General features: G+C 51.2%; 436 protein-coding genes, 12 pseudogenes and 2 riboswitches (2 of these 450 cut by a window edge). Of the genes and pseudogenes, 269 read left to right on the forward strand and 179 right to left on the reverse strand.

Annotation, left to right across the window (positions count from 1 at the left end; translation table 11 throughout):
• On the forward strand, positions 1–37 hold the final stretch of the coding sequence (locus MKY58_RS11615) for a peptidylprolyl isomerase (protein ID WP_339324654.1). The gene continues 518 nt to the left of window position 1, outside the view; 37 of the gene's 555 nt are visible here — the last part of the coding sequence; its start codon lies off the left edge, out of view; it ends in the stop codon at positions 35–37.
• A 73-nt stretch (positions 38–110) separates the two neighbouring features.
• The gene (locus MKY58_RS11620; RefSeq protein ID WP_339324655.1) at positions 111–3,326 is read left to right on the forward strand and encodes a discoidin domain-containing protein; all 3,216 of its coding nucleotides are present in this window, start codon (positions 111–113) and stop codon (positions 3,324–3,326) included.
• A gap of 68 nt (positions 3,327–3,394) precedes the next feature.
• Here MKY58_RS11620 and MKY58_RS11625 read toward each other — a convergent pair whose 3' ends face one another.
• On the reverse strand, positions 3,395–4,318 hold the full coding sequence (locus MKY58_RS11625; protein ID WP_339325127.1) for an aminoglycoside phosphotransferase family protein: 924 nt from the start codon (positions 4,316–4,318) through the stop codon (positions 3,395–3,397).
• 271 nt (positions 4,319–4,589) lie between these two features.
• Between MKY58_RS11625 and MKY58_RS11630 the strand changes: the two genes are divergently transcribed.
• The 19 genes and pseudogenes from MKY58_RS11630 (at position 4,590) to MKY58_RS11720 (ending at position 18,964) form a co-directional block, all read left to right on the forward strand.
• Entirely contained in the window at positions 4,590–5,069 is a 480-nt protein-coding gene (locus MKY58_RS11630; RefSeq protein WP_339324656.1) for a ribonuclease, read from the forward strand.
• Between the two features lie 20 nt (positions 5,070–5,089).
• Positions 5,090–5,362 (forward strand): barstar family protein, encoded by a 273-nt coding sequence (locus MKY58_RS11635; RefSeq protein WP_339324657.1) that lies wholly within the window; start codon positions 5,090–5,092, stop codon positions 5,360–5,362.
• A 223-nt stretch (positions 5,363–5,585) separates the two neighbouring features.
• The gene (locus tag MKY58_RS11640) at positions 5,586–5,930 is read left to right on the forward strand and encodes a hypothetical protein (protein ID WP_339324658.1); all 345 of its coding nucleotides are present in this window, start codon (positions 5,586–5,588) and stop codon (positions 5,928–5,930) included.
• Entirely contained in the window at positions 5,917–6,039 is a 123-nt protein-coding gene (locus MKY58_RS11645; protein WP_339324659.1) for a hypothetical protein, read from the forward strand. Before MKY58_RS11640 ends, MKY58_RS11645 begins: the two co-directional genes overlap by 14 nt.
• The gene (locus MKY58_RS11650) at positions 6,026–7,771 is read left to right on the forward strand and encodes an ABC transporter ATP-binding protein (RefSeq protein WP_339324660.1); all 1,746 of its coding nucleotides are present in this window, start codon (positions 6,026–6,028) and stop codon (positions 7,769–7,771) included. Before MKY58_RS11645 ends, MKY58_RS11650 begins: the two co-directional genes overlap by 14 nt.
• Positions 7,755–9,605 (forward strand): ABC transporter ATP-binding protein, encoded by a 1,851-nt coding sequence (locus tag MKY58_RS11655; RefSeq protein WP_339324661.1) that lies wholly within the window; start codon positions 7,755–7,757, stop codon positions 9,603–9,605. Before MKY58_RS11650 ends, MKY58_RS11655 begins: the two co-directional genes overlap by 17 nt.
• A 251-nt stretch (positions 9,606–9,856) precedes the next feature.
• Complete coding sequence (locus tag MKY58_RS11660) at positions 9,857–10,342, forward strand: hypothetical protein (RefSeq protein WP_339324662.1); 486 nt, start codon at positions 9,857–9,859, stop codon at positions 10,340–10,342.
• Between the two features lie 260 nt (positions 10,343–10,602).
• On the forward strand, positions 10,603–11,064 hold the full coding sequence (locus MKY58_RS11665) for a GNAT family N-acetyltransferase (RefSeq protein WP_339324663.1): 462 nt from the start codon (positions 10,603–10,605) through the stop codon (positions 11,062–11,064).
• A gap of 50 nt (positions 11,065–11,114) precedes the next feature.
• Positions 11,115–11,387, forward strand: a pseudogene (locus tag MKY58_RS11670) (NUDIX hydrolase); the annotation flags it as partial.
• 132 nt (positions 11,388–11,519) lie between these two features.
• Positions 11,520–13,154 carry an IS5-like element ISPaen2 family transposase gene (locus MKY58_RS11675; RefSeq protein ID WP_009225464.1) on the forward strand — a complete coding sequence of 545 codons (1,635 nt, stop codon included), beginning with the start codon at positions 11,520–11,522 and terminating at the stop codon, positions 13,152–13,154.
• Positions 13,155–13,346: 192 nt separating this feature from the next.
• The gene (locus tag MKY58_RS11680; protein ID WP_339324664.1) at positions 13,347–13,799 is read left to right on the forward strand and encodes a GNAT family N-acetyltransferase; all 453 of its coding nucleotides are present in this window, start codon (positions 13,347–13,349) and stop codon (positions 13,797–13,799) included.
• A gap of 190 nt (positions 13,800–13,989) precedes the next feature.
• Positions 13,990–14,679: a DinB family protein gene (locus MKY58_RS11685; RefSeq protein WP_339324665.1), complete on the forward strand. Its 690-nt coding sequence runs from the start codon at positions 13,990–13,992 to the stop codon at positions 14,677–14,679.
• Positions 14,680–14,756: 77 nt separating this feature from the next.
• Entirely contained in the window at positions 14,757–15,653 is an 897-nt protein-coding gene (locus MKY58_RS11690; protein WP_339324666.1) for a hypothetical protein, read from the forward strand.
• Between the two features lie 265 nt (positions 15,654–15,918).
• Positions 15,919–16,380 (forward strand): ribosomal-processing cysteine protease Prp, encoded by a 462-nt coding sequence (locus MKY58_RS11695; RefSeq protein ID WP_339324667.1) that lies wholly within the window; start codon positions 15,919–15,921, stop codon positions 16,378–16,380.
• 125 nt (positions 16,381–16,505) lie between these two features.
• Positions 16,506–16,955 (forward strand): hypothetical protein, encoded by a 450-nt coding sequence (locus MKY58_RS11700; RefSeq protein WP_339324668.1) that lies wholly within the window; start codon positions 16,506–16,508, stop codon positions 16,953–16,955.
• A 41-nt stretch (positions 16,956–16,996) separates the two neighbouring features.
• Positions 16,997–17,515: a GNAT family N-acetyltransferase gene (locus MKY58_RS11705; protein ID WP_339324669.1), complete on the forward strand. Its 519-nt coding sequence runs from the start codon at positions 16,997–16,999 to the stop codon at positions 17,513–17,515.
• 29 nt (positions 17,516–17,544) lie between these two features.
• Positions 17,545–17,967: a VOC family protein gene (locus tag MKY58_RS11710; protein WP_339324670.1), complete on the forward strand. Its 423-nt coding sequence runs from the start codon at positions 17,545–17,547 to the stop codon at positions 17,965–17,967.
• A 31-nt stretch (positions 17,968–17,998) separates the two neighbouring features.
• Positions 17,999–18,592 carry a dienelactone hydrolase family protein gene (locus tag MKY58_RS11715; RefSeq protein WP_339324671.1) on the forward strand — a complete coding sequence of 198 codons (594 nt, stop codon included), beginning with the start codon at positions 17,999–18,001 and terminating at the stop codon, positions 18,590–18,592.
• A gap of 78 nt (positions 18,593–18,670) precedes the next feature.
• Positions 18,671–18,964: an RNA polymerase alpha subunit C-terminal domain-containing protein gene (locus MKY58_RS11720; protein WP_339324672.1), complete on the forward strand. Its 294-nt coding sequence runs from the start codon at positions 18,671–18,673 to the stop codon at positions 18,962–18,964.
• 35 nt (positions 18,965–18,999) lie between these two features.
• Here MKY58_RS11720 and MKY58_RS11725 read toward each other — a convergent pair whose 3' ends face one another.
• From MKY58_RS11725 to MKY58_RS11735, 3 genes are all read right to left on the reverse strand, one after another.
• Positions 19,000–19,599, reverse strand: a complete 600-nt coding sequence (locus MKY58_RS11725) for a YitT family protein (protein ID WP_339325128.1) — start codon at positions 19,597–19,599, stop codon at positions 19,000–19,002.
• Positions 19,600–19,868: 269 nt separating this feature from the next.
• Positions 19,869–20,723 (reverse strand): phosphosulfolactate synthase, encoded by an 855-nt coding sequence (locus tag MKY58_RS11730; protein WP_339324673.1) that lies wholly within the window; start codon positions 20,721–20,723, stop codon positions 19,869–19,871.
• 109 nt (positions 20,724–20,832) lie between these two features.
• Positions 20,833–22,146, reverse strand: a complete 1,314-nt coding sequence (locus MKY58_RS11735; protein WP_339324674.1) for an MFS transporter — start codon at positions 22,144–22,146, stop codon at positions 20,833–20,835.
• 227 nt (positions 22,147–22,373) lie between these two features.
• Between MKY58_RS11735 and MKY58_RS11740 the strand changes: the two genes are divergently transcribed.
• Positions 22,374–23,072 carry a 2-phosphosulfolactate phosphatase gene (locus tag MKY58_RS11740; RefSeq protein WP_339324675.1) on the forward strand — a complete coding sequence of 233 codons (699 nt, stop codon included), beginning with the start codon at positions 22,374–22,376 and terminating at the stop codon, positions 23,070–23,072.
• Between the two features lie 57 nt (positions 23,073–23,129).
• Here MKY58_RS11740 and MKY58_RS11745 read toward each other — a convergent pair whose 3' ends face one another.
• Positions 23,130–23,906, reverse strand: a complete 777-nt coding sequence (locus MKY58_RS11745) for a TioE family transcriptional regulator (RefSeq protein ID WP_339324676.1) — start codon at positions 23,904–23,906, stop codon at positions 23,130–23,132.
• A gap of 237 nt (positions 23,907–24,143) precedes the next feature.
• Here MKY58_RS11745 and MKY58_RS11750 point away from each other — a divergent pair, with 237 nt between their 5' ends.
• The 3 genes and pseudogenes from MKY58_RS11750 (at position 24,144) to MKY58_RS11760 (ending at position 25,939) form a co-directional block, all read left to right on the forward strand.
• Positions 24,144–24,800: an ATP-binding cassette domain-containing protein gene (locus MKY58_RS11750; RefSeq protein WP_339324677.1), complete on the forward strand. Its 657-nt coding sequence runs from the start codon at positions 24,144–24,146 to the stop codon at positions 24,798–24,800.
• Positions 24,801–24,812: 12 nt separating this feature from the next.
• Positions 24,813–25,118 (forward strand): annotated as a pseudogene (locus MKY58_RS11755) (daunorubicin/doxorubicin resistance ABC transporter ATP-binding protein DrrA); the annotation flags it as partial.
• Complete coding sequence (locus MKY58_RS11760) at positions 25,115–25,939, forward strand: ABC transporter permease (protein WP_339324678.1); 825 nt, start codon at positions 25,115–25,117, stop codon at positions 25,937–25,939. The pseudogene MKY58_RS11755 and the gene MKY58_RS11760, both read left to right, overlap by 4 nt.
• A gap of 79 nt (positions 25,940–26,018) precedes the next feature.
• Here the strand turns inward: MKY58_RS11760 and MKY58_RS11765 are convergent, their stop codons facing one another.
• Both MKY58_RS11765 and MKY58_RS11770 read right to left on the reverse strand, forming a co-directional pair.
• The gene (locus tag MKY58_RS11765) at positions 26,019–27,041 is read right to left on the reverse strand and encodes a cytochrome d ubiquinol oxidase subunit II (protein ID WP_339324679.1); all 1,023 of its coding nucleotides are present in this window, start codon (positions 27,039–27,041) and stop codon (positions 26,019–26,021) included.
• Positions 27,038–28,383 (reverse strand): annotated as a pseudogene (locus MKY58_RS11770) (cytochrome ubiquinol oxidase subunit I). The gene MKY58_RS11765 and the pseudogene MKY58_RS11770 overlap by 4 nt, the downstream one beginning before the upstream one ends.
• A gap of 535 nt (positions 28,384–28,918) precedes the next feature.
• Between MKY58_RS11770 and MKY58_RS11775 the strand changes: the two are divergent.
• From MKY58_RS11775 to MKY58_RS11795, 5 genes are read left to right on the forward strand one after another with little or no spacing between them, the layout of a single operon-like run.
• Entirely contained in the window at positions 28,919–29,461 is a 543-nt protein-coding gene (locus MKY58_RS11775; protein ID WP_339324680.1) for a MarR family transcriptional regulator, read from the forward strand.
• 33 nt (positions 29,462–29,494) lie between these two features.
• Positions 29,495–30,949 carry an aryl-sulfate sulfotransferase gene (locus MKY58_RS11780; RefSeq protein WP_339324681.1) on the forward strand — a complete coding sequence of 485 codons (1,455 nt, stop codon included), beginning with the start codon at positions 29,495–29,497 and terminating at the stop codon, positions 30,947–30,949.
• Positions 30,942–31,952, forward strand: coding sequence for an ABC transporter substrate-binding protein (locus MKY58_RS11785; protein ID WP_339324682.1), 1,011 nt, complete (start codon positions 30,942–30,944; stop codon positions 31,950–31,952). Before MKY58_RS11780 ends, MKY58_RS11785 begins: the two co-directional genes overlap by 8 nt.
• An 11-nt stretch (positions 31,953–31,963) precedes the next feature.
• The gene (locus tag MKY58_RS11790) at positions 31,964–32,740 is read left to right on the forward strand and encodes an ABC transporter ATP-binding protein (RefSeq protein ID WP_036715264.1); all 777 of its coding nucleotides are present in this window, start codon (positions 31,964–31,966) and stop codon (positions 32,738–32,740) included.
• A 21-nt stretch (positions 32,741–32,761) separates the two neighbouring features.
• On the forward strand, positions 32,762–33,538 hold the full coding sequence (locus MKY58_RS11795) for an ABC transporter permease (protein WP_339324683.1): 777 nt from the start codon (positions 32,762–32,764) through the stop codon (positions 33,536–33,538).
• 165 nt (positions 33,539–33,703) lie between these two features.
• On the opposite strand, the gene MKY58_RS11800 is transcribed toward MKY58_RS11795, so the two are convergent.
• On the reverse strand, positions 33,704–34,702 hold the full coding sequence (locus tag MKY58_RS11800; RefSeq protein WP_339324684.1) for a CPBP family intramembrane glutamic endopeptidase: 999 nt from the start codon (positions 34,700–34,702) through the stop codon (positions 33,704–33,706).
• A gap of 345 nt (positions 34,703–35,047) precedes the next feature.
• Between MKY58_RS11800 and MKY58_RS11805 the strand changes: the two genes are divergently transcribed.
• The 3 genes from MKY58_RS11805 (at position 35,048) to MKY58_RS11815 (ending at position 37,315) form a co-directional block, all read left to right on the forward strand.
• Complete coding sequence (locus MKY58_RS11805) at positions 35,048–35,779, forward strand: AzlC family ABC transporter permease (RefSeq protein ID WP_339324685.1); 732 nt, start codon at positions 35,048–35,050, stop codon at positions 35,777–35,779.
• Positions 35,770–36,096 (forward strand): AzlD domain-containing protein, encoded by a 327-nt coding sequence (locus tag MKY58_RS11810; protein WP_036715267.1) that lies wholly within the window; start codon positions 35,770–35,772, stop codon positions 36,094–36,096. The genes MKY58_RS11805 and MKY58_RS11810 overlap by 10 nt, the downstream gene beginning before the upstream one ends.
• Positions 36,097–36,193: 97 nt before the next feature.
• Positions 36,194–37,315: an FAD-binding oxidoreductase gene (locus tag MKY58_RS11815; RefSeq protein WP_339324686.1), complete on the forward strand. Its 1,122-nt coding sequence runs from the start codon at positions 36,194–36,196 to the stop codon at positions 37,313–37,315.
• A gap of 94 nt (positions 37,316–37,409) precedes the next feature.
• Here the strand turns inward: MKY58_RS11815 and MKY58_RS11820 are convergent, their stop codons facing one another.
• From MKY58_RS11820 to MKY58_RS11845, 6 genes are all read right to left on the reverse strand, one after another.
• Complete coding sequence (locus MKY58_RS11820; RefSeq protein WP_339324687.1) at positions 37,410–38,645, reverse strand: cytochrome P450; 1,236 nt, start codon at positions 38,643–38,645, stop codon at positions 37,410–37,412.
• Between the two features lie 461 nt (positions 38,646–39,106).
• Entirely contained in the window at positions 39,107–43,006 is a 3,900-nt protein-coding gene (locus tag MKY58_RS11825) for an S-layer homology domain-containing protein (protein ID WP_339324688.1), read from the reverse strand.
• 131 nt (positions 43,007–43,137) lie between these two features.
• Positions 43,138–44,247, reverse strand: coding sequence for a BTAD domain-containing putative transcriptional regulator (locus tag MKY58_RS11830; RefSeq protein ID WP_339324689.1), 1,110 nt, complete (start codon positions 44,245–44,247; stop codon positions 43,138–43,140).
• Between the two features lie 3 nt (positions 44,248–44,250).
• Positions 44,251–47,253 carry an ATP-binding protein gene (locus tag MKY58_RS11835; RefSeq protein ID WP_339324690.1) on the reverse strand — a complete coding sequence of 1,001 codons (3,003 nt, stop codon included), beginning with the start codon at positions 47,251–47,253 and terminating at the stop codon, positions 44,251–44,253.
• Positions 47,254–47,711: 458 nt separating this feature from the next.
• On the reverse strand, positions 47,712–48,575 hold the full coding sequence (locus MKY58_RS11840; protein ID WP_339324691.1) for a hypothetical protein: 864 nt from the start codon (positions 48,573–48,575) through the stop codon (positions 47,712–47,714).
• A gap of 102 nt (positions 48,576–48,677) precedes the next feature.
• A complete protein-coding gene (locus MKY58_RS11845; protein ID WP_339325129.1) occupies positions 48,678–49,604 on the reverse strand; it encodes a LysR family transcriptional regulator in 927 nt (308 codons plus the stop codon).
• Positions 49,605–49,811: 207 nt separating this feature from the next.
• On the opposite strand from MKY58_RS11845, the gene MKY58_RS11850 reads away from it, so the two are divergent.
• The 11 genes from MKY58_RS11850 to MKY58_RS11900 all read left to right on the forward strand — a co-directional run bounded on the left by MKY58_RS11850 (position 49,812) and on the right by MKY58_RS11900 (position 62,676).
• Complete coding sequence (locus MKY58_RS11850; protein WP_339324692.1) at positions 49,812–50,780, forward strand: ABC transporter ATP-binding protein; 969 nt, start codon at positions 49,812–49,814, stop codon at positions 50,778–50,780.
• 43 nt (positions 50,781–50,823) lie between these two features.
• Entirely contained in the window at positions 50,824–51,882 is a 1,059-nt protein-coding gene (locus MKY58_RS11855) for an ABC transporter substrate-binding protein (RefSeq protein ID WP_339324693.1), read from the forward strand.
• A gap of 1 nt (position 51,883) precedes the next feature.
• On the forward strand, positions 51,884–53,563 hold the full coding sequence (locus tag MKY58_RS11860; RefSeq protein WP_339324694.1) for an iron ABC transporter permease: 1,680 nt from the start codon (positions 51,884–51,886) through the stop codon (positions 53,561–53,563).
• Positions 53,560–54,876, forward strand: coding sequence for an MBL fold metallo-hydrolase (locus tag MKY58_RS11865; protein WP_339324695.1), 1,317 nt, complete (start codon positions 53,560–53,562; stop codon positions 54,874–54,876). The genes MKY58_RS11860 and MKY58_RS11865 overlap by 4 nt, the downstream gene beginning before the upstream one ends.
• 330 nt (positions 54,877–55,206) lie before the next feature.
• Entirely contained in the window at positions 55,207–56,655 is a 1,449-nt protein-coding gene (locus MKY58_RS11870) for an amino acid ABC transporter substrate-binding protein/permease (protein ID WP_339324696.1), read from the forward strand.
• Complete coding sequence (locus tag MKY58_RS11875; RefSeq protein WP_339324697.1) at positions 56,648–57,376, forward strand: amino acid ABC transporter ATP-binding protein; 729 nt, start codon at positions 56,648–56,650, stop codon at positions 57,374–57,376. The genes MKY58_RS11870 and MKY58_RS11875 overlap by 8 nt, the downstream gene beginning before the upstream one ends.
• 206 nt (positions 57,377–57,582) lie before the next feature.
• A complete protein-coding gene (locus tag MKY58_RS11880) occupies positions 57,583–58,071 on the forward strand; it encodes an SRPBCC family protein (RefSeq protein ID WP_339324698.1) in 489 nt (162 codons plus the stop codon).
• A 260-nt stretch (positions 58,072–58,331) separates the two neighbouring features.
• The gene (locus MKY58_RS11885; RefSeq protein WP_339324699.1) at positions 58,332–58,796 is read left to right on the forward strand and encodes an OsmC family protein; all 465 of its coding nucleotides are present in this window, start codon (positions 58,332–58,334) and stop codon (positions 58,794–58,796) included.
• A 235-nt stretch (positions 58,797–59,031) separates the two neighbouring features.
• Complete coding sequence (locus MKY58_RS11890; protein WP_339324700.1) at positions 59,032–60,204, forward strand: amidohydrolase; 1,173 nt, start codon at positions 59,032–59,034, stop codon at positions 60,202–60,204.
• Positions 60,205–60,569: 365 nt separating this feature from the next.
• The gene (locus tag MKY58_RS11895; protein WP_339324701.1) at positions 60,570–61,442 is read left to right on the forward strand and encodes an AraC family transcriptional regulator; all 873 of its coding nucleotides are present in this window, start codon (positions 60,570–60,572) and stop codon (positions 61,440–61,442) included.
• Between the two features lie 166 nt (positions 61,443–61,608).
• Complete coding sequence (locus MKY58_RS11900; RefSeq protein WP_339324702.1) at positions 61,609–62,676, forward strand: hypothetical protein; 1,068 nt, start codon at positions 61,609–61,611, stop codon at positions 62,674–62,676.
• A gap of 81 nt (positions 62,677–62,757) precedes the next feature.
• On the opposite strand, the gene MKY58_RS11905 is transcribed toward MKY58_RS11900, so the two are convergent.
• Positions 62,758–63,390, reverse strand: coding sequence for a hypothetical protein (locus MKY58_RS11905; protein ID WP_339324703.1), 633 nt, complete (start codon positions 63,388–63,390; stop codon positions 62,758–62,760).
• Between the two features lie 381 nt (positions 63,391–63,771).
• Between MKY58_RS11905 and MKY58_RS11910 the strand changes: the two genes are divergently transcribed.
• On the forward strand, positions 63,772–65,202 hold the full coding sequence (locus MKY58_RS11910; protein ID WP_339324704.1) for an amino acid permease: 1,431 nt from the start codon (positions 63,772–63,774) through the stop codon (positions 65,200–65,202).
• Here MKY58_RS11910 and MKY58_RS11915 read toward each other — a convergent pair.
• Entirely contained in the window at positions 65,144–65,773 is a 630-nt protein-coding gene (locus tag MKY58_RS11915; RefSeq protein ID WP_339324705.1) for a LysE family transporter, read from the reverse strand. The genes MKY58_RS11910 and MKY58_RS11915 overlap by 59 nt on opposite strands.
• A gap of 293 nt (positions 65,774–66,066) precedes the next feature.
• On the opposite strand from MKY58_RS11915, the gene MKY58_RS11920 reads away from it, so the two are divergent.
• Together MKY58_RS11920 and MKY58_RS11925 are read left to right on the forward strand one after the other, a co-directional pair.
• On the forward strand, positions 66,067–66,753 hold the full coding sequence (locus MKY58_RS11920) for a response regulator transcription factor (RefSeq protein ID WP_339324706.1): 687 nt from the start codon (positions 66,067–66,069) through the stop codon (positions 66,751–66,753).
• A gap of 1 nt (position 66,754) precedes the next feature.
• Entirely contained in the window at positions 66,755–68,119 is a 1,365-nt protein-coding gene (locus tag MKY58_RS11925; protein WP_339324707.1) for a HAMP domain-containing sensor histidine kinase, read from the forward strand.
• Between the two features lie 79 nt (positions 68,120–68,198).
• On the opposite strand, the gene MKY58_RS11930 is transcribed toward MKY58_RS11925, so the two are convergent.
• Both MKY58_RS11930 and MKY58_RS11935 read right to left on the reverse strand, forming a co-directional pair.
• Positions 68,199–69,281, reverse strand: a complete 1,083-nt coding sequence (locus MKY58_RS11930; RefSeq protein WP_339324708.1) for a hypothetical protein — start codon at positions 69,279–69,281, stop codon at positions 68,199–68,201.
• Positions 69,282–69,724: 443 nt separating this feature from the next.
• Positions 69,725–70,576, reverse strand: a complete 852-nt coding sequence (locus MKY58_RS11935; RefSeq protein WP_339324709.1) for an AraC family transcriptional regulator — start codon at positions 70,574–70,576, stop codon at positions 69,725–69,727.
• Between the two features lie 134 nt (positions 70,577–70,710).
• On the opposite strand from MKY58_RS11935, the gene MKY58_RS11940 reads away from it, so the two are divergent.
• On the forward strand, positions 70,711–74,400 hold the full coding sequence (locus MKY58_RS11940) for a polysaccharide lyase family 8 super-sandwich domain-containing protein (RefSeq protein WP_339324710.1): 3,690 nt from the start codon (positions 70,711–70,713) through the stop codon (positions 74,398–74,400).
• Between the two features lie 523 nt (positions 74,401–74,923).
• A complete protein-coding gene (locus MKY58_RS11945; protein WP_339324711.1) occupies positions 74,924–75,385 on the forward strand; it encodes a hypothetical protein in 462 nt (153 codons plus the stop codon).
• 178 nt (positions 75,386–75,563) lie between these two features.
• Here the strand turns inward: MKY58_RS11945 and MKY58_RS11950 are convergent.
• A pseudogene (locus MKY58_RS11950) lies at positions 75,564–76,464 on the reverse strand (SDR family oxidoreductase).
• 233 nt (positions 76,465–76,697) lie between these two features.
• Here MKY58_RS11950 and MKY58_RS11955 point away from each other — a divergent pair.
• Positions 76,698–76,916: a hypothetical protein gene (locus MKY58_RS11955; protein WP_339324712.1), complete on the forward strand. Its 219-nt coding sequence runs from the start codon at positions 76,698–76,700 to the stop codon at positions 76,914–76,916.
• 397 nt (positions 76,917–77,313) lie between these two features.
• Complete coding sequence (locus MKY58_RS11960) at positions 77,314–77,943, forward strand: phosphotransferase (RefSeq protein WP_339325130.1); 630 nt, start codon at positions 77,314–77,316, stop codon at positions 77,941–77,943.
• A gap of 113 nt (positions 77,944–78,056) precedes the next feature.
• On the opposite strand, the gene MKY58_RS11965 is transcribed toward MKY58_RS11960, so the two are convergent.
• Positions 78,057–79,448: a PLP-dependent aminotransferase family protein gene (locus MKY58_RS11965; protein ID WP_339324713.1), complete on the reverse strand. Its 1,392-nt coding sequence runs from the start codon at positions 79,446–79,448 to the stop codon at positions 78,057–78,059.
• Positions 79,449–79,580: 132 nt separating this feature from the next.
• On the opposite strand from MKY58_RS11965, the gene MKY58_RS11970 reads away from it, so the two are divergent.
• The 7 genes from MKY58_RS11970 (at position 79,581) to MKY58_RS12000 (ending at position 86,670) form a co-directional block, all read left to right on the forward strand.
• Positions 79,581–80,579: a DMT family transporter gene (locus tag MKY58_RS11970; RefSeq protein ID WP_339324714.1), complete on the forward strand. Its 999-nt coding sequence runs from the start codon at positions 79,581–79,583 to the stop codon at positions 80,577–80,579.
• A gap of 199 nt (positions 80,580–80,778) precedes the next feature.
• The gene (locus MKY58_RS11975) at positions 80,779–81,597 is read left to right on the forward strand and encodes a TIM barrel protein (RefSeq protein WP_339324715.1); all 819 of its coding nucleotides are present in this window, start codon (positions 80,779–80,781) and stop codon (positions 81,595–81,597) included.
• A gap of 25 nt (positions 81,598–81,622) precedes the next feature.
• Positions 81,623–82,972 (forward strand): amino acid permease, encoded by a 1,350-nt coding sequence (locus tag MKY58_RS11980; protein ID WP_339324716.1) that lies wholly within the window; start codon positions 81,623–81,625, stop codon positions 82,970–82,972.
• A gap of 114 nt (positions 82,973–83,086) precedes the next feature.
• Positions 83,087–84,100, forward strand: coding sequence for an SIS domain-containing protein (locus MKY58_RS11985; protein ID WP_339324717.1), 1,014 nt, complete (start codon positions 83,087–83,089; stop codon positions 84,098–84,100).
• Between the two features lie 66 nt (positions 84,101–84,166).
• Complete coding sequence (frlD, locus tag MKY58_RS11990; RefSeq protein ID WP_339324718.1) at positions 84,167–84,949, forward strand: fructoselysine 6-kinase; 783 nt, start codon at positions 84,167–84,169, stop codon at positions 84,947–84,949.
• Between the two features lie 69 nt (positions 84,950–85,018).
• Positions 85,019–85,765 (forward strand): GntR family transcriptional regulator, encoded by a 747-nt coding sequence (locus MKY58_RS11995; protein WP_339324719.1) that lies wholly within the window; start codon positions 85,019–85,021, stop codon positions 85,763–85,765.
• Between the two features lie 188 nt (positions 85,766–85,953).
• Positions 85,954–86,670, forward strand: coding sequence for a hypothetical protein (locus MKY58_RS12000; RefSeq protein WP_339324720.1), 717 nt, complete (start codon positions 85,954–85,956; stop codon positions 86,668–86,670).
• Between the two features lie 266 nt (positions 86,671–86,936).
• Here the strand turns inward: MKY58_RS12000 and MKY58_RS12005 are convergent, their stop codons facing one another.
• The 4 genes from MKY58_RS12005 to MKY58_RS12020 form a co-directional block, all read right to left on the reverse strand.
• Positions 86,937–87,722, reverse strand: coding sequence for a DJ-1/PfpI family protein (locus MKY58_RS12005; RefSeq protein WP_339324721.1), 786 nt, complete (start codon positions 87,720–87,722; stop codon positions 86,937–86,939).
• A 117-nt stretch (positions 87,723–87,839) separates the two neighbouring features.
• Positions 87,840–88,487: a DUF2306 domain-containing protein gene (locus MKY58_RS12010; protein ID WP_339324722.1), complete on the reverse strand. Its 648-nt coding sequence runs from the start codon at positions 88,485–88,487 to the stop codon at positions 87,840–87,842.
• A gap of 52 nt (positions 88,488–88,539) precedes the next feature.
• Positions 88,540–89,580, reverse strand: a complete 1,041-nt coding sequence (locus tag MKY58_RS12015; RefSeq protein ID WP_339324723.1) for a DJ-1/PfpI family protein — start codon at positions 89,578–89,580, stop codon at positions 88,540–88,542.
• A gap of 19 nt (positions 89,581–89,599) precedes the next feature.
• Positions 89,600–89,824, reverse strand: coding sequence for a hypothetical protein (locus tag MKY58_RS12020; protein ID WP_339324724.1), 225 nt, complete (start codon positions 89,822–89,824; stop codon positions 89,600–89,602).
• Positions 89,825–90,119: 295 nt separating this feature from the next.
• Between MKY58_RS12020 and MKY58_RS12025 the strand changes: the two genes are divergently transcribed.
• From MKY58_RS12025 to MKY58_RS12035, 3 genes are all read left to right on the forward strand, one after another.
• On the forward strand, positions 90,120–90,629 hold the full coding sequence (locus MKY58_RS12025; RefSeq protein ID WP_339324725.1) for an Rrf2 family transcriptional regulator: 510 nt from the start codon (positions 90,120–90,122) through the stop codon (positions 90,627–90,629).
• A gap of 60 nt (positions 90,630–90,689) precedes the next feature.
• Positions 90,690–91,607, forward strand: a complete 918-nt coding sequence (locus MKY58_RS12030) for an NAD(P)/FAD-dependent oxidoreductase (protein WP_339325131.1) — start codon at positions 90,690–90,692, stop codon at positions 91,605–91,607.
• Between the two features lie 112 nt (positions 91,608–91,719).
• Positions 91,720–92,676, forward strand: a complete 957-nt coding sequence (locus tag MKY58_RS12035) for an iron-hydroxamate ABC transporter substrate-binding protein (protein WP_339324726.1) — start codon at positions 91,720–91,722, stop codon at positions 92,674–92,676.
• A 213-nt stretch (positions 92,677–92,889) separates the two neighbouring features.
• Here MKY58_RS12035 and MKY58_RS12040 read toward each other — a convergent pair whose 3' ends face one another.
• Positions 92,890–93,519: an NAD(P)H-dependent oxidoreductase gene (locus MKY58_RS12040; RefSeq protein ID WP_339324727.1), complete on the reverse strand. Its 630-nt coding sequence runs from the start codon at positions 93,517–93,519 to the stop codon at positions 92,890–92,892.
• A 133-nt stretch (positions 93,520–93,652) separates the two neighbouring features.
• Between MKY58_RS12040 and MKY58_RS12045 the strand changes: the two genes are divergently transcribed.
• From MKY58_RS12045 to MKY58_RS12070, 6 genes and pseudogenes are all read left to right on the forward strand, one after another.
• A complete protein-coding gene (locus MKY58_RS12045) occupies positions 93,653–94,012 on the forward strand; it encodes a helix-turn-helix domain-containing protein (RefSeq protein ID WP_339324728.1) in 360 nt (119 codons plus the stop codon).
• Between the two features lie 249 nt (positions 94,013–94,261).
• Positions 94,262–95,787, forward strand: a pseudogene (locus tag MKY58_RS12050) (cardiolipin synthase).
• Positions 95,788–95,976: 189 nt separating this feature from the next.
• Positions 95,977–96,139: riboswitch (cyclic di-AMP (ydaO/yuaA leader) on the forward strand.
• Between the two features lie 139 nt (positions 96,140–96,278).
• On the forward strand, positions 96,279–98,102 hold the full coding sequence (locus MKY58_RS12055) for an APC family permease (RefSeq protein ID WP_339324729.1): 1,824 nt from the start codon (positions 96,279–96,281) through the stop codon (positions 98,100–98,102).
• 26 nt (positions 98,103–98,128) lie between these two features.
• On the forward strand, positions 98,129–98,545 hold the full coding sequence (locus tag MKY58_RS12060) for a DUF1961 family protein (protein ID WP_339325132.1): 417 nt from the start codon (positions 98,129–98,131) through the stop codon (positions 98,543–98,545).
• A 208-nt stretch (positions 98,546–98,753) separates the two neighbouring features.
• Entirely contained in the window at positions 98,754–99,326 is a 573-nt protein-coding gene (locus MKY58_RS12065) for a GNAT family N-acetyltransferase (protein WP_339324730.1), read from the forward strand.
• Between the two features lie 128 nt (positions 99,327–99,454).
• Entirely contained in the window at positions 99,455–99,943 is a 489-nt protein-coding gene (locus MKY58_RS12070; protein WP_339324731.1) for a hypothetical protein, read from the forward strand.
• Between the two features lie 81 nt (positions 99,944–100,024).
• Here MKY58_RS12070 and MKY58_RS12075 read toward each other — a convergent pair whose 3' ends face one another.
• The gene (locus tag MKY58_RS12075) at positions 100,025–100,702 is read right to left on the reverse strand and encodes a methyltransferase domain-containing protein (RefSeq protein WP_339324732.1); all 678 of its coding nucleotides are present in this window, start codon (positions 100,700–100,702) and stop codon (positions 100,025–100,027) included.
• 421 nt (positions 100,703–101,123) lie between these two features.
• Between MKY58_RS12075 and MKY58_RS12080 the strand changes: the two genes are divergently transcribed.
• From MKY58_RS12080 to MKY58_RS12105, 6 genes are all read left to right on the forward strand, one after another.
• Positions 101,124–102,314, forward strand: coding sequence for a cytochrome P450 (locus MKY58_RS12080; protein ID WP_339324733.1), 1,191 nt, complete (start codon positions 101,124–101,126; stop codon positions 102,312–102,314).
• A 208-nt stretch (positions 102,315–102,522) separates the two neighbouring features.
• Positions 102,523–103,056, forward strand: coding sequence for a sigma-70 family RNA polymerase sigma factor (locus MKY58_RS12085; protein ID WP_339324734.1), 534 nt, complete (start codon positions 102,523–102,525; stop codon positions 103,054–103,056).
• Entirely contained in the window at positions 103,043–104,476 is a 1,434-nt protein-coding gene (locus MKY58_RS12090) for a DUF4179 domain-containing protein (RefSeq protein ID WP_339324735.1), read from the forward strand. Before MKY58_RS12085 ends, MKY58_RS12090 begins: the two co-directional genes overlap by 14 nt.
• Before the next feature lie 369 nt (positions 104,477–104,845).
• Entirely contained in the window at positions 104,846–106,216 is a 1,371-nt protein-coding gene (dnaA, locus tag MKY58_RS12095) for a chromosomal replication initiator protein DnaA (protein WP_339324736.1), read from the forward strand.
• 139 nt (positions 106,217–106,355) lie between these two features.
• Complete coding sequence (locus MKY58_RS12100) at positions 106,356–106,814, forward strand: AAA family ATPase (protein WP_339324737.1); 459 nt, start codon at positions 106,356–106,358, stop codon at positions 106,812–106,814.
• Between the two features lie 45 nt (positions 106,815–106,859).
• Positions 106,860–107,321, forward strand: a complete 462-nt coding sequence (locus MKY58_RS12105) for a hypothetical protein (RefSeq protein WP_339324738.1) — start codon at positions 106,860–106,862, stop codon at positions 107,319–107,321.
• Between the two features lie 112 nt (positions 107,322–107,433).
• Here MKY58_RS12105 and MKY58_RS12110 read toward each other — a convergent pair whose 3' ends face one another.
• On the reverse strand, positions 107,434–107,544 hold the full coding sequence (locus tag MKY58_RS12110; RefSeq protein WP_156124671.1) for a sporulation protein YjcZ: 111 nt from the start codon (positions 107,542–107,544) through the stop codon (positions 107,434–107,436).
• A 515-nt stretch (positions 107,545–108,059) separates the two neighbouring features.
• On the opposite strand from MKY58_RS12110, the gene MKY58_RS12115 reads away from it, so the two are divergent.
• The 33 genes from MKY58_RS12115 to MKY58_RS12275 all read left to right on the forward strand — a co-directional run bounded on the left by MKY58_RS12115 (position 108,060) and on the right by MKY58_RS12275 (position 143,376).
• Positions 108,060–108,908 (forward strand): GNAT family N-acetyltransferase, encoded by an 849-nt coding sequence (locus tag MKY58_RS12115; protein WP_339324739.1) that lies wholly within the window; start codon positions 108,060–108,062, stop codon positions 108,906–108,908.
• Between the two features lie 124 nt (positions 108,909–109,032).
• A complete protein-coding gene (locus MKY58_RS12120; RefSeq protein WP_246537318.1) occupies positions 109,033–109,137 on the forward strand; it encodes a DUF6254 family protein in 105 nt (34 codons plus the stop codon).
• Positions 109,138–109,584: 447 nt separating this feature from the next.
• Entirely contained in the window at positions 109,585–110,625 is a 1,041-nt protein-coding gene (locus MKY58_RS12125; RefSeq protein WP_339324740.1) for an NDP-sugar synthase, read from the forward strand.
• Positions 110,622–111,782, forward strand: a complete 1,161-nt coding sequence (locus tag MKY58_RS12130) for a glycosyltransferase family 4 protein (RefSeq protein ID WP_339324741.1) — start codon at positions 110,622–110,624, stop codon at positions 111,780–111,782. The genes MKY58_RS12125 and MKY58_RS12130 overlap by 4 nt, the downstream gene beginning before the upstream one ends.
• The gene (locus MKY58_RS12135; RefSeq protein ID WP_339324742.1) at positions 111,757–112,821 is read left to right on the forward strand and encodes a glycosyl transferase; all 1,065 of its coding nucleotides are present in this window, start codon (positions 111,757–111,759) and stop codon (positions 112,819–112,821) included. The genes MKY58_RS12130 and MKY58_RS12135 overlap by 26 nt, the downstream gene beginning before the upstream one ends.
• 61 nt (positions 112,822–112,882) lie before the next feature.
• Positions 112,883–114,301: a phosphomannomutase/phosphoglucomutase gene (locus MKY58_RS12140; RefSeq protein ID WP_339325133.1), complete on the forward strand. Its 1,419-nt coding sequence runs from the start codon at positions 112,883–112,885 to the stop codon at positions 114,299–114,301.
• Between the two features lie 269 nt (positions 114,302–114,570).
• Complete coding sequence (locus MKY58_RS12145) at positions 114,571–114,918, forward strand: hypothetical protein (RefSeq protein WP_339324743.1); 348 nt, start codon at positions 114,571–114,573, stop codon at positions 114,916–114,918.
• An 84-nt stretch (positions 114,919–115,002) separates the two neighbouring features.
• Positions 115,003–115,350 carry an MmcQ/YjbR family DNA-binding protein gene (locus tag MKY58_RS12150; protein WP_339324744.1) on the forward strand — a complete coding sequence of 116 codons (348 nt, stop codon included), beginning with the start codon at positions 115,003–115,005 and terminating at the stop codon, positions 115,348–115,350.
• Between the two features lie 266 nt (positions 115,351–115,616).
• Positions 115,617–116,390 carry a TerC family protein gene (locus MKY58_RS12155; RefSeq protein WP_339325134.1) on the forward strand — a complete coding sequence of 258 codons (774 nt, stop codon included), beginning with the start codon at positions 115,617–115,619 and terminating at the stop codon, positions 116,388–116,390.
• 369 nt (positions 116,391–116,759) lie between these two features.
• The gene (locus MKY58_RS12160; RefSeq protein WP_339324745.1) at positions 116,760–119,018 is read left to right on the forward strand and encodes an excinuclease ABC subunit UvrA; all 2,259 of its coding nucleotides are present in this window, start codon (positions 116,760–116,762) and stop codon (positions 119,016–119,018) included.
• 378 nt (positions 119,019–119,396) lie between these two features.
• Positions 119,397–119,951: an RNA polymerase sigma factor SigY gene (gene sigY, locus MKY58_RS12165; protein ID WP_339324746.1), complete on the forward strand. Its 555-nt coding sequence runs from the start codon at positions 119,397–119,399 to the stop codon at positions 119,949–119,951.
• Positions 119,914–120,327, forward strand: coding sequence for a YxlC family protein (locus tag MKY58_RS12170; RefSeq protein WP_339324747.1), 414 nt, complete (start codon positions 119,914–119,916; stop codon positions 120,325–120,327). Before sigY ends, MKY58_RS12170 begins: the two co-directional genes overlap by 38 nt.
• On the forward strand, positions 120,320–120,568 hold the full coding sequence (locus MKY58_RS12175) for a transcriptional regulator (protein ID WP_339324748.1): 249 nt from the start codon (positions 120,320–120,322) through the stop codon (positions 120,566–120,568). The genes MKY58_RS12170 and MKY58_RS12175 overlap by 8 nt, the downstream gene beginning before the upstream one ends.
• A 23-nt stretch (positions 120,569–120,591) precedes the next feature.
• On the forward strand, positions 120,592–120,789 hold the full coding sequence (locus MKY58_RS12180; RefSeq protein WP_339325135.1) for a PLD nuclease N-terminal domain-containing protein: 198 nt from the start codon (positions 120,592–120,594) through the stop codon (positions 120,787–120,789).
• Positions 120,786–121,709 (forward strand): ABC transporter ATP-binding protein, encoded by a 924-nt coding sequence (locus MKY58_RS12185; protein WP_339324749.1) that lies wholly within the window; start codon positions 120,786–120,788, stop codon positions 121,707–121,709. Before MKY58_RS12180 ends, MKY58_RS12185 begins: the two co-directional genes overlap by 4 nt.
• Complete coding sequence (locus tag MKY58_RS12190) at positions 121,706–122,485, forward strand: hypothetical protein (protein ID WP_339324750.1); 780 nt, start codon at positions 121,706–121,708, stop codon at positions 122,483–122,485. The genes MKY58_RS12185 and MKY58_RS12190 overlap by 4 nt, the downstream gene beginning before the upstream one ends.
• A 100-nt stretch (positions 122,486–122,585) precedes the next feature.
• Positions 122,586–123,083 carry a DinB family protein gene (locus MKY58_RS12195; protein ID WP_339324751.1) on the forward strand — a complete coding sequence of 166 codons (498 nt, stop codon included), beginning with the start codon at positions 122,586–122,588 and terminating at the stop codon, positions 123,081–123,083.
• A gap of 196 nt (positions 123,084–123,279) precedes the next feature.
• Positions 123,280–123,753: an IS200/IS605 family transposase gene (gene tnpA / locus MKY58_RS12200; RefSeq protein ID WP_007128375.1), complete on the forward strand. Its 474-nt coding sequence runs from the start codon at positions 123,280–123,282 to the stop codon at positions 123,751–123,753.
• A 242-nt stretch (positions 123,754–123,995) separates the two neighbouring features.
• Positions 123,996–124,571, forward strand: coding sequence for a methyltransferase domain-containing protein (locus MKY58_RS12205; protein ID WP_339324752.1), 576 nt, complete (start codon positions 123,996–123,998; stop codon positions 124,569–124,571).
• A 194-nt stretch (positions 124,572–124,765) separates the two neighbouring features.
• On the forward strand, positions 124,766–125,443 hold the full coding sequence (locus MKY58_RS12210) for a DUF1796 family putative cysteine peptidase (RefSeq protein WP_339324753.1): 678 nt from the start codon (positions 124,766–124,768) through the stop codon (positions 125,441–125,443).
• A gap of 283 nt (positions 125,444–125,726) precedes the next feature.
• Entirely contained in the window at positions 125,727–128,123 is a 2,397-nt protein-coding gene (locus MKY58_RS12215; protein WP_339324754.1) for a YcdB/YcdC domain-containing protein, read from the forward strand.
• A gap of 255 nt (positions 128,124–128,378) precedes the next feature.
• On the forward strand, positions 128,379–130,133 hold the full coding sequence (locus MKY58_RS12220) for a histidine kinase (RefSeq protein WP_339324755.1): 1,755 nt from the start codon (positions 128,379–128,381) through the stop codon (positions 130,131–130,133).
• Positions 130,130–131,800, forward strand: a complete 1,671-nt coding sequence (locus tag MKY58_RS12225) for a response regulator (RefSeq protein ID WP_339324756.1) — start codon at positions 130,130–130,132, stop codon at positions 131,798–131,800. The genes MKY58_RS12220 and MKY58_RS12225 overlap by 4 nt, the downstream gene beginning before the upstream one ends.
• 272 nt (positions 131,801–132,072) lie before the next feature.
• Positions 132,073–133,734: an extracellular solute-binding protein gene (locus MKY58_RS12230; protein WP_339324757.1), complete on the forward strand. Its 1,662-nt coding sequence runs from the start codon at positions 132,073–132,075 to the stop codon at positions 133,732–133,734.
• Between the two features lie 63 nt (positions 133,735–133,797).
• The gene (locus MKY58_RS12235; RefSeq protein WP_339324758.1) at positions 133,798–134,694 is read left to right on the forward strand and encodes an ABC transporter permease subunit; all 897 of its coding nucleotides are present in this window, start codon (positions 133,798–133,800) and stop codon (positions 134,692–134,694) included.
• A gap of 15 nt (positions 134,695–134,709) precedes the next feature.
• The gene (locus tag MKY58_RS12240) at positions 134,710–135,594 is read left to right on the forward strand and encodes a carbohydrate ABC transporter permease (RefSeq protein WP_339324759.1); all 885 of its coding nucleotides are present in this window, start codon (positions 134,710–134,712) and stop codon (positions 135,592–135,594) included.
• Positions 135,595–135,602: 8 nt separating this feature from the next.
• Positions 135,603–138,290: a glycosyl hydrolase gene (locus MKY58_RS12245; protein ID WP_339324760.1), complete on the forward strand. Its 2,688-nt coding sequence runs from the start codon at positions 135,603–135,605 to the stop codon at positions 138,288–138,290.
• Positions 138,291–138,365: 75 nt separating this feature from the next.
• Complete coding sequence (locus tag MKY58_RS12250) at positions 138,366–139,166, forward strand: sugar phosphate isomerase/epimerase family protein (protein ID WP_339324761.1); 801 nt, start codon at positions 138,366–138,368, stop codon at positions 139,164–139,166.
• 13 nt (positions 139,167–139,179) lie between these two features.
• Positions 139,180–140,160 (forward strand): DUF6528 family protein, encoded by a 981-nt coding sequence (locus tag MKY58_RS12255; RefSeq protein ID WP_339324762.1) that lies wholly within the window; start codon positions 139,180–139,182, stop codon positions 140,158–140,160.
• A 227-nt stretch (positions 140,161–140,387) separates the two neighbouring features.
• Entirely contained in the window at positions 140,388–140,951 is a 564-nt protein-coding gene (locus MKY58_RS12260) for an RNA polymerase sigma factor (protein ID WP_339324763.1), read from the forward strand.
• Positions 140,917–142,215: a DUF4179 domain-containing protein gene (locus tag MKY58_RS12265; protein ID WP_339324764.1), complete on the forward strand. Its 1,299-nt coding sequence runs from the start codon at positions 140,917–140,919 to the stop codon at positions 142,213–142,215. The genes MKY58_RS12260 and MKY58_RS12265 overlap by 35 nt, the downstream gene beginning before the upstream one ends.
• A 162-nt stretch (positions 142,216–142,377) precedes the next feature.
• Positions 142,378–142,830: a MarR family transcriptional regulator gene (locus tag MKY58_RS12270; RefSeq protein WP_339324765.1), complete on the forward strand. Its 453-nt coding sequence runs from the start codon at positions 142,378–142,380 to the stop codon at positions 142,828–142,830.
• A gap of 24 nt (positions 142,831–142,854) precedes the next feature.
• Positions 142,855–143,376, forward strand: a complete 522-nt coding sequence (locus tag MKY58_RS12275) for a GNAT family N-acetyltransferase (protein WP_339324766.1) — start codon at positions 142,855–142,857, stop codon at positions 143,374–143,376.
• Positions 143,377–143,505: 129 nt separating this feature from the next.
• On the opposite strand, the gene MKY58_RS12280 is transcribed toward MKY58_RS12275, so the two are convergent.
• The 4 genes from MKY58_RS12280 to MKY58_RS12295 form a co-directional block, all read right to left on the reverse strand.
• Entirely contained in the window at positions 143,506–143,925 is a 420-nt protein-coding gene (locus tag MKY58_RS12280; protein ID WP_339324767.1) for a DUF1259 domain-containing protein, read from the reverse strand.
• A 42-nt stretch (positions 143,926–143,967) separates the two neighbouring features.
• Positions 143,968–144,387, reverse strand: a complete 420-nt coding sequence (locus MKY58_RS12285) for a DUF1259 domain-containing protein (RefSeq protein WP_339324768.1) — start codon at positions 144,385–144,387, stop codon at positions 143,968–143,970.
• A gap of 204 nt (positions 144,388–144,591) precedes the next feature.
• Positions 144,592–146,211 (reverse strand): GMC family oxidoreductase, encoded by a 1,620-nt coding sequence (locus MKY58_RS12290; RefSeq protein WP_339324769.1) that lies wholly within the window; start codon positions 146,209–146,211, stop codon positions 144,592–144,594.
• Between the two features lie 320 nt (positions 146,212–146,531).
• Positions 146,532–146,657, reverse strand: coding sequence for a YjcZ family sporulation protein (locus tag MKY58_RS12295; protein ID WP_339324770.1), 126 nt, complete (start codon positions 146,655–146,657; stop codon positions 146,532–146,534).
• Positions 146,658–146,943: 286 nt separating this feature from the next.
• On the opposite strand from MKY58_RS12295, the gene MKY58_RS12300 reads away from it, so the two are divergent.
• Positions 146,944–147,864, forward strand: a complete 921-nt coding sequence (locus MKY58_RS12300) for a cation diffusion facilitator family transporter (protein ID WP_339324771.1) — start codon at positions 146,944–146,946, stop codon at positions 147,862–147,864.
• 178 nt (positions 147,865–148,042) lie between these two features.
• Here the strand turns inward: MKY58_RS12300 and MKY58_RS12305 are convergent, their stop codons facing one another.
• The 6 genes from MKY58_RS12305 to MKY58_RS12330 all read right to left on the reverse strand — a co-directional run bounded on the left by MKY58_RS12305 (position 148,043) and on the right by MKY58_RS12330 (position 153,421).
• Positions 148,043–149,218: a serine hydrolase domain-containing protein gene (locus tag MKY58_RS12305; RefSeq protein WP_339324772.1), complete on the reverse strand. Its 1,176-nt coding sequence runs from the start codon at positions 149,216–149,218 to the stop codon at positions 148,043–148,045.
• Between the two features lie 309 nt (positions 149,219–149,527).
• Entirely contained in the window at positions 149,528–149,731 is a 204-nt protein-coding gene (locus MKY58_RS12310) for a hypothetical protein (protein WP_036715546.1), read from the reverse strand.
• A 61-nt stretch (positions 149,732–149,792) separates the two neighbouring features.
• Entirely contained in the window at positions 149,793–150,113 is a 321-nt protein-coding gene (locus MKY58_RS12315; protein ID WP_339324773.1) for a hypothetical protein, read from the reverse strand.
• A 3-nt stretch (positions 150,114–150,116) separates the two neighbouring features.
• On the reverse strand, positions 150,117–151,139 hold the full coding sequence (locus MKY58_RS12320) for a polysaccharide pyruvyl transferase family protein (protein WP_339324774.1): 1,023 nt from the start codon (positions 151,137–151,139) through the stop codon (positions 150,117–150,119).
• Between the two features lie 57 nt (positions 151,140–151,196).
• Positions 151,197–151,862 (reverse strand): glycosyltransferase, encoded by a 666-nt coding sequence (locus MKY58_RS12325; RefSeq protein ID WP_339324775.1) that lies wholly within the window; start codon positions 151,860–151,862, stop codon positions 151,197–151,199.
• A 536-nt stretch (positions 151,863–152,398) separates the two neighbouring features.
• Positions 152,399–153,421 (reverse strand): glycosyltransferase, encoded by a 1,023-nt coding sequence (locus MKY58_RS12330; protein WP_339325136.1) that lies wholly within the window; start codon positions 153,419–153,421, stop codon positions 152,399–152,401.
• Positions 153,422–153,622: 201 nt separating this feature from the next.
• Between MKY58_RS12330 and wecB the strand changes: the two genes are divergently transcribed.
• The 3 genes from wecB (at position 153,623) to MKY58_RS12345 (ending at position 156,606) form a co-directional block, all read left to right on the forward strand.
• Entirely contained in the window at positions 153,623–154,765 is a 1,143-nt protein-coding gene (gene wecB / locus MKY58_RS12335) for a UDP-N-acetylglucosamine 2-epimerase (non-hydrolyzing) (RefSeq protein WP_339324776.1), read from the forward strand.
• A gap of 317 nt (positions 154,766–155,082) precedes the next feature.
• The gene (locus MKY58_RS12340) at positions 155,083–155,997 is read left to right on the forward strand and encodes a GNAT family N-acetyltransferase (RefSeq protein WP_339324777.1); all 915 of its coding nucleotides are present in this window, start codon (positions 155,083–155,085) and stop codon (positions 155,995–155,997) included.
• Between the two features lie 189 nt (positions 155,998–156,186).
• Positions 156,187–156,606 (forward strand): GNAT family N-acetyltransferase, encoded by a 420-nt coding sequence (locus tag MKY58_RS12345; RefSeq protein WP_339324778.1) that lies wholly within the window; start codon positions 156,187–156,189, stop codon positions 156,604–156,606.
• Positions 156,607–156,795: 189 nt separating this feature from the next.
• Here MKY58_RS12345 and MKY58_RS12350 read toward each other — a convergent pair whose 3' ends face one another.
• Positions 156,796–157,446, reverse strand: a complete 651-nt coding sequence (locus tag MKY58_RS12350) for an SDR family NAD(P)-dependent oxidoreductase (RefSeq protein WP_339324779.1) — start codon at positions 157,444–157,446, stop codon at positions 156,796–156,798.
• A 166-nt stretch (positions 157,447–157,612) separates the two neighbouring features.
• Here MKY58_RS12350 and MKY58_RS12355 point away from each other — a divergent pair, with 166 nt between their 5' ends.
• Positions 157,613–158,029, forward strand: a complete 417-nt coding sequence (locus MKY58_RS12355) for an Lrp/AsnC family transcriptional regulator (protein ID WP_339325137.1) — start codon at positions 157,613–157,615, stop codon at positions 158,027–158,029.
• A pseudogene (locus tag MKY58_RS12360) lies at positions 158,025–158,358 on the forward strand (molybdopterin dinucleotide binding domain-containing protein); the annotation flags it as partial. The gene MKY58_RS12355 and the pseudogene MKY58_RS12360, both read left to right, overlap by 5 nt.
• A gap of 28 nt (positions 158,359–158,386) precedes the next feature.
• Here MKY58_RS12360 and MKY58_RS12365 read toward each other — a convergent pair.
• A complete protein-coding gene (locus MKY58_RS12365; RefSeq protein WP_339324780.1) occupies positions 158,387–159,133 on the reverse strand; it encodes an EcsC family protein in 747 nt (248 codons plus the stop codon).
• A 385-nt stretch (positions 159,134–159,518) separates the two neighbouring features.
• Between MKY58_RS12365 and MKY58_RS12370 the strand changes: the two genes are divergently transcribed.
• Positions 159,519–160,910 (forward strand): amino acid permease, encoded by a 1,392-nt coding sequence (locus MKY58_RS12370; protein WP_339324781.1) that lies wholly within the window; start codon positions 159,519–159,521, stop codon positions 160,908–160,910.
• Between the two features lie 131 nt (positions 160,911–161,041).
• On the opposite strand, the gene MKY58_RS12375 is transcribed toward MKY58_RS12370, so the two are convergent.
• Positions 161,042–162,004, reverse strand: a complete 963-nt coding sequence (locus tag MKY58_RS12375; RefSeq protein WP_339324782.1) for an HTH domain-containing protein — start codon at positions 162,002–162,004, stop codon at positions 161,042–161,044.
• Positions 162,005–162,114: 110 nt separating this feature from the next.
• Here MKY58_RS12375 and MKY58_RS12380 point away from each other — a divergent pair, with 110 nt between their 5' ends.
• The 3 genes from MKY58_RS12380 to MKY58_RS12390 all read left to right on the forward strand — a co-directional run bounded on the left by MKY58_RS12380 (position 162,115) and on the right by MKY58_RS12390 (position 163,775).
• Positions 162,115–162,594: a GyrI-like domain-containing protein gene (locus tag MKY58_RS12380; RefSeq protein ID WP_339324783.1), complete on the forward strand. Its 480-nt coding sequence runs from the start codon at positions 162,115–162,117 to the stop codon at positions 162,592–162,594.
• Between the two features lie 214 nt (positions 162,595–162,808).
• Positions 162,809–163,273, forward strand: coding sequence for a phage tail protein (locus MKY58_RS12385; protein ID WP_339324784.1), 465 nt, complete (start codon positions 162,809–162,811; stop codon positions 163,271–163,273).
• A gap of 118 nt (positions 163,274–163,391) precedes the next feature.
• Positions 163,392–163,775, forward strand: a complete 384-nt coding sequence (locus MKY58_RS12390; RefSeq protein ID WP_339324785.1) for a hypothetical protein — start codon at positions 163,392–163,394, stop codon at positions 163,773–163,775.
• A 20-nt stretch (positions 163,776–163,795) separates the two neighbouring features.
• Here the strand turns inward: MKY58_RS12390 and MKY58_RS12395 are convergent, their stop codons facing one another.
• The gene (locus tag MKY58_RS12395) at positions 163,796–164,698 is read right to left on the reverse strand and encodes a LysR family transcriptional regulator (protein ID WP_339324786.1); all 903 of its coding nucleotides are present in this window, start codon (positions 164,696–164,698) and stop codon (positions 163,796–163,798) included.
• Between the two features lie 197 nt (positions 164,699–164,895).
• On the opposite strand from MKY58_RS12395, the gene MKY58_RS12400 reads away from it, so the two are divergent.
• The 3 genes from MKY58_RS12400 to ppsA all read left to right on the forward strand — a co-directional run bounded on the left by MKY58_RS12400 (position 164,896) and on the right by ppsA (position 168,632).
• Positions 164,896–165,363, forward strand: a complete 468-nt coding sequence (locus MKY58_RS12400) for a DinB family protein (protein ID WP_339324787.1) — start codon at positions 164,896–164,898, stop codon at positions 165,361–165,363.
• Between the two features lie 33 nt (positions 165,364–165,396).
• A complete protein-coding gene (locus MKY58_RS12405; RefSeq protein WP_339324788.1) occupies positions 165,397–165,801 on the forward strand; it encodes a nuclear transport factor 2 family protein in 405 nt (134 codons plus the stop codon).
• A gap of 236 nt (positions 165,802–166,037) precedes the next feature.
• Positions 166,038–168,632, forward strand: a complete 2,595-nt coding sequence (gene ppsA / locus MKY58_RS12410; RefSeq protein WP_339324789.1) for a phosphoenolpyruvate synthase — start codon at positions 166,038–166,040, stop codon at positions 168,630–168,632.
• Between the two features lie 126 nt (positions 168,633–168,758).
• Here the strand turns inward: ppsA and MKY58_RS12415 are convergent, their stop codons facing one another.
• Positions 168,759–169,307, reverse strand: coding sequence for a TetR/AcrR family transcriptional regulator (locus MKY58_RS12415; RefSeq protein WP_339324790.1), 549 nt, complete (start codon positions 169,305–169,307; stop codon positions 168,759–168,761).
• A gap of 272 nt (positions 169,308–169,579) precedes the next feature.
• Between MKY58_RS12415 and MKY58_RS12420 the strand changes: the two genes are divergently transcribed.
• From MKY58_RS12420 to MKY58_RS12440, 5 genes are all read left to right on the forward strand, one after another.
• On the forward strand, positions 169,580–170,629 hold the full coding sequence (locus MKY58_RS12420; RefSeq protein WP_339324791.1) for an NAD(P)-dependent alcohol dehydrogenase: 1,050 nt from the start codon (positions 169,580–169,582) through the stop codon (positions 170,627–170,629).
• A gap of 209 nt (positions 170,630–170,838) precedes the next feature.
• Positions 170,839–171,015: a hypothetical protein gene (locus tag MKY58_RS12425; RefSeq protein ID WP_339324792.1), complete on the forward strand. Its 177-nt coding sequence runs from the start codon at positions 170,839–170,841 to the stop codon at positions 171,013–171,015.
• A gap of 533 nt (positions 171,016–171,548) precedes the next feature.
• On the forward strand, positions 171,549–172,403 hold the full coding sequence (locus tag MKY58_RS12430) for a copper amine oxidase N-terminal domain-containing protein (RefSeq protein WP_339324793.1): 855 nt from the start codon (positions 171,549–171,551) through the stop codon (positions 172,401–172,403).
• A 216-nt stretch (positions 172,404–172,619) separates the two neighbouring features.
• Positions 172,620–173,192 (forward strand): sigma-70 family RNA polymerase sigma factor, encoded by a 573-nt coding sequence (locus MKY58_RS12435; protein ID WP_339324794.1) that lies wholly within the window; start codon positions 172,620–172,622, stop codon positions 173,190–173,192.
• Positions 173,173–174,753 (forward strand): DUF4179 domain-containing protein, encoded by a 1,581-nt coding sequence (locus MKY58_RS12440; protein WP_339324795.1) that lies wholly within the window; start codon positions 173,173–173,175, stop codon positions 174,751–174,753. The genes MKY58_RS12435 and MKY58_RS12440 overlap by 20 nt, the downstream gene beginning before the upstream one ends.
• A gap of 178 nt (positions 174,754–174,931) precedes the next feature.
• Here MKY58_RS12440 and MKY58_RS12445 read toward each other — a convergent pair whose 3' ends face one another.
• Together MKY58_RS12445 and MKY58_RS12450 are read right to left on the reverse strand one after the other, a co-directional pair.
• The gene (locus MKY58_RS12445; protein ID WP_339324796.1) at positions 174,932–175,726 is read right to left on the reverse strand and encodes an SDR family oxidoreductase; all 795 of its coding nucleotides are present in this window, start codon (positions 175,724–175,726) and stop codon (positions 174,932–174,934) included.
• A gap of 307 nt (positions 175,727–176,033) precedes the next feature.
• Positions 176,034–176,564 (reverse strand): annotated as a pseudogene (locus tag MKY58_RS12450) (DUF418 domain-containing protein); the annotation flags it as partial.
• A gap of 382 nt (positions 176,565–176,946) precedes the next feature.
• Between MKY58_RS12450 and MKY58_RS12455 the strand changes: the two are divergent.
• From MKY58_RS12455 to MKY58_RS12465, 3 genes are read left to right on the forward strand one after another with little or no spacing between them, the layout of a single operon-like run.
• Positions 176,947–177,312, forward strand: coding sequence for a DUF2089 domain-containing protein (locus tag MKY58_RS12455; protein ID WP_212952241.1), 366 nt, complete (start codon positions 176,947–176,949; stop codon positions 177,310–177,312).
• Between the two features lie 38 nt (positions 177,313–177,350).
• On the forward strand, positions 177,351–177,782 hold the full coding sequence (locus tag MKY58_RS12460; protein WP_339324797.1) for a hypothetical protein: 432 nt from the start codon (positions 177,351–177,353) through the stop codon (positions 177,780–177,782).
• Between the two features lie 6 nt (positions 177,783–177,788).
• Entirely contained in the window at positions 177,789–178,133 is a 345-nt protein-coding gene (locus MKY58_RS12465) for a hypothetical protein (protein WP_339324798.1), read from the forward strand.
• A 60-nt stretch (positions 178,134–178,193) separates the two neighbouring features.
• Here the strand turns inward: MKY58_RS12465 and MKY58_RS12470 are convergent, their stop codons facing one another.
• Both MKY58_RS12470 and MKY58_RS12475 read right to left on the reverse strand, forming a co-directional pair.
• Positions 178,194–178,988, reverse strand: coding sequence for a chromosome condensation regulator (locus MKY58_RS12470; RefSeq protein ID WP_339324799.1), 795 nt, complete (start codon positions 178,986–178,988; stop codon positions 178,194–178,196).
• Between the two features lie 52 nt (positions 178,989–179,040).
• Positions 179,041–179,727: a DUF6273 domain-containing protein gene (locus MKY58_RS12475; RefSeq protein WP_339324800.1), complete on the reverse strand. Its 687-nt coding sequence runs from the start codon at positions 179,725–179,727 to the stop codon at positions 179,041–179,043.
• 153 nt (positions 179,728–179,880) lie between these two features.
• Between MKY58_RS12475 and MKY58_RS12480 the strand changes: the two genes are divergently transcribed.
• The 6 genes from MKY58_RS12480 to MKY58_RS12505 all read left to right on the forward strand — a co-directional run bounded on the left by MKY58_RS12480 (position 179,881) and on the right by MKY58_RS12505 (position 184,114).
• Complete coding sequence (locus MKY58_RS12480) at positions 179,881–180,213, forward strand: MerR family DNA-binding transcriptional regulator (RefSeq protein ID WP_339324801.1); 333 nt, start codon at positions 179,881–179,883, stop codon at positions 180,211–180,213.
• Between the two features lie 122 nt (positions 180,214–180,335).
• Positions 180,336–181,226, forward strand: a complete 891-nt coding sequence (locus tag MKY58_RS12485; protein ID WP_339324802.1) for a hypothetical protein — start codon at positions 180,336–180,338, stop codon at positions 181,224–181,226.
• A gap of 566 nt (positions 181,227–181,792) precedes the next feature.
• Positions 181,793–182,284 carry a hypothetical protein gene (locus MKY58_RS12490; RefSeq protein WP_339324803.1) on the forward strand — a complete coding sequence of 164 codons (492 nt, stop codon included), beginning with the start codon at positions 181,793–181,795 and terminating at the stop codon, positions 182,282–182,284.
• Positions 182,285–182,313: 29 nt separating this feature from the next.
• Positions 182,314–182,451: a hypothetical protein gene (locus tag MKY58_RS12495; protein WP_339324804.1), complete on the forward strand. Its 138-nt coding sequence runs from the start codon at positions 182,314–182,316 to the stop codon at positions 182,449–182,451.
• 567 nt (positions 182,452–183,018) lie between these two features.
• Positions 183,019–183,525 carry a hypothetical protein gene (locus MKY58_RS12500; RefSeq protein ID WP_339324805.1) on the forward strand — a complete coding sequence of 169 codons (507 nt, stop codon included), beginning with the start codon at positions 183,019–183,021 and terminating at the stop codon, positions 183,523–183,525.
• A 268-nt stretch (positions 183,526–183,793) separates the two neighbouring features.
• On the forward strand, positions 183,794–184,114 hold the full coding sequence (locus MKY58_RS12505; protein ID WP_339324806.1) for a hypothetical protein: 321 nt from the start codon (positions 183,794–183,796) through the stop codon (positions 184,112–184,114).
• Between the two features lie 20 nt (positions 184,115–184,134).
• On the opposite strand, the gene MKY58_RS12510 is transcribed toward MKY58_RS12505, so the two are convergent.
• Together MKY58_RS12510 and MKY58_RS12515 are read right to left on the reverse strand one after the other, a co-directional pair.
• Entirely contained in the window at positions 184,135–184,533 is a 399-nt protein-coding gene (locus MKY58_RS12510; RefSeq protein ID WP_339324807.1) for a type II toxin-antitoxin system HicB family antitoxin, read from the reverse strand.
• A 131-nt stretch (positions 184,534–184,664) separates the two neighbouring features.
• The gene (locus MKY58_RS12515; RefSeq protein ID WP_339324808.1) at positions 184,665–184,802 is read right to left on the reverse strand and encodes a hypothetical protein; all 138 of its coding nucleotides are present in this window, start codon (positions 184,800–184,802) and stop codon (positions 184,665–184,667) included.
• A 378-nt stretch (positions 184,803–185,180) separates the two neighbouring features.
• Here MKY58_RS12515 and MKY58_RS12520 point away from each other — a divergent pair, with 378 nt between their 5' ends.
• The 7 genes from MKY58_RS12520 (at position 185,181) to MKY58_RS12550 (ending at position 192,134) form a co-directional block, all read left to right on the forward strand.
• The gene (locus MKY58_RS12520; protein ID WP_339324809.1) at positions 185,181–185,531 is read left to right on the forward strand and encodes a MerR family transcriptional regulator; all 351 of its coding nucleotides are present in this window, start codon (positions 185,181–185,183) and stop codon (positions 185,529–185,531) included.
• A gap of 405 nt (positions 185,532–185,936) precedes the next feature.
• On the forward strand, positions 185,937–187,214 hold the full coding sequence (codB, locus tag MKY58_RS12525; protein WP_339324810.1) for a cytosine permease: 1,278 nt from the start codon (positions 185,937–185,939) through the stop codon (positions 187,212–187,214).
• Positions 187,183–188,451, forward strand: a complete 1,269-nt coding sequence (locus tag MKY58_RS12530) for a cytosine deaminase (protein WP_339324811.1) — start codon at positions 187,183–187,185, stop codon at positions 188,449–188,451. Before codB ends, MKY58_RS12530 begins: the two co-directional genes overlap by 32 nt.
• Positions 188,452–188,883: 432 nt before the next feature.
• Positions 188,884–189,672: a gluconate 2-dehydrogenase subunit 3 family protein gene (locus tag MKY58_RS12535; protein WP_212952233.1), complete on the forward strand. Its 789-nt coding sequence runs from the start codon at positions 188,884–188,886 to the stop codon at positions 189,670–189,672.
• A 67-nt stretch (positions 189,673–189,739) separates the two neighbouring features.
• Positions 189,740–191,419 (forward strand): GMC family oxidoreductase, encoded by a 1,680-nt coding sequence (locus tag MKY58_RS12540; protein WP_339325138.1) that lies wholly within the window; start codon positions 189,740–189,742, stop codon positions 191,417–191,419.
• A gap of 78 nt (positions 191,420–191,497) precedes the next feature.
• Positions 191,498–191,692 carry a twin-arginine translocase TatA/TatE family subunit gene (tatA, locus tag MKY58_RS12545; protein WP_339324812.1) on the forward strand — a complete coding sequence of 65 codons (195 nt, stop codon included), beginning with the start codon at positions 191,498–191,500 and terminating at the stop codon, positions 191,690–191,692.
• Positions 191,693–191,750: 58 nt separating this feature from the next.
• Positions 191,751–192,134 carry a cupredoxin domain-containing protein gene (locus MKY58_RS12550; RefSeq protein ID WP_339324813.1) on the forward strand — a complete coding sequence of 128 codons (384 nt, stop codon included), beginning with the start codon at positions 191,751–191,753 and terminating at the stop codon, positions 192,132–192,134.
• A gap of 281 nt (positions 192,135–192,415) precedes the next feature.
• Here MKY58_RS12550 and MKY58_RS12555 read toward each other — a convergent pair whose 3' ends face one another.
• Positions 192,416–193,228 carry a class I SAM-dependent methyltransferase gene (locus MKY58_RS12555; RefSeq protein WP_339324814.1) on the reverse strand — a complete coding sequence of 271 codons (813 nt, stop codon included), beginning with the start codon at positions 193,226–193,228 and terminating at the stop codon, positions 192,416–192,418.
• A gap of 465 nt (positions 193,229–193,693) precedes the next feature.
• Here MKY58_RS12555 and MKY58_RS12560 point away from each other — a divergent pair, with 465 nt between their 5' ends.
• The 12 genes from MKY58_RS12560 to MKY58_RS12615 all read left to right on the forward strand — a co-directional run bounded on the left by MKY58_RS12560 (position 193,694) and on the right by MKY58_RS12615 (position 210,469).
• Positions 193,694–194,431, forward strand: coding sequence for a hypothetical protein (locus tag MKY58_RS12560; RefSeq protein WP_339324815.1), 738 nt, complete (start codon positions 193,694–193,696; stop codon positions 194,429–194,431).
• A 144-nt stretch (positions 194,432–194,575) separates the two neighbouring features.
• Positions 194,576–194,983 (forward strand): BlaI/MecI/CopY family transcriptional regulator, encoded by a 408-nt coding sequence (locus MKY58_RS12565; protein WP_339324816.1) that lies wholly within the window; start codon positions 194,576–194,578, stop codon positions 194,981–194,983.
• Between the two features lie 3 nt (positions 194,984–194,986).
• Positions 194,987–196,864: a M56 family metallopeptidase gene (locus MKY58_RS12570; RefSeq protein WP_339324817.1), complete on the forward strand. Its 1,878-nt coding sequence runs from the start codon at positions 194,987–194,989 to the stop codon at positions 196,862–196,864.
• 620 nt (positions 196,865–197,484) lie between these two features.
• Complete coding sequence (locus MKY58_RS12575; protein WP_339324818.1) at positions 197,485–200,664, forward strand: bifunctional cytochrome P450/NADPH--P450 reductase; 3,180 nt, start codon at positions 197,485–197,487, stop codon at positions 200,662–200,664.
• A gap of 291 nt (positions 200,665–200,955) precedes the next feature.
• The gene (locus MKY58_RS12580) at positions 200,956–201,156 is read left to right on the forward strand and encodes a hypothetical protein (RefSeq protein ID WP_339324819.1); all 201 of its coding nucleotides are present in this window, start codon (positions 200,956–200,958) and stop codon (positions 201,154–201,156) included.
• Positions 201,157–201,756: 600 nt separating this feature from the next.
• Complete coding sequence (locus MKY58_RS12585) at positions 201,757–203,085, forward strand: LLM class flavin-dependent oxidoreductase (RefSeq protein ID WP_339324820.1); 1,329 nt, start codon at positions 201,757–201,759, stop codon at positions 203,083–203,085.
• 83 nt (positions 203,086–203,168) lie between these two features.
• Positions 203,169–204,824, forward strand: a complete 1,656-nt coding sequence (locus tag MKY58_RS12590) for an ABC transporter substrate-binding protein (RefSeq protein ID WP_339324821.1) — start codon at positions 203,169–203,171, stop codon at positions 204,822–204,824.
• A 19-nt stretch (positions 204,825–204,843) separates the two neighbouring features.
• Positions 204,844–205,770 carry an ABC transporter permease gene (locus tag MKY58_RS12595; protein ID WP_076174964.1) on the forward strand — a complete coding sequence of 309 codons (927 nt, stop codon included), beginning with the start codon at positions 204,844–204,846 and terminating at the stop codon, positions 205,768–205,770.
• Positions 205,771–205,789: 19 nt separating this feature from the next.
• Complete coding sequence (locus MKY58_RS12600) at positions 205,790–206,686, forward strand: ABC transporter permease (RefSeq protein WP_339324822.1); 897 nt, start codon at positions 205,790–205,792, stop codon at positions 206,684–206,686.
• Positions 206,687–206,701: 15 nt separating this feature from the next.
• Positions 206,702–208,936: a dipeptide ABC transporter ATP-binding protein gene (locus MKY58_RS12605; RefSeq protein WP_339324823.1), complete on the forward strand. Its 2,235-nt coding sequence runs from the start codon at positions 206,702–206,704 to the stop codon at positions 208,934–208,936.
• Positions 208,937–208,970: 34 nt separating this feature from the next.
• A complete protein-coding gene (locus MKY58_RS12610) occupies positions 208,971–210,188 on the forward strand; it encodes an MFS transporter (protein ID WP_339324824.1) in 1,218 nt (405 codons plus the stop codon).
• The gene (locus tag MKY58_RS12615) at positions 210,143–210,469 is read left to right on the forward strand and encodes a hypothetical protein (protein ID WP_339324825.1); all 327 of its coding nucleotides are present in this window, start codon (positions 210,143–210,145) and stop codon (positions 210,467–210,469) included. Before MKY58_RS12610 ends, MKY58_RS12615 begins: the two co-directional genes overlap by 46 nt.
• Positions 210,470–210,799: 330 nt before the next feature.
• On the opposite strand, the gene MKY58_RS12620 is transcribed toward MKY58_RS12615, so the two are convergent.
• Together MKY58_RS12620 and MKY58_RS12625 are read right to left on the reverse strand one after the other, a co-directional pair.
• Positions 210,800–211,093, reverse strand: coding sequence for a hypothetical protein (locus MKY58_RS12620; protein ID WP_339324826.1), 294 nt, complete (start codon positions 211,091–211,093; stop codon positions 210,800–210,802).
• On the reverse strand, positions 211,090–213,264 hold the full coding sequence (locus MKY58_RS12625) for a catalase (RefSeq protein WP_339324827.1): 2,175 nt from the start codon (positions 213,262–213,264) through the stop codon (positions 211,090–211,092). The genes MKY58_RS12620 and MKY58_RS12625 overlap by 4 nt, the downstream gene beginning before the upstream one ends.
• Before the next feature lie 242 nt (positions 213,265–213,506).
• Here MKY58_RS12625 and MKY58_RS12630 point away from each other — a divergent pair, with 242 nt between their 5' ends.
• The 4 genes from MKY58_RS12630 to MKY58_RS12645 all read left to right on the forward strand — a co-directional run bounded on the left by MKY58_RS12630 (position 213,507) and on the right by MKY58_RS12645 (position 217,216).
• Positions 213,507–213,944, forward strand: coding sequence for an Rrf2 family transcriptional regulator (locus tag MKY58_RS12630; protein ID WP_212952216.1), 438 nt, complete (start codon positions 213,507–213,509; stop codon positions 213,942–213,944).
• A gap of 513 nt (positions 213,945–214,457) precedes the next feature.
• Complete coding sequence (locus tag MKY58_RS12635; protein WP_339324828.1) at positions 214,458–215,678, forward strand: MFS transporter; 1,221 nt, start codon at positions 214,458–214,460, stop codon at positions 215,676–215,678.
• Between the two features lie 419 nt (positions 215,679–216,097).
• Positions 216,098–216,622, forward strand: a complete 525-nt coding sequence (locus tag MKY58_RS12640) for a DUF5946 family protein (protein WP_339324829.1) — start codon at positions 216,098–216,100, stop codon at positions 216,620–216,622.
• A gap of 15 nt (positions 216,623–216,637) precedes the next feature.
• Entirely contained in the window at positions 216,638–217,216 is a 579-nt protein-coding gene (locus MKY58_RS12645; RefSeq protein WP_339324830.1) for an MBL fold metallo-hydrolase, read from the forward strand.
• 280 nt (positions 217,217–217,496) lie between these two features.
• Here MKY58_RS12645 and map read toward each other — a convergent pair whose 3' ends face one another.
• Complete coding sequence (gene map, locus MKY58_RS12650; RefSeq protein WP_339324831.1) at positions 217,497–218,243, reverse strand: type I methionyl aminopeptidase; 747 nt, start codon at positions 218,241–218,243, stop codon at positions 217,497–217,499.
• Between the two features lie 5 nt (positions 218,244–218,248).
• A complete protein-coding gene (locus MKY58_RS12655) occupies positions 218,249–218,851 on the reverse strand; it encodes a TetR/AcrR family transcriptional regulator (protein ID WP_339324832.1) in 603 nt (200 codons plus the stop codon).
• Positions 218,852–219,019: 168 nt separating this feature from the next.
• On the opposite strand from MKY58_RS12655, the gene MKY58_RS12660 reads away from it, so the two are divergent.
• From MKY58_RS12660 to MKY58_RS12705, 10 genes are all read left to right on the forward strand, one after another.
• On the forward strand, positions 219,020–219,352 hold the full coding sequence (locus MKY58_RS12660; RefSeq protein WP_339324833.1) for an iron-sulfur cluster biosynthesis family protein: 333 nt from the start codon (positions 219,020–219,022) through the stop codon (positions 219,350–219,352).
• Between the two features lie 298 nt (positions 219,353–219,650).
• Complete coding sequence (locus MKY58_RS12665) at positions 219,651–219,959, forward strand: PadR family transcriptional regulator (protein WP_310858113.1); 309 nt, start codon at positions 219,651–219,653, stop codon at positions 219,957–219,959.
• Positions 219,956–220,303, forward strand: coding sequence for a DUF1048 domain-containing protein (locus MKY58_RS12670; protein ID WP_339324834.1), 348 nt, complete (start codon positions 219,956–219,958; stop codon positions 220,301–220,303). The genes MKY58_RS12665 and MKY58_RS12670 overlap by 4 nt, the downstream gene beginning before the upstream one ends.
• A 12-nt stretch (positions 220,304–220,315) precedes the next feature.
• Positions 220,316–220,666 carry a DUF1048 domain-containing protein gene (locus MKY58_RS12675; RefSeq protein WP_339324835.1) on the forward strand — a complete coding sequence of 117 codons (351 nt, stop codon included), beginning with the start codon at positions 220,316–220,318 and terminating at the stop codon, positions 220,664–220,666.
• 15 nt (positions 220,667–220,681) lie between these two features.
• Complete coding sequence (locus MKY58_RS12680; protein ID WP_339324836.1) at positions 220,682–221,440, forward strand: ATP-binding cassette domain-containing protein; 759 nt, start codon at positions 220,682–220,684, stop codon at positions 221,438–221,440.
• Positions 221,441–221,443: 3 nt separating this feature from the next.
• Positions 221,444–222,205, forward strand: a complete 762-nt coding sequence (locus MKY58_RS12685; protein ID WP_339324837.1) for an ABC transporter permease — start codon at positions 221,444–221,446, stop codon at positions 222,203–222,205.
• A 208-nt stretch (positions 222,206–222,413) separates the two neighbouring features.
• Positions 222,414–222,977 carry a sigma-70 family RNA polymerase sigma factor gene (locus MKY58_RS12690; protein WP_339324838.1) on the forward strand — a complete coding sequence of 188 codons (564 nt, stop codon included), beginning with the start codon at positions 222,414–222,416 and terminating at the stop codon, positions 222,975–222,977.
• Positions 222,967–223,470 (forward strand): DUF3600 domain-containing protein, encoded by a 504-nt coding sequence (locus tag MKY58_RS12695; RefSeq protein WP_339324839.1) that lies wholly within the window; start codon positions 222,967–222,969, stop codon positions 223,468–223,470. Before MKY58_RS12690 ends, MKY58_RS12695 begins: the two co-directional genes overlap by 11 nt.
• A gap of 149 nt (positions 223,471–223,619) precedes the next feature.
• Positions 223,620–224,240, forward strand: coding sequence for a TVP38/TMEM64 family protein (locus MKY58_RS12700; RefSeq protein ID WP_339324840.1), 621 nt, complete (start codon positions 223,620–223,622; stop codon positions 224,238–224,240).
• Positions 224,241–224,360: 120 nt separating this feature from the next.
• Positions 224,361–224,801, forward strand: coding sequence for a hypothetical protein (locus MKY58_RS12705; protein WP_339324841.1), 441 nt, complete (start codon positions 224,361–224,363; stop codon positions 224,799–224,801).
• A 499-nt stretch (positions 224,802–225,300) separates the two neighbouring features.
• On the opposite strand, the gene MKY58_RS12710 is transcribed toward MKY58_RS12705, so the two are convergent.
• Complete coding sequence (locus MKY58_RS12710; RefSeq protein WP_339324842.1) at positions 225,301–225,495, reverse strand: hypothetical protein; 195 nt, start codon at positions 225,493–225,495, stop codon at positions 225,301–225,303.
• A 238-nt stretch (positions 225,496–225,733) separates the two neighbouring features.
• Between MKY58_RS12710 and MKY58_RS12715 the strand changes: the two genes are divergently transcribed.
• The 10 genes from MKY58_RS12715 (at position 225,734) to hxlB (ending at position 237,177) form a co-directional block, all read left to right on the forward strand.
• Complete coding sequence (locus MKY58_RS12715; protein WP_339324843.1) at positions 225,734–226,984, forward strand: DUF4073 domain-containing protein; 1,251 nt, start codon at positions 225,734–225,736, stop codon at positions 226,982–226,984.
• 171 nt (positions 226,985–227,155) lie between these two features.
• A complete protein-coding gene (locus MKY58_RS12720) occupies positions 227,156–229,087 on the forward strand; it encodes a fructose-1,6-bisphosphatase (RefSeq protein WP_339324844.1) in 1,932 nt (643 codons plus the stop codon).
• Positions 229,088–229,250: 163 nt separating this feature from the next.
• On the forward strand, positions 229,251–229,688 hold the full coding sequence (locus tag MKY58_RS12725; RefSeq protein WP_339324845.1) for a GNAT family N-acetyltransferase: 438 nt from the start codon (positions 229,251–229,253) through the stop codon (positions 229,686–229,688).
• A 482-nt stretch (positions 229,689–230,170) separates the two neighbouring features.
• On the forward strand, positions 230,171–231,250 hold the full coding sequence (locus tag MKY58_RS12730) for an ankyrin repeat domain-containing protein (RefSeq protein WP_339324846.1): 1,080 nt from the start codon (positions 230,171–230,173) through the stop codon (positions 231,248–231,250).
• Positions 231,251–231,381: 131 nt separating this feature from the next.
• Positions 231,382–232,389, forward strand: a complete 1,008-nt coding sequence (locus MKY58_RS12735) for a LacI family DNA-binding transcriptional regulator (protein WP_339324847.1) — start codon at positions 231,382–231,384, stop codon at positions 232,387–232,389.
• A gap of 289 nt (positions 232,390–232,678) precedes the next feature.
• The gene (locus MKY58_RS12740; RefSeq protein WP_339324848.1) at positions 232,679–233,551 is read left to right on the forward strand and encodes a hypothetical protein; all 873 of its coding nucleotides are present in this window, start codon (positions 232,679–232,681) and stop codon (positions 233,549–233,551) included.
• A gap of 16 nt (positions 233,552–233,567) precedes the next feature.
• On the forward strand, positions 233,568–234,530 hold the full coding sequence (locus tag MKY58_RS12745; protein ID WP_339324849.1) for a sugar kinase: 963 nt from the start codon (positions 233,568–233,570) through the stop codon (positions 234,528–234,530).
• Positions 234,527–235,828 (forward strand): MFS transporter, encoded by a 1,302-nt coding sequence (locus tag MKY58_RS12750; protein WP_339324850.1) that lies wholly within the window; start codon positions 234,527–234,529, stop codon positions 235,826–235,828. The genes MKY58_RS12745 and MKY58_RS12750 overlap by 4 nt, the downstream gene beginning before the upstream one ends.
• Complete coding sequence (hxlA, locus tag MKY58_RS12755) at positions 235,825–236,490, forward strand: 3-hexulose-6-phosphate synthase (protein ID WP_339324851.1); 666 nt, start codon at positions 235,825–235,827, stop codon at positions 236,488–236,490. The genes MKY58_RS12750 and hxlA overlap by 4 nt, the downstream gene beginning before the upstream one ends.
• Positions 236,491–236,628: 138 nt before the next feature.
• On the forward strand, positions 236,629–237,177 hold the full coding sequence (gene hxlB, locus MKY58_RS12760) for a 6-phospho-3-hexuloisomerase (RefSeq protein ID WP_339325139.1): 549 nt from the start codon (positions 236,629–236,631) through the stop codon (positions 237,175–237,177).
• 381 nt (positions 237,178–237,558) lie between these two features.
• Here the strand turns inward: hxlB and MKY58_RS12765 are convergent, their stop codons facing one another.
• Positions 237,559–238,776: an MFS transporter gene (locus MKY58_RS12765; RefSeq protein ID WP_339324852.1), complete on the reverse strand. Its 1,218-nt coding sequence runs from the start codon at positions 238,774–238,776 to the stop codon at positions 237,559–237,561.
• A gap of 139 nt (positions 238,777–238,915) precedes the next feature.
• Here MKY58_RS12765 and MKY58_RS12770 point away from each other — a divergent pair, with 139 nt between their 5' ends.
• From MKY58_RS12770 to MKY58_RS12825, 12 genes are all read left to right on the forward strand, one after another.
• Positions 238,916–239,779, forward strand: coding sequence for a LysR family transcriptional regulator (locus tag MKY58_RS12770; RefSeq protein WP_339324853.1), 864 nt, complete (start codon positions 238,916–238,918; stop codon positions 239,777–239,779).
• A 579-nt stretch (positions 239,780–240,358) separates the two neighbouring features.
• The gene (locus MKY58_RS12775) at positions 240,359–240,811 is read left to right on the forward strand and encodes a VOC family protein (protein WP_339324854.1); all 453 of its coding nucleotides are present in this window, start codon (positions 240,359–240,361) and stop codon (positions 240,809–240,811) included.
• Positions 240,812–241,606: 795 nt separating this feature from the next.
• Positions 241,607–243,400, forward strand: a complete 1,794-nt coding sequence (locus tag MKY58_RS12780; protein WP_339324855.1) for a sensor histidine kinase — start codon at positions 241,607–241,609, stop codon at positions 243,398–243,400.
• Complete coding sequence (locus tag MKY58_RS12785; protein WP_339324856.1) at positions 243,375–244,211, forward strand: response regulator; 837 nt, start codon at positions 243,375–243,377, stop codon at positions 244,209–244,211. The genes MKY58_RS12780 and MKY58_RS12785 overlap by 26 nt, the downstream gene beginning before the upstream one ends.
• Before the next feature lie 157 nt (positions 244,212–244,368).
• Positions 244,369–245,700, forward strand: coding sequence for a sugar ABC transporter substrate-binding protein (locus MKY58_RS12790; protein ID WP_339324857.1), 1,332 nt, complete (start codon positions 244,369–244,371; stop codon positions 245,698–245,700).
• 194 nt (positions 245,701–245,894) lie between these two features.
• The gene (locus MKY58_RS12795) at positions 245,895–246,773 is read left to right on the forward strand and encodes a sugar ABC transporter permease (protein ID WP_339325140.1); all 879 of its coding nucleotides are present in this window, start codon (positions 245,895–245,897) and stop codon (positions 246,771–246,773) included.
• A 26-nt stretch (positions 246,774–246,799) separates the two neighbouring features.
• Complete coding sequence (locus MKY58_RS12800) at positions 246,800–247,633, forward strand: carbohydrate ABC transporter permease (RefSeq protein ID WP_339324858.1); 834 nt, start codon at positions 246,800–246,802, stop codon at positions 247,631–247,633.
• Positions 247,634–247,824: 191 nt separating this feature from the next.
• On the forward strand, positions 247,825–248,502 hold the full coding sequence (locus MKY58_RS12805) for a response regulator transcription factor (RefSeq protein ID WP_339324859.1): 678 nt from the start codon (positions 247,825–247,827) through the stop codon (positions 248,500–248,502).
• Complete coding sequence (locus tag MKY58_RS12810) at positions 248,499–249,509, forward strand: HAMP domain-containing sensor histidine kinase (protein ID WP_339324860.1); 1,011 nt, start codon at positions 248,499–248,501, stop codon at positions 249,507–249,509. The genes MKY58_RS12805 and MKY58_RS12810 overlap by 4 nt, the downstream gene beginning before the upstream one ends.
• A 92-nt stretch (positions 249,510–249,601) precedes the next feature.
• A complete protein-coding gene (locus MKY58_RS12815) occupies positions 249,602–250,315 on the forward strand; it encodes an ATP-binding cassette domain-containing protein (RefSeq protein ID WP_339324861.1) in 714 nt (237 codons plus the stop codon).
• Positions 250,312–251,061 carry an ABC transporter permease gene (locus MKY58_RS12820; RefSeq protein WP_339324862.1) on the forward strand — a complete coding sequence of 250 codons (750 nt, stop codon included), beginning with the start codon at positions 250,312–250,314 and terminating at the stop codon, positions 251,059–251,061. The genes MKY58_RS12815 and MKY58_RS12820 overlap by 4 nt, the downstream gene beginning before the upstream one ends.
• A complete protein-coding gene (locus MKY58_RS12825; RefSeq protein ID WP_339324863.1) occupies positions 251,058–251,816 on the forward strand; it encodes an ABC transporter permease in 759 nt (252 codons plus the stop codon). Before MKY58_RS12820 ends, MKY58_RS12825 begins: the two co-directional genes overlap by 4 nt.
• Before the next feature lie 301 nt (positions 251,817–252,117).
• Here MKY58_RS12825 and MKY58_RS12830 read toward each other — a convergent pair whose 3' ends face one another.
• Both MKY58_RS12830 and MKY58_RS12835 read right to left on the reverse strand, forming a co-directional pair.
• Positions 252,118–253,017, reverse strand: a complete 900-nt coding sequence (locus tag MKY58_RS12830) for an SDR family oxidoreductase (protein ID WP_339324864.1) — start codon at positions 253,015–253,017, stop codon at positions 252,118–252,120.
• A gap of 177 nt (positions 253,018–253,194) precedes the next feature.
• On the reverse strand, positions 253,195–254,124 hold the full coding sequence (locus tag MKY58_RS12835; protein ID WP_339324865.1) for an AraC family transcriptional regulator: 930 nt from the start codon (positions 254,122–254,124) through the stop codon (positions 253,195–253,197).
• A gap of 373 nt (positions 254,125–254,497) precedes the next feature.
• Here MKY58_RS12835 and MKY58_RS12840 point away from each other — a divergent pair, with 373 nt between their 5' ends.
• The 7 genes and pseudogenes from MKY58_RS12840 to MKY58_RS12870 all read left to right on the forward strand — a co-directional run bounded on the left by MKY58_RS12840 (position 254,498) and on the right by MKY58_RS12870 (position 263,886).
• Positions 254,498–256,762 (forward strand): helix-turn-helix domain-containing protein, encoded by a 2,265-nt coding sequence (locus MKY58_RS12840; protein WP_339324866.1) that lies wholly within the window; start codon positions 254,498–254,500, stop codon positions 256,760–256,762.
• Between the two features lie 332 nt (positions 256,763–257,094).
• The gene (locus MKY58_RS12845; protein ID WP_339325141.1) at positions 257,095–258,012 is read left to right on the forward strand and encodes an ABC transporter permease subunit; all 918 of its coding nucleotides are present in this window, start codon (positions 257,095–257,097) and stop codon (positions 258,010–258,012) included.
• Positions 258,013–258,069: 57 nt separating this feature from the next.
• Positions 258,070–258,969, forward strand: coding sequence for a carbohydrate ABC transporter permease (locus tag MKY58_RS12850; protein WP_339324867.1), 900 nt, complete (start codon positions 258,070–258,072; stop codon positions 258,967–258,969).
• Positions 258,970–259,106: 137 nt separating this feature from the next.
• Positions 259,107–260,816: an ABC transporter substrate-binding protein gene (locus tag MKY58_RS12855; protein WP_339324868.1), complete on the forward strand. Its 1,710-nt coding sequence runs from the start codon at positions 259,107–259,109 to the stop codon at positions 260,814–260,816.
• Between the two features lie 102 nt (positions 260,817–260,918).
• Entirely contained in the window at positions 260,919–262,148 is a 1,230-nt protein-coding gene (locus MKY58_RS12860; protein ID WP_339324869.1) for an alpha-L-fucosidase, read from the forward strand.
• A 161-nt stretch (positions 262,149–262,309) separates the two neighbouring features.
• Positions 262,310–263,220 (forward strand): annotated as a pseudogene (locus MKY58_RS12865) (alpha/beta hydrolase).
• Positions 263,221–263,247: 27 nt separating this feature from the next.
• Complete coding sequence (locus MKY58_RS12870; RefSeq protein WP_339324870.1) at positions 263,248–263,886, forward strand: SDR family oxidoreductase; 639 nt, start codon at positions 263,248–263,250, stop codon at positions 263,884–263,886.
• Positions 263,887–263,994: 108 nt separating this feature from the next.
• Here the strand turns inward: MKY58_RS12870 and MKY58_RS12875 are convergent, their stop codons facing one another.
• Entirely contained in the window at positions 263,995–264,540 is a 546-nt protein-coding gene (locus tag MKY58_RS12875) for a TetR/AcrR family transcriptional regulator (protein WP_339324871.1), read from the reverse strand.
• A 218-nt stretch (positions 264,541–264,758) separates the two neighbouring features.
• Between MKY58_RS12875 and MKY58_RS12880 the strand changes: the two genes are divergently transcribed.
• The 12 genes from MKY58_RS12880 to MKY58_RS12935 all read left to right on the forward strand — a co-directional run bounded on the left by MKY58_RS12880 (position 264,759) and on the right by MKY58_RS12935 (position 273,301).
• Positions 264,759–265,514 (forward strand): carboxymuconolactone decarboxylase family protein, encoded by a 756-nt coding sequence (locus MKY58_RS12880; RefSeq protein ID WP_339324872.1) that lies wholly within the window; start codon positions 264,759–264,761, stop codon positions 265,512–265,514.
• 99 nt (positions 265,515–265,613) lie between these two features.
• Entirely contained in the window at positions 265,614–266,027 is a 414-nt protein-coding gene (locus MKY58_RS12885; RefSeq protein ID WP_339324873.1) for a cupin domain-containing protein, read from the forward strand.
• Between the two features lie 28 nt (positions 266,028–266,055).
• On the forward strand, positions 266,056–266,778 hold the full coding sequence (locus MKY58_RS12890; RefSeq protein ID WP_339324874.1) for a RibD family protein: 723 nt from the start codon (positions 266,056–266,058) through the stop codon (positions 266,776–266,778).
• 224 nt (positions 266,779–267,002) lie between these two features.
• Entirely contained in the window at positions 267,003–267,839 is an 837-nt protein-coding gene (locus MKY58_RS12895; protein ID WP_339324875.1) for an SDR family NAD(P)-dependent oxidoreductase, read from the forward strand.
• Positions 267,840–268,316: 477 nt separating this feature from the next.
• Positions 268,317–268,640: a metalloregulator ArsR/SmtB family transcription factor gene (locus tag MKY58_RS12900; RefSeq protein ID WP_339324876.1), complete on the forward strand. Its 324-nt coding sequence runs from the start codon at positions 268,317–268,319 to the stop codon at positions 268,638–268,640.
• Positions 268,641–268,737: 97 nt separating this feature from the next.
• Positions 268,738–269,754: an NADP-dependent oxidoreductase gene (locus MKY58_RS12905; protein WP_339324877.1), complete on the forward strand. Its 1,017-nt coding sequence runs from the start codon at positions 268,738–268,740 to the stop codon at positions 269,752–269,754.
• A gap of 273 nt (positions 269,755–270,027) precedes the next feature.
• Positions 270,028–270,420, forward strand: a complete 393-nt coding sequence (locus tag MKY58_RS12910) for a MerR family transcriptional regulator (protein ID WP_339324878.1) — start codon at positions 270,028–270,030, stop codon at positions 270,418–270,420.
• Positions 270,417–271,247, forward strand: a complete 831-nt coding sequence (locus MKY58_RS12915) for an NmrA family NAD(P)-binding protein (protein WP_339324879.1) — start codon at positions 270,417–270,419, stop codon at positions 271,245–271,247. The genes MKY58_RS12910 and MKY58_RS12915 overlap by 4 nt, the downstream gene beginning before the upstream one ends.
• A gap of 248 nt (positions 271,248–271,495) precedes the next feature.
• Positions 271,496–271,828: a transposase gene (locus tag MKY58_RS12920; protein ID WP_339324880.1), complete on the forward strand. Its 333-nt coding sequence runs from the start codon at positions 271,496–271,498 to the stop codon at positions 271,826–271,828.
• A complete protein-coding gene (locus MKY58_RS12925; protein WP_339324881.1) occupies positions 271,825–272,196 on the forward strand; it encodes a MerR family transcriptional regulator in 372 nt (123 codons plus the stop codon). Before MKY58_RS12920 ends, MKY58_RS12925 begins: the two co-directional genes overlap by 4 nt.
• Positions 272,197–272,201: 5 nt before the next feature.
• Positions 272,202–273,032: an NAD(P)-dependent oxidoreductase gene (locus tag MKY58_RS12930; protein WP_339324882.1), complete on the forward strand. Its 831-nt coding sequence runs from the start codon at positions 272,202–272,204 to the stop codon at positions 273,030–273,032.
• A 77-nt stretch (positions 273,033–273,109) separates the two neighbouring features.
• Complete coding sequence (locus MKY58_RS12935; protein WP_339324883.1) at positions 273,110–273,301, forward strand: hypothetical protein; 192 nt, start codon at positions 273,110–273,112, stop codon at positions 273,299–273,301.
• Positions 273,302–273,431: 130 nt separating this feature from the next.
• Here the strand turns inward: MKY58_RS12935 and MKY58_RS12940 are convergent, their stop codons facing one another.
• The 4 genes from MKY58_RS12940 to MKY58_RS12955 form a co-directional block, all read right to left on the reverse strand.
• The gene (locus MKY58_RS12940) at positions 273,432–273,683 is read right to left on the reverse strand and encodes an MBL fold metallo-hydrolase (RefSeq protein WP_339325142.1); all 252 of its coding nucleotides are present in this window, start codon (positions 273,681–273,683) and stop codon (positions 273,432–273,434) included.
• 231 nt (positions 273,684–273,914) lie between these two features.
• Positions 273,915–274,283 carry a hypothetical protein gene (locus MKY58_RS12945; protein WP_339324884.1) on the reverse strand — a complete coding sequence of 123 codons (369 nt, stop codon included), beginning with the start codon at positions 274,281–274,283 and terminating at the stop codon, positions 273,915–273,917.
• Between the two features lie 23 nt (positions 274,284–274,306).
• Positions 274,307–275,227, reverse strand: a complete 921-nt coding sequence (locus tag MKY58_RS12950; protein ID WP_339324885.1) for a pyridoxamine 5'-phosphate oxidase family protein — start codon at positions 275,225–275,227, stop codon at positions 274,307–274,309.
• A 130-nt stretch (positions 275,228–275,357) separates the two neighbouring features.
• Positions 275,358–275,981, reverse strand: coding sequence for a CGNR zinc finger domain-containing protein (locus tag MKY58_RS12955; RefSeq protein WP_339324886.1), 624 nt, complete (start codon positions 275,979–275,981; stop codon positions 275,358–275,360).
• A 194-nt stretch (positions 275,982–276,175) separates the two neighbouring features.
• On the opposite strand from MKY58_RS12955, the pseudogene MKY58_RS12960 reads away from it, so the two are divergent.
• The 4 genes and pseudogenes from MKY58_RS12960 to MKY58_RS12975 all read left to right on the forward strand — a co-directional run.
• Positions 276,176–276,650: pseudogene (locus MKY58_RS12960) on the forward strand (aldo/keto reductase); the annotation flags it as partial.
• A gap of 255 nt (positions 276,651–276,905) precedes the next feature.
• A complete protein-coding gene (locus tag MKY58_RS12965) occupies positions 276,906–277,592 on the forward strand; it encodes a hypothetical protein (protein WP_339324887.1) in 687 nt (228 codons plus the stop codon).
• Positions 277,593–278,362: 770 nt separating this feature from the next.
• On the forward strand, positions 278,363–278,776 hold the full coding sequence (locus tag MKY58_RS12970) for an AarF/ABC1/UbiB kinase family protein (RefSeq protein WP_339324888.1): 414 nt from the start codon (positions 278,363–278,365) through the stop codon (positions 278,774–278,776).
• Entirely contained in the window at positions 278,749–279,291 is a 543-nt protein-coding gene (locus MKY58_RS12975; RefSeq protein ID WP_339324889.1) for a hypothetical protein, read from the forward strand. Before MKY58_RS12970 ends, MKY58_RS12975 begins: the two co-directional genes overlap by 28 nt.
• Here the strand turns inward: MKY58_RS12975 and MKY58_RS12980 are convergent.
• Positions 279,230–280,300, reverse strand: a complete 1,071-nt coding sequence (locus tag MKY58_RS12980) for a beta-ketoacyl-ACP synthase III (protein WP_339324890.1) — start codon at positions 280,298–280,300, stop codon at positions 279,230–279,232. The two genes, MKY58_RS12975 and MKY58_RS12980, sit on opposite strands and share 62 nt — an antisense overlap.
• Positions 280,301–280,497: 197 nt before the next feature.
• On the opposite strand from MKY58_RS12980, the gene MKY58_RS12985 reads away from it, so the two are divergent.
• From MKY58_RS12985 to MKY58_RS13025, 9 genes are all read left to right on the forward strand, one after another.
• Complete coding sequence (locus MKY58_RS12985; protein WP_339324891.1) at positions 280,498–281,175, forward strand: MarR family transcriptional regulator; 678 nt, start codon at positions 280,498–280,500, stop codon at positions 281,173–281,175.
• Between the two features lie 110 nt (positions 281,176–281,285).
• Positions 281,286–282,065 carry a patatin-like phospholipase family protein gene (locus MKY58_RS12990; RefSeq protein ID WP_339324892.1) on the forward strand — a complete coding sequence of 260 codons (780 nt, stop codon included), beginning with the start codon at positions 281,286–281,288 and terminating at the stop codon, positions 282,063–282,065.
• 139 nt (positions 282,066–282,204) lie between these two features.
• Positions 282,205–284,667 (forward strand): hydrophobe/amphiphile efflux-3 (HAE3) family transporter, encoded by a 2,463-nt coding sequence (locus tag MKY58_RS12995; RefSeq protein ID WP_339324893.1) that lies wholly within the window; start codon positions 282,205–282,207, stop codon positions 284,665–284,667.
• A 256-nt stretch (positions 284,668–284,923) separates the two neighbouring features.
• Positions 284,924–285,367: a MarR family transcriptional regulator gene (locus MKY58_RS13000; RefSeq protein WP_339324894.1), complete on the forward strand. Its 444-nt coding sequence runs from the start codon at positions 284,924–284,926 to the stop codon at positions 285,365–285,367.
• A 51-nt stretch (positions 285,368–285,418) separates the two neighbouring features.
• Positions 285,419–286,363: a ring-cleaving dioxygenase gene (locus MKY58_RS13005; RefSeq protein WP_339324895.1), complete on the forward strand. Its 945-nt coding sequence runs from the start codon at positions 285,419–285,421 to the stop codon at positions 286,361–286,363.
• Positions 286,364–286,365: 2 nt separating this feature from the next.
• Positions 286,366–287,421 carry an LLM class flavin-dependent oxidoreductase gene (locus MKY58_RS13010; RefSeq protein ID WP_339324896.1) on the forward strand — a complete coding sequence of 352 codons (1,056 nt, stop codon included), beginning with the start codon at positions 286,366–286,368 and terminating at the stop codon, positions 287,419–287,421.
• Between the two features lie 12 nt (positions 287,422–287,433).
• On the forward strand, positions 287,434–288,000 hold the full coding sequence (locus MKY58_RS13015; RefSeq protein ID WP_339324897.1) for an NADPH-dependent FMN reductase: 567 nt from the start codon (positions 287,434–287,436) through the stop codon (positions 287,998–288,000).
• A gap of 999 nt (positions 288,001–288,999) precedes the next feature.
• Positions 289,000–289,887, forward strand: coding sequence for a hypothetical protein (locus tag MKY58_RS13020; RefSeq protein ID WP_339324898.1), 888 nt, complete (start codon positions 289,000–289,002; stop codon positions 289,885–289,887).
• A 3-nt stretch (positions 289,888–289,890) separates the two neighbouring features.
• Entirely contained in the window at positions 289,891–293,466 is a 3,576-nt protein-coding gene (locus MKY58_RS13025; RefSeq protein WP_339324899.1) for a DEAD/DEAH box helicase, read from the forward strand.
• Positions 293,467–293,980: 514 nt separating this feature from the next.
• Here MKY58_RS13025 and xerS read toward each other — a convergent pair.
• The 6 genes and pseudogenes from xerS to MKY58_RS13055 form a co-directional block, all read right to left on the reverse strand.
• A complete protein-coding gene (xerS, locus tag MKY58_RS13030) occupies positions 293,981–295,051 on the reverse strand; it encodes a tyrosine recombinase XerS (protein WP_339324900.1) in 1,071 nt (356 codons plus the stop codon).
• 136 nt (positions 295,052–295,187) lie between these two features.
• Complete coding sequence (locus MKY58_RS13035) at positions 295,188–295,508, reverse strand: hypothetical protein (protein ID WP_339324901.1); 321 nt, start codon at positions 295,506–295,508, stop codon at positions 295,188–295,190.
• A 132-nt stretch (positions 295,509–295,640) separates the two neighbouring features.
• Positions 295,641–295,739 (reverse strand): annotated as a pseudogene (locus MKY58_RS13040) (winged helix-turn-helix transcriptional regulator); the annotation flags it as partial.
• A gap of 173 nt (positions 295,740–295,912) precedes the next feature.
• Entirely contained in the window at positions 295,913–296,884 is a 972-nt protein-coding gene (locus MKY58_RS13045; protein ID WP_339324902.1) for a YafY family protein, read from the reverse strand.
• Positions 296,885–296,968: 84 nt separating this feature from the next.
• Positions 296,969–297,949, reverse strand: coding sequence for a BtrH N-terminal domain-containing protein (locus tag MKY58_RS13050; protein WP_339324903.1), 981 nt, complete (start codon positions 297,947–297,949; stop codon positions 296,969–296,971).
• Position 297,950: 1 nt separating this feature from the next.
• Positions 297,951–298,505 carry a PadR family transcriptional regulator gene (locus MKY58_RS13055; RefSeq protein ID WP_339324904.1) on the reverse strand — a complete coding sequence of 185 codons (555 nt, stop codon included), beginning with the start codon at positions 298,503–298,505 and terminating at the stop codon, positions 297,951–297,953.
• A gap of 236 nt (positions 298,506–298,741) precedes the next feature.
• On the opposite strand from MKY58_RS13055, the gene MKY58_RS13060 reads away from it, so the two are divergent.
• A complete protein-coding gene (locus tag MKY58_RS13060; RefSeq protein ID WP_339324905.1) occupies positions 298,742–299,488 on the forward strand; it encodes a cyclase family protein in 747 nt (248 codons plus the stop codon).
• A 146-nt stretch (positions 299,489–299,634) separates the two neighbouring features.
• On the opposite strand, the gene MKY58_RS13065 is transcribed toward MKY58_RS13060, so the two are convergent.
• The 4 genes from MKY58_RS13065 to MKY58_RS13080 all read right to left on the reverse strand — a co-directional run bounded on the left by MKY58_RS13065 (position 299,635) and on the right by MKY58_RS13080 (position 303,184).
• Positions 299,635–301,071, reverse strand: a complete 1,437-nt coding sequence (locus tag MKY58_RS13065) for a hypothetical protein (protein WP_339324906.1) — start codon at positions 301,069–301,071, stop codon at positions 299,635–299,637.
• Positions 301,072–301,091: 20 nt separating this feature from the next.
• Positions 301,092–301,586 carry a sigma-70 family RNA polymerase sigma factor gene (locus tag MKY58_RS13070; RefSeq protein ID WP_339324907.1) on the reverse strand — a complete coding sequence of 165 codons (495 nt, stop codon included), beginning with the start codon at positions 301,584–301,586 and terminating at the stop codon, positions 301,092–301,094.
• Positions 301,587–301,795: 209 nt separating this feature from the next.
• Positions 301,796–302,830, reverse strand: coding sequence for a phosphotransferase (locus tag MKY58_RS13075; protein WP_339324908.1), 1,035 nt, complete (start codon positions 302,828–302,830; stop codon positions 301,796–301,798).
• Positions 302,831–302,845: 15 nt separating this feature from the next.
• Positions 302,846–303,184, reverse strand: a complete 339-nt coding sequence (locus MKY58_RS13080; protein WP_339324909.1) for a helix-turn-helix domain-containing protein — start codon at positions 303,182–303,184, stop codon at positions 302,846–302,848.
• 142 nt (positions 303,185–303,326) lie between these two features.
• Here MKY58_RS13080 and MKY58_RS13085 point away from each other — a divergent pair, with 142 nt between their 5' ends.
• Positions 303,327–304,172 carry an NmrA/HSCARG family protein gene (locus tag MKY58_RS13085; RefSeq protein WP_339324910.1) on the forward strand — a complete coding sequence of 282 codons (846 nt, stop codon included), beginning with the start codon at positions 303,327–303,329 and terminating at the stop codon, positions 304,170–304,172.
• Between the two features lie 10 nt (positions 304,173–304,182).
• Here MKY58_RS13085 and MKY58_RS13090 read toward each other — a convergent pair whose 3' ends face one another.
• The 5 genes from MKY58_RS13090 to MKY58_RS13110 form a co-directional block, all read right to left on the reverse strand.
• Positions 304,183–305,325 (reverse strand): nucleotidyltransferase domain-containing protein, encoded by a 1,143-nt coding sequence (locus MKY58_RS13090; RefSeq protein ID WP_339324911.1) that lies wholly within the window; start codon positions 305,323–305,325, stop codon positions 304,183–304,185.
• Between the two features lie 114 nt (positions 305,326–305,439).
• Positions 305,440–305,829, reverse strand: a complete 390-nt coding sequence (locus tag MKY58_RS13095) for a RidA family protein (protein WP_036709690.1) — start codon at positions 305,827–305,829, stop codon at positions 305,440–305,442.
• Between the two features lie 473 nt (positions 305,830–306,302).
• A complete protein-coding gene (glpX, locus tag MKY58_RS13100) occupies positions 306,303–307,277 on the reverse strand; it encodes a class II fructose-bisphosphatase (protein ID WP_339324912.1) in 975 nt (324 codons plus the stop codon).
• A gap of 57 nt (positions 307,278–307,334) precedes the next feature.
• The gene (locus MKY58_RS13105; protein ID WP_339324913.1) at positions 307,335–308,138 is read right to left on the reverse strand and encodes a pyruvate, water dikinase regulatory protein; all 804 of its coding nucleotides are present in this window, start codon (positions 308,136–308,138) and stop codon (positions 307,335–307,337) included.
• Between the two features lie 13 nt (positions 308,139–308,151).
• A complete protein-coding gene (locus MKY58_RS13110) occupies positions 308,152–308,763 on the reverse strand; it encodes a helix-turn-helix transcriptional regulator (protein ID WP_339325143.1) in 612 nt (203 codons plus the stop codon).
• 372 nt (positions 308,764–309,135) lie between these two features.
• Between MKY58_RS13110 and MKY58_RS13115 the strand changes: the two genes are divergently transcribed.
• Positions 309,136–309,369, forward strand: a complete 234-nt coding sequence (locus MKY58_RS13115) for a hypothetical protein (protein WP_339324914.1) — start codon at positions 309,136–309,138, stop codon at positions 309,367–309,369.
• 19 nt (positions 309,370–309,388) lie between these two features.
• Positions 309,389–309,706 carry a hypothetical protein gene (locus tag MKY58_RS13120; RefSeq protein WP_339324915.1) on the forward strand — a complete coding sequence of 106 codons (318 nt, stop codon included), beginning with the start codon at positions 309,389–309,391 and terminating at the stop codon, positions 309,704–309,706.
• A 130-nt stretch (positions 309,707–309,836) separates the two neighbouring features.
• Here MKY58_RS13120 and MKY58_RS13125 read toward each other — a convergent pair whose 3' ends face one another.
• The 6 genes from MKY58_RS13125 to MKY58_RS13150 all read right to left on the reverse strand — a co-directional run bounded on the left by MKY58_RS13125 (position 309,837) and on the right by MKY58_RS13150 (position 317,287).
• Positions 309,837–311,108 (reverse strand): Gfo/Idh/MocA family oxidoreductase, encoded by a 1,272-nt coding sequence (locus tag MKY58_RS13125; protein ID WP_339324916.1) that lies wholly within the window; start codon positions 311,106–311,108, stop codon positions 309,837–309,839.
• A gap of 103 nt (positions 311,109–311,211) precedes the next feature.
• Entirely contained in the window at positions 311,212–312,834 is a 1,623-nt protein-coding gene (locus MKY58_RS13130) for an extracellular solute-binding protein (protein WP_339324917.1), read from the reverse strand.
• A gap of 45 nt (positions 312,835–312,879) precedes the next feature.
• Positions 312,880–313,764, reverse strand: a complete 885-nt coding sequence (locus tag MKY58_RS13135) for a carbohydrate ABC transporter permease (protein ID WP_339324918.1) — start codon at positions 313,762–313,764, stop codon at positions 312,880–312,882.
• A 12-nt stretch (positions 313,765–313,776) separates the two neighbouring features.
• Positions 313,777–314,724, reverse strand: coding sequence for an ABC transporter permease subunit (locus tag MKY58_RS13140; RefSeq protein ID WP_246536848.1), 948 nt, complete (start codon positions 314,722–314,724; stop codon positions 313,777–313,779).
• A gap of 541 nt (positions 314,725–315,265) precedes the next feature.
• Complete coding sequence (locus tag MKY58_RS13145; RefSeq protein ID WP_339324919.1) at positions 315,266–316,312, reverse strand: LacI family DNA-binding transcriptional regulator; 1,047 nt, start codon at positions 316,310–316,312, stop codon at positions 315,266–315,268.
• A gap of 255 nt (positions 316,313–316,567) precedes the next feature.
• Entirely contained in the window at positions 316,568–317,287 is a 720-nt protein-coding gene (locus MKY58_RS13150; RefSeq protein WP_339324920.1) for a YebC/PmpR family DNA-binding transcriptional regulator, read from the reverse strand.
• A 706-nt stretch (positions 317,288–317,993) separates the two neighbouring features.
• Here MKY58_RS13150 and MKY58_RS13155 point away from each other — a divergent pair.
• Entirely contained in the window at positions 317,994–319,349 is a 1,356-nt protein-coding gene (locus tag MKY58_RS13155) for a lytic polysaccharide monooxygenase (RefSeq protein WP_339324921.1), read from the forward strand.
• Between the two features lie 229 nt (positions 319,350–319,578).
• On the opposite strand, the gene MKY58_RS13160 is transcribed toward MKY58_RS13155, so the two are convergent.
• The gene (locus tag MKY58_RS13160; RefSeq protein WP_339324922.1) at positions 319,579–321,000 is read right to left on the reverse strand and encodes an MFS transporter; all 1,422 of its coding nucleotides are present in this window, start codon (positions 320,998–321,000) and stop codon (positions 319,579–319,581) included.
• 166 nt (positions 321,001–321,166) lie between these two features.
• On the opposite strand from MKY58_RS13160, the gene MKY58_RS13165 reads away from it, so the two are divergent.
• Both MKY58_RS13165 and MKY58_RS13170 read left to right on the forward strand, forming a co-directional pair.
• Positions 321,167–322,021, forward strand: coding sequence for an SDR family oxidoreductase (locus MKY58_RS13165; RefSeq protein WP_339324923.1), 855 nt, complete (start codon positions 321,167–321,169; stop codon positions 322,019–322,021).
• 1 nt (position 322,022) lies between these two features.
• Entirely contained in the window at positions 322,023–322,895 is an 873-nt protein-coding gene (locus tag MKY58_RS13170; RefSeq protein ID WP_339324924.1) for an aminoglycoside 6-adenylyltransferase, read from the forward strand.
• Between the two features lie 136 nt (positions 322,896–323,031).
• Here the strand turns inward: MKY58_RS13170 and MKY58_RS13175 are convergent, their stop codons facing one another.
• The 7 genes from MKY58_RS13175 to MKY58_RS13205 all read right to left on the reverse strand — a co-directional run bounded on the left by MKY58_RS13175 (position 323,032) and on the right by MKY58_RS13205 (position 333,340).
• The gene (locus MKY58_RS13175; protein ID WP_339324925.1) at positions 323,032–323,352 is read right to left on the reverse strand and encodes an SCP2 sterol-binding domain-containing protein; all 321 of its coding nucleotides are present in this window, start codon (positions 323,350–323,352) and stop codon (positions 323,032–323,034) included.
• Positions 323,353–323,369: 17 nt separating this feature from the next.
• Positions 323,370–323,810: a PaaI family thioesterase gene (locus tag MKY58_RS13180; protein ID WP_036709721.1), complete on the reverse strand. Its 441-nt coding sequence runs from the start codon at positions 323,808–323,810 to the stop codon at positions 323,370–323,372.
• A 73-nt stretch (positions 323,811–323,883) separates the two neighbouring features.
• Positions 323,884–325,578: an AMP-binding protein gene (locus tag MKY58_RS13185; protein WP_339324926.1), complete on the reverse strand. Its 1,695-nt coding sequence runs from the start codon at positions 325,576–325,578 to the stop codon at positions 323,884–323,886.
• Positions 325,579–325,748: 170 nt separating this feature from the next.
• Entirely contained in the window at positions 325,749–327,530 is a 1,782-nt protein-coding gene (locus MKY58_RS13190; RefSeq protein WP_339324927.1) for an acyl-CoA dehydrogenase family protein, read from the reverse strand.
• A gap of 24 nt (positions 327,531–327,554) precedes the next feature.
• Positions 327,555–328,739, reverse strand: coding sequence for an acetyl-CoA C-acetyltransferase (locus tag MKY58_RS13195; RefSeq protein WP_339324928.1), 1,185 nt, complete (start codon positions 328,737–328,739; stop codon positions 327,555–327,557).
• Between the two features lie 24 nt (positions 328,740–328,763).
• On the reverse strand, positions 328,764–331,166 hold the full coding sequence (locus MKY58_RS13200) for a 3-hydroxyacyl-CoA dehydrogenase/enoyl-CoA hydratase family protein (RefSeq protein ID WP_339324929.1): 2,403 nt from the start codon (positions 331,164–331,166) through the stop codon (positions 328,764–328,766).
• On the reverse strand, positions 331,163–333,340 hold the full coding sequence (locus tag MKY58_RS13205) for a heterodisulfide reductase-related iron-sulfur binding cluster (protein ID WP_339324930.1): 2,178 nt from the start codon (positions 333,338–333,340) through the stop codon (positions 331,163–331,165). The genes MKY58_RS13200 and MKY58_RS13205 overlap by 4 nt, the downstream gene beginning before the upstream one ends.
• Positions 333,341–333,601: 261 nt before the next feature.
• Between MKY58_RS13205 and MKY58_RS13210 the strand changes: the two genes are divergently transcribed.
• The 4 genes from MKY58_RS13210 (at position 333,602) to MKY58_RS13225 (ending at position 336,676) form a co-directional block, all read left to right on the forward strand.
• A complete protein-coding gene (locus tag MKY58_RS13210; protein WP_339324931.1) occupies positions 333,602–334,198 on the forward strand; it encodes a TetR/AcrR family transcriptional regulator in 597 nt (198 codons plus the stop codon).
• Positions 334,199–334,232: 34 nt separating this feature from the next.
• The gene (locus tag MKY58_RS13215) at positions 334,233–334,997 is read left to right on the forward strand and encodes an electron transfer flavoprotein subunit beta/FixA family protein (protein WP_339324932.1); all 765 of its coding nucleotides are present in this window, start codon (positions 334,233–334,235) and stop codon (positions 334,995–334,997) included.
• Positions 334,998–335,080: 83 nt separating this feature from the next.
• Positions 335,081–336,055, forward strand: a complete 975-nt coding sequence (locus tag MKY58_RS13220) for an electron transfer flavoprotein subunit alpha/FixB family protein (RefSeq protein WP_339324933.1) — start codon at positions 335,081–335,083, stop codon at positions 336,053–336,055.
• A 159-nt stretch (positions 336,056–336,214) separates the two neighbouring features.
• Entirely contained in the window at positions 336,215–336,676 is a 462-nt protein-coding gene (locus tag MKY58_RS13225; RefSeq protein WP_339324934.1) for a hypothetical protein, read from the forward strand.
• 69 nt (positions 336,677–336,745) lie between these two features.
• Here MKY58_RS13225 and MKY58_RS13230 read toward each other — a convergent pair whose 3' ends face one another.
• Positions 336,746–337,564, reverse strand: a complete 819-nt coding sequence (locus tag MKY58_RS13230; protein ID WP_339324935.1) for a Cof-type HAD-IIB family hydrolase — start codon at positions 337,562–337,564, stop codon at positions 336,746–336,748.
• A gap of 320 nt (positions 337,565–337,884) precedes the next feature.
• On the opposite strand from MKY58_RS13230, the gene MKY58_RS13235 reads away from it, so the two are divergent.
• The 5 genes from MKY58_RS13235 to queF all read left to right on the forward strand — a co-directional run bounded on the left by MKY58_RS13235 (position 337,885) and on the right by queF (position 341,391).
• A complete protein-coding gene (locus MKY58_RS13235; RefSeq protein WP_339324936.1) occupies positions 337,885–338,526 on the forward strand; it encodes an FMN-dependent NADH-azoreductase in 642 nt (213 codons plus the stop codon).
• Between the two features lie 256 nt (positions 338,527–338,782).
• Positions 338,783–338,826: riboswitch (PreQ1 riboswitch) on the forward strand.
• Positions 338,827–338,949: 123 nt separating this feature from the next.
• Positions 338,950–339,618, forward strand: coding sequence for a 7-cyano-7-deazaguanine synthase QueC (queC, locus tag MKY58_RS13240; RefSeq protein ID WP_339324937.1), 669 nt, complete (start codon positions 338,950–338,952; stop codon positions 339,616–339,618).
• On the forward strand, positions 339,618–340,109 hold the full coding sequence (queD, locus tag MKY58_RS13245; RefSeq protein ID WP_339325144.1) for a 6-carboxytetrahydropterin synthase QueD: 492 nt from the start codon (positions 339,618–339,620) through the stop codon (positions 340,107–340,109). Before queC ends, queD begins: the two co-directional genes overlap by 1 nt.
• The gene (gene queE / locus MKY58_RS13250) at positions 340,106–340,864 is read left to right on the forward strand and encodes a 7-carboxy-7-deazaguanine synthase QueE (protein ID WP_339324938.1); all 759 of its coding nucleotides are present in this window, start codon (positions 340,106–340,108) and stop codon (positions 340,862–340,864) included. The genes queD and queE overlap by 4 nt, the downstream gene beginning before the upstream one ends.
• A 29-nt stretch (positions 340,865–340,893) precedes the next feature.
• Entirely contained in the window at positions 340,894–341,391 is a 498-nt protein-coding gene (gene queF, locus MKY58_RS13255; RefSeq protein WP_339324939.1) for a preQ(1) synthase, read from the forward strand.
• A 51-nt stretch (positions 341,392–341,442) separates the two neighbouring features.
• On the opposite strand, the gene MKY58_RS13260 is transcribed toward queF, so the two are convergent.
• Both MKY58_RS13260 and MKY58_RS13265 read right to left on the reverse strand, forming a co-directional pair.
• Positions 341,443–342,294: an anti-sigma factor gene (locus MKY58_RS13260; protein WP_339324940.1), complete on the reverse strand. Its 852-nt coding sequence runs from the start codon at positions 342,292–342,294 to the stop codon at positions 341,443–341,445.
• Positions 342,263–342,880, reverse strand: a complete 618-nt coding sequence (locus tag MKY58_RS13265) for a sigma-70 family RNA polymerase sigma factor (RefSeq protein ID WP_339324941.1) — start codon at positions 342,878–342,880, stop codon at positions 342,263–342,265. Before MKY58_RS13265 ends, MKY58_RS13260 begins: the two co-directional genes overlap by 32 nt.
• Positions 342,881–343,110: 230 nt before the next feature.
• On the opposite strand from MKY58_RS13265, the gene MKY58_RS13270 reads away from it, so the two are divergent.
• From MKY58_RS13270 to MKY58_RS13285, 4 genes are all read left to right on the forward strand, one after another.
• The gene (locus MKY58_RS13270) at positions 343,111–344,277 is read left to right on the forward strand and encodes an NEW3 domain-containing protein (protein WP_339324942.1); all 1,167 of its coding nucleotides are present in this window, start codon (positions 343,111–343,113) and stop codon (positions 344,275–344,277) included.
• Positions 344,277–345,290, forward strand: coding sequence for an ABC transporter ATP-binding protein (locus tag MKY58_RS13275; RefSeq protein ID WP_339324943.1), 1,014 nt, complete (start codon positions 344,277–344,279; stop codon positions 345,288–345,290). Before MKY58_RS13270 ends, MKY58_RS13275 begins: the two co-directional genes overlap by 1 nt.
• Complete coding sequence (locus tag MKY58_RS13280; protein WP_339324944.1) at positions 345,256–346,338, forward strand: ABC transporter permease; 1,083 nt, start codon at positions 345,256–345,258, stop codon at positions 346,336–346,338. Before MKY58_RS13275 ends, MKY58_RS13280 begins: the two co-directional genes overlap by 35 nt.
• A 184-nt stretch (positions 346,339–346,522) precedes the next feature.
• Entirely contained in the window at positions 346,523–347,836 is a 1,314-nt protein-coding gene (locus tag MKY58_RS13285; RefSeq protein WP_339324945.1) for a glycosyltransferase family 2 protein, read from the forward strand.
• Here the strand turns inward: MKY58_RS13285 and MKY58_RS13290 are convergent.
• Both MKY58_RS13290 and MKY58_RS13295 read right to left on the reverse strand, forming a co-directional pair.
• A complete protein-coding gene (locus tag MKY58_RS13290) occupies positions 347,833–348,033 on the reverse strand; it encodes a hypothetical protein (RefSeq protein WP_036709754.1) in 201 nt (66 codons plus the stop codon). The two genes, MKY58_RS13285 and MKY58_RS13290, sit on opposite strands and share 4 nt — an antisense overlap.
• Positions 348,034–348,070: 37 nt before the next feature.
• A complete protein-coding gene (locus MKY58_RS13295) occupies positions 348,071–348,490 on the reverse strand; it encodes a hypothetical protein (RefSeq protein WP_339324946.1) in 420 nt (139 codons plus the stop codon).
• A 226-nt stretch (positions 348,491–348,716) separates the two neighbouring features.
• Between MKY58_RS13295 and MKY58_RS13300 the strand changes: the two genes are divergently transcribed.
• Positions 348,717–351,308, forward strand: a complete 2,592-nt coding sequence (locus MKY58_RS13300; protein WP_339324947.1) for a glycosyltransferase — start codon at positions 348,717–348,719, stop codon at positions 351,306–351,308.
• A 102-nt stretch (positions 351,309–351,410) separates the two neighbouring features.
• Here the strand turns inward: MKY58_RS13300 and MKY58_RS13305 are convergent, their stop codons facing one another.
• From MKY58_RS13305 to MKY58_RS13330, 6 genes are all read right to left on the reverse strand, one after another.
• Positions 351,411–352,166 (reverse strand): glycosyltransferase, encoded by a 756-nt coding sequence (locus tag MKY58_RS13305; RefSeq protein ID WP_339324948.1) that lies wholly within the window; start codon positions 352,164–352,166, stop codon positions 351,411–351,413.
• Positions 352,163–352,867 carry a galactosyltransferase-related protein gene (locus MKY58_RS13310; protein WP_339324949.1) on the reverse strand — a complete coding sequence of 235 codons (705 nt, stop codon included), beginning with the start codon at positions 352,865–352,867 and terminating at the stop codon, positions 352,163–352,165. Before MKY58_RS13310 ends, MKY58_RS13305 begins: the two co-directional genes overlap by 4 nt.
• Before the next feature lie 32 nt (positions 352,868–352,899).
• Positions 352,900–354,009 carry a class I SAM-dependent methyltransferase gene (locus tag MKY58_RS13315; RefSeq protein WP_339324950.1) on the reverse strand — a complete coding sequence of 370 codons (1,110 nt, stop codon included), beginning with the start codon at positions 354,007–354,009 and terminating at the stop codon, positions 352,900–352,902.
• Between the two features lie 34 nt (positions 354,010–354,043).
• Positions 354,044–354,619, reverse strand: coding sequence for a class I SAM-dependent methyltransferase (locus MKY58_RS13320; RefSeq protein WP_339324951.1), 576 nt, complete (start codon positions 354,617–354,619; stop codon positions 354,044–354,046).
• Between the two features lie 4 nt (positions 354,620–354,623).
• On the reverse strand, positions 354,624–355,676 hold the full coding sequence (locus MKY58_RS13325; RefSeq protein WP_339324952.1) for a glycosyltransferase family 4 protein: 1,053 nt from the start codon (positions 355,674–355,676) through the stop codon (positions 354,624–354,626).
• Positions 355,677–355,738: 62 nt separating this feature from the next.
• Entirely contained in the window at positions 355,739–356,281 is a 543-nt protein-coding gene (locus MKY58_RS13330) for a dihydrofolate reductase family protein (RefSeq protein ID WP_339324953.1), read from the reverse strand.
• Positions 356,282–356,378: 97 nt separating this feature from the next.
• Here MKY58_RS13330 and MKY58_RS13335 point away from each other — a divergent pair, with 97 nt between their 5' ends.
• The gene (locus MKY58_RS13335) at positions 356,379–357,284 is read left to right on the forward strand and encodes a YafY family protein (protein ID WP_339324954.1); all 906 of its coding nucleotides are present in this window, start codon (positions 356,379–356,381) and stop codon (positions 357,282–357,284) included.
• 89 nt (positions 357,285–357,373) lie between these two features.
• Here the strand turns inward: MKY58_RS13335 and MKY58_RS13340 are convergent, their stop codons facing one another.
• The gene (locus MKY58_RS13340; RefSeq protein WP_339324955.1) at positions 357,374–359,119 is read right to left on the reverse strand and encodes a sigma-70 family RNA polymerase sigma factor; all 1,746 of its coding nucleotides are present in this window, start codon (positions 359,117–359,119) and stop codon (positions 357,374–357,376) included.
• 215 nt (positions 359,120–359,334) lie between these two features.
• Complete coding sequence (locus MKY58_RS13345) at positions 359,335–360,729, reverse strand: protoporphyrinogen oxidase (RefSeq protein ID WP_339324956.1); 1,395 nt, start codon at positions 360,727–360,729, stop codon at positions 359,335–359,337.
• 241 nt (positions 360,730–360,970) lie between these two features.
• Between MKY58_RS13345 and MKY58_RS13350 the strand changes: the two genes are divergently transcribed.
• Positions 360,971–361,483: an acyl-CoA thioesterase gene (locus tag MKY58_RS13350; RefSeq protein ID WP_339324957.1), complete on the forward strand. Its 513-nt coding sequence runs from the start codon at positions 360,971–360,973 to the stop codon at positions 361,481–361,483.
• Between the two features lie 211 nt (positions 361,484–361,694).
• Here MKY58_RS13350 and MKY58_RS13355 read toward each other — a convergent pair.
• The 4 genes and pseudogenes from MKY58_RS13355 to MKY58_RS13370 form a co-directional block, all read right to left on the reverse strand.
• A pseudogene (locus MKY58_RS13355) lies at positions 361,695–362,024 on the reverse strand (potassium channel family protein); the annotation flags it as partial.
• A 54-nt stretch (positions 362,025–362,078) separates the two neighbouring features.
• Positions 362,079–362,582, reverse strand: a complete 504-nt coding sequence (locus MKY58_RS13360; protein WP_339324958.1) for a hypothetical protein — start codon at positions 362,580–362,582, stop codon at positions 362,079–362,081.
• A 60-nt stretch (positions 362,583–362,642) separates the two neighbouring features.
• Positions 362,643–364,292, reverse strand: coding sequence for a M20/M25/M40 family metallo-hydrolase (locus MKY58_RS13365; protein WP_339324959.1), 1,650 nt, complete (start codon positions 364,290–364,292; stop codon positions 362,643–362,645).
• Positions 364,293–364,367: 75 nt separating this feature from the next.
• A complete protein-coding gene (locus tag MKY58_RS13370) occupies positions 364,368–366,776 on the reverse strand; it encodes a YcdB/YcdC domain-containing protein (protein ID WP_339324960.1) in 2,409 nt (802 codons plus the stop codon).
• A gap of 137 nt (positions 366,777–366,913) precedes the next feature.
• Between MKY58_RS13370 and MKY58_RS13375 the strand changes: the two genes are divergently transcribed.
• Positions 366,914–367,099, forward strand: a complete 186-nt coding sequence (locus MKY58_RS13375; RefSeq protein WP_339324961.1) for a hypothetical protein — start codon at positions 366,914–366,916, stop codon at positions 367,097–367,099.
• Positions 367,100–367,199: 100 nt separating this feature from the next.
• On the opposite strand, the gene MKY58_RS13380 is transcribed toward MKY58_RS13375, so the two are convergent.
• Positions 367,200–367,964, reverse strand: coding sequence for an SDR family oxidoreductase (locus MKY58_RS13380; protein ID WP_339324962.1), 765 nt, complete (start codon positions 367,962–367,964; stop codon positions 367,200–367,202).
• 674 nt (positions 367,965–368,638) lie between these two features.
• On the opposite strand from MKY58_RS13380, the gene MKY58_RS13385 reads away from it, so the two are divergent.
• Positions 368,639–369,820 (forward strand): glycosyltransferase, encoded by a 1,182-nt coding sequence (locus MKY58_RS13385; RefSeq protein WP_339324963.1) that lies wholly within the window; start codon positions 368,639–368,641, stop codon positions 369,818–369,820.
• A gap of 81 nt (positions 369,821–369,901) precedes the next feature.
• Here the strand turns inward: MKY58_RS13385 and mnmH are convergent, their stop codons facing one another.
• From mnmH to MKY58_RS13410, 5 genes are all read right to left on the reverse strand, one after another.
• On the reverse strand, positions 369,902–370,981 hold the full coding sequence (gene mnmH, locus MKY58_RS13390; protein WP_339324964.1) for a tRNA 2-selenouridine(34) synthase MnmH: 1,080 nt from the start codon (positions 370,979–370,981) through the stop codon (positions 369,902–369,904).
• 10 nt (positions 370,982–370,991) lie between these two features.
• Positions 370,992–372,041: a selenide, water dikinase SelD gene (gene selD / locus MKY58_RS13395; RefSeq protein WP_212949653.1), complete on the reverse strand. Its 1,050-nt coding sequence runs from the start codon at positions 372,039–372,041 to the stop codon at positions 370,992–370,994.
• Positions 372,042–372,240: 199 nt separating this feature from the next.
• The gene (locus tag MKY58_RS13400) at positions 372,241–373,272 is read right to left on the reverse strand and encodes a M15 family metallopeptidase (protein ID WP_339324965.1); all 1,032 of its coding nucleotides are present in this window, start codon (positions 373,270–373,272) and stop codon (positions 372,241–372,243) included.
• Between the two features lie 177 nt (positions 373,273–373,449).
• Positions 373,450–373,986 carry an NAD(P)H-dependent oxidoreductase gene (locus MKY58_RS13405; RefSeq protein ID WP_036709793.1) on the reverse strand — a complete coding sequence of 179 codons (537 nt, stop codon included), beginning with the start codon at positions 373,984–373,986 and terminating at the stop codon, positions 373,450–373,452.
• A 205-nt stretch (positions 373,987–374,191) separates the two neighbouring features.
• The gene (locus MKY58_RS13410) at positions 374,192–374,635 is read right to left on the reverse strand and encodes a globin (RefSeq protein WP_339324966.1); all 444 of its coding nucleotides are present in this window, start codon (positions 374,633–374,635) and stop codon (positions 374,192–374,194) included.
• A 426-nt stretch (positions 374,636–375,061) separates the two neighbouring features.
• Here MKY58_RS13410 and MKY58_RS13415 point away from each other — a divergent pair, with 426 nt between their 5' ends.
• The 3 genes from MKY58_RS13415 to MKY58_RS13425 all read left to right on the forward strand — a co-directional run bounded on the left by MKY58_RS13415 (position 375,062) and on the right by MKY58_RS13425 (position 377,158).
• Complete coding sequence (locus tag MKY58_RS13415) at positions 375,062–376,138, forward strand: P-loop NTPase (protein WP_339324967.1); 1,077 nt, start codon at positions 375,062–375,064, stop codon at positions 376,136–376,138.
• Positions 376,139–376,156: 18 nt separating this feature from the next.
• On the forward strand, positions 376,157–376,396 hold the full coding sequence (locus tag MKY58_RS13420; protein ID WP_036709799.1) for a 4Fe-4S dicluster domain-containing protein: 240 nt from the start codon (positions 376,157–376,159) through the stop codon (positions 376,394–376,396).
• A gap of 117 nt (positions 376,397–376,513) precedes the next feature.
• Positions 376,514–377,158, forward strand: a complete 645-nt coding sequence (locus MKY58_RS13425; RefSeq protein ID WP_036709801.1) for a metalloregulator ArsR/SmtB family transcription factor — start codon at positions 376,514–376,516, stop codon at positions 377,156–377,158.
• 73 nt (positions 377,159–377,231) lie between these two features.
• Here MKY58_RS13425 and MKY58_RS13430 read toward each other — a convergent pair whose 3' ends face one another.
• Positions 377,232–377,570, reverse strand: coding sequence for a metalloregulator ArsR/SmtB family transcription factor (locus MKY58_RS13430; RefSeq protein WP_339324968.1), 339 nt, complete (start codon positions 377,568–377,570; stop codon positions 377,232–377,234).
• A gap of 2 nt (positions 377,571–377,572) precedes the next feature.
• Positions 377,573–377,998 carry an SRPBCC domain-containing protein gene (locus tag MKY58_RS13435; RefSeq protein WP_036709805.1) on the reverse strand — a complete coding sequence of 142 codons (426 nt, stop codon included), beginning with the start codon at positions 377,996–377,998 and terminating at the stop codon, positions 377,573–377,575.
• Between the two features lie 271 nt (positions 377,999–378,269).
• Between MKY58_RS13435 and MKY58_RS13440 the strand changes: the two genes are divergently transcribed.
• A complete protein-coding gene (locus tag MKY58_RS13440; RefSeq protein WP_339325145.1) occupies positions 378,270–378,716 on the forward strand; it encodes a GNAT family N-acetyltransferase in 447 nt (148 codons plus the stop codon).
• Positions 378,717–378,828: 112 nt separating this feature from the next.
• Here the strand turns inward: MKY58_RS13440 and MKY58_RS13445 are convergent, their stop codons facing one another.
• Genes MKY58_RS13445 through MKY58_RS13455 form a run of 3 tightly spaced genes read right to left on the reverse strand, consistent with a single transcriptional unit; the run spans position 378,829 to position 381,645 of the window.
• A complete protein-coding gene (locus MKY58_RS13445) occupies positions 378,829–379,701 on the reverse strand; it encodes a sugar phosphate isomerase/epimerase family protein (protein ID WP_339324969.1) in 873 nt (290 codons plus the stop codon).
• Positions 379,702–379,732: 31 nt separating this feature from the next.
• Positions 379,733–380,590: a sugar phosphate isomerase/epimerase family protein gene (locus MKY58_RS13450; RefSeq protein ID WP_339324970.1), complete on the reverse strand. Its 858-nt coding sequence runs from the start codon at positions 380,588–380,590 to the stop codon at positions 379,733–379,735.
• Positions 380,587–381,645: a Gfo/Idh/MocA family oxidoreductase gene (locus MKY58_RS13455; RefSeq protein WP_339324971.1), complete on the reverse strand. Its 1,059-nt coding sequence runs from the start codon at positions 381,643–381,645 to the stop codon at positions 380,587–380,589. Before MKY58_RS13455 ends, MKY58_RS13450 begins: the two co-directional genes overlap by 4 nt.
• Before the next feature lie 162 nt (positions 381,646–381,807).
• On the opposite strand from MKY58_RS13455, the gene MKY58_RS13460 reads away from it, so the two are divergent.
• Both MKY58_RS13460 and MKY58_RS13465 read left to right on the forward strand, forming a co-directional pair.
• Complete coding sequence (locus MKY58_RS13460; protein ID WP_036709818.1) at positions 381,808–382,683, forward strand: AraC family transcriptional regulator; 876 nt, start codon at positions 381,808–381,810, stop codon at positions 382,681–382,683.
• Positions 382,684–382,832: 149 nt separating this feature from the next.
• Positions 382,833–383,195 (forward strand): DUF4190 domain-containing protein, encoded by a 363-nt coding sequence (locus MKY58_RS13465; RefSeq protein ID WP_339324972.1) that lies wholly within the window; start codon positions 382,833–382,835, stop codon positions 383,193–383,195.
• A 151-nt stretch (positions 383,196–383,346) separates the two neighbouring features.
• Here the strand turns inward: MKY58_RS13465 and MKY58_RS13470 are convergent, their stop codons facing one another.
• The 6 genes from MKY58_RS13470 to MKY58_RS13495 form a co-directional block, all read right to left on the reverse strand.
• Complete coding sequence (locus MKY58_RS13470) at positions 383,347–384,648, reverse strand: pyrimidine-nucleoside phosphorylase (protein WP_339324973.1); 1,302 nt, start codon at positions 384,646–384,648, stop codon at positions 383,347–383,349.
• Positions 384,649–384,693: 45 nt separating this feature from the next.
• Positions 384,694–385,401, reverse strand: coding sequence for a purine-nucleoside phosphorylase (gene deoD, locus MKY58_RS13475; protein ID WP_036709826.1), 708 nt, complete (start codon positions 385,399–385,401; stop codon positions 384,694–384,696).
• A gap of 49 nt (positions 385,402–385,450) precedes the next feature.
• Positions 385,451–386,632 carry a phosphopentomutase gene (gene deoB, locus MKY58_RS13480; protein ID WP_339324974.1) on the reverse strand — a complete coding sequence of 394 codons (1,182 nt, stop codon included), beginning with the start codon at positions 386,630–386,632 and terminating at the stop codon, positions 385,451–385,453.
• A 40-nt stretch (positions 386,633–386,672) separates the two neighbouring features.
• Positions 386,673–387,854 carry a NupC/NupG family nucleoside CNT transporter gene (locus MKY58_RS13485; RefSeq protein ID WP_339324975.1) on the reverse strand — a complete coding sequence of 394 codons (1,182 nt, stop codon included), beginning with the start codon at positions 387,852–387,854 and terminating at the stop codon, positions 386,673–386,675.
• 162 nt (positions 387,855–388,016) lie between these two features.
• Positions 388,017–388,688 carry a deoxyribose-phosphate aldolase gene (gene deoC / locus MKY58_RS13490; RefSeq protein ID WP_212949666.1) on the reverse strand — a complete coding sequence of 224 codons (672 nt, stop codon included), beginning with the start codon at positions 388,686–388,688 and terminating at the stop codon, positions 388,017–388,019.
• A 190-nt stretch (positions 388,689–388,878) separates the two neighbouring features.
• On the reverse strand, positions 388,879–389,814 hold the full coding sequence (locus tag MKY58_RS13495) for a sugar-binding transcriptional regulator (RefSeq protein ID WP_036709837.1): 936 nt from the start codon (positions 389,812–389,814) through the stop codon (positions 388,879–388,881).
• Between the two features lie 296 nt (positions 389,815–390,110).
• Between MKY58_RS13495 and coaA the strand changes: the two genes are divergently transcribed.
• A complete protein-coding gene (coaA, locus tag MKY58_RS13500) occupies positions 390,111–391,034 on the forward strand; it encodes a type I pantothenate kinase (RefSeq protein ID WP_339324976.1) in 924 nt (307 codons plus the stop codon).
• Between the two features lie 38 nt (positions 391,035–391,072).
• On the opposite strand, the gene MKY58_RS13505 is transcribed toward coaA, so the two are convergent.
• The 7 genes from MKY58_RS13505 to MKY58_RS13535 form a co-directional block, all read right to left on the reverse strand.
• Positions 391,073–393,163, reverse strand: coding sequence for an MMPL family transporter (locus tag MKY58_RS13505; RefSeq protein ID WP_339324977.1), 2,091 nt, complete (start codon positions 393,161–393,163; stop codon positions 391,073–391,075).
• Complete coding sequence (locus tag MKY58_RS13510) at positions 393,156–394,319, reverse strand: NAD(P)/FAD-dependent oxidoreductase (protein ID WP_339324978.1); 1,164 nt, start codon at positions 394,317–394,319, stop codon at positions 393,156–393,158. The genes MKY58_RS13505 and MKY58_RS13510 overlap by 8 nt, the downstream gene beginning before the upstream one ends.
• Positions 394,320–394,339: 20 nt before the next feature.
• Positions 394,340–395,071, reverse strand: a complete 732-nt coding sequence (locus MKY58_RS13515; protein ID WP_036709843.1) for a methyltransferase domain-containing protein — start codon at positions 395,069–395,071, stop codon at positions 394,340–394,342.
• Positions 395,064–396,224 (reverse strand): type III polyketide synthase, encoded by a 1,161-nt coding sequence (locus MKY58_RS13520; RefSeq protein WP_339324979.1) that lies wholly within the window; start codon positions 396,222–396,224, stop codon positions 395,064–395,066. Before MKY58_RS13520 ends, MKY58_RS13515 begins: the two co-directional genes overlap by 8 nt.
• 206 nt (positions 396,225–396,430) lie before the next feature.
• Positions 396,431–396,868, reverse strand: coding sequence for an Hsp20/alpha crystallin family protein (locus tag MKY58_RS13525; protein WP_339324980.1), 438 nt, complete (start codon positions 396,866–396,868; stop codon positions 396,431–396,433).
• A 324-nt stretch (positions 396,869–397,192) separates the two neighbouring features.
• Positions 397,193–398,887 (reverse strand): M3 family oligoendopeptidase, encoded by a 1,695-nt coding sequence (locus tag MKY58_RS13530; RefSeq protein WP_339324981.1) that lies wholly within the window; start codon positions 398,885–398,887, stop codon positions 397,193–397,195.
• A 106-nt stretch (positions 398,888–398,993) separates the two neighbouring features.
• Positions 398,994–399,125, reverse strand: a complete 132-nt coding sequence (locus MKY58_RS13535) for a hypothetical protein (protein WP_281422505.1) — start codon at positions 399,123–399,125, stop codon at positions 398,994–398,996.
• 170 nt (positions 399,126–399,295) lie between these two features.
• On the opposite strand from MKY58_RS13535, the gene MKY58_RS13540 reads away from it, so the two are divergent.
• Together MKY58_RS13540 and def are read left to right on the forward strand one after the other, a co-directional pair.
• Positions 399,296–399,535 carry a helix-turn-helix transcriptional regulator gene (locus tag MKY58_RS13540; RefSeq protein WP_036712122.1) on the forward strand — a complete coding sequence of 80 codons (240 nt, stop codon included), beginning with the start codon at positions 399,296–399,298 and terminating at the stop codon, positions 399,533–399,535.
• 24 nt (positions 399,536–399,559) lie between these two features.
• Positions 399,560–400,072 carry a peptide deformylase gene (gene def, locus MKY58_RS13545; protein ID WP_339324982.1) on the forward strand — a complete coding sequence of 171 codons (513 nt, stop codon included), beginning with the start codon at positions 399,560–399,562 and terminating at the stop codon, positions 400,070–400,072.
• 82 nt (positions 400,073–400,154) lie between these two features.
• Here def and MKY58_RS13550 read toward each other — a convergent pair whose 3' ends face one another.
• The 6 genes and pseudogenes from MKY58_RS13550 to MKY58_RS13575 form a co-directional block, all read right to left on the reverse strand.
• Positions 400,155–401,063 carry an aldo/keto reductase gene (locus MKY58_RS13550; RefSeq protein WP_339324983.1) on the reverse strand — a complete coding sequence of 303 codons (909 nt, stop codon included), beginning with the start codon at positions 401,061–401,063 and terminating at the stop codon, positions 400,155–400,157.
• Between the two features lie 37 nt (positions 401,064–401,100).
• Positions 401,101–402,348 carry a DUF445 domain-containing protein gene (locus MKY58_RS13555; RefSeq protein WP_339324984.1) on the reverse strand — a complete coding sequence of 416 codons (1,248 nt, stop codon included), beginning with the start codon at positions 402,346–402,348 and terminating at the stop codon, positions 401,101–401,103.
• A 123-nt stretch (positions 402,349–402,471) separates the two neighbouring features.
• The gene (locus MKY58_RS13560) at positions 402,472–403,035 is read right to left on the reverse strand and encodes a nitroreductase (protein WP_339324985.1); all 564 of its coding nucleotides are present in this window, start codon (positions 403,033–403,035) and stop codon (positions 402,472–402,474) included.
• Positions 403,036–403,066: 31 nt separating this feature from the next.
• Positions 403,067–403,534, reverse strand: a pseudogene (gene lspA / locus MKY58_RS13565) (signal peptidase II); the annotation flags it as partial.
• Positions 403,535–403,570: 36 nt separating this feature from the next.
• Positions 403,571–403,831: a metal-sensitive transcriptional regulator gene (locus MKY58_RS13570; RefSeq protein WP_036712113.1), complete on the reverse strand. Its 261-nt coding sequence runs from the start codon at positions 403,829–403,831 to the stop codon at positions 403,571–403,573.
• A 51-nt stretch (positions 403,832–403,882) separates the two neighbouring features.
• On the reverse strand, positions 403,883–404,149 hold the full coding sequence (locus tag MKY58_RS13575; protein ID WP_339324986.1) for a hypothetical protein: 267 nt from the start codon (positions 404,147–404,149) through the stop codon (positions 403,883–403,885).
• A 214-nt stretch (positions 404,150–404,363) separates the two neighbouring features.
• Here MKY58_RS13575 and MKY58_RS13580 point away from each other — a divergent pair, with 214 nt between their 5' ends.
• Positions 404,364–405,596, forward strand: coding sequence for an aminopeptidase (locus tag MKY58_RS13580; RefSeq protein ID WP_339324987.1), 1,233 nt, complete (start codon positions 404,364–404,366; stop codon positions 405,594–405,596).
• Between the two features lie 206 nt (positions 405,597–405,802).
• Positions 405,803–407,032: an aminopeptidase gene (locus MKY58_RS13585; RefSeq protein WP_339324988.1), complete on the forward strand. Its 1,230-nt coding sequence runs from the start codon at positions 405,803–405,805 to the stop codon at positions 407,030–407,032.
• Between the two features lie 133 nt (positions 407,033–407,165).
• On the opposite strand, the gene MKY58_RS13590 is transcribed toward MKY58_RS13585, so the two are convergent.
• The 3 genes from MKY58_RS13590 to MKY58_RS13600 are packed head-to-tail and all read right to left on the reverse strand — an operon-like array spanning position 407,166 to position 409,697.
• Entirely contained in the window at positions 407,166–408,059 is an 894-nt protein-coding gene (locus MKY58_RS13590; protein WP_339324989.1) for a hypothetical protein, read from the reverse strand.
• A gap of 13 nt (positions 408,060–408,072) precedes the next feature.
• Positions 408,073–408,765: a hypothetical protein gene (locus MKY58_RS13595; protein WP_339324990.1), complete on the reverse strand. Its 693-nt coding sequence runs from the start codon at positions 408,763–408,765 to the stop codon at positions 408,073–408,075.
• Positions 408,762–409,697: a WYL domain-containing protein gene (locus MKY58_RS13600; RefSeq protein WP_339325146.1), complete on the reverse strand. Its 936-nt coding sequence runs from the start codon at positions 409,695–409,697 to the stop codon at positions 408,762–408,764. Before MKY58_RS13600 ends, MKY58_RS13595 begins: the two co-directional genes overlap by 4 nt.
• Before the next feature lie 290 nt (positions 409,698–409,987).
• On the opposite strand from MKY58_RS13600, the gene MKY58_RS13605 reads away from it, so the two are divergent.
• Positions 409,988–410,461 carry a zinc ribbon domain-containing protein gene (locus MKY58_RS13605; RefSeq protein ID WP_052147119.1) on the forward strand — a complete coding sequence of 158 codons (474 nt, stop codon included), beginning with the start codon at positions 409,988–409,990 and terminating at the stop codon, positions 410,459–410,461.
• A gap of 91 nt (positions 410,462–410,552) precedes the next feature.
• Here the strand turns inward: MKY58_RS13605 and MKY58_RS13610 are convergent, their stop codons facing one another.
• Positions 410,553–411,557 (reverse strand): aldose 1-epimerase, encoded by a 1,005-nt coding sequence (locus MKY58_RS13610; RefSeq protein WP_339324991.1) that lies wholly within the window; start codon positions 411,555–411,557, stop codon positions 410,553–410,555.
• 120 nt (positions 411,558–411,677) lie between these two features.
• Entirely contained in the window at positions 411,678–413,987 is a 2,310-nt protein-coding gene (locus MKY58_RS13615; protein WP_339324992.1) for a histidine kinase, read from the reverse strand.
• Positions 413,988–414,395: 408 nt separating this feature from the next.
• On the opposite strand from MKY58_RS13615, the gene MKY58_RS13620 reads away from it, so the two are divergent.
• The 3 genes from MKY58_RS13620 to MKY58_RS13630 all read left to right on the forward strand — a co-directional run bounded on the left by MKY58_RS13620 (position 414,396) and on the right by MKY58_RS13630 (position 416,808).
• The gene (locus MKY58_RS13620) at positions 414,396–414,983 is read left to right on the forward strand and encodes a sigma-70 family RNA polymerase sigma factor (RefSeq protein ID WP_339324993.1); all 588 of its coding nucleotides are present in this window, start codon (positions 414,396–414,398) and stop codon (positions 414,981–414,983) included.
• Positions 414,964–415,779, forward strand: a complete 816-nt coding sequence (locus MKY58_RS13625) for a hypothetical protein (protein ID WP_339324994.1) — start codon at positions 414,964–414,966, stop codon at positions 415,777–415,779. Before MKY58_RS13620 ends, MKY58_RS13625 begins: the two co-directional genes overlap by 20 nt.
• 171 nt (positions 415,780–415,950) lie before the next feature.
• Positions 415,951–416,808: a CAP domain-containing protein gene (locus MKY58_RS13630; protein WP_339324995.1), complete on the forward strand. Its 858-nt coding sequence runs from the start codon at positions 415,951–415,953 to the stop codon at positions 416,806–416,808.
• 142 nt (positions 416,809–416,950) lie between these two features.
• Here the strand turns inward: MKY58_RS13630 and MKY58_RS13635 are convergent, their stop codons facing one another.
• The 9 genes from MKY58_RS13635 to MKY58_RS13675 all read right to left on the reverse strand — a co-directional run bounded on the left by MKY58_RS13635 (position 416,951) and on the right by MKY58_RS13675 (position 426,226).
• Positions 416,951–418,090 carry a toxic anion resistance protein gene (locus MKY58_RS13635; protein ID WP_339324996.1) on the reverse strand — a complete coding sequence of 380 codons (1,140 nt, stop codon included), beginning with the start codon at positions 418,088–418,090 and terminating at the stop codon, positions 416,951–416,953.
• A 22-nt stretch (positions 418,091–418,112) separates the two neighbouring features.
• Positions 418,113–419,804, reverse strand: coding sequence for a VWA domain-containing protein (locus MKY58_RS13640; RefSeq protein WP_339324997.1), 1,692 nt, complete (start codon positions 419,802–419,804; stop codon positions 418,113–418,115).
• 12 nt (positions 419,805–419,816) lie between these two features.
• Entirely contained in the window at positions 419,817–420,545 is a 729-nt protein-coding gene (locus MKY58_RS13645; protein ID WP_339325147.1) for a hypothetical protein, read from the reverse strand.
• 480 nt (positions 420,546–421,025) lie between these two features.
• Positions 421,026–421,310: a DUF4183 domain-containing protein gene (locus MKY58_RS13650; protein ID WP_339325148.1), complete on the reverse strand. Its 285-nt coding sequence runs from the start codon at positions 421,308–421,310 to the stop codon at positions 421,026–421,028.
• A 156-nt stretch (positions 421,311–421,466) separates the two neighbouring features.
• Positions 421,467–421,859: a DUF4183 domain-containing protein gene (locus MKY58_RS13655; RefSeq protein WP_339324998.1), complete on the reverse strand. Its 393-nt coding sequence runs from the start codon at positions 421,857–421,859 to the stop codon at positions 421,467–421,469.
• A 654-nt stretch (positions 421,860–422,513) separates the two neighbouring features.
• A complete protein-coding gene (locus MKY58_RS13660) occupies positions 422,514–424,277 on the reverse strand; it encodes an ABC transporter ATP-binding protein (protein WP_339324999.1) in 1,764 nt (587 codons plus the stop codon).
• Positions 424,278–424,582: 305 nt separating this feature from the next.
• On the reverse strand, positions 424,583–424,969 hold the full coding sequence (locus MKY58_RS13665; RefSeq protein WP_339325149.1) for a zinc-binding dehydrogenase: 387 nt from the start codon (positions 424,967–424,969) through the stop codon (positions 424,583–424,585).
• Positions 424,962–425,603 (reverse strand): deoxynucleoside kinase, encoded by a 642-nt coding sequence (locus tag MKY58_RS13670; protein ID WP_339325000.1) that lies wholly within the window; start codon positions 425,601–425,603, stop codon positions 424,962–424,964. The genes MKY58_RS13665 and MKY58_RS13670 overlap by 8 nt, the downstream gene beginning before the upstream one ends.
• Positions 425,600–426,226 (reverse strand): deoxynucleoside kinase, encoded by a 627-nt coding sequence (locus MKY58_RS13675; RefSeq protein ID WP_339320762.1) that lies wholly within the window; start codon positions 426,224–426,226, stop codon positions 425,600–425,602. Before MKY58_RS13675 ends, MKY58_RS13670 begins: the two co-directional genes overlap by 4 nt.
• Positions 426,227–426,583: 357 nt before the next feature.
• Between MKY58_RS13675 and MKY58_RS13680 the strand changes: the two genes are divergently transcribed.
• Together MKY58_RS13680 and MKY58_RS13685 are read left to right on the forward strand one after the other, a co-directional pair.
• Entirely contained in the window at positions 426,584–428,074 is a 1,491-nt protein-coding gene (locus MKY58_RS13680) for a stalk domain-containing protein (RefSeq protein ID WP_339320763.1), read from the forward strand.
• A gap of 35 nt (positions 428,075–428,109) precedes the next feature.
• On the forward strand, positions 428,110–429,627 hold the full coding sequence (locus MKY58_RS13685; RefSeq protein WP_339320764.1) for a stalk domain-containing protein: 1,518 nt from the start codon (positions 428,110–428,112) through the stop codon (positions 429,625–429,627).
• Between the two features lie 64 nt (positions 429,628–429,691).
• Here the strand turns inward: MKY58_RS13685 and MKY58_RS13690 are convergent, their stop codons facing one another.
• The 4 genes from MKY58_RS13690 to MKY58_RS13705 form a co-directional block, all read right to left on the reverse strand.
• Positions 429,692–430,807 carry a Ger(x)C family spore germination protein gene (locus tag MKY58_RS13690; RefSeq protein WP_339320765.1) on the reverse strand — a complete coding sequence of 372 codons (1,116 nt, stop codon included), beginning with the start codon at positions 430,805–430,807 and terminating at the stop codon, positions 429,692–429,694.
• Positions 430,804–431,898, reverse strand: coding sequence for a GerAB/ArcD/ProY family transporter (locus MKY58_RS13695; RefSeq protein ID WP_339320766.1), 1,095 nt, complete (start codon positions 431,896–431,898; stop codon positions 430,804–430,806). The genes MKY58_RS13690 and MKY58_RS13695 overlap by 4 nt, the downstream gene beginning before the upstream one ends.
• A gap of 34 nt (positions 431,899–431,932) precedes the next feature.
• Positions 431,933–433,351: a spore germination protein gene (locus tag MKY58_RS13700; protein WP_339320767.1), complete on the reverse strand. Its 1,419-nt coding sequence runs from the start codon at positions 433,349–433,351 to the stop codon at positions 431,933–431,935.
• A 132-nt stretch (positions 433,352–433,483) separates the two neighbouring features.
• Complete coding sequence (locus MKY58_RS13705; protein WP_339320768.1) at positions 433,484–434,182, reverse strand: FHA domain-containing protein; 699 nt, start codon at positions 434,180–434,182, stop codon at positions 433,484–433,486.
• 201 nt (positions 434,183–434,383) lie between these two features.
• On the opposite strand from MKY58_RS13705, the gene MKY58_RS13710 reads away from it, so the two are divergent.
• Together MKY58_RS13710 and pdxK are read left to right on the forward strand one after the other, a co-directional pair.
• Positions 434,384–434,650: a hypothetical protein gene (locus MKY58_RS13710; RefSeq protein ID WP_339320769.1), complete on the forward strand. Its 267-nt coding sequence runs from the start codon at positions 434,384–434,386 to the stop codon at positions 434,648–434,650.
• 94 nt (positions 434,651–434,744) lie between these two features.
• Positions 434,745–435,557, forward strand: a complete 813-nt coding sequence (gene pdxK / locus MKY58_RS13715) for a pyridoxine/pyridoxal/pyridoxamine kinase (RefSeq protein WP_036712067.1) — start codon at positions 434,745–434,747, stop codon at positions 435,555–435,557.
• Between the two features lie 300 nt (positions 435,558–435,857).
• On the opposite strand, the gene nadE is transcribed toward pdxK, so the two are convergent.
• From nadE to MKY58_RS13755, 8 genes are all read right to left on the reverse strand, one after another.
• Positions 435,858–436,676 (reverse strand): ammonia-dependent NAD(+) synthetase, encoded by an 819-nt coding sequence (nadE, locus tag MKY58_RS13720; protein WP_339320770.1) that lies wholly within the window; start codon positions 436,674–436,676, stop codon positions 435,858–435,860.
• A 37-nt stretch (positions 436,677–436,713) separates the two neighbouring features.
• The gene (nadD, locus tag MKY58_RS13725) at positions 436,714–437,328 is read right to left on the reverse strand and encodes a nicotinate (nicotinamide) nucleotide adenylyltransferase (protein WP_339320771.1); all 615 of its coding nucleotides are present in this window, start codon (positions 437,326–437,328) and stop codon (positions 436,714–436,716) included.
• A gap of 9 nt (positions 437,329–437,337) precedes the next feature.
• Entirely contained in the window at positions 437,338–438,828 is a 1,491-nt protein-coding gene (locus MKY58_RS13730; protein ID WP_339320772.1) for a nicotinate phosphoribosyltransferase, read from the reverse strand.
• Between the two features lie 35 nt (positions 438,829–438,863).
• Complete coding sequence (locus MKY58_RS13735) at positions 438,864–439,424, reverse strand: isochorismatase family cysteine hydrolase (RefSeq protein WP_339320773.1); 561 nt, start codon at positions 439,422–439,424, stop codon at positions 438,864–438,866.
• Positions 439,425–439,455: 31 nt separating this feature from the next.
• Positions 439,456–440,232 carry an NUDIX domain-containing protein gene (locus MKY58_RS13740; RefSeq protein ID WP_339320774.1) on the reverse strand — a complete coding sequence of 259 codons (777 nt, stop codon included), beginning with the start codon at positions 440,230–440,232 and terminating at the stop codon, positions 439,456–439,458.
• A gap of 208 nt (positions 440,233–440,440) precedes the next feature.
• A complete protein-coding gene (locus tag MKY58_RS13745; RefSeq protein WP_339320775.1) occupies positions 440,441–442,072 on the reverse strand; it encodes a DHA2 family efflux MFS transporter permease subunit in 1,632 nt (543 codons plus the stop codon).
• A 16-nt stretch (positions 442,073–442,088) separates the two neighbouring features.
• Positions 442,089–442,532, reverse strand: coding sequence for a MarR family transcriptional regulator (locus MKY58_RS13750; protein ID WP_036712055.1), 444 nt, complete (start codon positions 442,530–442,532; stop codon positions 442,089–442,091).
• A 576-nt stretch (positions 442,533–443,108) separates the two neighbouring features.
• A complete protein-coding gene (locus tag MKY58_RS13755) occupies positions 443,109–444,242 on the reverse strand; it encodes a glycosyltransferase family 2 protein (RefSeq protein ID WP_339320776.1) in 1,134 nt (377 codons plus the stop codon).
• A gap of 246 nt (positions 444,243–444,488) precedes the next feature.
• Here MKY58_RS13755 and MKY58_RS13760 point away from each other — a divergent pair, with 246 nt between their 5' ends.
• From MKY58_RS13760 to MKY58_RS13780, 5 genes are all read left to right on the forward strand, one after another.
• Complete coding sequence (locus tag MKY58_RS13760) at positions 444,489–445,349, forward strand: pentapeptide repeat-containing protein (protein ID WP_339320777.1); 861 nt, start codon at positions 444,489–444,491, stop codon at positions 445,347–445,349.
• Between the two features lie 110 nt (positions 445,350–445,459).
• The gene (locus tag MKY58_RS13765) at positions 445,460–446,806 is read left to right on the forward strand and encodes an ISLre2-like element ISTco1 family transposase (protein WP_339320778.1); all 1,347 of its coding nucleotides are present in this window, start codon (positions 445,460–445,462) and stop codon (positions 446,804–446,806) included.
• A 313-nt stretch (positions 446,807–447,119) separates the two neighbouring features.
• Complete coding sequence (locus tag MKY58_RS13770; RefSeq protein ID WP_339320779.1) at positions 447,120–447,632, forward strand: type 1 glutamine amidotransferase domain-containing protein; 513 nt, start codon at positions 447,120–447,122, stop codon at positions 447,630–447,632.
• Positions 447,633–447,808: 176 nt separating this feature from the next.
• On the forward strand, positions 447,809–448,426 hold the full coding sequence (gene cdaS / locus MKY58_RS13775; RefSeq protein ID WP_339320780.1) for a sporulation-specific diadenylate cyclase CdaS: 618 nt from the start codon (positions 447,809–447,811) through the stop codon (positions 448,424–448,426).
• Positions 448,427–448,462: 36 nt separating this feature from the next.
• Positions 448,463–449,077 (forward strand): diadenylate cyclase, encoded by a 615-nt coding sequence (locus MKY58_RS13780; RefSeq protein WP_339320781.1) that lies wholly within the window; start codon positions 448,463–448,465, stop codon positions 449,075–449,077.
• A 64-nt stretch (positions 449,078–449,141) separates the two neighbouring features.
• Here MKY58_RS13780 and MKY58_RS13785 read toward each other — a convergent pair whose 3' ends face one another.
• The 14 genes from MKY58_RS13785 to MKY58_RS13850 all read right to left on the reverse strand — a co-directional run.
• Positions 449,142–451,124 carry a translation factor GTPase family protein gene (locus MKY58_RS13785; RefSeq protein ID WP_339320782.1) on the reverse strand — a complete coding sequence of 661 codons (1,983 nt, stop codon included), beginning with the start codon at positions 451,122–451,124 and terminating at the stop codon, positions 449,142–449,144.
• Positions 451,125–451,289: 165 nt separating this feature from the next.
• A complete protein-coding gene (locus tag MKY58_RS13790) occupies positions 451,290–451,523 on the reverse strand; it encodes a hypothetical protein (protein ID WP_339320783.1) in 234 nt (77 codons plus the stop codon).
• 154 nt (positions 451,524–451,677) lie between these two features.
• Positions 451,678–453,681, reverse strand: a complete 2,004-nt coding sequence (locus tag MKY58_RS13795; protein ID WP_339320784.1) for a Na+/H+ antiporter — start codon at positions 453,679–453,681, stop codon at positions 451,678–451,680.
• Positions 453,682–453,842: 161 nt separating this feature from the next.
• Positions 453,843–454,637 carry a metallophosphoesterase family protein gene (locus tag MKY58_RS13800; protein ID WP_339320785.1) on the reverse strand — a complete coding sequence of 265 codons (795 nt, stop codon included), beginning with the start codon at positions 454,635–454,637 and terminating at the stop codon, positions 453,843–453,845.
• Between the two features lie 23 nt (positions 454,638–454,660).
• A complete protein-coding gene (locus MKY58_RS13805) occupies positions 454,661–455,722 on the reverse strand; it encodes a hypothetical protein (protein ID WP_339320786.1) in 1,062 nt (353 codons plus the stop codon).
• A 113-nt stretch (positions 455,723–455,835) separates the two neighbouring features.
• Positions 455,836–456,099 carry a hypothetical protein gene (locus MKY58_RS13810; RefSeq protein ID WP_339320787.1) on the reverse strand — a complete coding sequence of 88 codons (264 nt, stop codon included), beginning with the start codon at positions 456,097–456,099 and terminating at the stop codon, positions 455,836–455,838.
• A 155-nt stretch (positions 456,100–456,254) separates the two neighbouring features.
• Positions 456,255–456,653 (reverse strand): DUF4440 domain-containing protein, encoded by a 399-nt coding sequence (locus tag MKY58_RS13815; RefSeq protein WP_339320788.1) that lies wholly within the window; start codon positions 456,651–456,653, stop codon positions 456,255–456,257.
• Between the two features lie 152 nt (positions 456,654–456,805).
• Positions 456,806–457,081 (reverse strand): hypothetical protein, encoded by a 276-nt coding sequence (locus MKY58_RS13820; protein ID WP_339320789.1) that lies wholly within the window; start codon positions 457,079–457,081, stop codon positions 456,806–456,808.
• A complete protein-coding gene (locus MKY58_RS13825; protein ID WP_339320790.1) occupies positions 457,071–457,280 on the reverse strand; it encodes a hypothetical protein in 210 nt (69 codons plus the stop codon). Before MKY58_RS13825 ends, MKY58_RS13820 begins: the two co-directional genes overlap by 11 nt.
• 180 nt (positions 457,281–457,460) lie before the next feature.
• On the reverse strand, positions 457,461–457,850 hold the full coding sequence (locus tag MKY58_RS13830) for a hypothetical protein (protein ID WP_339320791.1): 390 nt from the start codon (positions 457,848–457,850) through the stop codon (positions 457,461–457,463).
• A 155-nt stretch (positions 457,851–458,005) separates the two neighbouring features.
• Positions 458,006–459,109, reverse strand: coding sequence for a Gfo/Idh/MocA family oxidoreductase (locus MKY58_RS13835; protein ID WP_212951040.1), 1,104 nt, complete (start codon positions 459,107–459,109; stop codon positions 458,006–458,008).
• 31 nt (positions 459,110–459,140) lie between these two features.
• Positions 459,141–459,860: a ThuA domain-containing protein gene (locus MKY58_RS13840; protein WP_339320792.1), complete on the reverse strand. Its 720-nt coding sequence runs from the start codon at positions 459,858–459,860 to the stop codon at positions 459,141–459,143.
• A 31-nt stretch (positions 459,861–459,891) separates the two neighbouring features.
• Positions 459,892–461,052: a Gfo/Idh/MocA family oxidoreductase gene (locus tag MKY58_RS13845; RefSeq protein ID WP_339320793.1), complete on the reverse strand. Its 1,161-nt coding sequence runs from the start codon at positions 461,050–461,052 to the stop codon at positions 459,892–459,894.
• Positions 461,053–461,089: 37 nt separating this feature from the next.
• Positions 461,090–461,373 carry the 3' end of a LacI family DNA-binding transcriptional regulator gene (locus tag MKY58_RS13850; protein WP_339320794.1) on the reverse strand. Its footprint extends 772 nt past the window's final position, so only the last 284 of its 1,056 coding nucleotides appear in the window; its start codon lies beyond the right edge, outside the window — the gene reads right to left on this strand; the stop codon is at positions 461,090–461,092.

The raw sequence follows: 461,373 nt of genomic DNA on the forward strand, positions 1-461,373 counted from the left end.
CGTCAATGAACGACTGTACAAGACGTTTCGAATGTAAAGCCGATCAGGCATTACATAAACGAGGATTTTTGCAAAATTCTCAAATCAAAAACGGAAAGGAATGTTGCTCATTGAGCCGACGGAGATTCAAAAAAGCAATCGGCATGATTCTGATTTTCACCATGTTTTGTTCGTTGGTGATCGCTTTGCCGCCTGAGGCGAAGGCTGCCGGAACGACGTATTATGTGGATAGTGCAGGAGGTAATGACGGAAATAGTGGCACAAGCGAAAGTTCCGCCTGGAGGTCGCTGGATAAAGTGAATGCAACGACCTTCGCCCCGGGCGACAAAATTTTGTTTAAAGCCGGGGGAAGCTGGAATGGCAGATTATGGCCTAAAGGCTCCGGGGAACATGGGAACCCGATCGTCATCGACATGTACGGCACCGGCAGCAAGCCGTTAATCGCCGGGGTGACGTCCGAACTGGAAGCCGTCTTGTTGAAAAATCAGCAGTATTGGGAAATCAACAACCTCGAGGTGACGAACAGCTCGCCGCTGCCCTTCGACAGGGATTGGCAGAATCCGCGGGGCCAGCGGAGAGGCGTCTATATTTTGAATGAGGAAGCAGGCATATTGAATCATATTTATATCAAAAATTTGAATATCCACGATGTGGACGGTTCTTATACGACCCGTTCCGGAGGAATTATCGTCGACTCGGTCGGATCGAACACCCCAAGTGCTTTTAACGATATTTTGATTGACGGCAACACGCTGACGGATGTGGACGCCTATGGCATATACATCGGCTCCAACTGCATTTTGCGCTACGGCATGGGCGATTTATGGCCTTGGGTGCCGAAGCCTTACGGACCGTGGACGCCTTCCACGAACGTCAAAATATCCAACAACACCGTGCTCCGGGCTGCAACCGGCGGGATCGCATGGAACGTAACCGACGGCGCGATTGTCGAGCGGAATACGGTAGGACAGGCCACGTACTTGGCAACGAATGCTTCGATTTGGTGGGCTTATGCGGACAATAACCTTGTGCAATTCAACGAATCGTTCGCAAGCGTCAACGGCGCCGAGGACGGCCACGGCTTCGACGTGGATGCGGGCAACATCGGTTCGTTGGTCCAATACAATTACAGCCACGACAACGCCGGCGGGTTCATGCTTTTTGTCAACGATACCTATTACACCGTCAACACGATCGTGCGATACAACATCAGCCAAAATGACCGGAAAAGCATCTTCCGTTACAGCGGCTCGATCGATAACGTCTATAATTACAACAATACGGTTTATGTAGGCAAAGCGTCCGGCAACCCGGTCATGAGCGATTATTTCACGAAAGCTTCGGGCACGCCGCGCAACATTAAAAATTATAACAACGTGTATTACAGCGTGGGGGACCGGGGCTGGGATTTGCGGGGCCAGACCTTCGATTACAACGCGTATTACGGAGGGAATACGTTAGTGCAGGCCGATGCGCATAAGGTGACCGCCGATCCGAAATTCGCCGACCCCGGAAGCGGTTCGATCGGCATGAACACCGTCGGCGGATACAAGCTGCAAGCCGACTCCCCGTTGATTGGGGCGGGCATACGGATAAACGACAACGGAGGGCGGGACTATTTCGGCAATCCGCTGTACAACGGGGCTCCCGACATCGGCGCGCACGAATATGAAGGCAGCGTGCCTCCGGCAGGCTCCATGCCGGACCCGATCGATATCGTACGGATCCGTCCGGTCAGCACGCCTGTGGATGACTTGGCACCGCTGGCCGTCGCCAGCACGTCGTTTCATTCTTCCCCTTCCGAGCCGATCGGCAGCATTAACGACAAATATTACGACACGGCTTGGAAATCCGATGATTCACCTGTATTCCCGAATGATATTACGCTGGATTTCGGAAATGAACCCGTTTCCGCCAACCAGTTGAAGTTAAATACGAGAATGGGGAAAGAATCCGGGATCACGGATTTCGATCTGGAATATCATAACGGCTCTTCCTGGGTTCCGATTCGAACGGGTATTCACCTGACGTGGGAGTCGACGACCGGCTATAACGAGATCAAATCCGTGGAGTTCCCATTGACCCGTTTCTCTAAACTGAGATTGAAGGTCCATGACGGGAATCGGCAATCGGGACATCTTTCGCTGAACGAACTTGAATTATACAACAATCCTGATTTATACAAAGACATGGTCACGACGAGTTTTCCGACAGGGGCCGGCGAAATTACGAACATCCTTGACGGCAATTTGAACTCGGCGTGGGGAAGCGCCACCAATATCAGCTTTCCGGGTTACATCACCCTGAATTACGGAGATCGACCGGTACCCGTCAATAAAGTCACGTTGGTCACTTTTTTCGGCATCGGCCAAGGCATTACCGATTTTGACGTGGAATATTATGACGGCAGCCGCTGGCAAACCGCGTTATCCGATGCTTCCGTCGAGTGGAAGCTGAACGACAGCACGAAAGAACGCCAAAGCGTTGCTTTTCCGACGGTTAACGCCTATAAACTTCGGTTGAAGGTGAACGATGGCAACCGGGTGTGGGGCAACATTGCGCTCAATGAGCTGATCGTAGAGCACATTCCTGAACATATTCCCGTCACGGGAATTTCGCTAGATCAGCCCCAGCTTGTGCTTAATCAGTCTTCCGATCGCCGTGTGGAACTGAAGGCAACCGTTACGCCGGAAAACGCGACCAATCCAAAGATCGCTTGGAGCACAAGCGATTCCCGGGTGGCCACGGTGGACGATCAGGGAACGGTGACGGCGGCAGGAGAAGGAACGGCGGTAATCACCGCCCAAACGGATGACGGCCATTTTGAAGCTTCCAGCCGCATCACGGTCGATTGGACGGCACCGGAAATTACGATCCGTTCGGTAACGACTTCCGTATATAACACTGGCATGCTTCAACCGCAATTGGACATTTCGGACCGTCTGACCGGAGTCGACGAGGCGAAAACCGAAGTGCTGCTGGATGGTAACAAATTAGAGACATTAGACGGCGTACCTCTATACTTGTTGGAGCCTGGAGATCATGTATTGACCGTTCAAGCCGCGGATTTGGCGGGGAACGGGGCAGAAAAATCCGTCCATTTTCAGGTGCTGACCAGTTATGAAACGCTCGGGGAGCTGGTCAGGCATTTCGCGAATCGCGGCTGGATCGACAACCAAGGGATCGCAAACAGCCTGCTGAAAAAATTGCAAAAACGGAATGCAAGCAGCTTTATTCAAGAAGTGGAGGCCCAAAAAGGGAAGCATATCTCTGCCGAAGCCGCGGAGTTTTTGCTGCGGGACGCGGGGTGGCTGCTTAACCCATAGCCATTAGCCATTTTAACAAGAGAAGATGAAGCGAAGCGCCTGTTTCCGCGGAAACGGGCGCTCCTCATTTAAAGGAAAGCTAATGCGCATTCGCAATGGTAATCGGCCAACTCTTTGGCGAATCGCTGATCCGGAAACCCCCGGCGAAGCAGCTTCAAACCGCCCGAGGTCAGCGAAATATGATGAAGGAAGCGGTAGAAACGCATCCGGTCTTCATCGAGCGAACCATGTTTCAGATACCGGTAGAACTCGCCGAACCTGAACGACATAAAACTATGCTCATGTTCAATGTCAAAAAACATCGCCCCTTCAATATCAATCAGATAGGGTTCCAGTTTGTTATCTACTAGAACATGATCGGGTCCCAGCTCTCCATGAATAAAACCGTACTCCGTCCGCGGCGAGATCCTCGATTCAAGCTCGTTCATGGTATCAAGCAGTTTCCCATGGTTCGATGCTATGCGTTCCATGTGGCGGGAAACGTAATCCAGCTGCGTTTTGGCGTTTTCCATTTGAAACTGCTGAGCGGTTCCCGCGCTGACATTAGGCTCCGTCAGATTTCCGAAGGTTTCCCTTTTGTCGGCATGCATGGTCGCAAGCATTTCCCCCAACCGTTGGAACAATTGATGTTGGACTTTCGAATCGGAATGATGGAAATAGTCCTCCGCTTTTTGTCCTTCTACGTATTCCACCAAGGCATAATCAAAAGGGTAACGGTTCCGTGCTTTATTTACGTCGTAAAGAGAAGGCGTACGAATGCCTTTTTGCGTCAAATACTTATTGTTATGTTCAAAAAGATCGCTGCCGAAGGATCGCTGGCCCGAATCTTGATGCACCGTTTCTTCTTGAAAATAATTCATCGACAGATCCCATACGTACAACACGCAGGAAAATCCATTGCTGCAGCCGATCTTGTAGACGACTTTTTGCGCGCCTCCGTGCATTCTCGACACCTCGGCAACGGAATAGCCGGTACCCAAAACATCCCGAATATACTCCTGCAAATCCGCTGGATCAAGATGATCCGTTCCATTCATCGAACAACACTCCCGTACACAAGTTTTGCCGGCCCTCCAAGCATAGATAAAATCCGGCCGAAAATATAGACTTTTTCTTTCCGGATTGGTATGATGTTGAATAAGGTGTCGATAAAAACAGCCGTTCAAAGCCTTCGGATCTCATTCCTTAGGCTTTTTGTTTGCGCTCCGATGATGGGACGCCGGACATCATTAGACCATTACATAAAGAAACGAGGATGAAACATTGAAAGCACTAAAATCCGTATTATTTGTGTTGTTCAGTTGCTTGCTGCTTTTGACCGGTTGCGGAGTGACCGAAATACAGCAGACCCAGCAGCCGGGCCACCCATCGAGCCACCAGCAGGCGCAACGGCAAGACCGCCAGGAGCAGTCCGATCGTTTAACCACGTTTGAAGGCGTTGCGGATTACATCAAGGAGCATCATAAACTGCCCGACAACTTTATTACGAAAAACGAAGCGAAAAAGCTGGGCTGGGACGCCCAAAAGGGAAATCTGCATAAGGTTGCGCCGGGAAAAAGCATCGGCGGCGATATTTTCCGGAACCGCGAGAAAAAATTGCCCGATAAAAAAGGGCGGGTCTGGTATGAAGCGGATATCAACTATACATCCGGACACCGGGGAAAAGACCGCATCCTTTTTTCCAACGACGGTTTAATTTACAAGACGGAAGACCATTACAAGACGTTTGAGCAAATCAAGTAAGCATTGGAGGAGCTTAACAAATGCGAACGATCATTTTAGATGGCGGGAACATCGGGAGCATCGACCAGCTGCATGCCGTCCTCAAGGAAGGGTTGGATTTGCCCGATCATTACGGCGGCAATCTGGACGCGTTGTGGGATAGTCTGACCGGATGGGTCGACATGCCGCTGACGGTTCGTTGGGTCCGTTTTAAGGAAAGCGAAAAGAAGCTGGGGGAATACAGCCATTCACTGCTGGAGCTCTTTCGCGACGCCGAGGAGGAGCTTGAAGGCTTCCGGTTGGAACTCGAATAAGATCGGCCGACTGCAAAATTACATATGTGTATTTGAAATGTACTGAAAAAACCTGATCCGTCAGGTTTTTTTGTTTTTCTCGGAAAATGTCGCGGATCCGTCGGCAGTCGTTTGGACATGGAGAAGTCCTGAAACGGTCTTGACAACATACTCGCCGCTCGTATACATTTGTATACAATTAAGAAGTGTATACGAATGTATACATAAGAAAGAGGGAGCAATCATGCGCGAAGGCAGACATGAACGGAAGGGACACCGCGATCCCATGGAGCATAGGGAAGGCCGGGGCCGCGGACATGAAGACAGAAAGGAGCGTTTCCATAGCGCCCAGACCTTTCGCCGGGGAAGAGCGATCGCATTTTTGGAAAAATTGAACGTCAAACGGTCGACTTTAGTGCAGCAGCTGGATCAGCCGGAATATGCATCCATTAAACAGGTGATCAGCGGGGAGCTCAAAGCAACGGATGCGATCATTCAGGAGTTTATCCATACGTTCGAATTGTTTGAAGCGGTCCCTGGGAACGACAACAAAAGCGAAGAAGACGATACGAAACATGAAAATCAATGAGGCGGTGGGTAAAGGCAACATGGGGCTGCACATGATTTCGTCTTTCGGGACATTCGTGACGAAGCCGAACCCTGCCGGAAACGAAGGTGAACGGAATGTGGAAACTTAAAGGCTTTTTGAAGCCATATGCGTTGTGGTGCTTGCTGGCTCCGCTGCTGATGGTCGTGGAGGTATTCATGGATTTGCTGCAGCCGACGCTGATGGCCAGCATCGTGGATGAAGGCTTGATGAAAAATGATCTCGGGCATATCGTTTCGACCGGCTTGACGATGGTCGGCGTGGCGCTGATCGGATTAGTCGGGGGCGTGGGCTGCACCGTGTTTTCGAGCATCGCTTCGCAACATTTCGGAAACGACTTGCGGATACGGCTGTTCGAGCATATCCAGTCGTTTTCGAATCGAAACTTGGACCGGCTCAAGACGGGATCGCTGATCACCCGGTTAACGAACGACGTCGTGCAGCTCCAAACGTTCGTGCAAATGATTTTGCGGTCGTTCGTGCGTTCGCCGCTGCTGCTGGTCGGCAGCTTGGTGATGGCGATCCGAATCAGTCCGTCCCTTACTGTCATCCTGCTTGTTGCCGTTCCGATGCTGTTTATCTTCTTGTATACGTTGATCCGGCTCTCCTTCCCCTTGTTCGCTCAAATGCAGGCCAAACTGGATGGCGTCAACATCGTCCTGCAGGAAAATTTGGCCGGGATTCGCGTCATCAAGGCATTTGTTCGGGCAAGGCAGGAGCAGCAGCGTTTTCATGAGGCGAACACCGATTATACCCGGACTGCGATCAAGGCCAACCGCCTCATGGCGCTGAATTTGCCGCTTATGATGCTCATTTTGAACGCAAGCATCGTTGCCGTGTTGTGGTTCGGGGGTGTGCAGAACTGGAATTACGGATTTCCCGTCGGGAATTTGGTGGCGTTTATCAATTACGCGACGCAGCTCTTGATGTCCATGATGATGCTGAGCAATATGCTAACCTTTGTATCGCGGGCCAAAGTATCGGCCGACCGGGTTAATGAAGTGTTTGCCGCGGCCAGCGAGATTACCGAAGATCCCGCCGCCCTAAGCGACGGCATCCGTTCAGGCAGGGTCGAATTCCATAACGTCTCGTTCGCTTACGACAAAGGCGATGAAAATCTGGTTTTGGAGGATATCAGCTTTGTCGCGGAACCGGGAAAAACGACTGCGATCCTTGGCGCTACAGGCACGGGCAAGTCTACGCTCGTCAGCCTCATTCCGCGGTTGTATGACGTTTCGAGCGGTGCGATTACGATCGACGGCACGGATGTTCGCCGGATGAGCCTGGAACATCTTCGCAGCCGGATCGGGTTCGTCATGCAGCAGACCATCCTGTTCAGCGGCACCATCCGGGACAATATCCGCTTCGGCCGTCCGGACGCCAGCGACGAGGAAGTGGAACAAGCCGCTGTAATCGCCGAGGCGCACGGTTTTATCATGGGGCTTCCGCAAGGTTATGACACCGTGCTTGGCCAGCGCGGTATCAACCTCTCCGGCGGGCAGAAGCAGCGGCTTGCGATCGCAAGGGCGCTGCTCATCCGGCCAACGATCCTCGTCATGGACGACAGTACCAGCGCGTTGGACGCGGCGACCGAATCGCGGGTTAGGCAGTTGTTAAAAACGGAGATGCAGAGCAGCACCAACATTTTGATTGCCCAGCGCGTTTCATCCGTGGTGGACGCCGATCGCATCCTGATTTTGGATAACGGCCGGATCGCGGCCCAAGGCACGCATGAAGAACTGATGCGGAGCAGCGAAATATACCAGGATATTCTGCAGTCTCAGCTGAATGGGGAGGAGGCGTCTTATGTCCAATCTACATAACCGCGCGCCGATACCGATTCCCGGTCGTCCGGGCGGTTTCGGGGGCGGGCCGCAAGGAGCGGGGCCCGGAAGAGGCGACGTGCCGAAGGTGCGCGCCAAAAACCGCGGCGCTACGATCAAACGCATCTGGGCGTACTTGAACCGTCAGCGGGCAGGACTTATCACGGTGTACGTCTTTACCGTATTGAACGCGCTCGCTTCCCTGATCGGGCCATATTTGATCGGTAAGGCGATCGATAAGGCGGTGATCCCCGGCGATGTAGGCGGTTTAGTCCGGTTTTGCCTGCTTCTGCTCGGGATTTACGTGCTTGGAAGCGTGATCGCATGGGTGCAGGCTTACGTGATGACGGCGGTGTCGCAACATACCGTGTTCGAGCTTCGGCGCGACCTGTTCGCAAAATACCACGAGCTGCCCGTGCAGTTTTTTGACACGCATGCAAACGGGGAATTAATGAGCCGGGCAACAAACGACATCGATAATGTCGCAAACACGTTGAACCAAAGCGTGACGCAGCTGTTAAACAGCCTGATTACCCTCAGCGGATCGCTGGCCATCATGCTGATGCTGAACATTCCTTTGACGCTCGTCGCGATGGTGACCGTTCCGCTCGTGCTGCTGGCAAGCCGCAAAATCTCCGGGTTCAGCCGGGTTTATTTCAAAAACCAGCAGCGGCATTTGGGCGAGCTCAACGGTTTTATCGAAGAAACGGTAAGCGGCTTAAAGGTAGTGAAGCAGTATCGCAGGGAAGAGACGGAAGCCAAGCGATTCCGTAAGCTGAGCGGCGAATTGAACAAATACGGCATCAAAGCGCAGATTGTTTCCGGACTTGTCGGTCCGGTGATGAACATGATCAACAACCTCAATTTTGCGCTGATCGCCGGCGTCGGCGGTTGGATGGCTTTCCATGGCATGGCTACGGTTGGGGTGATCGTCAGCTTCCTTAACTATTCGCGCCAATTCGGCCGCCCGATTTCCGAGCTGGCCAACCAGTACAATTTGATCCAATCGGCCATTGCCGGAGCAGAGCGCGTCTTTGAAGTCATGGATATGGCGTCGGAATACGATCATGAACAGAAGAACGTCAAACTTCAGCCTCTGCAGGGTGAGGTGGTTTTTCGGGACGTGTCCTTCGGATATAAGCCGGATTCGCCCATACTTCGCGGCGTGAACTTCATAGCGAAACCCGGCGAGAAAATCGCTCTGGTCGGACCGACGGGGGCCGGGAAAACGACGATCATCAACCTGATGACCCGTTTTTATGAAATCAGTGATGGTGCGGTGCTTATAGACGGCGTGGACATCCGGGAGATCGACAAAAACGATCTACGGGGCCAGCTTGGCATGGTGCTTCAGGATGCGCACGTATTTTCGGGGACCATACGGGAAAATATCCGTTTTGGCCGTCTCGATGCGACCGACCAGGAAGTGGAAGAGGCCGCGAAGCTTGCCAATGCCGACGGGTTCATCGCAAGGCTATCGCATGGCTATGACACGATGCTTGGCGCGGAAGGCGGAAGCTTGAGTCATGGCCAGCGCCAGCTGCTGACCATCGCACGGGCGATCCTCGCCGATCCGGCCATCTTGATCCTGGATGAAGCCACCAGCAGCGTCGACACGCGCACGGAAATGCATATCCAGCAGGCCATGAAAACGCTGATGCAAGGCCGCACCAGCTTCGTCATCGCCCACAGGCTCAGCACGATTCAGGATGCGGACCGCATCCTCGTCATCCAAGACGGGCGGATTGCGGAGCAAGGCAGCCATGAGGAGCTCCTGGAACGGCAGGGCGTTTACTTCGAGTTGTATAACAGCCAGTTCAGGCGGGCGATTTAGGGGAGCCGTTGCATTTTTAGCTTTTCATAGATTGTATCCATTCAACATCAACTTGATCTGTATCATGGAACCGCCCGCTTTCGCGGGCGGTTTTTATGTTTTGGCAATCGAGGGCTGTTTTGGATTGAAGTTCATTGGGGCGTAGAGCGTGATATTTTGATCTGATCTCCGGCAAAAAAATTGAGGTTAAGTTGTCAGAAAATATCGCAATAACATGGAATAGAGGAAGTATATGGGGATTCGTAGAATAAGTGTTAGATGTAGTGCCCCGCACAAGATCTCATGCATTGGAGGGGAATACCATAGATCTTTTATCTGTTATTAGCCGGATAGAAACGGCCGCCTCAAATCATCACATGAAAGAGTTGGAACGTTTGATTCATTCATTGGATATATCGGACCAACTGGGGCTTCATGGGGAATTGAGCCTAAAGACATTAAAAGTGATCAAAGACCACAAGGATCAGGTAAATATTAATAAAGCCGTTAAGGAGCATATGATCTGGTATTACTTTAGTCAGCAAGAGTGGTCAGATTCTATTTTAGCGGAAGTAATCAAAATTTATGAACAGGAAGGCTTCATTGCATTGGAAAGTATCGTTATAAGTGCTTTAAAGGAAAACAAAGTACTGGATCATCAAATTGAAACTATAAGAAAAGCGTTTAAAACAAAGGAATCAATCAAACAGATTGGTAAATGGGTAGAAAGAAATGGAAAGGTAATCCAGGAAGGCTAGAAGAAGATCATAAGAGCTGTTTTGATCCTTGAAGTTGCCATGGGGCTGTGCAACAAAGTTATGAAGAAAAAGAAGCACGCTTCAGAAACTGACGGTTCCTTGGTTAGCCCGCAGGAAAATCATTTCGAATCGAGATAGATTTGCATGACATCTTGAAATGGCTTTTTTCAGAGAAACGTTTTATTGCGGACAACAATGTGAACTAACTGCATCGCGGCCGCCCCTTTAAATAGTGACTGAAATCGAAAGGAATCCAAAAAATGAATTTAATCCATATAGAACCAATTAACAAAAGTAATTGGGAGGATGCGCTCGCGATATCTTTACATAAATCCCAAGAGAAGCTTGTACCCTCTGTGATCGAATCTTTAGCATGGGCTTATATCAAACCGTGGGATGAGGCTTTTGATCCTTATATTTTGCGTAAGGATGATAAGACAGTCGGGTTTTTCTATCTTTCTTATACACCTCATAGCACGAATAATTACTGGATCGGTGGTTTTCAAATAGACAAGAACTATCAAGGAATTGGATTAGGTACCCAATCGCTGACAAGAATAATTGAATTTATACAGGAAGTGCATCGACAATGCGAAGTCATATCTCTAACAATCGAAAAAAGCAATGCTCATGCAAGAAAACTCTATGAGAAACTGGGCTTTGTAAATCAAGATCAAGAGAATCAAGATGGCGAGGTTATATACAAACTAAATTTAAAATAAACGATAACACCTGCGAAGAAAAACATTAAAAATCAAAAAGGAGCGATTGAATGAGCCCGCCTAAACATATCCTCTCTGCTGCAGCCATCGTTGTAAACGAAAAGAATGAATTATTACTTATTAAAGGCCCAAGAAGGGGCTGGGAAATGCCTGGCGGTCAAGTAGAAGAAGGAGAGTCTTTAAGCCAAGCAGCAATAAGGGAAACGAAAGAGGAATCAGGGATCGATATCGAAATTATTAAATTCTGCGGAATATTTCAGAACATGGGGAATTCCATTTGCAACACATTATTTTTAGCCAGGCCCATTGGCGGAGAATTAACTAGGGCTTGCTGAACACTTAAAAAAACAACAAAAACCGCATAACAACAAGGATTCTAAGGCCCATTTGTCGAAATCATATGCAAAGGAAATGTTTGAAAACCACCTAAAACCTTTGCAGATGGAGTGACGAAGATGTTTAAGCCGACCGCGCACCTCGATAATCAATTGATCCTGCCCGGCGATTTCTTTCTGCCCTTTGGCGGAAAGCTGGACGAGGACAATCGCTGGGTCCAGTTGGCGCGGTTGGTGCCGTGGGCGGAGGCTGAGAAAACATACGGTCAATTTTTCAAAGACACCTTTCGCGGCCAGCAAACGATCAGTCTTCGGATGGGGCTCGGTGCGCTCATCATTCAGGAGCGAATGCAACTGACCGACAGAGAAACGTTGGAGTCGATCAGCGAAAATCCTTACATGCAATACTTCATTGGTCTGCCTGGATTCGTCATGAAGCCACCGTTCCATCACTCCATGATGACGCATTTCCGCAAGCGTCTGACGGACGTGCTGGCAGAGTTGAATGAGATCGTCGCCACCGAAGGTGCGAAGGAAACGAAAGATGATGATGACAGCAACGACGCGACCGGCGGCGGTAAAGGCCAAGGGAAGCGCTCGAAGAAGCGCGCCTCTGATGAAGAAGTCGAGCAGCAAACCATGTTTGCACAATCGCAAGTCGCATCGTCAGAAGCAGCGTCTCCCGTGGAGTCGATGGCTACAGAGTCAGAGGTTCCTGAAACGAATAAACTTGTTTGCGAAGCGCATCCGAAATCGACCGCAGAATGGGAAGCCCCTGAGCAGCCGAATCAAGGGACCGTGCTGGTGGATGCCACCTGTGCGCCGGCGGATGTGGCGTATCCGACCGATCTGAATCTGTTGAATGAAGCGCGGGAGAAGCTCGAAGCGATCATCGATACGCTGCATGAGCCGGTCATCGGACAAATGGCGAAACCGCGCACGTACCGGGAAAAAGCGCGCAAACAGTTTCTGGCCGTTTCCAAGCAACGCAGACCGGGGCCGAAAGTGATTCGCAAAGCGATCAGGAGGCAACTCGGTTACGTTGGACGGAACCTCTCCATCATCGCCGAGCAAGCCAAGTCGCAACCGCTCACGCTACTTGGCCGCAAAGCCTATCGCGACCTGCTGGTGATTCACGAACTGTACCGTCAGCAGCTTCACATGTACAACGAGCGTTCCCACCAGATGGAAGACCGGGTCGTCAGCATTCATCAGCCGCATGTCAGGCCGATCGTGCGCGGGAAAGCCAAGGCGCGCGTCGAGTTCGGAGCCAAGATCGCGGTAAGCATGACGAAGGGCTACGCGTTCCTTGATCGGCTATCTTGGGATAACTTCAACGAGAGCACGACGCTCATGGACGTGATCGAGAAGTATCGCAGCCGCATGGGATTCTATCCGGCTGTCGTCCAAGCGGATCAGATCTACCGCACACGCGAAAACCGGAGATTCTGCAAACAGCATGGGATTCGGCTCAGCGGACCGGCACTGGGACGCAAGCCGAAAAACGGCCCGACAAGCGAAGATAGGCAAGTGGCCAAACAGGATACCGGAGAACGAAACGCAATCGAAGGCAAGTTCGGAGAAGGCAAGCGCAAGTACGGGCTTGGCTGTATTCGAGCACGCCTCGCAAAGACAAGTGAATCCGTGATTACGCTGCAACTTCTGGTGATGAACCTGGAGCGCAGGCTCCGCGTTCTTTTTTGCCTCATTTTTACGCTGCTATCTCGCAGTCGCCTAGCCATGAGTTTCGGTTAAAGAATCGTTCAGCAAGCCCTAACTAAATCGGAAGAAAGCTTGGAAGCAGGATTTTTCCCGATCGAGGAAGCACTTCATAAAGTACAATGGAAAAACTTTAGACAACGAATAGAGTACTGCTTAAATCCCGAGATGCAACCATTTTGCGTTGAGTTTACGGATAAGGAGAATATTTGAAAGGAGTGATGTGGCATGAAAAATAAAATGATTAGCTTAAGGTCAATTGATCGCACAAACTGGGAAGAGTGTATTCAGCTTAAACCCAAACCCGAACAACAACAGTTTATTGCATCAAATCTCTACTCGATCGCGGAGGCACAATTTTTACCTGGATTTGTAACCAGGGCAATCTATGTGGACGAAATCCTTATTGGTTTTTCCATGTACGGGTTAGATCCCGATGACGGCAACTATTGGATCTACAGATTCATGATCGACGAGCGATTTCAAGGACGCGGATATGGCAAGGATGCCATGCAGTTGATTATTCGCGAAATCGAGAGTAAGCATGATCGAACGAATGTTATTTTTCTTGGCTATCAGCCTGACAACGAAGGAGCGCGTAAATTATACGCGAAGGTAGGGTTTAAAGAAGTAGGGATAGCACCGTGGGGAGAAATGCTGGCGAAGTATTCCTTTTGTTAGTAAGGTCAGCATCAGCAGGGTGTCCCCTGGCCGCCGGAGGTTCGTCGAGGATGTCCATTCAGTCTAGAATATAGGATCATGAGCCGGCCAAAGACAAATGCGCTCTAAGGTTCGGCTCACTCATATAACAACGTTATATGAAATCGGTGCAAATATAATTCAAACCAGACGAATAAAAGGAAGTGTTCCTTTGGATGTAAACCAAAGAAAGCAATGGAATGAAAATCATAAAAAACTGACCAACATGATTCTAAAACCAAGCGAACATGAAAATTCAGTGGATCTTTTCTTAAGTCAACATGGTTTGTTACATTCATCAAAAATAAGCGATTCACGAGCGGCGTCCCTTGAAGATGAATTGCTGAAGGATTTATTGGAGGAATCATTTCGTACATATCCCGTCACGGCACCTGATACACGGAACTCTATTGTTTGGCATATATGGCATATTACACGCATTGAAGATATGACAATGAATATACTTGTAGGCGGAGGAAATCAAATATTACACTCGGGTCATTGGGCCAACAAACTTAATGTAGATTACCCGCATTCAGGAAACGAAATGACACAAATTGAAATTGCTGATCTAAGTGAGAATATGGATATAAATGCATTAATGGAATATCGAAGCGCCGTCGGACGAAAAACCCGGGAAATTGTTGCTCAATTATCGCCGGGGGAGTTTAGAAAGAAAGTAGACGCAGAAAGAATTGGTATTCTTGAAGAGCAGAAAGCGGTAAAAAATGAAGCCTCCTGGTTGCTTGATTATTGGGGGAATAAGACTATAGCCGGATTAATGCTGATGCCTGCGACAAGACATCTCTTTTTGCATTTGAATAAATCGATCCGAATTAAACAAAGAATCCAAAAAAATTAAAGCTTCATGGAAACCACCTATTGCACTTCGTCATACGCATCGATTTCATACCTGATTTTGTTAGGAGGCAAGTTCATTTGGGGATTACAATACACTATGAAGGAATCGTGAAGAAAAACCATGGCCCAAAACTCATCAGCTATGTAGAAGATTCCGCCAGGAATCAGGGTTGGCAGATTGACCGCAAGGAAAAAAATCTAATAACGGTTACGCCGCACCAAGATTGCGAATCCATCATCATTCAATGGGATGACACCTTGAAATTTTCCGGATTTGTAAAAACCGGACTGGCGCCAAGCGAAGTCCACAAGCAGGTTGTGGAATTTTTTTATCGAATGAAGCCCCTGTTGAAGCAAATCCATATGGAAGATGAAAGCGGATATTGGCTTGAGTATAACGACAAAGTATCCAACCCTTCTGATAAAGAGCTGACATACTTCCCCGCGCGATCTGAAAAAGATCTCATAGATTCAGGGATGCTTCAGATGCCTCCTTTTGCAACGGACGATGATCGGAATTTTTGGGGAACAACGCCGAATTATATCGAGCCATTTATGGATGTCGCAGCCGTAAGAAACAGAATGGGGTATGATCTCCGGAATGAACCCTATGTTCTAACTGCAATGGAAATCGAAGAGGGATTGGTAATGGAGGGGTTTCAAGTTCGTGCGGAGGATTGGGAAGACGAGATATTCTATTTTATTCACTTGGCAACATGGTGGGCTTGGAACCGTTCGGAGGGGATGGGCGCAACAAAAATGAGAAGAGATAAATGCATCGCTTTTGGCTGGGCACTCGCTCGAGGGTGTCATGGGTTTGGAGGGGGATTTTTGAATCAGACACATCGGCGGGCACATATCGCTCTAGATCTATTGGAACAAAAAGAGGGTGCGCTTAGCGCGATCCGGAGCCTTGAAGTAATGGAAAGCCTCTTTGATTTTTGCGGACTACGCTGCAGGCTCTCTCCTTCATAAATACGGAATCGTTAATGCCATTTTAAAAAACTAAAAAGAGACGGGTGATCGGCGTGAGACTTGAATTTGATCATTTTTTGATTAGTGATGAAAAAACATTATTAAACATGGAAACCATAACCGGGTTTATGTCGAGAAGTTATTGGGCAAATCGAAGACCCGAAGGTCGTACGCGAGACGCTCATGGTCTATACAGGCAATATCATTTTGAAGAAGACAAGGACCGAATGATGAGACGAATGCCGGATAGATAAGGAGGAAGATCATGAATGAACGAATGGGAAACATGAGACCCACGATCCCAAAGGTTTACAATCCGGAAAAAGATATTGAAACCCAGAGAAAGATTCTGGATGAAGATGAGCGGGAACCTTTTACGATTACTTTTTATATCAACCCACAAAATCATATATTTGGTTTTATCGCCAAGGGGACAACGGGCTTTATTCAATACGGATTGGACATCATCGCAGCTGCGGTTTCGTCCTTGTCGATGAATACGGTTCATTCCATCCAGCAATTTACTGAAGATCAGGCCGAGATTGAAGCGACCAAAAATTATATCCAATGTTTGATTCATGGTCGAGTCAGCAAAGAATCCATTCTGCTGTTCAAATCACTCCGGTTAGGTATGTACACGATCCAACACACGTACGGTGAAAAATACATCACCATAGAAGAGGTCAAGGTAGAGAAAAATAAAAGATTTTTTGGTTTTCTGGGCTAAAAGTCAATGGTTGCGTTCCAGTGGCATTCATTTTTTCGAGTAAGGGAAGATAACAGGGAGGTGGCGAAGTGAACCGTAGAAGTAAATGAACATGCCTTATCCTATCTAAGACGAAAGGAGAAATAATGAAACAGCTGTTGCTTGCTTTATCTTTTATATTGATCTTTACGGGATGTTCGATAAAAAAAGAGCCGCATAAAAAAGATTTGGAAAGCGAAATGGATCGAGTGATCCAATACAAATTGAACGCGGTGGAAAAGGAGCATGCCGATCAAGTCAATCAATGGTTAGCGAAAGCTCGGGAAACCGGAAAAGTGGGACAATATTTCATTTATAATGAGGGGACCAATACAGACAATTTGTATTCTTACATATATCGAAAAGGTTATGCCGATTATGAGGTTTCGTTTATTTATGACCCAAGTGATCCAAGCAATAAAGGTCAAGTCCATGTAACGGGGATGAAGGAAGATCTGAAAAACGATCATTTTGTACAAATAAAAACCATAAACGATCTCTCCATTCTTTTCGTCTTATCTGATGAAAGTATAAAGAGCAAATTAAAAAATAAATGACGGTAAGCGGAGGAATCCGAAGTAAACAGTAGGGGGGGTCTATGTCAACGGCATCGATAAATCTAAGGCGTTTAACCTCGGGCGACTATCCCATTGTCTTAAACTGGAGCAAGGATGACGCCTTCTGTTCGGCAAATGGATGGGAGAAGAATCGCAGCCCTGAAGAGCTGTGCAAATGGTGGAATCAATGCATCCATGCGGCGGCAGATGATTTTGTACGATTGGGCATAGAATGGAATAAACAGTTGATTGGTTATGCGGATTTAGCCTGCATTCAAAACCATACGGCCGAACTGGGGATCGCCATCGGTGAAAGCTCCTTATGGGGAAAGGGAATAGGATATCATTCTGCTCTATGTATGATAGAATACGGGGTAAAGACGTATGGAATTTCCATGTTTTACGCGGAAACGCATGAAACGAATATCCGATCCAGAAAAATGCTGGAGAAATTAGGTTTTGAGGAGACGGGCCGACATGGGAGCGAAGTATATTTAGGAAAAAACGCACAGCTCATACAATACCGGTTAAATCGCTCTTTTGATGATTGGAAGGATTGAAGCCTATGGGAATCGGAGGAGAAAAGGGAATGATCCAGTCTATCGTCCACATCGCGCTTGTCGTGAAGGATTATGATGAAGCCATTGATTTTTATACGAAAAAGCTTCATTTTGAATTAATTGAAGATACATATCAACCCGAACAAGACAAAAGGTGGGTCGTCGTATCTCCCCCTGGGTCGTCAGGAGCGACAATACTGCTGGCAAAAGCGTCGAAACCGGAGCAAGAACCATTTATCGGGAATCAAACCGGCGAGAGAGTATTTTTATTTTTAAACACGGATGATTTTTGGAGAGATTATCGCGAGATGGTTTCAAATGGGATAGAGTTCGTCCGAGACCCCCAGGAGCAGCCTTATGGGATGGTGGCAGTGTTCAAAGACCTTTACGGGAACCTGTGGGATTTGCTGCAGCTCAACGAAGACCATCCGATGATGAAAAGAATGAGCTAGTCAAAGAAAATGGAAGAAAGTTGGAGACCTGATGACCCCAAATCACCCTGGGAAAAATCTGATCATTCTTCTGCATGAAATTTATGGAGTTAATGATCATATGAAATTTTATAGCGACTTGATGATCGAGGAAGGTTTTGATGTGATCGTTCCGAAGCTAATTGGCCGGGAAGCATTTTCCTATGATCAGGAGGACCAAGCCTACCATTATTTTATGAACGAGATCGGATTTGCCGGTGCACATCGCCATGTATGCAACATCGTAGATCAAAACCGGGACGAGTATGAGCGGATTTTTATCATTGGATTTAGCGTGGGCGCAACGATCGCATGGATGACGAGCGGGCACGGAGTAGACGGCATCGTCGGATTTTACGGATCGAGAATCAGAAATTATACGGAGATCGAACCCGCTTGCGCCTCCTTATTGTTTTTCGCTAAGCATGAGAAATCGTTTAACGCATTGGATTTGCAGCAAAAATTAAGGGATAAACAGAACGCGTACGTCGAAATGATCGACGCCGAACATGGATTTATGAACCCTTATCATGACGCTTACAACTTCAATGAGTACCACCAATGCCTGAAGAGGTGCAAGGATTTCCTCAAGCAAACCGCTGGCTGAATTGAACGATCGGGAAAATGAATGATGAATACATATCATGCGCTAGGGGCGCATTGTTGAAAGGGTGAAGGATTGAACATGCCGACTCCAACAGGGGATGCTAAAACCTGCAGCCAAGGACACCGGTATTATAAAAGCAGCGATTGTCCGACATGCCCGATTTGCGGGCAGGAACCCAAAAACGAAACGGGCTTCCTATTGCTTCTTTCCGCGCCGGCCAGACGGGCATTGGAGAATCATGGAATCACCTCTCTCCAAAAACTTTCGGAGTACAGCGAAAAAGAAATCCTGCAATTTCATGGCATGGGCCCGGCTTCTTTGCCCAAACTTCGGGCTGCTTTAGAAGAAGCCGGTTTGTCCTTCAAATCGTGAGCGCATGAATGTCCTGCGCAGCCTTTAACAGTCGGTTACTTGCCGCGCCAGACGGGAATCGGAAACCGGTGAATCCACTTGATGACCCGGGTCGATATCCACTGGCATGCTACCGCAAGAACGATGATTTTCCAGTCGATGACATAGGCGGTCAAAATAAAAATGAATCCGTTCATCCAAAATAACGACGTGCCGGGATGGATTCGTTTGTATTTGTAAATCGCGAGCGCCACATATCCGATGCCTCCGTTGGATACCCTCTGCCTAAGGAGCACCGAAATGCCCGTCCCCAAAATGACCGAACCGATAAGAAGATCGATCCATACGTTGCCGATCGGCGGTTTAACGAACACCTCGAAGAAATTCACCGATACCGAAGTTACCGTAATGACAAAAACGGTCCCGAAGGCGCTGACGCTGCCCAAATAATGGACCGTAAAAATGAGGAAAGCAAAGTTGGCCATCCACAGTCCCAGGCTCATCGGAACGCCGAACGCATGGTTCAAAAGCACCGCGATCCCGGCTCCTCCCCCGGACGGAATGGCATGCGGAAACAAAAAAACAGCCATCGCGAACCCTTGGATGACGGAACCTGCGGTGATAAAAAAGAGTTTTCTGGAAATATGGCGGATCATAAACGGCTTGCTGCGGCCGGAAATCATTTGAATCTTCACGCGGAATCTCCTTCATTGAGTGGAGTATGAATCCTTCTTTGCATACATTGTATGCTTGTCTATAGAAGGGGATTCCGGGAACTGCAAAAGATACATATAAGGCATTCTGGAATAACGAACGGGTTCATGTCAGAATGCCTTAGCTTCAGAACTTATGGCGAAAGTGCTTTCGGTTTTCTTTTTATGCGTTTGTCGCCACGCTTAGCTTTCGATCGGCCGTAGATGTATGGTTAAATCACGTAACAAAATTCGTCGGCTTGCTTTTGGTTCGTTCCGAATTCAAACGTGTCCTGGCGGAGGCCCCGGCGCATCGTCTCGAGCGCAAGAATTTCGCCGGGAGGGATGTTGCCAAGGTTCACGTTGGGGCCGAATTTGCGCAAAAACATCGCTTGCTGCTGCTTCTGGGGCGCTTCCCAGACCAGCTTGCTTGAATCCGGGACAAACTCGATGATATCCTGGATGACTTTTTCCCGGCATTCGCCGTTTTGGTCGAACACGCCTACGCCTACCCCCGATTCACGGGCTTCCACCGTCAAAAACTCGGCGCCTGCGGCCAAATCCGTCTCCATCGTCTCAGCCAATCGGGCGGCGTCGATGAGAGAGCCGGAAAGCTTTTTGCCGTATTCCGTGAAGACCCGGAGCCCGTGCTGTTTGCCTTCCCGAATCAGCTCCGTGCGTTTGCTGCGAGACAGTTCGATCGTGCCGTCGGAGACTTCAACCGCATTAAACCCGAGGTTGCATATCGTTTTGAAAAAGACGGGAACGAGATCCTGCTGAACGGCCGTCTCAAGCAGGGTTCCGCCGGGCATGACCAGGATGCCGTGCTGTTTGGCAAGGTTGATCTTGTGCAGCAGAACTTCCGTTTTATATAGCGGAGCCGTTCCGAAACCGAATTTGACGCAGCTGATATAATCTGAAGCGGTTTCGACCAGATCCGTAAACGCGTTTCTGCCCAGGCCCTTATCGATGACCATCGTAAACCCGCCGCCGAGTTGTTGCGGGCTTTTGCCGCCGAGTTGACGTTCGCGCAGCCCGCTGGGGTCGCATAACTCTTTTGGCCATACTGCACGAAGGGAAATGTTCATTTGGGGATCTCCTCAATTCTTTTTGAATTGTCGTTGAATCGAAATGACACTGGTATCTTATGCGCATTCCGAACGGCAGGTGCCCATCCCGCTCCATCATTTTGCGGCTTTATCCGACCTTGCGCGGAGGCTTGATCAAAAAGAACACGAAACCAAGCGTGATCAAAGACAACGCGGATACCGTAATAAACACGACGCGATCCGATTTATCCATCATCCAGCCGAACAGCGGCGGTCCCACAGCCACGCCCAAAAAACGCAAGCTGTTGTAAAGCGACGTGATCATGCCGCGCTCGCTTTTTTCGACGGCTCCCGTGATGAGCGTATTCAGGCAGGGGAGAAGCATGCCCGTTCCGATGCTGCTGATGGTCAGCAAGCCGATAAACACATAGATGTTTTTCAAAAAGAACAAGGTGGCCGCGAGCGAAACGGTCATGGCAATAAGTCCGACATTCATCAGCACGCGCATGAGGAGGCCCTTTTTCTTGATCAAACTTCCGGTCGTATAGGAGGTGATGACCATCCCCAGCAGGGGAATGGCCAAAATGAGGCCTTTGACGACGCCATCGATGTTGTAAGGCTTGTCCTCAAGGATGTTGGACAAATAAAAAAGCACGCCGAACAGGATAAACAGCCCAAGCGATCCCGCAAAAAACGCGGTGACGAGCCAGCGGCCTTTCTCCTTGAAGATGCATTTGATTTTCCCGAGATATGCCTTTAGCTCCTGCTTCTGACTCCGTTTGCGTTCTTTGATCAAAAAGATGACGGCTAAAAGCGATAATGCGCAAAATACGGGAAAGGCGAAAAAAGAAGCATACCAGACGATCAGCATGAGCAGGGAACCGATGATCGGGCTGAGCACTTTGCCTGCGCCGTTGGAGGCTTCGATGAGGCCGAGGGCTTTGCTTTCCGTCCCTCCTTCATATAAATCGCCAACGAGCGCCATGGCAATCGGAGCGGTTCCGGCGGCGGCAAAACCTTGAATCGCCCTGGCGATGATAATGACGGTGTAGGAGTCCCAAATGGCGCCGAAGCCGGCCAGGATACCGGCCGCACCATAAATGATCAGCGCGGGTATGATCACGACCTTGCGGCCAAACCGGTCCGACAAATATCCGATTAGCGGGATGAACAAGCCGGCGGCCAAAGAGAAAATCGATATGATCAAGCTGCTTTGGAATTTGCTGATGCCAAGTTCTTTTTGCATTTGCGGAAGGCCGGGAACCAGCATGGAATTGCCGAAAACGAGCACGATCGGAATGGTGGCCAGTGCAATGAACTCCCATAGTTGGCCTTTGGAACGGCCGTCTGCCGACGATTGTTTAGAGCTTGCCTCTTCTTGGTCCGCCGTCTCATCGGGGCTTGTCAGTTCGATATCGCTTTCAAAGCGGATATTCATTTTTCGTGATTTCGTTTTTTCCATGGTGTGGCTCCTTGACTGTATTTAGCGATTTTCCGCCATTCTAATTATTGCCGCAGAAGGAATATAACATTCCGGAATTACGGATTTGGGAATGGGCATAAACGAACCGAGGCTTGACAGGCTTTGAGGGGGGAAGGATTTTTTTGCGTTAAAAAAGCACCACCTGAATGTGGGCCAATATACTGATTATTGCAGTACCTTTACGCATAGGGTGAAAGGGGATACCAATGCCTTTACGGATCATTCAGGGAAGCAGCCGCGAGTTGGAAGACGCCGACATCAACGTGATCATCGACGTGATACGCGCTTTTACGGTGGCGCATTACGCTTTTATCGGCGGGGTGCGGGGAATCATGCTGGCGGGGACGGTGGCCGAGGCTTTCCGTTTAAAAGAACGTTATCCTTCTCATCTGTTGGCCGGAGAGATTCAAGGCCTGCCGATTCCGGGGTTTGAACTGGACAATTCGCCGGCGCGCTTGCAGCGCTTCGACTTGAACGGGAAATATTTGATTCAGAAAACGACAAACGGCGTTGCGGCGGCTTTAAACGCATTGAACGCGGACCACGTATTTGTCACCGGGTTTACCAATGCCAAAACGACGGCGGAATTCATCAAACGAAATTTCATGAAGGGCGAAGACGTAAAAGTGCAGCTGATCGCCTCGCATCCGAGCGGGGACGATGATCTGGCATGCGCGGAATATATGGCAGGCATACTTCAAGGCGAAGGCGGCATTTCCTCCGATCGGACCATCGAGCGCATCCGCGGTTCGGAGGCGGCAGCGAAATTTTACGATGCGGGGAAGCCGGAATTTCTGGAAGAGGATATCACGTTATGCGCCAGAGAATATGCTACCGGTTTTGTCATGAAGGTGAGCAATGAGCGCCAAGCTCCGGTCGTGCAAAAAGTCCCGGCCGGCACATAAAGGATTGAAGGAGGAGCCTGAATAATCAGGCTTTTTTTGTGCCGCCGTACAAAAGGGTTAATTTTCCGGAGAATCCTGTTCCGTTTTGTAGTAATAGTCGTACCACATATTTTTGTTGTATTCCTTCGGATCGATCAGGCCGACTTCAATACAAAGCTCGGTCAAAAGATACACCGCGTAAAACTGTTTCCGGTTACGGTCATGGATGCTGGACAAGGCCTCCAAAGTCACTTTTTTGGCTTTTTCGAGGCTGTTGCGCTCGACGGCATGCACGATTTCTTTCATGTTTTCCAAATAATAAACGGTTTTGCGCAGGGTGCGTATAAGTAAAATTTGCCTGATATGTACGGGGGTAAACAGCCTATAGCCGTTTTCGGGATCTCGTTCGGGCGTGATCAGCCCCTCTTTTTCCCAGTGCCGGATCGCCGAGGGCTGAACGTCGGTCAGCGCCGCGGCTTCGCCGATCGTCATGCGGTTTTTCAGCTTGCCGTTTGCGACAAGCGGAAGCTCCGGATCCTGAAGCAGGGCCAACGTCTGCTCCGCAACCGCTTTTTCGTGGTGCAAACGCGCCTGCTCCTCATTGACCAGCCAGAAGGCTTCATCCATGTCGCCTTGTTGAATGAGGCGAAGGACTTTGCAGGTGAGACCGACGCTAAATCCGTTGAACATCGCCCGAAGGCAGCGGAAATAAGCCAGATGTACCCGGGTGTAAAGGCGGTAACCGTGTTCCGAACGCTCCGGCGCGGGAACCGCTCCCCAGGATTCGTAATGCCGCAAAGCGCTGGTGCTGATGTACAGTTCCCGGGCGATTTCGATCGGCTTGTAGTATCGCAATTTCTTATCCCTCCCCCCATGAATTGGGTATATCCTACCAAATCGTTGCAAGCAAAGCAAACACTTTAATAAAACCTTCAAGTAACATGTGAAGGTTTATGTTATCAAATTGCTTTTCATCGGCAATTATTTTCCTGGACCTTCGCATTTGCATGAGTGTTATAAAATCGGGTTGTAAGCGGATTTTCAAGAGGAAACATCCTCAAAATCAAAACCGGTAAGAAAGCGGGTGGAACGATGGCGGAAAGGGAGCTTGCCATTGAAGTGAAAGGATTAAGAAAAGCATACGGCACGCGGGAAGTGTTGAAAGGATTGGACCTCGGCGTGGCGCGGGGAACGGTGTACGGCATCCTGGGTCCCAACGGAGCCGGGAAAACGACGCTGGTTCATATTTTGTCCACGCTTCTTCGCCCGGACGCGGGAACCGTAAAAATCTTCGGACGGGACGTCGTTCGCGAGGCCGATGCGGTTCGCCGAAGGATCGGGTTAACCGGGCAATTTGCCGCCGTTGACGAGGAGCTTAGCGGGCGCGACAATCTGGTGCTGTTTGCAAGGCTTGCTGGGTATGGAACCAAAGCGGCCAAAGCCCGGGCCGAAGAACTGTTGGAAGGGTTCGGCCTTTCCGAGGCAGCCGGCCGGAAGGCCGGAAAATACTCGGGAGGCATGCGGCGGAGGCTGGACATTGCCGCGGCCATGCTTGTGGCGCCGGACCTGCTGTTTTTGGATGAACCGACGACCGGGCTGGATCCCCGGAGCCGGAACGACGTCTGGGAAATTGTCCGGATGTTGGTGAGACGGGGAACGACGGTGCTGCTCACGACCCAATACCTGGAGGAGGCCGATCAGCTTGCTGACACGCTTGCGGTCATCGACGGGGGAACAGTCGTCGCCTAAGGGACTCCGGGCGAGTTGAAGGCTTTGGTCGGATCGGGCACGATTCAGGTCCGGCTGACCCGTGCGGAGCAGCGGACAAATGCCGAACAGGTGATGAACCGCGTACTCGGGACGACTGTAATTACCCATGATGATCCCGCTTTGATCACGGCGTCCGTTTCGGATCCCAAACTAGCGGCGCTGGCGCTTGCCGAACTATCCGGAAACGGCATCGGAACGGTTCAATTTTCGCTCGGCCAGCCCAGCCTCGATGAAGTATTCCTTGCCTTGACCGGCAGGGCTGTCCAAGAAGGAACGATCGGGGAGGGAACGCGATGAATCAGATGCCATCCAGGGTTATGTTGGCGCTGAACGGAGGGGAACGCCCCAAAAGAGCAAACGCGCTGCAAGCCGTCTCAACCTTTATCTGGCGCTCCTGGCGCAAAACGATCAGAAACATTCATTATTTGGCGATCGATTCGATCGTTTTTCCGGCGATCTTTTTGCTGATATTTACGTATTTGTTCGGCGGGGCGATCTCCGGCTCGACGGGCGATTACCTGCAATTTCTGCTTCCGGGCATGCTGGTTTATACGGTCACCACGATGACGGTGTATATCGGAATCGGAATCAAAACCGATATCGAACGGGGCGTTTTCAACCGGTTCAGAAGCCTTCCGTTTTGGCAGCCCGCGGCAATCATCGGCACGATGGCGATCCATTTGCTGTCGTTTGCGGCGGCGATCCTCACCACGTTCGGGCTTGGCCTGCTGCTTGGCTTTCGCCCGGAAGCCGGCATCGCAGGATTCCTGCTTGCGTTTGCGCTCGTCATGCTGTATGCATTCAGCTTAAGCTGGATTTTCGCCTGCATCGGAATCGTCGTCAAAAAAACCGAAACCCTCACCACAATGTCATATATTGCGTTGTACCCGCTCATGTTTACCAGCAACGTTTTTGCGGATACGTCCACCATGCCGCCATGGCTCGGGCGAATCGTGGCTTATAATCCTGTGAGCTTGGCGTCCTCGGCGGCCCGGGGACTGACGCACGGCACGGCGGAAGCCCCGGTGCTTATCGCCGCGCTTGCCGTGCTCGGAACGATTCTGCTCGTCTTCATGACTTTGGCATTTTGGCTTTACCGCCGAAAAACGAATGAATAAACAGGTTCATAGCGTCCGTCAAGGGCGCTTTTTTTTGACTTCTCGCAGCTCCAACAACATGCGGCACAACAGATTCGCTTTACTTCGTGCGCAGGTAACGCTTGTCCTTTAAGAACAACCACCAGAACAAGACGAAAACCGGCAATAAAATGACCGTCCCGAAACCGTACCCCCATAGCAAGGATACGAACATCGAATGGTTCGTGATGCCGGCTTCCACGGTCAAATTCGGGTAAACGATGTAGGGCAGATGCGCTTTCCCGTACGCATAACTCGCGAGCGCGAACTGGAGGATCGTCATCACGACGGCCAGCCGGGGCCAGCCTTTTCTGCCGTCTTTCCGGCGAATCCACAAGGCGCCGTATCCGATCGCAAACGCGGCGACCGACAGCAGGAACCATACCGATTGCTCCTGCATGCGGGCCACGATCCAAAGCGCCTCCGGCACCATCGTAAAGGTGGCCAAGACGGCCATGGCAAGGGCCAAAGGGCCAAGCACGATCGCGAGGGAGCGGAATTGCTGCGACACCTGTTCGTTTCCGGCTTCCCGTCCGTAATCGGACAGGAATATGGCGGATAAGAACAGTTCCGTCAGAATGCCGAAGCCGACATGGGCGTACAATGTGGCGCTGCGCAGCAAAGTTCCGAATTCGAGTTGGGGAAAGCCCTGCTCCGTATGGATGAATCCGCCGAGCGAAATCGGCAGCACGCTAACCAGCAATCCGGGAATGAACAGGCCGGTGATCCCCGAAACGATACGCAGCGCCTGTTCATGTTTCTGCACCGAATACGAATAAACGATAAACGCACTCCGAAACAGCAGCAGCACGAGCACAAGGCTGACCGGCACCAGCAGCAGGGTGCCCAGCACAAAGGCGGCGCGGGGGAAAAAGCCGACAAGCGCCACGACCAACAGCACGAGAAACACATTGGTAACTTCCCAGGACGGGGACAAAAAACGGTTGGCAATGTCGGCGGCATGCGGATTCCTTTTGCTGAACACCATGGACCAAAACCCCGCGCCGAAGTCGATGGAACCCGCAATGGAATAGATAAAGATAAAGCACCAAAGAATGGTGATCGCCAGCTGCGTGTCGCTCATAGGCTTCTCCCTTCTCCGGTCCGGCCTTCCACCGGTTCAAAAGTAACGGGATGCCGCTTGAAATAGTAGAACATGACCACCGCCGTTACGATCAGCAGAAACGCATACAGCCCGAGAAAAAGGACAAACAACGAGCCCAAATGCTGGGCCTGCGTCGCGGCGGATGCCGTCTTCTGGATATGGTAAATGGTCCACGGCTGCCGTCCCGTGCAGCTGAACACCCAGCCGGTCTCGATGCCCACCATGGATAGCGGGCCGGCAAACAGCAGCGAGAATAACAGCCATCGGGGGTAAGGGCGTTTGGCAAGGATGCGGAAGCCCACTGTAAAAACAGATACGAGAATCAGCAGCATGCCGATGCCCACCATCAGATTAAACAGCGTATGCACGAACAGCGGAGGCCACTCCTCTTCGGGAAAATCGTTCAAGCCTTTGACGATGGTGTCGAAGCGATTGCCTGCGAGGAAGCTGAGGCCCAAGGAATTTCGATCGCCCCTTTGATGCTGCGCGTTTCCTTGTCGACCACGCCTCCGATCGAAAGGGGGGCATAGGCTTGCGTTTCGAAAAGCCCCTCGGCCGCCGCGAGTTTCTCGGGCTGATGCGTATGCAGCATTTGCGCCGTTTCATGGCCGCTCAGCGCCGTGATCAGCGAGATGATGCCGCCGATGAACAGGGAGAGGAACAAGCTTTTGTAGTGATAGGCCCGTTCCCGTTCCGAGTGGCGGCGTTTGAGCAGCTTCATGGCAGCCACCGAGGCGACGGCAAAAGCGCCGGTCATGTAGGCCGACAGGAGCACATGCATCGCCGTCGTCGCGAAGCTGGGATTAAACACGGCCGCCCAAGGATGCACGTCCACCACCTGTCCGTTTTCCAGCCGAAAGCCGCTTGGCGTGTTCATCCACGCATGGGCGTCCGTAATCAGCACAGCCGACATGCTGGAACCGATGGCCACGAAAACGACGCTAAGGATTCGCACCGCCGCCGGCAGCCGGTCCGCCGCGTAGACATAAATCGACATGAACAACGCTTCGAGGAAAAACGCCCAGATCTCGATCTGAAAGGGCAGCGCGATGACTTGGCCGACGATCTCCATGAAACCCGGCCACAGCAGCGATAGCATGACGCCCACGAGCGTTCCGGAGGGGATCGCTACCCCCAGGAGGATGGCAAGGCCTTTCGTCCAGCGTTTGGCGAGCATGGCGTAGTCCTTGTCTTTTTTTACCTGATACATAATTTCCGCAATAACGATCATGAAGGGAATTCCAACTCCAAGCGTCGCGAAAATGATATGAAACGCCATGGACGACCCGAACAGCGATCGCGCCAGCATAACGTTATCCATGAGATGCCTCCGTTCTGAACGTAAAATCGCATCTTATTGTGAACCGAAGCCATCCAAAGTATTCCTGAGATGTAAATTCGGGGAATTGAAAGGGGGGTTAAAAGGCGAAAATAGCGCGGGTAGGTTATTCCATGACTCTTTGAAGAGATTGGAGTAACAAGGAGAGCAGGGTGAACTTGTTGTTTTTACAGTTTACATAATATAAAGATCGTTAACCTATAGACTTCAAGCGGCAATTTTTCGTACGCATCAAATTATGAATAAAAACCTACTTGACAGGTGTGAATAATTGGTTTAATCTTACGTCAAGCCCAACGGGTTATCGTTCATTGAATGAATGCTCGTTATTTCAACATTAAACAAATGATCAGCCGATTGGTCCACCAAAGGCTCCTGCGATCGATACCGGAAACATGCCGGTAGAGAACCAGGGGCCTTTTCTGTTTCCCGGCGCAAGGCTCGCGATGGAGGGGCAGGGAAGGCCTTTTTCTTAAAATCAGCCAGAGCAAGGTCGATAACGCCGGAAAGGAGCGGCATGAAGGAAAAAGATTGGGCACAAATGGAGGAAGCGGATTGGCATTTTCGCAAGCTGGTCCGAAGATTCGTCAAGGAGCGCGACAAAATTACGATCGAAGGCGTCCCGCTCCCGGGCATGCTCATCCTGAACGCCATTGTGAGGGACGGGGAACAAGGACTTGGGGATATCGCCGAGCAGCTGGATTTTACGTCCGGTGCCGTCACCGCGATCTGCGACAAACTGGAAGCTTTGGGATTTGCCGTCCGCAAACGAAGCAAAACCGACCGGAGGACGGTGGCGCTGGACATTACCGAGCAAGGAAGAGAGATGGTCGCACGGAACAGGGAGGCAGGGACTTATATGATCGACGCGTTGTTCGGGTCCTTTACCTTCGCAGAACTCGAGCTTCTGATCTTCTTATTCCAGCGATTGCATGGCCGCCTGGAGGGATTTGCCGAAGCGGTTATCCAAAAAGCGGAATCGGCCGGCAGAGACTTGAAGACGGAAGCGGTTTGCATCAAGGAGAGCGGCAAGCGCTCAAACAAATTTGTTTCGTATTAAAACGATAATCGCAAACGGGAAGGGAGAAACAAGATGGGACATCCAACGATTTATCCGACGGGAACGACGGTTTACCTGCCAGGCAAAGCTTGGAGCGGGTATACGATTTATCAGGCGGCCGATACCGGCGCGTTGCTCATTGACATGAACGGCAGGGAGGTCCGTCTTTGGAAAGGGCTGCGGGGTTTTCCGAACAAAATATTTCCGGGAGGTTACGTGCTCGGCAGCACGGCGGAACGCGACCCGAAATACGGTTTCCAGGACGAAGCCAACCTGGTGCAAGTGGACTGGGACGGCAACATCGTCTGGACATTCGACCGTTACGCATGGATCGAGGATCCGGGCCATCCGGCGCAATGGATGGCGCGCCAGCATCATGATTATCAGCGCGAAGGCAATCCGGTAGGGTATTACGCCCCAGGGCTGACGCCAAAGGTGGACGGAGGGAACACGATCATCCTTGCGCATAAAAACGTGAACCGGCCGGACATTTCCGACACCGAGCTGCTCGACGATACGATCATCGAGGTGGATTGGGAAGGGAACGTCATTTGGGAATGGGCGGTCAGCGACCATTTTGACGAGCTGGGCTTCGACGAAGCGGCCAAACAGGCGTTGTTCCGCGATCCCAACACGCGAGCGTTCGGCACCCACTCGGGGGACTGGATGCATATCAATTCTGTATCGGTGCTCGGCCCGAACAAACATTACGATGCGGGGGACGAGCGGTTCCATCCCGACAACCTGATCTGGGACGCCCGCGAAGCGAACATCATCGCGATCATCGATAAAAAATCCGGGAACATCGTATGGAAGCTGGGACCCGATTATTCGTCGAAAGAAACGGAGCATATCGGCTGGATCATCGGCCAGCACCATGCCCATCTCATTCCGCGGGGGCTGCCTGGCGAAGGGAATATCCTCGTATTCGATAACGGCGGCTGGGGCGGCTACGGCAGTCCGAACCCCGAAGCTCCGGACGGGCTGAAGGTGGCGCGCCGCGACCATTCCCGCATTCTGGAGATCAACCCGGTCACACTTGCGATCGAATGGCAGTATACGCCGACGGAGGCCGGATTCCAGGCGCCGCTCGACTCTTACCGGTTCTATAGTCCTTACATCAGCTCGGCGCAGCGTCTCCCGAACGGCAACACGCTCATTACGGAAGGCGCCGACGGCAGAATCTTTGAAGTGACGCGCGAGCATGAACTGGTATGGGAATACATTTCGCCGTACAAAAACAAACGGAATTCCAACATGGTCTACCGCGCTTATCGGGTCCCTTACGAGTGGATTCCGCAGTTGGAAGCGCCGGTCGAAACGGAAATCGCCCCGATCGACGTCGCCGATTTCCGGCTGCCGGGCGCCGCTGCCCGGGGAGCGGTCACGGCCGTCGATGTGGAAGGGACGGTATCTTACGGGGAAGGCGCTTTCTGCGTGGCCACGACAGACGAAACCATCCGGAAGGAGAGCGCCGGCGATGAATAAGCTGCACATTCGGCGCTTGAGTCTCGTCGTCATGGCCCTCGTGCTGTCGGCTTCGCTCCTTAGCGCCTGCGGAACGGCCGCGGGATCGAGCCAGGGCGGCCGACTGAAGCTCAAGATTGCCGATATATCGACCAATACGGTCTTCCGCGTCGCGAAGAAAAAAGGCTTTTTCGAGAAACACGGCATCGACGCCGAGCTCGTGAACTTCGCCACCCCGGCCGAAGGTGTGAATTCCTTGTTCATCAAGCAGGTCGACGTCGCCTTCGGCGCGGACTTCCCGCTGCTGAACGCCGTCAGCAAAGGCGATTATTCCATCTTCGCCTCCTCCGGTACGGCCACGGATCTAAGCGCAAGCGAGTGGAAACTGTTTGCCCGCAAGGAAATCGCCAGCGCAGCCGATCTGAAAGGCAAAAAGCTGAGTTTTTCGAGAGGCACGTTTATTCCGTATCTATGGGACGTTTACCTGCAGCAAAACGGCATTTCGTTATCCGACGTGACGCTCGTAGGGCAGGGCGGGTTTGACGAAGCGTACGTCGCGCTGAAAAAAGGCGAAATCGACGCGGCATGGGTATACGGAGCGGTGCTCAACCAGAAGTTTGCCGGGCTTGAGGAGGCCCGCGAGCTGTCGGATATGTCCCAAACGCCGGTGCGGATCGGTACGGGGCTGATTGCCGCAAGTTCGTTCATCCAGGACCACAAGGAAAGCATGGTGGAATTCCTGAAGGCGCTGGATGAAGCCTCGACTTATGCGCAGGCCCATCCGGACGAAACGGCGGATATGATGTACGACGAAGTGAAACAGCCGAGAGAAGCAACGCTTAAGGATCTTCCGAAAAATCCGTGGAATATCGGCTTCACGCAAAAAGCATACGAGGGATTGGTCGGACAGAAAAAATATATGGTCGAAAACAAGATCATCGAAAAAGATTTCGACCTTCATGCGAAACTGAATCTGGACCTGGTACGCCAGGCGTTTCCGGACCGCGTCATCGAATTGAAATAGGAGGGAAACCCATGAGCTCGCTGCCAAAGCCAAACGAAATCCATATTGAACGGTTAAACAAGAGCTACGCGTCCCCGGGCGCCGGCCATCTTCATTACATTATTCAAGACGTGGACCTGGTCGTCAAAGGGGGAGAATTTTTTGTCCTGCTTGGGCCGAGCGGCTGCGGGAAATCCACCCTGCTCAGCCTGATCGCCGGTTTCGTCTCCAAAACCTCGGGGCAGGTCCGGGTCGGGGAAAAGGAAGTGGACCGGCCGGGACAGGACCGAGCGGTGGTGTTTCAGCAGGCGGATTCCTCGCTTTTTCCGTGGCTGACCGTAAGGGAGAACGTGGAGTTCGGCCTGCGCATGAAACGCATTCCGGCAGCGAAGCGGAAGGAAGTGTCGGACCGCTTCATAGGTCTCGTTGGACTCCGAGGGCATGAGAACAAATTCCCGCGCGAGTTGTCCGGCGGCATGAAACAGCGCGTCCAGCTTGCGCGGGTGCTCTCGAACGACCCGTCCATCCTGCTGATGGATGAACCGTTCGGCGCGCTCGACGCGATGACCCGGCGCACGATGCAGAGGGAGCTGGTCAACATTTGGAGGGATACCGACAAGACGGTCATTTTCGTGACCCATGACATTCAGGAGGCGCTGCTGCTCGGAGGGCGCATCGGTATCATGTCGGCCGGTCCGTCGTCCAAAATAACGCATATCTACGATGTGCCGCTGGCCTATCCGCGCGACATGTCCGCGCCTGAATTCCACGCATTGTACAATCGCATTCAGGCGCATTTCGAAGAGTAGGGGAAGGAACGGAGGGACACCATGAACGGTAATTTCAAAAAAACGTCATTGAACATTGCGTTTTGGATCGGGATCTTGGTTCTCTGGCAGCTGATATCGCTGATCTACGGACCGGAAATCCTTCCGGGACCGCTGTATACGGCAAAAGGCGGCTACGAGCTGCTTGCGGACGGAACACTGCTGCAATATATCGGGATCAGCGCGTACCGCGTGCTGCTCGGATGGACCCTGGGCAGCCTGCTCGCCGTGCCCGTCGGCATCTTGATCGGTAAAGTAGGGGCCATCCGGGCGTTTGCGGAGCCGTTCCTCAATTTTATCCGGTTTATTCCGCCGATCGCGTTTATCACGTTGTTCCTCGTATGGTTCGGGATCGGGGAAACGTCCAAAGTGATGCTCATCATGTACGCCACGTTTTTTATCGTGATCTTGAACACGTTAACCGGCGTCCTCTCCGTCGAAGAGGATAAAATCAGGTCGGCCCGCAGCATGGGCGCGTCGGAATGGCAAATCGTCATCCACGTCATCATTCCGGCAACGGTTCCTTATATCTTTACCGGGATTCGCCTTGCGATGGGAACGTCGTTTATGGCGATCATCGGGGCGGAAATGATCGCATCCAACGAAGGCGTCGGTTATCTGATTTGGAATTCGCGGCTGTTTTTCCGCACCGACTGGATTTTCGTCGGGCTGATCTGCCTGGGCCTGATGGGTTTTCTCACCGACCGGGCCGTCGCGCTGCTGGGGCGCAAGCTGCTGTCCAGATACGGCGTCGTCAGCACGAGCTCATTGAGACGCTGACGAACAGGTATACCGGATGGAATTGAGACGGAATAAACGAAGAAGGCACCCGATATTTTCTTCGGGTGCCTTTGATGGCTTCGAACAGCGCAGAAGGCGCCAAACTGAAACCATGCGGATGTCCGGGTTTGCGTTACCCTAAACAAGCCTGCATTCAATAAACGGTTAGATTGCGGGATGCTGGGGTTCGGGCTGATCATCAGGCTCGATCCGATTCCAGTTCACCCGTTGTCGGAGCGACCAGGCCAAAAGGATGATCACGCCAAGGATGACCGTGCCGATGTTCACCAGGTATCCGGCAAGCGGAGACATATATTCCACTTCGACGATGGCCGATGGGGAAGGGACGACAACGTACCGGACCATTTCGAGCCATGCCAAATGGAAACCGATATTCATCCACAGATTGCCCGATAGAATGCGGCATAGCTGCAGCATCGTGCCGAATGCGACCAGATTGATGATATAGTCGACCGTCACTTGATCCCAGGTCGCGATTCCCGCAAGCACCATCAACGCGGTCAGCGCAATGGGGGCGAGCACGAACAGGGCAACCTGGAGGACGAGAGCGAGCCAGCGGGGAAAGCGCGTGTTCAGGTTCCGGTACAAGTAGCCGCGGAAGGAGATTTCTTCGGGAAATGCTTCGTAGAAGAAAGCGATAGCCGAATTGATCAGAATGATAAAAAGGGTAGAAGCGGGGAGATGGAAAGCAACGACTTTCAGCCACCCGAGCAGGCTACCGATGAGGAGCGATGCGGCGGTCAACAATGCCAGCAGACCGATCCCGAGCAGAAAATAAGGCAGCCCTTTCGGGGGCGAACTCAACCCCAGGCCGCTCCAAGGCCGCCTGTCGGCATAACGCCGCAGCAAATAAATGAGCGGTACGCTTACGCCCGTCGTGACCACGGCCAAAATGACCTGCAGCGCCAACGTAGGGAAGCCGTAGTTACCGGCGATCGTAGCCGCGGCTACCGCCAGCCCAAGGCCGGAAACGAACGCGAGCCATCCCAGCAGGACACGCCAGAATAGACGGATTCTTCCGTCGCCTTCGAGAAATACGCCCGCCGGACCTTTTCGCCAGCGGGATTCAGGGGATAAGGTTGAAATAAGAAACCCTCCTTTCGAAATTTCATAGATTCGCCAGAATTCGTTTCGATCTGACATAACTATTTATAGTAAGTTTTCGTATAAGGTGTGACTGATAGAATGCCTGATTTCGGTAAGGCAGCAGGCCTAACATAACACAAACGGACCGCTGGACATGCCAGCGGTCCGTTTTTATGTCTTGAAATCCTTGCAATACGACGGATCATAATCAACGCTCATTCTACGAGGTGAAATCTATTCATTTATCGGCATTTTGTATGATATAATGCACGTAATTTATACTATAACGCACATGCAATAGAGAGGGGGATTTTCGGAACGTCAACACGTCACGGGTTCGTCAACATCCGCTGTCCAAGCTGACATCTGAGAAAAAACGAAATGGAATCGAGGATCAAAACGGTGTCTGAAAAGGTTCAAGTAAACAAACAAGATTTTACCGTGCGCGAAGACAGCTTCTACCAAGGCGTCAAGGATTGCATTCCGACGCTGCTCGGTTACTTAAGCATCGGTTTCGCCGCAGGCGTTGTCGGAAAAACGTCCGGCTTGTCATTGTTGGAAATCACCTTGATGTCAACGATGATTTATGCAGGTTCCGCCCAATTTATCATGGCAGGCATGATTGCTTCCCATGGATCGGTTACGGCTATTATTCTTACGGTTTTTATCGTGAACCTTCGTCACTTGCTGCTAAGCGCGGCCGTATCGCCTTATTTCCGGCATCTTACTTCGTTGAAGACGATGTTGATCGGCACCCTGCTTACGGACGAAACTTTCGGGGTTGCGATGAACAAGGCCATGAATCGAACTTCCCTCGACGAGAAATGGATGCACGGCTTAAACGTTACCGCGTATCTCAATTGGATTATTGCGACCATTGCCGGGGCTTTTTTCGGTCAATGGATCACGGAACCGGAAAAGTTCGGCCTGGATTTTGCGCTGACGGGCATGTTTATCGGTTTGCTCGTCCTGCAGATGGTCAGCAGAAAGAAGATCCTTAAAGACCTGATGGTTGCCGTTTGCGCGGTGGGGTTGGTGATCGGTTCCAGCTATTTCTTAACCGGAAGCATGGCCGTCATCGCGGCCACGGTTATTGCGGCGACGCTTGGAATGGCGGTGGAAAAATGGAGATAAGATGGCATATCCTGCTCGCGATTATAGGGGCCTCCGTCGTGACGCTCCTTCCGAGAGTGCTTCCGCTCGTGGTGCTCAGCCGGATGCAGCTGCCGGATTGGGCGATGCGGTGGCTGAATTATGTTCCTGTCGCTGTTATGGCTGCCTTAATTGGACAGGAATTGTTCATGAATGACGGAAAGCTTGATATATCCCGGAATTATACCGAAATATTGGCGGCGGTACCGACCTTTGCGACCGCCATCCTTACGCGAAGCTTGTTGGGGACGGTCGTGGTAGGCATCCTCACGGTGATGGTTTTGCGGTTTATCCTTTAAAAGCCTGATTCTCTGGGCTTTTTTTATTTCGTTTGGTAACATTAGTTTCATAAACTATTGAATCATGCGACCTCATGTTTTGGAAAGGATTGTAGTCATGAAGAAAGTCATCGTCATCGGATCGGGGATTCTGGGGGCATCGACCGCATATCAATTGTCGAAAATGGGGGCGGATGTCCTTCTGATCGATCGCCAAGATCAAGGGCAAGCTACGGATGCCGCCGCCGGGATCATCTGCCCTTGGCTGTCGCAGCGCCGTAATCAAGCTTGGTATCGGCTGGCGAAGGCCGGGGCGCGGTTTTACCCGGGATTGATCGAAGAGCTCACCCAAGAAGGCGAAACCGAAACGGGATATGCACGGGTGGGCGCCCTTAGCATCCATCCGGATCCGGAAAAAATTCGTAAGATGGAGGAGCGGGCCCGGCTGCGAAAAGAAGACGCGCCGGAAATCGGAGAGATTGAGATGCTGAACGAGGCTGAAACCCAAGCGCTTTTTCCTTTGCTGGGAGAAGGGTATCATTCGGTTCGCATCAGCGGCGCCGCCCGCGTCGATGGACGCGCCCTGCGTGACGCGCTGATCCGGTCGGCGCAGCGGCATGGAGCGGTTTATCTGCAAGGCGATGCCGTCCTAACGTACGAGGCCAACCGCGTAACAGGCGCCAAAGTAGGCAAGGAGCGCTTTTCGGCCGACCAAACCGTCGTTTGCGCCGGCGCATGGGCCGGGCTGCTGCTGGAGCCGCTCGGCATTCGGTTTAACGTTCGTTTCCAGAAGGCGCAAATCATGCACGTGCAGGTCGACCGCAAAGAGGATACGGGCAAGTGGCCCGTCGTGATGCCGCCTTCGGATCAATACATGATCGCATTCGGCGAACAAAAAATCGTGATCGGGGCTACCCACGAAAACGACATCGAAGGTTATGATACGCGAATCACGGCAGGGGGAATGCAGGAGATTTTAAATAAAGGGTTAAGCTTGGCTCCTCGTTTGGCCGAGAGCACGTTTCAGGAGGTCAGGGTCGGTTTTCGCCCGTTTACCCCCGAATTTCTTCCCGTCATCGGCGCCGTCCCAGGCTGGGAGGGGCTGCTTGCGGCCAACGGACTCGGGGCGTCAGGCTTGACGATGGGACCGTTTTTAGGAAGCCAATTGGCCAAGCTGGCATTGGGGATGGACCTGGACATCGACATCCGGGATTACGACATCCGAAAAGCCATCGGGTAACCGGACCCAAGCCGCTGATTGTTTGGTTGCGATAAACTTAAGCCTCTTCACAAGGAAGAGGCTTTTTCATTCATACTAAAAGTCATATCCCTTCTCACCAGCGATGGACGCGTACCGGCAGGGAAGCCAGCGTTTGTCCGGCGGCGGAAGGCGTCAGATGTTCTTCCAGCTTGAAACCGGGAACGGGTTCGATCCGCCGGAAGTGATCCATGAACAGTCCGAGGCCGATGTTGGCCTCCAATCTGGCAAGCGGGGCTCCCAGGCAAAAATGCGGCCCGCTGCCGAAAGTCAGATGCTTTTTGTTGTTGGGCCGGTGAATGTTCAAGGTGAACGGATCCTCGAACACCTCTTTGTCCATATTGGCGGCGCTCATCCAGGCAACGACGACATCGCCCTTTTTTAAAGGAACGCCGAGCACGTCGTTGTCTATTTTTACCGTCCGATCCATTTTGGCGACATGAAAACGGTAGCGGAGCATTTCTTCTACGGTATTCGGAAGCAGCTCGCGGTTCGACTGCACTTCGGCATAAATCCGCTCGTCGTCATATAAAAACGAATAAAACGTGCAGGCCAGCAGATGACTTGTCGTCTCGATGCCGGCTCCCAGGATGAACATGGTCATCCGGACGATTTCGTCATCCGTCAAACGTTCCCCGTCAACCTCCGCCTGAATCAGGTCCGAGATGATGTCATCGGCAAGGTTCGTTCTTTTATGGACGACATGAGGGTAAAGATAGCTGTAGTAGTTTTTGGCCGCCTGTCGTTTCAGCTCCTGAACGTCCTCGACATTTTCTTTCGGCAGCGGGAGGAACAGGTGGTCGACCCACGTTTTGAACAAAAACCGGTCCTCCGACGGAACGCCGAGCAAGTCGGCAATTACGATGGTAGGCAGGGCGCCGGAAAAAGCTGGAACGATATCGATGACCGGATCGTCGCCCATGTCCTGGATCAGCTGCCTGACCACTTCATGGATGCGCGGCTCCCAAAGTTTCAAGCTTCTTGGCGTAAAAGCGGCCGAAAGCAGGCTGCGGCTTTTCCGGTGTTCCGGAGGATCCGAATTCAAATTGATGCGGCCGGAAGAATGTTGGCCTTCCTCATTGTCCGCGCCGACGCTGATGGTTGTCCGGGTTCTGACACTGGAGAAGTATTCATGGTCGCTCAGCACTCTTTTAACGTCGTCATACCGGAAAACATTCCACGAATTCGTTGCTTCGTTGTAGCTGATCGGTTCCTGTTCCAATTTGTGCTTGTACCATTCAAAAGGGCTAAATTCTTCGACGGCGGATTGAAACTGGGTGATTTCGGCTAAGGAGATAATTTCCTTTTGCATTCGTTTCCCTCCCGGTTTGTAAAATGGGGACATCGGCAAGAATTCCAATATATGTTAATCATAACATACCAAGGATGAAGGGGACACTTTCGAACGACCCATGCCGAAAGTTCTGTTTTACCGATGGGAATGCGCGCATTTATTGTCGTTGTACAGAAACATCCGGAGCGAGCAACTATTTTCAGGGAAACAAGCACGGCACGCGTGCTCAAAGACTGGAGTGGAGGGGTGCCGTCAGCGGCTTCAGCATGGGACTGACCGGGATTTGGGTGTCCTTGTTGGCGTTTCCGCTGCATTTAATGGGGGGGTGAGCTTAGCCCTCTACTGGACGTCCCTTTATGTTGTTTGAACATTTTGATAAAATGGGAACAAGTTTCATGACGAGAAAAAGGGTTATCCGATACAGAACGCAGTGAGCTGATCTGTATCGGGATAACCCTTTTTCTATATGGATTTACGTATTATATAAGGTCGGACTTTTGCAGCAGCCGCTCTACGACCGCGGCTAATTCCGCTCTTGTGATGAATGATGTTGGCGCAAGCCGGGTACTGCTTCGGCCTGTCACGATACCGGCCTGCAGGCAATCTGCGATGCTTTGCTGTGCCCAGCGTGCGGCATGCGCAGCATCCGTATACGGCTCTAGCGTTTTTTCTGCCGATTGTTGATTAAGCTTCGATGCCAGGCCCGTAAGCTTCGTCGCTTTAGCGACGATCGCCATAGCCTGCTCACGGGTAATCTTTTCGTTCGGACGGAAGGTGCCGTCCTCGAAACCTTGGATCAGCCGATAAGCGGATGCTGTTTCGATTGCTCCGCTGTACCAATCCGATGTCTTCACATCCTGAAATGGCGCCGCTCCTTCTTCAGGCTTTAGCCCCAGGCCACGAACGACGATCGCGGCGAACTCGGCGCGGGTAATGTCGCGGTCCGGACCGAACCGGCCGTCTCCCATGCCTTCGATAACCATGCGCGATCCCATCTCATTAACGGAGGCTTTAGCCCAGTGGTTTGCCGCATCGCTGAATTCGAGCGGATGCCAGACGACCGAATACACGTCATTGGTTAAGCTGTTGATTTTGGCATAATACTTTCCGCCGATGACTGTAATTTTGGTCGGTACGTGGCGGACCGTTCCATCCGGATCAACGGCAACGCCTGTCGTAATTTTGCTTGGGTCGACGCCGTCCGGAATCGCGATCATTCGCTCCACGTAGGCGCTGAATTTCGAAACCTCGATGACTTTATCCCCGTAAATGCCGCGAATTGCAAATTCAACCGGAGGTGCAACAAGGGTGAACGATCCATCGGCAGCGGCTTTGTCCAAGGCTTTTACTTTGTCCGCAGCCGGAGTCGCCATTTCGATTCGTACCTTGATGTCCTGCAAAGCTACCGATTTGCCGATCTGGTTGGAGATCGAGTCGATGTCTATTTGCTGTGCGGGAAGAGTAAACGTCGCCCGGTTTGTTTTGATTTCCAAGACAGCCTGTTTATTCTCCATACTTTTAACCATCTGGCCGTTTAATTCGGAGGAAACCGTATCGGAATCCGTGGCCACGGGAATCGTAACAACCGCATGCTGTCCCGCTGCTTGGAGCATATCTTCCAGCTTCTTCGGATCGAGAGCTACCGTAGTAACGGTTTGGCCATCACGCTTGGAAGTTGTGATGTTTCCGGCCTTTTCCGAGTTGCCATTGACCAGTATAGCTATGCTCGTATCGGCTTTTGGCGGAGCCGTAGGAGCCGTTGGCCCGGTTGTTGTTGGCGGTACTGGTGTCGGCGCCGGCGTATTGGAATCGTCTCCGCTTGATGGCTGTTTTGGGATAACCGGATTCGATTCCGCCGAAGATTCGCCGCTGCCGGCGCTGTTTATCGCTTTAACCGTAAATGTATAACTCACGCCGTTGGTTAACCCGGTAATCGTCATTGGACTGGCTGCTCCAGTGACGATCATGCCGCCTGGCTGAACTGACACTTCATACCCCGTAATCGGTCTGCCGCCATTGTCCGCGGGAGGGGTGAACGTAATCGTCGCTTCACCGTTGCCTGCGACGGCCTTCACATTCGTCGGGGCGGCGGGAGTAGTTACCGGCGTTGCGCTTACAGGCAGGGAGGCAGGGCTGTCTTCGCCCAGATTCGTTGCCTTCACGGCAAAATAATAAGTCGTTCCGTTAGTCAGGCCGGTCGCCAAATAGTTGTACACGGAGCCGGTGACGGTCGCTACCTGGGTATCAATCGCGTCAGGATTTTCACTTTGGAAAACTTTATATCCGGTTGCTCCGTCTACGGGGTCCCAGGCAAGCGCCACTTGACCATTGCCGGCAACAGGCGGCTTCAATACCGGAGCACCCGGCGCAGGCGGCACCGGAATAACTGCGCCCGACGATGCCGAAGCTGCCGAATCGCCTGCACGATTCGTCGCGATCACTGTAAAGGTGTACGGGGTCCCGTTATCTAATCCGGTTACCTTAATCGGGCTGCCGCTACCGGTAACGGTCTTGCCTCCCGGACTTACGATAACCGTATACTGAGTAATCGGGCTTCCACCATTACGATCCGGTTCTTTAAAGCTGATCGTAGCTTCTCCGTCTCCGGCAATGGCCTTTACGTCGGTCGGGGCACTCGGCTTGTCCGCGACATAAACCGCTGCTGTGTCATTAAAGCTTCCGTCAGTCGTTTCCACCGTAATCGTTGCATTTCCGGGACCTACCGGCGTCACGACTCCGTTTTGATCCACGGTAGCCACCGTTTCATCGCTGGATTTCCAGGTAACGCTTCGATTCGCCGCATCTGCGGGTTCCACGGTCGCAATCAATGTTTGGGTTGCTCCGTCTACGGTAAGTTCCAGTTTTTTTGAATCGAGGGTAACGCCTGTAACGAGAACGTCCCCGGTATTATTCACGTTGAGTGTAAAAGAATACGTTGTGCTTGCGCTTCCGTCATTCAGAGTCACGGTGATGACAGATTGACCATAAGCATTGGCGGCAGGAGTCATCGTCAACGTTCGTTCTTGGCCGCTGCCTGTAATGACGAGGTTCTGGTCAGCGATCAATGATGGATTGGAAGAACGGGCCGATACTTGAATCTGGTCCCCTTCGTCAGGATCGAGTATTTTAAACGTTCTCGCCGCCGACTTGTTTTTATCCGTGATCGTACTTCCTACAAAGCCCGTATTTTGCGCCCAGGCAGCGTTGCTGATCGTACCGTTGTTTTGTGGTCCTCCCGTATTCAGAGCTATATTGCCGCTGCTGCGGTCGTTTAATTTATAATTGGCAACCAGATGATTTTCGGAACCTGTCAAATCATCGTTCATCCCGCGAATAATTTCGTCTTGGCTCTTCGCTTTGCTCCAGAACCTTACATCCTTCATGCCGCCATTAAAATCGCCATCTTGTGCCCATGTGCTTTTACCAAGCCAGTTGTTTGGTCTGGCCTTATTACCGATTACGCTTAAATCCATCGGCCCCCGAGCCTTTAGCGCGCCGTCCCAGTAAATGCTCCCTGTCTTTTGGGTTTGGTCATAAACAATCGCCACATGAACCCATTGGGAGAGCGGGAAGTTTTCTTGCGTCGTAATATTGCCGCCGGCCCCTGGATATTGACTTGTGTAGGAGGAGAAATTCATTTTGGTTCTGTCGAATCCAACAAACACATTATAGTTGTTCATGCCAATCGAGGAATCGAAAAATCGCATCCATGTTTGAAAGGCATTCACTTTCAGGTAACCTTCTACAGTAAAGGAGTTCCCGTACATCCCCAAATCCGGAAAGGTCATGTAATCCCCGTTGCCATCGAAACTGAGGTAGTCTCCTCCGCTGATTTCGGTCAGATAGGGCGGGTCGTTCACGGGCAGAACCTGAATGCCGGCCGATCCCAAATCTGAACCGAATCCCGAATAACTCGTCGAGTCCACATAACTGTACTTCTGGAGGCCGTTTGCCGACGCATCCCATAGCTTATACTTTACTGAAGTGTCTCCATTCCAATCCCTTGCAGGGACGAACCTGATTTGATCCGTGCTTTCTAGCAATAAGACGTGATTGTCCGAAGTAGGTTCGATATTATACCAAAGACCGATGCTGGCATTATAATACTGCCAATTACCATGGGCATTATCCAAGTTCGTAATCGCGACTCCTGCATTCATCGGGTCCGAAACTTTCCCTGACAGAAGATCGGATATGCGCGCTCCCGTGCTGTTCGCATCGTCTTCATTGATGGACGGCAGTGCTGCTGGACTGTTGTCAATCCATACTAAGCTTGACCCGGCCTGTGCCAATACGGAATGGACCGGGCCGACACCAGATACGGCGAGCCCCAATGACAACGTGGAGCAAATAGCTATTTTTGTGAATGATTGCTTCATGTTCAGATCCCCTCTTATTTAGTCTGTTTTTTCTGCGACAAAAATCGGGATCATTATACATGAGCGCGATAAACAAAAAATAAACAAGAAAGAGCCCCCGAATGCAGTCGATTCGAAGGCTCTTTGTTCAGCTAATTCGTATGCAGCAGTTTCTCGATATGCTCTTTAAGATGCGGTTCCGGCCTCGTACCAAGTTCCTGCAGAAGGGTTTCCTCCAGCAGGCGGTACTGCTGTAGCGCTTCGTTCTTTCTCCCAAGCCGGGCATAAAGCCGGATCATCTCATCATGGATATCTTCCCGGAGAGATTCTCGCTTCACGATTTCTCCAAAGTAATACAGCGATTTAGCGTGATCATTGCACTGGAGATAGTGTCTTGCGGCTGCCTCCAGCATTTCTAAATACTTTTGTTCAAGACGGTAAATGATGCTGCCTGCCCAATCATAGGACTTGCCTTGCAATAAAGGTCCCGTGTACAGGGAGAGGGCCCTCTCCAGCAGCTGCTCATGTTGTGACGGATTCATTCTGATCTGTTTCGCCACGTTCTCAAACTCGTATAAATCACAATACATGCTGCCCCCGTGAATACGGATGTCATTTCTGCCTGCCTCGATGCACTGACTTGCCTTATTGTCATGAATCGCTTTGCGAATATAGTAGAGGGTCTGGTTCAGGTTTTTCCATGCCTTGTGAGGCTCCAGACCGTTCCATAACGTGTCGATGATTTCTTCCTTGCTTACCGTACCTTTGCACAGCAGAAAGGCAAACAATTCCTCCGTTTTAGGGCTTCTCAGTTTTAGCTGGGCGTGAGGTTGTCCACGCTGCATGATTTTAAATCCGTTAAATAGATGAACGGCTATGCCTGATTCGGCAGGTGCATACCCGCGTCTTTTGCTGACTTTACTCAGCGTTTTACGAATTCGTTCTGAAGTGACTGGTTTCAGCACATAGTCGAGGGCATTGACTTCGAAAGCTTGCAAGGCATACTCGTCATACCCTGTGACAAACACCAAATCTATGGAATCATCGAGCTCAGCCAGCAGGATGGAAAGCTTCATGCCATTCATTTCCGGCATTGAAATATCCAAAAAGACGACGTCTACCGGACTTTTCTTCACATATTCATAGGCTTCGAGCGGATCCCCAAAAGCAGCGCATATTTCAACGGTTCCGTTCTCGGACAAAATTCTTCTCAAACGTTTCAGTGATAATTCTTCATCATCTACGATCATAGCTCGCAGCATACCTTAACCTCCAGTCGGCTTGATCGGCTCCGCGGGAATGGAGAAGGAAACCTTCGTTCCTGTTCCTTCCACGCTTTCAATAATTAGATTCGTCCCGTAAAGAAGCTTGATGCGCTGGCTTATATTCCATAGTCCCACGCCATTTGATCCGGCACCCGGTGTCAGCAGCGCCTGCAGTTTCTGATCTCCGATGCCGCTGCCATCGTCTTCGACTGTAAAATTGACCCGCGACTCCGTCGCCATCTGGATGGATAGCTTTACGGTACCTCCGCGAAAATTGGTCATCAGTCCATGCCGGATGGCGTTTTCCACTAAAGGCTGCAGAACAAGCGGAGGAATACCGATCTCCGGATTGGCGTCCACGTCGTATTCCACATGCAGCCTGGGGCCGAACCGAGCCTTTTCGATATGAAGGTAAGCTTCCACCAGTTCCAGCTCTTTCCTCAGCGTTGTGAGGGCATCAAGCTGTTTGAAATCGAAGCTGCCTCTTAAATACTGTGAAAGCTGAAGGGTCAGCTCTTCTGCCTGTTCGGGATCATCCATGCATAATTCGGCAATGGAATTTAGAGCATTGAACAGAAAATGCGGATTGATTTGGGATCGCAAAAAAGCGATTTCGGCATCCTTGGCATTTTTCACCGAAGCCTTTAATTTGGTTAGACTCCGTACGCGTGCCATTAACTCCTCAGCTGCAAACGGCTTCCCGACAAAGTCGTTAGCCCCGCTTTCCATGCATAATTTTATATCGGCAGCCCGGTTTCTGGCCGTTAGCATCAATACTGGCAGCTCGAAGGAGGAGAATCTTTCTCTGATTTGCTTCAGCACCTCGTACCCGGACATATCGGGCATCGTCATGTCCAGGATGACCAGAAAGAAATGGGAGCTTCGGGATAGCTCATGAAGCGCCAGTTGTCCACGGTTGACGACCACAATGGAATGCCCCTCCAGTTTGAACAGGTTGATCATGGCTTGAAGATTGGCAAAATCGTCGTCCACTACAAGAATCGGCTCGTCGATTTTACCCGGAATATAAAGCGGATATTCCATATTCGGCATTTGCAGATCCGTTGGCTGCGTCTCTTTTGCTGGCGGACTAACGTTCTGATTCGAAGCTCGCCCCGCCAAAGAAAGAGTAAAGCTGAAGCTGGACCCGACGCCCGGGCTGGAACTCACATCGATTTCTCCTCCGTGAAGTTCTACCAGTTTCTTAGTAATGCTGAGTCCAAGCCCGGTTCCTCCGTCCGGATTGGTATCAGAAGCTGCGGCAGCCTGCTCATAGGCATCAAATATCCGGTCCTGCAGATGAGCAGGGATGCCGATCCCGGTATCCCTGACATGAACCACTACCCGCTGGCCCAGCACCGCGGCGCTTACTTCCACAACGCCTTGATCGGAATATTTAACCGCATTGCCGATCAGATTATGCAGGATTTGTATCAACCGGTTGCTGTCGGCATACACCGAAGGCACTCCTGCAGGAATGCGATTTACAAGGGAAATTTGTTTACCACCCAGCAAATACTGATGAACCCGGATCACCGAATCCACGGACGCCTTCAGATCTACGCTGCTCATGACGAGCGTAATATCCCCATATTTCATTTTGGAGTAATCGAGCAATTCGTTGACAAGATGGGTCAATCTTCTTCCGCTGCTTGTCACAATGGCCAGGTTTTGCGCCTGCTTTTCGTTCACAGGCCCTTCGACGCCCTTAAGGAGGGAATCCGTAATATTCACGATCGCATTTAAAGGCGTTTTTAATTCATGCGACGTGTTAGAGAGAAAGTCGTCTTTAATTTTATCCAGCTGGAGCAGCCGGTCTTTCATCGCATCAATGGTGTGATAGGCTTCAAAGAAACGAAGGACGATCAGAAAAATCATAATAATGTTAAATACGACAATGTATAACTGTCCGACCGACAAATTCTCCTTGATCGACAAAGCGAACAGAATCGTGTCGAGCGAGTACAGGTTAATCGTCAGAATTGACATGAACAGAAGCAGCGATTTGAAGCGGCTGGAATCAGGGCTTCGGACATAAAGAATGGCGGCCTTCAACAGCAGCCAGACGAGCATCAATTCATAAAAAACGATGATATAAGAATGGATCTGGGTGTAGAAATGGATCGATAGAAACGGCACCGTCACCAGAAAGCTTCCCAGCACAACCGTTACAGCCAGCGTCAGTTTGAAGGAAATCATATTTTTATGTACAAAATAGAAAAAGAGGGCTACGACGATAAAGGCCGCAAGCGAGCTCATGTCCTTAATCTTATACAGCACTTCGAAGGGAATTCCTGATAAAAAATAAAGCAGCGGCCGTTCCCCGATCAAACCGTGGTAAAGCGAAAAGAGCAAGCAGACGATCCCTGAAAGCAGAAGGGTATAGTCCCTCATGTTGTAGATGATCGTCGCGGCAAAGCAGATGAAATAGATACAAGACAGGATGGAGAGAATGGCGAGGATGCTGAATTCTCGGGCCATAGCCTTTTGCTGGTCGTCGATCATGGTCGCCTGGTCCCCGAAATAGATGGAGATCGGAATGCCCGCGTTAATATAATCATAATTGGCTACCTGCACGATAATTTCAATATCGTTTTGATCGGAGGCGAAGAGTCCGGTTTGCGGAACGTTTCCCGGCCGGTAAGCCGCAGCGTTCGTGGAAGGCTGTCCATCCTCAAAGAGCTTATGTCCGGCGACATAGACGGAGCTTGAAAAGCGGATATTCGTCTTTTTCAGGGCAAAAATACCGTGGATCGGTACGTTTCTCAGCACCATGCGATAAGTGGCCGAACCGTGCGCAGGTAGACGGTTGCCGTTTATTACTTTCCCGTTCCAGCGGGAGGGCACCTGCATATAAGTCGAGGGTACAGGTTTTGCTGCTTTAAAGTTTTCCGGGGTAAGGAGCTGATTCCAATAAAACTCCCATTCTCCGTCCAGCTTGATTCTTTTGTTCTGTTTGAAATCCCACGCCGACAGATCCATGACGCCGGCCCGAACCTGCAACCCGTCCGATCGTTGATGAGCACGCTCCATGAGGATTGATAAAGGGATAAAAGAAAAAACAATCAAGCTTATCATACAAATAACGACGATCCTCTTGAGCACTAGGTCCGCTCCTCTTCCATTCTGGATGGTTCCGATTTTGAATAAATCCATTCGACAATATATGATAGAATCCTCCAAAATGCAACAAGCCAGGTGGCTGCTATGATTTTCGCCGTACACCTTCGCCGTTGGCCTGCAGCGAAAAGCTTTGTAATCTGGATTACAGAAGAGGAATGATGGTGGGGTATGATAAATGTAACACTTCGCTTCAGGTTATGTTACGCGAGGTACGATGATCGCGGAGAGTGGAGCGGTGGTCGTTCGCAACATTGAAAGGAGGGGCAAAATGTTACTTGATGAGATGGAAAAAACCCGCAGCCTGGACGTGATGTCCCTGCTGCGGGTTATTTCTATATCTAATAACGCTCCAGGACCAGATTCGTCTTAAGCGAGTCGGCCGGAATGAGCCAGTCTTTGTCTTCCAGCAGCTTCATCAGCTTTGCCCGTTCGGATGCCGCCGTTTGGTAATCAGCGGTTTTGAAGGAAATCTCGACGATGTTTTCCGTGCCGCTGCCGTCCGCGCCGACGATCGGCCACAGCTCGATATCCGTCTCCAGGCCGTCGAAGGTTCCCGTGTATCTGCTGACTGAAACGGGGCCATGCGCGTAGGAATTCTTCAATACGGACGTTCCCCATCCCGCTCCGTTCGTTTTGTCGAGTTTGCCCGGAATTCCGTTCACCAGCATTTCCAGCGCATCTTTTTCGCTCGGCAGCTTCAGCCCCTTGGTGGCCGAAACGTCCTTATCATTCGAAAAGCTGAGCGTCTGTTTGCCGTAACCCCAGTCGATCTCCGCATCGTAATTCGTGTCGTCCGCGCTGAAACCGTCCCGGTTCGCCTGATCCAGGGCGGCGTTGATATCCCCGTTGATCACGGCGTACCGTTTTTTGTACGTCAACTCGTATTTCTTCTTGTCTTCTTTTTTGCGAAAGCGCACATTCCAGCCCGCATCGTTCAGCTCCAGGGACGCTGTATCAAAATACTCCACGAGCATTCTGGCTGCCGGTTCTTCGATCGCAAAGGTTTTTTCGACCTGATCCTGCAGCGTAAGATCCCTGTTCAGGACCTTATCGGCTTTCAGCATGAACTTTATTTCATAGGACGGCACTGCATTGGCCGCCGCTTCGGCTTTGCCGGCAGGCTGCCAGCCGGTCATCAGGATTGCTGCGCCCAACGCGGCAATAACGATGGATTTTCCTTTTTTAGCCTTTGATTTCATCATTTCATCTCCCTCGTATGGATGTATCGTTCGTAACCTACTGTAAAGGGACAGTGTCAAACCTTGATCAAGGCAATGACCCGTTCAGGTAAAAAATAGAATCATTTATTCTTGGTCACCCAAGAGAGGTTCTTGGGCCGATTCTCGCCACTGTTCCAGCAGCTCGATAAATCGGGCGCTCGTTGCCGACAGGTACCGATCCTTGTTGGTCATGACGTACACATGGCGTTCGTCCGGGAGGTCCGGAATCGTCCACATCCGCAGCCGGCCGCCTGCCGTTTCGGATTGAACCGCCATCCGCGAGACGAAGGAAATATGCTCGCCCAGCATGACGGCTTGTTTGATCGCTTCCAGGGAGTCGAGTTCCAGCATGGAGAAGGGGCGAATGCCCTGCCGCTCCAGCCACGCGTCGGTCATGTTTCGGGTGTTGGATGCCTTCCCGTGCAGCACGAAAGAGGAGGCGGCGATCAGCTCCGGCGTCCACGCTTCGGCATCCGCAAACGGATGGGAAGGGGAGCAGATCAATACCAGCTCGTCTTTGCACAGCGCTTGCGCTTTGAGCGGCGTTTTGTGAAAAGGGGTGGTGGAAATGATTCCGGCATCGATCTGATGGGAATGCAGCATTTGCATGATGGCCGGCGCCGTTTTGACGGACAACGTCACGCGGATCCCGGGAAACGATTTGGTAAAGGAATCGAGAATCGACGGCAAAATGTAAGTCGCAGGCACATAGCTGGCTCCAATGGATAAAGTTCCTTGTTTGAGCGTATCAAAATCGTTGACGACCCGCCGGGCTTCCGATGCAAGCGCATTGATCTTGGAAGCGTAATGAAGCAGGGCGCGTCCGGCGTCCGTCAAAATAATCCTGCCCATGCGGGCGTCAAACAATTTCACCCCGAATTCCCGCTCGAGATTTTTCATGTGAAAGGTGACCGTCGGCTGTTTGAGTCCCAGGAGGTCGGCCACCGTGGTGATTTTATGGTGTTTCTCCAGCAGTTCGATAATCTGAAGTTTCAATAAATTAAGATTCATCATCGTTAAATCCCCGCCTATTCTTTTCTGGTTATCCTATCTATAGATTAAATCTATGAATGTTAACGCAGTTCATCGAAAGAATTAATTGTCGTTTTACATTACGGTAATACTGGCTTTCATTCCCGCAGGTAGACTTGGTATGTAGGCACGTTGGAACCAAACGAACGTCCCCAATGTTAAAGCAAGGAAGGGAAGCAGACAAAAATGGATTTGAACATCAGCGGTGTGGGCAAAAGTTTTGGAGGAAATACCGCTTTGCATCCGACCGACCTGAAGATCCGGCATGGAAAATTCACGACGCTGCTCGGACCTTCGGGATGCGGGAAGACCACCCTGCTGCGCTTGATCGCCGGTCTGGAGCGGCCCGATACCGGAAGCATCCGCTTCGGCGAGGACGTCCTGGCGAGCGAAACGAGGGAGGTGCCGCCCGAACGGCGCGGCTTCGGCATGGTGTTCCAGGATTTTGCGTTATGGCCGCATATGACCGTCTTCGAAAACGTAGCGTTCGGGCTCCGGGCCGCCGGACGCAAGGACGCGATTCGGGATAAAGTCTTGGAGGCTTTGGACAAGGTCAAGCTTAGCGGCATGGAGCAGCGTTATCCGCATCAGTTGTCGGGGGGCCAGCAGCAGCGGGTGGCTTTTGCGAGAGCGGTCGTGACGCGCCCGAGGCTGGTGCTGTTCGACGAGCCGCTTAGCGCGCTCGATGCGGTGCTCCGCGACGAGATGCGCCTGGAAATGATGTACCTGGTGCGCGAGATGGGACTGACCGCCCTTTACGTCACGCATGACCAGGTCGAAGCGATGTCCATGTCGGACGAAGTGATCGTGATGCATGGGGGAAAGGTGCTGCAAAAGGGTACGCCCGAAGAAATTTACAATCAGCCGCGGCACCCGTTTGTCGCGCGGTTTATCGGGAAGTCCAACTGGCTTGCGGACGGACGGTCCATGTTCAGGCCGGAGCAGATCCGGTTCGAGCCGGACGGGCAAGATACTTTGGCTTATGACGCGACCGTTGCGCAGGTAAGCTACGTCGGCGACCGGTACGAAGTCAGGCTGAAGTCGGACGTGGCTGACGGACTCTGGCTCGCCTATTATCCCCGGCGGCTGAGCGAAGGGACCGAGATTACGATTTACCTGCCGAAGCATAGCATTCATCGGTTGGACGGGGATTGAAACATGGGGATTCAAAACGAAAAATATCGAGGGGGAAACGACGATGTTCAACTTGAAACGGAACACATGGAAGAAAGGAAGCGCTTTGGTTCTGGCATTGACGCTCGGAGCCGCGCTTGCCGGCTGCGGAAGCAACAAGGCGGCTGAAGATACGGCTGCCGCCGCCGGAGAGGGCAAGCAGGCGGAGACGGCGGACAAAACGCTTACCGTGTATACGGCGGGACCCGAGGGATTAGCGAACAATCTCATCAAGGATTTCGAATCCCAGACCGGTATCAAGGTCGAGACGTTTCAGGGCACGACAGGGAAAATCCTGGCCCGTTTGGAAGCGGAAAAGTCCAATCCGGTGGCCGACGTGGTTATTCTTGCCTCGCTGCCTTCCGCCCAAGGCCTGAAGAAAGAAGGATTGACGCTTCCTTATCCGGAAGCGAAAAACGCGGACAAGCTGAACAAGGATTGGTCCGATCCGGAAGGGAACTACTTCAGCTCCAGCGCGTCGGCGCTCGGGATTGCCTACAACACCAAGCTGGTAACGACGCCGCCGACGTCCTGGAACGATTTGGCCAAACCGGATTACAAGGATCAGGTTAACATTCCGGATCCGTCGCTGTCGGGTTCCGCCCTTGATTTCATTACGGGTTACCTTAGCGACAAAGGCGAAGGAGGCTGGTCCCTGTTCGAGAGCTATAAGGCGAACGGCGTTGCCATGGCCGGTGCCAACCAGGAAGCGCTGGATCCGGTCATTACCGGCGCGAAGAGCATGGTCGCCGGCGCCGTCGACTACATGACTTACAAAGCCAAAGCGAAAGGCGAGCCGATCGACATCGTGTATCCGCAGGAAGGCACCGTGGTCAGCCCTCGGCCTGCGGCGATCCTGAAATCCACCAAACATGAAGAAAGCGCGAAGGCATTCATCGATTATCTGCTTTCCGATGCGGCGCAAAAGCTGGTTTCCGATGCCGCGCTGCTTCCGGGCCGAACGGATATCAAAGCCGAGAACCGCGCCAATCTGGACGAAATTCCGCTGCTCAAGACGGACTGGGGTTGGATGGGCGAGCACGGCACGGAAGTCACCGAGAGATTCACGAAGCTGCTGAAGTAACATGAATCCATCGATGCTTCCGCGCCGACGAAAAGCCTGGTCGATGGGACTGGCGCTCCTGGTCCTGCTTGGTCTCATCGTCCTGCCTTTGGGCGAAATATTCATTCAAAGCGTATACCGGGACGGGGAGCTGCAATGGTCGGCCCCGTTCCGAACGTTGGCGGATTCCGAATTGATGAACGTGCTCATGTCTTCCGTCTGGCTGGGGGTGTGCGTCATCCTCGGTACGACGGCGATCGCCCTCCCGCTTGCGTGGGTGATGGTCCATACCCGGCTCGGGGAGCGGCGGTGGCTGGAAATCGTGTTCCTTATTCCCTTCATGACGCCGCCATACATCGGTTCGATGGGTTGGATTCTGTTCATGCAAAAAAACGGATATCTGGAGCAGCTGGCTCCGGGGCTTGCCGGGTTGGGAGAAGCCTTTTTCTCCTTCGGCGGCATGGTTGCGATCATGAGCCTGCATCTTTACCCGTTTCTGTACTTGCTGCTGCGCGGAGCGCTCGAGAGAATCGGAGGGAATATGGAGGAGGCGGCCGCGGTGATGGGAGCGCCGTTTCTCTACCGCTTCCGCCGGGTGATCGCTCCTTTGCTGCTGTCGGCCTTCGGCATGGGCGCGATGCTCATCTTTGTCAAAACGATCGCGGAATTCGGCACCCCGGTTACGTTCGGCAAACGAATCGGATACGAAGTCATGACGTCCGAAATCCATAAATACATTTCCAGCTGGCCGATCGATTTCGGCAAGGCGACTTCACTGTCGTCCGTGCTTCTGGCAAGCTGCCTGCTGGTCTGGTACATGCAGTCGGTGATGAGCCGAAAATATACGTTTGGCTTGGTCGGGGGAAAAGGCGTCCGCCGTTCCGCCATGCGCGGTGCCGGATGGCTGCATTGGGCGTCGGGAATCTACGTCATTTTGCTGCTGATCGCATCGGTCGGCATCCCGTATTTTTCGATCGTAGCGGCTTCCACGATGAAACTGCGGGGCGTCGGACTCGCCTGGAACAACTTTACGCTCGATTTCTACAAAGAGCTTCTCAGCTGGCATTCGCCCAGCATGAAGGCGCTGATGAACAGCTTGTGGCTGTCCTTGGCCGCTTCGACCATCGCCGTGCTGCTCGGGACCTGGTTCGCCGTCGCGATCGGAAGGTCCAACACCCGCGGGCAGCGCACGCTCGATCTGTTCAGTCTGCTCCCGAACACGGTGCCGGGAATCGTTCTTGTCGTGGGGTTGATTTTGTTATGGAACTCCCCATGGATGCCGATACCGCTGTACAACACCTATGGCATGGTCATTCTCACGTATGTCGTCTTATTCGTTCCGTACACGGTGCAGTACGTCAAAAGCGCCTTCACGCAAATCGACGCGTCGCTTTTTCAGGCCGGGCAAGTATTCGGCGCAAAACCGGGCTACATTTTCCGCAGGGTGCTGCTGCCGCTGATCGTTCCGGGAATGCTGGCCGGATGGATGATGACCTTTACGATCGCATCGCGGGAGCTGGTCGGCTCCCTGCTCATTTTGCCGCCGTCGATGCAGACCTCGGCCACGTATATCTACGCCCAGTTCGAGCAGGGGCAAGTATCGCTCGGGATGGCGATGGCCGTCATCTCGGTGGGGCTGACCACCTTGCTGCTCGTTCTTCTCGAAGCCGCGGGCTCCAAAAGAAAGTGGGCCGCTCGATGATGGAGTTGAAAGTGTGGGGCGGCGCCGGAGAGCATGGCCGTTCTTGTTACGTCATCACAGGAAATCAGCATCGGATCATGCTCGACTGCGGCGTCAAAAAGGAAGGGACCGGACAATACCCTTTGCTTGAGGAAAACCTGATCCCCGGTCTGACGGCGGTATTTCTTTCGCATGCCCACGAGGATCATTCCATGGCCTTGCCTCTGTTGTACAAGCATGGTTATCGCGGGGAGATTTGGGCAACGAAGCCAACGGTTAAGCAGTTGGAGCATTATTTTGACCATTGGCGCAAATACGTGGCAGGACGAAACGGCGAGCTTCCATATGGCCAAGAGCATATTTCCGCCATGCGTTTTCGCATTCTGGAGGAGGAAGTTGCCGGAGGCGAATGGCTGCAGCTGCAGGATAGGCTCCGGCTGCGGTGGGGGCGGAGCGGCCATATGCTCGGTTCCGTCTGGCTGCGGATTCATATGGAGGCACGGCATATATTTTATTCGGGAGACTTCAGCCGCGAATCCGGGCTGCTTGTCGTCGATCCGCCTGAGGGGTCCTCTTTAGGGGAAACGTCTTCAGCTCTTGACCGAAAACCTCCCGGAATATCTTTATCCATCATGGACAATGCATATGGGACGGATGAGGAGTCGCAGGATCAGAAGCTGGACCTGCTCGGCAGGTTCGCTCAAAACGTTTTGGAACGAGGGGGGCATGTCCTGATGCCGGTTCCGGCTTTCGGCCGGGGACAGGATTTGCTGCTGTGGGCGCGAAGACGTTTCCCGAATCGGCATATCCTTGCCGAACCGGAAATCGTTGAAGGGCTTCGCCAGATGGCCGAATGGAAGGATTGGCTGCGACCTGGGGTCGAACGCCAAATCGAAGAAGCCGTGTCCTCCCCTTATCTTCATGTTCCGGCATGCCAGGACGAACGGCTTCGGCGGCTGCAGGGCAACCATCCGCTGCTTATTTTCACGACCGATGGCATGATGGAGTCGCCGCGGGCCCGTTGGTACGCCAGCCGTCTTGCGCCGAACGCGAACCATGCCGTCGTCATTACGGGTCATGCAAGCGAAGGGACGTTTGCCCGCCGACTGCTGAACGGCGAAGCCGTGGAGATGTCTTGCGAAACGGTTCGGATCGGCTACAAAATCCATCAGGGAATGGACGACGTCCGCCGTATGCTGCAAGAGGTGCCGAGCCGTCATGCGTTGCTGGTCCATGCTCCGCAGGCCGAAACGGATCAGGTCGTCGCCCGCCTCGGACGGGAAGGGCACCAGGGCCTGCTTTCATTAAAGCCGGGAGAGTTCATGGTCTTTTAAATCTCGGAGAATATTAGATCTCTTATTCCTCGTCAGACATCGTCTGGCGGGGATTTTTGCGTTTCAAGCTTAGCAAAAGAGGGAAAGGGATCAGAAGGGAGTTTCTTTTTCTATGCAAATGTTGGTATATTGGTTAATGTATAATTAACCTGCCCCGAAATATGCATTACCTCTCTCCCATGAACTTATCCATTGGAACTGGTTGAAATTGTATTTTAAGAAATCATGGTTTTTTTGGTAAAATAGTATTCTGGGCGGTAGAGTACCGTCTCCCAAAAAGAGAATATGAAGGGGACTAAGATTCGGCGTTGACCGAGAAGAGGAGGACACATGAAATCAATTAAGCTCTCATTATTTTCCCTTACGTTGCTGCTCCTCATGGTGACCGGCTTGTCCGGTTTGGCGGGAGGCGCCGCAGCGGAGCCGAATTCCGGCAAAACTTACGTGATCGGCACCGACATTACGTTTGCGCCTTTTGAGTTCCAGGACGTTAACGGAAAATACGTTGGTATCGACATGGATCTGATGGAAGCCATCGCCAAAGATCAAAATTTCAAGTATGAAATCAAACCTCTGGGCTTTAACGCAGCCGTTCAGGCTTTGGAGTCGAACCAGGTGGACGGCGTGATCGCGGGGATGAGCATTACCGACGAAAGGAAGCAAAAGTTCGATTTTTCCGAACCGTATTTTGAATCCGGCGTCGTCATGGCGGTCGGCATAAATAACGACACCGTCAAAAGCTACGACGATTTAAAAGGGAAAAAGGTTGCGGTCAAAACCGGAACGGAAGGCTACACCTTCGCGAAATCGATCGCTTCGAAATACGGATTCTCGATCGTCCCGTTCGATGACTCTTCCCAGATGTACGAAGACGTGAAAACCGGGAACTCCGTGGCCTGCTTTGAAGATTATCCCGTGCTGAGATATGTCGCCACCCAAAGCAAGGATCTTAAATTCGTGACCCCGAAAGAAGCAGGCGCCTCCTACGGATTTGCCGTGGGCAAAGGCAAAAACAAAGAACTTCTAGAAAAATTCAACACCGGCCTGGCCAATCTTAAGGCAAGCGGCGAATATGACCGCATCAAAGAAAAATATCTTGGCGAAGATGCGGCCGTGTCGACAAAGCAAAGCCGCGGGGAGTTGATTCTAGGATCGATCCAGCCGCTTCTGGTCGGTCTCGGCAAGACGCTTCTGTACACGATCGTTTCGCTCTTTTTTGCCTTTATTCTGGGCCTGATATTCGGTTTTATGAAAGTGGGGCAAAACCGGTTCCTGCGCGGCGTGGCGACGGTGTTCGTCGATCTGTTCCGCGGCATTCCGCTGATCGTTCTCGCCCTGTTCATTTATTTCGGCATTCCGCAGGCTCTGGGCTTTACGATGCCGCTGTTCCTGGCGGCAATTTTGACGCTGAGCTTGAATGCGGGGGCTTACGTGACGGAGATCATTCGCGGCGGCATCCAATCGATCGACCGGGGGCAAATGGAGGCAGCACGTTCGCTTGGTTTGCCTTATCGCAAAGCGATGATCAAGATCATCATCCCGCAGGCGATTCGCGTCATGGTTCCTGCGTTTATCAATCAGCTTGTCATTACGCTTAAAGACACGTCGATTCTGTCGGCGATCGGTCTGGTCGAGCTAACGCAGTCCGGCAAAATCATTATCGCGAGAACGTATGAATCCTTTACCATCTGGGCAGAAGTTGCCATCATGTATTTGATCGTCATTACGTTGTTAACGAAACTTTCAGGATATCTCGAAGGGAGGGTGCGCCGTGGGTAAAATCCGGGTTGAAGGTTTGAAGAAAAGCTATGGCGCCAACCAGGTGCTGAAAGGCATCGACATGCAGGTCAAGCAGGGCGAAGTCGTCTGCGTGATCGGTCCTTCCGGTTCGGGGAAAAGCACGTTCCTGCGCTGCATCAACCGGCTCGAGGACATTACGGAAGGCAAGGTCATCGTCGATGACCAGGACCTGAACGATCCGAAAACGGACATCAACAAGGCACGCGAAAACATCGGCATGGTATTCCAGCATTTTAACCTGTTTCCGCATTTCAGCGTGCTGAAGAACATTATGTTCGCTCCGATGGAGCTGGGAAAAATGAATGCGAAGGAAGCCCGTGAGACGGCGATGAAGCTGCTTGCGCGGGTCGGACTCGCCGACAAGGCGGACGCATTCCCGAGCCAGCTGTCAGGGGGCCAAAAGCAGCGGGTGGCGATCGCCCGCGCGCTGGCAATGAACCCTGACGTGATGCTGTTCGACGAGCCGACATCGGCGCTTGACCCCGAAATGGTCGGCGAGGTGCTCGGCGTCATGAAGGACCTGGCGCGCGAAGGGATGACGATGATGATCGTCACGCACGAGATGGGCTTTGCCCGCGAGGTGGCGGATCGCGTCATCTTCATGGACGGCGGTTACATCATCGAGGACGGCACGCCTGAAGAAGTGTTCGGCAGCCCGAAAAACGAACGTACCATCAGCTTTTTGCAAAAAGTGCTCTAAGCCCGCCGAGGTCGCTTAAAACGCGACGAAACGGTCGAAGGCTTTTACAACAAGGCTCCCCCAGGCAGCAAAGGCTCCCTGGCGGGAGCCTTTTTCCTTATGAATCGAAGGCACTTACAAGCAGGGGTGAATGCGGAATGCCGGTTTGAATTCGATAGGATGAAGTTGTATGATTTAAAATGAAATTTTGAACAGGAGGGCAAGCCATGAATCCATTGGCGGTGGTGGAGCAGGACGGGCAGGAAACGCGGGTACGGTTGGAGCGTCAATTGAAGCATCCGGTAGAGGAAGTCTGGTCGATGCTTACGGACAACGGGAAACTGAAGCAGTGGTTTTCCGAACTGCGGGTGGAAGATTTGCGGGAAGGCGGAACCATCTCGTTTGATATGCAGGACGGGACCTATGAATATTTCGAGATCCTCGAGTTGAAGCCATATGCAGTGCTGGAATACACTTGGGCGGAAAACCGCGTTCGTTTTGAGCTGTCTCCGGAGCCGGAGGGCTGCCGCCTCGTTTTTGTCGAATCCGTCGTTTCGGTCAATGATCATACGCCGAAGGATATTGCCGGATGGGACGTATGCCTGGACGTGATCGAGGCGCTTCTCGACGGAAAAACGGTATCGGAGCGGAAAGCCGTATGGGAAGAAAAATATGCGCAATACGTGGAGAGGTTTGCGGAGCTGGGCAAAGGTTGAAAAGCCGATCAACAGCGCGCGAGGAGCCTTCCGGTTTATGGACCGGGGGGCTTTTTTTGTTGCCGGTCCAGCTTATCGAAGATGCGGCGTTCGCCTTTTTGTAAGTACCTGTAATGAAAGTGCGATGCACATATTTTGTTTGACAGGTTATTGCAACGGAATTATAATCTTCATTAATCCTACAAAAATAGTAAGAATTAAAATTGCGGCTGTTGTAAGAACGGCTGCATAGAGGGAAACGGAAGAAGGAGGGGAAATGGATGCCAAACGTCCAGACGTTCAAAGCAACGGCCCAATTAAAGGACGGCGTGAAGGTTGTTACCAACGCAAGACAATTTGAGCTGGTGATCGATGAGCCGGCAAGCCTAGGAGGTACGGACACGGGGATGAATCCCGTCGAAGCTTTGCTTGCTTCTCTCGGAGCTTGCCAATCCATCGTAGCCCGGGTTTATGCCTCCAAATTCGATATCGAACTTGAAGACTTCAGGGTTGAGGTCGAAGGCAGCCTGGATCTCGACGGTTTTTTTGACCGCGCTCCAGTGCGCCCCGGATATTCCGATATTCGCTACACGTTTTACGTTAAAACCCCGTCGCCTGCCGACAAGGTGGAACGATTCGTGGAATTTTTGGAAAGCAAATGCCCGGTGGGCGACAGTCTCGCCAATCCGGTACATCTCAGATTGAATCGGGTCGTCATTGATAACGAATGCGAAAACCTGTCTTAGATCGAAAAATCGGGCCGCAAGGTTGCATGAAAGCGACTTTGCGGCTATTCGTAGTTTGATGTTTGGTCCAGCAGCTCTTTGATGATTTTGCATCCGCACGGTTTGCACTTTAGCAGAGATGTATTGCCCATTGTTTACCATTTTATATAAAATTAAAGATAGACAGGTGAGTCACGAATCATAGAATGGAGTCTATTTTTTCAATGGCATGGCAAACAACAAGGAGGAGAGGAACATGGTGAAATCCGGTACGACGAACGGCAGTGCGGCAAAGGTTTTGGAAGAACGATTGGTCGGTATTCGCCGCGAGCTGCATCAAGAACCCGAATTATCCAACGAAGAGTTCGAAACGACGCGGAAAATCAAACGATGGTTGCAGGAAGCGGATATTGAAGTGCTGGATCTGCCCGACCTGAAGACGGGCGTGATCGCACAGATCGGAACCGGAAAGGAACCGATCATGGCGCTGCGGGCAGACATTGACGCACTGCCGATCGAGGAGGAAGCGGACGTTCCGTTCCGTTCGCGGTTTGCAGGAAAAATGCATGCGTGCGGCCATGATTTTCATACGACCGTCGCCTTGGGAGCGGCTTATTTGCTAAAGGAACAAGAACATGAGCTTCAAGGAACGGTAAGGATCGTTTTTCAGCCGGCGGAAGAGACCGGCCATGGTGCCCGGGACGTGATGAATTCGGGTGGACTGGAAGGCGTATCGGTCATCTTCGGACTCCATAATGCCCCGGAACTAGAGGTCGGGGAGTTGGGCAGCTGCGAGGGCGCCATCACTGCGGGCGTCGACCGCTTCGAAATCCTCATTCGCGGAATCGGGGCGCATGCAGCCACGCCCGAAAAAGGAACCGATGCCATCGTCGCCGCTTCCCAAATCGTTATGGCCCTGCAGACGATCAGCAGCCGCCGCGTCAGCGCTTTGGACGCCGTCGTGGTCAGCGTGACCCGCATCTCCGGCGGCAATACCTGGAACGTGCTCCCCGGTACCGTTGAGCTCGAAGGGACGGTCAGAACGCTGGACGTGGAGGTTCAGCAGCGCATTCCGGAGACGATTCGGCAGATTATCGAAGGCATCGGCGCCTCCGCGGGCGTATCGGCCGAGTTGAAATGGTATCCTGGACCGCTCGCCACGATCAATGACGCCTATTGGGCCCGTTTTGCGCTCGATACTGCCAAAGAGTCCGGTTTCATCACCAAGGTGGTGGGACCAAGCATGGGGGGAGAGGATTTTTCCTATTACCTGCAGCAGATTCCGGGCGCATTCGTGAACGTCGGCTCCGGTTCGCCCTATGCGCTGCACCATCCGAAGTTTGAACCGGACGAAGCGGCCCTGTTGCCGGCGGCGAAGTTTTACGAACGTTTGGCCGTACGGTGCTTGAATGAATTGAACGCACGGTGAGCCGCGATGCCCGCGGCTTTTTTTATTCTAGCCGTCCCGTGACGGATAAAATTGGAGGAATAAGTTTTGAGCAAACCCGTTATGAATGTCGCTTTGGTATGCGGCCCCGACGGCGATATGGATCGCGCAATCAATGGATGACGAAACGTCCATGTACCGGCTTTATCCAAGATCAGAGCTGTTATAAGCATAATTTGTTCCCGCCTCTCCCGGAGAATTCATGAAATGCCGAAGTACGCGTAGATTTATCATGGTAGAGACCCCGCGACGTTTTGCCGGTTGATGCTGTTGGTCGATTGAACCGTGCGGCAACAATGTAGAATCTTGACGGGGAAAAACCATATCGAATCTCTGGGAGGTGCGGCATGAAAATTCATAATGCCATTCGCTGGCAGGACAATGCATACTTGTTCGAATTCCAAGGCGTGCACACGGAGCCGGTCGAATATTTTCACGCCCACGAAGGGTTGGAGATTTTGTACGTTCTTGAAGGCGCGGGCAAATACGTCATCAATAATCGGATGTTCCCTTTGAAGCCCTCCACGCTGGTCGTCGTCAAACCTTTTCAAATCCATGAAATTAAAGTGCAGGTTCCCCCGGCTTATATCCGAACCCTTCTGAAAATCAAAAGCTCCGTCATTGAACGTTTCATCCATGCGCTGCCGAATCTTGCATCCGCTTTCCATTCGTTTTTGGAACATAAGCGGGCCTGCCAGGTATTTTATTTGTTGCCGGACCATGCCTCGGACCTTGAAGGGCGGTTTATGCAATTAAAGGAGACGCTGGCCGTCGTGCCGCCAAGCTTCCGGGTGGAAGCCGTCACCTTGTTTTCGTTCCAGTTCTTAGAATATTTCGTTAGCCGGATCTACATGGCCGGCCCAAGCGTTTCCCCCCAGGATGGAGGAGCCCCGGGCCGGGAAGAGCTGGTCGGACGGATCGCAAAATGGATCGACAAGCGTTACAACCTTCCATTTACGCTAAATGACATGGCTGCCGAGCTGCATTTCTCCGCGAACTATTTATCGAAGACGTTCAAAGAGAAGATGGGGATCAGCATCACCGCCTTCACGAACGATAAGCGCCTCGAAGAGGCCAGAATGCTCCTGGCCGTCCCATCCTTGACGATCGAAGAAATTTGCAGGCTGACCGGCTTCAATTACCCGTCCTATTTTATCTCCTTATTCAAAACCAAATACGGCGAAACCCCGCACAGGTACCGGATGCGGATGAAAAAATGATATTTTTGGACCGCTTTCTGTTATTGGGGCCGATTTATAATTAAAGCGCTTAAACAAGAAAAAACGGTGAGGAGTTGGTGCTTCTCTTTTATGCTGGCCGAAACAAATCCATGAAGTCCGTTCGTATGATGGGAGTCGGGTGATTCGAAGAATGGGAGGTTGGTTCATGATGACGCGCTCTCCGATTAGGTTTGGCATGGTATTTTTATTATGTTTCGCCCTGGTTTGGGCCTTCTATCCGGGCGGAATGGCGAAGGCGGCAACGAAATCCGTACCGGCGGGAGACGTCGCGACCCTGCGGAGTTACTTGTCCAGCGCAAGCCCGGGCGACGTGATCGAAGTAACGGGGACCTACAACGTGTCCAATGGGACCATTGCTACCTCGGTAAGCGGGGCGGCGGGCCAATACATCACGATCCGCGGCACGGGCGGCGGCGCCACGTTCAAGTTTACCGGTTGGGCCGGCAACGCGGCATTCCATATCAAAAACAATTATTACAAGCTGGAAAACGTGACGATCGACTCCAACTCGCAATCCAACAAAGGGTTGTTGATCGAGGCATCGCATGGATACGTGACCAACGTGACCGTCAAAAACACCAAAGGGGAAGGGTTCAAAATCCGCAAAAACAGCCAGTATTGGCTCATCTCGGACAGTACGGCACAGGGGACGGGAACGGGCGGCAAATTCGGGGAAGGTTTTTACGTCGGAGACGCCGATCAAAACTGGACGACAAGCCCGAATCCGGACCAAAGCGGGTATATCACGTTTTTGAATTGCAATGCCGTCCGGACGGTCAATGACGGTTTCGATTTCAAGGAAGGCACGCATCACATCAAGGTGATCGGGGCCAATGTCGATTTCCAGAACACCGTTCCCGAGTCGTCGGTTGGAAACAACGGTTTTTACATTCGAACCAATCAGGTGCAAATCATCAATTCCACGGTCCAAAACAACGCGTCCACCGGGCAGGCTTTCAAAACGAATAAAATGACGGCTTCGGACGGCGTATCTTACGGCAGCAATTTGGAGCTTAAAGGCGTTAACGCATCCAATATTTCAGGCGCCATGATTTATACCAATTTCACCTCCAACAAGCTTTATACCGATTACACGATGACGGGCGTTGCCGGCGGGCTGTATGCATCCGGTTCCAAAACCGCGTCGACTGCCGCGCCTTCCGCTTTCGTCGAAATGACATGGGCTGGCGAAGGCGGGGATCCGCTATTGTAACGTTGTTGATGGGAAAAAAGCCTCAGGCATGATGCCTGGGGCTTTTCGCCGTACCGGGGAAAGCGACAGCCGCTAACTCCCTTAATGATTCCCGTTATTCGTTCCAAAATGGGCCTCTCCGTTGTGCTTGCTGTGGGAAATATACAATCGCAAACCCGAAACCTTGCTTTGGATCATTTTATTTAAAATGGACCGGATTCGGTTCGATTCGGTTCCGGCCGCTTCAGCAATGAGTTTGGCATATGGGGCAAGAGGCGCTTGGTCTGTCCAGGTTTTCTCTTGCTTTAGCTTGTTAATGATGTCTCCGATCGAAGCCGGATCGATCTGCAAGCCGGTCATCTTTTCGATTTGCGAATCATCAAAAATCACGATCGTTTTATAGCCGTCATGATAAACAACGGAAAAAGCCGAGTCATCTTCGGCCGTCCCGGAAGGAGCGGCAGGAATGGCGGAACCATCATCGGAGGCGGAAGGGCGGTCCGTTTTTGCGGAAGCGGCTGCGGTTGAATCATGCTGTTCCCCGGCAGGCACATTGGATGACTGAACCGTCTCCGGAGGATTGGCGCCTTGAGGAGCCGCCGAATTGCCTTTGTCGGCATGACTGCCGGAATTGCTCGGGGACGCCTTTGTGGAAATCTCCGGCCCGGAGCCGCAAGCTTGAAGGATTGAGGCGCTTACAATCAGGGCTGCCATCAATAGAACGTATTTTTTCATCTCAGTCTACAACCTCCCCATATTCGAATCCTGGCACAACATCCTCCCAGATCCTGAACGATGGGCTTGTTGTCGTCACTGTTGGATTGTACGGCTCAAAGGATCCATGGCTCATTTAGGCATTCTAAGTTAGCCTATCATAGATTCCGATATAGGGACATGATGCAAAAAATTAGTTTTTGTTAGGTTTTACATATACATAGACATTCGTTATCCATGATTGAGCCCATGGGCCAGCCGGTTGCAACGGAATAACAGCCAGGCGGAATCAGGGAGGGACCAGGGAAGGAAGCTCATAACCGATTCCGGAAAAGTGCACATAAGATGTAAGCTTTTGGGGATGATAAACAGGTTCAATGATATCGAGAAGGGAAGTTCGTTATGGCTCGAGGAAACAGCTCCGATACAAAAGAAAAAAAGCTGAAATGGTGGCAACTGTCGCTTTTGGGGGTCGCATGCACCGTAGGGACGGGATTTTTCCTAGGCTCCCATATTGCCATTCAAATCGGCGGGCCCTCGGCAGTCATTGCATACGCATTAGCCGCTTTCGGGGCCTTTTTGGTGTACGACAAACTGTCCCAAATGACGGCCGAAGACCCGATGGAAGGTTCTTTTCGTTCTTATGCCAAAAAAGCTTTCGGGCGTTGGGCGGGATTCGGCAGCGGTTGGGTCTACTGGTCGTCCGAGCTGCTCATTATGGGAAGCCAATTAACGGCGCTTGCTTTGTTCTCGCGGTTTTGGTTTCCCCAGGTGCCGATGTGGTGCTTCGCGGCCGGATACGGCATATTGGGGCTTGTGATCATTTTTATCGGAACCAAAGGTTTTGAGCGGATGGAGAGCATTTTCGCGGTCATGAAGATCGCGGCCATATTCATGTTCCTGGTGATCGCCGTACTGGCGGTGACGGGAGTGTTCAAAACCGCCGCCCATGGTCCGGCGTTTCCCGGAGACTGGCTCCCCAATGGTTTTGTCGGCTTTTGGGCGGCACTCATTTTTGCGTTTTACGGCTATGGCGGTCTGGAAGCTCTCGGGCTGATGACGATGCGGCTTCAGGATCCCAAGGAAGCGCCGAAGGCCGGCAAAGTCATGCTTTTGCTGTTGGCGTCCATTTACGTCATCTCGATCGGACTGGCCTTGATCCTTGAGCCATGGAGATCGTATGCCGCCGAGGAAAGCCCGTTTGTCGTGGCCCTCGTCGACTATAAACTCGCGTTTGTTCCGCATGTATTCAACGCCGTGCTTATCATTGCCGGTTTCTCGACCATGACGGCTTCTTTGTTCGCGGTGACCACCATGGTCGTGACGCTTGCAAGCGACGGCGATGCGCCGAGGTTTTTCGTCAAGGGGAAGAAGAAGGAAGGGAAAAAGCCCCTGCCAGCCATCGGATTAACGACCGCCGGGCTGTTAGCCTCCGTCGTATTCGCTCTTTTGATGCCCAAAAAAGTATATGAATACATCACGACGGCGGCAGGGCTGATGCTGCTGTATAACTGGCTGTTCATTCTGCTGACGTCCGGGAAGCTGCTGAAGCTCACCGGTTGGGGCAAAATCAAACGTTACATCGGCATGGCGCTGATCGGCTTCACGCTGGTCGGCACGCTTTTTCACAAAATCAGCCGCCCCGGCTTTTTTATCAGCCTCGGGTTTATCGTTGTCATTGGATGCGTCACGCTGATCATGCGCCATTTCTGGAACAAAGCCGATGGGCCTAACAAGGGAGCGTCGGAAGAAGGAACCGGGAACATTCCCGACGTTAGCGGAAGAACAAAATACGGCATGCCTCGTAGCCGAAATAAAGGCCGAATCCGATGAGCGACAACCCCGAGATGACCGATATGCCTTTGATGAGGCGTTCGGTGAGCATCCGCCTGAACATGCTGGCCGCCAGGGCCATCGCCACGTCCCACAGCATGATGCCGGCCATGATGGCGCAGCTGTAGAGCAGCACTCCCTTGGCATCGTATTTGGCGATCATATCCGCCAGAACCGATCCGTATATTCCCATCCAGAACAGGATGGAGAGGGGGTTGGAGATGGACATCACGAAGCCGGCGCTGAACGATTTGACATGCGATTCGCTGCCGCCGCGGGTTTCCATCCCCGGTTTTCCCGCCGCGATCAGGCTTTCCACTCCGATATAGGTCAGGATGAAAAAGCCGAAAAGCAGGAGAAAGGTTTTCATGAACGGGATATTCAGAAAATGAATAAAACCGAAGTACACGAGCAGCATAAAAATGCCGTCGGCGGCCATGGCGCCGAGCCCAACGAGCCAGGCATGCAGAAAACCTCCCTTGAGTCCCCGGTCCATCTGTGCGGCATTGATGGGTCCAATCGGGGCAGCCAGCGAAAGTCCAAGCAGGAAATGGCTTATCCATATGTTCAAGATTCGGTAACCCCCTTATTCAAATTCTCTTTATTTATCCTATGAAGGGGAAGCGCTTGTACCACTAAAAAAATGAGTTTCGGCATAAAAACATCCGATTTCCCGACTTGTTTTAGGGAGGCGATCGTTTGATAAATCATGCACAGGCAGTCGATCCAGAGCGAGCGGCTGCTTTTTTTCGTTTTTCACGCATCCAAAAGTCACGAAACAATAAACAATTCATCACAAACGATCAACTACCATGAGATGCCCCCGGAAAACATGGTAAACTAGAACGCAAAGGTGGGATGTTCATGAGCGATTTGCCTACGATCCTGGTCGTAGACGACGACCCAAGTATCGTCGAACTTTTGAGGGATTTTTTGGAAAATGACAATTTTAATGTTATAACCGCATACGACTCCGCTCAGGCATGGGCCGCGTTTGAGCAAGGGGCGATAGACTGCATGATTTTGGACATCATGATGCCGGGACAAAACGGGTTTGAGCTGTGCCGGCGGATTCGGGCGGAAAGCAGCGTTCCGATCCTTTTTTTGAGCGCCCGCGGCGACGATGTGGACAAGATCCGGGGGCTGACCCTGGGCGGCGACGATTATATCGTTAAAACCGCTTCGCCCGGCGAGATCGTTGCCCGGGTGAAAGCCGTATTGCGGCGATCGTCTTACCGGCAGCCTATAGAGGCTAAGATGTTGGACTATGGCCGCCTCAAGCTGAATCTTACTGCCAGGGAAGTCCTGGTAGACGGGCAAAGCATCGTACTGACGCCGAAAGAATATGAGTTGTTGAAATTGTTTGCCGAACATCCCAAGCATGTAATTTCATATGAACAGCTGCTTGCCAAGTTTTGGGAAGGGGTGGGCGATAAGCATACGATTCGGGTTCATCTCAGCCGGCTGCGGGAGAAGATCGAGGCGGACCCGAACAACCCGCAATTCCTGGTCAACGTCTGGGGAGTAGGCTACCGCTTCGAGGGAGGATAACATGAGAACGCTTCGCATTCGTACGTTCACGCTGCTCTGCTTTTTCTTCATCCTTACGGTGCCGTGGATTTTCTATGTTACGGCTCACTTTATGCAAACCAACACGTTTAGCTTTTCTAAACAGGGGCCGCAAAACGAAATTCAGCAAAGAAATTTGAACGAAACGATCCATATGATCGAATCGAACCCGGGGGAATGGCAAGACCCCGAATGGCAGCGCCGACTGGATGCGCAGCTGTTGCAAGCAAAGATGGATGCGGTCATCACATCCGCCTCGGGCCGGGAAATATACCGGTCGAATGCCGCGCGGCGCGGAGCGATGTCGGCCGCCGAACGATTTTCGCTCATCGAGAACGGCCGATTGATAGGAAAGGTTGCCATTTACATGCCAAAGTCCCTCGGAGTCGGGGGGATTTCGATCCTCGCCGGATTGCTGCTTGCCTTTTTTGTCGTCGGAATGGAGATGCGAAGATTTTTGCTGAAGCCCTTGGAAAAAATGAGCTTGGCGGCAAGGAGGATTGCGGCAGGGGATGAGGACGTCCGGCTGCCCGGCTCCAGAATTGCGGAAATCGCCGAAGTGCGCGACGGTTTTCAAGTCATGTTGGAGGGCCTTGAGCAAGCCTCCCGGAAACAGGCGGCACTGGAAGAAGAACGGCGGTTCGTGATCGCAGCCGTCGCGCATGATTTGCGGACGCCGCTTTTTGCTTTACGGGGGTATCTGGACGGTCTGGAGCAAGGCATCGCAAGGTCGCCGGAGAAAATGGCCAAATATTTGGCGGTCTGCAAGGAAAAATCGGCGCAATTGGACCGGCTGGTAGAGGACCTGTTTGCCTTTGCCAAGATGGAATACCTGGATACGGAACTAAACAACGGGATCGTGAATCTGAGCCATGTCCTCCGGAAGTCCGTCGAAAGCGTGAATCCGTATGCCCGGCAAAAGTGCATATCGATAGCGAGTTATGCCGAGGAAAATTGCTTCGTCAGCGGCGACGAGCATTTATTGGAGCGGGCGATGAGCAATCTTTTTGATAATGCGGTCAGGCACACGCCTCCCGGCGGCGAAATTCACGTCGAATGCGCTAAAGAGGGGGATCGGGTCAAATTTGCGATCCGCGATACGGGGCCGGGCTTTTCTGCGGAAGAGTTGGAGCGGGTGTTTGAACCTCTTTACCGCGGCGAAAGTTCCCGAAACCGTTCGACCGGCGGCAGCGGGTTAGGGTTAACCATTTCGCAGAAAATCGTCCGCAGGCATGGAGGCGATCTGGAGGCGGGGAATCATCCGGAAGGCGGGGCGCTGCTGACGGGCTTTATGCCTGCCGCCGATTCGGATTCGCCAAACATATGTACAGAGGCAAGCAACGCTTAAAAGGAGCCCAAGGCATTCGTGCCTTGAGCTCCTTGCGTCTATTTGACCGGGAGCCTGAGCCGCTGCATGAGGAGTCGAATCACTTCGCGCCGCGATTGGTAAAATAAAGCGTCTGAGGTCCGGCGGCGCCGCCAGTCAAGCTCAGTTCGGCCGCCACGGTTTTGCCTTTTTTGTTGACCGTGAACTCGGTGAATTTCCAGGCTTTCTGGTAGTTTACGAACGGCGATTGCAGCAGGTCCTTGCCCCAGCCGATGACGTAATGTCCGGCGCCGCCCGACGGGTTATCATATACCGAAATGACCCGCTTCGCGTCCTCTTCGTTATGGATGGCAACGTTCAGGCGGTACATGACGCCATAGTTCCCGTTGTTGATGGCGGTACCGCCGTCGACCGCGTTCCAGCCTTCCTCATACTCGCCCGGCATGCTGTCGCTCCATGGACCGTAGGCCGCCGAGGAGATGCGGATCAGCGAGTTGCCGCTGGAGGTGTTGTACTGAAGCGTGCCGGTCCGGTCCATATGCGGGAAAGTGCCGCGGACATGCATGTCCTTCGGCAGGATCGGAACGTCGATCGGGTTGGCCGGCTGTTCCTTATAACCCAGCGTCGTTACCGTCACTTTGGCGTCCTTATGCCCTTGCTGCGTATAAGCGGTAAAATTGGCGATGCCGCTTGCGGTATGCGTATGCTCCGTTAGGGCGGTCAGGTAGTAGCTTTCGCCCGGCTGCAGGATCGCTTCCTTTTTTTGCGCCGCTTGGTCGCCCATGAAATCGGCAAGCGCGTCCTGTCCGGCAACGTCCGGGTAATAGTCCGTGGCAAGACCGATTCCGTTCGAAAACAGCATGACGGGCTCATCGGATTCGTTGGTCACCGCCACGGCCACGGTAAGCGGTTCGCCGGTCATGTTTTGATGATGCCAAAACACCCGGAACGATCCCGTCACCGAATCCCGGTAATACGCGCCTTCCGTCTTCGGGGATTCCGGCGAGTCGCTCAGAATCAGGGGACCGCCCGTACCGGTCAGGACCGGTTTGTCCATCGGGACAGCAGGTTTCAGCGATTCGATCGGCACAAGCTCGGCCTCTTCGGCAAGCGCCGTCGCCGATCCCGACAAAAACAAGGTGCCGAGCAGTCCGATGTGAAGCAGCCATTTCGATCTTTTCATCTCATTTTCCCTCCTGAATTTGGTTTGTCATCCTTCCAGGTGGCGATCATGCGATTGTTTTTCGGATGTTTAAGATCTTCGCTGGCATGGGACACATTCCTTTTTTTTCCTTCTGATGCTAAAGAATCATTTCGCGGCTTGAATTGTTCCATTGTCCTCTTTTACGAAAGGAGGGGACTTTCGGCCAATTCCCTCCAAATCCCTCGCAAGGATAACTTGTTGATATTTTTAATGAAAACGCTATCATTTTGTCCTGCCTCTCAATGGGAGACGTTTGGTGCTTTCGGCGCAAAAAAAAGAACCCAAAGCCCTACACGTCTCGGGGTTCAACTCTCAGAGCCAGACAAGCGGGAGAAGCCATTTCAGCGAAACGAATCATAAAGGAAAACCAAAGCCATGTCACGATAACTTATTCCAATCAAACGGTTGATGTTCTGAGCCCCCTAACGAATGGATTGACGATACCTGCTGGGCGATACCCCTACATGCCTGGCGAACAGTTTGGCGAAGTAGCTGTGATTGCAAAAACCGACAAGCTCCGCGACCGTCCCGATTTCATGGCTGAGGTCGGCTAGAAGCCTTTTGGCCTCCTGCACCCGGTGTTTCATGATGTATTCCATGACGGTGCAACCGGTCGTTTTGCGGAACAGCCGCGAAAAATAATAGGGACTTAAATGCACGTGATTGGCGATGTCTTCGACCTTAAGCGGGCATGAGTAATGGCTTTCGATATAGGAGACGGCGGTTTGGATCTCATTGGGGTACCCAAGGCGCGGATTCGACAGCCGCGTCGTGATCCGGTCGATGTTGCCGAGCGCCATGTCGGTCAGAATGTTCGTAAGGATGCATGATGCGCTCAATTCCATGCCTGCAGGTCGGTTTTGAAACAACTCGAACAGATCCGCGAAATGTTTTTTCATCCGCTCCGGATCACCCGTACGGAAAATGGGGTCGTCCATGCCGCCGAGCATATCGAAATATTCTTTGGCCTGGACCCCGTCGAAGCGGACCCATAGCAGCTCCCAAGGATCGTGCGGGTTGGTGTGATATTGATGTTTTTGCGTCAAATCCAAAAAAAAGATATCGCCCGCTTGCACCTCAAAACTGCGGTTTTGCCAAATGACCCGTCCGGAGCCGCGAACGACGTACTTAAGCTGGTAATAATAGTAGGTCCGATTCATTCCGTAACAAGGCGAACAGTCGAACCAGCCGACATCGTGCACGCAAAACAGAAACCTTCGGGCATTTTCGCTGGGCGAATGTGCAATCGTGCGGTAACGCTCCCCAAAGCTCATCGCATTCGTTCCTTTCGTTCATGTAAGCGTTAAAGAAGCAAGATCGTATTATGAAGTGGGCAAGATCAACATCTTGTAAGCGGTTTCCGGACTTTATAATAGCATAGTATTTTATCCTTGGGGAGGTTGAGCTAATGGGAAAACGACTGCTTCTATGCATTCAGTCGGCGCTGTTGATTTGGGGGCTTTGGTGCGTACCAGCCCCCGCGGCAGCCGCCGAGCCGCAAGCGGCCGACGAATTCGGGCTTCTGCGCAGCAAATGGTCCGTTTATTTAATCGGCAGCGGGTATGATCCGAATGATCCGAATATCGCAAAAGCGGTGGCATCCATTGACGCCAAAGTGACGAACGCTTCGGGCACGGGCTTCTGGGACACGATGCAAAAGGAAACGGGCCGAACGTACTTATGGAGCGATCTCAAGGGTTCGGCCGATGCCGTGGACGCCGCGTCGGCGTACAACCGTCTCAGGGACATGACGATCGCTTGGGCGACGGCAGGTTCCTCCCATTACCGGAACGAAGCGCTGAAAAACGACATTATCGGCGGTCTCGACTGGCTCTATGCCAACCGGTATAACGAATCGAAACGCGAAACCGGCAACTGGTGGGAGTGGGAGATCGGAATACCGCAATCGCTCGGCGATATGATGGTATTGCTGCATGATCAGTTGTCGCCGGCCCAGATCGCCAACTACACGAAAGCGATCGACAGGTTTTGCCCCGATCCTACCAAACGGACGAATTCCCCTACGTTGGCCGAAACGGGCGCCAATCGGTTGGATAAAGCGCTCGCCGTCGTGCTCCGGGGCATCAATACGGAAAACGGGGATAAAATCAAAGAAGGCCGGGACGCCGTCGGCCAAGTGCTTCCGTACGTCACCAAAGGCGACGGATTTTACGAAGACGGCTCGTTTGTGTTTCATAACAATATCGCCTATACCGGAAGTTACGGCGGCGTGTTGATCGGCGATATGGCGAAGCTGCTGACGCTGCTCGACGGTTCGTCCTGGCCCGTTACCGATCCGAATCTGGGCAACATGTACCGGTGGGTGACGGACTCCTATGAACCGCTTATTTACCGCGGCAGAATGATGGACATGGTATACGGCAGGGCGATATCGCGCAGCGGGGAAAGCAAACGCGGGTGGCTCATTCCTGTGCTTCGCCTCTCGGAATTCGCCCCGCCGGAGCTGTCGAGCAGCTTCAAAAGCATGGTCAAAGCCGGCATTGAGTCCGATCCGTCGCTGCAAAACCCGTATGACGGCCTAAGGCTTGCCGATATCACGCTGCTACAAAACCTGTTAAGCGACCCGTCGGTTCCGGCGCGAGAAGACCTTGTGCTGCATAAGCAGTTTTCGGCCATGGACCGGGTCGTTCATTTCCGTCCGGGTTATGCGTTTGGTCTCAGCATGACGTCGACCCGCATTGCCAATTACGAAAACGGCATTGGCGGCAAAGAAAATCCAAGGGGATGGTACACGGGCGAAGGGATGACATATCTGTACAACCGCGACATGCCTTATCTCGATGCGTTTTGGCCGACCGTCAACGCCTATCGTCTGCCGGGAACGACGTCCGACGGCGCGACCCGCGCCGCCGGCAAAACATCAACCAAGGATTGGGTGGGCGGCTCCTCTCTTGATGGGTTGTACGGCGCGGCAGGCATGGATCTGGATCCGGACAACAGCACGCTGTCCGGCAGAAAATCCTGGTTCATGTTCGACGACGAAATCGTCGCGTTGGGCGCGGGGCTGACAAGCACGGACAACCGCCGCGTGGAAACGGTTGTCGAGAACCGGATGCTGAACGGCAGCGGAGACAATGAACTGATCGTCAACGGCGAAGCGAAGCCGTCGCAGATCGGCTGGTCGGAATCGATGAGCGGGGTTCGTTGGGCGCATCTGAACGGCAAAGAAGACGAGACCGGAATCGGGTACTACTTTCCGCAAGCAGCGACGGTAGAAGGGCTGCGGGAATCCCGTACCGGCGCATGGCGGGACATCCATCCGGACGGGTCGCCGGACCCGGTCACAAGGAATTACCTTAGCCTTGCTGTTCATCACGGAACGAATCCGGCCAATCAGTCCTACGAATATGTTCTGCTGCCCGGAAAAAACGCTGAGGATACCGCGGCTTACAGCTCTCATCCGGATATGATGACGCTAAGCAACACGGCGGAAGTCCAGGCGGTGAAGGAAGCTTCGCTTGGCATTACGGCGGCAAACTTCTGGAGCCCGGGCACCGTCGGTTTCATCCGGGCCCGGAACCCGGCGTCGGTCATGGCGAAAGCGCAGGGCGGGGAACTGGCTGTGGCCGTATCCGATCCAACGCAGAAGCAAGCGAAAGTAAGAGTCGACCTCGGCTTCGCGGCGCTTCAGGAGATTGCCAAAGATCCGGCGGTGACCGTGCTTAGGACATCGCCGACCATACAGATCGAGGTGAACACCGCGGGTTCCAAAGGGAAAAGCCATACGGTCCGTTGGAAGATCGATCCTTCTGCCGAACCGGGCGATTTGGAAGACCCGCAGCCTGACGAATCCGCCAAGCAGCGGATCGATGTCCAAGAAGACGCTTACGTCCGGAACGGTGCCTATGCCGGGCAAAATTTCGGAGCGTCCAATTGGCTGGACATTCGCAACGGCAGCTCCGGTTATGCCAGGAAAGCGCTGCTGAAATTCGATCTCGGTTCTTATGAGCATGAGCCATACGCCGTGAAGTTGAATGTTTTCGGCGCCACGAGCGATTCGAACGGAACGGTGTCCACGATCGGCGTTTTTGAGGTCAATGACGATGCCTGGCATGAAAATTCGCTGACATGGAACAACATCCCGGCCATAGGGAGGCAGCTGGATACGGTTACGTTTGCCGGCGAGCAGCAGTGGAGAACATTCGACGTAACGGAATATGTGCGATCGCAGCTTAAGGGGGATAAAACGGTCAGTTTGGCGCTGCAGCAAGTCAACTCCGACTTGTATGCTACGGTGCGGAGCAAGGAGAACGAAAACGGTGCCTATGCCCCCTATCTGGAGATTGTGAGCATGGATGCGACCCCGCCCGTTACGACGGTTCATCTCAACGGCAGCACGGAGCCTTCCGCCTTTTATAAGGAACCGGTTAAGCTCGAGTTTACGGCGGAAGACCAGCCGGGAGGCTGGGGAGTGAAACGAACCGAAGTTCGAATGGGAGACGGAGAGTGGTCGACGGTGAGCCGCAGCGTGTATGCGGAATCCGAAGGAGCCTACACGATCGAGTATCGTTCCATCGACAAGGCGGGCAATACAGAGCCGAAAAAATCGGTTTCGTTTACGATCGATCAAACCGCTCCCGACATCCAGGCTACGGTGACGGAAACGGTGTATCGGACGGATGCGTTCCATGCGGCTATAGAAGCGACGGATACGTTAAGCGGACTAGGATCCGTTACGGTCAAGCTGGATGGTATGGCGATGGGGCAAGAGATTGCTCTGGAACCCTACGATTTATCGTTCGGTGATCATTGGATTGAAGTCAAGGCTGTCGACGCAGCCGGTAACGAAGCCGTACGTCATTATCGCTTTCTCGTAACGACGGACCTGCGGCATTTGCAGGAGGCGATTCAGCTTGGAAGCGAAAAAGGATGGATTCATCATCAAGGGATTGCGAATAGCTTGCTAGTCAAAATCAATCGGATCGTGAACACCGAAGACGGGAAAACAACCCTCAATGCATTAAACGCCTTGGAAAATGAAGTTCGGGCGTTAAGCGGCAAAAAGATCGATGATACGTTTGCGCAAGCTTTGCTTGTGGATATTGTTTATTTGAAAAGTCTGTACGCAGAATCTTAATGGATGAACAAGTGATGAAAACCGTCTTGGCATGTGCCAGGACGGTTTTATTTTGAACGAAGGGCTGAGCATTATGGAGACGGCCGAGCGACTGTTCGGAAAAAGTCAGCATTTTGGAAGGTTCAGCTTCTCATGGGGCCGAAGTAATTCAAAAGACCGATTCCGGTCAGACGGACCAGCTTTGGCGAATTGTTGAAGGGGCAACAGAATGCCTAACAGATTCATGCTGCGGGCCGTCATTTTTACCGATGGAGATTTCAAGAAGCCGATAATTGGGGAAGGGTTTGTTTTTTTGAATTTCAAAGAGACGGATATCCATGATATGTTCCGCAACTTTCCCAAGCCAAAAAGCGTTTAACGAGTACGGGGACCTTACATCCGAATTGAGGTTGTTCCAATAGAACTCGAACCGACGCGTCAAATTGCGGCGCAGGGAATCGACCGGGATCTGAAAGTGAAAAAAAGTACTATCAAGTAGAAGCTTTGCTTTCAAGGATCGATGGCGAGGGGAGGAAGATGTACCGTGTCAAGTAATCGCAGGTTTATTTCGGGTACGATATTCACGGCGATTGGGGTCAGTATCATGTTAGGGATTACCGTTGCTTCCTTGACCAAAACGACAACGACGGACGACCTATTTTTGATACCTGAAGGTTTCGAGGGCAACATACAGGTCAATTACAACGTTGCGGGCGCGCCAAGGCTTGAAAAAGAAGGCAAATACGATGTCATTCCGATCCGGGCGGACGGGACCTACGACACCTCCAATCCGGACATGGATTACGGAACGGTAACGGACCAATATTATTATGTCGGGCAAGACGGGAAGAGAACGCCGATCCCTGAAAATTGCATCCATGTGAAAGGGAACGGCGCCTCCGAAATCGGTTCGAACATTACGAGACACCAATACCTGAAAGTCACGCGTACTACGTGCAGCGAAAATTTCAGGGTCTGGGGAGAAGAAACAGACGGGGCGAGCTGAATCGGCGGTACCTCGAAAAAAACGGCAGCGTCCCCGGTTCGGCATTTCGTTTTCTGAAGGAACATATGTGCTCGATAACAAGCGTCTTCCACGGAATCGGGAGGCGCTGTTAAGCTTTTCCAAAGAATCTAATCAAAATACAGTAAATTCATTCGGACCGGTAAGTTGAAAGCTCGTATCATGATTCGACCATTTCTCCGCCGCCTACGTGAAGAATTTGTCCCGATACGTACGAAGCGTCGTCAGAGGCCAGATAGACATAAGCGGGCGCCAGTTCAAAAGGCTGGCCTGCTCGTTTCATGGGCACGTCGGCGCCGAAATGCTTGACTCTGTCCGGGGAAAAAGAAGCCGGGATGAGCGGAGTCCATATGGGGCCGGGCGCGACGCCGTTGACGCGGATTTTTTTGATCTGTCAAATTCAGGGATAACGAACGCGTGAACGAAACGATGGCTCCCTTTGTCGAAGAATAATCGATCAACGTTTTTTCTCCCCGATAAGCCGTCACGGATGCGGTGTTAATGATCGAACTTCCTTCCTTCATATAAGGGAGCGCCGCCTGGGTCAAATAAAAAAAGGAGAGGATGTTGGTGCGGAACGTGAATTCAAGCTGCTCCCCCGATATGTCAAGGATGCTTTTTTGGGGAAACTGAACTCCATGGTTATTGACCAAAACGTCGATTCTGCCAAAAACCCCGGCGATTTTTCCGATCGCCTCACGGCATGCTTTTTCTTCCTTCAAATCGGTTGAAATTAAAAGACACCGTCTCCCCAACTGCTCGATTCTGTTTTTCGTGTCGGCGGCATCTTGGTGTTCGTTATAGTAGACGATGGCCACATCCGCGCCTTCCTTGGCGAATGCGATCGAGACGGCACGCCCAATCCCGCTGTCTCCTCCCGTTACCACCGCGATTTTGTTCGCTAGTTTTCCGGATCCCTTATAATAAGGATTTTCAGCGATAGGTCGAGGGTTCATGATCGATTCAATTCCCGGCTGCCGATCCTGCTTTTGCGGCGGAAACGTGATCGGAACCTGTTTGCACTGCACCTCCGAGCCGTAATACGGGTAAGATGGATACATGCCCAATTTTCCTCCTTGGAACGGTTTTAACTGCTTCCAGAAGATGTTGAACTCGTAAAAAACGGTGAACAGGACGGATACACACACCTATGGGCTAAAGACGGGTCCTTCCGTTTTTTCGGTTTCCGATGGTTTTGTAATTTTATGTAAAACAGCCTGGTCATTATGTTACAAAAGCAGATTCGCGGATTTTTGGTTCCTCGCAACATTTCCCCTCGAAAGGGGTCGGTAAAATGATCATGGCTGCGATTACGGAGTTTTTGGAAGCGAATGCGCCTGAAAACCGATCGGTGGCGAATCAACGTAAGGTAGCGACCGGGCCGATCAAGCTTTATAAAATAACGAGCAGTGCTATGAAAGGTACGAAGGAAAAAAGACTTCGCGTTCGATTTATAGATTATTACAGACAAAAAGATAAGTCTATAACTATGGGGGAATTTCCTGTAAAGTAGTTGTACCTGGCCGGGAATCGTTCAACGTGGAGGTTCGAATAATGGCAACTCCTGAAATTTTAGCGAGGGCTGCGGCATCATTTGGCTTTGACGCGAGCACACTTCTATTGATCAGCAGTTCGTCGAATGAGGTATATCGCTTTACCAAAAGCAATGAGGGCTTTATTTTACGATTATCGAAAAAACCTCCTTCCTGCTCGGCAAAAATAATGGCGGAACTAGACTGGATTTATGACCTGGTTAGAAACGGAGTACGTGCATCGCTTCCGATCAGGACCGTGGAAACGAGTTAACCGCTATTTACGAAGAAAAGGAAAGATGTTATATTGCAACGGCATTTTCGCTGGCGCCGGGGAAGTTTTTCGATAAAGACGATCCTTTTTTATGGGGTCCGGGCATATTTCGACAGTGGGGAGAAACCATGGGAAAGATGCATCGGCACTCCAAATCGTTTACGCCTGTGGATACGGTCAGGCGGAGAGAAGGATGGCTCAGTTGGAAAACCAACAACCCGTGCCTGCATGAAGGAAAGTATCGGGTGCTTCTTCAGAAATTAAGATCCATCGAACAGATCATCGAATCCCTTCCTAGGGACCAAGATTCTTACGGGCTCATCCATTATGATTTCCATCCGTATAATTTTCATATCGACGGGGACGGGATTACCGTTTTTGATTTTGACGACAGCATTTATGGCTGGTTTTCACTCGATATTGCCATTGCGGCTGCACATGCGGTTTGGTGGGGATCTCCGAAAGAGGATCGAACAAGCAAAAATGAATTTGCATCAGCCTTCCTGGACGATTTTCTCGAAGGATACTTGAAACAAAATCATCTGGATCGTTATTGGATTCAACTCATTCCCATGTTTATGGAATATAGAAATGTAAGTTCTTTTTTCTGGTGGCTCTATGACTGGAACGGAGATGAAAGCACACTAAACGAATCTCAGAAACATGCGGTAGCTAAGGCTGCTCATCTCATTGAAAAGGGCCTTCCTTTCGATGGCTGTGAGATTCAATTGTAGTAGACTATGTGGTCAAGGCGATCCGGATAGCAAGAGATGATTCATCCGCTCTGGGCGAAAAACGAAGGAAAAACAAGATCCCATTGATGTCTTGAATCATGGGATCTTTTAGTCTATGAAACTTTAGCCTGCATCATGAACGCCCGCAGCCGACGTATCCCTTGGCGGAGTTCCTCCGGCTCCAGATGGCCATACCCTAACAGCAGCTTGTTACGATGCTCGCCTTTCCGAAGGCAGTGGTATTCCACCGGCGTAATACGGATCCCGTTCCGGCGGGCATCGTCCCGGAAAGCATCGTTAAATGCCATCCCGTCAAATTCGACGGCCAGATGCAGTCCCGCGGCATCCCCCCAGGGGCGCCACCCATCCCCAAAACACTCTCCCAGCGAATCCAAAAGAATTTGGCGGCGCTGCTTGTATATTTTCCGCATTTTTGCGATATGCCGGTCAAATGTTCGGGTACGAAGAAACTCGGCCAACGCGGCTTGTTCAAACGGTGGATTCTGGACGTCCGTATACGTGCGCAGCCTGCGCCAGCGCTTCTGCAGTTCCCGTGGGACAATGACATAACCGATGCGGAGCGCGGGAAAAAGAACTTTGCTGAACGTTCCGATGTAGATGACCCGCTCGGGAGCCATGGCATAAAGGGGGGACGCGGGTTCCCCGTAATACCTGAATTCGCTGTCGTAGTCGTCTTCGACGATGTAACTGCCGCAGGAGCGGGCGAAACGAATCAAAGCGGTCCGCCTTGATGCAGGCAAGATGCCGCCGAGAGGAAATTGATGCGAAGGCGTGACGTATACCGGACCGGGCTGCCCTTTGCATAAGGTCTCGGTCCGGATTCCATGCGCATCCACCGGCACAGGGACCACCGTGTATCCCTTCCGGATGAACGTCTGAATCATCTCGATATTGCACGGGTCCTCGACCAGCATGAATTGATGTTCCGCATACAAAAGGTCGGAAACCAGGTGAAGCGCCTGCGTGGCGCCGGCGGTAATGAATATGTCTCCGGCATCCACGGCGATTCCTTTGCTTCGCATAAGCCAGGCGGCAATCTCTTGACGTAGTTCGAGTAAACCTTGAGGTCCGGTATAACCGAGCCAATCCGTCGGCATCCCGCTAAATGCCTTTTGGAAAGCACGCTGCCAAACATAACGCGGAAACAGGCGCAAATCCGGCTGGCCAGTCTTAAAATCGGCCAGGATGAAAGGCGCAGCCTCCGGTTCGCGCTGCGTTCCTGCCGCATCGTTCCGATCCCGGTTCAGGATCAGCCCGTCGGCCACCCGGGTGGGCGCCCCTTGCCTGCTTTCCGCGTAACCCTCGACGATCAGCATTTCGTAAGCTTCGTTCACGGTATTCCGGGAAACGGAAAGCGCCTTGGCCAATTCGCGCGTGGAGGGAAGCGGGTCGCCCGCTTTCAGCGTTCCGGCCAACATCTGATCCCTTAAGTTTTGGTAAATTTGCCGCTTCAATGAAATATCCAGGTTCCGATTCAAATTCATTCCCCACATGCGGTCCTCCAACTGGTTCGTAAAATATATTGCCGAACTGGTTCTTTTGCATGCCAGTTTATTCCACTATGATTGTAACAGTCATTTTGGATCCAAACCACTATTTCGGGGGAAGTGAAGCAGATGGAACGTATGAAAGGATTTTTTTATTTGTGGTGCGCATTCGGGCTGGCCGGCACCTCCGTCGTCGCCGCAACGTTTGTGAATGGGAAGCTGGGGACGTTTACGATCACATCCGTAAGCCTGCTGATTTCGCTGGTTTGTCTGCTGCCGTTATGCACAAGGAAGCTGCTTAGGACGATTCGTTCGCTCGCGGCAAGGGATTGGGTCCTCCTGTTCAGCCAGGCGGTGTTTGGCGTCTTTTTGTTCCGGATGTTTCTGCTCCTTGGGCTCGTCCGGACAAGCTCGTCGGAGGCTGGAATATTGACGGGGGCAACCCCGGCGATCACCGTTCTGTTCGCCATGCTGCTGCTGCGCGAGAAGACGAACGTCACGCGCCTCCTCGGGGTGCTTTGCACGGTTTTCGGGATCCTGCTTATTCAAGGTTTGTTTTTGCCGGGCCGCCGTTTTGCTTATGAACATCTCCAAGGAAATCTTCTGGTCCTTTGCGCCGCGGCGTGCGAGTCGTTGTTTAATGTCCTTTCCCGAGCCGCTGCTGCCTTGCGCGTCAATAAACAACAAAACATTCATCCGGCCGTGCAGACCGTGTTGGTATCCGCGATGGCATGGACGATCAGCTTCATCCCGAGCTTGTCGGAGCAGCCGCTGGCGTCATTGGCGGGGATCGGCTGGCAGGGGTGGCTGGCTTTAGTTTGGTATGGCCCGGTTGTAACCGCGCTTGCGTTTGTTTGCTGGTATGCGGGAATCCGGCGCTGCAGCGCATCGACGGCCGCCGCTTTTTCGGGCATGATGCCGTTTACGGCCTTGATATTATCTGTCTGGCTGCTGAAAGAAGAGACCGGCTGGCATCAATGGATGGGCGGATTACTGGTCATAGCCGGAATGGTCATGATCGGCAGCATGCGTACCGGTTCGCAAGCGGAGAAGGCGCAGCGGTCTATAACGTCGCCCAAGGGTAACAACCCGTCAAACCGGATGGCGTCTTATCAAGCAAAAGACTAAGTACAGCGACGAACGTCACAAGCCAAATGCCCAATAACTCCAGCCTTCAAAATTTCCGAAGTTGCGCCCGTCAACAGTTCATCCTCCTTCAGGGAACTCTTGACGGGATTTTTTTTGCGAAATGGATTGAAATTAATGTATTGATTGAATATAATACAAGACATAACAATTAAAAGCGTTTTCATTAGGAGGTGGAGCCATGAATATTGCAGGAATGAACATTACGTACAGGCATTATCCGTTCGAGCATTTTCTCGATTCCATGACGGAGCTGGGCGTAGATCGCATTGAGCTGTGGGCAGGCGAACCCCATTTTTACGTGTATCGGGGAGGGATTGGCCGATTAAGGCGCATTAGGAAGGAGCTCAGGTCTAGAAGCATGAAGGTGGTCTGCTATACCCCCGAACAATGCGTATATCCGTTTAATCTCGCGGCCTCCGATCCAGAGCTGCGGCAGAAAAGCGTGGATTACTTCGTCGAAAATGTATACGCAGCGCTGGAGTTGGACGCCGACATGATGCTGGTCACTTCCGGAATCGGGAGCTTTCATGCAGCCGTCGAGGAATCCTGGAAGTATGCTGCCGACTCGATCGGTCAACTGTCCAAGCTGGCCGAGCGGGAGGGAGTCACGCTTGCTTTGGAGCCTTTAACCCGCTTCGAATCGAACCTCATCACCGATGTCAAAGGCATCCAAAGCATGATGGACGAGATCCGGTCACCGGCACTAAAGGGAATGATCGACACCGTAGCGATGCAGCTTGCCGGGGAGACGCCGGAGGATTATTTCTCCACGCTGCCGGAGCTGTGCCATTTCCACCTGATCGACGGGGACGGAGCGACGGACGCTCATCTGGCTTTGGACGACGGGGAACTGGATTGGAGAGGTTACCTTGACAGTCTCAAGAGGCATGGGTATCAAGGCAGCTGTACTTTGGAAATCATGGGATTTCATTATTATCAGGACCCGCACGATACCGTCATGCATTCGGTCCGAAAGATAAGGGAACTGGGCATCTAATCATCTTGATTTGGAGGAACTCACGATGAGTAATGGCACACTGACTAGGAAGTTGGGCTTTTGGTCCGCTTTGGCTTTGGCCGTGGGAACGACGATCGGCTCCGGAATTTTCGTCTCGACGGGAGACGTTGCCAGAGCGGCGGGACTGCCCTCTGTATCGATTCTGGCCTGGATTATCGGCGGCGTGATCGCCATCCCGCAGGTCATGGTGCTGGCGGAGCTGTCAACGGCCTATCCCGAAAATGGAAGCGGTTACGTTTATCTAAACAAGGCGGGCTGGCGACCGCTTGCCTTCCTCTACGGCTGGGCGACGTTCTGGGCGCTCGATCCTCCGTCCATTTCGATCATGGCGCTGGCGATCGTCACGTATCTTGCAAGCTTCTTCCCGTTTTTTACGGGGATTGCCGGCAAATTGCTGGGAATCGCGATCATTCTGTTCATCACCTCCATACATTACCGCAGCGTGAAAGAGGGGGGCCGGTTTCAAGTCGTCATTACGCTGATCAAAATCATTCCATTTCTGATCGTCATCGTTTTAGGTTTGATGTACATGAACTACGACCACTTTTCCTATACTCCCGCGCCCGGCTCCGCTAACGGCAGCTTGATCGGAGGCATCTCAGCCACCACGTGGGCATACACCGGCATGGCATCGATCTGCTTCATGGCGGGGGAAATCCGGAATCCGGGGAAAGTGCTGCCGAAAGCGCTCATCAGCTCGGTGCTGATTGTCCTGGGGTTATACACGCTGCTTTCGGTGTGTATCACGGGGCTCATGCCTTTTGACAAATTGCTGGGTTCCAGCGCCGCCGTGTCCGATGCCGTCAGCTATATTCCGGGGTTGGCCAACATTGCGTCCCCATTCGTAGCGGTTACGGCCATCATCGTCATTCTAGGTTCCTTAAGCTCTTGCATCATGTTCCAGCCCCGCCTGGAATATGCCATGGCCAAAGACGGGCTGTTCTTTCGGCGGTTTGCCAAGGTCCACCCCAAATATGAAACGCCGAGTTTTTCGATTTTGGCCCAGGTGACGTATGCTTGCCTCCTCGTGTTTTTCAGCGACTTAACTTCGCTGCTCGGGTATTTTACGCTGATCCAGCTGGTCATCAACATTTTGGACTTTGCGGCCGTCTATAAATGCCGGAAGAGGGAGGATTATCAGCCGATCTACCGAATGCCTCTGTGGAGAGTGACGACGATTCTGGCCATTCTTGGAGCGGCGTGGCTCGCTTGGGGAACGTTTACCTGGGCTCCGCTCCAGGGGATGATCGCGGCGTTGGTCGTCATCGCCACCGGCCTGCCCGTCTATTATTATTGGGAAAAGAAATACGGCCGGAAAAGGGATCAAGACAACAACCCGCATATCGTGGCTTAACATTCCTTTCTTGCAAAAAAATGATTGTCATAAATGTATTATCTAGATATAATACAAGACATAACAAATAAAGAGTCGGAGCTGCACCAGCTCCAGTACAGGAGGATACGATCAATGTTTAATTTTGATGAAGAGCTATTCCTGAAACTCGTTGAAAAAGAAGGACTCGCTTATCGAAGCCAAATCGAGGAGATTGTTGACGGGATCTGCCGGAAAGGATACAGCAACATTTTCATGATTGGCGCCGGCGGCACGATCGCCATGATGTACCCTTACGAATATATCCTCAAATCCAACTCGACGATCGACGTGCATGCCGAAATCGCCGCCGAATTCGTCGTGATGAACAACAAGCATTTCAGCAAGGATTCGGTATGTATCTTCACCTCGGTATCGGGAACCACCAAAGAGACGATCGAGGCCATCGAATACTGCAAAGCGCGGGGAGCAACAACCTTTGCTTTGGTAGCGGAGCCGGATACGCCGATCACCAAGCTGGTGGACCACTGCATCACGACGGGATCAGAGAAACATTCCTTCGATACGTTTTTCATGCTCCTGTACATGGTCGTATTCCGGTTCATGCATAACCGTAACGAATTCCCTCAGTACGAGCAGTTCACGAAGGAAGTCGCCCAGCTTCCGCGGGCCATTCTGGATGCCGTCAAAACGTTCGACTCCAAGGCAGAGGCTTTTGCCATTGAGCATAAAGACACCGACTACCACATGATGGTCGGCTCCGGTAACCTGTGGGGGAATACGTATTCGTACGCCATGTGCGTACTGGAAGAGATGCAGTGGATCAAGGCCAAATCGATTCATGCGGCCGAGTTCTTCCACGGTACGCTCGAGCTAGTGGTGGAAGATACCAGCGTCATCCTGCTGAAGGGCGAGGATGAAACCCGACCGCTGACGGACCGCGTAGAGCGGTTTGCCGAAAAAGTTACGAAGCGATTGACCGTGATCGACACCAAAGACTTTGCGATGGAAGGCATCAGCGACGAGTTCCGGAAACATTTCGCCGTCAGCATCAACTGGGCGCTGCTCAGCCGGATCAGCGTCTACCTGGAACGCGAAAGAAACCATCCGCTGACGCTTAGAAGATACTACCGCAAAATGGAATATTAATACGGATCGGGAGTGCTGCGATGCCATCCGGCACTCCTTCTTTGAACACGGGGAAGGTGAGAGAAGATGCGAATCGTGACCGTCGGAGACAACTGTATGGACGTGTATCAATCGACAGGCGAGGCTTACCCGGGAGGAAACCCGGTGAACGTGGCGGTTTATTTGTCCGAGCTGGGTGCGGACACCGCCTATATCGGCTGGGTAGGAACCGACCGTTACGGGGAGATCATGGTCCGGGCGATTCAGGGGAAGGGCGTGGATACGTCAAGAGTTTGGGCGAAAGAAGGGACCACTGCGATCACCTACGTCGAAATGGCAGGCAACGAAAGAAAGCTGGGCGATTATGAGGAGGGCGTCATGGCCGGCTTTTGCCTCAGCCCCGAGGATCTCCGGTTTACGGAATCGTTCCAGCTCGTCCATTCCGCCATTTGGGGCCATGCCGACAGTTATTTTCCTTATTTTAGAGAAAAGGGGCTTTTAACCTCTTTTGACTTTGCCGATAAGTTGGACCATGAACTCGTGACGACGCTTGCGCCATATGTGGACTATCCGTTTTTGTCTTATACGCAGGATGACGAGCATATCCGGAATCTGATGAAGAAAATCAAGGCTCGGGGTTCCCGAATCGTCGTGGCCACCCTTGGCGAAAACGGCTCGTTGGCATACGATGGCGTTCGATTTTATAAGCACGGCATCGTCGACGTGGAGGTCATCGATACGCTCGGGGCCGGGGATTCTTTTATCGCCGGGTTTATTTACGGGACTTTGAAAGGGCTTCCGATCGAAAGATGCTTGGAGCAAGGGGCGCAAAGGGCTGCAAAAACCATCGGCTATTTTGCCGCATGGTGACTGGGCGGGACCATCAATGTATAATAGAGGGATAACAAAAGATCATTGATGGATAAGGATGAATGTTCAATGAATTTAAATCCTTCGACCCCTCAGCCGCTCTACATGCAGATCCGGCAAATGTTGAAGAATGACATCCAGCACGGGCGCTACAAGCCGGATGAGCAAATCCCGACGGAAGCCGAGCTATGCGACATTTATAACGTGAGCCGGATTACGATCCGCAAGGCGATCGAGGAACTGGTGCGGGAAGGGGCTCTTACCCGGATTCCGCGGCGGGGGACCTTTGTGGCATCCAACAAATTTCACAACGAGCTGCTGTCTGTAAGCGGATTCTCGGAGTTCAGCCACCAGCTTGGCATGATCCCGAATTCCCGCATTCTACGAAGCAACGTCATCGAAGCGACCGAAGAAGTGGCCGGGCATCTTCGGATTGGCGTCGGCAGCCCTGTCCTGGAGTTGGAGCGTCTCATGTATGTCAATGAGCGTCCGCTGTTCTACGATATCGCGCATTATTCGCTGACCCGCTTTCCCGATCTGGAGAAAAAAATCGCGATGAACGAGTCCACGTATAAAATTTTGGCCGAGGAATACGGAACGGAAATCGTAAGCAATGATAAAGAAATCGATGTCATCAGCGCGACGAAGGACTATGCCAGGCTGCTCGAATGCGATGTCGGGGCGAATTTGTTCCGGATTTTGAAAGTCGCCTTCGACGCGAAAGATGAGCCTGTACATCTCTCCACGTTCATGTGCGAAACCAATCGGGTGACTTTGACGGTTCATCGGGCCAAGCAGGTGCATGAAGAGTCATAGATTTCAAGCGGGACCGCTTTACATGTCTGTCACATTTAGCGTTAAAACCTTCCTTTACCGGAGGTTTAACGCTTTTTTTTATGAGTAAAATACGCTTTCATGAGCCCAATTTAGGCTTGTGCAAGTCACATAGGCATTTATCCCGTCATAATATGTTGCTAAATCGGTACAGCAAAGGAGAAATATGAATGTATCCATACCATTACGGTCCGCCCGGTTATGCGCCCCATGGTTACAACCCGTACGCTTACGGCGTCGTGAATGATCCCGGCGGTTATCCGCCCGAAATCTCCGATCCTGCAGTACGTCAGCAGGAATTGGGAATCGAATGGCACGTGCAGGAAGGTCCTTGGAGAGGCGTATGGCGCAGAAGGGGGAACAGCAATACGTTCGATGCTACCTGGACCATGCCGGGAGCTCAGGCCATCACGGCCGTGTTGACGATCCATATGTTTGGCAATTTCGTTTATGTCCTTCGGCAAAACAGCAGCGACGGGAATACCTGCGTGTACACCGGCACGCTTTCCGGGGACGGCCGAACGGTGAGCGGCAATTTTCGATGCATCCGGGGTCAGGGCACCTGGACGGCAACCATCATTCATCGCGAGAGAACCCGCTTGGGACGAATCTGGCATGTGCAAGAGGGCGGTTGGAACGGCGTATGGACCCGCCGCGGGAACAGCAACGTTTTCGACGCCAGATGGACGATGCCCGGAGCTCAGGAAATCACGGCCGTGTTGACGATCAACATATTCGGCAACAACGTCCAGGTTCTGCGGAGAAACAGCAGCGATGGAAACAACTGTGAATACACCGGTACCCTCTCCGGCGACGGCCGAACGGTTACTGGAACGTATCGTTGTACCCAAGGCGGAGGTTCCTGGAGAGCTACCATAATCTTTTAAACCCATGCAAGGTATGATGCCGAACGACGAATTGACGAATCGTTGGAAAAACAAAAAATATTCGTATATATTCGTGCATTAGCAGCTTCCGACCGCCAGTAGGCGGCTTTTTTATTGGGTGCCGGTCGAAACGAAAATCATCTTAGAAATATGGCATGTTGGTTAAGCATCCTCATCCCCATTTTGGAAGTGGGGTGAGCGACAAAAGAAGTGCCGTTCATTCGCGAACGACACTTCTTTTAGGTAAGCGCTGAAGTTTTAAGGGGTCAACGGATTGCAGCGGGATTCGCCCCAAAGTCGGTCGGCATCATGCCTTCCGCCCGCCATACCGTGCCTTTTCGTTCATATTCGAACAAGTTTTCGATGGCGTTGGCGATTCGGGGCCCTAACTCACGCTCGACCAAATACAGCGCCACGTCCAGTCCCGAGGTTACGCCTCCGCCGGTCACCAGCCGTGGGCCGTCTTCGACGACTCTGGCATTGACCGGGATTGCGCCTGCGGCTTTTAATGCAGCCATGCCCATTTGATTCGTAACGGCATGTCTGTCATTTAACAAACCGTCCATGGCAAGCAGCAAAGAACCCCCGCATACCGTAGCCACGGTCACATTCTTATTATCCAAAGCCTGATTTATCAAACGCGTCAAGCCGGTATTTTTGGCCTGCCTTAATATCATCGGGACGGCATCTTCCGAATTTCCCGCCGGCTTGCCCGAAGCCCCGGGCACCACGATGATTCCCGGACGATTCGGATTTAAGGCGGCCTGAGCTTCCAGGGCAGGCCCCTTCAGGCCGCTCGGTACGGAACGTTTGCCTTCCGCCGACACCAATTCGACAGTCACCTTTCCTTCGGCGAACATGCCCGCGGCCGCAAATACTTCATACGGCCCCAACGCGTCCATGAGATCAAACCCATCGTACAATACGATCTGCACATGTAAGCTATTGGCCTTGGAAGCCTCTTTTTTGTCTGCCGATGCAGCGCTTGCTGCAGGAGCCAATAAACTTATGACCAGCGAAATGGTCGCGAGCAATCCTAAAATTTTTTTCATGGAATACTTATCCTTTCTCGCCGCTGCGGCTTTCAAGAAACGGAGCCATTTTAGCGCTTAGAGTGTTTTATACAAGGAACACCTGCAATTCATCTTGCCGAGGTTAGGCCGCCTCATTTACGAGGTGATGGCAGCATCTCCGGACCGCACGATCCTTCGAACGATGATTTCAGGAATAATCAGCAGCAGTACGATGGAGACGTAAATGCTGATGGTATAGCTGGTGACGTATATCAATCCGAATCCCCGGTGGAAAAGGGAAGTGATGAGATGGATGAACAGGTTCGTAAAACAAAAGGCATAACTTCGGATCATCCAGTTCCGGTGGCGGTCAATCCGTTTCTTTTTGATTTGCGCAAGCGCCGTTATGCTGATAAGCAGCCAGATGATATTCAGCGCGTTAAACGCCATGCCGCTTAATTTGCCGCCGGTGGCGTATGGAGCCATGTATCCGGAAGTCAGCACGACAATGAGCACGGATAGAAAATAAACGTAGCCGTTAACGCGATGGAATCGGCGGCTTTTTTTAAACACGCGATTCGAAAAATTAAGCAGGCCCGCCGCCATGGCGATGCAGGCAAAAGCGACATGGACGTACATCACGTTCAACCAGGCCGGGAGATTCAGCTCCCGTTTCAGTCCGGTTTTATGGCTTAAAAATGCCTCGGCTCCGGGATCGATGATATAGTTTTGCGTCAGAGCGTAAAGGATAAATAAGATGCTTGCACAGGCAAGAAGCGTGTATAGCGCCTTTCGATTCATCATGTCATGCCAAACCTCCGCGGCTTTTATTATTGTTGCCGATGCCCGCTTTCCGTCAGAAAATCCGCATGCCAGTCAATTTCGACGCCGGCAGCATGCCGGCCTTGGCGATTCCGACCATGTGGTCCCCGTCGGCTGCAACCTCGAATTTCAAATTGAGGCGCATCGGTTTCGTGATCCGCAGCATCCAGGTAAGCATATTGTCCTGGAGAACGGGATTGATAAACTCAACCGTTTCATTTCCCTGAGTCGCTTTGCCGCGTATCGTCCCATGTTGGGTCGATATGGACAGCTTGACTTGCATTTTTCCAACCGGCGTAGCGATCACCGTGTCCCAATCCCCATCGAAATCGGAGGCTCGCGCGATAAGGCGATCCGGGCTCGGGCGGTCATGAACCGCGGGAGCTTCATCCGATGCGATGCTCGGTCCGTTTCCCGTTAAAGCCTCCTGACGGCCGGGCGCTATTCCGGTCTCACTCCATACCGTTCCTCTTCGTTCATATTCAAACAGCCGTTCTACGGCGTGCGCGATACGCGGCCCAAGCTCACGCTCGACCAAATAAAGAGATACGTCGAGTCCTGAGGTAACGCCCCCTCCGGTAACCAGATTGCCGTGATCCACGACACGTGCCGGAACGGGTACAGCGCCGGTCGCTCCAAGCAATTCCATGCCCAGATGGTGCGTGACGGCCGGTCTGCCCTCCAGCAATCCTCCCATGGCGAGCAACAGAGAACCGCCGCATACCGTGGCGACAATGACGTCTTGTTGCCCAAGCGCCCGGGCCATTAAATCGATGACTGATGTATGTACCGCCCGCCCCAGAATCGCCGGGATCGAATCGGGACCGTCACCCTCGATTTCCCCGGACGCGCCGGGCAAAAGGATGATTCCGGATTGCTCCGGATCCAGCGTGCCGGTTGCCTCGATTTTTAACCCGTTTATGCCGCTGGTCACGGATCTCGGTCCTTCGGCGGTGACGAATTCTACGCGTAACGCGTTTTTGGCATGCAATGAAGCTGCGCTGAAAACCTCGAAAGGCGCAATGGCATCCAGCAGGTCGAAGCCGTCAAACAGCACGATTTGAACGGTCAGCATATGCAAAACCTCCTAAACTTTATTTTTTTGCCAGAAGATCTTTCAGCCTGCGATATTCGTTTTCGTCCAGTTCGCCTTTCGCCATCCGGCTTTTTAGAATCGAAGCGAATTCGGGATCCTTTGCTCCCTGAACCTTGTACCGCTGCCGGATGGCATAGATTCGAACGGCTACAAAACTAAAAAGCGTCAGACAAAATAATGCCCCAAACGGGAAAAACGAAAAATGGCCGTTGTCCAAGCCCATTTGAAAACCTCCTTCATCCGGTATTGTGTCGCGGCGAGCGCGGTTTGCGTTCCGCCTGGCCGTGCTTGCATGATGTATCATAACAAACGAATATCTCAAATCAGGCCGTAAAAAGATCACAAAACAATCAACATGGCATCGCAACCTTCGAAAGGTTTGAACGGGCTTGGACATACGCAGAATATGATCAGGATGATGGATTCAAAATCGGGGACTTGCGCTTATACCGCCATTCGAATATTATAGATATTAGATATCCATAATAATGATAATGGTTAGAAAGGAGGTGCAAACCATGCAGTTCTCCAAAAGTACGGATTATGCGCTGCACGCCTTGCTTCATTTGGCTCTCGCGAAGATTCCTCATAACGGCAACGGCCACAAAAGCCATAACGTCGGGATCAAGGAATTATCCGCCACGCTTGGCGTTTCGGAAAGCTACTTATCCAAAATCATGTCCAAGCTGAGACAGGATGGGATCGTACGAGCCGTACCGGGAGTGAACGGCGGTTATGAGCTTGCGCGGCAGGCGGATCAGATTACTTTTCTGGACGTGATACAAGTGATTGAAGGAAGACAGGGGATGTTCGAATGCTCGACTTCCGAATCGCGGCAGCATCGGTTGTTGGCAGAAGAGGGGACTGCATCGACAGAGCAGGAAAGCCCGGGGGAAAACGGATGTTTGATCGAGAAAGTGATGTTAGGCGCGGAACGCCAGCTTCACCAGTATTTGCGGGAACATACGATCCAAACGGTGCTGAACGAGGCTTTGGAGCGTTGCAACCCAGAAGCAAACAAGAAGTGATACACTTCTTGCGCTTTAATTATGGACATTATAGATCTATGGAGGTATAAAAAGATGATGATGAGAAAACAACTTTTGGATGCGGTGATTATCGGCGGGGGACCGGCCGGGTTGAATGCGGCCCTTATGCTTGGGCGGGCAAGGAAGCATGTTGCGGTGATCGATGAAGGCAAACCCCGCAACGCGGTTACCCGCGAGACCCACGGATTTCTTACCCGCGACGGCGTCAGCCCTTTTGAATTTCGGCGTATTGCGAAAGAAGAACTTAGCGCCTATCCTTCGGTTACTATCGTGGAGGACACGGCCGTATCAGTTGCGGGCGAGGATGGGAATTTTCAAATCAAGACGGCCCAAAGAAACCTGTATGCGAGCAAAAAGCTGCTGTTTGCCGTCGGAATGAAGGATCGGCCGCTCGACATTCCCGGGCTGGATGAGGTTTACGGGAAAAGCGCGTTTGTATGCCCGTATTGCGATGGATGGGAATTAAGGGACGAGCCGCTCGTGGTTATCGTTAAAGGAGCGGATCTGATGCACTTCGCACCGCTTATTTCCGGATGGACGAATCGTTTTACGGTCTGCACGAACGGCCCCGCCGGGCTGACGGACGATCAGCGGGAAGAACTCCGGCGGCATCAAGTGCCAGTGTTCGAATCGCCGATCCTTAACATTGAATCCAACGAGGGGATCGTGCGCCAAGTGGTTCTGGAAGACGGCACGTCCATTCCATGCAGGGGGATCTTTTTTAAGCCGGAGCTGACGACGGGCTCGGACTTGCCGCAAGGGATCGGTTGCCGCTTAACGGAGGATGGGATGGTTGTCGTCGACGATTTTGGAAAAACGACCGTACCGGGCGTCTATTCCGCCGGAGATGCGGCGTCGCGGCTGCATCAGGCCATTGCGGCCGCAGCTAAAGGGGCGTTTACCGCCGCGGCGCTCAACAATGAACTGAACCTGGAGGCCTGGAGACAAAACGGCTAACGATTTGACCGCAGCAGGGTCACGGGATATTCGTTGACAACCCTAATAAATATTGGTATTGTAATTTCAATAAATGAGATTGAGAATCAATATCAATTAAAGGGGTTTGGAAATGAATAAAAAGTTATTTTTGCCCGTCGTTTTTATGTTGTCCGTCATCTTGCTCAGCGCTTGCGGGAACAACGCCTCTAAACATCCCTCGAACGCCGGCCCGATCGCGAGCGAACCGGCATCAGCCGCGGCCGGGTCTGCGGCGAGCACGGAAAAAGTCACGTATCAATCCGAGCTGGGCCCGGTCGACGTGCCGGCCAATCCGCAGCGGATCGTCGCTCTGACGAACGCGCCGAACGTGCTTTCCCTCGGGGGAACGCTTGTCGGCGTAGATGAATGGACGGAGAAAAACCCGCTGTTCACCGGGAAGCTCAAAGGGGTAGAGGTCGTCTCCGACGGCAATCTGGAGAAGATCATCGAGCTGAATCCGGATTTGATCATTGCCGACACCAGCAGCAAAAATATCAAAAAGCTGGAACAAATCGCGCCTACCGTCGCCTATACGTGGGGAAAAAGGGACTATTTGGCGCAGCAGATTGAAATCGGGAAGCTGCTGAGCAAGGAGCAGGAGGCGAAAGCTTGGGTGGATGACTTTTCGAAACGGGCTAAAGCAATCGGCGATGAAATTAAGAAGAAGATCGGCGAAAACGCGACCGTATCGGTGTTCGAGACCGACTCGAAAAACTTCTACGTATTCGGCAACGCCTGGGCGCGCGGAACCGAGTTGCTGTATCAGGCGATGGGGCTGAACATGCCGGAGAAGGTCAAAGCGGATGCGCTTGGTCCCGGATACTATACGCTCTCCCCGGAAGTGCTTAGCGATTATGCCGGGGATTACATCGTTCTCAGCAGAAGCGCGGCGGGAGACAACTCGTTTATGCAGACGAACACTTGGAAGAATATCCCGGCCGTCAAAAACAAGCATGTGATTGAAATCGACACAGAGGCTTCTTCTTACAGCGATCCGATGACGCTTGAACATCTGCTGGACATCTTCAAAGAAGGTTTCTTAAAATAAGCCGTCCTCTCATGAACAGGCAAATTCCGAAAAGCTTCACACCGGAAGAAGGCCGCAGCACGGAAAGAAAATCTGAGGTGTACGTTCAGCCTGTTGAAACATTTCAACAGGCTTTTTTTATGATTTAGGAATAATTTAATGACTGGGTTTTTTATGGAGAACAAGGGCCTCGCATTCTTGCAGATTTCCGGTCGGGAACGGTGCAAACCCCGATCAGAAACGTTTGGCAACTTCCTTCGCAAGTGCAATCGCTTTTTCTTTTACGAATGGTGCCTGCTCCGATACTGCCGTTCCTTCTACAAAAACAGCCTCTGATTCAATCCCATAAAACCGCAGAATCTTGCTCAGATAGCTGAATCCCATTTCAATCGGCGCAAGAGGACCTTCCGAATAAACGGAACCGCTGGCTTGAATGTGCAAGGCTTTCTTGCCGGGCAACAGTCCTACAGGACCATTTTCGGTATATTTGAAAGTCTTGCCCGGAATGGAGGTCGCATCCGTGTATGCTTTCAACACCGGCGGGACTGAAAAATTCCACATCGGGGAGACATAAACGTACTTATCGGCTGCCATGAATTGATGAAGAATTTCTTCGAGACGAGCTACTTTTGATTCCTCCGCTTCGGACAACTGATCGAATGACGAACCCGACCGAAGCTTTCCCCACCCCCTTAAAACATCGGCATCGATCTGCGGAATATTTTCTTTATACAGATCCAAATGAACGACTTCATCTGCCGGATTTGCTTCACGGTATGCTTCAATAAATTCCGCGCCCACCGCGAGGCTATAAGACTCCTCGGGATGAAGGGGGTGTGCAGTGATGTACAATACGGTTGCCATAATTCAAACTTCCCTTCTGTTTTTAAATGAAGTAACACTTCCAAGCTGATCATATAATATATACTTACTTATGGTAAGTAGGCACAATAATGTGGTATAGTATCAAAAAAGGTACTGAAAAGGAGGCGAACGCATGCCAAAGAACCCTGCCCAATGCCAATTCGTCGTGGCCTTGGATTCGATCGTCGGCAAATGGAAGCCGATGATCCTTTATCATTTGCTTCAGGGCCAACCTTTGCGGTTCAATGAGCTAAGAAGATTGCTGCCCGATATCACGCAAAGGATGCTTACGCTCCATCTGCGCGAATTGGAGGAGGAAGAGATCGTTAAACGGGTCGTTTATCCGCAAATCCCGCCGAAAGTGGAATACTCCATCACGGAATACGGCAAGAGCCTGTCTCCGATTTTGGAAGCCTTGCATCAATGGGGATTGGCCCATGTCGAGCGAAAACAGCTCCATAAGGGGAACAATGAACCAACGGAAACGGACTAGCGTTCAACAAGATTGCTTGTCCGTTTTTTTGATGATGCAGGGGGGAGGCAAGCAGCCAAAACGGCATGTATAGACATACCGTCATGCAGTATTTAAAATGGCATAAGCAGCTTCCTTTAGGGTGTATCAGCAGGTTTTTGATTTTTGAGTGAGCATGTCCTAATTATTTCGCGGAGAGGAGCAAGATGAGAACGTACACATGAGTCGGAACCCAATTATACATCGGAGAATAGGTGAATTTTACTACATATGAAAAACCGCGTTTTTCAAATCGTGATCGTCGTAGTCCTGGTGCTGGTCGGCCTATTTGTCATGAACAGGTCCGTGATCCGCCTGTCGACGCTGATCGGCATTTTATGGCCGCTTTCGATTATAGGCATCGGCTTCATCATTTTTATGGAAAACCGTTCGCCGCAAAGCACGCTGGCATGGTTTTTGATCCTGGCATTTCTTCCGGCGGTAGGTGTGCTGTTGTATTTGCTTTTTGGCAGAAGCCGCTGGAGACGGAAAAACATCTGCACCGGGCGGAAGAACAGAGAAAGCTGTTCCGGGAGATTTTGGCGGGCAGGCGTTTGAATTTGGCCCCATTGTCTTTGTTAAGCGAGAGGTCGGAATATGTCATCAAGGTCATTGAAAGGTTCGGCGGCGGCCCGGCAGCAACGGAAACCGAAACCAAGCTGTTGATCAACGGCGACGAAACCTTTTCGGAAATTTTGCAAGCCATCGAAAAGGCCGCGCACCATATCCATATCCAGTATTATATTTATCGTTCGGACCGCATCGGCACCGCCATTCGGGACGCGCTGATCCGCAAAGCCGAATCGGGCGTGATCGTACGTTTTCTTTTTGACGGATTGGGCAGCAACGGGTTGCGTAAACGCTTTTTGCAGCCGATGAAAGATGCCGGCATCGAGGTCGTCGAGTTTGATCCCATTTTTTCGCCTTGGCTTCTTGAAACGGTCAATTACCGTAACCACCGCAAAATCGTCATCGTTGACGGCGTGGTCGGCTTTACCGGCGGGCTGAACGTCGGCGACGAATATCTCGGCCGTTCCAAAAAATTTCCGGTCTGGCGCGACAGCCACTTGAAAATCGAAGGAAAGGCGCTCTATAAACTGCAGGCCATTTTCCTGGAAGACTGGCTGTACGCAACCAGCGGCCAAAACCATTACTCTTGGGACGCTTACATGAACAGGTCATATTTTCCGGATCAGGGGGTCCCGGCGAATGGGGCCGTTCAGATCGTGGCCAGCGGCCCAAGCTCGGAAGATACAAGCATACGCAACGCGCTGTTGGCCATCATGGCATCGGCAAAAAAATCGATTTGGATCGCCACGCCATATTTTATACCGGATCAGGAAACATTAACATTGCTGCGGTTGTCCGCGGCGGCAGGCATCGATGTACGCATCTTGTACCCGGGGAAAAGCGACAGCGTGATCAGCGACCAGGCATCTCAATCCTACTTTACGCCCCTCCTTAAGGCGGGAGCCTCTATATACCATTACAAAGACGGCTTTATTCATGCCAAAATCGTGCTGGTGGATGACGAAATCGCATCGATCGGTACGGCCAACATGGATATCCGCAGCTTTGAGCTGAATTACGAGCTTGCCGCGGTGCTTTACGAATCCGAAACCGTGCTGGACATCAAACGCGATTTTGAGCAGGATTTCAAGGACTCCGTCCGCATCGCTTGGGACTCCTTCCAGAAACGAGGCATTCTGAAACGCATTTCAGAATCGCTGATGAGGCTTATTTCGCCGCTGCTCTAAGCGTCGGCCGAAAACAGGCGTGAACCATGGCTACGGCCAGAAAAAAACAGGATGCAGCCGTTGCAAGCGATGCCATGGATTCAATTTGCCCGTTTTCGCGCTACAATATGATTCTTTGCCTCTTTACAGTAAGTATCCAACGGGAGTATGATTTCATTCGTAAATGAACTTGTGACCCTGAATTGTCATTTTCCTTGATCGCTTAATTCTGTATCCAGAAGCGGGGGAACCAACGGGAGGAAGGGAACTTCGTCCCAGGGGTGAATCACTTGATTATGTTCGCAGGTCGAGTGTAGGGATACTTTCAATCCCGAATCCGTCAGCTAACCTCGTAGGCGTTATGAAAGAAGGATTTGTCGTGCGCTTTTGAAAGCCGCGGGAAAGCCCAACTTTCCTGTGGCTTTTTTTGGTGTGCCCAATTGGGCCAAAAGGGGAAACAATAAGGATACTTTCATGGAACTTTAACTTGAACAGTGGCGGTGAATGACACGATGGCAGCGTTAAAAAGGCTCCTCATTGGACGTCCTCTGAAATCTGCGGAATTGGGAGAACAAAAGCTCAACAAAAAGAAGGCACTTGCGATACTTTCCTCGGACGCGTTATCCTCCGTCGCCTACGGTCCCGAGCAAATCCTGCTGGTGCTGATCACGGTCGGCGCATCGGCTTTCTGGTATTCGATTCCGATAGGAATCGGGGTCCTTATTTTATTATCGGCGTTGATTCTGTCGTATCGCCAAATCATTTTCGCTTATCCGCATGGCGGGGGAGCATACGTCGTATCCAAGCAAAATTTGGGGATATATCCTGGATTGGTGGCCGGCGGCTCGCTGTTGGTCGATTACATTTTGACCGTGGCGGTGAGCGTCTCGGCGGGAACGGACGCCATCACGTCGGCATTTCCCGTGCTGCATGAGCATACGGTGGCGATCGCAGTCACGTTTGTTATCCTCATTACGCTCCTGAATCTGAGAGGCGTCACCGAGTCGGCTTCCATCTTGGCGTATCCGGTGTACTTATTCGCGCTGGCGATGTTCATTTTGATCGGCGTGGGGCTGTACCATATCGCGACCGGCCAGGTTTCACCTAACCTGCATACGCCAGTCGGCACGCCGGTGGCAGGGATCAGCTTGTTTCTGCTGCTAAAAGCTTTTGCATCGGGCAGCTCGGCGCTGACCGGCGTTGAGGCGATATCCAACGCGATACCAAATTTCAAAGATCCGGCCCCTAAAAATGCAGCCAAAACGTTAATGGCCATGGGCATTCTGCTGGCCCTGCTTTTCTCGGGCATCGTGTTCATGGCTTATTATTTGGGGATCTCCCCGAATGCGCAGGAAACGGTCGTATCGCAAATCGCCAAGGAAACCTTCGGGCGCAATTTCATGTATTTTATCATTCAAGGAACCACTGCGTTGATCTTGATCTTGGCGGCGAATACGGGGTATTCCGCTTTTCCGCTGCTGGCGGTGAATCTTGCCAAAGACCGGTTCATTCCCAGAATGTTTACGGTAAGGGGAGACCGCCTCGGATATTCCAACGGCATCATCTTTCTTGGGCTGCTTTCGATCGTGCTGATTATTGCCTTCCACGGGCAAACGGAGCATTTGATTCCGCTGTATGCGGTAGGCGTTTTTATTCCTTTTACGTTGTCGCAGACGGGGATGATCGTGAAATGGGTGCGGGAAAAACCCGCAGGCTGGGTGACGAAACTTATCATCAATGCGATCGGCGCGCTCATCAGCTTCACCGTATCGGTCATGTTTTTCGTGACCAAGTTCCCGCAAATATGGCCGGTGTTAATATTCTTGCCTTTGATCGTTTATTTGTTCCACAGAATCAAGAAGCATTATGAAGCGGTAGGCGAGCAGCTTCGCTTGTCGACCTGCGAACCGGCGGTTCCGATCGAAGGAAACGTCGTCATCCTCCCGGTGTCGGGCATCACGCACGTGGTTGAACATTCGTTGAATTATGCGCAATCCTTATCGGCGGACCAGATCATTGCCGTATACATCCCTTTTGAAAAGGAAGAGGAAATACGCTTCGAAGAAAAATGGAAGAAGTGGCGGCCGGACGTCCGGCTGGTAACGTTGCCTTCCCCTTACCGGAGCATCATACATCCGCTGAGCAAATTCATCGATATGGTTCATCGAAAGGCCAGCGAGTCCCATTATCAGGTGACGGTCGTCATTCCCCAGTTCATACCGAAGCGGAGCTGGCAAAACCTGCTGCATAACCAAACGAGTTTGATGATTCGCACGTATTTGCTGTATCGCAAAGACGTTATCGTAACGACTGTTCCGTACCATCTGAAAAAATAAATGGACCTGAAGAACCCGGTCGTCGTCTGGACGGCCGGGATTTGTTCGATCCTTCGATCAAGCCGCGTACGGGCGAATACGACCAGTATCATCACGGCGAAATCAACGCCTTCCATGTCTCCTATTTCCGGAGGAAATGGGCGGAGGAGCGGAAATTTCACACGTGCAATTTGCGGAAAAGCTACGGTTTTCACCTGGTCGCGCAGGGCGCAGACCCGATTCCGGGCGTCATGGATGCGGCCAGGCCCTACCGAATGCTGATCGTAAAAAACGGACCATGCATTACGTTTGCCGTTAACGACCTTCCGGTTTTTTCGTGGAAGGACGACGGCGAAACGTACGGACCTCCGCTTGCAGGCGGCAAGCTCGGTTTCCGCCAGATGGCGCCTTTGATCGGCGAATACGCGAATGTCGCCGTATATGCCGAAAAACGGGAAGGATAGGGGACTATAACAGATAATCATCAGAAGAGGCTGTACATGAACATCGCGCCAATGATGTTTCGCGGCCTCCTCTTTTTTTCATTTCGAATAATTCGTTCCACAACCCTCGGTTGTTGAAGTATAATCGATTAAATTATGCAAGCGCGCCGCGTGCGTCTAAAGGGAAGGGGGCCATGCGGCATGAAGAAGGTAAAAGGGGGAGTTGCCAATGAAAACATTGCCGACCATTTCGTTAGAAAGACTCGTATTGCGGCCTTTTATTTTAGATGATGCCCCGGCGGTCCAAAAATTTGCGGGGGATCCGTATGTGGCCGAAACGACTTTATACATTCCGCATCCATATGAGGACGGCGTCGCCGAAAAATGGATCGGTACGCATGCGGACAATTTCAACGGGGACCGGTCGCTTGAATTGGCGATTGTACATAAAGAGAACGGCGATGTAATCGGCGCCATATGCATAGGAATCCATAACCAATTTCATCATGGGGAATTGTCCTATTGGATCGGTAAAGAATACAAAAACAAAGGATACTGCACGGAAGCAGCAAAAGGAATCGTCAACTATGCATTCAAGCAACTGAAATTAAACCGTATATTTGCCCGTCACTTGGGGAATAACCCTGCATCGGGAAAGGTGATGGAGAAATTGGGAATGAAATACGAAGGAACGTTAAGGCAGCACGTGTTAAAAAACGGCGAGTATGACGATCTGGTTTATTATGGTCTTTTAAAAGATGAATGGAGTGATCCAAACGAGAAGTTGCCTAGCCTTTTATGACAGAACATAGATGCATGACAAGCTGCGAATCTCGCGGCTTTTTTTGATGCTCTGGCAATCAAAATCCCATACAATAAAGGAAAGCTCGATGGTTGGCTTTTGAGCGATCCTTTAGTAGGGGGATTCGAATGAATAAAATGGTGCCGGCGTTTTTGCTGCTCTTCGTTTTCTTATCCGGCTGCATGTCCCATAAAACGCTGCAGACCGAGCAATGGAGCGGCTTTAAAAAGCAGATGCGTTCCGAGCATAAAGAAATTAAAGATATGGAACTCCAAATGTCGCCTACGCAAATTGAAATCAACTATTACCTCGATCGCAAGCCGGACGTCGAAGAGGATCAGGAGCTTTTTATGAAGGCGAAAAAACTTGCTCTTTCATCCGATTTTCAACAGACGGTGATCGAAGAGTCGTACTTCAAACATTATTCCAAGGACGAACGAAGGTATCCCGATATCATGATCCGCTTCTTCGGCACCAAAAAAGACGTCATCCAGTATGAGTATTTCGCTTCATATTATGGGCCTGGCTTTGAGGGTGCGAAAGATCGGCCGATCGACGCCTACAAGACATGGTTCTTCCATGATTTCAAAACCAAAAGCGTACCCGTTGAGCCATGATTTTTTGACTTGAACGTGAACTTGAAACCCGATTTCATGCGGAAGGCCATCCTGGATAGGATGGCCTTCGAACGGCTTGCTCTAATATTTTTTGCCATAAAAAACGGCAAACCCCAGATTTTTGTACATACAGTCCACATCGCCGAATCCGGCTTCTTTCAGCCATTGGATCTGTTCCTCCGCTGTAGCGTTAATGTCGAGCTTCCTTCTTTCTATAGAGGCTTCAATCGCTTGCCGGGGAAGACCGCTTGCGTTAACGGCTGATAGCCATCGTTCTATATAATAGGCATCCGTTTGAGGGGTGCTGCCGCGCACTTGATCGGCATTCACGAATATTCCTCCCGGACGGAGGGCTTTGAACAAGGCGGAGAAAAGCTTCCGTTTTTCTTCGTGAACCAGATGGTGAATCGACAGGGAGGAAATAATCACATCGTACGAATCCGTAAAATTGTAGTTAGAGTAGTCGGCGGCAACATATTGAACATCGGCCGATGGACCGAATCTTTGTTTTGCGCCTTCGAGCATTTTGTCGCTGAAATCGATGAGAGTCAGCTTGGCTTCAGGATACTTTTGAAGGACGAGGCCGGCGAACAGTCCGGTACCTGCGCCCAAGTCCAATACCTGGGGACTGCGTTCGTCCAGCTCGACCAAAGACACGGCCATGCCGTAAAACTCGTCAAAGCAAGGAATCAATTGCCGCCTCTGCCAATCGTAATCGTCCGCCCCGGAATCAAACAGCTTTTTTACGTTCGGATCCATCGTTAGTTCCCCCTTAAAGAAATATTTACCGTTATTGTATCAGTCCAAGTTCTTATTGTACAAATATATAGATCAAATAGGATTAATAGATGGAGCCTATAAAAGACGAACTAGTTCACTACAAATGCACGACCGTTGAATAATCAGCGTCCGTGAAGATTTTGATTCTTCCGGGCTCTGTTTTTTTGTTATCACGATCCCATGGGCCTGTTTGCCATGGCTTGAATCCTGTTTTTTTGCCGGAAAAGGATAGCAGATCATGCTTAAGTACCTAGCAAAAACACAACCCCGGTAAGTCGAGAGGCCGATTTGAATCATGTTATGATTTTTTTGAGAACTGTAACGGTTCAGACAAGACACGACGGACCTCTCACAACACGACTTAAGCTTGAGCAGACACATAGGAAAGGACTGGGGACCGATGAACCAAGTGAAATACGCTAATATGCTGAACATGACGGAGCTTGCGACGCCGGAAAATAGATTGTTTCCGTTCGATATCCTGCGCCGGCTTCGAAACGAAACGCCCGTGCGTTATGACGGCAGCCGCGGCTGCTGGGATATTTTCCGTTACGACGATGTGCAGCGCATATTAAAGGATTCGAAAACCTTCTCATCCGAAAGGGGGGCAGGAGCCGGCGGCTCCATCCTGTTCATGGATCCGCCAAAACACAAGCAAATGCGCGATCTGGTCAGCAAAGCATTTACGCCAAAAGCGATTCAGGAGCTGATGCCCCGCATCCAGTCCATCGCAGAGCATTTGCTAAATGCGGTACCGGAGAACGCCATGGACGTGACGCGTGATTTTGCCACGCCGCTTCCGGTCATCGTCATAGCGGAGCTGCTGGGTGCGCCGAAAGAAGACCGGGAGCTATTCAAGCACTGGTCCGACGTTCTGGTGGAGAGCGCCGACGATTTGTCCGATGAGGCTTTCCGGAGGATTACCGATAAGCGGATGAAAGCGACGGGGGAGCTGTACGACTATTTCAAGGGGATTATGGCGCAGCGGGCCATCGAGCCGCAGGACGATCTGATCACGGCGCTTATGAATGCGGAGATCGAAGGGGAGAAACTCACGGAAAAGGAGATCGTAAGCTTCTGCGTGCTGCTACTGGCAGCCGGAAACGAGACGACGACCAATTTGATCACCAATGGCGTTCGCGTGCTAACCGAAATTCCGGTGCTTCAGGAAGAGCTGTATCAGGCGCCGGAGCTTATTCCGGCGTTTATTGAAGAGGTGCTGCGCTATTACCCGCCGATCGTTGCAATCGGACGCGTTGCGAAGGATACGGTGCAAATTGGGGACCAGACCATTGAAAAGGGCGCGCAGGTCATTTCCTGGGTGGGGGCAGCCAACCGCGACGAATCCCGGTTTGACGATCCGGACGCTTTCCGTCTGGACCGCAAGCCGAATCCGCATATGACGTTTGGGTTCGGCATTCATTTCTGCCTGGGGGCGCCCCTTGCCAGATTGGAAGGAAAAATAGCGTTCCAAGCGCTGCTCGATCGATTCAAAAATCTTAGGAGAGACCCAGGCAGCAGCATTCAGCCGATTCAGAGCTCATTTGTATTCGGCGTCAAAAACTACCCGATGACGATGGACCGCAGATAAGGTTAGAGTATATCCTGTTATTCATGACAGTCCTGTTTCCGGGCTCCGGGGCAGGGCTGTCGTTTTTATTATGCAAAAATGACCCGAATGCAAGGCAAATCCAAAAACGGTTGCCGCATGGAAGAAAAAATAAAACGTTTGGAGGCTCCGATGCCGTCTATAAGGCAGAACAGCATTGAGCTGAAAGCTTTATAAACGGGAGGGCATCATGAAAGAACACCATTTGGCCGTGGCCGCTTGCGAAGGCGATGAAGAAGCTTTTTTCGACTTGTTATCCCTTCACAAGCGAAAGCTGTACGGCGTTGCATACAGTTACATGCACAACGAAGCCGACGCGCTGGACATGCTGCAGGAAGCCGCATACAGGGGGTGGTCCAAATGCCGAACGCTGAAAGACCCCGACGCGCTGCTGCCTTGGTTGATCCGGATCGTCATTCATTGCTGCATAGAGGAACTTAGGCGGCAGAAACGAAGGCAGCGGATCATTTGGGAACACGGCGAGACGTATACCCCCGAAATGGTCAGCGTGACGAAGCTCGATATGGAAAAGGCCTTAAACCGCCTAAAGCCCAAGTACCGAAATGCGATTATCCTCAGGTACTACAACGATATGACCGTCCCTGAGATCGCGCAGATCCTGGGGAGGGCGGAGGGAACCATCAAGACGTGGCTGCATCAGGGACTTAAACAATTGCGCGGCAAAATCAATGACGGAGGTGAACTGCAGCATGACCATGCATGAGGACTGGATGTTGGAAAGCGGCAGGCAGGAGGTACGGCAGGCGATCGGCACGGTACCCGATCATAGGTTGGACGAGGCGCTGCGAAAGGGACTGAAGAGGGCTTCCGAAGAAAAGATGCCTTTGGCGCGTCTCCGGTCGACGAAGAGGTTTCGGGTGACCGCTGCGGTTTTGGCTGTCCTGATGGTCGGCGGAGCCGGCGCGGCAGGAGGATACAAACTATATCAACCGCCTTCGGAAGAGAAGGCACAGGCGAACGTGCAAATTCCGTCTTATGTTGAGAACATGTTCGACAAAGCCGACAATTTTCTTGTCATGGTCAAGCAAGCCGCTGATCACGGACTGTATCATGAGCTGAATCGATCGGTCACTGCAGGCGGTTATACGCTCCGGATCGAAGGGATTGCAGCGGACAGCAGAAGAATCATCATGTTTTATACGGCAGAGAATCAAAATGAATCTCTTCCTTTGCGGCTGAGTTATAATCATCCTCCGCAGCTGCTGGATTCTCAGGGACGGCCGCTTCAGGGTTCGTTCACGTGGGACACCTACGCCGGTTTGCCCAAAGATCAGCCGCTGACGAAAGGGGTTATGGTGTTTGATTTTGAAACGCCCGGGCAGATGCCGGAAAGTTTTCAGATCCAAACCACCTGGTCTCAGTTAAAACCCCAAGGGAGCAAGGTGAAAACCAAAACGGAAAACCTGGTCGTCCCCGTTACGCTTCATCACGGAACCCATGCGGCGGATATGGAGGAGCGGCCGATCCAGATGGATATCACGCAAAGCGGACAGCAAATCACCTTTACCCAAATGGTTCAAAGTCCATTGAGGACGGACCTTTCGTTCGATGTCAAGAGCAGCAACGGCAAAAAGCTGGAGAACATCGAAGCCACCCTGGAGCTTGCTTCAAGGCAAACGCGGTCAAAGCAGCGGCCGGGGTATGACACCATGTTAAGATTCGACCGGACGCTGCTGAAGCCGGAAGGAGGAACCATATATTTGACGAGCAGCTTCTACTCGGAGCATAGGGAGCTTTGGCTGAATTTTCACTATGCGAGTTTCCAGCCGGATCATGAAGTGGAGATTGCCATTGATCCCAAGGAAGGCACGCTGGTGCAATCTCCGGATTCCGGGATTTCATTAAAACATGCGGCGAAGGAAACCCCGGGCCGGGATCTGCGATTGCTGCTGTTGTACGGTTCGCAAACAACGGTGCAAGGGGGATATTACGAACTGCAGGACACGTTCACGGATGCTGACGGCCAGCGGCATCCTTTCGAGCAGGAATACCGTTCCGGGGAAGGCACCTATCTGACCATTCCGAATTACCGGCAGTATCCGGGGCCTTTCCGCTTCACGATTATCAGATATTGGGGGAACGTTCTTGAAATGCAAGGGGGAGCGGAGAAGCGGATTCGATAGATCCGTGTGGCGAAAAACATTCATCTGTTCTCGCGTGATGCAAAAACGGGACTGAGAACGTAACATATTCGATCTGGAAAACCGCAGGTTATATGCGGTTTTCTTTTTTTATATCGAAGCATCGGTCCGAATATGGCCGCTTGTACATCTAGCTCATGCCCATGCCGGAAAGATGTGGGCGTTTCAAGGCAGCTCCGATTTATGATAGAATAGTAAAAAGCAGCATGTACATAAGCATCAGGATCACAGGCATCCCTTTACTGCGACGGTTCCGCGAACAGCATTTGCAGGAAAGAACGGGTGCTTTTTTCATAGGCTCAGCCGGGATGATCATTTCGTTTTACTGAACGTATAAGGAGTTGAACGCCCGTGGAAAGGCAAGTCCAGGAATTATGGCACGAGGTCCTGTCTATGATTCAGAAGAAGATCAGCAAACCCAGTTTTGATACTTGGCTGAAGTCCACGAAGGCTGTAAGCCTGCAGGATCATATCCTGATCATCGGCACCCCGAATACTTTTACGCAGGAATGGCTGGAGAACCGATATGCCAAGCTTATATCCGACGCCGTTCGTGAATGCCTGCAGGTCCAGCCCGAGCTTCGCATCGTTACGCAGGATGAACTGGCCGCCGCTTCGGAGCAGGCTTCCTCCCAGTCCATGGTCGCCATCGAAGAGCCTCCTCCGCTCGAACAATCCTATGCGGCAGCTTTGAATCCGAAATATACGTTCGACACGTTCGTCGTCGGTCTCGGCAACCGTTTTGCCCATGCGGCGGCGCTGGCGGTGGCGGAGGCTCCGGGCAAGGCGTACAACCCGCTTTTCCTCTACGGCGGCGTCGGACTGGGCAAAACCCACTTGATGCACGCCATCGGCCATCATGTGCTGGAGCACAATCCGCAGGCCAAAGTGCTGTACCTCTCTTCCGAGAAATTCACCAATCAATTTATTCAAGCCATCATGAACAACCGCGGAGAAGCCTTCCGCAACAAATACCGCAACATCGACGTCCTTCTGATCGACGATATCCAGTTTATCGCCGGCAAGGAGCAGACGCAGGAGGAGTTTTTTCATACCTTCAATGCCTTGAAGGAAATGGGGAAGGCGATTATTATTTCCAGCGACCGCCAGCCTAAAGAGATCCCCACGCTGGAGGAACGCCTGCGGTCCCGTTTTGAGTGGGGGCTGATCACGGACATTCAGCCGCCGGATTTGGAAACCCGGATCGCTATCCTGCGCAAAAAAGCCAAAGCGGAACATCTCGACATCCCGAATGAAGCGATGGTATATATCGCGAGCCATATCCATACGAACGTTCGTGAGCTCGAAGGGGCCCTGATCCGCGTTATCGCCTATTCTTCGTTGATCAATCAGGATATTACCGTGCATATGACGGCCGAAGCCTTAAAAAATATCATCCCCTCATCCCGGCCCCAAACCATTTCCATCCAGGACATTCAAGAGCAAGTAGGGAGCTACTACGGACTTAAACCGGATGATTTCAAAGCGAGAAAACGTACAAAAGCCATCGCTTTTCCCAGACAAATCGCCATGTACCTTTCGAGGGAGCTCACGGACCATTCGCTGCCCAAGATCGGCGAAGCCTTCGGCGGGCGGGATCATACCACGGTCATTCATGCCCATGAAAAAATCGCTTCCGTCATCCGCGAGGACGAGGAAATTCAGCAAACTGTCGCCAAGCTGGCCGAGCACATTAAGAACCGGGTACAGCCGCGGGTATAAATCGTTTTACGTTTCGGCAGGGAACATCGATATCCAACTTGCTTTCGGATAAAACGGCGATTAAAATGAATGGAAATATTAGGGTGAGATTGGCATTCAGAAGGAATGACGACGCCGTGGTGGAAAAAGGTGAAAAAAATTGAAAAAAGACGATTTCGGCAATAGGGAATGCATCATTTTCGTCGGAATCCAAGCTTCCGGGAAGTCGACTTTTTATAAAGAAAAATTTTTTAAAACCCATGTCCGGATCAACCTCGATATGCTAAAAACAAGACATCGGGAGCAAATTTTTGTTGACGCTTCGATCCAAGCCAAACAACCGTTTGTCGTCGATAATACCAATCCGACAAGAATCGACAGGCAAAAATATATCGAGATCGCCAAGAAACATCGATTCAAGGTCGTAGGTTACTACTTCGTGCCGGATTATGAGCTATCGCTCGAAAGAAACGAAACCAGGCAGGGAAAAGAACAGGTTGCCGATATCGGAATCAAAAGCACGCTGAAGAAATTGGAGACGCCTTCATATCGTGAAGGGTTCGATGAGCTCTATTGGGTTAGGTCGCAAGACGGGCAATTCGTGGTGGAAGAGGTGTGAAACCGCTGATCGGGATCAGCGGTTTACTGCCAAGGATCAGAAGTTATGATGAAATATGTAACCTACATGGAATTTCCTGCGTTTTATTACATAAGCAGCCTGATTCGTTTTGCAGGGGAGGGGATTTTCATCAAAGGCGCGCTCATGGGTTTATTTATGGTTATTTTTTTGGCCGGTTGCTTGAACGATAACGACATGGCATTCACTGGCGAAAGCCAAAACTGGTCGGCATGGTACGAAGTATCCCATACCATCGACGATAATCATACGAATACGCTGACTTTGACTTACGAAGGGGACGACCCGGCTCATGTGGGTTTCGTAAAATACAAATATGCAGCCGCTCCCAGGGAAGGAAGCGGTGAAACGGAATTGTCCGGGCGAAGGGAGATTGTTCATCAAAGCGGCGGCAATGGCGCCATCCCGCTGAAAGATTCGATCATCGAGGTTACGGTCGAGTGGAACGGCCATAAAGAAGAGCTGAAGCTCTCTGCCAATAAAAAGTAGGGAGGCGGAAGAGAAAAGGGCTCACCCTGTAAATTCGGATGAGCCTTTTCCGCAATACAATATTGAAAGAAAGTAAACATCTCAATTCATCGTCAATGGATGGTTGATGTTATTACCAGCTAAAACTTTTCGCTATGATCACCAGCAAAATGAACAACACCAAGATCGCTGCCGCATTTCTACCAAAACCGCCGTGACCATATCCTCCAACTACTTCGCTCATTCCATACTCCTCCTTGAATTAAGATACAATGTATTATATGGATTGGTAAGGACATGGTAAGGGCATCGAGGCAAAAATAAATATGGAATATTGCAGAATATCCTATTTTTGAGTGAAAAATATATCTTTTGACTGCTATATCTATCCCTTTCGATCTTACCAGGATGTTAATAAGATATATTATCTTATTTGAAAGGGGTATGAACAAATATGGGCGAAGTTATGGGAGCGGATTATGGCGGAGGCAACAAAATATTTACGATTCTCGTTCTTTTTATTCTGCTAGTCATTGTTGCCAGAACATGGGGATGTTAAAAACGTAGGTCAACAGAGACCCTGCAGCCTGTCACGGCTGCCAGGGTCTTTTATTTTGGTTATCGCTAAAGATATTTTGTACATCCTTAAACCCGCAAAAAATGGTAAACTGGAAAAACGCCCATGGAGCGGCATTGTAGCGTCAAAGCAATACATATCTATTTTACGAGAAATAATATGAAACGGAGGGGCAAAGCTGAATGAATATCGCAGGAATCCGCTATGAACGTTTCAGTCCAAAAGATGAACGCGCGGCCAAAGAAGTGTTAAGCCAAGACGCCGACGCGGGGGAAGACATCCTTCGAGTGCTGGCTGAAGAACCGGATTTGTTTGTTGTATCGTATATCGGAGACAAGCTTGTGGGTCTGGCCCAAGTGAACGAGCCTGTTTCCCAGTCGTATTTAACCGTTTTTGTGGCTCCAGAGGATCGCAGGCAAGGCATCGGTTCTGCTATGGTCCGGTATGCCGAGGCAAAGTTGCGGGCAGGCGGAACCCAAATAGTCAGAAGTTCCTTTCGTGCCGGTCATTCGTCCTCTCTTGCGTTTGCGCGCAAGCTCGGTTACGAGCCCTACTTTTCATCGGCGTTCATGCAGCGCACCGGAGCCCCTTTTCCATTGGAAGAACTTCCGGTGAGGGGCTATAAGGACGAAGATTATTTGGTTTGCCAATCGCTGTATGCCGCAGCTTTTCACGAAATGCGCGTCCGGGTCGGATGCTTTCCGGATTCGGTGATTGCCCAGCCGAGCGAACAGGAAAGGCAAACATGGAAAGAGAACGCGGCTAACCGTTTCGTCTACGAATTCAATGGGGAAATCGTCGCTTACGGCCACATTCCAGGCAATGAAATCGGCAGCGTCTCCGTTCGTACGGATGTTCAAGGACGTGGAATCGGCAAAACGTTTGTCAAGTATTTATGCAATGAGATCATCCGCCGCGGCAACTCCAGCGTGGACCTCTGGTGCGTCGTCGGGAATCATGCCAGAAATCTGTATGACAGCCTTGGTTTTACGGAAAAGCATGTTGCGCAATTCATGCGCAAAACGCTGTAATTCCGCCGATTGTCCTTTGACCAAAACGTATGCGACAAGGCAAATTTCATGAATGAACCCGGCTTGAAAATGACAACATAAGGAAGTAGTGTACATCTCGATTTCTAAAGGAGGATTTCTGTTTATGGCTCACCAGAAGAGAAGGAAAGAAGCTGCCTGGAAGTCAAGAAAGCAACAACAGCATCCCCACGGAAAAATCAAATCGCTTAAGGAATTGTCCAGCGAATAGGATGAGAGAAGTATACTGCTTGGAAAAGAGGGACTGTCGGCGAAAACGTACCGGCAGTCTTTTTTTCATGGCGGTTCAATCGTCAATGGACAACCCGGCGTCCCGCTTTTTCAGGAAAAGCGGATCAAGATCGCGATTGCGGCTTGAGACGGCGTTCCCGGCCCGGTAACCTATCATGAATAAATCAGAGAAATCATGAGATTTTAAAAGAAAACAAGAGATAAAAGGAGAAGATTAAAAGAAAAAAGTATGCTATTATCTCTGAAACAACTTGAAGAAACAAAGCATCTTTCCATAAAATACTATATTGTCAGCACTCGACTAAATAGAGTGCTAACAATAAAAAGAGGGGAAGGAGGGGAGCAAGGAACAAGAACGTCAGTGTCCGAAGCTGGCGCAGGTTTTGTTTGTCGAACAATTTTTTGGGAACAGGAGGAGATTTCGAAAATGAATGTACTGTTACTTGCCGGTGGTTTGGGAACCCGACTTAGACCCATGACGGAGAACATGCCGAAGCCGATGGCGCCGATTCTGAATCGCCCTTGGCTGGAACATCTCATTCTTCATCTGAAGGAACAAGGCGTTCACCGTTTCGTTATCGCTCTGAAACATCATCCCGAAAAAATAAGAAGTCATTTCGGCGACGGCCGCCGGTTGGGTGTTTCGATCCAGTACGCGATGGAAGAAAAGCTGCTGGGAACGGCCGGGGCGATCAAAAACGCCGAGCCTTTGCTCGATGAACAATTTATGGCCATGAATGCGGATATCGTCCATGATATTGAACTGAAACCGCTGCTGGATTTTCATCGATCCCATGGAGGAAAGGTCACCATCGGCCTGACCGAGGTGGAAGATCCAAGTGCATACGGGGTCGTCGAGCAGGACGATACGGGGCGCATCTTGCGTTTTGTGGAGAAGCCCCGCTTGGACGAAGCCCCTTCGAGACGGATCAACGCAGGCATTTACGTCATGGAAAAAAGCGTGCTCGCAGCGATTCCGTCCGATCGGGAAGTCTCCATTGAACGTGAAACGTTTCCGCAGCTGATCCGCGAAAACATGGGTGTATTCGGCACGACCATCCAAGGGTATTGGGCGGATATGGGCACGAAAGATCGATACCGCCAAGTTCACTGGGATCTCTTGAACGGTGCCGGGCGGATCCGGATACCCGGACAAGCCCAAGATCAAGGCATCTGGATCGGCAAAGGCTGCAAAATCGGAGCCGGCGTCCTCCTCGTTCCTCCGGTGTTAATCGGAGATCACGTAAAAATCGGTGCACGGGCCGTCATCGGACCTCATGTGGTGCTCGGTGACAAGTGCTCGATCGGCCCGAACGTCCGTTTATCAGAAACGATCCTGTGGGACGGCTGCCGGGTAAACGAGGGAGCGTACTTAAACAACTGCATTTTCGGATACGGGCTGGAGCTCGGTCCAAGACATATTTTGCATGAAGCCGTGATGAACCGATTGGGAGTGATGCAAGCATGACGCGTGTAGCTTATGTCAGCACTTACGTTCCGAAAAAATGCGGCCTGGCCACATTTACCTATCATTTGCGGCAGGCGGTCCACGCAGCCAAAGAGTGGAGAGTGAAGGATCCCGTTATCGTGCTCCACGACGGGGAAACGGACGGATCAAGGGATCCGCTGCTGTGGCTGCTCCGGCGCGACAGCGAAAAAGATTATGGGAAAATGGCGCACAAAATCAACCACTCCGATATCGAGGTCGTTTCGCTGCAGCACGAGTTCGGGATATTCGGCGGGGAAGCTGGTCGGCATATATTGCATTTCATCCGCGAGCTGAAAAAACCGCTGGTGACTACGTTTCACACCGTGTTTGAGCATCCCCGCGAGCCTTATGCGAGCATCCAGCGGGAAATTGCCGAACGAAGCGCCCGCATCGTGGTCATGAACCGCAAAGCGATTTCGTATTTGCATCGTTCGTTTGGCATTCCGGAGGACAACATCGTCTTCATTCCGCACGGTACGCCCGAACCCGACGCGGAGCGCCGCCTAACGTTCCGCGAGCAGCTCGGCTGGGCTGACCGGAAGGTGCTGATGACGTTCGGCCTTTTGGGCCGCGGCAAAGGGATCGAACTGATCCTGAAGGTGTTGCCGGAAGTGGTAAAAAAAGTGCCAAACGTATTATATGCCATCGTCGGCCAGACCCACCCGGAAGTCAAAAAATGGGAAGGGGAGAAATACCGCGAAGAGCTGAAGGCGATGATCGAGGAGAACGGCATCGGGGAAAACGTCGTCATGATCGACCGCTACATGGAGGAAAACGATCTGGTCCGCCATATCACTGCCTGCGACGTTTACGTGACGCCGTATCCGGGGCTGGAGCAGATTACCAGCGGTACGCTGGCCTATGCGGTCGGCCTGGGGCGTCCGGTGTTGTCGACCCCGTACTGTTATGCGCAAGATTTGCTTGCCGATGAACCGGGTCTGCTGATCCCGGCGGAAGACGAGGCATTATGGCGGGAACGGATCGTGTCGCTGCTGACCAACGAGGTGATGCTGCAAGATGTCGTCCGGAAAATGAAGCGGCTGGGCCAAACGATGCATTGGCCGAACGTCGGACATGAATATCTCCGTTTGTTGACCGAGGTGGGAAGACATGGAAAGGCCATCCGTTCGGTTTGACCATCTTGAAAAAATGACGGACGACACGGGGATCCTTGAGCATGGATTAGGTTCGATTCCCCGGCGCAACGAAGGGTACAGCACGGACGACCAAGCCCGGGCGTTATGGGTTTGCCTGGAATGGTCCGGCAGCTGCGGCAAGGAAGACCAAAAAAGGCTCGAGCGGTTAGCCGAAACCTACATCGCTTTTTTGCTGTGGGCGCAAAAGGAAGACGGGCATTTTCACAACAATTTTGCCTACGACCGCAGCAAGGAGCCGGAAACGCCTTCCGACGATTGCCTTGGACGCTGCCTATGGGCATGTGCCCGGGCGATGGCCGCAAAGCCTTCGCCGTCCTTCGCTTTTGCGGCGGAATCGATTTTCCGCAAAGCGCTGGGGCAGGCCCACCACATGCGTTACCCGCGCGGATGGGCTTACGCACTCGCGGCGTTCGGCTTGCTGCAGCGTACCGGCTACGATGTCGACTTGACCGACCGGATCAGGGAAACCGCAGAGCGCCTTGCCGGCCTTTATCACCGGCATTCGGCTCCGGATTGGTCATGGTACGAACCCGAAATCACTTACAGCAACGCCCTGCTGCCTTGGGGCATGCTGTGGGCCTATGAAATATTAAAACGTACGGATATGCTCGATATCGCTTTAAGCTCCCTCGATTTCCTGATCGGTTTGTCGCAAAACGACGCGGGGCAAATCCGGCCGATCGGAAGCAAGGGCTGGTGCCGTCCGGGTGACCGGGCCTTGTGGGACCAGCAGCCGATCGATGTCATGAAGTTGGCGTTAGCCGCAGCCAAAGCCTATGAGCTGACGAAAATGCCAAAATACGAATCGATCGTGGCGAAATGCCGCGATTGGTTTTACGGCGGCAACGATCTCGGAGCACCCATGGTTCACGAGAAGGACGGCAGCTGCTGCGACGGTTTGAACGCGGACGGCCCCAATGTAAACTGCGGGGCGGAGGCCGTCGTCTCTTACTTGCTGACCGAGGCTATATACGAAAAAACGATAAACCAGCAAGCGCAACTCGCCATCATCCAATAAACGACAACCAAAAAGAGGTGGATTAACGATGCCTTTAACCCAAGAACTGCAGGAGAAGGGGATGCCAACCCGGGATGGGGGAACCTCCATCCCCTCCCATGTATTCCGTGAATACGATATTCGCGGCAAAGCGTATGAAGACATTGACCTCCCTTTTTGTTATTGGCTGGGGAGAGCTTTTGGCGAAACCTTGAAGTCGGCCGGCCGGAACACGGCCATCGTCGGCCATGACAACCGCAAATCCTCCCCGGAGTTCCATCGGGCGCTGACCGCCGGCTTGCGGCAAGCCGGATGCACAGCGGTCGATATCGGCGAAGTGACGACGCCGATGTTCTACTTTGCGATGCATCACTATAAAGAGCCCAGCGGCATCATGATTACGGCCAGCCATAACCCCGGCGACGAAAACGGATTTAAAATCGCCATGGACTATACGACGATCTACGGTGAAGAAATCCAGAAGCTGCGCAGCCGCATGCTTGGTTTGGCGGCCGAAGGCAAGCTGCCTTCCGGCTTCGATGATGCCGAAGAAGGTTTGCGCCGCGAAAGCGTGGAGGAGCCTTACCTGGACATGCTGGCAGACAAAATCCGGCTGGACGGCCGGAAGCTTAAGGTGGTTGTCGATTGCGGCAACGGCACGCCGTCGCCGTTCGCTCCCAAGGCGCTGCGGCGTTGGGGCTGCGAAGTGATCGAGCTGTACTGCAAGTCGGATCCGGATTTTCCGAATCATCATCCCGACCCGGTAGAGCCGAAAAATTTGCGGGATTTGATCGACGCCGTGAAAAAGGAAAAGGCCGACGTCGGCATCGCCTTCGATGGGGACGGCGACCGCCTTGGCGTGGTGGACGAACAGGGCGGCATTTTATGGGGCGATCAGCTGATGATCCAGTTCTGGCGCGAAATTTTGCCGAAATACCCGGGCTGCAAGGCGCTGGTGGAAGTCAAATGCTCGAAAGCGCTGGTCGAGGAGATCGAGAAGCTGGGCGGCGAGCCGATTTTTCATCGCACCGGGCATTCCCATATTAAAGCGAGCATGCGCAAAATGGACGTTCCGTTTACGGGCGAAATGTCCGGTCATTTATTTTTCCGCGACGAATACTACGGTTTCGACGACGCCCTGTATGCCGCGGGACGCCTGCTCCGCATCATGAGCCGGGATTCGCGTCCGCTGTCCGAACGATTCTCCGACGTGCCAAGGTATTGCGCCACTCCGGAAACGAGGGTGCCATGTGACGACCATGCAAAACAACAGATCATTCAACAGGTGAAAAGTTATTTTCAAGGGACGCGCGAGCTGATTGACGTCGACGGCGTACGCGTGCTGTTCCCGAACGGCTGGGGCCTGGTACGCAGCTCGAACACCCAGCCGATCCTGGTGCTTCGGGCGGAGGCCGATACCGAGGCAGACTTAGCCGAAGTCAAAGATCATTTGGAACAAGCGCTTCACGAGGCTGCACCGGGATTGCAAATTCAATGGTAACAATAAAAAAGCTCCTGCGGCGATTATGCCGGGGAGCTTTTTGATCGTTGAAAAGAAATGGGGGATAAAAAAACAAGGGAAGCACCGACTGTCGCGAACGGCCTATTTTGTATTGCAGGAAACCATGCCCTCTGTCGATTTCGATTTTCCAGCCCGATAAGTTATCCTAATTGGTACATAAATTAACATTTATTTAACATAAAAACGTGGCTGTTATTATGTTCCATTTGGTATCCTATTTAAAATATTGCCCGAAAGGTGAAGATGCAATGCACTATTTCGCTAGTTTCTTAATGGCCGTATTCCTCACGTCCTTATCCTATTTCTTCGGCAGCCGGCTGCTCACTCCAAGCCTTTATGCCTGGCAGGCCCTAATCATAGGCGCATCCGTCGTTTCTTTGGGCGCCCTTGCCGAGGCACTCAAATTGCCGATCGGGTTGATCGTGTTCATACCATTTCCTGTCGGCATGTTGTTGCTGTTTCTATTTTTGCAGCAGCCGTTCCGAATTTGGTTATTGACGTATCTGATTATTTTGGCGTTGTATACATTAATCCACGTCATCGCGAGCTATTTTTTCCATTTCCATTCTTTGATACCTGCCTGGAAGTTATCGTAGCACGGAGCATTTACGAGGTTTACGCGTTGCAGTATCATAAACGCATAGGAATTTGTTGTCATTCGCAAAGGAGAAGTGCCGGAAATGAAAGATCGTATCGTCGATTACTGCTTGAAGAAAAAAGGGGCGGTTCAGACCTATCCCTTCGGACCTGATCCGCTCGTCATCAAGGTGGCGGGCAAGATGTTTGCTCTCGTTTTTGACAATGGGGACCACGCAGTTGTAAACCTCAAATGCGACCCGATCATCGCCGAAAATTTGAGGGAGCAGCATGAGGCCGTCCAACCAGGGTACCACATGAACAAAACGCATTGGAACTCCGTCCATCTGGATGGATCCTTATCGGAGACGGATATATTCGACATGATCGACCATTCTTACGATTTGGTTGTCCAAAAGCTGCCGAAGAGTGTTCGGGAAACGGTAAAGTAGGATCGAGAGAACATGATTTAGGAAAATAAAAACCTAAATGGCTGCCGTGTTGGCGAGCAAAAAAAGAGCGGAAAGCGATACGTTTTCCCTCTTTTTTCTACTTTTTAAGCGATTAACCCCCCTTCGCGGGCGAGGCAGGGATCGCTCTTTTCGGCTGATCCGACGAACGGTTGAATCCGGGGCTGAAAATGAATGAAACGAGGCATCGCACAACAACGTAATAACGAAAGGAAAGCCGTACAAACATGAGGAGAGGGGAAATGCCGTTGGAGTCGTTTTGGTTGGAGTATGCATGGACACTGTTGATTCTTATTGGGTTGGAGGGTTTGTTATCGGCGGATAACGCCCTTGTCCTGGCGATCATCGCAAAGCACTTGCCTGAGAACCAAAAGAAGAAGGCCATCAATTACGGGATCGTCATGGCATTCGTTTTTCGCTTTGCCGCGCTGTTTGCGATATCGTTCATTGCGAACGTTTGGCAAATACAGGCGATCGGAGCTGCTTATCTTTTGTACCTCGGATTAAAACACATCATCCAGACCCGTTACGGCAAAATAGACCCGAAGGATCGCGAGGACGCAGAGAATGATGCTGCGGGGAAAGGCTTCTGGCCGACGGTAGGTAAAATTGCCCTTGCGGATCTTGCTTTTGCAATTGATTCCATTCTTGCTGCCGTGGCATTGGCACTGGGACTTCCGGATTCGCCGCTTTGGGATTTCGGCGGCATGGACGGAGGACAATTCATCGTTGTTGTGCTGGGCGGAATCGCCGGGCTCGTCTTGATCAAGTTCGCGGCCTCCTGGTTTATTAAGCTTCTTTCTCAACGGCCTGCACTGGAGACGACGGCATACGCCATCGTGGCGTGGGTCGGCGTCAAACTCGCTGTCATTACTTTAGCCCATGAAGATATTGACGTGCTGAATCATCATTTCCCGCATAGCACAGCCTGGACCCTTGTTTTCTATGGCGTCCTGGTTGCGATCGCTCTTCTCGGCTGGTTCGCGCCTGCGAACAAAAAACAGTCCCAGCCAGATTCATAACATCGATAAAGATCCGTTTTGGATTCATTGAAGACGCCGTTGACGCCACTTCAAAACGGTGGACCACGGGTAGTTAAAGGCAATTGCTCGACGTTGACAACCGTAACCGATTATCCTATATTTGGGCTATCGGCGAAAGAACCGCCAATGGTTCTCTGGACGCCGCGTTATCGAGGAAACGAAAAAAATACAACGATAAAGAAGTTTATGGGCATCATCGAACTCGGCTTGAGCCCAATCAAATAAACCGGTTGCATGTCTCTTTTTGCAGCCGGTTTGCGTTTGCTTCGGACAAGTTGGGCAGCTTGCTTATTTTATTTCGAAGAATGTAACTGTGAGTGGACATGACTTGGAAAGGATGTTGCATGCATGAGCGAATCGAATCAGGAGTATATCGTGATCTCGGCCGCGAGGGAAAACAATCTCAAGAACGTATCCTTGCGCATTCCCAAGCGGAAGATCACGATTTTTACCGGTGTATCGGGGTCTGGCAAGTCATCGATCGTCTTCGATACCATTGCCGCAGAATCCACGCGCTTGCTGAATGAGAACTTCAGCATGTTCGTGCGCACGTTTCTGCCCAAATATCCCCAGCCGGATGCGGATGCGATCGAGAACCTGAGTATGGCTGTGATCGTGGATCAGAAGCGGTTGGGCGGCGGTTCGCATTCCACGATGGGCACCATTACCGATATTTCTCCCATTCTCCGTCTTCTCTTTTCACGGGTAGGCCAGCCCTATGTCGGGGGAGCGAACATGTTTTCGTTTAACGATCCCCAAGGCATGTGTCCCGAATGCAACGGGATCGGCCGCAGCCTTACCGTCGACATGAGCAAAGCGGTGGACATGTCCAAATCCCTCAATGAAGGGGCTATTATGCTGCCGGGCTACACGGCAGGCGGCTGGGAATGGAACATGCTTGTGCAGTCAGGTTCCTTTGATCCAGATAAGAAACTCAGCGATTATTCGGTTGAAGACCTGGAACAGCTTCTGTATGGCAAAGCAAGGAAAGTGAAGATGGATTTCGCCGGGAAGGCAACCAATATTACGGTAGAAGGCGTCATCGAGAAGTTCACGAACAAATACATCAAACAGGACTTGAAAACCAAGTCCGAACGCACGCAGCAAACCGTCGCTCCGTTCATTTCCGAGGGTCCATGTTCAAGCTGTCACGGTGCGAGGCTTAGTCAAGCGGCGCTGGGCTGCAAGATCAACGGACATAACATAGCCGAGCTGTCCTCCATGGAGGTCGGACAACTTATCCGCGTTATTCGGGAGATTGACGACGCTGCCGCCGTGCCGATGGTCAAGTCGCTGACGGAGCGGCTGCAGCACCTGGTGGATATCGGACTGGACTACCTGACGCTGGACCGCGAGACGGATACATTGTCCGGCGGCGAATCGCAGCGCGTGAAAATGGTGAAACACCTGAGCGGAAGCCTGGTCGATGTTACGTACATTTTCGATGAACCCAGCGTTGGCTTGCATCCCCGCGATGTGCACCGCTTAAATGAATTGCTTCAGAAGCTGCGCGACAAGGGGAATACCGTGCTAGTCGTCGAGCATGATCCCGACGTCATCAAAGTGGCGGATCATATCGTTGACGTCGGTCCGTACGCCGGCAGCCGCGGCGGTACCATCGTGTATGAAGGAAGCTACCAGGGCTTGCTTGAGGCCGATACATTGACAGGTATCCATATGAAGCGGCCGCTTCAATTGAAGCAAGATTGCAGGCAGCCGTCCGGCAAGCTTTCCATCAAGGATGCCACCTTACACAACCTGCAGAACGTCAGCGTCGACATTCCGGCCGGAGTGCTGACCGTCGTTACGGGTGTGGCGGGATCGGGCAAAAGCTCGCTGATTAACGAAGTATTCCTCAGCCAGCATCCGGAGGCAATCGTCATCGACCAATCGGCGGTAGGTGTATCGACGCGTTCGAATCCTGCGACCTATACGGGCATCCTGGATGATGTGCGGAAGGCTTTTGCTTCCGCGAACAAGGTGAGCCCAAGCTTGTTCAGCTTCAACTCCAAGGGAGCTTGCGAACACTGCCAAGGGCTGGGCGTTGTGTACTTGGACCTTTCATTCTTTGAAAGCGTGGAGATGCCGTGCGAAGCATGCGGAGGAAAACGATTTAAGGAAGAGGTGCTCGCATACAAGCTGAACGGCAAGTCCATCGCAGATGTGCTGGAGATGACGGTGGAACAGGCTTTGGAATTTTTCCAGCTGAAAGAGGTCGTCCGCAAGCTGCAGGCGATGAGCGATGTAGGTTTGAACTATATTACGCTCGGCCAGCCGCTCAGCACGCTATCAGGCGGAGAATGCCAGCGTATCAAGCTTGCAAGCGAGCTGCATAAAAAGGGCAGCATCTATGTAATGGACGAGCCGACGACGGGCCTGCATATGTCGGATATCGGACACCTGCTGGAGATCATGAACCGACTCGTGGATGCCGGCAATACGGTGATCGTCATCGAGCACAATCTCGAAGTGATCAGCCAGGCGGATTGGATCATCGATATGGGACCGGACGGAGGCAGCAAGGGCGGTCAAGTGGTCTTCGAAGGGACGCCTTCGCAGATTGTCCATGCGGAGCAGTCGATCACGGGAAGATATTTACGGCAATGATTGTCATGGAATTAAACAGCTGTCCCGAATAAACACATATCATGGTTGAAAGTAAGAAACGTGTCGCAGGACAAGAACATAGATCGATATAAAGTCGCGAATATCGCGGCTTTTATATTTTTTTCCTGTGTTAGGCCCGGACTGACGGCATGGCACTCGGCATCTTTTCGAGGAGACGGCAGCGTTGGATGAATGTAGTCGGGAGATGCTGCCGCGTTCCCGTTTATATATGGTCATGCAGAGCCCGATAAATTTTATTGATTTCCGGTGAACGATTTCGCGAACCTCTTCGTATTATGGGTGATTGCATGGGTCGCGTACGGACTGATGCAATCAAATGGGCGGCATGAATCCAAAGGAAAGGAGCAGGGACTGCGGTTGGATGAACTCAAGCAAATCGAACGGGCGCAGCGCGGGGATAGTCAGGCGATGGCGCAGCTGCTGCAGGCCCACTACTCCTTTTTAATGAAATATCTCGTCAAAATGACGATGAACCCGGCGATGGCCGAGGACTTGGCGCAGGAAACGATGCTGAGGTGCATCGAGAAGATTCATTTATATAACGGAAAATCCAAATTTTCTTCCTGGCTGATCACGCTGGCGACGCGGATCTATATCGATCAGATGCGCCGTACCAGGGTCGAGAAGCACTGGAAGGATCAGGAGCAGGCCCTACGCCGGACGGAGTGGCAGCTGAAAGCAAGGCGGGAGGAATGGACCGATGCGATACAAGCCCTCTCCAGGCTCGGCTACGAATGGCGGCTGCCGATTTTGCTTAAGCATTTTTACGGCTATGCCTATGATGAAATCGCCGACATGATGGACATTCCGCCAGGGACGGTGAAATCTAGAATCCATCACGGGTTGCAGCAGGTACGAAAGGAGTTGACGACGGATGAAGTGGAACAAGGAAGAGCGGGAGAGGTCCGCTGATCTAAACAAGCAGGAGCAAGCGCATGCCGAAATCGTTCATGAAGAACCATTTGCGGAGGACCAGGCTCTGATCGCGCAGCTGATGCAAGGGTTCGAGCAGATGGAACTGGCGATCCGCCAGCCTGAACCGCCGCCGTTGCACGAACTGGAACGTTTTGTTGCAGTAGAGCAGCGGAAGCTCCGCAGACGCGCGGGACTGGAGGTTGCGCTGTTTTTGATCATGGCCCTGGCCATCATCGGCGGCAACATGCTTTTGGCGTCCATGAACATCGTCGTGTTTGCGGTTATCCAGGGGCTGGTCTTCGTCGGCGCGATCGCGTTTGCTTTTCGCTTTTTCTATCATTCGAAGAAGAAGGTGAAGTCCGGACATGCCTAAAACGAATCCCGAATCGGTACCTTTATGGGCAGTCGTACTGATCGCCTGCATTTTGCTGATTCAAAGCCTGTTCCTCTTCATCCATTCGCGCCGCCACACGAAATACTACTGGATATGGGGGATCGTCGGGCTGATCCAGTTCCCTGGACCGCTCGTTGCCTATTGGCTCGTTCATATTTACTGGCCCTTGCGAAAAGAGCGTCTAAAGAACCGTAAACATCAAAATGGATCAAATGAATAAAGGGGGAAACGACCATGGATGCGATGAATACGGGCATACCTTGGAGTTTGATCGCGCCATTGATCGGCTTGCAGCTGATTTTAGCTGTGGTTGGTTTGATATCCTTATATAAAGCGGAGGCGACGCGCGGGCCGAAATGGTTGTGGGTCATCATCATCGTGTGCGGAAACATTCTGGGTTCGGTCGCTTACTTTGTCATCGGAAGGAAGGATGCCTCATGACACGGGAGCTGCTCCAGGTAAAGGGATTATCCAAGCGCTTTAAGGATCGCGAAGTCGTTAAAGGGATTTCGTTCAGCATTGCCGAAGGCAGCTGCGCTGCCCTGATCGGCCCGAACGGTGCCGGAAAAACGACGACGATCAGCATGCTGGCGGGGCTGCTTCAACCGTCAGGTGGTTCGGCCATGCTGCTGGCGGAAGGAAGACCGGTCGCCGACCCCCGGCCTTTCATCGGATATTTGCCGCAAATGCCCGTGTTTTATCCTTGGATGACCGGGGCTGAATTTTTGCTTTACTCCGGGGAGCTGGCCGGGCTGACAAGATGCGAAGCCAAACGGGAGACCGGAAAGTGGCTGGACGCCGTAGGCCTTCGGGATGCGGGCAAACGCAGGATCGGTGGTTACTCCGGCGGCATGAAGCAGCGGTTAGGGCTAGCCCAGGCGCTCATCCACCGCCCGAGGCTGCTTATTCTGGATGAACCGGTATCGGCGCTCGATCCTGCAGGTCGCAAGGATGTGCTGACTCTGCTCCAACGTATTCGTCTTGAAACGACAGTCCTCTTTTCAACGCATGTGCTGCATGATGCCGAAGAGATTTGTGATGAAATTCTCATGATGCGCGAAGGCAAAATTGTTTTGCAGGGAAGTCTCGATCACTTGCGCCGAACTTACAGCGAACCGGTGATTCGGCTGGAAGTCGGTGGAGATGAGGTTTCGAGGGCATGGCTTGCAGCGGCGGGGGGCAAGGACTTCGTCATGCATTCAGAAATATCCGGCGGACGGGCGAAGCTTAGGGTCGCGGACGTCGAGCGGGCTGCGCTTGAACTGATGGCCGATGCCGTGTCCCGACGGGTGACGATTCGTACGCTCGAAGCGGGCCAAAGCACGCTCGAAGACTTGTTCCTGAAGGCGGTGCGATCATGATGCAGTTCAAGTTGTTTTTCCGCAAAGAGATGCTGGAGATGGGACGCAGCTATAAATGGCTGTGGGTGCCGCTCGTCTTCTTGATGCTGGGGGTCATGCAGCCGGTGATGATGCGTTTTATGCCGGAAATTTTGAAGTCCGCGGGAAACATGCCCAAAGGCATGACGATCACGATGGCCCCTCCTTCGGGGGCGGAGGTGCTGGCGCAAACGCTAGGTCAGTACAGCTCGATAGGGATCTTGATCTTGGTATTGTCGGTCATGACAATGATTTCCGGGGAGCGGCAAAGCGGCGTTTCACAAATGATCTTTGCAAAGCCGGTGTCGTACGTGTCCTACGCTGCGGCCAAGTGGGCAAGCATGTTGTCCCTCGTCACCGCCTCGTTTGCGCTCGGCTATGGAGGCGCCTGGTATTATACCGTCCAGATGATCGGCACCGTTGAGGCCGGTGCGGTTGTTAAAGCTGGACTTTTCTATTTGCTGTGGCTCTGGTTTGCGGGAGCGTTGACGCTGCTCGTGAGTTCGCTTCTGGATTCCGCGCCAGGTATAGCTTTTGTTAGCCTGGGGGCGGCGCTGCTGCTGTCCGTGGCGTCGGGATGGCTGCCGAGGTATACGGTTTATAGCCCGGGTTCCCTGCCGCAAATTTCGGCGCAATGGCTGGAGCCCGCGGGCGAAGCGAAGGGCGCCGTTGGCGCGGCCCTTCTGTGCCTGGCGTGTATCTTCATTTTTTTTGCAGCCGCGGTTTATCGAATGAAGTTTAGGAATCCAAAAGGATAAATTTCCTCACTATGCTTCTTGCCGAACGATCTAAGAGACAAGTCTTTCCATCAGGCCGGGTTTATAGTATGCTTGCGGTATAAGGGAGGAGAGGGATTATATGGTGAAACAACTGATCGTCGGAGACATCATGAATGAGTTGGCTTCGACGCGCCGCGTCCTGGAACGTTTGCCTGAGGAGCACATGTCCTGGAAGCCGCATGCCAAGTCGATGACGCTTAGCGGACTGGCTACGCACCTGATCAACCTGCTCAACTGGCAAGTCGCGATTTTTCTCTACCCGGAATTCGACCTGTCGACCGTGCCGCTTCGGCGGGAAGCTTTGGAAAGACGCGAAGATCTGTTGGAAGAGTTTGACGGGAATGTGGCCAAGCTTGAAAAGCTGTTGGACGAATGCGACGAGAAATCGCTTGGAGAAGAATGGACACTGCGGAACGGTGACCACATTATCCTTCGCCAGCCGCGGGCGATCGCGCTTCGCACCTTCGGAATAAGCCACATGGTCCACCATCGTGCGCAGCTCGGCGTTTATTTGCGGCTGCTGGACATCCCGGTGCCTGGGGTCTACGGTCCATCGGCCGACGACCAAGGAAATTAACGATAAATTTTTACCGCATGATTGCCGCGACTAATCGCGGTATTTTTTTATTAGTGGCTTTAGCCAGTTGAGCTCGCGAAGCGTGCGAAACATAAAACCACCCGCTATGCGGGTGGAGGGATCGAGGGTTTGACCAACAAGACCATTCCGATAAAATTGAGATGTTCAGGCTCAATAATGAAAGGAATGGTCTTAGATGGCAAACAAGAGCTATAGTTTAGCTCACACGAAGTGGATGTGCAAGTACCACATTGTGTTCACCCCGAAGTATAGACGGAAAGAGATTTATAATCAAGTGAGGAAAGACTTAATCGAAATATTCAAACGGTTATGTAAATACAAGGGAGTGGAGATAATCGAAGGCCACATGATGCCCGATCATGTACATATGTTGGTAGCAATTCCCCCAAAAATCTCAGTATCATCATTTATGGGATACCTGAAGGGAAAAAGCTCACTCATGATATTCGAGAAGCATGCTAGCTTGAAGTATAAATATGGCAATCGAAAATTTTGGGCGGAGGGATACTACGTCAGCACAGTGGGCTTGAATGAAGCAACCGTGGCAAAATATATCCGTGAGCAAGAAGCACACGACCAAGCAATTGATAAACTGAGTGTGAAAGAGTATGAAGACCCATTCAGCAAAAACAGTAGCAAGAAGAAGTAAACCAGTTTAACTGGTAAGTGAAAGTGACAAATTACACTGAGCCTGAACAATTTTATTGTCAGGCTAGCGTCTTTAGGCGCAGTTTGGCAACAAGGGGTTATACCCCAAGAGCAAACCACCCGTTTGACGGGTGGTTCTGATTTTTTTCAGAGAGGGTCTTCATGTTTGACGGAGGGATTCAGCCGGTACTTTCAATGACGAGAGCTGCGTAATCATGATTTGATTGGTTTTGAAAGGAGAGGATGGCAGTGCGCTATATGGGCGACAAAGATTTTTGGGATCATAAGTTTACGGAGCGGGACGATCGGTTGATGGGGCCGGAAAAAATGATTTTGGAGAATAGTCCGTTTTTTCAAAAGGGAACTTTGCTGGATCTGGCCTGTGGGGATGGCAGGAATGCGCTGTATTTTCTGAAGCAGGGCTTTGAAGTAACCGGCATCGATTTCAGTCGCAAGGCGCTGGACCGTTTAAGGCGGTTTGCTGCCGAACACCACTACGCTGTGCGGACGCAGGAATTGGACCTGTCCCATCCGGATTGTTTGAAGGAAGTAGGGATATACGACAATATCGTCGTTAATCATTACAGGCTGGGGAAGGAACACCTGGGCAGAATTCATCTCAACCTTGCAAGCGGAGGGCTGCTTTTCGTTTGCGGATTCGGTCATAAACATAAGGAGGATCCGTTCATACGAGAGGAAGATTTGATCATGCCGTCTGATTTTGACCATATCGATCCTTCGCTCAAGCGGATTCGTTACATGGAAGAGGAAGACCAAAGAGGTTTTCTTGTCGCTTATTTATATCGCAAAACATCCTAGGGAGAGCATGCGAAGGAATTCCATATACTGCAGATTTTCGGGATAGGTTTGCGACATGCCTCGAGTTGATCCCGTAGCGCCGCCACCATAAAAACCCGTGTTCCCTGAAACTATTATTTCCTGAACATCTATACGATTTGTCGCCAAGTTACATAGAATATAGCAAATCTATCAACAAAAAAGTGGTGACGAACGTGAAGATAGAGGACATGAAAGGCGCTTATGACGTTATCATCGGCTTGGGAAGCTGGTGCGGGCCGTCCATTTATTTGTCGCGGTATCAGCTGCGGCGATTCTCCTTTCCGCTAGATTGGATGATATCGAATTCGGCCGCGGACGTAACCCGGTTGTTAAAAAATCGTTTCGAAGGTTTTATGGAGCTCGGACAGCTCCGGAAGATTGACGGAACTTCGGCCGTTTTGGAAGAGGGCGTCGCAGTGCTTCAAGAAGGCGGGACATACCAAAGCGCCCATTTTATTCTGGATACGCGTTACAACGTTATATCCGTCCATGATTTCCCTGTCATCCCCAACCAGGATTGGACGGCCGCCTATGGTGCGTACAGCGAAAAGCTTGCCCATCGAATCGAAAGGTTTTTGCATGTGCTCGGTCACAGCCGTTCCGTTCTGTTCATCAGGTGGGGAGAGATCGGGGAGGAGGAAGCCTTGGAGCTTCATGCTGCTTTGTCCTCATTGACGCCGGGCAGATGCAGAATTATATTCTTGCAGACCGTGTCCGGGTTGCAGTCGATCCGGGAGGTCGATTGGAAACGGAATGATATCGGCACGCTGCAGGTCCCCCTCGAGCAGCCCTATCATGAAGCAGCATGGAGTTATGCCATGAACGGTTTAACATTAACCGGATATTGGTAGTGATTCTAACGAGTCGATATTCCCCCATAAAAATGAAGCAGCAGCCGTCCGGGACTTGAGAAAACAGTCTTAGACCGCTGCTGTTTCTATCCATAGAACGCGGAAGGTGGCGACGTACAGGAGGCATGGATTCGCCTTAACCGCTCAAGCCACGGCGAAGCCGAAAATATGGGAGGATGGATGTGGTTTTTAGAGAAATTGACAATTAAATTTCCAGCATGAATCCTGATTTCCTATGCTATAATATAAATGGTTTATTTTGGTAATATAGGGAGGGAGAAGGATGGACAAGCAAAAACATGCCTCTGGCATGCCCATCAACCAGGACAAGGGGAAAAAAATGCGAACCGCATCCGTAGCGAAGAAGGTGGCCGCAGGCACACTCGGTTTAAGTCTGCTGCAGGTGCCTTTGTTGGTGTCGGCGGCTTCCGGCGTAAGCCTTGTAGAGAAAGCAGCAGCGCCGCAAGCAACCCAAAGCAGCGGTTCGGACGCATCCAAAGGGCAAGGTCCGGCCGATGCCAAGATTACGAAAGCCCAAGCGGAGGCGCGGACAAGAACGTTGTTTCCAATTTTGAAGGAGGCGAGGCTGGAGAGAATTACTTATGGGGAGCAGAATGTGTTCCCGCCCAATACGAAAAAGATCTGGGTACTGAACTGGTCGATTCAAAAGGGAAACAACTCGTCGGGCTTCAGTACCGAAGTGGACGCCATGACGGGAGACATCCTGAGTTTCTATTATCCTTCCATGTGGCCAGATGAAAGTTCCAACACGGCTTATTACCCTCCGGCGGTATCCAAACAGGAAGCGGAAAAGATTGCCGAGACGTTTATCGCTAAAGCGGCTCCCTCGATCAAAGCCGGAACGTTCAAGCCTTCGACCGAATTCGGTTTTTCGTCCAACCAAGCATTGTTCGGTCCGGTTCGGTATAGCTTTGGGTATTCGGTGGACGTCAACGGACTTCCGGCCGATAATGAGTTCGTGAGCGTTGAAGTGGATGGAAACGGGAATATCGTCCGTTTTAACCGAAGCGCTTACCAAGGCGATTATCCATCCGCCAAAGCCGCTATCAGCAAAGAGGAAGCGGAGAAGCGTCTTGAGCAAGGCTTGTCCGTAGAACTTGCTTACATATCGTCGACGCCGCTTTTTAATACGTCCTCTAAACGAGAATGGAAAATCGGCTACATTCCGGACCGGACTTTGGTGCCTACGGATGCCAATTCCGGCAAGGGGATCGATACGATTTGGGGAAAAGATCTGGATAAAGCCAATCAAGCGGTTCGTTATACCGCATTAAAGCCTTCCAATAAAGCGTTCACCCCGCATAAAGGTGGACAGTTGACTGCGGACCAAGCGCTGAAGCTTGTGCGGGAAATCGCCCCCGGCTCGGAATATCAACTCCAATCCAGCTTAGGGAACTATTGGTACGGGAACAAGCAGGTTTGGAATTTGAACTGGAACAAACGAACTCCCGGAATATACCAGGAAAGCAATAAAAGCGCAGTCGTGGATGCCGAGACGGGGCAGCTGCTCTCCTATAACGAGTTCCAACATCCCGGAAGCGGGCCGGCCAAAGCCTCCGCTCCTGCCGTGACGGCAGCCCAGGCTCAAACCAAGGCGATCGAGCTGGTGCTCGCCCATTATCCGAATGCCGCGGAAGACCTGAAACTGTCGGATGCTCAAACGTTGAACCCGTCCTCCTCAAAGACAGTTTATCAATTTGTGTTCCAACGTTTTTATAAGGATTTGCCCGTCTACGGAAGCACGGTAAGCGTCTCGATCGACGGCGGCGGCAATTTGCTTAGCTACAATGCGGACAATGCCCCCTCCGACGCGGATCTCAAAGCGATGGATGGGTTAACAGCTAAAGTCAGCCCGAAAGAAGCGCAGGAGCGTCTGCTGAACGAACTCGGCGTGGAGCTGCGGTACATCAGCAGCGGCGGCTACTCCGTGGATAACACGTATGTGGAGCCTAAAGTTCGGCTGGCGTATGTTCCAACGTTCCATAACAACAGAAACCTCGGTTATGTCGATGGGGTCACGGGCAAAGCGGAAGCCTTTTTTCAGCTGCCCGATCCGAACAAAGGACCTAGCCCCGAGCTTCCAAGCGATGCGGTGAACCACGCGGCTAGCAAGGATCTGGCCACGCTCCTTGAATATCGGGTCCTGTCTCCGGCGGAAGACGGCCTGCTGCATCCCGATGCGGAGGTGACCTTGGGCGATTGGATCCAGATGATCGCTAAAGGGCTTTATCCCGACCAGAGCTATTACGGGGGCCGCATCCAGCAGCCGCTTTATGCCGATGTTCCGGCGGACAGCCCGATCGCTCAAGCGGTGCAGCTGTTTGCGGATAAAGGGTGGTTGGGCGACGTGAAATCTTCCGAACTGCATCCGGAGCAAAAGTTGACCCGTGAAGCGGCAGCCTCCAGCCTGACCACGGTTCTGCATTACAACCGTTTGTCCAAGTTCTTCCAGCAGGATGCGCAGGCGTTGTCCCTCTCGGACGCAAGTGCCATCAAGGACAAAGGAGCCGTCGCGCTTATGCTGAAACTTGGCCTGATGGAAGCGCCAGGCGGGAAATTCGACCCTGCGAAGCCGGTCACGCGGGCGGAAGCGGCGACCATCCTGGTACGGCTGGCACATCTGCAAGGAAACGTGGATACGCCGCTTAATCAAAGATAATATGATCCTCTAGAGAATACCTAAGGAACGCCGTTTTCGGAAGCGGGGAATCCCGATCCCGTGAGAACCGCAGTCACTTTGACTGCGGTTCTGTGCTGTCAATATCCCTATTCGTCTTCAAACATCCACCGATTTTAGTTCGCAGCCGATGGATGTTTTCTTTTTCTTTTCTAATAACGCCGGCGGCGATAGAATATAGGAATAAGAGACTTACCGACGGGTCCGTTACGGACAACCTGAAATTGGGGGTGCGCCATGCCGTTTTTCAAACGTCCCAAATTGAACATTTACTTGAGGCTGGTCTTCACTTTTCTGTTTATCGTCGCTCCGCTTTACGCTGTCAGCGCCCAGATGAACCGCGTTGGGGAAAAGTCCGTAAAGGAGGAAATCTCCGGCTCCATGCTGGCTAAAGTGCATTTCTACATGGCTTCGTTGGATCTGGATTTCGGCAAAATGATCAGGCTGGGCAGAGAATATATTACGGATGACGATATCGGTAAACTCAGCGTAGCAGCTTCCGTTATGCCTGATTTCGAAAAAACGAAAGCGATGCTGCGCTTGCAGAAGCAGATGCTGCTCCTCAAGGCTTCCAGCAGCTATATTGCCAACGCCAGCATTCACATCTCAAGGCTGGACCGGACGATCTCCTCCAACAACGGGGTGGACGCGACCCCAGAGGAAGAATTCCAAGCGCTCAGCGCATCGAAACAACGCGGCTATTCGCCGCTCATCGCCTGGAACGGCCGTTTGTTTATCAGCCTGCCGTACCCGGAATATATCCTTTCCGAAGAAAAGCCTTCTTACCTCGTCGATATAGAAATCAATCAAAAGGAAATCGCCAAGGCCTTGGGGGACATGATCGACAACACGCAGGGCGGTGCTCTTCTGATCGACGATCGCAACCAATGGAGCATCTCGAGCCTGCATCGCCCGGAAACGGAAACGGCGCTGCGCGAATGGGTTTCCGGCCAAATCAGGTCGGGAGCCCCGAAGGGGGTCGAGACCATTCGGATTGGCGCGAAAAACTACTTTATCGGTTATGAACATTCCGCCTCCATGGGGGCCGTCCTTCTGACCTATTTGCCTCAGGATAGCGTGCTGGGGCCTTTGAGCACATACCGGAATTGGTTTCGCTTTTTTTCGGTCCTCTCCATCTTTATCATCGCTTATTTTTCCTATGTCATTTATCGCTTGATTCACCGACCGCTGCGAACTTTGGTACGAGCCTTCCGCTCGGTCGAACACGGGAATTTCAACCATGTGGTTTCCTCCCGCTTTAAGGATGAATTTTCATACCTGTACATCCAATTCAATGCCATGATCGACCATATACGCGTGTTGATCCATGAAGTGTATGAGCAGAAATACCGGGCTAAGGTGTCGGAATTCAGGCAGCTGCAGTCCCAGATTAATCCGCATTTTCTTTACAACAGTTTTTATACCCTTTCACGCATCGCGAAAAACGAAGATTACGAAGGGGTAACCACGTTCGCTCAATATTTGGGGCAATACTTCCAATTCGTTACCCGCGACGGCGCCGGCGAAGTAACGCTGGAGGCGGAGTGGATGTTCGCCAAAACGTATATCGATATTCAAGCATTCCGTTTCTCGAACCGAATTACCGTACGAGTGGACGATCTGCCGTCGGCATACAAAAAACGGGAAGTTCCCAGACTGATTCTCCAGCCGCTCATCGAGAACGCATATAACCATGGGCTGGCGAACAAGAAAAAGAACGGTGAAATCGCCATCACCTTCGAAGCTTCCGGGAACCAGCTGATGATCGTCGTGGAGGATAACGGCGAAGAATTGACGGATGATCGTTTAAAAGACATGCAATCCAAGCTGGCGTCGGAGAAAACCCCGCTCGAGACGACCGGATTGGTCAATGTGCACCGGAGGATTCAAATCCAATTCGGGGAACACTTCGGTCTTCGGTTATCAAGAGGAAGCTTGGGCGGTTTAAGGGTCGAAATGATCATTCCTTTGGAGGGTGAGGGCGGATTATGAATCGGTTGCTGATCGTTGATGACGAACCCATTATTGTCGACGGAATTTATCGGCTTTTGCAGGAAGAAGATGATTTGCACTTGGACCTGCATCGGGCTTATGGCGGAGACGAAGCCTTGGAAAAACTGAATGCTTTCCGGTTCGACATCGTGTTGTCCGATATTTGGATGCCGGGCATGTCCGGCCTTGACCTGCAAAAGCATATCAACGAGAGGTGGCCGTCCTGCAAAGTCATTTTTCTGACCGGGCATCCGGATTTCAACTATGCACAGACGGCGATAAGGAATCATTGCGTCGATTACATTCTCAAGACCGAAAGCGACGATGCGCTGCTGCGCAGCGTCCGAAAAGCCATCGAATTGCTTCATTCCGAGCGGGTGAATGCCGGATTTCTCGAAAAAGCAACGGAACAGTTTCAGTTAGCCGTACCGACGCTGCAAAGGGAGATCCTCCGAGGATTCTGCGAAGGCATCCAATCGCTAAAGTCCTTGAAACCCGAATTGCTGAGGGACTTGTCCATTCCCCTTGCGCTTCATGAGAAAGTCCTGCTGGTAATGGGACGGGTCGATTGCTGGCCTCCCCATATTACGAATGCCTCGGATAAAATGCACCTGATGTTTGCCATCCATAACATCGCGAAGGAATATTTGGCTCCTTGTGCGCTTCAATCCGTCAATGTGGAGCAAAATCGCTTCTTTTGGCTGATTCAGCCTAAGGAGGGAGCGGAGCCGGGTTCTTCGTTCCCATCGGACTGGTCCCGGACCTTGCGTTTCGTTCATGGCACCTTGGAAATGATTCAGTCGACCAGCCTGGAGCTGCTGAAGATCCCGCTTTCGTTTGCCGCCGGAAAAGAGGAAGTGGAATGGAGGGAAATCCCGGTCCGTTATCAGAAACTGCGTGCGGAGCTTGGCCGCGGGCTGGGGATCGGGCAGGAAACGATTCTTATCGAGGACCAGCAAACGGGGGAATATTCGCTGGATGAGAGCGAAATCCGGAAGCAAACCATTCGCAATGTGATTCGAAAATGGTCGGGAAACGACTATGTCTCCGATGAGGAGAAGCAGGAGATGCACAAGCTGCTGGCCAAGCTTTCCAACCTGATGGATCCTTTTTATGAGGATACGGGCTTTTTTCTGGAAGTATACTATGCCATGGCTTCCCACCTCTTGACCCAGTTGAACCGCTGGGGCGAAGATCCTGCCCCGCTGAAGGACGTGGAGGTCGACAAGCTGTCCCACTATCAGCTGCATCCCGCAAGAAAGGACGCCTTCCACTATTTGATTCAGACGGCGCTCCGGCTGATTGAAGCAAGGGATCATGAGAAGAAGGAACATACGAATCAAGTGGTGCATCGATTGAATCGTTACGTGGAGGATCACCTGGATTCCGATTTATCCTTGACGACATTGTCCGATCTCGTACATCTGAATCCCTATTATATGTCCAGACTGTATAAACAAATGACGGGAATCCATCTGCCCGATTACATTACCGATGAACGGATCAAGAAAGCCAAAGAGCTGGTGGTCGAATCCCGCCTCAAAATGCATGAAATATGCAAAAAAGTCGGATTCGAATCACCCGCTTACTTTACGCGGATCTTCAAAAAGAAAACAGGCTGTACGCCTCAAGAGTTCAGAGAAATGCATCAGTCGACCCGCAACTGATGGTTAGGGGACAATCGTGAGCTCAAGGAACCCGGTGCGAAATGCATCGGGTTTTCTTATTCAAACGATCACTGCTCGGAGTTTGGCATTGTCGTACAAATCGAGCAAGGAATGTGCAATTCTTATTATGGGAAAGGGTCAACATGTCACTTTATAATAGGGCTACGGACCTCGGAGCATCCGATCCAAGCTGCTTGTTCTGAGCTCGGCAAGCTTAGCTGGGCCGCGGATCGCGAGGGTTGAAATGCGATAACAGAAACGGGAGGGTACCCATGAAGACAGTTAAGACTATGATAGCGCTTCTTGCCGTCAGTTCCATGATCGTCGTTTCCGCTTGCGGTTCATCCACGAAAGAATCTTCCGACGCCAAGCCGAATGGCGGGCCGGATACGAATGCCGCCGAAGCCCCTGCTGGACCACTCAGCAAATACGCGACGCCTATCGAAGTGACAACGGTCAGAACCGCCGATTCTTCCATGAAATTCACCGGCGGCGATACGATCGAAAATAATGAGTGGACCCGCGCCTACAAGGATGAGCTGGGGATCCATCTGAAATATAAATGGATTGCCACCAGCGGCGATGATGCGACCCAGAAAATGAACGTCATGATTGCCTCGGGAGATCTCCCCGATATTATTCCGGTCAACGCAAATCAACTGAAACAATTGGTCGACGCCGACATGGTCGAAGATATGTCGGACGTTTATGCAAAATATGCGACTCCGCTCGCCAAAAAGTTTATGGACGGAACACAGCTCGATTCGGCCAAATTTAACGGGAAATTGATGGCCATACCGAATACGAATTCGTCCATTGACGGGGCAAACGTTCTTTGGGTACGCACCGATTGGCTTCAAAAGCTGAAGCTGCCGGAGCCCAAAACGATGGATGACGTTCTCAAAATCGCGGAAGCCTTCGCCAAACAGGACCCCGATGGAAACGGGAAAGACGACACCTTCGGCATGGGGATCAACAAAGGGATCGGCGGCGGTGGCATCATGGGACTGGGGGGCTTTTTTAACGGCTTCCATGCTTATCCGGGCGCTTGGGTCAAAGACAATTCCGGCAGCCTTGTCTACGGCTCCATCCTGCCTGAGACGAGGTCGGCACTCCTAAAACTGCAGGAAATGTACAAAAACGGATTGCTGGATAAGGAATTCGGCGTGAAGGACGGCAGCAAGACGGGCGAAGATGCCGTCGCAGGCAAAATCGGATTGTATTATGGGGCGATGTGGAACCCGATCAATCCGCTGCAGAAAGGCAAAGATTTGGATCCTAAGATGGAGTGGGGGGCATACAAAATCGTCTCCGTTGATTCTGCTCCTGCAAGACCGCAAGTCGGAAATCCCGTATTTGCCTATTATGCGGTGAAGAAGGGGGCCAAAAATCCGGAAGCGGTCATGCAAATGGTCAACCTGTTCATCGAGAAGGGATGGGGAGAAAACGCGGACTTCAGCCATTTCTTCAGCTCTCCGGATGGAATCGAACTGTTTAAGCACGCACCGTTTAATGCCTGGTCTCCCACGAAAAACCTGGACGTGCACCTGGCTGTCATCGAAAGCTTGAAGACCGGAGACACGTCCAAGCTGAACGGTGAGCAGCGGGCCACGTACGAGAAGATCAAGCAATTCAATAACGGGGACAACAAGCAATGGAACCAGGCCCGGGTGTTCGGCGAATCCAGCTCGTTTGCGGTCATCAACCAGTATCAAAAAGAGAACCTGCCGCTGATGAACGAGTTTTTCGGCGCCCCGACCAAAAGCATGGGGGACAAAAAGGCGACGCTCGACAAGATGGAGCTGGAGACGTTCACCAAGATTATTATGGGCGAGCCGATCAGCGCGTTCGATAAATTCGTCGAAGACTGGAAAAAGCTTGGCGGAAACGATATGACGAGCGAAGTCAACGAATGGGCAAAATCGGTCAAGTAATCGAAAGTGAAAATACGATGACAGAACATGATTTCTCAACCTGAAAGAAGGGCAGGCGATCAAATGACTTTCAAGAAATGGAGGCATGAATTGCCGCTGCACTTTATGCTTCTGCCGGCGCTTGCCGTCCTTGCCGTATTCAGCTATTGGCCGATGGTCGGAATTGTCATTGCGTTTCAGAAGTTTTACCCCAATAAGGGATTCTTCGGGTCGGAATGGGTCGGCCTGGACAATTTCCTTTATGTCTACCATCTCCCGGGAATATCTCAGATCCTATACAACACGATCTTTATCGCGGTCATGAAAATCATCGCAGGTCTGGTGGTCCCCCTTACGGTTGCGCTTCTCCTGAATGAGCTGGCGAGGGAGCGGATCAAACGGATGATCCAGACGCTGATCTATTTGCCCCATTTTTTGTCCTGGGTCATTTTGGGAGGCGTTCTGATCGATGTATTGTCGTTGAAAGGAATCCTCAATCAGTTGCTGGGATGGTTTGGAATCGATCCGATTTATTTTTTGGGCGACAACCACTGGTTTCCTTATGTGCTGGTCATTACGGATACGTGGAAGGATTTCGGGTTCGGCACGATCGTTTATTTAGCAGCGCTTACGGGCATCGACCAGTCGCTGTACGAAGCGGCCGAGATCGATGGGGCAAGCCGCTGGCGGCAGACGCTCAACATTACGATTCCCGGAATTTTGCCGGTCGTCGTCCTGATGACGACGCTGAGCCTGGGGAATGTGCTGAACGCCGGTTTCGACCAAGTCTTCAATCTTTACAGTCCGCAAGTATATGAAAGCGGGGATATTATCGATACGTTCGTCTACCGGATCGGATTGATCGATGCGCAATACAGCGTGGCGACGGCCGTAGGACTGTTCAAATCCGTCGTGTCGCTTCTGCTGATCTCTTCCTCTTACCTGCTGGCTTACCGGTTTGCCGGATACCGAATCTTCTGACGGGGAGGTGATCTCATGGTTCAAAAACGGGGAATAAGCCGTACCTTGTTTATTGCGATCAACTATACGTTACTTATCGCTATTTCAATCCTTTGCCTGCTGCCGCTCATTCACGTGCTTGCGGTATCGTTTAGCTCGAGCGCGGCGGCGATGGGCGGTCTGGTGAAATTATGGCCGGTACAATTTACTCCCAGCGCTTACGAATACGTGCTGAAAAAGCCTGAATTTCTGGATGCCTTATGGATTACGGTGAAACGTGTCGTGCTCGGCGTTTCCATCAGCATGTTTCTCACCATTTTGACCGCATATCCGCTGGCTAAAGAGAAATCGAAGTTCAGGTGGAGAACGCTGTATGCGTGGCTGCTTGTGCTGACCATGCTGTTCAACGGCGGCCTGATCCCTTGGTATATGACGATTAAGTCCCTAGGGCTGCTGGATTCCATTTGGGCCTTGGTGCTGCCGGGCGCCGTGCCGGTTTTCAATGTGATCCTGCTGCTGAATTTTTACAGGGGACTGCCCAAGGAATTAGAGGAATCGGCTTTCATGGACGGAGCCGGGCACTGGACGACGCTCTGGCGGATCTACGCTCCGCTGTCATTGCCGGCACTGGCTACGATCGGGCTGTTTACAATCGTCGGCCATTGGAACAGCTGGTTTGATGGTCTGATTTTGATGAATTCGCCGGAAAACTACCCGCTGCAGAGCTACTTGAGAACCATCATAGTAGGCCAAGACCTGACGATGCTGACTTCAACCGACTTGTCCCTGCTTCAGGATTTATCGGAACAAACGATAAAAACGGCACAGATTTTTCTTGGCGCATTGCCGATTATCCTGGTGTATCCGTTCCTGCAGCGCTTCTTTATCAAAGGGATCGTCATGGGCAGCGTAAAAGGATGAAGAGGGGGATGAATGCAAACATGCGCGTGCCGGATACGTGGAGAAAAAACTTCGAAAAGCCTCCGAAATTGCTGGGAACCTTATTTTGGCTGCATGGCACGGAAAGTCCCGATGAGCTCAGGAAGACGTTCGATTTGGCCGTCGGCTCCGGGATCGGGGAGCTTACGCTGGAGTCCAGGCCCCATTGGGACTATCTCGGACCGAAGTGGTGGTCGGATTTGAAACTGGTTCTGGGCTGGTGCCGGGAAGCCGGCGTAAGCGCCTATTTGTTCGACGAAAAATGGTACCCGAGCGGAGTGGCGGGCAATACGATCCAAAAGCTTGATCCGGCGTTTCGGCGTTCGTCGATGCGTCTCCAATATGTGCGTTACCGCGGACCGCTAAACCGGGTAAGCTTGATGCCTCCTTGGACGAACCGGAGCAGGTCCGTGGTGATGAGCGTCTATGCTTATCCAAAAACGGACGGGGTCATCGCTTACGATCAGGGGATCGATTTGACCGAACGGCTTCAACGTCCCGATTCTCCGCATATGCACGGGATCGTGCACGGCATTCGTTGGGACGTTCCTCCGGGAGAGTGGATCGTTTGCTTTACGGTCGAAGACAGGGCGGATAATTACATTGATCCTCTTCACCCGGGAGCCGTTCAAGCCTTCATCGACCGCGTGTATGAATCGTCGAAAACGGAAATCGGCGCATATTTCGGCCATCCGGTCCAAGGCTTTTTCTTTGACGAGCCGGCCTATTTCAATCATGAACAGGAAATCCCCTGGGGATACGACCTTCGCAATCGGTTCATTGAAGCTAGAGGGTATGACCCGATCCCTTATATGCCTGCCTTGTGGCTGAGGGAGGAAAGCAGGGGAAGCGAATTTTTCGTCTTCGATTACTATGACTTTTTGAACAAAACGTATGCCGAAACGTATTGCCGGCCGATACACGAGTGGTGCCGACATCACGGACTGAAATATATCGGGCATTGGTACGAGCACGAAGCAAGTCCGACGCACGGGGAGCGATACATGTTTCATGAACGGACCACGGAAGGGCCGGGCGATTTTTTCGAGGTTTCCCGTTATGCGGATGAAGGCGGCATCGACGTCGTATGCAATCAGATTATTCCGGGACACCGCAATCGGGATTATTGGGGACTGCCCAAGTTGGGCAGCTCCGCCGCCCATGTGTACGGCTTCAAAGACGATTTGGCCATGTCGGAGACGTTCGGGGCCTACGGCTGGCACCTCGGACTAAAAATGATGAAGTGGCTGACGGATTGGCAGGCCGTCAGAGGAATTAATCACTTCATCCTGCATGCCTTCAACCCGAAATGGCCTGATCTGGATTGCCCGCCCTATTTTTATGACGGGGGACGTAACCCGCAATGGCCGTATTTCGCGGCATATGTCCATTACGTAAATCGGCTTTCGTATTTTTTTCGCGAGGGAACCCACGTTGCGTCAATCTTGCTAGTCTATCCGGGAGCGCTGGGCCTTGCCGGCGCTTCGACTCCGATCGAGGATGTGCAGCAGGTGCTTCAGGAAAATCAATACGACTACGACCTCGTTCCGCAGCAAGAGCTGCTGCAGAACTCCAGCATCGCCGAGGGCAAACTTGGGCTTCGCAATGAGAGATACGCTGCGGTCGTTGTTCCCGGCGTAGAGATCTTGACGGAAGAACTGCTCGATAAGCTGAACGAGCTGGCTGAGCAGGGCATCCCGGTCGTATTCTTCAACCGGATGCCGACGCAGGTCGTGAACCGTAGGCGGGAAGTTTTGCCGCGGACGGCGCTCAGTGCTTCGCCGGGCTTGCATCTGGCAAGCGACGCATCGGCGCTGCCGGAGGTGCTCCGTCAATGCGGCGTTCCGGCGCAGTTGCCCTTTGCCGGTACCGGCGGGGAACATTTGCGCATCCTTCACCGAATAAGGGAAGGGCATTCCCTATGGATGGTCAGCAACGAAGATGTAGACGATGCCGTCGACGGTTGGATCTGCTTTCCGGGGGAACCGGGGGTCGACATCGTGCAGGCCTGGGAGCCGTTGACCGGTGAACGATGGATGCTGCCTTCGCCGGGCGGGAGTTCCAGGCGGGAGTTCCGCCTGCGTCTTCCTCCTTACCGTTCGTTAATGCTGATCCCGTCAGCCATGGATGACCAGGGTGACCAAGATGCATCGCACCTTCCCGTTCCGGCGGCTTATACCGAAAACGAGCGCCTGATTGGCGTAAAGGACGTTGACGGCAGCCAGATCCGGTTTGATTGGCAGGGAGGAGCAAGAAGCGGATTGTCGTCGTGGCTGCAGCTGGACCCTTCTTTTTCCGGCACCGTCGCATACGAGTGGGAAATGGATGTATCTTCGGCCGATCTGGGCGCGGCTAAGCGGATGATTCTGGATCTCGGTCAAGTGGAGGAAATAGCGGAGGTGACCGTGAATGGCGCGTCGGCCGGATGCAGCTTTGTGCCGCCATATCGTTTTGATGTCACGCTATGGCTGTTTCCCGGTATGAACCGGTTTAAAGTATGCGTCACGAACGTTGTATCGAACCGCATGAGCAAGGCCGCCGAGCTAGAGGATGCCGGACCCGATTGGAAGGAACGCCGCGAAATGTTTTCCGTTCCGAAGGAAGGCGGGCTTCTCGGACCTGTTCGGTTGGAAATCCATGACACGTTAGGAAGTGAATGCGTTGGACATCATCCGTAAGCTGGACGGGGCATTCCGACTGTCCTGTCTCGGTGCCGGGAGTTTGGACATCAAAAAGGACTGGGAGGGAAATCCATGAATCGCAAACCGGGGGACTGGAACATCGGCATTTCGTTCAGCTTAGCCAACCCGATCGACTTCAACAAAATGGCCGAATCCGGAATCCGTTGCATGGAGTTGACATGGCAGCCGCTTGATATTTTCGATCCGGAAGTCAAACGAAGATGCGATGAGGCGGTGGACGCAGCCCGTGGACTGGGCATCGAAGTTTGGTCGCTGCATATTCCGTTCGGTACCGATTGGGATCCGTCCAGCCTGGATGCGGCCACCCTGGAACAAGTCATCGCCAAAGTCCGCCGCCTGTTCGGCTACGCCGCGGATTGGGGGATTCGGACGCTTGTATTCCATCCCAGCTGGGAACCTGTGCCTGCGGAAGAACGGGCCCAAAGATTGCAGACCGCCAAGCAAACCCTCGGCCTGCTCTCCCAGGAAGCGGCCGCGAACGGGCTAAGGCTGGCAGCCGAATGTCTGCCCCGCACTTGTCTCGGACATTCAGCCAGCGAGATGGAATTTCTGACGGCAGGGAATCCGGCGCTCGGCGTATGCTGCGACGTGAACCATTTGTTTAAGGAAACACCTCAGCGGTTCATTGAGAGGCTGGGGGATCGGATCGTGACGACGCATATTTCGGATAATGACGGAACCGACGAAAAGCATTGGATGCCCGGAAAGGGCAATCTGCAGTGGCATGACATTCTGCGTGCATTTGCTGAGGCCGGCTACCAAGGACCCATGGTGCATGAAGTCAGAAACCCGGACCCGCTTGACATCGCGGCGAACTGGCATGAAATCATTAACGCAAATTCAAACCTATGAGGAGGGTTATACCATGAACATTCGAAAGCTCAATTTCAGGACGCGCCTGCTGCTGATCGTGATGACGGCGGTAACCTTTACGGTCGTGAATCACCAAGCATCCGCGGATCCCGGCCTGCACAAGGATTATTGGATTGCCGTGACGGACCAGGGATCGGAGCAGATCCGGGTTTACGATCCGGAGAAAGTGGATTGGAACCAATCCAACGCATTAAAATGGTCTTGGTCGCCCACCGAAAAAAACGGCTTCGGGGGACTGCTTCAAGGCTGGGGGCTTCCATCGGACGTGAAGCTGAGGGAAGGCAAGACCGGCGGAAAATATATGGTCGTGACCGACTCCAGAGGGCTTGCTGCTCTTGTCCCATATCCGTCGGGCAACAGCAGGGCCTGGGGGGTGATCGTTGGCGGAAACCCGCATGCAGCCGAATTGCTTCCGGACGGAAACGTAGCGGTTGCCGCGAGTGCCGGCGGTTGGGTGCGGGTTTATACGGCTTCGCAGGGAGCCGATTCATCGACGTATACGGAATTTTCGCTGCCGGGGGCGCACGGCGTGCTGTGGGACCCGGAGCAGGGCGTGCTGTGGGCGCTGGGAGATTATGATTTGGTGTCCCTGAAAGTGAAAGGAACGCCGGCGGCCCCGATTCTGGAAGAGGTTCACAGAAAGCGGCTGCCCACCAATTGGGGACATGATCTGTTTGCGGTTTATGGGGATACCGACAAGTTATGGGTCACCTCCAATACGCAGGTATATCAATACAGCAAATCGGCCGATTCCTGGTCTGAGGATTATCCGGGAGCGGGCGAAATCAATCATCATTGGGTAAAAAGCGTAGGCAACCAGCCGTCCGGCCAAGTCGTCATGACGAACCAGAAAGCGGGCACGAAATACACGTGGACAACGGATACCGTCGATCTGTATCAACCGGATGATCAACGTCTGGTTGCCGGCGGCGCGTTTTATAAAGCCCGGATCTGGAATTCGGATTACCAATAAATCTGATATGGGGAAGTTTGGATAAATTTTTCGAAGCCGCGTACATCGCGGCTTTTTTGTTTTACGATAGATCCATGCCCCTCAGGGGGACGAAACTTCTCTTCATGGCCGATTCGAGGAATCAAGCGCATTCCCTTGGCTTATGACTTTGAAAAACATGATTTTTTGCACTAAAAATGAACTTTAGGATCCTCCGGCGTCTCTTATGTATGAAAAGGGGAGAGAACATGAAAGTTAGCCATCTTGTCAAGCAGGCCAAAAAAGGCGACAAAGAAGCATTATTGCAGCTCATCATGGCCGATCAGGACGCTTATTACCGCCTCGCGTATACCTACATGGAAAACGAGCATGATGCGATGGACGCCATGGAGGACATGATCGTCACGGTGTATGAAAAGATCGATCAATTGCAAAAAGGGGAAGCATTCTATAGCTGGAGCAAGAGCATTCTTGTCAATCGGTGCAAAACGCTGCTCCGCAAAAAGAATCGATACCTTGCATTCGGAGAAGGGGAAGAGGCATCGCATTCTGCATTGACTGACGAAAATCCCTATCGCTATACGGAGTCCGAGATGGACATGCAGGTGCTTCTATCCCATCTGAACAAACGGCAGCGGGAAGCCATCGAGCTTCGTTACGTTCACGATCTTCCCTATCAGACGATTGCAGACATGACGGGCGTACCGCTTGGAACCATCAAATCGCGAATTTCTCAAGGCATGCAAAAATTGAAAGCCATGATCGGGGGTGATCGTTATGAAAACGATCGAGAAGACATTAGAGGAGTATAAGCAGGCGGTGAATAAAGTGCAGGCGCCGCCAGGCCTGGAGGAGAGGCTTCGGAATGCGCTGGAGCGCGTTCCCGCCAAAAAAAGAAATACGAGCAAAGCATGGGCATGGGCCGTCTCCACTGCAGCAGCGCTCATTCTCATGCTCGGAGTATATGAGTATCCTGCCTTCGCTTATTACGGAAGCAAATTGTTTAACGGCGCCGGTTTGAACTCGCTCAGCTTTGCCGAAGTGATGGAACAAGGATTCGGACAACAGGTAAACAAACGCACCACGCTTCCGGACGGCGCCGTTCTGACCATTCATGGCGTGATTGCTGACGATAACGTTTTCCGTTTGTATTACAACATCGATCTACCCGAAGGCATCGAATTTACCGACGATCGTATTGGACGGTACCATTTTGACAGCGTGAAGGGGTTCTTGACCGATTCGGCTCCGCTTAGAGGCGGCGGAAATCCGGGGAAAAGCAAAAGCCAATTCGCGGGATACGCTGAATTTGAGCCGGTCAGTCCCTTCTCCCGGACATTAACCGTCACTTTTAGCGAGTGGCTGGATAACGGAAAAAAGGCATCGTACCCCATTACTTTCGATTTTGAAGCGAACAAAGCGATGAAAAGCATCGTCAAAGAGGAACTTTCGGATTCCGTTAACGTCGATCAGGGAACCATCCACTACGACTACATTACGGCATCGCCGACCTCAACGATCGTGAAGGGGCATTATGAACTCGAAGCATATCCGAGATTTTCAGGGAAAACCAGGCTTTACGTGAATGGAATCGAAGTAAGATTAAATGAGGAAAAGGGACAGCATCCGGCGGACTTCCAACTGAATTTCGACCCGTTCCCAACCCGCAGCATTCAGTCCATTGAACTTGTGCTCGAAAATTTTGAAGGATACCATAAAATAAACGATCCGATCCCGCTTGGGTCGCCATCCGATCGCTCCATTAAAGTTGGGAATGAAAAATTCTGGATTCGAAGCGTCACGAAAACCGACGCGGGGTATGAGATCGTTATTGCCAGAAATCAATTCACTTTCCTGGACAAAGGCAGCTTATCCGTCCAAGCCGGGGGCAAAATCATTCCCGTTTCGTCGATTTCGGCCGAACGCCAGTGGGACTTGAATAACGGCAATATTTTATGGGAGCAGACGTATTTGTTTAACACTCGGGATAAGCCTGAATTTCTGCTGGCGGATGGATATCAATATATCAAGAACTACAAGAAGAAAATATCGATTCCAGTCGACAGGCAAAAATAAAAAGCATGGTTTTATTTGACCGTCATTGGTTCAGCCTTCCGGTTTTCCGGGAGGCTGTATGTTTTTTAGTCGGTAGAACTGAGGGAAAACCGCATATTGTTGCAAATGCAATAAAAATGGTGTAGGATGTATTCGGAAAATACGTCGATGGAGGTGCATGCATTGAAAGAAATTTTGCGTGAAATCGGAATGATCGCCCGGGCGTTGGATTCGATCAGCAATATCGAATTTAAGGCATTGGATCTTACCAAAGGCCAGTACTTGTACCTTGTCCGCATATGCGAAAACCCGGGAATCATTCAGGAGAAATTGGCCGAAATGATTAAAGTAGACCGAACGACGGCGGCTCGCGCGATTCAAAAACTCGAAATGAACGGATTTATCGAAAAAAAAGACGATGAACATAACAAAAAAATAAAAAAGCTGTTTCCGACGGCCAAAGGCAGCGACGTCTATCCTTTTATCAAACGGGAACATGACCATTCGAACGGGGTCGCGTTAGCCGGATTTACCGAAAGCGAAGCTGAAACGCTGTTTCATCTGCTCCAAAGAGTCAGAAAAAACGTAGAAACCGACTGGGAATTCGTCAAAAAAGGAAACAAAAGAAATTATTGAATAGAGATTAGGGAGATAAATACAATGACCGCCATAACAATCAAAAAATGCAGCGTCGACGATGTACAAACGCTCCAAAACATAAGCATGGAAACATTCATCGATACGTTCAAGGATCAAAATTCGCCGGAAAATATGAAAGCTTACGTGGAAAAGGCTTTTAACTTAAAGCAATTGGAAACGGAACTCTCAAACCAAGCTTCGGAATTCTATTTTATTTATGCGGATGGGGACATCGCCGGGTATTTGAAGGTAAACGCAGGCGATGCCCAATCCGAAGCCATGGGCCATGATTCGCTTGAAGTCGAGAGGATTTATGTCAGGAAGAAATTTCACAAGCAGGGACTTGGCAAATACCTAATGAATAAAGCTATTGAAATTGCCACGGAACAAAATAAAGAAAAAATTTGGCTGGGCGTCTGGGAAAAGAACAAGAACGCCATTGATTTTTACAGCAAAATGGGTTTTGTTCATACCGGAGCCCACTCGTTCTATATGGGTGATGAAGAACAAACCGATTTAATCATGACCAGGACGCTGAAATGACATTTTTAGAGAAATATAAAGCCGCAAAAAAGAAACGGCAGCAGACTAGACTGAAAAGCCATAGGCTGTCGCCGCTTCGTATATTAGTCCGAACCTCGGCTTTGTGCGTCGGCTCTTCCCGGGGGAATATTAACCCAAGAAAGCAATGGAACGTTTGACTTTCTTCGCAAATTCAATAGGATCGTCGATCGACTCCCAGTGAACATACATCAAACGCGGATTTTCGAACAACCAGTGATTGTGGACTGCCGTTACTTTAATCCCGTTTTTGCGAAGATTCGTCAACAATCGATTGACCTGACTTTGGAAAAGGGCCGTTTCCCCCAAGCAGAGCGCACGACCGGAGCTGTTCAGCGATTCAAACGAGAATAGTTGATAGCGGATCAATGGAGAGGTGGTACGTCTTCCTAAAATCGATGCTCTAATTCTCCGGTTTCTGGAGACGAAACAAACCGGGCCTTTCGTAATTTCATGCTCTGTTCCACCTAAGATCGCCGAGAATTCGTTACAGAGTTTTTTAAAGCGAGGACTTACTTTAACTTCCGCCATACGAAATCATCCTCTCATTTAAGGTATGAATGCAGCCGATCGTTAACCCAAAAATTTAATGGATTCTTTTGTTTTTCTTGCAAATGCAACAGGATTGTCAACGGATTCCCAATGCATATACATTAAGCGAGGCTGTTCTTTGAGCCAGTGATTATGAACGGCCGTTACTTTAATCCCGCGTTTGCGGAGATTCGACATCAAGCGGTTCACTTGGCTCTGATGCACGGCGGTTTCACCCAAACAAAGCGCGCGGCCGGATTTATCGAGCGACTCGAAGGAAAACATTTGCATTTGCACCAGCGGGGACCGCGTTCTTCTACCTAAAATTCTCTCACGTAGATTCGTCATCCGCGTAACAAAACAAACCGGACCTGCTTCAATTTCCGATTGCCCTCCCAATATTTTCGCGAATTGGCTGCAGAGCTTTTTGAATTGCGGGCTAACCTTTACTTGTTCTGCCATCACATGTCCTCCTTTAATCCATTTCTATGTATCCTATGATCGAAGAAGAGAATTGTATTGGACCAATCTCTTAAGTGATATGACCGAAAAAAAAGAGTTTCCATATTAATTCATATCAAAAACCTGACTTATCATCTTAAGTCAGGTTCAAAGTCTCGATATGAACACCTTCAGCACGCGCGAATCATCCTGGAACGCCAGAATTCATTCTTCGCCCCATTCCGTTCGTGTCCGCCGTTTTTTTGGAGGGTTTGTTTTTTTGTTTAATTGCCTAGCTATCGTATAGCCGATCAGATAGGCTGCGGCGGAAGTGTTTCCGTCGACCGTAAAAGGGACGATGGATGCATCCGCAACGATCAAATCTTTGACCCCGTGCACATTTCCTTTACGATCAACGACGCCTCCCTTGGATAAAGGGGCCATTCGCAGAAAGCCTTGCTGATGGTGGTTATGGTCGAAATTCTCTTTAATAAATGCTTCAAGCCTTTCATCATCATCGATCGTATCCAACGTAGGCGAGAGAAGCTGATAAGAAGGATCAATCCGTGATAGCTCAAGAGCAATATTTTTGATATATGTCCGATAGATTTGTTTTACGGCCTCCAGATCGTCCGGATCCGAAAGAAACCCTTCGTCTGCCAATACGATGTTTAGCGGATCCTTGCTTTGTATCCGGATATTCCCCTTGCTTTTAGGACGCAAATACAGAATGGCTATGGTCAATTGCCCGTTTGCACCGATGCCAACGAGTTGAACGCCCCGCTGGTCGGGAGCGTTTCCGGATGGATCCGGCAAAAAAGCTCCCCCCGTATAAAGCGCATCCGGATCAGCGGCAGGAAGGGGATCATCATTGGGATTGGTACTGAAAACGGCGAAGTTTAAAGTGTGATTTTTTAATCGTTGCCCTACGTTCGGATTATTGAAAACGACGGGGATTCCTGCTTTTTTCAACATTTTGGCCGATCCGATTCCGGACAGCATCAGCAGCTGAGGGCTGTTGATTCCTGCCGATATAATCACCTTTTTCCGAGCATTCGCACAGATGCATTGTCCATCCTTCAAAAATTCAACTCCAATGGCACGTTTGCCGGAAAAAAGAACGCGAAGAGCCGTGGTGCGGAAGAGCACGGTTAACTTACGGTTTTGGACTCCTTTGCCTGAAGCCGTCATGATATCCGAAGACAGAAAGGCTGTGGATGAGCTTTCCCTTCGGCCATCCGGTTGTTGGTATAATTGCCAGCGGGTGAATGGTCCGAGGGGAGTATCGGGATCATTATAGTCAAGTATGATGGGGTAACCTGTAGCCCGCTCGATTGCATTTGTCAATTTACGGGCCATGGAGGTGGGATTTTCAGGCGCTTGCCTGATGTCTATTCTGCCTTTATAACCGTGTGCGGCTTTGTTTGTCGTTGAACCATTGAATTTTTCCAACCGCTTGAAACGCCGCAGCGCTTTATCGGGGGACCATATGGGTCCGAGCAACCGTTCCCATTTTCGAAGTACAGCTGCCGTCGGACGGACATATTGCTCTCCGTTTATAGAGGAACCGCCTCCCAGGAGTCGGCCCGTGGTCCATTCGAATGTCCGGTCGTCAAGTCCGGTCTGAGGAACTCCCTCACCTTGCCAAAAGTAATTCGGAGAAAACTGTTCTTCGAGCTCCGGTGCAAAGGTTGAATCCTGGATCGGTTGATCTTTGTCATGATTTCCGCCCGATTCCAGTACGAGTACGGAGGTCCGTTTGTCGTCGGTAAGCGTCTTGGCGATAACGGCTCCTGCCGGACCGGTTCCTACAACGATATAATCATAGGTCAAGTTTTTTTTCATTCCCGGGCTCCTTTAATAAATGAACTGATTCAGAATATTATATTGTTCCGGTAATGGTGCCTATTTCAGGGTCGCGGCTCCGATAAAAAATCAGTTCATCTAACCGGGAAGGGGAAATGCCCAAACACGATGCGCTGGAGGCATAGTGTTTGGGGGCCGTATAGGATGGGCGAAGATTTAAGAGCAGAGGATAGTGGCGGGAGCGAAATCCGCATGATTCTCGTTCGCGGTCCTGCTTCTCGATTGTTGCAAACCTGTGGTGGATAAAAATAGATAAATAGACCCTGCAGTAATCTGCAGGGTCTTGCTATTATTGTTGTTTACCATAGAAAAGATCTTGTGATGATTACCAGCAATATGAATAAAACCAAAATGACTCCGATATTTCCTCCCCATAATCCTCCAGGACCGTAGCCCGCGCCAACGCCTCCAACGACTTCACTCATCACGTACGACCTCCTTGATATAAAATACACTGTATCATATGGATTCATTTGGATTGAGTAAGGGCAAAAAGGCAATAAAAAATCATGCCGCAAAATAGCCGTTCCTTTCGACTTTTTCTCTTGTCCAACATTTTATGCCGCATCATATTTTTTAGAGAAGGACAAAAACTGTTTCTCTAGACCCACACAAAGTTTGTAAGCTACTATTAGATTCTGGTCGTTATTTCGCCTTCACGTTCAAAGCGTCAAATGATGATTAAATATGTTTTATGGGAGCAATGAATTCGTGGTTAATGAAAACAGGCAATCATCGATTGCGATTTGGCTCAGTTTTATCAGTAACGTTGCATTAACTGCAGTCAAACTTTCAGTCGGAATTTTATTCGGCAGTCCGGTACTCGTCGCAGACGGGGTGCACAATGCAGGAGATGTCGTGGCCACCGGGGCCGCCCTCAGCTCGATGCGCGTCTCCAAGCTGCCCCCCGATGAAGATCATCCCTATGGCCATGGGAAAGCAGAAGTGGTCGGGGCGGGAATCGTAGCGATTATTTTGGCGTTCGCAGCCATCTACATGGCATACCATTCCGTTGCAATCCTTTTTGAACCGCCGCATAAGGCTACGATGATCGCCCTCCTTGCAGGTGTGTTCTCTTTGGTCCTCAAACAAATTTTATATGTATATACCATTTCGATAGGCAAGAGGTTAAAAAGTAACGGCTTGATTGCGACTGCTTATGATCATCTGGCGGATGTTTATGCATCCATTGCTGCCGTCGCAGGGATTGGATTGGCCATGATCGGCGATCATTATCATATCGGAATTCTGTCCTACGGGGATCCTATTGCAGGAATCATTGTCGCTGTTCTTGTGTTCAAATTGGCTTTTCATATGGGAAAGTCATCGATCGACGTATTGATGGAGAAAAACATCGATCCGGAAAAAATAAACGAACTTATTGAACTGATTCAACAAATTCCGGAAGTGAAACGCCTTGACAGAATTAGGGGCAGGGACCACGGACATTATATCATCGTTGACGTCAGAGTCGGCGTTCCGGCAGAACTAAGCGTTCAAGAAGGACACGACATCTCCCGTAAAATCAAACAAAACATCATGGAACAGCATGCTGACGTTGAGGAAGTTTTGGTGCATTTAAATCCATGGTATGAAGACGATGATCATGAGTTTAAGGGACCGGATAATTAATCCTCTTAGCAACTGTTTTCCGAATCGCCAAAAAGCCAGCCGCCGGATCCAACCTGGCGACTGGCAACCATTTTTTTGAGTCCACTTTCCATAAGCTCCCCCAATATTTGCTCCAAAGTCGAATTTCATCGATGCGCTGTGCAGTTGAAGTCTGACAAGCGGTTTGGGAAGATGGCCCTTACAACGTGCTGAACACGATATTGCGCAGCTTGCGGGTAATCGGCATCGTGCCGGCGTCTTTTTTCTGGACCATAAACAGGAACGTCAAACCGTCATGAGGGCTGTTGCAAAAGTAAGCCCCAAGCCAGCCGTCCCATCCGTATTCGCCTTGGCTGCCGATGAATCCGGCTTTGCCCGAATCGGTCATGATGCGCATTTGTTTGCCATAGCTATGGCCGCGCAACGAATGCCACGTATCGAAGCCTTTTTGCTGCCAATCGGTTAAAGAAGCCGATGTCAAATATTGAACCGTTCGGGGTTTCAACAGGCGAACGCCGTTTAAGCCGCCCTGATTCATCAGCATCGTCGTAAATTTGGCGGCATCGTCAATCGTGGACGCCAGTCCCGCTCCCCCGGACTCGAATGCCGGATCACGGTCCATCGGATGCCAGATGCCAAGATTGTTTTCCTCGTACAACTTCAAGCGGCCCTCGCCGTCATCCTGGTAGGTTTTCACGAGGCGTCCTCTTTTTTCTGCGGGCAGCCAAAAACCGGTATCTTTCATCCCCAGCGGCTCGAAAATTTCTCTTTTCAAAAATTGTCCGTACCGCACGCCGCTTACCGCTTCCACGACCGCTCCAAGTACGTCGGCCGACGTTCCGTACTGCCAGGACGATCCCGGCTCGAACGAAAGCGGACCTTGCCCCAGGCGGTTTGCGAATTCCATGGTGCTCATCGGATTATCGCCGCTCAACCGGCTGCCCAGCTCCTGAAATAAGGCCTCCGTGTGCCGACCGGCTCTGTCGGTTCCGCCATAGGCCAAACCGGAAGTCATGTTCAACAAATCATGGATGTTGACTTCCCGGGAGGCTGGCGCCAATTCGCCGTTTTTTTCGACCCGTTGGTTTTTGAACCCGGGAATGTAGCGGCTGACCGGATCAAACAAATCAATCTCCCCGCGTTCTAACAGCATCATGACCGAGGCAGCGGTAATCGGCTTCGTCATTGAATATAAACGAAAAATCGAATCTCTGGTCAGCGGGCGTCCCGATTCGAGGTCGGCCCAGCCGTCTTCATGATAAAAAACTTCCTTGCCGTCTTTGATCACCATGAAGTTCGCGCCGGCGATCTCCTGGTTGTCGATGCTTGCCCTCAGCGTTTTTTGCAATTGATTGACAATGATCGGTTCCAGCATGTCTTATAGGGCTCCTTTTCGAAAAAGATTGCTTGAATCCAAGCGGAAGTGATCCACGCACTAAACAGAATATTAAGCGCTTTCGGGCCGGTTGTATAGGGTTTGCGGCGATCATTTGAACGAAAAAAGACCACTTGCTAGTGAACTGCACCCCTAATGTTAGACATCATCTAACATATTAGGGGCGAAGTTCACATTGAAGCGGTCAGCTAAACGAATGCCCGGAACCAATTCGCCGGGGAATCGGGTAAATGCGGACGAGGCAGCCCATGCCGTCGTCGGCCCGATCCCGGGGCATCGTCAAAACCATCAGGACGATACGATTCGAACGAATTCGATGGCCCGAAGCGGAATGATGGCCGTATCGGTCGGAGGGCCATATATGATCGGAGGCACCTTTAACGTAACGGTGCTTTCTTCCACCGAGGTTAACGTCCCGACGATGATATCGCCGGACACCGCTACTTCGGTTTCGGATCCGATAAAGCCCTGAAGCCAGTCTACAAAACGCATGAGGGTTCGCCTCCTTTGCAAATGACGAATAGGAAATCAAAAAAACGTCAATCGAATTGGGTTACTGTACGGACGTAATATTGGTGAAAGGAATAAGAACGAGATCGCCCGAGGCTTCCCGAAGCTGAACCCCATCCTCGGCCGTAGCCAATACGACGCCTTCCAGGGTAACGAAAGTAGTACCGACGCGTACCTTCCGGCCGGTTCGGGCTTCGAAATATCGGATAAGCTCCGGAATGGCGACCAACCCGGTTCGGATCTGAGCCTCCAGCGATTCGACCCGTTCGGTTAAATGTTCGGTTTGCCGGCTGAGATGTTCAACCTTACGCGTTAACGCTTTGACTTTGGCAGCGAGTCGTCTGCCGAACAGGATGCAGCACATAAGTCATTCTCCTTTCTGTCTTCGTTTGTATTGTTCGATATGCTTCTTTAGCTCCAGCAGGGAAGCAAGGCTTCGTTGTTCAGTTTCCCGGATCAAAGGCAAGGCGCGATGCACCTGGCCGGGAGCATTTTTCAAAAAGCTCTCAGCATGTTCCACCAGTTCGTCCAGCGGCCGGCGGTAATCGACGACATACGTGCCGAGCCCGAAGGATTGCATAAGGCTGTGCACTTTGCCCATCGTACTGAAGGCAAGCACCGGCTTACCTGCCCGAAGCGCTACAAGGGACGGATGCAGCTTGAATGAGAGCAAATAATCGGCGGATTGAATGAAGCTGTACGTCAGCTCGATATCCATCAGGAAAGGAAGCGTTTCGATGGATGCATGCGGCGTAAGTTCCTTCACCTTCTGCTGCAGCTGCAGGCATGTTCCAAAGTCGGAGTATGCGTTGCCCGGATGATGAATGACCGGTATGAGCGTCAGATGGAACCCCTTTTGGACCAAATGCGAAAGCAGCTTTGCCATATTGTCCATCGGGAAGGAAGAATAAGAGAACACCACCACGCCGATCGTCGGACGTCTGGAAAAACGCTTTACGGGAATGTGCGGTTGACGATAACCGAATGCGATGTCCGGAGCCACCTCCACATTCCGGTGAAAACCAGCCCGTTTCGCGATCGCTTGGGATCTCACATCCCGGAATACCGCACGCTGGGCCGTCGAGATCATATCCCGGTAAGCGGAAACCTGCTCCTTTGGCCAGGTGTGCTCGGGATAGGCATCGACAATGCCGACGCCGTAGACCCAGATGGGCTTTCCTTTCAGCTGTTCAGGGAAATAATATTTGTTGAAGGAGTAGGGGGTGATCAGATCGCCTCCTCCGATAATGAAAGCATCGGTCTGGTTCGGATCCAGCCGGGAGTTCCAAGGATAGACATGATGTTCGTCAAAAACCTGGCGGAGCGTATGAAGGAACAGATCATCCCCGAAGTTTCCCATTCCGTAATATCCGGAAGCGGCAATTTTCATGTGCGTTTCACCTCCTTTAAAATCTTCCCGAATCAAACAGCAACACCGCGGAGAGTTCTAACGGGATTTGCGCCAGGCCGGAAATAAATCCCGGTTGCGCTGGCTGATGCTGCTGCCGCAAATTACGCGGTGATACAAGACGGCCGGAACCTGAACGAGAAGGTGATGCTCAAGCAGCCGGGCGGTAAGGTCGATATCTTCGAAGATCCGGCCGAAGCGGTCTTCCCGGTCCCACCAACCTCCGATCGCCTTCAACAACGAGGTGCGGTACATCCGGGGAACGAGGGGGTGGGCCGAATGCGCGGATAAACCGGACGGGTTTTGTTGGCAAATGCTGCTTACGGTGCTTTTCCAGACCGGTCCCATTTGTCTCGTCCGGATCCACCATGCATAAAAGGCCGTCGCCATTCCGGCTTCCGGTGCCTGATCTAGAGCTTCGGAGAGCAGCCGGACCGTATCCGGAGCCAGCCAGTCATCGCCGTCCAACTCCAGGATAAAGCGGCCTTTTGATTCCTCGAGCAGCCGGTTCATCATGATCGCCTTGCCGCGATTTCGCGATTGAACGATAACCTTGATTCGCGGGTCGGAAAAAAAGCAGGCTTCTTCCAGGCTGTCGTCATCCGAGGCATCATCGCCGATGATCAGTTCCCAATCCCCGCAGGACTGTGCCAGCACCGAGCGGATGCTCCAGCCCATGGTACCGCCCATATTGTGAACGCTCATAAGGATCGAAACCGCCGGTTCCGATCGGGGAGGGGCCCATGCCGTCTGTTTCGATGCGCAAAAATCCGGATGCTGCCTGGTGGCAGTCAGAATAGGGAGGATATATTCGCGATCATGCTGCTGAGAAACCGGGAATCTGCCGATAAATTTACGGTTTCCGGGGATTCCGAGGCTTGGATCTGACGCTTCAGGCTTATCCAGCCGAAACATGAGGGTTTCGTCGCCGGGCATCATATCATCCTGAAGAAAACGAGCCGCAGGAAGGCGGCCGTTCCATTCCGACAGGCGGTTACGGAGCCATTCCCTCCGCCATAGGCAGGGGATCCCGTCCACGCATATGCATACAGCATGATCCGGGCATGCGAAAGGCCAATCGAAGGATCGGAGCCATTGCCTATAGGGGGGAGGACTCGCACCGCTTAGCCACACCCACTCGCCATTGGAGCGGCTTGCGTCCTCGAGAACCCGGTCGCGATAGGAGATGGTTTCGTCCCGGGTGAAGCCGATGGGCTGGGAAGGAAGAATATCAAACCGCTTCATTTTCCGCTGATCCCCTTGAGACCGAGCGTTTCCGCAATGACCCGATCGGCCGCCTTTCCGCGTTCGATCCAGCGGTTGTTGCGAGCATAGGATATTCGGGCTTGCTTGCTTTCCTCCGTATCCGGGTGCGCGAGGATCTCCCCAAGTTTCGAAATGAAATCGTCGTGGGTGGTCGCGGTTTTTACATGCGGTTCCATCGCGATGCACTCCGGCAGGGCGGTCGACAATACGCGGACGCCTGCAGCCATATACTCGTAAGCTTTGACCGGGTTGGTTGCGAGCGTAATGGGATGATATTGAAAGGGAATTAAGGCTACGTCGATATGACGAAGATAGCGTTTGAGTTCACCGTGGGGTTTTTCACCGAGAATATGCACATTGGGAAGCTGCGAGTAATCGCCGGAGCTGCCGTAAGGAGCGCCAATGGAAACGAAATGGACATGCGGAAATGCGGCGGCCGCCTTGGCGAAAAGCTCGTGATCCACCCAATAGGCCCAAGCCCCGATATAAGCGGCAACGGGACCTTCCGGCAGGTCGGCGGGACGTTTGGATGCCGGGGCATCAAAAAATGAAGGGTCCGCTCCGTTGGGAATCAACGTCAGCGGCTTGTCGGGATACGCTAGAGAAAGACGGGTGTGAATAACATCCGCCGTGCACACGACATGGTCCGCCCGTTCGATCATCTTCGGCTCGTATTTTGCCCAATGCGGAAATTCATCGCAGCAGTCATAGATCGTAACGTCCGGCTTGAACAACGTGTCGATGCGCGTCCGGAGCTTGGACCAGGTCGTCCAGACGACAACAGGTTCCTCCTTGCGAAGTACGGGGAGTTTTTTGGATAAGAAGGCCTTCGTATCCGTAAATAGATAGACATTTTTTTCAATCTCTTTAAACTCTGAATCCAGCGGTGCCAGGTTTTCGAAGAAAACCTGATGTCCTAACGCCCCTAACTGGGTCATCAGCTGCTGCGGCCTTTGCTTCATATAGGACCAGTTCATCGTTCTTGGATAAATGATCACAGCCAATAGTTTTTCCTCCTTTCTTTGATGCTAGGGTTACTATATGCATTGATAGCTTTGAAGATTGGACGATTGCACGAATCGAGCTTAAAATGGTTCATTATTATGCAAAGAACGGGACCCGTTCGGAACGTTTCTATCAATCTTTCATATCATGTTCCCGATGACGATTTCGATAGGAGCGAGGAGCGTGAAACGTTTATGGATAAAAAGGTGCTTGTCGTTTTTGGCACGCGACCGGAAGCCATCAAAATGGCTCCCTTGGTCAAAGAACTCGAGCAAACTCCGGGTTTCACACCGGTCGTGTGCGTTACCGCACAGCATCGGGAGATGCTCGATCAGGTGCTTCAATGTTTTGATATCCGTGCGGACATGGATTTGAATATGATGAAGGAAGGGCAAAGCCTGTACAGCTTGAGCGCGGATTTGCTTCGGGGAATGGAGGAGGTATTCCGGAAGGATTCATATGATCTGGTCCTGGTTCACGGGGACACGACGACCGCGTTTATTGGCGCCTTGGCCGCTTATTACGCCAAAGTGCCCGTCGGCCATGTGGAGGCGGGACTTCGAACCTATGACAAATACGCGCCTTTTCCCGAGGAAATGAACCGGGAGTGGATCGGCCGGGTTGCGGACATGCATTTTGCCCCGACAAAGCTGGCTGCAGCGCATCTGCTGAAAGAGAATAGAACACGGCACATTTATGTAACGGGAAACACGGGAATCGATGCCATGAAATGGACGCTGAATGCGCCGTTTACGCATCCGCTCCAGCATAAGCTCCGGAAGGAGACGCGCTGGATACTGATGACCATGCATCGCAGGGAGAATTGGGGCGAGCCGATGAACAATGTATTCCAAGCGGTCAAACGGATCGTCCAGGAAAATCCGGATATCGAATTGATCTATCCCGTACACCCGAATCCCGTCATTCAAAAGGCCGTATCGGACGCGTTGGCGGGGCAAGACCGGATACATTTGACCGCGCCGCTGGACGTTGTGGACCTGCATCATATCATGAAGCGATCGTACATGGTATTGACCGATTCCGGCGGCATCCAAGAAGAAGCGCCTTCTCTCGGCAAACCGGTGCTTGTCCTGCGTGAGAAGACCGAAAGGCCGGAAGGCGTGACGGCGGGAACCTTGAAGTGCGTCGGGACGCGGACGCCAAACGTCATGGAGGGAATCAGGAAGCTGCTGCACGACCGCAAGGCTTATGCTGCCATGGCCCAGGCGGCCAATCCGTTTGGTGACGGCCATGCTTCTGCCCGGATCGTGCGTGCAATCGGGAACTATTTTGACGTTGCGCACGGATCTTCTTCGAATGCGTCATGGGGTTCTTAGTTGCGATTCTATCGGAAAATCAGCGTTTGTTCGATTTTGGCCAAAGCGATGTGGAGGAGGGTTCTTTTAACCCTCTCTCTGCAATGTTTTCGGGGATGACTGACACGCAGCTGCCCGCGCGAAACGTTGGAAGCTTGGTATCGTTGCTTCCGTTCCGGCGAGTGTAATTTTGTATGCCTTGATGAAGACGCTCCAAGTGAACTGAAGTGAGATGAAAAACGATTAAATCCATTTGTTACCAAACAAAGTATCGAAATAATGCTAAAATACTACTGCGAATCCTTCAGCGCGAATAATCAAATGGGTGGTGTTTTGGCTTGAGCGATATAGAAGTCCGGGACTTTAGAAAAGAGGACATGCAGAAATTAGGCGAGTTGTATCATGCCGTTACTTCTAACAATAAGGACGCCGTTTTTTGGCGGGTTGGAGAAGAACATCATGGGCCCAACGTATTCGTTGCGATCGAAAATGAAATGATGCTGGCGAAGGGACAAGTTGAAGTCATTTCCACGATCCCGACAGGCGGCCCCCCAGGGCATGCGCATTATATTTATTTCAATTTAAAGACCATTCCGCAAAGAGAAAACGACTACCCGCTCTATGATTTGCTATATGAATGCATATTACGCCGGGCATACGAGTTAAAAGAAACGCTGCCCCGCTCGAATCGAACGATGATCGGCGTCGGGAACCATTCGACCGAAGAGCGCAACAATAACTATTTCATATCGAAAGGTTTTGTCTATTCGAAGAGTTTATATACTATGCGAAGAGACTTAAGCGAAAAAATAGACGTGGCCCCGCTTGCTGAATCTTTTCGATGCGTGAAAGAATCAATGGATACCGAGGAAAAGATCCAGGAATACATAGAAATAGATATGGAGATTTGGCCGGATGCCCCGATTGGTTACGAGCAGTTCATGAATAAGAGGAACCATGCTTCGTGGACCATGTTTATTGTAAAGGAACATGCCGCCTTCGCTGGGAGCATCATGGCTTGGTTAGATGAAGAGGGGGATGGGATCGTTGAAGATCTGTTTGTGAGACCTCCTTGGCGGAACCAAGGGATTGCAAGGCATTTGCTTTCGCAGGCGCTAACCTATCTGAAGAATCAGGGATGTGCGAATGCAGAGCTCCAAGTCGAAACGGCCAATGCTTCCGCATTGTCCTTATACCACTCTGCCGGTTTCAAAGAAATATCGGAAGAAGTGCGTTATCATCGGGAGCTTTAAATAGTTATAGCAATAGGCATTGGCTAAGGCTCTAAAAAAGAGGTTAAAGCAGAATGATGTTGATGTGATCCTGTTTAAGGTACGAGAGGAAGGGGGTTGAAAAGCATGGAGTTCAGAAAACCAAAATTCAACTAATATACGGCGGTTGTGGTATGAGAGACCGCCGATTCTAAAGATAGGTGGTTAGAAATGAAAAGCAAACCATACGAAATCATCGAACGCCTCCCAACCGTGCTTGAACATAAAACATTATGGGAAGCAGTCGGGTGGGGAAGCGTCAATATCAAGATGACGGAACCGTCCATTGCCAATTCCATTTATGGTGTAGTCGCAATCTGTGATGGAACCGTGATCGGAATGGGACGGATTGTCGGCGATGGGGCCATGTACTTTTATATACAAGACGTCGCCGTATTACCCGAATATCAACATAGGGGAATAGGCAAGCAAATGATCGAGAAACTGCTGAAGTATATTCAGGAGCATCGTTCGGGAGCCGCTTTTGTCGGTCTATTCGCTTCCCATGGAAAAGATACATTTTACGAAACCTTCGGCTTCAAAGATCACTCGCCTGGAATGACCGGGATGTTTATGGTCATGGACAAATAGCCGATCATGGAACGGAAAATTAACCTTAAATGATTGAAGGCATAAAAATAACAAGGGAGCGCTCACGAAGGGCTTCCTTGTTATTTTTTGTCATCAATAAGATCATGCCAGCCAGAAAGAAACTACATGACTTGCACTTTTCGCCGACCCGGCTGCCCTTAGATGGTACTAAGTATTGAAATAGAACGGTTATTGATAGATGAACTCGCGCTCATTCCGCTTTTCATACATATCCCAATAGGCTTCTGCAATTCGATCCGGATCGAAATTCGTGTTCGCCGCAACGGTACCGGCAATGGTGATGGTGCCCACATGGATGCCGAAAGGCGCCAATTCATCACCCAGCGTATAGGCTAAGCTGCGCAGAGCGGCTTTCCCGATAGACAAAGAAGCCATTTCGTAAGAAGGATGCAAGGCGAATCCGCCGCCGGTAATCAAAATCGTTCCGCTCTTCCGTTCAACGAAGTCGGGAATGACTTGTAATGCGCTGCTTAAAGCGCCGACCACATTGACATTGAGATCCTCCAGCAGTTCGGCTTCCCTCAGCATCGATGCAGTCCCCGGTTTAATCACTGCTGCATTGTAGACCAGAACGTCGGGAATTCCATAATCTCTTTTGAGATGATCGAACGCTTTTTGAAGAGAGGCGGGAGCCGCAGCGTCCGCTGTGATTCCATAAACCTCGATGTTTTGGGCTTCGAGGGTTCTTACCTGTTCCGCCAATGATTTTTCATTTCGGGCTATCAGGATCACCTTGAACCCGTTGGAACCAAACTTTCTGGCTATGCCTGAACTCACGCCGGGACCCGCCCCGACGATTGCAATCGTCTTGTTGCTCATATAAACTCGCTCCTTCATTTCGTTTTCCGTTTACTCCACAAATTATATTTGATAATATCGAAACGTTACATGCCGTAAACAAGGTATTTGCTGTTCTTTACTAAGGTAATGCAACTATAAAGCTTCATTCGCTTATAGAATATAAGGAGATGGTGACTTGGACCAGGTGGATAAGAATATCCTGATGATTTTGCAGGAGAATGCAAGGATATCGATGACGGAACTGGGCAAACTGGTTGGGCTGACCCAACCTGCCGTGACGGAAAGAGTGCGGAGAATGGAAGAAAGAGGAATCATCAAAGACTATCGGATGGTAGTCGCAAGAGAAAAGATAGGCAAACATGCGATGGCGGTCATCTGGATGCGGGCAACGAATTGCGTATCTTTCCATGCTTTCTGCCAATCCGCCCAAGAGGTCATTGAATGCCATAGAATTAGCGGCGGAGAATATAACCACCTGTTGAAGGTCGTCACCGAGTCTCTGCCGGATTTAGAAATTTTCGAAAACCAAATCGTTAAATACGGAAAATTCGCGACCTCCATCGTGCTTTCTTCTCCTGTCGATCATAAATCCCTGGTATGACCGGTTGCGCCGGGAGGAAGGGGTATATTGGCCCTGCCCTTCTCCTGAAGAAGACGGGGGCGGATTGCTGTTCCAACAATCGTTCGCCCATCCGGACGGGAAGGCTGTTTTCACCGTAACAGAGGGTGAGCGGTGGGCCGGCGCGTCCGGGGAATACCCGCTGATTCTAGCCAATGGACGCGTATTGTCCCATTGCCTGACCGGCGTGCAGACCCGCAGAAGTCCGACATTGCTTGCGCGAGCTTGAAAATTTCGTGGAGATTCATCCGTATACCGCTCAGCGTTACCGGATCCGGGACGGCGAGTGGGTAGAGATCCTTTCAAGACGACCGCTGTCCGGATCCGGCCATTAAAGAATTAATCGACCGCCACGAAATGATCGTGCAATCTGCGCAGGCGGTAAGCGTTCATGGCGAATTCGCGCAGATCCTCAAAGATGGCGTAATTCGCCCATGCTCCTGCCACTGCGCCGATCCCCGGCACCATTTGCAGCATTTTCCGAAAGTCGATGGCGTCGCGATATTCGATTTGAAACGTCTCCCAGTCCATGCTTTGGGAATATTCGGCGTCGGATTGCCACTGCCCCTTTTCGAGATGCCAACGTTTGATGGTATCCAGCAGCCGGGCGCGATTTTCCGGTCCCGAAAACGTCATCTGAAACACCTTGAGAATGAATACCCGCTCGGAGAATTCTTTCGTGTCATAACCGTAAACATGCGCCAGCTCGAACAAAAATTTCATCTTGATCGCAATGAAAGCCGGAAAGTCCACCAAGCCGAGCACGATGCCGCCAGCCCCCGTTCCGGCCCCTTCGGCAACCGCAATTTTTTGGTACAACGCAAACAACGCGTTCGCTTCTTGATCGGCAGCCTCCAGTTCCGGATGGCGCTGCACCGCACGGCTGGGCGTATATTCCGCGCCGAACAGCGCCGTACGCACGATCGATCGGATCGTTGTCGTCATGATGCTTTGCACCTTCGGGGGAATCCAATGATTGATGCGATTGCCGATCGTTTTCGATGTTTTTTCCAGCCATCCGGGCGGTTTGAACATTTTTTGTTCCCACTCTGCAAGTTCCCTCCGTATCTTATCTTCGTAGTTCATGCTCGATCGCTCCTCCAAAAGACTCTTGGCTTTATTGTAACGAAGTTCTCCGTGCTGCGGAACAGACCCCGGGAGGTGCTGGACCTCGACCAAAGTCCAGCATCCCCCCGGAGAACGATAAGATGCACGCCTTCGATCGAGGCTTTTCGAGGTTGACCGGATCTCTTTCTCCGGCTAGCATCAATTTCATAATGGCGACAACAAAATTGTTAGATGAAATCAGATAAGCACGTTCCGATCGGCACGCAGTTTACCAAATGAAAATGATTGTTTTCATGGGAACAAGATAATACAATTAGATTAGCGCTTACAAAATAAAACAGACTTCAAGATTTTGCAACTTTTCCAATTGAACAGCCAAGAGTGCAGCAGAGGGGGAACTGCGATGAAAAACAATGAATTGAAGAGGGGACTCGAAGCTCGTCACATTCAGATGATCGCTTTGGGCGGCACCATCGGTGTCGGGTTATTTATGGGCTCTGCAAGCACGATCCAATGGACAGGTCCATCGGTCATGCTTGCGTACGCCGTGGTAGGGATTTTTATCTTTTTTATCATGCGCGCAATGGGGGAAATGCAGTACGTTGAACCCAGCACGGGGTCGTTCGCGACTTTTGGCCATAAGTACATTCATCCATTGGCAGGCTATGCGACGGCATGGAGCAACTGGTTCCAGTGGGTCATTGTCGGGATGGCGGAGATCATTGCCGTCGGGACGTACATGAAGTATTGGTTTCCGGATTTGCCCGCATGGATCCCGGGGATCATCGCGATGGCGATTCTCGGCGCAGCTAACCTCATTTCCGTAAAATCGTTCGGCGAATTCGAGTTTTGGTTTGCGATGATTAAAATCGTGACCATCATATTGATGATCGTTGCAGGATTCGGCTTGATTTTTTTCGGAATCGGCAACGGCGGTCATGCGATCGGATTTTCGAACTTGTGGCAGCACGGGGGCTTTTTTACCGGTGGATGGTCGGGATTTTTCTTTGCGCTCTCGCTGGTGACCGGGGCCTACCAGGGTGTCGAGCTGATCGGGATTACGGCAGGCGAAGCGAAAAACCCGCAAAAAACGTTAATGAGCGCGACGCAAAGCATTATTTGGCGGATTCTGATCTTCTATATCGGCGCCATTTTTGTCATCGTAACGGTCTATCCTTGGAATCAATTGCAAGCCATCGGCAGCCCGTTCGTTGCCACTTTTGCGAAAATCGGCATAACCGCAGCGGCGGGGATCATCAACTTTGTCGTCATCACCTCTGCCATGTCAGGTTGCAACAGCGGGATATTTAGCGCGGGACGCATGTTATATACACTAGGCGTTAATGGACAAGCGCCGAAAATATTCACGAAGTTGACCCATAACGGCGTGCCCCTGTTGGGAACGGTCGGCGTACTCGTGGGTTTGGGAGTCGGCGTGGTTTTGAGTTATGTTGCGCCGGAAAATCTGTTCGTGCACGTATACAGCGCCAGCGTGCTTCCCGGTATGGTGCCGTGGTTCGTCATTCTCATCAGCCAAATCAAATTCAGAAAGGCCAAGGGGGATGCCATGAAGCAGCATCCGTTCAAAATGCCTTTCTCTCCAGTGACAAACTATGCAACCATTGCCTTTTTGATTATGGTGCTGGTCGGGATGTGGATGAACGACGATACGCGCATCTCCCTGATCATCGGCATCGTGTTTTTGGCCATTGTCGTGATCAGTTATTTCGCCTTTGGGGTTGGCAAGGCTGCTCCAAGAAGCGGTCAACCGAATCAAGAGCATACTAACGGATGAAAGAATAACGGAGTGAGTCGATTGGTACCTGGTCCCTATAGACTGGACACCTTGAAAAAGGGTTCAGACTACAGGGGCCTTTTTCTATTTCATTGTCGGGAGATTTGATTTTTGGAGTTTTTAACCGCCGCTTATGGGGAAAATAAGCTTAATCTCTCCTGCAAACCTTTCAGCACTTCCTCCGGCATCTGCCTAACCTTGATATCCCTGCCCAGGAAAAGCAGCCAGTCTATGGCTTCGGTCAATTCTTCCGAATGATCCAGATGGATAAAAGTCTTTAAGATGGCGGTGGTTTGGAAAGGATTCGTATAAGAAATGGAGAACTTTAAAGGATGGTATTTTTTGAACTGTGAAATCGCCTTTGGGCCGAGCTCCAGGACAAGGTTGCTGACTTCTTCCTGCTTGTTTAGCAGTTCTAAAATCTTTTTCCCGCTCACTCTTTTTTTCGCAGGATAGGGTTTGACAGCGGTGAGATTGTCGACGGGCAAAATCCTTCTCTTTTCTTCTTCCAAGTCAAAGGCTTCAATATGCCACATGCTTTTTTCGCGATAAAGGTGCAGGAGGTAGATCGGGTATGACTTGATTTCCTTGTTTTCTTTGATGGAAACCCATAAATACCGGTCCGAAAGAAGGATTTGAATCAGGTTTTCCAACATCGGATGGGGCAGGTCGGTCAGATCGAGCAGATCGGGATTATTGGGATTCGTTCCTTCGAAAAGCAAAATTTGATTTAAAAGAACAAGGTCGTCTTGCTGATTCTCCGAGATGAGGCCCAGCAATTTTTCGGCCAAAGACTGGCGGCTTTTTAAATAAGGGAGCTGTTGATTTCTAGTGGCCATAAAGGCGATAAAAAGAGCTTTGATTTCATTATCGGTAAAGCGGACGGTGGGCAGAACGGAGTTGTTCATGACAAAATAACCGCCATCCCTCCCGACTTCGGCGACAAGCGGCATCCCCATGCTTTCGATTTCCCGGATATCGCGGATCGCCGTCGAACGAGAGATGTTAAATTCCCGCATGAGTTCAGAAATGGTGAAGTGGGCTCGGTTGTTGATATACCGCATCATGGTATTAATCCGCTCAACTTTTTTCATCGGACGCTCCTAAACAGTATCATTTTTTGACATGATTCAAGGTTATTATAAACCCATCAAGTGAAAACGCAAATCATTTGATAAATTTAAAAAAGAGGAAGGTTTTGAACATGGTCAATTATACGCTTGAGGAAAAAGACAGCTTCACCGTTTTGGGAATCGGAACCGAGCTTCAAAGCGATTACACGGACTATGCCGGCATCAACGAGGAAAAAGCAGCATTTTGGGATGCGGTGAAACAGGATGGAAGACTTGACGCTTTAAAGGCCGTTGCCGCAAACGACTACATTTTTGCCGTAAACGAAGCGGTGAATAACAAAATGATGTATTATGCCGGGGTGATGGCGGACGCATCGTTACCGGAAGCGACAAGAGTGATCCAGTTTCCTAAAGGGGAGTATCTCGTCGTACAAGGGGAAGCAAAAACGTCCGATGAATTGAGTCTTATGCTGACCGGCATCGCTTTTGGGCAAGTGCTGCCGGAGGTCGGGAATGTTGCTTATGTCGGCGGCCCGAACGCAGCGGTGGAGATGGGGCAGCGGAACGGCCTGGTATTTGGGGAAATGTGGATTCCGGTCGTTAGGAAATAACGGGGGCGCAATGCTCCCGATGCAAGTTTTGTTCGAAGCTGATTCCCTGTAGTAACGCTCACAAAACTAAGTTGATGCTTCCGATGCAAGTTTTGCTCGAAGTTGATCCTCTCTGCAGTAACGCTCACAAAACTAAGTTGATGCTTCCGATGCAAGTTTTGTTCGAAGCTGATTCTCTGTAGTAACGCTCACAAAACTTTTAGGAGAGATGAACATGTCCTATATCGTCGACTTCAAAAACGTATCCACGGTAGGTTTGGAGTCTTCGCCCGTGGCAGAAGCGCTCGCCGGTTTGCGAGCAAACGAGGCCCGTTACTTTATGAACAAATACAAGCATGAATTTACGGTGGTGCCGGCAAGCGAAAGCCAAGAGACTCTTGATTACGTGAACCGGATTCTAAAAGAAGAACGCGATCTTGCGTTTGCGGCCAAGCCTTTAGAAACGTCGCAATTCCAAGTGGAAAATATCAAATGGACCTATGTTTTTTATGAGGACGGTCTAGAGGTTAACGTCATGTACACGATTGACGACCCCAAGAAGCGCGCCGTTGGTTTTAAGCTTTCGGAGGGGATGGAGGTACCGCAGGAGTTGGAAGGGAAGTTCAAGTTCGCTAGACAAAAGTCTAAATTGGCTGGTACCATTCGGGGTTCGTTTTTCGTCATCAAAGGAGAATACTAAAGGAAATGCAGGTGCAAGAAAGTTTAAAAGATGAAGAGAGCAGCGATACATCCGCAGCTCTTTTTGTTTTTCTATATCTTTTCTAAAGTGTATATCATTTATAACGAGGAGGTGAAATATGTTAGTACGCTATCTTAAAGGTGCCGGCGCATCGTTGTTTGTCGGAATGCTGCTCTTTTTTCTGGCTGTTCAGTTCCAGAGTGATTACATAAAAACCCAACTTTTATTCGTCGCACTGTATAACTACTTTTGTTGTTTGCTTGGAGCCGTGTTGTTTTTTGTCCTTACAAAATTAAAAATGGAATCTTCGTATTGGATGGGTTTTCCGCTTTTTATCATTTTGGGCTTCCTTGCATCGCTTAGCTTTCCGCCTTTGTATTTCATTTTTGTCGCAGGCTCTTTCGTTTTTTATTTCGTACAACCGGTAAAAAATAAGGCCTTGTCGGCGATCTTGGCGGTTTCCGGCCCCCTTCTCTTAATGATTCTCTTGTTGGCGCTCTAATTCGTGGGGGCGGGAACGGACTATGAAGACTTCGATTGCTTAATGGCTGTTTCGATATAGGATCTTAATTTTTTGATAAACGTCCGCATCGCATATCCGACATAGCGGTCGCTGCGATAGATCAAACAAATATCCTGCGAAGGGGTCGGATTTCTCAAAGGTATGACTTTGATGTCTTGGACGTTAAGGTTATCCAGCAGGAGCCGCGGCAGCACGCAAGCGCCGACTCCGCTTTGTACCATCTGGAGAAGGGAAGATAACGTTGTCGTCACCATATGCGGCTGCAGTGCAAATCCGTTATCCATGCAAAAGCGGTCGATCAGCTTGCGGCATTGATGTTCGGGTGGAAACATGACCATTTTCAAGGAACGCAGCTTGTTCAAGGGAATCAAGCTCTCCGTGGCCAGAGGATCATCCCTGCTTACCGCCAATGCGAACTCCTCGTGAAACAGAGGGATTGAAGTGAGGCGTTCGTCGCTAACAGGTCCGATGGTGACGCCGACATCGATGCTTCGGTCCAACACTTGCTCGGTTACTTTCATGGTTTCCAGAAGGGACAGCGAAATGGCGGGATAGGTTTGATGGAAGTCCAGCAGCAAAGCATTAAACATGAGATCCGCATCTCCTGGCAAAACGCCGATGGATAGCGATCCGCCTTGCATCTTCTTCAGGTCGGCAATGGCGTCACTCGCTTGCTGCAGATGCCCGAACATAGCGGCGCCATGTTCACGAAGAATCGCACCGGCTTCGGTTAAGACAATTGTTTTTCCCACGCGGTCGAACAACAGAACACCTAATTCTTCTTCCAATCTCCTTATCTGCTGGCTGACGTTGGGGGCGCTGACTCCCATTTTTTCAGCTGCCTTCGTGAAGTGAAGCTCTTCGCATATGGCCATAAAATACTGTAGTTGTTTTAACTCCAAAACGCACACCTGCTTTCGATTGCATCGCCGAATGGATGTTACACGTTAGTTTTACTTCATCTTCCTTATTCTGTCAACGAAGGATCGTTAACTTTTGCTTAACGATACGGTAACGCCCACTGCATTGATGGGAAGTTACGCGGGACCTATACTGGGATCAGATCAAGCGGTTCTCAATGACAAAGGAGGAAATGAGCATGTCTGAAATGATCATCAACACGGCTAAAACGGTACGTCAAGTGGTGCTGCAGCAGGTAAACGCGATTCCTGAGGAACGGTTTGACGTTCAAGCGGCAGGATTCAACAATACCATCCGTTGGAACGTCGGCCATATCATTTATTGGATGGACCGGTATGCAACCCTGAGCTTCGGCTCCCCGACAGCCATACCCGACTTGTATGAAACGATGTTTAACTCCGGTACGAAACCTTCGGACTGGACATTTGCCCCTCCATCAAAGGAAGTATTGGTCGAAATGTTGACGGCACAGCTTTCCCGCCTATCCGAGCTGACGCCGGAAATGCTGGCAGATAAGCTTTTGACTCCTTATGCTATGGGACCTTTCCAATTCAACACCGCCGGCGAGTTGTTCAACTTCGCTTTGATTCACGAAGCCATCCACCTCGGCACGATTTCGAGCCAGCTTAAGGTTCTGTCAAGCTAACAACCAATTAACCATAATGAGGAGGATTCTCTCATGGAAAAATACGCAGGCTCAGTCCCATCCCGAACTCGCGACGTGTTTGATGCTTTTAAGCAGGCTTTGGAAACGGGGGATACGGACGATTTTCTTAAAAAGGCCACCGAAGATTTCCATTTCTCCGTTCCGCTGCCGCTGGAAGGGTGGAATCACGAGCAGCAAGGCAAAAAGCGGTTCGAGGATTTGGTCCGTTTCGAACGTTCCGTGTTTCAAATGCAGTTGACTCCGCTTATTGTGCTTGAAAATGAAGATAACGGGATGGTGGTTTTTCGCTCGGAAGGTTCGTTGAACGGACGGGATTTTCGCAATGAGCTTGCCATCGTTTTCGAGTTCGAAGGTGAGCGGGTCCGTTCCTTCCGCGAATATGTCGGAATGCCGTTAAAAAACTACGAGAACCCATAATCAATCAATCATTGGGGTTCGGATACGACAAAAGCATAGCGGGAATCAAAAAAAGAACCTGAATCGTTGGATCAGGTTCTTTTGTATTTGCATATAAACAGACGTGATGATATAATCAGAGCACGACTGACATTTGATAAAATGGCGTATGTATCTCATCTTACATTTTAATTGTAGCATGCCGAAAATTCCTTGTCAAATGTTTTTTTTAATTTCATGGTTAGGAGAGATGTGGAATGAGATCGTTGGTTCTCGATTTTCAGGAAATGCAACAAACGCAGCTTGGGCTCGTAGGCGGGAAAGGATTGCATTTAGGGGAATTATCAAAAATCGAAGGGATCCAAGTTCCCGAAGGGTTTTGCGTGACCACCGAAGCCTATCAAAAAGCCATCGAACCAAACGAAACGTATCATGCGTTGCTCCATCGACTAACCATGCTAAACGCAGAGGATCGAGAACAACTGGGCGAAATCTGCAGGGAGATCAGACAAACCGTATTGGATGTAGAAATCCCTTCCGATGTTGCGGATGCCGTTGTTCGTTATCTCTCCCGGTTTGGAGAGGAACACGCTTATGCCGTGCGTTCCAGCGCGACCGCCGAGGATTTGCCGCATGCTTCTTTTGCGGGACAGCAGGACACCTACCTAAACATCATCGGCGTCGACGCTATCCTGCAGCATATCCGCAAATGCTGGGCGTCCCTTTTTACGGATCGCGCGGTCATGTACCGAATGCAAAACGGATTCGACCATCGTCAAGTTTATTTATCCGTGATCGTTCAAAAGATGGTCTTCCCGCAGGCTTCGGGGATCTTATTTACCGCCGATCCGATGAGCGGAAGCCGAAAACTGCTTGCCATCGATGCCGGGTACGGCCTGGGAGAAGCGTTGGTCTCCGGTTTAGTAACTGCCGATCATTACAAGATACGGGAAGGAGAAATCGCCGACAAGAGGATCGCAACCAAAACATTGGCGATTTATGGCCGAAAAGAAGGCGGAACGGAAACCAAACCGATCGATCCCGATCTCCAAAAGACTCAAACGCTTACGGATGATCAAATTTTACGACTGGCACGCATCGGGAGACGAATCGAAGCTTATTTCGGCCAGCCGCAAGATATTGAATGGTGTTTGGCTCAGGATACCTTCCATATTGTTCAGAGTCGTCCCATTACGACTTTATTTCCGATTCCTGCAGAGAATGATCAAGAAAACCACGTCTACATCTCTGTGGGCCATCAACAAATGATGACGGACCCCATAAAACCATTGGGATTGTCTTTTTACCTGTTAACCACTCCCGCACCTATGCGTACAGCCGCTGGCAGGTTGTTTGTTGATGTTGCACCTCGGCTGGCTACCTCTGCGGGACGGGAAGCTTTATTGAATACCGTGGGATCCGATCCGCTCATCAAAGGCGCACTCATGACCATCATCGAGCGGGATTTTATAAAATTGTTACCCAATGATCCAACAGCACCGGTTCCGGACAGAGGAAATACAGGTATGCCAGCGGCATTCGAGAGCGATCCGGCAATCGTTTCGGATTTGATAAAGCGTAGTGAAACCTCGATCGAAGAGTTAAAACAAAACATTCAAGGGAAATCGGGGGCGGATTTGTTTGATTTCATTCTGGAAGATATCCAGGAATTAAGGCGGATTCTATTCGACCCGCAAAGTACGGCTGTGTTTATGGCCGCGATGAATGCTTCGGCATGGATCAATGACAACATGAACGCATGGTTGGGCGAAAAAAACGCGGCAGACACGCTTTCCCAATCGGTAGCCGGCAATATTACTTCGGAGATGGGTCTGGCGCTGATGGATGTCGCCGATGTCATTCGCCCTTATCCGGAAGTGATTGATTATTTGCAGCAGACCAAGGATGAAAACTTTCTGGATGAGCTGGTGAAGTTTGATGGCGGCCAGGAAAGCCGGCACGCGATCCAAGGGTTTCTCGACAAATATGGCATGCGCTGTGCCGGAGAAATCGACTTGACCCGTACCCGTTGGAGCGAAAAACTGATTACGCTTGTCCCGTTGATTTTGGGTAACATCAAAAACTTTGAGCCTAACGCCAGCCGCCGCAAATTTGAGCAAGGGCGCCGGGAGGCTTTGGCCAAAGAACAAGAGTTGATCCAGCGCTTGAAGCAGCTGCCGGACGGCGAACGAAAAGCCAAAGAAACGAAACGGATGATCGACCTCGTCCGGAATTTCATCGGCTACCGGGAATATCCCAAATACGGCATGGTGAATCGCTACTTCGTTTATAAGCAGGCTTTGCTGAAAGAAGCCGAACGGCTCGTACAAGCGGGCGTGATTCGTGAAAAGGAAGACATCTACTACCTCGCTTTCGAAGAGCTTCACGAAGTTGCGCGCACAAACAAGCTGGATGACCGGATCATCAGCAAACGGAAAGAAGAGTACCAAATTTATGAAAAACTGTCTCCACCGCGTGTAATGACGTCGGATGGCGAAATCATCAGAGGGGAGTACAACCGGAAAAATCTTCCGGATGGAGCGTTAGCTGGCCTTGCCGTTTCCTCCGGAGTGATCGAGGGACGCGCACGCGTCATTTGGAACATGGAAGATGCCGATCTGGAAGACGGCGATATCTTAGTCACCGCTTTTACCGACCCCAGCTGGACGCCATTATTTGTATCCATAAAAGGTCTGGTCACCGAGGTCGGCGGACTGATGACCCACGGCGCCGTGATCGCGCGCGAATATGGCTTGCCGGCCGTTGTCGGAATGGAGAATGCCACCGGGCTGATCAAGGACGGGCAGCGAATTCGCGTCAATGGAACGGAAGGGTATGTTGAAATATTGTAATGGGGTCCGTATAAAATGGTATTGGTAGGAACACATCGGCTTCGACAGCAAATCGTGACCGGTCTGGACGAGCCGAAGTAAGAGCTTGCAGAGCGTTCTGGAGATAACCCAGGCGCTCTTTTTTATTTATAGGCTTCTTTCTAACAAGGTTCCGACTTGTTTGGCCATGACTTTCGGGGGATAGGGCATCCCGTTTTTGATCCACCATTCAATGACCCCGACATAGGCCGTTCCGGCATACTGCAGCATCACGTCCTCGTTTAAATCCGCATTTCTTCCGCTTTGTTTGTCGATCTCGCCTCTAAACCCTTCCATAAAAGAAGCAAGAAGCCGGGTTCTAAAAGAGGATGGCATCCCTTTGCTGGCTAACATGGTTGAAAAAAGCAAGTAATTTTTCTCGAAATATTCGAAATAAGGAACCAGGGCATCGGTCCATTCCAACTCGCACGCCCATGTATCCATCTCCTTTAATTCATTAATATGGGTTTCCATGATTTTATCCAACAAATCATATTTGTCCTGATAATGCAGATAAATGGTACCGCGGTTTACATTGGCCTGGTCGGCAATGTCCTGAATGGTAATGTCGTCGAAATTTTTGACGGCCATCAGTTCGATGACGGCTTTTTTTAAGGATTCTTGCGTTTTAACAATTCTTCGGTCGACTTTTGCCATCGTGATCCCCACCTGACTTTCCAAGATAATGGACACTTTTCGTAATTATGTTGATATTTGAACAAAACGCGTTATTTTAACCATTGAACTTCGTCTTCTTCTTTCTATAATAATAGACACGAGTTGATTAAACAACTTCTTTCGCTTATTGGTTCCTGTCGATCCGTGATGATGAACAGAAAAAACATCAACTTGGATCATGTGCAAATATCCATCGTCAGGAATCGTCGGATACGTCGTTTTAAATTTTTATCAACTGGAGGTCCTATACTATGATTCATGCTAAAGCACGTGCTGTTTTCGGTCCGGAAGGTCCATTCGAATTAACGACAATCGAGCGCAGGGATCTTAAGCCGCATGATGTTCTCATCGAGATCAAATACGCGGGCATTTGCCACTCCGACATCCATACCGCTCGCGGCGATTGGGGGCCGGTTCAATATCCTCTCGTACCCGGACACGAGATCGCCGGCATTGTCGCCCAGGTTGGATCGAACGTTACGAAGTATTCGATTGGCGACCGGGTAGGAGTGGGCTGCATGGTGGATTCCTGCGGAGAATGCGAAAGCTGCCGCAAGGGAGAGGAGCAATATTGCCATCATGGCCATACGGGGACTTACGCTGCGATCGACAGATACGGCCAATACACGCAAGGCGGTTATTCCACCCACATCGTCGTAACCGAAGATTTCGTCGTCCGCATTCCCGACGGCATCGCGCTGGATGCCGCCGCACCGCTTTTGTGCGCCGGAATCACGACGTATTCGCCGCTTCGCCATTGGGGCGCCGCTCCAGGCAAAAAGGTCGCGGTGGTTGGACTCGGCGGGCTTGGACACATGGCCGTGAAGCTCGCCCATGCTATGGGGGCGGAGGTAACGGTTTTATCTCAAACGCTGAAGAAAAAAGAAGACGGTTTAAAGCTCGGCGCGGACCATTATTATGCCACCGGCGACCCGGAGACGTTTACGACGCTGGCCAATACATTCGATCTGATCGTGAATACGGTGAGCGCAAAGATTGATTTAAATGCCTACCTCTCGCTGCTGGCCGTCGACGGCACCTTGGTCAACGTCGGCGCTCCGCCGGAGGCATTGCCTGTGCAAGTGTTTTCCCTTATCCCGCATCGCCGGTCGTTTGCCGGATCGGCCATCGGGGGCATCCGGGAAACGCAGGAAATGCTTGATTTCTGTGCCGAACACCGCATTACGCCTGAAATCGAGCTGATCTCCGCCAATCAGATTGATGTAGCCTGGGAACGCGTTCTTGCTTCGGATGTCCGGTATCGGTTCGTCATCGACATCGGCACGATGGGCAAAGAATAAGGAGAATCCGGATGTTATTTCAGACCGTCCGGCAACATCGTTTAAGAGTCGCAGATCAGCGGCTCTTTTTTGTTAAAGCGAGGGGCGATTAGGGTGCTGTTCAAAAGAAGGGGCATCCCGCACTGCGCAAAACGTATTTAAGAATGTATAGGGATAAAGCCGCAGTCGCATCCTACAGGAAAAAGGATTTTACCCAGGAGGCAACTGAAATGGATCAGGAAAAAACCAATTCAAAACAAACCGAGGCCGAGGACCGGATCCCAAGTACCAACTCCCTCAAAGAGACGCAAGCAGCAAATGACGTCGAAGCATCCGAGGATCTCGACGGCAGCGATTTTCGATCCGCATTTAAAAATCCAGTGACGGGCGAAGAGCGACTGTACTAATTCCTTTTTATATCCGGAGCCTTTTTCCTCAAGCAGGATTGCAAAACGTTGTAAGCAGCATACAAGAGCGTAAAAACTCCCAACTTTGTAACACCTGGCACTTACGCCGGGGCAAACCGATTGGTTAGAACCCGTAACAGAGGAAGAATACAATAAACTCGAATAAAAAATGTGCCCAAAATCCAAAGCTGCCGAATCGACGATCGATCGGCAGCTTTGTCGCGTCTATTTGCGATTTGCAGCATGATGAATAGAAAATCCGTCAAGTTATTCCATGCCGATTGCGCGTTCTTCCGTACTGTGGGGACATGTGCTGACCTTGCCGGTATCCAATGCGTGGAAGCTATTTGTGCGCTGCTGTCAGACCAGCCGGCGGGAAATGAAATATGGGGCGCTGCGCGGTTCCGCCATGGCTGTTGAAGACACGGTAATCCATACACTTTCTGCGCATTTGCATGGTGATAGCAACTTTCCCAAGAAATAAACGTTAGTATTGTAGTAATCTAATTTACAATTAGTGGGGGATATTGGTCGTGAAACTCAAGAAGTGGAAAACTGCGATCGCCGTTTTATTGATGTCATCAGCGATTTTGCCGTTGGGCGCTCAAGAAACAGAGGCGGCATCCAAGTACGTGGAGCTCGAAGCTCAATGGGAAGACGGTCAAGCTGCTCATATCCAGACGCTTCATAAAGACGGAGTGACTTACGGAAGTTTGTTCTCGCTCGGCAGCGGATCAGGTCTGCTGTGGGGGATGGAAAATGACAATACGGCGGTACTGAAGAGGGATCAGAAACGCATTGTCGTACATGTGGGGAGCAGGATTGCGGAAGTTGACGGCCGGGAAGTGGATATGGGCAGAGAACCTGTATGGTATATCAGTCACCTTTATGTGCCGATTCGATTCCTGGCATCCGCTTTGGACGGGGAAGTGGCCGACAGGGACCCGAAGACGGGAAAGGTCACCGTGACGGGACTCAACAATTATACGGACACTTTTTATGGAAGCATGTTGGGATACAGCTTTAGGATTCAGGCAGCAAACGGGAATCTCGAATTTACTGATTTGTATACGGGAAAAAAGAATTTGATTCCGCTAGGCATGAAGGACATTAACGTGAACACCCATGAACTTACCTTAAACTTCGAATCGACACCCCAGCATTTGCAGGTTTTATTCATTGAATACACGAATCGAAAGACAGGAGATTATGACCTGTATACGTTGGTATTTAAGAATCAAGGGTTGATACGAAAATCCGTTGCCCACGGGTTAAAGGAGAAGCACGATAGCTTCAAGTCGGACGGAACCATTCAACTCATCGATGACCAAAACATACGCATGATTGAAGATGGCAGCGGCCAAGTGCTTGAAGTGATCTCACGCTGAACGGCGGACGAAAAAAATACACGGAATCACAAAAAAGTCGCATTGGGTATGCGGCTTTTTTGTTCGTAACCTGTCGGAGGACGGACTCAACTCACATGATCCAAGACGATGCCCTGATTTTTTTTCTGATAAGCTTTAACAAAAAAAGCGATGAAAGTGAGAAGTTTGGCAGCGAGATAAGGTCTATAGGGTGAATGACAAGTCAGGAGGACAATCATGATGGATTCACAGCAAGAGACGGAGCTGATCCGCCGCATCATTGCTAATGACAAGCAGTTATTTTCCGTGCTCGTTGATAAGTACAAATACAACGTTTACGGAATCTTCCGGGGAATGGGGGCAAGCCATCAGGATGCGCAGGATTTGGCACAGGAAACGTTCATACGCGTGTACAAGTATTTGCCCCGGCATCAGGAAGGAAACCGTTTCAGCGCCTGGGTCTATACGATCGCCGTTAACGTCATGAAAGATCATGTGCGCAAACGACGCCCGATCCCCGCCGAAATGGATGGGCATGCCCAAGAGTCCGATCCGGCGGCCACGCCCGAACAGCACATCATCCGCAAAGAAATGCAGCGGGACATATACCGGTACCTGAACCTTCTTCCCGATACCTACCGGCTCGTTTTGCTCCTCAAATACACGAATGAACTATCGTATGAGGAGATCATGGAGATTACCGGCTTAAGCAGCATCCAGGTTCGGAATGCACTGCATCGCGGAAAAAAACGACTGAAAAAAGAGATGGAAAAGAAAGGAGGATTGGCCCATGAAGCCTTTTTCCAATAAAGATGACCAAACGATGAAAGATGCCCTGTTCTCCGATCTCCATATGGATGCCGATTTTACGCAACGGGTTTTGGATAATTTGGACAACGTCCAGATGGTGAACGACAAGGAAAAGCTGCCGAACCTGAACGCTTATGCTTCGGCGAAAAGAAGATGGAGAAAACTAAAATGGATGGGGGGAGCGGCGGCGGCAGTCATCGTGTTCGGGTCGGCTTTGACTTTATGGCAGCAGCCGGAACTAAGAGACAAAGTTTCAGGCGTGTTCAAAACATACAAGACGAAACCGACGATTCCGGAAGAAACGGTACCGCCCGGCATGAAAGACTGGTTTTGGTACAACGATTACGAACGATCGAGACCCCTTGGATTGTTGGTAAAACCGGAAGTCAAAGCCGAGGACCAAGGTTATGCCATTCAAATTGAGCATGTTCTTATCGACTGCTCGCGAATCGTCATTTCCGCCCGGCAGACCGCGCCGGATGGAAGCGTGCTGCAGTCTCCTTTGCGGGAAACGGACGATTTCCGAATCACGGACCTGGAAGGCAACGAAGTAGCAAAACGCGTGCCCGTCACCCTAAACTCCTATCCGGGAATCGAAGAATACGCCTATGTCTTTACGGGACACGTGCCTGATGTGGTAATGGTGACGAGCGAAATCGGCGAAATCGAACGGTTCACGGCGGCCATGCCCGACAGAAAACCGGTGAAGGTCAATTGGCATTTTCAATTCAAGCTCGATACGCGGAAGGCCAAACAGCTCTCTGCCGAAAAGCAAATTGACAAGCATTACACGTCCCCGGACGGGTTGGAGCTTGATTTCAAAAAAATCATCCGGACACCAAGCGGAATACGGTTGGATTATGCGGCATCTCTTGGCGAAAAGCTAAAAAGACAGTCGAGCGATGCCAGTGCGGAACACTTGAAGATCTTCTATCACTTGGAGACGGTTGACGGGGAAGGGAAAAGGGGGCGTTACGATTTTGGCAAGCCGGGGGTCTTCGAGCCTTTGATTCAATCCGAGCGAGCCGATGCCCATAACGAGGGAACCAAGGAGTTTATAAACATCATCCATCCTCTTGCCATGCCGCCCGAAAGCAAAAATATACGTTTCGTATTGGATGGCTTTTATATGCCGGTCCACGTGAAGGAATCCATCAGCATGAAGCCCGCCGAGCTGTCTGCAAAACCGGCTGTATTTCATGGATCGGGCGATGAGTTGGCGTTTTCCGCGTATAAACTTGGATCATACGACTCCAAAGGGGGACAAGTGTTGATTCTGACGGCAAACGGAACCTACGTGAATCAGGAGATGAATGAAAAATGGATCGCCATCGACGAAAAGGGGCGCGAATACCCGGTTTTCGTCGGCCATGGTTCGGCACCGGACGGGGATAAAAAAATCATCCATGATTCCGAGTTTCGGATCGATGGAATGGATCATGTGCCTTCCAGGCTGACACTTACGCGCACCGTGGTTAACCGCGTGTTCAAGGATGTCGACTGGAGTGTGGACTTGTGGGACGATACGCAGCTTCCCTGGGAAAATATGCTGGGGAAATGAACACGATAAAGTGGAGGCGGATAGATCTGCGGATCATGACACGAAAGAGATATGCTATTTTGCTAATATGTATTTAGGCCGATGTCCTGCCGGTAGTCCGGCAGGATTTTTCTTACGGGAACCACCGGCCGTATTGCGTTGAAAGCATCGGGCTTTTATATGGCTTCCATGTGGTTGATTAAAACACGCTGCGCACTAATCCGCCATCGATTCGCAACGCGGAACCATTGATTGCAGAAGAAAGCGGGCTGCTTAAAAAGGCGACAAGATGTGCAATTTCTTCCGGTCGAATAAGCCTTTGGATAATGGAGGTCGGCCGGTTTTCTTTCATAAATCGCTTTTCGGCTTCGTCCATGGTCATACTCTCGTTAGGATAAAGGCTGTTTAACATGGTTTCGACGCCTTCCGTTAAAGTGGAACCAGGCATCACCGTATTTACGGTCACGTTCGTTCCTTTGGTCAATTCGGCTAAGCTGCGGGAGAGCGAGAGCTGCATCGTCTTGGTCGCGCTATAGTGAGCCATTTCCAGAGAGGGCATAACCGCCGCCTCGCTGGCGATAAAGATGACTCTGCCTTCCTTGTTATGAATCATTTGCTTCAGGTACCGGCGAGTCAGCCTGACACCGCTCATGATGTTGACTTCAAACAGTTTGAACCAATCTTCATCAGGAATATCAAAATATTCTACAGGCTCAAAAATGCCCAAGTTGTTAATAAGAATGTCTACTTCCGGGTATTTTCCGATAACCTCTTCGCATCCTTGCTCCGTTCCTAGATCGGCGACAGCGGATTGAAGGACGGCTGCAGGATACCGTTCTTGAATTTCTTTTATGGTCTGATTCACCTTTTCCTCGCGACGTCCGTTAATGAGCACGGTTGCGCCTTCTGCCGCCAACGACATGGCGATGGCTTTTCCGATTCCTGACGTAGACCCGGTAACCAGTGCCGTTTTTCCTTTCAGTTCCAAATCCATGCATATCCCTCCTGGATGTTATGTTTTAGAAGCCGATTTGTGCTGGCAGTAGCTTTACCAACCGCAAACCGAATCATACTCCAAAATGTGGTTAATAACCGTTAAATTTATTATGAGATCTAGGGATAATTATGAAAAGTAGGCACTTTGAAGTGCCGTAGACACCTAAAGGTTCCATTGGGCAAGACAAACAAACCTCGAACGGGCGTGTGAATGCAGGCAGTCAACATTCCGATCCAGGAGCCTATGAATTTTGAAGCAAAACTTGGCTCAGGTACAGGCAGCCCGTGGCGGCGGATGGTCGATCCTACTTCGGTGCGGGTTCAGTTCGGGAGGCGCTGAACAATCGGTCGAATCGTCGCATGGATGACTCGAGCGGACCATGGGGCAGCAATGAAATGAGCCAGCCGATGATCAATGCCATGCTTGCAACGAGCAGGTCGCCGAAGGGAACTTTCCCTAAACTATGGTTGATTCCTGATAACGTAAGTAACCAAATGACGGCAAACTGAACCGCATACATCGTCAACGCCACGCGCCCGACCCCGGCAAAAGGGACCAAGACGGCGGTGGTTATCTTCGGCACGAAAAATAAGATTCCGACTACCAGAAGCGCATATCCGAGCCCGGTCAACGTCTGGAACGTCGACGCGCTATGCGGAGTCGTCCATAATAGCATGTGCCACATCGGCTGCTCGGTGTTAAGCGGCCAGATGGCATACAGATCCGGCATGGCGGCGGTACCTTGAACGCTGACAAGCCACGACTCGAAGGAGCGGCTAAGTCCCGGAAGGACATAAGCGCCCAACGTCTTACCGATGATGAGCATCATGGGGCCGATTGCAAAAATGAGGAAGGGGCAGCTCGATTGGGAACATCGTTCGCTTTAACATGCAGACTTTTCCGTGCTGGAAAAGCAAGGCATTCCTTTTCTTTCTTCGATCAAATGTTTATGACAAATTTCATATGATGAAATAGCGCTGAGAGCCTGTTGTTCCATAATGACGCTAAAGCATGTATTGCTTTAGTGTTTTTTTATTTACTATGCTAGGTAGACGATGATTCGGCCGTTTTTTGTTTTTTTAATCAAAGGTTTTAAAATGTTTATCATCGCAACATGTAAAATCAACAAAATTAATATCGCGATTAATAAAATTGATTTCTTATATTTACAAATGGAATTTACTGGTTTATAATTCAAAAAAAGAAAGGAGTAGCGTATGAAATATCCCATCATCACACAGTGTCCCGTATGCGACCATCCGCTGCACGCCGTCAAGCTGGAATGCGGGCATTGCCGGACGACGATCGAGAACAAGTTCGAATTGTCGAAGCTGGCTCTACTCTCACCCGAACAGCTCCATTTTGTCATCACTTTTCTAGTGAACAGGGGCAACATCAAGGAAGTGGAGAAAGAGCTCGGCATATCTTACCCGACGGTCCGCGGCAAGCTTAATGATGTCATTGCGGCCCTCGGATACGATACGCGGAAGAAGCCGGAAGTCGATGAGAAGAAGGTCATTTCCATGCTGGAAAATGGCGAAATTACCGCCGATGAAGCCGTCAAAATGTTGAAGGACGAATAAGCCTATCGCGCCCAAAAAACGTTCAGGAGGAAAAAACGATGAAAGAAGAAATCAGCAAAGTGCTGTCCATGATGCAGGAAGGCAAAATTGATTCAGACAAGGCTTCAGAGTTGATTAGCGCGCTAAAAGAAAAGCAAATGCCCCTTACTTCGCCAAGCATGCAGGTGCTTGGGAAAGCCGACTATGCAAAGCAACCGTCGTCCTCATCCGGCGCTTATTTAGACAAAACGTTAAAAATACGGGTAACAACCCAAGATAACGATAATGTCAGCATCAATTTGCCGATTAAACTGCTGAAGGCTTTTCTTGGAGCGGGGCACAGCATCGCTTCCAATATTCCGCAGGCCGCGAAATATGTGAAGGATATCGATATCCATCTCTTGATCGATGCCATCGAGAACGAGCTCGACGGGCAAATCGTGGACGTCCGTTCCGGTGAAAAGGATACCGTCTCCATAGTAATTGAGTGATGGGTCATGATGATTGTGAAGGTGAAGAGCAAAGAGGGCTCTCTTACGATTCCAGTCCCATATACCGTGCTGCGCATGGGGAGCGGCATCCTGACCTCCAATTTTGTCCAGCGCAAAATGAAGGGATGGCTGAACAAAAACGGCGGGCATTCGGGTGCGCACCCAAGTCAAAAGGAAGATTTTGATCCGGACGGCAGCCGGTTCGGGATGGAGCTGCTGCTGTCGATTCTCGAAGACCGAAACACGAAGGAAGCAATCAGGCAGCTCGTCCAGGAGCTGCAACGTTGCAAAGGAACGGTCCTGGTTGATGTTCAAGCGAAGGACGGCACGAAAGTATTTATTAAATTGTAGTGACCGTATAAGCCATGCGAGGGAACATCGGCGCATGGCTCTCATGTCCATATGGATTCATCACCTTGAAAACGAATGGCCTGGCCGTTGGATGCTATGCCAATCGGTTACATCGCATTGGCCATATTCGTTATCGCCTACAGCCACCACCGTGCCGTCCGATTTCAGGCCAAGAGTATGAGCACAACCTGCCGCGATCGCCACGATATCGCGCCAGCCGCTCACCTCGCATTGGCCATGCTTATTCCAACCCACGGCCGCGACCGTGCCGTCCGTTTTCAGGCCGACGGTGTGATGACTACCCGCCGCAATCGCCACGATATTGCGCCAGCTGCTTACATTGCATTGTCCGTACCGATTATTGCCAGCCGTCTCCACCGCGCCGTTCGAGGCGAGCCCGACCGTATGCCAGTCCCCCGCCGATACTGCCAAGATATCACGCCAGCCGTTTACGTTGCATTGGCCCTCAAGATTCCGCCCCACGGCCACCACCGTGCCATCCTGTTGAAGTCCGACGGTACGACTCCAACCTGCCGCAACCGCTACGATGTCCCGCCAGTCGCTTACCTCGCATTGGCCATGCTTATTCCAACCTGCGGCCACCACCATGCCGTCCGATTGAAGCCCGATCGTATGAGCATTGCCCGTGTTCGTCGCCATATGAACATTACCCGCCGCGACCGCTACGATGTCCCGCCAGTCCTTCACCTCACATTGACCATGCTTATTATCGCCGACTGCCGTCACCGTGCCGTCCGCTCGGAGGCCGACGCTGTGGCGACGACCCGCCGCCAGGGGAGCTTTAGGCCACCGTTTCACTGTTAACGCGGTTTCTTTCGGTGAACGATTATCCATGTTTAACCTCCTAGAAAAGAAGACTTGGTTTATATCATTTCATACATCATCTTTACCATGAAAGATGGATCCTTAAAGCAGGACGCACCCCATAACCGCCGATACTGTTGTTCCCATAACTGCGAATACTGCCGCCTGTTCCTACAAAACACGCACGCGTCGGCTTGTTGCCTTGCGTTCGCAGCCACCACCACGAGCAGCCGAGTTCTTCGCCGTCTTGCATGATATAGTTATCTTTGTTTGTTTTATCATACACATATAAGCTGCATCCGTCGGGCTTTTTCGTCTTGGCAAAACCGGTTCCGACGGCGCGCAGCAAACCCTTGCCGTGAATTTCGGTTAAAACTTTGACCTCGTCAACGCTTAGCAAAAAGACTTTGTCCCCGGTATCCGGGCAGCCTTCTCCGTTACCGGTGCAATAAGTCGTCTTGATGAGCCGCTTTTCGGCCGCATGGAACGCCGCATCATAGAATTCATGATTCAACCACTCGCGCAAATCGCAGTCATGCCACGTCGTTTCCGTGCAATCCCGCCACTTCAATTCCGTGCTTTGGCCGTGGTACCTCTTGCAGTCCAAAATCGATTCGCTCAAAACAAACAGCTCGTTTCCTGAATTTTGAAGTACGCGCCATACAATCTCCTGTTCTATACCGTCTGCGGTCTGTGGATACTTGCCGAACGTAATGAATTCGCCGGGCTTTGTGTTCCCGCAGGTTAAGGCAAAAAGATCCTTTTCCATAAGTTACCTCCTTGATTTTTCTATCCGACTCCGATCATACAACATTCATGCAAGATTTCGGTTTATATGCCAATCGTCCTTGTGGGGAGGGAGGGGATTCCTTATAATATTGTTGCCGTACTTTAGGGTTTGACTTTAAGGAAGGTGCAGCCGATGGACCGAAACTTTACGCCGAAACAAATGGCCACGAGACTTCATGTCAGCACCACCACATTGAGAAGATATGAAACACTCGGCTTGGTGCCCGACGTCCCACGGACGGCCGGCAATCGGAGATGCTATACGCCGTGCCATGTTCAGGCATTTATAGCTTTGCGTGCCTTAAAAAAGGGGTTCGGCATTCCCGTCAGCTACGACGTCATGGGGTTGTTAAAAAAGGGACGCGTCGAACAGGCTTTGTGGAAAATCAACTTACAACAGCACAACATCCAAGCCGAGAAACAACGATTGGAAGAGATCATGAGCCTGGTTCAAATGGCTTTATAGGTAGTCGCTCATAAGGGCGGCTTTTTTATTTTGGGGAAAGGGTGATTCAAATGAAATGGATTAGGTGGTTGATCAGGAAAACATCTGCTGCATGACTCCGCGTAATCGGAAGGAGAGACGACATGGACGACAAAATTAAAGGCTTGGTTTCTGGCGGTATTGTTCCAACGAGCGACCTTCACACTATTAGCGTAACGGCCGTTCCCGTCCATATTCGGGTCCTTCCGGGGGTCGAGGGGCGCGTGCGGGTGAAGTCACCAATTATACGGCTGCCACAGCAACCTGGACGAATGGCTTACAGGATCTATAAAGAAAATTTGGAGGGTCAACCTTCAGAGAAGATAGCCGAACAGCTTGGAATCAGTTTGGAAAAAGCAGCTGAAGTGATTGAATTCTCTCATTTACGGACGATCAAATCTTTGAATCAGCCCGTAAAAAGTTCTTTTGATGGATCAGGATCCGAGTTTATGGATTTCATAATGAGTCATGATGACCCAAGCGAAATCTTTGTGGCGCAATTCATGGACACTTTGAATCCAAAGGAGCAAGCTGCCCTTTCTTTATTAATGCAGGGGTTTAGGGAGTATGAGATTGCGAGACGAATGTCAATATTTCGTGATGAAGTAGCTGAAATGGTACAGGAATTAGAAAAGAAGGCGGCTTTATACTTCGGAATTAAGAGAGGAAGCGAGGGGAAAGGTTTGCAGAAAAAATTCAATGCCACAAAAGAGCAATACATGGATCTTCGGGCAAAAGGATTTACCGTTTCCCGCATTGCTGAGCGCTTTGGTATGGGAAACTCAGCTCTATACAAGCGCAAGAAGAGCTGGGGGCTTATTGAACACAAGACGCCGGACTTACCTAAGCAAGAAGCTGCAGCATCTACTATGGATCATGAATCTAACCGTTTAAAGTCACAATTATCTGCCATGGAAACGAAGCTTTTTCGCTTAGAGGAAGAAAATCGTTTGTTGTGGGATATGGTCAAGCTTTTGAAGGAGGGCCATGCATGAATGCTACAGGTATTAAAAAACCGTGGCGAAAAGATAATTTAAACGATTGAAAGGGGAGCATTCCATGGCAAAGTGTATGAATTGCGGAACAACAATAGATTACGAACCTGAGTACTGCTGTGATGGTCGCGAATGCGGGTGTAGGGGATTGCCTATCGATCCACCCTTATGCGACAAATGCTGGGAAAATGTAATGGGGGCACCGGCTCCTATGATCGTGTCATCAAACGAGGGCATTTTGTCCGACGAAAAGGCTGTATTAATCAATAAAGCTTTTGAAACAGCGTTCAATGAGGAGGAAAACGACGATGACGAAGACTCCGAATGAGGGGCTTAAAACCGAGATTTGGTCCCCGGAACGTCTCACCGCACACCTTAAGGAGATTGGCGCATACAAGCCGCCAGAGCCGCGAAATCAGTTTGAACACCAAATTACAGCACCCAAGCAGGGTCGTCGGGGCAAATATCTAAAATGAGCATGCAGGACCCCCAATCCTTGGCGGGCGCGGGGGTCACTTTGGTAAACCATTCCTCTTGACATTATATCACAAAGGGGAATGAGGGGAATGGCGATGGCATGGGGACAAGGTGAGCTTTTTCCAACAGCTAATGAAACGGAGATCCAGCGGACAAAATTCCTGCTAGGTAAATATACAAAGATGATTGCTCTGATGCAGGATTTTGAGAAATTCGAAGCGGATCTTAAGCAAGTCGCAATTGATGGGGAAGCTGCTCGTCGGATCGACCAGGACGAGCTGCATGCGGATAAAACCGCCAATGCCACGATCTTGATCGAGAAGCAGCGCTGGGTGTATCAACAGTACCAGTTTTATACTCAGCAGCTGCAGCGAGCCTGGGCACTCATCCAAGACGAAGATGAAAAGAAGGCGATCGATTACAGATACCTTCAGGGTTATTCGTATACAGAAACGTTGTTATTCTTCCGGCGCAGCTTGTCAGACAGTACGATTCGACGAAAGATCGCAGAAGGAGCTGAGAGTATGGCGAATACACTGAAGCTGATGGGATTCTTTGAGCAGGATAATGCGGAGTTTTAAGGAAGCTAAAAGCAAAGGAGGAGTCGACGGTGGCAAGTAAATATTTTGATCCGCAAGAGTACTCAGACATGGCAACAGTATTAATTAAAAGAAGTTTTATTCGGGAAGGGCGCTACGTCTTGAAGGATTGGATGAGGAGGGCGATCCCATCCAAGGCACGTTTCTAATCAAGTCTGTCGAACATGATAGGATGCGTGTTACTGATTTTAACAGCAACGAAGTCACGGTTTACATTGATAGCCTATTATCAGAAATTGATCACGGTGAAAATGCAACATATGGCCCATCGATCGTTATTGAGCTTTATGGAGATGATCATGCTTAATGCGCATTTTCGTAATACGCGGTAGACACATTTGACCCTGAAGTGAACACGACCTGGATGCAATCTGACTCAAAGTTGAACACCACATGACGGTTTTCCCGTGATAGTATGGAACCATAGAAAAAGGCGAGAATGACACGCACGGCTGCACAGGCAGCGGATAACTGGGGCGTACCTCTTCTCGCCATTTTTTGGATTAAAAATACATTCAAACTTTTTCTGATATTTCGTGTTGTGTATATATGGGGAGAAAGAACCTGTACAGTAAATTTACAAAGGTATTTAAAAAAAAGTATGGAATTAACTCTTCAACAAAAATATGATTTACATGGTAATTATTAGGTGGTATATATCAGATACACTATTTACCATATGGTGTAATAATATTCCAGCAGGGGGAAATGCAGTTATGAAATCCACTATTAAACGTCTTCTTGTCACTTCACTGTCTGCGGCAAGTATTCTAGCAGTGACATCATCAGCATTAGCTGATGATAATTCTACAGCCGCCAACCCAGGTACATCCGATTCTAATCCACCAATCATTCAATTGGGAGATGAAAATATAACTGATGGTGGCATTGTTACTCCATTTTCGAGCACTCCAGTAATTGATAATCGCCCCATAAGCGGACACGATTATGAGGCTAGCTTTTACATCAAGCCTAACTTCGGTTATGTAAGATTGTATTTAAAGAACACAGGGCCAGATACGATAAATTTATCTGTTAATCAGGGAAGTACATCGGGTCCTCTGAAGTACTTTGCTAAAGTGTACCCTGGTCAAACATTCAATGAAATATTGAATCCAAAAGGTGCTTGGGCAGTAGGTGACTTTTACGTCAGTTTAGCATCTGGAAGTTTACCTATGAGTGGGCAACTCGGAGTTCGTATTAGCACGGACTTGAATTTCTAAAATATATTGAAGAAAGGAAGGCGAGCGAAACATGGCTCGCCTTTTTCAATTCTACACCAAACAGTAATGTGCGAAGCAGGAAAATCATTCCTGATGTCGAACCAAGTATTTAATAGAGTACAGTCAATTCACGTATGATGCAAAATCACCACGATTATTAATAAGCCTAAAGGAAATAATCGATGGAACTAAAAGTGATTTTTTTTATTTGTAACTTAAAGCGCCCAAACCGGGCGCTTTTTTCATTGCCACGAAAGGATGGAAAAAGGTGAACGTAAAATGCAACTCATGCAAAAGAGACTTTAAAATCGAGAATATCCAAACCGAAGAACTGGGGGACGGTATTGAACGGTCATTCTTCATCTGCCCGTTTTGTCGTCGTGAGTACACAGGATTCTATACAGACGATTCTATTCGAAGCCTTCAGAAAAAGATCCAAAAGGCTGTCGCAAAGCTTGGCAATGATGATTATGATCAGCAGGTGTTGAAAAAGAGAATCGCCAAACTTCAGCAAAAGATAAAGGGTGAAATCGATTCGCTGAAAGCGAGGATGGAGCCAGCTGATAGCGAGCGGCGTGAATCAAAATAAAGTAAAGAAGCGGCCCAAAATTACAGCCGCTTCTCAATACCTAATGCTTCACGCACGGATTGCTGCAGCAACTGGGAGAAGTTTAATCCTGCATCTTCCCCGGCATCGCGTAGCCATTTTGGCATTGTGCAGTTTTTGGTCACCGTCTTATCGTCGGCCGGTGGTAATACAAAGACCTCAACATAAATAATTCGGTCGGTTGGTTCCTCTAACTCAATAGCACTAATCTCAGAAGGCACTGGCACAGGTTCATTATTGTCATGCAACTCTTCGATACGATGAATCAACATAACCTTAGCATCTTTAATGCCAGCGACGATTGAAGGAGCTGTTACGGCAGTACCAGGGAAATCCGGAAAGTACATGCTAACACCGGTTTGCGTCTCTTCAACAACAACAGGATAAATGTGGTTTGGCATCTTTTAACCTCCTCATATCTCGTAGGAGGGAGAGAGAGTTGGGGAAATCAGGGGTTAAAACTTAACCCCTGAAGTCCGTTCAATGGATTTCAACGTTCCCTTTGCTAGTATATCGCCGCTGGAGTGGTAGCTCACATCGGCGTATCGTGCTGGGTCGTCTTTGTGTATGTACCGCTGGTGGCTGGTACCTTTGCCGTGATTAGCGACTTGTAAAACCCTGCTGCTTTGAGTGCTTTTAAGACTTCCCTTGCGGTACGTTGTTTCCCCATCTATTTTTCCCTCCCTTCTGATATTATGATAACACGCATTAATAACGCGTGTCAATAATAAATACGCATATTTTATGCGTGTTTTTAGAACGGCGACTTACATCCTGCACCAAGGCGGTTTGATGTATAATGGTTAAAGATGAAAGTAGAGGTGGGTTTGATGGAGAAAGAGCAATTGCTGAAATTACTCGACGATCTATTAGAGGTTCACCTTAAATATACGGATATCCGGTCGAGCGAGTTCAGTTACGATGAGCATGATGAGGAATCATATTGGAAGAACCATGCAGAATATGTGGACAGAGTAAATCAGGCTAAGGAATATCTGAATAAGGCTCCGACTTCTCCAAGTACAGGAATGTGCAGGTCACGGAAGAGATGAAAATCGGGGAGGTCGCCGCGATCGCAGGCGTCAACCCATCCGCGATCCGGCATTGGGAGAAGGAAGGGCTTATCCGCTCTATGCGTAATCCGGAGAACGGTTATAGGGTCTTTACGTCCCGAGAGTTAAAAAAGATTATTGTGCTAAGCAGTTTAAGAAAAACCGTTTATTTTATCGAAAGCATGAAGCAATTGCTTGAAGCTCTAGAGACGCACGATCTCGCCGCAATTGAACGCTCCTTCAAAATGGCTTTGCAACGGCTGGATGACCAATTGAAAAATCAAATGAACGGCATATCCGAAATGATGAAATATATCGACGTTTTGCAAAGAAGAGACGAAAATTGAATACTTATAAAAGGGCCGCATTTGCTCTCTGAAGCTGCGACAAGTTTGCGGAGGATTTTCCGAGGATGGCCCGGGGCATTTGTTATTAAATTGCTTTGAGAGCATGCAGGTCACTTTCGTTTACAGTACCATTGGATAATAATGACATTGACATCCGCGGGTTTTTCCAAAATAATAGAATGTAATTGAATACTGGTACCTTTAAATCAGTCCAGAGAGGCTGGCAAGGGCAGCGGATGTTTATAATCACGCGTGAATCGGTGCATGTTCCGTCAGGGGATGCTCTGTGTCTTCGCGCGGGTTATGATGTAAAAAAAGAGGCTACTTTGTCAGTTTGAAACTTGACGAGTAGCCTCTTTTTTCTGCTTTTTTGGTATCAGGAAACTTGAAGCTGGAGGTATTCTGATGAGCAAACAAGATCAAGAGTTTTCGTGGCAAGAGGTACCGAAAACGCAGAGAAACAATTTTTTGAAGACATTTTCCGTCATGCTGGCGTTCACGTTCTTCTCGGCAAGCATGTTGGCAGGAGGGACGCTGGGAGTCAGCTTGACGTTCATGGAGTTCATCGGAATTGTGCTTGCGGGAAATTTGGTTCTCGGCATCTATACGGGAGCGCTGGCACATATCGCCGCCAAAACGGGCCTCTCAACGCATCTGCTGGCAAAATATTCGTTCGGTGAGAAAGGGTCGTACCTTCCTTCGTTCCTGCTCGGCTTCACGCAGGTCGGATGGTTCGGCGTCGGCGTGGCCATGTTCGCGGTTCCGGTCGCGAGGGCGATGGATTGGAACGTGTACCTGCTGATCTTCTTGTTTGGTCTCGCCATGACGGCGTCCGCCATCTTCGGCATGAAGTCGCTCGTCATTTTGGGCTATATTGCGGTTCCGGCCATTGCCATTCTCGGCGGGTATTCGATGTTCGAGGGAGCAAATTCACTGGGCGGCCTGCAAGGCTTGCTCGATTACACGCCGTCGCAGTCGCTGACGGTTGCAGCGGCGTTGACCATTTGTATCGGGTCATTTATTAGCGGCGGAACGCTGACGCCCGATTTCGCCCGGTTTTCCCGGACGTCCCGGCAGGCGGTGATTGCGACGGTCATCTCGTTTTTCCTGGGGAACTCGCTCATGTTCCTGTTCGGTGCGGTGGGCGCAATGGCTTATAACCTGGCGGATATCTCGGAGGTCATGTTCCTGCAAGGTTTGATCGTTCCGGCGATCATCGTTCTGGGGCTGAATATCTGGACGACCAACGATAATGCCCTGTATGCTTCCGGGCTGGGCTTCGCCAACATCACGAAAATTTCGAAAAAGTTTTTCGTCGTTGTGAACGGCATCGTAGGTACCGTATTTGCCATGTGGATGTACAACAATTTCGTCGGGTTTCTGAATGTGCTGGGCGCGGCGATCCCGTCGATCGGGGCGATCATCGTCGCCGACTACTTCGTTGTGAAGCGGAGAAACTATAAACCTTTTGCCGATATGGCTTTTAAGAAGGTAAACTGGATAGCGATGGCCGCTTGGGCCATCGGCGTAGCTTTCGCCCAGCTGGCTCCGGGAGTAACGCCATTGAACGCACTGATCGGCACGGCGGTGGTTTACATCGTATTGATGCTGAGCGTTCCTGCCAAAGAATCAAAAGAAAAGGGGAATTCAAATGATTATACAGAACGCAAAATTGCGGGGTAAAGAAGGCTTATGGAATATCGTCGTGAAGGACGGGAAGTTTGAACGAATCACGCAATCGCTGGAACCAACGGCGGACGATGAAATCATGGACGTTCACGGATCGCTTGTACTGCCGCCGTTCATTGAACCTCATATTCATCTGGATACTACGCTGACGGCCGGCGAGCCGGAATGGAATTTGAGCGGAACGCTCTTCGAAGGCATCCAGCGCTGGTCGGAACGCAAGGCGTTCCTGACGCACGAAGACGTCAAAACGCGCTCCAAAACGGCGCTGAAGTGGCAGATCGCGCAGGGCATCCAGCATGTGCGGACGCATGTGGACGTCACCGATCCAAGCTTGACCGCAGTGAAGGCGATGCTTGAAGTCAAAGAAGAGATGGCGCCATACATCGATATCCAGCTCGTCGCTTTTCCGCAGGAAGGCATTCACTCCTACCCGAGCGGCGCGGAACTGCTGGAAGAATCGCTGAAAATGGGCGTTGACGTGGTCGGAGGCATACCGCACTTCGAATTCACGAGGGAGTATGGCGTGGATTCGATGAAGGTCGCGTTTGATCTCGCCGAAAAATACGACCGTCTCATCGACATCCATTGCGACGAAATCGACGACGAGCAATCCCGTTTCGTGGAAGTCGTCGCCAAAGAAGCCTACGAACGCGGGCTGGGCTCCCGGACGACCGCAAGCCACACGACGGCGATGGGATCCTACAATGATGCTTATACGTACAAATTGTTCAGATTGCTGAAGATGGCGGACCTGAATTTCGTCTCCAATCCTTTGGTTAACATCCACCTGCAGGGCCGCTTCGACACCTATCCGAAAAGAAGAGGGCTGACGCGCGTCAAAGAGCTTCAGGAAGCCGGGCTCAACGTGTGCTTCGGGCACGATGACATCTTTGATCCATGGTATCCGCTAGGCACGGGCAACATGCTCCAGGTGCTGCACATGGGCATCCATGCTTCGCAGCTGCTCGGTTACGATCAAATCGTGAATTCGATCGACCTTATTACGAAAAATAGCGCAAGAACGTTGCATATCGAGGATGCGTACGGCATTGAAGAAGGCAAGCCGGCCAACTTCATCGTTCTCGAAGCAGAAAACGAATATGAAGCCGTACGCAAACAGGCGGCAGTGCTTTATTCGTTCAGAAGCGGCCGCAAAATCGCGGAAACGAAGCCGCGGGACACGTCGATCGTGCTTGAGGGCGGTCCGGAGAAAATCACTTTCAATAAATAACCGAATGAAGCGCGGGTTGCATCAAGCAGAGCCTTCGCATTAAACCAACATCCCCTCATGGCTGACAGGGTAACAAGGATCGCGTGAACGCGAAATCCTCCTGCATCGCATGAGGGGATTTTTAGTGCGTTAAAAAACGGATAAATACATTCGTTTCGGATGAGAAGCATACGGGTTGAATGGCCGCATCACTGCGGCCTTTTTTGCGTCCTAAACGGGACGGGTCTTGCCGAAACCGAAGCAGGCGGCGTGCGCGCTCATTCACGCAGAGCAGGGCGTTTTTTTGAAAATCGCAGGCGGCGTCTTGCTAGGCATTTGGTCCCGATATGACAGCTCATGTCAGATGCTGCCGTTTAATACAGAGAAATTTTGGGTAACTCATTCGCAGTGGTGTTAATTATTGTATCCACAATATTCATAATCGGAGGGATCATGTTGCCAGGACTGAAACTGAGAAAAAACAGCAAGCCGGCCCGGTCAAAACAACTGGATGAATCCCGGCGGAAATTTTTGAAAGCCTCGGGCATGACGCTGGGCGGTTTGGTCGTCGGCGGCGTGTTCGGGGGCGTCTTGACGGACAGTCTGGAGAAAAATCATGCCCCCGCGCCGGCGCCGGCCAGCAACAAGCCGGAAGCTTCGCTGCAGGATGCGCTGATGTTTTTTAATCAGGAGCAGTTTAAAATGACCGAAGCGGCCGTGGAACGGATTTATCCCGAAGATGAGAACGGTCCCGGTGCGAAGGCGCTGGGCGTGGCCTTTTTTATTGATCATCAGCTTGCAGGCCCGTGGGGTTATAACGCGCGGGACTATATGATGGGTCCTTTCGTGCAAGCCCAGGCAACTCAGGGAGAACAGTCGCGCCTGAAGCGCAACGAAATGTTCACGCTGGGGCTGGAAGGGCTGAAGAGCTACTGCCGGCAAAAGCATCAAAAGGATTTTACGGAGCTTGAGGCCCAGCAGCAGGATGAAGTGCTGGCCGCCATGGAGAAAGGAGACCATTTTCCCATGCGCGGGGTGACGAGCAGCAGTTTCTTCAACATGCTGAGGAATTTGACGATCGAAGGGGTCTACGCGGATCCGCTCTATGGCGGCAACCGGAATATGAACGGATGGAAGATGCGCAATTTTCCGGGCAACCAAATGAGCTATGCTCAGCAGATTACGAAGGAAGGGCTGGTCAAGATCCAGCCGAAAAGCCTGCAGGCTCACATGAGCGAATAAATTTCACGGATATAAGGGGACATCAGACGTGGCCAAATTACCTAAAGTACCTGTGGTTATTGTTGGAATGGGCTGGGTCGGCGGCATTATTGCAGCCGAGCTGACCAAAGCGGGCATCCAGGTCGTCGGACTGGAGCGCGGTAAGAGCCGGAGCACGGAGGATTATTTCATGGATCATGACGAGCTCCGGTATGCGCGGCGTTTTGAATTGATGCAGGATCTGTCCAAGGAGACGATCACGTTCCGAAATTCGGAGTCCATGAGGGCGCTGCCGATGCGCAGCTATGGCTCCTTTCTGCTGGGGGACGGGCTCGGCGGCGCCGGGACGCACTGGAACGGGCAGACGCACCGCTTCCTTCCGTATGATTTTGAGATCTACAGCAAGACGGTGGAGCGGTATGGAAAAGGCAAAATTCCCGAGGGCATGCAGCTGCAGGACTGGGGAATCACGTATGACGAAATCGAACCGTATTACGACAAGTTTGAGCAGATGGCCGGCATTTCCGGGGAATCGGAAGCCAATCCGATGCTTGGCAAACGGTCCAATCCGTTTCCGACCCCGCCGATGAAGAAAACGCCGATTTTGCAAAGGTTCGAAGAGGCGTCGAAGAAGCTCGGATACCATCCGTATATGATCCCTTCGGCCAACCTGAGCGAGAACTATAAAAATCCCGACGGCATATCCCGGGCAGCCTGCCAGTACTGCGGTTTTTGCGAGCGGTTCGGGTGCGAATACGGCGCCAAGGCCGACCCTGTCGTGACCGTCATCCCGACGGCGATGGCTACCGGCAAGCTGGAAGTGCGCACGTTTTCGAACGTGACGGAAATTCTCCATGACGGCAAAAAAGCGACCGGCGTGGTGTACATCAACACAGTGACCGGGGAAGAGGTGACCCAGCCGGCGGACGTGGTCATTCTCGGCAGCTTCGTGCTGAACAACGTGCGATTGCTGCTGAACTCCAAGCTCGGGACGCCCTACGACCGAAAGACCGGACGGGGAACGATCGGCCGGAATTACGCGTATCAGGTCAACTCCGGGCATGCGGTCGGCTTTTACGATGACGAAGAGTTCAGCACGTTCATGGGAGCCGGAGCGCTCGGCATGGAATTCGACGACTTCAACGGGGACAATTTCGATCACTCCGATTTGAAGTTTTTGCACGGGGCAGGCATCCGGATCGGCCAAAACGGCCTGCGTCCGATCGAGAACAATCCGGCGCCGCAAGGCACGCCGACCTGGGGCAAGAAGTGGAAGGAAACCACGCTGAAATATGCCAACCGTGTGCTGACCGTCGCGACGCAGGGGGCCAGCCTCCCCTGGAAGCACCATTACCTGGATCTCGATCCGACCTATAAAGACATTTACGGCAAACCGCTGCTGCGGATTACGTTTGACTTTGAGGACCAGGACCGGGAGCTCACGAAATTTGTGGCCGGCAAGGCGGGCGAGGTCATGAAGGAGATGGGTCCTTCCCATATGGAGATCAAGGACAAGTTGGACCCGTATAATATCGTCCCTTACCAATCTACCCACAACACAGGCGGCGTTATTATGGGTTCGGACCCTGACACGTCCGCCGTGAACAGCTATTTGCAGATGTGGGAAGCAGAAAACGTGTTCGTCGTGGGTGCTTCGGCATTCCCGCACAACAGCGGATACAATCCGACCGATACCGTCGGCGCGCTCGCCTACAGGGCGGCAGAAGGGATTCAGAAATATTTGAAACAGGGAGGCATGCTTGTCTGAACGGCTCAGTGCCTCATGCCTCATGCTTCCGATCGTCTTACGAATTGATATAACGTCATAGGAAAGGAGGGATAGACCATGCTTTCAACAATCGGAATACCGGGGCTGTTGCTGTTGCTGCTGCTCGCCCTCTTGCTGTTCGGGCCGTCCAAGCTGCCGCAGCTTGGCAGGGCGGTGGGAACGACGCTTCACGAATTCCGCAGTTCCGCCCGGCAGCTGACGGAAGAGGAGGATGAGAAGCAGGAAGCGGGGCGCCGCCGGGAAAATCTTTAGAATGGGTTTGTATGCATCGGTGAATGCAACTTAATGATTTCATCTGGAGGGATATAACATGAAAAAATGGATGCTGATGGGACTTACGTTAATGCTTGTTCTGGTACTAAGCGCCTGCGGAAGCAGCGGAAAAGGAGGCAGCTCGTCGGACGAGTCCTCGTCTTCGGGCGGATCGGACGGCGTCAAAGAAATCAAGGTGACGGCGTCAAACTTTAAGTTCGAGCCTTCGGAGATCAAAGTCAAAAAAGGCGAAAAAGTCAAAATTACGCTGGAAAACAACGAAGGAAACCACGGCCTGGCTATTCCGGATTTCAACGTGGACCTGCAGCAGCCGGGTTCGGCAGAATTTACCGCCGATCAGGCCGGGGAGCATGAATTCCACTGCTCCGTCATGTGCGGAGCCGGACACAGCGACATGAAGGGAACCCTGATTGTTGAATAAACATGCTTAAACCCTTAAAAGCCGCATTGTTGCGGCTTTTTTTGTATGGTCTATACCAATTTGTATTTGCCGATGCAACGAGAGAACGCAGAACGGCAATGATTACGGGATGAGATGCGTTGTACCGATGAAACGCGGCTACTCGAATTTCGAAGGAGGCACGTTGTAATATTTCTTGAAAGCTTTCATTGGCGCCACTGCTACCGGACAGGACTTTCAATCAGGAACGCCGTACATTTGAGGGTGCAAGATCTGAACGCATAAGAAAGATGCGTCGGATACTATAGTTTTCTTGCCTTGATTACAAAAGTGACAGGCAGCATCTTTGCTTTTTTTGCAAAATCGCTGTTAGCGTGCCGCGATTGCATCCTTTCATCATCCGATTCCTCAATCAGCTTTTCAATGACAAATCCTCCTTTTGCCAAGGCATTTACATAGGTTGATAGTTTACGGTCTGATAATGTTAGGGTACTTTCACCAAGAGATACCGAATACCAGGATTCATCGAAATAGCATTTTTTAAAAACAAGCATATTATTTTCTGCGGCAACACATTTGTGTATAGGGTGAGACCAACTGAAAATAAATACGCCGTCTTTTTTCAGGTAGGAGGCGATTCGGCAAAACGTACCCTCAAGGTCGGTGGTCCAGCCTATGGCATAAACCGAATAAACAAAGTCGAAATAATCCTTTGGTATGCCGCATTCTTCTTCCATGGGAGAGCAGATAAAGGTTGCCGAAAGGCCGCATGCCGTCAAATGTTGCTTTGCTTTTTCGATCTGTTTTTCGGATATATCCAGAGCCCATAGTTCAGATGCATTGCGTTCCCCCTGATATTGCAAGGAATGACCGGTGCCACAGCCGATCTCCAGCATCCTTTTTCCCGAGACATCGCCAAAAAGTCGGCATTTTTCTTCTGAGACAAATGCTCCATAGAAAGGAAGCGCGGTTGCTCCTAAAATGTCATTTCCTTCGGTGTCCCAAAAAAGGCTGTTTGTTTTATGTATGGAACTCTTATCCATCTCCACCGAGATGGCGCTGCCAACCTCGCCTGCACCTATAATGTTTGTTCTTTGAACCGAATTTTTATCCATATCGACGCCCTCCCAAATTAAAAAAATATGAGCCTGAACGTATATCCGGACCTGCCGTTGTTCCAATAACACCTAACAAACACGAACGAACGATCCCCAAATAATGTACCATTTGTCTTTGGACAAATCTACCCAAATTATTCATAGAACAGTCTATTTAATTTAGCTGTTTGTTCGGCTATAACACGGCCCCTTTAAGTTATTCATGGTTGGATTCCGCCTTTCAGATTTTGGGTCTAACACTGTATACGAACTCAAACACTTCGATATCAAACTATATACATTCAATCTGATTAGTTGCTGATCACATTTTTTTTAAGGCTTTCGAACCGAAAGGGGAATCTTAAATAGCAAGATGTATGTTATAAAAAAGGGTTGACATCATTCAACTACAACTGTAGTATATCATTAATGTTAACTACAATTGTAGTTTACAAAACAACCTCAGGAAAGGAGCATTACAAAATGAATGTAGCAACAAAAGCAGCAATCGTAACATTAAGCAGTGTATTACTGCTGGGTTCCTCAACGAGCTTTGCGGCCGAAGCGAAATCTTATAAGGAAGCTCGGGAAGAAGCTGCTAAAAAAGCAGCCGAGGCAACCAAATCTATACCTGAAAAGGACAAAAAGTTTATCGAAGATGAGATCAACAGAATAAAGGAGCTGTCCAAAAAGCCTGGTGAGTCGTATGTCCTGTATCATAAATATCCTCAATTAAATAGCGGACTTTCACTTAGCTATTGGGGATTGGTGGAAGAGTTCTCTTCTTACGAAGCCTACTTGAAAAGAGCTTCCACATTGGAGGGTTCGATCCTGAAGCAGCCTGCAAACCTGCCAGCCGGATACAAGTTTTTGTCAGCGACCATCGAAGGTCCAACAAAAGGGAAATTCGTTGATGAAGTAAAGGCCGAAGGCAAAAAAAGCGGCAAACCTATCTATGCGAAGAAAATAGAGTGGAAGGAAGCGGCGGAAATCCGTCTCAAGTATACGAACGGAAAGAGCACGTTAACTTTCTCAAAGTATATAAAAGATCCTGAGGGAAGCAAAAAGAAAGGGTTCTTTAACGATACGCTTCCTGCGAATATCTATCCAAAATCCGTATTCTGGTATGATGGCGGCAAATACGAATACGGCGTCTCTGCCACTTCGGATGTCCCTAGAGAAAAGAAAATCGCGATGCTGAAGGCTGCGGTAAAGAAATAATATGTTTGGAAAGCGGCGCGGATTTGTGCATGTAACAAAAATAGAGAATCTTAGTTCTATTACATGTTGACATCACCAAACTACAAATGTAGTATGAACATACTACGTATGTAGTTTAGGCGAATGAACATGGAGGTTACATGCATGAAACAAATACCATCGGTTACGGATGCAGAACTGGAAATTATGCGGGTGTTATGGGCAAATCCTGATTGCCCTTCCAGTGAAGTTGTAAAACAACTAGCAGACAAAATGGGCTGGAGCCCGAATACGACGCGGACGCTCTTGAACCGATTAGTGCAGAAGGAAGCAGCGGGGGCAAAGCTGGAAGAGGGTTCAAAGCGCACCCTGCTGTATTATCCCATCATCAGCGAGCAGGAATTTTTGCTGTCCGAAACCACATCCTTTATGAAAAAGCTGTATGGCGGGGCATTAAAACCGATGCTGGCCAACTTATTAAAGGATAGAAAGCTGAATGCACAGGAAGTCGAGGATCTCAAGGCTTTATTTGACGAAAACCGTAGCGACGGCGAACCGGGAAAAGAGAGATAACGGATGATTCCAACATTGCAAGCGAGTTTATTGTCTGTTTTTGGCTGGGTGATTCGCGGATCATTTATGGCCGGCATTCTGGTTTTACTTGTCCTGATCGTGCAATTTCTATTCAAAAACAAGCTTGAAGCAAGATGGAAATATTTGATTTGGCTGCCTGTAGCGATCCGCCTGCTGCTTCCTTGGGCGCCGGAATCTTCGCTTAGCTTGTACAATGTTTTGTCTTTGGAGGCCATAGCGCCCGGATTTCATCAGAAGGCCCAGGATCCCACGGCATTTAAGAATGCGGGGATCGCAAGGGAGGCGGCGGTTCAAAGGAATCGGACCTTAAGCCCGGAATCAAATGGATCTACCGTGCCTGCCTCATCCCATGAACCGGGAAGCGTGCAGAAAAGCGGTTTTTGGTGGAGTGAGATCAAAAATATGGGCTTCATCAATATGCTGTTTGCGGTATGGCTTGCGGGCGTGTTATTCCTTTCGGCGAAAACGGTATTTGACCAGAACCGATTGAAACAAGCCTTGCGCGCAGGGCGAACCATCGATACTCCTTTTTTATCGGCAGTCTTTCAAGAAACGAAGCATCTATTTGGCATCAAGCGCAATGTGAGGTTTGTCGCATCGGAACGGATTCCCGGACCAGCTGTAGTCGGTTTTCTTAAACCTGCAGTCGTGATTTCGCCAAGCCTGCTCGTTACGTTGCAAAAGGATCAGCTTCAATTGATTTTGGCGCATGAATTTGCGCATATTCGGCGGCGGGATGTGGCAGTGAACTGGATGATGCACATGATCTTGATTCTCCACTGGTTTAATCCGCTCCTATGGTTCGCGATACATAGAGCAAGGCAGGATCAGGAGATTGCCTGCGATGCATGCGCCTTGGACCGGATGAGGCCGCAGCAAAAAAATGCATACGGGCAAACGATTATTCATGTGTTGGAGCATTTGTCGGTCAGTCATTACCGGCCGGGGCTTGCCGGCTTGTCCGCCACACATAAAGAAATGAAAAGGAGACTCATGATGATCCAACATTTTAATAAAAAATCCTACCGCTTGTCCATTCTGGGTATGGGGATGATTCTCGCGCTTGGCAGCGTGACATTGGTTAACGCGAAGGAAAGCGGCGAAGAAAGCGCACCGCAAAAGGCTTCTATGCAATTGCAGCAGAATTCAAACGTTGCCGTGGGCAAAGAGAATGATATTATTTATCCCGAGGGAAACATAGACCGTGATCTCTATAAGAAAGAACTGGAAAAAAACCAAAAAAAAGCTGAAGCGGCAGCCAAGGCTTTAACTCCAGAGGAAAAGAAGTATATCGAAGATGAGACGAATCGAGTGAAGGAACTGAGCAAAGAGACAGGCGATATGTACGTTCTGTATCATAAATATAAGGATCTTAATAGCGGACTCGACCTCAGTTATTGGGGAGGGATAGAAGAATTCTCTACTTACGAGGACTACTTGAAAAGAGCTTCCGCATTGGAGGGTTCGATCCTGAAGCAGCCTGCAAATTTGCCAGCCGGATACAAGTTCTTGTCTGCGACCATCGAAGGTCCAACAAAAGGGAAATTCGTTGATGAAGTAAAGGCCGAAGGCAAGAAAAGCGGCAAACCCATCTATGCGAAGAAAATAGAGTGGAAGGAAGCGGCGGATATCCGTCTCAAGTATACGAACGGAAAGGACACGCTGACTTTCTCAAAGTATACAAAAGATCCGGAGGGAAGCAAAAACGAAGGTTTCTTTAACGATACGCTTCCTGAGCATATCTATCCAAAATCCGTATTCTGGTATGACGGCGGCAAATACGAATACGGGGTCTCTGCCACTTCGGATATCCCTCGTAAAGAGAAAATTGAAATCTTAAAAGCAGCGGTAAAAAAATAACGCGTCAAGCGATCCGTTTTATGCATCGACCATGTCGTCCTGTTTACACAGGATGGCATGGTTTCTTTGTTGTTGCCGGCACCTAAAATGCCACGAAATGGATATAATCGGGCCATCCGCAGTTATCGCGATCGTATGCACGCACTGTGAGGAAAGCGAGCCGTCGGCGGTTCTGGTCCGCATAACTCCAAGCTGAATCGCCGACCCAAAAGCGGCCCATTTCAAAGTTGCTAATCCGATCGCCCGAATTATTCCTTCACGATAGAATTTCTACATAGCAGGGATGCGTGGGGATAAACGATCGATACATGACTTTTTCGCCAGGACGGAAGTCGTGTATGACTGAAATAATCCTGGCTGAACAGTAACAAGCCCCCCTTGCTGGGCCCGTGAATTCCAGACTTCCGGCTGATGTGCGGGACATTCATATCATGTTATGGTAAAAGGCAGGATAGGATAGCGTTGGCAGGCTTTCGCAGCCAAGCAGCTGTCAAATCCTCCTTTTTTCTTATATATTGACCGAATTACCAATTTGGTCACCTGGTTTATTCTGTGTTTTATTCGCCTGTTATAAAGGCTGGGTTAAAAGAAAAGAAAACAGGATGATGGAGGGAAATACCATGACAGAAAATATTCAGGTGCCTCAACCCAAAACTTATGGACCTTTAGGAAATCTGCCGCTGCTGGATTCCTCCGCACCGGTACAATCGTTGGTGAAGGTGGCCTCGGAGCTCGGGCCAATCTTTCAGTTCCAATATCCCGGCGGACGCAAGGAGCTCTACGTCTCCGGTCATGAATATGTGAAGGACGCTTGCGACGAAAAGCGCTTTGATAAACGGATCTGGGCTCCGCTGCAAAACGTACGCGCTTTTGCAGGCGACGGTTTGTTTACGAGTGCGACCCAGGAAACGAATTGGAAAAAAGCACATAATATTCTGCTGTCCAGCTTCAGCCAAAGGGCCATGCAAGGGTACCACGCCAAAATGCTTGATATTGCCTTGCAGCTGATTCAAAAATGGGGGCGGCTGAATCCGGACGAAACGGTGGACGTACCCGCGGACATGACCCGGCTGACGCTCGATACGATCGGACTGTGCGGATTTAGTTACCGTTTCAACAGTTTTTACCGGGAAGGCAACCATCCCTTTATCGATGCGATGGTGCGGGCGCTTGACGAAGGGATGAACCAGCTTCACCGCTTGGGCATCCAGGATATGTTTATGGTCCGGAAGAAACGGCAGTTTCAAGAGGATATTCAGACAATGTTCTCTCTCGTCGACGAATTGATCCGGGAGCGTAAGGCGCATGACGGGAATGAGGATGATCTGCTCGCTCACATGCTGGAAGGCGTCGATGTGGAAACAGGTGAGCGTCTGGATCTAGAAAATATCCGCTACCAGATCATCACATTTCTGATCGCAGGACATGAAACGACCAGCGGCCTGCTCTCTTTTGCGATCTATTTTCTGATGAAAAACCCCGAAAAGCTGCGTAAAGCGGTGGAAGAGGTGGACCGCGTCCTGAAAGACCCGGTACCGACGTATAGCCAGGTGCGGGACCTGAAATATGTCCGAATGGTTCTGAGCGAGTCCCTGCGGTTATGGCCGACTGCGCCGGCTTTCTCGCTGTATGCCAAAGAAGATACATGGATTGGGGGAACCTATCCGATCCAAAAGGGTGACAGCGTGACCGTGCTCATTCCGGGACTTCACAGGGATACACGCGTCTGGGGGGACGATGTGGAGGCGTTCAGACCCGAGCGTTTTGAGGATCCAAGCAAGGTGCCTCATGACGCGTATAAGCCGTTTGGTAACGGTCAGCGGGCGTGCATCGGGCAGCAGTTCGCCCTGCAGGAAGCGACCTTGGTGCTGGGTATGATTCTGAAGTATTTTGAGCTGACGGATGCCGACCACTACGAACTCAAGGTGAAAGAGACGTTGACACTCAAACCTGAAGGGTTCCGGATTCGTGTTCGCAGCCGGAAGGCAGCCGTGATTCCGATGGGTTCAGGCAGCTCCGAACCGCTGGGTACCGCTGCTCGCGAGTCCGGCAAGCCGGCCTCATTGGCGGAAAACGCGCATCATACGCCGCTGCTCGTCCTGTATGGTTCCAATTTGGGCACGGCCGAAGGCATAGCCAGAGAAGTAGCCGATCTCGCCAAGTACCAGGGATTCAACAGTCAGGTCGGTACCTTGGACGACTACGCCGGCGCCCTTCCCAAGGAGGGAGCGGTGATCATTGTAACGGCTTCATATAACGGCCAGCCCCCTTCCAACGCGAAGGCTTTCGTCGAATGGCTGGAATCCGCCGACAATTCGGCCGTCCGGGATGTCCGCTACATGGTATTCGGCTGCGGGGATCATAACTGGGCCAGCACGTACCAGCGGATCCCGCGCCTGATCGATGAGCTGCTGGCCGCCAAAGGCGCCGAGCGGCTTATCCCGCTCGGGGAGTGCGATGCCAGCGGCGATTTTGAACGGGAGGTTGACGACTGGACGGAGCGATTATGGCCGGATTTGATGCAGGCGCTGGGACTGCCGGTCGCGGCCAACCGCGAGCCGAAACGGAGCACGCTGTCCCTTCGTTTTATCCAGGGCGTGGCCGCCGCACCACTGGCGGAAACCTACGGAGCCGCATCCGGTCGGATTGTGCGCAGTTACAATCTTCAGCATGCAGACAGCGGAAGGGTCACGCAGCACATCGAAATTGCGCTGCCTGAAGGCACGACTTATTGCGAGGGCGATCATTTGGGCGTGCTCCCGGTCAACCCTGACCCATTGGTGCGGCGGGTACTCCGCCGATTCCGGCTGGATGGCTCCGCTCACCTGATTCTGGAAACGGGCGGGAAAAACATTCCCCACTTGAAGGCAGGTGTTCCGGTCCGACTGGACGAACTGCTGTCCCGCACTGTAGAGCTGCAGGAGCCGGCGACTCGTGCCCAAATCCGTGAGATGGCCGCGTGCACGGTTTGCCCGCCGCATGCAAAGGAGCTCGAGGCGCTGCTCGTTGAAGAGACGTTCCAAACGAACATCCGGGCGAAGAGGGTTACGATGCTCGACTTGCTCGAGCAGTACGATGCCTGTGAGCTGCCGTTTGCCCGTTTTCTGGAGCTGCTGCCGGCGCTGAAGCCGAGATATTACTCCATATCAAGCTCGCCCCAAGTCAGCCAAGACACGGCCAGCATCACGGTCGGCGTAGTTCGGGGAGAAGCATGGAACGGCAAGGGAGAGTACCGCGGCATCGCCTCCAACTACTTGGCCGGGCTTGAACCGGGAGCCGAGGTGCTGATATTCGTCCGGTCCCCTGAATCCGGCTTTGTACTTCCAGAGGATTCCGCCACACCGTTGATCATGGTAGGTCCAGGCACGGGCGTGGCTCCGTTCAGAGGCTTTATCCAGGCCAGACGGTCACTCCAAGCGGCAGGGAAGGTCCTGGGAGAAGCCCATCTGTACTTTGGCTGCCGGAATCCAGAACATGATTATCTATATCGTGCGGAGTTTGAGCAGGCGGAAAGGGATGGCCTGGTCAAACTTCATACGGCTTTCTCCAGAGTGGAAGGCGAAAATAAGTGCTATGTCCAGCATCTTATGAAGCAGGACGGGGAACTGCTGCTGTCGCTGCTCGAAACCGGGGCTAAGTTGTACATTTGCGGCGACGGCACCCGGATGGCCCCGCAGGTGGAACAGACGATCATGGACTCTTATCGGGAAAAAAGCGGGGCGAGCCATGAAGAAGCGGCTGAATGGCTTGCCGCGCTTGAAGCGGCAGGTAACTATGTGAAAGACGTATGGGCCGGTTGAACGATACTCTTCATGATTCAGGTACAGCATCTGATTTGCTTACTTGCTGTAGACAAATATGTTGGAGAGAGAGGCACAAGTCTCTCGGAAAGGAGTTATCAAGTTCAAAACTAGATGGAGTGCTTGGCAGAATCCCGGTTCATGGACCGCAGGAACGATCATCGTATACTGGATTCGCAAGTTGTTGAGGCCGGAGACGAGTAAACATTCGCCCGGCGGATTGCCATCGTTTGATTCGCGTGGCGCCGGGTAATATATGGATAAACGAGAACTTGTATGGAGGGATTCGCAATGCCTTGGAATAAGCATGATTACCCTGTGTCCATGAAAAATTTGGAGCCCCGCGTGCGGAATAAAGCGATCGAAATTGCAAACGCGCTGCTCGAAGAAGGCTACGAGGAAGGGCGCGCCATTGCCATCGGCACCGCCCAGGCGGAAAAGTGGAATGAGGACCATCCGGTTGGCGAAGAAAGGCCTTCGAAGCATACGTAACCTCATGAATATTTCGTTCAGCACCGACTGCAAGCAAATATAATTCAGCAAAGGGCCGTATTATTTGCGGCTCAACCAAATGAGATCTAGCTAATATTAGAGTTTGCAAATTTTCAATAGAATCCTTAGGTCATTCTTAAGGAAGCGAAAGGCCGGTTTCCTAGTTTAAGGATACCGGCCATTTCTAGATTGCTTACAAAAGCCCCTTTCCAGGCACCCTTAAGCTTACCCGTTACGCAGTACAAACGCCGGCTGAAGAGCAGGCAGTCTGACCTCTATTTCATATCCCCTGTACTCCACATATAATACAGAGCTGCCCGAAACAACCCTGAGAACCGCGGTCCGCCAAAGCACGGATCGGGGTTTTTCACATACCCGGAAAAGCCCGCAGTGTAAAGCCTTATAGAGAATGGAAAAGCCTGAATAGAAGATTTTAATACGGTATTGTGGCTGGAAATGCATCAATGGTACAGTATCAGCAATAAATAATCCCGACTATACACATTGGAAAAATTAATGATATTGAATTCGTCGAGGGTCATTTTGGGATTCATTTCAAGCAGCACCCAAATTTTAAAAAGAAGATGGAGTGAGTGAACGATGGGCAAAAACAGACAGCTTCGACTGGGGGCCACCATACACGGCGTGGGCAGCAGCCACACCGCCTGGAGACATCCGCAAATTCCTTCGGATGCGAGCGTAAACATTTCGTTCTATACACAGCAGGCACAGAAGGCGGAAGAGGGCAAGTTCGATTTTGTTTTCATTGCCGACGGCCTGTATATCAACGAAAAGTCGATCCCGCACTTTCTGAACCGGTTTGAGCCGATTACGATCTTGTCCGCGCTCGGCGCAGCCACTTCCCGGATCGGGCTTGTCGGCACGCTGTCGACCTCTTACAGTGAGCCGTTTACGGTCGCCAGGCAGTTCGCCTCCATCGACCACATCAGCGGCGGGCGCGCAGGATGGAATGTGGTGACTTCACCACTGGAGGGGACCGCGCTGAATTTCGGCGGCCGGCCGCATCCGGCCCATTCCGAGCGGTACCGGATCGCGGAAGAGTATCTCGAGGTGGTCAAAGGGCTGTGGGATTCTTGGGAAGACGATGCCTTTGTGCGGGATAAGGAGAGCGGGGTGTTCTTCGATCCGGACAAATTGCACCGGCTGAATCATGAAGGGGAGTTCTTCTCTGTGCAGGGGCCGCTGAACATTGCACGCTCCCGGCAGGGGCAGCCGGTCGTGTTCCAGGCGGGCTCCTCGGACAGCGGCCGCAGCCTGGCGGCGAAAACGGCGGACGCCGTGTTCACCGGCCCGGAGACGATCGAGGAGGCCAAGGCCTTTTACCGTGACGTGAAGCAGCGGGCAGCCGCACTCGGACGCGCTCCGGAGGAAATTCTGATCTTTCCGGGCATCGGGCCGATCGTGGGCCGCACGGAAGAGGAAGCCGAGCGCAAATACCAGGAAATCGCCGGGCTGGTGACGATTGAGAAGGCTTTGGAATACCTTGGACGCTACTTCGAGCACCACGACTTTTCCCAATACCCGCTGGATGAGCCGTTTCCCGATCTGGGTGACTTTGGATCGAACAGCTTCCGCAGCACGACCGACCGTATCAAGAGACGCGCCAAAGAGGAGAACTTGACGCTGCGTGAAGTAGCGCTGCAGGAAGCGACGCCGCGGACGGTGTTTATCGGGACGCCGGAGAAGGTGGCGGATTTGGTGCAGCAGTGGTTTGAGGAAGAGGCTGCCGACGGCTTCATTATCGGATCGGGCGTGCCGGGCGGATTGGACGATTTCGTCGAGCTGGTGGTGCCGATTCTGCGCGAGCGGGGGTTGTTCCGCACGGAATACGAGGGAGATACGCTGCGGGGAAATCTGGGTCTGCCAGTGCCGGAGAACCGCTATACGAAGCAAAAGGCGCTGTCCTAAACAGGACGGGGTCTCTGCCAATATGCGGAGTTCTTGCACCCTGCATGCAAACGATATTTGGATCTGAAGGGAGTCTGGGAGAGATGAAGTTTTATTCGAAAAACAGGCGTAAATCGGCAGCAGCCGCTCTGCTGGTCATGGTTATGCTGCTGTCCGCTTGCGGAGGCAAGCAGACGGCCTCCCAAGGGCAGACGGATAGCGGGGCGGCACCGGCCGTACAGGGAGCATCCGCTCAGGGCGGGGAGCTCACCTACGCTCTGGCGACGTCGCCGGATACACTGGACCCGCACCGCAGCGGCCTGGCCGTCGCGGTCCGCGTTATCCGCACCATCTACGACAGTCTGGTCGTTCAGCTGCCGGACAATACGATCAAGCCGTGGCTGGCGACGGAATGGACCATTTCAGACGATGGGCTTAGCTACACGTTTAAGCTGCGGAAGGACGTCAAGTTCCAGGACGGAACCCCGTTTAACGCCGAGGCGGTCAAGTTCAACTTCGACCGGATTCTGGACCCCGCCACCAAGGCGGCGAATGCGGCCGCCTTGCTTCAGCCCTACAAGTCTTCCGAGGTCATCGACGAGTACACGATCAAGCTGAATTTGTCGACGCCCTCACGGGCTTTTCTGGGCAACCTGAGCCAGGCGTTGCTTGGCATTGTGTCGCCGACTGCAGCCAAGCAATACGGGGATCAGCTGGGGCAGCATCCGGTCGGTACGGGGCCGTTCAAATTCGTCAAGTGGGATGAGAATGCCGACATCAAGGTCGAACGCAATCCGGACTACGCTTGGGCGCCGGAGATCGTGACCAATACGGGGGCGCCTTACCTGGACGGCATCGATTTTAAAATCGTACCCGAAGAGGCCACCCGGATCGGCAGCGTGCAGAGCAAGCAGGTGCTGGCCGCCGAGACGGTGCCGCCTCAGAACATCCTGACCTTGAAAAAGGATCCGAATTTCCAGCTGCTGCAGGCTAATACGCTCGGACTGCCGTACACGCTGTTCTTCAACCAGGAGCGCGCGCCGTGGAACGAACTGAAGGCAAGGCAGGCGGTGCAGCTGGCCGTGGACGTGGACGCCATCGTCAAAACGCTGTACCTGGGCACGTACGAGCGGGCTTGGTCCCCGCTGACCCCGGGCACCTTCGGTTATGACCCGTCGCTGGAAAACTCGGTCAAACCGGATATCGCCAAAGCCAATCAGCTGCTTGACGAGCTGGGATGGGTCAAGGGAGCGGACGGCGTCCGGACCAAGGACGGGAAGAAACTGGCCTTGCACTACGTCGACGGCACGCCAAACCGGGAGAAACGCAACGACATCGCGGTCATGGTGCAGCAGCAGCTGAAGCAAATCGGCGTGGACGTCGAGGTCGAGATCACGAAGGATGTCCGCACTGTGGTCTACACTAACGGAAACTATGATTTGTACGGCAACAGCCAGGTCAACTCCGATCCGAACGCGCTGTACTCCTTCTACCATTCCTATGATCCAAAGAGCCGGCCGACACTGCCGAGACTCGCCAGTCCGGAAGTCGACAAGTGGCTGGAAGAGGGACGAGTCGAGAAGGACGATGCCAAGCGCGAGGAGCTGTATCAAAAAATTCAGCATTATATTATCGACAATGCGGTCATTCTGCCGATTTACGTCTTCCCGTATACGGTGGCCGCTTCCAAATCGGTACAGGGACTTACCTTTGATTCCCTCGGGTATCCGCTGTTCAACGACGTATCTTTGCAAAAATAGAAAGGAGGCTTGAGGCGGCATGCTGTGGATGGTAACCCGGCGCCTGTTAACGTCGCTCCTCGTCATTATTGGCTCGCTCGTTTTGGTGTTCACGATCCTCTACGTTCTTCCCGGGGATCCGACCGACAACATGGTCGATCCCTCGATGGCGACGCCGGAGGTCATTGCGAACTTAAGGCATCAGCTGGGCGTGGACCAGCCGTTTCACATCCAGCTGCTCCATTACTTCGGGAGCATCCTGCAGGGGGATTTCGGCAAATCCCTGCTGAATTCCGATCCGGTGCTGCCCAAAATCGCCGAGAGCTTCCCCGCCACCCTGGCCCTGACCGGAGCCAGCGTGCTGGTGTCCGTGACCGTGGGTCTGCTGCTGGGTGTCCTGTCGGCCATTCACCGGAACGGGGCGATTGACATCATCGCCCGCGTCATCGGGCTGTTCGGCATCTCCATGCCAACCTTCTGGTCGGGCATCCTGCTCATCCTGATTTTCTCCATTACGCTGGGCTGGTTTCCGGCGATGGGATCGGACGGGTGGCGGACGCTGGTTCTGCCCGCACTGGCGCTCGGCACGGTCGGGAGCGGCTTTATTATCCGGATGGTCCGCAACAGCATGCTGGAGGTCATCAGCGAACAGTTCATCGTGACGCTTCGTTCCAAAGGCTTGGCGGAGCGGGCGGTCATGTACCGTCACGCGCTGCGCAATGCGCTGATACCGGCCGTCACGATGACGGGCATGCTGATCGGCGACATGCTGGCCGGCACGGTTGTCGTCGAGACGGTGTTTTCCCGCCAGGGCATCGGTCGGATCATTTCGGATGCGATCATGGCCAAGGATCTCCCGGTGGTCCAGGGCGTCATTTTGTTCTCAGCCATCATCTATACGCTGGTTAACCTGCTGGTGGATCTGTCCTATACGCTGATCGATCCGCGCGTGAGACGTTCAACTTAAACCTTGGGAGGGAGCAGTTATGAGGGAGGCGGTATCCGCCAAGACGGTCTGGCGCGAGCGGAAGCTCGCGGCTGCGGCCGCACCGAAAATCCGTAAGTTTACGGCCAGCGACCTGTTCCTGGTGGCGGCCGGATTCATCATTCTGTTTGTGGCGGCCTGTGCCATCGTGCCGCAATGGATTGCGCCCTACGCCCCGACGGAGATGCGGACGGACAGCATCATGCAGGCGCCAAGCGGCGCGCATCTGTTCGGCACCGACTATTTCGGCCGGGATATTTTCAGCGTGGTCGTCTACGGGAGCCGGGACTCGCTCTTTATCGGCTTTGCTTCCGTCCTCGTCGGCGGCCTGCTTGGGGGAACGATCGGGGCGCTGTCCGGTTATGCGGGCGGCTGGATCGACACGGCGATCATGCGTCTCAATGACGTGCTGATGACGATCCCGGGCATCCTGCTGGCGCTGGCCATCGCCGGTGCGCTCGGTCCGAGCCTGTTTAACATCGTGCTGGCGGTAGCCGTATCCTCCGTGCCGGGTTATGCCCGGGTGATGCGGGCGCAGGTGCTGAGCATCAAGAGCCGGACGTTCGTCAAAGCGTCAGTATCCATCGGCGCTTCGCCGCTGCGTGTGTTCTGGAAGCATGTGCTGCCGAACAGCCTGTCTCCGCTGCTGGTCATGGCAGCTATCGGTATCGGTACGTCCATTCTGACGGGATCGGGCCTGAGCTTTCTGGGCCTCGGGGTTCTGCGTGAGGTTCCGGACTGGGGGACGCTGCTCTCCCAAGGCAGAGGCTATTTGACCGCGGCCTGGTGGATCTGCACCTTCCCGGGATTGGCCATCACCGCCTTCGTGTTGTCCGTCAACATCATCGGCGACCGGCTTCGGGACCATTTCGATCCGAAGAAAGTCACGCAGCGCTAAAGGAGGGGAACATCAATGAGCACATTGCTTGATATCCGGGAGCTGTCCGTCGATTTTACGACACGAAAAGGGACGCTGCAGGCGATCCGGGACGTGACGCTGTCGATCGAAGCCGGGGAAACCGTCTGCCTCGTCGGGGAGTCGGGCAGCGGCAAGACGGTGGCCTCCAAAGCGATCATGCGTCTGATCGACCATGAGAACGGGCGCATCAGCGGAGGAAGCCTTCTTCTGGACGGGACGGATCTGGCAGGCCTGCCGGAGGCCGAACTGCGCCGAATCCGCGGCAAACGGATGGCGATGGTGTTCCAGGAGCCGATGGCGGCCTTCGACCCGGTCTTTACGATCGGGCAGCAAATTCAGGAGACCATCTTGCAGCATGAGAAAGTATCCAAGCGGGAGGCCAGGGAGCGCGCCGTCCGGCTGCTGAAGCGGGTCGGCATTCCGGAGCCGGAGCTGCGGCTGAAGCAGTATCCGGGCGAGCTGTCCGGCGGGATGCTGCAGCGGGCCATGATTGCCATGGCGCTGTCCTGCGGGCCGGACCTGCTCATCGCGGATGAACCGACCACCGCGCTCGACGTCACGATCCAGGCGCAAATTTTGCGCCTGCTGAAAGAACTGCAGGCTGAGCTCGGCATGTCGATCCTGCTGATCACCCATGATCTCGGGATCGCCGCCGAAATTGCCGACCGGGTCGTCGTCATGTATGCCGGCGAAATCGTTGAGGAGGCGCCGGCTTCCGAGCTGTTCCATCTTCCGCGCCACCCGTATACGCGGGGCCTGCTCCGTTCCGTCGCGACGCTGGACACGGTCCGCGGCACGAAGCTGCATTCGATCGAAGGGTCGATCCCGAGCCTGGCCGCACTTCCGCAGGGCTGCCGCTTTCACCCGCGCTGCCTCTTTGCCACGGAGCGCTGCACGCTGGAAGCCCCGGTCTTAATCGGATCCGGCGAGCGCCGGAGCGCCTGCTGGCATGCGGAGGAGCTGGTTCAGTCGGAGGGCTGGATGGCCCCCGCCGTGCCGGCGGGCTCCGGTGCAGCTGAGGGTTCCGGTACAGCTAAAGGTTTCGGTGCGGCGGCGGCATCCAATGCGATGGCTGTTTCCGGTGCAGCTGCAGGCTCTGGCGACCCGGCGGGTTACAATATGATGGCAGGTTCCGATACAACCGCGGGTTCTATGGTTGTGGCGGATTTACGCGTTACACCGGGAGCCGGCACAAATGAGAACGCTAGAGGACGCAGCAAAGTTGAAGCATCCGGGGCAGCGGAAGAAGCGGAAGAATCGGACGTTTTGTTTACTGTAAATCACCTGAAAAAGTATTACCCGGTGCATGGCGGAGGCATTGGCAAAGCCAAGAAGCTGATCCGCGCCGTGGACGACGTCAGCTTTTCGATCCGCAAGCGCGAAACCTTCGGCCTGGTTGGCGAGTCCGGCAGCGGAAAGTCGACGCTGGGCCGGGTGCTGCTCCAGATGGAGCGTGCCACGGCGGGGACGGTTCTTTTTGACGGCAAGGACCTGACGAACCTGGGAGGACGTGAACTGCGCGCCGCCCGCCAGCATATGCAGACGATCTTCCAGGATCCGTACGGATCGCTGGATCCGCGCTGGAAGATCGGCGACAGCATCGCCGAGCCGCTTAAGGTGCACGGTCAGGGGCAGCGCTCACCGGCCGAAATCAACCGGCGCGTCAGCGAGCTGCTTGAGCTGGTGGGGCTCGACCCATCATGGGCGCAGCGGTATCCGCACGAGTTCTCCGGCGGGCAGCGGCAGCGGATCGGCATCGCCCGCGCGATCGCCCTGAACCCGCGGTTCATTCTCGCCGACGAAGCCGTATCCGCGCTGGACGTATCGGTTCAGGCCCAGATCATCAATTTGCTGCAGGACCTGCAGCAAAAGCTGGGGCTGACCTACCTGTTCATCGCCCATGGCCTGCAGGTTGTCCGGCATCTGTCGGACCGGATCGGCGTGATGTACCTTGGGAAGCTCGTGGAGATCGCTCCGAGCGAGTCGCTATTTCTCGCCCCGGCCCACCCGTATACCCAGGCTCTGATCGCGGCCATACCGCAGACCACGCCCCGCCAAGGCAAGCCGGCCGGAAGCCTAGAAGGGGAAATTCCCTCGCCGGCCAATCCGCCCTCGGGCTGCCGGTTTCATACCCGGTGCCCGTTTGCGACAGACCGCTGCCGACAGGAAGAGCCGGCGCTGCGCCAACTGGACAGCGGTCACCACGCGGCCTGCCATTATGCGCTATGACGGGATGGCCGCCACCTGAACGGGAGGTTATGAATTGTCAGTCACGATGAATGCTGCCGCGGCAAAGGCCGAAGAGGGGCAGGGCAGTCTGCCGTTTTGGCCGGTTCTGCTCACCCTGTTCTGCGGTTCCTTTGTCGGCATGTACCCCATGGTTTCCTTAAACGTTTCGCTGCCCGGCTTTATCGGTATCTTTCACACCGGCCTCGGGACCGTGCAGTGGATCATTACGGGCTTTACGCTGGCCTTCGGCATGATTGCTCCCGTCAGCGGCTATCTCTCCAGCCGTTTCGGCGGCAGGCGGATGTTTCTGCTGTCGCTGGCCGGAATCACCGTCAGTTCCGTGATGTGCTCCCTGTCCTGGAATATTCATGCACTGATTTTCTTCCGCATCTTGCAGGGCTTATGGTGCGGACTGATTCAGCCCGTGTCCCTGGCCATGATTTATCAGACGCTGCCGCGAGGAAGACAGCCTCTAGCGGTCAGCGTCTGGTCGTTTTCGACGGTGCTTGGCACGGCGGTGGGCCCCTCGGTTAGCGGGTGGCTTCAGCAGCACGACTGGCACCTGATTTTTCTCGTGACGCTGCCGGCCGGCATTCTGGCCTGGTTGGCGGGCCGTATCCTGCTCCCGAAGGACGTTCGGGGTCCGCAAAAGCGTCTGGATTCCGCCGGGCTCCTGCTGGCGACTGTGGGCAGTCTTGCCATCCTGCTGCTGTTCGGCAATCTGCACGCCTGGGGCATGCGGTCGGCCTGGACGTGGAGCTGCCTCCTGATCGGCGGCGCATGCACCGCTCTTTTCATCAGGGTCGAGCTGCGCGCGAAGGAACCGCTGCTGAACCTCAGATTGTTCAGCAATTTCACGTTTGCCGCAAGCCTCGGTGTATCGCTGATCTTGTCCTTTGCCCTCTACTCCGGCGTATACTTTGTCCCGCTGTTCCTGGAAGAAGTTCAAGGGCTGTCGTCTTTTCAAGTCGGGCTGCTCTTTCTTCCCGCGGCCGTGTGTCTGACCCTGGCCACGTTCCTGTCGTGGAAAGGATACCGCACCTTTGGACCGGCAGCGCTGATTGCCCTGGGCAGCCTGATCCTGCTGGTGACGACGTTTCGCTTCAGCCGGCTCGGCACGGAAACGACGCTCGTCTCCGTCATGATCTGGCTGGCGATCCGCAACGTCGGTACGGGGCTGTCGCTGACGCCGGCGACACCGCGGCGATGGCGGCGGTTCCGCAGTCCGAATCGGGCCATGCATCGGCCCTGATCAACTGGCTGCGGCAGCTATTCAGCGCGGGAGCGCTCGGCATGTTCACGTCGGTGTTTTATGCGCGGATGAGCGTGCACGAGTCCGGTCTGCACGCTAACAATGCGGCGCAGGGCACGGAGTGGATACGCCGCGAGGCGTATACGCGGAGCATCGACGATGCGTTTTTGTTCGCGAGCGCGCTGGTGGCGCTGGCCATTCCGCTGGCGCTCCTTCTGCGCAAACGGAAGGAAGCGGCAGGTGCCGGACCATGCCTGGAGCAACCGACCGAACTCAACTGATTTTGAATGGATAGGAGGCCAGATCTCAGGCGCAAATAGCAAAGATTCCGATGCGGCATTGCGGTACATTGATTATGTAAACAGCGAAGAAGGCCGATTGCTTGCGAATTGCGGGAACGATGGAACACACTACACCATGCAAAGCGGGTAGAGCAATGGATTTCGAATGTGAAAAAACCATTTGATAACAATACGTATCTGAAGGGGACTGCAGGGCTCGATATTCTACCAGGAGGAGTTCATCGGATCTGGGCAATGGTTATTTCAAAATCGTCATAAAGCCGCAGGACTCCGTTTGGATTCGATGGGCCGATCCATTGTCAGGCAAAATTAGGATTGCTCCTGTTTACCCAGCCATGGTCCATCAGGCCTCAAAACGGGGACTATTGGAAGATCGTAAATCGCGCAACTGGCAAGGCCCTTGACACCGGAGGACAGACCGGAGACGCCGCACCTATGCAGCAGTGGTTTGTCAATTCCAGCAGCAATCAGCTTTGGAGATATTCGTCGAATTAAATCCTGGGCATCGTCATTTACTTCCAAGTTTTTAAACGGTCCGAAATTCAAAAATCCTGCCCCGCAAAAAAGCGAGGCAGGATTATCTTCATATCGATCCGTTTTCAATCGGTTCGCTTCACTGAAGGAATCATCTGCATTTCCCGCCCCCAGTGGCGATGCATGGCGATGGCGTCGACCAGCTGCCGGGCGAAGACGCCGGCGTCTTCCGTCTCCTTTCGGAAGACCAGCCCGGTATCTTCGTCCGGAGACGTCAGATAGCCCGAAGTAGCGGCCGGATCGGCGAGATGAATGCCTGAGCCGGACAGCAGCCCGGCAGCCTGGGCAGAAGCCCCCACGGTTTTAAAATGGTTATAAGCTTCCGTCACAAAGTTGACCGCCTCTTTGATTCCCTGGAGCTTGGCCATGCTTTGTTCCCCGCCGGCCACATAGACCGCGTCAAACAGCACGGAATCGGCCGTTAGGAAGGTATGCATCACCTCTAGCCGGCTGCCGTCGGTTCCGGCAATCATCCCCAGATTTTCGCTGACGACTTCCGGAACGACCTTCGCTTCGGCAAAGGCGGCGAGGACGGCCTTCATCTCGTCGGCGTCGAATCCGTCGGCGGCCAGCACCGCCACCTTACGGGTGGCCGGGGACATGGCGGTTCGAAGCTGGCTCAGCGCCGGCGAAGCCTTGGTTTCGGCACCTCCGGCCATCGTTGTCCCGGATGCTTCATCACCGGCCTTCGCCTTCGGCGGGGTGACGCCGACGCCAAGGGCGATTTCCTCGGCCAGCGTCAAATCGACGTTCGCGAACATGTCGACGACCTGCTGCTGCACGCTTTTGCTTCTTACCTTGCCCACCTCGAACCGGAAAGCCTTAATGATATGCTGCTTTTCCACGTCGGACATGCTGTTCCAAAAAAGTTTAGCCTGGGTGTAATGGTCTTTGAAGCTGTCGCTGCGTGCCCGGACTTTGCGTCCATCCACCTTTTCCTGATAGTGGGCGTATCCGCCGTCCAGCTGCGAAACGGGGCGAGGGTCATTGTTTCCAAGGGAGTTTTTATGATAGCTGGTTTGCCCCCGGTTGATCGTCATGCGATGGTATCCGTCGCGCTGGTTATTGTGAACCTCTGCCACGGGCCGGTTGATCGGAATCTCATGGAAATTCGGTCCGCCCAAACGGATCAGCTGCGTATCGGTATAAGAGAACAGGCGCCCCTGGAGCAGCGGGTCGTTGGAAAAGTCGATTCCCGGAACCACGTTGCCTACGTGAAAGGCAGCCTGCTCCGTTTCGGCGAACACATTGTCCACGTTGCGGTTCAGGGTCATTTTTCCGATGCGCTGGACGGGAATGAGCTCTTCCGGCCATATTTTGGTCGGGTCGAGAATATCGAAATCGAAATTAAACTCCTCATCCTCGCGGATCATTTGCACGCCAAACTCAAATTCGGGATAGTTGCCTGTTTCAATGGCTTCCCACAGGTCGCGTCGGTGAAAGTCGGGATCCTTGCCGGCGATTTTCTGCGCTTCGTCCCAGACCAGGGAATGCACGCCCAGCAGCGGTTTCCAATGGAATTTGACAAAATGCGCTTCGCCCTTGTCATTGACAAACCGGAAGGTATGTACGCCGAAGCCTTCCATCATCCGGTAGCTGCGCGGGATCGCCCGGTCCGACATCGTCCACATGACCATGTGGGCCGATTCGGTATTGTTGGCAATAAAATCCCAGTGGGTATCATGCGCCGTAGATGCCTGCGGCATTTCGTTGTGGGGCTCCGGCTTGAACGCATGCACCAAATCAGGGAATTTCAGCGCATCCTGAATGAAAAATACGGGGATGTTATTGCCCACAAGGTCAAAGTTTCCGTCCTCCGTGTAAAACTTGGTGGCAAAGCCCCGGGCATCCCGCACCGTATCGGCCGAACCCCGCGAACCGGCCACGGTGGAGAAACGTACGAATACCGGCGTTTTTATGGACGGATCCTGCAGAAATTTGGCCTTCGTGTACTTTGTCATCGGCTTGTATACCTGAAAATAACCGTGAACGCCGAAGCCCCGGGCGTGAACGACGCGCTCAGGAATGCGCTCATGGTCAAAATGGGTCAACTTCTCCCTAAAATGAAAATCTTCCATTAACGTAGGACCGCGTTCGCCCGCCTTGAGCGAATGCTCATCCTCAGAAATTCGAACGCCCTGATTGGTGGTCATGGGTTCGCCCGCATCGCTTACGCGGAATTCCTCCAACTGGCTGTCCTTCATGTCCTTCTGCGGCTGCTGCCCTTTCTTATGGTCCATCAATGAATCCCTCCTGTTGGTTACGGACGGTGTCCGAGTATTTCACAAATTTTATTTACCCGGATCAAAATACGTCCAAACGGGAAGATAAACGGGAGCGTCGGATTCGAGGCGATCAGGCAGCAAAAGGTGACGTGTCTAAGACGCTGAATTATATAATTCCGCTGAAAAGGGGAAAGGGATTCGTTGACGAGGGGGATTCAATGAAACTATAATGGTTTTATTGAAAGGGGATGCCGAACATGGCCATCGTAAGCCGTTATACCATTGCGCTTCATATTTTGACCTGGCTGGCCTTTTGGGCGGAGAAGGACGAATTTTTCCCTTCCGACCGGATCGCAAACAGTGTGGGAACGAGCCCGGTTTTTCTGAGGCGGATTCTTGGTCAACTGGCAAAGGCGGGCCTGGTGCTCGTGCAGCACGGCGGGACAGGAGCCGGCTGGAAGCTGGCGCGCCGACCGGAAGAGATCAGCCTGCTGGACGTGTACGAAGCCGTCGTGCAGACGCCCCTGTTCGAGCTGCACCACAGCCAGCCGAACCCGAGCTGCATTATCGGCAACGGCATTCAGCCGGCTCTGCAAGAGATCTACGAAGACAGCGAAGAAGCACTGAAGCGCCGGCTGGCTCAGGAAACGATCAAGGATCTGGTCGGTTCATCGCTCGAGCACGGGAAGCGTTGATGCCGCCGGAAGCGGCAGGCATCCATAAGGAGCCGATCGCCGGAAGATCTTAGATAAGCGGGCCGATCGGAAACAGCTGTCGGCTCGGATTCCGGCCCGTCGATGAACCGGCGAGGCATGCTTCTGGCTGTTTAATGAAGACCGATCCGCGAGCCACTTTTTTTCTGTGGCAACCAATGTAACTGTTTCAGTTTCAATGGAAGGGGGCGTCGGATAGCTTTCCTGAGTCAGGGTAGGATGGAAGCGGCAGAACAGGTCGATATCCGTTTTAAATCTGCCTGATCGGATACGCTCTAAGAAAATGTTTGATATCCGATTTCAGCTTGCGGCTTGTCCGCTGTATGCGTCGTAACGGCCGGCAGTGGGACTCATCTCGGCACTCAATGTAACCGTTACGGTTATTTTGAGGGTGAGAACAGTTCAATGTGCATCCGCAAAGGAGATTGTTTATATCATTCAATGCAACTCATTCAGTTCCATTGGAAAGTTGAAATTAAATAAGGAGAGGATTTTATGGACAAACGGATATTTTGGTTGGCGCTCGGATCGTTTGCGATCGGCACGGAAGGGTACATGATCGGCGGGCTGCTGCCGACGCTGGCGGCGGCGCTGCATGTCTCGACGGCGCTTGCCGGACAGCTGGTGACGGCATTCTCGCTCGTTTATGCCGTGTCGTCGCCGATACTGACGACACTGACCGGAAGGATGGAGCGCAGGAAGCTGTTGTTCGGTGCGCTGCTGCTGCTCGCCGCCGGAAACGTGGTGTGCGGTCTTGCTTCCTCATACGGCCTGATGATGGCCGGGCGGATCGTCGCCGCGCTGGGAGCGGGACTATTCTCGCCGGGGGCAGTCGCTGTCGCCTCCACGCTGTCCGAGCCTGAAAAACGAGGGCGCGCAGTGTCGATTGTCATCGCGGGGCAGACCGTTTCCCTGATCCTTGGCGTTCCGTTCGGGACGTGGGTCGCCCAGACGTTCGATTGGCGTACGACGTTTTGGATCGTCGGCGGCGTGACGCTGCTCGCAGCGCTAGCCATTCGGCTGCTGTTCCCGCAGGTGGCGCCGGCCGGGGCCGTCGGCATGCGGGAGCGCCTGTCGTATCTGAAGCGGCCGGAACTGCTATCCGCCTTGCTGACGACGCTCGCCTGGGCCACCGGGATTTTTGCGCTCTTTACGTACGTTTCCGAACTGTTTGCCGGATACGGAGCTGGAGGCCGGATGATCAGCATCGTGTTGTGCATTTCCGGTATCGCCAGCTTTATCGGGGTGCGGACGGGGGGCATCGCTGCGGACCGGATCGGCCCGAATCGGGCGATTCCGCTGGCGTTGACGCTGCTCGCCGCCTCGTTATTCCTGCTGTCGGCGTTGTACGGCTTTGCCGGCCGGCCCGGCATTCTTGCCGTGGCGATCGCTGCCATGGCTCTGTACGGCTTCAGCGGCTACATGTTTAATCCTGCCCAGCAGCATCGGCTGATCGGGCTGTCGGGGCCTTCGTCCGGCATCGTCCTGTCGCTGCAGTCTTCCGTCATTTACGTGGGAAGCGCTTTGGGCGCCTCGGTCGGAGGCGTAGTCGTGCGCTTCGCTACCGTCGGGCAAATCGGCTATTTCGCAGGCGCGATGACGGCGCTGTCGCTTGTCGTGTTTGCGGCGAGCCTGCGCCTCGAGCGGCGCATAAAGCGGGGGGCGGCCGTTCCGGGACAATCGTCCTCCGCAGACGAGACGGGTGCCGCAGGCTAAGGCCAACGGTATCCGGAACTGCTTAACCGCATCCGCAACAAAATGCCGAAGCCCAAGTTCCGCGTCCTGTCGATCCGCCAGTCGCCCAAGAAGCACTGCCGCTTCCCATTATCAAAACGTCGGGGAAATCGCCTTGATTTTGTTACAATGGCTCATTTGCATCTTGACCCTAACGCAACGTTAGCCCTTAATATGGCTTTATAGGGGGCGATCCGGATTTATACAACGGGACAGTTGGAGCGGGCAACCGGCATTCCCCAAAGAACGATTTCCTATGAACAGCTCTTTAAGAACTATGGCGCGGAACGTTAGGACGGCGCTAAGGGATACGGATTCAATAATGATTCAATAATGATTCTATAATGATTCAATAATGATTCAATAATGGTTATGGTTCCTTTGAAGGGAAGGTGGGGGCTATGCAGAACATAGTGCGACAAGCCCAAAAAAAGGGCTTAGAGTTAAAGGATTACGGAAGATGTCAATTTTGTGGATCACACACCGAGGGCGGAGTCTTTGAATGTTTTGACGTTTTCAATGATCTGCAAATACATTTCATGGATGGGAGTGGAGTGAATCAGTTTATTTTTGCCGACGCCCATTGTTTGCAGCATTCGGAGGTTCATGGGAAGTGGAACAACAATTTGCATCTCACCAGAATGTATTTGATGCTTGAAAAAGAAATCGAATGGAAGTACGCAAAGACAAGTCGGTTGAGCCATGTTTTGGATCAATACAAATCGTCCCATCCGGAAATTTTGATTCCTGCATTGCCCGTTCAAGAAAGAGGATGTTTAACGGTTATGGACCTCATCGGACTGAAGGAGAAAAAACTAGAATCGATGTTATTAAAATGGGCGAATGATGTATACCGGTCGTATGAACGATATCATTCAAGCGCAAAAATTGTGGGCGATCTCTATATCGACGAATATGAACGATAAGATGGAGGCGGACTTATGAATGTCATTAACGTTGGCTACGGTTCGACGAATTATTATGCGATTGACTGCCAAAACAAGTACCTTCTCATCGATACGGGGTTGCCTGGTACGCTTGGTAAGATGGCGAGCCAATTGCGAAAGTACCATATCGATTGGAAGGACATTCCCTATGTCATGGTTACCCACTTTCATCCGGATCATTGCGGAATCGTACAAGAGCTGCAATCTATGGGTGTAGCACTCATGATCAGCAGAACGCAATCGGATTTTCTTGAAACGGCGAATGAGTCGATGAAAAAATTCCCCGGCTTCAAAGAAATAAAGGTGGAGGCCGATCACATCATCAATGAAAATGATAAAGCCAGCTTCATTAAAAAATTGGGCATCCCAGGATATATTCTTCATACTCCGGGTCACTCGGATGATTCCATTAGCATTGTTATCGAAGGGTTGGGCATTTTTACGGGCGATTTGCCAATAATGAACCCTATGTTCGTTGAATCAAATGAAATGGTTGATAAAAGCTGGGCGCTATTAAGAAACACCGACGAACGGAAGGTATTCCCCGGGCACGGTCCGCATGTCATCCTTTGAATTCATCCGGAGATTCAAGTCCCTTCAGTTAAAGCGTATTGTTGGCGCTTTTTGTGTTTTTAGGATGAGGACATAGGCCACAATCGATTAGAATAAACAAATTAGGTTAACGATAAAATAATTATGTAAACTAAAAAACGGTAAAAGGGAACGGAAAAATAAAAATCGGCCTTTTCGCAGACATGCGAATCGCAGCCGATTTTTTGCTTGAAACGCTGAAGGAAGAGGGGATCACCGCTCAGCTTCCGGATCAACATTTCCACAAACTAAGGATTGATTTCTATTGTGCGGTCAATATGACTGGTCCATCCGCAGTAATGGCAATCGTATGCTCGTATTGCGCGGAAAGCGAGCCATCGGCGGTTCTGGCGGTCCATCCGTCGGCATCCACCGTCATGAACGCTTTTCCCGCATTGATCATCGGCTCTATCGTCAACACCATCCCTTCCTTCAAGCGGAATCCTTTGCCGGGCTTTCCGACGTGGGGATAGTTAGGCTCCTCGTGCATCTCCCGGCCTACGCCGTGACCGAGCAGATCGCGCACCACCGAAAATCCGTTCCGCTCGGCATGGGTTTGAACCGCATGCATCACATCGCCGATCCGGTTTCCGACGACAGCTTTTTCGATGCCCAGATCCAAGCATTCCTTCGTTACCCGCATCAGTTTACGGGCTTCCTCCGATACCTCGCCGACCGCATAACTCCAGGCAGAATCGCCGATCCAGCCGTCCTTTTCCGCCACGATGTCGATGGTGACGATGTCGCCTTCCTTGAGCGGGGTCCGGTTCGGAAAACCATGCGCAATGACGTCGTTGACCGAAGCGCATGTCGCATACGGATAGCCGTTGTAGCCGATCGTATACGCCTTGGCGCCATTCTCCTTCAGGAACCGCAGCGCGAACGACTCGATCTCAAGCGTCGTGACACCCGGCCGGATCATACTTGAGATGGTTTTGTGAAAAGCAGCGACGATTCGGCCGGCTTTTCTCATTTCTTCAATTTCCGCTTTCGATTTCAGGATGATCATTCCGTTTATCTCTCCTTTGCCTGTAGGCCTGAAAAAATCATGTCAACGATGCCGTCCGCATCCATCTCGTGTCGCATTTGATGGTGGATGTTCAATGCTGTGCAGCCGATCAGCGAGCCGAATATCAGATTAGCCGTTTTCTCCGGTGACTTGGAATCGATTCCTTCGCGAATCATGTGCACAAACGGCAAATAGATCCGTTCCTGAAAATGTTCAGACAGCTTGCTGAACCGGTTTCCCGGGAAGTGATGAAAATTATCCGCAACCGTTTTAAGCAGTATAAATACGGAAGGATCCTGGATGCACTTCTGCAGAAGCAGCCTGGAGAACCACTCCGCTTTATGCAAGCTGCCGCCGTCTCCCGTCATTGCAGGCTGTACTGCCGATTCCGTTCGATACAAGGCATCCCACAATAAATCTTCCAGAAGCATGTGCTTATTTTTGTAGTAATGGTACACGGTTCCGTAGCCGAGCTCTGCTTTGACCGCAACATCGCGTATTTCCAATTGAATGCCCTTTTCCAAATATACTTCCGCAGCAGCCTGCATAATTTGGTTCATGCGCATCTCCCGGATGGCGTCATTCTGTTCTTTGGTACGTGGTGACATGGCTCCTCCTTTTTTAGACCTGCTGTAATGTCAATGTAAAACCAATATACATCATACGATGGATTTCCGCAATCCGGAAAGGGAACCTCCATCATGGTGGAACTGATTTTTTATCAGTATAATAAGCATGATATTGTAAAGAAGACGATGCAAGGAGGAGGACGAAAAATGATCATTTTCATTGATTCTTACACGGAAGAAAAACTCGCGAACAGCTTGGCGGGGCGTCCCGGTTATTTCAAGCTTTTTTATGATACCGAAAGTTGCGGGTGCAACGGAGTGTTGGCCATCGAGATTTTGGATCAGCCGCTTGACACCGACGTTCGGGTTCCTGTAAAAAACTTTACTTTTCTGGTCGACAAGCAGCAGAAAAGCTTATTCGACGACGCGCTGAAGCTGGAAGCGGACCGGTCATACCCGTCGTTCAAGGTGAGCAGCGATTCGGCATTATACAGTACCAATGTCAGAATCAAGGACGCCAGGGACATGGCTTCAAAGTAGCGCTCCAACTCGGTTTCAAGAATCTAAAAACGACAAGAACATACACGCTTATAAGCCGCATAGTTGCGGCTTTTTGTGTGTAGCCATGGATATCAAGAGCCAGAATGGCAAGAACCTATTGAATAAATTGAAATGTAAAAGCGGATGGCTGCCCCATTGTAAGCCTATTTTTAACGTTGATGAGGAAATGGCATTGACTTTCCCGCTACTGCGTGATACTTTATAGAGGTACTTAGTAATACTTGATACCAGTGACACAGAATAGCAAGGAGAGATGGTGTTGGAAAACCTAACGGAAATGCTCAAAGGTGTGCTTGAGGGCTGCGTCCTTGAGATTATAAGCCGCCAAGAAACCTACGGCTACGAAATCACGCGGCGGCTGAACGCCCTCGGCTTTTCAGATGTTGTGGAGGGAACGGTGTACACCATCCTGATCCGGCTTGAAAAAAACAAATTGGTGGAGATCACGAAGAAACCCTCCGACATGGGACCGCCGCGAAAGTTTTTCGCGATCAATGACGCGGGGCGCGAGGAGCTGCGGAAGTTCTGGGAAAAATGGGAGTTCGTATCATCAAAAATGAATGAGTTAAAGGAGGAAAAACAATGAATTTTTGGGAAAAAATCACCGGCAGCGACATGACCAAGGAAATGAAAGCTTTTGAAGCGAGGGCGAAAAAACTGCCTGCTGATTATCAAGCCGCATGGGAAAAAATTAATGTCAATCTTTGGCCGCATTCCGATTTCACCGGTCGCAATCTCATGCCGATACTCGACGGTGTTCTTGGCCTGCTCGAAGAAACGGCAGCGGACGGTCAAAGTGTCCAAGAGGTTTTGGGTGACGATATCAAAGGCTTCTGCTTGGCGCTGGTCGGCATCGATGGGGCAAAGTCCTATCGCGACAAGTGGCGCGAGCAACTCAACCATAATATCGCTAAAAAATTAGGCAAATAGGAGGAGGTTAACATGAGAATACGAGATATCATCGAAGGCAAAAAAGAGTGGAGAGCGCACGTGGCGCGTGTAAAGGCGCTCCCGCAAGATTATCAGATTGTTTATAAAGAGATTCAAAAATATCTCTTTAAGGTCGGCCCTGTCCAGCTAACCGAGGGGACGGGTTTGCTCTCGGGGATTGTCGATCTTTTTGAAGAGGGCGCGGCTATGGGGAAAGGCGTGCTTGAAGTGACGGGCCGTGACGTAGCGGCTTTCTGCGATGATCTAATCAAAGATTCAAAAACTTACGCTGACGTCTATCAAGAATCCGTTGACCAAAAAGTTTACAAGGCCATAAAAGAAGCTGCGGATAAAACAAAATAAAAAGGGGGTATGAGGATGGAAAAAGCAATTCAAGTGAAAGGTCTGCGAAAATCTTTCAAAGACAAGGAAGTCCTAAAGGGCGTCGATTTTGAAGTGAAGCGAGGCGAGATATTCGCCTTGCTGGGCTCGAATGGGGCGGGCAAGACGACGATGGTCCGAATCCTCACCACGCTGCTTAAGCCGGACGGAGGCACCGCCACCGTCAACGGTTTTGACGTCGCTTCAAAGCCCGACCAAGTACGGCAATCAATCAGTTTGACCGGACAATTTGCCGCCGTGGACGAGATTTTGACGGGACGGGAAAATGTGATCCTGATCGCCAAACTGCGGCACCTCAAAAATCCGCGCCAGGTTGCGGATCATATGCTTGAACGCTTCGGCCTGACAGAAGCTGCGGACCGCAAGGCATCTACCTATTCGGGCGGCATGCGCCGCAGGCTGGACATCGCTCTAAGCCTTGTGGGAAATCCGCAGATCATTTTCCTCGACGAGCCGACCACCGGGCTCGACCCTGAGGCTCGCATCGAGGTTTGGAAGACCGTCAAGGAGCTGGCCGACGGCGGCACGACGATATTTCTCACCACTCAGTACTTGGATGAGGCCGAACAGCTTGCCGATCGGATTGCCATTTTGCATGAGGGTCGAATCATAACCAACGGCACGCTTGAGGAACTGAAAAAGCTGTTCCCGCCCGCAAAGGTGGAGTATGTGGAGAAACAGCCTTCATTGGAGGAGATCTTCCTCGCCATTATCGGTAATAAGGAGGGAAAATAATCGATGAATAGATACTTTTTCAGCGATATGAGCGTTATGCTCGGACGTTCCATGCGCCATATTTTCCGCAGCATGGACACCATCATCACGGTCTGTATCACCCCGATTGCGATGATGCTGCTGTTTGTCTATGTGTTTGGCGGCGCCATCCAAACCGGTACGGACAACTATGTGAACTACCTGTTGCCCGGCATTCTGCTGATTGCGATCGCAAGCGGGATATCTTATACGGCTTACCGCCTGTTTATGGATAAGCAGCGGGGCATCATTGAGCGGTTCAACTCCATGCCGATTTCGCGTTCAGCCCTGCTGTGGGGGCATGTGCTAACTTCGCTGCTATCCAATATGATTTCCCTCGTCGTCATCATTCTCGTAGCACTCATCATGGGTTTCCGCTCGACCGCAGGGATTCTGCCCTGGCTCGCCGTAACCGGTATTCTCGTGCTGTTTACGCTGGCGTTGACTTGGGTCGCGGCAATTGCCGGATTGTCCGGAAAATCGGTCGAAGGGGCGAGCGCATTTTCCTATCCGCTGATCTTCCTGCCGTTCATCAGTTCGGCCTTTGTGCCGACCGATTCCATGCCCAAAGTCGTTCGCGCTTTTGCCGAAAACCAGCCGGTCACCTCGATCGTCGAAACCATCCGTGCCCTGTTGTCAAGTCAACCGGTAGGCAATGACATCTGGATCGCGCTTGCATGGTGCGTCGGAATTATGCTGGTCGCTTATGTCTTTGCGATGCGGGCTTATAAACGGAGAGCAGTTTAATTACGAAAAATTCAGATATCAACCGATTGTCGCTATTTAATACTCAAAAAACCTTAGTTCTGCCTTTCTGCCGACTAAGGTTTTTTTGGTTTGTATCCAGGCGTGCCACAGGTGATGTATATTTTTATTCAAATATGTTTTTCTCTTACGGAACCTTTTTCCCCATTGGAGCGAATTAAGGGGTGTAACACGTTCAGGAGGGGCCCCCATGAATGATAAAGAGTTACGATCGTGGCTTGAACAAGCGACGCTCGGCGACGAGTCGGCCTTTCAGCTAGTCTATGAGGCGACTCATCAAGACGTCTATCGGACCGTTGCTTTTCTCGTCTACGACAAACAGGATGTTGAGGATATCGTGAATGAAGTTTACATGCGCATGTGGCGGTCGTTTCACCAATACGACCCGAACAGGCCGTTCCGGTTTTGGCTGCATGGGATCACGATCCATCTTGTCCAGGATTGGAAAAGAAAAGCATGGCGGCGAATTCGCCTTTTTGAACGAAATCGCCAGATGGCTTGCGAACCGTTCAACTGGACGGACCGAGCTTTCCTGCAGTCCGAAATGCAGCACGAGCTGTTCGGCTTAGTTCGCCAGCTGTCCTACAAACTGCGTGTGGTCGTCATCCTGCGCTATTTTCACGACTATGATCTGGAAGAAATCGCGGACATTCTGCAAATCCCCGTTGGCACAGTGAAATCCAGGCATCATCGGGCACTTCATGAGCTCCGGAAAAGAATCGAAATGACGGGAGGAAACGAGTATGTCTATTGATCAGGAATTGCGCGAAGAACTTCGCCAGGTTGCTGATTCGATGCACTGTCCACCCGATTTGTACGGACGTGTCAAGCAGTCCTATCAACATTATCTGAACGAAAAGAGAGGAAGGTCTCCTATGAAAAAACGCCTGCTTGCAGGTATTGCCGCAGTAGCGATCCTGATTCCGTCTGCCGTATTTGCTTCTTCCTATCTAGTGGATGATCTATTCGGTTCTGTTGAAAACATTGAAAAGATTGGTGGTACACAGGAAGATTATCAAGAGATCGAAAGATTCCTTCAGACAGCAAAAGGCAAGCTCACAGAAGCCGAATTCAAGGAATATATGGAGCTGACCAAGCAGTTGATGCAATTAAAGCTGAAGATGACCGATAAAAATGGGGTCAGGCATGAAGAGAAGCTGACTAAAGAAGAACAGCAGCAGTGGTCTCAACTCTCTTCCAAGTTGGCACCGTTTTTTGAGAAGATCAACGGAAACGCCAAGCCGTAAGCAAATGAAGAGGGGACCCGTCTCCGATGCGGATGGGTCCCCTCAAGCTTTAAACGTGCTATTAAAATAATCGAATTTATGCATCAGGAAACCAAGCGATCCTGTAGTATAATGAAATCACTTGCAGTTATAGGAGGGGATCGCATTTTATGTTAGGCGCCGAGTTCAGCATTATGGAGTATTTTACGGAGCAAAACATCGAACTCTTTTTGGAGCGTTTCCGCTCGCTGGGACCGCTGCCCGGCGTGCTGTTAACTTTTCTGAAATCGTTTGTTCCGCCGCTGCCTACCATCGTGATCGTTGGGGCGAATGCCGCCATCTATGGGTTGTGGCTTGGTTTTTTATATTCCTGGATCGGCCTCATTATGGGCAGCTTGCTTACCTTCGGGCTGATTCGCAAAGCAGCGGATACACCCTTTATTCGGCGCTGGGCGGCCAAGCCGAAAGTACAAAAAGCCATGTTGTGGGCGCAAAGGAACGGGTTTAGCTTCGTTTTTCTCTTAAGCCTGCTCCCGATCGGACCGTTCGTCGTCATTAACATGGCAGCGGGATTAACGCGAATGCCGACGTTTTCTTTTGCGGCAGCCGTAGCTTTAGGCAAAGGAGTCATGGTATTCTGCGTTTCCTATATCGGAACGCATCTGTCCGACTTTATCGACCAGCCTGTCGCGTTCATCGGAGTAGCGTTGTTTATTGCAGCTTCCCTATGGTTGAACCGGAGGTTGCAGGCCTATTTTATGTCCGCGGCGGCCGCGGATACCATGGAATAAGGCGGGGGAAGAAGTAGGAGTTAGACGATAAATAGAGCAAAGATGATTGCGCTCCCGGAAAAGCATCTTACTGATGACTGTCCAAAAGGCTCATAATAAATATCAGGAAGCAGAGGGTGTATGAACTGCATGCAAATTAAGAAAACAAGGACTGGTTTGAGAGTAAGAAGTCTTCCGGGTGTGCATCCGGAAGTTAGAAGAGCATGCCTAGAGTTTGCAAGCTGGATCAGAGGTAACATGGAATTTCCCATCAGAGTTGTGGTCTATCTAAAAAAAGACTATTATATTTTAACTAAGTTCAATGAGGAAGTTTCTGCATCATTTTTTGCACCATATAATAAAAATGATGAACCATATATACGTATTGCAACGGGCGACTTTGAGGAGTTGGATTCAAAATATGGTAGAAATAACACCTTAGCTTCTTATCTTGTATCATTTGCCCATGAGTTAATCCACTACCAACAATGGATTCATGATGAACCATTTCTTGAAAAAGAAGCTGAAGAAAAAGCAAATGTAATTGTAGACCAATATGCGGAATCGAGAGAATATCCGTGAGTATGATTGTTTCCGAGGACGGTCCGCTTGCCTGGAGACGCACCCGGACTTGGCTCAAGCGCGGGGGCGCTTTTCGGGCAGCGAGGGGATAGACCGTCCCCGAATCTGACGGCTTCTGAAGCGATTGACATGGAGGAGCTGGCAAGCGGCACAATGCCAACTCGACCTGAGGGTCCCTAAGTCTCCACGGCCACCACGTCATCCGAGAGTATCGTTTCACTATCTTTGAATGAAAGCGTCACTCCGCCTTGATCCTGCACGAAATCCACGCATCGTTTATTTAAGACGATCGTTCCAGGTTTTAATGCATTCCTAAGGGCATGTAGAAGGTCTGCTCGATGAATCGTGACAAAAGTCTGTACCGAACCGTTCGCTCCCGGGGATTGATAAGTGCCCGCGCCTTCATACAGCGTGACGTCATGCCCTCTTTGCTGCAGGGCGAAGGCTTGTACATAGCCCCCCGATTCCGCCCCTTATAATGACGACTTCCGACATTTCATCATTCCCATTCTCCCTTCTGCTGACCACCAATCCCTTCCCATATCATTTCGAACCGATCCAAGAAAATCGAAACCGGGTTCTGAACTTGATCGGGGAATGAGAGCCAGCTTATAACGGTTTGAAAATAAATGGAAACCAAGAGGGACGACAAGCTTTCCGGACTCATGTGTCCTTTTAATTCTTTTTTCGCCATGCCTTCCTCCATAATCGGTACCAGGGCAGCTTGAAAGTCTTTGACTTGCTTGCCTTCCTGTAGCCTAATTCCCCTCAAGTATCAATAAATCGATCCCCCGGTTTTGGGTTGTTTACATTTTTTCGTTCATGATTTACTCCGGGAGAATATTACCTTCACATTTCCGGTTTATTCTAAATAGAAGCTTGTAACGTTTGCAGATTATATTCTGAAAATGACAATAACTAGGAGGAATAATGTGAAGAAGTTACTAACAAGCATGATGGCAACATCTATTATTTGCAGCGTAGGCGCATTTTCAGGATCAGCTCAGGCACAACCGGATGAACATGCATTTTCCAAAAATCCAGGCCTTACTTTTGATGTCATTAGTGACATTCAAGGGGATATCGACGACTTTAGGCATGTGCTTCAAGATATGAGACAGGTAAACCCTGCTTCCAAAGCATTAATCGTGAATGGCGACATTACAGACCGAGGGTGGGATTTTGAATACCAAGCCGTACAACAAGTGTTGGATCGTAACCCCCATCCGGAACATGTTTGGTACAGCATCGGAAATCATGAGTTTTATAAGCCGAAATGGGCATCTCCTACACAATTAGCGCAAAATACGTGGCCGAATCAGACGCCGGAATCCGAAATGTTCCAAAATTTTTATAACTTCACGGGTGAGGAGAAAGTCTATCATAAAAAAGAATTAGACGGATATCCGTTCCTGTTCTTAGGAACCGAAAAATATATGCACTACCATGACAAATCCTTGTGGGATGAGGTTTACCTTAGCGATGAGCAGCTTGATTGGTTAAAGCAAAATCTTGAAGAATATGCTAAAAAAGATCCCAATAAACCCATTTTCCTGTTTAGCCATCATATCCTCAAGGACAGTATTTCAGGCTCCAAACAATCCCCTTATACCGGAGATTACTTAGAGCAAGAAAAATTGGAAGCCATCTTAAAGGATTACCCGCAGGTCATTCTTTTTACAAGCCACAGTCACTGGGATCTCAATCTTCCGGATTGGGCCGGCAAAAAGGTGGTAAAAGGAGGGGATCGGCGCGGTTTTACTGTCGTGAACACGGCTGGTATTCAAATGGGCTGGGCATCGGCAGGTCCTCATGGGGGCGAAGTGCCGACAGGCCTTGATTTTAAGCAGGGTCTTCAGGTGGAAGTGAACGGAAATGACGTGAAAATCAAAGCGTACGACTACAAAACGGACAAAGTCATAAAAGAGCTGGGCGTGCATCATGGTACGATTGTCCAATTACCTCCCAATGTTGAAGCTGACGATGAAAAAATTGAGCTCATTGGCGCTACGCAATACATGGAATACTCTGTAAATGGAAATGGGAATGGGAATAGCCGCTGGGTGGACTATGATCCGAAGAATCCGCCAAAATTTGAAGGGAACCAAACGGTATTCGTTCGCCACAAGGGTGAAATGAATCTGGAGGATGGATTGTCTAAAAAGGTGACTTTCAAAAAATAATGCCCCATTAGAGCAGAGCGTTGATTTTATCAGCGCTCTTTTTTTACGCACGCAAATGGTGTCTTGGGGACAACAACAGGAATAAAAGAAAGATTCATGGCACCCGCATAAATATGGAGAAAAAATGCTTACACTAACATCACCATCTTTCCTTGAAGGGGGACATCTGTTTTGGATGCGCAGTTTCTGGATTTATTGGCCCAGAAATATGATACGGAAGAAAAAGTCGTCACCGAAATCATCAACCTTGAAGCGATCTCCAATCTCCCCAAAGGAACCGAACATTTTGTCAGTGATTTGCACGGGGAATTCCAGGCTTTTCAGCATGTATTAAGAAACGGTTCGGGTACCGTAAAAGAAAAAATCAAAGCGTTGTTCCATGAGGTGTGGACGGATGATGAAATCAATGAGTTCGCGGCGTTAGTTTATTATCCGGAAGAAAAAATACAGCTGGTTAAAGGAGATCTGTGCAATAAACAAGCCTTGGACCGATGGTACAGACAAACGATTGAACATATGCTTAAGCTCATTTCTTATGCCTCTTCCAAATATACGCGCTCGAAATTGCGCAAAGCTCTGCCGGAGCAGTTTGTATATATTGTGGAAGAGCTGCTGTACAAGACGGATTCATCCCACAATAAGGATCCTTATTATGAGGAAATATACCGGCAATTGATCTCCTTGGGCCAGGCGGACAAGCTCATTACCGGCCTTGCTTATACGACTCAGCGTCTGGTCGTTGACCATCTTCATGTGGTCGGAGATATCTACGACCGCGGGCCGGACCCCGATAAAATTATGGACACGCTGATCAACCACCATTCGGTAGACATTCAGTGGGGAAACCATGATGTCCTGTGGATCGGCGCCTTTGCGGGTTCCTTGGTCTGCCTCGCGAATATTATCCGGATCTGCGCCAGATACGACAATCTGGACATCATCGAAGACGTATACGGAATCAATCTGCGCCCGCTGCTGAACTTGGCGGAGAAATACTATAACGACAATCCGGCCTTCAGACCGAAGCTGCAGAGCGACCATAACAGTTCTGAACAGGAAATCCTGCAGATTACCAAAATCCACCAGGCCATAGCCATCATCCAGTTTAAGCTTGAAATCCCGATTATCAAGAGACGTCCTTACTTCAACATGTCTGAACGGCTTTTGCTGGAGCAGATCGATTACGACAAAAACGAAATCAAGATGGGCGGAAAAACTTACCCGCTGGAAAACACCTGTTTCGCAACCGTAAATCCGCAGCAGCCGGAACAGTTGCTGGAGGAAGAACAGCAGGTGATGGAAAAATTACTGTTCTCCGTTCAACATTCCGAAAAGCTGGCCAGACATATGAATTTTCTTATGAAAAAGGGCAGCCTTTATTTGAAATACAACGGGAATTTGTTAATCCACGGCTGTATTCCCATGGACGAAGAAGGCAACATGGAAGAAATGCAGATTGAAGACAAACGGTATTCGGGCCGTCAGCTGCTCGACGTTTTTGAATATTATTTGCGTTACGCCTATGCGCATCCGGAGGAAACCGATGATCTGGCTACGGATATGGTATGGTACCTCTGGACAGGGGAATGTTCTTCGCTTTTTGGAAAGCGAGAAATGACCACCTTTGAAAGATATTTTATCCAAGATAAAGAAACCCATAAGGAGCGCAAGAACCCTTACTACCATCTGCGCGAACATGAGGAGATCTGCCGGAAGATCCTGCAGGAGTTTGGTTTGAATCCGGATCATGGGCATATCATTAACGGCCACACGCCGGTTAGAGAAATCCGCGGAGAGAACCCGGTTAAAGCGGGCGGGAAAATGGTCGTCATCGACGGCGGTTTTTCCAAAGCCTATCAGTCCACAACGGGCATCGCCGGATATACCTTGCTGTACAATTCCTTTGGCATGCAGCTTGTCGCCCATCAGAAATTCAAATCCAGGGAAGACGTATTATGCAACGGAACGGACGTCCTGTCTGTCAAAAGGCTGGTGGACAAGGAACTGGAGCGGAAGCTGGTCCGGGAAACCAATGTCGGGGAGAAGCTGCAGCAGAAAATCTCCAATTTGAAGAAGCTTTTGGATTATCGCTACATGAAATAAAGTCGCTAATTTAGCGGCTTTTTTGTTTTACTCGCTTGTTTAATCGGTGCAAGCTAGCGGACAGGATGATTTTGATTTATTCAAAGAGGATATTTTGAGGATCCTATAGAATCTCTATATGGTAAATCAAGGTTTAGCTGGGTTAATCCATTGGGGGTTAAATATGACAACGATTAGGAAATGCACACTGGATGACGTGCCTCAAATCGCTGAATTGTCCCGGTTATGGGCAGATGAGGCTGTTACGTTTGCATATCCGGCATCGAATGCTGAAGAGATTTCCAAGCGCTTAGGGGATTACTTTTGGGTTGCCGAACGGGAGGGCAGGATCGTCGGATATACGCACGGGGTTATTCAAACTTCCCAATATCCTATATTCCCTTTAAACTCCCGATTTCTAGAGATTTACGAAGTTTATGTTCACCCGGATTACAGGGGGGATCGGATCGGGCATCTATTGGTCGATCACATGATTGCTGAAGCCGAATCAAACGGCGTAACTCATGCGCTTGTAGGTTCATCGAACCTGGATTGGCAACGTAGCGTCGGTTTTTATGAGCGGCAAGGGTTCAAAATGTGGTATGTACAAATGTACCGCTAGACATATTTTTAGGCGGCTCTTAATGAATCTTACAGGATATGCAGGTCTTAAACCCATGTTTGCGGATACCTGATGGTGTCCGCTTTTATTTTCATGAGAAACGGCATCTCTATGGATGTTTACCTGTGCTGATCCTTCAATTTTTCAAAAGGTAGGTAAACGATATGAGGAAATTATTAAAGAAAGCCAGCATGGTTATCATGGGAATTTCTATATTCAGTTTAATAGGATGCAGCCATTCCAGTGAAACAACAGCTAAACTCATTGAGAAAGAGTTGTCCGATAAATATAATGAATCCTTTAAAGTAAAATATTTAGGGGAACGGAAAATGGTTTTGTAGATTCGGATCAAGATATTCAAACGAGGCTGAAAGGAGGGAGGAATTAAGCTTAGCTTATCACTGGTAAGATTGGTATTCTGCGCAGTAAAATCGATCGAATAGGCGGGCATTTAAATAGATTTTGAATAAGGAGGGGTATGATTGATCGTCCTGAAAGATATCGGGAGATTCGAGGAGCTGCCGGAAATCGCGATGCATATTTACCAAGGAAACATTCCGGCTTTAGATGCGGCAATCGCAGCAGGCTGGGATATTGAGGAGGGGATCGTACTTAGTAAGCATATTACGCTAAGTCCGTTAGATCTGGCGCTCATATCGCAGCAAAGGGAGGTTATCAAGCTGCTGGTAGAGCACGGCGTCAACCTGAATGTGCATCTTCGTCCAGCTTTTTTGACAGCCGTTCGCTATTGCGGGGAGGACATCGTCCGTTACATTGCAGCGCAAGGAGCCGAGATGGACAAGCTCGATCAAACGGGGTCGGGCGCGTATTCACAGGCTTACTATGGCAACAAAAATAATATTCCGCTGATTCATGAGCTGGGATTAGATATCAAGCTGCACGGCGGTGTCCTCATGCGTCAAGCCGCCTCGGACCATGACCTGAAAACACTCAAGTATTTGCTCGATCAGGGGGTGGACATCAATTATAACCAACCGGATATGGTCTATCCTTATCAGGCGACTCCGTTAACCGTGGCTGCTCGGATGGGGAATATGGCCATGGTCAAATTTTTGGTTGAACACGGCGCGGACGTTACTCTAGCGGAAAAAAACGGCGAACGGCCGTATACGATTGCCATCAGCAATAAGAATACGATCATGGCTGAATATTTGAAATCGCTGGAACCGGCTGATTTTCATCATGCGGAGAACAAGAAATACGAGCTTAAAAAATATAAATTACCCGATGAACTGGTCCGCTTTCTTACGGGAGACCAGCTGTGCCTTGAGCTGGCGCAAAACGAATATGAAATCCGGTATATCGATTTTTTCACATTGACCGATACGATAGAGATGAAAGTCGGCAGGCAAAAGCTGCTGCGTCTTTCCGCCGAAATCGACAATTACGCTGACCTGCAGTTGGTTTGGAACCCGAAAAATAAAGGCCGGATCGGCTGTTATGACGGGGAGCATCAGGCTTATGCAGACTTATGCAGCTTTACGGAATTCCTCGCACAACCCGAACGGCACCTCATAAAGTTTCTTGAGGGAGAGTTGTAAATGACGACGAAAAATCAAATTTGGTGTTTTAACGATGTTGTTAGCTAACCGGCAGTATATCCTGAAAATTAGACAAAGCGCCTTGATGCACCTTATAGTAGGGATATCATCGGACAGAGGGGTAGAGAACTGTGGGGAAAGCGACAATCGGGGATGTGGCGGCGCGCGCCGGCGTGTCCAAAAGCACCGTATCCCAATATCTAAACAAAAGATACCAGCATATGGGCCAGGAGACGCGGATCAAGATCGAAGAAGCGATTGAGGCCCTCGATTACCGGCCCAACGTTCTTGCCCGGGGGCTGAAGCAGAAGCGGACCGGTTCGGTCGGCGTCATCGTCGCCAACATTATGCACCGGCTTTCTACGGAAATATGCCGAGGCATCGAGGACTATTGCCAGGAGCAGAACATCAGCGTCATTCTGTGTAACAGTGACGAGGACGGCGAGAAGGAGAAAAAATATACCGAAATGCTGCAGGCCAAGCAGGTCGACGGTATCATTCTCCTGCCTACGGGCAAGAACGGGCCATTGTATGAAAGCCTCGCCGAGCAGGAGTATCCGATCCTCTTCATGGACCGTCGCGTAAACAACGTCAAGGCGGATACAATTGTGGTCGATAACAGGAAGGCAGTCACCCGGGCAGTGGAGCATCTGGCGTCGCTCGGCCACCGGAGCATCGTCTTGGCTACGGGACCGCTGACGATCAGCACGCGAACCGAGCGTACGGAGGGGTTCCGCGCAGCTATGCGTGAGCTCGGTCTGGATGACGGGAGTGGTAACATCATCAATGCGGAGATCTCCTCGCTTAAAGACCGGCTTCGCAAACGCTTTGAGGGACCGGAGTCGCCGACGGCACTCATTGCGGGGAACGACCTGGTGCTGCTCGAAACGCTTGCTTTTGTTAAGGAGCAGGGGCTGCGTGTGCCAGAGGATTTGGCGCTGGTCGCATTCGACAACATTCCGTTCGCCCACCTGTTGACGCCGACGCTAACGACGATCAACCAGCCTTCCCTGGAGATGGGCAGAAAAGCGGCCGAGCGCCTGATTACCCGCATCCGGTCGGAGGAGGCGCCGGAGGCGGCCGAGTTTGTCTTTGAATGCGAGCTTGTTGTGCGCGAATCATCCGGCCAGGCCCGTTGAAGGTGCTGCCGAGGTCATCATACACTATAAACAAAACCAGCTTTGGGTCCGGGACCGGGAGCTGGTTTTTGTTGTAGTTCATCCAATTTGGGATAAGTCTCCATGTTTGAAGGCTATGCTTTTTCGGAATCATGACAGCGCTTAAATGTAAGGGGTTGCAAAATGATGAATCCAGGTTTATAATGAACCCATGAGATGAAGTAAATCGGTTTACTAAATCGGTTTACGAAAGAGGGGCGGTATTCCTGGTATCCTGATAATCCGATTTAGTACGAAGGAGGATGACTATATGAAGGCAGTTTTTGTGCCGACCTCTGTATTCGGCAATACTCCCGGTCTGCAGCATGAATGGGCGCAGACGGTTCGCGCCGCCGGAGCAGACGGCATTGAAATAAGGCGGGAATTGTTCCCCCCGGGGAAGCTGCCGCTTGCCGAATGCCGCGAAGCCAACCGGAACAGTGGGTTGCGCTGCATATATTCCGTTCCGCTGGAGCTGTGGGACGAAGCCGGAAGGCTGAATGAAACGCAGCTGTCTGGGATTCTTGAAGAGGCGGGAATTCTAAGGCCGGAGATGCTGAAGGTGTCGCTTGGGCATTTCATGGCGGCGGACTGGGCCGATCCAGGAGAAGAAGCGATTGAAGCGACTGGAGGCCGGAAGTCTTCGGAAGTCTATGCAAGCAGTAACAGCGACGAACGCCTGATCCGTCTGGGCGAACTGCTTGATCAATACAGGGCTTTGCATGGACCGCTGACTCTGCTGATCGAGAATGACCAAACGCCGTATGGAGGCAACGCCGGAAATTTGAAAGCGTTCTTTCAGGCGGTGGAGCGTTCGGGTCTTGGCGGAGTGGCCATGACGTTCGATACCGGCAATTGGTTGTATGCCGGAGAAGAGCCCGTGAAGGCGGCGCTGGAGTTGGCTCCTTACACCAGCTACATTCACTGCAAACATGTCATATTTTCCGAAGACAATGATTTGCAAACGCTTCCTATTCCTGAGGAAGAAGACGCAATCTGGCGAGAGCTGTTGGCTCAATTGCCGGAACATGCGTCCCGGGCGATTGAGTTTACGCTTCCCGGACCGGAGAGTCTATCAGGGTATCTGAAGATGCTCCGGCAAGCGCCAGGCATGCCTGGAAAAGGACGAAAACGGACAGATTGAAGGAGGCATGGCAACCATGTTGAAAGATTCGGTAACTTTTGGAGAGGCTATGGTTATGTTCGTAGCGGGCAGACCCGGCGCCTTGAAGGACATTGACACCTTCAGCCGCCGTCTAGCCGGGGCGGAAGTCAATGTGGCCGTCGGCCTTTCGAGACTTGGACTAACTTCCGGGTGGATCAGCCGATTGGGCGAGGATGCATTCGGTGATTATATCGTGGAGTATCTCGCTAGGGAGAAGGTGGACATCGACGGTATTACCCATGATTCTCGCTATCCAACCGGGTTCCAGCTGAAGTCGATGGTGCTGGAGGGAGATCCGCAGGTGCAATATTTCCGGAAAGGTTCCGCCGCAAGCACGCTTGGTGAGGCCGATGTGGACTCCGGCTATCTGACCGGCTTCCGGCATCTGCACATGACCGGCATTCCGCCCGCGCTGACGAAGAGCACCCGCGCATTCGCTTATGCGGCGCTGGAGACGATGAAGGGTGCGGGACGGACCGTTTCTTTTGACCCCAATCTGCGCCCGTCTCTCTGGTCTTCGAAAGAGGAGATGAGGAAGGTCATCAACGACCTGGCGTGCCGGGCGGACTGGGTGCTGCCGGGGATCGAAGAAGGGGAATTTCTGACCGGCTCCAGGGACCCGAAGAAGATCGCCGAATTTTATCTGAACCGGGGCGTGTCGCTTGTTGCCGTCAAGCTGGGGCCGGAAGGAGCCTATTTCCGCACCCCGTATGAAGAGGGAACGGTTCCGGGCTTTCAGGTGAAGAAGGTTGTGGATACGGTCGGGGCTGGGGATGGCTTTGCCACAGGCTTGATCGGGGGACTTCTGAGGGGGTTAAGCATCACCGAAGCGGTGCGGCAGGGAAATGCAATCGGCTCGATTGCAGTGCAGTCCGTTGGGGATCACGATGGATACCCGACGATGGAAGAGCTAAAGGCATATCTTCACTATCATCTGACAGGAGTGAGAACGAGATGAACAAATCGAACAAAGGCAGCTTCGTCGCTTCACGCTGGCTGCGTCTAATGCCGATCGTCTTTGTAACGTACAGCCTAGCCTACCTTGACCGGGCGAACTACAGCTTTGGCGCGGCTGCCGGCATGGCCAAGGATTTGCAGATTTCGGCGGGAATGTCTTCGCTGCTTGGCGCGCTCTTTTTCCTGGGGTACTTCTTCTTCCAGGTACCGGGTGCCCATTATGCCGAGAACAAAAGTGCCAAGAAGCTCGTATTCGTTTCGCTGATTTTATGGGGACTGCTGGCGGGAGCTACCGGTATCGTCCATAATGTTCATATTCTCATCATCATCCGTTTCTGTCTCGGCGTGGTTGAAAGTGCAGTTATGCCTGCGATGCTGGTCTTTCTGAGCCACTGGTTCACGAAAAAAGAGCGCTCGCGCGCCAACACCTTTCTCATCCTTGGCAATCCTGCAACCGTGCTGTGGATGTCCATCGTCTCGGGTTATCTCGTATCCGCTGTCGGCTGGAGATGGATGTTTATTATTGAAGGTTTGCCACCGATTATTTGGGCGTTCTTCTGGTGGAAGCTCGTGAACGACAAACCCGCTGAAGCGAACTGGTTGACCGCAGAGGAGAAAAAGGAACTTGAGATTACCCTGAATGAAGAGCAGAAGGGACTGAAGCCCGTTAAGAACTACGGCGAGGCGTTCCGGTCGCCGCTTGTCATCCGGCTGTGCCTGCAGTATTTTTTCTGGAGCATTGGTGTCTACGGCTTCGTCATGTGGCTTCCTTCGATTATCAAGGCCGCTCCTGACATGAGCATGGTCGCTACCGGGTGGCTGAGCTCCGTTCCTTATGTGCTCGCGGTCATTGGGATGCTGGTCGCGTCCTATTTCTCGGATAAAACGGAGAACCGGAAAGCCTTTGTCTGGCCGTTCCTGCTTGTAGGTGCGGTTGCCTTCTACGCCTCTTATTTGCTGGGAGCGGATCATTTTTGGATTTCATTTATTCTGCTGGTCATCGCCGGCGCCGCAATGTATGCCCCTTACGGACCGTTCTTCGCCATCATGCCTGAAATTTTGCCCCGGAACGTCTCGGGCGGCGCCATGGCGCTGATTAACAGTATGGGGGCGCTCGGTTCTTTTGCCGGATCATACATCGTCGGCTACCTAAACAGCTTCACCGGAAGCTTCGGCGCCTCCTATATTTTTATGGCCGGCTCGCTGCTTCTGTCCGCAATTCTGACTTTAACCGTGGGCAGATCTCGCAAAACGGCGGAATCGACTCCAGAGGGAAAGCTTGAGGTGTCGACAAGATGAACATTCAACTTGCATTGGACCGGATGAGCATACAGGAGGCCATCGATATGGCGAGATTGACAGAATCTTATATCGATTGGATCGAAGTCGGCACTTCTCTGATCAAAGAATTCGGCATGGCGTCTGTAGAAGCGATGAAGCGCGAGTTTCCCCACAAGATCATTGTTGCGGATGTCAAAACCTTCGATAATGCCATATACGAGTTCGAATTGTGCTATAAGGCGGGGGCTGACGTGGCAACGGTCATGGGTGCCTCTCCGCCGGTCACCGTTGAGCTCTGCATGAAGACCGCCCAGACATGGGGCAGGCAGGTCATGATCGACCTGCTTCATACGACGCCGGTGGAACAGGCGGCGCTTGCCCGGTACGGGGAGGCGGTCCATTGCTTCCATGTCAGCAAGGACCAGCAAGAGGGAGGCGGCTCCCGCTTGACCAGGCCGGGCGCATATGAAGCCGCATCCGATGCACCCGGTTCGGTCAGCGAAAGCCAGGCCGAGCTTCGGATCGCTGCGGCGGGCGGGATCACCCTGGATTCTCTGCCGGGACTGTTCGCGATGAAGCCGGAGGTTCTCATCGTCGGCTCCGCGATTACGAAAGCAGCGGACCCGACCGCCGCTGCCCGATCGTTTCAGGACTGCATCCGGAAACTGGGGAGCAGGTAGCGGGTCATGCCCGGGCTCCAATGGAAAGATGTATATTATAGAAGCAACGTCCGAGCAGCGAATATCATTACATCCGGAGGTTTCGAATGCGGATGAATTTTGCTCGATCGCGAATGGAGAAGGAGAGACTGAACAATGATGAACAAGCTGATGACGATACTCGCGGAAGCTCGTGCTGTGCTGGAACGGGTAGACGAGAGTGATGTTAACGAGACAGCCGCCCTACTGGCGGGTGCTCCCCGGATCTTTGTCGTAGGTGAAGGCCGTTCGGGACTGATGGCCAAATCCTTCGCCATGCGGCTGATGCACCTCGGCGCGACCTCGTATGTGATCGGGGAGACGATTACCCCTTCGATCGCCGAGGGTGATTATGTAGTCGCCGTCTCCGGCTCCGGAACGACGCATAGCGTCGTCTGGACCGCAGAGAAGGCGCGGGAGCTCGGCGCGTCGGTCATCGCCCTGACGACCGACGCCGAATCCCCGCTCGCCCGCTCGGCCGTGCGGGTGCTCGCCATTCCGGCGGCCACGAAGCACCGCCGGGAAGGCGAAAGCGCGAGCATTCAGCCGCTAGGCTCGCTGTTTGACCAATGCGTCCATCTTGTGCTGGACGCGGTCTGCCTGTGCTACGCGGAGTCTCGCGGCGTGGACAATGCCGCGGCGTTCAAGCAGCACAGCAACGTGGAATAGCGAAATCCGTGCTTCACCGCCGCTCTACTGTCAAGCATTTCACTAGCAGGTCATAGACTTTAAGCTAATGATCGAGAGCTCAATGAATACATGTTAAGGCAGTAGCTTATTTGGTCGGTACTGTACGGCACTCAGCCGTCCGGAGGTATTTTTGGACAACGCGTCGGTGCAAGCAAAGAAGCGAACCTACAGTATTCTTGGCTTATCGATCGAGAAACTGTAATAATGAAGCAGCCGGATGTGATTACCCGGCTGCTTTCGTATAACTAGACCGACTTCCCCTCATGATTTTGATGGAATCTTCCAATGCTATGTGCTGGGACTGTATGAGATCACCGCTTTTTGAATCGTTCGGCCCGTGGAGATGAGCGTCTCTTTACTTTATCTTTTATTAAACTTCACTGTTACAAAAACGGCACCCGCGACCGAAACCGCCGCGATGACAGCCGCAAAGAGCGAGGCGCCCAGGGAGATGCTGGTCATATCGATCAAAAAACCTGTTCCGATCGGCAGCAGCGCCGCAGGTACGTATCCTCCGATATTCAGTACCGCATTGGCTTCGGCGCGGCGATGTTCCGGGACATGCAAGCTGATCAGCGTCAGGCCTCCAAGCTGCCCCAATCCCTGTCCTGCACCCGCGAGCACCGCGGCTATAACAAGGAATGCGGGTGACGAGTACATGACGGCGGTAACCAGACAGATCATGGACAATAGGATAACCGCAACTCCCAAAAGAAACAGACTGCGAACCGAGAGCCTTTTGACAACGAATTGTATGCCCGTCGCCGCCAAGAACATGACACAGGCTGTTCCTCCAGCCACCAAGGGGCTGGTCACATGCAGCAGTTTGGACAGCAGCGGAGGACCCAGCGACAGTACAAAGGAAGTCGAAGTAATGCCCGGGGCAAACACGGATATTCCCAGAGCTAAGTGCAGACGGTTATGCTTAGGAACCGACGGGAAGCGCAGCTTCCACTCTTCGTGCGCAGGATTCCGCCGGGAGGGAAGACGGGCTGCCACCATAAAGGCCGTTGCCAAAATGATAAATTGAGCGGAATATACCGGCACGACGGGGTGCGCAAGAAATTGGGCCATCATTCCGGCCAGCAGCGGCCCAAGTCCGGCTCCGAGGACCATGGCCACGGAAGCGGCAAGGGATGCCAGCTGTTTCTTGCCGTGTCCACCGGAATCCACGACCGCCGCCATGCCGGCGGAGACGATGACGCCGACGGCTATGCCTGTAAGCAACCGCGCCGCGAGCAGCATGCCGACTGAATCGGCCAATGCAAACAGCGCACAGGCCGCCACCGCAGCCAGAAGACCCGGATAAAGAACCGCCTTCCGTCCCAAGCGGTCGGACAATTGTCCGGCTGCGAGCAGGCTGCCAAGCAAACCCGCGATATAAGCGGCAAAAATAAGCGTGAGTGTTCCGTTCGTGAATCCCAGCGCCGTCTGCCATTGTACATACAGCGGTGTCGCTGAATTGGACAGCATGAATACGGATGTTACGATCCAAGCCGTAGTCCAGATGCGGCGCGTTGATACGCGGGAGTCATCCGATATTTGAGGAATTTCCGCTTTTTTTGCATGATCGATCAAGGTAATCTCCTCCTTACAACCTTCAAATGCGTGCCATGCCTTCGTGTTGCCGTGTAATTAGAATACGTTATAATAGTTCATAACTGAAATACATATTTGTTATGAAGGAAATAACTATATGGTTATGAGGGTGTGTACGATGAAAATGAACTTGAACCACCTGAATGTTTTTATGACAGCCGCCGAAAAATTGAACCTTACCGAAACAGCGAAAGCATTGTTTATTTCCCAACCGGCTGTGAGCAAGACGATTAAACAGCTTGAAGAGGCGCTGCAAGTGAGGCTGTTTGTCAGGGATAAGCAGAAGGGGATCATTTTAACCGATGTCGGCAAAGAGGTGCTGGTATTAGCCAGGCAGATGCAATCCATTGAAAACCGCATTTTTCAGGTAGCAAGCCGGGAGAGCCAGCTCTTATCCGGAAAAATCACAATCGGCTCGTTTCCCGCCGCGTCGACTCTATTACTCCCGGAGGCTATCGCCAGGTTCCGGGCCAAGTATCCTCATGTTCAAATTGAACTGAATGAGGGGGTATCCGACCAGATCAAGGAATGGGTCACCGACCGTACCGTGGAGATTGGGCTCGTCGCTTCCCCTTTTACGGGATTTGAGTATCATAGCCTTGTTCAGGATCACATGGTGGCTGTCATTCCGGACGATCACGAGCTGCAGGATACAGCGGTTGTCGACCTCGGAAGATACCGGCATGAGATGATCTATTGTAAAGGCGGGCATGAGGCGGCGATGAACAGCATACTTCAACAGCACCAATTGAATCTCGAAAGCAGCTTGACCGTCCAAACGGCCGAAACCCTGATCCAGATGGTCCGCAGACGGCTCGGAATCGGTCTTGTGTTCGACTTTACGCTATCTTCCGTGTCCCACGAACTCATCGTTAAACCAATTACGCCTGCCATTACCAGGGAGATTGGGGTCATCGCGCTTTCTTTCGAGGAGATATCCCCCGCGTCCGTGGCATTTGTCCGTATGTTGAGAGAACCATGAAACAAGCTGCTTTCGGCAACTATGAGACTTATTATGCTAACGGTCAGTTTACTTAAACAGAAAAAGCACTCTGAGGAGTGCTTTTTGAGCGTTTTTCCAATCGAAAGAAGCGAAACTTGTGTCCCCGTCTAGCCCAGGACCGGCGAGCCGGATGGGGTCGCCTGCTTTCAAACAGGATTGGATGACGACTCCGATAAAAGCGAGGATTTTTCGGGGATGAACAGCACGTCCCACACCACATTCGCGATGGCTCCAATGTAGAAGGTATAATCCAACTGCACGTCGAATCCTCTTTAGAACCAGCATACTTACGTTGTATATAGGTAACTTACCACCTTACGTTCCTGGACTTCTTGTACAAACGCGTCAATCTGGTTAAAGCACAACGGGTTCGTCGAATGGAGATTGGAAGAGCATCCGCCTTATACGCAAGACAGAAGGGAGGGTTTCCTTTTTTATTGAAGGACTGCTGTCCAGTGAAATCCCGGAGCCGGATGCAGCCCCAAATGGGTCATACAGAGATATCGTATGGATGAAGCCAGCGAGGCAAAGCCTGATAAACGTAAAGGAGATATAACCATGGAAAATAACAAATTAATAAGAATGGACAATATGGGCATCGTCGTAGAATCCCTGGATGACGCAATCTCTTTCTTCGAGGAGATTGGCTTGAAGCTCGAAGGGCGAACCACTGTCGAAGGCGAATGGGCGGGTCGAGTAACCGGGCTGGGTTCACAACGTGTAGAGATTGCTATGATGGTTACCCCGGATGGCCACAGCCGGCTTGAACTTTCGCGATTTATCACCCCGCCTACGATATCAGACCACCGGAATGCACCTGTAAATGCCCTCGGTTATCTACGCGTCATGTTCACCGTTGAAGACATTGACGAAATGGTATCCAGACTCAAGAAGCATGGTGCTCAGCTCGTTGGCGAAGTGGTCCAGTACGAGGACTCGTATCGGCTCTGCTACATTCGTGGAAAAGAAGGACTTCTAATCGGTTTGGCGGAACAACTCGTTAATAAATAAGAGAGACGTTCAGAAGATGACTTAACTGAAATATCCGTTTCTAGAGTAAATATCCTGGAGCCGACCGCCCATTGCATCAATGTCATACGGGAGTGCATCGACCAAGGGGACGACAAGTTCCGTGAAGAGATCGAGCGAGGACTGGCACAACACACGCTTCATAGCCGCGTAGATGCGGCTTTTTTTGTTTTTACGAAATTACACTCGACATGTTTATCGAGCGGAGCGTCGATCTGTTTGCTAGGGCGCTGGCTCCCTAGTTTTTCTTACACCCGGTGCAAGCAATCACTTACATTCGTAAACAATATCATCTTCTTCTCGTTAGGAGGACCTTCAGGCCCGTGCGCCGTCTTGCAGAGCAACAGTATGATATCGTACACTGGACGGAGTTTGAACATGGAGGACACTTCGCTGCAATGGAGGTTCCTGATTTGTTAACTAAGGACATCCGAAATTTCTTACGTCGTTTTCGTTGATAAAGCATGGAAAAGTTCGTACAACTGATCTCGCTAGGGAATTTTTCCCTAGCTTTTTTTCTGTAGAATATTCATTTTAGTTCAATAGAAGAGCATGACCTGCTTTCCCTGCGAAAAATCCCCTCCGGCCTCCAACGCTTAAGCTACATCTGTTAACCCCTTATTTTCATGATTGATTAGTACAACGTAAGAGGTTTTTCTTACGATATTTCGTGCTTTGTTCGGAATTTTTACAACATTGCTTTGAAAGCGTAATCATTCGTATATAAAATAGCATTACGCAAGTGATACTTTTGAAAAAAGAGGGTGATTCGCAACAATGAGATCCTGGTTCCACACTCGTTTTCCCCCATTGCACTCGATTGTCGTGCAGCTATTCCTCTTTTTTTTCTTCGGGATGACTCTTCCCGTCCTGATTGGAGGATTCATATCCTACCACAAATCGTCCATGATCGTTGAAGAGCAGGTCAGCAAAGTGGCCGCGCTAACGATTGTGCAGGTGAGCGATAAGCTCAACATGTTTTTCAAGAAACTGGACGACTCCTCGATGATGGTGCTCAACAGCAAAATCGTCCACAACATTTTGGAGCAGAGACAGGGTGATAACGCCTACGAAACGACGCTTAAGGTGAAGGACGGCAAGGACATGCTGACTTCGATTATGATCAATTCGCCGGAAATTCTCGATATTTACATTTTTGATACAAAAGGAAAAAATTCGGTGCTTAGCGCAGACTCCCTCATGTCGATTCCGAATCAATGGGATTCCGACTGGTATAAGGCCATTTTGAAAGCGAACGGCAATACCGTATGGTTTGGGCTCTCCGAAACTTCATACCTGAAAAGGACCGGGATGGGATTCCCGGTTTTTGGTCTCGGCAGGGCCATCCGGAGCTGGGAGACGGGCGAAGTCATCGGCGTCATGTTTGTCGAGGTCATGGGAAATGTGCTGATCGATGAGCTGAACCGCGTTCAATTCGGCGACACGGGTTACGTCTACATCGTCAATGAGCAAAATCAATATTTCTACCATCCCAACCCGGACGAATACGGGAAGACGTCCAAGCTGCCGCTGCCGGCCCGGAAAATGCAGCTGCGCGAGGGCAAGCGCAACACGCTCATGATTCCAGAGCGACTGAACAACGACTGGCTCGTGGTAGGCGTCGTACCGCTCGAGGAGTTGACTGCAGACTCGTCCAGCATTCGGAATCTGACGGTGCTCATTGCCCTGTGCTCCATCGTGCTGGCGATTGGCATGGGCTACTACGTTACACGCCGAATCGGGAATCCGCTCGTCTATTTGAGCCGCTTGATGCGCAAAGGAGAAGCCGGCGACTTGACCATCCGCAGCCGCAGCGTCGGACGCAATGAAATCGGGCAGCTTGGCCGCAGCTTCAACAAGATGATTGAACAGATCGAGCTGCTCGTCGAGCGGATCGCCAAGGAGGAATCCGAGAAGAAGAAGGCGGAAATCCGGGCCCTTCGGTACCAGATTAATCCGCATTTTCTGTACAACACGCTCAATTCGATCCGCTGGCTTGCCAAGCTGAACCGCACGAACGACGTAGACAAAGCCGTGACTTCGCTCGTACAGTTGCTCGAGGTCAGCATGGGGCGAAACGGCGTTTTCATCCAATTAGGAGAAGAACTGGACCTGCTGCAGAAATATATGGTCATCCAAGGGTACCGATATGACAACGCCATCACGCTGCTAATGGATTGTCCGGATGAGCTGAAGCAAATTCCGATTCCGCGCATGCTTCTCCAGCCGATTGTTGAAAATGCGGTCTTCCACGGCATCGCGCCGAAGGATGAACCGGGTACGATTCAGATTCGTGCGCGGCAAGAGGGGGAGGAGATCATCATCAGCATCGCCGACGACGGTGTAGGCATGAGCGAGGAGCGGCTTGCCCAAATTTTCGCCGAGGAGGGGCCGCATCATAACCGGGGGATGACCAACATCGGGCTGCGCCATGTGCACCAAACGATTCGGCTGTATTATGGCAACGAATACGGGGTCAGCGTGACCAGTGAACTCATGCAGGGGACGGAGGTCACGATTACTTTTACGACATTGAGGGGGGATCATGATGTACAAAGTGCTGTTGGTTGATGATGAAGCCATCGCAAGAATGGGAATTCGGTCTACTTTTGATTGGGAAGTCAACGGATTCGAGCTGGTGGGAGAGGCTTCCAACGGCCAGCGGGCGATGAAATGGGTCGAAAGCAAGGAAATCGACATTCTGATTACCGATATTGCCATGCCGGTGATGGATGGACTTGAGCTTGCGCGCAGGACGAGGGAGCTCTGCCCTTGGGTCAAGGTGCTTCTGCTCAGCTGCCATAGCGATTTCGAGTATGTGCGAGAAGGGATCCGGCTGGGTGCCTTTGACTATATTTTAAAGCCGATGCTGAGTGCGGAATCGCTGAAAACGGTGCTGTATGAAATGCGCCACAGCCTGCAGAAGGAGAAGGAAGATCTCCGTATTTTGGAGCAGTATAAGGAAAAAAACAGCGCCGACCCGGCAGTCGCCGTGATGCCGCTGCCCCTCCCGGCGGATTGTCCGCCTCCGGATAAATCGCTGCACCAGCGCATCGTCCAGCAGGCGGTCGAGTATATCTCGGAGCATTTTACGGAGTCGATCTCACTGCAGCAGGTTGCCGACAAGGTGTGCGTCAGCCGCAATTATTTCAGTGAAATGTTCAAGCGGGTCACCGGGCATAATTTCATCGATTATTTGATTACGCTGCGGGTGAACCGGGCAAAGGAACTTCTGCAGAATCCAACGCTGAAAGTATATGAGGTCGCAGAGATGTCCGGCTTTAATGACACCAAGCATTTCAGCAAACAGTTCAAAAAAGTCGTCGGACTGACGCCGGCGGAATTCCAGGGAATGCCGCGCAAATCGGCGCCCTTTAGCTGAATACTTCACAAAATAGAAAACATAGGAAAACATGACACGATTTCGGAAATTAGTGCCGTTCAAATGGCGAAGGGAGCCGTTTTATAATATTCACGTAAACGTTTTCAAGATAAGGTACGAAGCAGACGACTACTCTTTTGAATGGGGGAGTAAAAAAATGAAGAAGCTCAGAAAGTCCTTGCTCGCGGTGGTATTGTTGGCGTCGGTTGTGCTGCAGGCATGCGGATCGGGCGGCGGCAGCGACAACCAGGGAGCGGTGTCGGAAGACGGCAAAGGCGGCGGGGAAAAGGTCAAGATTAAATGGGCGACCTGGGGGAATCCCGGAGAGCTGACCCGCTTCCAAGAGTTTACGAAGGACTTCAACTCGAAGCATCCGGACATTGAGGCGGAGCTGATTCCGATTCCGGGGGAATACGACCAGAAAATTCTGACGCAACTGACGGGAGGAACCGCTCCTGACGTGTTTTATGCCGGCGATGGCTTCGTCGTGAAACTGATCGAGAATAAAAGCATCGAGGAAGTAACGCCGCGAATGACGGCAGCAGACAGCAAAATCAAACCGGAGGACTATTTCGAGGGGCTGTGGGGCGCGGCGAAGCGTGACGGAAAAATCTACGGCGTGCCGGTCGACTGCAACCCGATGGTGCTGTGGTACAACAAGAAAGTGCTGAAGGACGCGGGAATTACGGAGATGCCGGCCGACCTTCAGGCGAAGGGCGAGTGGACCTGGGACGCGTTCAAAGGCATGGTGGAGAAAATCCGCGACTCGAAAAAGTACGGGTACGTACTGGACAACTCCTGGAACAGCTATTACAGCTGGGTAACGTCCAACGGCGGCAAAGTTTACGACGATAACGGCAAGTTTATCGGTTATGACGACCCGAAGGCGAAGGAAGCATTCCAGTTCCTGTACGATAACGTGAAGGAGAAAAATATTACATTTGCAGGTACGCTGCCGAAGGGGCAGGGCGGCGACGCCATGTTCATGTCCAACCAAGTCGGGTTTGTCGGGGCCGGACGGTGGTATCTGCCGCTGTTCAAGAAAAATTCCAGCCTGGAGTACGATGTCGTGACCTGGCCGACGAACACGGGGAAAAAGATTGAACCGGCCGGAATTCCGACGGCATTCCTGGTCATGAACAGCGCATCGAAGCATAAAGACGCCGCCTATACCTTCTATTCCGAGTTCCTGAGCTCGGAAGGACAGAAGTTCCGTCTGCAAGGCGGGGGCAATGCGGTACCGTCCGTTCAAGGCGTGGATGACGTCGTTCTGGAAGGCAACCTGCCGGAGCATGCGCAGCTGTTCCTCGATGCCCGTGAGGTAGGTTATTCGCTGACGCCGTTCGAGGCCGGCATTCCGGGGTTAAGCACGGACATTACTTCCAAGTTCGAGGCACTGTGGCTCAAGAACGGCGAATTGGACGCGTCGCTCAAAGACATTCAGGACATGGCCAACAAAAAAATCGACGATTATAAAAACGGCAAATAACGAAAGTCCGGAGGGAAGGAGCGCAGGGCACCGCGCAGCGTTCCTTCCCTCTTTCCATACGGCCGGCGGCTGACGGCCAGCGCTTTGTAAGGCGTAATCCGCAAGAGGGAAGGTGGTTGTTTATGCAGAATCAGACGGCCAACAAAGCGGCTTCTGCACCGGCCTTGCAGCCGGACAACAAACGGAAGACCGCTATGACGAGCAAGACATCGGATGGGATTTGGGGGTATGTCTTTATATTTCCCCAATTGGTCGGACTGCTGTTGTTCTCCTTAATTCCCCTGATTTCGGCTTTCGTGCTCAGCATGATGAAATGGGACGGGATGGGAGAGAAGCAGTTTGTCGGACTGGACAACTTCATCAACACGTTCAAGGATGAGGATTTCCGGATCGCCTTGATTAATACGCTGTACTATACGGTGCTAACCGTGCCTACGGGCATTATTCTGGCGATGCTGATCGCGGTCGGCCTGAACCGGGTAAAAGGCAAGCTGATCTACAGACTCATTTATTTTATGCCGAACATTACGATGTCCGTGGCGGTCGCCGTCGTCTTTATGTGGCTGTTTAACGCCGATTTCGGGTTGATCAACCTTTATTTGAAGGAGTGGTTCGGGATCGATGGCCCCCGCTGGCTGACCGACACGCGGTTTGTCATGCCGTCGATCGCCATGCTCAGCGTCTGGATGGGTCTTGGCGGGAATATGGTCTTGTTCCTGGCCGGGCTGCAGGGCATATCCGCCAGCTATTACGAAGCGGCACAGATTGACGGCGCCAGCAAATGGCAGCAGTTTATCAACATAACCGTTCCGCTGCTATCTCCGACGACCTTTTTCGTGACGATTATGACGATCATCGGTTCGTTTCAGGTGTTTGACCAGTCATTCGTCATGACCTCCGGCGGGCCCGCGAAAGCGAGCTATACGATCGTGTTTCACATTTACGATTCGGCGTTCGTGGACTTTACGTTCGGGAAAAGCACGGCGACCGCAGTCATTTTGTTCATCATGATCTTGGCGCTGACGCTGTTCCAAATGAAAATGTCCAAACGCTGGGTCCATTACGAGGACTAGAATCGACCGGATAAGGAGGAGAACGCATGCAGACCAGAGGACTACGTTTGTCCACCGTCCTGCTTCATATTATACTGCTGATCGGCGCATGCATTATGGCACTGCCGTTTGTATGGATGCTGCTCAGCTCGCTCAAGGATCTGTCCCAAGTTTTTATCGTGCCGCCGAAATGGATCCCCGATCCGTTCGTGTGGTCCAATTTCAAAACCTCGTTAACCGCGCTGCCTTTCGGAAAAGCGTATTTCAACAGCTTCTACATCAACGTGATCGTCGTTGCTTCCCAGCTGTTCACCTGCTCGATGGCGGCTTACGCATTTGCCAAGATCCGCTTCCCCTTCCGGGAGCCCCTCTTCGTTCTGTTTCTGGCGACGATGATGGTGCCGGGGCAAGTTACGATCATTCCCCTGTATTTGATGATGAAAAGCATCGGCTGGCTCGACTCGCACTTGTCGATCATTGTGCCCGCCGCCTTGTTTAACGCCTTCGGCGTGTTTCTGCTGCGTCAGTTTTTCAGAGGCATTCCGAAGGAGATGGAGGAGGCCGCCATCGTGGACGGTGCCAACCGCTGGACGATTTATGCGCGGATCATGTTGCCCTTGGTTAAACCGGCCTTGTCGGCGCTCGGCATTTTCACGTTCCTCGGCATGTGGAACAGCTTCTTCTATCCGCTCATATTCCTGAATACTCCCGAAAAATTCACCGTCCCGATGATGCTGAACCTGTACCGCGGCATGTATTCCACGGACTGGACGCTCATGATGGCCGGCGCCTCGATTGCGCTGATTCCGGTGCTGATCGTGTATATCATCGGTCAACGTTATATCATAGAGGGCGTAACGCTTTCCGGGATCAAGGGATAGCGATCGCGCTCCTTAGTCTTTGATCCAAGCAAAGTTGCAGCAGCATGGTCAGGTTCCTTGACCATGCTGCTTTTTGCGTTACTGTTTGATCAGCGCTTTATATCCCGGAACCCAAATTATGATAATATATGAAAAAGTATGAAGAGAAAAATTCTGCTTTTATTCATGCGATATAGAGAGAGGGATGTTGCTTGAAAACAAACGTATTATATATTGAAGATCATGAGAAAATAGGCAGCCTGCTAAAAGAAGAATTGGAACAGCGAGGATTTACGGTTCAGTGGCTGTTATCTGGTGAAGGAGCCGAAACAGAAGTACATCAGCATGAAGTCGTCGTTTTGGATATCATGTTACCCGGTTTAGACGGTTTTACGGTGGGGAAACGATTAAAAAAGGCAGCTCCTGATGTTCCTATTTTGCTATTATCTGCTCGAACATCGGTAACTGATAAGGTAGATGGTTTGCAATTTGCCGATGACTATCTAACGAAACCATTCCATACGGATGAGTTGGTTGCAAGATTAGAAGTATTAATCCGTCGAAGGGGTGGAACCCATTCCGCACGCATTTCATTAGGAAATCAGATTGAAGTAGATCCCGAGAGCCAAATGATTTTTGACAAACGCACAGGAGAAGAAATTATATTGACAGGGAAACAACATCAGATCTTAATGTATTTCTTGCGTCACCCTAATCAAGTTTTGCCAAAAGAACAAATTTATGAAGCTATTTGGGAAGAACCTTATATCACGGGCGATAAAACATTAATGGTGCATATCCATCGTTTGCGTCAAAAGCTGGAACGCCATCCGGATTCCCCGGAGATTATTGAAACGTTGAAGGGAATAGGCTACCGGGTGAAACGATGAAGCAGACTAGATCATTATTTCGTCGTTTTCTAAAAGTACATTTTCTGTTTATCTTTCTTCCTCCGATTTTGCTTATTTTCTCCAGTGCGTTTTTTGGGGTTTCAGGTATCCCTGAAAACAATGTAACAACGTTAAAACTGTTTTACGTGTCCTTACTATTGTTTGTTTTTATTATGGTCGCATTTGTTATATTATCTTGGCTGTTCTTCTTTAAACTTCAAAAACGTCTCGCCGGCTTACAGCAAGCCATGTCATTTTCCGCTAAACATAACTCATTCCCTAAACCTATATCTGTTCAATTGGATCGTATGGATGAGATCGACCAGCTAGGAAGTTCATTTAATTGGATGATTCAGCAGCTGGAAGACAGCCGTAAACGAGCATATGAAGAGGAATTGTTGCGACATCGGCTCATTGCGAATTTATCCCACGACTTGCGAACGCCGCTTACCATTTTGAGAGGACATGTCTCCAGATTAAATAAAGAATCCTTGAGTTTAGAAGGACGACACTCATTAACGGAGATGAACCACACGATCACCAGAGTCGGGGATCTCATGGATGATTTGCTTTCCTATACATTGCTTATATCAGGGAAACATCCTTTTGAACCCGTTTCAACAGATATTGTGCGTTTAGTAAGAGCATCTGTTGCTGCGTGGTATCCTGCATTTGAAGAAAAACAAATTCAGCTTGATGTAAATTTACCGGCAGAGAAGACTTTTTATTGGAAAGCAGATCCTGCATGGTTGTCACGGGTGCTGGATAATTTATTTCAGAACATTCTTCGGCATGCAGCAGAAGGAAAATATGCCAACATCGTGGTTGATGTAGAACGGGAACGGATCATCGTTGCAGACAGGGGGCCCGGTTTGGATAGCGCTTCCTATGAGCGAGGAGCGGGGATTGGTTTATCTGCTTGCGATTATATGTTGAAAAAAATGAAGCTGAAAGCTGACTTTGCATCAAATGAAAACGGCACAAGAGTAGCCATTGGTAGAGCTTAACCTAAAGTTAACCCAGAAGTAAACAGCCTGATAACCGGGATGTAACTTTGCTTATTTATAATTGGAGCCATAACAGAAAAGGAGTGTTATGGTTGATTACAATTCATAACTTGGAGAAACGTCGCGGAACTCAAGAGATCTTATCAGGTATCAGTTTTAAGGCTAGGCCAGGTAGAGTGACTGGTTTTTTAGGCCCAAACGGGGCAGGTAAAAGTTCTACACTTCGTATCCTCCTTGGATTGGATCGTGCCAGCTCAGGGAGTGCATTAATGAATGGCAAGCCATACGCAGAATTGCAACATCCTCTGGCAACAGTAGGTGCCGCACTGGATGGATCTGGAGCTCATCGTATGCGAACCGGGCGGGCACACTTGCGTTGGATTGCCCGTGCCGCAGGATTGCCCCGCTCACGTGTAGAGGAAGTTTTGGAAATCGTAGGTCTTACGAATGCGGCTGGAAAAAGGGTTGGAAGTTATTCCCTTGGGATGGGAAGAAGACTTGGACTGGCAGCTGCGCTTCTTGGGGATCCGGAAATATTGGTTTTAGATGAACCTGTAAACGGGCTCGATCCGGAAGGAATCCGCTTTATTCGGACATTTTTACGTGAACGCGCAGCGTCTGGAAACACGGTGTTACTATCGAGTCATCTGATGGGAGAGCTTGCAGAGACGGTTGATGATGTGGTGATTATTAAGCAGGGAAAAATCGTTGCAGACGGAACATTGGAAGAAGTGATAGGTAACCATTCCTCTCTGGAGGAAGCCTATTTTGCCCTGACATCAGACAAAGCAGGTGACGTTGTATGAGAGCATTCAACGCGGAACTATCTAAATTGTTCTCCCTGCCGGGCATTTGGCTTGCCTTTCTGATTGGAGCATTCAGCCCAGCGGTCATCGCTGCCTTGGACAGCATAGCACAAAAAGAGGTGATTATAGCTGGAGTCAGCACGCGGCTATCGGAAGTTGGCTATATTGGCTTGGCCCTTGGTGTACAAGGTGTCATTATTCTCGGTGTGCTTGCCGTCAGCAGTGAGTATTTGTCAGAGAGCAGTGAATCGGGCGGGGGACAACAGATTGCGACAAGCTTAACGGTTGTTTCATCAAGGCTTCATTTTTTGCTGTCCAAAGCAGGCGCTGTATCCGTGATCAGCATCATGCTTAGTGTTGTTGCCATGATAACAACGGTGTCAGCCACGTATCTAGTCCTTGGTGAATATACTCCCGTATTTGAATGGTCTAAACTGCTCGGTGCAGTTTGTTACTGGACATTCACTGCCCTTTTAGCATTCGGGTTGACTGTCCTAACCAAAAATGGCATGATCCCGCTTGCTGTGCTCATCATAAATACTTCCTTTATATCATTTAGTTACTTGCTTTCCAAGGTTACGAAGTTGGCGTTATACTTACCGGACCGGGCTGGCATTGACATGTTTATGACGATGAGCGACAGTTTTCATACCCCGTTCATAGGCGGATTCGTCATGTTCGCATGGGTAGTCGTTCTTTTCATTGTTGCAGCTATTGTATTTCATAGAAGGGATGTTGCATCATGAGTATCCCTTCGAGTAAAAAGATAACACGAATCCTTCGTGCTGAACTGGACAAATTAGCAACATTATCATGGATATGGCTCACTCTTATGGGCACATTCATTCTTAATGTGGTTTTAACGGCAGCTTTTACTTCGGTTGGCCTGCAAGGGGAAGCGGGGAAGCAAAATATACTGAGTATAGGACTTGCTTCAATAGGTTATCTTCAAGCAGGGTTCATTATTCTTGGTATCTTGGCTGCTTGTTCGGAGTATACGGGTGGACAGATTCGAACTACTTTAGCTACGATACCTTGGCGCGGGGTTCAATTATCCATGAAGCATTTGGCATTGGCCATGATAACCGTTCCTGTGGCGTTTTTTATTGCTGCATCCGGTGTACTGTATACTTTTATGATGATGAGAGACACAGCAGTAGGGATGAAAACCGATTCAATGATAAAAGCATTAGCAGGTGCGGCAGGCTATCTAACATTAACCACACTTCTCAGTGCAGCTATAGGAACTTTACTGAAACGAACCACTCCTGCTATAGTGCTGCTGCTTGGTTATTATTTCATTATCAGTCCATTGTTGAGAAATTTTCTGCCTAGCATTAAAAATTATTTACCGGATATGGCCGGATCCTATATGTATATGCCGCCTGCCCCTGATGAAATAAAGGTCCTAACGCCAATGCAAGGGACGGGAATTTCAATGGTATGGACACTGATCCTTATTATTGCAGCTATTGTTTTTTACCGTAAACGTGATGCCTAAGTGCAGCTAACGGCCAAGAGCGGGAACCTATTGAGACAGAAACAGATCTATTCAGCTAACATTGGTGAAATTGGGAAGACGACTATGACGCCGGAAACAACGTGGGTTCGGCTGGTCAATTTGTGGTGGTGCAGCTTATGATGGCGTGACTGATCATCGTGACTGATCATAAAGAAGACATCTGTCTGAGGATAGATGTCTTCTTTGTGGTTATTCAAGATACGGAGTCAACAAAGGCGTGTTAGTTCTTCAGCGCCCTCTAAATATCACATAACGCGAAGACACAGATGCAGCCAGCGGTTCAGTTATTGAAGTAATGCCCCTGTTCGATGTCCGGAATCAATGCAGGGTGCACGGGCTGCCAGCCCAAACGTTCCCGGGTCAGAGTGTTCGACATGGGGTTGTCGGTATACGTAAAAGGGCCGAGAAAGCCAAAATGGGCTTCTGCCTCTTCACGGGAGATGCTGGCTACTGGCAGGTTTAAGCTGCGACCGATGGCGCCGGCGATATCACGGAATGGAATACCTTCTTCGCCGACAGCGTGCAGCCGAGAGCCAGCTGGTGCGGATTCAGCTGCAAGACGGTACAAGCGAGCCGCATCGAGGCGATGAACAGCCGGCCAGCGGTTGGACCCGTCGCCGACGTAGGCCGAGAACCCTTTTTTCCGAGCAATGTCGATCAGCATAGAGATGAAGCCATGATCGCCGGGGCCATGCACGGTTGGTGCGAGCCGAACGACCGATGACCGTATTCCTCGATCTGCTAGTGCGATCGCCGCGTTTTCCGCCGCGCCCCGTGGTACGTTGGAGTCCACCGCGGTCTCCTCCGTTCCGAGGATCGGCACCGGGTTCGACCATGCGACCACTAAGGTTCCCGTAGTGAACACAAACGGCTTATTGGAGCCTTCAAGCGCCGCCCCAAACGTTTCGACGGCGTGCAGGTCGGTTGCGACTGCGCCTGCGAAATCCGCGAAATCGGTCTTGAAGCCTAGGTGAATAACGCCGTCTGATGCGGCAGCACCCTTATGCAAGCTGTCGAGGTCGTCGAGGGCACCGCGATGCACCGTCGCCCCGACTGCAGTCAATGATTCGGCAGCCTTGTCTGAGCGGGCCAGGCCGACGACCTGGTGACCTGCTTCGATGAGTTCGCTCACGACGGCGGAACCAATGAAACCCGTCGCTCCTGTGACAAAAATACGCATAATGAAATCCTCCTTAAGTAACTTAAAAGCGGATCTGCTTGAAGCACGGGTATTGCGAAAAAAAAGAGTCGCAACGCCAGCCTCAAGACTTACTAATTATAATCTGCGTATCGCCCAGGTTTTTGCCAGTTCCTCGTCACTTATTGTCTAATCCTCCGATACCACAAACCATAAACATTACTTTTGTTGGCGCAATTTAGCGATATCTCTCTTGGGCGGGGTACCGAAAAAGCGGCTGTAATCTCGGCTAAACTGAGAAGTGCTTACATACCCAACCAGCTGACAAGCAGTGTTTACATCCATAGAGCTGGATATCATCAGACGTCTCGCTTCATGAAGGCGCAGCGCTTTTTGGTACTGCAACGGGCTCATTGAAGTGACTGCCTTAAAATGTTCGTGAAACGAGGATTCGCTCATATGTACCAACTTGGCTAAATCCCTGATCTTTATTTGCTGGGGGAAGTTGTCATGCAGCCACATAATCGACTTCACAATTCGCTGCATTCTCGAGTCGGCAGAACACATTTCAGCGACATGAACGCCAACAGGGCTAAGCAGGACTCGCATCAAAATCTCATCCACCGCAAGCGGGGCAAGCAATTTAGCTTCAACGGGATTAGAAAGACACTCCAGAAGCCTCGACACAGCTTTGATCATACCCGAATCGGCGTGAATGATATACGCTGCGCGTCTTTCTCTAATGGGAGGCAGGCCCTGGGGATACACTTTCAGTACTAACTCGGCAATCCTTTGTGGGTCCAGCTTCAGCTTTACACTTAGAAAAGGTTCAGAAGGGCTGGCTTGTATAGTGCTCACAGCAATCGGTAGAGCCACAGGGAACATGAGCATATGTGAACGGCCAAACTGATAGATCTCCTGCCCCACGGTGGCAACCTTTACTCCCTGGGCAACGACTAACAGAGAGGGGGAGTTGAAGGTTCTCACGCAGTCCATATTTACTTTTGAATAACGGCTGACGTCCAAACCGGGAATGCACTGGCTAAACGTGCCGTCATATGGAGTATAGGCGTGGATCAGTCGGGCCAAACGAGCCGTTTCTGCATCAAGCGATTCATCTGAAAGCGAATGTTCATCTGGCTTTTTCATTTGGTTTCGAACTCAACTCCATTTTATTTAGAATTTATGACTTATGGTTTTTATCCATTGGAGCGATATTGTGGCACTGTCTTAAATGGCAGTCAAGATCCGATGGTAACCATTATTTTGCCCGATAGACATGTAATCGTCAAACGACCGCTTGCTCCGATAGTAGACCCGTAAAGATGGCCTCATGCCATTAAAAAAATCGACTTAGCGGCCAATGGAACGATTAGAACATGGCGTGAACATTAGCGTTGTCGATCGGTTTGGATACCCATGCATCCCCGGGATGCATTTTTACGTATTCGCAAAAAGGATTTGTGAGGGCAGGCGGTGAAATGAGAAGAGTGGAAAAAAATCAACTTTGCGGGGGCTGCTCATGCGTAAATCCTGGTTCAAACGTCTATTGCTCTCATACATGCCGGTTTTTATCATTGTAATTACGTTCATATTTTTTGTGTTCTTTCAGATCTTCGGCGAACAAAGCCGCCAGGAGGCGCTGAATGCCAATAAGAACCTCTCGCTGCAAGCGATGCGTATCGTAGATACGTCCTTAAAGGTGATCGACAACATGATCGTGCTTGAGAGCATTAACAGCAAACCTTTGAATGATTTTTTCAAGTCGACGGCGGCGAGCGATCCGTATATTAATATCAGGGCCGTGCAGAAGCTCAAAGAAATGATCAATTATTATCCCCTGATCGATTCGATCTATCTGGTCAGAAATTCGGACGGGTATGTGCTCAGCGACGCGACGAACGGATTTGTCGACACGTATCCGGACCGTAGTTTTATCGAGCAGTACCAGGTATCGATGACTCCCAAATGGACGGGCGTACGAACGTTTGAACAGTTTAAAATGAAAGGCGGCAAGCAGGTCGTCAGCCTGGTTCGGGGGTCGCCTTACATGAAAAACGACCTGGGCATGATCGTCGTCAACGTGGCCGCGGATTCCCTGAGCAACTTGACCAAATCGATGTATGAGTCCAAGGTCAGCTTTATTCAAGTCAAGGATGCATCGGGCCAGGCTTTGTTCGGCAGCGACGTCGAGGTCGGATCGTCCGAAGTCTACTCGGAGTATATATCGAGCTATACCAATTGGAAATACGGGAGCGGCCTTGTGAACCATGGTTTTGTAAGCGCTGTCTCTTATCTGTATAACCTTTGGTTTATTATCGGCATCGTCATGATTGCCGTCGGGTTCATTTGGATGATTTACGTCACCAAACGGAATTCGAAACCGATCGAAGCCATCGCCGCCAGGTTCAGCAGCTATTCGCTTCCGGTGGCGGGAGGAGGCTTGTGGAAAGGAAAACCGGATGAATTTGCCTTCATTGAATCCGCTGTCGACCACATATTGGAGCAATCCAAGCAGTATCAGGAGAAATACCGGGAGGATCTGCATCTGCGGACCCGGTATATGTTCCATCAATTGATTGAAGGGGATTCATCGCTGACGGTTGCCGAATTGAAGTCGGAGGCGGACCGCCTGAACTTGCCGCAGCCGCTGGATCAATTTCGCATCCTCATGATTGAAATCGACAAATACGGCGACTTTTGCAGGAACTATTCGAAAGCCGATCAGGATTTGCTTAAGTTTACCTTGCGGACCGTCGTCCATGAGATGGCCTCCAAATGGGACTGCCGGGTGTGGTCCGAATGGGTGTCTTCCTCCGGCTTGTCGGTCATGTTGTTTGAAAAAAGCGACGACGATCATTTCAGAACCGTGGTCTTGCCCCGTTTTGCCGAGCAGGTTATCGCATGGGTCGACCAAAATTTGAAGTTTACCATCACGATGGGCATGGGCGAATCCACGCCGCATTTAGGCGATATTCCGATGTCGTATAAAGGAGCCCTTGCGGCTCTGCAATATAAAATCGTTTTGGGCGAAAACCGGCTGATTCAAGGCGATGATATTTCGCGCCACGGCGTCGCCGAAGTGTATTCGCATTTGGGGGAGATCCGCTCCATCGTGCAGTCCTACCGAATGTTGAAGGCAAATTGGATCGAAGACTATGACACATGGTTCGTACAGTTGAAGCAAGGCTTGTTAACTAATGATGAAATATACAACTTGATGAATTATTTCATTTATCACATCGGCCGCGAACTGTCCGGCATGAGCAAGGAAATATACAACCAATGGATACAGGAGGGGCTGCCGAAGCTGACGGAGTGCGTGGACAACTGTTCCTCTTTGGAGCAGTTGAGGCAGGAAACGAAACAGGTGCTTGCGGCCCAGTTTGAGAGGATGAAACAGCTTCAGGATCGCCGGCAGCATTCGAACATCATCCGGGACATCTGCCGGCTGATCGAGCAGGATTACGCCAATCCGGACTTATCGCTCGAGATGCTTGGAGACCGGTTCCATCTGAACGCCAAATACGTAAGCAAGTTGTTCAAAGAAAACACCGGGCAGAGATTCGTTGATTTTTTGATCGATGTCCGCATGAAGGAAGCGCAGCGTCTGCTGACGGAAACGGGGGATTCGGTGCAGGAAATTGCGGAACGGGTCGGATATACCCATGCGATTTCGTTTACCCGTGTGTTTAAGCGGACCGTCGGGGTCGCTCCCGGCGAATACCGGGCTGACAAGCTGCGCAGCATGGCAGGCGAAAATGGTTCAGTCGTAGAAAACGGTTAAGAACAGCGATCGTGCATCGCTGTTTTTTTCATTCGTCGCAATGGGCTGCGTTGGGGTCGGGAAACCGGGGCGATCGGCATTACCGGCCAAGACCTTATTTACGGTGGGTTTTTACGTTGTATGGGGCCGGCAGGCGAAAACGGTTAATCCGGTTTATTTTTGTTTCTTGTTCAGGATCGCGGTTTCCTTTACGATCAGCTTACATTCCCAGCACCTGAAAGAAATGCCCGAAAGTATGATCGAACGGAAGGAGTTTACCCATCATGCCAAGACTGATCAGCAAGCCGCAAGCCGAGCCGGGACTGGCTCAAAAAATCTCTTTATCTTCCCAAATGCCGCCAAGCAGAAGAAACATCGGCAAAAAAATCAGGCGGCACTGGCAGCTTTATCTCGTACTGCTGCTGCCCGTCCTGTATTTGATTATCTTCAAATATATACCGATGGCCGGAATTGTAATCGCATTCAAAAATTTCAACGTCATCAAAGGCATCTGGGGCAGCGACTGGGTCGGACTTAAATATTTTTACCAGTTTTTCGAATCGCCGAATTTTTGGCTGTACATCAAAAACACGCTCGGCATCAGCTTCTACGGCCTGATCGTAGGCTTTCCGGCACCCATCATTTTGGCACTGGCGCTGAACGAGATCCGAAACGACATTTTCAAAAAAACCGTACAGATGGTCTCATACGCCCCTTATTTTATTTCTACGGTCATCATGGTATCGATCATTATCGTAAACCTGACGCCTCATGTGGGGATGGTCAGCAAGTTTTTCGAGATGCTCGGCGTAAGCAATACGAATTTTATGGGCATGCCGGGCCTTTTCAAATCCATCTATGTATGGTCCGATGTATGGCAGTTTACGGGATATGGCGCGATCATCTACATCGCCGCGCTTTCCGGCGTGAATCCGGAGCTGTATGAATCCGCCAAGGTAGACGGTGCATCCCGCATCCAGAAGATATTGCGCATCGATATCCCAAGCCTGATTCCCGTTTCGGTCATTCTTCTCATTCTGAACCTGGGCAACATCATGAAATTAGGTTTTGAAAAAATATATTTGATGCAAAATCCGCTGAACCTGAGCACCTCCGAGGTCATATCCACTTATGTCTATAAGGTTGGTTTGCTTGGGTCAAGCTTCAGCTTCTCGGCGGCCATTGGTTTGTTCAATTCGGTGATCAACCTGATTCTGCTCATCACGGTCAATTACATTGCCAGAAAACTGTCAAGCAACAGCCTCTGGTAGACCTATCCCGGTTTGATGCATGAGAACGCACAAGCACCAAGAAAGAGAGGAGATCTTATGTTCAAAGGAACCGCTATTCGCGAGTCCAAAGGCGATCGCCTATTCGTTGCTTTCGTCTACCTGTTTTTGACGCTGATTCTTGTCATTGTGGCGGTGCCCCTGATCTACATATTAAGCTCGTCCGTCAGTTCGCCCCAGGCGGTTACGTCGGGCAAAGTATGGCTTTTTCCCGTGGATTTTACACTGGACGGCTACAAAGCGGTGTTCCGCAATCCGCAAATCGGCGTCGGTTATTTGAATTCGCTTTTTTACACCGTCGTCGGCACGGTGGTGAACGTGGCTCTGACCATCATGCTTGGTTATCCGCTGGCCAAGAAGACCCTTTATGGCCGCAGCTTTTTTATGGTTATGCTTGTGATCACCATGATGTTTGACGGGGGTCTGATTCCTTATTATCTCGTCGTCAAAGACCTGCATTTGCTGGATACCCGCTGGGCGATGATTTTGCCGGGGGCGATGGGCGTCTTTCAGGTCATTGTGGCTAGGACATTTTTTCAAACCACCATTCCGGATGAATTGTCGGAAGCGGCGGAATTGGACGGTTGCAGCGACATCCGGTTTATATTCAGCATCGTTCTGCCGCTGTCCAAACCGATCATTGCCGTGATGACGCTGATGTATGCCGTCGGACATTGGAATGCGTATTTTGATGCGCTGATCTTTTTGCGGTCGCCCGACTTATTCCCGCTCCAAATCATTCTCCGCAACATTCTCATCCTGAATACGGTGGATGCCTCCATGATGGCGAACGTGAACCAGATGCAGGCGCAGCAGGGGCTTAAGGATTTGATCAAATATTCGCTTATCGTCGTTGCAAGTGCGCCGGTTCTGATTATTTATCCTTTTGTGCAGAAGCACTTCGTCAAAGGGGTCATGATCGGTTCGCTGAAGGGCTAAAGACGGCTTAGCGCGCCGCCATAACTGCTTGAAGGAGGTGATGCTGTCCGTTTTGCGGATAAGCTCGAGGTTCGGATGGTTAACAAAACAAGGTTATTGCCCGGTAAAACCATGATGACGAATGGGGGAAAAGTTCGATGCAAAAAAAGAACCGTAAAATTTGGCTAGGCACCATCAGCTGGATGTTGGCTTGCATGCTTCTTCTCAGCGCCTGCAGCGGCAGCAAATCCGCAGGGCCGGAAGCTTCCGGCGACCAAAAAGACAATAAGCCTGCGGAGCAAAGCGATATATTTACGCCGGTCGGCACGTATCCGATCGTGAAAGAGCCGATGACGATCAAAATGTTCGCGCCGCAGTTCGCGACGATCGAAAACATGGAAACGAATTTGTTTACCAAATATCTCGAAGACAAGACGAATATCAAAATCGCCTGGGATTTGGTCCCGGATAATGCTTTGAATGACCGGAAGCAGCTCATGCTTGCCAGCGGCGACTATCCGGAAGTCATTTTGCACGGGGGACTGACCAAGGAAGAACAGATGAAATACGGGCAGCAGGGAGTCTTTATTCCTCTGAATGATTTGATCGATCAATACGCTCCCAACATTAAAAAGGCGATGCAGGATCTGCCCTACATGAAGGCTTCGATTACGGCGCCTGACGGCAACATCTACGCTTTGCCGCAGGTCAACGAATGTTACCATTGCGACAATGCGCTCAAAATGTGGATCAACAAAGCATGGCTTGATAAGCTGGGCCTGTCTGTTCCGAAGACAACGGACGAATTTTACAATGTCCTGAAAGCGTTTAAGGAGAAAGATCCGAACGGAAACGGCAAACCGGATGAAATCCCGTTGACGGGTTCCGACGAGATGTGGGCAGGCAACGTTTCGGCGTTCCTCATGAACTCCTTTATCCTCGATGACTACGTCGATAAAGATTCGGGAACGTTCCTCCGCCAAATCGACGGTAAAGTCGACTTTACGGCAAATAAAGAAGAGTGGAAACAAGGCCTCCTTTATCTCAACAAACTGTACAAAGAGGGATTGATCGATCCGGCGGCCTTTACGCAAAATGCCGACGCCGTTCAGCAAATGGCCAACCGCGAGCCGGATAACGTCATGGGTACCCTCTCGACGGCATTAATCAGTTACGCCTACAGCATGGACGATAAAGCACCGCGCCATAAGGACTACGTTGTCGTGCCGCCGCTGAAAGGACCGAACGGCGTTCAACAGACGCTTAATTTTGCGGGGATCGGAAGCTCCCAGTTTGCGATTACGAATAAAGCGACAAAAGAGCAGCAGATTGCCGCGATCCGGTTAGCGGACTATTTATACACGGAAGAAGCCATCGTGCTGGAGGAAAACGGCCCCGAAGACAAAGGGTGGCGGAAGGCGAAAACCGGAGAACTGGATTTTAACGGCGAGCAGGCCAAATACGCGGCGATTCCGAAAACGGATAAAAAGCCGACCCATAACGACGGCTGGGAGCAGATCGGCCCATCGCTTCGGACCTACGCTTATCGTGCATCTTGGGTAGCTCCGCAGGACCCGCTTGCTCCGGACGGTTACGGTACCCGCCTGAATCAGGTTTCCAAAGAGTACGAACCGTATCACTCCAAGGAACAGTATCCTAACGGCTTGTTCATAGCGCTTGAAGATGCCGAGATCGCGGCGCAGATCAAAACGACGCTTGTCAGTTACGTCAAATCCAATATGGCCCAGTTTATTACCGGCTCCAAGGACATTAACAAAGAATGGGATGCCTATGTAAAAGGATTCGATGGGCTTCAATTAAACCAATACCTGGAAATCTATCAAAAAGCGCTGGATGCCAAAAAATAGGCCCCGGAACGAACTATAACGAACTGCCTCATCCCTTGCGCAGGCGTGGTTTTGTGCGCAGGGGGTGAGCTTTGAATTTTTGGGAAAGCAGGTGTATTAAAAATGACAGTACTTGCCAAACCATCGCCGCAGCAGCTCGCATGGCAGGATCTTGAGCTGGGGATGTTTTGCCATTTTGGCATCAACACGTTTTGCGATCAGGAATGGGGGGAAGGGACCGATTCCCCGGAGCTTTTTAATCCAACGCAGTTCGACGCCCGGCAATGGGCCAGGACGGCAAAACGTGCCGGATTCAAGTACTTGGTGCTGACCGCCAAACATCATGACGGCTTCTGTCTGTGGCCGACGAAAACGACCGATTATTCCGTGAAATCAAGCCCATGGAAAAACGGGCAGGGAGATGTGGTCAGGGAAGTCGCCGATGCTTGCAGGGAAGAAGGATTAAAGTTCGGGTTGTATTTATCGCCTTGGGACCGGCATGAACCTTGCTACCCGGATAAGGAAGCATACGACGACTTCTATGCGGAGCAATTGACGGAACTTCTGACGGGTTACGGGCCGCTTGTCGAGGTATGGTTCGATGGGGCGGGCTCTCAAGGCCGGGAATATGACTGGCCGAGAATCATCGGACTGGTAGACCAATATCAGCCGGAAGCGATGGTCTTTAATATGGGACGGCCCACGATCCGTTGGGTAGGCAACGAGGACGGCGTCGCTCCATACCCTTGCTGGAATACGGCAACGACGGCAAGAGAAAGCATGTTCACCAGCGACATGCTCACATGGATGGAGGGAACCCCCTCCTGGGTGCCGGCCGAATGTGACGTTCCGATCCGCAAAAGACACTGGTTCTGGCATCCCGACGACGAGGCGAGCTTAAGAAGCTTGGAGGACGTGCTGGACATTTATTACCGGTCGGTCGGCCACGGGGCTACGCTGCTGTTGAACGTCTCTCCGGATAACCGCGGGCTCCTCCCTGATGCTGATGCAGCGCGAGTCATCGAATTCGGGGATGAAATCCGGCGTAGATTCGGGCAGTCCATCGGCCAAACGCATGGTGAAGGTACGGAGCTGCTGCTCCATCTTGATTCGGCCGGGTCCGTGAACCACGTGATCCTCATGGAGGACATCTCCCAAGGGGAGCGCGTACGCGAGTACGTTCTAGAGGCTGACATTCAAGGCCATTGGAAAGAGCTTGTCAGGGGAAGTGCGATCGGGCATAAAAAAATCGACCGTTTCGCCACGGTTGAAACCGGCGCGCTCCGAATACGGGTGCTTGCGAGCGTAGAGAAGCCTGTGATCCGCAGCTTTGCAGCTTACAATGTCGTTTAAGGCTTAGTTTTTCGCGTTCCGCAACGTTCATGGCCATTCATCTTGAAACATAATGCTAAAGCCTGAATCCCTTGAAGGGTCAGGCTTTTTTTTGTTTAAGAAATCTGCTCAAATCATAGAGCTTCCACACTAAAAAACATGTAAATGGAGGAATATAGACGATGAAAAGCGATGTTAAATTCAAAAATAATACAATACTGTTGGCAGGAAATCTGTACGTTCCCTCTGAATTCGATGAAGCCAAGAAGTATCCGGCCATTGTCGTCTCTCATCCGGGCGGTGGCGTTAAGGAACAGGCAGCCGGACTTTATGCGGACAAACTTGCTGAATTGGGCTTCGTTACCTTGGCATTCGATGCTTCCAACCAAGGAGAAAGCGAAGGAACGCCTCGTTATTTCGAAGATCCTTATGCTCGTACTGAAGATGTTCGTGCTGCGGTTGACTATCTAACTACGCTGTCCTTTGTAGACACGGATAACATCGGAGCATTGGGCATTTGTGCCGGCGGAGGATACACAGTCGCGGTATCGCAGACAGAGCGCCGCATTAAGGCTGTCGCAACCGTGAGCATGGTCGATATCGGATCGCTGTTCGGCGAAGGTCTAGACGCGTCGTGCCGGTAGAGGATCAAATCAAGCTGCTGGAGCAAGTGTCGCAGCAACGGACGGCTGAAGCAAGCGGGGCTGATACGCTCTATGTAACTTATGTGCCGCAAGAGCTGGATGAAGGCATGACGGGTACAATGGCCGAAGGACATGATTACTATGTTACCCCTCGCGGCTGCCACAAAAATGCACCAAACCGTCTTGTGTTCACCAGCTTCGGACAAATTTTAACGTACTCGGCCTTCAGCCACATCGATAAGTTTTTAACGCAGCCGTTCCTGGCGATTGCAGGCAGCGAAGCAGATACGTTCTATTTCAGCCAAGAAGCCGTTGATAAGGCGGCCAGCCAAAATAAAGAACTGTTTACGATTGAGGGCGCCACACACGTTGGCCTGTACGACTTGCCGGAATATGTGAATCCAGCCGTCGACAAGCTCGCTGCATTCTTTTCTCAATATCTGAAATAATCCAATTCAAGAACAGGGGGATTTGAAATGACCAATGTGCTGATTCTGAGAGCCGGCGGGCAAATTGCGCATCAGGCCATCGATCTGTTCCTGAGCGGCACCGACGCACAGCTGACGCTTTATCTGCGAAACTCTAACCGGCTTCAATCCTATGCTTCCGATCGCGTCCGTATCATTGAAGGCGACGTTCTCGATCGCCCAACGTTGGAAGCAGCCATGGCCGGACAAGATGCTGTCTATGCAAATTTGTCCGGCGATGACCTGGAAGAGCAGGCGAGAACGATTGTGGATGCGATGGGCGCAGCTGGTGTGAAGCGTCTGATCTTCATCACCTCGCTGGGCATTTATGATGAGGTAGCGGGAGAATTCGGCAAGTGGAACAACCGCACCATTGGCGAATATTTGGGCCCGTATCGTAAATCGGTCGATGTAATTGAGGCATCGAAGCTCGACTACACCGTTCTCAGACCTGCGTGGTTGACCGGTGCCGACGAGATTGAATACGAGATTACCGAGAAAGATGAAAAATTCAAAGGTACGGAAGTATCGCGTAAGAGTGTGGCGGCTTTGGTCGTCCAATTAATCGAGTCGCCCGGTTTACATGTTCATGGAAATCTGGGCGTGAACAAACCGAATACCGATGGGGATAAACCAGCCTTTTATTAAGCAGATTGCAAAATATACACTCGTAAAGTAAGCTTCCTTACGGCAGCTTACTTTACGTTTCTTTCCGGTATGGAATGGACGATTACTCCGTGTCCGATGAAAAGCCGCCTATAAATTCCTGTCCAACAAGATCCCTACTTGTTCTGCCACAACTTGAGTCGGTTCGGATAATCCATTGGTGAACCAGGTTTCCACGATCTCAACGACAGCGGCTCCAAAGAATTTAAGAATTAATTCCTTGCTTAATCCTTGATTTATCCCTTCGGTTATATCTACATCCCGCTCCAATTCCTCGATCACAAATTTCAGGAAATGATTACGAAAAGCAGAAGTCCCTTTGGTTCCAAGCATGGTTGAAAAGAATGAAGAATGACGTTCAAAGTATTCAAACCAAATCAGATTCCCCTCGGCAAAACTCATTTCCGATGCTGATTCGCAAAGTTTCCTCAATTCATCGATATGTTCCTTGATGAGCTTATCCAGCAAGTCAAATTTATCCTCATAGTGATCATAAACGGTTCTCCGACCGACATTGGCCCGATCGGAAATATCTTGAATCGTAATATGATCAAAGCCTTTTTCGGACAGGAGTTGAACAAAAGCCTTCTTGATGGCTTCTTGAGATTTTAGTACTCTTCGATCTATCTTAGGCATCTACTTCACCAATCTTTCTATCGAATAACCGCACAATATTCACTCATTTGTATCATAACGTACAAAGCGTGGACTTTTGATAATTGAAGACATTCTTTTTACATTATATATTATACACAGATGTGCGATATCGCATCAATATACATTTACTAACGTATCAATTGTTGCTTTCTTCGGGTTATTAGAAAAATTGAACCCATTCAAGAGGAGATGTAAATATGAATCGTGTGGAGAAGAGCCGGAAAAAAATCCAACAGCTTTTTGGCGATCATGTACCCGCCGCATATTCTACGGACCCGGAGTTTCAGGACATTATGAGCCGCTTTATTTACGGGGACGTTTTTTATCAAGGGAATCTGGATGACAAACAACGGGAGCTGATCACCCTGGTGGTGCTTGCAACGAACCAGACGTTGCCTCAGCTTAGAGCCCATGTCAGCGCGGCGCTGAATGTCGGCCTGACACCTGTAGAGATCAAAGAAGCGGTTTATCAGTGTGCTCCATACATTGGATTTCCCAAGACATTGAATGCGATCAACGAAGTCAACGGGGTTTTCGAAGCCAGTCATATTGCATTGCCGCTTGAGAGCCAAACGCAGGTTGATGAAGATCATCGTCTGGAAAAGGGACTTGCCGTGCAAACCGAGATTTTCGGCGATGTGATACAAAACATGAGAACAAGCTCCCCTTCAAATCAAAAGCATATTCAGGAATACCTTTCTGCTTTTTGCTTCGGAGATTTTTACACCCGGGGCGGACTTGATTTGAAAACACGCGAGTTGTTAACACTGTGTATCATAAGCAGCTTGGGCAGCGCCGAAGGTCAAGTGAAGGCACATGTGCAGGGCAACAAAAACGTGGGGAATGACAAGGAAACTTTGATTTCCGCCATCACCCTTTGCCTTCCGTATATCGGCTTTCCGAGAACGCTGAATGCGTTAGCTTGCGTGAACGAAGTCATTCCTGAAGATTAAGTCAGGGGATGATTGATTTGGTCAAAACGATCGAAGCCGAAGCAGGAATATTTTTATCAAGATGATTCTTAACAATACAATTCATTGGAGGAATTAAACATGGCAAAACATGAAGAAGTGAAAAATGGCGTTATTTTCCCTGTAGGCGAGAAAAACGACGCCTTCGCACAATTTTTTGTAGGACAAAGTTATCTTAAAACCTTGATTGCCGACCCTAAGGTGAATGTGGGGGTAGGGAACGTAACCTTTGAACCGGGATGCCGTAACAACTGGCATATTCACCGTGACGGATTTCAAATTTTATTGGTTACAGGAGGCGAAGGCTGGTACCAAGAAGAAGGGCAGCCTGCTCAATTCCTGAAACCCGGCGATGTTATTGTCACGCACGATGGCGTGAAGCACTGGCATGGCGCTGCTAAAGACAGCTGGTTTGAACACATTGCCATCACGGCGGGCAAGCCGGAATGGCTCGAACCCGTTTCCGATGAAGTATACGAAAAAGCAACCAAATAAGCTCTTATGACGAAAAGGGGACGACATATTGACAAGACCATATATTATCTGCCATATGCTGACGTCATTGGACGGGAAAATCGTCGGGAAATATTTTGAAACGGAGCGAGGGGCTTTTTTTACGGAGGAATACGAGAGAATTCATGAAAGTTACGGATGCAATGCGTGGATGTGCGGCAGGACTACGATGGAGGAAGGCTTTACTCTCGGTCACACATTAGATTTAAAACACGAAGGCGCCCCCTCGATTCCCAGAACGGATTACGTCGCAAATAAAGATGCTAAGAGTTATGCCATAGCGGTAGATCCTTCCGGAAAACTGGGTTGGCAAGAAAATTCCATTGCTTCGTGGAATGAGCATCGGACGGACGATCATATCATTGAAGTCCTGAGCGAGCAAGTTTCGGATGCTTACCTGGCATATTTGAAAAATCTCGGCATTTCTTATATTTTCGGCGGAAAAGAACGATTAAATTTTACGGTCGTCCTGGAAAAGCTGAAGCATCTATTCGCCATCGATAGATTAATGCTGGAAGGCGGGGGGGTTTTAAATGGCTCTTTTTTGAATGAGGGATTAATTGATGAACTAAGCCTTATCGTCGTTCCCATTGCGGATGGAGCCTCCAACGCTGTGACCCTATTCGAAACGAGCTCTTTTCTTACCCAGCGTCCCGTAAATTTCATTTTGAAAGACGTCGAAAAACTGGAGGATGGAGGACTATCGCTGAAATATACTGCAAAGCCGGAATAGTTCTTTGTTTGATAGCGGGAACTCACAGCAAAAGTACATTACACCCGGTATTTTGGGATGAAACGGCATACATGCATGTGCGATCGCGCTTTAGAGTGTTTTGTTGACTCATTAATTACAACTGGATTGAAAGAAGGAATATACATGTCTAATTGTCGGGATATTAGAACAATATTCGACTTTTCAGAAGACGTAATTTATAAATAAAACTGGAGGAATACCATATGTTTGAACAAAAAGTTTGGTTTATTACGGGAGCAGGACGCGGTTTGGGGGTCGAAATTGCAAAAGCAGCCTTGGCAGCAGGTCATAAGGTAATCGCTACGGGTCGTAACACGGATAAAGTAACTAACGCAATCGGCAAAGCTGAAAATCTGTTCGTTGTGAAATTAGACATTACCAGTCTTGATGAGTCCGAATCAGCAGTCAAAGCAGCCGTAGATCATTTTGGAACGATCGATGTACTGGTTAATAACGCAGCCAGCTTCTATGCGGGTTTCTTTGAAGAGCTGACTCCGGAACAAATCCAAAAACAGCTCGACACCAACCTTATTGGGCCGATGAATGTCACTAGAGCCGTGCTCCCTGTCATGCGTAAAGCTCGTTCCGGTCATATTATTTCCATTTCTTCGCTCGCTGGCATCGTCGGTCAAGACTTTTGCGTTGCCTATTCCGCTTCCAAGTTTGGTCTTGAGGGCTGGATGGAGTCTCTCCATTTGGACGTTGCTCCATTCGGCATTCATACCACGATCGTCGAGCCAGGCTTCTTCCGTACAGCATTGTTGGAGCCGGAATCAACCAATTGGGCGGAGCTTAGCATTGATGACTATGCGAAGCGTACGGCAGAAACTCGTGCGGTTTGGGAATCCATGAATGGTAAACAAGGTGGTGATCCATCCAAGCTTGCCAAGGCACTGCTGACCATTGCAAGTGAGGAGCAGCCGCCGCAACGCTGGATTGCCGGAGCTGATGCTGTTGCTGCAATCGAGCAAAAGGTAAATGATCTTCAGAAACAGATTGATGCTTATCGTGATTTATCTACGTCTCTCTCATTTGAATAAGGATTGAAATATTTTGAAACCGCACCTGTTTCGGCCGAAATATCTGAAATTACAGAAAAACAAATTCAAAAGCAGGGAGACTCCATTACATGTGCTTATAAATGCTGGTGGTGCAGTCTATTTTAAAAAGGAATTGACGGCTGATGGGATTGATCGTATGTTCTGCATAGTCATTAAGGCTGACTAACCGGCTGCTCGACATCCTTCAAGAAATCGGACCACACCAAGTTTGATGATGGAGCGGGCAACAATCTATGGGGTGTACCAAGCAGCCATTTAAGGCTGTTGGTACACCTTCCTTTTTATGCAAAAGTATCGAGATCGTTCAGGCTATTCGGATATTGGAAAAATGCGGGTAATGGGGGGGAGCCAGTGGCAGCAGTTTACGAGATTTGGCTGCGAACGCTTGATTTTATTTAGCAGTTAGCTATAATTATGTTTAAACGATTAAACGAATGAACAGGGAGGGTGGATAGGGTGAGCCAGCGAACCGAGCAAGTTCTGCAACAATTTAAAGAATCCATTCCGCTGCTGGAAGTACTGACCGATGAAAACCGCCAAGCTATTATTATGGTGCTGGCACAGAACAAATCGGGACTTAATGTTAATGCGATATCAGGCCATATCAATTTATCCAGGCCGGCAGTTTCCCATCATCTGAAGGTGCTGAAACAAGCTGGTTTTATTCAATCCGAGAAAAAGGGCGTAGAAAATTATTATATATTGACTCTCCGCAAACCGCTCGAACAACTCAAAACCCTGATTAATGCCATTGAAGCAGAGTGCTCTTGGCCTCAGTGAATATCAAAGACTTAAATGGAATCCTGTAGCACAGGATTATTTTTCGCCCTATTAGTTCATTTGTTTAAACCAATAATCATAATGGGAGTGATACTCAATGAAGGCTATAACCATTGAAAAATACGGGAAAGATGTTCCCTTTGTTATGACTGAACAACCAATGCCTCCTATCGGAGAACATGATGTGTTAGTGGAAATTCATGCAGCCAGCTTAAATCCGATCGACTATAAAATTAAGGAAGGGAAAGTAAAATTCCTGTTGAGTTACTCGTTTCCTCTAATCTTAGGCAATGATTTCTCCGGCGTCATCGTTAAGGTTGGCGAACGGGTGAGTGCATTTAAACCTGGTGATGAAGTTTATGGTAGACCACGCAAGAACCGTATCGGTACATTGGCGGAATACATTGCTGTACATGAGGAAGATATTTCTTTAAAGCCGCAGAATCTAAACTTTGAAGAAGCTGCATCGATTCCACTGGTCGGACTTACGACTTACCAAGCCTTTACCGATATTTTGCATCTCCAAAAGGGTCAGAAAATTCTGATTCACGCAGGTGCAGGAGGTGTGGGGACGTTCGCCATTCAACTGGCCAAATTGATGGGAGCTTTTGTTGCAACAACAGCAAGCGAAAAAGGATATGAGTTGGTCAAGTCAATGGGCGCCGATGTGATCATTAATTATAAAAAAGATAACTTTGAAGAAATGCTTACTGAATATGACGCTGTTTTTGATACTCTGGGAGGAGCGGCTTTGGAAAAATCGTTCCGTATTCTAAAGCCAGGTGGTCAGATCGTATCCATCTCTGGTTTGCCAAACGCAAGATTTGGAAAAGAAGCAAAGTTGGGTTGGATGAAAACAGCCATTTTGTCGATCGTGAGCCATAAGCTCACAGCGCTTGAGAAGAAGTACCATGCAAAATATCATTTCCTTTTTATGAAATCGAGTGGAACACAATTGAAGGTTTTAAAAGAATTCATTGAAGAAGGTCACATTAACCCCGTTATTGATAAGGTGTATCATTTGGAAGAAACTGCGGAAGCATTCTCGTACCTGCAAGGCGGAAGAGCCAAAGGAAAGGTTGTCATTAAAATTAAAGAGAAAGTACAAAGTTGAGTCCGTATAATTGTGTAAAATGCTAGGTCCCAAAAGGAGCCATGTCCATAGCCATCAGTGTTGTCGTGTCGGGGGACAAGAACATGGTCCCATTGGAAGTCGCTTTTTTAGCGGCTTTTTTTGTTTTATCGGAACAAGTTCTTGTCCCAACATCCTGCGAGTTATGACTAGACTAATTGCCATCCCCTAAGGGGCTCTTTTTATTTAATTTTTTTCTTGACCTTTACATTAATGTGAAGCTTTATAATAAAGCTAACGTTCCTAATCGATGAGGTGATCATTTTGAAGATCGGAAAGGTAAGAAAAATAACTGGCGTTAGTGCCCGTTCGATTCGTTATTATGAGGAGAAAGGATTGATCAAAGCATCTCGTCAAGAAAATAATTATAGAGAATATGACGAAAAGACAATCGAATCCATTAACGCAATTCAACTTTATTTAGGATTAGGGCTGACAACTGACCAAATTCGGGACATTATCTTCTGCAGATTTCCTGAGCAGCAGGAGCATAAAGATAAAGACGTCTATTGTGAGGAATTGCTGCTTATGTATCAGTCGAAAATGAACGAGATTAACCAACAATTAGATGCTTTAACCAAAGCGAAGTTCAATTTGGCTGAAAAAATCAATCAGATGGTGCAAAAACGGGAGGAGGATAATAAATGACTATATTAGTTGCTGGGGCAACGGGAACCGTAGGGCGGCATGTCGTGGACCAACTTCTTCAAAGGGGGCAAAAGGTACGTGCATTGACACGTAATCCGCAGCAAGCCAATCTTCCTCATGGTGTAGAGGTTGTCGCGGGAGATTTAAGTGATCCAAGTACGCTAGTTTCTGCGTTGGTTGGCATCAGCGGCATGCATTTAATTACAACAGGTGCCGAATATGCCCCGTTACAAACAGGACCAGAAATCGTTGAGCTTGCTGAGAAGGCCGGGGTGCGAAGGGTTACAGTTTTATGGAACGGAGAGAAGGGCCCTTTTGAGAAGGCGGTTGAGTCAAGCAGTCTGGAGTGGACTCAGCTTCAAGCTTTTGAATTTATGGCAAACGCACGGAAATGGGCGAACTCTATACGCTCCGAGGGGGTTGTTCGAGACCTGTTCGGAGGATCACTGATTGCTCCTGTTCATGAAGCCGATATTGGAAGAGTCGCGGCGGTTGCACTAACTGGGGAAGGTCATGCAGGTCAAATATATACATTAACAGGGCCTGAGAGTTTGTCGGTGCAAGATAAAGTTCGGATAATCAGTGAGGTTATTGGACGTGAAATTCAATTTATCGAAAGCTCTGAAGAAGAAGAACGTGAACAGATGAGGAAAATGGGTGTTCAGGAGGATGCAATAGATTACGTGATTAGTTGGCACCTTAATCCGCCTAAATCTGCTTATACCGTTTTATCGACAGTGGAGGAAGTAACAGGACACAAACCGTATACGTTCGCAGAGTGGGTTAAGGAGAATGCAGGATTTTTTATCAATTCGGATAACGCTTGAATCTTTTATTAGACAGACGTGTCAGAGCACACATCGCTGGTAGCGATACGTTCAACGATTCGTTCTGAATTGCTAAGCTAACACAAAATCCCATTGAAAGTCGCTATTATAGCGGCTTTTTGTTTTATCGGTACAAGTTCTTTTCCCGAGTCGAGGACAGGAACTTGTACCGATTGCCGAAAAGGACAAGAACATGAGCCGATTACCGATAAGATAAGTATCTAAATGTTTTCCAATGTAACTTCATTATGCTAACGGGCAGTATAACGCAACAGCGTGTATGTGTAAGAACAAGCGACTTGAAGGATGCTACGCCGGAAGAACGGCATGCCGTAAGACAAGAACGAAGCCTTCCGGTATTGGAGACTTATTCGAAATGGCTCCATCTGCAGCGATCGCGAACGCTACCGAAAAGTTTGGTTGGACAAGCGATCGCCTACAAAGCACATCAACCACTTCCAAGAAGCTGTTGCCTTAAACTTAAGTTTAAGGTGTACAATGAATTTAAGATTTTCCCTAATTGGTGGGAGTCATGTAAATCGGAATATATTATCTTACCGGAAATGGAGGTCTCAAGGTGAGTTTATCCATTAAAGAGGCTTCGGAAAGGCTGGGGATTCCTCCTCATACCATCCGATTTTATGAAAGGAAAGGGTTGTTGCCATTTCTTCAACGTGACCCTTACGGAAATCGAATTTTTGAAGAGAGGGACATGGAATGGATCAACCTGATGATATGGTTTCGCGCGACCGGCATGACTGTTGCCGAATTGGAACAATTCGTTGAGTTGGCCGTCCAGGGCGATTCGACCATTCCGCAAAGACAGGATTTGCTGGAAAAGCACAAGCAGAAGCTTCAAGAAAGGCAATGGGAGCTCGATAGAGCGTTTGAAGCGGTCAATCTAAAACTGGCCAAATATGCGGAAATTCAAAACGATAAAAGGAAGTGAAGGCTGTGACAACACCTATTGGATTTATTGGAGTGGGGAATATGGGGCAAGGTATGGCTCTTAATCTGATCAAAGCCGGTTACACGCTTAGAGTATACAATCGAACAGCAGGCAGAGCTGAGCCTCTGGTCGCGCTCGGGGCCGAATCCGTCTCCAGGCCGAGCGAAGCCGCTACAAAGGGAAATATCGTCATTACTATGGTGACCGACGATTCCGCGCTCGAAGATATTGTGCGGAGCGAAGGATTTATGGAACGGCTTGGACGTGGAGGCCTCCATCTCTCGATGAGTACCGTTTCGCCCGCCACCTCTCGGCAGCTCGCCGATTTTCATGACGAATATGGGAGTCATTATGTTGAAGCGCCGGTTTTTGGTCCTCCCGAAGCGGCTACCGCGCGGAAACTATGGATCTGCATCGCGGGATCGAAGGAGGCGAAGAAACGAGCATTGCCGCTTCTGGATGCGATGGGGCAAGGAATTTTTGATTTCGGTGAAAGGATCGGCTCAGCCTTAATCGTCAAGATTTGTGGCAACTTCATTAGCTTTACGGCCATGGAAGCCATGATGGAGGCGTGCAGAATCGCGCAAAAAAACGGAATCAATCCTTCGGAAATGATGGAAATGCTCTCTCGGACGATGTTTACCGCTCCGGTGTATCAAAATTTTGGCGAGTTAATTGCGCTTAATGCCGAGCAAATTACGTTGCAAGGTCTCCCGAACAGCTGGATTGCCGTCAAAGACATTGGGTTATTCAAGGAGAGAGCAGTAATGGCGGAGACGGAGGCGCCGCTCGCTAATTTATTAAACGACCTGATAAGCGAATCTCCTTCTCCTTAACAGTCGCATGAACAACGCAGTTATGTTGAAGTGAACGTCAAATAGGCCCCACCTAGGAGTTAGATGGAAGCCCGGGTATGATTGATGAAGATTACGTGAGGCAGCAAGAATCAGGAAGCAACGGCGACCAAGGCAATGTTGCTGAAAACGGTCTTTTTGCATTGCACCAAACAGTTAACAGGACTTTTTCAGTGGCCTCTAATGATAGGCTGGGGCTATTGACGTTTACGTCTATGCCCAAACCAAAAATAATGACTTACAACATCTAACTAAGCTGATTACGTCTTCAACGGGTTCCATCCGGTGACCTCATACTTAGGTTGGGGTTTATTACGCAACTGTTAGCCAGCATCTCTACGGTGCTTGTCTAGAACAGCGACTAGGAAGTCCTTGAACGCATCAGTGGTGTGGCTGACTTTCGGTGCGAAAACAGATTTGACGTCGTATGCCTCGAACAGAAGGAAGTCCGCCGATGTGGTCGGCGTTGGGGTACGTGGCGATCATCACATCGATGTCCTTCGCGCCGAGCGCCTTGAGGTATGCGACAACATCATCGCCTTTGTCTGTCTTGCCGGCATCAATCAAAATAACTTCTCCATCTGCCGTGTGAATGTAGGTCGAGTCGCCCTGGCCGATATCGAGAAAGTACACGTCCAAGTTCAACAACCACCACTGTCGAGGGACAAGAACATAGTTCCATTGAGAGTCGCTATAATAGCGGCTTTTTTGTTTTATCGGAACAAGTCCTTGTCCCGAGTCGAGGACAAGAACTTGTTCCGATTACCGATTAGATAAGTATCCCAACAGGGTACCCATGCAAATCATTAAGTTAACGGGCAGAATACTATAAATTTTACGGGTGATCCTTATCCTGCTGCTCATTTACAGAACGATTGGGAAAAAGCCATCCTTTATATATTGTGCGAACGGAATATGCCCCCCGGTCATTTCGTTTCCGACCAAAGAGATCCCTGCTTCCTGGATTTCATCCTCCACGTCGAAGAATCCCGAGCAGGCTTGGCAGCCGCCCTTCACGATCCCCGACTTCAACACCTGCTTATACAAATCGTTAAATGGATGATCCGCCTTGCTGAGTTCATTTGGCCACTCCGTTCCGGCTCCGTCAAAGAGAACTGCAACCTCAAAGCCCTCTTCGTGCAGCTCCTGCCCGTACAACAAACCATGAACCGCCTTACCGAGATCCTGTTGATTCGCTTGAATGATGATGACAAATTTATTGGAAACTGACATTTTGAATACCTCCAATTTGGTTTTTAATGATTGCGTACAAGAGATGGATTTGTAGGGGAAAACTCGTGAAAGTCCCAGATAATCGGCGTGTCATTTTCAATATACAGAACTTCATCGATCTCAAACCGAACCAGCCGCTCTGCCCCCGGATGAAGAGAAATCTGGCACTTATCCCAAATGATATGGGAGCGCCCGGTCAGTTGAAGCGAATGTCCCGCTTGAAAGTCAATAAACAACATACCGGTGTTCGGATTGCTGTAAATATTGCCTAGCGTATTAAACATGGAATTCCCGAAATAATCCGGAAAAAGAAGGGTACTCTCATCCAACACTTCTACGAACCCAGGATGACCTCCACGATGAGAGGCGTCCATTTTCCCTTCCAAACTGGCGCTGCCAATAAAAAAAGTATCCGCTCGGCGAATCCATTCCTGTTGCTCGGAACTTATCTTGTTGCTGTGTTGTGCATGTCCTTGCGTCCGGCGGAACCCCCCACTCGGTTGGAGCGATCGTTTCTGTATGTATTTGGGGCAGTTACCGTATACTTGCTCCGTTGTGACCGTCAATCGTCCGCTCCCATCGATTTCTCCCTTTCCATTTATTCTCATTCGGATTCTTCGGTTGAAATCGATCGCAAGCAATCCGATCTCCGGGTTCGAAAGCAAATTTTTGATGAGGGGATCGCTTGCAGGAGGACGGGACATGATGGTTACCATAGTCTCCGATGCAGCGCTGATGAACCCTGGTTCACCGGTTAAAAAGGAAATCCATACTTTTCCGTTCTCACCAACAGTGGAAGCAATGACCATAGATTGTGTCTGGATAAATGCCATTGCACCCTTAAAAATAACAGACCTAATGCTTTTACTGTTCTGTTCCGCTAGGAATTCTTCACCCGCCAGTTTTTGAACGGCCAGTTCCCCGGCATGATACACGCCAATCACGTATTACACCTCCTTTATTAACCACCATAAACTGCATAAAGGTATTATATATTGATTTATTTAACCTGTAAACAGCAATAATGGATATTAATAAATGACTTCAAAAAAGTAGTCCTAGACAATTATGTATCTAGGACTCCTTGGTATCTTTATTTTTTTGCCGCTCCAAATAGGCCGTAACTTTCATGCGGTTGCCGCACGTTTTCTGGCTGCACCATCGGCGGGTGCTGTTCCTGCTATTGTCATAAAAATAAAGTACGCATGCCGGGTTCTCGCACTTCTTGATAAGACGAATATCATAATGACAGAATAGATCGACGGCAGCCTCTGCTACGGGAATGAGTAAATCGCTCGGTTTCCGAAGGGCAACATGCTTCTCGGCTTCGAATCGGTGACCTTTTCTGATCAGTTTTGTGGTGATGACCTGTTCTTGAAGTACCTTGTTGATGCACGACATTTCCTCTTCCGAGACTTCGATATTCCGCATTCTATTCTGGACCATCGTGAGCATACTTTTTCTAAGCGCGATTGCGTCCTCAACCAGCGATTCTTCTTTCCCGTACTCCCATTTCTGTATCGCAGCATCGAGTTGTTCTTTCGTGTAGAAATTCATTAGGACTAACCATTCAAGCACGTCATCCCAGTTACACAGTAATTCTGCGGGTTGTCCGCCCACCGCAATTTTCGTATTGATAAAATCCAGTGCTGGATGATTCCCGATAAATTGAAAAGAAGGGGGGATTTTCTTAGGCATCTTACCGAACTCCTTACAAACTTATTCTTTCATCATTATAGTCTTTCTGCTGCTATTCGCCTAGGACGCCGCCATGGGCCTTCGATACGATTGAGATCAAGGTGAGGGAAAGATAAATAATGCTTGCCTTAGAGTGTACTTTAAGATGTAAGATGAATATATTCCAATTATTGGATTGAAAGGTATGAATGATAATGAAGCAAAGATCGTTAGGCGATAGCGGCTTAAAGGTGTCGGCACTTGGACTCGGCTGTATGGGCATGTCCGACTTTTACAGCGGGCGTGATGAAGAAGAGGCCGTCCGGACCATACATAGAGCAATAGAAGTAAGAGTTACTCTTCTGGACACGGCTGATATGTATGGGCGTCGGAAAAAACGAAGAGCTTGTCGGCAGAGCAGTGAAAGGGCGGCGCACCGAAGTCATTCTGGCAACGAAATTCGGCAATGTGCGAAGTGAAGATGGTAAATTCCTGGACGTCAACGGCCGTCCGGAATATGTAAAAGCAGCTTGTGACGCCAGCCTTCGGCGTCTTGGCGTTGAATATATCGATCTGTACTATCAGCACAGGGTAGACCCAAATACTCCGATCGAAGCGACGGTCGGCGCTATGGCCGAACTGGTGTGTGAGGGCAAGGTCCGCTATATCGTCGGGTTGTCAGAAGCCGCCATGCGACTACTCGGCGAGTGCATTATCACAACTAGGTACCCATGCATGAATTCATTAAGCTAACGGGCAGTTTAGCGTAACTCCATTGTAGGACTCCTTCAACCGCTTGTACATCAACAGCCGGTCTTGAGCTAAATCATCAGCATATTATATCCTTGCATAAATGCTTGCAACCGCCTCACTCATTAGAACGTAAAAGGGATAAAGAAGAAAGGATGAGCGCATATTTCTACCCGAGCGGCTTTATTCGGAAAAATGAAAACGCCTGGTTCTATTTTTTTCGTCTTCGTGCTCCTCGTGTCCATCTTGACGGGCGTCTTCTCGAGGCCCTATTTCACAGACCGCGTCTTCTACTTGTACGAGGATACGTACAAATTCTCCGGCGAGCAAGACCGTCTCGTCACCTATCATAGCAGCACGGCCGCTCCCGTCCAAGTACGCACCGACGACGAGCTGCACCGCACAGTGATCATCAGCGGGCAGTCCTATGCCATTGCGGACAAAAGCGTCCCTTACTCGACCAAGTTCCGAGTGACCTATCCGAACGGACATGTCTATAGCGTCGAGGACAATAACGGCTTGCTCTTGAGCTACGATGACAAAGGCAATATCGTCATGGCTATTCAGGCGTACGCCAACGGCGAGCGGATCAAGCAGGAAGGGGAAGAAGATTTTCCGCCGTCGGCGCTCGTAAGCGCGGCTTACCCCGATTACCATGTCAAACGAGGCATGCCAGGGTTTCTTTTTCTTGCCCTCGGCCTGTTGATCTTTGGCTGGTGCAGCTTCCGGTACCAAGCCTTCCAGGATTTAATGTTCCATCTATCTCCGCAGCGGCTCATGTACGAGAATCCCGAGCCGAGCGACTTCTACTATTTCATGAGCAAGGTTAGCGGCATTATCGTGATGATGGGTTCGATTTTCGTCGCTTTCAAAGCGTACTAGGCGCATGCGGACTGCTGCACCTGCTACCGCACATCCATCGCCCAGCTGCTCGGCGGTGGATAGACGGCAATTGACGAACCAAGTGTCGAGTGGTGACGAGAAGTATATTGTCATTGGAGGACTTCGGCTCCTGGATATGGACCGAATGATAAAGTTGAAGAAACACTTTTGCTTCTGGAGGACAAAATAAAAAGCTAGTTCATTGCGCTAACGGGATACGATAGTTGAATAAACGACCATGAAGAAGCTGCTGGTGCTGATCGGCAGCTTCATTACGCTAACGGGCAGGTTTACGCAACAAAGTTCGGGTGTCGGGGGACAAGAACAAGAACTTGTACCGATTGCCGGAAAGGACAAGAACATGAGCCGATTACCGATTAGATAAGCATTTAACTATTGATCAAATTTATTAAGCAAACAAGCAGGGGGAGTTGAATAATTCGCTAATACTTTACAGATGGAGTTATTAGATAAGACGTTAGCTAAAATCCCCTGAGAGCGTAATGATAGGAGCATACACAATGAGAACACTAATAATCAGTGATATACATGGAAAGATAAACTCATTTTATTAGGTAATTATGTGGATCGGGGTCAGATAGTAAAGCAGTAGTTGACCGTGTTATTGATTAAGTTAGAAATTATGATGTTATCGCATTACGTGGAAATCATGACCAACGGTTTTATGATATCGTAAATAGTGATAGTAAGGAAGTTATAACAAAGTTTCTAGAGCATGGTGGAATCCAACTATTCAAAGCTATTGTGATTTGAAAGCTGATATCACCGAAGAAGATACGATACAAGCAAGTGAAACATTACGAACCAACTTTCAGCAGCATGCAAGTTTTCTTGGTCAACTGGAAGAAGCTCGGAACGCTGAGAAAATGAAAATCTATAATAAGTTGTCTTACGTGTATATTCCGGATGTTTATTGGGATTTCACGACCACAAGGGTGTTAACCATGGAGTATGTGGATGGAGTCCCGTTATACGACCAAAACCGTCTGATAGACGCAGACTTTGACCGCAAGCAGCTTGCCCAACGCTTGGCAACTGCTATATTTAGTCAAATATTAGAAAATGGTTTTTTTCATGCCGACCCCCATCCGGGTAATGTGATGGCACTACCGGACAGTAGGGTGGCTTTTTTGGATTGGTCGGAAAGCTGCCGTATCATTTAAAAAAACACTTTGTCTCCCTTTCCCATATGGGGGTTATTCCCGACGATGTGGATCACGATAAGTTGTATGAAGATGTGAATGAAATGCGTCAAAAATATTATCATGTGCCACTGAATCAAGTCAGTGTCGGTATTGCAGTACAGGATTTATTCCAGGTTGCCTACAATCACCGCATCCACATTCCAAACGAAATGACCTTGCTTGGCAAATCGATTCTGACTATGGAAAGTGTAGCAACCTTCCTTGATCCAAATATTAGTGTGGTTGATGTCGCGGAGCCGTTCGGGAAAAAGCTGTTTTGGGACCGATTAAATCCATTCGTCAACCGTCTTTCGTTTAGCATTGTACTGCTGGCATTAAGCATTGTGATACTCGGATTAATAGTTGGCGGAGCCATTAGCGGTACGGTATCCCCGATTATTGGAAAAGTTCCGATCGTTGAGATCAGCTTCTTCATTGCGCTGTTAATGATTCTTTGGCTCCTTTTTGCGATTTTTCGTCCAGGGCGTTTTTAATGATTGGTGAAACGAGAGTGGTGCTGTCCTTTGCTTCATGGACAAGGGTCAAGGCGTTATTGGACATCTGCATGACTGTAACTCCCCAAGACAGCCCTGCACCGAAACCTACCATCATGACTAGATCACCTGGATGGATTCGTTTTTGCTCGACGGCCTCCGCAAGGGCGATCGGAATGGAAGCAGAGGATGTATTGCCATATTGATGAATATTGGCAAAGAATTTATCCATTGGAATCCCTAAACGTTCAGAAGCACTTTGAATGATGCGAATATTTGCCTGGTGGGGAATAATAAGGGCGATGTCCTCAAGTTGAAGTCGAAGCTGCATCAACGTTTCCTGGATAGCTTGCGTGAGTATGCGTACACCAAACTTGAAGATTTCGCTTCCTTGCATCGTTATAGGACCTTTCGGTGGGGCATGAAGCAGCCCGGGCTCGGCTTGTTCAGACTCCAGACGGAAAAAGGCTGGATACGCTGAAGACTGCTTTTGGAGCACGACTGCCCCGGCACCATCTCCAAACAGCACAGCTGTTCTTCGGTCTTGCCAATCAATGAGCGAAGACATTTTTTCGGCGCCAATAATGAGTACATGTTCATAAGTTCCGGAAATAATAAATTGGCTGCCGACAGACAAAGCATACGCAAAACCTGAGCAGGCTGCGGAAAGGTCGAATGCCGGAGCGGTGCTCCCGAGCGCCTGCCGCACTAGACTGGCGGTAGATGGGAAGGCATAGTCAGGTGTGGAAGTGGCAACAATGATCAATTCGATATCCTCGACGGCAAGTCCGGTCTGCTGCAATGCTCTCGAGGCAGCGGTAACGGCAAGATCGGCAGTCAGCGCTTTATTCGGTGCGATATACCGTTGCCTGACACCTGTTCGCTGCTTGATCCAGTCGTCCGAAGTATTCAGTGTAGATGGCAAGGCTGAATTCGTCACCGGATTGTCGGGGACAAAAAAACCGCTGCCGATTATAACGGCTGTTGGCTGACTGGGAGTAGCTTTCATAAAATTGAACCTCCAAACAAGAAAAATAATGATATACAAAAGACCCAAAAACATCTTGCCCCTCACTTATGCAAAATTGACTCTGGGTGCTGAAGATGATATTATTTAATCACAAAAAACCAAAAAACACAATTGTATCGTGCAGATGAACCTGTGCGCTTATGGGTTAACAGGAAAAAGGGAGAGGAGGATGGCATATGCCGATGTCGAAGCGAAGATTTCAATTTTTGAATCAACTTGTAGAGTTATATCAAAAAACAAGGTTACCGATTCATTATGAAACATTAGCTAAGGCTGTTGGTGTCAGTAAATGGACGGCTTATGATATGTTGAAAGAGATTGAAAAGTCCGGATACGTCATGCGCAGTTATGAAGTGAATCCGAACGAAACGGGCCGATCCCAAGTGATGTTTACACCAACGGATAAAGCGACAGATCTGTTTAAGCAGAAGTGCTCCAATGCACAAGAGAACGAAAATTGGGAAGAGAGCGCGCAATCTATTCGAAAACTGATACATGATTTGAAACATGCCAACGTTCAGAACTTGCTGCAGAAGATGCTGGATGACATGCCGAATAGACGATCCAACCTGGAATTTTGCGGGTATATTTTGGGCATTCTAATAGTATATCTGAAAAAGGTTGGAGGGAAGACAGAATCAGTAATACAACTGCTCATTAGTAAAACTTCAAGCCATCACACTAGCTTGCTGATATTTGTAGGCACTGTACTGGGGACGGTCATTCAAACGATGAGTGATGAAATAAGCAGTGGAATGACGGATTTGGTTGGCGAATATTTGGGGATGATTAGTAATTTATCCAATGGTGAGCAGAAATTGCTATCTGATTTTATAAAAGAGGCGCTTGCTTAGAAGCAAGTTTGTCTTTCGGACAGTTTTTTGGTCTTTTGGGTATTTTGGCGAAAGCGGGGCACGGAGGATAACTATAAGCTGAAATATTAATGGAAGGGATAACAAATGAAATGAAAAAAATAGGACTCGTTTTAGGCGGAGGTGCCGTTCGAGGGCTTGCACATCTAGGCGTGCTGAAATCGTTTGAGAAACACGGAATTCCTATACACTGCATTATTGGAACCAGTATGGGAGGGGTTATTGGAGGAGTGTTCGCCGCGGGCATTGCCGTACATGAGATTGAACATACGTTTATCCATACTCCAAAATATAGGTTTCTCGATCTTGGTTTATGGCAGCGGGGCTTGCTAGCCGGCAACGGAATAAACCAAATGGTTGGTGCTTTGCTCGAACAGCAACATAAAGCTGGCCTAAATATTGAGCAATTCCCGATAAGCTTTAAAGCAATTGCGGTAGATTTGATGGAAGGCAAGCAAGTTACGTTAGATAAAGGCGATCCGAGGATAGCGTTGAGAGCGACTTCAGCTTTCCCAGGTGTGTTTGCACCAGTATATATGGATGGCCAAATGCTGGTAGATGGCGGCGTGCTGAACAACTTGCCAGTTTCAGATATGAGGAAAGAAGATGTCGATTTCGTTATTGCGGTTGATGTTGCCCGCGAGCATGAAAAGAAACCGCCCCGCAACATGATTGAAGTGGTCTATCGCTCGTATAGCTTGATGACAGCAGAGCGGAAACATAGCAGCCTGCATATGGCCGACCTCGTCATCCGGCCTGAAGTAGGCCAGTATGCGGCATTTGATTTCACCAAAACGATAGAATGCATCGCTGCGGGTGAAGAAGCTACCGAATCCCTTATCCCTAAATTAATGCAGATTCTTAAAGAATGATGGGGAAAAATTGAAGGAGGTGAGGCCATATAGTATAAATGGAGGATGTTTAGTATTATAAATGATTTCTTTTATTATTTTGTTTTTGGGTCTTTTGTGTATTGGAGGAATAATACAAAGAGTGGAGTGGTATTAATAAATGTTTAAAAATGCTTCAGATAGTATAGGCAAGTGGATATCCAAATACGCAGTATGGGTGATTGTGGTAGTCTTAATACTGACAGGCGTAATGGGGTACGGATTAAGCCAGATAGAAATTCGTACGAGCGTTAATATGCTGTTATCGGATGAAGACCCGGTAGCTGTGAATAACACCAGATTTCAGGAGAAATTCGGTGGGGAGAGCCTGATTTTGCTTGTCCAGGGACAAAAGTCGCAATTATTCGATTCCCATTCCTTAAACATACTGAATGACTTACAAACCAAACTTAGTGGAGTAGATAAGGTCTATTCAGTCACAAGCCCGATGTCCTTGGCGGAAGCTTTTGCCGAACAAGCCAATAAGCAATCCGAGCAGATGGAACAGCAGATAGCCGGGGCAATAAAGGAGGCTGCAGGACAAGCTGCGGCGAAGGCAAAAGAAAGTGGCGGTGATGAAGCGGCACAAGCCGATGCTGTAGAGCAGGCGAAAGCTCGCGTGATGCAAGGGGTTCAGGAAAAGTACGGAAAGCAATTATCGCAAATGGAAGCAATCGGAGATTTAAGCGTGTCGAACGACAAGTTTGTTCGCTATGCGCTTCTGGACGAGAATGGACTGCCGCAACCGACTGTCGCTCAGCTCCTTCCGGAAGACGGCAATAACATGCTGTTTCAAATTCAATTGGATAGCGGGTTGACAATGCAGGAAATGGCTACCGCCACAGATGAGATTGAACAGATTATCGCCGACCATAAGATAACGGAAACGAAGACGCTTTTCTCGGGCATACCGGCGATCTCCAAGACCTTGGAAGATTATATTTCAAAAGACATTGTGACCATGCTACTTACTGTTATTGTATTGATGATTGTGGTACTTGTGCTTGTCTTTCCGGTACGTTCTCGTTTGTTGTCGTTGCCAATCATTCTGGTAGGAATGATCTGGACGTTTGGATTGATGGGCTACATGGGTATGCCTTTAAGTATTGCTACTATGGCTTTGTTACCAATATTGATTGGACTTGGTACCGACTTTGCGCTGCAATTCCATAATCGTTATGAGGAAGAAGCAGTTAAATCGGGGGATGTTTTAAAAGCGACAAAAAATACTGTAAGCCATATGGGACCGGCGGTGGGAATTGCCGTCATAATTATGGCGGTAGGCTTTTTGACTCTTCTGTTCTCCGACATGCCCATGATTAAAGATTTCGGTTTGATGTTGGCCATTGGTGTGGTCATTATGTATGTGATGGGGCTGGCATTACTTTTGCCTGTGCTAGTGGTCAGGGATCGTAAAGGGATTCGCTCCAAACAAAGAGCGTCCGGAGGCGTAGTGGAACGTGGCTTGGCCGCATTGGCAAAATCAGTGGTTCGCAAGCCAGTTTGGTTTCTCATTCCGCCTGTTCTGATTGCGGGTATCGGTTTTGGATTGGATCACAAGCTCAATGTGGAAAGCAACATCGAAAAGTTGATGCCCCAGGATGCACCGGCCTTGCTGGCCATGAATGAAATAAGGGAAGTATTGGGCAGTACCATGACGATTGACTGGATGATCGAAAGCGAGGATGTCAGAAACCCGGAAGTTCTGCAATGGATTAATAAATTCCAAAAAGATAGTGTAGAAAAATATGCAGAGATAGAAGATGCGTCCAGTATCGTGAATGTGCTGACTGCCTTGCAAAGCGATATTCTTGCGGCGGACCAGAAAACAATCGAAGGCGTATATAGCCAAGTGCCTGAAACTATGACTTCGCCATTTGTATCCGCAGACCATCGGATGGCCCGCGTGACCTTTACTTTATCGGACATCGATACAAAAGCACAAGAAAAGCTGCTTGCCAAATTGGAGGCGAATCTGGATGCCCCTGACGGGGTAGAGGTTCATCCAGTAGGAATCCAAGTGCTTCAGGTCAAAAGCTTGAATGGGCTTACGGATAGTAGACACACGTCACTGATAAGTGGGCTGCTTGCAATCCTGATTGGACTGTTCGTCGTTTACCGTAACCTAAAACGGGCCTTCTTCCCACTTTTGCCGATCATATTGGTCAATGGTTGGTCGGTAGCTTTGCTGTATGTGCTGGGGATCGCCATTAACCCGCTCACAGCGGTTTTGGGTGCTCTGGTACTTGGCATCGGTACGGAGTTTACGATTCTACTGATGGAACGTTATTTAGAGGAAAAAGCAAACGGTCTTACAACGGAGCAGGCTATTACGACAGCGATGACCAAGGTTGGCCGTGCGATTTCGGCTTCCGGACTTACTGTTGTAGGCGGCTTTAGTGCACTGATTTTTACAAATTTCGAAGTCGTGCGTGTTTTTGGGATATCGACCGTGCTTGATACCTTACTGTGCTTGATTAGCACGCTTACTGTATTGCCGGCGATTATTGTGTTGGTGGACAAAGACAAGGCAATGTTAAGGACACTCAGTCATGAGTCCAATAATAGTGATTTAGTAAAGTAATACTCTTGGCTTGACTTTCATTCCCTGAAGCAATGACGGTTAGGTATAGGCACTGTCCTTGGACAGTGCCTATTAGATATTAATACAGTTATGATATTTGATTTAGAAGACAATCTCAGTTGAATATCATTTTAAAGGAAGCGTCTGTAGGTGATTGTCATTCAAAATAAAAAATAACTCGAATTCGAGATATTTATCTTGCGATGTTATCAATTGAGTGGTAAAGTGATAATAACAGAAGGGAGTGACAAACAATATGCAACAAAATACTCGCGGGTCATTAATATGGCTAAGACTCACTCGATTCACACATCAAAGTAACCTGCTATCAAATGATTTTTTAAAACAATTTGATTTGACAACCGCACAATTTGATGTGTTAATGCAAATCTCAACATACGAGCCATTAACACAAAGTGAGCTAGCCGAGAAAGTCACGGTGACACAAGGTGGTATTTCGCGTATGCTCTCTCGCCTTGAAAAAGACGGACTCATTGAACGGAAGCAAGATTGGAAAACGAAAACGATCTCGTTAACGAATAAAGGACGCGAAAAACTAGATAATGCGTTTGACGCTCAGCTTGCGTTCCAATCTTCGTTCTTTGATGAGTGTTTATCTGAAGAAGAACAAAAAACTTTGTATTCGCTCATGTCACGTGTACAAAAAAATAGTGAAAAAAAGAAATTGCCGAACAGGTAATTTTTTTACCTCATCACTTGATTAATCAAATGATAATTAGGAGAAAAAAATATGTACACAATTCCAGGACATCATCATATTTCAATGATTACAAAAGATGCAAAACAAAATAACCACTTTTATCGTGATGTACTTGGTTTACGCCGTGTGAAAATGACGGTCAACCAGGATGATCCGTCGATGTATCACTTATTTTACGGGGATAAAATCGGAAGTGCAGGTACAGAGTTATCATTCTTTGAAATCCCACTCGTTGGACGCACATACCGGGGCACAAACGCCATTACCCAAATCGGTTTGCTTGTACCAACAGAAGCGAGCTTAACCTATTGGAAATCACGTTTTCAGGAGCATAATGTTCAACACAGTGACATCACAATGTACGCCAATCGACCTGCCATATACTTTGAAGATTCTGAAGGCCTGCGCATGGTGCTGCTTGTATCAAATGGTAGTAAAGCAGAACATTGGGAATCGTGGGAAGGATCAAATGTGCCCGCAGAACACCAAATTCAAGGCATGGGTTCAGTGGAAATAACCGTACGTAGACTAGATAAATTAGCAAGAACACTAACAGGGATGTTTGGCTATACGGAAGTATCACGTACGGAAGATGAAGGGATTTTCCAATCCGTACAAGGTGAAGTATTTGGCGAAATCGTTGTGAAATATTTAGATGGCCCTGCTGAAAAACCTGGGCGCGGTAGTATTCATCATTTAGCCATTCGTGTCAGAGATGAAGTAGAGCTTTCCTACTGGGACCAACAAGTACGAGCACGAGGATTTCATTCATCCGGCATTGTGGATCGCTTCTACTTTAAGAGCTTATATTTCCGTGAATCAAACGGTATTTTATTTGAAATTGCAACAGACGGACCAGGTTTCACAATCGACGGAGATATCAAAACACTAGGTGAAAAATTGGATTTACCGCCATTTTTAGAAGCTCGTCGTGCAGAAATTGAAGAAAATCTAAAACCAATTGAGGAGAATTAACTATGGAACAATATCGCATAGATCCATCAAAAGGTATGGAATTTGGACTATATTCATTAGGAGATCATATTCCTAACCCACTAACAGGTAAGCGTGTTACAGCTCAGCAGCGAATTAACGAATTAATAGAAGCCAGTAAACTGGCAGAACAAGCAGGTATTGATGTCTTTGGGGTTGGTGAAAGTCACCAGAATTACTTTACTACACAAGCACATACCGTTGTCTTAGGAGCCATTGCTCAAGCGACAAAAAGAATCAAAATCACAAGCTCAGCAACAGTACTAAGTGTTTCAGACCCTGTACGAGTGTATGAGGACTTCGCCACCATCGATTTAATTTCAGATGGCCGTGCAGAAATTGTTGCGGGTCGCGGATCGCGGGTAGGTGCCTATCACTTACTAGGCGTTAATTTACAAGATTATGAGGAAATTTTCGAGGAAAAATTGGAACTGCTCAAAAAAATAAACGAAGAAAATCATATTACATGGCAAGGCGAATTCCGTCCTGCATTACAAAATGCACAAATACTGCCACAACCTAAAAATGGCTCACTCCCCATTTGGCGTGCTGTCGGCGGGCCACCTGCAAGTGCCATTAAAGCAGGTTTTATGGGGATTCCAATGATGCTGACTACTTTAGGGGGACCAGCAATCAATTTTAAACCTTCTGTTGATGCCTATAGAGAGGCGGCTGAACGAAATGGCTTTGATTCAAAAACATTGCCTATTGCGACAACCAGCCTATTCTATGTTGCAGATACAACAAAAGAAGCGTTACAAGGGATGTATCCGCATATTAATGGTGGATTCCAAGCTATTCGCGGTGGCGGTTATCCAAAACAACAATTCGCTCAAGCACCTGATACACGTGATGCATTAATGGTGGGAAGCAAACAACAAATTATTGAAAAACTGCTGTACCAACATGAACTTTACGGCATGCAGCGATTTATGGCCGAAATCGACTTTGGCGGTGTGCCTTTCGAGAAGATTATGAAAAACATCGAAATCATCGGGAACGATATCATTCCAGCAATTAAAAAATATACAGCCCAATAAGGAGAGATTGATATGAAAATCACTGTAATTTCGGGCTCAATCGTCGGTTCAAAAACAAAAACGGCCATGTCCAAAGTGGTTGAAATGATTGAAAATAAGTACTCTGAGCATGAAGTTACGCTGCTGGATTTAGCTGACTATAAAGTAGAATTTAGTGATGGCCGTAATTTCTTTGAATATGAAGGTGATACTAAATACGTTGCAGAGACGATCATGGGCGCTGATGCCATTATTATTGGTACACCAGTGTTTCAGGCATCTATCCCAGGTACGTTAAAGAATATCTTCGATTTACTTCCAGTAAACGCGTTTCGCGATAAAGTTGTAAGTATGCTTGTCACAGCTGGTACACCAAAGCATTATTTAATGGTGGAACAACAATTAAAACCTATTTTGGCTTATATGAAAGCACAAATTGTTCAGACATATGTTTTTATCGAAGAAAAAGATTTTTATCGAAAAGAAATTACCAATGACGATGTGTTATTCCGGATGGAGCGTTTGGTAGAAGATACAGTTGTATTAACTGAAACTTATAGAAGTATTCGTGAAGCTAAAGAGGCAAAATACGATTTTTAATATCTTAGACTAAATTTGAAAGGGGGAATCTTTATATAAAGGCAGGCTCCAAACAGTTTATTCTGGGGACTTGAAAAAATAGTGACTAAGTTTAGTGACAATTTCTCGTGGTTGAGTATAGCAGGGAAGAGAAGTCAAGAAAACTAGTGTTCCTCGCTGGGACGATATCGAAAAAATGAGGGATTTGTGTTTTCCTAACATAGCTTTTAAATACGTCCATATGGAAAATGGTTCCTTAAGTTCCGTTGAATTTCACTTGAATTTTTAAACCCGTTGATGATTAATTCCAACGGGTTTTATTTTTTATTAAAACGATAATGGGAAGAAATCTAAGAGGGAAAAGGGCAAATTACGGCAACCTCCGACAGAAAAGTCGAAATTATGTGTCGGGTGACAAAAACATAGTAACATTAGAGGCAGCTGATTATGCGTTTTTTTAAATTTATGTTATCAAGTTCTTGTCAATATACATATGTACAAAATACTAAGTAATGTTCAATGTTAGAACCTATGGAAGAAACATATGTGAGTCTTCATTTTCATGGATTGTGTCACAAGTTACAATAAACCGGATCGCTTATAGGGCGATTTTTTTTAATTTCAGAGATTTTTTATTTTTTGTCGAATGCAGTTGATTTTTATACAGGGAATATATGGTACTATATAACTATGAAATGTGACTCATTTTGGGAGCCCGCTGGGGTAAGATCACGAGTAAGCCTATAGTTGGAGATATTAAAATTTTCGCTTCATGAGTTGAAGCTGTAGGAACATTTATTCGAACCAGTACAGTTATATCAGCCTTTCTTATACATATAGAAAAAGCTGGGGCTATTTTCGAGGAAATAATCACTTATCTGACCTTAATCATAAAGTTGTTTCGGATAAATAGTCCGACTTTAAACTAACAACTCCAAAAAAATGCGAATAGACATTAAACCTTATATCTCAACCAATTTTTAGAATGATAGATATTAATTGAATGGTGAGTGAAAGTAAATGTTGAATGGATTAAAAATTCAATCACTGACTTCATGGTTATACAGCAACGTATCCGAGAATTTGGACAAGCAGTACAGACATAACCTGATAAAAGAAGAACCTTCATTTAGAGTCAATGTCATCGAAGATATAAAACCAATTATTCAAAAGGCTCATGACGATACCAGGTTCAAGCTCAGAGAATTCCTTCGGGACAACTTAGATCCCCTGGATGATTGGGACGATGATGTAGACCCGGCTGAAGGCTATCCAGAGGTATTAGATTTAACAACCTTGAAAGGTTATTTTGGAGAATTTTTTTCTGGAATCATAGCAGAGAATTTTGCTCCCTTTGGCGAAAATAACTGGAGGGTCCCAGTTTTTTCATTCAGATTTCACAATACTGCGTTTGATCAACTTGAAATGTACCGTCAGACTGGAAGCATGAAAAAAGCAACCTATGGACGCACTGGTGATGATTGCGTAGCCTTTGTACTGGAAGGTGATACCATCGTCAAAATCCTTTTCTTAGAGGCTAAGTGTACAGCAAAGTACGACATGAGTATGATTGCCGATGCACATACCAAAATTAGTAGCTCAAATCAGAAACCGGTTGAAATTATGCGACTTGTAGAGGTCCTAAAGGCTTATCGAAAGAATCCTGAGGCCAATGTATGGATAACTGCACTTCGGAAGTTGTACCTCTCAAGTGATGGGTTCGAACGGTTTGATTGCATTAGCTATGTATGTGGTCAATTCCCAAAAAGACCAAAAGATAAAATTAGCTGGATTGATCGTAATAAACCACACAAGAATTATCTTGGGGGAAGAAGATTAGAGGCTGTAGAGGTACAACTAACGAATGTAGACGAGCTTGTTAGGTTCTTGTATGGAAAGGAAGATTAATTAGTGGTGGAAAACGACAGAAACATAGAACAACTTCGAGCTATCCGTTCTGAGTTAGCAGGAGATGCCTTATCCCCATCATTTGCAAAGTTGTACAGTCAGTATACACGTCTGAGAATGAATCAACCTGGACTTAAAGGGTGGAGGGAAAACGAATTCTCGGAAAGGCTTGCTGATGCAGTCGTTCTAATTGACACCGGGCTTAGTGAAAGGGAGATAGGAGGAGAAGAATGGAGAGATGCACTCAAACGTTCTGGAGAGCTGTTAGAGTGGTTATCCCATCCTGAATTGAATAATGAGAATCTTCCCCTGCGTTTGCTCTCAGCAGGCGTATATCAATTGGCAGGATATCCGGCTCTTTCTATGGGTTTACTAAACAGTGAATATTCGGATTCTAGTGATTCCCGAATATTGTTTGCGTTGCTCAAGGGTGATTTTCCGAATGCACTTTCCCTGATTATCAATTATTGGGGTACTGAATTGACCGAACGAAAAAAACGCGGTGGCCCCTTCAGTCAAATCCCTAATTCTGATCTTAATAATCGATTGATAGATGAAATTGTAAAGGCCCTTGGGATTTTGTGTGCATATATGCGTTGGGGTGATACTCAACGCCTTGAACTAGCTCAAAAGAAATTAAGTGAGTTGTCTAATATTATGATTTACGGGACAGACAATTATTCTTGGCTGCTTTCTAAAATTGTGACTGAAGTTGTACGAGAATACATCACCACTTCAATGAGAAACTATGTCGAAAAGCTACAGAATAGTGTTTCTGATCATGGAAAGAAAGCGTTTGAAAGGTATCTTCGGAGCAATTACCAATCGCGCAAATCGCTTGCATGGTATTCGCAAGTACGCGGAATCGAGAGATTGTTACAGAATGGATCTTTTGCTTTATGTACTCCAACGGGGTCAGGTAAAACCACAATTGCAGAACTTGCCATTATTCAAAGCATTTTTAGTAAAGAAGACGAGGATGAAATTTTTGATATCGGGTCGATTGTAATGTACTTAGTTCCATCAAGGGCACTTGCCACTGAAGTAGAATCAAAACTTGGAACTGTTCTTGGAAAATTGGGGAGCCATTCTGTAAAAGTTACAGGATTATATGGTGGCATAGATTGGGGGCCGACAGATGCTTGGGTCACTTCGGCAGACCCAACGGTTTTGATATGCACATACGAGAAAGGAGAAGCTTTAATCAGGTTTTTGGGACCTTTGTTCCTGAATCGTGTTTCGTTGGTAGTTATCGATGAGGCCCATTCGGTTCAGTTCAATAAAAATAGTTATGAAGCTCTTCGCAGTGCAGATGATAGGAGTCTTAGACTCGAGATATTAGCCAATCGCTTGTTGCGATATGTTGGTGAAAAACGAATCATCGCTTTGTCTGCAGTGGCAGATGAGAGTGAATCACTAGCGCATTGGGTATCTGGAAACGAAGAGGCTTCACCGGTCGTTTCAAGCTATCGTAGCACAAGGCAACTTATTGGACGCCTTGAATGGTCTCAGTCAGGACAATACGAACTTCGTTACGACATCCTTAATGGTCATGAATTGGGTTTTAACGATGAGGGGGGAAAAGAAGATGTTCCTTATATTCAAAAACCATTTGCACCTTTCCCAGTCTCATACCATTCGATGCCAAAAATGTTCATTAATGAGAATAAAGGTGTAAGTAAGCGACAGAGACCATATTTGTTTTGGGCAGCCATGCAATTAGCGCAACCAGATGAGCAAGGAACTCAGCATTCTGTTTTGATATCAATCACGCAGAATGTGGGTGGTTATGCTGAAGATTTTTTATACGTCTTAAACAAGATTTTGGTTGGAAAAAAGCTGCCAAAGTTTTTTAGCCCCCCAGCTGAGCCGTATTATCAGGATTTATTTCAAAAATGTTTGAATGCTTGTGAAGATTATTTTGGCCAAGATTCGAATGAGTATCAGCTTCTACAAAAGGGGATAGTAGTACATCACGGGAATATGCCAGGACTTTTTTCACGTCTGTTAGTAGAACTGATTCAAAAGAGAGTGGTTCATATTGCACTTGCCACGTCTACTCTTTCTGAAGGCGTAAATTTACCTTTTGAAACAGTTATAATTCCAACCCTCTTGCGAAATGGGGAGCCATTACCTGTTTCGGAGTTCAAAAATCTCGTCGGTAGGGCTGGCCGCCCAGGTTGGGGTACAGAGGGGCGGACTCTGATCTTTCTTGAGTCAAGACCACTTGATTATAGTAGTCAATCTGCACGTAAAAATTATCAACTCATAATCAATAAACTAACCAAAGCACAATTACCACAAGAAAATACTCAAGTAATCAGTCCTCTTGGGGCTTTGATGTCTTATATAGTGGAAGAATGGATACAAGTCTCGAAATCGCGCTCAATCTCTGATTTCATGGATTGGATTGAAAAAACAGCGCCACTTGAAGACACCCCTGAGAAGAAAGGGGGAGTCGCTGAGGAAGCACTTGACTCATTAGACGGATACCTACTTTCAATCCTAGTTGAGCAAGAGATGCTTACTGGTCAAGAAATGAATCGTTCAGATCTTGAGCAGTATCTTATTGATGTTTGGAGAAAAACGTACGCACATTATGTAATGCGTCGGGGTGAGTTTTGGGAAAAAGTATTTACAACTCGAGGGCAAACACTCCAGACTAAGATATATCCTAACGCTGAGATAAGACGACGTCTTTACCGAACTAGCGTAGCTCCACGCTATGGTAAAAGAATATTGAATAATTATAGTGAGATACGAGAGCACTTAAAAACAGGTATAAATTATCCCACATGGTCAGTTGAAGATCGTCTACAGTTCATTTTTACGACTGTTGAACTTATCAGCAACCTTGGAAAGTTTATGATCCCTAAGAGTTTTGGTAGAGGAAAAAAACCTCCTGTAAGAGATGAAATTCTAATATGGTGGTTGAATCCCTCAGGAGCACCAAATAGACCAACGAAAAATCAAGTTTCTGAATGGATCAAAATTATCAAAACGCAATTCGAGTATAAGTTCAATTGGGGACTCGGGACAGTTCTTGCACTGATTCTAGATGACATAAATGACGGCGACTTACAAGAGACCAGCATCGACGAATGGTCCAAAACTGGACTTCCGTGGATTGTTTTTTGGCTAAAAGAACTTATTAATTGGGGGACATTGGATCCAGTTGCGGCACTCTTGTTAGCTCATGGTGTTGAATCTACTCGTAATGCTGCAGAAATTAAAGCAAGAGATTACTACACGACTTGTAAAGAAGTTCCAATTGATGACATATTACATCCTACAAGAATAAAGAAATGGTCAGATCAATTTGTTGAGAAAAGAGATTCAGAATTTTATCATTTCAAAGAAATCAAAGTCAAACTATCTAGAGATTTTACTAGAGTAAAAATTTCTAAATTTCGTGTCGTTCCAATTTCACTTGATGGTACCATATCATGGATTGATCCAGCAGGGTATGAACTTGCAACGAGCGAAGTCCCTGATAACTGGAGTGTAAACATGGAATCATACTATGACTTTACGCTCGATGCTAAATCCAGAAAGGTTAGATTTACCAGATTTTTATAAAAATTATATCGTTTTCCTGAGAGTGTGAAACTAACTAAGGTATGTTGTCATGTCGTTTGAGGGAGAGTGTGAGTTCTGTATTAATTAAGTGAGAATAATACTTACTTTCTTGGTGGAACTGTTGCATTCCTTGTAGCGTAAAGCAAGCATAAATAACTGAATATATAAAGGGGTGAGCAGTTAATGAGTTTCAAACTTAAGGAAGTGATTCTGAAGCTAATTGATTCTCAGTTTGAATCATTTAAATAAAGCTTAGAGTTTAGTTTCGAAATTAAGCCGCTCATGTGAGCGGCTTTTTTGTGGTCTGAAAAATCAGGAACTTCTTATAAATGGAGAAGGAGAGTGATAAATTGATTGATCGTGACAAACACACCAATTGTGACACAATCCATAAAGAAGCTCGTGATAAAAGGACGATTCCAGATTCATTGACATATGTACAAAATACGAGTTTTGTGAAAATGTATTTAAGAAAACCGCTGATCGCGGCTATTTTATTGATTTTTCCACTTTTTCACTTATCCATATTATTGACGGCTTTCCTCATCTCTTCATCTGTCAAATGCGTGTAGATCATCGTTGTTTGAATCGACGAATGTCCCAGCTGATTTTTGAGCTTCGGCACGTCGTTGTTCTCCAAATGATATCGCGTCGCAAACGAATGCCTCAAGGAATGCACGGTTAATGCCGGCTTGCCAAACGCTGCAGCGTATTTTTCGATCAGCTTTTCGATCGATCTCGGCGTCAATCGCCGGCTTTGGCCTTTGCGTCCGATCGGTGCCGCTATAAACAGGCAATTTTCCGATTTTGCCGGTACATACCGGGTTTCCCGGATCTTCAAATAATTTTCCAGGTCCACTAATGCTTGCTTGCTAAAATATACGTATTGTTCTTTGCCGCCTTTACGCAGCACGCGCACCTGACCTTTGTTCATATCCAGATCTTCAAGGTTGATGCCAGCCACTTCGGACAATCGCAGTCCGGATCCGAGAATCAAAGACACTATGGCTGTATCCCGCTCCCGGTTAAATTCATGAAAGCGCTGTAAACGTCTGTTATCCTGGTTTAATACGCCAAAATCATGCGCCACAAACTGACGGAACTTCTCAAAATCATCTTCGCGCAAAATTTTGCCTTCAATGCGATAAGCGATCGTTTCCTGGCTCTCCTTAATGGAATTAAAATCGATTTTGGCCATGACATTGCGCTGAATATACGGTTTGAGGTCCGGCGTTTCAGCTTTGTTTTGAAGATAATCAAACAGCGATTTTAAAGCCGACAATTTCCGGTTGATCGTATATTTGTTGTTATCCAATTGATACTCCAAAAAATACAGGAAGTTTTCGACCTCGCGTACGGTCAGCGATTCCAGTAGCGACAATTCAATGTTTTTGCGATCACCGATCGCGGGTTTTACCGAAACAAGCCAATCAAAAAAGATCAGGTAATCGTGGCAGTAATTCAACAGCGTCGTATGCGACAGTTTTCGTTTGCGGCTATCGATGTATTCCGTTACGTACCAAGGCAGCTCGGCGCATTTGGCTTCCACGCGTTTCATATAATGCAGCTTCGCAATTTTATCCACTTATTGCCAAACCTCCTTATCATCAGAGTAACTCTTTTCTAATTATTCGTCAAATTATTATTTTACGTAATTTTATTGATGGAAATGAAGACCCTGAAGACCCTCTTCTTGTTGATGAGTATTAGCTTTTCTATTATTAGAGAAAAAACATAAGTACTTTTACAACAAAACTAAAGAATAGTGAAAAAACATTCAATCCTATACCCCACCAAGAAATTGTTCGTCCTCTTTTCTCACCGAAAAAACCCAACAAACCAAAGAGTATACCAGCCACAAAAAACAATTGGGGAAAGAATATAAAATAATTTGAATCTTGTAATAGTAACCCAATGTTCATAATAACCAAAGACAAAATTCCTAGGAAGCAAGATAAAAATCCTAAGAAAGTAGATATCTTCTGAATAATTGATGGTTTATTTTTGTTTCCGTTATTTTTCTTAAAGAATGCATATTCCATATTTTGAATCACCCCACTATTCTTAACTAAGGCAACGGTATAAATTCTTGTCTCCCGATATAAAAAGGAGCTTCCGTATAGGAAGCAAAAGCCTTTTCCACATTTAAAACTCCCATATCCTTTACTGATGGTGAAAGCACACATGACTTCCGCTACGGGGATCAATGTTTGGCCGTATTCGCTAAGAGAATATTCTACTTTTGGAGGTACTGTAGGATAGACCTTTTTGTTGAATCATCCCCTTACTTTATCAGGATGTTCCTTACCAAAAGTTTACATAACAAAATTTTACAATAAGCTCTATATTCGAGTCAATCGTTGTATATCTAAACAGGATAAAGCCTCGCAGACATGATTCTATTCATAGTTACATCGAATTCGCTGACAACGGCTGTCAGGGAAGTTCAATCCGGATCGTTTTCGTAATGTTTGGCGATTCCGTATGCCATTGCCTGAATCCGATGCTTCAGCTCCAGCGGCTCCCGAATACGGATTCCCGTACCGAACGTTATCAGATACATGGGGAGATATTTGTTCATCGTCGGAACGTCAATCAGAAACCGCGCTTCCCGGTCGGTCCGTTCCGTCAGATAGTGGCGCATATGCCAATGAACGCAAAGCGCGTTCAGCGTCTCAGGCTCTCCTTCGATGCGGATAACCGTCAGCGGTCCGTCCGCCTCCCGTTCCCGTTCGGACTGATCGCGGAAGAAAGCGGTCACGGAAAAATGCTCCGGCTTTTCGAACAACGCTTCCGTCGGTTGCATTCGAGCGATGCGGTCTACCCGGAACGTCCGCACCGCCCGCGAACGATGGCAGAACGCAACAACGTACCATTCGTTTCGGTCGTATGCCAAGCCGTACGGATCGACTTCCCGTTCATCGGCTTGCTCCGCGTTTGCTTTACGATAGGCGATTCGGATCGTTCGCCTGTCCTTCTCCGCCTGTTCCAGTTCCCTGAGCAAGGGAATAACAGAAGGCGGACGTGCCGGAGAAATGACATCCAAGCCGCTCGTCCGGCGAGACAGGTCGTGGCGCTGCTCTTCCTGCAGCCCGTTTTCCACCTTCGTAAGCGCGGTTTCCAGCTCCTCGGTATACGGGTAACCGGCGCCTTGCGCAAATTTAAACGCTTCCACTAGCGCTTTCAGCTCTACGGAGTTGAAGAACAATGGCGTCTCCTTGAAGCTTTCCAGAATGCGCACGCCCCCGTCATGGCCCGATTCTGCGACGATCGGCACGCCGCTGGCACACAAGGCGTCGATATACCGGTACACGGTGCGGACGCTGATCTCCAAACTCTCCGCGATCTGCGCGGCGGTAAGCTTCCTGCCGGATCGCAGCATCCAAAGCATGGACAACATGTTATCCCATTTCGCCATAAGGAATACCCCCTTTTCCTCACAAAAATGAATTGATTTTAGTATGGCAAAGCACCGCTTCACCCCATATCCATTAGATCCTCGTTACAATAATAACTCCATGGCCGTCCGTTCTTGATCCGCGATCTCAAGCAAAAGCCTGGAAGCCTGCTCTAAGTTGTGGAAGCTTCCTGTTTTTCCCGCATCGTCGATCAGGGATGAAATTGCGGTCCACATGGGAGCGATACGCTCAAACATCAAACAGGCTTGTTTGATTTTGGAATCCTCCAACAGCTCCGCGCTTTCGTTCAGAAAATCCCGATACAAGTTTCGGAAAAGCGCCCCTCCGGTACCGCCCCTTTCCATCAGCAAGGCGGTCAGGCACAGGTCATGCTCAAAATTTTTGCTTCGGGATGGCCATTTCAAGATTTCTTTGCTCATTTTGAGTATGCCTTTATGGCCTGCGTTTTGGATGGGCGGATTCAAAAAGTCATGCGCATTTTGGGACAAAGCGGAACGAACGGCGGGTTTCAGCGGCGGAAGATCGCCCACGTATTCGATGGTAAAAGAAAGATTCCGGGAACTCATGGGCCCCTTGGCATTCCTCGCCATGGCCAGCCGATCCAAACGCGTCTTCAATCGTCCCCCTTGCTGCCGCGTGTCCGCCATATATGCGTATTCCTCATCCATCCCGTAAATCACCGCATAATGGCCTGCAAAATGTACTTTGTTCGTAAAATAATCCAAGTAATAGGAATCCAATTTAAGCCCTACCGGAATCCCGTGTTCCAGGCAGCTCTGCACGTTTTTCCGCGCTTTTTCGATCGAACTTGTTTCTTGGACGCGATGAGTCAAATTCAGCCGGGATGCAATCCGCGCAGACAATCGGTCCGTTTTGACCCTTCCCCCGATAAAAGGAAAATCCATGTTTTTCGAATCCCAATAAATAAAACCTAACCCTTCCCCAAGCCCGAACAACATCGGTTCCGACAGCCGGATGCCTGCAAATTGAAGCAAATTGCCCATAGCCGTCGTTTCGCAATGCTCACCTTCATACGGAACGAAACCTTGGATGATATGAGACATACTATTTCCTCTCCTCCGACAATTCATGGATTAGTTCAAGCACAAATGCCCGTTCGCTTTCGATGAGGCTCAGCGGGTGACGGAACAGGGACCTTGCGTGAATCGGCAGCCGAGCGCCGCCCTGCGATTCAAAGGTTCGTTTAATGGCTTGAGCAGCCTCATCTAGAACATCCAGCCGCTTCCGCAGAGCTTCGACGGCTTCGTTTTCCTCGATGAATGGCAACGCCGCCAGTCCGAGATCAAATCGCTGATCCCGCTCCCGCGACGTGGATAGGCTGGTAAAGATTTCGTTTCGCAGCGCGGCCTTTCCGCTTTCCGTTATCGCAAATCGCGTCGGCATCGGGCCTTTTCCGGATTTTTCCCCCGTGGGTTCCGACTCGACCAGTTCTTTTTCGTTCAATTTTTTCAGTCCCGCATACACCGAAGTCGTGCCTATATTGGCCCACTGCCGATAACCGCGCTGATCGATTAATTTGTTGATATCGTATCCCGAAGCTTGATCCAATTCAGCAATCATTTGGAGCAGCATAAATTCTACATTGGATAAGTTCATCACGGAGCTCACTCGTTTCATCAATATTTCACACATATAATATAACAGTGGTGTAATATAAAATCAACCAAAGATGGAATCTCTTTAATCCTGGTTGATATCCATGCCGAATCCAAAGGATTCCTTGTGGTTATTTACATGCCGCTGCATCAAAAGTATGATATTAGACAACAAGCCAAAACATCGATAGCAAATACATAAGCTTGATAGAAAAGGCTCCCATAGAATGAGGTGGTTTAATGTCAAACGATGTCATCCGAGCGCTGCAGCTGCTCAAAGAAAAACAATGGGTGGATCTTACGCACACGTTCGGCCCGGATTCGCCCCATTTTTCGGCATTTGCCGATGCGCAATTTACGACGTTGTTTCAGCATGATGACGGCTTTTTTGCCCAAAGCTTTACGTTCCCCGGGCAGTACGGCACCCATTTGGATGCTCCGATCCATTTTGTACGGAATACCCGTTATCTCGAAGAGCTTGATTTGAAGGAACTGGTTCTCCCCCTCGTCGTGATCGACAAATCCAAAGAAGCTGAAGCCAACCATGATTTTGCACTGGGCGTGGAGGACGTTCTGCACTTTGAAGCGGAGCATGGAATGATTGAGGAAGGTTCCTTCGTCGCTTTGCGAACCGACTGGAGCAAACGTTGGCCCGACAAGGTTGCCTTCGATAACAAAGATGCGGACGGGAACAGCCATGCGCCGGGATGGTCGCTCCCCGCTCTTGAGTTTTTGTTCCAGGAACGAAAAATCAAAGCAATCGGGCATGAAACGTTCGACACGGACGCAAGCGTCGATTACCAAAAAAACGGCCCCCTGCTGGCCGAATACTACGTACTCGAACAAGACGCCTATCAAGTCGAACTGATGAAAAATCTGGACAAGGTACCTGCCAAAGGAGCCGTCATTTTTAATATCGTGCCTAAGCCGGAGAAGGCATCCGGATTTCCGGTGCGATCCTTCGCCATTTTGCCGTCAAGCTTATAACCGCTGTTATATAGGCGTTCCACTTTCGCTCACATCATACAAACCAAAAACGGCAACTACATCAACAATGGCAGGTCCATGGACAATAAAAAAGCAAGCCAAGAATCCTTGCGGGCTCCTCAGCTTGCTTTTTTCGGCTTCATGGTTTATCGGTTCGATTTTTTCGAAACCAGTTCGACCGATTGCGATTCCATGATGGGATTCCAGTACTGTTTGATGCCGATCGTCAGCGGCTGCGGGTAGTCAAGAGCTTCTTTTCCGAAATTATAGGGATTATAATCTTCGGTCGAATCATCCGGATTTCTCGACACGATATGTCCGCTCTGCGTAATGTTTTCCGGCGACAGCCTTTTATGCTTGACGCCTTCGGCATCCGTGAAGCTGTCCTCCAGCCACAAGCCGAAACTTTCCGCAGCCTGAGCTTTTTCAAGCTTAAAATGGAACAAAATCTCTCCCGCTCCCGCCGGCCCCTCCGGTTCGATGATTTGGATATGATCGTCCGGCGCTTCAATGATCTCCTTTTTGTTCAAATCGACGACGATTTTCATCTTGTCTTTATCCAATGCCGCAACACCGGCAACCTTCAGCTCCGTACGGTCCAGTTGGTCAAACGTGTTGGTTTTAAACACGAGCGTCACTTTCGTTTCGTCGGAAAACATCGTATCCGGATAATACACTTTCTGAATCTTGTCTCCGCTTCTTCCGATTAAGACCGGATTCAGCAGTTTAAAAATCTGCTTGCCGTTGCTGCGATCATATTCCAGATCCACATAGGTGTTCAGCGGCGTAAACTGCACCTGGCGCACGTTGATTTTTTGCCCGTCGACGATCAGCGTGCTGCCTGGATGGTAGACACGTTCCTCGTTTTTGAACATGTTCGGTTCGAGCGGAATCGTAAATTTCAATTGATCCCGGTATTCATTGGTTGTGGAATCCCAAATTTTAACGGCTAATGTGGCGTCTCCTTTATACGACGCGGATGGGACGAGGTTTGCCGTGTAAACATAATAGCCTGTTTGTCCTGGGGACAGCTGGTTGCTGCTCATGGCATGTTTCGACCCCGCCCGAAAGTTCGATGCTTCGACTCCCCCAAAATCAAGCGACTCCACTAGGGGATGCGCAGTATGGTCCGTAAGATTCTGCGCGCTGTACATGATGTATGCTTTTCGTCCATCCGTAAAAGCGCCTGCAATATCGATGCGGAAGCCGTTTTTCTCCACGCTTTGATCGATCCGCTTCACGAGTCCTTGGTCCAACGCGGCGGCAATGCCTTGGTCTTGAGCGGCAATCGGCCGGAACGATTCGAAATCTGCCGGTTGCGGGCTGCTTGCCGTTTGCACCAGTTCGTATGGTTTTTCCTTTGGCGCGTCTCCCAGCGATGAAATAGTGATCATGATGGCTGCCGCTCCAACGGCGATGGCCCCGATTCCGTAAAATAACTTTCGTCTTCGCATTTCCCGGTTCCTCCCTTGCATTATGCCGCGGCGTACCGCAGTGGAAAGCATCATCTCGGGAAGGTCATGGACTTTTGTGTTTACGTCGTCCGAATCCTGTGCCAGAATGCGCTGTTCTTTTTCCAACATGTACGATTCGCCTCCTGTTCTTACAAATATTTACGAAGTTGTTTTAATCCTTCGCGCAGCCAGCTTTTGACCGTGCCCTCGGGCTTTTGCAGCACTTTGGCGATATCGGCTGTCGTCATGTCCTGATAATATTTCAGCATCACGACATGGCGGTACTTCTTTTTCAATTTGGCCATCGCCCGCTCCAGGTCGATCTTGTCGCTGCTTTTCATTTCCTGAACGGCTTCCTCTTTGAACGTATCCGTTGGCACAACGCGTTTTTTGCGCCGAAGCTCGTCCATGCAGCAGTTGATCGTGATCCGAATGAGCCACGGGACAAAGGCCTGCTCGTTTTTAAGCTTTTTGCGTTTCATCCAAGCCCGGCATGCCGCCTCCTGCACGATTTCCAGCGCGTCCGCCTCATTGCGCATATAACTGAAGGCAATCGAATACAATTTACGCTGCTCGCCGGCTATAGCTATGAAAAAAGCTTCTTCGTCCATCACGTCCAAGCTTGCGGCATTCGCTTTTCTCATCGTGTTTTCCACCCACAACCGCCCCCCTTCTCTATTTTTCGGTTTGCGATGGAAGCCTTCCAAACTCGTTTCACATATGTAAGACGATGCAGCTCGAAAAAACGATTAAAATTTATTTTTCAAATGGTTTCCGCTTGAATTTCTAAAAACGCAGCAAAACAGCCCAAACGAATGAATCGATCAGGCTGTTTGTGAGAGAAGGGACATATTCAGTTGATGTCCGCAAACTGGACAAAACGATTCGCCCATTCCGAAAACGAAAGCCGTTTGTCCCAGGTTACGCTTTGGGTGGCGTATGCACATCCCCAATCCAGCACTCGTTGATGAAGCAAATGCACCTTCAGTCTTTGAATCTCGGCTTCACCGGCATTCGTTAGCCCCATATATTCCATAATGAACCGTTTAGCCAGTTTTTCCTGACCTAGATCAAGGTAATGAAGGGTTATTTTAGATAAATCGGCGATGCTGTCCCCGAAATAGGAGGTGGTAAAATCGATGACGCCGCTTACCCGCCATTCGCCCCCATCATGCTCCATAAGAACATTCTCGGGCTTGAAATCCCCCATGACAAAAGACGGAATTTCCAAAGCATCAAATGAAGGTTTCGTGTCCTGCAGCACGTGATCTGCCCAGCGCTGATCTTCGGCACGGATATCGGAATATTTTTTGGCGTCATCCAGCCAAAACTTGATCGTGCTATAAAGCCATGACCCATAGGTATCTGCAAAGGGATGGATGCGCCGCAGCACGGGATCGAATTCACCGAAACTATCCGTTTTCCAGCGATGGAGTTGAGTTAAATTCTCGGCCAAACGTGAAGCGATCATCGTCTGATCCGTTTCCGACAACGCGGCTTGAACAGCAGGATCATTAAAGTGTACGCCGGGAAGACGAGGCATGAGGGCATAGCTCCAGCCAAAAATATCGCTTTGGTCATCGATGATGTACGGGACCGGCACGGGCACACGGCAGATTTCATGCAAGTGATCGACAAAAAACTTTTCCTCCGCCCATTGCCCTTCATAAATCGGATTGCCTTTAAGCACAAATTCTCCGGAAGTCGACGTAATAAACATCGTCTGCTGCATGACTCCTTCGGCGGTCCGCTCGAACGAAACAAGTTCGCCCAGATGAAACCGGTCAAGCATGTTCTGGATTTGCCCTGTAGCGATACTGCCTACTGGATTCGTTGAAAAAAATATCCGGGTAGTCACCCTGTCCCTCCTTCTCCCTGCACGGCCCATTGCACCTGCAAGGAATTATTCGCTTGCGCCGCTGCCCCATTTTTCGCCCCATCTCCGCATTTCGGAAACGATGGTTTTAAAATCCCTTCCTTTATCGGTCAAGGAATATTCCACGGTCACGGGTACGGTGGGAAGCACGGTCCGCTTCACGATTTGATTTTCTTCCAAATGGCGCAGCGTATCCCGCAAAGATTTGGTGCTGATCTGCTTCAAAGATTTTCGCAGCTGGTTAAAACGCTGAACGTCATGGCAAAACAATTGACCCAAAACCAAAAAAGACCACTTCCCTCCCAACACCTCTATGGCCTGCTGGATGTTATAAAGACACTGTTCTTCTTCCGTATGGATGTCCATGCTTTTCTCCTATAAAAAAGATAGTAAGTTTACTTTCTGAAATTATATTTAAAAATATTGCCTTCTTTAAATCATATTTCATTGCCATTACACTATCAACAGCGGATTATCGCTAAGACACAATGTGCTAGGAGGAAAATGAATGTCTTCACCAGTGATTTTGGTCATGGGGGCCACGGGACAACAAGGAGGCGCGGTTGCCCGACAGTTGGCGGCAAACGGATGGAAGGTTCGGGCATTGGTGCGGGATCCCAAGCACCCGGCTTCGGAATCGCTCACGAAGCTGGGGATCGAAACCGTGAAAGGGGATTTGGATGACCCGGATACATTGGTAAAAGCCATGGACGGCGTCTATGGGGTTTTCAGCGTTCAAGCGCTGGATTTGGACCATCCCGAAAAGGAAGAACTTCAGGGGAAACGCGTAGCCGAATGCGCCAAGGCAGCGGGAGTATCGCATTTGGTTTACAGCTCGGCCGCAGGTGCCGATCGGAATACCGGGATCACCTCGTTTGAAAACAAGGGAAGAATTGAGCGGTATATCCGTAAGCTGCAGTTGCCGGCAACGATCCTTCGCCCGGTGATGTTCATGGAAAACTTTAAATTTACGCTCCAAAAGGCAGATGGCCAAATTCTTCTTCCTTATAAAGGGGAACCCGATACCAAAGTGCAAATGATTGCCGTTCAAGATATCGGCGGATTTGCGCGGAAAGCTTTCGAGCAGCCGGATCGGTTTATCGGACAATCGCTCGAAATCGCCGGCGACGAACTGACGGTCCGACAGCTTGCTGAGTGTATAAGCCGTTTTTTCGGCGTCGCTGCGGTTTATCCGTTATCGGCTCCTGAACCGAAACATGAACATGACGGAATCAAAGCAACCCAATTTTTTATCAGGGAAGGTTACAAGACGGATCTGGAATATCTCCGTCAGCTCCATCCCGAGCTCTTAAGATTTGCAGATTGGCTGCCGCAATCGAACATATCCTTTTGAATTCGCCCGTTCATCCACCGGCTGTCTCATCAACGGAGTCGTCGGTGGCTCCCCCAAGAAACTCCTCGAACTCCTTCAACGTATCAAATCGGTTGATCACGACCCCTTCGTTCGTCAAGCAGGCGGCGAATGCGGTTTCCAGTCGCTCGACGGCCGCTAGAAGCGGGGTTAAGTCGTGCGGATCGAGCAGAGCGGCAAGATTCGGCAACCCAATGCTATTGTAGAGTTCCTGATAATGCCGGGCAGCATCGGCAATTCCGGGCCAGCGCCCTTTTTCCGCATAAAAAAGAAACCGGGATATCTCATCCTGCACGCCGATGGACCCAAAAAATGCCGTATCATAATCATTTCTTTCGCAAGCGGTTTTCAGTTTATCGAAAATCCCTTTGAACTCTTCATAAATGCCTTTTACTCGTTCCGGATAAGACGGTCCGTCGGTATATGACTCTTTTTCCTGGTTCAAAATTTGCATTATACCCTTCAGAAGCCGATCGCATGCGCCATAAATTTTCTCATAGGAGTCGGAACGCATGATCGCTTTCATATCTTCTTCAAAGTGAGGAGGTTTAACCTGAAACTCCCTGATTTGGTTCGTGTTTTTGCCCCATCCCTTCGCAAGGTACGTCCGGTTGATGGCCGCAAGCGCGTAAATGGCGTTCGTCAAAATGCCGTGCGATTCGGTGCGGATGGAATCAAGTCCTTCCGAGGTGCAGGACTGGTTCAGGTTATACCAATGAATTAGAGCGTCGCGAATATAGGTTTCGCTCTGTTCCGCCAATTTCAGCCCGTGCCGGGGCATCGTGCGGATCTTGTCCTTTAAATCGTTAAACCGGATCAAATCTTCATCCGATCGGCAGTATAACAGCTTGCTGTCGGCGATAATCGACGTATTCGGTTCTTGGTATGAAGCCATCCTTTCGGCGCGATCCCAGCTGATCGGCCAAAAATCGAAGCCGATGTCCCGCAAAATAAATTGAATGCTTGCTTGATATCCGGCCGGCGTAGCAGGGATGAAAAAGAAATCCAGATCGGATCTTGCAGTCGCGGCACCTTGCGCATATGATCCGTAATACGCGACGATTGCAATGTCTTCCGGAAAATTCCGCCTGATATGATGGATTAGCGCTTCGGCCACATCCATTACGTTAAGCATGATATAACCCCCTTCTTTGCTCATAAAGCCATCATACCAAAAAATCCCTATGAAAATTGGGGGAAATTAAATATAAAAAAAGCAGCCCATTTTCATGAGCTGCTTGTTGGCCTTTTACGGAATCATGGCGATGACTTCGATTTCCACGAGTCCGTCCTTCGGCAATTTGGCGACCTGTACCGCGCTGCGGGCTGGGAACGGCTGCGCGAAATAGCTTGCATAAATTTCGTTCACTTTCGCAAAATCGTTCATGTCGTTCAGGAAAACCGTCGTTTTGACCACATGGGACAAATCCGTGCCTGCCGCTTCCAGAATCGCTTTCGCGTTTTTCAAGGATTGATGGGTTTGCTCTTCGACCGTTGCCGGCATTTCGCCTGTCGCGGGATCGATGCCAAGTTGTCCGGAAGCAAACAGCAGGTTCCCCATGCGAACGGCCTGCGAATATGGACCGATCGCTCCTGGGGCATTTGAGGTTGCGATGGGTTGAATCGTTGGTTGTGTCATAATCATGGCTCCTTAGTCCGTATTGTAGTGAAATCAGGCTTGAATGAAATATTGTTCGACCGAGGTGATAACGCGTACGCCCCATACATGCCGCTTCAATGGCTGAAAAAAGGAACTCGCGCAGCGTTAACAGCGGAACAAAGGTCAACAACTTGTCATTTATAATAATATTTTATTATTATGATATGAAATTATCAAGTATCATTTGTACCATTTTAAAGCAGCTTCATGCCGATTTTATTCCTTAAGAGCTGTTTTATAGGAATTTGCGGAAGGCGGAGGCCGCCCTTCGCCCTGCCGGCGGGAGAATAGGCTGACATGCTTCACCGAGCAGCGTTTCGGACGAGATCCGGTTAGCGCCGTACGGCGTCGCCGTTCTCCGGGAAAACATATATAAACCTAAAAAAAACAAACCTGGAAGCGGTATGAGGTACCACTCCCGGGTTTGTTTTCTATGTTATATGATCCATTATTTATATTGCGGCATGCGTGAAAATTTCCCGGGTTAAAGGCAGCTTATGGATCGTGCGCAGGAAGCTGACCATCTGGCTTCCCGAATGCATGATGACGGAATGGGTCTCGGCTTTTTGATTCGGCATGTAGCGAACACCGCTCAGGAAGTCTCCCCCCGTAATGCCGGTGGCAACGAAAATGACGTGATCCGTGCCGACCAGGTCATCCATGCCAAGCAGCTGCCGCGGATCGGCCAATCCCATTTTTTGCACGCGCTCGGCTTCTTCGGGACCGTCCGGCAGCAGCCGGCCTTGCATTTCCCCTCCCAAGCTTTTCAGCGCCGCTGCCGCCAGCACGCCTTCGGGGGCGCCTCCGGAACCGATATACATATCCACTTCGCTGTCGGTGGCGGCTTCGATCGCGCCCATCACGTCCCCGTGCTTCAACAGCTTGATGCGTACTCCCGCTTTCCGGAGCGCGCCGATCAAATCCCGGTGACGCTCGCGATCAAGAATCGAAACGGTCATCTCGGACATGGATTTGTTTAACGCTGCGGATGCTTTTTTCAGCGTCGTTTCGATCGGATCGTTTAACGACAGATGACCTGCCAGCTGCGGGCCTACCGCCAATTTTTCCATATATATGTCCGGTGCGTGCAGCAGATTGCCTTCCGGGGCCGCGGCAAGGACCGAGATCGCGTCATTCAAACCGTTTGCGACCGTTTCGGTCCCTTCGATCGGATCGACCGCGATGTCGATTTTCGGTCCCCGCCGGTTCCCAACCGTTTCACCGATGTACAACATGGGGGCTTCGTCCATTTCTCCTTCTCCGATGACGACGGTGCCATCAATAGCCACGGAGTTCAGATGGCTCCGGATCGCCGTGGTTGCGGCCTCATCGGCGCTGTTTTTGTCTCCTCTACCTGTCCAGCGGGCAGCCTCGAGCGCGGCTTTTTCGGTGATGCGGACGAGCTCCAAAGCTATTTGATGTTCCATTTTGTTTTCCCTCCATCATCCATTTTTCGTGTCTGCGAACATTTTTAGTATCTTAAATTAAAAATATTGCATAATAAGTCCTGCCGTCTCCTCGATCGCTTTATCCGTAACGTCGATGACCGGGCACCCTAATGTGTCGAACAGTGACTGCGCGTATTTCAGTTCGGCCTGAACGCGTTCCAAGGATGCATAATGGGCTTCCAGCGGAAGGCCAAGCGATTTGAGCCGCTCGGAGCGGATTTTGACCAGCTGCTCCGCATCGATGGTTAACCCGAAAATTTTGCCGTTTGTGACCTCGCGCAACTGCGCCGGAGGAGTCAATTCCGGAACGACGGGATAATTGACGACCTTTTTTCCTTTATGGGCCAAAAAAATCGACAGCGGCGTCTTCGAAACCCGGGATATGCCCAGCAGAATAATGTCGGCTTTCAGGATCGCTCCGACATCTTTGCCGTCATCGTTGTTGACCGCGAACTCCACGGCTTCGATGCGGCGGAAATAATCTTCGTCCAACCGGTGAAGGAGCCCGGGAAGCCGTTTCGGCGTATCGTTGAACGTATCGATCACAGCCTGCATCATCGGCCCCATAATATCGACGGTACGGACATTGAGCCGAATCGATTCCTCCTTGATGGCTTCTCTAAGCTCCGGCTGAACGATCGTGTAAATGACGAGTCCTCCGCGCTCGGCCACATTCTCCATCAACCGGGTGATTTCATCTTCATGCCGTACATTCATGATTCGTTTGATTTCCGTGTTGGCCAGCTCAAACTGCCGAAGGGTGGCCATCGCCACCGCCTCAGCGGTTTCCCCGATCGCATCCGAGCATATGGCTATAACACGGGTTGACGCCTGTTTCATCCCATTCCTCCCATTATTCCGGTGCTAATGTCTCAAGCATCTTTCGTATGATATTCGTTTTGGAAATCCGTCCAACCACGTGAACCTCTCCGTCGATGCCGGACTCCGCCGGAACGACGACCGGCAGGCTGTCGATCTGATGCGCAATGATTTTACGTGCGGCGTCAAGAACGGTATCTTCCGGAGATACGGTGACCACATTGGCTCTCCGGGTCATGATAAAGCTGACGGGCATGGCGGCCGCTGCGGCATTGCCGAGCGTTACCTTAAGCATATCTTTACGGGAGACGATGCCTACAAGCTTGCCGTCCTCGTCGGTGACGATGAGGTGACCCACATTTTCGAGAAACAGCGTTACCGCCGCATCGTGTATGGTCGTCGTTTCCCTGACGATAACCGGAACGCCGTGAATATCGCCAACTTTCAAATCCAAGAGCGAGGCCTTGTTTTCTTCGGCCGCCGTTTTTTTCGTTCCCGGAAAATACCCGACCTTCGGTTTGGCGGCGATATAATCGAGACAGACCAGGATCGACAAATCCGAACGGATCGTAGGCCTGGTTAAATTGAGCATTTCGGCGATCTGCTCGCTTGTCACGGGCGCGTGTTTTTTTACGATATCGAGAATTTCCTGTTGCCGCGGGGTCAGTTTAATAATGGTTGCCTCCTCTCTCTGGCGATAAATGTCTGTTTGTATAATACGTCATATAAATAAAATAATCAATAATTAATACGTCCTAATTCGATTTCGGACACCCTGATTAGGTTATATATCATGCAAAATAGCAGAAGTTGAATGTCTGATTCATATTCAGATTCATATTCAGGATGTTTACCCGTTCGATGGTTCATGAATAATATTATCGATTAAGCACACCATAATAACACATTCTTGGCAGTAAACTTCCGCTTATTCTGCCGCAATTCGAAACGATCACCTTCGTTTTGCATACGCATTCCGATATAATGTTCCAATGCCGAAAGGGGAGAAAGGAATCCGATGATGTACACCGTGCTGGCCGTACTGGCCGTCATCGTCTGCGCAGTTTCGTTATATATGTCCATCTCCATCATGCGCAAACAACAACACCATGAACGGGATCAGATCCATCCAACGATTGCCAGGCACCCGCTTCTTGCCAATCCCATTGTCATCTTATATTTGGCCGTCCCCGTGCTGATCGTCTTAGGCGCGTTAGTCTGGTGGTATTTTGAGATCAAGGGCTTAACTTAATTCGTCAGGAGTGTTTGATGTGGACAAAAGAAAATATTACGTATCGGTACAATCCCGGACGATCATGGAATCCGAAGGGGACTCTTCCTATGAATTCGTCATCGAAGCGACGCCGGAGGAAATTACGGAGCTTCGCGGACTTTTCGATTCCATGAGCCACTTCGACATGGAAACCTACTACCGCATGCATTATCCGGGCATCCCCGAGCATTATGACCGCGATAACGATTATTTCGAGCGCGACCTGAAGGATATTTATCAATTGCTGCATCGTCTGGGGACGCAGGAAACCAAAAACCATATTGCGTCGATGAACGTGCTCGAAGAGCGGCTTTAACCCGCGAAACCGCATGATGCAAAAGACAGCCCGCCGATGGCTTCAGACATGCAAAAAAGCTCTGCTTTCGTTCCCGGATCGGGAAGAAAACAGAGCTTTTTGATGTCCTATTTCATGAATTAGGACGTCCTTATGAATTGGAGTCGACGCCCGCCGGCTGCCATTTCTGCATAAAATCGTTCAGCTCGATCACCTGTCCGCCGTTCAAACGGGATTCTTCCGCGGCAAAAGCGATCATATGGCTGCGGACGGAAACGGATGCCGACGTTAATCCTTCCTTGCTGCCCGCATTCCGAACCTGATCGATGAAGCTCCGCACGATGCCGCTGTCGCCGCCGCCATGTCCGCTCGTTTGCACCGGAATTTCGATGGTCGTCTTTTGATGGGTAAGAAAATCGTACAACGTGATTTTGTCTTCTTCCCCGCGCAGCTCGCCTTGCGTGCCCATGATTTGAATGCGCCGTTCCTGCTCGAACGTGAATCCGCACATGCTGAACATCGCCGTGGCGCCGCCTTCAAACTCCAAATTGACGACCTGGTGATCGACGACGTTGTTGTCGCTTCGGAACACGCAGCGGCCGTAGTCCGTTTCCTGCAACCCTTTGACGATGCTTTCCCTCGTCAGTTCAGGCGTAAAATGCCTTGCCCACCCGCGGAATTCGTCGCTTAAATAAAACCGCGGCGCGGAGTAAGCGCAGTTGGGTTCGACGGAACAGGTCAAGCAGCGGTCGGCCGATCCTTCCGGGGCGCTGCCTTCATGGAAATATTTCAAGGAACCGAAGGAGCTGACCCGTACGCAAGGACGGTCCATAAGCCAAGAGAGAACGTCCATGTCATGGCATGATTTCTGCAGAATCATCGGGCTCGATTTATCGGAATTGTTCCAATTGCCCCGGACGAAGCTGTGGGCGATATGCCAATACCCGACGTTTTCGTTTAATTGGATGGAGACGATTTCCCCGATCCGCCCTTCGTCGATCACTTTTTTGATCGTGCTCCAAAACGGCGTGTAACGCAGCACGTGGCAGATCGTCAGCAAACGGCCTTGCTCGCTCGCCATTCGCTCCATATCCAAGCACTCCTCCGGCGAAGGCGACATCGGTTTTTCCAACAGAACGTGATACTTCTGTTTTAATGCTTGCATCGTAGGCCCATGATGCATCCGGTCCTGCGTGCAAATGATGGCGATGTCGGCCAAACGCGGCTCTTTCAGCAGCAGCTCCCATGATTCGTAACACCGCTCCGGCGGAATGCCGTGTGCTTCGGCGAATTTGGCCCTTCTTACCGGGTCGGCCTCGGCCACGGCAACGACGTCAAGCTCATGCGGATAATCCAATGCGTACCGGGCATACGCTCCTCCCCGTGCTCCCGCTCCAACCAATACGGCTGTCAGTTTGTTCATGTTTGTTCTCCCCTACCCTTGATATGATGGAAATCCTTACAGGGTGCCTTCGGTAGAATTCGAGACTCCTGCGTATACGGATTTGCTAACGTTGTGCTGTTTTTTATTTGGCGTAACGCTCGGATGCCGATTGATAAATCGCCACGTAACGGTCGACGCCCATTTTTTTCAATGCCGCGACATACTGATCCCAGTTATCGAACGACTCGTTGCCGGTAATGAATTTATCCCGCATTTCGTTGACGTAGGTTTCGATGTCCGTCTGAATCGTCGTCAGCTCGCTTTGCTCCTCCTGCGTGAAGTTGAACGGCGGCCAGACTTGATCTTGCGGCAGCACGAAGGGCTCGGCTTTTTTGGCGTTTTCGACCGAAGTCGGCAGGCCTTCCGCCCCTTTGAAAAACTTCTGTTTGACGAACCCGGGATAATATCCGCCCGGCCAGATCAAATATTGCCCTACCGCTTGGTCCAGGTTCAGCCCTTTCGGGTTGTTTTTGATTTCGTCCGTATAATCGACGTTGCCGTTTGCGTCCTCGGTATACGTTTCATCCTTCCAGCCCATGAAAAACAGCTTGATGCCCTCATCGCTGTAGAAATAGTCCATCCATCTCATCATGGCTTCCGGATGTTTCGCCTTGTCGGTCAGCACGAACATGCCGATGTTGCCGAGCGGCGAACCGTATGCGTTATACTGCCGGTCGCCATGAGGCCCCTTCAGAACGGACAGGCCGACATACCCTTTTTGGTTGTAGATCGCAACCGGATCCACGCTATCGGATACGCCGAGAAGCCCTTGCATGCCTTTGGCATCGACCTCGGTACTCTTGACCGAGACGATATCCTGTTCGAGCAGCCCGTCTTTATACAGCTTGTTCACGAACTGGAGCAGCTCTTTGTAACGGTCGTCGGTTGGAATGAACCGGATCTTACCGGTTTCCGGATCCGTGTCGACGTTGATGTTCGAGGTGCCGTGATTGTTGAGCCCGAAAGAGCCGCGCAAGTAATTGACGATGCCGGCCGTGCCGACCGCGCCCCAGGCAATTTCGTCCTTTTGGCCGTTGCCGTTCGGATCCTTTTCCTTAAACGCCTTCAGCATGGCGTAAAAATCGTCCAGCGTCTCCGGCTGCTTCAAGCCGAGCGTATCCAGCCACTCCTGCTTCACCCACGGCGTACCGTACAACACCGATTTGAACTCGGGGTCATAAATGGTCGGCAGCCCGTAAATGTTCCCGTCCGGCATCGTGATGCCCTTGGCGATGATCGGATATTTTTCCATGACGGCTTTGAAATTGGGGGCATATTTGTCGATCAGATCATTTAAAGGTATAAAAGCGCCCTGTTTGCCGTATTTCAGCAAATCCGATCTCGAAAACGCCGAAGCGTAAAACATTTCGGGATAGTCGTTGCCGGCGAGAAGCAAATTCCGCTTTTCCTTCAGCGTTTCGGTATGGACCGTCTCCCACTGGACGCGGATGTTCGTCTTTTGCTCGTAGTCCTTCCACAGCCTGATGTTGTTCCAATCCGCGTTCGCGAAAAATTTGGCGGCAAACCCTTTTACCGTGATGCTTTCATTGACGATCGGGAAGCCTGTCTGGTTGACTTGGGCCTCATCCGCGTCCTTGGCTTTTCCGCCGCCGGCATCTCCCGATTTGCCCGAGCTGCATCCCGCAAGCAACGCGACGGAAACCAGGCAGGCGAGCAGCATGTTCCCCCTTTTGCTTCTGTTCATCTTATTCCTTCCTCCCTTTGCCTCAACTTTTATCCAATCAAGGGTTTACCCTTTGATGGCACCGATCATGACGCCTTTCACGAAATATCTTTGCAGGAACGGATACAGGATGAGCACCGGTATGTTGGCGACGACGAGCACGGCATATTTGATGCCTTCCACTTCGCGCTGCTGCTTGATCGCGGACTCGGTGGACATTTTGACCATGTCGCTCGTTTGGCCTTGAATAAGAATTTCGCGCAGAATCAGCTGGAGCGGGAATTTTTCCTTATCCGACAGATAGAGCAGCGCGCTGAAAAATGCGTTCCAGTGGCCGACGGCGTAAAACAGGATCATGACGGCGATGATCGGCATCGACAACGGCAAAATGATGCGGGTCAAAATCTGGATGTTCGAACACCCGTCGATCGTTGCCGCCTCCTGCAGCTCGTAAGGAATGGACTGCTGGAAGAAGGTGCGCATGATGATGATGTTCCAGATGGAAACGGCGTTCGGAATGACCATGACCCAAAAGGTGTTCAGCATGCCCAGGTCTTTGATCAGCAGGTAGGTCGGAATCAGTCCGCCGCCGAAAAACATCGTAAATACGAACAGCGCCATCACGGCGTTTTTGCCCACAAAATCTTTGCGCGAAAGCGGATAGGCCCCCAAAACGGTCATCACGAGATTGATCAAAGTCCCGATGGTGGTGTACAGCAGCGTGTTGGAGTAACCGGACAAAATGTCCTGATTCTGAAAAATTTTCGAATAAGAGTTCAGGTTGAAGCCCTCCGGCCACAGCAGCATTTCCCCGCGTAAAACGGTTTGCGGATCGCTGAAGGAGGCGCTGAGGACAAAAATGAGCGGGTACAGCACGATGACGGCAACCAGGCTAAGAATGACGTAAACGATCATATTGAATGCGCGGTCTCCGCGGGATTCCAATAACATGCCGTTTCCTCCTTACCATAGGCTCGTTTCGCCCATCCGTTTGGTTACCCAGTTCACGGTGATGAGCAGAATGAAGTTCACGACGGAATTAAACAATCCGATCGCTGCGGAGAAGCTGTATTCGGCGCCCTGAATCCCGGCCCGGTACACGTAGGTCGCGATGATGTCCGAGGTTTCCATGTTGAGGTTGTTTTGCATCAAGAGCACCTTTTCGAAGCCGATGCCCATGATGCTGCCGATGTTCAGGATGAGCAAAATGACGATCGTCGGACGGATGCCCGGCAAATTGATATGCCAGATCCGCCGCAGCCTGCCGGCACCGTCGACGCGCGCCGCTTCATGCAGCTGGTGGTCGACGCCGGCGAGAGCCGCCAAATAAATGATCGAACTCCAGCCCATCGTTTGCCACACGTCCGACAGGACGTACAACGTTTTGAACCATCCCGGCTCCGCCATAAAATCGATCGGGCGTCCGCCGAAAGCGGTAATCAGATGGTTGACCATGCCGTAACGCGGAGACAGGAAAATCATCATCATGCCGACGACGACGACCGTGGATAAAAAATGCGGCGCGTAGGTAACGGTTTGCACGAATTTTTTGAATTTGGCCGACTTGGCTTCATTCATTAGCAGCGCGAGCAGGATCGGGATCGGAAAACCCAAGGCAAGGCTGTACAGCCCGAGCCCCAACGTGTTTTTAATCAAGCGCCAGAAAAAGTAACTGTGGAAAAAACGCTCGAAATGCTCCGTTCCCACCCACGGACTGCCGGTGATTCCTTTCGTGGCGATAAAATCCTTGAACGCGATCTGGATGCCGTACATCGGCACGTAGTGAAATAAAACGTAATACGCGACGACCGGCAAAATGAGCAAATACAGCTGCCAGTTGCGCGCGATCCGGCTCCATTTCAGCCTGGGTTCCTTTTTCGTACCCGGTACCGCGCCTGTCACGGCAGACATTTTGGCGTTGGCCATATGGCTCCCCCCTTGGTATAGACTTGGATACGGCGGTCACATTCCGGGCGACAGTACGTTTAAGGCATTCATCATGTTCCTCCTTCCAACGTTAAGGCAGATGTAGTCGTGGAACCTGGATGCATTTGCTATGTAAAGGGTAAAACAGCAAGGTTATCGAGTGCTTTTGGCGGATACAACATCAAATTTGGAGCATTTTTGGATTAATTTGAAGTGGTTCATCCGGAAAGACGAGTTTAACAAACAACACATAACATCATGAAACAACCCTATTTATAACCAAATGTAAGCGCAATCAATTATGTGTAAAAAAACATCCTCTGAACTCAAAGGAATGCAAATTTGGATTTTTTGTGAACCTGTTTTGATTTTTTTCATCATAATACAGGCTGATTTGGATTGTCAAACCTTATTTTTGGATATTGTTGGCGCAATATTTGGATTTAGATGTATAAAAAGGGCACAAAAAAACCTGACACGGCATTCGTATCAGGGTCATGCTTGGTGAATCGGAGCGGGAACGGCTTTATTCCTCCGGTCGTCGGACGAAATTCGAAGATTCACGGATCATGAGCCGGCAGGGCAAAAGGATTTTCGGCAGCGCCGGGTAATCGCCGTCCAAATAATCCATCATGAATTGGGCCGCCGCTTTTCCGATTTCGTATTTAGGGACATGGACGGAGGTCAGAGGCGGATTCGTGTACTGGGCAAACGAGATGTCGTCCATTCCGACAAAAGCGATGTCCTGGGGAATCCGCGCTTTTTGCTCCACGACGGCGCGCATCGCCGGGATGGCCAGCATGTCGCTCGCGCAAAACATGGCCGTCGGCCATTCGCCTTTCGGGCGGTTGACGAGCAGGTCGGTGAGCATGCTGTAACTTAAATCCACGTTCCAGTTGGTGTTGATGATCCAATCCTCCGGCATGGAAAGGCCGGCTTCCATCATCGCGAATTTATATCCGATAAAACGTTCGTCGTTGTCCATTTTCCTCGAATAAGCCGGACCTCCGATGAAGCCGATGCGGCGGTGTCCTTGGTCGATGAGGTGGCGGACCGCGGTTCTTGCCGAAAAAATGCGGTCGCAATCGACGACCGGCACCGTCAAGCGTTCATCGTTTAAGCTCACGCCCAGTACGGCCACCTTTTCTCTTTCGAGCTGTTCGATGAGCGCCTGGTCGTACCAGCTGATGATGACAACGCCCCGGATGCTATTTTCCTTTACGAGGATTCGGATCTGCTCCGCATCGCTTACTTCGTCCAGCGTCCGTACGATCGCCGGGGGATGGCCGAGCTCGTTCATCCGGTCATGGAATCCGGCGAGCACCTCGCTGAAATACGGATGGTTTTCGATCAGCGGCTGCGGCACGACGCAGGCGATCCGTTTATCGGAAACGCTTCCCTGCTTGCCGGAGTCAAGCTCTTCCTGTAGCGGGTATCCGAGCTCCTGGGCTGCTTCGCGGATTTTTCGCTTGGTTTCTTCGTTGACCGGCCTGCTGGTGTCGTTGCTGATGGCGCGGGATACCGTCGAAATGGAGACGCCGACGCGTTCCGCGATATCTTTTAGTTTCGCCAAAGCTCCCCTCTCCTCTCTCTTATCTTTTTGGAGCCAAAAAATCCTCTCGTTAGATCATATCATAATCCGCTTTGCGGAAAGATGCAAAATTCGATCGAAAAAACGGTTTTCGTAACCGTATGTAAACAGGCTCATTTTTCAGTTTGACTGACCGCCTCCCTTAAAAAACAAAAAAAACCGCAGTGGCCACAAACCGCTGCAGGTTTTTTTATTGGTGCAAACGCCGATCGGCGGATGATTTATAAATCCATGATCTTATTCTTCGAATTCGACGTTGTGATACACGTGCTGCACGTCATCCAAATCTTCAAGCGCATCGATCATTTTTTCGAATTGCGGCAGAACGTCTGCCGGAAGCGTCAAATGGTTTTGTGCCAGCATCGTGATTTCGGCAACGGTAAACTCCGTAATGCCCGCAGCCTGGAATGCCCCTTGTACCGCCTGGAATTGGTCCGGCTCGGCGTATACGATCACCGCTTCGTCTTCTTGCACGATATCGCGCACGTCGACGTCCGCTTCCATCAGCAGCTCAAGCACTTCCTCTTCCGTTTTGCCATCGACGCCGATCACGGCCGTTTGATCGAACATATACGCAACGGAGCCGCTCACGCCGAGGTTGCCGCCGTTTTTGCTGAATGCGGCACGGACTTCGGAAGCCGTGCGGTTGACGTTGTTGGTCAAAGCGTCGACGATGACCATCGAACCGTTCGGTCCGAAGCCCTCGTAACGAAGCTCGTCATAGACTTCATCGGAGTTTCCTCTTGCCTTTTCCAGCGCGCGGTCGATAATGGCTTTCGGCACATTATACGTTTTGGCGCGTTCCAAAACGACCTTCAGCGCGCGGTTGGATTCGGGATCCGGTTCGCCCTGCTTGGCGACGACGTAAATCTCGCGCCCGAATTTGGCGTATATACGGCTTGTATTTGCGTCTTTCGAAGCTTTCTTTTCTTTGATATTATTCCACTTACGACCCATGCTTTTCCGCTCTCTTTCGCTATTGATTCTGACTTCGGTCTAATAAATACACTGATATATTATAGCTTGAATTCGGCGGATGAACAAGTTTTACCCATGATGCAGCACTAATATCGCAAGAGAACGGGCATGGAAACGGGATTGTCGAAGCGAATGTCGATTCCTGCTTTTTGCTGCAACATCCCCATGAGTAAGTTGCTTCATTGGCCATTGAGCAATACTAGTTTACATAACATATTTGCGGTTAACTTATAGTGATGACACCATAACGTTTATTAAGAAATTATATCGTGATCAACTGTTGGAATCGTCAAAATGTATAGGAAATCGTAGTTTTATATCATTGTAGATCCCCAAAATATGGTTTATTTTAATAGTACAAATACTATTTATTGGCAATTATAACTTTAACCGCGTTAATAATTCGATATTATGATATTTTCGGTCCCGCCTTATTTCTCTCGCGAATCGTGACGGTTTTTCAATCATTCGGTAAGTTCTCGCCATCTTCAAAATGTAACCGCTTTAATTAATCGGTATAGACTCATTTATTGAGTTTATATACATTCGACATCCATGTTGGCGCTGTCCGTATTTCTCTTCATTCATGACAAGGGGGTGTTGCGACTCACCAACGGTTTCAAGTTATTTTTTTTAATGTTGGTTTGCTGCTTGCGTTCGAAAAAAATTTGAGAGGAGAATTTCAATGACAACGCTTCGTTTGCCGAACCACAGGTTTATGAAATGGCTGCTTGCCGGAGGGATGCTATTCGTAATGACCGCCCTCATGCTTCTGATCGCCGACCGCGCTTCCGCCCACGGTTATGTAGAATCTCCTGCCAGCCGTGCTTATCTTTGCAAAACGGGGGCAAATACCAATTGCGGGGCGATTCAGTACGAGCCTCAAAGCCTTGAAGCAAAAAAAGGATTTCCCGAGGCGGGACCTGCAGACGGCAAAATCGCCAGCGCGAACGGCGCTTTTCCGGAATTGGACCAACAGTCCGCCACGCGCTGGACGAAAGTTAGCATGACCCCGGGCACTAAAACGTTCACTTGGAATTTGTCGGCCCGACATGCCACGACAAGCTGGAAATATTACATTACGAAACAAAACTGGAATCCAAACGCCACGTTGACTCGCGATTCCTTCGACCTGACTCCGTTCTGCTCCGTTGGCTACGGCGGCAAACAGCCTCCGGGCTCCTATTCGGATACGTGTACGGTGCCGAACAGAACCGGTTACCAAGTCATTCTCGCGGTGTGGGAAATCGCGGACACGGCCAACGCGTTCTACAACGTCATTGACGTAGACTTTGGCGGCGGAGGTAATCCTGCTGATACGACGCCTCCAAGCGCGCCTTCCAATCTCGCCGTTTCCAACATTTCCAGCTCGGGCGCCACGCTTGCCTGGGGAGCCGCATCCGATAACGTCGGCGTAACGGGCTACAAAGTTTACAACGGTTCCACGTTGGTGACGACAACAAACGCTTCCGCTACGAGCTATAACGTTACGGGACTTGCGCCTAACACCTCTTATACATTCACCGTTAAAGCCGTGGATGCCGCAGGCAACGAATCCGCTGCCAGCAATCCGGTAACGTTCACGACATCCGCTCTCCCTCCGGCCGATACGCAAGCCCCGACAGCGCCTACCGGCCTTCAGGTGAACGGAACGCCGACTTCCTCTTCGGTGTCCTTGTCCTGGAATGCGGCAACCGATAACGTCGGCGTAACCGGATATCGTATTTACAAAGGGACTGCCCTTGCCGGATCCGTTTCCGGAACGACGCTGAACTACACCGTTACCGGTCTGAATCCGGACACCGCGTATACGTTCACCGTTCGGGCGATAGATGCCGCAGGCAACGAATCCGCGAGCAGCAATGCCGTAACGGCGACGACCGCTCAAGGACCGGCAGTCGCACCCTGGGCTCCAAACGTGGCTTATACGCCAGGAACCCTCGTGACTTACAATGGTCAGACGTATGAATGCCGTCAAGCGCACACGTCGCTCGTTGGATGGGAGCCAACGAACGTCCCGGCGCTCTGGCTTCTGAAATAACCAGAGGTCAAAAAACTGGAGATTTCTACTTCACTCTCGTAAAAACTTCCGTATAGTGATAGATATGCCGCCTGCTAGATGATATGACTCACTTAGAAAGTTTTTCATTGCATAGGAAGTTTTGCGGTTCGATGAAAATAAGGAAGAAGCTGCGTTTTCTCAGTAACTTGGACTGAGAAGCGCAGCTTCTTTCACATTTTTGGCTCTGCATTCCTATACGCAGGATCGCTCATGATGCGGACAAGTTCGGGCTGTTCGGTTTTTCCTTCGGGAGATACCGTCCGGCAATGGCTACGGCCAGGCATAACGCGCAGCAGATCCCGAACAGGATCCGGATGGAAACTCCATGGCTCTCCTGAACCTGTGCATGACTTCCCATGGTGCCTACAAACACCGTAGCCAATCCGATGCCGACGATTTGGCCGAGATAGCGGACAAGCGCCAGCAGGCTGCCGGCGAGGCTGCTTTTTTCGGCCGGTGCTGCGCTCATGACTTCGGCGTTGTTCGTGGCATGAAACAATCCCGTGCCGATGCCGAAAACGGCCAAATGCAGACCGATGCTCCATGCCGGAACCGTCGGCAAGAACATGACGGATAACATGGATGCGGAGCACAACGCCGCTCCGGCAAGGATCGGAAAACTTCCGCCGTAACGGTCCCTGAACCAGCCGGCAAAAGGAGCCACGACACCCATGACAAGTGGCTGCAGCATCAAAAGCGCGCCGGTGGCCGAAGCGGAGAAGCCGATCTCGCTTTGCAAATAAAACGTAACCGGGATGAGCGTCGCCGTTTGCGCCAAGTTTATGATGAACGAAGACGTATTCCCCAGCCATACCTTCCTGTGTCTGAACAATTCGCGATCGATGATGCCGTAGTCGATTTTTTGCGCTTGGAAGACTAGGGCGCATAACAGAAGAATACCGAGTGCTCCCTCCAGCCATATATTCAGGGCGTCTGCGCCATCCTTGGCGCCTTCGGCCGCCAGCATCAGCAAGCAAACCCCGCCTCCTAGCAGAAAGGTTCCGACGTAGTCGAACGGGCTTTTGCCGGCGGCGTCCCCGCCGCGGGGAAACCAGCGAAAACCGAGCCAGCACGCCGCGGCCGAAATCGGCACGTTGATCCAAAACAGCCATGTCCAGTCCACCACTTCCAGCAGCAGTCCGCCGAGGGCGGGGCCGGCCAACGTTCCCGCGGAGATTACGATGGCATTGTATCCGAGCGCTCTCCCCCGTTCATGGTCGGGAAACGCATGCCTTACCATCGCTTGACTGTTGGCCATGATCATGGTTGCGCCGATCCCTTGAAGGCATCTGGAAAGCAAAAGAAGCATAAAGCTATGAGACACAGCGATGCAAAACGATCCGACCCCGAATATCAGGAACCCGTAACTATACACCTTCCTTCGTTCCATGCGGTCCGACATTTTCCCAAAGAAGGGGAGCAATACGACCATGGTGAGCAGATATGCCGTCGCCACCCATTGGATCTGCGCAAGCGTTACCGAGAATTGCCGCGCCATCAACGGCAGCGATACGTTCACGATGCCTACATCGAGGGTCGATATCAAGGTTCCCATATTCACGACCTGCAATATTCCCCATTTATTTCGTAGACCGGACATCGATTCATTCCTTTCGAAGTGAATTGGCATGAAGTACAATGGTAGTAAGCAAGGAAAAAGGAAGATATTTCATGCTTGCCCCTATTTTACTTTCCTGCTCCCTGCTTGAAAAGCCGTCATTTTCCGGCCATGGCCGGGCACTGACTGCGTTTGCGTCCTATTTTGCATCCTATTGACGATAAAGGAGGACTTAGGTATGGAACCGTTTTCGAGTGATTTGCTGAAGGGGAAAGTCGTGTTGGTTACAGGGGGCGGAACCGGGCTTGGCCGCGCCATGGGCGAAAAGTTTGCAAAGCTCGGAGCCAGGCTGGCGATCGCCGGCCGCCGGGAAGAGGTGTTGAAGGAAACGGCTGCCGGGCTGAAAGCTAACGGGTTTGATGTTTTTTACAAGTCCTGCGATGTTCGGGATCCCGCCCAAATCAGCACGTTGATGGACGCCGTCGAGGAGCGCTTCGGAGGACTGGACGTCCTTGTCAATAACGCTGCCGGCAATTTTATCAGCCCGACGGAGCGCCTGTCTCCGCGTGCCGTCGACGCGGTGCTGGGCATCGTGCTTCACGGTACCTTCTATGCGACGCTTGAAGCAGGAAAACGCTGGATTGAGAGCAACCGTGCGGGCACCATGCTGAACATCGTTACGACGTATGCCACGAGCGGTTCCGGCTATGTCGTGCCTTCGGCGGCCGCCAAAGCCGGTGTGCTGGCGATCACCCGCTCTCTGGCCGTCGAATGGGCCAAATACGGCATCAGGCAGGTCGCAATCGCTCCGGGACCTTTTCCGACGGAAGGGGCATGGTCGCGGCTTTCCCCTACGCCTGAGCTGGAAGCGAAAATGCTGGACAGGGTCCCTCTAGGACGAGTGGGAAATCCGGAAGAACTCGCGAATCTGGCCGCGTTCCTGATATCCGATTATGCCGGGTATATCAACGGGGAAGTGATCACGATCGATGGCGGGGAATGGCTGCAGGGAGCCGGACAGTTCAACGACCTTCGACAAGTAACGGAGGAGCAGTGGGACGTACTGGCCCAACTGACCCGGAAAGGAAAATAAGATGCGTACGACCGAACAGATGATGGATCTCATTTTGCATGTCGCCAATCAGGATGAACGGGTCCGTGCCGTTTGCATGAACGGTTCGCGCACCAATCCGAATGCCCCGGCCGATCCGTTCCAGGATTACGACATCGTGTATCTCGTCACCGAACTGGATTCCTTTGTTCGCAATCCCGGATGGGTGGATGTATTCGGGGAGCGGATCATTATGCAAACGCCGGAAAAGATGACCATGTTTCCGCCCGGGCTCGGCGGAAGGTTCACTTATTTGATGCTTTTTCAGGATGGAAACCGCATTGATCTCACCCTGGTTCCCATCCATGAACAGGAAACATATCTTCAGGAGGATAAACTGACCGTTGTTTTGCTCGACAAAGACCGTTCTTTGCCGCAGCTTCAGCCGCCTAGCGATGAAGATTACCGGGTAAAGCCGCCGTCGCGCGAGTTTTTCGCCGACTGCTGCAACGAGTTTTGGTGGGTATCCACTTATGTCGCCAAAGGGCTGTGGAGACAAGAAATGCTGTATGCCCAGGACCATTTGCATCAAATCGTTCGTCCTATGCTGATGAAAATGCTCGAATGGCAGGCCGGAATCCGGACGGATTTCTTAATCAGCATTGGCAAAAACGGCAAATATCTCGAAAAATACATGTCCAAACAAAGCTGGGACGAACTGATGTCTACATATGCCAGCAGAAATGAAGAAGAAACCTGGAACGCGCTGTTTACGATGTGCCGGTTGTTCCGCGATAGCGCGCTTTTCGTATCCGACCATTTTGGATTCGAATATCCTGAACGGGACGATCGGCTTGTGACCGCCTATTTGGAACGCGTCCGCACGCTGCCGTCCGATGCGGTCGAAATTTATTAATTCATATCGTTATTTATATAATATTGTCGGTATTTATCACATTAACGATTAATGTCATGAATAATAATTCGACAACGGTAAAAGCCCAATTTTCTGAGAAAACCTCAAGAAATTGGGCTTGTTTTGATGGCTATTTTTAATACTGTTTCAGAACCTCTTGGAGCTTCAGCGCCAATCCCAGCTTGCCGTCAATCTTCAGCGAGCCGGTCATGAACGCCATCGTTGCATTCAAATCGTCCGCGAGCAATTTCCGGAAATTTTTCTCCGATAGCGTCAATGTGCAATCCGCCGTTTCCGTCGCCTCGTCCAGCACCTTTACTTTAGCGTTGTCGAAAGCGACCTGGATCGGGGCGGCGTCGCCAATGTTGAACTGATATACCGCGTAAAGCGATGCGATCGGCTCCGGCTTAGCGTTCATCCGGTCCGCGAGCAACCGCAGCTCCTCTCTTATAGCCATACGATGCCTCCTCACTTTCAATGGTTCGCAGAAATCGGTTTTTCGAGTACCCGAAAGGTTCCCGTGCCGAATGCAAGCAGATCGCCGTTTTCTTTGCGCGCGAACGCTTGAGCGGTGATCAGTTTGCGCGAGCTGTGGATCAATTCCGCCGTGACAAGCACCCTTCCTTCGGACGTCGGCGCGACATAGTTCATGTTCAAACCGACGGTGACGACGTTTGCTTCCGGCCGTGCAAGCATCACGATGATTCCCATGGCGGAATCGATGGCCGATGCGTGCATCCCTCCATGCAAAATCCCGATCAGGTTCAGGTGATGCGGCTCGATCTCGAAGGCCACGACAACTTTCTTTTCGCTCACGTCAACGATTTTGCAGCCGATAAAATCCCAGAACGTATCTTTTGCCGCACGCTCCATACGTTCCAGATCGGGAAGTTTACCGCCGGATGCATGCTCCATGTGCCATACCTCCCTTGCTGTTCAAATTTGGGGCCTCTTTGGTGGTTAGTCCTTTTGGACCTTTCTTACAAAGTTACAAGTCCACCCGGGATTGGTTGACGAGTTTTTCGTTTTCCTCTTCAATCAGCTTGCGGCGAAGCACTTTGCCCACCAGCGTCTTGGGCAGGGAGTCGCGGAATTCATAGATTTTCGGAACTTTATAGACCGCTAGACGTTCCTTGCACCAGCTTTTCAGCTCCTTTTCCGTCACGTTCGAACCTTTGCGCAGCACGATGTAAGCCTTTACATTTTCGCCCCGGTACGGGTCCTTCACGCCGGCGACGACGGCCTCCTCCACGTCGGGATGCTCAAACAGCACTTCCTCCACCTCGCGGGGATAAATGTTGTATCCGCCAGCGATGATCATGTCTTTGCGCCGGTCGAGAATATAAAAGTAACCTTCTTCATCCATGCGCGCCAAATCGCCGGTATACAGCCATCCGTCGCGCAGCGTGCGCTCGGTCTCCTCCGGCCGGTTCCAGTAGCCTTTCATGACTTGGGGACCTTTGACCACTAGCTCGCCGATTTCGCCGACCGGCATTTCTTCGCCCGTCTCGGGATGTACGATTTTCGCCAGCGTATCCGGGAAAGGAATGCCGATGGAGCCGTTCTTCCGTTTTTCCCATATGTTGTTGGCATGCGTGACCGGGGAAGCCTCGGTCAGACCGTAACCTTCGATCAGTTTGCCGCCGGTAATCCGCTCGAACCGCTCCTGCACTTCAAGCGGCAACGGCGCGGCTCCGCTGACGCAAATTTGGATCGATGAAAGATCGAACCGGCCGACCTCGGGATGATGGATTACCGCGATATACATCGTCGGCGCCCCCGGGAAAATGGTCGGTTTTTTCTTGTGGATCGTCTTCAGGACATCATCGATTTGAAAACGCGGGATTAAGATCAGCGTACCGGCAATATACATGGCTTGGTTAAGCAGCACGGTCAAGCCGAAGACGTGAAAAAAAGGCAGCGCGGCAAGGTATTTTTCCTGGGCCATTTGGGTGCGGTATGACCACAGCTGCGCCTGGATCGTATTGGATACGAGGTTCATATGCGTCAGCATGACGCCTTTGGCAAATCCGGTCGTCCCCCCGGTATATTGAATCAAAGCCAGGTCATGCTCCGGATCAACGGGAACTTCTACCGGCGTTTCAACGGAGTTTTTCAAAAGCGAAACGAACGATAATATGTGCTCGTTGTATTCGACGTTGGCAGCCATCCCGTCTTTTTTGGCCTTGATGGGATACAGCACGTTTTTCGGAAAAGGCAGGTAGTCCTTCATCGAAGTTACGATGGTATATTGCAGCGGTTTGCGCTCCATCGCTTTATGGACGCGCTCGACCAGCGCATCCATCGTGACGATGATGTTGGCGCCGGAATCCGTCAGCTGATGCTCGATCTCTCGCGGGACATACAGCGGATTCGTCATGACCGCAATACCGCCGACAAGGAGTGTGCCGTAATAGGCAATCACTCCCTGCGGACAGTTGGGCAGCATAATTGCGATCCGGTCCCCTTTGCGAACGCCCAGACGCTGCAGGGCGTTCGCAAACCGGTAAACCGATTGAAGCAAGCTTGCATATGTCATTTTCTTCCCTAGAAAATCAAGAGCGATTTGCTGGGGATAGGCTGCGGCTGAATCGACCAAAAACTTGGCAAGGTTTTGTTTCGGATAATCGTAACTGTGCGGGACCTCTTCAGGATATTGATCCAACCATGGATTATTTGTCATCCAGGTCACCCCATCTCACGTAATTGAGGTTTTGCCATAATCAGACAACGCGAAATTCGTATTAAGAAAAAACGTTGACCGCTGTGCTCTCACTGCAGACAGACTGGTTCAGCTGATTTTGGCGAGCACGGGATGCTTATGCCGAGAAGGATTATTCTCTTCTCATCCATTTACAACACATAGGATCCGGCGTCGATCACCCGTTCGGCGATTTCGCGTTTGATGCCGATCGAATCAATCGGCGATTTGCGAACCAGTTTCTTCAGCACGGACAGCTGCGTGCGCAGCGTGTCTCCGGATTCCATCGCCGCGAGCACCTCTTTCGCCCATTGCTCGATTTTCGCAAATTCGTCGTGGATGAAGACCGTCGTCATCCGGATCGCCAGCTGCGCTTTGTCCTCGCCCGAACGATCGATCATCTTCTGGGTGCGGAGCAGCGCGCTTTCCATCGCAAACACCGAAATCATGATATCCGCCAGGTTGCTCAAAATTTCCTGCTGTTCCTCCAGCTTCAATTGATATTTTTGAACGGCTTGCGCGCCGCACATCAGGAAGATCTTTTTGGACATTTTCAGCAAATGAGCTTCCTGTTCGAGCGTGCCGTCAAAAATCTGGTTCGGGATCGGTTCCATCAGCTCATTTTGCAGCGCCATCGCTTTTTGCATGAGCGGCAGCTGGCCTTTCATCGCTTTTTTCACCAATGCGCCGGGGATGAGCAGACGGTTGATTTCGTTCGTGCCTTCGAAAATTCGGTTAATGCGCGAATCGCGATAGTTGCGCTCCACCCGGTATTCTTGGGTAAAACCGTAGCCGCCGTGGATTTGCACGCCTTCATCGACGATAAAATCAAGCACTTCGGATCCGAATACTTTGTTGATGGAGCATTCCAGCTGGTATTCGGCAATGGCCTTGGCGGATTGATAACCGACCTCCGGGCTTGCGTGGTCCACTTCGGCCAAACCCACGTCGAACAGACCTGCCGTCCGGTAAACCATGCTTTCGAGTACAAAAGCTTTGGTGTTCATGTCGGCGAGTTTTTTGCCGATCAGCGGGAAGGAGGAAATTTTGCGTCCGAACTGGGTCCGTTCATTGGCATATTCGGCGGCGAGCTCGATCGTGTCTTTCGCTGCGCCGACGCACCCTGCAGCCAGTTTGAAACGTCCGATGTTCAAAATGTTGAATGCGATCAGATGGCCTTTGCCGACTTCCCAGAGCAGGTTTTCGGCAGGGACCTTCACATCCTCCAAAATGAGCTGGCAGGTCGAAGAGCCTTTAATCCCCATCTTTTTCTCTTCGGGGCCGATACTGACGCCTTCCATCGTGCGTTCGACGATGAACGTGCTGAAATCCTTGCCGTCCACTTTGGCGTAGACGATAAAGATGTCCGCAAATCCGGCATTCGTAATAAACTGCTTCGTGCCGTTCAATACATAATATTCGCCGTCCTCCGATAATGTGGCAGTCGTCTTGGCTCCGAGCGCGTCCGAACCGGAAGACGGTTCCGTCAGGCAGTAAGCGGCAATCTTTTCGCCGGTGGCGAGAAGCGGCAAATATTTTTGCTTTTGCTCCTCCGTGCCGAAGTAGACGATCGGCAGCGTGCCGATGCCGACGTGCGCGCCGATCGAAAGGGCAAAGGCAGAGGCTTTCGTCAGCTTTTCGTTGATCAGGGTCGAGCTGACCTTATCCAGGCCGAGCCCCCCGTAAGCTTCGGGCACATCCGCGCCCAAAAGGCCGAGCTCGCCGGCCACCCGCATTTTTTCCACCGTCAGCTCATAATTGAGCTTTTCGATTTCCTCGTCGCGGGGAATGATCTCGCCTTCCACGAAATCGGCCGTCGTCTGCGCAATCATGCGATGCTCTTCGGTAAAATCCTCCGGGGTAACGACTTGGTTGAAATCGGTATCTTCAATGATAAAACTGCCGCCAACCACTTTATTCATCGTCGTGCTCATGCGCTTTCCTCTCCTTTATTATCATTATTCGGGATGGACTTCAAAAACGCCTGCGGCGCCCATGCCGCCGCCGATACACATCGATACGACGCCGTATCCCCCGCCCCTGCGGCGAAGCTCGCTGATCAGCGTCGTCGTCAGCTTCGTCCCGGTGCACCCGAGCGGGTGGCCCAGCGCGATGGCGCCGCCGTTGACGTTCACCTTCTCCTCGTCGATGCCCAGCTCGCGGATAATGTGCACGCATTGGGAAGCAAAAGCTTCATTGATTTCAAAGAGTGTTACGTCGTCTTGCGTAATGCCTGCCATGCGGAGCGCCTTCGGGATCGCTTTGACCGGGCCGACGCCCATTATTTCCGGCTCGACGCCGCTGAGGGCAAAGGAGCGGAAAGTCGCCAGCGGTTTGAGTCCCAGCGCGTCCGCTTTCTCCCGGCTCATGACGACGACGGCGGCGGCCCCGTCGCTTGTTTGCGAAGCATTGCCCGCAGTGACGGTGCCGTTCAATTTAAACGAAGGCTTGAGTTTGCCAAGAACTTCGGGGGTCGTGTCGGGACGCACGCCTTCATCCGTGTCGAACGTAAAGGAACGGGTCTGGACTTTTCCTTTCTCATCGACGTGTTTCAGCTCAACCTGAATCGGGATGATTTCATCCCGGAATTTCCCTTCCGCGATCGCCTTGGCTGCCTTTGCATGCGATCTGGCGGCAAAGCGGTCCTGATCTTCGCGGGAAATTCCGAACCGTTCGGCCACTTCCTCGGCGGTATGCCCCATCCCCATGTATACCTCAGGCATGTCGGCCACCAGCTTCGGATTCGGCGACACTTTGAATCCCGTCATCGGCACATGGCTCATGCTTTCCACGCCGCCCGCGATCAGCACATCCGCAGACCCGAGCATAATCCGCTCCGCCGCAAAAGCGATCGCCTGCAGCCCCGAGGAGCAGAAACGGTTAATGGTCAGGGCGGGCACCGTCACCGGAAAACCGGCATAAAGCGACATGATACGGGCAAAATTCAAGCCCTGTTCCCCTTCCGGCATGGCGCAGCCGATAATGATGTCCTCGACGTCTTCCTTAAGCAGCCCCGGTGCGCGGTCAACGACCGCCTCCAACACGGCTTTTCCGAGATCATCCGCCCGGGTCTGGGCCAGGCTGCCTTTTTTGGCTTTTCCGACGGCGGTGCGGGCCATCGATACGATTACTGCTTCTTTCATTTGGATTCACCCTCCCCTGGGATGTTAGTTGCGCAGCGCTTTGCCTTTGGTCAGCATGTGGTGCATCCGCTGCTGGGTTTTCGGTTCGCCGCACAGGCTGAGGAACGCTTCGCGCTCCAGGTCAAGCATGTACTGCTCGGTGACGAGCGAACCGGCCGGAACGTCGCCGCCAGCCAGCACATGGGCCAGCTTTTTAGCGATCAACAGATCGTGGTCGCTGATATATCCGCCGCGTTTCATCTCGATCGCTCCGAGCTGCAGCACCGCTTTGCCTTCCGAACCGACGACACGGATTTTTTCTTCCGGAATCGGCTTATAGTCCGTATTCGCAAGTCCGAGCACCGATTGCTTCGCTTCGTAGATCGCAAAGTCCTGATTGACGACGATCCGGTCGGTCGGGCGCAAATAACCGAGCCTTTTCGCATCATGCCCGCTGCTGGACACGGTGGCCATGCCGACAGTCTGGAACGCGTGATTGATGAACGGCTGCACATCGACGCCTTCGACGCCGGCATGTTGGCTGGCGCGCAGCGCAAGCTCCTTGCATCCGCCTCCCGCAGGGATCAGGCCGACGCCGACTTCCACGAGTCCGTAATAGGTTTCGGCGGAAGCCACCACCTGGTCGGCCGGCATGCAGGCTTCGACGCCGCCGCCCAGGCACATCCGGTGCGGAGCGGCCACGACCGGTTTTTCGAAGCGTTTGACTTTGTACATCGTGTTTTGGAATAGATGGATAATGTCGTTGATTTCATCCCATTCTTCGTCCTGGGCTTCCATCAAGAGGAGCATGATGTTCGCGCCGACGCAGAAATTGCGGCCTTGGTTGGCGATGACCATGCCCTTGTAGTTGTTGCGGACCTCTTCAAGGCTTTGGGTGATCATGCTTAGAATGTCCTCGCCGATGGCATTGTTCGGCGAATGGAATTCGAGGCAGGCCACGTCGTCTCCGATATCGATCAGGCTGGCGCCGCTGTTGGCTTTGATCACTTTGTTCTGCTCTTTCAACCGGCGCAGGTTGATGATTTCGGGCGCAAACTCGATTTCTTCATACCGGGAGGAGCCGATGCGGACGGAATACAGCTTTCCTTCCTCCTGCTTGTAAAAAGAGGTGTGCCCCGCCGCGATCCACTCCTTCACCCAGGCCGGAACGGAAACGCCTTCCGCCTCCATCCGTTCCACCGACCGGACGAGTCCGATCGCATCCCAGGTTTCGAACGGTCCGAGCTCCCATGAAAATCCCCATTTCATCGCGTCGTCGATTTCCTGCACGGAGTCCGCGATTTCGCCGACCTTTTCCGCGGAATAAACCAGCACTTGCTTCAGAATGTTCCAAGCCAGATCGGAATAGCGGTCTTTGGCCGACAGCAGCGCTTTGGTCTTCTCCTTGGCGCCCTTTGCGAGCTTGGCGGCTTCCAGCGAGGCTCCTTTGGGTTTCGTCTGCGGCGCGTATTCCATCGTCTTCAGATCCAGGGCGAGAATTTCGCTGCCGCCGGCCCCTTTTTTCTTCAAATAAAAGCCCTGCCCGGATTTTTCGCCGAGCCAGCCCTTTTCGACCAGGCTCTTCATGACGGCGGGGACGTCAAAGATTTCTTTTTCCTTTTCGTCCGTTACGTTGTCATAGACGTTGTTCGCGACATGCACGAACGTATCCAGACCGACCAGATCCAGCGTGCGGAAGGTAGCGCTTTTCGGACGCCCCATCGCCGGGCCGGTGACGGCATCGACCTCTTCCACGGTAAAACCGTTGTCTGTCATTTCCTTCAGCGTCACAAGCAGCCCATAGGTTCCGATGCGGTTGGCGATAAAGTTCGGCGTATCTTTGGCGAGCACGACGCCTTTGCCGAGCACCTTTTCGCAAAATCCCTTCATAAAGTCCACAAGCGCCGGATCCGTTTGCTCGCCGGGGATGATTTCCAGCAGCTTCATGTATCTTGGCGGATTGAAGAAGTGCGTTCCCATAAAATGCTTCTTGAACGCTTCGCTCCGGTCCGCCGCCATTGCGTTGATCGAGATGCCGGAAGTATTGGAGCTGACGATGATGCCCGGCTTCCACACGCTTTCGATTTTTTCAAGCAATCCCTTTTTCACTTCCAGATTTTCGACCACGACCTCGATGATCCAATCGACCTCGGCAAGCCGGGACAGATGGTCGTCCAGGTTGCCCGGCGTGATGCGTTCGGCGAACGCAGGGTCGTAAAGTGGAGTTGGCTTCGTCTTGGCCAGCTTCGCGATCGCCGAAGCCGCAAGCCGGTTTCGAACCGACGGATGTTCCAGGGTCAATCCTTTGGCGGTCTCTTCTTCGGTCAACTGCCGCGGAACGATATCCAGCAATAAGCACGGGATGCCGACGTTGGCCAGATGTGCCGCGATGCCGGAACCCATGATTCCCGAGCCGATGACGGCTGCTTTGCGAATGGCTTTGTTCATTGTGCGCTTGCCTCCATTTCTAGTCCTTTATTGTGAGCGGGATGGCCGCCGAATACGGAAAGTTCCAATATTTCCGCGACATCCTTCGCTTTCACACGCTCTTCGACTTCCTTCGCTTTGGTCCCGTCCTCCATCATCGTCAGGCAGTAAGGGCACGCGCTGCTGATGATGCCCGGGTTCGTTTCGAGCGCCTGCTCCGTCCGCGCCAAGTTGACGCGTTTGCCGGAGGTCTCCTCCATCCACATCATCCCGCCGCCGGCGCCGCAGCACATCGCGTTTTCGCGGGTGCGCTTCATTTCGACGAGCTCGACGCCCGGAATCGCCCGGAGCACGTCGCGGGGCTGGTCGTAAACGTCGTTGTAGCGCCCGAGGTAACAGGAGTCGTGATACACGATGCGCTCCTTGACCTCATGTTTCGGCTTCAGCTTGCCTTGGCGGATCAATTGATCCAGAAGCTGCGTATGGTGAAGCACCTCCACGCCTTCCAGCCCGAATTCCGGGTATTCGTTTTTGAAGGTGTTGAAGGTGTGCGGGCACGCGGTCACGATTTTTTGGACGCCGTATTTTTCGAACGTCGCGATATTTTCCATGCAAAGCTGCTGAAAAAGCATTTCATTGCCCATGCGGCGCGGCGTGTCGCCCGAATTTTTCTCCTCGTTGCCGAGGATGGCGTAATTGACGCCCGCTTCATTCAGCAGCCGGACGAAAGCTCTGGACACTTTTCGGCTGCGGAGATCATAAGACCCCATGGAACCGACGAAAAACAAATATTCGAAACCGGGGTTATCCTTGACGGTAGGCACCTTTATGCCTTCCACTTCCCCGCTCCAGTTGGCGCGGTCGTTGCGATTGAGCCCCCACGGATTGCTTTGCCTCTCGATATTCTGCAGCGCGCGTTGGCCTTCGGTCGGCATGCTGCCTTCCATCAGCACCAGATGTCTGCGCAAATCGATGATTTTGTCCACATGCTCGTTGCCGACGGGACATTGGTCTTCGCAGTTGCGGCACGTCGTGCACGACCAGATTTCTTCTTCCGTCATGACGTCGCCGATCAGGTTCAAGTCCTTCGGATCTTTGGCTTGATGCGTCCAAGTCGATTTTTGCCAGGCCAGGGTCGGACGGATATCCGTGATCTCGGCGCCGTCAAATTCGGGTTCTCCGCAAGAGGCAGACAACGCGTGTGCACCGATGGTCGAAAAAGCGAATTCGGGCACGTAAGGCGATTTTCCGGTAATGGCAGTCCCTTTTTCCGTTAAATGGTCGCGCAGCTTGACGATCAGATGCATCGGGGACAGCGCTTTGCCGGTATTGGATGCCGGGCAGACGCTCGTGCAGCGGCCGCATTCAACGCAAGCGTAAAAGTCGATCATCTGCTTTTGCGTGAAATCTTCGATTTTGCCGACGCCGAAGCTTTCCGCTTCTTCGTCTTCCAGATCGAGCTTGCTGAGTTTGCCGACCGGCTCGGAGCGGCCGAGATAAATGTTGACCGGTGCGGACATCAAATGAAAATGTTTGGATTGCGGCACATAAACAAGGAATGCGAGCAAAATGAGCAGATGCGCCCACCAGCATGCGTAGAATAGGATTTGGGCAGCCGACGTGGATAGTCCGCCGAAAAGCGCTGCCAGCAGCGAAGATATGGGCGCGTATCCCGAGGGCTCCTGTTCAAGCCATACTCTTTCGAAACCCAGGGAAAAAACGACCGACAACATGAGGAAGAAAATAAAGAAGATGACGATGCTCGGCTTCCAGCCTTTTTTGAGTCGCGGCAGCTTCTCGCCGTACCGGCGGTAAGCCGCGTAACCGATGGCCGCCAAAATGAGGATGACGGTTATCTCCTGCAGCAGCCCGAACACGTCGTAAGCCGGCAGCGGCAGATGGCCTCCGCCTGTCAAACCTTTGACGATCAAATCCAGGGCGCCGAATTGAAGAATGATGAAGCCGTAAAAGACGACGACGTGCATGATGCCGCTTTTCATGTCTTTAAACAGCTTCTTCTGCCCGAATACCTGCGACAGGAATTCGCCCCATTTTCCTTCGCGCTGCTTGCGAAAGTCGGACGGCTTGCCGAGCTTCACGTACAGGATCCGGTGGTATACCGCTTTGTAAAAGAGGTAGATGCCGTAACCTGCCGCAGCGAGAAACAAGATCAAATTGACCATTTGCCACATCATTCGCGGTTCCTCCCTTTATTGATATAAAAGGCATTAAATAACTTATTTACTATAGATAGCGGTTACAAAATGTGACATTGCCGAAACATGGCAGTAACGGTTGCGACGTAAATGAAGGCTTTCCCTTAACCAACCTGCCGCAAAACCTTTACAACAAATCTTGTCTTAAACGATTGACAACTGGCATCCTTTACCATTAAGATTAAGAAAAATGAATGAGCATTCATTCAGTTAATTGAATTCTATCACTGGGGTGGCCTGATGACAAGTAGAAAATTGGAAAAATATGAGTTAATTTTGGACGCGGCTTTAAAGGTCATTGCGGAGAACGGTTTTCACGGCTCCCAAATTTCCAAGATCGCAAAGGAGGCTGGTGTCGCGGACGGTACGATATATCTATATTTTAAAAACAAGGAAGATATCCTTATTTCCCTGTTTCAGGAACGCCTCGGCAACCTGGTCGGGATGTTCCACAGCAGCATCAAGGAATCGACTACGGCGGAGGACGCGCTACGCAAGGTGTGCGAAATCCATTTTAACGAACTCGAAAATAACGTGAACCTCGCCTATGTCACCCAAATCGAGCTGAGACAAAGCTCCCTTGAGCTGCGCAAGGCCATCGGACTTGTCGTCAAGCCCTACATTCAGCTCATCGAGCATATTGTGGAAAGAGGCATGGCGGAGGGAGCCTTCCGCAAGGACCTCGACGCGAAGCTGACGCGGCTGCTGATCTTCGGCGCCATGGACGAAGTCGTCACCTCCTGGCTGATCTCGGGACGGAAATACTCCCTCTCCGCCCAGGTCGACAAGACGGTTGAGTTTTTTCTGAGAGGACTAAAATCATTCGGCGGCGTTTAACGCCTGCCAATTTAAAATGAGAGGAGTTTGCCGCATGAATATCTTTGTACTGCTGAAACAGACCTTTGATACGGAGGAACGTATCGTCATTCAAAATGGGGAAATTTCCGACGACGGCGTGAAGTACGTCATCAATCCTTACGATGAATATGCCGTTGAGGAAGCGCTGCTGCAAAGGGATCAACACGGAGGAACGGTAACCGTGGTCGGCGTCGGGCCCGACCGGACGGCCGAGGCGCTGCGAACGGCGCTGGCGATGGGAGCGGACGAAGCGGTGTTGATCGGAAACGACGGCTTGGAGACGGATGAATATACGGTTTCCCGCCTCCTTGCGGCTTACCTGGAAAAACAGTCTGTGGACCTGATTCTTGGAGGCAACTTCTCGGTCGACAGCGGTGGCGGACAGGTCGCGGTCCGGCTGGCCGAGCTGCTTGGCCTTCCGCATACCTCCTCCATCACCAAATTGTCCATCGACGGGCAGAAGGCGGCCGTGGAGCGCGATGCCGAAGGCGACACGGAAACGCTGGAAGTCGCTCTTCCCGCCGTGTTTACGGCCCAGCAAGGGCTCAATGATCCGCGTTACCCTTCCCTGCCGGGCATCATGAAAGCCAAAAAGAAGCCATTCCATCATATCACGCCTGCCGAGCTGGGGATCACGGACGAGGCGGCGGCAAAAACGAAACGCGTCTCCCTTTCCCTGCCGCCGCAGCGCCAAGCCGGACGGATTCTCCAAGGCGATTACGCCCAGCAGGCGGCCGAACTGGTCAATCTGCTGCGCACCGAAGCCAAGCTGATCTAAGGCTGTTGGCGAGCAAAAAAACTGCCCAATTGGGGCAATAAGCATTTGCTGTATGGTTTTAACCGTTAAAGGAGGAATCTGATATGGGTAAAACGTATATCGTGGTAGCCGAGGTTCGCGGGGGCAGCCTGCGCCAAGTTTCGCTGGAAGCGCTTCAAGCTGTATCCGCCGCCAAGCAGGAAGGGGACGACGTCGCGTCCGTCCTCATTGGATCGCAAATAACAACGCTTGCGTCGGAGCTGGCAAATTACGTGGAAGGTCATGTCTATTCCGTCGATCATCCCGATCTTGAAATTTATAATCCGGAAAGTTATCTGGACGTGATGAAGACCGTTTTTGAACGCGCGAAGCCGGATGCGGTCGTTTTAGGGCATACCGCGCTCGGACGCGATCTGGCTCCAGCCATTGCGGCGCATCTGGGCGCAGGGCAAATCTCCGACGTGACCGCCATCGAAAAAAACGGCGACGACGTCTTGTTCACCCGGCCGATTTACGCAGGCAAAGCTTTCGAGCAGCGGCAATTTACGGGCGGTCCGCAGGTCGTTACGATCCGTCCGAACAATTTCAGCCCGGCTGTGCCCGCGTCCTCGCCCGCTGAAATCGTCGAATTGGATTATGCGCCGTCCGGTTCCCTCCGCTCCATCGTCAAGGATATCGTCCGCAAAACCTCGGGCAAAGTCGATCTGACCGAAGCCAAAATCGTCGTTTCCGGCGGCCGCGGCGTCAAAAGCGCGGAAGGCTTCAAGCCGCTGGAAGAACTGGCCGAGGTATTGCACGGCGCCGTCGGCGCCTCCCGTGCCGCATGCGATGCCGGATACTGCGACTATTCGATGCAAATCGGCCAGACCGGCAAAGTGGTGACGCCCGAAATCTACATCGCCTGCGGCATCAGCGGCGCGATTCAGCATTTGGCCGGCATGAGCCAGTCCCGGATCATCATCGCGATCAACAAAGATCCGGAAGCGCCGATCTTCAAGATCGCGGATTACGGCATCGTCGGCGATCTGTTCGAGGTTGTGCCGCTGCTTACCCAAGAGTTCCGCAAGGTGCTGGTTTAATCCGAATATTCGCGAAAAAGCATGGAAACGGGTTCGTTGAAAGACGGACCGTTCCCATGTTTTTTTACTGCCCGTCTATAACGATCCCGCAGCAACAAAATCAGCCTCCCCTGCGTCTACGGATAGAGAAAAGCAGGCGTAAAGCGAGGTGAAAAAACCATGAAAAATACGTCTCTGCTCCTTTTGTCAATCATCATCGCTTCGGCCGTGCTGGCAAGCTGCCATGTGATTTCAAAAGGAACCGCCCTCCCTACGGCCCCCTCGACGCCCAAACAGGAGTTACCGTCTTCCAATGGGTTACCGTCTTCCAATGGCATCGCCGCAGGCCGTTTGGAAGGAAAGATCAAGATCGGCGTGGCAGGATCAAGCGTCAAAGCGACGTACACCTTCCACAACCAAACGGAACGTCGCTTGCACATCGTAGGCGGCGCAAAATATACGCTTTGGAAAGACGACGCCCTCGTGGAAAAAGGCGCGGTTCCGATCAAGGACTACATCGATCTCGCGCAAGGAGAAGCTTATACGGACGCCAAAACGTTCAAAAATCTAAAATCGGGAACGTATTCGCTTCGGGTGGAATGGAGTGACGCGACCGCCGTCGCAACGTTCACTTTGAAATGATGATGAATATGATTGAACCTAACGAAAAACAACCGGGTTGGCCGTTCGGCCAGCACCGGTTGTTTGTTTTTAAACCTCTTGATAGGCAAACACGAATTTTTCGATCACCTTCGCGACGCCGTCGTTCATGTTGGAGTCCGTCACGTAATCGGCGGCTTCCTTGATTTCGTCCCGGGCGTTGCCCATGGCGACGCCGAGGCCGGCAAAACGGATCATCGGCAGATCGTTCGAGCTGTCGCCCATGGCGATCACTTCCTCCTGCTTGATGCCCAGGCGGCCGATCAGTTGATGCAGGCTCGTCCCCTTATCGACGCCCGCTTCGGTGAATTCCAGGAAAAACGGCTTGGAGCGCATGACGCTGAGTTCGCCGGCCAATTGCCGCTGCAATTTTTTCTCCGCTTCCGCCACCTTGCCGGGATCTCCGACCATCAACGTTTTGACGACCGGCTCTTGAACGGTTTCCACGAAGCTTGCCGTTTCTTGAATACGCATCCCGGTCAGGCCGGATTCGATCTCGACGTATTCGTTGCTTTGCTCCGTGATGATATGATCCTTGCCGTAAGTCAAGATGGACAGCCCTTCTTCTTGGCTGATGCGGTACAGTCTTTGTACCGTTTCGACGGACAATGTGCTGCTGAAAATCTCTTCTTCCGTCCGGCAATCGGTAATTTTTGCGCCGTTAAACGATAAAATGTAGCTCCCGAACTTCTCCAGCTCGAGCTCCTTGGCGATCGGCTTCATCCCGAAAGTCGGACGCCCGGATGCCAGCACCACTTTTACCCCTTCTTTCTGCGCGGCCATCAACGCCTCCTTCGTGCGGGGCGAAATGGTCAGGTCGTCGCGGAGGAGCGTATCGTCCAGGTCCAAAACGATCATTTTGTATTTCATGTTGGCAACATCCTTTTTATATGTGATAGATCGAAAGATTCGAAACCATTCCTCTACTATATCACGATTTATTCGTAAGCATAAGGCGTCGTTTTCGGGTCCATTTGTGCAATTCCGTGCCGACCGCCCCTACGAAATTGAATATTCTTTGAACTTTTATGGTTCGCGTCTTCAAAAAATCATATTTTGGGGGTTGCAGAATTTTTGAAAGTTGCTTACAATTCAACTATATCAATTCGCTTGATATCAAAAATCACGAACACAAGATATTGTACTGAACCAAGTTCATCTTTGTGTCGACTTTAGGAGGAAGAAACAACATGAACGTATTAGTCGTAAAAGCCAACAACCGTCCGGCGTCCGATGCCGTTTCCAGTAAAATGTACGAAACATTCATGGAAGCCGTCAAAGGCGCAGAGAACCTGAATGTAACGACATACGACGTATATGAAGAAGATACGCCTTACTTTGGACAAGACCTGTTCAATGCCTTCGGTAAAATGCAAAACGGCGGAGCATTGACCGACCTCGAACAACGCCTCGTGGCTGCCAAACAAAAAGCGATGGACGCTTTGACGGCTGCTGACGTCGTCGTGTTCGCATTCCCTCTGTGGAACCTGACGATCCCTGCCAAATTGCAAACATTCATCGATTATGTCTACGCTGCAGGTTTCGCATTTAAATATGACGCGGAAGGCAACATGATTTCGTTGATGCCGGACAAAAAAGCGATCTTCCTGAACGCTCGCGGCGGCGTTTATTCCACGCCGGAAACCGCGCCGATGGAAATGGCCGTCAACTACATGCGCAACGTTTTCGGCGGCATATTCGGCATGACCATTCTCGACGAAGTCGTGATCGAAGGCCACAACGCGATGCCGGATAAAGCAAGCGAAATCATCGAAGCCGGCCTGAACAAAGTGAAGGAAGTTGCCAATAAATTGGTGCTTCAACACGCTTAATCGGGCTTCCCGATCGAATCGGCTTTTCAGGAAACACCTTTACGGTCCTCCGTTCGCGGCGCACCTTAAAGGTGTTTCTTTCTTTTGCCGAAGTCGTGCCGATAGGCGAAAAACCTTATCGGCGGTTCATGCCGATCGGTCGGGACTTCCGTTATGGCGCGGACGTATCCACAAAGCCATAGATTGTGCTATAATATACCGGTGCGATTCAATCGCGCACAAAACAGAAGAAAATCCGGCTGCGGTCATACACCGCCCGGGAGAGGTTCGCGAACTCCCTCTATAAAAAACTAAGGTCGCCCGTCGGGTTTATTTCCGTCTGGGCTTGTTTTTTACGGTCAGTTCAAGAACCCTCTCTCTTCGAAGGTAGAAGCGTTTTATCCGCGCTTGTACGACAAATTTTGAAGATGGAGAGGTTTTTTTATGCTCAAAAACGAAAAAGCGGTCGTCGTCTTCAGCGGCGGCCAAGACAGCACCACCTGCCTGTTTTGGGCCATGAAGCAGTTTGCGGAGGTAGAAACGGTCACGTTCGACTACGGCCAGCGGCATCGCCTGGAGATCGAATGCGCGCAAGAGATCGCCAAAGAACTCGGCGTTAAAAACACCGTTTTGGATATGAGTCTGCTCAATCAGCTCGCCCCGAACGCCCTTACCCGCAGCGATATCGAAATTACGCAGGAAGACGGCGAGCTGCCGAGCACCTTCGTCGAAGGACGAAATCATCTGTTCCTCAGCTTTGCGGCCGTGCTGGCCAAGGTGTCCGGCGCCAGACATCTGGTGACCGGCGTTTGCGAAACGGATTTCAGCGGATATCCGGACTGCCGGGACTCTTTCGTCAAGTCGCTGAACGTGACCTTGAATTTGGCGATGGATTATAATTTCGTGATCCACACGCCGCTGATGTGGCTGGATAAAGCCGAAACGTGGGCCATGGCGGACGATCTCGGCGCATTCGATTTTGTTCGCGAGCGGACGCTGACCTGCTACAACGGCGTTATCGGCGACGGTTGCGGCGAATGCCCTTCCTGCCAGCTGCGGCGCAAAGGTCTGGAACTATATCTGGAGCGCCGGGTGCAGGAGGCATCCCGATGATGGGCCGGACGCCGGGCGAATTCCGGATCGTCGAGAATCTGCAGCAGCTGGGAACGGACATTCAGCCAAGCGAATTGAAATACCGCCATTACCGCGTCATGGTCAGCAAAGAATTCACTTTTGACGCCGCCCATCACCTGCACGCTTACGAAGGGAAATGCAAAAATCTGCATGGCCATACCTATAAAGCAGTGTTTGGGATCAGCGCATACCCGAACGAGATCGGAATCGCTGCCGATTTTGGGCTGGTCAAAGAAATATGGAAGCAGCGGATCGAACCTTATCTCGACCATCGTTATCTCAATGAAACGCTGCCTCCGATGAACACGACCGCGGAAAACATGGCGATTTGGCTGTATGAGCAGATGGAAGCCGCGCTTGCCGAAAAGCCGTATGCCGATCTGATCGAGCAAGGCCGTACGGAATTCGTGAGATTATACGAAACGCCGACCAGCTATGCCGAATTTCGGAGAGAGTGGGTGGAAGCATGAGCGAAACACGCAGCACTGTGAAGTCCCCTCCCCCCATTCCGGTATTGGAGATATTCGGTCCAACGGTCCAAGGGGAAGGGATGGTCATCGGCCAAAAAACGATGTTCGTGCGCACCGCCGGCTGCGACTACTCCTGCGCTTGGTGCGACTCCGCATTTACATGGGACGGAAGCGGCGTGAAGGACATCCGGAAGATGAACGCCGCGGAAATATGGGACGAGCTGAAACGCATCGGAGGAAACCGTTTCTCGCATGTGACGATTTCAGGCGGCAACCCGCTGCTCCTTCCCCAGCTCTCTTCCCTCGTGGAACTGCTTCAATCCGAAGGCATCCGGATCGCCGTAGAAACCCAAGGCTCGAGATGGCAGGATTGGCTGGCGGAGATCGATGAAGTTACGATATCGCCGAAGCCTCCAAGCTCCGGGATGACGACTGATTGGGAGCGCCTGGACACCATCGTGGAGCGGCTTCGCCAACGCCCTGCTCCCTATGCGTACAGCTTGAAGGTCGTCATTTTCGAAGACCGCGACCTTGCGTACGCGCAAACCGTGCATGCCCGTTATCCCGGCGCCCCGATGTATTTGCAGGTCGGGAACGCGGACGTATCGCGAATGGACAAGGAAAACCATGCCGCCGATCTGCTGCTGCAGTATGAAAGGCTTATCGATAAAGTGACGGCGTCGGAAACCCTGAACGACGTAAGGGTCCTTCCGCAGCTTCACACGCTGGTATGGGGCAACAAACGAGGCGTTTAGCGCGCTGACCGATGAAGGAGGAAACTGAAATGACCGGCAGACAACCTGAAGAAATGAAAGATTTGACGCTTCTTGGCAACCAAGGGACGAAATACGTTTTTAAATACGCGCCCGAGGTGCTGGAGAGCTTTGACAATAAACACGCTTACCGCGATTATTTCGTGAAATTCAATTTTCCCGAGTTTACGAGCTTATGCCCGATTACGGGCCAGCCGGATTTTGCAACGCTGCATATCAGCTACATTCCGGATCAGAAAATGGTCGAGAGCAAATCGCTTAAGCTGTACCTGTTCAGCTTCCGCAACCATGGCGATTTCCACGAAGACTGCATGAACATCATCATGAACGATCTGATCAATCTGATGGACCCGCGGTACATCGAAGTGTGGGGCAAATTTACGCCGCGCGGAGGCATTTCCATCGATCCTTATTGCAACTACGGCAAACCCGGCACCAAATATGAAAAAATGGCCGAACAGCGATTGATGAACCATGACCTGTATCCGGAGAAAATAGATAATCGTTAATTCCGCCGAGGAATGCAAAAAAAGCCGCAGAAATGCGGCTTTTTCCTTTGGTTACGGCTGTTTGTTGACATTGATTCTGACGGCCTCCGGCCCGGTTTGCACCCGGCTTCCCCCTTTCGGCTCCAGACTGATCACGATCCGGTCGGGGTTCATGATGCCGAATCCGTAATAATACCCCCTCCCCTGGAGATTGCGGGTCAGCATCATGCCCGCGCTGAAGGATTGCTGCTCATGCTGAAGCCATACCTGGTAATCCTTCTCTTCGGACGGGGTCAGGCCGTCCATGACAATCAGCAGCTCTCCGGAGTCCGGATTGAGCCACACGCCTCCCGGACCGTGAAGCGGCGGCAGCGGCTCAATGGAATATTTATCATAATCGGCGGATTGCATGAACGCGATTTTGCTGGACACCTGCCGCTCGATCGATTCGGAGGACGGGTCTGCCTGGTGCTTGAACGTAAACAGTCCGACAAACAAGAATATGGCTAACGCGGCCGCGGCAGCGCCGGGAAAAATAAAGCGGCGGTTGTGCCAAATCTTGATTCGCAAAAAGCGCAGCGAAGCTCGGGCTTTCAGCCTTCTGCCTAAGCGAGCGGGAGGTCCCGAGGTTTCGCGGACCGGACGGGCAGACCGTTGTTCCTGCAAAACGGCGATCCCTTCGTCCATCATTGCCGCCTCCTGCCGCGGAAGGCAGAGGGACTGCATTTCCGGCACCTGCATTAGCAGCTCCCATTCGCGCAGCTTTTCTGCGCAGTGGGCGCATTGCGCAACATGTCCCGCAACCCGCAACCGGTCCGTTTCCCCCAAACGGTTCATGACGTAATCGACCAGCTTCTCCTCAGGCAATTCAACGCAGGTACCGAACCTTTCCTCACTCCCATTTTCCGGGTTCCATGAACGCATGCGCCTCACCTCCGTTTGCTGCCTGCTTGGTCTGGTTTTCCTGCAATTGTCCGCGCAAATTCCGGATGCCGTACCGGATCAAGGATTTGACGGTCCCCACCGGCTTCTGCATCCTGTCGGCAAGCTCCCGATGCGAGAGCTGCATGATATAGCTCCCGTATAGGGCCATGCGCTGCAAAGGCGGTATGCCCCTCATGGCATGCCGGATCCGTTCGCGGTCCAGATGACGGAACGCTTCCAATTCGGCGGATTCGAGATAAAGCGCACGCTCCGACTCGGCAAGATTTGCTTCGCTTTGTTCCATGGCGGCGATACGCTGTTTCTTGCGCAACCGGTCCATGGCCCTGCTCCGAACCCGAACCGCCAGCCAAGCTTCCACGCTCCCCCGTTCCGGATCGTATTGATCGGCCCTTTGCATCACTTCGATAAAAATTTCCTGGCAGACGTCCTCCGCTTCGGTCGCATCCTTCAGCCAGTGTTCCGATAGCCGGAAAACCATGGGAGCATACGCATCATAGAAACGGTTAAAGGCTGACGCCGAGCCTCGCGCAATTTCTTTGAGCCACTCGGCAGGATGTTCTTCCATTTTTATGATCCCCCCTTATGTCACTATCCCCTGGTCTCAAGCCTCTGGTCGTGGTGTTTATTCAGCAACATTTTAGCAGATGCGGACGGAAACGGAATTTTCTCTTCGAGAGTTTTATCTCATTTTCAGCAATTTTTTATCTTTTTTTAAGGTTCGGATAAATCCAATGCCGATTTCCGGTTCGTACTTAGGGTGAATAAAACATATTTCAATTAGGAGGGTTATGCTTCATGACACGATTCCTTAGGAACATCAAACTGACGGGCCTTATTTTTCTTGTTTTGGCGATTGGAATCGGTCCGCTTCTCGGCGGTATACCCGCTCATGCGGCTGGAGGGGTGACCTTGTATACGACGTATACGTCCATTTCGGTCCCGCCCGGCGAATCTCTCAATTACAACGTCGAGCTGAAAAACGACACCGGCAGCGTCGTCACGGTCCCGCTGTCCATTGAAGGGATGCCTCAAAACTGGACGGCCAAAATGACCGGCGGCGGCTGGGATTTGAACGAAATTTCGGTCATGCCGAATTCGTCGCAATCGATCAACCTTGCCGTTACGGTTCCGATGCAAATCGATAAAGGCACCTATCGCTTTACGCTCAAAGCGGGAACTTTGGCTTCCTTGCCCCTGACGGTGCAAATTACGGAAAAAGGCACATACCAAACGGAGCTGACCACGGATCAGGCCAACATGGAAGGGCATTCGGACGCGACATTTACGTATTCGGTCAATTTGCAAAACCGGACGGCCGAAAAGCAGACCTATGCGCTGACTTCGCAGGCGGAGGCCGGATGGGACGTGACGTTTAGCGCGGACGGCAAGCAGGTATCATCCGTCGAAGTCGATCCCGGCGCAAGCAAAGCGATTACCGTCAACGTCAAACCGGCCGAAAACGTAACGAAGGGAACGTTTAAAATCCCGATTCGGGCCCATAACCAATCGACGGACGCCCAGCTTGTGCTGGAAGCGGCCATTTCCGGCAAATACAGCATGGAGTTGACGACGCCGAGCGGATTGCTCAGCACGAGCGTAAAAGCAGGCGGAAGCAAAACGATCGAGCTCGTCGTCAAAAACACCGGAACTGCCGATTTGACCGATATTAACCTGACCTCCTCCACCCCGGCCAACTGGGAGGTGACATTTAATCCGAAAACGATCGACAAGCTGGCTGCGGGCAAATCCACGACGGTCGAAGCCAAGCTCACGTCCAGCGATAAAGCCATCGCGGGCGATTACGTCACGGATATGACGGCTCAGGCATCGGAGTCCTCCTCGACGGCAACCTTCCGGGTCGCGGTCAAAGGCTCCGTCCTGTGGGGATGGATCGGCGTATTGATCATTCTCATCATTCTTGGCGGCATCTATGTGCTCATTCGTAAATATGGGAGGAGATAATGGTGGCGGAAACAGTCATCGACATCGAGCAATTGTCCAAAAGCTACGGCAGCCATCGGGCCGTTGACAGCTTGTCCCTGCAAATCCGCCGCGGTGAAATTTTCGGGCTTCTCGGCCCCAACGGGGCCGGGAAATCCACGACAATATTGATGCTGCTCGGTCTCAGCGAGCCGGACGGCGGAAGGATCAACGTCCTCGGCATGAACCCGACCCGCCAGCCCATCGAAGTGAAGCGGCGGGTCGGCTACCTGCCCGATGATGTCGGCTTCTACGAGGATTGGACCGGCCTGGAGAATCTGCAGCTGACCGCAAGGCTGAACGGAATCGGCGAGAAAGAAGCCCGGGAGCGCGCGATGCGGCTCCTTGGGGAGGTAGGGCTGAAGGATGCCGCCCATAAAAAAGCGGGCACGTACTCGCGTGGGATGCGGCAGCGCCTCGGCCTCGCCGACGTCCTCATCAAGCAGCCGGAGATCATCATCCTGGACGAACCGACGCTGGGGATCGACCCGAAAGGGATCGACGAGCTGCTAGCGCTCATTTACGGGCTTAGCCGGGAGCAAGGGTTAACCGTCCTCCTATCCTCTCACCAGCTGCACCAAGTCCAGCAGATTTGCGACCGGGTCGGCCTTTTCGTTAAAGGCAAACTTCTGGCGGAAGGCAATCTGGAGGCGTTGACCCGGCAGCTGTTGACGGATACGCCGATCGTGATTACCGCGGAAGTGGACCGGGCCGATCAGCAGCTGCTTGATCGACTGGCCGAATTGGAGCAGGTTCGTGACGTGCAATCCGGAGCGGAAGATCCGGATGCAGCCCTGCGCTCCAGCAGCCGCGTTTTGCTCCAGATCGGATGCAGCGAGGACTGCAGCGACGCGATTGCCCGCATGATCGTTTCGTCGGGCGTTTCGTTATACAACCTGCAGCGGAAACAATACGGCCTGGATGAAATTTATCGACGTTACTTTGCGGGAGGTGAGGAACATGGAAGCAAGCGTTCTAAAAAGGCAGCTAAATAAATGGCGGAATGCGGTGTCGGAGCGCCTGCCCGACGGGCTTCGCAAATTTGCGGGCTCCTTGTCCGACCGCGACCGCTTCGACAAGTCCAACTCCAATCCGGCGGCGTTTCGGGTGCTCGTTCGCAAGGAAATCGCCGACCATGTCCGAAGCTGGCGGTTCATTTTGCTGCTGGCGATCATTTTCCTGACTTGCGTCGCCTCCCTCTATACCGCTTTGAACAGCCTGCAGGACGCCATCAAATCAGAGGACGGTTACAGCGATTTCGTCATTTTGAAGCTGTTTACCATTTCGGACGGCACCCTGCCTTCCTTCATCGGATTCATCGGGTTTCTTGGTCCGCTGCTCGGCATCGGCCTCGGATTCGACGCCGTGAACAGCGAACGCAACAAAGGGACGTTAAGCAGGATCATGGCGCAGCCCATCCACCGCGACGATTTGCTAAACGCCAAATTCACCGCCTCCTTGTTTATCATCGGGTTTATGTTTTTGGCGCTGGGCTTGCTCGTTTTATCGCTTGGTCTCCTTATTGTGGGACTTCCCCCATCCTTCGAGGAGCTGCTGCGGATATTGGCATTTTTGGTGGTGACGGTATTTTACATCGGTTTTTGGCTGAATTTATCCATCCTGTTTTCGGTGCGTTTTCGGCAGCCTGCAACGTCGGCCTTGGCCGGCATCGCGGTATGGCTGTTCTTCAGCTTCTTTTACGACATGATTCTGAACCTGTTGTCCACCGCGCTTGTTCGGAACAATCAAGCTTCGACCGTTGACGATATGTTGAATCATGTCAACCTGATGCTGGGACTCAGCCGGATTTCCCCGTATACCTTGTTCAACGAAGCCACCTCGACGCTATTGATGCCTACCGTGCGAAATTTGGGGCCGCTGACGACCGAGCAGGCTTACGGGGCGATCGACAGCCCGCTTCCTTTCGGGCAAAGCCTGCTGCTCGTATGGCCGCAGGTCACCGGCCTGATCGCGCTGACGCTTGTCTGCTTCGCCATTTCTTACGTGATGTTTTTGCGCCAGGAAATCCGCGGACGCTCTTAATGCCGCGAACGTTGTAGGCATACGGCCGCGAATCAAAGCAGCCCTCCCGTTGTATTTTTCGGGGGCTGCTTTTTTGCGGCCGTTCCGTCGGTTTCCGTGTCACTTGGGCGGATGCTGCATAGACTGGAATGGTAATAGCCGTTTGCGAAAAATGGATTGCCGTACCGGAAAGGATACCGCGGAAATGATCGTTTTTATCGCTTCGAAAGGCAGTTATACGGAGATGATTCAAACCGAAATATCCGTTAAGGAGGCGTTCCCTGAAGCGCGGGTGGAGCGTTTGCCGGAAATGAATCCGGGTAAAGTGCTCAATGAGATCCTCGCGGTTTGCAGGGAGCCGTTTTTTCTTGCTTTATACGGCGGCGACACCGTCACCCCTGCAATCAAAGAGGAGCTTATGAGCCGGATTGCCGACATGCATCCGGACACGGGTGCGGTCGTCCTCCATCCCAAAGGCCGTTCCCGCCCCGGCTCAAAGCAAGGTTTCGACGCCCCCCACGGGATCTTATGGCGGACCGCAGCCGTCACGCCTTCTACTCATGGCGGATTTTCCGAATCCAGCCATCTCCCCTTCAGTGTCTATCTATGGATCGAAAGACTATTCCGGCTTCGCCCGGCTTGGACGTGGGAAGCTCTGGAAACCGACGCGTTTGTTCCTTCCAAAGCGGTTCGCCCCGGGCCGCCCTTGCACCAAGCGGCTTACGATGACGTCTTCGCCCTGCTGCGGCAGCCTTTGGAACCGCCCGGCCCGAAACATTCCGAAGGCCTGTCCGACCCGGTCATTTCGGTTGTGATTTGCACCTATAACGATGCCGCCTATCTCCCGTGGGCCGTGCGTTCCGTCGTTGCCCAATCCTATGCTGCCTGGGAGCTCATCATCGTCGATGACGGATCGACCGACGGAACGGACGAATATGTAAAAAAACTGAACGGCCACGGAAAGATCCGCTGCTTGACCAATGCAAAGAATCAAGGGAAAGCGGAATCGCTAAACCGAGCGTTGACGATGGCAAGAGGCAATTGGCTCTTGGAACTCGACGCCGATGATTGGCTGTCTTCGGACTGCTTGCTGCACCTTGCAAAAACGGCTTTAGCTTTGCAGCATGAAGCAGCCGTGTACGCGGACCATCATGAATGGATCCAGCGTATGCACGGCCAGCTGATGTACCGGGGAGTCAAACAGGCGCCTTCTGCCCTTTCGGCCGGCAAGCTTCTGGCAGAAGGATGGGTGATCGCCCCCCGGATGTACCGCACGAGCTTTTTGAAGAAACACCATGGCTGGAAGGCGTCCGTTCCGTGGGGCGGAAGATTGTTCGAAGACGTGGAATTGTTGGCGAGACTGTCCTTAGAGGAAACCTTGCATTACATCGCTCTCCCTCTCTATCACCGCCGGCTTCGAAGCAGCAGCGTCTCCCGGATTCATGCGCCTTTATACGAGCGTTGGAGTTCATGGGTAGCGGATCGAACGTTAAAAAGCCCCGCCGATCTCGATCATTAAGGTAGGATGCGGACGTAAGTAACATTGTTGATAAATGCGGTAACCTGCTGGGATGACGGAATATAATTCGAACTCGACAGTTGAACGGTTATCAAACCTCCCGCGGCGGCGGACAGCTGACCTTGAAGAAACTGTCCGGGTTGAACGATTTCGGTCCTTCTTCCGATGAACGCGTTTAAGGCTTCAATAAAATTCATTCGTATTAACCCTCCTCCCTGTCAGCAAGCGTTTTTCTCAAAGTACGGAGAGGACGCTGCGCAGCGGAAGCAGCACGATGCTGCCGTCGGCCTCCCTCAGTTGGATGAAATCCTCGCCGATCAACACCAGGGTGCCGAATAACGTGCCCGCCGGCGTCTCGATCGTCACCTTCGAGTTGAGTTTTGAAGCCAAAAATTGAACCGTCCCGGGCTGGTTTGAAGTCAGCGAACCCACCTGTTCCTGAAGGGAGGATACCTGGGCGGAAAGGCCGTTTACCCGGTTCCGGAGCCGTTTCAGTTGCCTGGACAGCCTGGCAAGGCTGACGACGACGAATCTTTTCAGGCCATGCAGCTTATGTTTCAGCGCGCTTTTTTTACGGCTGCCGGCATCCGGCTTGTGCCGATGCGCATCCGTCGCGCAATCCGTGTGATGGAATTTTTTTCGATGCAGCTCCACAGCTTTTACCTCCTTCGTTTAGTCATGAGTACAATATGTTTGAATGATGCAGGCGGCTACCGTGGAGATTAAAGTTAATGAATATGCCCAAGGCCGGCAAACCAGTGGCGCGAACGGCGGAATTTGAGCGAACATTTAAGGATTGCAATAGTTTTTTACCCAAGCGGATATCCGCCTCCGTACATATTTTGAAGATAGACAATCGTTTAGGGAGGAGAACACCGCTTTGAAGAGACGACATTCAAGGCCACGGAAGCCTAAAATCAAATCCGTATCCCCTACGGTTTCAAAACCTGCAAAACGCAAAACAAAGGCGCCGATCAGACGGATCGATTCGCACCCTCCCGTCATTCCGGCATTCCGGCACGATACGGGTGCATCCGTGGACCCGCTGGCGGCCCCATTGGCTGCAAGTGATCATACGGCAAATCACGCGGCCGATTCGAGAACGACCGAGACTGCTGCGGGCCATGCCGGGATGTACGACGTGTTCCGTTTTCCGGTAATCGATTGGGATTTCAGATGGCAAAGGCCCCAGCAGATGTCGGTCCAGTTCGCGCGGCACGGGCATCGCGTCTTTTATGCGACCACGACGATGTCCGTTCTCCCAAAAGAAGATGCCACATTCGATGAGGTTGCAAGATACGTCAAGGTGAAGCTCGTCGAGCCGAACGTTTGGCTTGTCACGTTATGCGCGAACCGAAACTTGAACCTATATACCGATCAGATGAGCGCAACGGATATTCGGTATTTGAATTGGTCCATCGAGTATATCCGGGAACGGTTCCAAATCGGACATTTGGTATCCATCGTCGACCTCCCTTTCTGGACGCCGCTTGTCTCCTCCATGGAAGACAGCAAGCTGCTGTATGACTGCATGGACGAACATAACGGTTTTTCGACGAACGCCCCGTCGATGATCCGGCTGGAGGAACAGCTTGCCCGCAAAGCGGATCTTGTATTAGCCTCATCCCAGCGGCTGTATGACCGCATGAAAACATACCATTCCTCCCCGCTTTTGCTCCGCAACGCCGCAGATGCTGCCCATTTTGCAGCGCATGCTCCGGTTGCACCCGAGCTCGCCTCCATTCAAGGACCTGTGATCGGCTACTACGGTGCGATATCGGATTGGTTCGACGCCAAGCTCGTGGAACGGATGGCCGAACGAAGACCGGAGTGGACCTTTGCCCTGATCGGCCATACCTTTGGCTGCGATACGGCTGGGCTGGAGAAATTGCCGAACGTGCTTCTTTTGGGCGAAAAACGCTATCACGAGCTTCCGATGTATCTTCATCGGTTCGATGCGGCGATTATTCCGTTTTTGCAAAACGAGCTTACCAGGGCAACGAACCCTGTGAAGCTGTACGAGTATTTGGCGGCAGGGAAGCCCGTCGTGTCAACGGCTTTGCCGGAGCTGGAAACCGTCGCCGCCGGGCTTACCGTCATCGCGCGTACCCCGGAAGCCTTCGAACAAGCGGTGGAACGCTCCCTGCGGCAGAATAACCCTCAGCTTATGGAGGCCAGAAAAAATTTTGCATCAAGCCACACTTGGGAAACACGGTATGAAGAACTGCACCGGACCATTTTGAAACGGCTGTTTCCAAAGGTGAGCATCGTCATGCTGGCGCATAACAACTGGCCGTATACGCGTCAATGCCTCTTCAGCTTGCAGAAGCCCGGACGTTATCCCCATCTGGAAGTGATTGTCGTCGACAACGGTTCGACGGACGAAACGCCGCAACGATTGGCGGAGCTGGATCCAGACTGCTTCAAAATCATCCGTTCCGACGTGAATCTCGGTTTTGCCGCGGGGAATTCCCTCGGGTGCCGCAAAGCTTCAGGGGAGTATATCATCCTGCTGAATAACGACACGATCGTGCCCGACGGTAGCTGGGTTCGCAGGCTGATCCGCCCTTTGGAAAAACACCCGGGAATCGGCATGTCCGGGCCGATGTCCAATCATGTGGGCAACGACCAGGCGGTGGATTTGTTCGTAGGCAATCCCGCGGAAGGAGCGAACCCCCATTGGTTAAAGGAGTTTTACGGACTCTATAAAGGGCGGAGCCGGTATACCGACTTGTTGGGCTTTTTTTGCGTGGCCATGCGGCGGAGCGTGTTTGAAGAAGTTGGGGGGCTGGACAGCAAATACGGCATCGGGATGTTCGAGGATGATGATTATTGCGAACAGGTCCGGCGGGCCGGGTACAAACTTCTGATCGTCGAAGACGCATTCGTGTACCACCACGGAAGCGCCACGATCAAAAAACTGAAGCAGGAACAATACGATGATCTGTGGAGAAGCAACAAAGCCTATTATGAACGGAAATGGAACAAACCGTGGCGGCAGCCGAAACGGCCGGAAAATATTTTTTATGGAGCGGATACGCCCGAAGGGGTAGCGGGAAAACTCGGCGGTCGCCCCTGCCTGTTGGTTCTCGGCGGCCGCGAATGGTCAAGAAGTCCCGCACGCTGGCAGCAGATGGTCCGAGAGCTGTCGCAGCGGAATGACTGCATCATCGTCGTGTATTTGCCGGTATATTTCGGCCATGAGGTCGTCGGCATCCGAAAAGCCGGGCCTCGCTTGTATGTAACGAACAGGCCCGATTTGTTCAGCCATGCCGATCTCGAAAGCGTGGTCTACTGCGGCGGAACCGATGTTTTCCCTTATTTTTCTTCCGACCGTTGCGTGATCGATGCCTTCTCGTACCATGCTCATCAGCTGGACGATCTGAAAATAAAGCTGCAGACCCCAAGGGTGCTCGTTACGGAAGACGTACCACTCCTCATCTCCGAATTGCGAAGGGCTCCGCAACCGTAATCCCGGATGAAAGGAACTGTCCCTCGTAATAAAGCAAAAACTCCGCAAAAAAAGCTTTCGCTACCGAGCCATTTCGGCCCGGTATGGCGAAAGCTTTTCTTTTTAACGATGATCCGGGTTTGCGGCGATGTACCGCCGGACGACTTCCGGATGGCTTCCCTCGAAAGGTACGGTGGCGATCCGGTATTCCGCATGGTCAAAATGCCAATCCGGTTCCCCTTTGTTGTCGGGGACGTTGACGTCTCCGCGGCGGTTATCGTTAAACTTGATTTTTTTCCCAAGCGCATAATGATAATGATAGATGTTCACGTCCACGCGATCCCGGGGAAGGCTCCAAATGCTCCGTCCGCCCTCGCCCTCGAGCGTGCAATGATGCTTTTCGTCCCGGTAACGGATCCCGATGTTTGCCCGCCACATCCGCGTGATGTCGTTGGACCATCGTTCGTCCCCGGGACTGTTGATGCGGAGCGTCCACGGATTTCCCCAAAAATTGACGAACGGAAACTGATAAATGTCCACGTCCTTCCGGTTCATGAGTTCGGGCAACACATCGCGAAACCGGTCATCCATCAGTTCGTCGACGTCCAGGTTCATGATCCAATCTCCGGTCGCCTGGCCGATCAGGAAGTTTCGGACTTGGGACTCGTTCCAGTCGTCGGTGTACGGCATTCCGGTTTGCGGCATGGTGAATAAACGGATCGGCAGATGCGGAAGGTAGGATTCGATGAGGGGCACGGTCCGATCCGTGCTTCCGCCGTCTACGATCACGATTTCGTCCGCATACGCGGCCGCGCTTTCCAAATATAGGGGAATAAACGTTTCTTCATTCAACACCGGAACGATGAGGGAAAGTTTCATGCAGTCGTCCTCCCTTTTTGTTTGGCTTGAATCAATCGGCTCATTTCGGCTCGATGGCCCAGCGCCTTTCGGTATTCCTGGAACAGCGCGTAGTTTTGGCCGTAATGCGGATTGCCTGAAGGACCGACGAACGGATGCCAAAAATGCAGCAAATTGCCTTCGAGCCGGATATGTTTTCCGATAATGGTATCCATCGAATAGGCAAAAGCTTCATCCTCCCCGCCCCATCCGATAAACCGCTCGTCGTATCCGCCGATCGTCTCGAAAGCCGTTCGGGTCACGACGCTGACGCCTCCAACGAAATAACGGGCATCGTCCGGTTTGGTTTCGACGGGAACCTGCAGCGGCCAACCCGCTTCGGATCGATAAGCCGACTGGGAGTTGCTGAGCGTCAAACGCGTAATGCTTGTAAACGGAATGATCCAATTGTCCTCCCTTAACTGGCGAAGCGCACCCCTTATGAGCTCGGGATCGTAGATCAAATCACCGTCCGCTATGATCCATCGGGAGCCGGTTGCTGCCGATGCAGCCTTGTTGATGGCTTTGGACCTGCTGAACGTTTCGCTCGAAAGCTCGCCGACGCAGATTTCCGCTTCAGGCAGCATCCGTTTATAAAACGACTTTACGAAACGCAGCGCTTCATCTCGCGGCCCTCCATCCGATTGATAGGGTATGAGTACGGAAATATCCCCTGCTTCCATGCTCCGCCTCCTTTTCCTCTTCGTCGCGGGAGTTACTTCAAAAACACCCCCAGCTCTCTGTGTTTTCCTGTTCCGAATGTATTCGCAAGCTTCTCGTAATAAGCGAAATCGGTATTTTCAAGAATCATCCTTTTTTCGGATTCCGGTTCGTCTCCCGACTCCCAAAACAGCAGGCGCGTAACGGAAGCATTCAATTTGGCTAAAAACGCGCTGCAGCGGTCCTCCTTTTTCATCACATGATAAAAAACGGTCAGCAGAACGCCCATATCAAAACGTCCCGGTTCGATGTCCTCAAAGGAAGCCTGAATCCAGTCGAAATGGGTCTGCTCTAGGTCGTTCAGCTTCATCAGCAGCTCGCAATGCACGGGATCATGCTCGATGCCGGTCACGATCGCCCCTTCCCTCGTCAAACATCTGGCATGGTATCCGATGTTGCAGCCGATATCCAGCACCCGGGCTCCGCGCAGTTGGTCGGGTCCAAGGTAATGCAGCATATGATCCAGCCTCGTGGGATAGTTCTCGTCCCTTTCGCTTCGCCAATCGTAAAATGCCGGATTCAGGATCGGGGTATAGATCAGCCGACGCTGCTGTGCCTTGACGACGCGTTTGACGGCAGCCGCCTGTTCGGCATTGACCCACGTTGCGTGGTCCTCCGCGCTCATCCGCGCAAACACCCTTCGAACGCCGCAGCAGTACAAAAAAGACGCGCGATGATGACCGTCCTTCATGTTGAAATATCCTGACGGATGATAGCTGACTTCGATCGGATGATCATAAAAAAAGGAGCTGTTATCCGCCAACGCGTTCTTCATGTTCTCAAATTCCTCTTTGCGCTGCCGAAGCAGCTCGCCGGGGCTCATGGGCGGTTCCAGGCCGCGGGTAACATATATCTTCCGGTACCATTCCAAATAAGGCTTCGGGGAGGCGGATTGTCCCAAAAAGTATCGGAATAGCTCCCGGTGCGGTTCGAACCGCATGATCGAAAGGTTGCTGTGCCGCAGATGATGTTCATACCATGCATCCGTAAATGACGGAATGAGGTGCTCCGTGTTTGACGATTTGACATCGATGTCCGAAAAAAGCAGCTCGACAGGCACTTCGCAAACCACGTGCGTTCCGCCTTGGGCGACCGAACCTGCCATAACCCGTCAACTCCTCCATGGTCCGTATTCGTGTTCAAGAGAGGCATCTTTTGCCTTGCAGCAATACGGTCGCAAAATCGCGCCCGATATAATCCTTAAACATCCGCTTGGCGGCTAAGGGATAGGCATTGAATTCGTCCTCGCTCCACTCGCTTCGATGCGTTTCATAAACATTGCCGTATTCGCTGCCCTGCGGCCAATCGCTGCCGATCGGAACGTTCAGAAGCACGTACCTGCTGATATCCCAACATGCGCGCAGCAACTGGTTGGCCTCGGGTTTGGCGAAATGCTCCAGCACGTCGCCCAGAATCACCAGGTCGTAATCGTTCAAAGCCTTTTGCTGCACCAGCAGCTCGTAAGCATCGGCACGATAGATATGATCGTAAAAACATGCGTGATAAACGTCAATGTTGCGTTCAAACACTTCAATGCCTTCAACTCTTGTCGTCCACTGGTCGCGGAACACTTTTCCCTGCCATACGTCGAGAAACTCCCGGCAGATCATTCCCCACCGTCCAAAGCCGACCCCAACGTCAAGAACCTTTGCTGGAGACACCAAGCGGATCAGTTCCACGCAATACGATATATTTTGCCAATTCGAAGTTCCCATCGTTTCACCCCCCATCGGTTAGCAGCAAGCTGATCCAACGTTTAACGGCCTTGTCAGCGCCCCAATCGCTTACGATCTTTTCCCTGCAGCGCCGGCCGATCGTATCAAGCTCGCTTCTCTTGTGCATCCACTCGCGGATGCTGCGTATAAAATCCTGCGGATCGTCGCTGTCCAAAATGAACGGGTGCGCATCCGGGTGGGCAGCTTCTTGGATATAACCGACATTCGTAGACAACACCGGCTTGCCGCATGCATAAGCCTCCAATGCCGGCGCGCCGCCCCCTTCATTCGCCGAGGTGATCAACAAAAGGTCGATGGATCGGTAGAATAAGGGCATGTCGTCGTATGCGTATTCCCCGGAGGTCTCCACAAAGCGCACTCTGGGGTCATGCTCAAATGATTTTCGGATGGGGAGATAAAGCGATTCGTAATTTTTCGATCTTTTGCGTTTGTCTCCGGCCCATCCGATGGTAAGCGGCAGCGATGGATCCAAGTTGGCGGCTGCCGGCGCGAATTTGGCGGTATCGACGAAATGTCCGATATAATCCACGCGGGCATGGGGAGCCAAACCTTTTAATGTCTCGGCCAGTTTCCGGTTCATGGCTCCGATGACGGGAATCCGCGGAAGAACCAAACGGAGAAAATCGGGGTCGGGCACGATCGGATCCTTCCATTCGCGCAAAGTGTCGTAATTGCGGCTAAAGTAATAATACGATACGGCGGCGGAGGCATCGATCCGGATATTTTTGAAGATGGCCCAGGCAGCAATCCCCAAACATAAAGCGCAGATCCGGGAATACCGCCGGTTGACCTCTGCCGCGCCGACGTCCTGTATGAGCTCTTCCAGCTTCGCGCAGGAGATCACGTCAAGATCGGGACGGTTTTGCTGAATGATCTTGGCTGTTTTGCCCAATATCCACCAATCGACGTCATAAATGATGAGATGCTTTGACAGGTTGATCCCCCCCTCCGCATGCAAAGTGTTTCTGATTGGATTATATTCGTCGGTACAGCCCCCAGTTACGGGCCTCGCAAAAATGATGAATTGGTCTACCAATAGAAAAGAGCGCCCGGGCCCTTTTAGGCCAAAGCGCTCTGTCCGAAAATCCGCCTCTCGGCTTATTGGATCCTATAGTAAAGCAAGGCGATATCGCCGCGACGTTCCATACGGCTTAGTTCGAACGTGCCCGGCGCGGTTCCTTCGGGAAACAGGGGAATGCCCCGGCCCAGCACTTTCGGAATGACAGCAATCACGGCTTCATCGATCAGCCCCTCCTTCATGAAGGCTTGAACCAGCTTGCCGCCTCCCGCCAGCCAGACCGATCCGGTCGATTGCTCTTTTGCCCGTCGCACGAGGTCGGACAGCGGTTCGCCGGTGAACTCGACATGAGGCGTGCTTTGATGCGCCGACGGCGTACGGGTGACGACGAAGCAAGGTTTGCCTGCATACGGAAATTCTTCCGTGAGCGTCAGCACTTCGTCATACGTCTGTCTGCCCATGATAACGCTGCCCACCGTGTCATAAAATTCGGCATACCCGTTATCCCCTCCGTCGCCTTTGACGTCATGCAGCCAGTCCACGGATCCGTCGGGAAGCGCGATATACCCGTCAAGGCTCATTGCAATATAGAGCACTACTTGATTTCCATTCGCATCGTTCATCCTTTATCGCTCCTTTCCAGATCTTATGTTACAATGGATTTATGACATAAATTGTCGTAGTTCTGTTTATAAGATGATGTTAGGAGCCCATGCGATTATGAACGAACGCAGAGTTGCCTTAATGAGACTGCTCGATTCCCGAAAAAAGTATACCGCGCGCGAGCTTGCCGAGCGATTTCACGTTTCGGTCCGGACGATCCAGCGGGACCTGGATTATTTGCAGCAAATCGGCCTCCCGTTGTATACCGAAACCGGTCCCCATGGAGGGTACCGGGCGCTGCCGAACCGGCTGCTCCCCCCGCTTCACCTGTCCCGCGACGAGGCGATCGGGCTGTTCCTGATGTTAAAGCTGCTGGAAGACCTGCCGGATATCCCGTTCGGGTCGGTCCGCGAGCATTTGTCCGAACAGTATTATGCGGAGCTTCCGCAGGACGTGCAGGAGCAGGTCGATCGGTTAAAGGAATATGTTGCCTTTCGAATGACGCCTACCCAGGCGGCGTCGCCTTTTGCTTCGCTTATTTTGGAGGCCGCGATGGAGAAACGGCGCGTCCGCATGGAATATGCCTCGGCTTCGGGCAGCAAACGCTTTGAAGTCTGTCCCATCGGGTTATATTTCGAGCACGGCTATTGGTACATGCCTGCATACAGCCGCGAAAAAATCCTCTTGTACCGCGCGGACCGGGTCATCGCCATGACGCCTCTGGAGGAAGCCGTCCCCGGCCTTCCTACGCTCAAACAATGGCTGGATTCTTCCGATCCGCGGGAAGGAGTCCCGGCCAAAATCCAGTTCAGTTCCTTCGGCGCACGCATGGCGATGTCTGATCCCATGTTCCGGGGGATTTCCGGACAAGAATGGCTCGGTAACGTGCCCCGCGAAGAGTTTCCTTATGTTTCCCGGTTGTTATTGAGGTATGGGCCGGATGCGGAAGTCCTTTATCCGGGCGAATTACGGGACATGATTAAAACTCTCTTTCAGGAAAGCTTAAAAAACTATTTGGCATGAAGCCACGAGATTTCGGGCGATGTCCACGAGAAAGAGCCTTGTTCGAAAACGAACAAGGCTCTTATGCTTCACGGCATGAATAATTTCCGTCATGAATTCAAGGCATTCGACAGGTTCTCCAATTGTTCTGCGCCTCGAATTTCTAGCTTTTTAGCCTTTTCCAGCAAAGCGATCGCCTGCGGCGAAACCTTCGGATCATTCGGATTGCCGCCTTCGGGATATGGAAACAGGACGTGCAATTCCGCGAATGTTTGCGCAAGCTGACGATAGGTTTCCGCGGCTTCGTTTAATCTTAACGGGACATTTTCCCCGGCATCCTCCGTCTTTTCCAACCAACGGGCAGCCTCCTCCAAAAAGCCGGCAGCATATTTCCGGCAATCACCCACGACCGCGATGTTATAGCCGTTGCCGTTCGCTTCCACGCCTTGGCTGCGGAACGCTTCGATCCACACATCGTAAGCCTCCAACCCTTTGACGGCTTCCGCAGGCGCGTTCGGCTCCTGGCCGGAATAATGCTCAAGGATCATCTCCAGCGCCCCGCGCAGCCCCTCTTTAAACGACAGGTTCGACGCTGAATCGACGGCCATTACGAAGATCTCTTCCATCACGCCCCTGCCCAAATTTTCATAGGACAACGTATCCTTCCGGCAGCATTCATCCATATACAGAAGTTTGTGTTCGTCGTCGTAACCGTACAACATGCCGAATTCCGGAATGCTCAGATCCCATGCCAGCACCGGATATCCGCGGTCCACAGCATGATGGATCAAATCGAGCGCTTCAGGAAGCGCCTGGTGGATGTCCCTTTTCTGCATCGTTTTCAGGCTTGTCGCCGCTTCGCCGAGCAGATTGACGTTATCGCCGATCCCCGGCTTCATCCCGTCCACGATCCTGACCGTCATCCCCAGGTTCCGGAGCCCTCTGCGAAACACATCGGCAAAATCGAAAGCCGTCGGTCCGGCAATATGCACGCCTGGCAGTACCTGAATCCGGAAGGCCAACCCTGTAAGCCCCATCACCGCCGCCAGCGAGTGATCCCGCCCCGCCGCTTTGGCCAGCGCATGAAGCACATTGCCCGCCGTAGACCATGAATGCCCGCCCTCCTGCCATTTTTCCGTACCCAACACCGTTTTTCCCATCGTTCCCCAATCCTTTCGCGTTTGAATATAGGCGTCAACGGTTACGCGGATTCGTTCCTGAATCACTTTTTTGCGGGAGCGGGACAAGATTTGGTATACGTTGGCGGCAGTCAGGCTGAACTCGCGGGCGATTTCCTGAGGCGAAAGCTGGTCGAAAAAATGCGATTCGAAAATTTGCCTCTCCTTAGGTTTCAGGCAAGCGATGATATCCATCAACACCTGCTGGGTTTCCAGCCGCATCAGCCGCGCCTCGGGAACGCCATCCTGCTGCATCTCCCGTTCCATGGCATGGGCGACCCTCTTCAGGACGTAATCCAGACTGCCCCACATTTCCTGCTCCTCCCCGCCTCCGGACACCGCCGCCTCCAGGCCGGAAAACGTCGTTTCCTGCCCTCTTCCGGCTTTTTTCAACCGGGTCAGCGCTTGGTTGCGGACAATCCGATGAACCCAGGGCAAAAAACGTTCGGCATCCACCAGCTTGCCCAGATGCAAAAACGCGCGGATCAACGCGTCCTGCACGATATCTTCGGCCGCATGCGCTTCCTGAACCATGCTTCGCGCATACCCGTAAACCTTGGAACGGTGCCTGCGAACAAGCTCACCGAAGGCTTCCCGGCTGCCTTCCTTCGCTTTTTTGACCAGGGCCGCATCGTCCATTTCTTCCCATTCCACGCTTATTTCCCGCAATTGATTCAAGTGAAGATCCCCTCTCAAAACGTTGACATACGATATAGACTTCAAAAGCAAAGGATTTCTGACAACTTTTCTTGAAATCTTTCGAAAAAAAATCCGGACGTTTATCCCCTAAATCCATTATCCCTTATTCGCCAGCCCATTCCAATGAATCCTTGAGGAACAGGCGAAGGCAAAAAACGAGGCCCGGGATGCCATCCCGAGCCTCGTTCGTTTGTCTATTCAGCGATCCATTCGAGCATTTTTGCCGCCGTGTCCTCCCCGTTTGCGATGCAGTCCGGAATCCCCACCCCGTAATAGGAGCAGCCGGCCAACGCCACGTTCGGGTACAGCTCCGTCATTTTCGCCTCCAGCGATTCGACGATCTGACGATGCGTGATATGATAATTCGGCATGACTTCATGCCACTTGGTAACGTTATAGGTCAGCGGTTTGCTTGCAATTCCCAGGCTGGCCTGAATATCCTCCATGCCGATTTGCAACAATTCGTTTTCCGTCATGGCCACAAGCGTATCGTAATGCGGATTCGTGCTCTTATAAAAGAGACGGACCAGCAAACGGCCCTCTCCCGACGTGTGCTCCCATTTTCGGCTCGTCCAAGTGCACGCATTGCATTTAACGTCCTCGCTGCCCGCCGTAATAAAGCCGGTGCCGTCAGCCGGGAGTTCCTCGTCGGGTACGTCAAAAGCCATATAGACGCTGATCAGCGAGCTATGCTTGAATTGGTTGAACTCCTCATCCAACCGTTCATTCCTCAGCAGCTTTTGGGCCGCGACGGATAACGTGGCGATCGATACGACGTCCGCCTCAAGCACCCGTCCGTCCATCAGGGCTATTTCGTACCGGCCATCCGCGAGGGGGGTCACCGCTTCGGCTGCAACGCCTTTGATGATCTCGGCCTGAGCCAGCTTCTGCTCCAACGCGTCGATCAACTGCGACACGCCCCGGCGGAATGAGAGAAACTTCTTCCCGCTTCCGCTTTGAAACTTGGCTTTATTGGCGTTCAAGCCTTTGATGATGCTTCCGTATTCGTTTTTGTAGTCGATTAAATACGGCAATGTGGAGGCGATGGTGAGTTCGCTCAGCTTGCCGGAATATACGCCGGACAGCACCGGGGCGATCTGCTTTTCCACCAGCTCTTTCCCGAGGAATGCTTCAAGGAAGCCCCCTACCGAATCGTCCTTGGTAAAGGTTTCGTTCGGCGTATAAAAGTCTTTTAACGCCGCGACTTTCCCTTCGGCCGACACCAGATCGCTTGTCGCAAGCGACTCGATGCTCAATGGAATGCCGAACACGGCGTCCTTCGGAATTTGTTTCAGCGTTCCGTCCGTATAGATGTACGAAATCCCCGTCGCGTTATAGACGACTTCGTCTTTCAAGCCTAATTCCTCTATGAGTTCGGCCGCATTGGATTTGCGCGTTACGATCGAATCGGCGCCGGTTTCCATCGTAAATGCCCCGTCATGAACAGTCCTGATTTTGCCGCCTAACCGTTCGCTGGCTTCTACGATCGTAATGCTAACGTCTTGTCCGCTTTCGCGGGCTTTATTTTGCAAAAAATACGCGGCCGACAATCCCGTGATGCCTCCGCCGATGATGACTGCCTTTTTCAAAATGAGGACACCTGCTTCCGTCAATGTTCGATGACTACATTATATCACAGCACGCCGGCCCCGTTTGCGTCCCCTTTTGTGACGTTCCTCTGACATTCGTCATCGGGAGAGGGGATGTTAAGCTTTTTAAGTTTACATAATATATTTTACGTAGATATGGTTTTGGCGATACGATACATGTGTATTCAACTGCCGGAAGATACTATGACCGTGTCGAAAATTCAGTGAATGAGGGATATGTATGGAACAACGGTATGTCAAAGAATCGAGATGCTATAAAATCGCACGCGTGTTTCCCACGGACGTCAACAACCATGACACGCTTTTCGGCGGCAAGCTGATGGCTTACATCGACGACATCGCTTCCATTTCGGCATCCAAACACAGCCGGAACCTGGTCGTGACCGCTTCGACCGATTCGGTCGACTTTTTGCTGCCCATCCACATGACGGATTCGGTCTGCTTGGAGTCGTACGTGACCTGGACAGGCCGCAGCTCGATGGAAGTGTTCGTCAAAGTCATCACGGAAGATTTGAGAACGGGAAAACGCCATATCGCGGCCACCTCGTTTTTGACGTTCGTCGCGATCGGCGAAGACAAAAAGCCCGTCCCCGTGCCGAAAGTGATCCCCGAGACGGAAGAAGAAATCCGGCTGCACGAAACGGCGCCCCAAAGAGCCGCGATGCGCAAACACCGCAGAGAGGAAAGCAAAAAATTCGCGGATTATTTGACGATCGATTTTCCGTGGGAATAAGAAACCGGGATGCGTTGGAAGACATTGCACCGATCTGCGCTGAGAGCAAGCCGGTTTCCAAGTCGAATGGGACGGAAAGCGCATCTTTTGCAGGAATCCAACTTATGCATCCTAACCCCGGTCAGGAGTCCGCCTCCGCATCGCTGCCGTCTTGACGTTTTCTGCGGACGGTGGATTTTGTCCCGCCGTTTCGTTGCTCCCTCTCCTCTTCATCTTCCCGCTGGCTGCTTTTTACGACGCCGTAGGCGATGTAACTCATAAGACCCATGAACAGGCCGGTGCCGACGACGATATACAGCATCGTAAAAATTTTGCCGAACGGGGTTTGGGGAACGAAGGTTGGGTGTCCCGACGTACTGAGCGTCGCAATGCAAAAATACAACGCGTCCAAAATCGGCAATCCTTCCTCGCGCGTGTAAAAAATCGTCCCCGACAACAGCATGAAGAGGGTCACCACGAACAGAACCCGGAACCTTTTATGGTGAAAAACATGAAACAGGCCGCTTAACAGCCGCTTTAACGTCAGGACAAACGAGATCATGATGTCAGACTCACACTCTTTTGCTGCAGGTTCATTCGGCACCCTTCCTCAGGTTCAATTTCGAAAAGTCAGCTTCTCTTTCAAAATGACATTCCCGCTTTTTTTATCGGTCATCTCGATCCACCCTTCCCGGCCTTCTCCGAGAATACGGATCGGCAGTTGCGTCCAAAGGACCAGCTTATAGTTGACCGGCACAAAAGTCGTCTCATATTCAACATGCCCAACTTTTACGCTGCTAGTCATATCCCCGAACGTCACGCCATGATTGTCGGGGCCGCGAAACGTGATGCCTACCTGGTCATAATGGACGGCGTCCAAATCGAGCACGATATGGACCGCATGATCGTCGGCGCCGTAGATCACGGAACCTAATTCGTTGCGGATGGTGCCTGCTTCCGCCGTTTGGATCACGTGGTCACGCTGCTCGCGGTCAGGGTCGGCGCTTGAAGCCGGAGCTTCCGCATGCCTTGGAGGCGGGGCTGCCAGGCTATAGGCAAGCAGCAGCAACGCAATGACGGCAGCGCCCCAGAATAAAGGTTTCGGCCTGAAATGGTTCATGTCGTACCTCCGGTTCGTAACAATAGGATGGTTTTGTCAAACGGATAATACAGTCCGAAGTCAAGCCGCAACGTTTTTCGGATATTTTTTCCTTGTAAAGAGCCCTGCGATATTCCGTGTAAACGGTTCGATCATCGATAAATTCAGCGAAAACAGCATGGCACAAGCCACGTTTACAAGCGGCGGCATCGCCATGAAAAGCAAATGGAACAGCGTGGCAAACAACAACGCGGGCATTGCGGAAAGGATCATCGTCATCCAGCTGCGCCTTAGAACTGCGGATGGATCCTGCGCCCCTTGCAGAAACGCCAGCACGATGCAGTGGACTAGAAGCGGAATTGCGAACAAATAACATGCGCCAGGCAGCAAAAACGTCACGATCCAAGTCAATATCAAAAATAAACATGCAGCGGCAAGGACCGCCTCCAAATCGCTGCGGCCGCGGCGCAGGATGGAACTCAACAAAATATGGACCAGCAGCGTAATGACAAGGAAGCTGAAATGATAGAACGGATTCGGAATGCGGGAGGTCATTGCCGACAGCAGCTCGTAGAAACCGAAGGACAGCAGCGCCGACAATAAGAAGCCGATAAACGCCACCCCGACGGCCCCGGCTATTTTGCCGGCACGGGCTTTGCGTTTTTTGACGTATAAACCGACAAGCATGAACCACGCGGCCGTCAAAACGATGGTTAGCGGCAAATTCACGGATTGCGGGTAATAAAACAGTTTGCCGAACAAATTGAAATATTCAGCATCCGGCTCCTTTAAATCGCCCAAATCCATTGCCCCAAAACGGCTCGCGACCGCAAGCGCGTTTTCTCCATGATGCTGCAGCGTAGCCATGGAGACGTTTTCGATCGTATCTTCCGCAGAATGATATTTATCCCAGCTCCCGACGTAAGCGAAATTGAGTCCGGGAATCCCTTCCCGTAGCGAAATCGTCAGGTCCGTGTCATTCGGCATCAGGCGGTAAATATCGGCCAAAAACGAATTGCTTACAGGAACTGGGGCAATAGCGGCAAACTCGCGAATCAACTTGCCGTTTCCGCTGCTCGTTTGGAACATGAGCGAAGGCCCGCCGGCCCCTCTAGCTTCAAAATTGGCGACCAATCCGACCTGGTCTTTAAATTTGGAGGCGCTCCAAAATGCTTTGGCTCCGAGCAGCCCTCCTTCTTCCCCGTCCGTGATGACAAACAGAATGTCGCGCAGCGGTTTTCCTTGGGCCTTTAATGCCCTTGCGGTTTCGATCAGGGAAGCCACGGCTACGCCGTCATCGTTGGCTCCAGGCCCGTGGGCAACCGAGTCGTAATGGGCCGACAGCATTAACGCTTTCCCCGGCTCGGTTCCCTTTAACGTCGCGATGATATTGTTCATGGCGACGGTTTCATAGCCGTTTCCGCGATTCATTTGCGCTTGAAAAGGCTCCACCTCGACTTCGAGACCCAGCTCCGCAAACTGCCCGACGATGTATTTCCTGACGTTCTCGATCTCGGGCATAAACGGCGTGTGGGGCGCTTTTGCGATATGAGCCAAATGGTCGAAAGCACGATCGGCGGAAAAGACGGTTTCCGGCGATGCTTTTCCTTTACCCGCGGGCGGCTGTTCAAACCAAAGCGAGGAAATGACCGCCAATCCAATGAATAAAGCGGTAGCAATAACGCCGGACAACCTCCGCAAAATGCTTTCACCCCTGACGGTAGCATTCATGAATAAAGCCTCCATTATGATCATCTTTTAAAAAATCCGGCTGCAGCTGGCCGCAGCCGGAACCCAAACGTTGCGTCAATATCCCGCCACAGGCGAATCCACCTTCCCTTGGATCTGTGCCAGCAAAACGAGCACTTGGGCAGCCTCGGCCTTGGTGACCGGTTGGGCAGGCTCGAATTTGCCGTCTTTAGCGGACATCAGACCCAGCTGGATCGCCTGTTTCACGGCACCTTTATGTTGGATGGCTTGGGCATCCGCCAACGCCAAAATTTGAGGGTCGGACTCGTAAAAGGCCGACAGTTTATCGTATCGAAGCACGTTAACGATCGTTTCGGCCAGCTTTTCCCGGGTCAGCTTTTGCTCAGGATGGAGCTCGCCCGACGTATTGCGCAGCCAGCCCCGATCCGCGAACATCTGCACGGCTTCGGCATAGGGACTGTCGGCAGAAACATCTTTAAACTGTTTGCCGAGACGGCCCGGATCGTAGTAGCTTTGGGTCGGGCTCACTCCCTTTGCGATCATTGCCAGCAGATCGCCGTACGTAATCTCTTTGTCGGGATGCAGAAGCCCGTCGGATTCCGGGGCGATGACGCCGTATTCGAGCAGCGTCACCAGTTCTTTGCCCGCGCCGTGGCCCACCGCATCGGAAGGCAGGTTGGCTGCCGGATCGGCGCCGTTTTGGGTTCCGAAATAACCGTAAAACTCGTTTTTGCCGGTAATGGCGTTAATGAACGGCAGGCGGCGGTCGCCGTTGAAGGTCGGCGCGTAAGCCAACAAAATCCGGGGCTCCGCGAATTTGCTTTCCACGTAATATCCTCCGATCGACGCATAGAGGAGCTGAGCCCCCAAAGCCTCCCGGTACGTTTTCACCGCGTCCTCCGGTTTGATCTTGGCCGTCAATGCATCAAGCTTTTGGCGGTCATCCCCCGTGAGCGGCAAATTAGCGTTATACGAAAGCAGCTTGCCGCTGCCGTCAAGAACGAGACTTACCTGCTGGTTATAAACGGGAAGGTCTTTGTAAAATTGCTGGAATACGAATCTGTGAACCGTTTTACCGTTTACTTGATCCGTAGAGGACTCATTGGACAGCTTTAATGCCTTTGCCGCTTCGGGGTAGTAACGCCCGGCAAGGTCGAAGGCTTTTTTCTTGGCTGCGGATGCCGACATGCCCGAAGCATTGCTTTTCGCATCGGTAATCGGACTCGGCTTGGCATTGTCCGCCTCTTTCGTGTACGCCGGGAGTTCATTGATATTGTAGCTGATGAGTTGTCCCGTCCCTGCGTCGACCATCATATACACGTTATCCCCGGTCATTCCCAACTCGCTTTTTTTGTACCAGTTTAATGACCACACCTGTTTTCCCGAATCCATCCAGTAGTTGGTCAGCGAAGAGGACAGGGAATAATCCTTGCTTGACGGGACAAGATCAGGATATAACTGAAGGACTTCCTTGGAGGTTAGCGTATTGCCCTGATGCGCTTTAAAGGATGCCGACCCGGAAGGCAGCGCCGTGTATTCGAGCGCTTTCGGAACCGTTTGTTCCGAGTCTTGCAACGGATTGAGCCTTTTTCCGGTATTGGCGTCCGTCATGGTTATGGAAGGAGCCGGTATGTATGCCAGCCGCCAATCCTTTTTGGAACGGGCAGGGTTATAATAATCGTTGAATTGAACGTAAGCCAGACCAAGGGATAAATCCTTTTTGAATGATTCAAGCGCATCGGAAGACGATATTTTCGGATTGGCGGATGGATAGGATTTGGAGGTTGACATGCGGTTATAGCTAAAGATCCGCCCCTTGCCGTCGACGCCGATCTGGATGTTTTCGCCATCGGACGGGATGCCGTTGACTTTGGCGCTGTAGCCGAAGTTGTACACCACCTGCCCGAACAGCGATTTGTTCCCGTTATTGATGCCTTCTTGCGGAACCAGATCATCCGCTTTGATGGAGCTGGCGGCTTGCACGATAAACGCCTTGGCCGCTTTTTCGGCCTGCTCTTGACTGATTTCGGGAGGATAATAGGCCTTGCTTTCGTTGGCAACATACTCCGGCTGGTAGAAATTGAGCACATCGCCGGTCATGGCATCCACGCTCGCCGAAAACGAATACGTGCTGTTTCCTCTCGTTATGGTCCAAGTAAGCATCCAGACCGACTCGTTGAAGGAATTGTCCGTCCCTTCCGTATAGCTGGCATCTTCCAGCTTGGCTTCATTCAAGACGGGAAACAAGGCGACCATTTTTTTCGCAGCTTCTTCTTTGCTTATTTTCGCTTTTTCCCCTGGAGCAGGATTTGCGGCGGCCGAGTTAGCGGCCGTGGCCCCTTTGGCGATCCCCGTGCCCGACTGTGAGACGGATGCCGGCGAAGCTCCCGCCCATATCGGAACTTGCAGCAAGCTGAACCCGATCGTCCCCGCAATGAAGGTTTTTGCTACCTTGTTAGCGGAAGCGGGAATCGAGGCTTGTCTCCCGTGGTTTTTGCGCTTCATCCTTTCAACCTCCCAATTTCCATAATAAACCAAAATAATTATAGCATACCCTTTTATTTTACGCAGTTGGCTTGTGTTCATGTTTAAAATGTTTTATGCTGAAAACCGTAACCAGCTTTTCGAAGGAGAGATGCGTGATGAAACAACGGACGACGAAGTCCGCGAAATCCGGACAGACGAGACAGGCAGCGCCAGTTATGGGGGGACGGGTCACATGGAGCCGCAAACCGATGACGCAGGTGGTCATGAACAAAAAAGCGAAGCAGCGCCGAACGTGGTGCCGAAAAGGCACGGACGACGGCGCTTTTTTATTTGTGTCGTAAAAGGGAAAAAGGCCCGCTCTCCCGGGATGTCGGAGATCGGACCTTGAACTCGGTTCTTTTGCTTCGGATGACCTGCTCCCTCTTGTCTTAGGGAGCTCGCTTAGTATGCCGTCCAGCCGGCATCGGCGGTAATTACCGTACCGTTGATAAAGCTGGAATCATCGGAAGCCAGGAATAATGCGATTTTGGCGATTTCCTCGGGCTTGCCGTTCCGGGGATTGAAGCCGGCTCCGGACATGGCTTTTCTTAACCCGCGCGATTCGGGGTTCATGTCTCCGGCATCCGCCATAATGTTCGTTTCCACGCCGCCCGGAGCGATCGCGTTGCAGCGGATGCCCGCATCGGCGTATTGGAAGCCCACGTTTTTCGTCAAGCCGACCACCGCATGCTTGGAAGCCGTATAAGCGGCCCCGGCCCGGGAGCCGTACAACCCGCCGATGGAAGCGGTATTGATGATGACGCCTTTGCCTTGCTCGATCATGATCGGGAGGGCTTTGCGGATCGCACGCATCGGCCCCGTCGCATTGACGGCAATGACGCGTTCCCATAGTTCGTCCGTCAGCTCCGTCACCGGCGTCATTTTGTCCATGATTCCCGCGTTATTCACCAGAATATCCAGCGAACCGTACGTTTTGACAGCGGTTTCAATCATGTTCTGAACGTCCTCTTCCTTGGCAACGTTGGCGCTGACGCCGACCGCTTGACCGCCGCTTTGCTTCACTTCCGCCACGACCTGGTCCAGGGCTGCTTGGGAGATATCCGCAAGCACAAGCTTTGCGCCTTCAAGCCCGAACAGCAAAGCCATTTCCTTTCCCATGCCGGAGCCGGCACCCGTAATTACCGCAACCTTGTCTTGGAGTTTCATCGCATATTCCTCCTATGGTCATCAATTAGACAAACTGTCTATTTTCTATTGTAACGCTTGTCCCGGAAAGCTTCAAACGTTTCACATGCGAAAGCATGAACTTTTTATAACCTGTCGCGAATTTTTACACTGAATCAATACGGCGCAAACGATATGCCTTTACACTCAAATCGAGCATGCCGATGATATGCAAAAACGAAACGCCGCAGATCGGCACGGCCGCCTTCGGCAGCGTTGGCTAACGGTCCCGGGCGCCGCTCGGAAACTTGATCCATCCGATTCTTCAGTCGGGGCTTTAATTTTTGCGCATTTGCCCCTTGAACATACATAAATTTACTCATAATCTATTATTAGTAGAATAACAACGGATTTTCACACCCGCTTTTCCTTCCCTTTCAAACATTTTTCATCAAACCTGCATGGTTATCTTTTCGCGCATCGTCTAACTACATAGAATAACCCGAACAGGCCTTGTTCCCCCGACCTTGGTCTAGCATGGAAACCAGTCCGCGGTCCGTTTTGGACCCTTTCAATCCGTCATAAACTTATTTCATAAGACTAAGCGATCGAGCATAGAACGGAACCCGCCTGATTTTCAGGGTTGCTTAACGTTAGAACATAAGCTGCCTTCCCGACGAAGGAGCGTCCAATATATTAAGATCGAAGGTGATCATATGCGCAAGAAAAGAGTACTGATATTATCCGAAGGTTTCGGCAGCGGCCATACCCAAGCCGGATACGCGTTAGCCGCAGGCATGAAAAAAATGAATCCCGATATTCAAGCCAAAGTGATTGAACTGGGATCGTTCCTGAATCCTACCGTCGCGCCCTGGATTATTTCGGCATATCGTCTGACCATAAACACCAATCCCGGTCTCGTCGGTCTGCTGTACCGCAAACAGCACGACAAACCGCTGAGCAAACTGGCCATCATGGCGCTTCATCGCATCTTTTATCATCATACGGCTGAGGTCATCGCGCATTTGCGTCCGGATCTGATCGTCACCACGCATCCGATCCCGACCAACATCATTTCCAGGCTTAAAGCGGCCGGGCTTAACGTGCCTTTGTTTACCGTCATTACGGACTATGACGCCCATGCCTCCTGGATCAACAAAGAGGTCGACCGCTTCCTCGTCTCCACGGACAACGTCCGCCAGCTTTTGCTGGACCGGGGAGTGTATGCGGAAAACGTCAAAGTCACCGGCATTCCGGTTCATCCCGACTTCTGGTCTTCCGAAGACAAAACCTGCGTCAGAAAAACGCTCAACATCAAAAACATGCCTACCGTATTGATCATGGGAGGCGGCTGGGGATTGGTTTCGAATCATCAGCTCGTCCAGCAGCTTCATCGGTGGAAAGATCAGGTTCAGCTCGTATTTTGCTGCGGCAGCAATCAGAAGCTGCTCGACAAGCTGAAAAGCGACCCGGAATTCCAGCATGAAAACATCGTGCTTCTCGGGCATACGCGCGAAATCAGCAAATGGATGGACGCATCCGATCTGCTGATTACCAAACCGGGAGGAATGACCTGCACCGAAGCGCTTGCCAAAGGGCTGCCGATGCTTTTCTGCGAATCGCTGCCCGGCCAGGAAGAAATGAACCGGGAATATTTCGTCAAACGCGGTTACGGCGAAGCGCTGCAAAACGAAAACGTCCTCGAAGAATGGCTGCGGAAGCTGGCGCGCGGCGAACAAATCCGCATCGAACGGGGCTCCCGCCCTTCCCTCTTCGGTTCTCCCGCGAAGGATTACTACAGTCCGAGCAAATGTGCCGCAGAAGTAGCCAAAATGCTGGAATACCCGCCGCAGCAGGCTGACGTCGTGGTTACGCACGGAATTCCTGTCGGCATTTGATCCGTATAGCTTCGCATGAAAAAAGAGAGCGCTCAGGCTCTCTTTTTTTTGTCAGTTACGTGCATCGGCCGCTCGCCGATTCTACGCGCCCGGCTGTTCCTGCCGGTTCAAGCGATTCCGTGACGACAGCTTTCGAATGTGCTCTTCGACCAGCGGAACGGCCTCTTCCAGCGTATCGAAAGAAATCGGCTCCAATTTTTGGAATTCCTCTCCGTAGGAAGATGCGGTGTGTGCGTATCTCGGATCATAATAATATACAAGCAATAACTCCACCGCGCGTTCGTAGTTGCCGGACAGCAGGCAAGTTTCGATTTCCCGGGCTACCGGCGTGTGGATGCGCGATTGGATCTGTCGAAATGCCTGCAAGCTTTGTTCGGCATGCTCGGTCGGACGGTAATCGTTAATGATGTTTCTTACGCGCAAATCCGTGGCGGCATTGAGCAGAATATGAGTGCCCTTTTCCTTTTTATCGATCAAAAACTCGGGCAAAACCACTTTGCCGATCCGTTTGCTCTCCGCTTCGATCAGGATAAACGGCTCGTGCCGGTATCGAAGCAGTTCCTCCAGAAGAAGCGCATCAAAGGTTTTTTGGTTATGGCTTTTCAGTCCGATTTCGCCAAAAATCGATCCCCGATGTCCGGCCAGACCTTCCAGGTCGATAACCGGATACCCTTTGTCCTTCAAGGTCCTCAAAATCTCCGTTTTGCCTGTTCCGGTATATCCGTGCAGCACGTAAACTTCCGGCGGAAATTCCATGGTCCCCAGCGTTTCGACCACCCATCTGCGATAAGCCCGGTAACCGCCGTCCAGCCGGTACACATGAATCCCCATCAACGAAAGCACGGTTGCCGTCGTCCGGCTCCGCATGCCGCCCCGCCAACAGAAAACCGCCTTGTTGCCCTGAATTTCGGCAAATTTCTTCACGAAAGCAGGCAGTTTGGCGGACATGATCTCGAGCCCGCGTTCTTTGGCGGTATGGATGCTGACCTGCTTGTAAAGCGTTCCGATTTCGGCACGTTCCTCATCCGTAAAAAAGGGGATGTTGATGCTGCCCGGGATGGTCGATTCGGCATATTCGGAAGGCGATCGAACGTCGATCACCGTGATTTCGTTTTTCCCGCGAAGCTCATTCAGTTTCTCTATAGAAATGTCCTGGAACATAACAATCTCCTCATTCGATTACGATTTGTCCGCTGCCGCTTGCCGTAACCTCGCCGATGATCTTGGCTTCGACGCCGGCTTGCACGAGCTCCTCATGAAGTTTCTCTGCTTCGCTGCCGCTAACGGAAATCAACAGCCCGCCCGATGTGACGGCATCGCACAGAATCCAGCGGTCGATTTGGTCCATCTGTTCAGGGAATCGAACGCTGTCTTTGACATGCTCGTAGTTGTTTTTGGAACCGCCGGGAACCATTCCTTGTTCCGCCAGCTCGCGGACTCGAGGAAGCACGGGCACGTCATCCTTGCGGATGCGGATCTCCACGCCGCTTCCTTTGGCCATCTCCAGCGAATGGCCCATCAGGCCGAAGCCCGTCACGTCGGTGCAGGCATGGACGTCGTAACCTTCCATGACCTCGGCGGCCGTTTTGTTCAAGGTCGACATCACTTGGGTCACCCGCGCGATTTCTTCGGCGGTGAGCTGGTCTTTTTTGATGGAAGTCGTCATGATGCCGACCCCGATCGGTTTGGTCAGGATGAGTTTATCCCCCGGCTTGGCTCCGGCGTTGCTGCGTACTTTATCAGGATGGACCAGACCCGTGACCGCTAAACCGAATTTCGGCTCTTTATCGTCGATGGAGTGGCCGCCTACCAACGTCGCTCCCGCTTCCTTGACTTTATCCCCGGCCCCGCGCAGGATTTCGGACAAAATCCGCTTGTCCAGCGTGGAGATCGGAAATGCGACGATGTTTAATACCGTTAAAGGTTTGGCTCCCATGGCATAAATATCGCTGATGGCGTTCGCCGCGGCAATTTGCCCGAAGGCGTACGGATCGTCCACGATCGGCGTGAAGAAATCCAGCGTTTGCACCAGCGCCAGCTCGTCGTTCAGTTTGTACACGCCGGCGTCATCGCTTGTATCCAGCCCTACGAGCAAATTCGGGTTCGGCTCGGCTGGAGGCAGATTGCGGAGCACCTGGCTTAAATCCGCCGGGCCGATTTTGCAGCCGCAGCCGCCTTTGCTAGAGAGGGAAGTCAATTTAACGCTGATATCGGAATCCATTCGTTTACACGACCTTTCGTCATAAATAGAATTATCGGATGAGTTACTACTTCATGTCCGTTCAGGATGAAGGCATGCCCCATTTAGATCGTACACATCCCCGGAAAAAAAGGCAAATGAAAGAACAGGACCCCGGGCGCACGCTGTGCATGCAGGAAGTCCTGTTTTTCGAATCCATCCGCGTCACGGGTGACGCGAATTATTTGGATACGGGCACCGCTTGGCCGAAATACTGCTCCAGCGTCATGTGGCGGCTCGTCACTTCATTGGCGATTTTGGCGCCGACGTAACGAAGATGCCAAGGCTCGTACTTATAGCCCGTAATCGAAGCTTTCCCTTCAGGATAACGGATGATAAATCCATATTCATGCGCATGCTTAGCCAGCCATTTGGCCTCTTTCGTGCCGGCAAAACAGCTTTCCGCGGCACATTTGCCCGTGATGCCGGATACGTCGATCGTCAGGCCGGTTTGGTGCTCGCTGTGCCCCGGACGGGCGCTGTACGTATCGGCCGCTTTTACGCCGTCCCGTTTTACGTAGTTGTTATACAGCGTCTTTTGGCGCGATTCGGAGCGGTAACCGGATACGCCCGCCAGCTGAACCCCGTCTTTTTTGGCGGCGGCAAACAGCTTTTCAAGCGCCGTTGCCGCCTCCTTGCGCATTTTGCGTTTGTCTGCCTTTTCCGAAAATATGAACGGAACGTTCGGATATACGAGATCCGGAGGAACGTAGCCGGCCGGGAGTCTGTACGTTTTGTTGACCAGCACAGCGATGCTTTCCGGATTGGAAACGACATGCTCCACGCTGTAAGAATTGATAAATCCTTTTCCTCCCGTTTTGCTCGTGCCGCTCCCGGCCTCGGAGTCCGCTTTGCCGGTTGATGACGATTTGCCCGCAGAAGCGTTTTGCGCAGGTTTCGCGGCCTGCTGCGTTTTCGCGCCTGTATTCATCGCGCCTGAGCCAGCCTGATTCGGCTTTTCTCCTTGCTTGTCTGCGCTGCCGGACGTCAACGTGTCCTTGGTTTGCTGCTTGGCGGAATCCGCTGACGCCTTGTCCCCATCATCCGCGCCGATAACCGGCGATGGCGATGGTTGCGAATGTTGCTGCGCGAGCGCGGGCGGCTTTTCGACCACGGCGCCGTCGGCAGCCGGAGCATGGTTTTTCCCCAAAGCCCAATAACCGCCTGCTACAATGAGCACCGCGGCAGCAAAGGTAATCATATACTTACGCATGAATGTGCATCTCTCCCCGTGTTCAAGCTTGCCTCTCTTTACAGTTCTTGGGTCATGCCAATCTTCGAATCTATCAATCTACTATTTCATTATACGACAAAAAACGACCTGATCAAAGGATTGATCAGGTCGCTTCGGCGAATTCCATGTCGATCTATGTAAATTTCCGGCTGTCTTTTAAGACTTCAGCCGTTTTTGCATAAATACAAGCTCTGCAGCAAGTCTTTCAATCCGCTCCAACACGTTGGGATCATGAATTTCCTTAAACTCGTTAAAATGATCGTCATGCACGTAAACATAACCGGGCGCCACATAGGATCTGAAATAGCCGGCGATCGGCTTCAGCTGATTTTCGATCACGAGATAATGCTGGTACGTTCCTCCCGTCGCCACGAATCCGATGACTTTTTGCTGCAGTGCGGACTGCGGAATCAAGTCGAACAGATTTTTGAGCACGCCCGACATGGAGGCTTGATAGATCGGGGTTCCGATCAGGCAAAAATCGCTGGAAATGACGGCGTCGATCACTTTTTTGGTGTCCCCCGTATACGCGGACGGATCCCTCCCGTCGCAAAATTGCACGTCGTAATCTTTCATATCCAGCAATTCGGTTTCGATTTCAGGATCTATTTTTTTGACTTCTTCCAGTACTTTTTGTACGACAATGGCCGTTTTGCTGCCGATGATCGCACCTGATATTCCAACCAGCTTCATGAAGGCAGTCTCCTTTTCGTGCGAGGACGCTGCAAAATGGACGGTTCCGCATGGACCCTGTTTTTGCAAAGCCTCGGGTATGATGTTCGCTTTATTTTGCCGGTACCGGGAGTATCCTTCAGCCGTTGAATGCCGTTGCCATTGGATGCTTACGCTTCCATCGTATTCCCTTTCCGTCAAAAACGAAAGCTTGTCGATCGTTCCGTTACATGTCGTCTTCTTGTTCGTCCGTATTGACGAAGAAATAGGCGGTCATGGCCAAACGTTCCATCATCTGCTCCCGGAGCGCGGAGTCCTCCACGACCTCATCCATGGCCTGCTGCATGCAGCTGAGCCAAGCCGTCGCCCGGTCGGGCGTGATCGGAAAACGAATATGCCTTGCCCTCATGCGGGGATGCCCTTCTTTCATCGTGTAGAGCTGCGGTCCCCCGAAATACTGCGTCAGGAACATTTCCTGCTTTTCCATGACGGGCGTGATGTCTTCCGGAAACAGCGGAGCAAGCAGCGGATGCTTTATCACTTTCGGATAAAACGCTTCGACGATCGCGCGTATGGTTGGCGCCCCGCCCATCAATTCGTAATAGGACACCGGCCGCCGCGCGGATTCCCCCGTTTGCGACGCGTTTCCTTGATTATGGTCTGAGTTCATGAAGAAAATGAATCCTCCTTCCGGTAAATGCATGAATGTATCCATATTCCGGATCAGCCAAAAACTGCAATGCAAGCTTTGGGATCCGGCTATTTTTCATACAGGGAACGGTCCGCTTAAACCGCGTACCCTGGTTTTCCCCATCCTAATTAGTATACATAAATGTATATTAATTATTATAATCCTTTAAACCCTTTGTCAAGTACGGATCATGAATATCCTTTTACTTTTTATACATATATGTTGACTATATGCGTTGCGTGTTCTACAATTACCGTGTCCTGACTTGTACGCGCGGACGTTTCCGATCCTTTTTCTTGGCCTCCCCATACACGGTGATGCAATGTCAAGATAACCCGGTAAGGTTTGCGATATTATGGACATACTTTGTTTTAAAGATCGAAGTGGATTGAAGGTGAGAAAATTTTGACGAAGGATGATCTGGTTGCTGCGATCGCTCATATCAAAGACGAGGAGCGCCAGCTGCCGCTCACGGAGATCGGACTGATCCGGGACATTACCACGAACAAGGATCATGCCGCAATGACCGTGCTTCTCCCCCCGGATTCCGTATCGCGGGAGCAGGAGCTGAAGGAGCAAATTACCCGTGCGGTGCAAAAGACAGGAATTACCGATGTTCATATACGCTTCAAACCTATTTCAAATGAAGAAAAAAATGATATTATAGCTATTAAGCTTAATAAATCGGTGCGCCGCGCCCCGACGCTGATGAATTCCCCGCTGCTTTCCGCGGATTCCGGCGTGACTTTCATCGCCATAGCGAGCGGCAAAGGCGGCGTCGGAAAATCTACCGTCACGGTCAATCTTGCAAGAGCTTTGGCTAAGCAAGGCAAGCGGGTGGGTATCATTGACGCGGATATCTACGGACACAGCATTCCGGAAATGCTGGGGATCAAAGAGCTTCCGCAAAAGCAAGGAAACCGGATCGCCCCTGTGGAGAGCCATGGCATGAAGGTGATCTCGACGGGATTTTTCGTTCAAGGCAATAAGCCCGTCGTCTGGAGAGGCCCGATGCTCGGCAAAATGCTCGGCACGTTCCTGAACGAAGTGGATTGGGGTACCCTGGATTATATTATCTTGGATCTTCCGCCGGGAACCGGCGACGTTGCGCTTGACGTTCATAACCGGATTCCGCAGTGCGCAGAAATCGTGGTGACCACGCCTCATAAGACGGCCCACCATGTGGCAGCCCGTGCCGGCGAAATGGCGCTGCAGACGAACCATCCCATTCTTGGGGTCATCGAAAACATGTCCTATTTCACCGATCCCGAGGGAAGACGGCATTACCTTTTCGGACGCGGCGGCGGGCAGAGGCTTGCCGATGAGCTGAAGACGAAGCTGCTCGCGGAGGTACCGATTCAATCGGCCGATACGCCGGATGAAGCCGATGCGGCTTCAAACCTGTTTGACGAAAACAGCGAACAGTGGCATATTTTTATGGATTTGGCATCAAATATCATAAACAACAAACTAGCGAACTAATTTGAAAGGGTGACAGAAATGGCATACGTTATTACCTCGGCTTGCATGGATGAAAAAGCTGCCGATTGCGTGGATGTTTGTCCAGTAGATTGCATCGAGGAAGGTCCTGACCAATATTACATCGACACCGACATTTGCATCGAATGCGGAGCATGCGAAGTGGCTTGCCCGGTCGGCGCGGTATATTATGACGCGGATTTGCCTGAAGAAGAAAAAGGGTTCCTCGAAAAAGCCGAAAACTTCTTCAAAAATAGATAAGCTGATACACCAACGATACATTTCGAGTGATTGCAGCCTGTTGATCTTTCGTGTCGGCAGGCTGTCTGCACTTCGCACCCGAGCTTCAGGAAAAAAGCAGAACAGGCGGTGATGAACATGAACCAACAACTGGATATTTCAACCCGGGACAAAATCCTGCAGCTGCTGAAAACCAAAGGCGAGCTCAGTGCAAAAGAGATTACCGAGTTCATCGGAATCACTAGCATGGCCGTACGCAGGCATATCAACACGCTCGAAAAGGAAGGATTGATCGAATCGAAAACGATTCGGCAGCCGATGGGCCGCCCTACCGCGATTTATCATTTGACGGATCAGGCGGAATCCTTTTTCCCGAACAAATACCATACGTTAACGCTGGATTTGCTTGGCGAGCTTGAATTGGACGCCGGCTCCGGGATGGTCGACCGTTTATTCGAACGGCGCAGCGAATCGCTGCAAAGGAACCATGCGGCAAAGATGCAAGGCAAGACGTTCGGCGAAAAAGTCGCCATCTTGGCGGAAATCCAGAACGAAAACGGGTATATGGTCGAGCTTGAACAAAACGGCGAAGACGAATATGCACTGATGGAATACAATTGCCCGATTTCGCAAATCGCGAAGAAATACAACCACGCCTGCACCTGCGAAATGAAAATGTTCGAATCCCTGCTGGGGGCCGAAGTGGTTCGTACCGAATGCCTGGCCCAGGGCGACAAAAAGTGCGCATACACGCTTAAAAATAAAAAGAAAACCTCGCAATGAACCGGACCTTGGTCCGGAGGCCGTTCGCCTGTCAAGGAATGCAGCCTGGTTCATGCGAGGTTTTTTTATGGAATCAGACAGGATCATCCGGGCGGTCCGATTCCACGAAAAATTGCAAAGCAGCCATTTTGTTTTCCCAGAAGCGCTCGAAATAGGCGTACCACTCTTTGATCTCCTGCAGCGGCTGCGGGTCAAGGCTGTACCTGTTTTCTCTCCCGACCCTTCTCTCTTTCACGAGTCCCGCCTCCGACAAAATGCGGAGATGTTTGGACACGGCCGTCCGGCTCATCGGAAAATGGCCGCTGATGACCGTCACGGGCATTTCTTTCCCGGCTAGAAGCTTCAGCAGCTGTCTGCGCGTCGGGTCGGCAATCGCCTGAAAAACGTCGTGTTTGGCTTGCGCTTCCCCCATGGTTACCCCTCGACGTACGCGCCCAGTTTTTGATGCAGACCGGCCCAGCCTTTGTCCATCACGCCGCGAACGATCGGATGAGGTTGCCCAAACTCCGTCAGTGTATGCTCGTTCCAGCCGGAATGAATGATCGTAATTTCGGTTTGATCCCCCAGATCCTTCAATTCAAACGTCAGCGTCCAGTCTTTCCCCCACCGGAACGCGATTTTGCGGGGTTCGTCCACTTCCGTCACTTTGCACGGAGACATTCCATAGGGGCCCGCATTCAGCTGAAATTCATGGCCAACGACCGGCTCGAGATCATTGGGCATAAACCATGCCGACAGCCCTTCCGCCGTAGCGACGGCCTTCCATACCTTCTGGATCGGCGCCTTAAACACGCCGGTATACCGTATATCGGGCAAAGCCCCTTGTTTTTCATGTTCCATTGTTGATCCCTCCCGTTTTTTATACCCAAATGCGAAACCTTTTGGTTTCATTTCTTGTTTATTATATACAACCGTTTGGTTTCATATCAAGTCCAATTTTTGCCGGGGATCGTTAACCTGTATTTAAAAATAGATTCCCTCTCATTCGGTACCCTGTCGTCCTCTTTTTATTGCATTTACAACAAAACATAAATTCTATATACTTGTCATTGACGTTGAAGTCATGACGACTATTTTATCGAAAACATAAATCCGGAGAGGGTTGAAAATGATGCATTCAAAAAGAATTACACAATCCGAGGAACTAGAGGCGGCTTTCTTAATAAGAAAGAAAGTATTTGTTGAAGAACAAGGTGTGCCACTCTCAGACGAGTTTGATGAATTTGATACGCTGGATGGAGATTGTGAACATCTGCTCGCCTACTACGATGGACAACCCGTTGGCACGGGCCGGATCCGCGCTCTTGATGGAGTGGGCAAATTAGAACGTATTTGTATATTAGAACCTTACCGCAAATTGGGGATTGGAAAGAAAATCATTTCAGGATTGGAAGAAATCGCGCTTGAAAAGGGGCATCAACAAGTGAAATTACACGGGCAAACTCAGGCAGAGGGATTCTATAAAAAGCTTGGTTACCGGACTTCATCAGCTGAATTCATGGAGGATGGTATTCCCCATATGTTAATGGTCAAAAATCTTGAAACTTCCTTCATTTAAAAACAATTCCAAGGGTCATCTACTGTTAAAACACAAAAAAGCCGCAACAATGCGGCTTTTAAAGTGTAATGTTCGCTTCGTCTTGCCGTTTTTCGCCGTACGACGCTTCGCATTAACCTCTGAACTGTTTCAAAAATTGCACGGCTTTGGAAATGTCGGCTTCCGGATCTTCGCCCACTTCGCGTTCGATCGTCAAATATCCGGCATAACCGATGTCTTCGAGCGCCTTCAAATATTCCGTCCAGTTGACGCTGCCTTCGCCAAGCGGAACTTCGCGGAAATATTGGCCTTCGCCTGGAACGAACGTGTTGTGTTCGTTGACGGGCGCATCGTAGCCGAGGGACTCGTAAATGTAATGCGCCGGTACCTCGCGCAAACGGATGCCGTCCTTCGCATGGGTGTGCACAATGTAATCCTTCAGGTTGTATACGCCCTGCGCAGGATCGTCTCCCGTCACCATGACCATGTTGGCCGGGTCGAAGTTGACGGATACGCCTTTGGAGCCGAGACCGTCGAGGAATTCCTTCAATCTTGCCGAAGGCTCCGGACCGGTTTCGATCGCAAAGTAGGCGTTCATGCTGGTTGCGTACGATGCGAGCTCTTCGCAGGCATCATGCATGTTTTGATAAATCTCGCTGTTTCTATCTTCCGGCACGATTCCGATATGCGTCGTCACGACGGAAGTGCCCAGCTCGACGGCCAGATCGAGAATCCGTTTCGATTTCTCGATTTTTTCCGCGTTTACGCTTTTGTCCTGGAATCCGTAGCCGCCCAAATCGCCGACAAGCGCGGAAATTTCCAGACCAAGGGACGCAATGTACTCCTTCAGTTCTTTTCGCTGCGCAGCAGAGAGGTTTGCCGGGTCCATCTCGCCGCTTACGGCATAAATCTGAACGCCGTCCGCCCCGACCTTTTTAGCCCGCTGCAGGCCTTCTCTCACGCCTACGCGAAAGCTGTCTACAATAACGCCGATTTTATTGTTCATTACCACTGACTCCCTTCCGTATTCGTTTGATTTACGCTTCGTTCCAGAAGCGCTTTACGTTTTCCAATCCGATGCGCGTTCCTTGGACCGCGTCTTCCATCCCCTCGAATTCGATGGACAAATATCCGTCATAACCCGAAGCCTTGATCAGGCGGATCGATTCGCGCAGGTTGATGTCGCCGTGTCCGGCGATCGCCCCTCTCAAGTAATTGCCGCCGGCTGTTTTGAACCAGCCCTCGCCCGGATCCTTGGATGCATGGCGCAGGTAAAAGTCCTTGATATGAACCATGGATGCAAACGGCAGATTGTTGCGGACGGCAATAACCGGATCCTCGTCGACGCACATGAAGTTTCCGACGTCGAGCGTCGTCTTGAAGTTCGGACGGTCCACGGCGTGAACCAGCGCCTGCACGCGGTCGCTTGCTTGAATGTAATACCCGTGGTTTTCGACGCTTGTCGTAATGCCGTACTGCGCCGCATAGTCCGCAACTTGGCGGCAGGCTTCGGCCAAGCGTGGAAGCTCGCTGTTGAACTGCTTGATGGAAGTGTCGCTGCGGCCTGCCACGTCATGGCGCATCAGCTTCACGCCCAAACGGGCGGCGACGTCCACTTCTTTCTTGACGCGTTCGACTTCCTTGGCGATCTCCTCGTCGTTGTCGACGCCGAAATTGGCGTAAATCGCATAGTTGGAAACTTCGATGCCCACTTCCTTCGCTTTAGCGACGATTTGGTCCGTCAATTCGGGATTGTCGGTCAGCGAATAACCGATCGGCACGATTTCCACATGCTCCCCGCCGATTTCCGCGATTTTCTCGATAGCCTCGAGTATGGTCATTTTGCCTTCATGCACGGGACGGTACAAACTATATGTGCTTACTCCCACTTTCATAGCTGGATTTCGACTCCTTTTTCGGCGGATTCGTAAATGCCCGTCAATATTTTCATCAATTCCAATCCGTCTTCGACCGGGCTCATCGGCTCCCTGTTGTTTTGGATATTGAGGATGAACTGATCGATTTCGTTTTGGAACGCGGCTGCGAAGTTAAAGCCTTTATTGTCGATCTGCGGCTCGATGTTGACCATCACGTCGTTCTTTTCGGTCACGATCACCACCTCCGGATCGATTTCAAATCCGCCTTTGGTGCCATAAATGCGAACTCCTGCTTCATCCTTTTTCGCGTGCAGGGAGAAGCTGACGTCCACCATCAGCGATGCGCCGTTTTCAAAACGGATCAAAGCATTCGCCAAATCCTCCACCGTATTTTTGCTTGCGTCATAGTCGGCTGCCTTGTAGAAGGACAGATGCTTCACGTTCGAACGGTTGCCAAGCTTGTGATAAACGTTCCCTGAAACCGATTTCACTTTTGGTCTGCCCAGCATGTACCAACAGAGGTCAATGACGTGCACGCCGATGTCGATCAGCGGTCCGCCGCCGGAACGTTCTTTGTCCGCGAACCATCCGCCAGGGTTGCCGAGACGGCGCAAAATCGATGCTTTGGCATAATACAGCTCGCCGAATTCGTCTTTTTGGATGAATTCCTGCAGAAGGCCGATGTTCGGATCATACCGGCGTACGAAGCCGACTTGCAGCAGCTTGTCGCTGGAACGGACCGCTTTTTGGACGTTCAGCGCCTCTTCCACGGTGCGGCACAGCGGCTTTTCGACCAGGACGTGTTTGCCTGCCTGGATCGCGGCGATGCTGATTTCCGCATGGGAGTTGTTCCATGTGCAGATGCTGACGGCGTCGATTTCAGGGTTCGCGAGAAGCTCGTTGTAGTCCGTATATGTGTGCGCTGCGCCGTATTTTTGTGCGGCCGCCTTCGCTCGTTCTTCGTTCAGGTCGCAGATGGCCACGATTTCGGCATCCGGGTTTTTTTGATACGAATTCATGTGCGACTCGGAAATGGAACCTGCACCGATGATGCCCACTTTGATTTTGCTCATTTGCATTCAACGCTCCTTTTGATTTATTCTCATCTTTTGGATTGATTGGGAAGTGCTTCGATAGATGTTTTATATATATTGAATTATAATGTTTCTAGTTAAGTCTGCCATGCAAAGCCTTGCTCTTTATTTGTATAATTGTGCGATTTTGAGGTGACCGATATGGAAAGACCCCTTTCTCTGCAAGAACCGATGGATATGCCGAACCGCTTTTTCCCGATCAAAGTCCATTACACGACGACCAAAGAATACGGAATGACGCTTTTTAACCATCATTGGCACAATCATCTCGAATTCCTCTATTTCACCAAAGGATCCGCCATGATCGAGCTGAATTCCGTTCCGTACGAGGTTCGCGAGGGGGACCTGGTCGTCATAAACAGCAACGATCTGCATTACGGCGTCAGCCAATGCGACGATTTGGTCTATTATGCGATGATCCTTGACATCAAGCTGCTCCACAGCCACTCGATCGATGCGATCGAAACCAAATTCATCACGCCGATCTCGCAGAATCGGATTTTGTTCGCCAGCAAAATTACCGGCGACGCCGAAATCATCAGCTGCATATCCTCCCTCATCGAGGAGCTGAACCAGCGCGAGCTGGGATACGAGTTATCGATCAAGTCGTATTTGTATCGAATCCTGACCATTTTGCTGCGCCGATACGGAACGAATAAACTGTCCACGGAAGAGGACCATCAGCGCCTGAAGAACCTGGAGCGGTTCACGCCCGTTTTTCAATATATCGAGGAGCATTACCCCGAGGATTTGAGCGTCGATCAGCTCGCCGGGCTTGCGGGCCTCAGCCGGTTTCATTTCAGCAGATTGTTCAAAGAGCTGACCGGGCGCACCATTACGGACTATATTAATACGCTGCGGATCAACAAATCAGAATACCTGCTGCGCAACTCGCGCATGAACATTTCCGAAATCGCGTTATCGACCGGTTTTAAGGATATTTATTATTTCAGCCGCTCGTTCAAGAAATATAAGCATGTTTCGCCAAGCGAAATGCGCAAAAACTTCCATATTTAATGTAAAAACGATAGGATTCCTGGTCGAAAACAGAATTTGTCGAATGAAATTTAGGATTTTGCATGGTCAATCTCCTTTTTTCTGGGTATAATAGTTCTGAATGTTTGATATTTTATACATAAAGTATCATTTTGAGGAGGAACATATCTTTGGATCCATATTCATCCGAACAATTTAACCAGTTTCAACAAATGCCGCCGATGCAGCCGCCGAAGACCAACGGCAAGGCGATCGCAGCCCTCGTGCTCGGCATTCTCAGCCTGATGATCCCGTACGTGGGCCTGATCCTCGGCATTATCGCGATCGTCCTGGCCTGCCTCTCCTTTAAGGAGATCAAGCAGAGACAAGAAGGCGGACGCGGCCTGGCCATCGGCGGACTCGTTTGCGGCATTATAGGCACAGCCTTATATGGAATCATTATCATCATCCTCGTCATTGCCCTCATGGCCATCGGCGCTACCGACAGCTATTATGATGTACTTTCGTCGATTCCGCCTTTGACAACGGCATAATATCGCAAAAAAGGATTGAAGCATGCGCTTCAATCCTTTTTTTGGATTCGCTCGATAACACAGCGTTCGCCGTTATAATCCAGGAGAGACAAAAAGAGCTGCCCCGGCCTTGAAGACCTTGGACAGCTCTGCTGCATAAAGGAATCCTTATTTATTCCGTCACCGTACCGTAAATCAATACAGGGGCTTCGGCATGGTCGGCGATGCGGATGTTGTCGTAAATTTTGTTCATGACATCATCCACGTTTTCGCGGTTGGCATGGATCGTCACGAGCGATTCGCCTTTTTTCACGCGATCTCCGATTTTTTTGTTCAGCATCAGGCCGACGGCCAGATCGATTTCCGATTCTTTGGTCGCGCGTCCCGCTCCAAGCCACATGGCCGCCGTACCGATTTCGTCAGCGACGATTTCCGCAACGACGCCGTCTTCCTTCGCAGGAACCTCGATTTGATACTTCGCTTGCGGGAGCAGTTCGGGATGATCCACGACATCCGGATTGCCGCCTTGGTTGCGGATGAATTCCTTGAATTTCTCAAGCGCTTTGCCGTTTTTGATGACTTCCTTCAGCATTTCTTCCGCTTCTTCCAACGAGTTTGCCTTCTTCGCCAGATAAACCATTTGACGACCAAGTGCCAGGCACAATTCCTCGAGGTCTTTCGGCCCTTGGCCTTTCAGCGTATCGATCGCCTCTTTCACCTCAAGGGAGTTGCCGATGGCGAAACCAAGCGGCTGGCTCATGTCGGAGATGACGGCCATCGTGTTCCGTCCGACGTTGTTACCGATGCTGACCATCGCGTGGGCAAGCGCCTTCGCGTCGTCGACGGTTTTCATGAAAGCGCCGGCTCCCGTTTTGACGTCCAGCACGATCGCGTCAGAGCCTGCGGCGATTTTTTTACTCATGATGGAGCTCGCAATAAGGGAAATCGAATCGACCGTCCCCGTGACGTCGCGAAGCGCATACAGCTTCTTGTCCGCGGGGGTCAGGTTGCCGGTTTGGCCGATGACCGCGATTTTATGTTTGTTGACCAGCTCCACGAATTCCTCGCGTTCGATTTCCACGTGGAAACCTTCGATGGACTCCAGCTTGTCGATCGTTCCGCCGGTATGTCCCAGGCCGCGGCCGGACATTTTGGCTACCGGGATATCCAGCGCCGCGACGAGCGGTGCAAGCACCAATGTCGTCGTGTCGCCCACGCCGCCCGTGGAGTGCTTATCGACCTTGATCCCTTCGATTTCGGACAAGTCGATCGTATCGCCGGAATGAACCATAGCCATCGTCAAATCCGCCCGCTCCCGCTGGGTCATGTCTTTAAAGAAAATCGCCATCGCCAAGGCACTGACCTGGTAATCGGGAATTTCCCCTTTGGTATAGCCTTCTATGATGAAATTGATTTCTTCCGTTGTCAATTCTCCGCCGTCACGTTTCTTTTCAATCAAGTCGACCATTCTCATAGGTAGCAATGCCTCACTTTCAAAATTTAATGATATTATTCCGGCTTACAACGTGATAGCCGTTTCGAGCGCGACTTCCATCATATCGTTGAACGTCGTCTGGCGTTCTTCCGCGGTCGTTTCTTCCCCTGTCAACAAATGGTCGCTGACGGTGAGCAGCGTAAGCGCGTTGACGCCGAATTTGGCGGCAAGCGTATACAGCGCGGTCGTTTCCATTTCCACGCCGAGAATGCCGTGCTGCATCAGCTTTTCAACGACGGATTTGTCGTCGCGGTAGAAGATGTCCGAGCTGAAGACGTTGCCGACATGCAGCTTGAGGCCTTTTTCCACGCCTTTCTCATAAGCCGTTTTCAGCAGCTGGAAGCTGGCGATCGGGGAGAAGTCATAGCCGCCGAAATAATGGCGGTTGGCGCCGGAATCCGTACAAGAAGCCTGGGCCAAAATGACGTCGCGTACATGCACGTCTTTCTGCATGCTGCCGCAAGTGCCGACGCGCATCAGGTTTTTAACGCCGTATTCATTGATCAGTTCGTTCACGTAAATGCTGATGGACGGAATACCCATGCCCGTGCCTTGAACGGAAACGCGCTTTCCTTTATAAGTCCCCGTAAATCCGAGCATGCCTCGAACTTCGTTGTAGCAGGTCACATCCTGCAGGTACGTTTCCGCGATGAATTTTGCACGCAGCGGATCTCCAGGCAGCAGAATCGTTTCCGCGATATCTCCGGTTTTGGCTCCAATATGAGTACTCATGAATATGTCCTCCTGACAAGTGTTTATTATGGATAAAATAGGTTGCGAATTATTTCAAATCTTTAAGGAAGCTGGTGCCGTATTCCGGCATAGTCACGCCGAAGTTGTCCGCTACCGTTGCGCCGATGTCCGCGAACGTGTTGCGGAGCGCAAGCTCGCTGCCGCCGTTCTTGAAACGCGGAGAATACACGATCAAAGGCACGTACTCGCGGGTATGGTCCGTGCCGCGGTACGTCGGATCGTTGCCGTGGTCCGCGGTGATGATCAGCAGATCGTCGTCGGTCATTTTCGCGAAAACTTCCGGCAGGCGCGCATCGTAATCCTCAAGCGCTTGACCGTACCCTTGCGGATCGCGGCGGTGTCCGTACAGCGCGTCGAAATCGACCAGGTTCAGGAAGCTGAGACCGGTAAAGTTTTGGTCCATCGTTGCGATGAATTTGTCCATGCCGTCCATGTTCGAAGACGTGCGAATCGCTTCGGTTACGCCTTCCCCGTCATAAATATCGGAAATTTTCCCGAGGGCGATGACGTCGAAGCCACCGTCCTTCAGCTCGTTCATGACCGTGCGGTTAAACGGCTTCAGCGCATAATCGTGGCGGTTGGCCGTGCGCTTGAAAGAACCCGGCTGTCCGACGTAAGGACGCGCGATGATGCGGCCCAGCATATAAGGATCGTCCAAAGTGATCTCGCGGCAGAACTCGCAAATTTCGTAGAGTTCCTTCAGCGGAATCACGTCTTCATGCGCGGCGATCTGCAGCACGGAGTCTGCCGAAGTGTAAACGATGAGCGCACCGGTCTTCATTTGCTCTTCGCCAAGCTCGTCGATGATGGCCGTTCCGCTCGCCGGCTTGTTGCCTATGACCTTGCGTCCGGTTTTTTCTTCGATGCGCTTGATCAGCTCGTCCGGAAATCCGTCGGGGAACACGCGGAACGGCGTATCGATGTAGAGGCCCATGATTTCCCAGTGTCCGGTCATCGTGTCTTTGCCTGCGGATTTCTCCTGCATTTTCGTGTAATAGGCGAGCGGCTTATCCGCTTTGTCAACGCCCTGGATTTCGCGAATGTTGGAAAGGCCGAGCTTGCCCATATTCGGCATGTTCAATCCGCCGCGTTCTCTGGCGATATGCCCGAGCGTGTCGACGTCAAAATCGTCGAATTGTGAGGCGTCCGGCGCCTCGCCAATTCCTACCGAGTCCATGACGATCAAGTGTACGCGTTTAAATTCTGCCATTCATGATCACTCCTTCGTAATTGAGTATAACGTATCTATTTTACAAAAACACGCCGGCAATCGTTGCGGACAACACGCTGACAAGCGTCGCTCCGTACAGCAGCTTGAGGCCGAAACGCGCAACCACGTTGCCCTGCTTCTCGTGAAGTCCCTTCACCGCGCCTGCAATGATGCCGATCGAGGAGAAGTTCGCAAACGAAACGAGGAACACCGATACGATGCCGACGGCGCGGGCGGACATGGCCGTATGTTTGCCGAGCTCGAGCATGGCGACAAATTCGTTGGATACCATTTTGGTAGCCATGATGCTGCCTGCTTCCACGGCCTCCTTCCAAGGCACGCCCATCACGAAGGCAAACGGAGCGAAGACGTAACCGAGCAGTTCCTGGAAAGTGATGCCGAAGATGCCGTTAAAGATGCCGTTGATCATCGCGATCAGCGCGACGAAACCGATAAGCATCGCTGCAACGGTAATCGCGACCTTGAACCCGTCCATAATATATTCCCCGAGCATCTCGAAGAACGACTGCTTTTCGGACTCCTCCTGAACTTCCAGACTGTCTTCCTCAGGCGTCACTTTATAAGGATTCAGGATGGAAGCGATGATAAATCCGCCGAACAGATTCAGAACGAGCGCCGTCACGACGTATCTCGGGTCGATCATGGTCATGTACGCACCGACGATGGACATCGAAACCGTGGACATTGCGGATGCGCAAAGCGTGTACAAGCGGTGCTTCGGCAGCGCGCCGATCTGTTTTTTGACGGAAATGAACACTTCGGATTGCCCCAAAATGGCCGAGGCCACGGCGTTGTAGGATTCCAGCTTGCCCATGCCGTTGATCTTGCTGAGCACGAGGCCGATGAGCCGAATGATAATCGGAAGCACTTTGATGTACTGCAAAATTCCGATCAGGGCCGAAATGAAGATGATCGGCAGCAGCACGCCCAGGAAGAACGGAGCTTGTCCTTCGTTCGCTATTCCGCCGAATACGAAGTTGATGCCTTCCGCGGCATAATCCAGCAAGTTTTTGAAAATATCCGAAAATCCTTTAATCAGCGCGGTTCCGACAACCGTATTCAGCAAAATGAATGCCAGAATGAGCTGAAGAATGATCATGATGATCAATGGGCGATAGCGAATACCACGTTTGTTATTGCTGGCGACAAAAGACAGTGCAAACACGACGAGTAATCCCAATACCGCAATCAAATATTTCATGGCTGTCTCCCTAGGTTGAATTTTGTATGAAGATCCGTATGAATAAGGCTATGAAAAATCGTTTTCATAAAGCGCTTCCAGACGATTCATGAAAAAGCGGAGCATGGATGTTTCGCCTCTCCGCTTTGCGTCCAGGCGGCTGACGCCGCCCGGTTTGAAGCATTAGTAGGAAGACGTCGACTGGCCGCCCTCCATAATTTTTACGCCGGAGCTCGCTCCGATGCGGGTAGCGCCCGCTTCGATCATTTTGTTCATGTCTTCCAAGCTGCGGACTCCTCCGGAAGCTTTCACGCCAACGTTCGGGCCGACCGTCTGACGCATCAAACGGACATCCTCCGGCGTCGCGCCTCCCGTGGAAAATCCGGTCGAGGTTTTCACGAAATCTGCACCCGCTTTCACGGACAAGCGGCTGGCGCGCTCCTTCTCTTCATCCGTAAGCAGGCAGGTTTCGATAATGACTTTTACAAGCGCTTTCCCTTTGGCTGCGTCAACGACGGCTTTGATATCCTGCTCCACGAAATCGTCCTGCTTGTCCTTCAGAGCCCCGATATTAATGACCATGTCGACTTCGGTTGCGCCGTTTTCGATCGCATTTTGCGTTTCGAACGCCTTCACGGCCGATGTGGTTGCTCCCAGAGGGAACCCGATGACCGTGCACACTTTTACTTTCGTGCCGCTTAACTGCTCGGCGGCATATTTAACCCATGTCGGGTTTACGCATACAGAAGCAAATTCGTATTTTTTCGCTTCTTCCGTCAATTTTTGAATTTCGCTTTGGGTTGCATCCGCGCGAAGCAACGTATGATCGATCATACCTGCAAGATTTGTCATCATGTCATCTCCTTCAAGAATAATTACCCAAAAATATTGCGCTTTCTTTCCTTGCTGCAGAAATATCATAACACTCGCCAGAACATATGTAAACACTGTCTTGAAATTATGTTCATGGCGGTTTTGTGGCATTCACCAGCCTATTTTGCGCAAAAAAATCTGCCATATGTATCTATGGCAGATTTTGAAATCCTTAAACCGTCAGGGCTTGGGCCGTGAACTGGTCCGTGATCAAAATGTTCGCGTACCCTCCGGCCAATGCCGCGCGGATCGCATCCACCTTGCTTTGCCCGCCGGCAACCAGGATGGACTTTTCCTTTTTCCGCAATTCGTGCAAATCGATGCCGACCGTCCGGTTGTTGATCTCCTCGCTGCAGATGTTGCCGTCCTTGTCGAAAAAACGGGAAGAGATATCTCCGACGCCTTTTTTCTTCAGCAGCTTTTGCTCCTCATCGGTAAAATAACCGAGCCTGAACAGCAGCGCATCCTCCCTTACCGTCCCGACCGTAAACACGGCAATGTTCGCTTGCTTGCCCAGCTCGATGATCCTGCTGATGTGCCGGTCCTCTTCCACGATGCGTTTCAAGGCGATATTATCGAAAATGACCGGAAGCGGAAGGTAGCGGGCCACCGTTTGATAAGCTTCGGCAAATAAATTGACCGTATCCGCCGCGTACGTGTTGACGTGGGAGTGGCTGACGCCTCCCTTGAGCTGGACGACTTCGACTCCCCTGACGCTTTTGGGCTGCAGCTGCTTCGCCACCGCAAACATCGTCGTCCCCCAGGTTACGCCGATAATATCTTTGTCTTGAACGTTGTCGTACAAATAATCGGCGGTTTGTTTGGCGATATGCTTTTGAATTTCTTCATAGGTATTCAGGGGAGAATAACAGACCTGGACCGTATCCAGCCCGTATTTCTGTTCCAGCTTTTTCGATAAAATATGGGAGTCTTCCTGAGGATCCACGATCTCGATTTTGACGTACCCCTGCTCCTTCGCGAACTGCAGCAGCCTCGATACCGTCGGACGGGACACGCCGAGCCGCTGCGCGATGTCCTGCTGGCTGAAATCCGATTGATAGTAAAGTCTCGCAGCTTCAATCGACAATCGTTGTTTTTCTATGTCCATTCTTTGATCATCACCCGTCTTTTCTCTCTCTTACGTCATGAGCCGTTCATCTCGCGCGCCGGATCGTGCAATTCCCCGATCGCTTGCCTGATTCCTTTTTGCAAGATATGCTTTTTCCGGCGCCGTTTATTTGTTAAGATAGTTATTGTGAATTTTTCCGTCACAATCAGTATAACAAAAATAGTCGATGAACGTACATCGTCAAAGACAAGGCCGGCCTTCGACCACAAGGATGGACTTCAACACGAGACCTGCGGATTGCAGACGGGGCCGGGCCCGATAGAAAGTGAGCGATCATGAAAAATACATATTCCCCGTACTTTGAATTTGACCGGAACGCATGGGCGTTGTCCCGGGATTTGCCCTCTCTCACGATATCGGAAGAAGAGTTCGAAGAGTTAAAGGGCTTAAACGAAAAAATTTCGATCGAAGAGGTATCCGCCGTATATTTGCCGCTTGCGCGGCTGATCCATTTATACGTCAGCTCTTTTGCACAGCTTCAATCGAAGATGAGTTCGTTTTTGAGCGTCCCTGCGCCGAAAGCCCCGTTTGTCATCGGCATAGCAGGCAGCGTCAGCGTAGGCAAAAGCACGACCGCCAGATTGCTGCAAACGCTTTTATCCCGCTGGCCCGAGCATCCCAAGGTCGATCTGGTGACGACCGACGGTTTTCTGTACCCCAACCGGGTGCTTGAAGCCAAAGGCATCATGAACAAAAAGGGCTTTCCGGAAAGCTACGACATCAACAAACTGATGCATTTTATCAGCAGCGTCAAGTCCGGCGAACCCGCCCTTCATGCTCCGTTATATTCCCATTTCGAATATGACGTTCTGAAGGACCGCACGCAACTTGTGGACCGGCCCGATATTTTGATCGTCGAAGGGATCAACGTGCTGCAGGTGAACACCAGCGAGCCGTTTTTCGTCAGCGACTTTTTTGATTTTTCAATCTATATCGATGCCGACGAAGAGAACATCCGCAAATGGTACATCGAAAGGTTCCTTCTGCTCCGCGATTCGGCCTTCCAGGACCCCCGTTCGTATTTCCACAAATACGCGACGCTCTCGGAGGAAGAAGCGATCGGCACCGCGGCCAAAATCTGGCAGGACATCAACGCCAAAAACCTGCACGAAAATATTTTGCCGACGAAGGAACGGGCCAAACTGATCATCAAAAAAGGCTCGGATCATTTAATCGAAAAAGTGATGCTTCGCAAATAACGGATTCGAATTCTCATATAACGGGTGCCGCCTGCGTCCTAAAGCGGACGAAACCAGCGCGGCGCCCACCAATTGTATTTCCCCAGCAGCTTCATCAAGGACGGCACCACAAGCAGCCGCAGCAGCGTAACGTCAATCCATACGGCAGAAGCGATGCCGGCCCCGAGCTGCCTAACCCCTTCCACCTCTCCAAAAGCAAACGGCAGCGTCACCGCGATTAGTATGGCTGCTGCGGCCGTAATGAGTTTCCCCGTAGAAGCCAATCCTTCTTGAATGGCAGCATCCACTTGTCCCGTTTCCCGGAACGCTTCGGTCATCCGCGACAGCAGAAACACCCCGTAATCCATGCTTACGCCGAAAACCAAACCAAAAACAAACACAGGAACCATGACGGCAATCTCCCCCGGCGATGAACCAGCCAACCCGCTCTGAAACACGATCACCAGGACGCCGAACGAGGCCGCGATGGTGAGCAGGTTCATAAGAACCGCCTTCACCGGGATCAACACCGAACGGAAAGCCGCAAACAATACCAGCATATTGGTAATGACGATAAAAGCCAGCATGCGGGGCAATGCACCGGCAACCGCGTCGATGACCTCCTGCCGGGATTTGGCTTCGCCCCCGAGCAGCACGCGGATGCCTGATTGTCCCGCCTCTTTTTCCAGGCTTCGCAGCCAGGTATGGACCTCCGCCGAGCCCGGCTCTCCCATGTAAGAAATCCGGTAGAAGACTGTATTTAAATAGGAATTATCCTTGAAAACGGGTACCGGCAATGGTTTGATGCCAATAACCGAAACGTCTTTTTGGATCCGCCTGATCCAGGCTGCCGCTTCCGTTCGTTCTTCGGGCGTAAATCTCCTTCCTGAAGGCTGCATGGCAAGCAGCACCTCGGAGACGCCGTCCTGCCGAAAATACGTGCGGATCGCTTCATCGGCTTTTCTTGATTCCGTTTCGGGAGGTAGGGAACGTGCATCCGGTACCGTCGTGGTCATCCGCGAGGCGGGAAAAAGCAACAGCATCATGAGGCAGCATCCGGCCAGCAAAATCCTCCCTGGTCTACGCATGACCTTTTCAGCCCAAAGAGCCCAAAATCTGCGGCTTCGGTCGTCCGGGAATGCTTGTCCGGCCCGCTTCCGTACCAGCCACGGTGAAATGAATCGCAGCAGCGCCGGCACCAGGCTTAAATTTACGGCCGCCGACAGGATCACGACGATGATGGCGCAAAGGGATGCGCTCCGGAACATCGGCATCGGGATGAAAGCGACGGCAATCAATCCGCATAAGACGCATGCGCTCGAAACATAAACGGCTCGTCCCGAAGTGCGAAGCGTTACCTGCAGCGCTTTTTCCGGATGGCTCCTCCCCAGCTCTTCCCGGAAACGGTTCGTCATAATAAAGGCGAAGTCCAGACATAGCGCCAGTCCGGTCATCGGAATGACGTTCAGGATGAAATTGGACAGCTCGAGATCGAAAGCGGTGCCCAGCATCGCTACGAAGCCCATCGCCGTTGACACGGAAAGCAATCCCATCAAAACGGGAACCAGCGCATACCAAAAGCCGCCGAACGAAAGCAACAAAATGAGGAAAGCAAGCGGAATCCCGAAACGTTCCGCCCGTTTGAAATCATGCATACTCGCTTGATTGACATCCTCCTGGACCACCGTTTTCCCCGTCAATTGGATCGTGATGCCTTCGAGATGCGGCAGTCGGTCCCGAATCCGGTTCAATAGATTTTTGCGCTCTTCCGGGGGCTCATCCGTTCCAATGAGGGCATATGCTGCATCCGTTGCCATCTGCTCGCGATGTTTCAGAGGAGACTGTACGAATGCAACTCCGTCCAGTACGGCCAGTCTCTTCAAGGTATCTTCGATAATCTCTGAAAATCGGGCATGCGAAACGGTTGGCTGCCTTTGGAACACGACGATCACCGGATCTTCCGGCATGCCGCCGTTTTCCTCAAGGAGCCGCTGTACTTCGTACGAGCTGCCTTTGGTGTATAAACCGGGACCTTGGACGATAAAAGGGAGCCGTGCCGAAAACGATCCGAATATAACAAAAAACGCCATCCAGCATGCCGCGATTGCACCCGAATGGCGATATACGAACCGAAACAACCACTCACCCATACCCGTCATCCCCGTTTTCCGGCGCCGTTTGCGGACCCATTCGGGTGGACTTGACCACAACATCGCCCAGCTGAGGGAACATGCGTGCGCAGGCCGTGAATATTCGCGGAACAACCGGCATGTTGGCCAACGCCTGCAGACGGCGTCCTAAGCGCAAAATCGATGCATATTCCCTTTGCATGTCAAGTCGATATGCGCGGTACCATTCTTCCATGCTCATGGCGTTCCGGAGGTACTTATCGCCGTAATGGGCGCATCTCCCTGCCGATCGCAGCGCGGCGGACATGCCATCGCCAAACAACGGCGGAATCATCGCGCCGGCGTCGCCAATCTGGGGCACGATTCCCCAAACGTCGGGCTCCAAGGACAAATAGACAGGGGCAATCGATACCTCCGAATCCGGAATCACCGTCCCGCCGGCCAGCCGCTCCGCTAGATGCTTGTTATCGGCTGCAGCCGATAGCAGGAGCTCCCGCACGGAGTTGCCTTTGCGGCGGATCCGGTCCAGCGGCAGGAGAGCCGCGACGTTCGTTTTCCCCCCTTCGACGGGTGAAATGCCGATATAGCCATGCCTGATAAAATAAAGCTCCACCGCCTGATCGGTGGCTACTCCGCCGAAATGGGCCTTGATTCCGATATAGGCTGTTCTTCCGCGCCTTTTTGCCGGTCGTGCCGCCAGTTCCGTTCGGGGATGCACTCCCCAAGCGGCAAAAACGGTACGGGCATACAGGATGTTGCTCCCTCCCGCCGAGCGGATGCCGATGCGAAATGCCCCCGAATCGGCGGCGATGCTGGATACCGACGTTCCGGTATGCACTTGTGTGCCGGCTTTTTCCGCAGCCTCGAGCAGAACCGCATCCATTTCATACCGGCTTAAGCCCCATGCAGGTTGCTCCAGTTTGGCTTCGACGACGCCCCCATGCCTGAAAACGATCCGCGCCTTCGTGATCCGGCCAGGCTGCAGCGCCTTCAGCGCCTCATAAACGCCAAGTTCCTTGAATACTTCGAGCGTTTCCGGCGAAAGGAATTCTCCGCAGGCTTTATGCCTGGGAAAACGGAGCCGGTCGAACAACATGGTGTTCCATCCGAGGCTGCCAAGACGGATTGCCAGACTGCTTCCGGCCAGTCCTCCCCCTATTACCACCGCGTCCGGCATTTCGGCGCCCCCCCTCAACATTAGTTCCCTGCGTGTCCTTTTTTGAAAATCACGACCGTATACCGAAACAACGGTTTCCACCGGTATTTCAAATCGTAGCTTCCATGCTGCTTGATCGCCTCGCTTAACCTGTTCCAATCTTTGGCTTGAAATCCTTTCGCAACGGAAAGCGGCCCGTCATGGCGGATATAACGGTTTTTGGAGAAGATGCGGGCTGCCAGCCAAACCGCGGACCAGGCCAGCCAATGGCGGTGAATGTCGCTGATGACGATGCCGAGCCTTGCGGACTTCAACATATGTCCCGTCACATCCGCCAGCCGCTCGTCCGGAAAATGGTGCAGAAATTGCGAACATATCAGCATATCGGCTGCCGATTCGGCAACGTCGAACACGTTTCGCCTGATCGCACGGACGCGAGGTTCGTTCGTAAATATCCGATTGGCTTCGCGGCAAGCTTCATCGGTCATGTCTACCAACGTCATGCGGATCCGGATGCCGTTGCGATCGGCCCAGCGGAGAATACGTCGGTTCAATTCCCCCGAACCTGCTCCGATATCCATCACATGAAGGTCGTTCGGGCAGCCTGAACGCCTCCATAATTCCTTCACGCCGCTTAGGACCGGTCCGGAGGCCGCGAATATCCGATTGAGCAATCGTAGATGGCGGAGCGCTTCCTCGAGTTCCTTGCCGCCTGCATCAAAATCGTCCATGTATTCTTCTTGGGGCGAACGGCCGTCGAGCGCTTTAAACATATGCGCCTTCACTCCCCGCCGATTGTACCGCTTCCGCTTTGGATAAATAAGTAAACGCCATCAGCTCCGCCGTTAATCCCGGACCAAAAGCAAGCGAAATGCCATCGGCCCGATCGATCTTCTGTCTGGCGAGCTCGAATTTCATTTCTTTCAGGACAAACAAAATCGTGGCCGATGACAGGTTCCCGAAATTTTTCAAGACGTTGCGGCTGTATGAAACCTGAGATTCCTCCAAGGCAAACATCTCCCGCACGGCGTCTATGATGCCCCGCCCTCCGGGATGGATGGCCCACAGCGACGGCAAACTCCGCTTGCCAAGCAGCATTTCTGCCTCTTCGCGGAGGAAAGATTTCAGCCGTTTGGGGATGTCTGGGGACAGATACAGATCGAATCCCCAGTCTCCAACCCTCCAGATCATCTCCTCCCGCGAATCCGGAACCAGCACGGCATGCCCTTGTCCAAGCCGGAATATGTGCTCCTGACCGTCGGCGGCGGTTTCGACGATGCACGCCGATGCGCCGTCTCCGAAAAAGGACGCCCCGAACAGCGTTTCGCGGGAGGTCGGCGGCTGAAAATGGATGGTGCAAAGCTCGACGCAGACGATCAGCACCTTGTAATCCGCATCGCTTTCGGCGATCGTTCTGGCGAGCTGGACGGCTTTTAGCCCGGCATGGCAGCCTTGAAACACGAATGGGATGCGGTTCACCCGCCAAGGCAATCCCAATTCCTGGACGAGCATGGAATCCAATCCGGGCAGAAACTGTCCCGTACAGCTCACTGTAATCAGATGCGTGACGTTTGCCGGGCCGATCCCGGCATCCGCCATCGCTTCCCGGGCCGCGTGGACGGCAAGCGGGACCGATTCCCGTTCATATGTATTCATCCGGTGCGCCGTCGACGGAACCGGCATGCCGGGCCGGTCAGGCAAATAACGGCATTTTCCCGCCGGCTCCAAAAATTCCGGTTCGCACGTATAACGCGTTTCGACGCCGCATTGCCTGAAAATTCTTCGGGCCCATCGCGTGATGTCCAAATCATCTCGGCAGGACTCCGCGATTCTCTCAAAAACTTCATCCTGCTGCAGCTTGTACGGCGGGATGCTTGTCCCGATCCCGGTGACCGCCGTTCTGCCCGCGTATACGGATGCCATCATCTGCGACTCCGCCCCTCTCTTCGAAAACCGTATTCAGACGCCGTTCACCGGCGTTGACATGATCGTACCGTTACTTCCTAAAATAAGTTATGGTGAGACAAGTTTATTCGAAAAAAAGATAGAATATGCTACATCAAGCAACTATGCAAAAAAGGACGTATCCGGTTTTCCCGGAATACGCCCCATCATGTTCATCAATTCGAAACTTATTCAATGGAAATGCGTTTCGTGCCGTCCGTATCCTGCGCTTTTTTCGGAATTTCGATGCGGAGCACGCCGTTTTCCAGTTTGGCCCGCACCCCGTTGCCGTCTGCGCGGTCAAGATAGAACCGGCGGACGAATTCGCCGTAATGACGCTCTCGGCGGATGACTTTTTGATCCTCGTCTTTCGTTTCGAACATGTCGTTTCGTTTGGCGGAAATGATCAATTCATCCTTCTTCAGTTCGATTCGGATATCGTCTTTCTCGAAGCCCGGAAGTTCCGCGTCGACGTAATACGCCTTTTCGGTTTCGCGAAGATCCGCGCGGAATGGTTTCGTGCCGAATTCAGTTACTCCGAAGGAATCGAATATATCGTTAAAAGATTTCATCATGCCGTTAAAGAAGACGTCGCTTCTCCGTTGGAAAGGAATCAAATCAAACATATCATGTTCCTCCTTTGGTTTATGAATTTGCAAAATCGGCCTTCATTGCCGGCCAACCTGTGCAATATTTCGGTTCATTCGGCGATGAACCTTACAGTTATATTGTACGTTTATTGCAGCTTTCGGGCAAAGTCGATCTTGTATGAAATCCGGCGATTTTAAGCGGTAGAAGGCGAATTTGACAATTTGACTTTATTTGACTTTAATTGTCTTTGACTTTCTTTGACTTTTATGAACGCACGAAAAAACGCCTGCCTTCGGATGAAGCGCAGACGTTTTGAGGTTGTTGCCAATTTTGAATTCACCCGGGCTCTATAGGCCGGATTAAAGAACGGAATCGTCCACCTGATTGAGCCAGTTTTCAATGTCTCCGATGACCGACGCCACGCAGCCGTCTTCAAACGGCGACTTCAAGCCCGCATATTCGACCAAGCCCGTAAACGATTGGCTTCCGCCCGCTTTGCAGAGCTTCAAGTAATCGGCCCAGGCAGCCTTGTAGTCTTCGTTCATGCGTTTCCAGAACTGGAATGCGCACAGCTGCGCCAGCGTGTAGTCGATGTAATAAAACGGCGATTGGAAAATATGGCCCTGCTTATGCCAGAATCCGCCGCGTTCCAGATAATCGTTGCCTCCGAAATTGCGGTGAGGCAGGTATTTCTTCTCGATTTCGCGCCAAGCCTGCTTGCGCTCCGCCGGCGTCGCATCCGGATTCTCATACACAAAGTGCTGGAATTCATCGACGGACACGCCGTAAGGAACAAACAGAAGCGCGCTGCTCAGATGATCGAATTTGTATTTTTCCGTGTCTTCCTCGAAGAACAGATTCATCCAAGGCCAAGTGAAAAACTCCATGCTCATGGAGTGGATTTCTGCTGCTTCGTACGTCGGCCAGTGGTATTCCGGCACCTCGAAATGGCGGCTGGAATATACCTGGAACGCATGGCCCGCTTCGTGCGTGAGGACGTCGATGTCTCCGGACGTGCCGTTGAAGTTCGAGAAAATAAACGGCGCGCCGTATTTGCTGATGTACGTGCAATAACCTCCGCCCTGCTTGCCTTTCTTGCTGACGAGATCCATGAGGCCGTTTTCCACCATAAAGTCGAAAAATTCCTTCGTTTCAGGCGACAGCTCGGAATACATTTTCACGCCGCGTTCCAAAATCCAGTCCGGATCTCCTTTAGGCGCGGCATTTCCGGTTTTGAAACTGAAACCGTCGTCGTAGATGTACAATTGATCCACGCCGATCCGCTGACGCTGGCGTTCTTTGAGCCGGGTCGCCACCGGAACGATATGCTCGAGAACCTGCTTGCGGAAATTGGCGACCATTTCGGCGTTGTAATCCGTGCGGTTCATCCGAACGTAAGCCAGCTCGACGAAGTTTTTGTATCCCAGCTTATGCGCGATACGCGTGCGCACCTTGACGAGCTCGTCATAGATGCGGTCGAAATCCGCCTCATGTTCGGCCATGAACCGGTAGCGGGCTTCCGATGCCCGGCGGCGCACATCGCGGTCCGTCGACAGTTCGAACGGAGTGAGTTGGGTCAGCGTACGCTCTTCGCCTTCAAACGGAATTTTCGCGGAGGCAATCAGCTGCGCATATTCAGTGGCCAGCTTGTTTTCCAGTTGGAGATCTTCGATGATTTCGGGACTGAACGTTTTGAGGGCCAGCTCGGCGAGCTGGAACAGTTGGGTGCCCCATTTGGCCTCAAGCTCCGCCCTGAACTTGGAATTTACCAGCGCACGGTAAAAATCGGTTATGTATTCCTGATAGATTGGCACGACTTCGTCAATATAGTCCTGTTCGGCTTTGTAAAACGGATCGTTCGTATCGACCGAATGGCGGACCGTTACGATCTGTGCCATCGAATCCACTTCCCCGCGAAGATGGTTGATCTCGGACAAAACCTGCTCCTGATCTTCCAGCCGCTCGGCGGATTCGAACCGTTGCACGAGCTGTCCGAACTGTTCCTTGATCGACTCGATATCCGGACGCTCATATTTGTATTCGCTGAATTTCATTCGTTGACACTTCCTCTCATCCTTAGGATCATGTCTATTATACATGGAGATGAGAAGAAGATTCTACCACCGTTCAAAAAAATTTAATGTTGACTTTCTACAGCCGTTAGCCCGCTGACCATAAAAGCACGATGACCGCAAGTTGAACGCTGAAAAATAATCCGAGAAGCAGGAGAACGATGATGGCCAGCAATTTCCCTACAGTAAAAGCTAGTTTTTTCCAATTGATATGTTTCACCCTTCCAGCCTCCCGAATCATACAATTTATTATGATTAAAAGCCTATTGTTCCTTGACGTCAAATGATTTCAGATGGTTGCTTGTTGGATTCTATTCGTGGTAAATTAGGTGGCAGATCATTTATTTAGGCAGCACCTAAAAAATCGTTTTGTGAAAGGGGATGACATGGATGCTTGTGTGGATGCTTCGGCAGGTTATGGCCCAAAAGGGCATTTGGTCGGGCGCCGAATTGGCAAGATTGCTGAAGGAAAAAGCCGGATATGAGCTCTCCCCTCCTTCCATCAGCGCATTGCTGCGCGGACAGCCCAAACAAATGAAAGCCGAAACGTTGGATGCGCTCTGCACGGCTTTGGAGTGTACGACCGGGGATTTATGGGTTCATACGCCTACGAACATGCAAGGCGCTTAATTCATCATCGGGAGGTTCATGAAAGTGGCAGAAAGAGAAATACTTCCTTTTGGAGATCCGGTGCTCCGGAAAAAAGCCAAGCCGGTCGAACAGCTGACCCCGAAAATGCTGCGGATCCTGGATGATTTGGTGGATACGCTGTACGCAGAAGACGGACGCGCCGGCCTGGCCGCTCCGCAAATCGGCGTTTTGCGCCGAATGGTCGTCATGGATTGCGGGGAAGGGCTGGTCGAATTGATCAATCCGGTGATCCTCGAATCAAGCGGAGAGCAAACCGGTCCGGAGGCCTGCCTCTCTTACCCCGGGTATGCCGGGATCGTAAAACGGGCCGATTACGTCAAAGTCAAAACGCTGACCCGGACGGGCGAATCGGTTGTGATCGAGGGTCATGGTTATCTCGCCCGCTGCATACAGCATGAAATCGATCATCTGGACGGCGTGTTATTTATCGATCGCATCGTGGACGGACAGTTTTACGACGAGTTGACAAAACAAAAAGCCGACCTGCTGCGCGTCCTCAAGCTTACGCAAAAATAAGCGCTATTGGGACTCCCGGCAACAAAAGAAACCGTTCCTGTTCTCAGAGAAAACAGGAACGGTTTCTTATTCATACTCCGGTTTACCGATGTGCCGTATACACGTTCGCGCGGCTGATCCCGCGAATTTGCTCCAACTCCTCCGGACTTAATACCGGCGCAGCGGCAGCATCCGCATTGTGAATGAGCTGGTCCAGCGAGCTGGCTCCCGGAATGGCCGCGGCTACCGCCGGATGGCTAAGCGAATAGCGGATGGCGGTCTGCGACATGGTGCGATCCGGACGAATGAACGCCTCCAGCTTGCGGCGGATGTCCAGCAGTTCTTCCGGCCCGTAATCCAGATACCCTTTGCCTGCTTTTCCTTCGCCCGTTTCCGCCAGGACGCCGGAGGCTACGGGGCCGCGGGCAATGACGCTGATGCCGTGCTCCGCAAGCAGCGGCAGCACTTCTTCCTCCGGTCTGCGGTCCAAGATGCTGTACTGGCTCATAACCGACACGATGTTCGAACGTTGGACGTATTCGCGGATCACGTTCGGGCGGATCGAGGAAATGCCGTAATAACGAATGACGCCTTCCTGCTTCAATTCTTCGAACGCCTCGATCGTCTCATCGATCGGGTCGTCCAACGTGCCGCCGTGCAGCTGATACAGGTCGATGTAATCGGTTTGCAGACGGCGCAAGCTGTCCTTTACCGCCGTTTTGATATAAGCTTTCGAAGGATCCCAGCTCCAGCCTTCCTTGCCGGGAATGCGCCGGTTGCCCACTTTGGTCGCGAGCACGACGTCGCCCCGGCGGCCTTTTAACGCTTTGCCCACGATTTCCTCGTTCCGGCCCGCATCATACAAATCCGCCGTGTCCAAAAAATTGATTCCCCGTTCCAGCGCCGCGTGGATAAGGCGTTCCGCCGGTTTTTCCTCCGTCCCAAGCGACATGCAGCCCAGTCCGATTTCGCTAACGTACAAATCCGATGATCCCAAGCGATTTTTTTTCATCATTCATACTCCTCTCCGTTATCGCTTTTTCCCATGGTCAGGCAATCAGCATGTGAACGACCGTTAATACGAGACCGATCAAAAAGCCGCAAATGGCCCCGTTGACCCGGATCCACTGCAAATCGCTGCCTACTTTCTCTTCAAGCATCTTCACCAGCGACTGATCGTCGAGCTGATCGAGGTTTTCGCGCACGAGCAGACCGATCCGGTAATAGTTGGCTTCGACCGCCTTCACGATCAGGGATAATGTTCCCTGCTCCCAGCGGGCCATCATGTCTTCCTTGTCCCGGAGCATGTTCGCCGTCCAACGATACAGCTTAACGATGCTGCGTCCTCCGTTTTCCCGTTCCTGCCCCAAAGCCGCAAGCACGCGATCCCGGATTTCTTCGAGCTTTCGCAGCATCCATTCCTCGGTGCCGGGAGCCGCAATTTTATCGTTGATCCATGTTTTAAGGCGCTCGGCGACTTCCGGATTTTCCGCAAAACCGGTCACCTGCTGCCGCACCTCCGTCAGAATGCGCTGGCGGACCGGGCTGCTTTCGTGCGCCAATTCATGCAAAGTGGACTGAATCAGGTTTTTCAGAATGTTGCCAAGCTTCTCTTCGCTCATGAATCCCAGCATCGCCTGCAGCGCAAATCCCTTCATCCCGCTCAGCTGGACTTCCTGCAGCTTGCTTAGCGCCAGCTGTCCCAGCATATATTCGTTTTCGGGGCGGCTGACCCAGCGTCCGGCAAAATTCAACACGAAATTTAATGCCTTTTCATCCAGCTGACTGCGGAAAGCCTGCTTGGATGCCGCTTCAAGCATCGGCGATAAATCCTGCTTACCCACGAAATCGATCAGCAGCTTTTGCGCGGAAGGCGTCATTTTGTCCACCGGCAGCTGCCGGACGGCCTCGGTCAGTGAATCAATGACCTTCAGCCGGATTTCCTTTTTGGCGATCAGCTTCAATAGACCCGACGAAATCCCTTTAAACAGCTTCATCTGCCGCAATCGTCCCGTAATGCTTTCCTTGTTCAGCAGTTCCGTTTCAAGGGCCGAAATCAGCGAATTGACGATTTTATTGCGGTTTTTCAGCAGCAGGGACGTATGGGGAATCGGGATGCCCATCGGATGGCGGAATAAGGCCGTGACCGCAAACCAGTCGGCAAAACCGCCGACCAATCCGGCTTCAAACCCTCCTTGCAATAAGCGAACCGCTATATTTTGAGGCAAAAACAAGGTGATCAGAAACCCCGCCCCCATGACGGCCAGGGAGGTTCCTGCCAAATATCTCGATTTCAAGTTTAATCCCTCCGCTCTATGTATCCATGATCTAATTCTATTGTACCCACAAGCGGCCCGAAGCGCTTCGGCATCTAACCGGCAAACAGAAAAACTCCCGATGAAACGGGAGCTCCGCCAACCTCATAACCTCGGCTTGTACACCGTGAATTTCTCTTCCGCAGGCGTTCTCGGTTGTCCCTCCGGCGCCTCGTGAAAAAATCCGAGATGCAGAAATCCGGCAATTTTTTCGTCCGGTTGTATCCCGAGTGCTTCCTTGACGTTCGGATCGTAAATGTGCGGATTCGTTTTCCAGACGGACCCGAGCCCGCGCTCCCAGGCCAGCAGCTGGAAATTTTGGATCATCGAACAGACGGCCCCGTAATCCTCGTCCCGCTGTTTTTCATTTTCGGCATCCGTCATGACGACGATCAGATAAGCAGCAGGTTCGTTAAAATATTTGACGCGGTATTCGAACATCTCGTCCGGGTAATGCTGAGCCATTTCGATCGCGAAAAACGGCTTCGCATCGGTCGGCACGAAGATGAACCTCCACGGCTCGCGAAGCTTGTGGGTCGGCGCATAGACCGCGTCGTTGAGCAATTCGAGCACCAGTTCCTGCGGTACGGGATCGTCCTTATACCCGGTTTTCACGGACCGTCTTTCCCTGATGATTTGGGCAAGTTGCGATTTTTTGACCTGTTCCATTCGTCTCTTCCTCTTCCATTCGTTTATTGCGTTATTTGAAAGAATAGCTCCGTTTCTCCTGCCAGCCGCGCAGCAGCATGCCGAAGATGAACAACACCACGCCGGCATTGATGGCCAGATCGGCGATGTTCATGATGCCCGAACGGGACCCCCACACGAGAAAATCGGTCACCTTGCCGTACATGAGACGGTCCAGGGCATTGCCAAGCGCTCCCCCGGCGAGAAAACCGGCCGCCAGTTCCAGCACCATGCCGCGGATGGCTCCCTTAATGCGGTAATAGATCAGGGCTCCCACCACCACGATCGCCAGGTACGCAAACCATTTGCCGTACCCTTGGAACGAACTGAAGGCCGCCCCGCTATTTTGATAATATTCAAAATGAAGGTACGGGATAAAGACATTCCGCTGTTCCCCGACAAACATATGGGTGCGCACCCACCATTTTGAGCCTTGATCCACGAGCAAAACAACAAGCGCCAAAATGTAGAAAGCCATAGATTCCCTCCTTGTTTTTGCTTTGTAAGGCCGCCTCTCCTACCGACTTTTGATTAAAAGCTCCACCGCTTCCTTAACCAGCCCGCCGGTGTCGTTTCCTTTGGCGCGCTCCTCGAGGATGCACTGCTCCAGATTGGTCGCAACGATATATGCCATCGCTTTGTCGGTTGCGCTGCGGACGGCGGACAACTGCGCGACGACATCCTTGCAGTCTTTTCCTTCTTCCATCATGCCGAGCACTCCGCGAATCTGACCTTCGAGCCGCTTTAAGCGCCGGACCACGTTATCATCGTAATTCATGCCGAACCATCCTTTCCTTGACTAATTTGAAAGAGCGCGGGCAGCGACTCCTTATTTCGCCATGGATTCCATCGCTGCATCGACCAACGCGTCGAACATGTCGTCATCTTCTTCAAGAAGCTCGTCCGCCTTGAGGAACTCCTCTTCGATCCCGGACTCTCCCACAAAGTTCAGGCTGTAATCCCAATCCTTGCCGTTTTTGCTGAACAGCGTAATTTCGTATTGCGACTGGTGACCTGCGAGCGTAAACGTCACATGACCGAGGTAATGTTTTTCTTCGTCCTGCGCCATGTCTGCTTTTATGATTTGGTATTCCATAGATCTGTTCTCCTTTTTTGCTTTTCCATGTATCTATAGTATACCATGTCCGGTATTCTTTCCATCCAACGCGAACATATTTTCAATATGTCATCCGATTTAGTACAATAGAAAAACCATCGCTTGAGTCGGTGACGTCTTGAGCCGGTGGAGCGAAAAAGCGGTATTCAAACTGCATCGCGGGAGAAGACGATCAATATTGGAGGGACATAATATGGCCAGCTTTCAAGAAAATTTGAACAAATATGCCGATCTGGCCGTCAGAGTCGGCGTCAACGTCCAGCAAGGACAAATTCTCGTAGTGAATGCGCCGGTCGAATCTGCGGAGTTCGTGCGCATGATCACCGAAAAAGCATATCAGGCGGGAGCCAGCGAGGTCCGCGTCAACTGGAACGACGAAAAAATCACGCGGCTCAAATACGAGCATGCCGCTGATGAGGTATTCTCCGAAGCGCCGAAATGGTATGCGGGCGAAATGACCGAACTGGCGGAAAGAGGCGCAGCCGTCCTGCACGTGCTCGCTGAAAATCCGGATTTGCTCAAGGGCATCAAACAGGAGCGGATTGCCGCGAACCAAAAAGCGAGAGGCCAAGCGATGACCAAATACCGCGCTTACCAGCAAGCCGACAAATTCAGCTGGTGCCTGATCGCGGTTCCGTCGCCGGAATGGGCCGACAAAGTGTTCCCGGACGCGCCGAAGGAAGAACGCGTGCAAAAGCTGTGGGATGCCATTTTCCATACGGTTCGCGTCGACCAGGACAACCCCGTGGAAGCATGGACCGAACATCTGAAAACATTGGATGAAAAATCGAAAATCCTGAACGAAAAGAAATATAAAAAACTGCATTACATAGCGCCGGGCACCGACCTGACGATCGAGCTCCCGGAAGGCCATATTTGGGCCGCCGGAGAAAGCTTCAACGAAAAGGGACACAGCTTCGTGGCCAACATGCCGACCGAAGAAGTGTTTACCGCTCCGCTGAAAACCGGCGTAAACGGATATGTCAGCAGCACGAAACCGCTCAGCTACGGCGGCAACATCATCGATAAGTTCACCATTACGTTCGAAAACGGAAGAATCGTCAAGGTGGAGGCCGAAGAAGGCCAGCAGGTGCTCGAGCACCTGGTGGAAATGGACGAAGGCTCGCACTATTTGGGCGAGGTTGCCCTCGTGCCGCACCAGTCTCCGATTTCCGAGTCCAACATTTTGTACTTCAACACGCTGTTCGACGAAAATGCTTCCAACCATTTGGCGATCGGCAGCGCGTACGCGTTCTGTCTCGAAGGCGGCAAAGACATGACGCAGGAGCAGCTTAGCGAACGCGGGCTGAACACCAGCGTGACGCATGTCGATTTTATGATCGGCTCGGGTGAAATGGACATTTTCGGCATTACGGCGGACGGAAAAGAAGAACCCGTATTTAAAAACGGAAACTGGGCATTTTAATACTTGTCTCCAAAACGCATCAATGCCAAACGCATACGATGTCAACCTTGGAGCCAGCTGGAGTCTTTCCTGCAGAAGCGGGAAAGGCTCCATTTTGCGTATATGCATCCGTCTGCGGCAAAGTTTCGGTTTTATTTGACCTGTGGTTGATTTACAATAGAAAAATAACCCAAACACAGATTGTGTTCTTTAAGGAGGATTCCGCCATGTTAACGTTTGATCAAAAACTGAACAACTATGCCGAACTAGCGGTCAAAATCGGGGCCAACGTGCAGCCCGGCCAGACCTTGGTCGTCAGCGCCGACATCGAGGCCCGCGAGCTTGTCCGATTGATCGTCAAAAAAGCTTATGAAGCTGGGGCCAATTTCGTAAGAGTCAACTATACCGACGAAGCGGTCACCCGGTTGAGATACGACCTGGCGCCGGATGAATCCTTCCTGCTCCCTCCTGCCGCGCAAGCGCGTGAATGGGTTGAGCTGGCGGAGCAAAACGCGGCGTTTTTGACCGTCATTTCGTCCAATCCCGATCTGCTGAAAGGCGTGAATCCGGAGCGCATCGCGAACAACCAGCGAACCTTCGGCCAAGCCATGGCCAAATACCGCCAGTACCAGCAGGCCGATAAAATGAGCTGGACGGGCGTCGCTTTCCCTTCGCCGGACTGGGCCGCGAAAGTGTTCCCCGATCTCCCCGGCGACGAAGCGGTCGCAAAGCTGTGGGACGCCATCTTCCATGCCGTACGGGCCGACCAGGAAGATCCGGTCGCCGCATGGCAGAAACATATCGATACGCTTCAAACCAAATCGGATGAGCTGAACGGCAAAAAATATCATAAGCTCCATTTTGTCGCGCCGGGCACCGATTTAACGATCGAACTTCCCGAAGGACATATTTGGGCGCAAGCCGGCAGCGAAAACGAACAAGGGACTCCGTTCGTCGCGAACATTCCGACCGAAGAGGTCTTTACGGCTCCGTTAAAAACCGGCGTCAACGGTTATGTCAGCAGCACCAAACCGCTCAGCTACGGAGGAAACATCATTGACCGCTTCAAGCTCACGTTCGAAAACGGAAGAATCGTGGATTTCACGGCAGAAGAAGGACAGGATACGCTTGCGCGTCTGATCAACATGGACGAAGGGTCCCATTATCTCGGCGAAGTGGCGCTCGTACCGTACCATTCTCCGATTTCGCAAAGCAATATTTTGTTCCTGAGCACCTTGTTCGATGAAAATGCGTCCTGCCATCTCGCGATCGGCAGCGCTTATGCCTTTAACCTGGAAGGCGGCAAAACGATGTCGGCCGAAGAACTGGCTTCGCGCGGCATGAACGCAAGCATTACGCATGTCGACTTCATGATGGGTTCACCGGAAATGAATATTACCGGCATCACCCGCGACGGAAAAGAGGAGCCGATCTTCATCGATGGCAACTGGGCCTAAAATACTCCGCAAAGCGGGACCTCTTGCTTCTAAGCGTTTCAGGAACTTTGCGTGGACCCGATATTCATTTCTTGAAAATTAAGCAAGTGCAAAGCCGGGAAGCTATCTTCCCGGCTTTACTCATCTGGATTCTTTATTCCAGCCGTCCGTATGCTTTTAACGTCAACAGTCGATCCACCGTGATCAGCCCTCTCCATTCGGCCTCGTTCCCGCGGCTCAGCGCCGGGAAACTCATGCCCCATCCCCCGTCTTCTTGCTGCTGACCGATAAGAACGTCCAAATGCCGCCCCACGGCTTCATCCGATATCCATTTCTTTGCGTAACTCTCCGGGCTCGGCGCCCAATCCAACACTTTATGCACATACCCTGATGCGTCCGGATCCAGCTCGATCGTTCCCGGTTTCCGCAGCCATTCATCCACTTTCTTCAGCTCCGCTTCGGCCCGCTGCCGGTCCGGCACATATTCCAAAAACATGATGCACTGGATCACGTCATGATAATCCGTCTTGTCCGCCAAAGAAATCCGGCTCCATACAAAATCCGCATTTCGGTTCATCCACCCGCCATCTTCCCCGTCATCGGAAACCGCCTTCAATTTATAAAGCAAGCCGAGTATTCTCCCGGTTGGATTCAGCGATCCGGCGTTGTCGTCTGTCGTATCCCACCAAGGAGCATGCGGATAATCATTAACGTCGATCGCCGCCCGCGGAAAACCTCCTCCTTCCCTTTCGGCCTGCCCGAGATAAGTCCGAATGCCGCGCAGGATGCCTGGGTCGGCGACGCCGATTTCGTCCAGGACCGCCAGCGCGCACTCCACGGCTACCGGTTGGCTGCAAGGGGTTCGAATGTCCGGTTCGAGCGCGCTTCCGAAACCTCCGTCGCTGTTTTGATATGCCCTGAGCGCGTCGAGTACGGGGTGTGCCTTGCCCTGCTCGAAATGGTATTCAAATCTTCTGCGATCCAGCAGTCTCGCATTCGCATACACAAACTCTCTGGCTTTCATGAATCTGGAACGGTCCAATTTCATCGAACTCAACCTCCTAGACCTGGAATAGTTTTTCGAAAAAGGCAAGCGATTTGCCGCTGCATCTATCCCGCAGCCTGCGGATGAGCTCGGCCCGGGCTTCTTCTTTCGACAATCCGCTTTCCATGATTCCGTTGACTCTCATCCAATTCGCCGTCGTTTCATAGGCCGTGCTGTTCCACCCGTTGCTCTCCCCGTCGGCATTCACTTTCGCTTTTACGCCGGATATGACGATGAACAACGCATCCTGCAGCTCCACGACCGCCTGGTCGAAAGCTTTTTTATCTTCCTTGGCCTTCATATGCGCCCGCTCGCGCAGAACCCTGGTATCGATCCCCTGTTCGATTTCGATCAACTGATACAGCTCCCAAGCCGTTCGGGAAAGCAATCCGTCTTTATAACAACCTTCGGCGCTTTTGCCCAGGCGCAAGGCTTGATGCACGAGCGGAAACCAATCGGGCGATACCAGAACCGCCTTTTTCTTTATGAACTTGCCGTAGGCCGCCTTTCCTTCCGCGGGAAAGCGAACGCGCCACTTCCATGGATCCCGCTCGGTGTCGCTGTGCCAGCTTTCCCGCGGCGTAACGCTTTCGAGCGACGGATAATCCGGAATCAAGGAAGCGAGCGGCAGAATCCCCGCTTTTTCGATCAATTCTACTGCCTCATCGTAGTTTTCCAGCAAATTTCCGGATTGCGAATTTTCATTCATGGTCTCAGCCCTCCTAAATCTTCATCTTCATAACGTTTTCGAAGCTCTTCGGCTCTTTGACGGATTTGCGCCCGCAGCTTTTCCGGACGGATCACCCGGGCTTCGCTGCCTAGCGAAAAAAACAATCCGACCACCCAATCCCATTCCCTCCCAGGCAGATGGAAGTCCGCGAACCAGCAATCGTCGCTAAGCTGGACCATACATTCGCCGATATGCTCGTCCCGTTCCACTTGAAGCATCCCTTTATAGGTCAGCTCCGCCTGAATATGTACCGTGCTTTCTTGATGGGTTGCGCAGGCGGATTCCGAAAAATCCGGAGGCGCCGACGCTTCCGCCATATCGCCGATCCGGTCGATCCGCAGCCTGCGATTCTCGCCGTGCGTATGCGAATAACAGTCGCAATACCAAAAGCCGTGGGCGGCAAAGATTTTAAGCGGCTTGATCAAAAGCCTTCTACGGTGGTTCATGGATTGATAAAAAACGGAAACCCATTTTCCTTGCGCCGTCAGCGCCAGCAACTTCTCTAAATGGGGCACGTGATAGCTGCGTTTGGGAACTTCGACCTCCATGCTCGTGAGCAGCGGGTTGATATGCTGCACCGTATCCCTGGGAAGCATGCTGCGGATTTTATCCATGACCGTCCACCGCTCTTTGTTGAACGGCGTATCCGTATAACCGGTCAGCCCCTGGAGCGCAAATAACACGCACAAAGCTTCCCTCGAGCTAAGCTGCAGCGGAGGCAGCAGAAAGCCTTCCATCAGGTGATAGCCCCCGCGCGGACCGCTTACGGCTCCGATCGGCACGCCGATTTCGGACAGCGTCTGGATATCGCGCAAAATCGTGCGGCGGGACACCTCCAGTTTTTCCGAAAGCGAAGCGGCCGTCTGGTTCCCATGCTGAAGGGCGATCACGATCGCCATCAACCGGTCCATTTTATTCACATCTTCACCACCTGTTTTATCGTTGCAAGCCGATTATAGCAGCCCATTGGTGACAACATGGTTGTCACCTATTTTTTGATTTCCTAATTTGATTCGACTCGGGTATAATGCCATAAGACGGTTACAAGGCAAACTTATACATTCTATATTTCAAAGCAAAGCCATAAACTATACTACCAAGGTATCCATAAGCGAGAGGTCGGTAAAGATATGAAGCCGGAGTCTATGAGATGACGATCCATATGGATACGCCAAGCGGATGAAGGAGGAGAAGCCCCGTTATGTCCAACTTTTTAAACAAACTCAAACAGGGTGTATCGGATGCAGGCAAAAAAGCTCAGCAAACCGTGGAATCCACGACATTGAAGTTTCAGGTAGCATCCAAAGAAAAGGAAATCGAAAAAAACTATACGGAGATCGGACGGATCGTCTACCGTTCCCTTGAAGATCAAACCAGCTTCGTTCCCAATGCGGAATACCAAAAATATCGCGAGGCCATCGTGAACCTCGAGCAGGAAATCGAAGAGCTCAACCGCAAAATCCAGCAGCTCCAAAACCTGAAGGAATGCGGATGCGGAAAAATGCTGCCGGCCGACGCGTCCTACTGTCCGTTTTGCGGGCAGCAGTTCCAAACCATCGTGCTCCAACCGTCCGCCGTCCAGGCCGAAAAAACTTCCTATTGCCCCAGATGCGGGGAGGCGGCAGGTTCGACGGATAAATTTTGCCGGAGCTGCGGGTTTCATTTAGCCGAGTGACGTCCGCTATTATATTAACGATTGCATGACCGCCTTTCCGTCATCGGAAAGGCGGTTTTTTATGCCACGTTGCGGTATTCAGGCTTAAGCTTTAACGTTTCAAAGCATAAAACGAGCTGGTTTCTTCCCATCGTTCGCCGGGCTGGAGTCCGAAAAGTCCGATTTCCTCCGCAGGCACCCCCGTAATATTCGGCGCATTAACCAGATTGGTTTGCGGTTCCGGACAGAAAAACTTGCCGGAGGCGCCGTTGTTCCAAATCATCCAATGCTTGTAAGAAGTTCCGACATCGTATACCAAAACGTCCCCGGTCCGGTTGTCGGTCAGCTCCATGCGGTTGCGGCCGTTTTGCGGGCTTGCCGTGTAATGGTTGTCCATCTCGGCAAAATAAGGGCTGACGCCTTCGGTCTTCATTAACTCTTCCTCGGCGCTAAGCGGCTGGAACCGTCCCGTCGGCAGCATCCGCTCGTCCATTTCCCGGCGCTCCCCGATCGTCACTTTGAACGTATAATCCGAAGCTTTGCTTCCCGGCACGAAAGGCGCGTTGATCGCCGTATGGAACGCCAGCAAATTCGGCATGCTTTCCTTGCCGTCGTTGACGATCGTCACCTTTTGGTGCAAACCCTCGGCATTTAAGGTATATCGGAGCGTCACAGTAAAATCGAACGGGAGATACTGCTTGTAAAGATGGCCTTCGCCCACTTTCTGCGAGATGACCACCACGCTTTCGTACTCGTCGCCCTTTATGTATTCAACCCTCCAAGGGATCGTATGCATATAACCATGCAGATGGTTCCCGCGGTCGGTTTCGTTTACCGGCAGCCGGTACTCTTTGCCTTCCCAGGCAAATTTACCGCCGTCATACCGGTTTGGCGGAATCAGGACCGGAATGCCGTAAATGCCCGGATTAGCCTTGAAATCTTCCATTTCGCCTTCTTCAGGCTCACGCAGATACTTGAATCCCTTTTCGACGTCGCGGAACAAAATCAAATTGCCCCCAAGCTCCGGGAGCAGCGCCGCTTCGTACGGTCCATGTTTCAACCAAACCGCCCGTTCGCCTTGAAAATCGCCTTCATAGGCCGAATGTTGTGTCTCCATGATTGCCTCCTCTTCATCCATGAAAAATATATTTAGCATACTAAGGATAGATTTCATCCTTTACTTAATATACCATGCTTCAGAGGCCTTCGGAAACGCTTGCTGCGATAATTCGTCGATTCAATCCGGAGGCTCCGGGCTTCCTACCAGAAGCACGTCAATGTCCCTGGCCAAACGGAGCAGTTTCCGGACGGCTTGGCGCCTGCGTTGCTTGGATCCGGGCAATCCGTCCTGTCCGGCGATGATTTGCGTCGCTTGGAGGCCAGATGCTTTTGCCATCGTGATCCGGGGAATATCCCTCCACGCTTCGGCTTCCAACATGCCAAAAGTTCCTCCCAAACGCTCCGTGAGCTTGCGGCAGTCGTCCATCATGGGGGTTATGACTTCAGCGGCACCCATGCGGATGATGTCAACATAAAGTGCCGCCTTCAAACGATACGCAATTCTAAAACCGCGCCGAATGAGCCGCTCCCCGTTTGTTCCGGGAAAAATGCATACGTAGATCGTTTCTTCTTTTCGCCATGGACCGCGGATGGAAAAGCTTCGTTCCCTGGATTCAAGCCTTTCGTCCACGTCATCGGCGATTTCTCGCAGGGCAAGCTCCCTCAAGGCGATCAGATTCCCGGTTTTGAAAAAGGAGTCCAGTGCCTGTTCAACCTTGCCCGCTGCGTAAATTTTCCCCTCCCTCATCCGCCGGCGCAGCGCCCGGGGAGCGACGTCGATGAGCACCACTTCATCGGCCATCGACAGAATGGAATCCGGAACGGTCTCCCTTACCCGAACTCCCGTGATCTGCTGCACCGCATCATTCAGGCTTTCCAAATGCAGCACGTTCATCGTCGTGATCACTGAAATGCCATGCTCAAGCAGCATCAGAACGTCCTCGTACCTTTTTTTATTGCGACTGCCCGGCATGTTCGTGTGCGGCAGCTCGTCGACAAGGGCCAGCTCCGGATTGCGGGCAAGGATGGCGTCCAAGTCCATTTCCTTCAACACCCTGCCTTTATACGTAATTTCAGATGCGGGCACCGATTCCAACAATCCGACTTGGGCCGCCGTTTCCGTCCTTCCATGGGTTTCCAGCCAGCCGATGAGGGCATCCGTCCCCCTGCTTAGGCTTTCGTTGCCTTCACGCAGCATCGTGTACGTTTTGCCGACGCCCGGGGCAGCCCCGATATAAATTTTCAATCGTCCGCGTTGGATGCGATTCACTTTCCGTTCCATCGCTTCATTGCTCAGTCTATGAAATCGCTCTTTTTGATACGGCTGAAAACGGCGGGCAGGAAGTATGCGCGAGTCTCCATGCGCTGTCCGGTCGGCCACCCAAAATAGATCGATCCCCCTCGCGTGCTTCAGTATGCCGCCCGTGACGGAGCCGTGCCAAAATTCCTGCCAACGGCTTTTCTTTGAATGTCCAAGGACGATTCGCGTCACGTTTTTTTCGAGGGCATACTGAATGAGCGCTTTGGGAAAATGCCTGGATGCACGCAGCTTCCGTTCCTCGACGGCGGCGTCCGTTTTTTTCGCCATCTTGTGCAAGGAACGTTTGAAAGCTGCCGCTTCCTTCGTCAATTTGCGTTTTCCAGGCATGAAAACAACGACAAGCAGGTCTCCGTTTAAACGTTTGGCGATCTGTTGCCCCCTGCGGATGTAAATCGAACCGTTCGAGTGATACTGCGCCGACACCAATATCCTTTCCGAAGCGCCCGACGGACCCTGCTGCCCCATTTGCTCGCGGTGTTCCTCGAGCTCGGCCTGAACGCCCTCGGCCACAAGGCGCAATGACAGTTCGCGCAGCACGGCCAATTCCTTGCGGGTCAACGAACCGGCATCGTCGTTTGCCCCCAGTTGACCTTCCTTGATTCTTGCGATCAGCGTTTCGGGCGAAACATCGATCAATTGAATTTCATCCGCCTGCCCCAACGTTCCGATCGGAACGGTCTCCCTGGATTCCACGCCGGCCCATTTTCGGGCCAGGTCATGGACGCCTTCGATCTCGTATGCGTTTAACGTCGTGATCACGCCGATGCCATGATCAAGCAAAAATTCGATATCCTTTAAACGGTTCGGAAACCGCGCCCCTTTGCGGTTCCGATGCGCCAGTTCGTCCACCAGTACGACCTCGGGATTTCGCGCCAGCAATCCTTCAAGATTTAAATCCTTGGTCTCCTTGCCATGGTTCAGCCAATGGATGCTGGGTACCCGTTCAAACCTTTCCAACTGTTTTTCAATTTCCGGCCTGTTTAAGGCGGAGACGGCGCATAGGACGACATCGATCCCCCGCTCCTTCAATCGTTGGCCTTCTCGCAGCATATGGTAGGTTTTACCACTCCCGCTAACGGCGCCGATCATGATTTTTAATGCGCCTCGCCGAACCTTTCGGATTTCTTCCAAAACTTGTTCCGGCGTTTTTCTTTTGTATTCATCCATCGCGATCTCTCCCCACCATGAACGGTTTGCACGTAAATCGTAAGCCTCCGAGGGCGTTGCTGTAAAATGCCGAACGTCCCGTCAGCACCAACGATTCTCCGAAAAACGGAATGTGAGGCTTTTTACTTGGAATTGCGCATATATTTGAAACGTTAACGCTCATGTACGACGATTATCCTATATTTGTATTTTTGTTTTCCAAAAAATTTCAATGCCAAATATTAGGCTAAGCATTCATAAATATTGTAAAATAGAGATAAGAAAAACCTCCACGATGGAGGCTTGCCAGCAACCGGACCGGCTTTTCGGCAGATCTTGCCGATCGGATGTTTCCGATGGCCGATGATCATATGGATTTGCAAAACGGGATTCAAAATTGAAACACGGGCTTTCGGGAAGGGGATAACCATGTCCACAATGATTCGGCTCCTCACGACGACGGACTTCAGCGATATCAGTGAGGATTTACAGGAAGAGATCTATTACGAGTATTACGATTTTGCATACGGCATGATATATTACATTGTCAAGGATCACGCTGCTACCGAAGACATCATTCAGGAAGCCTTTATTAAAGTGGTCAAAAACAAGCCCGTATTCGAAAACGAAGCCAAACTTCGAGCCTGGCTCAAGGTCGTGACCAAAAATACGACGATAAATTATTTGCGAAAAAATAAAAACTACCGTAACCAAGTGGATGTTGAAGGTGTTTTTATGTATAAAGAAGACGTTCCCCAGTCTCCCATGTCGGTCGAAAACACCGTTGAAACCAAATTGATCGAAGAATCGATCATGGAATACCTTCAACAATTGAAGCCCGAATACAGGGTGTTGATCGAATACAGGTGGAAACAGGGACTGAGTTACAAAGAAATTTCAAGTATGCTGGAGCTGAGTGAAGATGTCGTCAAGCAACGTCTATTCAGGGCTCGGGAAAATATTAAGAAAATGCTGTTTAAAGAGTGGGGGATTAAGGATGAAAAGCGAAAAATTTGAAGAGTGGTTTGATGTTGCCTTTGACCGCGCAGTGTCTTCATCTTCCTTAACGTCCGACGAAAGCAAGCGAGCATCCTGGAAGAAGGTTCAAGCGCAACTCGACCAGGTCAAACGCAAGCGCAAACAGAGACGGCGTTTGCAGCTTAGCGGCATCGTAGCCGCATCGTTTATCGCGGGCGCCGTGTTTTTCAGCCCTTCGGGCGTCACCAAAGCTCTGTCCCCGATCGTTCAATCCGTCGTGGATTTGGGCAACGGCATGATCGGAATCGTGATCAAAAACGGCGATGTGCCGCCAAGCCTCGTGACGCCAAAAACCGAAAAACCGGATACGTACGTCGAACAAAACAGCGACGGGGACAACTTCTCCCGTTTGGAATGGTCCGAAGTCCGGGAAAGCGTCGGCCCACCCCTTAATTTGGACGAACTCAAATCCAAATTATCGTTTTCGCTGCCGGAATTGAACCAAATTCCTTCGAAATATCATTTTGAAAACTATACGTTATCCAATCCTTCCGTTGAGGGAAAAGGATACGATAAGGTTTCGTTAAAGTACACCGATTCGGATCAGCAGGCGTTATGGATCCATCTGATGAATCTGAAAACGTACCAATCGACGATTTCCACCGTTCCGAAGGAAACGGAGAAAATCGCGCTCGGCGGTCAGGAAGTATTTTATAGTCCGGGCGTGTACAACCAGCTCTTAGGCACCCACCAGACGCTGATCATTCAGATTAGCAGCAGCTTGCCTAAAGAAGAATTGGTTACCGTTTATAAATCGTTCATGCAAATCCCTTAAACCGAAAACCGAAATACAAAGACCGCCTTCCGTAAAATAGGGCTCCCGGGGCTCCTTTTACCTAAGCGCGGTTTTTTTATTTTTCGAAGGAGGCAGGCCTGCCAAGGAATAATTCCTATGCCGGAAGGAAACCTTAAGTGCGGTATATCACGACGCCCTGGAGGTCATATTATGGTAAAATACATCGCGCTAGCTGCGCTCATTTTGGTTGCAGGCTGCGCATCAAGCAACAACGTCTCGACGAAGCAGGCCACCCCGCAACCGGCCAAAATAACAACCCATTCCCATACCCGTTCGACGGACCCTGCTTCCATCAAAACCCAAGCATCGTCGACGTCAACGGACCGCATCGGGAAACTGTCTGCAAAAGGAACGCAGGACGGGATCACTTCCGAACTGCTTGACTTGATTCAAGCTCCGGCAGGCACCCCGGGAAACCAAGCCCCCGGAGGTACGCCCGCAAATCGGGGACCTGCCGGCGCACCGGTCAATCAGGGACCGACTAACGCACCAACGAACCAACCGCCTGCCGGCGCACCGGCGGATCAGGAGCCGATCGACGGCACCAACGGACAAGCCGGAAGAAGCGCTGCCGGAAATGGAACAGCCGGAAACGGAACGGCTGGAACCGGCGCACAAAACCCTGCAAGCGGCAAGGATTCCACCCAGTTCGCGCAGCAGGTGCTCGATTTGGTGAACAAAGAGAGATCCAAAGCAGGGCTCGGCTCCTTGAGCATGGACGATGAGCTTTCCAAAATGGCCATGGCCAAAGCGCAGGACATGTACAATAACAATTATTTCGATCATAACTCCCCGACGCACGGTTCCCCGTTCGACATGATGAAGGAATACGGGATTACCTATCAATCGGCCGGGGAAAACATCGCCAAGGGACAGACCACTCCCACGCAAGTGATGAATGACTGGATGAACAGCCCGGGGCATAAAGCCAATATTCTCAACAAAAGCTTCACGAAAATCGGCATCGCTTTTTACAATAACGAGTGGGTGCAGGAATTTACCGGTTAAATTTTCGCCTTGCAAATCGCGGCAAAAGCAAAGGATATAAGCCTTCCCCTGGACGACCAGGCGAGGACTTATATCCTTTTTTTTGGGTGACCGCGTTAGAGACGCTTTATGGAGCCGCTATCGTCGGATCAGTTCAGTTCAATTATAAGTCCAGCTTATGGCCCCGCTCCATTCGGGAAATCTGCTTTTCCCCGGTATCGGCCATTTCCCGGAATTGATTGATCGTTTCGCGCATTTTAGGCAGAGCCTCCTGCTTATACGTGCTGATCGAATCCAAGGCGGACAACACGTCCGTAAACGCCTGCTTTAACGTGTCAACCGAAATGCTGGCCTCCAGCGCTTGCTTTTGAATCGCCGCTCCTTGGTTTTTAAGCATTCGGGACGTGCTTGCGATCAGCTCATTGGTCGTTTGGTTCAAAAGCTCGATCTTTTTCAGCACGATTTTCTGGTTGTATAACGCTGCGGCAACGGTGACGGAGATTTTGAGCGCTGAAATCGTGACCGTTTTCGCCCGATCTACCCCGCGGATCAATTCTTTGTTGTTTCGGATGACGACTTCGATCGCCATAATCCCCTGCTGGTTCACGACCAGCATCTGCTGCAGGTCCATGATCCGCTGGCGGAGCGGGAACAACACCTCTTCGGTAATGAAACGGATTTTATCCGGGTCTTCATTGCGCGCTTTGGCCGCTTCAATCTGGGCTTCGATGGAAGCATCCATCATTTCGCCGAGCTGAATTTCCTTTTGCAGCTTTTTCGTTAAATCCCGCAGGCTCTGCTGCTCGATTTCGAGCGTCGTATTGTCGTTTTTGAGGGTCTGTTTTCCTTTATCGAGCGAAACCACGATATCGCCGATGACGCTGTCCGCTTTTTCGAATTTCAAGAAATAGGCGCGGAGCGGGTTAAACAGCTTGCCGAGAAAACCCGTTTTTGCAAAATCGATGGCGCTCGGGTCCAAATCCTTCAGCTGCGTATGGAGTTCGGCCAAGCCTTTGGCGACTTGCCCGCCTTCGTCTCCCGTCTGGGAAAGTTTCCCTACCGAAACTTGAAGCATCGTGTTTTTGTCCGAAGACATTCTCATCGTATTCAAACCGAACGTATCGATCGATTGCAAAATCTCCTTCCGCTTCTCGAGCGAATCCAGATCCAGGTCCATAATCGCCGCGACGTTGGAATCGGCCAATTCCTTCAGCTTGGCGACTTCCTCCGGAACGGGTTTGACCTCTTCCTCAATGACGGCTTTGATTTCTTCCGGGCTTGCGACTTCCATCGAAAATGACATCGTAATCCTCCTTTAAATGACGTTACATTTGAACGTTGAACAGGTTTCCGATTTTGTAGACGACATCGTCGGTGTCCGCATTGATGCTTGCCGCCTCGTTGATGCTCGAGATGCTTTGGAGCGCTTTGATGTTGGCGTTGTATCCGATCGTGTAGATCGGGATTTTATAGGCTTCGATCAATCCTTTAACGTCTTTCAGCGTATGGCCTTCATTCGTTTCCCCGTCGCTCAGGACAAATATGAGCGGTTTGCTCGACGGATTTTCCGCCAAATAATCCTGCAGCATTTTGATCGCGACGACGATTCCGTCAAAGGTTGCCGTGCCGCCGTTCGCCTGCAGGCCTTGGACCGCGCCGACGAACATCGACTGCTGATTCGTATTGTATTTGCCGATCGGCAAATTGATGGTGACGTCGCTGGAATAGGACACGAGGCCGATGCTGTTGTCTTTCCCCAAATATTTCTGGCCCTTCAAAAGCGATTCTTTCAAACGGTTCAAAGGTTCGCCCGCCATGCTGCCGGAAACGTCGGTGACGAACACGGCCGCAATCGGCTTGTTGCCGTTTTTCTTTTCCTTCCACAGCTTTTGGGCTGCGATCAGGACGTCGCCGCTGACCACGGGAAGCTCGGATTTGTAATCTTCGAGTCCGTTGAAGCCTTTCTTCTCCGCTTCTTTTTGATATTTTTCCTGCGTGACGAATTCGGCGAACTTCTTAATGATATTCAGCTTGTTTGGAGACACGTCGCCAATGGCGTACAACGGGCTGTCATGTCTTACGCCGAACGGCGTGAACACGTATCCGCCTTTCAGGTCGGAGGCATTCGCAAACGTCTGGTTTTCCAAAACGAAGCCATCCAGCATGCCCGATTTGGCCGCGTCGCGCATTTGGATCGTCGTCGAGGCGGTAAACGGCACGTTGGCCTGGAAGTTCTCGAAGCCTTGGACCGCCTTTTCTCCCAAAAGATTTTTGTTGTCGAACGTATAAAGCGCGGTTAGCAGGAAGTTCAACCCCGTCGAACTGGCGAACGGATCGGTATATCCCATCGAAAACTCGTTGTTTGCGATCGCTTCGGTCACGGTCTTGACGTTGACGGCTCCGTATTTTTCGACCAGGGCGTCATGTTTGGCTTTCGATAAAACGATGCCCGGGACGTTGCCGACAAGCCGTTTGGAGACGAGCTGCGTTTTGATGCCGCTGGCCTTGACCATTTCTCCCCATAGTTCGTTGGAAGGGGTAAACGCGTCCGGGAAGTATTTTTTGGACCTGATGTAATCGACGGCCGTGCCCGACGCGATGTTGCGGATTTTGACGGAGGCCGGTTTCCCGTTTACCATGATTTTGGCTTTGTTGAATTCAGCAGCCGCTTCGGTCAGCCAGCCGTCAACGCCCGTGCCCGATTTTTCGATCGAAGAGAAAATTTCGACGAAGTTGTCCGCCGTCGTGTTTTTAACGGTGATCGGAAACTTGGAGATGTCCGGAAGCGAATCCCCGATATCGATCGGGTTCAGGTCGATTTGCCCTTTGACCGGCGTATCGGTTTTGACCGCGACATTGGAGTAAAGCTTGTTTAACCGCTTGGCCGCATCTTCGGCCGAAACCTGCAGTTTGGTTTTGCCGAGATTGGAAGTCATGTTGACCCCGACGTAAACCAGCACAAAAACGATGACCAGGATGATACCGGAAATAAGAAAAAACTTGCCTCTTCTTGCCATTCATTGCACCTCTCACTGTTTATATAATTTGGTCTGCTTGATTAACGAGTCGATTTCCTGCATGCATGGCATGTTGTCGATGTCGCCGGGTTCAAAGCTGTCCAGGCGGGAGATTTCGATGATGAGCTTATCGAGCTTCAGCAAAATTTCCTCGTTCGTGCTCAAAGAGCTTTTCATGAAAGACAGGTACTCGTTGTACACCTTCGTTTTTTCCTCAAGAATTTCGCGCGAGAATTTGGACTGCCGCTGGTTCATGACGCTCAGGTATTCCGACTCGTCAAACACGCTGAGCCTGTTTAAAATGCTTTTGACGTTCAGGTAGAACAGCTTTTCGACCTCGTAGGCGACGGACGAAAACTTTTTGTGGCTCAATTCCCCTTCGTCAAACCGCTGGTTGATGATATTCATCAGCGTGGCTCTTTTTTTCAAGATGCGATCCAATTGCTCGAGGGCCAGCGTAACGAATTCCTGAAGCGATTTGACGTTGCGGTAGCGATTGAGCGCCTCCACATAGTCTTCATGCGTGCTGATCTCTTTGACGGGAATGACGGCCGGAGGCTTGAACAGCAGCATATAACATCCATAAAATAGGATGATGGCGCTTGCAACCAGCAACGTAATCCCGAATGCCGTCGAAAGAGCGCTTCCCCCGATCGAAATGCCCAAAAATCCGGGAGAGAGCACGAGAATGTTCAGGACCACGAGCCCTGCGACAAGCCCGAAAAATTTTATGTACTTCATTCGATCCAACGTCTACCTCCTTTTGCTACCTCGCCAAACGCGGGAAAACACCTTTAGGCTATCCCATGTGATTTTGCGTTGTTAAAGGCAATATATTTTTAAGTTGCTTGTTCCTTTTGGCGGAAGGTTTTCGTGATTGCGAACCATTCTCTTCCATTTTGTTATGTACCCTAGACACCGGTCCTGCATTGCGTCTTACCTCATCTTTCCATATACCTACGTTGCATTTCCGAATAGGTTCCATTCCGCAAACGATGACCACGATCGGCAAAAGATCCCGCTTGGTCCAAATACCCTTGCCTTTTGAAAATTGTACCATATGTCATAGGGGTCTGGAACGATTAAAATTTTTTGTTCCGCCCGGGGCGCCCTTTAACGAAAAAAAGACCCGCCCCAAAAGCAGGAGCAGGTCTCAAGGATGAAAAGCATGTTGGGCAGAAGCCGATGAAATGCATCAATGTTGTAGTGCGGCCAAAAGGATCAGGATACGACGAACTGGACGATAATCGGAGTTCCGGGATCCAGGACATCCCCTCCGGGAATGGTAATCGCTGTCGTCGTCACGGTTGAAGTATCGGACGTTTGCATGACCCCGTTCACGTAGAGGTCGTAATAGTTAAAAGCACCCGGGAAAGCCGTGGCGGCAGCTCCGGCATCGTTGGTGAAAGCCGTAGCCGCGATGGCAAACGTCGCTCCCGTCCCTGTACCGGCACCGATTGTGGAAACGAATCTTCTGCTGTTTTGATATGGCGTCACGATTGGCATGTTTCTCACCTACCTTCTTTCTTGAGGAACACGCAATCATCAGAGACGAAGTTCTATGATAATAGGGGAGAAACACGGCAAAAGCAGATAGCTTGGTCCTCTTCTATAATCAATGCAGAAGGATCGGGAGATGCGAGGGCAATCTACCAAAAATTGCTAGACTATCACATGAACCGTCAGCTCTACGGTCTCTAAAACGATGGGCGTGCCGGCATAAATCATGGAATTCTGGGGCGGGAAAAATAAGCTTAACGGTTCTGCATCGTAAAAGTTCCCCGGCTGAAGGATTCCGTTGATATACAAGTTGTTGAAACTGTTCGGCCCAATGCCCGAGAATACCGTCACCGCTTCACCCACATCGTTTGCGAAATCGCCGGCAGGTATCGTTGCAGACATCGTTAAATCCAGGTCGCTTTCCGGAACATAAAAATAGCGGTTTAACGCAGGAGTAACGGTAACTTCCGGAACGGTTCCTGGCGGCCCTTGGGGGCCTTGTGGCCCCTCCGGACCGGGGATTCCTTGTGCGCCCGGAGCACCCTGGAGCCCCACTGGGCCCCGCTCCCCCGGCGGCCCTGCGGCTCCCGGCAATCCGGCCGGCCCCTGCTGTCCGGGCGGACCTTGTTGTCCGGGGCTACCCTGTTCCCCTGCCTGTCCCGAAGATCCCACCGGCCCCGGAAACCCTAGGCGTCCGCGGAGCCCCCGATCTCCCGGCAGTCCGGAAGGTCCTGGAGCTCCTGCATGTCCTTGAATTTCCCGGAGTTCTTCCGATCGCCCATGCTCTCTTTCCTCTTGCGGCCCGGGAAATCCTTGGACGCTTTGCGGAACTTGCGCCCCTTGAATGCCGCGATCTCCGGCCGTCACGGCGTTCAGCAAGGCTTCGACCTTTTGCAGCGCGACTTGCGTCGCAACCCGTTCCGCAATTCGGGTGAACCTTTGAATTTGTTTTTTTCGCCTTAATGGACCGCTTGGCATCGATACCGGACATTTTAATGTGCGTTTGTTAACCGATCGTTTTTTCTTTACGCATTTGGGCCTATTTTGGGCACTCGGGCATCTGCTCCTTCGCATATGCGGTTCGTTCAATTCCGTCACCTTCCCATAGGTGTAATCTGTATGTGTGTATGCCTTATCTATATGTCAAATGCACACCCAGGGAATGGACGAATAACTCGCTTAGTCAGCGGAAGCTTTTCAATAATGACATCAGCTTTCCACCAACCTCGAGTGTTCCTCATTCTTCATCTGCGCTTGATAAAGCTCCTGGTATCTTCCGCCTGCCGCCAGCAGGGAGCGATGTGTCCCGTTTTCCACGATTTCGCCGTTTTCCATGACCAGAATCTGGTCCGCATGCTGCACGGTGGACAAGCGGTGGGCAATGACCAGCGTCGTTCTGCCGACCATCAGCTTCGAAAGCGCATCCTGAACCAGTCTTTCGGATTCGTTGTCCAGTGCGGCCGTCGCTTCATCGAGGAGCAGGATCGGCGCATCCCGCAAGATCGCCCTGGCGATCGCAATCCGCTGCTTTTGTCCGCCGGAGAGCCGCGAGCCCCGTTCCCCGATCTCCGTAGCGAATCCTTCCGGTAGCTTCATGATGAAATCGTAGGCGTTGGCCTGTTTGGCGGCTGCGATTATTTGCTCCTCGCTCGCATTGGGGTTTCCATCCAAAATATTGTCCCGGATCGTCCCCGTGAACAGAATGGATTCCTGCGGCACGAGCGAAAAATAATCCCTGTATTCCCGGAGGCCGATGTCCCCGAGCGCTTTCCCGTCGATTCTAATGCTGCCCGATCCGGGAGGATACAACCCGAGAAGCAGTTTGAACAAGGTAGACTTGCCTCCGCCGCTGCCGCCGACGACGGCCACCGTCTGTCCCGCATACACGCGGAACCCGATATTGCGCAGCGCCGGTACATCTTCCGCCCCTTCCTTGTACGAAAATCCAACCGAAGAAACGGCAAGCTCGCTGAATGCCGTTTTTGCCCGGCTTGCCGCCGGCAGCTCGGCGTATTCCTTGGGGGCGTCGATCACCTGAAAAATCCTTTCCGCTCCCGCCAATGCCTGCTGCATGCTGGACCATAACGTCGGCAGCAGAGCAAACGGGTTAACCAGGTAATTCATCAGCTGGACAAAAGCAAGCATCGCGCCGACCTCCAGGCTGCCTTTGGCGACGAAATACCCGGCAAGCAGGATAGCCGTCATAAAGGTCAAGATCGCAATCCCCTGCGATACGGCTCCGGCAGCGCCCTGGGTTTTGCCTTGGCTTTGCTCGATTTCCGCGATTTCTGAGCTGAATTGCCTATACTGCTTGGATATCTTTTTTTCAAGGCCAAAAATTTTGTACAGCATGCCGGCGCCCAACACATCCTGCAAATACGAGGTTCCGCGCCCCATCGCCTCCTGAAGGCGTCCTCCTTTGATGCGCATCGATTCGCCGAACATTTTTCCCGTCAGGATCATCGCCGGACCGACGCAAATCGTGATCAATGCAAGCGGCCAATGAATATTGAGCAGGTAGATAAATGCGCACAATGCAAGGAGCGGATTTTTGATCAATCCCATGATGATGTTTCCCGCCGCATCGCCGACCGCCTGATTGTCGCTCGTGAACCTGGCAAGCAAATCGCCCGTATGGATCTGGTCGTTATAGGCCTGATGAAGCCGCAGCGCATGGTCCATCGTGTCCAAGCGGATGTCGTTTCTGACTTTTACTGATGCTTTTTGTTTCAGGTATGTATCAAAAAATGAGATCAAGCTGGAGCCAACCAGTATGGCCGCCCCGATCGCGATGAGCATCGGCCAGATGCCAATATCGAATTTCACCGCCGCGTTCGTGATGAGGGACAAAAACCATGCAACGGACAGCTCTAAGGCAATTCCCGCCAGCATGGTCGTGATTAACCCGGCATAGAGCAGTTTATACTTGCCCATATATTGCAGCAGCCGGAAAAATACATCCTTTCTCTTCATGCCATACCTCTCTGACTATTATAAGTTTATGATATCAGTGGAAGCGTTTTCTAATTGCGTGATCCTCCCTCCCTATCCTTCTTTTTCCACAGACCATGATTATAATCCATAACGCGAAATGAGGATATATGTGTTTCTTGAATCCGATTAACCCCTTGGTCCGGCGGGGATTCGAAGCTTCCTGTCAAAAATGACACAGCCCTTGAAAAAGATCATAATCATCGATTCTTCCCCATGAAGCGGAACAAAAAAATGCCGAAAACAGACCTGTGGTCCGTTCCCGGCATCTTCGCAAGCTATGATGTTTACTTGTTCAGGTCAACGAGAATTTTACACTGCTTGCGGTCTTTGGTCAGCTGTTCGAAGCCTTGTTCCACGATATCGTCCAGCGCAATCGTGCTCGTAATCACGGCATGTCCGTCGATCCGGCCGCTTGCCAGCAGTTGGATGACTTCGGGGAACAAGTTGTTGTAAGCATAAGAGCCGCTGATTTTGGCTTCCGTTTTGACGATGACGCTTGGGTTGAAGTTGACGGGTTTTTCCCAAAGGCTGATGATATTGAACTCTCCTCCGGGTCTTACCGCGTAAATGCTCGATTCAAAGGTGGCCTGAACGCCGGCAGCGTCAAAAGCCACGTCAACCCCGCCGTTCGTCATGTCGCGAATGAGCCCGACCGCTTTTTCATTAGGAATGACGAATGATGGCTCCCACCTGCTTCAATATGCCTGACATCGATTCGGGATCATGCACATCGTATTCGTCGATGTTCAAGCGAAGCACCGGGCAAGCCTGAAATTCACGGATCCAATCCGAGTATCTTTGGTGCATGTGTTCCCAATAGGATACGTCGGTCTGAATCTCCATCTCGCGTCCCCGCTCCTTAATCCGGGCCAGGATGGACGGCAAGCTGCCTTCAAGGTAGATGAGGACATCGGGATGCGGGAAATACGGTGTCATTACCATCGCCTCAAATAGGCTGGTGTATGTTTCGTAGTCGATTTTCGACATCGTTCCTTGATCGGCGTGCATTTTGGCAAAAATGCCGGTATCCTCATAAATGGAGCGGTCCTGGACGAACCCTCCTCCTATTTCGAACATTCTTTTTTGTTCCTTAAAACGCTCGGCCAAAAAATAGATCTGCAAATGGAAGCTCCATCGTTCGAAATCGTGATAGAACTTTTCCAAATAAGGGTTATGATCGACTTTTTCCATGGAGGTGTTAAAGCCGAGCTGCGCCGCCAACGCTTTCGTAAGCGTGGATTTGCCCACGCCGACCGTTCCCGCGACCGTGATGATCGCGTTTTCCGGGATTTGGTATGGATTCATGACAAGTTCTCCTTTAACTGAGAGGCAATTTCCTCGAATTGGTTTTTGTTTTGGACGAAGTCGACCCGGTTGGCGTCGATGGTGATGATGATCGTTGAAGGTTCGCGGTCCGCAAGCGACGACATCGCCGCTTCGTAATCCTCGATCAACTGCTGGAGATATCCCGGATCCATGTCCTGCTCGAACGGCCGCCCCCTCTTGGCGATCCGGTGCAGCAGGGTTTCCAAACTTGCTTTGATATAGATCATGATGTTGGGTTTAGGCAAATCATCCGTCAAAATATGATAGATTTGCTCGTATTTGTCCCGTTCCGCGCCGGTTAACGTTCGCTGGCTGAAGATCAGGTTCTTAAAAATATGATAATCCGAAACCACCGGTTTTCCCGACATGACGTACTCTTGGACCGTTTCTTTCAGCTGCTTGTACCGGTTGCACAGAAAGAACATTTCGAGCTGAAAGCTCCAATCGTCCATGTTTTGATAAAATTTATCGATAAACGGGTTTTCTTCGACGATTTCCTTCACGACCGGAAGCGCGAAATGCTCTCCAAGCATCGCAGCCAACGTCGTTTTGCCCGCCCCGATCGGTCCCTCAACGGCAATAAAAGGCGTGTTTTTTTCCATGTAGCCGACTCCTTCTCCCATGCATGTGAAACTTCTCTATTAAAATTGGACCAACTCATTGTATCACAGACCGGCCTGTTTTCTCATCGAAACTTTGGCTTGGAAAATGTGACAACATTATGCGTGATGTGCGCCGCGAACCCAGGGTGAATGTTCTCAAATAAAAAAACGTTCGGGTACTTGCAACAAAATTGGCGGAATGCATCCAGGGGTGTTTTTTTGCGGTCAAAAATGTAACATTTTATCATGACGCACGTCTAATATTTGGAATCTTCCGATCCAAGCTTCGACCGATTCCATTCTTTCGCGGCAATCTGCATTATTTTCTGGTCACATCATGAAAGGAGAATTTCAAACATGAAAAAAACGATTACACTTTTGTCGCTGGCACTCGGCCTAACGGTTTCGGCTCAGGCGTCCGCAGCGGCAGCAAATACGAATACCGCTTCGACCATCGCATCGTACGGAACGGATTCCCTTGTCAAAACGGACGGGACGTTCTGGATCTGGGGCCCTCAGCAGCCCGTGCCGACCCAAGTCCCGGAACTCAGCGGCGTAACATCCATGCTCGGCAACAAAATGGTCGAGAAACAAGATCACACGGTATGGCTCTGGGAGACCAAAGTGCTGAGCAAAGCGGTGACCGTCAAACCTGTCAGCGGGATCAGCAACGTTGCGAAAATCGAGGGTTACGGGCCAATGCTCGCCATCGATGCGGACGGGAACGTTTTCAGCTCGGTAAAAACGAATGAGGGCTGGGATCTGACGCATTTCGAACCCGTTAAAGGCATCGACCATGTGACGGACGTCGAAAGCTTTTACCGCAGCAACGACAAAACCGGTGAAGGACGCCGCGTTTTCTTGAAATCTGACGGGACGGTCTGGACGAGCTCGGATTCCACCCAAAACTTCACCCCCGTCAAAAATCTCGATAACGTCGTTCAACTCGAAGACACGATCGCGCTGAAAAAAGACGGCACCGTTTGGACCTGGCCGAAAACCTTAAAAGGCACCGGCCCTCTTCCCAGCACGCTGAGCGCGACGAAAATCCAGTCTTTAAGCCACATCAAAAGCATCTGGCAGAACCAGCAGTCCTCGCTCGCCATCGACGGCCAATCCCGGCTTTGGTTCTGGGGTGCAACCGTAACCGGATATTCGGACGGCCCGGTATATACCGACCATGCCAAACCGGTCCTGTTGACCGGCGTAAAAAACGTGAAAGAGGCGTATATCGTAGAAAATTCGATTGTGGCCTTCACGGGCGACGGCAAGGTGTACGAGACTTCGATCCAGCGGAATCAGGTACCGTCCAACGTCTCCTTTAAACTGCTCGCCTCGGACGTGGTTTCGGTCAAAAACGGCGATCGCCACATCATCATGCAGAAAAAAGACGGCACCCTTTGGGGATGGGGCGTCAATAAAGCGGCGGAACTCGGCCATGGCGATTATGAGTTCATGCATAACACGCCCGTACCCGTGCAAAAACCGATCTCCGTTTCCTTGAACGGGGAAAACGTGCCATTGGGCAGCGGCGTCATCACGCGCAATGAGCAAAATTTCGTGCCGCTCCGTTCCGTGTTCGAAAAAATGGGGGCCGAAGTCTCCTACGACGAAAAAAGCAAGACGGCTAAGGTTACGCGCAATGAAGCCGGAAAACCTGCCATTTCAATCGCGGTAAACGTAAAAACGGGCAGCATCACGCTGAACGACAACCCGATCCGGTTCGATAACAAACCGTTTACCGTGGACGGAACGGTATACCTCCCGCTTCGCCTGATCAGCGAAAAACTGGGCGCCGCCGTCACCTGGCTGCCGAATGAGGAACGGATCGCCATCCGTATGGACTAGTTCGGTTCGGCTTAAAAAACCAAGGAGGGTCGTATATGAACCGCGCAAAGCCCGTAACGTCGCTTCGCCGGCCGGCCGTTCTGGCCATCGCTGCAATCATGTTGGCATCGGGTGCCGGCACAAGCCTGGCGGCAGACGAAAATCATCGCGGCGTTAGCGTATCTGCTCATGCCGCTGCCTATGTTTCTTCCGGGCCGGTAGCTTCTTCTCCCGTAAAACCGGCAGCAGAAACCGCCTTTACGCAGGTATTGGCAGGTACCTATTATTCCGTCGGATTGCGCGCGGACGGGTCGGTATGGACATGGGGCCGCAATTTATACGGCGAATTGGGACTGCCCGGCACAAGCGCGGTCGGAAGCGTCAATGCTCCGGTCCGGCTAGTCGGTCTCACCGGGATCCGCTCGATCGCGACCAGCGGTTCCGGGTATCAGCTTGCCGTCAAAGATGACGGAACCGTCTGGGAATGGGGATCCCATCTAAGAAATTCGACCGAGACGCTGCCGCCGCGGCAGTTCCCCTTGCTAACGGGCGTTGCCCAGGTCGCGACGGAGCATGCCGTCAACTTTGCCCTGAAGCAGGACGGATCGCTTTGGGCTTGGACGAAGGATGTTGATACCGGGAAAACGGGTCAGCCCATAGAGATTAAGCACACCGGCAAGTACGTCAGTTTGAGCGCTGCGGGAGATACCGCATATACACTCGACGATGCCGGGTCGTTATGGGTGATTCGGGCGGAACGGCAAGATAACCGATTGAACGTACTCCCGCCTGTTCGCGTTTCAGGCCTCCCTGCCCTAAAGCAGGTCACGGGGCATTTCTCCTCCGATATGTACGGGATCGATCCATCAGGCACAGCCTGGAAATGGTCGTTAACGCCTTCTGCCGCGTCGCATAAACTTTCCGGGAAACCGATAAAGCTCTATCCCGGCCTCAAGTTTAAGCAGGTGGCTGGCAGCGGTTTTGCGATGCTCCTATCCGAACAAGGCGAGGTTTGGACTTACGGCAAAGGACCTGACGGCAAGGAAGGCAAAGTGAAAGGCTTAAAAGGGATCGTTGCCCTTTCCCCCGGATCGAGACATGCTTTGGCTATCGATGCACAGGGCCAGGTCTGGGGCTGGGGAGCCAATCAATGGAACGAGGTCGGGGTCCGCAGAAATTCGCAGGACGGCATGGAATATGCGCCGAAGCGGCTGCAAATCCCGATCACCGTTAAGGTCAACGGAAGCCTGCTCTCTTCCTCCTTCCCTGCTACGATGTCCGGCAACTTGATTAACGTGCCCTTAAAGGATACGGCAAAGGCTCTGGGGGCGGAATTGATGACCCCGACGACGGCGGAACACGGAGGCATGTATACGCTCAAATATAAGGATACCTCGGTTGACTTCCGCCCTGGTTATAACGAAGTGGACATCAATGGCAAAAAAGTGCTGTTGCCCAGCCCGATCACCGCGGAGAACGGAGCGACGATGATTCCCGCCTCCCTGTTGAAGCAGATGGGATTCACCGTCACTTGGGATTCAAAGCGCTCCGAGCTGACCATCACTGGGGCGTAATCGATTCGTCAAATCCAAGGAACGGCCTTATACGTATTTAGCTGCAAAAACGGGGATCATCCGACTATTGGATGATCCCCGTGTTTATGATGGAAACCTGGACGTTCGTATGAAATTGCACCTCTTGATATTCCTTGCTCCAGTCCTTTTGTCTCCAAATGCGGTTATGGTATGCGATAAGCTCCCTGCCGACGCCGAATATATCGCAATTAGCCTTTTGCAAGCTGCGCACGACGTCCCGCGCTTGCCTCGTCAAAATATCGGACAACTCTTGATTGACCCGAACGATCGATTCCTCGGTCAACGGATGGCTTCCCGTATATTCTTCGATCAGCCCCTTGAGCTTGATGTTCAGCTGAACGTGAACCTCCCCGTTTTTTCCAACCATCACCTTGAATGTTCGTTTGACCTTTTTTTTGCCGACGTTGAAACTGATGTTTCCCCGAAGCGGTCCGTCATCGATCTTTTTGGTAAAACGCGCATTGTCTCCGGAACGTCCCTTGAGAAGGACCAGCATAATCGAATCCTCGGTATTCAACTCCCCGGTGAAATATTGATCATGAAACAATGCGACGCCTTTGGCAACGATCTCTTTCCCTTCCAACCCGATGTACGGCAGCGCAAAGTCCTGGCCCGGGTCCTTCAAAGCCTTGAAAACCGTATCCATCGTTTCGGGCGGATAAAAAAGGCTCATTTTCTCCAGGCTTTCGATCTTTTGGACCAGGAATTCCCCGATTTTCAGCTCCCCGACTTCTTTTTGGCCGATGATGTCCGACGCTTCCCCGTCTGTGATGATCAGTCTTACGTTCGAGCTTGGATTGTCGGGATCCCGGAAGTTCACATCCATAGGAGGTTTCAAGCCGTTTAGCGCCAAGTCTTTGCCGATGACTTGAACGCCGTTTTTGAGCACCCGCATGTTCCCTCTTACCCGTGCCCGAAGCTCGTTGCTCGAGCCGCGGGTCGTTGGTCCGACTGCGATGTGGATTTCGTTTTTCGTGCCGGATTGCTCCGATTCGGGCGGGATAATGAGCTCAACCGTTTCTTTTATCTTTTTGTCTTTCGTCAGATCAAAACCGACGCTGTATGCAAGATTCAAATCTTTCAAATACTCCCGGTCCCAGCATCCCGCCAACATGGCCGTCGACAGGACCGCTCCAAGCACGGCGACTGAACGTTTCATGCAGATCGTTCCACCTTCTTTTTGAACAATTTCGATCCGATGACCATGGCAAACGGAAGAATGAATATAAACAGATACGCCGCATATTCCGCGGAAACGTCCAACCGGCGTATGGCTAACGGCGTTACGGGAAGCAGCGTAATGAAAAATATCACGGCGTTAACGTAGGGCGTAAACACTCCATGGCTTTTTCGTTTGAACAATTGCGCAAGCCCCACGGAAGCGGCATACGCATAACTCGTGATCGAGCAGACGAGGGTAATCGACCAGATGGGAAGGAACAAGACGTCGGCCCGGTCGACGATGTAAAAATTCAGCGATTTGACCAGATAAAGCACGGGTTCGGGAATCAAGCGAAGCTGCTCCGAGCTGAACACCATGAGACAGGTGCAAACCACGAAAACATAAAACAACGTGACGAACAAATTCGACATGCTTATGATCATCAGCTTCTTCTTGTCCGAAGCATCGATAAACGGAAATATGACCAGAATCACCTCGAATCCGTACATGGAGATCGTCGTGTCCTTCGTCGCCTTCAAAATGTTCCAAATGCCCGCTTCCATTAGCGGAAACATATATTCCAGGCGGGCTTGGGTCAATCCGTAACTTACGAAGATGATCAGCGGGATAAACAAGGCGGACGACAAGGTATAAAAACGGGCCATCACCGTCAGCTTTTCCTTCGCCAAGTAATACGTCGTGACCGAAAACAACGCAAGCAATATCCATGTCGGCGTTGCATTCATCATCCATCTCTGCAGCACGCCGACCGCGCTGAGCATAATATTGGCGCCGAGCAGCACGAAATATCCGATATATCCTGCAATGAGCAGTTTGCCGAATACGCGGCCCCCGAGGCGCAGGCAGATTTGGAACAAATTTAGGCCCGGAAATTTGCGCAGCAGCAACCAGAACATCAGGATGATAAGCTGCGTGATGGCTCCCGTAATGAGAACGGAAATGCCCGCCCCGCCTCTGGCGGTCTCATTGAGTTTATATGGAATGGAAAGAACCCCGACTCCGATTTGGGCCTGTATGATAAACAGGAACAGCTGCCTGGCCGATATCTTTTTTTCGGTCTGAGCCATATTGTCCCCCCTTTCCTGCGTCTTTTCCTCAAAGTCAATTGTCGTTGCCTTGCGCCTTTTTGCGGATGTTCCAGACCGGAAACCTCGAGAATGTATCCTTTAACCCCTGAAATTTTAGAGGAGCAATCGGATAAAAATACGGCTTGCCGAATGATTCGAGCTTGCACAGGTGAACAAACAACAACGTCAATCCAAAAGCGATGCCGATATATCCGAACAAGGCGGCCGCGATCATGAGCGGGAATCTTAAAATCCTTAGCGACGAGCTCATTTCGTTGGACGGAATAAGGAAGGAAGAGATGGCCGTCAATGCGACGACGATCGTCATCGTATACGAAACCAATCCGGCCTTGACGATCGCGTCTCCGATCACCAAACCTCCAACGATACCGATCGTTTGGCCGACGCGGCTTGGAAGCCGCAGTCCGGCCTCCCTTAAAAGCTCGAATATAAGCTCGAGAATCATCGCTTCAACGATCGGCGGATAAGGAACGCGCGTCAGCGAACCTTGCACCGTAAAAAACAATTGGATCGGCAAAACGTTGGAATGGAAAGAAACCGTCGCAATGTAGATCGCCGGCAGCTGGAACGCCGTAATAAAGCTGATGAGGCGGATGAACCGGATAAAAGACGCGATCATCCACCGGTTGTTGTAATCGTCGGGCGTTTGATAGAAAGTAAAAAAGCAAGCGGGCACGATCAAAGCCGTCGGATCGCCCTCCAAAATCAACGCGATATGTCCGTCGACAAGATACGCGCTCGTATGATCGGGCCGCTCCGTATTCACATGCTGCGGGAAGATCGAAAACGGATTGTCCTCCATCAATTCCTGGATGAACCCCGTAGACATCACCGTGTCGAGCGAAATCTCCGATAATCGCCGTTCCACTTTTTGAACCAGCTCGTTATCGCATAGGTTTTGAACGTACAGCATCGCAACCTTTCTCGGCACGGTGTTGCCGACGGTGTGATACCGTACCGTGAGGTCGGGAGTGCCGATATGCTGACGGATCAGATGCAGATTGACGGTTAAATTTTCGATAAAGCCGTTATGCGGGCCGCGAACGATCGCTTCGTTTTCCGGTTCGGTAATGCTCCGCTCGTATTTGGCCGGCGTCGTAAGCACATAAAATTCATCGTCCCCGTCCAAAAGATACAGGCAGCTGCCCTGCATCAAGCCCTGAATGCCTTTTTCAAGGTCGTTGCTCCGTTCCATCCTCAGGGTCGTAAACAGTTCCGAGAGGCTTTTTCCTTCCGCAAAACTCATGGGCGCAAGAATATTGCGTTCGATCAATGCCGGATCGACGAGGGATTCAAGGTAAATCAGCGCTCCCTGCGTATCCTTGTACGGATGATGTTTTATTTTGAGGTCATGGGTATCGAACAGCGCCTTTTGAATATACTTCGTATTTTGCTCCAAACTGAAAAAGGCATGTTGGGATGACTCGTTCATGGATGATCGCCTGGCTTTCTGATTATGATGAGTTACTTGGTAATTTCTCCATTCATGAGCAAAATATTCCCTTCTGCAGCCCATTTCAGGCGCACAAAAAAAAACCGCAGCGATTGCGGCCTTTTTCTAAATTTATGCGTGTGACGCGTCCAGCTCGGCGAAGCTGCCTTCGCGCTTCATGTATACGCCTTTTTTATACACCGATTTAATGACGAAATTCGAACCGAGTTTTTTGTTCGTCCGATAAATAAGCGAATTCACTTCATCGATGCCGACCAGCTCGGCGTTTTCGACGCAGCGTTCCGGCCACACCTGCTTCATGATTTCCTCTTTGGTGACGAAATGGTTCAAGCGGCTGTGCAGCAGCTTAAACAACAGATACTCTTTTTTCGATAAGGTCACCTGCTCGGTGCCGATCTGAATGCTCTGCAAATGGTCATACAGCTGCACTTCGCGCTCCAGCAATTCGGAAACCGAATACTCCCGCGTTTCTTCCAGATCCCCGTCGAATTCCACCTGCAGCCTTACAAGCCCGTTCACAAGCGTCAGCCGGTCTCCGGGGGAAACAAGATATCTCTTGTGCGGAATCAAACGCTGTCCGTTCAGCTCGGTGCCGTTTTTGCTGCCCAGATCTTCGATGAACACTTCCTGGTGAACGCGGTGCAAGCAGCAATGGCGTTTCGATACCAATTGATTATAGATCGCCAGCACATCCCTGTTCATATGCGTGTGTCTGCCGATTGTGACGCTTCTCCCTTGCTCTAGATACAGGAACGAACCATGTCCTTTTTGCCCGGCTGTATCCAGAATGATTTTTACGATATCCGGCATGTTCAATCTCCCACTTTCTAACCGCGGTTAGGCGCACTGAAGGGCGGCCCTAACCAAAAATGATAAATTCATCAGATTTGCTCCATTGTTTGCCGCTCGGGCCCATTTTATAGTAATAGCAACACCTATCGATCACGAACAACATCACATGATTTAATACTATCAGTCCTGTCATCATTTTTCAAAGCGAGGTTTATCGACGTGAAACGAACTCAAACGATCATGTACGGCGTGATGTCATTTTTGGCTGCGAGCGTGCTTGCTCTTTACGTATACTTTTTTCAGCAATTGGAGGAGAAACCGGATGGTGCGGTGGAAACCTTATTTCTTCAGCAAAACGCCGGGAGCGTGCCAGGTAACGAGGCCAACGGGCAGGCAGGCCTGTCGGCGGGAACCGCGGTCCACAACGGCAAGTCGATCTGGGAGAGGATCGAGGATGCCGTCCTGGAGCACGTTCATTCGAAATAACGGAGCTTAATGATTCACCTGCTTGTCGTTTTTTGATATAATCAATGTCGACTTAAGCGGTTTATATTTTAATGCAGGAAAAGAGGTTTTCACCGTGTCCAAAATCATCAAGACATTAACGATTGCCGGCAGCGATTCCAGCGGGGGCGCAGGCATTCAAGCCGACCTCAAAACGTTTGAGGAGTACGGAACATACGGCTTTAGCGCATTAACCACCATCGTGACGATGGATCCGGACAATGGCTGGCACCATAATGTATATCCGGTTGACGCCGCGCTTGTCGCGGAGCAGCTGAAAACGGTGTTTGCCGGCGGCCCGGTCGACGCCATGAAAACAGGAATGCTCGGCAGCGTGGAAATCGTCCGCGTCGCCGAACAAGCGATCAAGGAACACCGCCAAACCAACGTCGTCATCGATCCGGTCATGGTTTGCAAAGGCGAAGACGAAGTGCTGAACCCGGAAAGCGCCGAGGCGATTCGCGATTTGCTCCTTCCGCTGGCAACCGTTGTCACCCCTAACCTGTTCGAAGCGGGCGTGCTCTCCGGCCTTGGGAAGCTAACGTCGATCGAAGAGATGAAAGAGGCGGCCCGCCGGATTCACGAGCTTGGCGCCAAAAACGTCGTCGTCAAAGGCGGCAAAGCGCTCGATGGCGAAAAAGCGATCGACGTTTTCTATGACGGAGCGGAATTTGCCGTGCTTGAATCGGACAAGATCGAACCTGCATTCAACCACGGCGCGGGCTGCACGTTCGCCGCGGCCATCACCGGGGGATTGGCCAATGGCTTGCCTGTAAGCGAGGCCGTGGCCAAAGCGAAGGATTTCGTCTCCGCGGCCATCCGCAGCGGCTACCAGTTCAACCAGTATGTTGGTCCGGTATTCCACGGCGGCTACCGTTTGGCGAAATAAATTCCTCTGAGGACATGAAGAAACCTCCTTCCAACGAAGGAGGTTTCTTGTATGCTTGCCAGGCGTTACCCTTGAACTGCCTGTTTGCCGGGCAGCACGCGTCTGTAATGTTCGGATAAAAACGCAAGGTATTTTTTCAGCCCCAAACGGCGTCCATCCTTTCGTCATCCGGCAGCTTCTCCAAGCAACGGTTCATTATTCGCTCCCTTCACAGTCCTAAGCTGGCGAAAGATAAATACGCATGAAAAAAAGCTCAGCATCCGCTGAGCTTCGTGTTCGAAAAGCCGCTTTCCTATTTTCCTATTTCCACCATTCATCGAACGGCGTCACCGGGAGCTGCCGTTTATGTTCCGTATTTTTGTAACGTTTTTCGATTTTTTCGCGATTTTCGGGATCGACCTGCTGCCCGGTGAGATATTCGTCGATGACCGTATATTTCATGCCCAGCTCCGTTTCATCCGCCTGCTGCGGTTTATGGTCGAGCAAATCGGCGGTCGGCACCTTCAAATACAGCCGCTCGTCGGCGCGGAGCTCTTTCAGCAGCTCGCGGCCTTGTTCCTTGGTCAGCCCCGTCAGCGGCGTCACGTCCGCTCCTCCGTCCCCGAATTTGGTGAAAAATCCGGTCAACGCCTCTGCCGCATGATCGGTTCCGACCACGAGGCACTGACGTTCTCCGGCAATCGCGTATTGGGCGATCATGCGCATTCTGGCCTTCACGTTGCCTTTATGATAGTCCGACAAACCGCTCCCCGTCGCATCCGCGTAGGTCAGAGCCAGGGCATTCACCGAGCTTTCGATGTTGAAGACGATGGACTCATCCGGCTTGATAAACGCCAGCGCCGCCTGCGCGTCGTCCTCATCCTTCTGGGTGCCGAAAGGAAGCCGGACCGCGCAAAACGAAGCTTCGTACCCCTCCGCGCGCAGCTCTTCGGCGGCCAACTGGCAAAGACGCCCGGCCAGCGTGGAATCCTGTCCGCCGCTGATGCCCAGAACGAAACCTTTCGCTCCGGCTTTTTGGCAATAGGCTTTGAGAAAATCCACCCGTCTGCGGACCTCCTCCTTCGCATCGATCGTCGGTTTTACGTTCAGCTCTTTCATGATCTGCTCTTGTGTGTTCATCGTTTTTGCATTCTCCCTTTTATGGATTTTCAGAGGCTTACGTGTACAAATTATGGGCTTTAATGTAGCTGTAGCATTTTTCGGGCACCAGATACCGGGGTTCTCCCCCCATTTTCAATTCGTCCCGGATATAACTCGAGCTGATCTCCATGGCCAGCCCTTTATCGATGAGATGAAACGTTTGCCCGTCGTCGCTGTTGCGCAAAATCGGCGACTTGCTGATGGCCGTGAGCATGTTGATGCCGTCTCTCGCCATGACGATAAATTTGTTTTCCTGTATCAGCTCTTCGGACTTCTTCCATTTGCCTTCCCCGATATCCAGCAGCAGGTCCGCGCCCATAATAAAATAAATTTCGTCCTCCGGAAACTTGGCCTTAAAATGCTTCAAGGTCAAATACGTCGCGATTTCCCAGCCGGCCTGCTTCATTTCGTAATCGTCCGCAATGAATTTGTCATTGCCTTCGATCGCCATGAGGACCATGTTCCAGCGGTGTTCATCGCTGATATGGAGCTGCTTGTCGGTTCTTTTGCTCGAACAGGGAAGAAAAATCACGCGATCCAGCTTGCAGCGCTGCGCCACCGTGCTTGCCGTCCACAAGTGCACGTTCGTGATGGGGTCAAAGGACGAGCCGTAAATTCCGATTTTAGCCATAGGTCCTCCTTAAGCTTGAACCCTCCGGTTCACTTTTTGCTGAACTTCCTCGATCCGTTTCATTTTGTTGTCCCAGCATTCCTGGCTCAAGTTGACCGGATATTCCGCCGGGTTGAGCAGGCGCTTGTATTCATCCCACAGCACGTTCAAGTTTTCCTTCACGAAGGCTTGGATCTCGCGCAGGTCGGGCAGCCGATAAACCAGCTTGCCGTCTTCGACGATTGTATGGTGAAGCTCCTTCGCTTCGAAATTCGTCACGAACTTCGCAATGTACGTATGGACCGGATGGAACATTTTCAGGCGATCCTGCTGCTGCGGTTCTTCGTGCTCCAGCGCGATGTAATCTCCTTCCGATTTGCCGCTTGCTTTATTGATGATGCGGAATACCCGCTTGCGGCCGGGCGTCGATATTTTTTCCGGATTCGAGCTGATTTTGATGGTGTCGACCATGTCCCCGTTTTCGTCCTCGATGGCGATCAGCTTATACACGGCCCCTAATGCCGGTTGATCGTATGCCGTGATCAGCTTCGTGCCGATTCCCCATACATCGATTTTGGCCCCTTGAGCCTTCAAGTTCAAAATGGTGTGCTCGTCAAGATCGTTCGACGCGTATATTTTCGTGTCCGTAAATCCCGCCTCGTCCAGCATTCTGCGCGCTTCCTTCGACAAATACGCCAGGTCGCCGCTGTCCAAACGGATTCCTTTAAATTTTATCCGATCGCCGAATTCCTTCGCAACCTCGATCGCCGTCGGGACCCCGGAGCGCAGCGTATCGTACGTGTCCACCAGAAACACGCAGTCGGTATGGCACTCGGCATATTTGCGGAAGGCGGTGTACTCGTCGCGATACGCCTGGACCATCGCATGGGCATGCGTGCCCGCCGTCGGAATGCCGAACAGCTTTCCTGCCCGGACATTCGACGTCGCGTCGAAGCCGGCAAGAAAAGCAGCCCTTGTGCCCCAGATCGCCGCATCCAGCTCCTGCGCCCGGCGGGTTCCGAATTCCATCGTCGTTTCGTCCCCCACGACCTGCTTGATCCGGGAGGCTTTGGTGGCAATCAACGTTTGAAAATTGACGATGTTCAGCACCGCGGTTTCGATCAGCTGGGCTTCCGCCAGCGGAGCTTCGATTCGCAGCATCGGCTCGTTGGCAAACACGAGCTCCCCTTCCCTCATCGAGCGGACCGTTCCCGTGAAGCGGAGCGTTCGCAAATAGTCGAGGTATTCGTCCGGATAACCGTCTTCCTTCAAAAATGCCAAGTCGCTGTCCGAGAACCGGAAATCCTGGAGATAACGGACAAGACGCTCCAACCCGGCAAACACCGCATAGCCGTTTTGAAACGGAATTTTGCGGAAATATACCTCGAATACCGCCTTGCGGTCGTGAATTCCGTCCTGCCAGTACACTTGCGTCATGTTGATTTGGTATTTGTCCGTATGCAGCGCCAGGCTGTCATCCGGGTAAAGCGCTTCAGGCATTCCAACCGTTTGATCTGTCATGGCCAACATCCTCCCTTGTGCGAGTTCGAAAAAAGTCAGACGACCTTCGCGCCCAGCGAACCTTCAAAATGCCGCAAAGCCCAAGCATGGCCTTCCGGATCGAAGCTCGCCACCGCATCCTTATGGATCACAAGATCGAATCCCTTGTTGTATGCATCCACGGCCGTATGCAAAACGCAAATGTCCGTGCAGACGCCCACGAGATGAAGTTCGGTAATGCCTCTCGCCCGCAGCCGAAGCTCCAGGTCGGTGCCCGCGAAGGCGCTGTATCTGGTTTTATCCATCCAATAGACGTGTTCCGAATCTTTATGGTCATCAAATACGCCCTGCAGAGCTCCGTAGAGATGGCGGCCTGCGGTGCCGTCAATGTTATGCGGCGGGAACAGCTTCGTTTCGGGATGGAGCGTATCCCCGGCCTTGTGCAAATCGACGGCAAATACGACGAAGTCCTGATTATCCACGAATTCCTTCGTCACTTGCACGATGCGCTGCTCGATGTTTTGCCCCGGCTCGCCGCAGGTCAGCGCCCCGTCGGCTGCCACGAAGTCGTTGGTGTAATCGATGTTAATCAGTGCCTTTTGATTCGTTTTCGTCATCGCAAATTCCTCCTGATCCATTAGCTTCATCTTACTTTTTGGCGTAATAAATGGAACTGTTCACCGGTGCGTCGTTAAAACGGTACAATTGCGTCGGTTTCTTGGATGTGCGGGTCGTCTTTTTTCCGGCGATTTCCTCGATGAAAGGCAGCGTCTTGATTTTGCGGGCGAATGCGGCATCCAGCGCGATGGCCGTATCGTCGGTGACGGTCAACAGCACCGCCTGCAGCTCAGAGTACGTAAACTCTTCGGGCAAAAAGGCTTTTGCCGCCGTCGTCTCAAGCAGCTTTTTGCGGATGACGGCCACCGCATCCCGAATGATCGTCTCATGGTCAAAAGCCAGATCGAGCTTAAACACTTCATCCACCGGAAACAGCGCAACCTCGCTCGCATCATCCTGCGCCACGCGATCCGCAAGCCGGTGTTCAGGCACGATGGCGTAATGGGCGTTGGAGATGATCCAGCCGCGGGGGTCGCGCCCCGGCTTGTCGTACACCCCGAAATGCTCGAGATGAATCCGGTCCACCCCGGTTTCTTCTTTTAACTCCCGCTGCGCCGATTGAAACGCGGTTTCGGTTTCGCCGACGAATCCTCCGGGCAAAGCCCATTTGCCCGCTTCGATGTTCGTACGCCCTTCGCTGTCGGTCATGCTTCGCTTGATCAGCATAAGGTTCAGCTTCATGGCGGGCGGCTTGAACGCTTCGGTTTTGTCGCTCAAGATGGTAAATACGGCAATATCCGAGGTGTAGCCGTCCGGCGTTCGGTATTTTTTAACGTCGTATTGCTTGAGCGCTTGTTCGTTGGACATGAAGACAGCCTCACTTTGTATGATTATTTAACATTTAATGATTTGTTAATTGTATTATAGCTTCAGTTTATGTCCTTGTCAACCATTATGTGCCAATCGATAGGCCAGAATCCCGTTTGCATCAAAAAATAAAAAAAGTGCCCCAAGCAGCACATGGCTGCCTGAAGCACTGTTATCGCACTTATCTTATATCCGATAAAATATGTCGTTACTCTGCCGTTACCGTTTTGCCGGGTTTGGCCGTTGCCGGTTCGCTTGCGGCGCCGGCTTCGCCTTGCGCCTGGTTCGTCGAACGAAGCGGCAGCTCCTTCAAGAAAAATACGAGCAGGAGCGCGACGACGAGGACCAGCGTACCGGTCAGGAACACCGTCGAAAGCGTGTTGCCCAGCGCATCGCGGATGCTGTCGATCATCTGAGCGAAGAGCTGTTTGGCTTCCGCCGGCAGGCTGGCTTCGGTCTTTTCGACGAGCGGCTTGTTCATCAGCGTTTGCGGGTTGGCAAAAGACAGCATATTCTGGGCCAGCTTCGGATCCAATTTGCTGAAATCCGGAGCGCTCGCCGATTGGAGAGCTTCCTTCAGGTTTTTGGTCAAGCTATTGGACATGACGGTACCCATGACCGCGATGCCGATCGTACCCCCGAGGTTACGGAACAGCTGCGTGGAAGCCGTCACGACGCCAAGCTCTTTATGCGAAACGGCGTTTTGGGTGGCCAGCGAGAAAACCGGCATGCCAAGGCCCAAACCTACGCCGAAAATGATCAAGCTGACGATCGTCATCCACAAGCTGTTCATGAAAATCATGATCCCCATCCCGATGATCATGATCGGCATGCCGATCAGCGCAAACCGTTTGTATTTGCCTGATTTTGCGATCAGCTGACCGGTAATGGCGCTTGTTATAACCATGCACAAGGACATCGGCAGCGTGACATAACCTGCATACGTCGGCGAAATGGCCAAAACGCCCTGCACGTAGAACGAAATGTAGATCATCGCGCCCATCAATCCGAAGTTCATGATAAAACCGATAATGTTCGAAATGGTTACGACGCTGTTTTTAAATAAATGCAGCGGAAGAATCGGTTCCTTCACTTGCGTTTCGACGAAAATGAAAATCAGGGCGGATACGACCGCGCCTCCGATCAAACTGAGAATTTGCCAAGATCCCCACGGATATTCCGTACCTGCCCAAGAGAACGCGAGCAGCAGCGGAACGATCGTCGTCGTTAGGAACAAAGAACCCCAGTAGTCGATATGCTGGCCTTTCTTTTTGTCGACTTTCGGGAACAACATCATAATCATGATAAATGCCACGATGCCCAGCGGCAGGAAAATCCAGAACAGCCAGTGCCAATCGATATGGTCGACCAAATAGCCGCCGAGCGTCGGTCCCAACACGCTGGAGAAGCCGAATACGGCGGTCATCAAGCCCATCCACTTGCCTCGTTCGCGCGGCGGGAACAAGTCGCCGACGGCCGTAAAGGCGGTGGACTGGATGATCCCCGCGCCGATCCCCTGAATCCCGCGGTAAATAATAAACTGATAGACATCGGTGGAGGTCCCCGTCAAAAAGGCCCCGACCATAAAAAACAATATACCGATCAGTATGAACGGCTTCCGTCCAAACATGTCGGACAGCTTACCGACCAGTATGGTGGCGATGGTGGACGTCAGCAAATAAATGTTGATGGTCCACGTGTAATAGTCCATGCCATCCAGAATCGCGATAATGCGTGGCATCGCCGTGCTTGTGATCGTCTGGTTGATAGCTGCAAAAAACATGGCGGCCATGATCGCGATCATGATCGTTATTTTACGTTTAAGCGTTAAATGCTCCATTCCCTCTCCTTCACCTCTAACCGTTGTTATGTTCTATATTCAAAAGCATCGAAGAGAAGATTCTTCTCAAATGCTGAATATCTTCCTCGGACAACATGCCGAAAAATACCTGGATGACCTCCTTCTGATCATCTTTGATTTTGTCTATGATCTCGTAGCCTTCTTGCGTGATCATCGTGTACACCACCCGGCGGTCGTCTTCCGCCCGCTCCCGCTTGACGTAACCCGCTGCGATGAGCTTGTCGGTCAAGCTTGTGATGGCCGGGGACGTTAATCCCAGCGCCTCCGCCAGCTCCGATACTTTCAAGGAGCCGCGCATGTTGAGGGTATACAAGACTTGAAACTGCGGAAACGTGAGATTGTATTCCTTGGTGCTGATTTTGTTCCATTCCTGGGACATGCTTTTCAGCAGTTGGCGGAACATCCCCGAGACTTCAAACAATAGTTCGTTCTTAGGCAAAATGCCAACCTCCTTGTACGTTTTCAGGTGCTTTGTCATAAGGATTTTGCGAACATTGACGAGAGAAGTCCGCCTTCGGGATTCCGCGCAAAACCCTTTGCTGAAATCTTTGAAATAATTAAGTTTTATTTAAATAAGGCGTAAATAAATAAACGACTTAATCATTTAACACTTAAGTAATATACTCCGTCGCAAAGACGAAGTCAAGCAAATTTTATGTACATAATTTCATAATAAAATGAATGCAGGTACCGTCACAGGTCGAAAGAAAAAAACAGGCCCCCGTTAGGAGAACCTGCTTTCCTGCTTGTATCGAGATTCCAGCTGCCCGTCCAAATCCATTACATGAAGCGGCGAGAAATACGGGCCATGCTTGTCGGCGCCTGCAAATTCAGAGGTCAGATCGACGCCAAACTCTCCCGCATGTTAATGAATCCCTTTGCTGCATCGAAGCAATCCGTGACCATCGCCGCAAACGATAGATTCGGAAGCCAACCGATAATCGGCCGAAACGACGACGGCTTCCGCTTTTTCCGCCAGCGCCTAGCACGGATTCTAGACCCTCCTTTCCTTCATTTATGCTTTCAAATGAGTACGATCATACGTCGTGCCGCGCCAGGTCATGCCTCCCCGCCGGCCGGCGCGGTAAGCCCCTCGAAAGCCTCCGATCGTCAGAATGAGGCCTATCAAAGGATGGGCAATGCCATACCAAAAACCGCTGCCGGAATACCTTGCATAGATGAAATAGAGCCATAATACGGATATGATGCTTACGCCGCATAAAACGCGCGCGGAGAGCGGACCGATAAACAACCCGATCCAGGGATAAATCATCGTCAACAGGCAGGAGACCGCGGTGATGACGGCCTTCGGGTAACTGAACACCGATTTTTCCACGCTTCCGATGAGCTGGCTCAAACTTTCGTACCAATTCCAGACGCCGATCATCCGGGTTCCGTAAACCGCATCTTGGCGGTATCCCCCCTGCTTTATCCGTTTTCCAAGCTCGGCATCATCCGTCGTGACGTAAGAAAAGGCTTCATGGGTTCCGATCTTCTCGTAAGCCTCCCGTTTGACCAGATTAAACGCCCCCACGCCAAGCGAATGCGATGCCTTCGGATCTTTGATTTTCCACAGTTGGCCGAAGGAAGACGCACTCATGAAAATAAAAGAGGCATACCATTTGGAAAGCGCATGCGGACCGATAAAATCGGGAATCATGGTCAGATGATCCAGTTCATGGCGGTCCATGTAAGCAACGGCTTTGGCGATGCACGACGGCTGAAACAAAATATCCGCATCCGTGAACAGCAGCCACTCTCCTTTGGCCATTTTCGTGCCTTGGAATAACGCGTGGCTTTTTCCCATCCATTGTTCGGGCAAATCACGCACGTCCAGCGCGGTAACGTTCGGATAAGCCTGTGCAAGCTTCGCCGCGATCGCGCCGGTGCCGTCTTCAGAGCGGTCGTTGACCACGATCACTTCCAGCGGGTCGTAGGTTTGATTCATTAACGATTCGACGCAGCGTTCCAATGCCTTTTGTTCGTTTCTCGCGGCAATGACGACCGAAATGTACGGCTGCCGCCCCGCCGTCTCTTCCCGGGTACGATGCAGGATGCCGATCTTTCCGGCGTTGGCCGTAAAAATGATCGCAATGCTTCCCCACATCAGCACGTTGAGTCCCCCCAATACCCAATACACCCAACTCATGATCTTCCACCACTTTCGAATATTTTGAACGATCGTTCTAATCTTGATAAAAGAAATAGAAGTTGTAGCTCCGATCTAATCTTATAGCAACATGAATAGAACGTTCGTACTAATATTATCATAATGGAAATGATTTCAATTGGCAATGAATGAAACTTTTGTTCTTCGACAAAAAAATCATGTACAATGTAAACACGGAAAAATCAAGCCGGAACCGGAACACTAAAACGACCAAGGAGATTTTGCATGCTTAACTTCCTAAAACATGATGATCGGCATCCGGATCGGGAGCAGCTTCGGGCCGACTGCGGGCAATGCTTCGGATTGTGCTGCGTGGCCCTGCCTTATGCCGCATCGGCAGACTTCGCGTTCGACAAATCGGCCGGGACGCCTTGCCGGCATTTGAATGAGGATTTCCGCTGCGGCGTCCACCAGAAGCTTAGAAACCTCGGCATGCGCGGGTGTACGGTGTACGACTGCTTCGGAGCCGGGCAAAAAGTATCCCAACAAACGTACGGCGGGCGCGACTGGCGCCAGGACCCGAAAAAAGCGCGCCAAATGTTCGACGTGTTTCCCGTCATGTGGCAGCTTCATGAGCTGCTGTGGTATTTGACGGAAGCACGTTCTCTGGAACCCGCGTCCCCTATTCATGAGGAGCTGGATGAGGCGCTTCAGGAAACTTGGCGGCTCACGGAGCTTGATCCCGAATCGCTCCTAAGCATCGACATGACCGCCTATCGGGCAAGCGTGAACGTCCTTCTTCTTCGCACTAGCGAGCTTGTCCGCGAAGACGGGCGGCGCAGACATCAAGGACCGCTCAAACAAAAAAAGGTTGCCGGCCGCGGGGCCGACCTCGTCGGGGCCAAACTGAAGGGAGCCGATCTGAGGTACCAAAGCTTGCGGGGTGCTTACCTCATTGCGGCCGATCTCAGGTCGGCAGACTTACGAATGGCCGATCTGATCGGAGCCGATTTGCGGGATGCCGATCTTCGGGGCGCCGACCTCCGGGGAAGCCTCTTTCTCGCTCAAGCCCAGATTAACGCCGCAAAAGGAGATGCCCGTACCAAGCTGCCTCCTTCCTTAATAAGGCCCGAGCATTGGCGATAGTGTAAAATCTCTGTGGGTGTAGGAATTGGAAAAAGCGGATATAGAAAAAGAGCTTCTCCCTTGGTAAAGTGATGTTTGACGCACAACACACCAAGAAGGAGGAAGCTCCTGTGAGCCACTTTACCACAATAATGCCGACGATGAAAGAGATTGAGCAATGGATTTTCCGGAAAATGCAGGAGGAATTCGCTCGTGCGATGAAGCAGGTGCTGGAGGCGCTGGATCAGCAGATCCTGGAGCAACGGGACCGAGAGCGTTATCGAGTAAAGGACGAGCGTGAAACAAGCGTCAACACAGTGTTCGGGAATGTGCGCTTTAAGCGGAGATTGTACTGTGACCGTAGAAGCGGCAAACACGTGTATCTGCTGGATCAGCTGTTGCAATTCGAAGGGCGCGGGAAAGTCAGTCCGCATTTGGAAGAGACAGCAATCGCATTCGCAAGCCAAGGACCGTCGTACCGGGACAGCGCAAAGCGGCTGGAGCAGCTTTTGGGCTACAATGTGCTGAGCCACCAAGCGATCAGGGAAAAACTGATGGAGCGTGCGCAACAGCCGATGCCAGCGGTGAAACGGCGCGCTGCCCGCGTGCTGTTCGTGGAAGTGGATGGGCTGTACACGAAGCTGCAGCGGAGCAAAAAGCGCGGGATGGAGAACGCAATTGCAGTCGTACACGAAGGCTGGGAGAAGAACGGCAAGCGGGTACAGCTGAAGAACAAACAGCATTACCTGCATACGAGCGGCGGCGACTTCTGGGAAGGGTTCGGGGACTTTCTGGTGGAGCGTTACGAAATCGACGAGAACACGTGGCTTGTGGTGAACGGAGACGGCGCGGCGTGGATCGGGGAATGTACATCCTACTTTCACCAATGTCTGTACATGCTGGACCGCTTTCATGTGGCGCGTGATTTGAAACGCTTTGTTGGTCATTTGCCGCAGGTGTGGGAGACCGTGAGACGGTCTTTGGCCAAACAGGATGCAGCCGCGCTTATGGCGGTCCTGGAAGGCGTGTCGGAGCAAGAGATAGCGGAAGAGAACCGGAAGGATTGGAAGCCGTATAAAAGATTTCTAAAGCGGCATGAGAAGCATTTGGACGACTACCGAAAAACACTCCAGGCGAAGGGGATCGACACAAGCGGCATGCGCCCGATGGGAAGCGCGGAATCGCAGATGCGTATATTCGCCAAGCGGACGAAGCGTGGCGGGTACAGTTGGAGTGAGCGAGGCGTCAGGGCGATGCTGAGGACGATGATGAGGATTCAAGAAGCGGGCACGGTGGTAAGAACGGTTGAAGGACAAGCGAGTAAGCAGGCAACGCCGCAGCAGTCGATAAACATGCGGCAATTGCTCAAGAACGTGACGCAACCGGTCAAGGGTTGTATCGCTGGAATGATTCGCATGCTGCAAGGACCGAAGCAAAGCAGCACAACGGGTATGGCACTCAAAGCACTTCGCGGATAACGGCAAAAAATTCTGACAAATCACTTGTGTTTGATGAAAGAACGAAGCAAAGCGCTTACAAGGAAGAGGTTCCTTCGGGGTTCGCGTTCCAGGCATCTTAAATGACTGCCCACGCTAGCTTGACACTGACAGCATTGGCAAGCGCATTGACGGAACGCTGCATTTCATAAATAATAAACAGTCAAGCGACAGATCTTTTACAGGTCTGGCTTGACTGTTTTTATTTTTTTGCGGCTTGACGTATTCACATGGGGTTTCTGGTGGTAAGTATCTTATGGACCCATTTGAATGATTACGAAGGAGGATGACAACCATGGGCAAAAAAATCGCAACCCTCATCACCGACATGTTCGAAGACGTCGAGTTTACCGATCCGGCCAAGGCTTTCAAACAGGCCGGCCATGAAGTGATAACCATTGAAAAAAGGGCCGGACAGCAAGTCACAGGCAAAAAAGGAGAGAAGGTCAGCATCGATCTGGGCATTGATGAAGCGAAACCGGAGGATTTCGACGCCCTGCTCATCCCCGGCGGATTTTCTCCGGATATCCTGCGCGCGGACGACCGTTTCGGCGAATTTGCCAAAGCCTTCGTGCAAGCAGGTAAACCGGTGTTTGCCATCTGCCACGGACCGCAGGTGCTGATCGATACCGATTTGTTGAAGGGCGTTGACATAACCGGATACAGATCCATCCGCAACGATCTGAAAAACGCCGGCGCCAACTACAAAGACGAAGAAGTGGTCGTAAGCCGCAACATCGTCACGAGCCGCACGCCGGACGATTTGCCTGCCTTCAACCGCGAGTCCTTGAAGCTGTTGGCGGATTAAACGGTGCTCGTTACCGGTTCGAAAGCGGTCTGAACCATACAGCCCTCGCCTTGTTCGATAAGGCGAGGGCTTTTTTCTTACCCCGGCAACGCCCATTCCATGGATCGCGCCGCCGAGCAAATAATAATCCCCTTCAAAGGGGATAATTGTAATGCATATCAAAGGAGGCCCAGCCCGTGGAAAACGAATTCGGCGGCTTTTCACCAAAGCCGGAGGAAATCAAACAACGGCTCAACCATATCGCGGACGGCGTCGACGCGTTGATTTCGTCTTTGGATCAGCAGAAAATCGGCATTCTTAAAGAAGTCAGGCAGCTCTCCAAACGGTTTGCGACTACAAGCAAAATGGCATCCGCCTACCACTTGAATCGGTTGCTCTTTCCATATACCACGAAATGCGACGTCATCCTTCAAACATTAGGGCAGCTTAGCGACATCCGCAGAGGTGCGCTGATCGTCATCGAACGGGAAGATCCGGTCGACGAATGGATCACCCGGGGCACGCCCTTGTTCGCCGAAATATCCGGCGAGCTCCTGGATTCCATCTTCCATGTCGGAAGTCCGCTGCACGACGGGGCCGTGCTGATCCGCAGCGATAAGATCGTCTCGGCAGCCAACATCCTTCCCCTTACGAAAAAGATTTACAAAGGCAAAAAGCTCGGAACCCGGCATCGCGCCGCCATCGGCTTGTCGGAACGAACGGATGCCTTGGTTTTCGTCGTATCCGAGGAGACGGGGAAAGAGTCGTTTTCGTTTAACGGAGCCCTTTACCCTTTTCAAACCATCAGCCCGTAACGGTCGAAAGCATCACTGGGAGCGTGACATGACATTATGAATAACAAAAACTGCCGGGACAATCCCGCCCTTCTTCAAGCGGAAATGGCAAAGCAGCTCAACCGGGTCGCGGAAATTCTGCGGCACGGGATTTCCACGTTCGATCAAAACGACATTCAAATCCTGAACGACTTGGAGGAAATATCCAAGGAATTTGCCGATTTGGAAATGCTGGTATCCACGTATTTTCTGAATTGCCTGCTGACGGAATATACGGAATCCAGCAAGGAATTGTCCCGCGCCGTCCACAAAATGAGCTTGAAGAGGCAGCAGGCGTTGATCGTTCTGGAAAAAAGCGACCCGGTAACCCCCCATATCCAGGGAGGAACCCCTATTAACGCCCAAATTTCAAGTCCCTTGCTGGAATCGATTTTTTATCCGGGAAGCAAGTTGCAGCAGGGCGCCGTGCTCATCAAAGCCGATACGGTCCTTTCCGCAGGAAATGTACTTCCCGTCACGCAGCAAATATTTTGGGATCGGCTGTTTGACTTGAACGAGGCCTCCGCCGTCGGCTTGTCGGAACGGTGCGATGCCTTGATTTTGCTGGTCGCGGCGAATGGAACCACGTCGTTTTGCCTGGAAGGAAATCTCTATCCCTTCTCGACCGCCTGATAAACAAACAGCGCGCATGGCCTGATCCGCTGCCTGCTTTCATGATTCTTCGTATCTCAAACTTTTAGACGCCGGTCCTCTTTGCCGCCTCTTGGTGCATATACCGATCCGCCTCATCCCAGGGGACGCTGAATCCTTTCCCTTTGGCGCAAAAAATCGACGTGGACGTGTATTCGGGATCGGCGTTTTTGTCATAACTTTTGGCCGCAATCACTTCCTCCGCGTTGCCGCAAGGCCGGTAACCCGCCAGCCGGAGCGTGAGCACGCCTTTGCCTTTCGTGAAAGCGGCAACCTCCGCCGGATAATCCATCATGGTGGCGACGGGGGCCTGCCCGGTGATCACCGCCGTGTCTCCCTCGATATCCGGAGCGTCGAAGACGCCGCGCGCCTGCTGGATATCGGACATCACCCGGCCGATGTGATCGACGCCGACTTTCAGCTTGAAGTCGTACACTGGCTCCAGCAGTACATTTTGCGCCTTTTCCAGCCCTTGCCTCAGCGCCCGGAGCGTCGCCTCCCGAAAGTCGCCTCCTGACGTATGTTTGTTATGTGAACGGCCCGTCAGCAGCGTCACGACGACATCCGTCACGGGAGAGCCCGTGAGCAGGCCGCGATGTTCCTTCTCCGTCACATGCTGGCCGATCAGATGCTGGTATCCGACGCCGAGATCGTCGGGATGGCATTCGTTAACGAACTTGACGCCGCTGCCCGGAGGCCCCGGTTCGATCTTTAGATGGACCTCCGCATAATGGCCTAACGGCTCGAAATGGCCCGAACCGATCACCGGGTCCGCTACCGTTTCCTTGTACAGAATTTCAGGCTTTCCGAACGAGACAACCAAGTTGAAACGGTCATATACGACCTGCTTCAGCACTTCGAGCTGGATCATGCCCATGACGTGAATGTGCAGCTCCTGCAGCGATTCGTCCCAGTTTACCGTCAGCGACGGGTCCTCGGCATCCAATAGTTGAAAGCAGCGCAACACCTCCCGAATCGATACGGCAGGATCGAACAACACCTTCGATTTCAGGGCCGCAACAAGCTCGTAAGGCTTTCGTTCGCCGATTTGGCCGATTCCCGCACCGGCCGTTAGGGAGCTAATCCCCGTCACAGCCACGAGCTGACCAGCGCGGGCTTCATCTACCGCGGCATATTTTTCGCCGTTATAAATACGGATCGATGTGATTTTTTCCCGCAACCGTTCGCCGCCGTTGCTTTCGTATTCGATTTCGTCCCTGACGCGCAGCCGGCCTTGCAATAGTTTCAAATGGGTCAGCCTCACGCCCTGCGCATCATGGCGGATTTTGACCGCACGAGCTGAAAGTTCGCCCGACGAATCCCGGTTGACCTCCGCAAGCATGCACAGGTTCGCAAGAAATTCTTGGACTCCCCTATCCTGCAATGCCGAACCGCACATGACCGGGAACAGGCAGCGTGTTTTCACCAAAAAACGCAAGCTTCGAATCGCGGACTCTTCATCCGCTAGGCCATCCAAATACATCCGCAGCAGCTCCTCATCCCGTTCCGCGGCGAATTCCAGCACCTCTTCGGGGATGCCTTCCGCTAAAGAACCCTGAAGGATCACGGCGTCCGGAGTCAGATGATGGCGGATCTCCTCCAGCACGGCCGCGGCATCCGCCCCTTCGCGGTCCATTTTATTGATGAAAAACAGCACCGGCACCCGGTACGCCTGAAGCAGCTGCCATACCGTCTCGGTATGCCCTTCGACGCCTTCGACCGCGCTCACGATCATGACCGCATAATCCATCGCCTGGACGGCCCGCTCCATTTCCGCGGAGAAATCGACGTGCCCCGGCGTATCGATCAAATCGTAAGTCGAATCCCCGTACGTCATGACGGCCTGATCCGCAAAAATGGTAATGCCGCGCGCCCGCTCCAGTTCATGGCTGTCCAGGAAGGCATCCTTATGGTCCACCCTTCCCCTGCTGCGAATGCTGTTGGTATGGTATAAAAGCTGCTCCGCAAACGTCGTTTTTCCCGCATCGACATGCGCCAGCAGCCCGATGGTGATATTTGTGTCTCCCATGAAGCGATCACGCCCGTCCCTTCTGTAAAAATCTCATTTTGAGTATAACAGAAAAAGGCGGCGATCCGTTCATCAATCCGGGATAAAAATCATTTCCGGGCAGATCAAGGTTTCTTCCAGGAGTCCTTCAATGGCACGATCCGGTTAAACACCAGCTTGCGCGCCTTAGGCTTCATTGGAATTCAAGCAAAAATACCCGTGCCTTAAAAACTGATATTTCGCCCTGGGATCAGCATGCCGCATGGACGGTTCCAGCACCGCGTTTTCCAGCTTGATCAGCGAATCCGGGTTCACGAGCGCTTCCCAATCATTGCCGGATTCGAGAATCGGCGCGCCTTCCCGGAGCAGCTTATCGTATAAGCGTACTTCTGCGGTTACAGCGTGTTTGGCCGACACCATAAAAACAAAAAAATCCCGCCTCCAAGACGATGGGTCTTGGGGACGAGATTTGCGTTCGCGGTGCCACCCGGTTCGCGGAATATATCGCTATATCCGCCTCTTCCGGTACGGCAAGCGCGTTTAAGCTGCTTATACTTCGCCCGATCCGATTCCACTAATCCCCGGCGTCTTCATCATGCACCGACTCCGCCTCATAGAGATGCCCTTCGTGGTAATTCACGTCCATCCGCAGATTGTTGGCGATGGTCCGGCTGATTTCGCCTTGTTCGAACATGTTCTGAATTTCGTTGCGTTCGGCCTGAATCGCCTTCAGTTCAAGCTCCCTGCGTCTGGCATCGGTCTCCCTTCCCGTTTCGGCCGGGACCTTGTCGTCAAGCAGTTGAAGCTCCATCCCCCGGTAATCGGCGAGAATGCTTCGTATCATTTCGCGGTTCTGGTCGGTTTCCATCGATTTGACCTGCGCGATGGCCGCACGGACGGCTTCCAGTTTGAGCGCTTTATAGAGCTTCCATTTCGGATGCGAAGGATCGAATGCCGCCTCTTTATGTCTCGCCCTGCGTATCGCCCGCTGCAGTCCGCCCCATCCGAGAACAAGCAGTTTTTTGAACTTTCTACTGGTCGTGAGCAGCATTTCGATCCGGCTAAGCGACGATTGGAACCGGTCTGCGAGCTTAGGTGAAATTCGCCCTTCCTGCAGCCACCGTTCCGCGGTTTTTCGTTCCGCTTGGAGCGCTCCGATTCGGATGTCGAGCGCCTGCTTCCATGCTTTTCCGGACTCGTCCTTATTGTGGAACCTCGCCATTTGAAGCCTGTGGTTGTAGGCCCTGATCAGTTCGAGTCCTTCCCGCCGGTTATCGTCGTTCATCTCTTCGCGCACCGCGCATAATCCCGCTTCAAGCACGCGAATCCGCGCAGACCTTTCCGTCTCGGCCAGCTCTTCGGGATCAGCTTTGGCTTCCCTCGTCAAGATCGGCAGCAACACGCTTGCAATGACGAGCGTTAACAGGATGACGCCCGAGCAGATAAACAATATCAGGCTGCGCTCCGGAAACGGGCTATTGTCGGCCAGCGTCAACGGAATCGAAAAGGCCGCGGAAAGGGTTAAGGCCCCCCGGACGCCGGATAAAGCCGTCAGCAGCGCCGATTTAAAATGCCGGTTGGCCGCCCACACCCAAACGAAGCGAAGCAAAATCAACACGGCGGTGATCAGAAGGATATATCCGATCACTTGTCCGTTATTGTAGGCAGGGTCTTTCCATACCTCAAGGATGACTCCCGGAATTTCAAGCCCCAATAAAATGAACACCAGACCGTTCAGGCAAAAAAGAATGACCGACCAGGTGCTGTCGGACACGACCCGCAGCCGGGCGGAGCCGCTCCTCATCCGGTCCCGTTCGATGGCATGCGTTACTCCGGCGGCAACGACGGCCAAAATCCCGGAAACATGCATTTCCTCGGCGACCCAATAAATGACGAACGGCGTCAGGATGATGATCAGCATATGCAGCGTTACATCCTCCATCCCCATGCGGCGCAGCTGCATCCGCATCCCGATGATCAGAAAACCCAATACGACGCCCGCGATGACCCCGCCAATGGCGATGACGAGAAAGCTCCCGATGGCCTTCGGCAAGGAAAAATGCCCGGTCACCGTCGCGGCGATCGCAAAATTAAAGGCAACCAGGCCGGAGGCATCGTTCATCAGCGCTTCGCCTTCCAGCAGGTGCATAATTTTGCCGGGGAGCTTCGCCCTGCCCGACAAGGAACTGACCGCCACCGCGTCCGTCGGCGAAAGAATGGCCGCAAGCGCAAAAGCGGCGGACAGCGGAATCGCGGGGATCATCCAATGAATGAACGGTCCTGCGATAAGCACCGTCGCAAATACGAGTCCCAAGGCGAGCAGCAAAATGCTCGATCGGAGCTGCCACAGCTCGTCCCGCGGCGTCATTTTGCCGTCGTTAAACAGCAGCGGCGCGATGAACAGCAGCAGGAACAGCTCCGGATTCAGCGGGATGTGGTGAAGCCCGGGCAAAAACGCCGCCACCACCCCCAATGCAATCTGAATGATGGGTACCGGAACGACGGGCAAAAAGTGGTTGACGACATTCGATATCCCTATAAGAATCAGCAGCACCAGCACCATTAAAAGTATTTCCATTGATTAGCGCGCCCCTTTTAGCCCGAAGGATCATTTCGATTGGCATGGCAGAATAAGAAACTGGATGAATTACCTTTTATTTTGAACCAATTCCCCATGCTTTATCATCCTCCATGTATTACCCGTTTCCGCGCAAAAAGAAAACCCGCTCGAAAAGCGGGTCAGGCGGTGGCATTCCCATCCATCATGGCGGCTTCTCCCCTTCGGACCGAATGCGTCTTGTATGTTCCTTGTTCGTCGATTTCCAGGCAATTCAGCTGTTTTCCAAATGCGCAGCCGCCGTCGATCCCGATTTTATCCCCTGCGGGGCTAAACCAGATGTCGGCCGACTCATGAAGATATATGACCGGGGTATGACCGAATACAACCTGCTGCCTCAGCCCCGTCCGACGCTCAAAAAAAGGCTCCCGGATCCAAATAAAATCGTCCTGCGGCTGGTTCCTCCAGTCGTCATGCTCCGGATTGATGCCGGCGTGCACAAAAATATGCTCGTTCGTTTCATAATAAAGCTCCAGGCTGCCGAGAAACTCCAAGTGCTGTTGATAATGTTTTTTGATGTGCGCTTTTGCTTCGTCGTAACGTTCCCGGGTCATGTCCCCGCCAAAAAAATCGGCGCCGCAGTAGCTTTCGAGCGTTTGACGGGCACCGTTGCGGATCCATCTGGCATTAAACGTTTCGGTATCCTTCACGATGGCATCGTACATCATCTGGTCGTGGTTGCCGCGAAGCACGGTCACGTTCCATATTTCCTTAAAAGCTTGAACCTGTTCCACGACTCCCCTGCTGCTTGGCCCCCGGTCTACGTAATCGCCGAGGAGCACGAGTTTATCGTTGGACGGGTCGTAGTTCACTTTCGTCAGCAGCAGGTTGAACTCGTCCAAACATCCGTGAATATCGCTGATCGCCAACGTTCTAATACGAATCTCTCCTTCTACCTTGCTTTTGTTTTTTTTCAAAAATGTTTCCCTTTTGCGAAACGCTAACTCCGCATCAAGTCCATTTCGAGCTCTTTCTGCAGAGCCATTTCCATCTTCATTCTCAGGCCCGCATATTGATCGATCAGCGGATGGTCGTATCCCAAATAAGCGCCGATTCTTCCCGGCACCGAGTCGTCCTCATGGCTGTTGCTCCAGTGGAACAAATCCCGGTACAGATCGATCATTTTTTCCGTATTTTGCGGTGCGTATTTGATCGGATGCGGATCGCCTGCCAGCTTTACTTCGATTAAATCATGCAACACATGATATCCGTGACCGATCCATATTTCATCGGGCCTATGGTCCCCGCTTCCCCCGCCGACGGGCGTTCGATTCTTCAGGTCCGCGATGATCTCGGCGAACGTCAACCCGGTCATTGGCATGCACATGTAAGCCCACCAATGGCTTCCCGTGCCCGTGCTGTTCAATTCCCAGAAAGGATCCATCAAAATTTGCCGCACCTGTTCTTTTTGCGAAGGTCCAAACATGGATATGCCAAGCAGCAGCCCCGCGTTGCAATCCGTTGAGGCCGTTTTCCCCCAAGACATGAGCTCGGGCACGATGCGTTCATCCGCAAACGTATAACTTAATGCCGGCAAAAATTCAGGAAAAAGCGGCTGTCCGGCCACTATATTCCATTCGTTCTCAAACCGTTCCCGGTACGCTTGGCAAGGAAGATGCAGCAATCCAAGGCAGGCATCCTTCGAGAGATCCCAATCGTCTTGGCTAACGCAAGCGGCCATGTAATCCATATATTTTTCATAGCCCATGTACCCAAGCACATGCAAAATATCGCTTGGCATGTCCTCACGCAGCGATCCCTGGTCGAAGCTAACCCGGGCGATGTCTTCGGCGAGATCCAGGCCGCCGCATCTCATCACCGGATCAAGGAGCAACACGCGCCTGTAATCCGACGGATCTTCCGCAAATACCCGGAATAATGCCCTTGCATCCTCATCGTCTCCATATATGGATATGATACGGCAATAGGCCGTAATGATGGCGGAGTCGGTTCTCGGGTCGGCTTCGAGCCGATGAATGAGTTCTTTCGTGGTTTGAATCATGCTGCAGATCTCTCCCGTTTCTCTGTCGTCTATGCCCTCCATAAATAAAACCAACTCCATACGGAGTCGGTTTCAGAGAGTTATATGAATGGCCATTCGATGTTATTATTCGATCAAATCAAGGAATTTTCCTTCTTGACGCGGCTTTTCTTCATGGCACCGAACAACGCGATCACGCCGTACATCGGAATCACGAAATAGAACACCAGCGCCATATAAAACAGTCCGTCCGGTCCCGGATTCAGGCTGAATGCGGTGACAAGCCCGGCAAGCAAAACGGCGTTTATGATGCTCGCGATCAATATTTCATGTTTTTTCCCAAACATAACGACTCCAATCATCGCTGCGGTGAACAATGCAAGAATCAACGTGGTCATGGAACATTCCCCCTCGGTAACGGTGATGCTTTATCATACGCAATGATGCCGCATCCATTCACAATTTAGACACAATTAAGTTACCTCCAAGATACCACATTTAAACACCGATGAAAAGGCTTTCAATAAAAAATAGGCGATTTGGATCAAAAAAATCATAGGCCCTTTTCTTCATGCCAACGTATCATTCTCCAAACTCCGTCCGCTTCTTTTCTCCACGTTTCCAGAGAGAGGGCCCTGACGACCTTAGCGCCATTTATGTACGTTATGCCATAAGATACGGCAGCTTGATTCTCCGATTGGGGAATGACCGTCACCCCCGAAAACATGAACCTGAATCGTTGGCCTTTGTAATAGGCCGCTGCCTCCTTATTCCCCTCCCGGATCTGCCCGGCATTGTACGTCTCAATGGTTCCGGATGAAGGCATGTAGAGCGTGCCTTGGAAGTCTTCTGAATATAAAGCGTTCATCTCTTCGTACTCCCCCGCGGCAAAACGGTTATGCAATTCCTGCAGCCGGTATATTTGAGCGGCAACTTCGGATTCCATACTCATAAAGATCATCCTCCTTTTTGGATATTTTTTGCAGTATAACATATTTATCCGCCTTGCGCGCCGAATGCTTCCATTTTCCTGGCAGCACAAAAAAAACGAGCACAGGGAACCATGAGCGGTCTTTTGCCGTTTCGGCGGCCCGTTTCCGCCAACTAATATTGCGTCCAGTAATCCAAGCTGCTCGTTGCCGTTTTTTTGCGCGCTGGATAGCCATCTTCCCAGCCTTTAAGAATCAGAACCGATTGGGTTTGCTGTTTGTCTTCCCAGACAATAAACCCCTGATTTTCCAAGGAAGCAAGCGCACGAACGATGTCCTGCCGGCTTCTTCCCGTTTTGATGATGAGTTCCCGCATGGAAGGCATTCTCCGCCGCCCGCTGGAATAGTTGTAAAAAATCCGGAGTATTTTCCGTTCGATGTCAGCAAGCACTGCGACGATCCCCTTTTCCGGTCGGCTTCCATGCCAAAATGTTCTCCGCCCGAAAGGTTCGCGGTTCCCCCGTTTGCAGGCAGGTCGCGCGAACGAGCGGGCCGCGAATGCCCTTCACCTCGATTTTGCGCTGCGTGATGTTTCCGGCTCGGTCGATATACACGATTTCCAGACATTGACCGACGTATTTTTGCGGCATGAATATCCCTCCAAACAAGAACTTTTGTTCTTATTATATGCGAACATATATTCGATATTCAATGTTAAAAAATACAAATTGGAAGGAGGGCAGCGGATGTTGACGCATCCGACGTTCATAAAAAAGAACAAAAAAAGACAGCTCCCTTTCGGGAGCCTTAGGGGTTATGCGAATAGGTCATTATTTCAGCAAGCCTACCAGAGGCATAATCGAACGCATGACATTCATGCCGATTTGGATGGTGGGGATGATTTTGCCGATGAAGCCGAACATTCCCGTTCCGCTTCCGTCCGCTTCTTCCGATCTGTTCAGATTGGCGGATGGCGCGGGCCGGCTGGATCCCCCGCCGAACAGAAGACTTAATATGCCGGATACATGGGCCTTGTTCCTGTTCTCCAAAATCGCCGCCGTTCGCTGCGGATCGGCCCATACTCCGCTAAGGACGACGCCGCGGCGGTCTTGTTTCTTCACCGTGCCGATATAGCTGCTGCCGTCCTTCAACACGACAAGCACCGGTTTTCCCGTCCATTTGGACGAGCGCCGTCTCTGTTTCTTCTTTTTAACAGGCATCGATTTCACCTCGGGCAGTCATTTTCAAGAATCGTCTGTCATTGACCTTGCAGGTAATAGTGTATTCTAGGTTTCTACGATATTCTTGTGTTTTTTGCCATAGATTAGATAGCCTGGCCAGGCGGCCCGCCCGCGCAGAAAAAAAGCGCGATGGATTAATCCATCACGCCGTAGGGAAGATGTTGCGGAATCGGCTCGGGCCGTTCGCAGCTGCTTTTCATGATGTAATATCGGTCCTGTTCGGAAGAGTCGTGGAAGGCGTGCATCGCTTCAAGAACATGGAAGCCCAAATCGCCGCTCACCCGGTTTTTTCTGCCGCTTTTCAGCGCATAAACCATATCAAGCACGCCGATGCCCCGCGAATTCCCGGTATAGCCGTGGGACAGCGGGATTTCCTTCCACTCCTGGCTGTCATGACGCTTGAGCGTGACCGGCCCGCCGAACGTATTCGGATCCGGGACGACAAGCGTTCCCTGGCTTCCGTAAATTTCGATGCAAGGCAGCCGGCTCCCGCCAAACACGTCAAAGGAGGTAATCATCGTACCGATCGCCCCGCCGTGGAAATCGAGTACGCCCGCGACATGGGTCGCCGTCTCCACCGGGATCGTTTGCCCGAATTTTTTGGCGCTGGTGATCGTCCGCTCAGGATAGGAGATCTTTGCCATGCCGGCTATGCGCTTGATCGGACCCAACATGGCGACCAAGGCCGTCAGGTAATACGGCCCCATATCGAACATCGGCCCTCCGCCTTTGGCGTAATAAAACTCGGGATCCGGATGCCAATGTTCATGCCCTCTCCCCATCATAAACGCCGTTGCGGCCACGGGCGTGCCGATCCAGCCATCCGCAATAAGCTTGATGCAGGTTTGAATGCCTCCGCCAAGGAACGTGTCCGGGGCGCTGCCGACGAGAAGCCCTTTTTCTTCGGCTTTAGCCAAAATGGCTTGCCCTTCTTCGCGGGTAACGGCCAGCGGTTTTTCGACGTACACATGCTTCCCGGCTTCCAAAATATCCAGGCATACCTGACCGTGCGCAGCCGGAATCGTAAGGTTGACGACCAGCTCGATCTCCGGATCCGCAAGCAGTTCGGCAACCGTGCAGCCCTTGGCGATTCCGAATCGTTCGGCTTTTTCCTTGGCCCGGCCAAGATCCAAATCCGCGCAGGCGGTGACTTCAACCGCCGGGAACGTTTTTAAATTCTCAAAATAGATGGAGCTGATATTTCCGCATCCGATAATGCCGACATTCATTTTCTTCATGATGATGAACGCTCTCCATTCCTATAAAAATTTATACCTGGCTGTCCATCATGCCGGTATACCCGCTTCCCGCATGCTGACCCGCTGCCTTCGTTTTGCCTTCCGCCGCCCACAGCATGCCTCTGCGCATGATTTCCTTCACCGGCGGGAGCTCGAGCACGTTCGCCTGATGCCCAAGCGAGCAATAGAACACCCGTCCGAGTCCCCACCGTTTGGTCCATGCGACAGGCATATCAACGGATTTGTTATACACGTGAGGCCCGTCGGCAACCGGGAACCGGGTCGTTGCCAGCACTTCGACCGCCGGGTCGACATGGAGGTAATACTGCTCGGTGGACACGTCAAAATCTTCGATCCCCTCCACGATTGGACTTGACGTATTGGCAATGTGGATACGGTGAGGGGTCCCGTCGTTTCCGGGATGGGCCACCCAGTTGCCGCCGGTCATAAACTGCCAGTCGACGTTGTTGCGGAAGGCGTCGCACATACCGCCGTGGCAGCCTGCTAGACCGACTCCGTTCTGGACGGCCTCGGACACGCGGTTAACCCGTTCCTGGCTGATTTCGCCCATCGTCCATACGGGGATGATCAGGTCAAGCGTTTTCAATTTTTCGCCATCGTCGAAAGCCGCAAGCGTATCGGAAACTTCGACTTCATATCCTTCCCCTTCCAAAATGCCGCGGAATAAGGCCGATACTTCCTCAGGTTGATGGCCTAACCAGCCTCCCCAAACGATTAGCGCTTTTTTCATGTCAACATCTCCTTAGGCTTAAGCTCATATTTTAAAGCTCCTCGGTGCGCACCCATCTTCTCTCCGCGATCGACAAATCGACGGCTTCAAGCACCTGCTGGCATTTCACGCCGTCCGCAAAATTCGGAACGGGCTGCCGGTCTTCGCGGATCGCCTGAAGCAGCTCGACCGTTTCGTGGATAAACGTATGTTCGAATCCAATGGTATGTCCCGGCGGCCACCAGGCTTCGGCATAAGCGTGCGCGGGATCGGTCGCCAGAACGCGGCGGAAGCCCTGCACGTCTTCGGCATCCTCCGTGAAATAAACCTGCAGTTCGTTCATCCGTTCGAAATCGAATTTCAAGCTGCCTTTGCTTCCGTTGATCTCGAAGGAATTCGTGCAGCGGTGGCCGGCGGCAAAGCGAGTCGCTTCAAAGCTTCCCATTGCGCCGTTGGCGAATTTCGCCAGGAACAAGGTGGCATCGTCCACGGTGACGGGGCCTTTCTCGTCCGATTGGTTGCCCTTGGCGCTTAGACCGCTCATGGAGCCCGGCAGCGGCCGTTCTTTGATAAACGTCTCGCTCATGCCGATGACTTCCTCAATGTCGCCCACAAGGAAGTGGGCCAAGTCGATGATATGCGCGCCCAAATCCCCATGGGAACCGGAACCGGCGATATCTTTCTGGAGGCGCCATACGAGCGGAAATTCCGGATCGATGATCCAGTCCTGCAAAAACCAGCCCCGGAAATGATAAATTTGTCCCAGACGCCCTTCCTGGATCAGCTTGCGGGCAAGCTGCACGGCGGGGGCAAATCGATAGTTGAATCCGACCATATGTTTGACCCCTGCCGCTTCGGCTGCCGCCAGCATCTCCCGGGAATCCTCGAGGGTCAGCGCAAGCGGTTTCTCGCAGAGCAAATGTTTTCCTGCTTTCGCCGCTTCGAGGGCGATTTCTTTGTGCATATCGCTTGGAGCATTGATATCGATGAGGTCGATGTCATCCCGCCCGACCAGCTCTTTCCAGTCCGTGACATATTCCTCCCAACCGAACTGTTTTGCGGCTTGGGACACCCCTTCCGCGTCGCGGCCGCAAATCGCCTGCATGACGGGATGAACGACGTCCGGGAAAAACATCGGAATATCGCGGTATGCATGGCTATGCGCCTTCCCCATAAATTTGTAGCCTACCATTCCTACTCGAATCTGCTGCATTGAATACGCCTCCTTTTCATATGCACCCTATTCATACCTATGCTTGGCTCCTTGCGCTCGATGATCGAACGACAAGCCGGGTCGCCATTTGATATAAATGACCGCTGATATGATTTACCCCTTCCCCGAATTCCGACACAGCCTCATCCGCATTTTCCGTAAGCAAAAGCTTGGCGGCAAGCGCTCCCATCCGGTAAAATGGGACGGCCACGCTCGTCAACGGCGGATCTGTGATCCTGGCGCCATCCGAATCGTCATAACCAACGATGGCGATGTCTTTGCCGGGTATAACGCCCAGTTCCCGAAAGCCTTGAATAAGCC

This window comes from Paenibacillus sp. FSL W8-0194 (assembly GCF_037969745.1).
In the GTDB taxonomy this organism is placed as follows: Bacteria; Bacillota; Bacilli; order Paenibacillales; family Paenibacillaceae; genus Paenibacillus_AQ; species Paenibacillus_AQ cookii.

Excerpts from the sequence above, each read along its gene's own strand:
- MKY58_RS11635 (WP_339324657.1), top strand. The coding sequence starts at position 5,090 with ATGCGAACGATCATTTTAGATGGCGGGAACATCGGGAGCATCGACCAG.
- MKY58_RS11640 (WP_339324658.1), top strand. The coding sequence starts at position 5,586 with ATGCGCGAAGGCAGACATGAACGGAAGGGACACCGCGATCCCATGGAG.
- MKY58_RS11645 (WP_339324659.1), top strand. The coding sequence starts at position 5,917 with ATGAAAATCAATGAGGCGGTGGGTAAAGGCAACATGGGGCTGCACATG.
- MKY58_RS11650 (WP_339324660.1), top strand. The coding sequence starts at position 6,026 with ATGTGGAAACTTAAAGGCTTTTTGAAGCCATATGCGTTGTGGTGCTTG.
- MKY58_RS11655 (WP_339324661.1), top strand. The coding sequence starts at position 7,755 with ATGTCCAATCTACATAACCGCGCGCCGATACCGATTCCCGGTCGTCCG.
- MKY58_RS11665 (WP_339324663.1), top strand. The coding sequence starts at position 10,603 with ATGAATTTAATCCATATAGAACCAATTAACAAAAGTAATTGGGAGGAT.
- MKY58_RS11675 (WP_009225464.1), top strand. The coding sequence starts at position 11,520 with ATGTTTAAGCCGACCGCGCACCTCGATAATCAATTGATCCTGCCCGGC.
- MKY58_RS11680 (WP_339324664.1), top strand. The coding sequence starts at position 13,347 with ATGAAAAATAAAATGATTAGCTTAAGGTCAATTGATCGCACAAACTGG.
- MKY58_RS11695 (WP_339324667.1), top strand. The coding sequence starts at position 15,919 with ATGAATGAACGAATGGGAAACATGAGACCCACGATCCCAAAGGTTTAC.
- MKY58_RS11700 (WP_339324668.1), top strand. The coding sequence starts at position 16,506 with ATGAAACAGCTGTTGCTTGCTTTATCTTTTATATTGATCTTTACGGGA.
- MKY58_RS11705 (WP_339324669.1), top strand. The coding sequence starts at position 16,997 with ATGTCAACGGCATCGATAAATCTAAGGCGTTTAACCTCGGGCGACTAT.
- MKY58_RS11710 (WP_339324670.1), top strand. The coding sequence starts at position 17,545 with ATGATCCAGTCTATCGTCCACATCGCGCTTGTCGTGAAGGATTATGAT.
- MKY58_RS11715 (WP_339324671.1), top strand. The coding sequence starts at position 17,999 with ATGACCCCAAATCACCCTGGGAAAAATCTGATCATTCTTCTGCATGAA.
- MKY58_RS11720 (WP_339324672.1), top strand. The coding sequence starts at position 18,671 with ATGCCGACTCCAACAGGGGATGCTAAAACCTGCAGCCAAGGACACCGG.
- MKY58_RS11725 (WP_339325128.1), bottom strand. The coding sequence starts at position 19,599 with ATGATCCGCCATATTTCCAGAAAACTCTTTTTTATCACCGCAGGTTCC.
- MKY58_RS11730 (WP_339324673.1), bottom strand. The coding sequence starts at position 20,723 with ATGAACATTTCCCTTCGTGCAGTATGGCCAAAAGAGTTATGCGACCCC.
- MKY58_RS11735 (WP_339324674.1), bottom strand. The coding sequence starts at position 22,146 with ATGGAAAAAACGAAATCACGAAAAATGAATATCCGCTTTGAAAGCGAT.
- MKY58_RS11740 (WP_339324675.1), top strand. The coding sequence starts at position 22,374 with ATGCCTTTACGGATCATTCAGGGAAGCAGCCGCGAGTTGGAAGACGCC.
- MKY58_RS11750 (WP_339324677.1), top strand. The coding sequence starts at position 24,144 with ATGGCGGAAAGGGAGCTTGCCATTGAAGTGAAAGGATTAAGAAAAGCA.
- MKY58_RS11760 (WP_339324678.1), top strand. The coding sequence starts at position 25,115 with ATGAATCAGATGCCATCCAGGGTTATGTTGGCGCTGAACGGAGGGGAA.
- MKY58_RS11765 (WP_339324679.1), bottom strand. The coding sequence starts at position 27,041 with ATGAGCGACACGCAGCTGGCGATCACCATTCTTTGGTGCTTTATCTTT.
- MKY58_RS11775 (WP_339324680.1), top strand. The coding sequence starts at position 28,919 with ATGAAGGAAAAAGATTGGGCACAAATGGAGGAAGCGGATTGGCATTTT.
- MKY58_RS11780 (WP_339324681.1), top strand. The coding sequence starts at position 29,495 with ATGGGACATCCAACGATTTATCCGACGGGAACGACGGTTTACCTGCCA.
- MKY58_RS11785 (WP_339324682.1), top strand. The coding sequence starts at position 30,942 with ATGAATAAGCTGCACATTCGGCGCTTGAGTCTCGTCGTCATGGCCCTC.
- MKY58_RS11790 (WP_036715264.1), top strand. The coding sequence starts at position 31,964 with ATGAGCTCGCTGCCAAAGCCAAACGAAATCCATATTGAACGGTTAAAC.
- MKY58_RS11795 (WP_339324683.1), top strand. The coding sequence starts at position 32,762 with ATGAACGGTAATTTCAAAAAAACGTCATTGAACATTGCGTTTTGGATC.
- MKY58_RS11800 (WP_339324684.1), bottom strand. The coding sequence starts at position 34,702 with ATGTCAGATCGAAACGAATTCTGGCGAATCTATGAAATTTCGAAAGGA.
- MKY58_RS11810 (WP_036715267.1), top strand. The coding sequence starts at position 35,770 with ATGGAGATAAGATGGCATATCCTGCTCGCGATTATAGGGGCCTCCGTC.
- MKY58_RS11815 (WP_339324686.1), top strand. The coding sequence starts at position 36,194 with ATGAAGAAAGTCATCGTCATCGGATCGGGGATTCTGGGGGCATCGACC.
- MKY58_RS11820 (WP_339324687.1), bottom strand. The coding sequence starts at position 38,645 with ATGCAAAAGGAAATTATCTCCTTAGCCGAAATCACCCAGTTTCAATCC.
- MKY58_RS11825 (WP_339324688.1), bottom strand. The coding sequence starts at position 43,006 with ATGAAGCAATCATTCACAAAAATAGCTATTTGCTCCACGTTGTCATTG.
- MKY58_RS11830 (WP_339324689.1), bottom strand. The coding sequence starts at position 44,247 with ATGCTGCGAGCTATGATCGTAGATGATGAAGAATTATCACTGAAACGT.
- MKY58_RS11840 (WP_339324691.1), bottom strand. The coding sequence starts at position 48,575 with ATGATGAAATCAAAGGCTAAAAAAGGAAAATCCATCGTTATTGCCGCG.
- MKY58_RS11845 (WP_339325129.1), bottom strand. The coding sequence starts at position 49,604 with ATGAATCTTAATTTATTGAAACTTCAGATTATCGAACTGCTGGAGAAA.
- MKY58_RS11850 (WP_339324692.1), top strand. The coding sequence starts at position 49,812 with ATGGATTTGAACATCAGCGGTGTGGGCAAAAGTTTTGGAGGAAATACC.
- MKY58_RS11855 (WP_339324693.1), top strand. The coding sequence starts at position 50,824 with ATGTTCAACTTGAAACGGAACACATGGAAGAAAGGAAGCGCTTTGGTT.
- MKY58_RS11860 (WP_339324694.1), top strand. The coding sequence starts at position 51,884 with ATGAATCCATCGATGCTTCCGCGCCGACGAAAAGCCTGGTCGATGGGA.
- MKY58_RS11865 (WP_339324695.1), top strand. The coding sequence starts at position 53,560 with ATGATGGAGTTGAAAGTGTGGGGCGGCGCCGGAGAGCATGGCCGTTCT.
- MKY58_RS11870 (WP_339324696.1), top strand. The coding sequence starts at position 55,207 with ATGAAATCAATTAAGCTCTCATTATTTTCCCTTACGTTGCTGCTCCTC.
- MKY58_RS11880 (WP_339324698.1), top strand. The coding sequence starts at position 57,583 with ATGAATCCATTGGCGGTGGTGGAGCAGGACGGGCAGGAAACGCGGGTA.
- MKY58_RS11885 (WP_339324699.1), top strand. The coding sequence starts at position 58,332 with ATGCCAAACGTCCAGACGTTCAAAGCAACGGCCCAATTAAAGGACGGC.
- MKY58_RS11890 (WP_339324700.1), top strand. The coding sequence starts at position 59,032 with ATGGTGAAATCCGGTACGACGAACGGCAGTGCGGCAAAGGTTTTGGAA.
- MKY58_RS11895 (WP_339324701.1), top strand. The coding sequence starts at position 60,570 with ATGAAAATTCATAATGCCATTCGCTGGCAGGACAATGCATACTTGTTC.
- MKY58_RS11900 (WP_339324702.1), top strand. The coding sequence starts at position 61,609 with ATGATGACGCGCTCTCCGATTAGGTTTGGCATGGTATTTTTATTATGT.
- MKY58_RS11905 (WP_339324703.1), bottom strand. The coding sequence starts at position 63,390 with ATGAAAAAATACGTTCTATTGATGGCAGCCCTGATTGTAAGCGCCTCA.
- MKY58_RS11910 (WP_339324704.1), top strand. The coding sequence starts at position 63,772 with ATGGCTCGAGGAAACAGCTCCGATACAAAAGAAAAAAAGCTGAAATGG.
- MKY58_RS11920 (WP_339324706.1), top strand. The coding sequence starts at position 66,067 with ATGAGCGATTTGCCTACGATCCTGGTCGTAGACGACGACCCAAGTATC.
- MKY58_RS11925 (WP_339324707.1), top strand. The coding sequence starts at position 66,755 with ATGAGAACGCTTCGCATTCGTACGTTCACGCTGCTCTGCTTTTTCTTC.
- MKY58_RS11930 (WP_339324708.1), bottom strand. The coding sequence starts at position 69,281 with ATGAAAAGATCGAAATGGCTGCTTCACATCGGACTGCTCGGCACCTTG.
- MKY58_RS11935 (WP_339324709.1), bottom strand. The coding sequence starts at position 70,576 with ATGAGCTTTGGGGAGCGTTACCGCACGATTGCACATTCGCCCAGCGAA.
- MKY58_RS11940 (WP_339324710.1), top strand. The coding sequence starts at position 70,711 with ATGGGAAAACGACTGCTTCTATGCATTCAGTCGGCGCTGTTGATTTGG.
- MKY58_RS11955 (WP_339324712.1), top strand. The coding sequence starts at position 76,698 with ATGATCATGGCTGCGATTACGGAGTTTTTGGAAGCGAATGCGCCTGAA.
- MKY58_RS11965 (WP_339324713.1), bottom strand. The coding sequence starts at position 79,448 with ATGAATTTGAATCGGAACCTGGATATTTCATTGAAGCGGCAAATTTAC.
- MKY58_RS11970 (WP_339324714.1), top strand. The coding sequence starts at position 79,581 with ATGGAACGTATGAAAGGATTTTTTTATTTGTGGTGCGCATTCGGGCTG.
- MKY58_RS11975 (WP_339324715.1), top strand. The coding sequence starts at position 80,779 with ATGAATATTGCAGGAATGAACATTACGTACAGGCATTATCCGTTCGAG.
- MKY58_RS11980 (WP_339324716.1), top strand. The coding sequence starts at position 81,623 with ATGAGTAATGGCACACTGACTAGGAAGTTGGGCTTTTGGTCCGCTTTG.
- MKY58_RS11985 (WP_339324717.1), top strand. The coding sequence starts at position 83,087 with ATGTTTAATTTTGATGAAGAGCTATTCCTGAAACTCGTTGAAAAAGAA.
- frlD (WP_339324718.1), top strand. The coding sequence starts at position 84,167 with ATGCGAATCGTGACCGTCGGAGACAACTGTATGGACGTGTATCAATCG.
- MKY58_RS11995 (WP_339324719.1), top strand. The coding sequence starts at position 85,019 with ATGAATTTAAATCCTTCGACCCCTCAGCCGCTCTACATGCAGATCCGG.
- MKY58_RS12000 (WP_339324720.1), top strand. The coding sequence starts at position 85,954 with ATGTATCCATACCATTACGGTCCGCCCGGTTATGCGCCCCATGGTTAC.
- MKY58_RS12005 (WP_339324721.1), bottom strand. The coding sequence starts at position 87,722 with ATGAAAAAAATTTTAGGATTGCTCGCGACCATTTCGCTGGTCATAAGT.
- MKY58_RS12010 (WP_339324722.1), bottom strand. The coding sequence starts at position 88,487 with ATGATGAATCGAAAGGCGCTATACACGCTTCTTGCCTGTGCAAGCATC.
- MKY58_RS12015 (WP_339324723.1), bottom strand. The coding sequence starts at position 89,580 with ATGCTGACCGTTCAAATCGTGCTGTTTGACGGCTTCGACCTGCTGGAT.
- MKY58_RS12020 (WP_339324724.1), bottom strand. The coding sequence starts at position 89,824 with ATGGGCTTGGACAACGGCCATTTTTCGTTTTTCCCGTTTGGGGCATTA.
- MKY58_RS12025 (WP_339324725.1), top strand. The coding sequence starts at position 90,120 with ATGCAGTTCTCCAAAAGTACGGATTATGCGCTGCACGCCTTGCTTCAT.
- MKY58_RS12030 (WP_339325131.1), top strand. The coding sequence starts at position 90,690 with ATGAGAAAACAACTTTTGGATGCGGTGATTATCGGCGGGGGACCGGCC.
- MKY58_RS12035 (WP_339324726.1), top strand. The coding sequence starts at position 91,720 with ATGAATAAAAAGTTATTTTTGCCCGTCGTTTTTATGTTGTCCGTCATC.
- MKY58_RS12040 (WP_339324727.1), bottom strand. The coding sequence starts at position 93,519 with ATGGCAACCGTATTGTACATCACTGCACACCCCCTTCATCCCGAGGAG.
- MKY58_RS12045 (WP_339324728.1), top strand. The coding sequence starts at position 93,653 with ATGCCAAAGAACCCTGCCCAATGCCAATTCGTCGTGGCCTTGGATTCG.
- MKY58_RS12055 (WP_339324729.1), top strand. The coding sequence starts at position 96,279 with ATGGCAGCGTTAAAAAGGCTCCTCATTGGACGTCCTCTGAAATCTGCG.
- MKY58_RS12065 (WP_339324730.1), top strand. The coding sequence starts at position 98,754 with ATGAAAACATTGCCGACCATTTCGTTAGAAAGACTCGTATTGCGGCCT.
- MKY58_RS12070 (WP_339324731.1), top strand. The coding sequence starts at position 99,455 with ATGAATAAAATGGTGCCGGCGTTTTTGCTGCTCTTCGTTTTCTTATCC.
- MKY58_RS12075 (WP_339324732.1), bottom strand. The coding sequence starts at position 100,702 with ATGGATCCGAACGTAAAAAAGCTGTTTGATTCCGGGGCGGACGATTAC.
- MKY58_RS12080 (WP_339324733.1), top strand. The coding sequence starts at position 101,124 with ATGAACCAAGTGAAATACGCTAATATGCTGAACATGACGGAGCTTGCG.
- MKY58_RS12085 (WP_339324734.1), top strand. The coding sequence starts at position 102,523 with ATGAAAGAACACCATTTGGCCGTGGCCGCTTGCGAAGGCGATGAAGAA.
- MKY58_RS12090 (WP_339324735.1), top strand. The coding sequence starts at position 103,043 with ATGACCATGCATGAGGACTGGATGTTGGAAAGCGGCAGGCAGGAGGTA.
- MKY58_RS12105 (WP_339324738.1), top strand. The coding sequence starts at position 106,860 with ATGATGAAATATGTAACCTACATGGAATTTCCTGCGTTTTATTACATA.
- MKY58_RS12110 (WP_156124671.1), bottom strand. The coding sequence starts at position 107,544 with ATGAGCGAAGTAGTTGGAGGATATGGTCACGGCGGTTTTGGTAGAAAT.
- MKY58_RS12115 (WP_339324739.1), top strand. The coding sequence starts at position 108,060 with ATGAATATCGCAGGAATCCGCTATGAACGTTTCAGTCCAAAAGATGAA.
- MKY58_RS12120 (WP_246537318.1), top strand. The coding sequence starts at position 109,033 with ATGGCTCACCAGAAGAGAAGGAAAGAAGCTGCCTGGAAGTCAAGAAAG.
- MKY58_RS12125 (WP_339324740.1), top strand. The coding sequence starts at position 109,585 with ATGAATGTACTGTTACTTGCCGGTGGTTTGGGAACCCGACTTAGACCC.
- MKY58_RS12130 (WP_339324741.1), top strand. The coding sequence starts at position 110,622 with ATGACGCGTGTAGCTTATGTCAGCACTTACGTTCCGAAAAAATGCGGC.
- MKY58_RS12135 (WP_339324742.1), top strand. The coding sequence starts at position 111,757 with ATGGAAAGGCCATCCGTTCGGTTTGACCATCTTGAAAAAATGACGGAC.
- MKY58_RS12140 (WP_339325133.1), top strand. The coding sequence starts at position 112,883 with ATGCCAACCCGGGATGGGGGAACCTCCATCCCCTCCCATGTATTCCGT.
- MKY58_RS12145 (WP_339324743.1), top strand. The coding sequence starts at position 114,571 with ATGCACTATTTCGCTAGTTTCTTAATGGCCGTATTCCTCACGTCCTTA.
- MKY58_RS12150 (WP_339324744.1), top strand. The coding sequence starts at position 115,003 with ATGAAAGATCGTATCGTCGATTACTGCTTGAAGAAAAAAGGGGCGGTT.
- MKY58_RS12160 (WP_339324745.1), top strand. The coding sequence starts at position 116,760 with ATGAGCGAATCGAATCAGGAGTATATCGTGATCTCGGCCGCGAGGGAA.
- MKY58_RS12170 (WP_339324747.1), top strand. The coding sequence starts at position 119,914 with ATGAAGTGGAACAAGGAAGAGCGGGAGAGGTCCGCTGATCTAAACAAG.
- MKY58_RS12175 (WP_339324748.1), top strand. The coding sequence starts at position 120,320 with ATGCCTAAAACGAATCCCGAATCGGTACCTTTATGGGCAGTCGTACTG.
- MKY58_RS12180 (WP_339325135.1), top strand. The coding sequence starts at position 120,592 with ATGAATACGGGCATACCTTGGAGTTTGATCGCGCCATTGATCGGCTTG.
- MKY58_RS12185 (WP_339324749.1), top strand. The coding sequence starts at position 120,786 with ATGACACGGGAGCTGCTCCAGGTAAAGGGATTATCCAAGCGCTTTAAG.
- MKY58_RS12190 (WP_339324750.1), top strand. The coding sequence starts at position 121,706 with ATGATGCAGTTCAAGTTGTTTTTCCGCAAAGAGATGCTGGAGATGGGA.
- MKY58_RS12195 (WP_339324751.1), top strand. The coding sequence starts at position 122,586 with ATGGTGAAACAACTGATCGTCGGAGACATCATGAATGAGTTGGCTTCG.
- tnpA (WP_007128375.1), top strand. The coding sequence starts at position 123,280 with ATGGCAAACAAGAGCTATAGTTTAGCTCACACGAAGTGGATGTGCAAG.
- MKY58_RS12205 (WP_339324752.1), top strand. The coding sequence starts at position 123,996 with ATGGCAGTGCGCTATATGGGCGACAAAGATTTTTGGGATCATAAGTTT.
- MKY58_RS12215 (WP_339324754.1), top strand. The coding sequence starts at position 125,727 with ATGGACAAGCAAAAACATGCCTCTGGCATGCCCATCAACCAGGACAAG.
- MKY58_RS12220 (WP_339324755.1), top strand. The coding sequence starts at position 128,379 with ATGCCGTTTTTCAAACGTCCCAAATTGAACATTTACTTGAGGCTGGTC.
- MKY58_RS12225 (WP_339324756.1), top strand. The coding sequence starts at position 130,130 with ATGAATCGGTTGCTGATCGTTGATGACGAACCCATTATTGTCGACGGA.
- MKY58_RS12230 (WP_339324757.1), top strand. The coding sequence starts at position 132,073 with ATGAAGACAGTTAAGACTATGATAGCGCTTCTTGCCGTCAGTTCCATG.
- MKY58_RS12235 (WP_339324758.1), top strand. The coding sequence starts at position 133,798 with ATGACTTTCAAGAAATGGAGGCATGAATTGCCGCTGCACTTTATGCTT.
- MKY58_RS12240 (WP_339324759.1), top strand. The coding sequence starts at position 134,710 with ATGGTTCAAAAACGGGGAATAAGCCGTACCTTGTTTATTGCGATCAAC.
- MKY58_RS12245 (WP_339324760.1), top strand. The coding sequence starts at position 135,603 with ATGAATGCAAACATGCGCGTGCCGGATACGTGGAGAAAAAACTTCGAA.
- MKY58_RS12250 (WP_339324761.1), top strand. The coding sequence starts at position 138,366 with ATGAATCGCAAACCGGGGGACTGGAACATCGGCATTTCGTTCAGCTTA.
- MKY58_RS12255 (WP_339324762.1), top strand. The coding sequence starts at position 139,180 with ATGAACATTCGAAAGCTCAATTTCAGGACGCGCCTGCTGCTGATCGTG.
- MKY58_RS12260 (WP_339324763.1), top strand. The coding sequence starts at position 140,388 with ATGAAAGTTAGCCATCTTGTCAAGCAGGCCAAAAAAGGCGACAAAGAA.
- MKY58_RS12265 (WP_339324764.1), top strand. The coding sequence starts at position 140,917 with ATGAAAACGATCGAGAAGACATTAGAGGAGTATAAGCAGGCGGTGAAT.
- MKY58_RS12275 (WP_339324766.1), top strand. The coding sequence starts at position 142,855 with ATGACCGCCATAACAATCAAAAAATGCAGCGTCGACGATGTACAAACG.
- MKY58_RS12280 (WP_339324767.1), bottom strand. The coding sequence starts at position 143,925 with ATGGCGGAAGTTAAAGTAAGTCCTCGCTTTAAAAAACTCTGTAACGAA.
- MKY58_RS12285 (WP_339324768.1), bottom strand. The coding sequence starts at position 144,387 with ATGGCAGAACAAGTAAAGGTTAGCCCGCAATTCAAAAAGCTCTGCAGC.
- MKY58_RS12290 (WP_339324769.1), bottom strand. The coding sequence starts at position 146,211 with ATGAAAAAAAACTTGACCTATGATTATATCGTTGTAGGAACCGGTCCG.
- MKY58_RS12295 (WP_339324770.1), bottom strand. The coding sequence starts at position 146,657 with ATGAGTGAAGTCGTTGGAGGCGTTGGCGCGGGCTACGGTCCTGGAGGA.
- MKY58_RS12305 (WP_339324772.1), bottom strand. The coding sequence starts at position 149,218 with ATGCTGGAACCGATCATTGTCAATCAATTGCAAAAAACGCTGAGGGCA.
- MKY58_RS12310 (WP_036715546.1), bottom strand. The coding sequence starts at position 149,731 with ATGCGTTTTGTAGACTGGCTTCAGGGCTTTATCGGATCCGAAACCGAA.
- MKY58_RS12315 (WP_339324773.1), bottom strand. The coding sequence starts at position 150,113 with ATGTGCTGCATCCTGTTCGGCAGACGACTCGCTGCCAAAGTCAAAGCG.
- MKY58_RS12320 (WP_339324774.1), bottom strand. The coding sequence starts at position 151,139 with ATGAAAATTGCCGCTTCCGGATATTACGGAATGGGAAACTTCGGGGAT.
- MKY58_RS12325 (WP_339324775.1), bottom strand. The coding sequence starts at position 151,862 with ATGAGCGTTCACAATATGGGCGGTACCATGGGCTGGAGCATCCGCTCG.
- wecB (WP_339324776.1), top strand. The coding sequence starts at position 153,623 with ATGGATAAAAAGGTGCTTGTCGTTTTTGGCACGCGACCGGAAGCCATC.
- MKY58_RS12345 (WP_339324778.1), top strand. The coding sequence starts at position 156,187 with ATGAAAAGCAAACCATACGAAATCATCGAACGCCTCCCAACCGTGCTT.
- MKY58_RS12350 (WP_339324779.1), bottom strand. The coding sequence starts at position 157,446 with ATGAGCAACAAGACGATTGCAATCGTCGGGGCGGGTCCCGGCGTGAGT.
- MKY58_RS12365 (WP_339324780.1), bottom strand. The coding sequence starts at position 159,133 with ATGAACTACGAAGATAAGATACGGAGGGAACTTGCAGAGTGGGAACAA.
- MKY58_RS12370 (WP_339324781.1), top strand. The coding sequence starts at position 159,519 with ATGAAAAACAATGAATTGAAGAGGGGACTCGAAGCTCGTCACATTCAG.
- MKY58_RS12375 (WP_339324782.1), bottom strand. The coding sequence starts at position 162,004 with ATGAAAAAAGTTGAGCGGATTAATACCATGATGCGGTATATCAACAAC.
- MKY58_RS12380 (WP_339324783.1), top strand. The coding sequence starts at position 162,115 with ATGGTCAATTATACGCTTGAGGAAAAAGACAGCTTCACCGTTTTGGGA.
- MKY58_RS12385 (WP_339324784.1), top strand. The coding sequence starts at position 162,809 with ATGTCCTATATCGTCGACTTCAAAAACGTATCCACGGTAGGTTTGGAG.
- MKY58_RS12390 (WP_339324785.1), top strand. The coding sequence starts at position 163,392 with ATGTTAGTACGCTATCTTAAAGGTGCCGGCGCATCGTTGTTTGTCGGA.
- MKY58_RS12400 (WP_339324787.1), top strand. The coding sequence starts at position 164,896 with ATGTCTGAAATGATCATCAACACGGCTAAAACGGTACGTCAAGTGGTG.
- MKY58_RS12405 (WP_339324788.1), top strand. The coding sequence starts at position 165,397 with ATGGAAAAATACGCAGGCTCAGTCCCATCCCGAACTCGCGACGTGTTT.
- ppsA (WP_339324789.1), top strand. The coding sequence starts at position 166,038 with ATGAGATCGTTGGTTCTCGATTTTCAGGAAATGCAACAAACGCAGCTT.
- MKY58_RS12415 (WP_339324790.1), bottom strand. The coding sequence starts at position 169,307 with ATGGCAAAAGTCGACCGAAGAATTGTTAAAACGCAAGAATCCTTAAAA.
- MKY58_RS12420 (WP_339324791.1), top strand. The coding sequence starts at position 169,580 with ATGATTCATGCTAAAGCACGTGCTGTTTTCGGTCCGGAAGGTCCATTC.
- MKY58_RS12425 (WP_339324792.1), top strand. The coding sequence starts at position 170,839 with ATGGATCAGGAAAAAACCAATTCAAAACAAACCGAGGCCGAGGACCGG.
- MKY58_RS12435 (WP_339324794.1), top strand. The coding sequence starts at position 172,620 with ATGATGGATTCACAGCAAGAGACGGAGCTGATCCGCCGCATCATTGCT.
- MKY58_RS12440 (WP_339324795.1), top strand. The coding sequence starts at position 173,173 with ATGAAGCCTTTTTCCAATAAAGATGACCAAACGATGAAAGATGCCCTG.
- MKY58_RS12445 (WP_339324796.1), bottom strand. The coding sequence starts at position 175,726 with ATGGATTTGGAACTGAAAGGAAAAACGGCACTGGTTACCGGGTCTACG.
- MKY58_RS12455 (WP_212952241.1), top strand. The coding sequence starts at position 176,947 with ATGAAATATCCCATCATCACACAGTGTCCCGTATGCGACCATCCGCTG.
- MKY58_RS12460 (WP_339324797.1), top strand. The coding sequence starts at position 177,351 with ATGAAAGAAGAAATCAGCAAAGTGCTGTCCATGATGCAGGAAGGCAAA.
- MKY58_RS12465 (WP_339324798.1), top strand. The coding sequence starts at position 177,789 with ATGATGATTGTGAAGGTGAAGAGCAAAGAGGGCTCTCTTACGATTCCA.
- MKY58_RS12470 (WP_339324799.1), bottom strand. The coding sequence starts at position 178,988 with ATGGATAATCGTTCACCGAAAGAAACCGCGTTAACAGTGAAACGGTGG.
- MKY58_RS12475 (WP_339324800.1), bottom strand. The coding sequence starts at position 179,727 with ATGGAAAAGGATCTTTTTGCCTTAACCTGCGGGAACACAAAGCCCGGC.
- MKY58_RS12480 (WP_339324801.1), top strand. The coding sequence starts at position 179,881 with ATGGACCGAAACTTTACGCCGAAACAAATGGCCACGAGACTTCATGTC.
- MKY58_RS12485 (WP_339324802.1), top strand. The coding sequence starts at position 180,336 with ATGGACGACAAAATTAAAGGCTTGGTTTCTGGCGGTATTGTTCCAACG.
- MKY58_RS12490 (WP_339324803.1), top strand. The coding sequence starts at position 181,793 with ATGGCGATGGCATGGGGACAAGGTGAGCTTTTTCCAACAGCTAATGAA.
- MKY58_RS12500 (WP_339324805.1), top strand. The coding sequence starts at position 183,019 with ATGAAATCCACTATTAAACGTCTTCTTGTCACTTCACTGTCTGCGGCA.
- MKY58_RS12510 (WP_339324807.1), bottom strand. The coding sequence starts at position 184,533 with ATGCCAAACCACATTTATCCTGTTGTTGTTGAAGAGACGCAAACCGGT.
- MKY58_RS12515 (WP_339324808.1), bottom strand. The coding sequence starts at position 184,802 with ATGGGGAAACAACGTACCGCAAGGGAAGTCTTAAAAGCACTCAAAGCA.
- MKY58_RS12520 (WP_339324809.1), top strand. The coding sequence starts at position 185,181 with ATGAAAATCGGGGAGGTCGCCGCGATCGCAGGCGTCAACCCATCCGCG.
- codB (WP_339324810.1), top strand. The coding sequence starts at position 185,937 with ATGAGCAAACAAGATCAAGAGTTTTCGTGGCAAGAGGTACCGAAAACG.
- MKY58_RS12530 (WP_339324811.1), top strand. The coding sequence starts at position 187,183 with ATGATTATACAGAACGCAAAATTGCGGGGTAAAGAAGGCTTATGGAAT.
- MKY58_RS12535 (WP_212952233.1), top strand. The coding sequence starts at position 188,884 with ATGTTGCCAGGACTGAAACTGAGAAAAAACAGCAAGCCGGCCCGGTCA.
- MKY58_RS12540 (WP_339325138.1), top strand. The coding sequence starts at position 189,740 with ATGGGCTGGGTCGGCGGCATTATTGCAGCCGAGCTGACCAAAGCGGGC.
- tatA (WP_339324812.1), top strand. The coding sequence starts at position 191,498 with ATGCTTTCAACAATCGGAATACCGGGGCTGTTGCTGTTGCTGCTGCTC.
- MKY58_RS12550 (WP_339324813.1), top strand. The coding sequence starts at position 191,751 with ATGAAAAAATGGATGCTGATGGGACTTACGTTAATGCTTGTTCTGGTA.
- MKY58_RS12555 (WP_339324814.1), bottom strand. The coding sequence starts at position 193,228 with ATGGATAAAAATTCGGTTCAAAGAACAAACATTATAGGTGCAGGCGAG.
- MKY58_RS12560 (WP_339324815.1), top strand. The coding sequence starts at position 193,694 with ATGAATGTAGCAACAAAAGCAGCAATCGTAACATTAAGCAGTGTATTA.
- MKY58_RS12565 (WP_339324816.1), top strand. The coding sequence starts at position 194,576 with ATGAAACAAATACCATCGGTTACGGATGCAGAACTGGAAATTATGCGG.
- MKY58_RS12570 (WP_339324817.1), top strand. The coding sequence starts at position 194,987 with ATGATTCCAACATTGCAAGCGAGTTTATTGTCTGTTTTTGGCTGGGTG.
- MKY58_RS12575 (WP_339324818.1), top strand. The coding sequence starts at position 197,485 with ATGACAGAAAATATTCAGGTGCCTCAACCCAAAACTTATGGACCTTTA.
- MKY58_RS12580 (WP_339324819.1), top strand. The coding sequence starts at position 200,956 with ATGCCTTGGAATAAGCATGATTACCCTGTGTCCATGAAAAATTTGGAG.
- MKY58_RS12585 (WP_339324820.1), top strand. The coding sequence starts at position 201,757 with ATGGGCAAAAACAGACAGCTTCGACTGGGGGCCACCATACACGGCGTG.
- MKY58_RS12590 (WP_339324821.1), top strand. The coding sequence starts at position 203,169 with ATGAAGTTTTATTCGAAAAACAGGCGTAAATCGGCAGCAGCCGCTCTG.
- MKY58_RS12595 (WP_076174964.1), top strand. The coding sequence starts at position 204,844 with ATGCTGTGGATGGTAACCCGGCGCCTGTTAACGTCGCTCCTCGTCATT.
- MKY58_RS12600 (WP_339324822.1), top strand. The coding sequence starts at position 205,790 with ATGAGGGAGGCGGTATCCGCCAAGACGGTCTGGCGCGAGCGGAAGCTC.
- MKY58_RS12605 (WP_339324823.1), top strand. The coding sequence starts at position 206,702 with ATGAGCACATTGCTTGATATCCGGGAGCTGTCCGTCGATTTTACGACA.
- MKY58_RS12615 (WP_339324825.1), top strand. The coding sequence starts at position 210,143 with ATGGCGGCGGTTCCGCAGTCCGAATCGGGCCATGCATCGGCCCTGATC.
- MKY58_RS12625 (WP_339324827.1), bottom strand. The coding sequence starts at position 213,264 with ATGGACCATAAGAAAGGGCAGCAGCCGCAGAAGGACATGAAGGACAGC.
- MKY58_RS12630 (WP_212952216.1), top strand. The coding sequence starts at position 213,507 with ATGGCCATCGTAAGCCGTTATACCATTGCGCTTCATATTTTGACCTGG.
- MKY58_RS12635 (WP_339324828.1), top strand. The coding sequence starts at position 214,458 with ATGGACAAACGGATATTTTGGTTGGCGCTCGGATCGTTTGCGATCGGC.
- MKY58_RS12640 (WP_339324829.1), top strand. The coding sequence starts at position 216,098 with ATGCAGAACATAGTGCGACAAGCCCAAAAAAAGGGCTTAGAGTTAAAG.
- MKY58_RS12645 (WP_339324830.1), top strand. The coding sequence starts at position 216,638 with ATGAATGTCATTAACGTTGGCTACGGTTCGACGAATTATTATGCGATT.
- map (WP_339324831.1), bottom strand. The coding sequence starts at position 218,243 with ATGATCATCCTGAAATCGAAAGCGGAAATTGAAGAAATGAGAAAAGCC.
- MKY58_RS12655 (WP_339324832.1), bottom strand. The coding sequence starts at position 218,851 with ATGTCACCACGTACCAAAGAACAGAATGACGCCATCCGGGAGATGCGC.
- MKY58_RS12660 (WP_339324833.1), top strand. The coding sequence starts at position 219,020 with ATGATCATTTTCATTGATTCTTACACGGAAGAAAAACTCGCGAACAGC.
- MKY58_RS12665 (WP_310858113.1), top strand. The coding sequence starts at position 219,651 with ATGCTCAAAGGTGTGCTTGAGGGCTGCGTCCTTGAGATTATAAGCCGC.
- MKY58_RS12670 (WP_339324834.1), top strand. The coding sequence starts at position 219,956 with ATGAATTTTTGGGAAAAAATCACCGGCAGCGACATGACCAAGGAAATG.
- MKY58_RS12675 (WP_339324835.1), top strand. The coding sequence starts at position 220,316 with ATGAGAATACGAGATATCATCGAAGGCAAAAAAGAGTGGAGAGCGCAC.
- MKY58_RS12680 (WP_339324836.1), top strand. The coding sequence starts at position 220,682 with ATGGAAAAAGCAATTCAAGTGAAAGGTCTGCGAAAATCTTTCAAAGAC.
- MKY58_RS12685 (WP_339324837.1), top strand. The coding sequence starts at position 221,444 with ATGAATAGATACTTTTTCAGCGATATGAGCGTTATGCTCGGACGTTCC.
- MKY58_RS12690 (WP_339324838.1), top strand. The coding sequence starts at position 222,414 with ATGAATGATAAAGAGTTACGATCGTGGCTTGAACAAGCGACGCTCGGC.
- MKY58_RS12695 (WP_339324839.1), top strand. The coding sequence starts at position 222,967 with ATGTCTATTGATCAGGAATTGCGCGAAGAACTTCGCCAGGTTGCTGAT.
- MKY58_RS12700 (WP_339324840.1), top strand. The coding sequence starts at position 223,620 with ATGTTAGGCGCCGAGTTCAGCATTATGGAGTATTTTACGGAGCAAAAC.
- MKY58_RS12705 (WP_339324841.1), top strand. The coding sequence starts at position 224,361 with ATGAACTGCATGCAAATTAAGAAAACAAGGACTGGTTTGAGAGTAAGA.
- MKY58_RS12710 (WP_339324842.1), bottom strand. The coding sequence starts at position 225,495 with ATGGCGAAAAAAGAATTAAAAGGACACATGAGTCCGGAAAGCTTGTCG.
- MKY58_RS12725 (WP_339324845.1), top strand. The coding sequence starts at position 229,251 with ATGACAACGATTAGGAAATGCACACTGGATGACGTGCCTCAAATCGCT.
- MKY58_RS12740 (WP_339324848.1), top strand. The coding sequence starts at position 232,679 with ATGAAGGCAGTTTTTGTGCCGACCTCTGTATTCGGCAATACTCCCGGT.
- MKY58_RS12745 (WP_339324849.1), top strand. The coding sequence starts at position 233,568 with ATGTTGAAAGATTCGGTAACTTTTGGAGAGGCTATGGTTATGTTCGTA.
- MKY58_RS12750 (WP_339324850.1), top strand. The coding sequence starts at position 234,527 with ATGAACAAATCGAACAAAGGCAGCTTCGTCGCTTCACGCTGGCTGCGT.
- hxlA (WP_339324851.1), top strand. The coding sequence starts at position 235,825 with ATGAACATTCAACTTGCATTGGACCGGATGAGCATACAGGAGGCCATC.
- hxlB (WP_339325139.1), top strand. The coding sequence starts at position 236,629 with ATGAACAAGCTGATGACGATACTCGCGGAAGCTCGTGCTGTGCTGGAA.
- MKY58_RS12770 (WP_339324853.1), top strand. The coding sequence starts at position 238,916 with ATGAAAATGAACTTGAACCACCTGAATGTTTTTATGACAGCCGCCGAA.
- MKY58_RS12775 (WP_339324854.1), top strand. The coding sequence starts at position 240,359 with ATGGAAAATAACAAATTAATAAGAATGGACAATATGGGCATCGTCGTA.
- MKY58_RS12780 (WP_339324855.1), top strand. The coding sequence starts at position 241,607 with ATGAGATCCTGGTTCCACACTCGTTTTCCCCCATTGCACTCGATTGTC.
- MKY58_RS12785 (WP_339324856.1), top strand. The coding sequence starts at position 243,375 with ATGATGTACAAAGTGCTGTTGGTTGATGATGAAGCCATCGCAAGAATG.
- MKY58_RS12790 (WP_339324857.1), top strand. The coding sequence starts at position 244,369 with ATGAAGAAGCTCAGAAAGTCCTTGCTCGCGGTGGTATTGTTGGCGTCG.
- MKY58_RS12795 (WP_339325140.1), top strand. The coding sequence starts at position 245,895 with ATGACGAGCAAGACATCGGATGGGATTTGGGGGTATGTCTTTATATTT.
- MKY58_RS12800 (WP_339324858.1), top strand. The coding sequence starts at position 246,800 with ATGCAGACCAGAGGACTACGTTTGTCCACCGTCCTGCTTCATATTATA.
- MKY58_RS12810 (WP_339324860.1), top strand. The coding sequence starts at position 248,499 with ATGAAGCAGACTAGATCATTATTTCGTCGTTTTCTAAAAGTACATTTT.
- MKY58_RS12820 (WP_339324862.1), top strand. The coding sequence starts at position 250,312 with ATGAGAGCATTCAACGCGGAACTATCTAAATTGTTCTCCCTGCCGGGC.
- MKY58_RS12825 (WP_339324863.1), top strand. The coding sequence starts at position 251,058 with ATGAGTATCCCTTCGAGTAAAAAGATAACACGAATCCTTCGTGCTGAA.
- MKY58_RS12830 (WP_339324864.1), bottom strand. The coding sequence starts at position 253,017 with ATGCGTATTTTTGTCACAGGAGCGACGGGTTTCATTGGTTCCGCCGTC.
- MKY58_RS12835 (WP_339324865.1), bottom strand. The coding sequence starts at position 254,124 with ATGAAAAAGCCAGATGAACATTCGCTTTCAGATGAATCGCTTGATGCA.
- MKY58_RS12840 (WP_339324866.1), top strand. The coding sequence starts at position 254,498 with ATGCGTAAATCCTGGTTCAAACGTCTATTGCTCTCATACATGCCGGTT.
- MKY58_RS12845 (WP_339325141.1), top strand. The coding sequence starts at position 257,095 with ATGCCGCCAAGCAGAAGAAACATCGGCAAAAAAATCAGGCGGCACTGG.
- MKY58_RS12850 (WP_339324867.1), top strand. The coding sequence starts at position 258,070 with ATGTTCAAAGGAACCGCTATTCGCGAGTCCAAAGGCGATCGCCTATTC.
- MKY58_RS12855 (WP_339324868.1), top strand. The coding sequence starts at position 259,107 with ATGCAAAAAAAGAACCGTAAAATTTGGCTAGGCACCATCAGCTGGATG.
- MKY58_RS12860 (WP_339324869.1), top strand. The coding sequence starts at position 260,919 with ATGACAGTACTTGCCAAACCATCGCCGCAGCAGCTCGCATGGCAGGAT.
- MKY58_RS12870 (WP_339324870.1), top strand. The coding sequence starts at position 263,248 with ATGACCAATGTGCTGATTCTGAGAGCCGGCGGGCAAATTGCGCATCAG.
- MKY58_RS12875 (WP_339324871.1), bottom strand. The coding sequence starts at position 264,540 with ATGCCTAAGATAGATCGAAGAGTACTAAAATCTCAAGAAGCCATCAAG.
- MKY58_RS12880 (WP_339324872.1), top strand. The coding sequence starts at position 264,759 with ATGAATCGTGTGGAGAAGAGCCGGAAAAAAATCCAACAGCTTTTTGGC.
- MKY58_RS12885 (WP_339324873.1), top strand. The coding sequence starts at position 265,614 with ATGGCAAAACATGAAGAAGTGAAAAATGGCGTTATTTTCCCTGTAGGC.
- MKY58_RS12895 (WP_339324875.1), top strand. The coding sequence starts at position 267,003 with ATGTTTGAACAAAAAGTTTGGTTTATTACGGGAGCAGGACGCGGTTTG.
- MKY58_RS12905 (WP_339324877.1), top strand. The coding sequence starts at position 268,738 with ATGAAGGCTATAACCATTGAAAAATACGGGAAAGATGTTCCCTTTGTT.
- MKY58_RS12915 (WP_339324879.1), top strand. The coding sequence starts at position 270,417 with ATGACTATATTAGTTGCTGGGGCAACGGGAACCGTAGGGCGGCATGTC.
- MKY58_RS12920 (WP_339324880.1), top strand. The coding sequence starts at position 271,496 with ATGCTAACGGGCAGTATAACGCAACAGCGTGTATGTGTAAGAACAAGC.
- MKY58_RS12935 (WP_339324883.1), top strand. The coding sequence starts at position 273,110 with ATGATTGATGAAGATTACGTGAGGCAGCAAGAATCAGGAAGCAACGGC.
- MKY58_RS12945 (WP_339324884.1), bottom strand. The coding sequence starts at position 274,283 with ATGTCAGTTTCCAATAAATTTGTCATCATCATTCAAGCGAATCAACAG.
- MKY58_RS12955 (WP_339324886.1), bottom strand. The coding sequence starts at position 275,981 with ATGCCTAAGAAAATCCCCCCTTCTTTTCAATTTATCGGGAATCATCCA.
- MKY58_RS12965 (WP_339324887.1), top strand. The coding sequence starts at position 276,906 with ATGAAAACGCCTGGTTCTATTTTTTTCGTCTTCGTGCTCCTCGTGTCC.
- MKY58_RS12980 (WP_339324890.1), bottom strand. The coding sequence starts at position 280,300 with ATGAAAGCTACTCCCAGTCAGCCAACAGCCGTTATAATCGGCAGCGGT.
- MKY58_RS12985 (WP_339324891.1), top strand. The coding sequence starts at position 280,498 with ATGCCGATGTCGAAGCGAAGATTTCAATTTTTGAATCAACTTGTAGAG.
- MKY58_RS12990 (WP_339324892.1), top strand. The coding sequence starts at position 281,286 with ATGAAAAAAATAGGACTCGTTTTAGGCGGAGGTGCCGTTCGAGGGCTT.
- MKY58_RS12995 (WP_339324893.1), top strand. The coding sequence starts at position 282,205 with ATGTTTAAAAATGCTTCAGATAGTATAGGCAAGTGGATATCCAAATAC.
- MKY58_RS13000 (WP_339324894.1), top strand. The coding sequence starts at position 284,924 with ATGCAACAAAATACTCGCGGGTCATTAATATGGCTAAGACTCACTCGA.
- MKY58_RS13005 (WP_339324895.1), top strand. The coding sequence starts at position 285,419 with ATGTACACAATTCCAGGACATCATCATATTTCAATGATTACAAAAGAT.
- MKY58_RS13010 (WP_339324896.1), top strand. The coding sequence starts at position 286,366 with ATGGAACAATATCGCATAGATCCATCAAAAGGTATGGAATTTGGACTA.
- MKY58_RS13015 (WP_339324897.1), top strand. The coding sequence starts at position 287,434 with ATGAAAATCACTGTAATTTCGGGCTCAATCGTCGGTTCAAAAACAAAA.
- MKY58_RS13020 (WP_339324898.1), top strand. The coding sequence starts at position 289,000 with ATGTTGAATGGATTAAAAATTCAATCACTGACTTCATGGTTATACAGC.
- MKY58_RS13035 (WP_339324901.1), bottom strand. The coding sequence starts at position 295,508 with ATGGAATATGCATTCTTTAAGAAAAATAACGGAAACAAAAATAAACCA.
- MKY58_RS13045 (WP_339324902.1), bottom strand. The coding sequence starts at position 296,884 with ATGGCGAAATGGGATAACATGTTGTCCATGCTTTGGATGCTGCGATCC.
- MKY58_RS13050 (WP_339324903.1), bottom strand. The coding sequence starts at position 297,949 with ATGTCTCATATCATCCAAGGTTTCGTTCCGTATGAAGGTGAGCATTGC.
- MKY58_RS13060 (WP_339324905.1), top strand. The coding sequence starts at position 298,742 with ATGTCAAACGATGTCATCCGAGCGCTGCAGCTGCTCAAAGAAAAACAA.
- MKY58_RS13065 (WP_339324906.1), bottom strand. The coding sequence starts at position 301,071 with ATGTTGGAAAAAGAACAGCGCATTCTGGCACAGGATTCGGACGACGTA.
- MKY58_RS13070 (WP_339324907.1), bottom strand. The coding sequence starts at position 301,586 with ATGAGAAAAGCGAATGCCGCAAGCTTGGACGTGATGGACGAAGAAGCT.
- MKY58_RS13075 (WP_339324908.1), bottom strand. The coding sequence starts at position 302,830 with ATGGGCCGTGCAGGGAGAAGGAGGGACAGGGTGACTACCCGGATATTT.
- MKY58_RS13080 (WP_339324909.1), bottom strand. The coding sequence starts at position 303,184 with ATGGACATCCATACGGAAGAAGAACAGTGTCTTTATAACATCCAGCAG.
- MKY58_RS13085 (WP_339324910.1), top strand. The coding sequence starts at position 303,327 with ATGTCTTCACCAGTGATTTTGGTCATGGGGGCCACGGGACAACAAGGA.
- MKY58_RS13090 (WP_339324911.1), bottom strand. The coding sequence starts at position 305,325 with ATGCTTAACGTAATGGATGTGGCCGAAGCGCTAATCCATCATATCAGG.
- MKY58_RS13095 (WP_036709690.1), bottom strand. The coding sequence starts at position 305,829 with ATGACACAACCAACGATTCAACCCATCGCAACCTCAAATGCCCCAGGA.
- glpX (WP_339324912.1), bottom strand. The coding sequence starts at position 307,277 with ATGGAACATCAAATAGCTTTGGAGCTCGTCCGCATCACCGAAAAAGCC.
- MKY58_RS13105 (WP_339324913.1), bottom strand. The coding sequence starts at position 308,138 with ATGAAACAGGCGTCAACCCGTGTTATAGCCATATGCTCGGATGCGATC.
- MKY58_RS13115 (WP_339324914.1), top strand. The coding sequence starts at position 309,136 with ATGATGTACACCGTGCTGGCCGTACTGGCCGTCATCGTCTGCGCAGTT.
- MKY58_RS13125 (WP_339324916.1), bottom strand. The coding sequence starts at position 311,108 with ATGAACAAACTGACAGCCGTATTGGTTGGAGCGGGAGCACGGGGAGGA.
- MKY58_RS13130 (WP_339324917.1), bottom strand. The coding sequence starts at position 312,834 with ATGAACAGAAGCAAAAGGGGGAACATGCTGCTCGCCTGCCTGGTTTCC.
- MKY58_RS13135 (WP_339324918.1), bottom strand. The coding sequence starts at position 313,764 with ATGTTATTGGAATCCCGCGGAGACCGCGCATTCAATATGATCGTTTAC.
- MKY58_RS13140 (WP_246536848.1), bottom strand. The coding sequence starts at position 314,724 with ATGTCTGCCGTGACAGGCGCGGTACCGGGTACGAAAAAGGAACCCAGG.
- MKY58_RS13150 (WP_339324920.1), bottom strand. The coding sequence starts at position 317,287 with ATGGGTCGTAAGTGGAATAATATCAAAGAAAAGAAAGCTTCGAAAGAC.
- MKY58_RS13155 (WP_339324921.1), top strand. The coding sequence starts at position 317,994 with ATGACAACGCTTCGTTTGCCGAACCACAGGTTTATGAAATGGCTGCTT.
- MKY58_RS13160 (WP_339324922.1), bottom strand. The coding sequence starts at position 321,000 with ATGCCAATTCACTTCGAAAGGAATGAATCGATGTCCGGTCTACGAAAT.
- MKY58_RS13165 (WP_339324923.1), top strand. The coding sequence starts at position 321,167 with ATGGAACCGTTTTCGAGTGATTTGCTGAAGGGGAAAGTCGTGTTGGTT.
- MKY58_RS13170 (WP_339324924.1), top strand. The coding sequence starts at position 322,023 with ATGCGTACGACCGAACAGATGATGGATCTCATTTTGCATGTCGCCAAT.
- MKY58_RS13175 (WP_339324925.1), bottom strand. The coding sequence starts at position 323,352 with ATGGCTATAAGAGAGGAGCTGCGGTTGCTCGCGGACCGGATGAACGCT.
- MKY58_RS13180 (WP_036709721.1), bottom strand. The coding sequence starts at position 323,810 with ATGGAGCATGCATCCGGCGGTAAACTTCCCGATCTGGAACGTATGGAG.
- MKY58_RS13185 (WP_339324926.1), bottom strand. The coding sequence starts at position 325,578 with ATGACAAATAATCCATGGTTGGATCAATATCCTGAAGAGGTCCCGCAC.
- MKY58_RS13190 (WP_339324927.1), bottom strand. The coding sequence starts at position 327,530 with ATGAGCACGACGATGAATAAAGTGGTTGGCGGCAGTTTTATCATTGAA.
- MKY58_RS13195 (WP_339324928.1), bottom strand. The coding sequence starts at position 328,739 with ATGAAAGAAGCAGTAATCGTATCGATGGCCCGCACCGCCGTCGGAAAA.
- MKY58_RS13200 (WP_339324929.1), bottom strand. The coding sequence starts at position 331,166 with ATGAACAAAGCCATTCGCAAAGCAGCCGTCATCGGCTCGGGAATCATG.
- MKY58_RS13205 (WP_339324930.1), bottom strand. The coding sequence starts at position 333,340 with ATGATGTGGCAAATGGTCAATTTGATCTTGTTTCTCGCTGCGGCAGGT.
- MKY58_RS13210 (WP_339324931.1), top strand. The coding sequence starts at position 333,602 with ATGACAAGTAGAAAATTGGAAAAATATGAGTTAATTTTGGACGCGGCT.
- MKY58_RS13215 (WP_339324932.1), top strand. The coding sequence starts at position 334,233 with ATGAATATCTTTGTACTGCTGAAACAGACCTTTGATACGGAGGAACGT.
- MKY58_RS13220 (WP_339324933.1), top strand. The coding sequence starts at position 335,081 with ATGGGTAAAACGTATATCGTGGTAGCCGAGGTTCGCGGGGGCAGCCTG.
- MKY58_RS13225 (WP_339324934.1), top strand. The coding sequence starts at position 336,215 with ATGAAAAATACGTCTCTGCTCCTTTTGTCAATCATCATCGCTTCGGCC.
- MKY58_RS13230 (WP_339324935.1), bottom strand. The coding sequence starts at position 337,564 with ATGAAATACAAAATGATCGTTTTGGACCTGGACGATACGCTCCTCCGC.
- MKY58_RS13235 (WP_339324936.1), top strand. The coding sequence starts at position 337,885 with ATGAACGTATTAGTCGTAAAAGCCAACAACCGTCCGGCGTCCGATGCC.
- queC (WP_339324937.1), top strand. The coding sequence starts at position 338,950 with ATGCTCAAAAACGAAAAAGCGGTCGTCGTCTTCAGCGGCGGCCAAGAC.
- queD (WP_339325144.1), top strand. The coding sequence starts at position 339,618 with ATGGGCCGGACGCCGGGCGAATTCCGGATCGTCGAGAATCTGCAGCAG.
- queE (WP_339324938.1), top strand. The coding sequence starts at position 340,106 with ATGAGCGAAACACGCAGCACTGTGAAGTCCCCTCCCCCCATTCCGGTA.
- queF (WP_339324939.1), top strand. The coding sequence starts at position 340,894 with ATGACCGGCAGACAACCTGAAGAAATGAAAGATTTGACGCTTCTTGGC.
- MKY58_RS13260 (WP_339324940.1), bottom strand. The coding sequence starts at position 342,294 with ATGCGTTCATGGAACCCGGAAAATGGGAGTGAGGAAAGGTTCGGTACC.
- MKY58_RS13265 (WP_339324941.1), bottom strand. The coding sequence starts at position 342,880 with ATGGAAGAACATCCTGCCGAGTGGCTCAAAGAAATTGCGCGAGGCTCG.
- MKY58_RS13270 (WP_339324942.1), top strand. The coding sequence starts at position 343,111 with ATGACACGATTCCTTAGGAACATCAAACTGACGGGCCTTATTTTTCTT.
- MKY58_RS13275 (WP_339324943.1), top strand. The coding sequence starts at position 344,277 with ATGGTGGCGGAAACAGTCATCGACATCGAGCAATTGTCCAAAAGCTAC.
- MKY58_RS13280 (WP_339324944.1), top strand. The coding sequence starts at position 345,256 with ATGGAAGCAAGCGTTCTAAAAAGGCAGCTAAATAAATGGCGGAATGCG.
- MKY58_RS13285 (WP_339324945.1), top strand. The coding sequence starts at position 346,523 with ATGATCGTTTTTATCGCTTCGAAAGGCAGTTATACGGAGATGATTCAA.
- MKY58_RS13290 (WP_036709754.1), bottom strand. The coding sequence starts at position 348,033 with ATGAATTTTATTGAAGCCTTAAACGCGTTCATCGGAAGAAGGACCGAA.
- MKY58_RS13305 (WP_339324948.1), bottom strand. The coding sequence starts at position 352,166 with ATGAAACTTTCCCTCATCGTTCCGGTGTTGAATGAAGAAACGTTTATT.
- MKY58_RS13310 (WP_339324949.1), bottom strand. The coding sequence starts at position 352,867 with ATGGAAGCAGGGGATATTTCCGTACTCATACCCTATCAATCGGATGGA.
- MKY58_RS13315 (WP_339324950.1), bottom strand. The coding sequence starts at position 354,009 with ATGGCAGGTTCGGTCGCCCAAGGCGGAACGCACGTGGTTTGCGAAGTG.
- MKY58_RS13320 (WP_339324951.1), bottom strand. The coding sequence starts at position 354,619 with ATGGGAACTTCGAATTGGCAAAATATATCGTATTGCGTGGAACTGATC.
- MKY58_RS13330 (WP_339324953.1), bottom strand. The coding sequence starts at position 356,281 with ATGAACGATGCGAATGGAAATCAAGTAGTGCTCTATATTGCAATGAGC.
- MKY58_RS13335 (WP_339324954.1), top strand. The coding sequence starts at position 356,379 with ATGAACGAACGCAGAGTTGCCTTAATGAGACTGCTCGATTCCCGAAAA.
- MKY58_RS13350 (WP_339324957.1), top strand. The coding sequence starts at position 360,971 with ATGGAACAACGGTATGTCAAAGAATCGAGATGCTATAAAATCGCACGC.
- MKY58_RS13360 (WP_339324958.1), bottom strand. The coding sequence starts at position 362,582 with ATGAACCATTTCAGGCCGAAACCTTTATTCTGGGGCGCTGCCGTCATT.
- MKY58_RS13365 (WP_339324959.1), bottom strand. The coding sequence starts at position 364,292 with ATGAATGCTACCGTCAGGGGTGAAAGCATTTTGCGGAGGTTGTCCGGC.
- MKY58_RS13370 (WP_339324960.1), bottom strand. The coding sequence starts at position 366,776 with ATGAAGCGCAAAAACCACGGGAGACAAGCCTCGATTCCCGCTTCCGCT.
- MKY58_RS13375 (WP_339324961.1), top strand. The coding sequence starts at position 366,914 with ATGAAACAACGGACGACGAAGTCCGCGAAATCCGGACAGACGAGACAG.
- MKY58_RS13380 (WP_339324962.1), bottom strand. The coding sequence starts at position 367,964 with ATGAAACTCCAAGACAAGGTTGCGGTAATTACGGGTGCCGGCTCCGGC.
- MKY58_RS13385 (WP_339324963.1), top strand. The coding sequence starts at position 368,639 with ATGCGCAAGAAAAGAGTACTGATATTATCCGAAGGTTTCGGCAGCGGC.
- mnmH (WP_339324964.1), bottom strand. The coding sequence starts at position 370,981 with ATGTTCCAGGACATTTCTATAGAGAAACTGAATGAGCTTCGCGGGAAA.
- selD (WP_212949653.1), bottom strand. The coding sequence starts at position 372,041 with ATGGATTCCGATATCAGCGTTAAATTGACTTCCCTCTCTAGCAAAGGC.
- MKY58_RS13400 (WP_339324965.1), bottom strand. The coding sequence starts at position 373,272 with ATGCGTAAGTATATGATTACCTTTGCTGCCGCGGTGCTCATTGTAGCA.
- MKY58_RS13405 (WP_036709793.1), bottom strand. The coding sequence starts at position 373,986 with ATGAAGCTGGTTGGAATATCAGGTGCGATCATCGGCAGCAAAACGGCC.
- MKY58_RS13410 (WP_339324966.1), bottom strand. The coding sequence starts at position 374,635 with ATGAACTCAGACCATAATCAAGGAAACGCGTCGCAAACGGGGGAATCC.
- MKY58_RS13420 (WP_036709799.1), top strand. The coding sequence starts at position 376,157 with ATGGCATACGTTATTACCTCGGCTTGCATGGATGAAAAAGCTGCCGAT.
- MKY58_RS13425 (WP_036709801.1), top strand. The coding sequence starts at position 376,514 with ATGAACCAACAACTGGATATTTCAACCCGGGACAAAATCCTGCAGCTG.
- MKY58_RS13430 (WP_339324968.1), bottom strand. The coding sequence starts at position 377,570 with ATGGGGGAAGCGCAAGCCAAACACGACGTTTTTCAGGCGATTGCCGAC.
- MKY58_RS13435 (WP_036709805.1), bottom strand. The coding sequence starts at position 377,998 with ATGGAACATGAAAAACAAGGGGCTTTGCCCGATATACGGTATACCGGC.
- MKY58_RS13440 (WP_339325145.1), top strand. The coding sequence starts at position 378,270 with ATGCATTCAAAAAGAATTACACAATCCGAGGAACTAGAGGCGGCTTTC.
- MKY58_RS13445 (WP_339324969.1), bottom strand. The coding sequence starts at position 379,701 with ATGAACAATAAAATCGGCGTTATTGTAGACAGCTTTCGCGTAGGCGTG.
- MKY58_RS13450 (WP_339324970.1), bottom strand. The coding sequence starts at position 380,590 with ATGAAAGTGGGAGTAAGCACATATAGTTTGTACCGTCCCGTGCATGAA.
- MKY58_RS13455 (WP_339324971.1), bottom strand. The coding sequence starts at position 381,645 with ATGAGCAAAATCAAAGTGGGCATCATCGGTGCAGGTTCCATTTCCGAG.
- MKY58_RS13460 (WP_036709818.1), top strand. The coding sequence starts at position 381,808 with ATGGAAAGACCCCTTTCTCTGCAAGAACCGATGGATATGCCGAACCGC.
- MKY58_RS13470 (WP_339324973.1), bottom strand. The coding sequence starts at position 384,648 with ATGAGAATGGTCGACTTGATTGAAAAGAAACGTGACGGCGGAGAATTG.
- deoD (WP_036709826.1), bottom strand. The coding sequence starts at position 385,401 with ATGAGTACTCATATTGGAGCCAAAACCGGAGATATCGCGGAAACGATT.
- deoB (WP_339324974.1), bottom strand. The coding sequence starts at position 386,632 with ATGGCAGAATTTAAACGCGTACACTTGATCGTCATGGACTCGGTAGGA.
- MKY58_RS13485 (WP_339324975.1), bottom strand. The coding sequence starts at position 387,854 with ATGAAATATTTGATTGCGGTATTGGGATTACTCGTCGTGTTTGCACTG.
- deoC (WP_212949666.1), bottom strand. The coding sequence starts at position 388,688 with ATGATGACAAATCTTGCAGGTATGATCGATCATACGTTGCTTCGCGCG.
- MKY58_RS13495 (WP_036709837.1), bottom strand. The coding sequence starts at position 389,814 with ATGGACATAGAAAAACAACGATTGTCGATTGAAGCTGCGAGACTTTAC.
- coaA (WP_339324976.1), top strand. The coding sequence starts at position 390,111 with ATGAAAAATACATATTCCCCGTACTTTGAATTTGACCGGAACGCATGG.
- MKY58_RS13505 (WP_339324977.1), bottom strand. The coding sequence starts at position 393,163 with ATGGGTGAGTGGTTGTTTCGGTTCGTATATCGCCATTCGGGTGCAATC.
- MKY58_RS13510 (WP_339324978.1), bottom strand. The coding sequence starts at position 394,319 with ATGCCGGACGCGGTGGTAATAGGGGGAGGACTGGCCGGAAGCAGTCTG.
- MKY58_RS13515 (WP_036709843.1), bottom strand. The coding sequence starts at position 395,071 with ATGTTTAAAGCGCTCGACGGCCGTTCGCCCCAAGAAGAATACATGGAC.
- MKY58_RS13520 (WP_339324979.1), bottom strand. The coding sequence starts at position 396,224 with ATGATGGCATCCGTATACGCGGGCAGAACGGCGGTCACCGGGATCGGG.
- MKY58_RS13525 (WP_339324980.1), bottom strand. The coding sequence starts at position 396,868 with ATGTTTGATTTGATTCCTTTCCAACGGAGAAGCGACGTCTTCTTTAAC.
- MKY58_RS13530 (WP_339324981.1), bottom strand. The coding sequence starts at position 398,887 with ATGAAATTCAGCGAATACAAATATGAGCGTCCGGATATCGAGTCGATC.
- MKY58_RS13540 (WP_036712122.1), top strand. The coding sequence starts at position 399,296 with ATGCTTGTGTGGATGCTTCGGCAGGTTATGGCCCAAAAGGGCATTTGG.
- MKY58_RS13550 (WP_339324983.1), bottom strand. The coding sequence starts at position 401,063 with ATGAAAAAAAATCGCTTGGGATCATCGGATTTGTACGTTAGCGAAATC.
- MKY58_RS13560 (WP_339324985.1), bottom strand. The coding sequence starts at position 403,035 with ATGGAACAGGTCAAAAAATCGCAACTTGCCCAAATCATCAGGGAAAGA.
- MKY58_RS13570 (WP_036712113.1), bottom strand. The coding sequence starts at position 403,831 with ATGAATTACGATGATAACGTGGTCCGGCGCTTAAAGCGGCTCGAAGGT.
- MKY58_RS13575 (WP_339324986.1), bottom strand. The coding sequence starts at position 404,149 with ATGGAATACCAAATCATAAAAGCAGACATGGCGCAGGACGAAGAAAAA.
- MKY58_RS13580 (WP_339324987.1), top strand. The coding sequence starts at position 404,364 with ATGGCCAGCTTTCAAGAAAATTTGAACAAATATGCCGATCTGGCCGTC.
- MKY58_RS13585 (WP_339324988.1), top strand. The coding sequence starts at position 405,803 with ATGTTAACGTTTGATCAAAAACTGAACAACTATGCCGAACTAGCGGTC.
- MKY58_RS13590 (WP_339324989.1), bottom strand. The coding sequence starts at position 408,059 with ATGAAATTGGACCGTTCCAGATTCATGAAAGCCAGAGAGTTTGTGTAT.
- MKY58_RS13595 (WP_339324990.1), bottom strand. The coding sequence starts at position 408,765 with ATGAATGAAAATTCGCAATCCGGAAATTTGCTGGAAAACTACGATGAG.
- MKY58_RS13600 (WP_339325146.1), bottom strand. The coding sequence starts at position 409,697 with ATGGACCGGTTGATGGCGATCGTGATCGCCCTTCAGCATGGGAACCAG.
- MKY58_RS13605 (WP_052147119.1), top strand. The coding sequence starts at position 409,988 with ATGTCCAACTTTTTAAACAAACTCAAACAGGGTGTATCGGATGCAGGC.
- MKY58_RS13610 (WP_339324991.1), bottom strand. The coding sequence starts at position 411,557 with ATGGAGACACAACATTCGGCCTATGAAGGCGATTTTCAAGGCGAACGG.
- MKY58_RS13615 (WP_339324992.1), bottom strand. The coding sequence starts at position 413,987 with ATGGATGAATACAAAAGAAAAACGCCGGAACAAGTTTTGGAAGAAATC.
- MKY58_RS13620 (WP_339324993.1), top strand. The coding sequence starts at position 414,396 with ATGTCCACAATGATTCGGCTCCTCACGACGACGGACTTCAGCGATATC.
- MKY58_RS13625 (WP_339324994.1), top strand. The coding sequence starts at position 414,964 with ATGAAAAGCGAAAAATTTGAAGAGTGGTTTGATGTTGCCTTTGACCGC.
- MKY58_RS13630 (WP_339324995.1), top strand. The coding sequence starts at position 415,951 with ATGGTAAAATACATCGCGCTAGCTGCGCTCATTTTGGTTGCAGGCTGC.
- MKY58_RS13635 (WP_339324996.1), bottom strand. The coding sequence starts at position 418,090 with ATGTCATTTTCGATGGAAGTCGCAAGCCCGGAAGAAATCAAAGCCGTC.
- MKY58_RS13640 (WP_339324997.1), bottom strand. The coding sequence starts at position 419,804 with ATGGCAAGAAGAGGCAAGTTTTTTCTTATTTCCGGTATCATCCTGGTC.
- MKY58_RS13645 (WP_339325147.1), bottom strand. The coding sequence starts at position 420,545 with ATGAAGTACATAAAATTTTTCGGGCTTGTCGCAGGGCTCGTGGTCCTG.
- MKY58_RS13650 (WP_339325148.1), bottom strand. The coding sequence starts at position 421,310 with ATGCCAATCGTGACGCCATATCAAAACAGCAGAAGATTCGTTTCCACA.
- MKY58_RS13660 (WP_339324999.1), bottom strand. The coding sequence starts at position 424,277 with ATGAAGAGAAAGGATGTATTTTTCCGGCTGCTGCAATATATGGGCAAG.
- MKY58_RS13670 (WP_339325000.1), bottom strand. The coding sequence starts at position 425,603 with ATGAATCCATACCAAATCCCGGAAAACGCGATCATCACGGTCGCGGGA.
- MKY58_RS13675 (WP_339320762.1), bottom strand. The coding sequence starts at position 426,226 with ATGGAAAAAAACACGCCTTTTATTGCCGTTGAGGGACCGATCGGGGCG.
- MKY58_RS13680 (WP_339320763.1), top strand. The coding sequence starts at position 426,584 with ATGAAAAAAACGATTACACTTTTGTCGCTGGCACTCGGCCTAACGGTT.
- MKY58_RS13685 (WP_339320764.1), top strand. The coding sequence starts at position 428,110 with ATGAACCGCGCAAAGCCCGTAACGTCGCTTCGCCGGCCGGCCGTTCTG.
- MKY58_RS13690 (WP_339320765.1), bottom strand. The coding sequence starts at position 430,807 with ATGAAACGTTCAGTCGCCGTGCTTGGAGCGGTCCTGTCGACGGCCATG.
- MKY58_RS13695 (WP_339320766.1), bottom strand. The coding sequence starts at position 431,898 with ATGGCTCAGACCGAAAAAAAGATATCGGCCAGGCAGCTGTTCCTGTTT.
- MKY58_RS13700 (WP_339320767.1), bottom strand. The coding sequence starts at position 433,351 with ATGAACGAGTCATCCCAACATGCCTTTTTCAGTTTGGAGCAAAATACG.
- MKY58_RS13705 (WP_339320768.1), bottom strand. The coding sequence starts at position 434,182 with ATGCCGGATATCGTAAAAATCATTCTGGATACAGCCGGGCAAAAAGGA.
- nadE (WP_339320770.1), bottom strand. The coding sequence starts at position 436,676 with ATGAACACACAAGAGCAGATCATGAAAGAGCTGAACGTAAAACCGACG.
- nadD (WP_339320771.1), bottom strand. The coding sequence starts at position 437,328 with ATGGCTAAAATCGGAATTTACGGCTCGTCCTTTGACCCCATCACGAAC.
- MKY58_RS13730 (WP_339320772.1), bottom strand. The coding sequence starts at position 438,828 with ATGACAGATCAAACGGTTGGAATGCCTGAAGCGCTTTACCCGGATGAC.
- MKY58_RS13735 (WP_339320773.1), bottom strand. The coding sequence starts at position 439,424 with ATGACGAAAACGAATCAAAAGGCACTGATTAACATCGATTACACCAAC.
- MKY58_RS13740 (WP_339320774.1), bottom strand. The coding sequence starts at position 440,232 with ATGTCCAACGAACAAGCGCTCAAGCAATACGACGTTAAAAAATACCGA.
- MKY58_RS13745 (WP_339320775.1), bottom strand. The coding sequence starts at position 442,072 with ATGGAGCATTTAACGCTTAAACGTAAAATAACGATCATGATCGCGATC.
- MKY58_RS13755 (WP_339320776.1), bottom strand. The coding sequence starts at position 444,242 with ATGAGTTGGGTGTATTGGGTATTGGGGGGACTCAACGTGCTGATGTGG.
- MKY58_RS13760 (WP_339320777.1), top strand. The coding sequence starts at position 444,489 with ATGCTTAACTTCCTAAAACATGATGATCGGCATCCGGATCGGGAGCAG.
- MKY58_RS13770 (WP_339320779.1), top strand. The coding sequence starts at position 447,120 with ATGGGCAAAAAAATCGCAACCCTCATCACCGACATGTTCGAAGACGTC.
- MKY58_RS13780 (WP_339320781.1), top strand. The coding sequence starts at position 448,463 with ATGAATAACAAAAACTGCCGGGACAATCCCGCCCTTCTTCAAGCGGAA.
- MKY58_RS13785 (WP_339320782.1), bottom strand. The coding sequence starts at position 451,124 with ATGGGAGACACAAATATCACCATCGGGCTGCTGGCGCATGTCGATGCG.
- MKY58_RS13790 (WP_339320783.1), bottom strand. The coding sequence starts at position 451,523 with ATGGTGTCGGCCAAACACGCTGTAACCGCAGAAGTACGCTTATACGAT.
- MKY58_RS13795 (WP_339320784.1), bottom strand. The coding sequence starts at position 453,681 with ATGGAAATACTTTTAATGGTGCTGGTGCTGCTGATTCTTATAGGGATA.
- MKY58_RS13805 (WP_339320786.1), bottom strand. The coding sequence starts at position 455,722 with ATGATTCAAACCACGAAAGAACTCATTCATCGGCTCGAAGCCGACCCG.
- MKY58_RS13810 (WP_339320787.1), bottom strand. The coding sequence starts at position 456,099 with ATGACCACGTTGATTCTTGCATTGTTCACCGCAGCGATGATTGGAGTC.
- MKY58_RS13815 (WP_339320788.1), bottom strand. The coding sequence starts at position 456,653 with ATGAGTATGGAATCCGAAGTTGCCGCTCAAATATACCGGCTGCAGGAA.
- MKY58_RS13825 (WP_339320790.1), bottom strand. The coding sequence starts at position 457,280 with ATGCCGCAAAAATACGTCGGTCAATGTCTGGAAATCGTGTATATCGAC.
- MKY58_RS13830 (WP_339320791.1), bottom strand. The coding sequence starts at position 457,850 with ATGCCTGTTAAAAAGAAGAAACAGAGACGGCGCTCGTCCAAATGGACG.
- MKY58_RS13835 (WP_212951040.1), bottom strand. The coding sequence starts at position 459,109 with ATGAAGAAAATGAATGTCGGCATTATCGGATGCGGAAATATCAGCTCC.
- MKY58_RS13840 (WP_339320792.1), bottom strand. The coding sequence starts at position 459,860 with ATGAAAAAAGCGCTAATCGTTTGGGGAGGCTGGTTAGGCCATCAACCT.
- MKY58_RS13845 (WP_339320793.1), bottom strand. The coding sequence starts at position 461,052 with ATGCAGCAGATTCGAGTAGGAATGGTAGGCTACAAATTTATGGGGAAG.